Annotated in this window: 354 protein-coding genes, 64 pseudogenes and 3 riboswitches (2 of these 421 cut by a window edge); of the genes and pseudogenes, 262 read left to right on the top strand and 156 right to left on the bottom strand. The window is 65.4% G+C overall.

Annotated features, from left to right (window positions below; all coding sequences use genetic code 11):
- The 4 genes and pseudogenes from ACETMP_RS13015 to ppc form a co-directional block, all read left to right on the top strand.
- Nucleotides 1-867 carry the 3' portion of an acyl-CoA synthetase gene (locus ACETMP_RS13015; RefSeq protein ID WP_375161237.1) on the top strand. The gene continues 678 nt to the left of window position 1, outside the view, so only the last 867 of its 1,545 coding nucleotides appear in the window; the start codon falls outside the window, past its left edge; it ends in the stop codon at nt 865-867.
- Nucleotides 868-978: 111 nt separating this feature from the next.
- The gene (locus ACETMP_RS13010; protein WP_375161236.1) at nt 979-1,773 is read left to right on the top strand and encodes an enoyl-CoA hydratase/isomerase family protein; all 795 of its coding nucleotides are present in this window, start codon (nt 979-981) and stop codon (nt 1,771-1,773) included.
- Nucleotides 1,774-1,870: 97 nt separating this feature from the next.
- Nucleotides 1,871-2,275, top strand: a complete 405-nt coding sequence (locus ACETMP_RS13005) for a YccF domain-containing protein (RefSeq protein WP_375161235.1) — start codon at nt 1,871-1,873, stop codon at nt 2,273-2,275.
- 314 nt (nt 2,276-2,589) lie between these two features.
- Nucleotides 2,590-5,389 (top strand): annotated as a pseudogene (gene ppc, locus ACETMP_RS13000) (phosphoenolpyruvate carboxylase).
- A 121-nt stretch (nt 5,390-5,510) separates the two neighbouring features.
- Here ppc and ACETMP_RS12995 read toward each other — a convergent pair.
- The 4 genes and pseudogenes from ACETMP_RS12995 to ACETMP_RS12980 form a co-directional block, all read right to left on the bottom strand.
- Complete coding sequence (locus ACETMP_RS12995; RefSeq protein WP_375161234.1) at nt 5,511-6,674, bottom strand: SMP-30/gluconolactonase/LRE family protein; 1,164 nt, start codon at nt 6,672-6,674, stop codon at nt 5,511-5,513.
- 107 nt (nt 6,675-6,781) lie between these two features.
- Complete coding sequence (locus ACETMP_RS12990; protein ID WP_375161233.1) at nt 6,782-7,696, bottom strand: SDR family oxidoreductase; 915 nt, start codon at nt 7,694-7,696, stop codon at nt 6,782-6,784.
- A gap of 103 nt (nt 7,697-7,799) precedes the next feature.
- On the bottom strand, nt 7,800-8,939 hold the full coding sequence (locus tag ACETMP_RS12985; RefSeq protein WP_375161232.1) for a thiolase: 1,140 nt from the start codon (nt 8,937-8,939) through the stop codon (nt 7,800-7,802).
- A 3-nt stretch (nt 8,940-8,942) separates the two neighbouring features.
- A pseudogene (locus ACETMP_RS12980) lies at nt 8,943-9,357 on the bottom strand (Zn-ribbon domain-containing OB-fold protein).
- A gap of 175 nt (nt 9,358-9,532) precedes the next feature.
- On the opposite strand from ACETMP_RS12980, the gene ACETMP_RS12975 reads away from it, so the two are divergent.
- The 5 genes from ACETMP_RS12975 to ACETMP_RS12955 all read left to right on the top strand — a co-directional run bounded on the left by ACETMP_RS12975 (nt 9,533) and on the right by ACETMP_RS12955 (nt 14,565).
- Nucleotides 9,533-10,882: an amidase gene (locus tag ACETMP_RS12975; RefSeq protein ID WP_375161231.1), complete on the top strand. Its 1,350-nt coding sequence runs from the start codon at nt 9,533-9,535 to the stop codon at nt 10,880-10,882.
- Nucleotides 10,875-11,561 carry a DUF2848 domain-containing protein gene (locus ACETMP_RS12970; RefSeq protein ID WP_375161230.1) on the top strand — a complete coding sequence of 229 codons (687 nt, stop codon included), beginning with the start codon at nt 10,875-10,877 and terminating at the stop codon, nt 11,559-11,561. Before ACETMP_RS12975 ends, ACETMP_RS12970 begins: the two co-directional genes overlap by 8 nt.
- 296 nt (nt 11,562-11,857) lie before the next feature.
- A complete protein-coding gene (locus tag ACETMP_RS12965; RefSeq protein ID WP_375161229.1) occupies nt 11,858-12,604 on the top strand; it encodes a 2OG-Fe(II) oxygenase in 747 nt (248 codons plus the stop codon).
- A gap of 9 nt (nt 12,605-12,613) precedes the next feature.
- Entirely contained in the window at nt 12,614-13,267 is a 654-nt protein-coding gene (alkB, locus tag ACETMP_RS12960; RefSeq protein WP_375161228.1) for a DNA oxidative demethylase AlkB, read from the top strand.
- Between the two features lie 53 nt (nt 13,268-13,320).
- Entirely contained in the window at nt 13,321-14,565 is a 1,245-nt protein-coding gene (locus ACETMP_RS12955) for an MFS transporter (RefSeq protein ID WP_375161227.1), read from the top strand.
- Here ACETMP_RS12955 and ACETMP_RS12950 read toward each other — a convergent pair.
- From ACETMP_RS12950 to hpaH, 3 genes are all read right to left on the bottom strand, one after another.
- A complete protein-coding gene (locus tag ACETMP_RS12950; RefSeq protein ID WP_375161226.1) occupies nt 14,543-16,171 on the bottom strand; it encodes a thiamine pyrophosphate-dependent enzyme in 1,629 nt (542 codons plus the stop codon). The two genes, ACETMP_RS12955 and ACETMP_RS12950, sit on opposite strands and share 23 nt — an antisense overlap.
- An 81-nt stretch (nt 16,172-16,252) precedes the next feature.
- Nucleotides 16,253-16,651, bottom strand: a complete 399-nt coding sequence (locus ACETMP_RS12945) for a 5-carboxymethyl-2-hydroxymuconate Delta-isomerase (RefSeq protein ID WP_375161225.1) — start codon at nt 16,649-16,651, stop codon at nt 16,253-16,255.
- 22 nt (nt 16,652-16,673) lie between these two features.
- Nucleotides 16,674-17,480: a 2-oxo-hept-4-ene-1,7-dioate hydratase gene (gene hpaH / locus ACETMP_RS12940; RefSeq protein ID WP_375161224.1), complete on the bottom strand. Its 807-nt coding sequence runs from the start codon at nt 17,478-17,480 to the stop codon at nt 16,674-16,676.
- 111 nt (nt 17,481-17,591) lie between these two features.
- Here hpaH and hpaR point away from each other — a divergent pair, with 111 nt between their 5' ends.
- From hpaR to ACETMP_RS12900, 8 genes and pseudogenes are all read left to right on the top strand, one after another.
- Entirely contained in the window at nt 17,592-18,110 is a 519-nt protein-coding gene (gene hpaR, locus ACETMP_RS12935) for a homoprotocatechuate degradation operon regulator HpaR (protein WP_375161223.1), read from the top strand.
- Between the two features lie 115 nt (nt 18,111-18,225).
- Nucleotides 18,226-19,002, top strand: coding sequence for an HpcH/HpaI aldolase/citrate lyase family protein (locus tag ACETMP_RS12930; protein ID WP_257177434.1), 777 nt, complete (start codon nt 18,226-18,228; stop codon nt 19,000-19,002).
- A 151-nt stretch (nt 19,003-19,153) separates the two neighbouring features.
- Entirely contained in the window at nt 19,154-20,677 is a 1,524-nt protein-coding gene (locus ACETMP_RS12925; protein ID WP_375161222.1) for a UxaA family hydrolase, read from the top strand.
- 233 nt (nt 20,678-20,910) lie between these two features.
- Nucleotides 20,911-21,432, top strand: coding sequence for a PAS domain-containing protein (locus tag ACETMP_RS12920; protein WP_028135297.1), 522 nt, complete (start codon nt 20,911-20,913; stop codon nt 21,430-21,432).
- Nucleotides 21,410-22,712 (top strand): annotated as a pseudogene (locus ACETMP_RS12915) (methyl-accepting chemotaxis protein). The gene ACETMP_RS12920 and the pseudogene ACETMP_RS12915 overlap by 23 nt, the downstream one beginning before the upstream one ends.
- Nucleotides 22,713-22,989: 277 nt before the next feature.
- Nucleotides 22,990-26,257: pseudogene (locus ACETMP_RS12910) on the top strand (DUF2126 domain-containing protein).
- Between the two features lie 27 nt (nt 26,258-26,284).
- Nucleotides 26,285-28,822, top strand: coding sequence for a circularly permuted type 2 ATP-grasp protein (locus ACETMP_RS12905; RefSeq protein WP_375161221.1), 2,538 nt, complete (start codon nt 26,285-26,287; stop codon nt 28,820-28,822).
- Nucleotides 28,819-29,698 (top strand): annotated as a pseudogene (locus ACETMP_RS12900) (transglutaminase N-terminal domain-containing protein). The gene ACETMP_RS12905 and the pseudogene ACETMP_RS12900 overlap by 4 nt, the downstream one beginning before the upstream one ends.
- Before the next feature lie 25 nt (nt 29,699-29,723).
- Here the strand turns inward: ACETMP_RS12900 and ACETMP_RS12895 are convergent.
- The 3 genes from ACETMP_RS12895 to ACETMP_RS12885 form a co-directional block, all read right to left on the bottom strand.
- Nucleotides 29,724-30,683 carry a DMT family transporter gene (locus ACETMP_RS12895; RefSeq protein WP_375161220.1) on the bottom strand — a complete coding sequence of 320 codons (960 nt, stop codon included), beginning with the start codon at nt 30,681-30,683 and terminating at the stop codon, nt 29,724-29,726.
- Nucleotides 30,684-30,711: 28 nt separating this feature from the next.
- Entirely contained in the window at nt 30,712-31,362 is a 651-nt protein-coding gene (locus ACETMP_RS12890; RefSeq protein WP_375161219.1) for a peroxiredoxin-like family protein, read from the bottom strand.
- Nucleotides 31,363-31,423: 61 nt separating this feature from the next.
- A complete protein-coding gene (locus ACETMP_RS12885) occupies nt 31,424-32,212 on the bottom strand; it encodes an enoyl-CoA hydratase/isomerase family protein (protein WP_375161218.1) in 789 nt (262 codons plus the stop codon).
- A 126-nt stretch (nt 32,213-32,338) separates the two neighbouring features.
- Between ACETMP_RS12885 and ACETMP_RS12880 the strand changes: the two genes are divergently transcribed.
- On the top strand, nt 32,339-33,259 hold the full coding sequence (locus tag ACETMP_RS12880; protein WP_375161217.1) for a LysR family transcriptional regulator: 921 nt from the start codon (nt 32,339-32,341) through the stop codon (nt 33,257-33,259).
- Nucleotides 33,260-33,430: 171 nt separating this feature from the next.
- Here ACETMP_RS12880 and ACETMP_RS12875 read toward each other — a convergent pair whose 3' ends face one another.
- The 5 genes and pseudogenes from ACETMP_RS12875 to ACETMP_RS12855 form a co-directional block, all read right to left on the bottom strand.
- Complete coding sequence (locus ACETMP_RS12875) at nt 33,431-34,255, bottom strand: phosphodiesterase (RefSeq protein ID WP_375161216.1); 825 nt, start codon at nt 34,253-34,255, stop codon at nt 33,431-33,433.
- Between the two features lie 65 nt (nt 34,256-34,320).
- Nucleotides 34,321-35,601: an ABC transporter substrate-binding protein gene (locus ACETMP_RS12870; RefSeq protein WP_375161215.1), complete on the bottom strand. Its 1,281-nt coding sequence runs from the start codon at nt 35,599-35,601 to the stop codon at nt 34,321-34,323.
- Between the two features lie 28 nt (nt 35,602-35,629).
- Nucleotides 35,630-36,456 (bottom strand): annotated as a pseudogene (locus ACETMP_RS12865) (carbohydrate ABC transporter permease).
- A gap of 5 nt (nt 36,457-36,461) precedes the next feature.
- On the bottom strand, nt 36,462-37,406 hold the full coding sequence (locus ACETMP_RS12860) for a carbohydrate ABC transporter permease (RefSeq protein ID WP_375161214.1): 945 nt from the start codon (nt 37,404-37,406) through the stop codon (nt 36,462-36,464).
- Nucleotides 37,399-38,550 (bottom strand): ABC transporter ATP-binding protein, encoded by a 1,152-nt coding sequence (locus ACETMP_RS12855; RefSeq protein ID WP_375161213.1) that lies wholly within the window; start codon nt 38,548-38,550, stop codon nt 37,399-37,401. The genes ACETMP_RS12860 and ACETMP_RS12855 overlap by 8 nt, the downstream gene beginning before the upstream one ends.
- 152 nt (nt 38,551-38,702) lie before the next feature.
- On the opposite strand from ACETMP_RS12855, the gene ACETMP_RS12850 reads away from it, so the two are divergent.
- The 7 genes from ACETMP_RS12850 to ACETMP_RS12820 all read left to right on the top strand — a co-directional run bounded on the left by ACETMP_RS12850 (nt 38,703) and on the right by ACETMP_RS12820 (nt 46,127).
- Complete coding sequence (locus tag ACETMP_RS12850; RefSeq protein ID WP_375161212.1) at nt 38,703-39,653, top strand: LysR substrate-binding domain-containing protein; 951 nt, start codon at nt 38,703-38,705, stop codon at nt 39,651-39,653.
- A 172-nt stretch (nt 39,654-39,825) separates the two neighbouring features.
- Nucleotides 39,826-40,653: a metal-dependent phosphohydrolase gene (locus ACETMP_RS12845; protein ID WP_375161211.1), complete on the top strand. Its 828-nt coding sequence runs from the start codon at nt 39,826-39,828 to the stop codon at nt 40,651-40,653.
- Nucleotides 40,654-40,781: 128 nt separating this feature from the next.
- Nucleotides 40,782-41,675 carry an alpha/beta fold hydrolase gene (locus ACETMP_RS12840; protein ID WP_375161210.1) on the top strand — a complete coding sequence of 298 codons (894 nt, stop codon included), beginning with the start codon at nt 40,782-40,784 and terminating at the stop codon, nt 41,673-41,675.
- A gap of 274 nt (nt 41,676-41,949) precedes the next feature.
- Nucleotides 41,950-42,576 (top strand): GTP cyclohydrolase I FolE, encoded by a 627-nt coding sequence (gene folE / locus ACETMP_RS12835; RefSeq protein WP_375161209.1) that lies wholly within the window; start codon nt 41,950-41,952, stop codon nt 42,574-42,576.
- A gap of 143 nt (nt 42,577-42,719) precedes the next feature.
- Nucleotides 42,720-43,295 carry an HdeD family acid-resistance protein gene (locus ACETMP_RS12830; RefSeq protein WP_375161208.1) on the top strand — a complete coding sequence of 192 codons (576 nt, stop codon included), beginning with the start codon at nt 42,720-42,722 and terminating at the stop codon, nt 43,293-43,295.
- Nucleotides 43,296-43,517: 222 nt separating this feature from the next.
- Nucleotides 43,518-44,729 carry an ABC transporter substrate-binding protein gene (locus ACETMP_RS12825; RefSeq protein ID WP_375161207.1) on the top strand — a complete coding sequence of 404 codons (1,212 nt, stop codon included), beginning with the start codon at nt 43,518-43,520 and terminating at the stop codon, nt 44,727-44,729.
- A 183-nt stretch (nt 44,730-44,912) separates the two neighbouring features.
- Entirely contained in the window at nt 44,913-46,127 is a 1,215-nt protein-coding gene (locus ACETMP_RS12820; RefSeq protein WP_375161206.1) for an acyl-CoA dehydrogenase family protein, read from the top strand.
- A gap of 175 nt (nt 46,128-46,302) precedes the next feature.
- Here ACETMP_RS12820 and ACETMP_RS12815 read toward each other — a convergent pair whose 3' ends face one another.
- The 3 genes from ACETMP_RS12815 to ACETMP_RS12805 all read right to left on the bottom strand — a co-directional run bounded on the left by ACETMP_RS12815 (nt 46,303) and on the right by ACETMP_RS12805 (nt 50,027).
- Nucleotides 46,303-46,545: a thioredoxin family protein gene (locus tag ACETMP_RS12815; RefSeq protein WP_375161205.1), complete on the bottom strand. Its 243-nt coding sequence runs from the start codon at nt 46,543-46,545 to the stop codon at nt 46,303-46,305.
- A 25-nt stretch (nt 46,546-46,570) separates the two neighbouring features.
- The gene (locus ACETMP_RS12810; RefSeq protein WP_375161204.1) at nt 46,571-48,016 is read right to left on the bottom strand and encodes a permease; all 1,446 of its coding nucleotides are present in this window, start codon (nt 48,014-48,016) and stop codon (nt 46,571-46,573) included.
- A gap of 271 nt (nt 48,017-48,287) precedes the next feature.
- Nucleotides 48,288-50,027: a methyl-accepting chemotaxis protein gene (locus tag ACETMP_RS12805; RefSeq protein ID WP_375161203.1), complete on the bottom strand. Its 1,740-nt coding sequence runs from the start codon at nt 50,025-50,027 to the stop codon at nt 48,288-48,290.
- Between the two features lie 223 nt (nt 50,028-50,250).
- Between ACETMP_RS12805 and ACETMP_RS12800 the strand changes: the two are divergent.
- The 5 genes and pseudogenes from ACETMP_RS12800 (at nt 50,251) to ACETMP_RS12780 (ending at nt 58,166) form a co-directional block, all read left to right on the top strand.
- Nucleotides 50,251-51,632 (top strand): annotated as a pseudogene (locus ACETMP_RS12800) (ethanolamine ammonia-lyase subunit EutB).
- A 154-nt stretch (nt 51,633-51,786) separates the two neighbouring features.
- A complete protein-coding gene (locus tag ACETMP_RS12795; RefSeq protein WP_375161202.1) occupies nt 51,787-53,373 on the top strand; it encodes a B12-binding domain-containing radical SAM protein in 1,587 nt (528 codons plus the stop codon).
- Nucleotides 53,370-54,155, top strand: coding sequence for an ethanolamine ammonia-lyase subunit EutC (gene eutC, locus ACETMP_RS12790; RefSeq protein ID WP_375161201.1), 786 nt, complete (start codon nt 53,370-53,372; stop codon nt 54,153-54,155). Before ACETMP_RS12795 ends, eutC begins: the two co-directional genes overlap by 4 nt.
- 207 nt (nt 54,156-54,362) lie before the next feature.
- A pseudogene (locus tag ACETMP_RS12785) lies at nt 54,363-56,730 on the top strand (RND family transporter).
- Nucleotides 56,731-57,020: 290 nt separating this feature from the next.
- Nucleotides 57,021-58,166 carry an MFS transporter gene (locus ACETMP_RS12780; RefSeq protein WP_375161200.1) on the top strand — a complete coding sequence of 382 codons (1,146 nt, stop codon included), beginning with the start codon at nt 57,021-57,023 and terminating at the stop codon, nt 58,164-58,166.
- Between the two features lie 89 nt (nt 58,167-58,255).
- Here ACETMP_RS12780 and ACETMP_RS12775 read toward each other — a convergent pair whose 3' ends face one another.
- Nucleotides 58,256-58,753 (bottom strand): hypothetical protein, encoded by a 498-nt coding sequence (locus ACETMP_RS12775; RefSeq protein ID WP_028135322.1) that lies wholly within the window; start codon nt 58,751-58,753, stop codon nt 58,256-58,258.
- Between the two features lie 462 nt (nt 58,754-59,215).
- Here ACETMP_RS12775 and ACETMP_RS12770 point away from each other — a divergent pair, with 462 nt between their 5' ends.
- The 7 genes from ACETMP_RS12770 (at nt 59,216) to ACETMP_RS12740 (ending at nt 65,733) form a co-directional block, all read left to right on the top strand.
- A complete protein-coding gene (locus ACETMP_RS12770) occupies nt 59,216-59,449 on the top strand; it encodes a hypothetical protein (RefSeq protein WP_126256339.1) in 234 nt (77 codons plus the stop codon).
- Nucleotides 59,450-59,639: 190 nt separating this feature from the next.
- Nucleotides 59,640-60,524: a squalene synthase HpnC gene (gene hpnC / locus ACETMP_RS12765; protein ID WP_375161199.1), complete on the top strand. Its 885-nt coding sequence runs from the start codon at nt 59,640-59,642 to the stop codon at nt 60,522-60,524.
- The gene (gene hpnD, locus ACETMP_RS12760) at nt 60,514-61,353 is read left to right on the top strand and encodes a presqualene diphosphate synthase HpnD (protein ID WP_375161198.1); all 840 of its coding nucleotides are present in this window, start codon (nt 60,514-60,516) and stop codon (nt 61,351-61,353) included. Before hpnC ends, hpnD begins: the two co-directional genes overlap by 11 nt.
- Nucleotides 61,353-62,609, top strand: coding sequence for a hydroxysqualene dehydroxylase HpnE (gene hpnE / locus ACETMP_RS12755; protein WP_375161197.1), 1,257 nt, complete (start codon nt 61,353-61,355; stop codon nt 62,607-62,609). The genes hpnD and hpnE overlap by 1 nt, the downstream gene beginning before the upstream one ends.
- Before the next feature lie 65 nt (nt 62,610-62,674).
- Nucleotides 62,675-64,657: a squalene--hopene cyclase gene (gene shc, locus ACETMP_RS12750; RefSeq protein WP_375161196.1), complete on the top strand. Its 1,983-nt coding sequence runs from the start codon at nt 62,675-62,677 to the stop codon at nt 64,655-64,657.
- A complete protein-coding gene (locus ACETMP_RS12745; RefSeq protein WP_375161195.1) occupies nt 64,591-65,403 on the top strand; it encodes a phosphorylase in 813 nt (270 codons plus the stop codon). Before shc ends, ACETMP_RS12745 begins: the two co-directional genes overlap by 67 nt.
- 120 nt (nt 65,404-65,523) lie before the next feature.
- On the top strand, nt 65,524-65,733 hold the full coding sequence (locus ACETMP_RS12740) for a hypothetical protein (protein WP_375161194.1): 210 nt from the start codon (nt 65,524-65,526) through the stop codon (nt 65,731-65,733).
- A gap of 1,554 nt (nt 65,734-67,287) precedes the next feature.
- Here ACETMP_RS12740 and hpnH read toward each other — a convergent pair.
- Together hpnH and ispH are read right to left on the bottom strand one after the other, a co-directional pair.
- The gene (gene hpnH, locus ACETMP_RS12735; protein WP_028135332.1) at nt 67,288-68,448 is read right to left on the bottom strand and encodes an adenosyl-hopene transferase HpnH; all 1,161 of its coding nucleotides are present in this window, start codon (nt 68,446-68,448) and stop codon (nt 67,288-67,290) included.
- Between the two features lie 36 nt (nt 68,449-68,484).
- A pseudogene (ispH, locus tag ACETMP_RS12730) lies at nt 68,485-69,410 on the bottom strand (4-hydroxy-3-methylbut-2-enyl diphosphate reductase).
- A gap of 464 nt (nt 69,411-69,874) precedes the next feature.
- Here ispH and ACETMP_RS12725 point away from each other — a divergent pair.
- Nucleotides 69,875-72,463, top strand: a complete 2,589-nt coding sequence (locus tag ACETMP_RS12725) for an MMPL family transporter (protein ID WP_375161193.1) — start codon at nt 69,875-69,877, stop codon at nt 72,461-72,463.
- Here the strand turns inward: ACETMP_RS12725 and ACETMP_RS12720 are convergent.
- A complete protein-coding gene (locus tag ACETMP_RS12720; protein ID WP_375161192.1) occupies nt 72,431-73,057 on the bottom strand; it encodes a DUF2147 domain-containing protein in 627 nt (208 codons plus the stop codon). The genes ACETMP_RS12725 and ACETMP_RS12720 overlap by 33 nt on opposite strands.
- A 142-nt stretch (nt 73,058-73,199) precedes the next feature.
- Here ACETMP_RS12720 and hpnO point away from each other — a divergent pair, with 142 nt between their 5' ends.
- The gene (hpnO, locus tag ACETMP_RS12715; RefSeq protein WP_375161191.1) at nt 73,200-74,591 is read left to right on the top strand and encodes an aminobacteriohopanetriol synthase HpnO; all 1,392 of its coding nucleotides are present in this window, start codon (nt 73,200-73,202) and stop codon (nt 74,589-74,591) included.
- A gap of 39 nt (nt 74,592-74,630) precedes the next feature.
- On the opposite strand, the gene ACETMP_RS12710 is transcribed toward hpnO, so the two are convergent.
- Both ACETMP_RS12710 and ACETMP_RS12705 read right to left on the bottom strand, forming a co-directional pair.
- Nucleotides 74,631-75,512, bottom strand: coding sequence for an alpha/beta fold hydrolase (locus ACETMP_RS12710; RefSeq protein WP_375161190.1), 882 nt, complete (start codon nt 75,510-75,512; stop codon nt 74,631-74,633).
- 12 nt (nt 75,513-75,524) lie between these two features.
- Nucleotides 75,525-77,145: pseudogene (locus ACETMP_RS12705) on the bottom strand (GMC family oxidoreductase).
- Nucleotides 77,146-77,377: 232 nt separating this feature from the next.
- Here ACETMP_RS12705 and ACETMP_RS12700 point away from each other — a divergent pair.
- Nucleotides 77,378-78,550: a M20 aminoacylase family protein gene (locus ACETMP_RS12700; RefSeq protein WP_375161189.1), complete on the top strand. Its 1,173-nt coding sequence runs from the start codon at nt 77,378-77,380 to the stop codon at nt 78,548-78,550.
- A gap of 137 nt (nt 78,551-78,687) precedes the next feature.
- On the opposite strand, the gene ACETMP_RS12695 is transcribed toward ACETMP_RS12700, so the two are convergent.
- Together ACETMP_RS12695 and ACETMP_RS12690 are read right to left on the bottom strand one after the other, a co-directional pair.
- Complete coding sequence (locus ACETMP_RS12695; protein WP_375161188.1) at nt 78,688-80,130, bottom strand: UdgX family uracil-DNA binding protein; 1,443 nt, start codon at nt 80,128-80,130, stop codon at nt 78,688-78,690.
- Nucleotides 80,130-81,359: a putative DNA modification/repair radical SAM protein gene (locus tag ACETMP_RS12690; RefSeq protein ID WP_375161187.1), complete on the bottom strand. Its 1,230-nt coding sequence runs from the start codon at nt 81,357-81,359 to the stop codon at nt 80,130-80,132. Before ACETMP_RS12690 ends, ACETMP_RS12695 begins: the two co-directional genes overlap by 1 nt.
- A 162-nt stretch (nt 81,360-81,521) precedes the next feature.
- Here ACETMP_RS12690 and ACETMP_RS12685 point away from each other — a divergent pair, with 162 nt between their 5' ends.
- The 3 genes and pseudogenes from ACETMP_RS12685 (at nt 81,522) to ACETMP_RS12675 (ending at nt 87,256) form a co-directional block, all read left to right on the top strand.
- Nucleotides 81,522-82,310, top strand: coding sequence for an ImuA family protein (locus tag ACETMP_RS12685; RefSeq protein WP_375161186.1), 789 nt, complete (start codon nt 81,522-81,524; stop codon nt 82,308-82,310).
- Nucleotides 82,207-83,801, top strand: a pseudogene (locus ACETMP_RS12680) (DNA polymerase Y family protein). Before ACETMP_RS12685 ends, ACETMP_RS12680 begins: the two are co-directional and overlap by 104 nt.
- The gene (locus ACETMP_RS12675) at nt 83,798-87,256 is read left to right on the top strand and encodes an error-prone DNA polymerase (RefSeq protein WP_375161185.1); all 3,459 of its coding nucleotides are present in this window, start codon (nt 83,798-83,800) and stop codon (nt 87,254-87,256) included. The pseudogene ACETMP_RS12680 and the gene ACETMP_RS12675 overlap by 4 nt, the downstream one beginning before the upstream one ends.
- Nucleotides 87,257-87,416: 160 nt before the next feature.
- Here ACETMP_RS12675 and ACETMP_RS12670 read toward each other — a convergent pair whose 3' ends face one another.
- Together ACETMP_RS12670 and ACETMP_RS12665 are read right to left on the bottom strand one after the other, a co-directional pair.
- The gene (locus ACETMP_RS12670) at nt 87,417-88,187 is read right to left on the bottom strand and encodes an SDR family NAD(P)-dependent oxidoreductase (protein ID WP_375161184.1); all 771 of its coding nucleotides are present in this window, start codon (nt 88,185-88,187) and stop codon (nt 87,417-87,419) included.
- A 176-nt stretch (nt 88,188-88,363) separates the two neighbouring features.
- Nucleotides 88,364-88,651 (bottom strand): hypothetical protein, encoded by a 288-nt coding sequence (locus ACETMP_RS12665; RefSeq protein WP_257177478.1) that lies wholly within the window; start codon nt 88,649-88,651, stop codon nt 88,364-88,366.
- Between the two features lie 57 nt (nt 88,652-88,708).
- Here ACETMP_RS12665 and ACETMP_RS12660 point away from each other — a divergent pair.
- The 3 genes and pseudogenes from ACETMP_RS12660 (at nt 88,709) to ACETMP_RS12650 (ending at nt 94,660) form a co-directional block, all read left to right on the top strand.
- Nucleotides 88,709-90,144, top strand: a pseudogene (locus ACETMP_RS12660) (CoA transferase).
- 145 nt (nt 90,145-90,289) lie between these two features.
- Nucleotides 90,290-91,531, top strand: a complete 1,242-nt coding sequence (locus ACETMP_RS12655; RefSeq protein ID WP_375161183.1) for an efflux RND transporter periplasmic adaptor subunit — start codon at nt 90,290-90,292, stop codon at nt 91,529-91,531.
- 12 nt (nt 91,532-91,543) lie between these two features.
- The gene (locus tag ACETMP_RS12650; RefSeq protein ID WP_375161182.1) at nt 91,544-94,660 is read left to right on the top strand and encodes an efflux RND transporter permease subunit; all 3,117 of its coding nucleotides are present in this window, start codon (nt 91,544-91,546) and stop codon (nt 94,658-94,660) included.
- Between the two features lie 3 nt (nt 94,661-94,663).
- On the opposite strand, the gene ACETMP_RS12645 is transcribed toward ACETMP_RS12650, so the two are convergent.
- From ACETMP_RS12645 to ACETMP_RS12625, 5 genes and pseudogenes are all read right to left on the bottom strand, one after another.
- A complete protein-coding gene (locus ACETMP_RS12645) occupies nt 94,664-95,626 on the bottom strand; it encodes an amidohydrolase family protein (RefSeq protein ID WP_375161181.1) in 963 nt (320 codons plus the stop codon).
- Between the two features lie 50 nt (nt 95,627-95,676).
- A complete protein-coding gene (locus tag ACETMP_RS12640; protein ID WP_375161180.1) occupies nt 95,677-96,216 on the bottom strand; it encodes a hypothetical protein in 540 nt (179 codons plus the stop codon).
- A gap of 24 nt (nt 96,217-96,240) precedes the next feature.
- Nucleotides 96,241-97,670, bottom strand: a pseudogene (locus ACETMP_RS12635) (TolC family outer membrane protein).
- Between the two features lie 186 nt (nt 97,671-97,856).
- Complete coding sequence (locus ACETMP_RS12630) at nt 97,857-98,636, bottom strand: enoyl-CoA hydratase (RefSeq protein WP_126256282.1); 780 nt, start codon at nt 98,634-98,636, stop codon at nt 97,857-97,859.
- 111 nt (nt 98,637-98,747) lie between these two features.
- Nucleotides 98,748-99,425 (bottom strand): hypothetical protein, encoded by a 678-nt coding sequence (locus tag ACETMP_RS12625; protein ID WP_375161179.1) that lies wholly within the window; start codon nt 99,423-99,425, stop codon nt 98,748-98,750.
- Nucleotides 99,426-99,713: 288 nt separating this feature from the next.
- On the opposite strand from ACETMP_RS12625, the gene ACETMP_RS12620 reads away from it, so the two are divergent.
- Both ACETMP_RS12620 and ACETMP_RS12615 read left to right on the top strand, forming a co-directional pair.
- Entirely contained in the window at nt 99,714-100,259 is a 546-nt protein-coding gene (locus ACETMP_RS12620) for a sigma-70 family RNA polymerase sigma factor (RefSeq protein WP_375161178.1), read from the top strand.
- A 2-nt stretch (nt 100,260-100,261) separates the two neighbouring features.
- Nucleotides 100,262-100,900: an NrsF family protein gene (locus ACETMP_RS12615; RefSeq protein ID WP_375161177.1), complete on the top strand. Its 639-nt coding sequence runs from the start codon at nt 100,262-100,264 to the stop codon at nt 100,898-100,900.
- Between the two features lie 10 nt (nt 100,901-100,910).
- Here ACETMP_RS12615 and ACETMP_RS12610 read toward each other — a convergent pair whose 3' ends face one another.
- Both ACETMP_RS12610 and ACETMP_RS12605 read right to left on the bottom strand, forming a co-directional pair.
- The gene (locus tag ACETMP_RS12610) at nt 100,911-102,014 is read right to left on the bottom strand and encodes a DUF2336 domain-containing protein (protein WP_375161176.1); all 1,104 of its coding nucleotides are present in this window, start codon (nt 102,012-102,014) and stop codon (nt 100,911-100,913) included.
- Between the two features lie 60 nt (nt 102,015-102,074).
- On the bottom strand, nt 102,075-103,232 hold the full coding sequence (locus ACETMP_RS12605; protein ID WP_375161175.1) for a GGDEF domain-containing protein: 1,158 nt from the start codon (nt 103,230-103,232) through the stop codon (nt 102,075-102,077).
- A 439-nt stretch (nt 103,233-103,671) separates the two neighbouring features.
- On the opposite strand from ACETMP_RS12605, the gene ACETMP_RS12600 reads away from it, so the two are divergent.
- From ACETMP_RS12600 to ACETMP_RS12585, 4 genes are all read left to right on the top strand, one after another.
- Nucleotides 103,672-104,241: a sigma-70 family RNA polymerase sigma factor gene (locus tag ACETMP_RS12600; protein ID WP_028135360.1), complete on the top strand. Its 570-nt coding sequence runs from the start codon at nt 103,672-103,674 to the stop codon at nt 104,239-104,241.
- The gene (locus ACETMP_RS12595; RefSeq protein ID WP_257177490.1) at nt 104,238-104,933 is read left to right on the top strand and encodes a hypothetical protein; all 696 of its coding nucleotides are present in this window, start codon (nt 104,238-104,240) and stop codon (nt 104,931-104,933) included. The genes ACETMP_RS12600 and ACETMP_RS12595 overlap by 4 nt, the downstream gene beginning before the upstream one ends.
- A 42-nt stretch (nt 104,934-104,975) precedes the next feature.
- On the top strand, nt 104,976-106,661 hold the full coding sequence (locus tag ACETMP_RS12590; protein WP_375161174.1) for a S8 family serine peptidase: 1,686 nt from the start codon (nt 104,976-104,978) through the stop codon (nt 106,659-106,661).
- A gap of 604 nt (nt 106,662-107,265) precedes the next feature.
- Entirely contained in the window at nt 107,266-107,979 is a 714-nt protein-coding gene (locus ACETMP_RS12585) for a TIGR03809 family protein (RefSeq protein WP_375161173.1), read from the top strand.
- Between the two features lie 94 nt (nt 107,980-108,073).
- On the opposite strand, the gene ACETMP_RS12580 is transcribed toward ACETMP_RS12585, so the two are convergent.
- From ACETMP_RS12580 to ACETMP_RS12555, 6 genes and pseudogenes are all read right to left on the bottom strand, one after another.
- The gene (locus ACETMP_RS12580; RefSeq protein WP_375161172.1) at nt 108,074-109,444 is read right to left on the bottom strand and encodes a TIGR03808 family TAT-translocated repetitive protein; all 1,371 of its coding nucleotides are present in this window, start codon (nt 109,442-109,444) and stop codon (nt 108,074-108,076) included.
- Between the two features lie 209 nt (nt 109,445-109,653).
- On the bottom strand, nt 109,654-110,301 hold the full coding sequence (locus ACETMP_RS12575; protein ID WP_375161171.1) for a pyroglutamyl-peptidase I: 648 nt from the start codon (nt 110,299-110,301) through the stop codon (nt 109,654-109,656).
- Nucleotides 110,298-111,287 carry a methylmalonyl Co-A mutase-associated GTPase MeaB gene (gene meaB / locus ACETMP_RS12570; RefSeq protein WP_375161170.1) on the bottom strand — a complete coding sequence of 330 codons (990 nt, stop codon included), beginning with the start codon at nt 111,285-111,287 and terminating at the stop codon, nt 110,298-110,300. Before meaB ends, ACETMP_RS12575 begins: the two co-directional genes overlap by 4 nt.
- 52 nt (nt 111,288-111,339) lie before the next feature.
- A pseudogene (locus ACETMP_RS12565) lies at nt 111,340-112,850 on the bottom strand (tripartite tricarboxylate transporter permease).
- A gap of 4 nt (nt 112,851-112,854) precedes the next feature.
- Nucleotides 112,855-113,346 (bottom strand): tripartite tricarboxylate transporter TctB family protein, encoded by a 492-nt coding sequence (locus ACETMP_RS12560; protein WP_375161169.1) that lies wholly within the window; start codon nt 113,344-113,346, stop codon nt 112,855-112,857.
- Between the two features lie 198 nt (nt 113,347-113,544).
- Nucleotides 113,545-114,537 carry a tripartite tricarboxylate transporter substrate binding protein gene (locus ACETMP_RS12555; protein WP_375161168.1) on the bottom strand — a complete coding sequence of 331 codons (993 nt, stop codon included), beginning with the start codon at nt 114,535-114,537 and terminating at the stop codon, nt 113,545-113,547.
- A 38-nt stretch (nt 114,538-114,575) separates the two neighbouring features.
- On the opposite strand from ACETMP_RS12555, the gene ACETMP_RS12550 reads away from it, so the two are divergent.
- The gene (locus ACETMP_RS12550; RefSeq protein WP_375161167.1) at nt 114,576-115,232 is read left to right on the top strand and encodes an SRPBCC family protein; all 657 of its coding nucleotides are present in this window, start codon (nt 114,576-114,578) and stop codon (nt 115,230-115,232) included.
- Nucleotides 115,233-115,241: 9 nt separating this feature from the next.
- Here ACETMP_RS12550 and ACETMP_RS12545 read toward each other — a convergent pair.
- From ACETMP_RS12545 to ACETMP_RS12505, 9 genes and pseudogenes are all read right to left on the bottom strand, one after another.
- Nucleotides 115,242-115,987 (bottom strand): annotated as a pseudogene (locus ACETMP_RS12545) (DUF3298 domain-containing protein).
- An 80-nt stretch (nt 115,988-116,067) separates the two neighbouring features.
- Nucleotides 116,068-118,224: a methylmalonyl-CoA mutase gene (scpA, locus tag ACETMP_RS12540; RefSeq protein WP_375161897.1), complete on the bottom strand. Its 2,157-nt coding sequence runs from the start codon at nt 118,222-118,224 to the stop codon at nt 116,068-116,070.
- Nucleotides 118,225-118,247: 23 nt separating this feature from the next.
- Nucleotides 118,248-118,712, bottom strand: coding sequence for a GFA family protein (locus tag ACETMP_RS12535; RefSeq protein ID WP_257177503.1), 465 nt, complete (start codon nt 118,710-118,712; stop codon nt 118,248-118,250).
- Nucleotides 118,709-120,580, bottom strand: coding sequence for a methylmalonyl-CoA mutase family protein (locus ACETMP_RS12530; RefSeq protein WP_375161166.1), 1,872 nt, complete (start codon nt 120,578-120,580; stop codon nt 118,709-118,711). Before ACETMP_RS12530 ends, ACETMP_RS12535 begins: the two co-directional genes overlap by 4 nt.
- 81 nt (nt 120,581-120,661) lie before the next feature.
- Entirely contained in the window at nt 120,662-121,153 is a 492-nt protein-coding gene (gene folK / locus ACETMP_RS12525; protein WP_375161165.1) for a 2-amino-4-hydroxy-6-hydroxymethyldihydropteridine diphosphokinase, read from the bottom strand.
- A 1-nt stretch (nt 121,154) separates the two neighbouring features.
- On the bottom strand, nt 121,155-121,523 hold the full coding sequence (folB, locus tag ACETMP_RS12520) for a dihydroneopterin aldolase (RefSeq protein WP_375161164.1): 369 nt from the start codon (nt 121,521-121,523) through the stop codon (nt 121,155-121,157).
- Entirely contained in the window at nt 121,520-122,380 is an 861-nt protein-coding gene (gene folP, locus ACETMP_RS12515) for a dihydropteroate synthase (protein WP_375161163.1), read from the bottom strand. Before folP ends, folB begins: the two co-directional genes overlap by 4 nt.
- Nucleotides 122,381-122,540: 160 nt before the next feature.
- Nucleotides 122,541-122,948, bottom strand: coding sequence for a DUF4332 domain-containing protein (locus tag ACETMP_RS12510; protein WP_097662917.1), 408 nt, complete (start codon nt 122,946-122,948; stop codon nt 122,541-122,543).
- Nucleotides 122,949-122,974: 26 nt separating this feature from the next.
- Entirely contained in the window at nt 122,975-123,340 is a 366-nt protein-coding gene (locus tag ACETMP_RS12505; RefSeq protein ID WP_375161162.1) for a DUF2267 domain-containing protein, read from the bottom strand.
- A gap of 350 nt (nt 123,341-123,690) precedes the next feature.
- Here ACETMP_RS12505 and ACETMP_RS12500 point away from each other — a divergent pair, with 350 nt between their 5' ends.
- Together ACETMP_RS12500 and ACETMP_RS12495 are read left to right on the top strand one after the other, a co-directional pair.
- Complete coding sequence (locus tag ACETMP_RS12500) at nt 123,691-125,310, top strand: helicase HerA-like domain-containing protein (protein WP_375161161.1); 1,620 nt, start codon at nt 123,691-123,693, stop codon at nt 125,308-125,310.
- Between the two features lie 116 nt (nt 125,311-125,426).
- Nucleotides 125,427-126,821 (top strand): M20/M25/M40 family metallo-hydrolase, encoded by a 1,395-nt coding sequence (locus ACETMP_RS12495; protein ID WP_375161160.1) that lies wholly within the window; start codon nt 125,427-125,429, stop codon nt 126,819-126,821.
- A 303-nt stretch (nt 126,822-127,124) separates the two neighbouring features.
- Here ACETMP_RS12495 and ACETMP_RS12490 read toward each other — a convergent pair whose 3' ends face one another.
- Nucleotides 127,125-127,904 carry a class II aldolase/adducin family protein gene (locus tag ACETMP_RS12490; protein WP_375161159.1) on the bottom strand — a complete coding sequence of 260 codons (780 nt, stop codon included), beginning with the start codon at nt 127,902-127,904 and terminating at the stop codon, nt 127,125-127,127.
- 224 nt (nt 127,905-128,128) lie between these two features.
- Nucleotides 128,129-129,778: a glycosyltransferase family 39 protein gene (locus ACETMP_RS12485; RefSeq protein ID WP_375161158.1), complete on the bottom strand. Its 1,650-nt coding sequence runs from the start codon at nt 129,776-129,778 to the stop codon at nt 128,129-128,131.
- Between the two features lie 310 nt (nt 129,779-130,088).
- Here ACETMP_RS12485 and ACETMP_RS12480 point away from each other — a divergent pair.
- A pseudogene (locus ACETMP_RS12480) lies at nt 130,089-130,954 on the top strand (DUF308 domain-containing protein).
- 137 nt (nt 130,955-131,091) lie between these two features.
- A complete protein-coding gene (locus ACETMP_RS12475; RefSeq protein ID WP_028135388.1) occupies nt 131,092-131,511 on the top strand; it encodes a MucR family transcriptional regulator in 420 nt (139 codons plus the stop codon).
- 114 nt (nt 131,512-131,625) lie between these two features.
- On the opposite strand, the gene ACETMP_RS12470 is transcribed toward ACETMP_RS12475, so the two are convergent.
- Together ACETMP_RS12470 and ACETMP_RS12465 are read right to left on the bottom strand one after the other, a co-directional pair.
- Complete coding sequence (locus ACETMP_RS12470) at nt 131,626-132,054, bottom strand: SufE family protein (protein WP_028135389.1); 429 nt, start codon at nt 132,052-132,054, stop codon at nt 131,626-131,628.
- Between the two features lie 67 nt (nt 132,055-132,121).
- Nucleotides 132,122-132,565, bottom strand: coding sequence for a DUF5330 domain-containing protein (locus ACETMP_RS12465; RefSeq protein WP_375161157.1), 444 nt, complete (start codon nt 132,563-132,565; stop codon nt 132,122-132,124).
- Between the two features lie 410 nt (nt 132,566-132,975).
- On the opposite strand from ACETMP_RS12465, the gene ACETMP_RS12460 reads away from it, so the two are divergent.
- From ACETMP_RS12460 to ACETMP_RS12445, 4 genes are all read left to right on the top strand, one after another.
- Complete coding sequence (locus ACETMP_RS12460) at nt 132,976-134,856, top strand: PAS domain-containing sensor histidine kinase (protein ID WP_375161156.1); 1,881 nt, start codon at nt 132,976-132,978, stop codon at nt 134,854-134,856.
- Nucleotides 134,849-135,568: a peptidoglycan-binding protein gene (locus ACETMP_RS12455; protein ID WP_375161155.1), complete on the top strand. Its 720-nt coding sequence runs from the start codon at nt 134,849-134,851 to the stop codon at nt 135,566-135,568. Before ACETMP_RS12460 ends, ACETMP_RS12455 begins: the two co-directional genes overlap by 8 nt.
- A 145-nt stretch (nt 135,569-135,713) precedes the next feature.
- Nucleotides 135,714-135,929: a hypothetical protein gene (locus ACETMP_RS12450; RefSeq protein ID WP_257177517.1), complete on the top strand. Its 216-nt coding sequence runs from the start codon at nt 135,714-135,716 to the stop codon at nt 135,927-135,929.
- A gap of 53 nt (nt 135,930-135,982) precedes the next feature.
- Nucleotides 135,983-136,327 carry a DUF1491 family protein gene (locus tag ACETMP_RS12445; RefSeq protein ID WP_375161154.1) on the top strand — a complete coding sequence of 115 codons (345 nt, stop codon included), beginning with the start codon at nt 135,983-135,985 and terminating at the stop codon, nt 136,325-136,327.
- A 149-nt stretch (nt 136,328-136,476) separates the two neighbouring features.
- Here the strand turns inward: ACETMP_RS12445 and ACETMP_RS12440 are convergent, their stop codons facing one another.
- Nucleotides 136,477-137,454 carry a DUF2336 domain-containing protein gene (locus ACETMP_RS12440; protein WP_375161153.1) on the bottom strand — a complete coding sequence of 326 codons (978 nt, stop codon included), beginning with the start codon at nt 137,452-137,454 and terminating at the stop codon, nt 136,477-136,479.
- 254 nt (nt 137,455-137,708) lie between these two features.
- Here ACETMP_RS12440 and ACETMP_RS12435 point away from each other — a divergent pair, with 254 nt between their 5' ends.
- From ACETMP_RS12435 to ACETMP_RS12415, 5 genes are all read left to right on the top strand, one after another.
- Nucleotides 137,709-137,897: a hypothetical protein gene (locus ACETMP_RS12435; protein WP_028135396.1), complete on the top strand. Its 189-nt coding sequence runs from the start codon at nt 137,709-137,711 to the stop codon at nt 137,895-137,897.
- A 16-nt stretch (nt 137,898-137,913) separates the two neighbouring features.
- Nucleotides 137,914-138,675 (top strand): hypothetical protein, encoded by a 762-nt coding sequence (locus ACETMP_RS12430; protein ID WP_375161152.1) that lies wholly within the window; start codon nt 137,914-137,916, stop codon nt 138,673-138,675.
- Between the two features lie 172 nt (nt 138,676-138,847).
- A complete protein-coding gene (locus tag ACETMP_RS12425; RefSeq protein WP_375161151.1) occupies nt 138,848-142,252 on the top strand; it encodes a CHAT domain-containing protein in 3,405 nt (1,134 codons plus the stop codon).
- 30 nt (nt 142,253-142,282) lie between these two features.
- Nucleotides 142,283-142,726 (top strand): hypothetical protein, encoded by a 444-nt coding sequence (locus ACETMP_RS12420; RefSeq protein ID WP_375161150.1) that lies wholly within the window; start codon nt 142,283-142,285, stop codon nt 142,724-142,726.
- Between the two features lie 196 nt (nt 142,727-142,922).
- The gene (locus ACETMP_RS12415; RefSeq protein WP_375161149.1) at nt 142,923-143,687 is read left to right on the top strand and encodes a hypothetical protein; all 765 of its coding nucleotides are present in this window, start codon (nt 142,923-142,925) and stop codon (nt 143,685-143,687) included.
- 8 nt (nt 143,688-143,695) lie between these two features.
- Here ACETMP_RS12415 and ACETMP_RS12410 read toward each other — a convergent pair whose 3' ends face one another.
- Nucleotides 143,696-144,535, bottom strand: coding sequence for a LysR family transcriptional regulator (locus ACETMP_RS12410; protein WP_375161148.1), 840 nt, complete (start codon nt 144,533-144,535; stop codon nt 143,696-143,698).
- 94 nt (nt 144,536-144,629) lie between these two features.
- Here ACETMP_RS12410 and ACETMP_RS12405 point away from each other — a divergent pair, with 94 nt between their 5' ends.
- The 7 genes and pseudogenes from ACETMP_RS12405 to ACETMP_RS12375 all read left to right on the top strand — a co-directional run bounded on the left by ACETMP_RS12405 (nt 144,630) and on the right by ACETMP_RS12375 (nt 152,426).
- Nucleotides 144,630-145,457, top strand: a complete 828-nt coding sequence (locus tag ACETMP_RS12405; RefSeq protein WP_375161147.1) for an MBL fold metallo-hydrolase — start codon at nt 144,630-144,632, stop codon at nt 145,455-145,457.
- A 145-nt stretch (nt 145,458-145,602) separates the two neighbouring features.
- Nucleotides 145,603-145,978: pseudogene (locus ACETMP_RS12400) on the top strand (hypothetical protein).
- Between the two features lie 104 nt (nt 145,979-146,082).
- Complete coding sequence (locus tag ACETMP_RS12395; protein ID WP_028135402.1) at nt 146,083-146,475, top strand: FixH family protein; 393 nt, start codon at nt 146,083-146,085, stop codon at nt 146,473-146,475.
- Between the two features lie 79 nt (nt 146,476-146,554).
- Complete coding sequence (locus ACETMP_RS12390) at nt 146,555-147,976, top strand: efflux RND transporter periplasmic adaptor subunit (protein ID WP_375161146.1); 1,422 nt, start codon at nt 146,555-146,557, stop codon at nt 147,974-147,976.
- Complete coding sequence (locus ACETMP_RS12385; protein WP_375161145.1) at nt 147,973-151,164, top strand: efflux RND transporter permease subunit; 3,192 nt, start codon at nt 147,973-147,975, stop codon at nt 151,162-151,164. The genes ACETMP_RS12390 and ACETMP_RS12385 overlap by 4 nt, the downstream gene beginning before the upstream one ends.
- 108 nt (nt 151,165-151,272) lie before the next feature.
- Nucleotides 151,273-151,883, top strand: a pseudogene (locus ACETMP_RS12380) (class I SAM-dependent methyltransferase).
- 72 nt (nt 151,884-151,955) lie between these two features.
- The gene (locus tag ACETMP_RS12375) at nt 151,956-152,426 is read left to right on the top strand and encodes a DUF411 domain-containing protein (protein ID WP_375161144.1); all 471 of its coding nucleotides are present in this window, start codon (nt 151,956-151,958) and stop codon (nt 152,424-152,426) included.
- A gap of 302 nt (nt 152,427-152,728) precedes the next feature.
- On the opposite strand, the gene ACETMP_RS12370 is transcribed toward ACETMP_RS12375, so the two are convergent.
- The 4 genes from ACETMP_RS12370 to ACETMP_RS12355 form a co-directional block, all read right to left on the bottom strand.
- Nucleotides 152,729-153,136, bottom strand: a complete 408-nt coding sequence (locus tag ACETMP_RS12370) for a GFA family protein (RefSeq protein WP_375161143.1) — start codon at nt 153,134-153,136, stop codon at nt 152,729-152,731.
- Nucleotides 153,137-153,300: 164 nt separating this feature from the next.
- Nucleotides 153,301-154,356, bottom strand: a complete 1,056-nt coding sequence (gene arsB / locus ACETMP_RS12365; RefSeq protein ID WP_375161896.1) for an ACR3 family arsenite efflux transporter — start codon at nt 154,354-154,356, stop codon at nt 153,301-153,303.
- Nucleotides 154,357-154,358: 2 nt separating this feature from the next.
- The gene (locus ACETMP_RS12360) at nt 154,359-154,886 is read right to left on the bottom strand and encodes an arsenate reductase ArsC (protein ID WP_257177531.1); all 528 of its coding nucleotides are present in this window, start codon (nt 154,884-154,886) and stop codon (nt 154,359-154,361) included.
- Nucleotides 154,879-155,241, bottom strand: coding sequence for a helix-turn-helix transcriptional regulator (locus ACETMP_RS12355; RefSeq protein ID WP_028135410.1), 363 nt, complete (start codon nt 155,239-155,241; stop codon nt 154,879-154,881). Before ACETMP_RS12355 ends, ACETMP_RS12360 begins: the two co-directional genes overlap by 8 nt.
- Before the next feature lie 122 nt (nt 155,242-155,363).
- Between ACETMP_RS12355 and ACETMP_RS12350 the strand changes: the two genes are divergently transcribed.
- The 5 genes and pseudogenes from ACETMP_RS12350 (at nt 155,364) to ACETMP_RS12330 (ending at nt 161,739) form a co-directional block, all read left to right on the top strand.
- On the top strand, nt 155,364-155,681 hold the full coding sequence (locus ACETMP_RS12350) for a helix-turn-helix transcriptional regulator (protein WP_028135411.1): 318 nt from the start codon (nt 155,364-155,366) through the stop codon (nt 155,679-155,681).
- Between the two features lie 49 nt (nt 155,682-155,730).
- Nucleotides 155,731-157,088 (top strand): annotated as a pseudogene (locus tag ACETMP_RS12345) (NAD(P)-binding domain-containing protein).
- Nucleotides 157,088-158,275, top strand: coding sequence for an MFS transporter (locus tag ACETMP_RS12340; protein ID WP_375161142.1), 1,188 nt, complete (start codon nt 157,088-157,090; stop codon nt 158,273-158,275). The pseudogene ACETMP_RS12345 and the gene ACETMP_RS12340 overlap by 1 nt, the downstream one beginning before the upstream one ends.
- Nucleotides 158,276-158,329: 54 nt before the next feature.
- Nucleotides 158,330-159,508: an MFS transporter gene (locus tag ACETMP_RS12335; RefSeq protein WP_375161141.1), complete on the top strand. Its 1,179-nt coding sequence runs from the start codon at nt 158,330-158,332 to the stop codon at nt 159,506-159,508.
- A 297-nt stretch (nt 159,509-159,805) separates the two neighbouring features.
- A pseudogene (locus ACETMP_RS12330) lies at nt 159,806-161,739 on the top strand (AI-2E family transporter).
- A 165-nt stretch (nt 161,740-161,904) separates the two neighbouring features.
- Here ACETMP_RS12330 and ACETMP_RS12325 read toward each other — a convergent pair.
- The 3 genes and pseudogenes from ACETMP_RS12325 to ACETMP_RS12315 all read right to left on the bottom strand — a co-directional run bounded on the left by ACETMP_RS12325 (nt 161,905) and on the right by ACETMP_RS12315 (nt 165,352).
- Entirely contained in the window at nt 161,905-162,489 is a 585-nt protein-coding gene (locus ACETMP_RS12325) for a DUF1254 domain-containing protein (RefSeq protein WP_375161140.1), read from the bottom strand.
- Nucleotides 162,486-163,064, bottom strand: coding sequence for a DUF1214 domain-containing protein (locus ACETMP_RS12320; RefSeq protein ID WP_375161139.1), 579 nt, complete (start codon nt 163,062-163,064; stop codon nt 162,486-162,488). Before ACETMP_RS12320 ends, ACETMP_RS12325 begins: the two co-directional genes overlap by 4 nt.
- Nucleotides 163,065-163,073: 9 nt before the next feature.
- A pseudogene (locus ACETMP_RS12315) lies at nt 163,074-165,352 on the bottom strand (transglycosylase domain-containing protein).
- A 292-nt stretch (nt 165,353-165,644) separates the two neighbouring features.
- On the opposite strand from ACETMP_RS12315, the gene ACETMP_RS12310 reads away from it, so the two are divergent.
- Together ACETMP_RS12310 and ACETMP_RS12305 are read left to right on the top strand one after the other, a co-directional pair.
- Nucleotides 165,645-166,160, top strand: a complete 516-nt coding sequence (locus tag ACETMP_RS12310) for a YcgN family cysteine cluster protein (RefSeq protein WP_028135418.1) — start codon at nt 165,645-165,647, stop codon at nt 166,158-166,160.
- Nucleotides 166,161-166,317: 157 nt separating this feature from the next.
- Nucleotides 166,318-167,901 carry an MDR family MFS transporter gene (locus ACETMP_RS12305; RefSeq protein WP_375161138.1) on the top strand — a complete coding sequence of 528 codons (1,584 nt, stop codon included), beginning with the start codon at nt 166,318-166,320 and terminating at the stop codon, nt 167,899-167,901.
- Between the two features lie 3 nt (nt 167,902-167,904).
- Here the strand turns inward: ACETMP_RS12305 and ACETMP_RS12300 are convergent.
- From ACETMP_RS12300 to ACETMP_RS12265, 8 genes and pseudogenes are all read right to left on the bottom strand, one after another.
- Nucleotides 167,905-169,865, bottom strand: a pseudogene (locus ACETMP_RS12300) (GAF domain-containing protein).
- A gap of 94 nt (nt 169,866-169,959) precedes the next feature.
- Nucleotides 169,960-171,669 (bottom strand): thiamine pyrophosphate-requiring protein, encoded by a 1,710-nt coding sequence (locus tag ACETMP_RS12295; protein ID WP_375161137.1) that lies wholly within the window; start codon nt 171,667-171,669, stop codon nt 169,960-169,962.
- Between the two features lie 910 nt (nt 171,670-172,579).
- A pseudogene (locus tag ACETMP_RS12290) lies at nt 172,580-174,174 on the bottom strand (MBL fold metallo-hydrolase).
- A pseudogene (locus ACETMP_RS12285) lies at nt 174,171-175,090 on the bottom strand (ribose-phosphate diphosphokinase). Before ACETMP_RS12285 ends, ACETMP_RS12290 begins: the two co-directional pseudogenes overlap by 4 nt.
- Nucleotides 175,087-176,628, bottom strand: coding sequence for a thymidine phosphorylase family protein (locus tag ACETMP_RS12280; RefSeq protein WP_375161136.1), 1,542 nt, complete (start codon nt 176,626-176,628; stop codon nt 175,087-175,089). The pseudogene ACETMP_RS12285 and the gene ACETMP_RS12280 overlap by 4 nt, the downstream one beginning before the upstream one ends.
- A 97-nt stretch (nt 176,629-176,725) precedes the next feature.
- The gene (locus ACETMP_RS12275; protein ID WP_126256157.1) at nt 176,726-176,890 is read right to left on the bottom strand and encodes a Flp family type IVb pilin; all 165 of its coding nucleotides are present in this window, start codon (nt 176,888-176,890) and stop codon (nt 176,726-176,728) included.
- 248 nt (nt 176,891-177,138) lie between these two features.
- Nucleotides 177,139-177,375 carry a hypothetical protein gene (locus tag ACETMP_RS12270; RefSeq protein WP_375161135.1) on the bottom strand — a complete coding sequence of 79 codons (237 nt, stop codon included), beginning with the start codon at nt 177,373-177,375 and terminating at the stop codon, nt 177,139-177,141.
- Between the two features lie 59 nt (nt 177,376-177,434).
- Nucleotides 177,435-178,383, bottom strand: a pseudogene (locus ACETMP_RS12265) (Ku protein).
- Nucleotides 178,384-179,027: 644 nt separating this feature from the next.
- On the opposite strand from ACETMP_RS12265, the gene ACETMP_RS12260 reads away from it, so the two are divergent.
- The 20 genes and pseudogenes from ACETMP_RS12260 to ACETMP_RS12165 all read left to right on the top strand — a co-directional run bounded on the left by ACETMP_RS12260 (nt 179,028) and on the right by ACETMP_RS12165 (nt 204,152).
- Nucleotides 179,028-179,693: a response regulator transcription factor gene (locus ACETMP_RS12260; protein ID WP_375161134.1), complete on the top strand. Its 666-nt coding sequence runs from the start codon at nt 179,028-179,030 to the stop codon at nt 179,691-179,693.
- Between the two features lie 94 nt (nt 179,694-179,787).
- Nucleotides 179,788-181,163: pseudogene (locus ACETMP_RS12255) on the top strand (ATP-binding protein).
- 159 nt (nt 181,164-181,322) lie between these two features.
- Nucleotides 181,323-182,722: pseudogene (locus tag ACETMP_RS12250) on the top strand (hypothetical protein).
- Nucleotides 182,723-182,820: 98 nt separating this feature from the next.
- Entirely contained in the window at nt 182,821-183,090 is a 270-nt protein-coding gene (locus ACETMP_RS12245; RefSeq protein WP_028135430.1) for a hypothetical protein, read from the top strand.
- Nucleotides 183,091-183,221: 131 nt separating this feature from the next.
- Nucleotides 183,222-184,328, top strand: a complete 1,107-nt coding sequence (gene ccmI / locus ACETMP_RS12240; RefSeq protein WP_375161133.1) for a c-type cytochrome biogenesis protein CcmI — start codon at nt 183,222-183,224, stop codon at nt 184,326-184,328.
- Nucleotides 184,329-184,365: 37 nt separating this feature from the next.
- Complete coding sequence (gene ccmE / locus ACETMP_RS12235) at nt 184,366-184,890, top strand: cytochrome c maturation protein CcmE (RefSeq protein ID WP_375161132.1); 525 nt, start codon at nt 184,366-184,368, stop codon at nt 184,888-184,890.
- Nucleotides 184,887-186,869, top strand: a complete 1,983-nt coding sequence (locus ACETMP_RS12230; RefSeq protein ID WP_375161131.1) for a heme lyase CcmF/NrfE family subunit — start codon at nt 184,887-184,889, stop codon at nt 186,867-186,869. Before ccmE ends, ACETMP_RS12230 begins: the two co-directional genes overlap by 4 nt.
- Nucleotides 186,870-186,873: 4 nt before the next feature.
- Nucleotides 186,874-187,356 (top strand): cytochrome c-type biogenesis protein, encoded by a 483-nt coding sequence (locus tag ACETMP_RS12225; protein ID WP_375161130.1) that lies wholly within the window; start codon nt 186,874-186,876, stop codon nt 187,354-187,356.
- A gap of 128 nt (nt 187,357-187,484) precedes the next feature.
- Nucleotides 187,485-188,828 (top strand): methyl-accepting chemotaxis protein, encoded by a 1,344-nt coding sequence (locus ACETMP_RS12220; protein WP_375161129.1) that lies wholly within the window; start codon nt 187,485-187,487, stop codon nt 188,826-188,828.
- 218 nt (nt 188,829-189,046) lie between these two features.
- Nucleotides 189,047-190,626 (top strand): annotated as a pseudogene (locus ACETMP_RS12215) (Do family serine endopeptidase).
- Nucleotides 190,627-190,898: 272 nt separating this feature from the next.
- Nucleotides 190,899-191,579 (top strand): response regulator transcription factor, encoded by a 681-nt coding sequence (locus ACETMP_RS12210; protein WP_375161128.1) that lies wholly within the window; start codon nt 190,899-190,901, stop codon nt 191,577-191,579.
- A gap of 201 nt (nt 191,580-191,780) precedes the next feature.
- Nucleotides 191,781-193,007: a TetR/AcrR family transcriptional regulator gene (locus ACETMP_RS12205; RefSeq protein WP_155253387.1), complete on the top strand. Its 1,227-nt coding sequence runs from the start codon at nt 191,781-191,783 to the stop codon at nt 193,005-193,007.
- 229 nt (nt 193,008-193,236) lie between these two features.
- The gene (locus ACETMP_RS12200; RefSeq protein ID WP_028135439.1) at nt 193,237-194,469 is read left to right on the top strand and encodes a branched-chain amino acid ABC transporter substrate-binding protein; all 1,233 of its coding nucleotides are present in this window, start codon (nt 193,237-193,239) and stop codon (nt 194,467-194,469) included.
- 115 nt (nt 194,470-194,584) lie between these two features.
- A complete protein-coding gene (locus ACETMP_RS12195; RefSeq protein ID WP_028135440.1) occupies nt 194,585-195,532 on the top strand; it encodes a branched-chain amino acid ABC transporter permease in 948 nt (315 codons plus the stop codon).
- Nucleotides 195,529-196,827 (top strand): branched-chain amino acid ABC transporter permease, encoded by a 1,299-nt coding sequence (locus tag ACETMP_RS12190; protein ID WP_375161127.1) that lies wholly within the window; start codon nt 195,529-195,531, stop codon nt 196,825-196,827. Before ACETMP_RS12195 ends, ACETMP_RS12190 begins: the two co-directional genes overlap by 4 nt.
- Entirely contained in the window at nt 196,824-197,573 is a 750-nt protein-coding gene (locus ACETMP_RS12185) for an ABC transporter ATP-binding protein (RefSeq protein ID WP_028135442.1), read from the top strand. Before ACETMP_RS12190 ends, ACETMP_RS12185 begins: the two co-directional genes overlap by 4 nt.
- Nucleotides 197,573-198,268, top strand: a complete 696-nt coding sequence (locus ACETMP_RS12180; RefSeq protein ID WP_375161126.1) for an ABC transporter ATP-binding protein — start codon at nt 197,573-197,575, stop codon at nt 198,266-198,268. The genes ACETMP_RS12185 and ACETMP_RS12180 overlap by 1 nt, the downstream gene beginning before the upstream one ends.
- Nucleotides 198,269-198,681: 413 nt before the next feature.
- Nucleotides 198,682-200,143: pseudogene (locus tag ACETMP_RS12175) on the top strand (sensor histidine kinase).
- Complete coding sequence (locus ACETMP_RS12170) at nt 200,140-203,109, top strand: bifunctional [glutamine synthetase] adenylyltransferase/[glutamine synthetase]-adenylyl-L-tyrosine phosphorylase (protein ID WP_375161125.1); 2,970 nt, start codon at nt 200,140-200,142, stop codon at nt 203,107-203,109. Before ACETMP_RS12175 ends, ACETMP_RS12170 begins: the two are co-directional and overlap by 4 nt.
- Nucleotides 203,110-203,258: 149 nt before the next feature.
- Nucleotides 203,259-204,152 (top strand): LysR family transcriptional regulator, encoded by an 894-nt coding sequence (locus ACETMP_RS12165; RefSeq protein ID WP_375161124.1) that lies wholly within the window; start codon nt 203,259-203,261, stop codon nt 204,150-204,152.
- A gap of 218 nt (nt 204,153-204,370) precedes the next feature.
- Here ACETMP_RS12165 and ACETMP_RS12160 read toward each other — a convergent pair.
- The 16 genes and pseudogenes from ACETMP_RS12160 to ACETMP_RS12085 all read right to left on the bottom strand — a co-directional run bounded on the left by ACETMP_RS12160 (nt 204,371) and on the right by ACETMP_RS12085 (nt 222,576).
- Nucleotides 204,371-206,703, bottom strand: a pseudogene (locus ACETMP_RS12160) (PAS domain-containing sensor histidine kinase).
- Nucleotides 206,704-206,930: 227 nt separating this feature from the next.
- Entirely contained in the window at nt 206,931-208,304 is a 1,374-nt protein-coding gene (locus ACETMP_RS12155; protein ID WP_375161123.1) for a cation-efflux pump, read from the bottom strand.
- Between the two features lie 202 nt (nt 208,305-208,506).
- Entirely contained in the window at nt 208,507-209,475 is a 969-nt protein-coding gene (locus ACETMP_RS12150) for a zinc-binding dehydrogenase (protein ID WP_375161122.1), read from the bottom strand.
- A 25-nt stretch (nt 209,476-209,500) separates the two neighbouring features.
- Nucleotides 209,501-210,496: an NAD(P)H-dependent flavin oxidoreductase gene (locus tag ACETMP_RS12145; protein WP_375161121.1), complete on the bottom strand. Its 996-nt coding sequence runs from the start codon at nt 210,494-210,496 to the stop codon at nt 209,501-209,503.
- Nucleotides 210,497-210,860: 364 nt separating this feature from the next.
- Entirely contained in the window at nt 210,861-211,511 is a 651-nt protein-coding gene (locus tag ACETMP_RS12140; RefSeq protein ID WP_375161120.1) for a hypothetical protein, read from the bottom strand.
- Between the two features lie 58 nt (nt 211,512-211,569).
- Entirely contained in the window at nt 211,570-211,767 is a 198-nt protein-coding gene (locus ACETMP_RS12135) for a hypothetical protein (RefSeq protein WP_249153894.1), read from the bottom strand.
- Nucleotides 211,768-211,956: 189 nt separating this feature from the next.
- Complete coding sequence (locus ACETMP_RS12130) at nt 211,957-213,363, bottom strand: hypothetical protein (protein WP_375161119.1); 1,407 nt, start codon at nt 213,361-213,363, stop codon at nt 211,957-211,959.
- A gap of 483 nt (nt 213,364-213,846) precedes the next feature.
- Nucleotides 213,847-214,632 carry a fumarylacetoacetate hydrolase family protein gene (locus ACETMP_RS12125; protein WP_375161118.1) on the bottom strand — a complete coding sequence of 262 codons (786 nt, stop codon included), beginning with the start codon at nt 214,630-214,632 and terminating at the stop codon, nt 213,847-213,849.
- Nucleotides 214,632-215,651, bottom strand: a complete 1,020-nt coding sequence (locus ACETMP_RS12120) for a 2-dehydropantoate 2-reductase (RefSeq protein WP_375161117.1) — start codon at nt 215,649-215,651, stop codon at nt 214,632-214,634. Before ACETMP_RS12120 ends, ACETMP_RS12125 begins: the two co-directional genes overlap by 1 nt.
- 217 nt (nt 215,652-215,868) lie before the next feature.
- Nucleotides 215,869-216,298 (bottom strand): annotated as a pseudogene (locus tag ACETMP_RS12115) (CBS domain-containing protein).
- Between the two features lie 176 nt (nt 216,299-216,474).
- Nucleotides 216,475-217,065: pseudogene (locus tag ACETMP_RS12110) on the bottom strand (MFS transporter); the annotation flags it as partial.
- 85 nt (nt 217,066-217,150) lie between these two features.
- Nucleotides 217,151-218,444: pseudogene (gene oxlT / locus ACETMP_RS12105) on the bottom strand (oxalate/formate MFS antiporter).
- 413 nt (nt 218,445-218,857) lie between these two features.
- The gene (locus ACETMP_RS12100; protein WP_375161116.1) at nt 218,858-220,357 is read right to left on the bottom strand and encodes a tripartite tricarboxylate transporter permease; all 1,500 of its coding nucleotides are present in this window, start codon (nt 220,355-220,357) and stop codon (nt 218,858-218,860) included.
- A gap of 43 nt (nt 220,358-220,400) precedes the next feature.
- The gene (locus tag ACETMP_RS12095; RefSeq protein ID WP_375161115.1) at nt 220,401-220,898 is read right to left on the bottom strand and encodes a tripartite tricarboxylate transporter TctB family protein; all 498 of its coding nucleotides are present in this window, start codon (nt 220,896-220,898) and stop codon (nt 220,401-220,403) included.
- Between the two features lie 84 nt (nt 220,899-220,982).
- Nucleotides 220,983-221,990 (bottom strand): Bug family tripartite tricarboxylate transporter substrate binding protein, encoded by a 1,008-nt coding sequence (locus ACETMP_RS12090; protein ID WP_375161114.1) that lies wholly within the window; start codon nt 221,988-221,990, stop codon nt 220,983-220,985.
- A gap of 448 nt (nt 221,991-222,438) precedes the next feature.
- A complete protein-coding gene (locus ACETMP_RS12085) occupies nt 222,439-222,576 on the bottom strand; it encodes a hypothetical protein (RefSeq protein WP_194388353.1) in 138 nt (45 codons plus the stop codon).
- A gap of 305 nt (nt 222,577-222,881) precedes the next feature.
- On the opposite strand from ACETMP_RS12085, the gene ACETMP_RS12080 reads away from it, so the two are divergent.
- Nucleotides 222,882-224,207, top strand: coding sequence for an Hsp70 family protein (locus tag ACETMP_RS12080; protein WP_375161113.1), 1,326 nt, complete (start codon nt 222,882-222,884; stop codon nt 224,205-224,207).
- A gap of 40 nt (nt 224,208-224,247) precedes the next feature.
- Here the strand turns inward: ACETMP_RS12080 and ACETMP_RS12075 are convergent, their stop codons facing one another.
- The 8 genes and pseudogenes from ACETMP_RS12075 to ACETMP_RS12040 form a co-directional block, all read right to left on the bottom strand.
- Complete coding sequence (locus ACETMP_RS12075; RefSeq protein WP_375161112.1) at nt 224,248-224,673, bottom strand: c-type cytochrome; 426 nt, start codon at nt 224,671-224,673, stop codon at nt 224,248-224,250.
- 92 nt (nt 224,674-224,765) lie between these two features.
- Nucleotides 224,766-225,324: pseudogene (locus ACETMP_RS12070) on the bottom strand (SRPBCC domain-containing protein).
- 212 nt (nt 225,325-225,536) lie between these two features.
- Nucleotides 225,537-226,226 (bottom strand): hypothetical protein, encoded by a 690-nt coding sequence (locus ACETMP_RS12065; RefSeq protein ID WP_375161111.1) that lies wholly within the window; start codon nt 226,224-226,226, stop codon nt 225,537-225,539.
- 240 nt (nt 226,227-226,466) lie between these two features.
- Nucleotides 226,467-227,138 (bottom strand): ABC transporter ATP-binding protein, encoded by a 672-nt coding sequence (locus ACETMP_RS12060; protein WP_028135467.1) that lies wholly within the window; start codon nt 227,136-227,138, stop codon nt 226,467-226,469.
- Nucleotides 227,135-227,877: pseudogene (locus tag ACETMP_RS12055) on the bottom strand (ABC transporter ATP-binding protein). Before ACETMP_RS12055 ends, ACETMP_RS12060 begins: the two are co-directional and overlap by 4 nt.
- Nucleotides 227,877-228,833: a branched-chain amino acid ABC transporter permease gene (locus tag ACETMP_RS12050; protein WP_375161110.1), complete on the bottom strand. Its 957-nt coding sequence runs from the start codon at nt 228,831-228,833 to the stop codon at nt 227,877-227,879. Before ACETMP_RS12050 ends, ACETMP_RS12055 begins: the two are co-directional and overlap by 1 nt.
- The gene (locus ACETMP_RS12045) at nt 228,833-229,732 is read right to left on the bottom strand and encodes a branched-chain amino acid ABC transporter permease (RefSeq protein ID WP_172789460.1); all 900 of its coding nucleotides are present in this window, start codon (nt 229,730-229,732) and stop codon (nt 228,833-228,835) included. Before ACETMP_RS12045 ends, ACETMP_RS12050 begins: the two co-directional genes overlap by 1 nt.
- Nucleotides 229,733-229,803: 71 nt before the next feature.
- Nucleotides 229,804-231,108, bottom strand: coding sequence for an ABC transporter substrate-binding protein (locus ACETMP_RS12040; RefSeq protein WP_375161109.1), 1,305 nt, complete (start codon nt 231,106-231,108; stop codon nt 229,804-229,806).
- A gap of 911 nt (nt 231,109-232,019) precedes the next feature.
- Here ACETMP_RS12040 and ACETMP_RS12035 point away from each other — a divergent pair.
- Nucleotides 232,020-232,901 (top strand): dienelactone hydrolase family protein, encoded by an 882-nt coding sequence (locus ACETMP_RS12035; RefSeq protein ID WP_375161108.1) that lies wholly within the window; start codon nt 232,020-232,022, stop codon nt 232,899-232,901.
- Between the two features lie 394 nt (nt 232,902-233,295).
- Here ACETMP_RS12035 and frc read toward each other — a convergent pair whose 3' ends face one another.
- From frc to ACETMP_RS12020, 3 genes and pseudogenes are all read right to left on the bottom strand, one after another.
- Nucleotides 233,296-234,573, bottom strand: coding sequence for a formyl-CoA transferase (gene frc / locus ACETMP_RS12030; RefSeq protein ID WP_375161107.1), 1,278 nt, complete (start codon nt 234,571-234,573; stop codon nt 233,296-233,298).
- Between the two features lie 65 nt (nt 234,574-234,638).
- Nucleotides 234,639-236,372 carry an oxalyl-CoA decarboxylase gene (gene oxc, locus ACETMP_RS12025; protein WP_375161106.1) on the bottom strand — a complete coding sequence of 578 codons (1,734 nt, stop codon included), beginning with the start codon at nt 236,370-236,372 and terminating at the stop codon, nt 234,639-234,641.
- Nucleotides 236,373-236,445: 73 nt separating this feature from the next.
- Nucleotides 236,446-237,140: pseudogene (locus ACETMP_RS12020) on the bottom strand (GntR family transcriptional regulator).
- Between the two features lie 351 nt (nt 237,141-237,491).
- Here ACETMP_RS12020 and ACETMP_RS12015 point away from each other — a divergent pair.
- The 11 genes and pseudogenes from ACETMP_RS12015 to ACETMP_RS11965 all read left to right on the top strand — a co-directional run bounded on the left by ACETMP_RS12015 (nt 237,492) and on the right by ACETMP_RS11965 (nt 250,623).
- A complete protein-coding gene (locus tag ACETMP_RS12015) occupies nt 237,492-239,621 on the top strand; it encodes an acetate--CoA ligase family protein (protein WP_375161105.1) in 2,130 nt (709 codons plus the stop codon).
- A 141-nt stretch (nt 239,622-239,762) separates the two neighbouring features.
- A complete protein-coding gene (locus tag ACETMP_RS12010) occupies nt 239,763-240,605 on the top strand; it encodes an IclR family transcriptional regulator (protein WP_375161895.1) in 843 nt (280 codons plus the stop codon).
- A 108-nt stretch (nt 240,606-240,713) separates the two neighbouring features.
- Nucleotides 240,714-241,682: a tripartite tricarboxylate transporter substrate binding protein gene (locus tag ACETMP_RS12005; protein ID WP_028135479.1), complete on the top strand. Its 969-nt coding sequence runs from the start codon at nt 240,714-240,716 to the stop codon at nt 241,680-241,682.
- A pseudogene (locus ACETMP_RS12000) lies at nt 241,679-242,163 on the top strand (tripartite tricarboxylate transporter TctB family protein). The gene ACETMP_RS12005 and the pseudogene ACETMP_RS12000 overlap by 4 nt, the downstream one beginning before the upstream one ends.
- The gene (locus ACETMP_RS11995) at nt 242,163-243,662 is read left to right on the top strand and encodes a tripartite tricarboxylate transporter permease (RefSeq protein ID WP_375161104.1); all 1,500 of its coding nucleotides are present in this window, start codon (nt 242,163-242,165) and stop codon (nt 243,660-243,662) included. Before ACETMP_RS12000 ends, ACETMP_RS11995 begins: the two are co-directional and overlap by 1 nt.
- A gap of 52 nt (nt 243,663-243,714) precedes the next feature.
- The gene (locus ACETMP_RS11990; RefSeq protein ID WP_375161103.1) at nt 243,715-244,515 is read left to right on the top strand and encodes an NYN domain-containing protein; all 801 of its coding nucleotides are present in this window, start codon (nt 243,715-243,717) and stop codon (nt 244,513-244,515) included.
- Between the two features lie 82 nt (nt 244,516-244,597).
- Nucleotides 244,598-246,400 (top strand): adenine deaminase C-terminal domain-containing protein, encoded by a 1,803-nt coding sequence (locus tag ACETMP_RS11985; protein WP_375161102.1) that lies wholly within the window; start codon nt 244,598-244,600, stop codon nt 246,398-246,400.
- Between the two features lie 152 nt (nt 246,401-246,552).
- Nucleotides 246,553-248,341: pseudogene (gene gcl / locus ACETMP_RS11980) on the top strand (glyoxylate carboligase).
- 11 nt (nt 248,342-248,352) lie between these two features.
- Nucleotides 248,353-249,137, top strand: a pseudogene (gene hyi / locus ACETMP_RS11975) (hydroxypyruvate isomerase).
- Nucleotides 249,138-249,239: 102 nt separating this feature from the next.
- Nucleotides 249,240-250,127 (top strand): 2-hydroxy-3-oxopropionate reductase, encoded by an 888-nt coding sequence (locus ACETMP_RS11970; RefSeq protein ID WP_375161101.1) that lies wholly within the window; start codon nt 249,240-249,242, stop codon nt 250,125-250,127.
- A 112-nt stretch (nt 250,128-250,239) separates the two neighbouring features.
- A complete protein-coding gene (locus tag ACETMP_RS11965; RefSeq protein ID WP_375161100.1) occupies nt 250,240-250,623 on the top strand; it encodes a DUF1236 domain-containing protein in 384 nt (127 codons plus the stop codon).
- A gap of 45 nt (nt 250,624-250,668) precedes the next feature.
- Here the strand turns inward: ACETMP_RS11965 and ACETMP_RS11960 are convergent, their stop codons facing one another.
- The 3 genes from ACETMP_RS11960 to ACETMP_RS11950 all read right to left on the bottom strand — a co-directional run bounded on the left by ACETMP_RS11960 (nt 250,669) and on the right by ACETMP_RS11950 (nt 252,297).
- Nucleotides 250,669-251,046: a VanZ family protein gene (locus ACETMP_RS11960; protein ID WP_375161099.1), complete on the bottom strand. Its 378-nt coding sequence runs from the start codon at nt 251,044-251,046 to the stop codon at nt 250,669-250,671.
- Between the two features lie 76 nt (nt 251,047-251,122).
- Nucleotides 251,123-251,719 carry a thiamine pyrophosphate-dependent enzyme gene (locus tag ACETMP_RS11955; RefSeq protein WP_375161098.1) on the bottom strand — a complete coding sequence of 199 codons (597 nt, stop codon included), beginning with the start codon at nt 251,717-251,719 and terminating at the stop codon, nt 251,123-251,125.
- Between the two features lie 8 nt (nt 251,720-251,727).
- Nucleotides 251,728-252,297: a decarboxylase gene (locus ACETMP_RS11950; protein WP_375161097.1), complete on the bottom strand. Its 570-nt coding sequence runs from the start codon at nt 252,295-252,297 to the stop codon at nt 251,728-251,730.
- A gap of 259 nt (nt 252,298-252,556) precedes the next feature.
- Here ACETMP_RS11950 and ACETMP_RS11945 point away from each other — a divergent pair, with 259 nt between their 5' ends.
- Nucleotides 252,557-253,606 carry a hydroxyacid dehydrogenase gene (locus ACETMP_RS11945; protein ID WP_375161096.1) on the top strand — a complete coding sequence of 350 codons (1,050 nt, stop codon included), beginning with the start codon at nt 252,557-252,559 and terminating at the stop codon, nt 253,604-253,606.
- A 133-nt stretch (nt 253,607-253,739) separates the two neighbouring features.
- Complete coding sequence (locus ACETMP_RS11940) at nt 253,740-253,952, top strand: hypothetical protein (protein WP_375161095.1); 213 nt, start codon at nt 253,740-253,742, stop codon at nt 253,950-253,952.
- Between the two features lie 121 nt (nt 253,953-254,073).
- Here the strand turns inward: ACETMP_RS11940 and ACETMP_RS11935 are convergent, their stop codons facing one another.
- A complete protein-coding gene (locus ACETMP_RS11935; protein WP_257177600.1) occupies nt 254,074-254,553 on the bottom strand; it encodes an Lrp/AsnC family transcriptional regulator in 480 nt (159 codons plus the stop codon).
- A gap of 143 nt (nt 254,554-254,696) precedes the next feature.
- On the opposite strand from ACETMP_RS11935, the gene ald reads away from it, so the two are divergent.
- Nucleotides 254,697-255,812 carry an alanine dehydrogenase gene (gene ald / locus ACETMP_RS11930; RefSeq protein WP_375161894.1) on the top strand — a complete coding sequence of 372 codons (1,116 nt, stop codon included), beginning with the start codon at nt 254,697-254,699 and terminating at the stop codon, nt 255,810-255,812.
- A 172-nt stretch (nt 255,813-255,984) separates the two neighbouring features.
- On the opposite strand, the gene ACETMP_RS11925 is transcribed toward ald, so the two are convergent.
- On the bottom strand, nt 255,985-257,904 hold the full coding sequence (locus ACETMP_RS11925; RefSeq protein WP_375161094.1) for a flavin-containing monooxygenase: 1,920 nt from the start codon (nt 257,902-257,904) through the stop codon (nt 255,985-255,987).
- Between the two features lie 255 nt (nt 257,905-258,159).
- Here ACETMP_RS11925 and ACETMP_RS11920 point away from each other — a divergent pair, with 255 nt between their 5' ends.
- Nucleotides 258,160-258,378 carry a hypothetical protein gene (locus ACETMP_RS11920; protein ID WP_028135498.1) on the top strand — a complete coding sequence of 73 codons (219 nt, stop codon included), beginning with the start codon at nt 258,160-258,162 and terminating at the stop codon, nt 258,376-258,378.
- Between the two features lie 111 nt (nt 258,379-258,489).
- Complete coding sequence (locus ACETMP_RS11915; protein ID WP_375161093.1) at nt 258,490-259,548, top strand: YeiH family protein; 1,059 nt, start codon at nt 258,490-258,492, stop codon at nt 259,546-259,548.
- A gap of 137 nt (nt 259,549-259,685) precedes the next feature.
- Here ACETMP_RS11915 and ACETMP_RS11910 read toward each other — a convergent pair whose 3' ends face one another.
- From ACETMP_RS11910 to ACETMP_RS11890, 5 genes and pseudogenes are all read right to left on the bottom strand, one after another.
- A complete protein-coding gene (locus tag ACETMP_RS11910; protein WP_375161092.1) occupies nt 259,686-260,570 on the bottom strand; it encodes an ABC transporter ATP-binding protein in 885 nt (294 codons plus the stop codon).
- The gene (locus ACETMP_RS11905; protein WP_375161091.1) at nt 260,555-261,466 is read right to left on the bottom strand and encodes an ABC transporter permease; all 912 of its coding nucleotides are present in this window, start codon (nt 261,464-261,466) and stop codon (nt 260,555-260,557) included. Before ACETMP_RS11905 ends, ACETMP_RS11910 begins: the two co-directional genes overlap by 16 nt.
- Nucleotides 261,463-262,885, bottom strand: a pseudogene (locus ACETMP_RS11900) (ABC transporter substrate-binding protein). The gene ACETMP_RS11905 and the pseudogene ACETMP_RS11900 overlap by 4 nt, the downstream one beginning before the upstream one ends.
- Before the next feature lie 181 nt (nt 262,886-263,066).
- Nucleotides 263,067-263,840 (bottom strand): annotated as a pseudogene (locus tag ACETMP_RS11895) (Crp/Fnr family transcriptional regulator).
- A gap of 255 nt (nt 263,841-264,095) precedes the next feature.
- Entirely contained in the window at nt 264,096-264,401 is a 306-nt protein-coding gene (locus tag ACETMP_RS11890) for a gamma-butyrobetaine hydroxylase-like domain-containing protein (protein ID WP_375161090.1), read from the bottom strand.
- Between the two features lie 194 nt (nt 264,402-264,595).
- Between ACETMP_RS11890 and ACETMP_RS11885 the strand changes: the two genes are divergently transcribed.
- The 13 genes and pseudogenes from ACETMP_RS11885 to mmsB all read left to right on the top strand — a co-directional run bounded on the left by ACETMP_RS11885 (nt 264,596) and on the right by mmsB (nt 278,019).
- A complete protein-coding gene (locus tag ACETMP_RS11885; protein ID WP_375161089.1) occupies nt 264,596-265,369 on the top strand; it encodes a ferredoxin--NADP reductase in 774 nt (257 codons plus the stop codon).
- A gap of 102 nt (nt 265,370-265,471) precedes the next feature.
- Entirely contained in the window at nt 265,472-267,214 is a 1,743-nt protein-coding gene (locus ACETMP_RS11880; RefSeq protein WP_375161088.1) for a fumarate reductase/succinate dehydrogenase flavoprotein subunit, read from the top strand.
- A gap of 30 nt (nt 267,215-267,244) precedes the next feature.
- Nucleotides 267,245-267,478, top strand: a complete 234-nt coding sequence (locus tag ACETMP_RS11875) for a ferredoxin family protein (protein ID WP_007593252.1) — start codon at nt 267,245-267,247, stop codon at nt 267,476-267,478.
- A 2-nt stretch (nt 267,479-267,480) separates the two neighbouring features.
- The gene (locus ACETMP_RS11870) at nt 267,481-268,458 is read left to right on the top strand and encodes a HEAT repeat domain-containing protein (protein WP_375161087.1); all 978 of its coding nucleotides are present in this window, start codon (nt 267,481-267,483) and stop codon (nt 268,456-268,458) included.
- A gap of 110 nt (nt 268,459-268,568) precedes the next feature.
- Complete coding sequence (locus tag ACETMP_RS11865; RefSeq protein WP_375161086.1) at nt 268,569-269,741, top strand: fumarylacetoacetate hydrolase family protein; 1,173 nt, start codon at nt 268,569-268,571, stop codon at nt 269,739-269,741.
- 412 nt (nt 269,742-270,153) lie between these two features.
- Nucleotides 270,154-270,294, top strand: a pseudogene (locus tag ACETMP_RS11860) (sugar ABC transporter permease YjfF); the annotation flags it as partial.
- 47 nt (nt 270,295-270,341) lie between these two features.
- A pseudogene (locus ACETMP_RS11855) lies at nt 270,342-271,117 on the top strand (FadR/GntR family transcriptional regulator).
- Nucleotides 271,114-272,040, top strand: coding sequence for a Gfo/Idh/MocA family protein (locus ACETMP_RS11850; RefSeq protein ID WP_375161085.1), 927 nt, complete (start codon nt 271,114-271,116; stop codon nt 272,038-272,040). Before ACETMP_RS11855 ends, ACETMP_RS11850 begins: the two are co-directional and overlap by 4 nt.
- Nucleotides 272,041-272,042: 2 nt before the next feature.
- Entirely contained in the window at nt 272,043-273,119 is a 1,077-nt protein-coding gene (locus tag ACETMP_RS11845) for an aldose epimerase family protein (protein WP_375161084.1), read from the top strand.
- Entirely contained in the window at nt 273,119-273,997 is an 879-nt protein-coding gene (locus tag ACETMP_RS11840; RefSeq protein WP_375161893.1) for an SMP-30/gluconolactonase/LRE family protein, read from the top strand. Before ACETMP_RS11845 ends, ACETMP_RS11840 begins: the two co-directional genes overlap by 1 nt.
- A gap of 72 nt (nt 273,998-274,069) precedes the next feature.
- A complete protein-coding gene (chvE, locus tag ACETMP_RS11835) occupies nt 274,070-275,143 on the top strand; it encodes a multiple monosaccharide ABC transporter substrate-binding protein (RefSeq protein WP_257193866.1) in 1,074 nt (357 codons plus the stop codon).
- Nucleotides 275,144-275,254: 111 nt separating this feature from the next.
- Nucleotides 275,255-276,832 (top strand): multiple monosaccharide ABC transporter ATP-binding protein, encoded by a 1,578-nt coding sequence (gene mmsA, locus ACETMP_RS11830; RefSeq protein WP_375161083.1) that lies wholly within the window; start codon nt 275,255-275,257, stop codon nt 276,830-276,832.
- Complete coding sequence (mmsB, locus tag ACETMP_RS11825) at nt 276,829-278,019, top strand: multiple monosaccharide ABC transporter permease (protein ID WP_257177625.1); 1,191 nt, start codon at nt 276,829-276,831, stop codon at nt 278,017-278,019. The genes mmsA and mmsB overlap by 4 nt, the downstream gene beginning before the upstream one ends.
- 116 nt (nt 278,020-278,135) lie before the next feature.
- Here the strand turns inward: mmsB and ACETMP_RS11820 are convergent, their stop codons facing one another.
- Nucleotides 278,136-278,303, bottom strand: coding sequence for a hypothetical protein (locus tag ACETMP_RS11820; protein ID WP_196236017.1), 168 nt, complete (start codon nt 278,301-278,303; stop codon nt 278,136-278,138).
- 174 nt (nt 278,304-278,477) lie between these two features.
- Between ACETMP_RS11820 and ACETMP_RS11815 the strand changes: the two genes are divergently transcribed.
- From ACETMP_RS11815 to ACETMP_RS11745, 15 genes and pseudogenes are all read left to right on the top strand, one after another.
- The gene (locus ACETMP_RS11815; RefSeq protein ID WP_375161082.1) at nt 278,478-279,056 is read left to right on the top strand and encodes a cytochrome c oxidase subunit 3 family protein; all 579 of its coding nucleotides are present in this window, start codon (nt 278,478-278,480) and stop codon (nt 279,054-279,056) included.
- Nucleotides 279,056-279,316, top strand: a complete 261-nt coding sequence (locus ACETMP_RS11810; protein WP_375161892.1) for a cytochrome C oxidase subunit IV family protein — start codon at nt 279,056-279,058, stop codon at nt 279,314-279,316. Before ACETMP_RS11815 ends, ACETMP_RS11810 begins: the two co-directional genes overlap by 1 nt.
- 112 nt (nt 279,317-279,428) lie before the next feature.
- Entirely contained in the window at nt 279,429-279,881 is a 453-nt protein-coding gene (locus ACETMP_RS11805; protein ID WP_375161081.1) for a c-type cytochrome, read from the top strand.
- 34 nt (nt 279,882-279,915) lie between these two features.
- The gene (locus tag ACETMP_RS11800; protein WP_375161080.1) at nt 279,916-281,262 is read left to right on the top strand and encodes a cbb3-type cytochrome c oxidase subunit I; all 1,347 of its coding nucleotides are present in this window, start codon (nt 279,916-279,918) and stop codon (nt 281,260-281,262) included.
- A 62-nt stretch (nt 281,263-281,324) separates the two neighbouring features.
- A complete protein-coding gene (locus ACETMP_RS11795; RefSeq protein WP_375161079.1) occupies nt 281,325-282,137 on the top strand; it encodes a CbbQ/NirQ/NorQ/GpvN family protein in 813 nt (270 codons plus the stop codon).
- Between the two features lie 10 nt (nt 282,138-282,147).
- Complete coding sequence (locus ACETMP_RS11790) at nt 282,148-284,067, top strand: nitric oxide reductase activation protein NorD (protein ID WP_375161078.1); 1,920 nt, start codon at nt 282,148-282,150, stop codon at nt 284,065-284,067.
- Nucleotides 284,068-284,137: 70 nt separating this feature from the next.
- Nucleotides 284,138-284,800 (top strand): annotated as a pseudogene (locus ACETMP_RS11785) (HAD family hydrolase).
- A gap of 7 nt (nt 284,801-284,807) precedes the next feature.
- Nucleotides 284,808-285,758, top strand: coding sequence for a sugar-binding transcriptional regulator (locus ACETMP_RS11780; RefSeq protein WP_375161077.1), 951 nt, complete (start codon nt 284,808-284,810; stop codon nt 285,756-285,758).
- A 293-nt stretch (nt 285,759-286,051) separates the two neighbouring features.
- Nucleotides 286,052-287,365 carry an ABC transporter substrate-binding protein gene (locus ACETMP_RS11775; RefSeq protein ID WP_375161076.1) on the top strand — a complete coding sequence of 438 codons (1,314 nt, stop codon included), beginning with the start codon at nt 286,052-286,054 and terminating at the stop codon, nt 287,363-287,365.
- Between the two features lie 152 nt (nt 287,366-287,517).
- Nucleotides 287,518-288,390, top strand: coding sequence for a carbohydrate ABC transporter permease (locus ACETMP_RS11770; protein WP_375161075.1), 873 nt, complete (start codon nt 287,518-287,520; stop codon nt 288,388-288,390).
- A 3-nt stretch (nt 288,391-288,393) separates the two neighbouring features.
- Complete coding sequence (locus tag ACETMP_RS11765; RefSeq protein ID WP_028135527.1) at nt 288,394-289,224, top strand: carbohydrate ABC transporter permease; 831 nt, start codon at nt 288,394-288,396, stop codon at nt 289,222-289,224.
- 14 nt (nt 289,225-289,238) lie between these two features.
- The gene (locus tag ACETMP_RS11760) at nt 289,239-290,246 is read left to right on the top strand and encodes an ABC transporter ATP-binding protein (protein WP_375161074.1); all 1,008 of its coding nucleotides are present in this window, start codon (nt 289,239-289,241) and stop codon (nt 290,244-290,246) included.
- A 31-nt stretch (nt 290,247-290,277) separates the two neighbouring features.
- Nucleotides 290,278-291,050: pseudogene (locus ACETMP_RS11755) on the top strand (SDR family NAD(P)-dependent oxidoreductase).
- A gap of 40 nt (nt 291,051-291,090) precedes the next feature.
- A complete protein-coding gene (locus ACETMP_RS11750) occupies nt 291,091-292,737 on the top strand; it encodes an FGGY-family carbohydrate kinase (protein WP_375161073.1) in 1,647 nt (548 codons plus the stop codon).
- 5 nt (nt 292,738-292,742) lie between these two features.
- Nucleotides 292,743-293,678: a carbohydrate kinase gene (locus ACETMP_RS11745; RefSeq protein ID WP_375161072.1), complete on the top strand. Its 936-nt coding sequence runs from the start codon at nt 292,743-292,745 to the stop codon at nt 293,676-293,678.
- 7 nt (nt 293,679-293,685) lie between these two features.
- Here the strand turns inward: ACETMP_RS11745 and ACETMP_RS11740 are convergent, their stop codons facing one another.
- Nucleotides 293,686-294,573: a LysR family transcriptional regulator gene (locus ACETMP_RS11740; RefSeq protein ID WP_375161891.1), complete on the bottom strand. Its 888-nt coding sequence runs from the start codon at nt 294,571-294,573 to the stop codon at nt 293,686-293,688.
- Between the two features lie 124 nt (nt 294,574-294,697).
- Here ACETMP_RS11740 and ACETMP_RS11735 point away from each other — a divergent pair, with 124 nt between their 5' ends.
- From ACETMP_RS11735 to ACETMP_RS11705, 7 genes and pseudogenes are all read left to right on the top strand, one after another.
- Nucleotides 294,698-296,119 carry an amidase gene (locus tag ACETMP_RS11735; RefSeq protein ID WP_375161890.1) on the top strand — a complete coding sequence of 474 codons (1,422 nt, stop codon included), beginning with the start codon at nt 294,698-294,700 and terminating at the stop codon, nt 296,117-296,119.
- Between the two features lie 84 nt (nt 296,120-296,203).
- Nucleotides 296,204-297,154: an ABC transporter permease gene (locus ACETMP_RS11730; protein WP_375161071.1), complete on the top strand. Its 951-nt coding sequence runs from the start codon at nt 296,204-296,206 to the stop codon at nt 297,152-297,154.
- Entirely contained in the window at nt 297,151-298,038 is an 888-nt protein-coding gene (locus ACETMP_RS11725; protein WP_375161070.1) for an ABC transporter permease, read from the top strand. Before ACETMP_RS11730 ends, ACETMP_RS11725 begins: the two co-directional genes overlap by 4 nt.
- Before the next feature lie 2 nt (nt 298,039-298,040).
- Nucleotides 298,041-299,055, top strand: a pseudogene (locus ACETMP_RS11720) (ABC transporter ATP-binding protein).
- Complete coding sequence (locus ACETMP_RS11715) at nt 299,052-300,059, top strand: ABC transporter ATP-binding protein (RefSeq protein ID WP_375161069.1); 1,008 nt, start codon at nt 299,052-299,054, stop codon at nt 300,057-300,059. The pseudogene ACETMP_RS11720 and the gene ACETMP_RS11715 overlap by 4 nt, the downstream one beginning before the upstream one ends.
- A 55-nt stretch (nt 300,060-300,114) precedes the next feature.
- Nucleotides 300,115-301,608 carry an ABC transporter substrate-binding protein gene (locus tag ACETMP_RS11710; RefSeq protein WP_375161068.1) on the top strand — a complete coding sequence of 498 codons (1,494 nt, stop codon included), beginning with the start codon at nt 300,115-300,117 and terminating at the stop codon, nt 301,606-301,608.
- Nucleotides 301,609-301,950: 342 nt separating this feature from the next.
- Complete coding sequence (locus ACETMP_RS11705) at nt 301,951-302,811, top strand: L,D-transpeptidase (protein ID WP_375161889.1); 861 nt, start codon at nt 301,951-301,953, stop codon at nt 302,809-302,811.
- A 62-nt stretch (nt 302,812-302,873) separates the two neighbouring features.
- Here the strand turns inward: ACETMP_RS11705 and ACETMP_RS11700 are convergent, their stop codons facing one another.
- Entirely contained in the window at nt 302,874-303,500 is a 627-nt protein-coding gene (locus ACETMP_RS11700; protein WP_375161067.1) for an alpha/beta hydrolase, read from the bottom strand.
- Nucleotides 303,497-304,435 (bottom strand): ring-cleaving dioxygenase, encoded by a 939-nt coding sequence (locus tag ACETMP_RS11695; RefSeq protein ID WP_375161066.1) that lies wholly within the window; start codon nt 304,433-304,435, stop codon nt 303,497-303,499. The genes ACETMP_RS11700 and ACETMP_RS11695 overlap by 4 nt, the downstream gene beginning before the upstream one ends.
- A gap of 128 nt (nt 304,436-304,563) precedes the next feature.
- Here ACETMP_RS11695 and ACETMP_RS11690 point away from each other — a divergent pair, with 128 nt between their 5' ends.
- Complete coding sequence (locus ACETMP_RS11690; protein WP_375161065.1) at nt 304,564-305,472, top strand: LysR family transcriptional regulator; 909 nt, start codon at nt 304,564-304,566, stop codon at nt 305,470-305,472.
- Between the two features lie 26 nt (nt 305,473-305,498).
- Here ACETMP_RS11690 and ACETMP_RS11685 read toward each other — a convergent pair whose 3' ends face one another.
- From ACETMP_RS11685 to cobU, 5 genes and pseudogenes are all read right to left on the bottom strand, one after another.
- Nucleotides 305,499-305,684: a hypothetical protein gene (locus ACETMP_RS11685; protein WP_375161064.1), complete on the bottom strand. Its 186-nt coding sequence runs from the start codon at nt 305,682-305,684 to the stop codon at nt 305,499-305,501.
- Nucleotides 305,685-305,827: 143 nt separating this feature from the next.
- A pseudogene (locus ACETMP_RS11680) lies at nt 305,828-306,640 on the bottom strand (response regulator); the annotation flags it as partial.
- Between the two features lie 148 nt (nt 306,641-306,788).
- Nucleotides 306,789-307,421 (bottom strand): 5,6-dimethylbenzimidazole synthase, encoded by a 633-nt coding sequence (gene bluB, locus ACETMP_RS11675; RefSeq protein WP_375161063.1) that lies wholly within the window; start codon nt 307,419-307,421, stop codon nt 306,789-306,791.
- Nucleotides 307,422-307,425: 4 nt separating this feature from the next.
- On the bottom strand, nt 307,426-308,208 hold the full coding sequence (cobS, locus tag ACETMP_RS11670) for an adenosylcobinamide-GDP ribazoletransferase (protein ID WP_375161062.1): 783 nt from the start codon (nt 308,206-308,208) through the stop codon (nt 307,426-307,428).
- Nucleotides 308,205-308,708, bottom strand: a complete 504-nt coding sequence (gene cobU / locus ACETMP_RS11665) for a bifunctional adenosylcobinamide kinase/adenosylcobinamide-phosphate guanylyltransferase (RefSeq protein ID WP_375161061.1) — start codon at nt 308,706-308,708, stop codon at nt 308,205-308,207. Before cobU ends, cobS begins: the two co-directional genes overlap by 4 nt.
- A 121-nt stretch (nt 308,709-308,829) precedes the next feature.
- On the opposite strand from cobU, the gene cbiB reads away from it, so the two are divergent.
- The gene (gene cbiB / locus ACETMP_RS11660; RefSeq protein WP_375161060.1) at nt 308,830-309,771 is read left to right on the top strand and encodes an adenosylcobinamide-phosphate synthase CbiB; all 942 of its coding nucleotides are present in this window, start codon (nt 308,830-308,832) and stop codon (nt 309,769-309,771) included.
- Nucleotides 309,772-309,782: 11 nt separating this feature from the next.
- Nucleotides 309,783-310,748, top strand: coding sequence for a threonine-phosphate decarboxylase CobD (gene cobD / locus ACETMP_RS11655; RefSeq protein ID WP_375161059.1), 966 nt, complete (start codon nt 309,783-309,785; stop codon nt 310,746-310,748).
- Here the strand turns inward: cobD and ACETMP_RS11650 are convergent.
- Nucleotides 310,737-312,185 (bottom strand): cobyric acid synthase, encoded by a 1,449-nt coding sequence (locus tag ACETMP_RS11650; protein ID WP_375161888.1) that lies wholly within the window; start codon nt 312,183-312,185, stop codon nt 310,737-310,739. The two genes, cobD and ACETMP_RS11650, sit on opposite strands and share 12 nt — an antisense overlap.
- Nucleotides 312,186-312,190: 5 nt before the next feature.
- Entirely contained in the window at nt 312,191-312,826 is a 636-nt protein-coding gene (cobO, locus tag ACETMP_RS11645; protein ID WP_375161058.1) for a cob(I)yrinic acid a,c-diamide adenosyltransferase, read from the bottom strand.
- 40 nt (nt 312,827-312,866) lie between these two features.
- A riboswitch (cobalamin riboswitch) is annotated at nt 312,867-313,086 on the top strand.
- 93 nt (nt 313,087-313,179) lie between these two features.
- Between cobO and ACETMP_RS11640 the strand changes: the two are divergent.
- The 7 genes and pseudogenes from ACETMP_RS11640 to cobJ all read left to right on the top strand — a co-directional run bounded on the left by ACETMP_RS11640 (nt 313,180) and on the right by cobJ (nt 321,081).
- Nucleotides 313,180-313,553: pseudogene (locus ACETMP_RS11640) on the top strand (DUF1636 family protein).
- The gene (cobW, locus tag ACETMP_RS11635; RefSeq protein ID WP_375161057.1) at nt 313,550-314,584 is read left to right on the top strand and encodes a cobalamin biosynthesis protein CobW; all 1,035 of its coding nucleotides are present in this window, start codon (nt 313,550-313,552) and stop codon (nt 314,582-314,584) included. The pseudogene ACETMP_RS11640 and the gene cobW overlap by 4 nt, the downstream one beginning before the upstream one ends.
- Nucleotides 314,584-317,832 carry a cobaltochelatase subunit CobN gene (gene cobN / locus ACETMP_RS11630; protein ID WP_375161056.1) on the top strand — a complete coding sequence of 1,083 codons (3,249 nt, stop codon included), beginning with the start codon at nt 314,584-314,586 and terminating at the stop codon, nt 317,830-317,832. Before cobW ends, cobN begins: the two co-directional genes overlap by 1 nt.
- Nucleotides 317,829-318,986 carry a precorrin-3B synthase gene (gene cobG / locus ACETMP_RS11625; protein ID WP_375161055.1) on the top strand — a complete coding sequence of 386 codons (1,158 nt, stop codon included), beginning with the start codon at nt 317,829-317,831 and terminating at the stop codon, nt 318,984-318,986. Before cobN ends, cobG begins: the two co-directional genes overlap by 4 nt.
- Nucleotides 318,986-319,616: pseudogene (locus tag ACETMP_RS11620) on the top strand (precorrin-8X methylmutase). Before cobG ends, ACETMP_RS11620 begins: the two are co-directional and overlap by 1 nt.
- Nucleotides 319,617-319,618: 2 nt before the next feature.
- The gene (locus tag ACETMP_RS11615; RefSeq protein ID WP_375161054.1) at nt 319,619-320,350 is read left to right on the top strand and encodes a precorrin-2 C(20)-methyltransferase; all 732 of its coding nucleotides are present in this window, start codon (nt 319,619-319,621) and stop codon (nt 320,348-320,350) included.
- Nucleotides 320,347-321,081 (top strand): precorrin-3B C(17)-methyltransferase, encoded by a 735-nt coding sequence (gene cobJ, locus ACETMP_RS11610; RefSeq protein WP_375161053.1) that lies wholly within the window; start codon nt 320,347-320,349, stop codon nt 321,079-321,081. Before ACETMP_RS11615 ends, cobJ begins: the two co-directional genes overlap by 4 nt.
- On the opposite strand, the gene ACETMP_RS11605 is transcribed toward cobJ, so the two are convergent.
- The gene (locus tag ACETMP_RS11605; RefSeq protein ID WP_375161052.1) at nt 321,057-321,800 is read right to left on the bottom strand and encodes a cobalt-precorrin-6A reductase; all 744 of its coding nucleotides are present in this window, start codon (nt 321,798-321,800) and stop codon (nt 321,057-321,059) included. The genes cobJ and ACETMP_RS11605 overlap by 25 nt on opposite strands.
- Nucleotide 321,801: 1 nt before the next feature.
- On the opposite strand from ACETMP_RS11605, the pseudogene cbiE reads away from it, so the two are divergent.
- From cbiE to cobT, 8 genes and pseudogenes are all read left to right on the top strand, one after another.
- Nucleotides 321,802-322,982: pseudogene (cbiE, locus tag ACETMP_RS11600) on the top strand (precorrin-6y C5,15-methyltransferase (decarboxylating) subunit CbiE).
- On the top strand, nt 322,979-323,347 hold the full coding sequence (locus ACETMP_RS11595; RefSeq protein WP_375161051.1) for a cobalamin biosynthesis protein: 369 nt from the start codon (nt 322,979-322,981) through the stop codon (nt 323,345-323,347). The pseudogene cbiE and the gene ACETMP_RS11595 overlap by 4 nt, the downstream one beginning before the upstream one ends.
- Nucleotides 323,344-324,126, top strand: a complete 783-nt coding sequence (cobM, locus tag ACETMP_RS11590) for a precorrin-4 C(11)-methyltransferase (protein WP_375161050.1) — start codon at nt 323,344-323,346, stop codon at nt 324,124-324,126. Before ACETMP_RS11595 ends, cobM begins: the two co-directional genes overlap by 4 nt.
- Nucleotides 324,126-325,436, top strand: a complete 1,311-nt coding sequence (locus tag ACETMP_RS11585) for a cobyrinate a,c-diamide synthase (protein WP_375161049.1) — start codon at nt 324,126-324,128, stop codon at nt 325,434-325,436. Before cobM ends, ACETMP_RS11585 begins: the two co-directional genes overlap by 1 nt.
- Complete coding sequence (gene cobA, locus ACETMP_RS11580) at nt 325,433-326,164, top strand: uroporphyrinogen-III C-methyltransferase (RefSeq protein WP_375161048.1); 732 nt, start codon at nt 325,433-325,435, stop codon at nt 326,162-326,164. The genes ACETMP_RS11585 and cobA overlap by 4 nt, the downstream gene beginning before the upstream one ends.
- A 45-nt stretch (nt 326,165-326,209) precedes the next feature.
- A riboswitch (cobalamin riboswitch) is annotated at nt 326,210-326,429 on the top strand.
- 36 nt (nt 326,430-326,465) lie between these two features.
- On the top strand, nt 326,466-327,143 hold the full coding sequence (locus ACETMP_RS11575) for an energy-coupling factor ABC transporter permease (RefSeq protein ID WP_375161047.1): 678 nt from the start codon (nt 326,466-326,468) through the stop codon (nt 327,141-327,143).
- A 40-nt stretch (nt 327,144-327,183) separates the two neighbouring features.
- Nucleotides 327,184-327,933 (top strand): precorrin-6A synthase (deacetylating), encoded by a 750-nt coding sequence (gene cobF, locus ACETMP_RS11570; protein WP_375161046.1) that lies wholly within the window; start codon nt 327,184-327,186, stop codon nt 327,931-327,933.
- Between the two features lie 10 nt (nt 327,934-327,943).
- Nucleotides 327,944-328,996: a nicotinate-nucleotide--dimethylbenzimidazole phosphoribosyltransferase gene (cobT, locus tag ACETMP_RS11565; protein WP_375161045.1), complete on the top strand. Its 1,053-nt coding sequence runs from the start codon at nt 327,944-327,946 to the stop codon at nt 328,994-328,996.
- On the opposite strand, the gene ACETMP_RS11560 is transcribed toward cobT, so the two are convergent.
- On the bottom strand, nt 328,989-329,561 hold the full coding sequence (locus tag ACETMP_RS11560; RefSeq protein ID WP_375161044.1) for a histidine phosphatase family protein: 573 nt from the start codon (nt 329,559-329,561) through the stop codon (nt 328,989-328,991). The genes cobT and ACETMP_RS11560 overlap by 8 nt on opposite strands.
- A gap of 73 nt (nt 329,562-329,634) precedes the next feature.
- A riboswitch (cobalamin riboswitch) is annotated at nt 329,635-329,837 on the top strand.
- A 114-nt stretch (nt 329,838-329,951) separates the two neighbouring features.
- Between ACETMP_RS11560 and ACETMP_RS11555 the strand changes: the two genes are divergently transcribed.
- The 11 genes and pseudogenes from ACETMP_RS11555 (at nt 329,952) to ACETMP_RS11505 (ending at nt 344,879) form a co-directional block, all read left to right on the top strand.
- Complete coding sequence (locus ACETMP_RS11555; protein ID WP_375161043.1) at nt 329,952-332,306, top strand: TonB-dependent receptor; 2,355 nt, start codon at nt 329,952-329,954, stop codon at nt 332,304-332,306.
- 12 nt (nt 332,307-332,318) lie between these two features.
- Nucleotides 332,319-333,743 (top strand): PepSY domain-containing protein, encoded by a 1,425-nt coding sequence (locus tag ACETMP_RS11550; protein WP_375161042.1) that lies wholly within the window; start codon nt 332,319-332,321, stop codon nt 333,741-333,743.
- A 178-nt stretch (nt 333,744-333,921) separates the two neighbouring features.
- Nucleotides 333,922-335,523, top strand: coding sequence for an ABC transporter substrate-binding protein (locus ACETMP_RS11545; RefSeq protein WP_375161041.1), 1,602 nt, complete (start codon nt 333,922-333,924; stop codon nt 335,521-335,523).
- Nucleotides 335,524-335,540: 17 nt separating this feature from the next.
- A pseudogene (locus tag ACETMP_RS11540) lies at nt 335,541-336,481 on the top strand (ABC transporter permease).
- Entirely contained in the window at nt 336,478-337,401 is a 924-nt protein-coding gene (locus ACETMP_RS11535; RefSeq protein ID WP_375161040.1) for an ABC transporter permease, read from the top strand. Before ACETMP_RS11540 ends, ACETMP_RS11535 begins: the two are co-directional and overlap by 4 nt.
- Before the next feature lie 66 nt (nt 337,402-337,467).
- Nucleotides 337,468-338,457 carry an ABC transporter ATP-binding protein gene (locus ACETMP_RS11530; RefSeq protein ID WP_375161039.1) on the top strand — a complete coding sequence of 330 codons (990 nt, stop codon included), beginning with the start codon at nt 337,468-337,470 and terminating at the stop codon, nt 338,455-338,457.
- Nucleotides 338,454-339,452: an ABC transporter ATP-binding protein gene (locus tag ACETMP_RS11525; RefSeq protein WP_375161038.1), complete on the top strand. Its 999-nt coding sequence runs from the start codon at nt 338,454-338,456 to the stop codon at nt 339,450-339,452. Before ACETMP_RS11530 ends, ACETMP_RS11525 begins: the two co-directional genes overlap by 4 nt.
- Nucleotides 339,453-339,697: 245 nt before the next feature.
- The gene (gene xylB / locus ACETMP_RS11520) at nt 339,698-341,143 is read left to right on the top strand and encodes a xylulokinase (RefSeq protein WP_375161037.1); all 1,446 of its coding nucleotides are present in this window, start codon (nt 339,698-339,700) and stop codon (nt 341,141-341,143) included.
- A gap of 130 nt (nt 341,144-341,273) precedes the next feature.
- The gene (locus tag ACETMP_RS11515; protein WP_375161036.1) at nt 341,274-342,797 is read left to right on the top strand and encodes a sugar ABC transporter ATP-binding protein; all 1,524 of its coding nucleotides are present in this window, start codon (nt 341,274-341,276) and stop codon (nt 342,795-342,797) included.
- Entirely contained in the window at nt 342,790-343,830 is a 1,041-nt protein-coding gene (locus ACETMP_RS11510; protein ID WP_375161035.1) for a ribose ABC transporter permease, read from the top strand. The genes ACETMP_RS11515 and ACETMP_RS11510 overlap by 8 nt, the downstream gene beginning before the upstream one ends.
- A 101-nt stretch (nt 343,831-343,931) precedes the next feature.
- Nucleotides 343,932-344,879 (top strand): ABC transporter substrate-binding protein, encoded by a 948-nt coding sequence (locus tag ACETMP_RS11505; protein ID WP_028135580.1) that lies wholly within the window; start codon nt 343,932-343,934, stop codon nt 344,877-344,879.
- 91 nt (nt 344,880-344,970) lie between these two features.
- On the opposite strand, the gene ACETMP_RS11500 is transcribed toward ACETMP_RS11505, so the two are convergent.
- The 3 genes from ACETMP_RS11500 to ACETMP_RS11490 all read right to left on the bottom strand — a co-directional run bounded on the left by ACETMP_RS11500 (nt 344,971) and on the right by ACETMP_RS11490 (nt 349,294).
- Nucleotides 344,971-346,506 (bottom strand): hypothetical protein, encoded by a 1,536-nt coding sequence (locus tag ACETMP_RS11500; protein ID WP_375161034.1) that lies wholly within the window; start codon nt 346,504-346,506, stop codon nt 344,971-344,973.
- A gap of 28 nt (nt 346,507-346,534) precedes the next feature.
- The gene (locus tag ACETMP_RS11495; RefSeq protein ID WP_375161887.1) at nt 346,535-347,710 is read right to left on the bottom strand and encodes a glycosyltransferase family 4 protein; all 1,176 of its coding nucleotides are present in this window, start codon (nt 347,708-347,710) and stop codon (nt 346,535-346,537) included.
- Between the two features lie 237 nt (nt 347,711-347,947).
- Entirely contained in the window at nt 347,948-349,294 is a 1,347-nt protein-coding gene (locus tag ACETMP_RS11490; protein ID WP_375161033.1) for a lipopolysaccharide biosynthesis protein, read from the bottom strand.
- Nucleotides 349,295-349,756: 462 nt separating this feature from the next.
- Here ACETMP_RS11490 and ACETMP_RS11485 point away from each other — a divergent pair, with 462 nt between their 5' ends.
- Nucleotides 349,757-350,980 carry an FAD-dependent oxidoreductase gene (locus tag ACETMP_RS11485; RefSeq protein ID WP_375161032.1) on the top strand — a complete coding sequence of 408 codons (1,224 nt, stop codon included), beginning with the start codon at nt 349,757-349,759 and terminating at the stop codon, nt 350,978-350,980.
- A gap of 28 nt (nt 350,981-351,008) precedes the next feature.
- Here ACETMP_RS11485 and ACETMP_RS11480 read toward each other — a convergent pair.
- Nucleotides 351,009-352,146 (bottom strand): annotated as a pseudogene (locus ACETMP_RS11480) (GNAT family N-acetyltransferase).
- On the opposite strand from ACETMP_RS11480, the gene ACETMP_RS11475 reads away from it, so the two are divergent.
- Both ACETMP_RS11475 and ACETMP_RS11470 read left to right on the top strand, forming a co-directional pair.
- Nucleotides 352,036-352,671, top strand: a complete 636-nt coding sequence (locus ACETMP_RS11475; protein WP_375162070.1) for a hypothetical protein — start codon at nt 352,036-352,038, stop codon at nt 352,669-352,671. The pseudogene ACETMP_RS11480 and the gene ACETMP_RS11475 sit on opposite strands and share 111 nt — an antisense overlap.
- Nucleotides 352,672-353,122: 451 nt before the next feature.
- Complete coding sequence (locus ACETMP_RS11470) at nt 353,123-354,412, top strand: c-type cytochrome (protein ID WP_375161031.1); 1,290 nt, start codon at nt 353,123-353,125, stop codon at nt 354,410-354,412.
- A 123-nt stretch (nt 354,413-354,535) separates the two neighbouring features.
- Here ACETMP_RS11470 and ACETMP_RS11465 read toward each other — a convergent pair whose 3' ends face one another.
- Nucleotides 354,536-354,802 (bottom strand): hypothetical protein, encoded by a 267-nt coding sequence (locus ACETMP_RS11465; RefSeq protein WP_375161030.1) that lies wholly within the window; start codon nt 354,800-354,802, stop codon nt 354,536-354,538.
- 81 nt (nt 354,803-354,883) lie between these two features.
- A complete protein-coding gene (locus ACETMP_RS11460) occupies nt 354,884-356,854 on the bottom strand; it encodes a 4Fe-4S binding protein (RefSeq protein ID WP_375161029.1) in 1,971 nt (656 codons plus the stop codon).
- 197 nt (nt 356,855-357,051) lie between these two features.
- On the opposite strand from ACETMP_RS11460, the gene ACETMP_RS11455 reads away from it, so the two are divergent.
- From ACETMP_RS11455 to ACETMP_RS11410, 10 genes are all read left to right on the top strand, one after another.
- Complete coding sequence (locus tag ACETMP_RS11455; RefSeq protein ID WP_375161028.1) at nt 357,052-357,759, top strand: biotin/lipoate--protein ligase family protein; 708 nt, start codon at nt 357,052-357,054, stop codon at nt 357,757-357,759.
- Nucleotides 357,756-358,295 carry a DUF6505 family protein gene (locus ACETMP_RS11450; RefSeq protein WP_375161027.1) on the top strand — a complete coding sequence of 180 codons (540 nt, stop codon included), beginning with the start codon at nt 357,756-357,758 and terminating at the stop codon, nt 358,293-358,295. Before ACETMP_RS11455 ends, ACETMP_RS11450 begins: the two co-directional genes overlap by 4 nt.
- Nucleotides 358,292-359,299, top strand: coding sequence for a DUF6352 family protein (locus tag ACETMP_RS11445; RefSeq protein ID WP_375161026.1), 1,008 nt, complete (start codon nt 358,292-358,294; stop codon nt 359,297-359,299). The genes ACETMP_RS11450 and ACETMP_RS11445 overlap by 4 nt, the downstream gene beginning before the upstream one ends.
- The gene (locus ACETMP_RS11440; protein WP_257177701.1) at nt 359,296-359,811 is read left to right on the top strand and encodes a DUF3305 domain-containing protein; all 516 of its coding nucleotides are present in this window, start codon (nt 359,296-359,298) and stop codon (nt 359,809-359,811) included. The genes ACETMP_RS11445 and ACETMP_RS11440 overlap by 4 nt, the downstream gene beginning before the upstream one ends.
- Nucleotides 359,808-360,416: a DUF3306 domain-containing protein gene (locus ACETMP_RS11435; RefSeq protein WP_375161025.1), complete on the top strand. Its 609-nt coding sequence runs from the start codon at nt 359,808-359,810 to the stop codon at nt 360,414-360,416. The genes ACETMP_RS11440 and ACETMP_RS11435 overlap by 4 nt, the downstream gene beginning before the upstream one ends.
- Nucleotides 360,417-360,547: 131 nt before the next feature.
- Complete coding sequence (locus tag ACETMP_RS11430) at nt 360,548-361,327, top strand: molecular chaperone TorD family protein (protein WP_375161024.1); 780 nt, start codon at nt 360,548-360,550, stop codon at nt 361,325-361,327.
- Nucleotides 361,328-361,356: 29 nt separating this feature from the next.
- The gene (locus tag ACETMP_RS11425; RefSeq protein WP_008553089.1) at nt 361,357-361,566 is read left to right on the top strand and encodes a twin-arginine translocation signal domain-containing protein; all 210 of its coding nucleotides are present in this window, start codon (nt 361,357-361,359) and stop codon (nt 361,564-361,566) included.
- Between the two features lie 14 nt (nt 361,567-361,580).
- Complete coding sequence (locus ACETMP_RS11420; protein WP_375161023.1) at nt 361,581-364,523, top strand: formate dehydrogenase subunit alpha; 2,943 nt, start codon at nt 361,581-361,583, stop codon at nt 364,521-364,523.
- A 13-nt stretch (nt 364,524-364,536) separates the two neighbouring features.
- Complete coding sequence (fdh3B, locus tag ACETMP_RS11415) at nt 364,537-365,133, top strand: formate dehydrogenase FDH3 subunit beta (protein WP_027571966.1); 597 nt, start codon at nt 364,537-364,539, stop codon at nt 365,131-365,133.
- A 55-nt stretch (nt 365,134-365,188) separates the two neighbouring features.
- On the top strand, nt 365,189-366,190 hold the full coding sequence (locus tag ACETMP_RS11410) for a formate dehydrogenase subunit gamma (protein ID WP_375161022.1): 1,002 nt from the start codon (nt 365,189-365,191) through the stop codon (nt 366,188-366,190).
- A gap of 28 nt (nt 366,191-366,218) precedes the next feature.
- Here the strand turns inward: ACETMP_RS11410 and ACETMP_RS11405 are convergent, their stop codons facing one another.
- On the bottom strand, nt 366,219-366,422 hold the full coding sequence (locus ACETMP_RS11405; protein ID WP_245269381.1) for a hypothetical protein: 204 nt from the start codon (nt 366,420-366,422) through the stop codon (nt 366,219-366,221).
- 610 nt (nt 366,423-367,032) lie between these two features.
- On the opposite strand from ACETMP_RS11405, the gene ACETMP_RS11400 reads away from it, so the two are divergent.
- The 26 genes and pseudogenes from ACETMP_RS11400 (at nt 367,033) to ACETMP_RS11275 (ending at nt 395,641) form a co-directional block, all read left to right on the top strand.
- A complete protein-coding gene (locus ACETMP_RS11400) occupies nt 367,033-369,291 on the top strand; it encodes a TonB-dependent receptor (RefSeq protein ID WP_375161021.1) in 2,259 nt (752 codons plus the stop codon).
- A gap of 277 nt (nt 369,292-369,568) precedes the next feature.
- Nucleotides 369,569-370,649, top strand: a pseudogene (locus ACETMP_RS11395) (HoxN/HupN/NixA family nickel/cobalt transporter).
- A complete protein-coding gene (locus tag ACETMP_RS11390; protein ID WP_375161020.1) occupies nt 370,630-372,939 on the top strand; it encodes a TonB-dependent receptor in 2,310 nt (769 codons plus the stop codon). Before ACETMP_RS11395 ends, ACETMP_RS11390 begins: the two are co-directional and overlap by 20 nt.
- 83 nt (nt 372,940-373,022) lie before the next feature.
- Nucleotides 373,023-374,342 (top strand): DUF3422 domain-containing protein, encoded by a 1,320-nt coding sequence (locus ACETMP_RS11385; RefSeq protein ID WP_375161019.1) that lies wholly within the window; start codon nt 373,023-373,025, stop codon nt 374,340-374,342.
- Between the two features lie 66 nt (nt 374,343-374,408).
- On the top strand, nt 374,409-375,425 hold the full coding sequence (locus tag ACETMP_RS11380) for a HupU protein (protein WP_375161018.1): 1,017 nt from the start codon (nt 374,409-374,411) through the stop codon (nt 375,423-375,425).
- A complete protein-coding gene (locus tag ACETMP_RS11375; protein WP_375161017.1) occupies nt 375,422-376,861 on the top strand; it encodes a nickel-dependent hydrogenase large subunit in 1,440 nt (479 codons plus the stop codon). Before ACETMP_RS11380 ends, ACETMP_RS11375 begins: the two co-directional genes overlap by 4 nt.
- Nucleotides 376,862-377,264: 403 nt before the next feature.
- A complete protein-coding gene (locus ACETMP_RS11370) occupies nt 377,265-378,356 on the top strand; it encodes a hydrogenase small subunit (RefSeq protein WP_375161016.1) in 1,092 nt (363 codons plus the stop codon).
- Nucleotides 378,357-378,385: 29 nt separating this feature from the next.
- Nucleotides 378,386-380,176 carry a nickel-dependent hydrogenase large subunit gene (locus ACETMP_RS11365; protein ID WP_375161015.1) on the top strand — a complete coding sequence of 597 codons (1,791 nt, stop codon included), beginning with the start codon at nt 378,386-378,388 and terminating at the stop codon, nt 380,174-380,176.
- 9 nt (nt 380,177-380,185) lie between these two features.
- Nucleotides 380,186-380,929: a Ni/Fe-hydrogenase, b-type cytochrome subunit gene (gene cybH / locus ACETMP_RS11360; protein ID WP_375161014.1), complete on the top strand. Its 744-nt coding sequence runs from the start codon at nt 380,186-380,188 to the stop codon at nt 380,927-380,929.
- Nucleotides 380,930-380,946: 17 nt separating this feature from the next.
- On the top strand, nt 380,947-381,525 hold the full coding sequence (locus tag ACETMP_RS11355; protein WP_375161013.1) for a HyaD/HybD family hydrogenase maturation endopeptidase: 579 nt from the start codon (nt 380,947-380,949) through the stop codon (nt 381,523-381,525).
- Between the two features lie 26 nt (nt 381,526-381,551).
- A complete protein-coding gene (locus ACETMP_RS11350) occupies nt 381,552-381,848 on the top strand; it encodes a HypC/HybG/HupF family hydrogenase formation chaperone (protein WP_375161012.1) in 297 nt (98 codons plus the stop codon).
- A 271-nt stretch (nt 381,849-382,119) separates the two neighbouring features.
- Nucleotides 382,120-382,566 (top strand): hydrogenase accessory protein, encoded by a 447-nt coding sequence (locus ACETMP_RS11345; protein WP_375161011.1) that lies wholly within the window; start codon nt 382,120-382,122, stop codon nt 382,564-382,566.
- Nucleotides 382,563-383,426 (top strand): hydrogenase expression/formation C-terminal domain-containing protein, encoded by an 864-nt coding sequence (locus ACETMP_RS11340; RefSeq protein ID WP_375161010.1) that lies wholly within the window; start codon nt 382,563-382,565, stop codon nt 383,424-383,426. The genes ACETMP_RS11345 and ACETMP_RS11340 overlap by 4 nt, the downstream gene beginning before the upstream one ends.
- Nucleotides 383,423-383,632 (top strand): rubredoxin, encoded by a 210-nt coding sequence (locus ACETMP_RS11335; protein WP_375161009.1) that lies wholly within the window; start codon nt 383,423-383,425, stop codon nt 383,630-383,632. The genes ACETMP_RS11340 and ACETMP_RS11335 overlap by 4 nt, the downstream gene beginning before the upstream one ends.
- Nucleotides 383,629-384,138 (top strand): [NiFe]-hydrogenase assembly chaperone HybE, encoded by a 510-nt coding sequence (gene hybE, locus ACETMP_RS11330; protein WP_375161008.1) that lies wholly within the window; start codon nt 383,629-383,631, stop codon nt 384,136-384,138. Before ACETMP_RS11335 ends, hybE begins: the two co-directional genes overlap by 4 nt.
- The gene (locus ACETMP_RS11325) at nt 384,135-385,223 is read left to right on the top strand and encodes a hypothetical protein (protein WP_375161007.1); all 1,089 of its coding nucleotides are present in this window, start codon (nt 384,135-384,137) and stop codon (nt 385,221-385,223) included. Before hybE ends, ACETMP_RS11325 begins: the two co-directional genes overlap by 4 nt.
- Nucleotides 385,216-385,557: a hydrogenase maturation nickel metallochaperone HypA gene (gene hypA / locus ACETMP_RS11320; RefSeq protein ID WP_375161006.1), complete on the top strand. Its 342-nt coding sequence runs from the start codon at nt 385,216-385,218 to the stop codon at nt 385,555-385,557. Before ACETMP_RS11325 ends, hypA begins: the two co-directional genes overlap by 8 nt.
- Nucleotides 385,557-386,468 (top strand): hydrogenase nickel incorporation protein HypB, encoded by a 912-nt coding sequence (gene hypB, locus ACETMP_RS11315; protein WP_375161005.1) that lies wholly within the window; start codon nt 385,557-385,559, stop codon nt 386,466-386,468. Before hypA ends, hypB begins: the two co-directional genes overlap by 1 nt.
- A complete protein-coding gene (gene hypF / locus ACETMP_RS11310; protein WP_375161004.1) occupies nt 386,465-388,726 on the top strand; it encodes a carbamoyltransferase HypF in 2,262 nt (753 codons plus the stop codon). Before hypB ends, hypF begins: the two co-directional genes overlap by 4 nt.
- Nucleotides 388,726-388,962 carry a HypC/HybG/HupF family hydrogenase formation chaperone gene (locus ACETMP_RS11305; protein ID WP_375161003.1) on the top strand — a complete coding sequence of 79 codons (237 nt, stop codon included), beginning with the start codon at nt 388,726-388,728 and terminating at the stop codon, nt 388,960-388,962. The genes hypF and ACETMP_RS11305 overlap by 1 nt, the downstream gene beginning before the upstream one ends.
- Nucleotides 388,959-390,101: a hydrogenase formation protein HypD gene (gene hypD, locus ACETMP_RS11300; RefSeq protein ID WP_375161002.1), complete on the top strand. Its 1,143-nt coding sequence runs from the start codon at nt 388,959-388,961 to the stop codon at nt 390,099-390,101. Before ACETMP_RS11305 ends, hypD begins: the two co-directional genes overlap by 4 nt.
- Nucleotides 390,098-391,139 (top strand): annotated as a pseudogene (hypE, locus tag ACETMP_RS11295) (hydrogenase expression/formation protein HypE). The gene hypD and the pseudogene hypE overlap by 4 nt, the downstream one beginning before the upstream one ends.
- A 9-nt stretch (nt 391,140-391,148) precedes the next feature.
- A complete protein-coding gene (locus ACETMP_RS11290) occupies nt 391,149-392,138 on the top strand; it encodes a formyltransferase family protein (RefSeq protein ID WP_375161001.1) in 990 nt (329 codons plus the stop codon).
- Entirely contained in the window at nt 392,060-392,848 is a 789-nt protein-coding gene (locus ACETMP_RS11285) for an enoyl-CoA hydratase/isomerase family protein (RefSeq protein WP_375161000.1), read from the top strand. Before ACETMP_RS11290 ends, ACETMP_RS11285 begins: the two co-directional genes overlap by 79 nt.
- Entirely contained in the window at nt 392,845-394,281 is a 1,437-nt protein-coding gene (locus ACETMP_RS11280) for a sigma-54 dependent transcriptional regulator (protein WP_028135622.1), read from the top strand. The genes ACETMP_RS11285 and ACETMP_RS11280 overlap by 4 nt, the downstream gene beginning before the upstream one ends.
- Nucleotides 394,274-395,641, top strand: a complete 1,368-nt coding sequence (locus tag ACETMP_RS11275) for a sensor histidine kinase (RefSeq protein WP_375160999.1) — start codon at nt 394,274-394,276, stop codon at nt 395,639-395,641. The genes ACETMP_RS11280 and ACETMP_RS11275 overlap by 8 nt, the downstream gene beginning before the upstream one ends.
- A gap of 1,117 nt (nt 395,642-396,758) precedes the next feature.
- On the opposite strand, the gene ACETMP_RS11270 is transcribed toward ACETMP_RS11275, so the two are convergent.
- Together ACETMP_RS11270 and ACETMP_RS11265 are read right to left on the bottom strand one after the other, a co-directional pair.
- Nucleotides 396,759-397,106 carry a LysR substrate-binding domain-containing protein gene (locus tag ACETMP_RS11270; protein ID WP_375161886.1) on the bottom strand — a complete coding sequence of 116 codons (348 nt, stop codon included), beginning with the start codon at nt 397,104-397,106 and terminating at the stop codon, nt 396,759-396,761.
- A complete protein-coding gene (locus ACETMP_RS11265) occupies nt 397,025-397,717 on the bottom strand; it encodes a LysR family transcriptional regulator (RefSeq protein WP_375160998.1) in 693 nt (230 codons plus the stop codon). The genes ACETMP_RS11270 and ACETMP_RS11265 overlap by 82 nt, the downstream gene beginning before the upstream one ends.
- Before the next feature lie 116 nt (nt 397,718-397,833).
- On the opposite strand from ACETMP_RS11265, the gene ACETMP_RS11260 reads away from it, so the two are divergent.
- Both ACETMP_RS11260 and ACETMP_RS11255 read left to right on the top strand, forming a co-directional pair.
- Entirely contained in the window at nt 397,834-398,334 is a 501-nt protein-coding gene (locus ACETMP_RS11260) for an ureidoglycolate lyase (protein WP_375160997.1), read from the top strand.
- A gap of 34 nt (nt 398,335-398,368) precedes the next feature.
- The gene (locus ACETMP_RS11255) at nt 398,369-399,208 is read left to right on the top strand and encodes a bifunctional allantoicase/(S)-ureidoglycine aminohydrolase (protein ID WP_375160996.1); all 840 of its coding nucleotides are present in this window, start codon (nt 398,369-398,371) and stop codon (nt 399,206-399,208) included.
- A 35-nt stretch (nt 399,209-399,243) separates the two neighbouring features.
- Here the strand turns inward: ACETMP_RS11255 and ACETMP_RS11250 are convergent, their stop codons facing one another.
- The 5 genes and pseudogenes from ACETMP_RS11250 to ACETMP_RS11230 form a co-directional block, all read right to left on the bottom strand.
- Nucleotides 399,244-399,798, bottom strand: coding sequence for a TIGR02281 family clan AA aspartic protease (locus ACETMP_RS11250; RefSeq protein WP_375160995.1), 555 nt, complete (start codon nt 399,796-399,798; stop codon nt 399,244-399,246).
- 28 nt (nt 399,799-399,826) lie between these two features.
- Nucleotides 399,827-400,029, bottom strand: a pseudogene (locus ACETMP_RS11245) (DUF1289 domain-containing protein).
- 44 nt (nt 400,030-400,073) lie between these two features.
- The gene (locus ACETMP_RS11240; RefSeq protein ID WP_375160994.1) at nt 400,074-401,669 is read right to left on the bottom strand and encodes a sensor histidine kinase; all 1,596 of its coding nucleotides are present in this window, start codon (nt 401,667-401,669) and stop codon (nt 400,074-400,076) included.
- A gap of 161 nt (nt 401,670-401,830) precedes the next feature.
- A pseudogene (locus tag ACETMP_RS11235) lies at nt 401,831-403,221 on the bottom strand (sodium:proton antiporter).
- Between the two features lie 242 nt (nt 403,222-403,463).
- Entirely contained in the window at nt 403,464-404,336 is an 873-nt protein-coding gene (locus ACETMP_RS11230; RefSeq protein WP_375160993.1) for an NAD(P)-dependent oxidoreductase, read from the bottom strand.
- 199 nt (nt 404,337-404,535) lie between these two features.
- Between ACETMP_RS11230 and ACETMP_RS11225 the strand changes: the two genes are divergently transcribed.
- The 6 genes and pseudogenes from ACETMP_RS11225 (at nt 404,536) to ACETMP_RS11200 (ending at nt 411,158) form a co-directional block, all read left to right on the top strand.
- Nucleotides 404,536-404,973 (top strand): VOC family protein, encoded by a 438-nt coding sequence (locus ACETMP_RS11225; RefSeq protein ID WP_375160992.1) that lies wholly within the window; start codon nt 404,536-404,538, stop codon nt 404,971-404,973.
- Nucleotides 404,974-405,102: 129 nt separating this feature from the next.
- Nucleotides 405,103-406,240: pseudogene (locus tag ACETMP_RS11220) on the top strand (Mrp/NBP35 family ATP-binding protein).
- Between the two features lie 215 nt (nt 406,241-406,455).
- Entirely contained in the window at nt 406,456-407,544 is a 1,089-nt protein-coding gene (locus tag ACETMP_RS11215) for a TRAP transporter substrate-binding protein (protein WP_375160991.1), read from the top strand.
- A gap of 161 nt (nt 407,545-407,705) precedes the next feature.
- Nucleotides 407,706-408,794: a TRAP transporter substrate-binding protein gene (locus tag ACETMP_RS11210; RefSeq protein WP_375160990.1), complete on the top strand. Its 1,089-nt coding sequence runs from the start codon at nt 407,706-407,708 to the stop codon at nt 408,792-408,794.
- A 176-nt stretch (nt 408,795-408,970) separates the two neighbouring features.
- Nucleotides 408,971-409,645, top strand: a complete 675-nt coding sequence (locus ACETMP_RS11205) for a response regulator transcription factor (protein WP_375160989.1) — start codon at nt 408,971-408,973, stop codon at nt 409,643-409,645.
- Between the two features lies 1 nt (nt 409,646).
- Entirely contained in the window at nt 409,647-411,158 is a 1,512-nt protein-coding gene (locus tag ACETMP_RS11200; protein WP_375160988.1) for an ATP-binding protein, read from the top strand.
- Nucleotides 411,159-411,184: 26 nt separating this feature from the next.
- Here the strand turns inward: ACETMP_RS11200 and ACETMP_RS11195 are convergent, their stop codons facing one another.
- The 5 genes and pseudogenes from ACETMP_RS11195 to ACETMP_RS11175 form a co-directional block, all read right to left on the bottom strand.
- Complete coding sequence (locus tag ACETMP_RS11195) at nt 411,185-412,840, bottom strand: TRAP transporter large permease subunit (RefSeq protein WP_375160987.1); 1,656 nt, start codon at nt 412,838-412,840, stop codon at nt 411,185-411,187.
- Between the two features lie 27 nt (nt 412,841-412,867).
- Nucleotides 412,868-413,450: pseudogene (locus tag ACETMP_RS11190) on the bottom strand (TRAP transporter small permease subunit).
- A 169-nt stretch (nt 413,451-413,619) separates the two neighbouring features.
- Nucleotides 413,620-414,639, bottom strand: a complete 1,020-nt coding sequence (gene moaA / locus ACETMP_RS11185; RefSeq protein ID WP_375160986.1) for a GTP 3',8-cyclase MoaA — start codon at nt 414,637-414,639, stop codon at nt 413,620-413,622.
- A gap of 109 nt (nt 414,640-414,748) precedes the next feature.
- Nucleotides 414,749-415,273 (bottom strand): hypothetical protein, encoded by a 525-nt coding sequence (locus tag ACETMP_RS11180; protein WP_375160985.1) that lies wholly within the window; start codon nt 415,271-415,273, stop codon nt 414,749-414,751.
- Between the two features lie 160 nt (nt 415,274-415,433).
- Nucleotides 415,434-416,129: an HAD family hydrolase gene (locus tag ACETMP_RS11175; protein ID WP_375160984.1), complete on the bottom strand. Its 696-nt coding sequence runs from the start codon at nt 416,127-416,129 to the stop codon at nt 415,434-415,436.
- Between the two features lie 148 nt (nt 416,130-416,277).
- On the opposite strand from ACETMP_RS11175, the gene rpiA reads away from it, so the two are divergent.
- From rpiA to gor, 3 genes are all read left to right on the top strand, one after another.
- On the top strand, nt 416,278-416,991 hold the full coding sequence (gene rpiA, locus ACETMP_RS11170; RefSeq protein WP_375160983.1) for a ribose-5-phosphate isomerase RpiA: 714 nt from the start codon (nt 416,278-416,280) through the stop codon (nt 416,989-416,991).
- A 2-nt stretch (nt 416,992-416,993) separates the two neighbouring features.
- The gene (locus tag ACETMP_RS11165; protein WP_375160982.1) at nt 416,994-417,533 is read left to right on the top strand and encodes a DUF2059 domain-containing protein; all 540 of its coding nucleotides are present in this window, start codon (nt 416,994-416,996) and stop codon (nt 417,531-417,533) included.
- 146 nt (nt 417,534-417,679) lie between these two features.
- Nucleotides 417,680-419,068, top strand: a complete 1,389-nt coding sequence (gor, locus tag ACETMP_RS11160; protein WP_375160981.1) for a glutathione-disulfide reductase — start codon at nt 417,680-417,682, stop codon at nt 419,066-419,068.
- A 10-nt stretch (nt 419,069-419,078) separates the two neighbouring features.
- Here gor and ACETMP_RS11155 read toward each other — a convergent pair whose 3' ends face one another.
- Nucleotides 419,079-420,218, bottom strand: a complete 1,140-nt coding sequence (locus tag ACETMP_RS11155; RefSeq protein ID WP_375160980.1) for a hypothetical protein — start codon at nt 420,216-420,218, stop codon at nt 419,079-419,081.
- Nucleotides 420,219-420,594: 376 nt separating this feature from the next.
- Between ACETMP_RS11155 and ACETMP_RS11150 the strand changes: the two genes are divergently transcribed.
- On the top strand, nt 420,595-420,903 hold the full coding sequence (locus ACETMP_RS11150; protein ID WP_375160979.1) for a hypothetical protein: 309 nt from the start codon (nt 420,595-420,597) through the stop codon (nt 420,901-420,903).
- 13 nt (nt 420,904-420,916) lie between these two features.
- Here ACETMP_RS11150 and ACETMP_RS11145 read toward each other — a convergent pair whose 3' ends face one another.
- From ACETMP_RS11145 to ACETMP_RS11130, 4 genes are all read right to left on the bottom strand, one after another.
- Nucleotides 420,917-421,102: a hypothetical protein gene (locus tag ACETMP_RS11145; RefSeq protein WP_375160978.1), complete on the bottom strand. Its 186-nt coding sequence runs from the start codon at nt 421,100-421,102 to the stop codon at nt 420,917-420,919.
- Between the two features lie 46 nt (nt 421,103-421,148).
- The gene (locus tag ACETMP_RS11140; protein WP_375160977.1) at nt 421,149-422,375 is read right to left on the bottom strand and encodes a carboxylate-amine ligase; all 1,227 of its coding nucleotides are present in this window, start codon (nt 422,373-422,375) and stop codon (nt 421,149-421,151) included.
- An 18-nt stretch (nt 422,376-422,393) separates the two neighbouring features.
- The gene (locus tag ACETMP_RS11135) at nt 422,394-423,221 is read right to left on the bottom strand and encodes a class II glutamine amidotransferase (RefSeq protein ID WP_375160976.1); all 828 of its coding nucleotides are present in this window, start codon (nt 423,219-423,221) and stop codon (nt 422,394-422,396) included.
- A 433-nt stretch (nt 423,222-423,654) separates the two neighbouring features.
- A complete protein-coding gene (locus ACETMP_RS11130; protein ID WP_375160975.1) occupies nt 423,655-423,909 on the bottom strand; it encodes a hypothetical protein in 255 nt (84 codons plus the stop codon).
- Nucleotides 423,910-424,309: 400 nt separating this feature from the next.
- On the opposite strand from ACETMP_RS11130, the gene ACETMP_RS11125 reads away from it, so the two are divergent.
- Nucleotides 424,310-424,537, top strand: coding sequence for a hypothetical protein (locus ACETMP_RS11125; RefSeq protein WP_375160974.1), 228 nt, complete (start codon nt 424,310-424,312; stop codon nt 424,535-424,537).
- A gap of 396 nt (nt 424,538-424,933) precedes the next feature.
- Here ACETMP_RS11125 and ACETMP_RS11120 read toward each other — a convergent pair whose 3' ends face one another.
- Nucleotides 424,934-425,158, bottom strand: coding sequence for a hypothetical protein (locus ACETMP_RS11120; RefSeq protein WP_375160973.1), 225 nt, complete (start codon nt 425,156-425,158; stop codon nt 424,934-424,936).
- Nucleotides 425,159-425,643: 485 nt separating this feature from the next.
- Between ACETMP_RS11120 and ACETMP_RS11115 the strand changes: the two genes are divergently transcribed.
- The 10 genes and pseudogenes from ACETMP_RS11115 to ACETMP_RS11070 all read left to right on the top strand — a co-directional run bounded on the left by ACETMP_RS11115 (nt 425,644) and on the right by ACETMP_RS11070 (nt 432,436).
- A complete protein-coding gene (locus ACETMP_RS11115; RefSeq protein WP_375160972.1) occupies nt 425,644-426,375 on the top strand; it encodes a Crp/Fnr family transcriptional regulator in 732 nt (243 codons plus the stop codon).
- A 12-nt stretch (nt 426,376-426,387) separates the two neighbouring features.
- Nucleotides 426,388-426,615, top strand: coding sequence for a hypothetical protein (locus tag ACETMP_RS11110; protein ID WP_375160971.1), 228 nt, complete (start codon nt 426,388-426,390; stop codon nt 426,613-426,615).
- A 243-nt stretch (nt 426,616-426,858) separates the two neighbouring features.
- Nucleotides 426,859-427,305 (top strand): response regulator, encoded by a 447-nt coding sequence (locus ACETMP_RS11105; RefSeq protein ID WP_375160970.1) that lies wholly within the window; start codon nt 426,859-426,861, stop codon nt 427,303-427,305.
- Nucleotides 427,302-428,288 carry a sensor histidine kinase gene (locus ACETMP_RS11100; protein ID WP_375160969.1) on the top strand — a complete coding sequence of 329 codons (987 nt, stop codon included), beginning with the start codon at nt 427,302-427,304 and terminating at the stop codon, nt 428,286-428,288. Before ACETMP_RS11105 ends, ACETMP_RS11100 begins: the two co-directional genes overlap by 4 nt.
- A gap of 215 nt (nt 428,289-428,503) precedes the next feature.
- Nucleotides 428,504-429,262: a hypothetical protein gene (locus ACETMP_RS11095; protein ID WP_375160968.1), complete on the top strand. Its 759-nt coding sequence runs from the start codon at nt 428,504-428,506 to the stop codon at nt 429,260-429,262.
- Between the two features lie 623 nt (nt 429,263-429,885).
- Entirely contained in the window at nt 429,886-430,359 is a 474-nt protein-coding gene (locus ACETMP_RS11090; protein WP_375160967.1) for a TerB family tellurite resistance protein, read from the top strand.
- A 2-nt stretch (nt 430,360-430,361) separates the two neighbouring features.
- Nucleotides 430,362-430,724 (top strand): hypothetical protein, encoded by a 363-nt coding sequence (locus tag ACETMP_RS11085; protein WP_375160966.1) that lies wholly within the window; start codon nt 430,362-430,364, stop codon nt 430,722-430,724.
- The gene (locus ACETMP_RS11080) at nt 430,721-431,359 is read left to right on the top strand and encodes a TerC family protein (protein ID WP_375160965.1); all 639 of its coding nucleotides are present in this window, start codon (nt 430,721-430,723) and stop codon (nt 431,357-431,359) included. The genes ACETMP_RS11085 and ACETMP_RS11080 overlap by 4 nt, the downstream gene beginning before the upstream one ends.
- A 29-nt stretch (nt 431,360-431,388) precedes the next feature.
- Nucleotides 431,389-431,966 (top strand): annotated as a pseudogene (locus ACETMP_RS11075) (TIGR00645 family protein).
- 206 nt (nt 431,967-432,172) lie between these two features.
- Nucleotides 432,173-432,436 (top strand): hypothetical protein, encoded by a 264-nt coding sequence (locus tag ACETMP_RS11070; protein ID WP_375160964.1) that lies wholly within the window; start codon nt 432,173-432,175, stop codon nt 432,434-432,436.
- A 7-nt stretch (nt 432,437-432,443) separates the two neighbouring features.
- Here ACETMP_RS11070 and ACETMP_RS11065 read toward each other — a convergent pair whose 3' ends face one another.
- Nucleotides 432,444-433,340: an alpha/beta fold hydrolase gene (locus ACETMP_RS11065; protein WP_375160963.1), complete on the bottom strand. Its 897-nt coding sequence runs from the start codon at nt 433,338-433,340 to the stop codon at nt 432,444-432,446.
- Between the two features lie 180 nt (nt 433,341-433,520).
- On the opposite strand from ACETMP_RS11065, the gene ACETMP_RS11060 reads away from it, so the two are divergent.
- The 3 genes from ACETMP_RS11060 to ACETMP_RS11050 are packed head-to-tail and all read left to right on the top strand — an operon-like array spanning nt 433,521 to nt 437,048.
- Nucleotides 433,521-434,909: a class II 3-deoxy-7-phosphoheptulonate synthase gene (locus tag ACETMP_RS11060; protein WP_375160962.1), complete on the top strand. Its 1,389-nt coding sequence runs from the start codon at nt 433,521-433,523 to the stop codon at nt 434,907-434,909.
- A gap of 4 nt (nt 434,910-434,913) precedes the next feature.
- Entirely contained in the window at nt 434,914-435,267 is a 354-nt protein-coding gene (locus ACETMP_RS11055) for a diacylglycerol kinase (RefSeq protein WP_375160961.1), read from the top strand.
- A 23-nt stretch (nt 435,268-435,290) separates the two neighbouring features.
- Nucleotides 435,291-437,048: an NAD+ synthase gene (locus ACETMP_RS11050; RefSeq protein WP_375160960.1), complete on the top strand. Its 1,758-nt coding sequence runs from the start codon at nt 435,291-435,293 to the stop codon at nt 437,046-437,048.
- Between the two features lie 165 nt (nt 437,049-437,213).
- Here ACETMP_RS11050 and ACETMP_RS11045 read toward each other — a convergent pair whose 3' ends face one another.
- The 3 genes from ACETMP_RS11045 to ACETMP_RS11035 all read right to left on the bottom strand — a co-directional run bounded on the left by ACETMP_RS11045 (nt 437,214) and on the right by ACETMP_RS11035 (nt 439,111).
- Nucleotides 437,214-438,401 (bottom strand): DUF2865 domain-containing protein, encoded by a 1,188-nt coding sequence (locus ACETMP_RS11045; protein WP_375160959.1) that lies wholly within the window; start codon nt 438,399-438,401, stop codon nt 437,214-437,216.
- Between the two features lie 158 nt (nt 438,402-438,559).
- Nucleotides 438,560-438,865: a hypothetical protein gene (locus tag ACETMP_RS11040; protein ID WP_375160958.1), complete on the bottom strand. Its 306-nt coding sequence runs from the start codon at nt 438,863-438,865 to the stop codon at nt 438,560-438,562.
- Nucleotides 438,866-438,937: 72 nt separating this feature from the next.
- Nucleotides 438,938-439,111, bottom strand: a complete 174-nt coding sequence (locus ACETMP_RS11035) for a hypothetical protein (RefSeq protein WP_375160957.1) — start codon at nt 439,109-439,111, stop codon at nt 438,938-438,940.
- Between the two features lie 41 nt (nt 439,112-439,152).
- On the opposite strand from ACETMP_RS11035, the gene cysS reads away from it, so the two are divergent.
- The 4 genes from cysS to ACETMP_RS11015 all read left to right on the top strand — a co-directional run bounded on the left by cysS (nt 439,153) and on the right by ACETMP_RS11015 (nt 443,401).
- A complete protein-coding gene (gene cysS / locus ACETMP_RS11030; protein WP_375160956.1) occupies nt 439,153-440,535 on the top strand; it encodes a cysteine--tRNA ligase in 1,383 nt (460 codons plus the stop codon).
- 115 nt (nt 440,536-440,650) lie between these two features.
- A complete protein-coding gene (locus tag ACETMP_RS11025) occupies nt 440,651-441,142 on the top strand; it encodes a GNAT family N-acetyltransferase (protein WP_375160955.1) in 492 nt (163 codons plus the stop codon).
- 175 nt (nt 441,143-441,317) lie between these two features.
- Nucleotides 441,318-442,925, top strand: a complete 1,608-nt coding sequence (gene cimA, locus ACETMP_RS11020; RefSeq protein WP_375160954.1) for a citramalate synthase — start codon at nt 441,318-441,320, stop codon at nt 442,923-442,925.
- 98 nt (nt 442,926-443,023) lie between these two features.
- Nucleotides 443,024-443,401 (top strand): VOC family protein, encoded by a 378-nt coding sequence (locus ACETMP_RS11015; RefSeq protein ID WP_375160953.1) that lies wholly within the window; start codon nt 443,024-443,026, stop codon nt 443,399-443,401.
- A gap of 8 nt (nt 443,402-443,409) precedes the next feature.
- Here the strand turns inward: ACETMP_RS11015 and ACETMP_RS11010 are convergent.
- A pseudogene (locus ACETMP_RS11010) lies at nt 443,410-444,016 on the bottom strand (TIGR00730 family Rossman fold protein).
- A gap of 201 nt (nt 444,017-444,217) precedes the next feature.
- On the opposite strand from ACETMP_RS11010, the pseudogene ACETMP_RS11005 reads away from it, so the two are divergent.
- The 4 genes and pseudogenes from ACETMP_RS11005 (at nt 444,218) to ACETMP_RS10990 (ending at nt 448,747) form a co-directional block, all read left to right on the top strand.
- A pseudogene (locus tag ACETMP_RS11005) lies at nt 444,218-446,166 on the top strand (ABCB family ABC transporter ATP-binding protein/permease).
- Nucleotides 446,167-446,235: 69 nt separating this feature from the next.
- The gene (locus tag ACETMP_RS11000; RefSeq protein WP_375161885.1) at nt 446,236-446,940 is read left to right on the top strand and encodes a phosphatidylserine decarboxylase; all 705 of its coding nucleotides are present in this window, start codon (nt 446,236-446,238) and stop codon (nt 446,938-446,940) included.
- A gap of 85 nt (nt 446,941-447,025) precedes the next feature.
- The gene (locus tag ACETMP_RS10995; protein WP_375160952.1) at nt 447,026-447,907 is read left to right on the top strand and encodes a CDP-alcohol phosphatidyltransferase family protein; all 882 of its coding nucleotides are present in this window, start codon (nt 447,026-447,028) and stop codon (nt 447,905-447,907) included.
- A 120-nt stretch (nt 447,908-448,027) separates the two neighbouring features.
- Complete coding sequence (locus ACETMP_RS10990) at nt 448,028-448,747, top strand: RraA family protein (RefSeq protein WP_257177773.1); 720 nt, start codon at nt 448,028-448,030, stop codon at nt 448,745-448,747.
- A 2-nt stretch (nt 448,748-448,749) separates the two neighbouring features.
- Here ACETMP_RS10990 and ACETMP_RS10985 read toward each other — a convergent pair whose 3' ends face one another.
- Both ACETMP_RS10985 and plsY read right to left on the bottom strand, forming a co-directional pair.
- A complete protein-coding gene (locus ACETMP_RS10985; RefSeq protein WP_375160951.1) occupies nt 448,750-449,043 on the bottom strand; it encodes a hypothetical protein in 294 nt (97 codons plus the stop codon).
- A gap of 125 nt (nt 449,044-449,168) precedes the next feature.
- Nucleotides 449,169-449,849, bottom strand: a complete 681-nt coding sequence (gene plsY / locus ACETMP_RS10980; protein WP_375160950.1) for a glycerol-3-phosphate 1-O-acyltransferase PlsY — start codon at nt 449,847-449,849, stop codon at nt 449,169-449,171.
- A 298-nt stretch (nt 449,850-450,147) separates the two neighbouring features.
- Here plsY and ACETMP_RS10975 point away from each other — a divergent pair, with 298 nt between their 5' ends.
- The 7 genes and pseudogenes from ACETMP_RS10975 to ACETMP_RS10945 all read left to right on the top strand — a co-directional run bounded on the left by ACETMP_RS10975 (nt 450,148) and on the right by ACETMP_RS10945 (nt 458,781).
- Nucleotides 450,148-450,942, top strand: a complete 795-nt coding sequence (locus ACETMP_RS10975; protein WP_375160949.1) for a motility protein A — start codon at nt 450,148-450,150, stop codon at nt 450,940-450,942.
- Nucleotides 450,943-450,945: 3 nt separating this feature from the next.
- The gene (locus tag ACETMP_RS10970) at nt 450,946-451,776 is read left to right on the top strand and encodes a flagellar motor protein MotB (protein ID WP_375160948.1); all 831 of its coding nucleotides are present in this window, start codon (nt 450,946-450,948) and stop codon (nt 451,774-451,776) included.
- A gap of 220 nt (nt 451,777-451,996) precedes the next feature.
- Nucleotides 451,997-453,896, top strand: a pseudogene (locus ACETMP_RS10965) (potassium transporter Kup).
- A 139-nt stretch (nt 453,897-454,035) separates the two neighbouring features.
- Nucleotides 454,036-455,964 (top strand): potassium transporter Kup, encoded by a 1,929-nt coding sequence (locus ACETMP_RS10960; RefSeq protein WP_375160947.1) that lies wholly within the window; start codon nt 454,036-454,038, stop codon nt 455,962-455,964.
- A 158-nt stretch (nt 455,965-456,122) separates the two neighbouring features.
- Nucleotides 456,123-456,449, top strand: coding sequence for a rhodanese-like domain-containing protein (locus tag ACETMP_RS10955; protein WP_028135683.1), 327 nt, complete (start codon nt 456,123-456,125; stop codon nt 456,447-456,449).
- 9 nt (nt 456,450-456,458) lie between these two features.
- Nucleotides 456,459-457,639, top strand: a pseudogene (locus ACETMP_RS10950) (aminotransferase).
- 2 nt (nt 457,640-457,641) lie between these two features.
- Nucleotides 457,642-458,781 (top strand): polyamine ABC transporter substrate-binding protein, encoded by a 1,140-nt coding sequence (locus ACETMP_RS10945; protein ID WP_375160946.1) that lies wholly within the window; start codon nt 457,642-457,644, stop codon nt 458,779-458,781.
- 98 nt (nt 458,782-458,879) lie between these two features.
- Here the strand turns inward: ACETMP_RS10945 and ACETMP_RS10940 are convergent, their stop codons facing one another.
- The 3 genes and pseudogenes from ACETMP_RS10940 to ACETMP_RS10930 form a co-directional block, all read right to left on the bottom strand.
- Nucleotides 458,880-459,812: a lipid A biosynthesis lauroyl acyltransferase gene (locus tag ACETMP_RS10940; protein ID WP_375160945.1), complete on the bottom strand. Its 933-nt coding sequence runs from the start codon at nt 459,810-459,812 to the stop codon at nt 458,880-458,882.
- 8 nt (nt 459,813-459,820) lie between these two features.
- The gene (locus ACETMP_RS10935; protein WP_028135687.1) at nt 459,821-461,098 is read right to left on the bottom strand and encodes a beta-ketoacyl-ACP synthase; all 1,278 of its coding nucleotides are present in this window, start codon (nt 461,096-461,098) and stop codon (nt 459,821-459,823) included.
- Between the two features lie 18 nt (nt 461,099-461,116).
- Nucleotides 461,117-461,373 (bottom strand): annotated as a pseudogene (locus tag ACETMP_RS10930) (beta-ketoacyl-ACP synthase) (it continues 948 nt past the right edge of the window).

Here is a 461,373-nt window from a genome sequence, read left to right as displayed (position 1 = left end):
GGCGCCTTGGTGCTGATGCCGCGCTTCGAGGCTGAAGAATTCCTGGAGCTCATCGAACGTTACAAGATCGACACCATCTTCATGGTGCCGACCATGTTCATCCGCCTGATGAAGCTGTCCGAGGCGGTGCGCAGGAAATACGACGTCTCCTCGCTGCGCCACGTCATCCATGCCGCCGCGCCATGTCCGGCCGACGTTAAGCGCGCCATGATCGAATGGTGGGGCCCCGTGATCTACGAATTCTACGGCTCGACCGAATCCAGCGCCGTCACCTTCGCGACCTCGGAGGATGCGCTCAAGAAGCCCGGCACCGTCGGCAGGATCTCGCCCGGAGCCGAGCTGCGCTTCATCGGCGAGGACGGACGCGTGCTTGGCGTGGGCGAGATTGGCGAGATCTATTCCCGCATGGCCGAGATGGCCGATTTCACCTATCACAACAAGCCGGAGAAGCGCGCCGAGATCGACCGCGACGGCTTCATCACGTCCGGCGACGTCGGCTATATCGACGAGGACGGCTACGTCTTCATCTGCGACCGCAAGCGCGACATGGTGATCTCGGGTGGCGTCAACATCTATCCCGCTGAGATCGAATCCGTGCTGCATGCCGTCCCCGGCGTGCACGATTGCGCCGTGTTCGGCATCCCCGATCCCGAGTTCGGCGAGGCGTTGATGGCCGTGGTCGAGCCGCAAGCCGGCGTCACGCTCGAGGCCGCCGATGTCCGCGCCGCGCTGAAGGCGCATCTGGCCGACTACAAGGTGCCCAAGCACATCGAGATCCGAACCGGCCTGCCGCGCGAAGATTCCGGCAAGATCTTCAAGCGCCGCCTGCGCGATCCCTATTGGGAGCAGGCGGGGCGGAAGATTTGAGCGCCTTGTAGCCCGGATGGAGCGAAGCGAAATCCGGGGCGGTGCTTTGCGGTGGAAACCCCGGATTGCGCTTCGCTCCATCCGGGCTACGAACACAGGGATGGAATGATCATGATCGACGCCGCCAACGAAGTCCTCTACACAATCGCCGACCACATCGCGACCATCACGCTCAATGCGCCGGAGCGCATGAATACCATCTCCGGCCGGATGCTGAACGATTTGGCCCGACTGCTGACCGAAGCCAACGAGGACAAGAACGTCCGCGTCGTGATCCTCACCGGCAAGGGCAGGGCGTTCTGCGCCGGGCTCGATCTGCGCAAAGAGCGCGACGGCAACGGCCTGAGCGCCGCGTCGTCGCCAACCACGATCAACCTCCGCAACACGCCGCCGACAGTCCTGCAGGCGATGGACAAGCCGACCATCTGCGCCGTCAACGGCGGCGCCGCCGGCTACGGCATGGACACCGCGCTCGGCTGCGACATCCGCATCATGGCGGAGTCAGCCAAGCTCGCCGCCGCCTTCGTCAAGCGCGGCGTGGTGCCGGAATCCGGCGGCACCTGGCTGCTGCCGCGCATGCTCGGCTGGGCCAAGGCCTCCGAGCTGATCTTCACTGGCCGCACGTTAAGCGCGCGGGAATGCCTGGACTGGGGCCTTGCCAACGAGGTCGTGCCGGATGCCGAGCTGATGAATCGCGCCATGGCCGTCGCGCGCGAGATCGCCGCCAACGCGCCGCTCGCGGTGCAAGCCTCGAAGCGCATGATGCGGATGGGCCTGAACGAGAATTTCCATGACCATGTCCACCACGTCTATCTTCAGCTCCTGCCGCTGTTCAGAACCGCGGACATGGCCGAGGGCATGAAGGCGTTCATGGAGAAGCGCGAGCCGAAGTTCGAGGGGCGATAATGCCCTAGGCCGCCAGTCCATCCGGGATACCTGGCCGTCTTAGCAGAGACAGATTTCGATCCTATATAGGCGGGATCATCCACCTGCGGATCATCCCATGTCTCCTGTTTCCATGCTCCTCAACATCCTCTGGATCCTCTTCGGCGGCGCCTGGATGGCGTTCGGCTGGGTGATCGCCGCGGTCATCATGGCCATCACCATCGTCGGCCTGCCCTGGGCGCGGGCGGCATTTAACATCGCGGTCTACACGCTGCTGCCGTTCGGCTCGCGCGCAGTCAACCGCTACGACGTCACCGGCGTCGAGGATATCGGCACCGGCCCGCTCGGGGTGATCGGCAACATCATCTGGTTCGTGCTCGCCGGCTGGTGGCTGGCGCTCGGCCACCTCCTGACCGCGCTGGCGCTCGCGATCACCATCATTGGCATCCCCTTCGCCTGGGCCCATCTCAAGCTCGCCGGCATCGCGCTGTGGCCGATCGGCAAGGTGATTGTGCCGGCTTGAGGCACGCGCGAGCGGCGTAGCTCCCTTCGCCGCCGAGACCAATCCTCGTGCCCCGGACGCAGCGCAGCGCTCTCCCGGCGATGCGCAGCATCGTCCGGTCAGCGATACGCTGCAGAGCCGGGGCCCATATTGCAGCAATGCGCTTGTGGCTCCGGGGTCCCGGCTCTGCGCAGCAGCGTTGCACGCTGCAGCGCGTCCGAGACGCACGCGGCAACCGTGTGCACCGCCCCAACTTCATCTTGCACTGCGGCAGAAAAATATCGCACACTCGGCTGTGCCGGGCATCCAAGCGAGCTCGAACCAAGGAGCGAGCCATGTCCCTCCAGACCGCACCATCCGACGCCACCGAGCATCGCGCCAACCGGCCTGAGGACGTCCAGGTCACGGAAGCGGAGGCGCGGTTGCGCGACGACATCCGCCTGCTCGGGCGCATCCTCGGCGACACCGTGCGCGACCAGGAGGGCACCGAATTGTTCGACCTGGTCGAGCGCATCCGCCAGACCTCGATCCGCTTTCACCGCGACGAGGACCGGCTGGCCCGCCGCGAGCTCGAGCAGATGCTCGACAGCATGTCGACGTCCGAGACGGTGCGCATCGTCCGCGCCTTCAGCTATTTCTCCCACCTCGCCAACATCGCCGAGGACCAGAATAACATCCGCCAGATGCGCGCCCGCAGCGCGGCCAATGGCGGCGGCTCCGGCGTGCTGGCGCAAACGCTCGCCCACGCCAAGGCGGCGGGCATCAGCGCCGATGGCCTGCGCGACTTTTTCAAGACCGCCCTCGTCAGTCCTGTCCTGACCGCGCATCCGACCGAGGTGCGCCGCAAGAGCACCATGGACCGCGAGATGGAGGTCGCGCACCTGCTCGACCGCCGCGAGCGCGTGGCGCTGACGGCCGAGGAGGCGGAAGCCAGCGACGAGCAGCTTCGCCGCGAGGTGCTGACGCTGTGGCAGACCAATCTCTTGCGCCGGACCAAGCTCACCGTGCTCGACGAGGTCGCCAACGGCCTCTCGTTCTACGACTACACCTTCCTGCGCGAGGTGCCGCGGCTGATCAACGCACTGGAGGACCGGCTGGAGGAAGGCGGCGAGCAGGCCGCCGGCGAGCTCGCCTCGTTCCTGCGCATGGGCAGCTGGATCGGCGGCGACCGCGACGGCAATCCCTTCGTCACCGCCGACGTGATGCGCGGCACGCTGCGGCTGCAGTCGAGCCGGGTGATGCAGTTCTACCTGGAAGAGCTGCACGTGCTCGGCTCGGAATTGTCGATCGCGGCGCATCTGGCCGACGTCTCGGAGGAGCTGCGCAACCTGGCGGAACGCTCGCCGGACACCTCGCCGCACCGGAGCGGCGAGCCTTATCGTCTGGCGGTCTCCGGCATCTATGCGCGCCTGACCGCGACGGCCGAAAAGCCTCGAGGTCGAGATCACGCGCCGGCCGGTCGGCAAGGGCGCGCCTTACGCCAGCGTGAAGGAGCTGCAGGCCGATCTCGACGTGCTGCACCGCTCGCTGATCTCCAATAACGCCCGTGTCATCGCCCGCGGCCGGCTGCGGCTGCTTCGGCGCGCGGTGGATTGCTTTGGGTTCCACCTCGCCCGGCTCGACATCCGCCAGAACTCGGCGGTGCACGAGCGCACCATCGCCGAGCTGATGGACGCCGCCAATCCCGGCATGTCCTATCTCGCGCTCGGCGAGGATGCGCGCATTTCGCTGCTGACGAACGAGTTGCGCTCGACGCGCGCGCTGGTCTCGCCCTTCGTCAAGTACAGCGACGAGACCATGGGCGAGCTCAACGTGTTCCATGCCGCCGCGGAGGCGCATGCGAAGTTCGGCTCGGACGCCATTCCCCAATGCATCATCTCGATGTGCAAGAGCATGTCCGACATGCTCGAGGTGGCCGTGCTCTTGAAGGAGGTCGGCCTCGTCCATCCCTCCGGCCGCAGCGCCATCAACATCGTTCCCCTGTTCGAGACCATCGAGGACCTGCAGGCCTCGTCCGGCATCATGGACCGCATGCTGTCGCTGCACGATTACCGGCGTCTCGTCGACAGCCGCGGCAGCGTGCAGGAGGTCATGCTCGGCTATTCGGACTCGAACAAGGACGGCGGCTTCGTCACCTCGGGCTGGGAGCTCTACAAGGCCGAGATCAACCTCGTCGAGGTGTTCGAGCGCCATCACGTACGCTTACGCCTGTTTCACGGCCGCGGCGGCTCTGTGGGGCGCGGCGGCGGGCCGAGCTACGACGCCATCATCGCGCAGCCCGGCGGCGCGGTGAACGGCCAGATCCGCATCACCGAGCAGGGCGAGATCATCTCGTCGAAATATTCCAACGCCGAGGTCGGCCGCAACAATCTGGAGATCCTCGCCGCCGCGACGCTGGAGGCGAGCCTGCTGCATCCGCGCCGGAGCGCGCCGCGCCGCGAATACCTGACCGCGATGGACGAATTGTCGAACCTCGCCTTCAAGGCCTATCGTGGCCTCGTCTACGAGACCGAGGGCTTCGTCGATTACTTCTGGTCCTCGACCGTCATCAACGAGATCGCGACGCTGAACATCGGCAGCCGTCCGGCCTCGCGCAAGAAGACCCGGGCGATCGAGGATCTGCGCGCGATCCCCTGGGTGTTCTCCTGGGCGCAATGCCGGCTGATGCTGCCGGGCTGGTACGGCTTTGGCAGCGCGGTCGAGCAGTGGATCGCGGAGCACCCCGACAAGGGCATGCCGTTCCTGAAAGAGCTCTACAAGGAATGGCCGTTCTTCCGCATGCTGCTGTCGAACATGGACATGGTGCTGGCGAAGAGCTCGATCGCGATCGCCTCGCGCTATGCCGAGCTCGTGCCCGACGAAGCGCTGCGGGAGAAGATCTTCGGCCGCATCCGCCGCGAATGGCACGCCTCGATCGAGAACCTGCTCGACATCATGGGTCAGGACCGGCTGCTGCAGGGCAATCCGCTCTTGGAACGCTCCGTGCGCCACCGCTTTCCCTATCTCGATCCGCTCAACCACGTGCAGGTCGAGCTGTTGAGGGAGCACCGCGCGCAGAACCCGGACGAGCAGGTGCTACGCGGGATTCAGCTCACCATCAACGGCATCTCGGCGGGCTTGCGGAATACGGGGTGATCCAACCGCCGTCATTCCGGACGCGCGAAGCGCGAACTAGGGTGCGCAATTGCGCATCTGGGAATCTCGAGATTCCTGGGTCTGGTCCTTGCGGACCAGCCCGGAATGACGGCGTTACTACTCACGGCTTCATCGCGCCCTGCACGCTGGTGTAGACGGCATAGAGCGAGGTCGAGCCGCAGATATAGAGCCTGTTGCGCTGCTGGCCGCCGAAGCACAAATTGGCCACGGTCTCCGGAATATGGATCTTGCCGAGCAGCTCGCCCGACGGCGTGTAGCAGCGCACGCCGTCCTCGTTCGGATCGCCCCAGCCGACCGAACACCAGACCCGCCCTTCGGTGTCACAGCGTACACCGTCGGTGATGCCGGGCTTCGGCATCTCGGCGAAGACCTTGCTGTTCGCGACCTTGCCTGCGGCGACGTCGAGATCGAATACGCGGATATGCGACGGGTTGTCCGGCCCGTCCGTGAAGCCGGTATCGCAGATGTAGAGCTTCTTCTCGTCGGGCGAGATCGCGAGGCCGTTCGGCTCGACGAAGTCGTCGACCACGACCTTGACCTCTCCGGTCTTTGGGTCGACCCGATAGACGTTCTTCTTGTCCTGCTCGGGCTGGGCCTTGATCCCCTCATAGAAGCCGCCGATGCCGTAGGCGGGATCGGTGAACCAGATCGCGCCATCGGCGGTGACGACCGCATCGTTCGGCGAGTTCAGCCGCTTGCCGTTGAATTTGTCGGCGATGATAGTGATCGAGCCGTCGAGCTCGGTCCGCGTCACGCGCCGGCCGCTGTGCTCGCAGGTGATCAGGCGCCCTTCGCGGTCGATCGTGTTGCCGTTCGAGTTCATCGAGGGCTGCCGGTAGACGCTGAGGTGGCCGTCATCCTCGGAGAAGCGCATGATGCGGTTGTTCGGAATGTCGCTGAACAGCACATAGCGGCCGGCTGCGAAATACACCGGGCCCTCGGCCCAGCGGAATCCGGTCGCGACGCGCTCGACCGCCATCGTGCCGGCGAAGGCGGGAAAGCCGGACGGGCCGAATGTCGGCGGTCCCTTCTTGGCGGATTCCAGATGAGCGTCGGGATAGCGGCTGCCGGGCAATGGTCCGAGCGGCAGTGGCGCGGTCGACATCGTCGGCGCGCCGGTCTGGCCGAGCGGCGCCACGGACGCAGCGCCCGCGGCACCGATGCTCATGCCCGTCGCCGCGACGGCGGCGGCGCCCTTCAAGAGGGTGCGGCGGGCGAGGATGGGGTCGCTGGCATGGGTGGTGATGGGCAGGGGTGTCGTCATGGTCGCCTCCCGTTTTTTTGTTGGGAGCAAACCATCCGCCCGCAATCGGGCGTAAAGCGGGCGATCTCCGGCCGGACAACCGGAGATCGCAAATGCAGCAAGAGCGGCTAGACCGGATCCCAGGTGAAGATGTCGGCGGAGCGGTCGAGCTTGTAGAACGAGCCCGCCAGCGCCGGCATGCCGTGCTCGGCGATCGATTGCGGCGTCCAGCCTTCGCTCCGCTGCACCGAGCGGATCGGCCGGTTCTGGCTGAACAGGAAGATCTCGTTCATGCGCACGCCGAAGATCTGCCCGGTGACGTCCTTGGCGGAATCGCCGAGCAGATAGCCGCAGAGCGGGGCGATCTTCTCAGGCCCCATCTGCTTGATCTTCTCGACGCGCGCCTTCTCGGCCTCGGTCTCGGTCGGGATGGTGCCGATCATCCGCGTCCAGGCGAACGGCGAGACGCAGTTGGAGCGGACGTTGAAGCGGCCCATGTCGAGCGCGATCGACTTGGAGAGCCCGACGATGCCGAGCTTGGCCGCGGCGTAGTTGGCCTGGCCGAAATTGCCGATCAGGCCCGAGGTCGAGGTGAAGTGCACAAAGGAGCCCGACTCCTGCTCGCGGAAGATCCGCGCCGCGGCGTGGCTGACATAGAACGAGCCCATCAGATGCACCTTGATGACCGCCTCGAACGCTTCGACGCTCATCTTGTGGAAGATCATGTCGCGCAGGATGCCGGCATTGTTGACGACGCCGTCGAGCCGGCCGAAATGATCGGTCGCGGTCTTCACGATCTTGCTGGCCGGAATCGCTTCCGCGACGCTCTCGAAGTTCGCAACGGCCGTGCCGCCCCGCTTCTTGATCTCCTCGACCACCTCCTCGGCCGGCGCCGCGTTTGCGCCTGCGCCGTCGGCGGCGCTGCCGGGATCGTTGACGACGACCTTGGCGCCTTCCGCCGCGCACAAGAGCGCGATCTCGCGCCCGATGCCGCGGCCTGCGCCGGTGACGATGATGACCTTGTCCTGCAGTGATTTGCTCATGGGGATTCTCCTGTTGTCCGTCATTCCGGGATGGTGCGAAGCACCAGACCCGGAATCTCGAGATCCGGGTTCGCGCTTTGCGCGCCCCCGGAATGACGGTTAGCTACCTCTCGTTCGTAAACACGATCGTGCCACTTGCCGCGAACATGCCGCCGACGCCGTGGCACACCGAAATCTTGGCGTTGGCTACCTGCGCCGGCGCAATCCCGCGCATCTGCCGCACGCTCTCCTGCAGCGCGTACATGCCGTACATGCCCGAATGCATGTAGCTCAATCCGCCGCCATTGGTGTTGAGCGGCAGCTTGCCCCCGGGCCGCGTATTGCCGTCCGCGATGAACTTTCCGGTCTCCTCATAGGGCATGAAGCCGAGGTCGCCGAGGCCGAACAGCGGCAGATGCGCAAACGCATCATAGATCATGAGATGGTCGACGTCCTCATGCGCGATGCCGGCCTCCTTGAAGGCCAGGGGCCCCGCGGTCTTGAACGCGCGCGAGGAGTTGAAGGTCTCCATCTGGCTGACCATCGGCGTCTCCACGCTCTCGCCGGTGCCCATGATGTAGACCGGTTTCCGCGGAAAATCCCTGGCGCGGTCGGCCGAGGTCAGGATCAGCGCGCCGCCGCCGTCGGTGACGAGGCAGCATTGCAGCAGGCGGAACGGGTAGGCGATCATGCGCGAATTCAGGACGTCGGCGACCGTGATCGGGTCCTTCATCATCGCACGCGGATTCTTCGCCGCCCATTCCCGCTGCACCACGGCCACCGAAGCAAGCTGCTCGTGGGTGATGCCGTAGGTCTTCATGAAGCGCAGCACGGGAATCGGGAACATGCTGGGCGGCCCATAGACGCCGAAAGGAGCCTCGAACTGGCCGTTGAGGCTGTCCGGCGGGGTCGAGCGCGGCAATTTGCCGATCATCGACTTGCCGCTCTCGGCATGGGTGATCAGCACGGTCTTGCACAGACCGGCCTCGATCGCGGCAGCGGCATGGCGAACGTGCAGCATGAAGGAGCAGCCGCCGACGGAGGTGCCGTCGACCCAGGTCGGCTTGATGCCGAGATAATGGCAGACCTGCTGCGGGGTCTCGACCGCGGTGGCAAAGCCGTCGATGTCGGAGAGCTTCAGCCCGGCATCCGCGATGGCGTTGAGCGCGGCATCCGCGTGCAGCTGCAGCTGCGAGGCGTTCGGGATGATTCCGAGCTCGGTGGTCTCGGCGGCGCCGACGACGGCAACTTGGTTCCTGCGCATGGCCTACCCTTTCGCCGGACGGAAGACGGGAAGGGTGATCTTGTCGTCGAGCGCCTCGAAGGCGACCTCGAGGCTTCATGTCGAGCTCGAGCGCTTCGGGGGTCTGCGGGCAGTCGATGATGTTGCTCATCATCCGCGGGCCCTCGTCGAGCTCGACCACGGCGATCGCGTAAGGCGGCGTGAAGCCGGGCGCAGCGGGACGGTGGTTGATCACGTAGCTGTAGAGGAAGCCCTTGCCGCTCGCCTTGAAAATGCTGACCTTGCGCGAGGCGCAGGACGGGCAGAACGGGCGCGGCGGGAAGTAGACATGCGCGCAGGCGTCGCAGCGCTGCAGGCGCAATTCGCCGGCTTTGGTGCCGTCCCAGAAATGCTGGGTCTCCGGCGTCGGTTTCGGTCGCGCGCGCTGCGGTTCGGCCATCTCGGCGGCTCCTCCAAGACGGGCTTGGCGCCCGCCTGTTTCGATCTTGATGCGACAATCGACCATGGTGCGTCAACGGTCCAGCAATACGCATGCATGCCATCATGCGCACAATGCTTGTGTCGAACTGAGCCAGCGCTATAGATTGCGCGCGCCAATATTCCGTGAGACAGACATGCCCGATTTTCCGACACTGGCGAAGCTCGCCGAGGACCTTGAAAGCGGCCGTACCACCGCCCGCAAGCTGGTCGAGGCGTGCATCGCCAGGATTGCCGATCCCGCAGGCGAAGGCCAGCGCGCTTTCATCCATGTCGACAAGGACGCCGCGCTGGCGGCGGCCGATGCGATGGACGGCTTGCGCAAGGTGAAGGCCGCGCCGTCGCGCTATGCCGGCATTCCGGTCTCGATCAAGGATCTCTTCGACATCAAGGGCCAGGTGACGCGCGCAGGCTCCCGCGCCCTCGACGATTCCCCGCCGGCCGAGCAGGATGCGGCGACGGTGGCGCGGCTGCGCAGGGCCGGTTTCGTCGTGATCGGCCGCACCAACATGACCGAGTTCGCCTACTCCGGCATCGGCATCAATCCACACTACGGCACGCCGAAGGGGGCCTGGAACCGGGCCGAGGGGCACGTGCCCGGCGGCTCCTCCTCGGGCGCGGCGGTGTCCGTGCTCGACGGCATGGCGCATGGCGCGCTCGGCACCGACACCGGCGGCTCCTGCCGGATTCCGGCGGCCTATAACGGCATCGTCGGCTACAAGCCGACGCAGCGTCGCGTGCCGCTCGACGGTTCGGTGCCGCTGTCGTTCTCGCTCGACAGCATCGGGCCGCTGGCGCGATCGGTCAGCTGCTGTGCCATTCTCGATGCCGTGCTCGCGAACGAGCCGATCGCCGCGCTGAAGCCGCGTCCCGTGAAGGGCATGCGGCTGGCGGTGCCGACCACGATCGCGCTCGACGATCTCGACGCAGCGGTCGCCGAGACCTTCGAGCGCGCGCTGAAGTCGCTGGCCGATCACGGCGCTATCATCGAGCGCATCGAGATGGCCGAATTCCACGAGATCGGCCCGATGAATGCCAAGGGCGGCTTTGCCGCATCCGAGAGCTATGCCTGGCATCGCTATCTCATCACCGCCAAGGGCGACGTCTACGACCCCCGCGTATCCGTCCGCATCATGCGCGGCGAGGCGCAGAGCGCGGCCGACTACATCGATCTCCTCAACGAGCGTCGTTCGCTGATTGCCCGCGTCAATGCGCGCATCGCGCCTTATGACGCGCTGGTGCTGCCGACCACCGCGAACACGCCGCCGAAGATCGCCGACCTCGCCGACGACAAGGCGTTCACCACGCAGAACCTGCGCGCGCTGCGCAACTGCACCCTGATCAACATGATCGACGGCTGCGCCATCTCGATCCCTGCGCATCGCCAGGGCGACGTTCCGATCGGCCTGATGCTGGCGGGCGCCGGCGGGTCGGACCGCCGTATCTTCGAACTTGCCGCCGGCATGGAGGCCGTCATTCGTGTTTGACCTCACTTTCACCGTCGACGCCCGGGGGACCACCACGCCGCTGACGCTGCCGATCGACCAGATGGTCATCGCCGGCTGGACCGGCCGCGATCCGGTCGCGCGCGACAAGCACATCAAAGAGCTGCAGGAGATGGGCATCGCTCCGCCGGCCTCGACCCCGATCTACTACCGCGCCTCGGCACGGCGGCTGACCCAGGACGACAGCATCGAATGCACTGGCGGCGATTCCAGCGGCGAGGTCGAGTTCGTGCTGATCGGCTGGCAGGGCCGCATCTTCGTCGGTTGCGGCTCCGACCACACCGACCGCAAGGTCGAGGCCTACAACGTCACGGTGTCGAAGCAGATGTGCGACAAGCCGATCGCCTCCACGCTGTGGGAGCTGGAGGACGTCATCGGCCATTGGGACAAGATGATCCTGCGCTCCTACGCCACCATCAGGGGCGAGCGCGTGCTCTACCAGGAGGGCACGCTGGACGCGATGCTGCCGGTCAAGGACCTCATCGCCCGCGGCTTTGACGGCGGCAAGTTCCCCGACGGCTGCGCCATGTTCGGCGGCACCTTCGCCGCCAAAGGCGGCATCCGCCCCGCCGACCGCTTCGACTTCGAGCTGGAAGACCCCGTGCTGAAGCGCACGATCAGGCATGGTTATGACGTGGTGACGTTGCCGGTGAGGGGCTGATCTCTCTTCGCGTCATTGCGAGCGAAGCGAAGCAATCCAGGGTCTCTCCGTGGAACCAGTCTGGATTGCTTCGTCGCAAGGGCTCCTCGCAATGACGGGGAGAGAGTCATCGGAAATCGGGTGGTGGCAGCGGCCGCGATCTGCCACACCCCGTCATTCCGGGGCGCGACAAAGTCGCGAGCTATGGTGCGCAATTGCGCACCCCGAGAATCCATAACCACGATCGGGAGTATGGATTCCGGGCTCGTGCCCAAGAGGACGCGCCTCGGAATGACGGATGTGGACAGGATATCGCTATGGCCATTGCCAAACGGGTTGCCGCACCAGACTCTGAGGTCGACCTCGCCGCCCACGTCGACGCCCTCGATTGGCCGCAGATCACCGCCGAGCTTGACGCCCAGGGCTGTGCCATCCTGAAGGGCCTGCTGACGCCCGAGCAATGCCGCGCCGTCGCCGCGCTCTATCCCGATGACGCGCACTTTCGCAGCCGCATCGTCATGGGCCGTCACGGCTTCGGCCGCGGCGAGTACAAATATTTCGCCTATCCGCTGCCCGATCTGATCGCGCAATTGCGGCCGGCCCTGTACGCACATCTTCAACCCGTCGCCAATCGCTGGAACGAGGCAATGGGGACCGACATCCGCTATCCCGACAGCCATGCGGCATTCCTGAAGCGCTGCCACGAGGCGGGGCAGACGCGGCCGACGCCGTTGCTGCTGCAATACGGGGCCGGCGACTACAATTGCCTGCACCAGGATCTCTATGGCGAGCACGTGTTTCCGATCCAGGTCGCGATCCTCTTGTCGGAGCCGGGCCGCGATTTCACCGGCGGCGAGTTCGTGCTGACCGAGCAGCGCCCGCGCATGCAGTCCCGCGCCGAGGTTGTGCCGCTGGCACAGGGCCATGCGGTCGCCTTCGCCGTGCACCATCGCCCGGTGCAGGGGACGCGCGGTACCTATCGTGTCAATCTGCGCCATGGTGTCAGCCGGATCAGGTCCGGCCAACGCCACACGCTGGGTGTGATCTTTCATGATGCGAAATGAGCGCAGGCATTGACGTCTGATCTGTTCGACAGCGTCGCCGAGGCGCAGCCGTCGCGCGAGGAGATCGCCGATGGCGCCGTGCTGCTGCGCGGCTTCGTCACGCCGATCGAGAGCGAGCTGATCGACGCCGTGCGCACCATCGTGGCGCAATCCCCGTTTCGGCGGATGACCACGCCCGGTGGCCACCTGATGTCGGTGGCGATGACCAATTGCGGCGAGCGCGGCTGGATCACCGATCACACCGGCTACCGCTATGATCCCGTCGATCCGCGCACCGGTGCGCCCTGGCCGGCGATGCCGCCTGTCTTCCGGGATCTCGCCCGCCGCGCGGCGGAGCAGGGCGGTTTTCAAGACTTTGCGCCCGACGCCTGCCTCGTCAATTGCTATGAGCCCGGCACCCGATTGTCGCTGCATCAGGACAAGGACGAGCTGGACTATGCGGCGCCGATCGTCTCGGTCTCGCTCGGGCTGCCCGCGACCTTTCTGTTCGGCGGAATGGCGCGCAGCGACAAGCCGCGCCGCTTCCGGCTTGTCCATGGCGACGTCGTGGTCTGGGGCGGGCCGAGCAGGCTCGCCTATCACGGCGTGGCGCCGCTCGCCGAGGGCGAGCACGCGCTGCTCGGACGGCGGCGGATCAATCTGACCTTCCGCAAGGTGCTCTGAGGCATTCCCAAGAGGCATCGCTGTCGTCTAAGCTTCCGCGAGGGGGCGGCGCCATGACATCTGCACAGGTCTCGAGCGGGGCGAGCACGAGCGCATCGCGCACCGGAGTCTATCTGGCCGTGCTGCAACTCGTGTTCACGCTGGGCTGGACGACCTATGTCGTCTACCTGCCGAAGCTCGCCGCCGAGGTCGGCATCGCGCCATCAGCCGTGATCCTCATCCTGATGCTGGACCAGGCGATCTTCACCATCGCCGATACCGCGATGGGGATCGCGGCCGACAAGCTTGCACCCGTCGTCGGCAGGCTCGGCCTGTTCGTCGGTGTGCTGGCGGCGATCTCTTGCGCCGCCTTCGTCGCGCTGCCCTTCGTCGCCGGCATCGGTGCAGGCGCACAGGTCTGGTTCATCGTGCTGATCGTGGTCTGGTCAATCGCATCGTCCGCGCTGCGCGCGCCGCCGCTGACCCTGCTCGGCAAATACCGCGCCAAGCCGCAGGTGCCGTTTCTCGCAGCGCTGGCGATGCTCGGCTACGGCGTCGCCGGCGCGGTCTCGCCCTATCTTGGCGTCGTGCTGCGCGAGCACGATGCGCGGTTGCCGTTCGTGATCTCGAGCGTGGTGCTGCTATTGACGGCGCTCGGCCTGTCCCGCATCGAGCATGACGTGGCGCGCGATACCGCGCCGCCCAGCCGGGACGAGGCGGCAAAACCGCTCGGCCTCGTTCCGATCGCCTTCATCGTCGCCATGGTCGCGCTCGCCCTCGGCTACCAGCTGCACTTCGCCGTGAACAGCGCGCCGTCCTACTTGCGGTTCGCCGCCCCCGGTGAATTGCAATGGCTGATGCCGGTGTTCTGGATCGGCTTCAACATTGCGATGTTCCCGGCGAGCCTCGTCGTCAGGCATCGCGGCGGCCTGATCGTGATGGGCGCAGCCGGATTGCTCGGCGCGGTCGCGGTCGCGGCGGCGGAGCTTGCCGGCGGCCTCAACACGCTGATCGCGGCGCAGTTTCTCGCCGGCGCCGCCTGGGGCTGCATGCTCATGAGCGCGGTCTCGGCGGCGCTCGCGATCGGCTCGACCGGCGCGGAAGGCAAGGTCACGGGGCTGGTCTTCTCCGCACTCGCGCTCGGCACGTTTGCGCGCATGGCGGCCGTCGCCGGCGGTCTGCAGAAGATGCCGGAATATGCCCCGTTGCTGCACTGGACGCCGGTCGCCTGCTGGTCGGTCGCGGGCGCCGGCCTGCTGGTGATCGCAGCGGCGCGACTGCAGGGCCGGTCCGGTCTCAAGGCTTCGGCGGGTGGATGAACGCCCAGGGACTGACTTCCGAATCCCGCGGCACTTCCACCGAGATCAGATATGGTCCGCTGTGGCCGAGCGCCTTCTCCAGCACGGCCTTGAACTGATCCGGCGCGGTGACGCGCGCAGCCGCAACGCCGAACGATTCCGCGAGCTTGACGAAATCCGGATTGACGAGGTCGGACGCCACCACGCGGCCGTCGAAGCGTTCGCGCTGGTCGCGGCGGACATTGCCGTAGGCATTGTTGTTGAACACCAGCGTCACCACGCCGATGTTGAACTGCACGGCCGTGGCAAGCTCCTGCACGCCGAACATGAAGCCGCCGTCGCCGGTGATGGCGACCACGGGCTTGTCGGGATTGGCGACTTTCGCGCCGAGTGCGGTCGGAAAGCCCGAGCCGAGCGTGCCCTGATAGCCCGAGGTGATGAAGGTGCGGGGCTGGTAGACCGGAAAACCGTACCAGGAGGCGAAACCGACCTGAGACAATTCGTCGGTCACGATCGCATTCGCCGGCAGCACCTCGCGCAGGATGTCGAGATAGGCCATCTGCGGCTGGATGCGCTGGATCTCGGCTTGCGCGGTCGCGGTCGCCTCGCGGATCGCCTCCCGCCGGCCCCGGGTCCGCGCGTAGCCGGCCTTTTTCACCGCCGTGACGAGATCTGCCGTTCCGGCCTTGGCATCGCCGACGATGGCGGCATCGACCACGACCCGGCGCATCTCGACCGGGTCGATATCGATCCGAATGGATTTCAGCCCACTCGGCTGGTAGGGCCAGCGGAAGCCGGATGTCGGCAACTCGGCGCGGGTGCCGATTGCGATCATCAAATCTGTTGCCGGCCAGAGCTTGTAGGCCGCGGCCATGGTCAGGCCGAGTTCGTGCGCGTTGGAGACGATGCCCCGCCCGCTGCGGAAGGCGACGACGGGCGCATCGATCATCTCGGCGAGCTCGAGGATCTCCTCGCCGGCTTCGATCGCGCCGCTGCCGACGAAGATCATCGGCGCCTTGCTGGCCTTGATCAGCGCGGCCGCCTGCCTCACCAGATCGGGGTCGGGGTGCGGGGCGGGCAGGGGCTCCAGCACCTGCGCCGGGGCCGTATCCGCGCGCTGGGTAAAGACGTCCCAGGGCATCTCGACCGAGGCCGGGCCGCGCCGTCCCGACATCATCTCCTGGAACGCGCGCGCGACGATCGTCGGCGCGTTGCCGGGATATTCGATGCGGTCGGCCCATTTCACATAGGTCCGCAAGGTCGCGAGCTGATCCGGCATCTCGTGCAGATGGCCGCGGCCTTTGCCCAGAAACTGCGTCGGCACCTGGCCGGTGACGCACAGCACCGGCTCGTTGCAGCCGAACGCGGTCAGCAGCGCCGCGCTGGCGTTGAGCACGCCGGGGCCGGGCACCACGCTGAACACGCCGGGCTTGCCGCTGGAGCGCGCATAGCCGAACGCCATGTAGCCGCAGGCCTGCTCGTGCCGTGCACCGATCACCTTGAGCTGGGCCTGGTGGAAGGCGTCGAACAGGCCGTAGACCTGCGCGCCGGGCAGGCCGAACACGGTATCGACGCCGTGGGCGACCAGGCCGCTTACGATTGCTTCGCCGCCGGTGAGGGTGGTCATTGCGCTCATCCACTTCAATTGAAATTCAGGAATCCTCGCCGCCGCCAGTTTGGCAGAACCCGCCCGCGGCTTCGAGCAACATCAGCCCGCTTGGACTTCCGCCTTCAGGGCGTCATGAATGTTGTTCCGCTTCCAGCTGGTGTCCTTGTCGTTGATCTGCATGTCAAACGACAGGGCGAACTTGCCGGCGGCAAAGACCGAATCGAGATAGCGAGAGAGCGCCTGGAAAACGTGCTCGCCGGCCTGCTGCCGCGTCTTGAGGTCGCGGCCCTCTCCGATGCGCAGCACCATGTCGAGAAAGGCGTAGTCCTGCCTGCCGTCGGCGACCGCATAATGCTCGCACCGGATGGCGCGCACGCGGATGCCGCCGAGCGGGAAGATGCCGGTCTCGCTGGCTGCCTTGCGCACCACCTCACACACCAGCTTCATATCGAGCCGGCCGTCGAGATTGGCCGAATATTCGATCGTGAAATGCGGCATCGCGGTTTCCTCGTTATGCCTCTTAAGCGAAGTAGCAGCTGACCGAGCCGTAGGCGCCATAATCGGCCTGAATTGTGTCGCCCTTGCGGGTCTCGATCGGACGGATGAAGGAGCCCGCAAGCACGACCTGACCCGGCTCGAGCGCCAGCCCAAGCGGCGCGATCTTGTTGGCGAGCCAGGCGACCGCGGTCGCGGGATGATTGAGCACGCCGGCGGCAAGGCCGGTTTCCTCGAGCTGACCGTTCTTGAAACACAGCGCGCCGATCCAGCGCAGGTCTGCCTCGAGCGGGCGGATCGGTCGGCCCCCGAGTACGATGCCGGCATTCGCCGCGTTGTCGGCAATGGTGTCGAAAATCTTCCGCGTCGCTTTCGTCTTGGGATCGACGCGCTCGATCCGCGTGTCCAGGATTTCCAGTGCCGGCACGACGAAGTCGGTGGCGTTGAGCACGTCGAACAGCGTGCAGTGCGGGCCTGAAAGGCGCTTGCTCATGACGAAGGCGAGCTCGGCTTCGACCCGCGTCGCGATGAAGCGCGCGGTCGGAATGATCCCGCCGTCGGCAAAGAACATGTCGTCGAGCAGCACGCCGGAATCCGGTTCGTCGATGTTGAGCGCGCTCTGCATCGCCTTCGAGGTCAGGCCGATCTTGTGGCCCCTGACGATGCGCCCCTCCGCGATCTTGACGTCGACCCAGGCCTTCTGAATCGCGTAGGCGTCGGCGATGGTGATATCAGGGAAATCCTGCGAGAGCTGCCGGATCTGCGTGCGGGTGCTCTCCGCCTGGTGCAGACGCCTCGCGCAAGCTTGGATATCGTCGTCGGAAAGCGCCATTTGCCATCTTACAAATTGAGGTGCGGGGAGATGCTTAACATGTTAAATGAATGCGTCAAACCCCGTTCCGGTTTGCTGCACCGCAAACTTGCCGCGGTTTGAAAGGGCACCATGGTGAAAAAGCCGGTTGATCCAGCGAATGGAAGCGTGCCCGTCGCACGGCAGGTGCCGATGCGCGATTTCTCGCGCTCGCTGCCGATGTCGCTGCTGCGGGCCCGCGAGGCCGTGATGCGACAGTTTCGGCCCTCGCTGCGCCAGCACGGCCTGACCGAGCAGCAATGGCGTATCCTGCGCGCGCTGGCGGCGATCGAAGCGGTGGAGGTCACGGAACTCGCGCGCACGGCGTTCCTGCTCGGACCGAGCCTGTCGCGCATCCTGCGCGATCTCGAAGCGCGCAATCTGATCGAGCGCAAGACGGCGAAAGCGGACCAGCGCCGCAGCATGGTCTCGATCTCGAAAGAAGGGGTGAAGCTGATGGCCGCCGTGGCGCCGAATTCGGAGGCGATCTACGCCGAGATCACGCGACGCTTTGGGGCACACAAGCTCGCCGAACTGCAGGACATGCTGGGCGAGCTCGAACATAGTCTTGCCGGGCTCGGAAGCGCGGATGACACCCTCGCGGAGGGATGACACCAGATATGCGTGCGGGCACGGCGAGAGCCATGGACATTGACGCTTTTTTTCGCTCAAAGTGCGGCCCAATCCGATCCGCGCCGAGTGAGCGCAACAGGGAAGGAAAGGCAACGTGGCGAACAAAGTCAAAGAGATCTGGAAGTCGGGCAAGGCCGTCGTCAACGCATGGCTTGCGATTCCCTCCGGCTTCTCGGCCGAGATGATCGCGCAATGCGGCTTCGACAGTGTCACCGTCGACATGCAGCATGGCGTGCAGGACTATCTGTCGATGGTGCAGTGCTTCCAGGCGATGGACAAGCATCCGATCACGCCGATGGTCCGCGTGCCCTGGAACGAACCCGGCATCATCGGCAAGGTGCTCGACGGCGGCGCCTATGGCGTGATCTGCCCGATGGTCAACACGCCGCAGGAAGCCAGAAACCTCGTTTCCTATGCCAAATATCCGCCGAAGGGCGTGCGCTCCAACGGTCCGATCCGCGCTGGCATGTACGGCACCGCGGGCTCCTACCAGAAGACGGCCAACGACGAGATCGTGCTGCTGCCGATGATGGAGACGCGGACCGCGGTCGAGAACATGGAAGCGATCCTCGATGTCGAGGGTATCGACGGCGTCTATATCGGCCCGTCCGATCTCGGCTTCTCCTATGGCCTCGAGCCCAAGCTCGACCGCAGCGAGCCCGAGATCCTCGCGATCTACGAGAAGATCATCAAGGAATGCGGCAAGCGCGGCCTCAATCCCGGCATCCATTGCAGCGGCGCCGAAGGCGCAGCGCGCGCCATCAACATGGGCTTCAAGCTGGTGACGCTCTCGAACGAGGTCGGCCTGATGACCACCTACGCCAAGATGCAGGTCAATGCGACCCGCAAGGATGCGGGCGGCAAGGCGTAAGCTCTCGTGTCCCGGACGCGATGCGGTGCGTAGCACCGCTTCGCAGAGCCGGGACCCAGAAGCTTTCGACGACATGGGCCCCGGCTCAGCAGCGCATCGTTTCACGCTGCGCTGCGTCCGGGGCACGATGGTTTCGATAAAGGAGACTCTCATGACCATCAGCCCCGTCATCCGCCTGCATCCCGATGATGGCGTGGTGATCGCGCGCGCCAGCCTGCCGCCGGGAACATCGGTGGCCGACGGCGTGACCACGGTCGAGCGCATTCCCTCCGGCCACAAGGTCGCGATCAAGCCGATCGCAATGGGCGAGCCGGTCAAGCGCTACGGTCAGATCATCGGCTTTGCCACGCAGGCCATCGCGCCGGGCCAGCACGTGCACGTGCAGAATTGCGGCATGGGCGATTTCTCCAAGGACTATGCCTATTGCGTCGACGTCAAGCCGACGCCGAATTTCGACCTGCCGGCGACTTTCGAAGGCATCCGCCGCCCGGACGGCCGCGTCGCCACGCGCAATTATATCGGCATCCTCACCTCGGTGAATTGCAGCGCGCATGTCGCAAGCCTGGTCGCCGACGTCTTCAAGAAGAATCCCTTCACCGGCGACAACCCGCTGGCCGATTTCCCCAATGTCGACGGCGTGGTCGCGCTGACCCACAAGACCGGCTGCGGCATGACGCAGAATGAGCCGCTGACGCTGCTCCGCCGCACGCTCGGCGGCTATGCGCGCCACGTCAATTTCTCTCACGTCATCGTGCTCGGCCTCGGCTGCGAGGTGAACCAGATCGGCGGCCTGATGGAAGAGCAGAAGCTCGCCGGCCGCCTGCGCGCGATGGACATCCAGGAGGTCGGCGGCACCCGCAAGACCGTCGAAGCCGGCATCGCCTTCGTGCGCGAGGCGCTGGCCGATTCCAACAAGGTCAAGCGCGAAACCGTGCCGGCGAGCGAGCTCACCGTGGCACTGCAATGCGGCGGCTCGGACGGCTATTCCGGCGTGTCGGCCAATCCTGCGCTCGGCGCCGCCAGCGATCTCATCGTCCGTCACGGCGGCACCGTGATCCTGTCGGAGACACCGGAGACCTACGGCGCCGAGCATCTCTTGACGCGCCGCGCCGTCAGCCGCGAGGTCGGCGAGAAGCTGGTCGACCTGATGCGCTGGTGGGACGAATACACGGCGCGCGAAGGCGCCGAGATGAACGCCAATCCGAGTCCCGGCAACAAGGCCGGCGGCCTCACCACCATTCTGGAGAAGTCGCTCGGCGCGATGGCCAAGGCCGGCACCACCAACCTCGTCGAGGTGCTGCGCTACGCCGAGCCCATCACCAAGAAGGGCTTCGTGTTCATGGACACGCCCGGCTACGATCCGGTCGCCGCCACCGGCCAGGTCGCCGGCGGGGCCAATCTGGTCTGCTTCACCACGGGCCGTGGCAGCGTGTTCGGCTGCAAGCCGGCGCCCTCGATCAAGCTCGCCACCAACACGCCCATGTACAAGCGCATGGAAGAGGACATGGACGTCAATTGCGGCACCATCCTCGAAGGCGAGGAGAGCGTCGAGCAATGCGGTCGGCGCATTTTCGATCTCATCCTCGAGACGGCTTCGGGGCGGCCGACCAAGAGCGAGAGCTTCGATTTCGGCGGCGCCGAGTTCGCGCCCTGGGTGCTTGGCGCGACGATGTAATCGCGCCAGGCGCGCCGCGCGGCACCGACGCAATCACAAGACGCAGGCGGGCGTTCGCGACGGCTTCAGCAATGCGTGTGGTTGTCGGTATTTTACTGACGCTAAGTAATGATCCGGAGGCAGACGCCTCATTCGGGACTTTCCCGGCTTACATCTGGTTAACATTGTTGGCCTAGACAGGAGGCGATGCGGTTCCACAACGTGGTGGGGCCCGCCCTTTGTCGAGGATCGAAGTGATGCAGGCGATACGTCCTACTGGGGTGGAACATCTCCTCGGTGAGGAGGAACTGATCGTATCGAAGACCGACCTCAAAGGCCGCATCACCTACGCCAATGACGTCTTTCTCCGCATGGCAAAATACCCCTGGAAGGAGCTGATGGGTGCGCCCCACAGCCTGATCCGCCATCCGGACATGCCGCGCTGCGTGTTCAAGCTGCTGTGGGACACGCTCCAGGCCAAGCAGGAAATCTTCGCCTACGTCGTCAATCTCGCCGGGGACGGCAGCCATTATTGGGTGTTCGCCCACGTCACCCCGACCTTCGACGATCGCGGCAACATCATCGGATATCATTCCAATCGACGCAGGCCCGATCCGGCGCCGGTCGAGAAAATCAAGCCGATCTACAAGGCGCTCTGCGCGGAAGAGGCGCGTCACGCCAATGCCAAGGACGGCATGCGTGCGAGCTTCGACATGATGGTCGGCCTGCTCAAGCAAAACGGTGTCGCCTACGATGAATTTGTGCTCTCTCTCTAAGGCGCAGGGAGCGACCGCGCTCGCCTGTGTTGTTGCCGCCGTCGCATTCGTCGTCTCGCTGCTCGGTTGGAACGGAATCACCAGCGCCGCGCTGCTGGGCGCGACGCTCGCGCTGCTGGGCTACGCCCTCTGGTATCAGCATCGCACGGCGGTGGCCGTCGATGAGGTCGCCGATGTCTGCCGCAAGGCGGCGCGCGGCGATCTCGAGGCGCGGATCCTGAGCGAGCGGCAGGCCGGGCGGATCGGCGCCATCCAGAAGTCGGTCAACGACATGCTCGACATCACCGACGCCTTCGTCCGCGAGGCTTCGGCATCGATGGACTATGCCAGCCGCGGCAAGTATTTCCGCAAGATCCTCGCGCGCGGACTGCCCGGCTCGTTCCGCCGCTCGGCCACCGTGATCAATACCGGTACCGACAGCCTCGGCCGCCGCGTCGTCGAGATCGCCGGCCTCGCCAATCAGTTCGGCACGCATCTCGACGAGGTTGCCGGCAGCCTCATGAGCGCCGCGACCGATCTGGAATCCGACGCCGGCCAGATGGCGGCCGCGGCGGAGGTGACCAGCCGCCAGACCTCCGGCATGCGCAGCGCGTCCGAGCAGGCCTCGAGCAACGTTGCGACGGTGGCGAGCGCCGCGGAGCAACTCGCATCTTCGATCGCCGAGATCAGCCGCCAGGTGGCCGGCTCGACCGCGAGCACCGGTCGCGCCGTCGAGGAAGCCAATCGCGCCGGCAACGAGATTCGCTCTCGCGGAGGCCGCGCTGCGGATCGGCGACGTCGTCAAGCTGATCAGCGAGATCGCCTCGCAGACCAACCTTCTGGCGCTCAACGCCACGATCGAGGCGGCGCGGGCAGGCGAAGCCGGCCGCGGCTTCGCGGTCGTCGCCTCCGAGGTCAAGAGTCTCGCCAACCAGACTGCGAAGGCGACCGAGGAGATCAGCGCCAAGGTCGGCGAGATGCAGCAATCGACGACCAATTCGGTCGCGGCTGTCGAGGCGATCGCCCAGACCATCGCCGAGATCGACGGCATCACCGCGAGCATTGCGGCCTCCATCCAGCAGCAGGGCTCCGCGACACGCGAGATCGCCCGCAGCGTCCACGAGGCCTCCGCCGGCACCTCGCAGGTCTCCTCCAACGTCTCGGGCATCAGCGAAGCCGCCGCCGATACGGGCCGCGTCGCCAGCCGCGTCAACAGCGCCTCCGAGCGCGTCCACGGCGAAGTCGAGACGCTCCGCCGCGAGGTAACGCAGTTCCTGCAGCGGCTGACCTCGGCGGCGTAAGGCCGCGCGATCGCAGCGAGATGGAACGGGCTCAATCCGCTGACTCGGAATCGTAGGGTGGGCAAAGGCGCACTTGCGCCGTGCCCACGCAACGGAAGACCTGGGCACGACGCGCAAGAGCGCGCCTTTGCCCACCCTACGATGCTGCACATGTGGCGCGCCATCCGGCCTACGGTGTACCCGGGATACTTCCTAGGCACGCGCTGCCCGTTGTTAGTGCTTGATCGCACCCACATCAGGTGTTCTGCTCAAAAAAGCTGCTGGAGCACCGCACCCCGTGTCGATCTACGTCGCATTGCATCACGTCACGCACTACAAATACGACCGCCCGATCGACCTCGGTCCGCAGACCATCCGCCTGCGCCCGGCGCCGCATACGCGCACGCCGGTCCTGAGCTATTCGCTCAAGGTCACGCCCTCCAATCATTTCGTGAACTGGCAGCAGGATCCGCAAGGCAACTGGCTCGCCCGCTACGTCTTCCCCGAGAAGACCACCGAATTGAAGATCGAGGTCGACTTCACCGCGCAGATGACGGTGGTCAATCCGTTCGACTTCTTCGTCGAGCCGTACGCCGACAGCTTTCCGTTCGAGTACCCGAAGGATCTCAAGACCGAGCTGGCGCCGTATCTCGAGACGGTGAAGCCCGATCGCCTGTTTGCGAAATATCTGGACTCGATCCCGCAGGAGGCTCCGAACACCGTCAACTTCCTGGTCGAGCTCAATCGCGAGCTGCAGAAGAAGATCCGCTACATCATCCGGATGGAGCCGGGCGTGCAGACGCCGGAGGAGACGCTCGCCTCGTCCGCCGGATCATGCCGGGATTCCGCGTGGCTGCTGATCCAGACCTTCCGCCATCTCGGGCTCGCCGCGCGCTTCGTCTCCGGCTATCTCGTCCAGATCCGCCCCGACATCGATCCGATCGAAGGGCCGCCGGAGGTGGAGAACGACTTCACCGACCTGCATGCCTGGGCCGAGGTCTATCTGCCCGGCGCCGGCTGGATCGGCTTCGACGCGACCTCCGGCATGCTCGCGGGCGAGGGCCACATCCCGGTCGCCGCCACGCCGCATTATCGCTCGGCGGCGCCGATTTCGGGCGGGGCCGGCTTTGCCGAGGTCGAGTTCGCCTTCGACATGAGCGTGAAGCGGATCCGCGAGGCGCCGCGCATCACGAAGCCTTTCTCCGACGAATCCTGGGCGCGGCTCAACGATCTCGGCGAGCAGGTCGACGGCGACCTCGCGAGCGCGGACGTACGGCTCACCATGGGCGGCGAGCCGACCTTCGTCTCGGTCGACGATCTCGAAGCGGCGGAGTGGAATACGGAAGCGGTCGGCCCGACCAAGCGCGCGCTGGGCGACGAGCTGATCCGCCGCCTGCGCGCGCGCTTCGGCTCGGGCGGTCTTCTGCATTACGGCCAGGGCAAATGGTATCCGGGCGAGAGCCTGCCGCGCTGGGCCTTCGGCTTGTACTGGCGCAAGGACGGCGTGCCGATCTGGAACAACGCCGACCTGATCGCCAGCATCGAAAATCCGCGGCGCGCCGAGGTGAGGCAAGCCGCAACCTTCATGGAGGCCACCGCAGCACGGCTCGGGCTCGACCCGGGCTACATCATCCCGGCTTACGAGGACACGGCCTACTGGCTCCAGAAGGAAGCCGAGCTTCCCGTCAACGTCGATCCCACCGACTCCAAGCTGTCCGATCCGGAGGCGCGCGCGCATGGCGCGCGTGTTCGACGAAGGGCTGAATACGCCGCGCGGCTTCGTGCTGCCGGTGCAGCGCTGGAATGCGCCGCCGCGCTGGCGCAGCGAGCGCTGGGCTCTCCGGCGCAACCATTTGTTCCTGATGCCCGGCGATTCGCCGCTCGGCCTGCGCTTGCCGCTCGGCTCGCTCGGATACGTGCCGCCCAACCAATATCCCTACATCGTCGAACAGGATCCGATGGAGGCGCGAGACAAGCTGCCCGTGTTCACGCTTGCCGCGCGCCCGGAAACCCCGCCGCGGGCCGCGCCCGAGCAGCTCAACACCTCCGTCCCGGTGCGCACCGCGCTGTCGGTGGAAGTCCGCGACGGCGTCATCTGCGCCTTCATGCCGCCGGTCGAGCGCATCGAGGATTATCTCGAGCTGGTCGCCGTGCTCGAAGCCACCGCCGAGGAGGTGCAGCTCCCCGTCCATGTTGAAGGCTATCCGCCGCCGTTCGATCCGCGCATCGAGGTGATCAAGGTGACGCCCGATCCCGGTGTCATCGAGATCAACATCCAGCCGGCGAAGAACTGGCGCGAGGCGGTCGAGATCACCACCGGCCTCTACGAGGATGCCGGCAAGGTTCGCCTCGGCGCCAACCGCTTCCTGGTCGACGGCCGCCACACCGGCACCGGCGGCGGCAACCACGTCGTGGTCGGCGGCTCGAGCCCGCAGGACTCGCCGTTCCTGCGCCGGCCGGATCTGCTCAAGAGCCTTGTCCTGTATTGGCAGCGGCATCCCTCGCTGTCCTACTTCTTCTCCGGCCTGTTCATCGGCCCGACCAGCCAGGCGCCGCGCATCGACGAAGCCCGTCACGACAGCATCTACGAGCTCGAGGTCGCGCTCTCGCATGTGCCGCCGCCGGACACGCAGGCGCCGCTGTGGCTGGTCGACCGCCTGTTCCGGCATCTGCTCGTCGACATCACCGGCAATACCCACCGCGCCGAGATCTGCATCGACAAGCTTTATTCGCCGGAGGGGCCGACCGGCCGGCTCGGCCTCGTCGAATTCCGCGCGCTCGAAATGCCGCCGGACCCGCGCATGTCGCTGGCGCAGCAGCTCTTGATCCGCGCGCTGATCGCAAAATTCTGGCGCGAGCCGCAACACGGCAAGTTCGTGCGCTGGGGCACCGCGCTGCATGACCGCTTCATGCTGCCGCATTTCATCTGGGACGATTTTCTGGACGTGCTCTCCGAGCTCAGGCAGTTCGGTTACCCCTTCGAGCCGGAATGGTATCTGGCGCAGCTCGAATTCCGCTTTCCCGCCTTCGGCCGCGTCCATCATGGCGGCGTGACGCTGGAGCTGCGCCAGGCGCTGGAGCCCTGGCACGTGCTGGGCGAGGAGGGCTCGGCCGGCGGCACCGTGCGCTATGTCGATTCATCGGTCGAGCGGCTCCAGGTCAAGGCGGAGGGGTTCGTCGAGGGCCGCCACATCGTCACCTGCAACGGCCGCCGCCTGCCGATGACCTCGACCGGCCGCTCGGCCGAGGCCGTGGCCGGCGTCCGCTTCAAGGCCTGGCAGCCGGCTTCCGGCCTGCATCCGACCATTCCGGTCCACGCGCCGCTGACCTTCGACCTGATCGACAGCTGGAACGGCCGCTCGCTCGGCGGCTGCGTCTACCATGTCGCCCATCCGGGCGGGCGCAGCTACGACACCAAGCCGGTCAACACCTATGAAGCCGAGGCGCGGCGTCTGGCGCGCTTCCAGGACCACGGCCATACGCCGGGGCCCATCCAGCCACCGCCGGAGGAGCGCACAAATGAGTTCCCCCTGACCCTCGACTTGCGGACCCCGCTCCTGCAATGAGTATGATGGTGGGGCAGGGAGAGGCGGATGGCCGAGGGCGCAGCCGAACAGGACGACAAGGCGGGTAGGGCGCCAGGACCTCGTGAGGGCCAGCGTGACGGCCAGCGCCGCTTCGCGCAATGGGTCCGCGACTATCGCCGCCTGCCCGGCATTCCCGACGAGTTCTTAGGGCCCGACGGCGCCCCGCGCGCGGTCTGGAGCCGCTTCTTCGAGGCCTTCGGCGCGCTCGCGCCCGACGAGATCGAGCGGCGATTCGGCATGGCCGACCGCCACCTCCGCGAGGCCGGCGTCACCTACCGGGCTCCCGGCGACAGCGCCGACCGGCCCTGGTCGATCAGCCACCTGCCGCTTTTGATCGACGAGGCCGACTGGCAGCAGCTCTGCGCCGGCATCAGCCAGCGCGCCGAGCTGCTCGAACGCGTGCTGCGCGACCTCTATGGCGAGGGACGCCTGGTCGCCGAGGGCGCGCTGCCCGCGGCCGCGATCGCCGGCAGCCCCGAATACCTCCGTCCCGTCTGCGGCGTGCCGCCGCCGGGCGGGCGCTATCTGTCGCTCTATGCCGCCGATGTCGGCCGTGGGCCCGACGGCCGCTGGTGGGTGCTCGGCGACCGCACCCAGGCGCCGTCGGGCGCGGGCTACGCGCTGGAGAACCGCCTGGTGCTCTCGCGCGCCTTTTCCGATCTCTACAAGTCGATGAACGTGCCGCGGGTCGCACCGTTCTTCGAAGCCTTTCGCGACAGTCTTCGCGCGCGTGCCGACCGTGACGAGCCGCGCATCGGCGTGCTGACGCCGGGCAGCTTCAGCGAGACCTATTTCGAGCATGCGACGCTGGCGCGCTATCTCGGCTTCCTGCTGGTCGAGGGCGACGATCTCGCCGTCAGCGACAACCGCATCCACATCCGCACCGTCGCCGGCCTCAAGCGGCTCGACGTGCTGCTGCGCCGGGTCGATTCCAACTCGCTCGATCCGCTCGAGCTCGATGCGTCCTCGCATCTCGGCGTGCCCGGCCTGATCGACGTGCTGCGCAAGGACGGCGTCGTGGTCGCCAACATGCCGGGCTCCGGCGTCCTGGAGGCGCGGGCGCTGCTCGGCTTCCTGCCGGCGCTCAGCCGCCGCCTGCTCGGCGAGGAGCTGAAGATGCCGCATATCGCGACCTGGTGGTGCGGCCAGCGCGTCGCGCGCGAGGAGGTGCTGGCGCGGCTCGACGAGGTCGCGATCGAAGGCGCCTATGGGCGCGGCGTGCCCGGCTTCGACCAGAGCGGTCCGGTGCTCGCGAGCGAGCTCGATGCGGGCGGCCGCCAGCGCCTGATCGATGCCATCGCCGCGCGCGGCATGGATTATGTCGGCCAGGAGGTGGTCCGGCTCTCGACCATGCCGGTGTGGGAACAGGGCCAGATCACGCCGCGTCCCTTCGTGCTGCGCGTGTTCGCTGCGGCGACGCCGGACGGCTGGGCCATCATGCCCGGCGGCTTCTGCCGCATCGCCGAGCAGCCGGACGCGCGCGCGGTGTCGATGGGCGACGGTGCCCGTGCCGCCGACGTCTGGGTCGTCTCCGACAAGCAGGTCTCGACCGCAAGCTTGCTGCCGGCGACCGACAAGGTGCGCATCCGCCGCATCGCCGGCGTGCTGCCGAGCCGCGCCGCCGACAATCTGTTCTGGCTCGGCCGCTATCTCGAACGCGCCGAGGCGACGCTGCGCCTCGTGCGCGCTTTGGGCTCGCCGAGCGGGCCCAACAAGGGCACGGCGGCCTCGGTGCAATCGGCCGAACGCATCCAGCGCCTGCTGGTGGCCTGGGGCGCGGTCTCGCAGACCTCGCGCGCGGCCGCAGGGCGCATCGTGGCCGAAGCGCTGCAGAGCGAGGCTCGTTTCGGCTCGGCGCTGTCGCTGGTGCGCGCGGCGCAGCGCACGGCGACATCCTTGCGCGAGCGGCTGTCGCCGGATGCCTGGCAGGTCATCACCGAGATGGCCGAGCGCCTTGCCTACGAGGTCGAGGACGACGACAGCGTGCTGAGCGCGGCCGAGCTGACCTTGCAGGAGCTGGCGAGCTTCGCGGGCCTTGCGCAGGAGAACATGAACCGCGCCGCCGGCTGGCGCTTCCTCGACATCGGCCGCCGCATCGAGCGTGCCATCAACACCACGCGCTTCACGCGGCAGTTCGCCTATGACGAGGCCGGCGACGAGGACCTCGACATCCTGCTGACGCTGGTGGATTGCCAGATCACCTACCGCTCGCGTTATCTGCTGGCGCCGCTGCTGGCGCCGGTGCGCGACCTCGCCGTGCTCGATCCCTTTAATCCGCGCTCGGTGGCGTTCCAGGTGGCGACGCTGAACGAGCACATCGAAGCGCTGCCGAGCCTGAAGGAGCACGGTCTGATCGAGAAGCCGCAGCGGCTCGCGATGGCGATGCAGGCGATGCTGGCAACGGCAGAGGCCGAGAAGCTCGAGGTCAAGATGCTGTTCGCGCTGGAGCAGGATCTGCTCGGCCTCGCGGATGCGATCGGGCAGCACTACTTCCCGCATGGCCCCAATGCCGCCCGGCCGGAAAAGCTGACGGGGCTGGCGTGATCTACGACATCCGTCACGTCACCACCTACGAATATGAGAGTCCCGTCAGCTTCGCCCGCTGCACGCTGCGGCTGGAGCCGCGCAGCGGCGGCGGCCAGGAGCTGATCTCGCACAAGGTCGAGATCCGTCCGCGCCCTGCCGAGCGCAATGCGCGGCACGATTTCTTCGGCACGCTGACCGAGAGCATCGTGATCCAGGCCGCGCATCGCAACTTACGGATCGATCTCGCGCTCGCGCGTCTCGGTGTTGCGTCAGCCGCCGCCGCGCGATGCCGCGAGCCCGCCCTGGGAGAGCGTTCGCGACATTGCCTTCGAAGCGACGAGCCTCGGGCCGGCCTCGCCGATCGGTTATGTCTTTGCGAGTCCGCTGGTGCCGGTGTTGCGCCCGGTCAGCGCCTATGCCGCCGAGAGCTTTCCACCGGGCGCTGGCGTCCTCAAAGGTGCGGTCGATCTGATGCATCGTATCCGCAACCAGTTTCGCTACGACGCCAAGGCAACGGTGATCTCGACGCCGCTGAACGAGGTGTTCGACAACCGCCACGGCGTCTGCCAGGACTTCGCCCATGTGATGATCGCAGGGCTGCGCGGGCTCGGCCTGCCCGCGGCCTATGTCAGCGGATACTTGCGCACCATTCCGCCGGCAGGCCAGCCGCGCCTGCAGGGCGCCGATGCCACCCATGCCTGGGTCTCGCTGTGGTGCGGGGCGGAGCTCGGCTGGATCGATTTCGACCCGACCAACGATCTCCTGATCGGCAACGACCATATCGTGCTCGCGGTCGGGCGCGACTTCTCCGACGTCTCGCCGGTCGACGGCATCATCGTCGGTTCGCCCAAGCAGAAGCTCGGCGTCGCCGTCGACGTGGTGCAGGTGGAGTAGGGCGGGTACGCATCAGCGAAGTTTCTCAGTGACCCCGAGGCTTGCGCAGAGCGATCACCCCGATCGCCACCAGCAACCCCGTGCTGACCAGGGCCAAGCCTGCGAGCTGGAGACTGTTCGGAACCTCGCCTGTGATCGGCATGCCGATCAGGATGGCGACGGCTGGGACGAGGGCCGGAAAGACCGCGGCGCGGCCGGCACCAATAATTTGAACAGCCTTCGAGAAAGCGATGACAGCAACGACGCCTGAGAGAACGCCTTGCACCAGGATTTGCGCTGCGAGCATCGGCAAGGGAGCTGCCAACAGACGATCTGCTCCGATCACCAGGATGTATCCGGGGACGTAGACAGTTGCTGAAAGCACCGAGACAACAGCGGTGCCTGCGACCGGCGACACGCCCCAGCGGCGGCTGAGGACCGTAAACACTGCCCACATCAGGCCGGCAGCCGCGAATAGCAGGTCGCCGATCGGCGTCAATGCCGTCCCGGTCATCAAGCCAGGCCCGGCAATCACAGCGAGCCCGGCGAGGATTATGGCGACACCGACAACGCGCGCAATCGTCGGCCGATCACCCAGGACCAGAAATGCTAGTCCGATCGACCCGAGCGTCAGCGCTGCCGGCTGGATGACGGCACCATGGGCCAGCGGCGCGAATGAATAGCCTGACACACCGGCTATCACGAAGAGCGGGCCGACTAGCAGTGTCAGCGCGGCGCCCTTCATCATGCCCATGCCGGTCATCCCCATGATGCCGTGCCTCAACAACCACGGCAGCATAATCGATCCTGCGACGCCGTACCGGATCGCCGCGATGTCGGTGGCGTGGAGACCCGCCGAGACACCGGCGCGCGCCATGGCCAAATAGGAGCCCCAGATGCTCGCGGCGAGCAAGCCGAGCGCAAGGCCGCACACCTCCGGCCGATCGCGCAAAGCCACCCGCGAAGGCACGCTCGGTACAGCAACCGTAGAATGGGACGTGCTCATGAGAATCTCTTATTCTTGAGATCTGAGATCAGGCCGCGATGGCGATCTTGCGCAGCGCCGAGAGCGCTACGGCCGGATCCATCCGGTTGCGGTAGTCGGGATCGACGCTCGCGAGTGCGATACGGCCGCCCCTCTCGATGACGTAGCTCGCCGGCATTGGCAGCGACCACTGTCCGTCCCCGTTGCGGGTCGGCAGGTCGTGACCGAATTTCCGGTAAAGCGCCTTGATGGCTGGCGAGAGTTGGAAGCGGATGCCGAGTGCATCCGCCAGCGCACCGTCTGTATCACTCAACACGTCGAAGCTCAGCGCGTTCTTCTCCGCGGTCGTCAACGTGTTGTCGGGCGTCTCCGGCGAGATGGCGACAAGGCGGGCGCTAAGCGCCGTGATCTCGGGCAGCGCTTTCTGGTAGGCGCGCAGTTCGAGATTACAGTACGGGCACCAGCCGCCGCGATAGAAGGTCACAACGAGTGGGCCGCTCGCGATCAGAGCGCCGAGATCGGTCGTGCCACCGATCTGATTCGGCAGTTGCCTTTTCGGAAACTGTGCACCGGTCTTGAGCGCGCGATCAGCCAGGGACTGCAGCGCCGCATTGTCGTCATCGACGAGCTTCGCGGTCTCAGCGCCGACGCGCTCGCGCCAGGATGTCTTGAAGGTGTCGAGTTCGGTCTGCAGGGACATGATCGTTCTCCGGAATGTTCGTGGCAAAAGAATTGAAGCCGGCCGTTGTTCGATGGGGTGCTCAGGTCTTGGATGCGGCCATCATCTGTTGGACGAGCGCGTTGGCGCTGGCGCCTTCGAGCGCGAGTCCGTACCCGACTTCGCGGACGATCCGCTCTTTCAGCGGTTGGATGAAGTGGATGCGCGTATTGCGGCGCGTCACCTCGGGTTGCTTGAGGTATTGCTGCGCCAGATCACGGGCGACCGCGACGGCACTGCCGGCATCCGCCAGATAATTGACGACGCCCCATGCTGCCGCTTCCTCAGCCGTGACCGGACGCGGGCTAAGGAGGAATGCTTCGGTCCGGCCCGCTCCAGCGCGATACGCCCACGTCGTGTAAACGCCATCGCCCGGAACGATCCCGCCGGCGAAGTGCGGCAGATCGTGGAAAGTCGCCGTCTTGGCAGCAACGATGACGTTGGCGAGCAGCGCATACTCGGTGTGGATGTGCGCCTTGCCCTCGATGGCGGCAATCATCGGCACGCGAATGTTGGCGATGTTCTCGAGGATCTGGGTGCCTTCGTCGTGCACTTTCGACCAGACATTGGCGTCGCCGACATTGCCGAAGCTGGCGAAGTCGATTTCGGCCATGTAGTCGCCGACACCAGTCAGGATGACGACCTTGTTTCCGCGGTCGCGGCCGATCTCGTAAAAGGCGTCCGTGAACCCTTCATGGTCGCGCGCATCAAATTTGATGGGGCCGCCGTTGGTGTGCATCTCGACCAGCAAGATGCCGTCTGCGTCCCGGCTCATGCGGAGGTGGGCGTAGCGTCTGAAATAGGCCGGCGCTGGGTTGGTTTCGGCGCTCATGATCATCTCCGTAGCGTTGCGTACCGGCGGTGCTGTCGTCACCGGCGACACATCAATGGACCATGCGGCGGACTTGCGGAACGCCTGCGAAATTCATAACATTGATACGGGAGGCGTATGAATTAGATGGATCTGCTGGGCCCGATGAAGACGTTCGTCCGTGTGGTCGAAGCCGGCAGCTTCACCGCGGTCGCCACCGAACTGAACTCGACGCAGCCGACGATCAGCCGGCAGATCGCAGCGCTCGAGGAGCATCTCGGCTCGCGCCTGCTCACCCGCACGACACGTGCTTTGACGCTGACCGACGACGGCCGCGCATTCTACGAGCATGCATTGCGCGCTTTGGAGGCCGTGGGCGAGGCAGAAAACGCAGTCGGCCGTCGCCAGGCGAAGCCCACCGGAACGTTGCGATCTGCCGTGCCGGTGGTGCTCGGGCGTCGACATATCGTGCCACGCCTCGCCGGCTTCCTCTCGCGCTATCCGGATCTGTCGATCGATGTGACGATGAGCGATAGCTTCGTCGATCTCGTCGAGCAGGGCATCGACCTCGCGCTACGCGTTGGCGAGGTCACCGACCAGAGCCTGGTTGCGCGCAAGATCGGCATGGTGCGCCGGATTACGGTAGCCTCACCGGCCTATCTCAAGGAGCATGGTACACCACGTGCGCCTGCCGACCTCGCACGCCATCAGTGCATCGTCTACACGCGCCTAGCGACGGGCAATCGATGGCACTTCGAGAGCAAGGATGGGCCTCTGGTGGTGGCTGTCTCGGGCCGCTATCGCGTCGATAACTCGGAAGCCGTGCGTGAAGGCGTGCTTGCCGGTCTCGGCATCGCCGTCATCCCGGCATTCGCGTTCTCAAATGAAGTGGAGCACAAAGAGGTTCAAGTTCTGCTCAGGTCATACGAGCCCAAGCCTCTGCCGCTCAATGCCGTGTACCCGTCACGCCGCTTCGTGCCGCTCAAGGTGCGAGCAATGATCGATTTCCTGGCCAACGAACTTGAGATCGATCCGGTGCTCAGCCGCTACGGCATATCCGCTGACTGAGCGTCAGACATAACCCCAGCAGTGGACGCGCCCGGCCAAGGAAATGGCGTCAAAGCGGAGGTCTCTTCCTGGCCCATCTCCGACCTACGGTGAGGGACGCCAACGCGACTCCACAAGAAGTGCAGCGCGGGTTTATGGGGACACGCGCTGGAAGCGGTCGGTGCTCGCCGGTCACCGAACCATGGTTTCGCGATCCCAGGCCTTGTAGTCGGGCGAACCCTGGGTGCGGATGGGACCGTCGTAGCCGTATTCCACCATGTGCACGGTCACGTAATCCTCGCCGAGAAACGCGACGCCGTAGGATTGCGGCAGATCGCAGGCGCTCAGCAGCTTGGTCTCGGAAAAGAGCGGATAGCTCGCATGGTTGGTGCCGCGCAGCGACGAGACCGGCACGCCGGCAATCGAGCCGGCGAGAGGCAGGTGACAATGTCCGAAGAAGACGTGGCGGATCTTGGCCCGATGGCGACTGACGAGATGGCGGAATGGAGCCTCGTCGAGCAGCCCGATCTGGTCGAACGGGACGAGATGCACCGGCATCGGATTGTGGTGCATGAAGAGCAGAAACGGCCCGTCATGCTCGGCAAGCCGGGCCTCGAGCCAGCCAAGACGATCCTCGCAATAGCGGCCGGCATGCGTTTCCGGATGGGCGGTGTCGAGGAATAGGCAGCGGCCGGCGGCAGTATCGTGGATGCCCTGGACGAAGCCGTTGTCGTCGGCGAGGTCGGGGAACACGCTCAGGAAGGCGTCGCGCCGGTCGTGATTGCCGATGCACAGCCGCACCGGCAGCGGATATGCGTCGAGGCGCTGCTTGAGCCATTGATAGTCGGCGAGATCGCCCCAGTCCGAGAGATCGCCGGTGATGACCATCAACTCGGCGTCGTGATGGTCTTCCAGGGCATGCGCCAGTGCGCGCTCGAAATTGGCGCGCGGATCGCGGCCGCCGATCGTGGAGCCGGGCGCCGTCAGGTGAATGTCGCTCAGATGCAGCAGCTTCATGGTTTCTTCCCTTCGTGCGGTACGGGCGCCGGCGGCGCCCCGTGTTCTAGCGATTGTCGGGACGCTCAGCGCGCAGCGCCCGTGGTCTTCGGCAGCAGCTTCTGCACGTCCGCGGTCATGTCGGCGAGGACGGCCTCGGGTTCCTTGGCGCGGGCACCCGAGATGATCGCGTTGAGATGATCCTTGATCACGTCCGTGATCTTCAGGCCGTTGTCGCCGGGGAAGGCGTACCACTTGGTGAGCAGCGCGAGCTGGCTGACCGCGGTGTAGTTGTTGGGGTTCTTGACGTAGAAGTCCTTCAGATAGACGTCGTTGGCGACCTTGTTCGGCGGCATGTAGCCGGTGGTCTCCGCCATGATCGCGGCGCCCTTGGGGCCGGTCCAGAACTTCACCGCATCCCAGGCGGCGTCGCGCTTGGCCTTGTCCTTGGCGAGGATCAGCACGACATTGCCGCCGGCCGGCAGCCTGCCGTTCGGAGAGACGACGTCCGGGAACGGTATCGTCTTCAACGCGAACTTGCCGCCGGTCATCTGCGTGACCTTGTTGAGGTCCGAGGTCGAGGTGACGTGGAAGCCGGTCTTGCCGGAAGCGAACGCCGCGCGCATGGAGGGCTGGTCGAGATTGGGCATACCCGCCTCGTTGACGAGCCGCGCGATCGTGTTGATGGCGAACTTGCCTTCCGCTCCGTCGAAGGCGACCTTGGTCTCGTCGGCATTGAGCATGGTGCCGCCGCGCGCGAACACCGGTGCCTGCCACAGCCAGTTGCCGGTGATGTCCCAGGCATAGGTGACGCCATTGGTGTCGTTGCCGAGCGCCTTGATCTTCTTGGCGAGCGCGATCAGCTCGTCCCAGCTCTTCGGCAGGTTGTTGACGTCGCCGCCGGCCTGCTTCACGAGGTCGAGATTGACGTAGACGATGGGCAGGGAGATCGCGAAGGGCAGGGCGTAGACCTTGCCGCTGGCGGTGCCGATGTCGAACATCGCCTGGTGGAAGCCCTGCTTGTCGAAATCCTTTTCGGCGGCGATGTAGCCGTCGAGCGCGGCCGGGATATTCTTGTCGACCAGGACGCGGATGCGGTTCAGTCCCTGGAAGGACACATCGGGCATCTGGTTGGTCACGGCTTCACGCAGCACTTTCTGGGTGCCGTCCTCGTAGGATTCGTAAGGCGCCCGCATCGTGACCTTGATCTCCGGGTGCACCTTGGCGAATTCCTCGGCGATGCGCTTGTGGGTCTCGGTGAACAGCTCCGGATAGGGATACTGCATCACGATCTCGGTCTGGGTCTGCGCGAGCGCAGAGCCGGCCGCAAGCGACAGAGCCGCCGCGGCGATGATGGACTTCAGCATGGATAGACTCCTGTTTGGGGTGGTTCGGTTACTTGATGCCGGTGAGGGTGATGCCCTCGATGAAACGGCGCTGGGCGAAAAGGAAAGCGATGACGAGCGGCGCGATGATCATCATCGCCGCGGCCATCAGCGGGCCGTAGCTGGTGCCGGCCTCGCTGTTGCGGAAATGCGCGACCGCGAGCGGCGGCGTGCGCAAGTGCTCGCTGTTGAGCACGATCAGCGGCCAGAAATAATCGTTCCAATGCGCGACCACGGAGAAGATGCCGAAGGCGGTGACGGCCGGGATCGCGGCCGGCAGCATCACCCGCCAGACGATGCCGAATTCGGAGATGCCGTCCATGCGCGCGGCGTCGATGAGATCGTCCGGCACCGTCTTGAAGAACTGGCGCATCAGGAAGATGCCGAACACCGAGATCGTGAAGGGCAGGACCAGCGCGGCATAGCTGTCCAGCAGCCCGGCCTTGTGCAGCAGCAGGAAGACGGGGACTGCGGTCGCCTGCGGCGGGATCAGGATTCGAACAGCACGAGCGCGAACAGCGTCTCGCGGCCGAGAAAGCGGAGCTTTGCGAGCGCGTAGGCCGCCGGCAGTGCCACCATGACCTGCAGCACGAAGATCGAGACTGTGACGATGACGCCGTTGAGCAGGAAGCGCAGCAGATTGGCCTTGGCGAAGGCCTCGCGCAGGTTCTCCGCCAGTGCAAACCGGTAGGGGATCAGGTGCAGCTCGCTGGAGAAGATCTCGGTCTGCGGCTTGGACGCGGTCGAGATCATCCAGATGAAGGGTGCCAGCATGACCGCGGCGCCTGCAATCAGCAGCGCGTGGCGGAGGATCGCCTGGAGCGTAATGGAATGCATGCGGCTCATGTGTAGTGCACCCCGCGATCGGCGAGCCGCGATTTGATCAGGGTGAGCAGAAGAACGAACACCAGGAACACGACGGTGATCGCCGCGGCGTAGCCCGAGCGGAAGAATTCGAAGCCTTCCGTGTACATGGTGTGGATCAGCACCTCGGTAGATTTCGATGGGCCGCCCTTGGTCAGAACGTGCACGGTGTCGAACACCTGGAACGAGCGGATGCCGGAGATCACGACGACGAAGGTCGTCACCGGCCCCAGCATCGGCCAGGTGACGAGGCGGAAGCGTGCCCAGCCGCTCGAGGCGCCGTCGATTTCGGCCGCCTCGTAGAGCTGCTTGGGAATGGAGACGAGGCCGGCGAGAAACAGCACCATGTTGAAGCCGACCGCCTGCCAGATGCCGATCGCACACAGCGCATAGAGCGCGGTGCTGCGGTCCTGCAGCCAGGCGAAGGCGGGCAGGCCCGCGCCGCGGAGCAGCCCGTTCACCAGGCCGAATTGCGGATGCAGCATGAACTCCCACACCACCGCCATGGCGATCAGGGTCGCCATCACGGGGAGAAAATAGATGGTCCGGTACAGGCTGCGCAGGCTAGTGCCGCTCTGGATCAGCAGCGCGATCGCAAGGCCCGCGATCACGGCGCCGGGCACCACGATCACGACGTAAGTCAGCGTGTTGCGCAGCGCGGTCCAGAACACTTTGTCGGCGAACAGGTCCTGGTAATTGGCAAGGCCGATCCAGGCGAAATGCGGCGCGCCGAGCTGATAGTCGGTGAAGGAGAGGGCGATGACGCCGGCGAGCGGACCAAGCAGCATGACCAGCATCAGCGCTGCGGCCGGCGTCACCAGGGCGTAAGCGGAATATGTGCGCCGGCTGCCGTGCGCCGGTAACACCCGCCTCGCGGCGGCCGGGACGATCGCCGCGTCAAGGGTCATGGAGCCGTCAGACATGGGCGACCTCGCGGATGCGCTCGGCCTGCTCCGCTCTCAGCTCGATCCGCTTCCCGGCCGAATCGAACAGCCGCACCGCGTCGGGGGCGAAACCGAACGCGACGGGACTGCCCATCGCAGGCAAGTGCCTGACGTCGGCGAGCCGCGCGATCAGGCGCAAGCCGGCGCCTTCGATCGCAAGGTGGACGAAAGCCTCCGCGCCGAGGTTTTCCAGGTGAACGACGCTTCCGGAAAATGGCCCCGCGCCGAGGTCGATCCGCTCCGGGCGCACGCCGACACGGCAGTCGCCCGCGGCGGCGCCGCACGCAAGCCGCAGAGCGACCCCCAGCACGTCGATGCCGCCGTCCTTCCTGACACGGCCGGGAAGGATATTGATCTTGGGGCTGCCGATGAATTCGGCAACGCGGATGTCGCTGGGATCGTTGTAGATCTCCGCGGGCGTGCCGGCCTGAATCAGTTCTCCGCCCATCATGACCGCGATCCGGCTCGACATGGTCATCGCCTCGGCCTGGTCGTGCGTGACATAGATGAACGTTGCCTTGAGACGGCGATGCAGCTCGGCGAGCTCTGCGCGCATGTGGACGCGCAGCTTGGCGTCGAGATTCGAGAGCGGTTCGTCGAACAGGAAGGCTCGGGGCTCGCGCACCATGGCGCGTCCGACGGCAACGCGTTGCCGCTGTCCGCCGGACAATTGCCCGGGCTTGCGTCGCAGCAGCGGCGCGATATCGAGCTGCTCGGCGATGGCCGCGATGTCGGCGCGGATGACGCGTTCCTTGGCGCGCCGGCCCGGCAGCAGCGCCCCCAGCAGCGGCAGCCGTTCGATCGTCGAGAGGCGCCGCATCCGCAACGGTACCGCAATGTTGTCGAAGGTACTCAAATGCGGATAGAGCGCGTAGGACTGAAACACCATCGCGAGGTTGCGCGCGCTGGGGCGAATGTGGTCTACGCCGCTGCCGTCGATGCGGACCTGCCCGGAATTCTGCGGCTCCAGCCCGGCGATGATCCGGAGCAGGGTCGACTTGCCGCAGCCGGAAGGACCGACCAGCGAGATGAACTCGCCGTCCTCGATTCGGAAATCGATGCCTTTCAGGACGTCGGTCCCATCGAAGGATTTGCGGATTGCTGAAAGTTCGATTTGCGCCATTCGCGCGGGTCCACTGCTGCCTGTTGCGGCGCATGAGGAGTTAAGGAGGGCATCTGACATTCACATTACGGTCAATGGCATTGCTTATGCTGATCCCAGGTTTTGCTTTTGCGGCGTCCTGAAGCGGGGATGCCGGTGTTGGAGTTGTTGTCGTGGCATTGACGTCGTCGCGTGTCCGGGCGGTCAACGCGGTGTTCGACACCGGCAGTTTTGCTGCCGCAGCCAGGAAACTGGGAGTGTCGCAGCCCGCCGTCGCGCAGCTTGTGCGCGATCTGGAGGCGGAGTTCGCCGTCGCGCTGTTCGACCGCCACGGGCAGAACCTGATTGCGACGCCGTTGTGCCGGCGTCTCTACGCCGCAACGAACCGGATGCAGGCACTCGAGGTGGATGCGCTGGCGATCCTCCAGCAGCGCGACGAGCTGACGGGGGGCGAGCTGCGCATCGGGCTCGGCAACGCCATGCCGGGCATGGCGCTGATCGCGGCCTTTCGCAACCTGTATCCGAAGATCCAGATCAACATCGAGATCGGGAGCTGGTCGGCGATCATGGCGGCGGTGGTCGATCAGCGTGTCGACGTTGCCGTGCTGCCGGAGGTGCCGCAGGACAACCGCTTCCGTCGCGAACCCTGCGTGCAGCAGCGCGTCGTCGCGATCTGCCATCCCGTTCACGACCTCAGCCGGGAATCGCGCGTGTCCGCCGTCAGCTTGATGCAATATCCGCTGGTGTTTCGGACCCGGGATTCCGCGACCCAGCGGGTCGTGGACCGGGCCTTCCGCGCCGTCAATCTGCGTGCGAGTCCGGCGATCGTCGTCAACACGCGCGAGGGAATGCTGGAGGCCGTCGCCAACCGGCTCGGTGTCGGCTTCGTCTGGGAGCACGGCTCGAGGCCGTATCGATCGCATCGCCAAGGTGGCGATTGCGGAAATGGAGGCGGAATCGCCCGAATATATCTTCTCGCTGGCCGGCAAACGCGGCAAGCTGGTCGAGCTGTTCTATTTGGCCAGAAGCCTTTCGCGCTCGGCGGATGGCGCCGACATCTTGTCCGCCCCGTAAAGCGGTCGTCGGGCCCGGGTCTTTCCGGCGCCGTCGCCTTCAGGATGTAGCCGAGCGTGACCGCAACCGTGATGTTGCGCAGCGGGAATATAACATAATTACGAATTTTTGATGCGGAGTTTGGTCAGCCGGCCCAAGATGGGCTATGCTGGTGCTGCGTCGAGAACAACACAAGACGTCGGGAGAGAGCGTGGGACACCAGCGGCGGACGGGGCTGCATCCATGATAACCTTACCGAGACTGGCGGCCGAATCTCGAGAGAAGTTGCTCGGTACGTTCATGCGTCGCCGGTACGACGAGACCTCTGCAAGCATCGTCGAGAGCGCGACCCGCACCGCGATGGAATGCATCGGCAACAGCGATGCGCTCTATCACAATATCGAGCATACGATGCTGGTGACGCTGGCCGGCCATTCCATCCTCAGTGGCCGGAGCCTCCATACGCATCTGTCGGCCGCGGACTACGTCCATGTCCTGATCGCCTGCCTCGCCCACGACATCGGCTATGTCCGCGGGCTGTTCGAGGAGGACGATGCCGACGGCTTCGTCATCGACGCCGCCGATACCAAGATCTCGCTGCCACGCGGTGCATCGGACGCGAGCCTGATGATGTATCACGTCGATCGCTCGAAACTGTATGTGACGCGGCGGCTGCGGCATATTCCCGGCCTGGATCCGGAGCGCATTGCCCGCGCCATCGAGGGCACGCGCTTCCCGGCCCGCCAAGGCCAGGACTATGACGACGAAGCCTCGATCCTGCGCGCAGCCGACTTCATCGGCCAGCTCGGCGATCCCAATTATCTGCGCAAGGCCAACGCGCTCTATTACGAATTCGAGGAGGTCGGCATGAATCGCCAGCTCGGCTACGATTCGCCGGCCGATATCGTGAACCGCTATCCGCAGTTCTATTGGAACAGCGTTGCGCCGCACATCCAGACCGAGATCGGCTATCTCAACAAGACCGAGATCGGCCGGCAATGGATCGCCAATCTCTACAGCAACGTGTTCCGCGCCGAGCGCGACATCTCGCTGTCGGGGCCGCAGAAATAGGCTGCGCCTTGTAGCCCGGATGGAGCGCAAGCGAAATCCGGGATTCGCAATGCAGGCGTCCCCGCATTGCGCTTCGCTCCATGCGGGCTACAAGGTCTCTGCGCAACGAGATCATCCGTGAGCCAACCATGCTACAAAAAACCATCAGCACGGACATCCTCGACATCGCCTATCGCGAATACGGCGCGCCGGACGGCTGGCCCTGCATCATGGGCCACGGCTTTCCCTACGACGTGAACGCCTATACCGAGACCGCGCCGATCCTCGCCGAGGCCGGTGCGCGCGTGCTGGTGCCCTGGCTGCGCGGCTACGGGCCGACGCGCTTCCGCAGCGCCTCGACCTTGCGCTCCGGCGAACAGGCGGCACTTGGCGCCGATCTCCTGGCCTTCATGGACGCGCTTGATATCCAGCGCGCGGTGGTTGGCGGCTATGATTGGGGCGGGCGCGCGGCCTGCGTGGTCGCAGCGCTTCATCCGGAGCGCGTGATCGGGCTGGTCAGCGGCAATTCCTACAACATCCAGAACATCGCCCGCGCCATGGAGCCGGCCTCGCCGCCGGAGGAGGCGGCGCTCTGGTATCAATATCTCTTCCACAACGAGCGCGGCCGCCGCGCGCTGGAGCGCAACCGGCGCGGCTTCGCGCGCCAGCTCTGGGCGATGTGGTCGCCGAAATGGGCGTTCGACGACGCAACGTTCGAGCGGAGCGCGGTGTCGTTCGACAACCCTGATTTCGTCGATGTCGTGATCCACTCCTACCGCCACCGCTACGCGCTGGTCGCGGGCGACCCCGCTTATGCGGAGATCGAGGCGCGGCTCGCCAGCCAGCCGCAGATCCGCGTCCCGACCATTGCGATCGACGGCGACAGCGACGGCGTCAATCCCGGCACTGCCCATCACGCGCGCAAGTTCGAGGGCTTCTTCGAGCGGCGCGTCTTCACCGATGCCGGTCATAATCTGCCGCAGGAGCGGCCGGCTGAATGGGCGCAGGCCGTGATCGACATCCGCAAAGCGGCTGCGGCATAGGCAGTCCAACTCCTCATCCTGAGGGCCCGCGCAGCCCGCGTCTCGAAGGATGAAAGGCCCCGCAGCCGGGCCTGCATGGTTCGCCCGGCGATGCGAAGCATCGTCCGGAGACGCGCCTTCGGCGCTCCTCACCTTGAGGGTTTAGGAGTTCAGGCGCTGGACCAACCACGTCCACTCCCCCAAATTTCCCTGGTCTGCGGGAACCTTTTCCGATCGCAGCCGTCCAAGCTGTGGGGCCGCGTCTGGATGCGGGCTCTTGCAGGGGAGGATTTCGATGAAGTCGCACGTGCGTAAGCTCGAACGTGTCGCGGTGGCGCAGGCGCCGGTCGAACGGCCCGACAGGGCGGAGGTCGAGCAGGCGATCCGGACCATGATCCGCTGGGCCGGCGATGATCCCGGGCGGGACGGCCTGCGCGACACGCCGGACCGGGTCGCACGCGCCTTCGAGGAGTATTTTTCCGGATACGCGCAGGACCCGACTGAGATCCTGCAAAAGACCTTCGAGGAGATCGAAGGCTATGACGAGATGATCGTGCTGCGCGGCGTTCGCTTCGAGAGCCATTGCGAGCACCACATGGCGCCGATCGTCGGCCGCGCCTGGGTCGCCTATATTCCGCAGGGGCGCGTCGTCGGCATCTCCAAGCTTGCGCGCGTGGTGGACGTCTACGCCAAACGGCTCCAGATCCAGGAGAAGATGACGGCGCAGATCGCCAACACCATCAACGACGTGCTCAAGCCCGAAGGCGTCGGCGTCATCATCAAGGCGACGCATCATTGCATGACCACGCGCGGTGCGCACAAGCCCGGGACCGATCTGGTCACCAGCCGCATGCTGGGCGTGTTCCGCGACAATGCGCTGACGCGCCAGGAGCTGCTGGGCCTCGCCAATTCGGACGATTGATCTGTGCTTGGCGCTGACCCGCCGCATTCGACCTTGACTTACGTCAAGGGTGCGCCAGGCGAGGTCTGATCTGCTGGATGTAGTCCCTGTCAGTTGCGTGCTATCATGGCGTGTGCCCGGGGGCTCGCATGCAGGAGTGGCTCATGACAACTGCGTCAGATACGTCTCATCCGTCCAGTCTCGGCTCGGGTATCTCTGCGCTCCAAGCCAAATGGGGCTGGATCGTCGCGCTCGGCGTCGTCTACGTGATTGCCGGTTTCGTCGCGCTCGGCAGCATGGTGATGGCAACGGTGGCGAGCGTGATCGTCGTCGGCGCGATGATGATCGTCGCCGGCGTCACCGAGGTGATCGGCGCATTCCAGATGAAGAGCTGGGGAAAATTCCTGATCTGGGCCTTGCTCGGCGCGCTCTACATCGTCGCCGGCTTCCTCACCTTCCAGAACCCGCTCTTCGCCGCGGTTCTGCTCACGCTGTTCCTCGGCGCCTCGCTGCTGGCCTCCGGCGCGGTCAGGCTGTTTCTCGCCTTCAGCATGAAGCGCGAAAGCCCGTGGGTCTGGGTCGCGGTGTCGGCCGTCGTCACGTTGCTGCTCGGGCTGCTGATCCTGCTGCGCTGGCCGGTGAACAGCGTCTACATCCTCGGCCTGTTCCTCGGCATCGACCTGATCATGGCCGGTGCCGGATGGGTCAGCTTGGGCTTGGCCTTGAAGCGGCGCAGCTAAAGCATGATCCGGAAACGTGCGAAGCGGTGCTCCGAAAGGATCATGCGCCAACACCAACCGAAAGCGCGATGACGATTCGTCCAGATCTCGTCGCGCTTTAGGCGATGCTATCAGCAACTCGACGCAAGACCATCTCGTTGAACTCCGCTGATCTGACGCGCTGACAAGAAGCAGCGCGCCGTCCGAGCGTTTCGCCGCGGCGACAATCATCGGGGAGAAACCATGAGAGCCGCTCTGGCCCTGGCCGCAGCTCTGGCTGCCGCCTGCCTGTCGACGCCAGTCTCCGCGCAGAAATCCTACGGTCCCGGTGTCAGCGACACCGAGATCAAGATCGGCAACACCATGCCCTATAGCGGGCCGGCTTCGCCGCTCAGCATCACCGGACGGGTGATTGCGGCCTATTTCGACGAGGTCAACGAGAAGGGCGGCGTCAACGGCCGCAAGCTCAACCTGATCTCGCTCGACGATGCGTTCTCGCCGCCCAAGACCATGGAGGCGGCGCGGCGCCTGGTCGAGGGCGACGGCGTTGCCTTCATCTTCGCCACCATGGGCACGGCGCCGAGCTCGGCGATCGCGAAATATCTCAACAGCAACAAGGTGCCGCAGCTGTTCCTGATCAGCTCGGCCTCGAAGTGGAACGATCCGGCCAACATGCCGTGGTCGATGGCGCTGCCCTGGGCGCCGAACTACACCAGCGAGGCAGCGATCGACGTCGCCTATGCCCGCGCCAAGAACCCGAATGCGCGCTTTGCGGTGCTCTATCAGAACGACGACGCCGGCAAGGAATATTTGCGCGGCGTCAAGGAAGCGCTCGGCGCCGACGCCGACAAGGCGATCGCGATGGCCTCGAGCTTCGAGGTGGCCGACCCCACGGTCGATTCCCAGGTGCTGACGCTCGCCAACACGAAAGCCGACGTCTTCCTGATCTACTCGGTGACGCCGCGCGCCTGCGCGCAGGCGATCCGCAAGGCGCATGAGGTCGGCTGGCAGCCGACGCGCTTCATCGCGAGCGGCTGCGCCAACAAGGCCACGGTGATGGTGCCGGCGGGCGTTGAAGCCGGCAAGGGCGTGCTCTCGCTCGGCGCGCTCAAGCCGTTCGTCGAGACGCCAAAGAACGATCCGGCGATGACGGCCTATATCGACTTCATGAAGAAGCGCCTGCCCAATGCCGACGTCAACAACGTCGCCGGCCTCTACGGCTACACCGTCGCCGAGGCCCTGGTGGTGCTGCTGAAGCAGTGCAAGGACAATCTGACGCGCGAGAACATCATGGCGCAGGCCGCGAACCTGAAGAACGTGCCGCTGTCGCTGCTGCTGCCCGGTATCACCCTGAACACCACGCCGCAGGATTTCCGCCCGATCAAGGACGGCTACATGCTGCAATTCGACGGCAACGATTGGGTGGTCGCGAGCGAATTGCTGAAGGGGACGTGAGAGGGCAACGTCGCGGCCGCGTAGACGGTCCACCCTCTCCCTTGTGGGAGAGGGTGGATGCGCGAAGCGCAGCCGGGTGAGGGGTCTCTATCCTCACGAACGGTGTTGCCGGCGGAGAGAACCCCTCATCCGGCGCTTCGCGCCACCTTCTCCCACAAGGGGAGAAGGAAGAAGGAGACCGCCATGGACTTTCAACACTCGGCCCGTTCGCTGGAACTTCAGGAGCGTGTCCGCCAGTTCATGCGGACGCATGTCGAGCCGGTCGAGGAACTCTATTACGAGCAGGTGAAGCCGGAAGCGGCGCGCTACAGGACGCCGCCTGTGCTGCAGGACCTGAAGAAGATGGCGCGGGAGCAGGGGCTCTGGAACCTGTTTCTCTCCGGCGAGCACGGACCGGGTCTGTCCAATCTCGACTACGCGCCCGTGAAGGAGATCATGGGCCGCATCCTCTGGGCGCCGGAGGTCCTCAACTGCTCGGCGCCTGATGTCGGCAACATGGAGGTGCTGGCGAATTACGGCACCAGGGCGCAGCAGGAGCGCTGGCTGAAGCCGCTGCTGGAAGGGCGCATCCGTTCCGGCTTCTCGATGACGGAGCCGCAGGTCGCCTCCAGCGACGCCACCAACATCCAGTGCGCCATCACGCGCGAGGGCAACGACTACGTCATCAACGGGCGGAAGTGGTTCACCTCGGGCGCGATGAACGAGGATTGCGAGATCCTGATCGTGATGGGCAAGACCGCGCCCGACGATCCCGACCGCCACCGCCAGCAATCCATGATCCTGGTGCCCAGGAACACGCCCGGCGTGCGCATCGTCCGCGACATGCTGACATACGGCTATGACGACGCCCCGGCCGGCCATCCCGAGATCGTCTACGACAACGTCCGCGTTCCCGCCGAAAACATCCTGCTCGGGGAAGGGCGCGGCTTCGAGATCGCGCAGGGGCGGCTCGGTCCGGGCCGGATCCATCATTGCATGCGGCTGATCGGCTGCGCTCAGCGCGCGCTCGAACTGATGTGCCAGCGTGCGGTGTCCCGCGTTGCCTTCGGCAAGCCGCTGGCCGAGCAGGGCTCGGTGCGCGAGGACATCGCGCACTCCTTCTGCGAGATCGCGCAGGCCCGCCTGCTGACGCTGCAGGCCGCCGACAAGATGGACCGGGAAGGCAACAAGGCCGCGCGCGACCTGATCGCCGCCGCGAAAATCGTGGTGCCCGGCATGGCCGCCCGCGTCATCGACCGCGCCATCCAGATCCACGGCGCCGCCGGCGTCTCCCAGGACACCTTCCTCGCCCGCGCCTACGTCTACGCCCGCTTCATCCGCATCGGCGACGGACCGGACCAGGTGCACCTCGCCGCGGTGGGCAAGGAGCTGATCCGGCGCGGCGGGGTGATGGGGTAGGGCGTTGGCTCCATTGCCGGCGCCTTCGATGCCGTCGTGACGATCGCTCGTGCCGGTTACCGTCCCGACGTTCAAGTCGCGCGAGACTGATTTTGGCTCACACCGATCTCAGGTGGAGTGCGACGACCGCCATCCCGAATGCGGGCACAAGCCGCGATAACCTTGGGGCCTTCTCTTAAACCGCCAATAGCTTCTGCACTTCGGCGACCGTCGGAATGCGTCCGCTGCTGACCACCTTTTCGTTGACCACAAGACCCGGCGTGGACAACAGGTCATAGGCCATGATGTCCTTCAATTCGGTGACCTTGACGAATTCGGCTGGAATGTTGGCGCGGCTGGCGGCTTCGCGCGCAACAGCTTCGAGTTTCTTGCAGTTGGCGCAGCCAGGGCCGAGGATCTTGACCTTTATCATGCTCATCTTCTCCTTCCATCGTGTGAACGTGCTACGCGGGAGCGGCGGCGCGCTGGCGCTGCCGTAGCCAGGCCAGCGAGCCACATATTGCAGCCACGATGAACGTCAGCGTGAGAGCCAGTGGTGCCCAGCCCATGCCGTCGACCCACGCGCCGTAGATCAGGCCAGCGGCGATGCTGAACAACGCCACGGCTCCCACATAGGCGGCGGTCTTGGCGCGGCCGATCACGACCGCCACCATCAACATGCTTTGAAGACTCAATTCGGGGTCGGCCATCAGGTAAGCCAGCAGCGGACCGCGATGCATGCCGAGATCGAGGAACATGCGTGCCACCGGCACTTCCACCAGAGTTGGAAAGTACATGAAGACGCCAAAGCCCACCCCCAGTGCATTGGCGAGCAGGGTGTTGCTGCCGGCAAGGCTCTCGATCCATTCCGGCTGGATGACCTGACGCACCATGCCTACCAAGAACACGCCGACCAGAAGCAGCGCAAAGATCTGCTTCACAAAGCGCCAGGACTCCCACAGCCACGACCGCCAATCATCGGCAGCCAGCTTGCTGGCGAAGTGCCACACCGCCCACATGCTGACGGCAACCGCCAGCACGCGTCCCGTCAGTCCCACCTCCAGTCCGCCCGGCTCGGGCGTCAGGCGCGCGGCGGCCACCAGCAAGGTGGTGGCGGAGAGGCCAAGTGCCAGCCAGGTCCAGAGGTTGGCGCCTTCGATGATGTTCTCCATCCCTCTCCACACGGTCGCGGCAATGAGCAACAGCAGGACAATCAGAACGGATCCGTGAAAGCCGACACCTTCCTCGCCTTTGCCAGCGTCGAATGGCATCCATTGAAACAGCAAGGTCTGCCAGGCCTCGGCCCATGGCAAGGGCAGATGAACGGTCGCCATCGTGGCCGTGAACGGCCACAATTTAATGGTGCCGGCAATCAACACCGCTACAAGCGACAACAGCACGCCCAGTGCCGCCGGGGAAACGGCAGCCTGCTCGGCGAACAGGGCGTCAGTCTGGGCGTCATGGCCGACATCGTCGCGCCAGAACAGCAGTGCCATCAGTAGGCCGATTCCAATGCCGAACAACAGGCACATCACCACGCGGGCGACAGCAAACTCCAGTCCCAATATGCTGCCGGTGTAGGTCAACGCCATGATGTTGCCTGCAGGCGCAAAGAACAGGAAAGCGATTGCCGGGCCGATGCCCGCCCCTTTCCGGTAGATGCCTGCAAACAACGGCACGATGGTGCAGGAGCACACGGCCAGCACGGAGCCGGCTGCGGCAGCCGCCGGGTAAGATACATAGGCCGGCGTGTTGCGTCCCAGCCAGCGCGTAATACTGGCCTTAGGGATCAGCGCCACCATTGCCCCGGCGATGAAGAAGGCCGGCAACAAGCACAGCAGGACATGCGCCGCCAAATAGGAAGCGAGGCTGCCCGTGCCGCCGATGAGCAATTTGATCGCGAGGTCCATGATGGTGCCATCAGACCGGAACGCGAAAGCGCGGCATTGACCTGGGTCAACACAAACCGTTCGACGGTGATGCCGATTTCATGACGGCGAATTGCTCACGCCGCATGGTCACATCATGTCGATGTTTTGCCCGACGAGTCGAATTGATTTCGTGAAATTCGAGAGTCTTGGCGCCAGCAGCTAACTCATTGATTTAGTTGCTGCCGGCTACTGTGCATGGGGTTGTTTTCGCGCTTTCGGGAGCGGGCGCGGCGGGCGGCGGAATTCGCCGTCATCCCGCCTTGGCGATCCGCCTGTCTTCCGACCCCGCGCGCAAATTCTGGAAGAATTTCTCCACCTCGCGCGACAGCGTGTCCGCGGTCTCGGCCACGCTGCCGGCCGCACTCAGCACCGAGGCTGCGGCGGTGTCGGTCTCGCCGATGGCGTCGCGCAGCGAGGTGATGTTGGCGACCAGCGTCGCGTTGCCTTGCGCTGCGCTCTGCGCGTTGGACGAGATCTCGCGCGTGGCGGCGTCCTGCTGACCGACGGCGCCGGCGATCGCCGAGGTGACCTCGTTGATCTCGCGCACCGCGCCGCCGATCTCGCGCACGGCGTCGACCGCGTTGCGGGTCGAGGACTGGATCATCGCGACGTTCTCGCTGATCTCGGCGGTGGCCTTGGCGGTCTGGCCCGCGAGCGCCTTGACTTCATGGGCGACGACGGCAAAGCCGCGGCCGGCATCGCCGGCGCGCGCGGCCTCGATGGTGGCGTTGAGCGCCAGCAGGTTGGTCTGCTCGGCGATGGCCTGGATCAGATTGAGCACGCCGTCGATGCGCTGGGTGGCCGCCGCAAGGCTCTCGATCTCGGAGATCGATTTCTCGGTGCGCTGGCCGGTCTGCTCGACCGCGCCGGCGCTCTGCCGCACCTGGCGGCCGATCTCCACCACCGAGGCGGACAGCTCCTCGGCCGCGCCTGCCACCGCCGTGACGTTGTGCGCGGCCTGCGCGGTGGCGTTGGCCGCCGTGCCGGCGCGGCTGTTCGCATCCGCGGTGACGCGGGTGATGGTCTGCGCGGTCTGGCGCATGACGGAGGCGTTGTCGCTGAGGCCGCGCATGATCGCGCCGATCGCCTCGCGAAACTGCTCGAAGGATCGTTCGATGTGGCGGGCGCGCTCCTCGCGGGCGGCGGAATCCTGCGAGACCTGCGAGGCAAGGTTGCGGTTGCGGCGCATGGCTTCCTGAAAGACCTGGATGGCGCGGGCGAGCGCACCGATCTCATCGGCGCGGCCACTGTGCGGCACCACGACGTCCTCGGTGCCATCGGCGACCTGCTTGATGGTCGCGGTGATCGCGGCGAGCGGCCGGGCGATCGAGCGGGCGATGATGACGATGCCGATCACGACCAGGGCCAGCGCCACGCCGCCGAGGCAGGTCAGCACGAACGACAATCCGTGGTTGGTCTCGGTCTGCTGCGCGATCTGCCTGGCGCGCTCGGCATAGACCTTGGACAGCGCCTCGAGATCCTTGTTCAGCGCCGAGCGCACGGCGCGGTTGGCGTCGTTGTCGCCCCATTCGCGGCCCGCGGCCGCATTGATCTCGACGCCGCGCCGCACCAGCTCCTTGCGGAACTCGACGAATTGCTCGATGCGCTTCTTGAAGGTGGCGAACTGCTCGGCATCGTCGGCCTTGACGATGGTTTCCCAGCGCTTCACGACGTCGAGGATCTGCGCGTTGAACTTGAGCAGGCCGTCGCCGTATTTCTTCACCACGGCGGGCTCGGTCGACATGTAGACGCCGCGCGATTCCATCACGACCGCATAGACCAGCGAGTTGACCCGCTCGACGTTCAGCGCGGCGGCGTTCGCGGTCTCGATCGCGCTGGTCAGCTCGGCGCTGCGGCGGCTGTTGTAGTCGGACAGCGCGGCGATCGCGGCCGTGAGCAGCGCGAACAGCGCGAAGATCGCATAGAGCTTGGTGGCAAGCGTGAAACGGCCCGCCAGCTTGGCGGCATTCCCAGATCGGTCTGATGTCATGGTACTCGGGGGCCCGGAATGGCGTGAAACGGCCGGTGAACGGGGCCGTGCAGAATTGATGCAAAACTATGCAGGATGAAGATGGATGCGGCGTTAACGCGTCGGTCGGCCCTGTTGGCCATTGGTCGAAGGAAAGCTAAGATATTTCAGCGTCTTGATCCGAAGATACAGTTTCCGGATCGTCTTGGACTCGGCCAGCGGCCGACGAACCCCGGAGAGGCCCTTGGTCTACCGCCACATCATCGACGCCACGGCCTACACGTTCCCGAACCTGCGCGATCTCCTGGCCAAGGCGACCCCGCCGCGCTCCGGCGACCGGCTGGCCGGGATCGCCGCCGACACCGCCGAGCAGATGATCGCGGCGCGGATGGCGCTGGCCGACGTCCCGCTCGCCCGATTCCTGCAGGAGGCGGTCATCCCCTATGAGGCCGACGAGGTCACCCGCCTCGTCATCGACAGCCACGACGCGACGGCCTTCGCGCCGGTGGCGTCCCTGACGGTTGGGGCCTTCCGCGACTGGCTGCTGTCGGATGCCGCAACGCCCGAGGTCCTGCGCAGGCTGGCGGGCGGCATCACGCCGGAGATGGCGGCGGCGGTGTCGAAGCTGATGCGCAACCAGGATCTGATCCTGGCGGCGCGGAAATGCGAGGTCACCACCGCCTTCCGCAACACCATCGGCCTGAAGGGTCGGATGAGCACGCGGCTGCAGCCCAATCATCCGTTCGACGATGCCAGGGCATCACCGCCTCGATCCTCGACGGCATCCTGCTCGGCGCGGGCGATGCCTGCATCGGCATCAATCCCGCGAGCGACGATCCGGCCGTGATCGCGCAATTGCTGCGGCTGCTCGACGAGATCATCACGCGGCTGACGATTCCGACGCAAGGTTGCGTGCTGACCCACGTCACCACGACGCTGTCGCTGATCGGGCAGGGCGCGCCGGTCGATCTCGTCTTCCAGTCGGTCGCCGGCACCGAGGCCGCCAACCGCAGTTTCGGCATCGACCTTGCGCTGCTGAAGGAGGCGCAGCAGGCCGGGCTGTCGCTGCGGCGCGGCACCGTCGGGCAGAACGTGATGTATTTCGAGACCGGCCAGGGCTCGGCACTGTCGGCGGGGGCCCATCACGGCGTCGACCAGCAGACCTGCGAGGCGCGCGCCTATGCGGTTGCCCGCGCCTTCGCCCCGCTCCTGGTCAACAGCGTGGTCGGCTTCATCGGCCCGGAATATCTCTATGACGGCAAGGAAATCATCCGCGCCGGGCTGGAGGATCATTTCTGCGGCAAGCTGCTCGGCCTGCCGCTCGGGATCGATATCTGCTACACCAACCACGCCGAGGCGGACCAGGACGACATGGACAACCTGCTGACGCTGCTCGCGGCTGCCGGCGTCACCTTCATCATGGGCGTCCCCGGCGCCGACGACGTCATGCTGAACTATCAGTCGACGTCTTTTCACGACGCGCTCTATGTCCGTGACGTCTTCGGTCTGCGCCGCGCGCCGGAATTCGACGATTGGCTGGCGCGGTCGGGCATCACCGGCGCCGATTTCCGGGTTGCCGGCGATGCGGGCCTGCTGCCCGATTTTGCCTCGCGCTTGATCGCCTGAGGCGCGCGCAAAGCACCAAACTCGCTTCCTCAGGAAACTATCGGCGCCTCCAGGAATTATGCTTATGCCACAATATTGAGAAATTCCGGCTGCAGCATTACGCTATGTGTCTGGCTGGCAATTTCCGCAACCAGAGCGTGGCGGGGGAGCTTAGATGCGAGCTGAAAGTAACGGAACGTCCCGGCGGATCCTCTGTGTATTTCCGCGCTACACCTCCTCGTTCGGTACGTTCGAGCATTCCTATCCCCTGACCGATGGTGTCCGAGCCTTCATGCCTCCGCAGGGGCTGTTGCTGATCTCGGCCTATCTGCCGCAGGATTGGCAGGTCAAATTCGTCGACGAGAATCTCCGCCGCACGACCAGGGAAGAGTTCGAATGGGCCGAGGCGGTTTTCGTCAGCGGCATGCACATCCAGCGCCAGCAGATGAACGACATCTGCCGCCGCGCGCATGAATTCGACCTGCCGGTCGCACTCGGCGGCCCCTCCGTCAGCGCCTGTCCCGACTATTACCCGTCATTCGACTATCTCCATGTCGGCGAGCTCGGCGATGCCACCAACCAGCTGATCGAGATCCTGTCGCGCGACACCTCTCGCCCCGAGAGCCAGGTGGTGCTGACCACCAAGGATCGCGTGCCGATGACGGAGTTTCCGATCCCGGCCTACGAGCTTGCCGACGTGAAGAAATACTTCCTCGGCAGCATCCAGTACTCCAGCGGCTGTCCCTATCAGTGCGAGTTCTGCGACATCCCCGGCCTCTACGGCCGCAATCCGCGCATCAAGTCGCCGCAGCAGATCATCGCCGAGCTCGACCGTCTGCGCGAATGCGGCATGACCGACACGGTCTATTTCGTCGACGACAATTTCATCGGCAACCGCAAGGCGGCGCTGGATCTGTTGCCGCATCTGATCGAATGGCAGAAGCGGACCGGCTACGTGGTGCGGCTCGCCTGCGAGGCGACGCTCAACATCGCCAAGCGGCCCGAGATCCTCGAGAAGATGCGCGAGGCCTACTTCGTCACCATCTTCTGCGGCATCGAGACCCCCGATCCCGACGCGCTGAAGGCGATGCAGAAGGACCACAACATGATGGTCCCGATCCTGGAGGGCGTGCGCACCATCAACTCCTACGGCATGGAGGTGGTCTCGGGCATCATCATGGGGCTCGACACCGACAAGCCGAATACGTCGGAGGCACTGCTCGCCTTCGTCGAGGAATCGCGCATTCCGCTGCTCACCATCAACCTGCTGCAGGCGCTGCCGAAGACGCCGCTGTGGGACCGGCTCGAGCGCGAGGGACGCCTGATCCACGACGACGGCCGCGATTCCAACGTCGACTTCCTGCTGCCTTATGACGAGGTCGTCGCTTCCTGGAAGCAGGCCATGGCGGTTGCCTACGCGCCGGAGAAGGTCTACGCCCGCTACCAGCATCAGTGCGATCATGTTTACACGAACCGTCTCAAGGTGCCGGTGTCGGACGAGATGAAGACCTGGCCCAACATCCGTCGCGGCCTCGTCATGCTGCGCAACATCTTCTGGAAGGTCGGCGTGCTCGGCGACTACAAGCGCGTGTTCTGGAAGTTCGCGCTCGGGCGCATCAGGCGCGGCGACATCGAGGGCCTGATCGGCTGCACGCTGATCGCGCACCATCTCATCACGTTTGCGCGCGCGGCCTCCAGCGGCAAGCAGAACGCCTCGAACTACTCGATCCGGCTGCGTGAGGCCGCCGTTCCGGCCGAATGAGCGACCCGTCGGTTCCGGCCCGCCCAACCATCGACCTTAGGTCATTCACGCCCGCGCGCGTCGCGCTGGGCCGCACCGGTGCAAGCGTGCCGACCAGGGCGCTGCTCGATTTCACGCTCGACCATGCCCGCGCCCGCGATGCCGTGCATGCCGCCTTCGATGCGCCGCGCCTGCTCGCCGATCTCCGTGGTCTCGGCCTCGACGTCACCGAGGCGAGGAGCCAGGCGGTCGATCGCGGGGATTATCTGCGGCGGCCGGATCTGGGGCGACGGCTCGAGCCCGGCTCGGTCGAGGTTTTGTCGCGCTCAGCTTCCGCGCCATGCCAGCTCGCGCTGGTGATCGGCGACGGACTGTCCGCGGCGGCGGTCCACGCCCATGCGGTGGCCCTGGTGAAGCGCCTGTTGCCGTTGCTTGTGGATGGCGATGCTGTCGCCGCCGGCCCGGTGGTCGTCGCCTCAGGCGCGCGCGTTGCGCTCGGCGACGAGATCGGCGCCATTCTCGGCGCGCGCATGGTCGTGATGCTGATCGGCGAACGGCCCGGCCTGTCGGCGCCGGACAGTCTCGGCGCCTATCTGACCTTCGCGCCGAAGCCCGGCCGCACCGATGCCGAGCGCAATTGCGTGTCGAACATCCACCACGCCGGGCTCAGCTATGACGAGGCCGCCTTCAAGATCGCCTGGCTGGTCCGAGAGGGGCTGGCCCGGCAGGTCAGCGGCGTGGCGCTGAAGGACGAGAGCGCGGACCGCGCGCCGCGTCGAATTGGCACATTCGCCCCGGGATGACGGGGGACAAGGGCCCGAAATCGCCGCATCTTGATCGATTCGCCCACACTTCGCTGGCTTGCGAGGGGGGTAATTGACCTGCTAAACCCCTCGCGGCGATTTTCCGCGCATTTTCAAAGGGCAAGCCTCCCATTGGTATGGCGTTTTCAAGCCGCTCGCGGAGCGCAATAAGCTCTCAAGACCGATGATTTAGGAACTGGACAAGGCATGCTCGAAAAGCACAGCGAGAATGAGGTTCATGTCGACAAGGTCGAGCAGGGACCTACGTCCTCGATCGCCTTCGGGCTGGAGCGGCTCGGGCTGATCGCCGTCCGGGCGCCGATCGTCTCCTGCATCGTCCTGGTCGCGCTGATCATCGGCGCCGTGTTCGGCATCCACCGGATCAAGATCGACGATTCGCTGTCGCAGCTGTTTCGCTCCGATACCCGCGAATTCAAGCAGTATGAAGAGGTGACCAAGAAGTTCCCGGCCGAGGAATTCGACGTCCTGGTCGTGGTCGAGGGCAAGAACCTGCTGGCGCGCGACAATTTGGAGAAGCTGCGCGACTTCGTCACCGACTTGCAGCTGGTCGACGGCACGCGCGGGCTGGTCTCGCTGTTCTCGGCGCGGCAGGCACCGGCACCGGGCAAGCTGCCGGCGGCTCTGTTCCCGGCCGAGTTGCCCGAAGGCGCCGACTACGACAAGTTCATCGAGACGGTCAAGAACAACGAGATCATCCGCGGCAAGCTGTTGTCGGAAGACGGGACGCTGGCGCTCGTCGTGCTGTCGCTCGATCCGGAGGTCGTCGCCTCCAACAAGCTGACCAAGACCGTGGCCGACATCCGCGCGCTGATGAAGGAGAGTCTCGGCGACACCGGGCTCAACGTGCAGCTCTCCGGCGTGCCGGTGATGCAGCCTCGAGATCCGCAATGCCGTCGAGCGCGACGGGCTGACCTACAACATCCTCGGCATTCTCGCCGGCTGCATCATCGCCATCATCTTCTTCCGCAAGGTCTCGTTCATGATCGCGGCGGCGTTCCCGCCGATGATCGCGATCCTGCTGGCGCTCGGCGCGCTCGGCTGGGCCAATTTCAATCTCAACATGTTCCTGAACGTGATGACGCCGCTCATCATGGTGATCAGCTTCTCGGACTCGATGCAGCTCACCTTTGCCGCGCGTGACCGGCTGATCGCGGGCCAGGACAAGTTCACCGCGTTCAAGAACGCGGTGCTGGTGGTCGGCCCGGCCTGCGTGCTGACGCACGGCACGGCCGGCATCTCCTTCATCGCGCTGCAATTCTCCGACTCCGATCTGATCCGCAAGTTCGGCGAGGCGGGTCTTGCCGCCACCATCATCGCGCTGGTCGCGGTGCTGTCGCTGGTGCCGGTGTTCGGCGTGCTGTTCGTGCGCAACGAGAAGGTGTTTGCGGTCAAGTTCCAGGGCGCGGACGCCGGCGTCCAGGCGCTGCGCAATTTCTGCTACTGGATCGCCGTGCGCATGGTCGGCCGGCCCGGCCTGTTCAGCCTGATCGCCGTGCTGTTCGTCGGCGGCCTCGGCGTCATCTACGCCAATCTGGAGCCGCGCTACCGGCTCGCCGACCAGGTGCCGGACAAGCGCCAGGCGGTCGCCGCCAGCGACCGGCTGGACGCCAAGCTCACCGGCGCCAATCCGGTCAACGTGCTGATCGTGTTTCCGAAGGGGCAGTCGCTCTATTCGCCGGAAACGCTCCAGACCATCGCCGAGGTGCACGCGACGGTCGAGAAATCCGCCGGGGTCGGCAATGTGTGGTCGCTGGAGACGCTTCGCCGCTGGCTGGCGGAGAAGGCCGGCAACGCCGACGTCGCGACGCTGAAGGAATATGTCAGCGTCATCCCCGAGCATCTGGTGCGTCGCTTCATCGATGCCGAGCAGGACGCCATCGTCGTCGCTGGCCGCGTGCCGGACAAGGATTCCAGCCAGTTGCTGCCGATCGTCGACAAGCTCGACAGCGAGCTCAACACCGTCCGCAACAAGCATCCCGGTTACGAAATCGCGGTGACGGGCCTGGCTGCGATTGCGGCCCGCAACTCGGCGAGCATGATCGAGAAGCTGAACCACGGCCTCACGATCGAGTTTGCGCTGGTCGCGATCTTCATCGGCCTCGCGTTCCGCTCCTGGGTGGTGACGCTCGCCTGTATCCTGCCCGGCATCTTCCCCGTGGTGATGTCGGGCACGGTGCTGTGGGCGATGGGCGAGGGCCTGCAATTCGCCAGCGTCGTCGCGCTCACGGTCTCGTTCGGGCTCGGCCTCAGCGCCACCATCCACTTCCTCAACCGCCTGCGCCTGGAGAACAGGCCAGGCGTCGGCTCTGCGCTCGCGGTGGAGCGGGCGACCGTGCTGGTCGGACCGGCGCTGATCCTGACCACGGTGGTGCTGGCCTGCGGCCTCGTCGTCACCGTGTTCTCCGACCTGCCGTCGCTGCGGCTGTTCGGCTGGCTCAGCGCCTTCTCGATGGTGATGGCCCTTGTCGCCGACCTCTTCATCCTCCGGCCGACGGCGATGTGGCTGATCAATCTGCACGCCCGGCTGCAGGGGGCCGACAAGCCCGCGATCTGAGCGGCCGGCGCCTTCACGACGGCGCCCGCGACGCGGCCAAGCCGCTCTCGCCCGTGCGTGACTGCCGATCTTTTTTCGGCGGTTGACGAACCTTTGCGCTGCCAGCCTGTTCAACCCCATGGTGTGGCCGGCTCCTGCCGACATCGTCAATTCAACGAACACGCGCGAGCGTGGCAGGCTGAATGGCTCGGCGATGGCTGCTCTGAGGAGGGTGCATGTGCCTTGAGCCGGATCCGGCTTCATCGGGCCTGGCTTCAATGCCCGGGTGCGACGCGGCGGCGCCGGATTGGATGAAAGTCGTGCTCGTGACCGTGACGGTGGGCGTGTTCGCCGTCGCCACCGGGCTGTCGTCGCCGCTGCTCGCGCTTGTGCTCAAGAGCGAGCAATTCAACGGCGTTCTGATCGGCGCGAATGCCGCGATGATGCCGATGGGGCTTCTGACCTCCGCGCTTTGCGTGCCGCGCCTTGCCCAGCGCACGGGCGCCTACAAGGCTGCCGTCGGGCTCGCGCTGACCGCAGCCGCCGCGCTTGCCCTGATGATGATGTTTCGCGCGCTTTGGATTTGGTTTCCGGCGCGGTTCGTGCTCGGGCTCGCCATCGGCGGCTTCTACATCGTCAACAAGGCGTGGTTGAACGAGATTGCCGTGTCGGTCTATCGCGGCCGCATCATGGGACTTTATGCGGCCATCCTGGCTGCCGGCTTCTCGCTCGGCCCCTTCGCCCTTGCGCTCACGGGCTCCTCGGGGTGGCCGCCATTCGCGGTCGGGATTGTGGCCCTGCTGATCGCATCGCTGATCACGGCCATCTTTGCGCACCGGCTGCCCAGCTTCTCGGTCAAGGAGCACATGTCGACCATGAGCTTCGTTCCGCGCGCGCCCGTGCTGCTCGCCGCGGTCGGGGCATTCGGCCTGTTCGATCATGCCACACTGAGCTTTCTTCCGGCGTTCGGGATGAGGAACGGCTATTCCGAGCAGGCCATGGCGCTCGGCCTCGCGGTGCTCAATGGCGGCAACGTGTTCTTGCAGGTTCCGGTCGGCTGGCTCGCGGATCGGTTTCCGCGACGGCGCGTGCTCTTCGGGCTTGCAGCCGCGACCGCGGCCGGCGCCGTCTTGCTCACCATTGCCGTGCAGCAGGGACAGCTCGTGCTGTTTGCGTTGTTGTTTGTCTGGGGCGCATGCGCCTACGGCGTCACCACGGTCGCGCTTGCCGAGCTCGGCGATCGTTTCGTCGGTTCGACTTTGCTGGCGGGCAGCGCGGCCTTCACGCTCAGCAGCGGCATCGGCGGCATGCTGGGCGGCCCGCTCGCCGGCGCTGCTGTCGACACCGCCGGCGACAGCGGCTTGATCCTGGTCCTGGCGGGCGCCTACGGACTGCTCGGACTGCTGGTCGCAATGGTGCCGCTCACGCGTCGATCCGCACGACTCCATACGGATTGAACTTGAAGTCGCCCTCGGCGTAGCGATGTCAGCAAAAAGCCCCCGGGTCGCGAGAGCCGGGGGCCGTATCCGTTCGCAGGAGGACGGGATCAGCTCTTCGTCATGGTGATGTTGACGCCGCGGATTTCGCCCTTGGAGGAGATCTGCACGGTTTGCTTGGTGCCGTTGGTGCGCAGGGAGAGGTTGGCGGCAAAGCCGTTGGCCTCGACGAACACTTCGATCTGGCCGCCGCCGGCGGTACCCTGGAGGTTGCCGAAGATGTTGCGGCTGGACTCGCTCCAATTGCCCGAGATGCGCTCGCCCTGGCTGGTCACGTCGCTGGTGAGGTCGAACTTGTAGCTGTCGGAGGCGCAGTGCAGAGCCTGCTTCAGGTTGAGGCCGCTGCCGGCGACCTTGTAATCGGCCTTGCAGCGAATGCGCTCGGTGGAGCCGTCGGACAGCGACACCGTGCCGGTGCCGCTCCATGCGCCGTCGAAACCGGCAAACGGACCGGACGACTGAGCGTGGCCTGCCGAAACCGAGAAGAGCAGCGCCGCCCCGATGCCGGCCGCCTTGATTGCCAGTCCAGATCGCCCAAAGAATGTCATCTCGAATATCCCGTTTTAGAATGACGCCCGCTTGCGCGTGATAACGTCTCGCCACATCGAAAGTTTAGTGCTCCGAGCCAGTGGCAGGTTCAAAGCCAGGCCGCCAGAGATGGCCATTCACGACGCCCCGCGCCAGGCCGGGCGCTGCCGATTTGCGCTGTTTCCGCATGTTTCCCACGGCAAAGGGCGGGATGGAGAGATGCAGCTCTGCAACAGGTCGGCGGCAAAACACGGCATCCTTGAATTATGACGTAGTATCAATCCCTTACATCTGCCAATGAAGGTCGAGGGAAGACCTGATTTGGTGGGCGCGGCGCCAATTTGGCCGCATTTGCCAGTGCTTGTGCCTTCTCTGAAAGCCGCTATGTCCGCGGCGATTTGCCATCAGAACAAGCCGTTCCCGTCGTCCGCCCTGTGCAGTCCGGGTCCGGTGCGATTCTGCCGCCAGAATGAAGGAATACAATGCGTAAGCTTCTCGTCGCTCTCACCCTGCTGTCGGCATCTGTTTCGACGGCGGCGTTCGCCCAGCAGGGGCGTGGCACGGACGCCGAGCAGAAGGCCTGCACGCGCGACGTGCAGAAATTCTGCCGTCCGGTCATCGACCAGGGCGATTTCACCATCCTGGCCTGCCTCAAGGAGAACCGCTCCAAGATCTCGCAGGCCTGCGACCAGGTCCTGAAGAACCACAACCAGTAAGCTCGGCCACTGGCCCACAAAAGGCGGCCCGGCGGCCGCCTTTTCGGGCCCTTTTCGCAAAGGGCAGCCATCGCGAGACAGGATTGGTTTTGCGGCCGTATTCCCCTATATGGGGGCCGCGGCGGATCGCCGGCACGAGCCCGCGAGCGAACAAGCCCTTTCTATCCAGACGATTGTAAGCCAGCCCTCGATGACCTCTGCGAGCGAATTGCGATCCGGCAAGGGAGACCGCGACGAGAATTTTCCCGTCGCGTCCTGGATCATTCATCCGCGTCATCGCGCCCTGATCCTGGCCTATTACAATTTCGTCCGCACCGCCGACGACATCGCCGACCACGCGACGCTCGCGCCGGACCAGAAGCTCGCCTATCTCGACCTGCTCGAGGCCGAGCTGCTCGGCAAGGGCGACACCCAGATCGAGGCCGTCAGCTTGCGGCGGGCGCTTGCCGAGCGCGGCATGGCGCCGCGCCATGCGCTCGACGTGCTGACCGCGTTCCGCATGGACGTGACCAAGCTGCGTTACGAGACCTGGGACGAGGTCATCCACTATTGCCGCTATTCGGCGATGCCGGTCGGCCGCTTCATGCTCGACGTCCACGGCGAGAGCACCTCGACCTGGGCCGCATCGGATGCGCTCTGCGCGGGCCTGCAGATCAACAACCACCTGCAGGATTGCGGCAAGGATTTCCGCGAGCTCAACCGCGTCTATCTGCCGCGCGATGCGCTGGCAGCCCACGGCGCCTCGGTCGAGCAGCTCGGGCTGTCACAGTCGCCGCCGGCGATGCTGGCCTGCCTGCACGGGCTTGCCGCGCGCAACGAAGCGCTGCTCGACGAGGGCAGGTCGCTGGCTGCCGAGATCCGGGATTTTCGCCTCGGCGTCGACGTCGCGGTGATCCAGGCCTATGCCGACCGCATCGTGCGCCTCTTGAAGGTGCGCGATCCCCTGCGCGAGCGGGTGCATCTGAACAAGTTCGAGCTGCTCGTCTTCAGCCTTGCCGGGATGCTCGGTGAGGCCGGCCGCCGCGCGATGGGACGCAAGGCCATATCCAGACCGGGGACCGCACATGACGCTTGAGGCGACCTCGCCCGGCGCCGATTATGGCTCGACCGCATCCGGCAGCTCCTTCTACGCCGCGATGCGCATCCTGCCGCGTGACCAGCGCGAGGCGATGTTCCAGATCTACAGCTTCTGCCGCCAGGTCGACGACATCGCCGATTCCGACGGCCCGCGCGAGGAGCGGCTCGCCGCGCTGCAAGAGTGGCGCAACGACATCGACGCGCTCTATCAGGGCAATCCGCCGCCGCGGCTGAAGGATTACGTCGCTTCGGTGAAGACCTTCGGCCTCAAGCGCGAGGATTTCCTGGCGATCGTCGACGGCATGGAGATGGACGTGCCGCAGGACATCCGCGCGCCCGACATGGCGACGCTGGATCTGTATTGCGATCGCGTCGCCAGCGCGGTGGGACGGCTGTCGGTGCGGGTCTTTGGCCTGCCCGAGGAAGACGGCATCCAGCTCGCCTATCATCTGGGCCGCGCGCTTCAGCTCACCAACATCCTGCGCGACATCGACGAGGACGCCGGCCTCGGCCGGCTCTATCTGCCGCGCGAGGCGTTGCTGCATGCCGGCATCACCTCTGATGATCCGAACCGCGTGATCGCCGAGCGCGCGCTGCCGAAGGCCTGCCTGCCGTTGACGCAGCGTGCGAAGGCGCATTTCGAGAAGTCGGACGAGATCATGAACCGCAACAAGCGCCGCGTCGTGCGCGCGCCGCGGATCATGTCGAAATACTATCATTCCATTCTGGATCTGCTGATTGCGCGCGGTTTCAACGCGCCGCGCCAGCCGGTGCGCGTGTCGAAGGTCACACGCATCGCGATCCTGCTCCGTTACGCTTTCATCTGATGCAAAAGACAGCCCACATCATCGGTGCCGGGATTTCCGGCCTCTCCGCCGCCGTGCGGCTCGCCAATGCCGGCTTCAAGGTCGCCGTGCACGAGGCCACGCACCAGGCCGGCGGCCGGTGCCGCTCCTATTTCGACGGCGCCACCAACCTCACCATCGACAACGGCAATCATCTGCTGCTGTCGGGCAACAGCCATGCGCGCGCCTATGCGCGCGCGATCGGCACCGAGGCCGGCCTCGTCGGCCCCGAAAGCGCGCAGTTTCCCTTCGTCGACATCAAGACCGGGCAGCGCTGGCAGATCGATCTCGGCAGCGGCCGGCTGCCGACCTGGGTGCTCGACGAGAGCCGCCGCGTGCCCGACACCGGCCTTGCTGATTACCTGAAGCTGGCGCCGCTGATCTGGGCGTCGGAACAGACATTGGTCGGCAAGTCGATTCCTTGCGAAGGCGTGCTCTACCAGCGCCTGGTGCAGCCGCTGCTGCTCGCGGCCCTCAACGTCGATCCGCCCGAGGGCTCGGCGGGGCTTGCCGGCGCCATCGTGCGCGAGACGCTGCTGGCCGGCGGGCAGGCCTGCCGTCCGCTGATCGCGCGCGACGGTCTCAGCGCCGTGCTGATCGAGCCCGCGCTGAAGTTCTTGGCTGAACGCGGCCACATTGTTCAGCTCGGCCATGAGCTGCGCTCGTTTGCGACCAGCGACGGCAAGGCCAGTGCGCTGCATTTCGGCGGCGAGGATGTGATCCAGCTCGGCGAGGGCGATGTCGTGGTGATGGCAGTGCCGCCGCGCGCCGCCGCCAGCCTGCTGCCGGGCCTGAAGACGCCGACCGAGTTCCGCGCCATCGTCAATGCGCATTTCCGCATCACGCCGCCGCCAGGTTCGGCGCCGATCCTCGGCGTGATCGGGGGCGTCGTGGAATGGCTGTTCGCGTTCCCGAACCGGTTGTCCGTCACCATCAGCAATGGCGACCGTCTGGTCGACATGCCGCGCGAGGAGCTCGCGCAGGCGGTCTGGAACGACGTCTGCAAGGCCGGCGGCGTGTCCGGCGAGCTGCCACCGTGGCAGATCGTGCGCGAGCGCCGCGCCACATTTGCGGCGACGCCGGCGCAGAACGCCCTGCGCCCGGGGCCGGTCACCGCGCTGAAAAACCTGTTCCTTGCCGGGGATTGGACTGCTACGGGATTGCCTGCAACCATCGAGGGATCGGTCCGGTCCGGAGATCGCGCCGCCGATCTGGTTCTGGCCGCCAAAGCATCCTGAAAGGCGGCCCCCGACGGGCAAACGGCCCGGCCAATTTCGATCCACTATCGGAGCAATCGAGCGAGATGGATTCCGTGAACGCGACCAGCCGCGAAGCCCTGAAGCCGGGGACCTTGCAACCGGGCATCCTGGAATCGAGCATTGCATCGGCGACGCAGGGCGTCCTCGATTTCCAGCAGGCGGACGGCCATTGGGTGTTCGAGCTCGAGGCCGACTGCACGATTCCGGCCGAATACGTCCTGTTGCGCCACTATCTCGCCGAGCCGGTCGACGCCGTGCTCGAAGCCAAGATCGCCAATTATCTTCGTCGCATCCAGGGCGCGCATGGCGGCTGGCCGCTGGTGCATGAGGGCGAGTTCGACATGAGCGCCAGCGTGAAGGCCTACTTCGCGCTGAAGATGATCGGCGATTCCGTCGACGCCCCGCACATGGTGCGTGCGCGCGAGGCGATCCACGCGCGCGGCGGCGCGATTCACAGCAACGTCTTCACCCGCTTCCTGCTGGCGATGTACGGCGTGGTGACCTGGCGCGCGGTGCCGGTGCTGCCGATCGAGATCGTGCTGCTGCCGTTCTGGTCGCCGTTCCACCTCAACAAGATCTCCTATTGGGCGCGCACCACCATGGTGCCCTTGATGGTGCTCGCAGCGCTGAAGCCGCGCGCGAAGAATCCGCTTGGCATCGGCATCGACGAGCTGTTCCTGCAGGATCCGCGCTCTATCGGCATGACCGCCAAGGCGCCGCATCAGAGCATGGCCTGGTTCCTGCTCTTTCGTTCGCTCGACGCGATCCTGCGCGTGATCGAGCCGCTGTTTCCCAAGAGCCTGCGCAAGCGTGCCATCGACGCCGCACTCGCCTTCACCGAGGAGCGCCTCAACGGCGAGGACGGCATGGGCGCGATCTATCCGCCCATGGCCAACATCGTCATGATGTATGACGCGCTTGGCAAGAATGAGAATTATCCGCCGCGCGCGGTCACGCGGCGGGGCATCGACAAGCTGCTCGTCATCAAGGACGACGAAGCCTACTGCCAGCCCTGCGTCTCCCCGGTCTGGGACACGACGCTCACCGCGCATGCGCTGCTGGAGGCCGGCGGCGACAAGGCGGTGCCGGCCGCCAAGCAGGGCCTCGACTGGCTGATCCCGAGGCAGGAGCTCGAGCTGAAGGGCGACTGGGCGGTGAAGCGGCCCGACGTGCGTCCGGGCGGCTGGGCCTTCCAGTACAACAATGCGCATTACCCAGATCTCGACGACACCGCCGTGGTGGTGATGTCGATGGACCGCATGCGCAGGGAGCACGGCGCCACCGGCTACGACGCCGCGATCGCCCGGGGCCGGGAGTGGATCGAGGGCATGCAGAGCGACGACGGCGGCTGGGCCGCCTTCGACGTCAACAATCTCGAATATTACCTCAACAACATCCCGTTCTCCGACCATGGCGCGCTGCTCGATCCGCCGACCGAGGACGTCACGGCGCGCTGCATCTCGATGCTGGCCCAGCTTGGCGAGACCGCGGCGACCAGCAAGCACGTGGCCGACGGGGTCGCCTATTTGCGCAAGACCCAGCACCCCGAGGGGTCCTGGTACGGCCGCTGGGGCATGAACTTCATCTATGGAACCTGGTCGGTGCTCTGTGCCCTCAACATGGCCGGTGTCGACCACAAGGACCCCATGATTCGCAAAGCCGCCGCCTGGCTCGCCTCGATCCAGAACAAGGATGGCGGCTGGGGCGAGGACGCCGTCAGCTACCGGCTGGATTACAGGGGCTGGGAGGCCGCGCCCTCGACCGCCTCGCAAACGGCATGGGCCTTGCTTGCCCTCATGGCGGCAGGCGAGGTTGATCACCCGGCCGTCGCCCGCGGGGTGGAGTACCTGATTGCAACACAAAACAAAAAAGGACTGTGGGACGAGCAGCGGTACACCGCCACAGGCTTCCCCCGCGTGTTCTATCTGCGGTATCATGGTTACCCAAAGTTCTTTCCGCTGTGGGCGTTGGCGCGGTATCGGAACTTGCGGAACACCAACAGCAGGGTGGTAGGGGTCGGAATGTGACTTTGGGGACGGGGGACTATTTTACCGTGGGTCAGGCCATCGACCCGCGGCCGATACTGATCGTGACCGGATTGGTGCAGGAGGCCCGCATCGCGGCCGGGCCGGGAATGGCCGTCATCTGTTCATCCAGCAGCCCGACGCAATTGCGGGCGCTTCTGACCGTGGTGGACCCCGAAACGATTCGCGGCGTGATCTCGTTCGGCGTCGCCGGCGGGCTCGACCCGAGCCTGCGCTCCGGCGACGTCGTGCTGGCGACCGAGGTGCTCTCGGGCGACACCCGCTGGGCCGCGGGGCTCGCGCTTGGCGACGACCTGATCGAGCGCCTGACCTCGGGACGCCGCCGCGTGGTGCGCGGCAGCCTCGCCGGCGCCGAGGAAGTGGTGACCAAGCGCGCCTGCAAGGCGGCGCTGCATTCGGAGACGGGCGCCGCCGCGGTCGACATGGAAAGCCACATCGCCGCCGCCTACGCCGCCGAAGCCGGGCTGCCCTTTGCCGCGGTTCGCGTCATCAGCGATCCCGCCCACCGCGCGCTGCCGGCGCTCGCCCGTGCCGCCATCAAGCCGAACGGCCAGATCGACCTCGCCGCCGTGCTGCGCGGCATCGCGCGCAATCCGACAACGCTGCACGCGCTGGTCTCGACCGGCATCGACTTCAACCGCGCCTTGCGCTCACTGCGCGGCTGCCGCGATTATCTGATCGGGACGGAGCTGATCGAGAGCGAAGCGCTGGTGTCGAAAGCGGCGTGAAGCGGCGGTTCTCGATCTGACAAACAAAAGGCCCGGTCGTGCGACCGGGCCTTTTCTTTTGATGTGCTTCGCCCGGATCGAGGTCATGAGTTCGAAGTTGCGGTATAGGCGGGGATTATAATGACAGAAGATCAAGCTTACTCAGCAATGTTTATCTTCCTTGAAGAAGCTTGGAAGAGAACACGTTCTGATGGGCTAGCCATGATTCTTGGAGATATGTCGCTCCTTGAAGATGACACCCCAGCTGATCCAGCAATTGTTCTAGATTGGAAATCTGCCGTATCGCGAGCCTTGGGCGGCGAAAGTGCTGGACGCCTGACGCTGTCATAGAATCTGGGCGTTAGGGAATTACGGCTGTCACCGTAATTGCGCGCGCGGTGTTCAGCCAAAGGGGCGGCTACTCGCTCGTTCCTCGGTTGTGAAGTCAGGGCTGAAGCCCTGCGCGGCGGCTCGAAGCGATGCCCAAGTTCCGGCGGCGCTCCGCTGGGATGTAGAATGACGGCGTCACCCTCGCGAGAAACCTCGACCTCATCGATCGAGAAATGAAATTGCGTCGGCAATCGGATGAATTGGGAGATGCCCGATTTGAACACCTTAGCGAGGTGGGCCGGGGCAGCCTCCTGTAAATGCTGATAGAAACATCACCTTCAGGTCGAAGCACGCGAGATCGTTGGTGCGGCTTCCTGCTCCTTCCGCGCGGTCGTAGGCGGACGCAACGAGGCGATCGCTGTCTTCTGACCGAGCCGCGCTTCTACTGTGCATGGGGTTGCTTTGCCAATCTTTGCGGGGAATCCATTGGGGCGCAGGATCTGCCGCGCGATAGATTCCGGGTTCGCGCTGCGCCGCCCCGGAATGACGGCGAGGGGGCGGCAAGCGGCTTGTCAAAATGAGCCGTCGGGCAAAACACCATGAAACCCGTCAACCCCTTCCCGCGAAAATATTCCACTTTCCCGAATTTCGGATTCGTGGCATAGAGCGGTCATCCCGGCCCTGCCAGAGGGGCGCTTCGCGATCGTCACGAGATGCGGGCCGGGGTGCGGTGGACGCGGTAGCGCCGGCGCGAGAGGCGGTGACAGGGACGGGCGACCGTTGAGTCATGCGCGGTGCGCTACGACACGGCGCGGTCACAGCGGTCTTGTTGACGGTCGGGGGCGCGCACATCGGGCCCCGGATGCTGAGGCAGGGGCGTCCGCGGACGGAGAAGTCGTGTGGTCCCGACGCCCGGGGTTCTGGCGTCAAATCTCGCCGTGATGTGGCGCCAACCGCACGCGCATCGATCAGCGGCGTGGCGACGGGGGCAATAGTGCAACGCTCCCCGAGGAGAGCACGAAGGACACCGTTAAAACCATCCGCGCAGGGAAGGCCGGGCGACCGGCACACCTGTGATCCACCCCGTGTGCATTTTTCGTTGTGCACGGATCTGCGGGTGCCGCCGGCGCCCGGCCTTCCCTGCGCCTTCTGGTCTTTCGAGGGCGGCGACACGAGCAAGCCTCGGGCAAAAGGTGCCGCGAGAATGCGGAGGTGCGTCTGCAACAAAGAGCGCCGATGGAAAGAGCAAGCCGGTGCCGCATACTCCGTCATTGCGAGCACAGCGAAGCAATCCAGAATCTTCCGCAGAGGTAGTCTGGATTGCTTCGTCGCAAGGGCTCCTCGCAATGACGGCGTGGAGAGAGCGCCCAACACACTCCTCTCGTGCCCCGGACGCAGCGCAGCGCCCCCCGCGATGCGAAGCATCGTCGGCCCCGACTCTGCGCAGCAGCGCAAAGAGCGCTGCAGCGCGTCCGGGACACGGGCCGCTTAGATGGCGCTCGGTGGCGAGGCAAACAAAAGGCCCGGTCGCGATCGCGGCCGGGCCCTTGTCGTGAGAGTTGAGTGCGTCCGCGCTTACGCCGCTGTCGAAGCCTTCTGCGCGGCCTTTGCTTGCGCGGCCTCGGCCTCGTCCTTGCGGATCTCGGACAGCTTCTTCTGGACCTGCTCCGAGAAGATGTACTGCGCCGGGCGCTGCTTCGACATGTCGATCTCCGGCGCCATCGGGCCGGAGGTCTTGATGCCGCGCAGCGACACCCACATCGCCTTCAGCGGATTATTGAGGGCGGCGGTCGCCGCCGTCGGCTCGTAGCCGCAATGCGCCATGCAGTCGGCGCACTTTTCGTAACGGCCGGTGCCGTAGCTGTCCCAGTCGGTGGTCTCCATCAGCTCCTTGAAGGTCTTGGCGTAGCCTTCACCGAGCAGATAGCAGGGCTTCTGCCAGCCGAAGATGTTGCGCGCGGGCATGCCCCAGGGCGTGCACTCGTACTCCTGGTTGCCGGCGAGGAAGTCGAGGAACAGGCCGGAATGCATGAAGTTCCACTTCTTGCCCTTGCCCATGGCGAAGACGTCGCGGAACAGCTTCTTGGTCTTGGTGCGGTTGAGGAAGTGCTCCTGGTCCGGGGCGCGCTCATAGGCATAGCCCGGCGACATCGAGACGCCGACGCCGAGCTCGACGGTGAGGTCCAGGAACTTGGCGATCTCCTCGGCCGGATGGCCGTCGAAGATGGTGGCGTTGACGTTGACGGTGAAGCCGCGCGCCTTGGCTGCCTTGATCGCGGAGACGGCGCGGTCGAACACGCCCTTCTGCGACACCGCCTTGTCGTGGTGGTCGCGCAGGCCGTCGAGATGCACGGAGAAGAACAGGTAAGGGGAGGGCTCGAACAGATCGAGCTTCTTCTCGAGCAGCAGCGCATTGGTGCAGAGCGAGACGAACTTCTTGCGGGCAACGAGGCCGCGCACGATCTCGCCGATCTCCTTGTGGATGAGCGGCTCGCCGCCGGGAATCGCGACCATCGGCGCGCCGCACTCGTCGGCGGCGTCCCAGCACTCCTGCGCGGTCATGCGGCGGTTGAGGATCGCATCCGGATAATCGATCTTGCCGCAACCGACGCAGGCGAGGTTGCAGCGAAACAGCGGCTCCAGCATCAGCACGAGCGGGTAGCGCTTGCGGCCAAGCAGTTTCTGCTTGAGCAAATAGCCGCCGATACGCATTTCCTTGAAGAACGGGATAGCCATTACAAGTTTCTTTCTGGGCTTTTGAATTCGGGTGGGTCAGCTCGCGGCCAGTTGGGCCGGAAGCCGGAATTCGATGTTTTCCTCGCGGCCCGGCAACACCTGGACCTTCACCGGTCCAATCCGCCGCATCGCTTCGATGACGTCATCCACGAGTACCTCGGGCGCCGAAGCGCCGGCCGTGATGCCCACGGTCCTCGCATTCTTCAGCCACTCCGGATCGAGCTCGCTGCCGTCGGCAATCAGATAACTCGCGACGCCGGCCTCGGTGCCGATTTCGCGAAGCCGGTTCGAGTTCGAGCTGTTGGCGGCGCCCACCACCAAGATCACGTCGACCAGCTTGCTCAAGTCCCTTACCGCAGATTGGCGGTTCTGTGTCGCATAGCAGATATCCCGGATATCCGGACCTTGAATATCTGTAAAGCGGGCCTGAAGGGCCGCAATGATGTCCTTGGTGTCGTCGACCGACAGGGTGGTCTGGGTGATGTAGGCCACTGGCGTATCCGCCGGCAGCGTCAGGGCCTTAACCTCTTGAACGCTTTGAACAAGCAGCACGGGGGCGGGAACCTGGCCCATCGTGCCCTCGACCTCGGGGTGCCCGGCATGGCCGATCAGGATCAGCGTGCGGCCCTTTGTGATGTAGCGCTTCCCCTGATTGTGAACTTTCGTGACCAGGGGGCAGGTGGCGTTGAGCACCGGGAGGTCGCGCGCGGCGGCCTCTTCCTCGACGCTGCGGGCGACGCCGTGGGCGCTGAAGACCGTGACCGACTTCGGCGGGACCTCGGACAGCTCCTCGACGAAGATTGCCCCTTGTTCTTCAGGCTCTCGACGACGTGTTTGTTGTGCACGATCTCGTGGCGCACGTAGACGGGCGGGCCGTACTTCTCCAGCGCCCGTTCCACGATCTCGATCGCACGCACCACGCCCGCGCAGAAGCCTCGCGGCTGCGCCAGATAAACTTCCATGGGTTGCCCATCACGCAAGTTGCACCAATCCGCTTCAAAGTCCCCGGCGGCATGCCGATACTGACCAATGAGTTGCAATATCCGCACCATTGGTTCGCACACGCGGTAGCCGCCCACCCCCATCGGGGCTCCGGCGCATGGAGGCGCAAGTCTTGTGTCAAAAAATCGGCAACAAGGAAAGGTCAAATGAAACCTTCAGCCCCCGCCCGGGTCCCGATAGAGGTATTATAATACGTAGGCCTCCCCAAGTGCCACGCGCGTCGCGAGTGCCCAGTCTTTCGTCACTTTCCCGCCTCAACTCCCCGGCTATACCGGCTGCCCCCGCATGATTTTGCCCGGTCTCCCGCCGTTTACTTCGAACCTCGTTGCGGCGAGAACCACCCAAAACAGCAATAGGTTTCGCCTGGGAACTCCGATAAACAGCGGGCGTTTCCGGCAAGCTGTTAACCGCAGAAAGAAAAGAAGTGCTGCAAAGCGTCGTCGTTGCCATCGTCAGGACCTGCACCCGGTTTGCCTCCCTCGTCGTCATTGTCGGGCTCCTGCTGTCGGTGGGCGCGGGCTATTACGCGTCCCGGCACTTCGCCATCAACACCGACATCAATTCGCTGATTTCTCAAAACCTCGACTGGCGCAAACGTGACCAGCAATTCGACAAGGCGTTCGATCAGAATGAGCTGATCCTGGCTGTGGTCGAAGCCCGAACGCCCGAGATGGCGCGCGCAGCGTCAGACGCGCTCTATGCCAGGCTGAAGGGCGACAAGACCAACTTCCAGTCGATGCAGCAGCTCGGCGGCGGCGAGTTCTTCGAGAAGAATGGCCTGTTGTTCCTGCCGACCGAAGAGGTCGGCAAGATCACCGGCCAGTTCGAGGCCGCCGCGCCCCTGATCGAGATCATGGCCGGCGATCCCTCGATCCGCGGCCTGACCGGCGCGCTGGAGACCGGACTTGCGGGCGTCAAGCGCGGCCAGGTCAAGCTCGACAATACCGAGCGGCCCTTCAACCTGATCGCGCAGACGGTCGAGACCGTGCTCAACAAGGGCAATGCCAGCTTCTCCTGGCGCGAGCTCGTCAGCGACGAGCCGCTGAAGGATAGCGACAAGCGCGCCTTCATCGAGTTCAAGCCGATCCTCGACTACAACGCATTGGAGCCCGGCAAGGATGCCACCGATGCGATCCGCAAGGCCGCTGCGGATCTGGATTTTCCGGCCAAGTATCAGGCGCGGGTGCGGCTGACCGGCCCGGTCCCGATCGCCAACGAGGAATACGCCACCGTCCAGGAGGGTGCCGTCATCAACGGCGTCGGCACGGTTCTCGTCGTGCTGGTCATCCTCTGGCTCGCGCTGCATTCGTCGAAGATCATCTTCGCCGTGTTCGTCAATCTGTTCGTCGGCCTTGCGCTCACGACCGCGGCCGGCCTGATGATGGTCGGATCGTTCAATCTGCTGTCGATCGCGTTCGCGGTGCTGTTCGTCGGCCTCGGCGTCGATTTCGGCATCCAGTACAGCGTCCGCTACCGCTCGGAGCGTTACAAGCACAATGATCTTACCGGCGCGCTGGTGCTGGCGGCCAAGCGCTCGGCGGTGCCGCTGTCGCTCGCGGCGATGGCGACCGCCGCCGGCTTCCTCTGCTTCATGCCGACCGACTACAAGGGCATCGCGGAGCTCGGCCAGATCGCCGGCGTCGGCATGCTGGTGGCGTTCATCTCGTCGATCACGGTTCTGCCGGCCATGCTGAAGCTGCTGAACCCGCCGGGCGAGAAAGAGCCGGTCGGCTACGCCTTCCTGGCGCCGCTCGACCACTTCCTGGAGAAGCACCGCGTGCTGATCGTCGGCGGCACATTGCTGCTGGCGCTCGGCGGCCTGCCGCTGCTCTACTTCATGAAGTTCGACTTCAACCCGATGAACCTGCGCAATCCGAAGGCCGAATCGATCGCGACCTTCCTCGATCTGCGCAAGGACCCCAACACCGGCGCCAATGCCATCAACGTGATGACGACGTCGGAGGAGCAGGCACGGCAGGTCGAGGCGAAGCTGGAAAAGGTGCCCGAGGTGCTGCGGGTGATGTCGCTCGACAGTTTCGTGCCGCAGGACCAGCCGCCGAAGCTGAAGCTGCTCGCGCAGGGCGCCAAGGTGCTGAACCCCGCGCTCAACCCCGATCAGATCGATGCGGCGCCGTCGGACCAGGAGAACGTCGAGGCGCTGAAATCCTCCGTCGACAATCTGCGCCGGACCGCGGGCGACGCCAAGGGACCGGGGGCGGTCGCCTCGCGCCGTCTAGCGGACGCGCTCGAGAAGCTCGCCAATGGCGACGAGGCCACGCGCAACAAGGCACAGGACGTGTTCGTCACGCCGATGAAGATCGTGTTCGACCAGCTCAAGAACGCGATGCAGGCCGAGCCCGTCACCCTGAAATCGCTACCGCCCGACCTCGTCAGTGCCTGGAAAAGCAAGGACGGCGTCATCCGCGTCGAGGCGCTGCCCAAGGGCGATCCCAACGACAACGACACGCTGCGCAAATTTGCGGCGGCGGTGCTCGTTGCCGAGCCGACCGCGATCGGCGGGCCGGTCTCGATCCTGAAATCCGGCGACACCGTGGTGCGGGCGTTCATCCATGCCGGCATCTATGCGCTGCTGGTGATCGGCCTCTTGCTGTGGATCACGCTGCGCCGCTTCGTCGACGTGCTGATGACGCTGGTGCCGCTCCTGGTTGCTGGCGCGGTGACGCTCGAGATCTGCGTGTTGATCGGCCTGCCGCTCAACTTCGCCAACATCGTCGCGTTTCCGCTGCTGCTCGGCGTCGGCGTCGCCTTCAAGATCTATTATGTCGTGGCGTGGCGCTCGGGCAGGACCAACCTGCTCCAGACCAGCCTGACGCGCGCGATCTTCTTCAGCGCGCTGACGACGGCGACCGCGTTCGGCAGCCTGTGGCTGTCGAGCCATCCCGGCACGTCCAGCATGGGCAAGCTGCTGGCCCTGTCGCTGGTGACGACGCTCGCGGCCGTGCTGCTGTTCCAGCCGGCCCTAATGGGCAAACCCCGCAATCTCAGGGAGTAGGCAGATGTCGCCGACCGGATCGGTGGCGCTCTTCTGACCGGGTTTGGCTGCGCCGGCGGGCTTCGGGGCCGCAGGCGCAGGTGCGGCGGCAACCGTCGTACCTGCGGCTTTCGGCGCCGCGCCGGTGGCCTTCGGCGCGCCCTTGGCCATGGCATTGGCGGTGCTCAAGGGGATCGGCGGGCCAACCCGGGTCCAGGTCTCGCCTCCGCACAGGAAGCCCATCACGCAGCCCTTGATTTCGAGCTGGTCGGTCCCCGTCGGCGTGATGGTCGCGCTGTAGATCTGGCCGTCCTGGGCGTTGTAGACCTGTCCCTCCCACTGGTCGGCGCCGGCCTTCTTCTTCATGTCGATCAGCGTCACCATGCCCAGCGTCGGCCTGTTCTTTTTCGAGACATCCGGATTGTTCTCGTCGCGCCCGCCGGGCTTCTTTTCCCAGGCCACGGCGCCCCACATGCTGCCATTGCATTGGGCGACACGAATGTTGGCGACGCCGTCGGCGACCCGCCAGTCGCCGGTGGGATCGGCGGCGAGCGCGGGTGTCAGGCAGGTGTAACCGCCAGCCAGTATTAGTCCGGTGTAAAGGGCTAAACGCATGATGGTTCCTTGGCAGTGCAACATGATCTAAAAGCTGTGCTTGCGAAGATGGTCCGAAAAAGGGCAAAAGGCCGCACAGACCGTTTTCAGCAGCGGTCCGTTTTCAGTTGACGAGACGGCCTCCAATCGAAGTATGTAGCGGATGCACAGCCCAAATCCAGACATGTCTCAGCTATTCGCGGACCGTCAGGCCCAGCGCAGCACCCTGCATAACCGGTATCTGAACGAGCAGTTCGTCCGGGTCCTCAAGACCATCGGCTACGATGTCGGCTTCCAGAAGGGGCAGGGGCAGTATCTCTACGATCGCGACGGCGCCCGCTATCTCGACCTGTTGTCCGGCTTTGGCGTGTTTGCGATCGGGCGCAATCATCCGGTGATGCGCGAGGCGCTCAAGAGCGTGCTCGATGCCGACCTGCCCAACCTCGTCCAGTTCGACGTCTCGACGCTCGCCGGCGTGCTGGCCGAGCGGCTGCTGAAATACGTGCCCTATCTCGACAAGGCGTTCTTCGCCAATTCCGGCGCCGAATGCGTTGAAGCCGCGATCAAATTTGCGCGTGGCGCGACGGGGCGTCCCGGCATCGTCTATTGCGCCCATGGCTATCACGGCCTGACCTATGGCGCGCTGTCGCTCACCGGCGATTCCAATTTCCGCAACGGCTTCGAGCCGCTGCTGCCGGGCTGCACCTCGATCCCGTTCAACGACCTGGCGGCGCTGGAAAAGGCGCTGGCCTCGCGCGAGGTCGCGGCTTTCGTCGTCGAGCCGATCCAGGGCAAGGGCGTCAACATGCCCACCGACGAGTTCCTGCCCGGCGCGGCGGCGCTCTGCAAGAAATACGGCACGCTGTTCGTCGCGGACGAGATCCAGACCGGCATGGGCCGCACCGGCCGCTTCCTCGCGGTCGAGCACTGGAACGTCGAACCCGACATGGTGCTGCTGTCGAAATCGCTGTCGGGCGGCCACGTCCCGGTCGGCGCGGTGCTGACGCGCAAGGCCATCTTCGACAAGATCTTCAACCAGATGGACCGCGCCGTGGTGCACGGGTCCACCTTCTCCAAGAACGACCTCGCGATGGCCGCCGGTATCGCCACGCTCGATGTCATGGAATCCGAGAAGCTGATCGAATCCGCCGCCAAGCGCGGCGCCGAGCTGCGCCTCGCGCTGACGCGCATGGTGCCCGGCTACGAGCTGATGAAGGAAGTGCGCGGCAAGGGCCTGATGATCGGCGTCGAGTTCGGTCCGCCGAAGTCGCTGCGCCTGCGCGCCTCATGGAACGTGCTGGAGACAGCCAACAAGGGCCTGTTCTGCCAGCTCATCACCGTGCCGCTGTTCAAGGACCACAAGATCCTCACGCAGGTCGCCGGTCACGGCAGCCACACCATCAAGCTGCTGCCGCCGCTCACCATCACCGAGGAAGACTGCAGCTGGATCGAAAAGTCGTTCGACGACGTCATCGCCGGCAGCCACAAGGTCCCCGGCGCGATCTGGTCGCTCGGCAAGACGCTGGTGGACAACGCGGTGAGAAGGTCGGCTTAAGACCGATTGCTCAGGCCGCCTCCGGCACCGGTACGCGACCTATTTCGCGAACTCGCGCACGGCTGCGGCCACGGCCGCCGGCACTTCCTGAGCCACGCAATGTCCGGCGTCCTCGAAGACCTGCGTGCTGGCCCGCGGAATCAGCGACAGCGCGCGCCGCGCCATCTCCCAGTAGATCGGTCCCGACTTCGCAGCGGTCGTGACGCGCACCGGGCAGTCGATCTCGGCGAGTAAGCCAAACGGATTGCCGCGGGCATCGCCCACGTAAACCTGCTCCATCGCTTCGTAGATCGGATGCAGGATTGCGGACTCGATCTCGGGCGTGCAGCAGAGTCGAACGCGGCCATCATCGAGCGGCGCGAAGCCGTGGCGCACATAGGCGCGGAGCGAGGTCTCGGTCCAATCGGCAAACGGTGGCGCCGCTCGGTAGCGCTCGAACACGGCGTCGGCGCTCTCGAATTCGGCGCGCCGGCGCAGCGTGCCTTGCAGGCGGACGACGGATTCGTCGTTCAGTCCCCCCGAACGGGCTACGCGGGGGTCCATGATGGTCGGCTCCATCACGAACAGGCGCGCGAAACGTCCCGGCAGCAGTCTCGCCGCGAGCAGAAGATCGGTCGCGCCCGCGCTGTGGCCGATGCCGTAGACGTTGCGCAGCTCGAGTGCATCCATCACCTGGCGGATGTCATCGGCATAATCGAGGAAATGATAGGCCCCGGGCTTGTGGCTGGCACCATGGCCGCGACGGTCCAGCGCATAAACGGTGTAGGTCGATGCAAGCTCGCACGCGACCTCGTCCCAGACGGCGGCGACGAAGCCGGTGCCGTGCACGAGGAGAGCGGGCGGCTTGCCGCGCTCGCCCCATTGCAACAGGACGATCTCTGCACCTGCCGGGCCGATGGAAAAGCTCTGTGGATTGATCATGATGCCGGGACGCTACTTCGCATCCTCCAAAATCATCGCAGAGCCCTTCTCCGCGATCATCGCCGTCGGCGTGTTGGTGTTGCCGGAGGTGATGGTCGGCATGATCGAGGCATCGACGATGCGCAAGCCTGCGAGTCCGTAGAAGCGCAGGCGCTCGTCGACGACCGCCATGGGATCGCTGACCGCGCCCATCTTCGCCGTGCCGACGGGGTGGAAGATGGTCGTGCCGATGTCGCCGGCGGCTTTCGCGAGGGAGGCGTCGTCGTCGCCGACGGTGGGGCCCGGCAAATATTCGCTCGGGCGATATTTGGCCAGCGCTTTCTGCTGCATCAGGCGTCGCGTGGTGCGAATGGCGTCGGCGGCGACCTGCCGGTCGTCGTCGGTCGACAGGTAATTCGGCGCGATGATCGGCTTCTCGTCCGGGCTCGCCGAGCGCAACCGCACGGTGCCGCGCGAGGTCGGCTGGAGATTGCACGCGCTCACCGTGATCGCGGGGAAGCGGTGCAGGGGATCGCCGAACTTGTCGAGCGACAGCGGCTGCACGTGGAACTGGATGTTGGCGCGGGCGCGCGTCGCATCGGAGCGCGTGAAGATACCGAGCTGCGAGGGCGCCATGGTCAGGGGACCGCGGCGGCGGAAGGCGTAGTCGAGGCCCATCAGCCCGCGGCGGAACAGATTGTAGTAGGTCTCGTTCAGCGTGCGCACGCCCTCGACCTTGTAGATCGCACGCTGCTGCAGGTGATCCTGAAGATTGCGACCCACACCCGGCCTATCCATGACGATGTCGATGCCGAGCGGCGACAGCCAGTCGGCGGGCCCGATGCCGGAGCGATGCAGCACCTGCACCGAGCCGATCGAGCCGGCCGAGAGGATCACCTCGCGTTTCGCGCGCGCCTCGATCATCTCGCCGTTCTGGATGAAGCGCACGCCGACGGCGTGGCCCTGCTCGATGATCAGGCGGTCGACCAGCACGTGCTTCTCGAGGCCGAAGGTTCGTCCGCCTCAAGGCCGGCTTGAGAAAGCCGCGCGCCGAGGACCAGCGCCGGCCGCGCTTCTGGTTGACGTGGAAATAGCTGGTGCCTTCGTTGTCGCCGGTGTTGAAATCCGGGATGCGCTTGATGCCCATCTCCTCGGCGGCGTCGCCGACCGCATCGAGAATGTCCCATGACAGCCGCGGTGCTTCGATGCGCCAGCCGCCGCCGGCGCCGTGATGCTCGCTCGCGCCCAGGAAGTGATCTTCGAGCTTCCTGAACAGCGGCAGCACGTCGTCGTAGCCCCAGCCGGTCATGCCGAGCTGGCGCCAGTGATCGTAATCGGCAGCCTGTCCGCGCATCGAGATCATGGCGTTGATCGCCGAGCAGCCGCCGATCACCTTGCCGCGGGGATAGGCGAGCGAGCGGCCGTTCAGCCCGGGCTCGGCCTCGGTCTTGAACATCCAGTCCGAGCGCGGATTGCCGATCGCGAAGAGATAGCCGACCGGGATATGGAACCAGATCCAGTTGTCGTCGCCGCCGGCTTCGAGGATGAGGACGCGGTTCTTGGGCTCGGCCGAGAGCCGGTTGGCGACGATGCAGCCGGCGGTGCCGGCCCCGACGACAATGTAGTCAAACTCACCTTCGAGCCGCCTTGGCATTCTGCTTCCACCCAAACAGGCGTCACGCCAGGGCTGGTCCCGGACATCCACGCGCTTTCTGTCCTAATAGTCGGACGTGGATGGCCAAGACAAGCTCAAGACAAGTTGGAGACGAGCTCGCCGCTAGCCCGGCCATGACGAGAGGACAGGGCTACCCTCGATCTGCGGGAGTTAGCTGGACTGACGCTTGCATGGTAGACAGTCCTGCATTTCAACAACGCTCGAGACCTCCATGCCCATCGTCAACCGCGTCGCCGACCTCCAATCCGACATTCAGGCCTGGCGCCGGGACATCCACCAGCATCCCGAGCTGCTGTACGACGTTCATCGCACCGCAGCATTCGTGGCGGACCGGCTGCGCGAGTTCGGCTGCGATGAGGTCGTGACCGGCCTCGGCCAGACCGGCGTGGTCGGCGTCATCAAGGGCAGCAAGCCGGCCGGCGAAGGTCTCAAGGTGATCGGCATGCGTGCCGACATGGACGCGCTGCCCGTCGACGAGCAGACCAACCTGCCTTACGCCTCCAAGATTCCGGGCAAGATGCACGCCTGCGGCCATGACGGTCACACCGCGATGCTGCTCGGGGCAGCCCGATACCTCACCGAGACCCGCAATTTCGCCGGCGATGCCGTAGTGATCTTCCAGCCGGCGGAGGAGGGCGGCGCCGGCGGCGCGGCCATGGTCAAGGACGGCCTGATGGAACGCTTCGGCATCGAGCAGGTCTACGGCATGCACAACGGCCCGGGCATCCCGGTCGGCTCGTTCGCGATCCGGCCTGGCCCGATCATGGCAGCGACCGACGAGGTCGACATCATGATCGAGGGTCTCGGCGGCCACGCCGCGCGTCCGCACAAGTGCATCGATTCCGTGCTGGTTGGCGCGCAGGTGATCACCGCCCTGCAAACGATCGTCGCGCGCAGCGTCGATCCCCTGGAATCGGCCGTGATCTCGATCTGCGAATTCCACGCCGGCAACGCCCGCAACGTCATTCCGCAGACAGCGACTCTGCGGGGCACCATCCGCACGCTCTCGCCCGAGGTGCGCAAGCTGGTCGAGAAGCGCGTGCACGAGGTCGTGGCTGGCGTGGCGCAGATCACCGGCGCCAAGATCGACCTGCATTACAAGCGCAACTATCCGGTCGTGAACAACCACGCCGCCCAGACCGAGGTGGCGCGGCGCATCGCCAAGCAGGTTGCGGGCGACGCCAATGTGCACGAGATGCCGCCGCTGATGGGCGGCGAGGATTTCGCCTACATGCTGGAAGCGCGGCCCGGCGCCTTCATCTTCTGCGGCAACGGCGACAGCGCCGGCCTGCATCATCCGGCCTACAATTTCAACGACGAGGCGATCGTCTACGGCACGTCCTATTGGGTGAAGCTGGTCGAGGAACAGCTGGCGGCGTCGTAACGCTCCGTCGTCTTTCCGGGATGGTCCGAAGGACCAGACCTCAGGTGCGCAATTGCGCACCGGGGAATCTCGAGATTCCGGGTTCGGTCCTGCGGACTGCCCCGGAATGACAGCCTGGAATGCAAAGGGCCGGGACATCAGGCGGCACGCGCCGCCTTCTTCTGCAAGCTCGCGGCGATCCTCAGGTCCTCGACAAAGCGCCGATATTCCAGCGCCTTGGCTTCCGGATCGGGCAACCGCAGCAGATAGGACGGATGCACCGTCACCAGCGCTTTTCGTCCCTCGGGAAGCTCGATGAGGCGGCCGCGGTTCTTGCCGATGGGAGTGATCTTGCCGAACACGGTTTGCGCGGCGGTCGCGCCCATCGCCACGATCAGATCGGGCTGGATCGCCGCAACTTCGCGCTCGTACCATTGCCGGCAGGCGCGGATCTCCGGCGTATTCGGCTTCTGGTGCAGGCGGATCTTTCCGCGCGGCACGAATTTGAAGTGCTTGACCGCGTTGGTGACATAGACCTTCTTGCGGTCGACGCCGGCCTCCTCCAGCGCGCGGTCCAGCATCTGGCCGGCCGGGCCGACGAAGGGATGGCCGGCGAGGTCTTCCTTGTCGCCAGGCTGCTCGCCGACCAGCATGATGTTGGCGGACTTCGGGCCTTCGCCGAACACGGTCTGGGTCGCGTCCTTGTAGAGATGGCAGGCGCGGCAATGCGCGGCTTCCTCGCGGAGCGCTTCGAGATCGTCGGCAGCGGGTTTGCGTTTCATCGGAGCCTCCGGCCGCTTCTGGGGCTTGTGCGGATCGGTTGCGGCATTGGCGATCATAGCACCGGTCATGCGCTCGGCGTCCTCGATCAGGGGCTTAATGATCGAAGCCTCGGGCAGGTTCCTCCAGTATTTCTTCGGCATCTCGGCCTGCATCACCTTCACCTTGAGCCGGGCCGGATTGAAGATGCTGGCATAGTAACGGCGCCAGGTTTCCTCGAGCCGGTCTTCGCCCGGCGCCTCGCTCTTGCTGACGCCCGGCGTGAATGAAAGCGAATGGCCATTCCAATGCGCGCAGAGGTCGGGGGTCAGGATCGACCAGGGCATGTCGGCAAAGCGTTTTGCGAAGAAAGGCGCGGCGAGCTCGACGATGTGATGCTCCGGCTCGAACCAGGCGACGTAATGCGCCTCGCGTTCCCTGCCGATCTCGCGGAAGCGCACGAAGGCATGCATCTTGTGCTCGTCGCGATGCACCGCTCTCGCCATGGCGGTGACTTGCGCAACGTCAGGATCAGTCGCAACCTCGATGAGATCGTGATTGTCCTTCAGCCGAAACAGCAGCCGATAGAGGATGGCAAAGCGCTCGGGATCGCGGTGCAGGATCGCTGCTTTGGCGAGCTCGATGAATTTGCCCGACACGTTGAAGGTGCCGTCATTCACCTCGAGGATCGGTGATGGCGCGGGCGGGGCGAACAGCTCGGCTTCGCCGCCTTGCACGGTCCAGGTGACATCGGCCGGCTGCACGTGACGAAGCACGAGGTGACGTGCGGCTTTGCGCCAGCCGTCGAAATCGGTTTCGGTGTCGAGAATGATGTATTGCATCAGAAGCCAAACCCCAGTTGCGTTGCCTTCGGTTTGAACCGTTCGATCAGCCGCGCGTCGTCGAGACGGTGTGACGACGGCCGGTGATCGCTGAGGACGATGAACGGCATCGCCTTGTTGCGGGGCACATGCAGCCGCGCGAGATCGGCGAGGCGGATCGTGGTGGTGCGCCGTGCCGCGATGATGCGTTCGACCGCCTTGGTGCCGAAGCCCGGCACGCGCAGCAGCTCCTCACGGCTGGCACGGTTGACGTCGAGCGGAAAGCGGTCGCGGTGGCGCAGCGCCCAGGCGAGCTTTGGATCGATCTCGAGCGGCAGCATCGCGCTGTCGTCGACGATCTCGCCGACATCGAAGCCGTAGAACCGCATCAGCCAGTCGGCCTGGTAGAGCCTGTGCTCGCGCAGCAGCGGCGGCTGCACCAATGGCAAGGCGCGGCTGGCGTCGGGGATCGGGCTGAAGGCGGAATAATAGACGCGCCGCAGCCGGTAGGCGCCGTAGAGATTGGCGCTGGTGTGGAGAATGGTGTGGTCGGAGGCGCCGTCGGCACCGACGATCATCTGCGTGCTTTGGCCGGCCGGCGCGAAGCGCTGCGGCTTGGCCTTCGCGCTCCGGCCTTCCTCGGCCTCGTCCAGCTTCAGCCGCAGCCGGCCCATGGTGCGGCGGATCGCGCGCACGTCTTTCTCGGGCGCGAATTGCTGCATGCTGGCTTCCTGGGGCATCTCGATGTTGATGGAGAGACGGTCGGCATATTTGCCGGCTTCTGCGATCAGGGCGTCGTCGGCTTCCGGAATGGTCTTCAGATGGATGTAGCCGCGGAAGTGATGCTCCTCCCGCAGCTTTCGCGCGACACTCACCACTTGCTCCATGGTGTAGTCAGGGCTGCGGATGATGCCGGAGGAGAGGAACAGGCCCTCGATGTAATTGCGCCGGTAGAAGTCGAGCGTCAGCTTGACCACCTCCTCGATGGTGAAGCGGGCGCGCGGCACGTTCGAGGAGGCGCGGTTGACGCAATAGAGGCAATCGTAATTGCAGGCGTTGGTCAGCAGCACCTTGAGCAGGGAGATGCAGCGTCCGTCCGGCGCATAGGAATGGCAGATGCCCATGCCGGGCGCGGTCGAGCCCATGCCCTTGCCGTCGCTGGAATCCCGCTTTTCGGTGCCGCTGGAGGCGCAGGACGCGTCGTACTTGGCGGCATCGGCCAGGATCTCCAGCTTACGTTGTACGTCCATGACTGAATCCCGTTGATTCCGCTGATGAATCCGACGGAGCGCCAATTCGATTGACTCTCCGCGCGCCGTTAGCTTTATATTAGAACATATCATGAACAAATGAGCCAGCTGCTGGTTCTTCTTTTGAAGACCACGGCATCAATCTCTGAAGGAGCGGCGAGCATGAGCGGCGCACGTGGAAGCGCGCTTGCGATCTTGCGCGGCCAGATCGAGCGCATCGAGACGGCGGAGATCGTGCATCAGCACGATCGGGTGGCGCTCGGCCACAGCGGGATCGATGCCGCGCTGAAGGGCGGGCTCGCGCGTGCGGCGATCCACGAGGTGTTTTGCGAGGGGCGCCAGGGCGTGGCCGCAACGGGTTTTGTCATGGGACTTGCGGGGCGCGTGGCGGCACGCAAGCCGCTGCTGTGGGTGCGGCAGGATTTTTCGGAAATGGAAACCGGCGCGCTGTCGATGAGCGGGCTCAAAGAGCTCGGCCTCGATCCGCGCCGCGTGGTGATGGTCCGCGCCGCCGATGTCGAGAGCGCGCTGCGCACCTCGGCCGATGCGCTCGCCTGCGACGCGCTGGGCGCCGTCGTGCTCGAGCTCTGGGGCGAGACCAGGCAGTTCGATCTGGTGGCGAGCCGCAAGCTGACGCTGGCCGCGCAAGGCTCCGGCGTCACCGGCCTGATGCTGCGCATGGCCGCGCAACCTTTGCCGTCGACCGCGGAGACACGATGGATGCTGCGCGCGGCGCATTCGCCGCCGGGACCTGTGTGGAGCGTTTGGGGCGCGCCGCGCTTCGATGCCGAGCTCTTGCGCAATCGTCATGGCCCCTGCGGCCGGTGGATCATGGAATGGAATTGTGATGAGTGCCAGTTCAGCGAGCCGTCGACGTATTCTCAGCCTGTGGCTGCCGCGCCTGCCCATCGACCGGATTCAGCGGTTCCTTGGGATCGCCGGGCTGGGTAAATCCGCGCATCCGAGCATCGTCGTCATCAAGGACAACAATGCGCTGGTGATCCATGCGCTGGACGAGGCCGCCGAGCGCCTCGGCCTGTACATCGGCCAACCCTTGGCCAATGCACGGGCGATGTGTCCGGACTTAAAAGTGTTCGACGCCGATGTCGCGGCCGATGCGAAGACGCTCAGCGATATCGCCGATTGGTGCGACCGCTTCACGCCGCTGGTGGCGCTCGATCCCCCGCACGGGCTGTTCCTCGACATCACCGGCTGCGCGCATCTGTTCGGCGGCGAGGCTGCGCTGCTCGCGACGCTGGTTCGTGCGCTCGGCCGGCAGGGCTTTGCCGTCGGTGCGGCGATCGCCGGCACGTCGGTCTGCGCGCGTACGCTGACGCGGCAGGCATCTAGCAGCATCGTTGCCGATGGCGGCGAGGCGGCAGCGATCCGTGCATTTCCGGTGTCCGCGCTCGGTGCGGGCGAGGCCATCACCACCGGCCTGCGCCGCGCCGGCCTGAAGACCATCGGCGACGTCGCCGCGCGCACACGAAGCGAGATCACGGCGCGGTTCGGCGCCCGGTTCTCCACGCTGCTCGCGCATGCGCTGGGGCAGGGCGATGCGCCGATCAGCCCGCGCAAGCCGCTGCCCGACTACATCGTCGAGAAGCGTTTCGCCGAGCCGATCGCGACCGACACCATGATTGCGATGACGTTGTCGCGGCTGGCCGACACGCTGATCGCCTCGATGGAGAAGCAGGGCAAAGCGCGCGCGCCGGCTGGAGGCCGCCTTCTTCCGCACCGACGGCGTGGTGCGCGCGATCATGGTCGAGACCGGACGTCCCGTGACGAAAAGCGCAGTAATCGACCGCCTGTTCCGCGAGCGTCTCGATGCGCTCGCCGATCCGCTCGATCCCGGCTTCGGCTTCGACATGGTGCGTCTGTCGGCGAGCCGCACCGAGATCGTGGTGCAGGAGCAGCGCGATCTCGACGCCCATGTCCACGACAATGACGAGCTCGCCGGGCTGATCGACCGCATCGCCGCGCGCATCGGCGGAAAACGCGTCGTCGTGCACCTGCCTGAGGATACCCATATTCCCGAATGTGCAGTGATGGCCGCCCCGGCGCAGCATCATCTTGCTGCCGCCATGCAGGCCGAATGGCCGGCGCGGATCGAGAGCGAGCCGCCGCTGCGTCCCTTAAGGCTGTTCGACAAGCCGGAGCCGATCAAGGTGCCGTTCGCGGCCGTGCCGGATGGTCCGCCGCATCAATTCACCTGGCGCCGCGCGCTGCATGCCGTGGTGCGGGTGGAGGGGCCCGAGCGCATCGCGATGGAATGGTGGCGGCAGGACGGCAAGCAGCTGACCCGGGATTATTTTCGCATCGAGGATGCCGAGGGCCTGCGCTTCTGGATCTTTCGCGACGGTCTTTACGAGGGGGGAAGTGTTCGACGGCGACGGCAAGCCCGCCTCGCCCGGCTGGTATGTGCACGGTCTCTTCGCATGAATATGCCCGCTTATGCCGAGATCGGCATCACCACCAATTTCTCCTTCCTGCGCGGCGGCTCGGATCCGCGCGCCTATGTGCATCAGGCCAGCGCGCTCGGCATTCCCGCGATCGGCATCGCCGATCACAACACGCTGGCCGGCGTGGTGCGGGCCTACAAGGAGCTCGACAATGACAAGGTGCTGCACAAGCCGAAGCTGCTGATCGGTGCGCGCATCGTCTTCATCGATGGCACGCCCGACATCTTGGTCTATCCGCGCGACCGCGCCGCCTATGGCCGGCTGTGCCAGCTCCTGACCCGGGGCAAGCGCGGCGACGACATCACGCGGATCGAGAAAGGCGAGTGCCATCTCAGCCTCGCCGATCTGCTGGAATTTTCCGAAGGCCAGCTCCTGATCGTGACGCTGCCGCATCGCTTCGACCCGGCCCAGGCGCTGGACGTTCTGGCGCAGCTGAGAGCGGGCCGCGCCGAAGGCGTGTGGCTGGCGGCGAGCCTGGTCTATCGCGGCGACGACCGGCGCCGGCTGGCGCGGCTCGATGATCTCGCTATGAAGGCAAAGGTGCCGCTGCTCGCGACCAACGAGGTGCTCTATCACGATCCCGGCCGCCGTCCGCTGCAGGATGTGCTGACCTGTATCCGGGAAAAGACCACGATCGAGGCTGTGGGGCGGAAGCTGGAAGCCAATGCCGAGCGGTTCTTGAAGACACCGCGCGAGATGGCGCGTCTGTTCCGCGATTTCCCCGATGCGATCGCGGAGACCATGCGGTTTGCGGACGCCATCGAGTTTTCACTCGATCAGCTCAAATACCAATATCCTGACGAGCCGGTGCCGCCGGGCAAGACCGCACAGGGGCATCTGGAGGATCTGACCTGGGCGGGTGTCGAGAAGTATTTCGACGGCAAGATCGACGACAAGCTGCGGGCGACGCTCAACAAGGAGCTCGCGCTGATCGCCGAGCTGAAATACGCGCATTACTTCCTCACCGTGCATGACATCGTGCATTACGCGCGCAGCCAGAACATCCTGTGCCAGGGGCGGGGATCGGCGGCGAATTCGGCCGTGTGCTACGTGCTCGGCATCACCTCGGTCGATCCGACCAAGGTCGATCTGTTGTTCGAACGCTTCATCTCCAAGGAGCGGCTGGAGCCGCCCGACATCGACGTCGATTTCGAGCATTCGCGGCGCGAGGAGGTGATGCAATATGTCTATCGCCGCTACGGTCGCCACCGTGCCGCGATCATCGCGACCGTGATCCATTATCGTCCGCGCAGTGCCATTCGCGACGTCGGCAAGGCGCTGGGCCTGACCGAGGACGTCACCGCCGCGCTCGCCGACACCGTCTGGGGCAGCTGGGGCAAGGGCCTCAACGAGATGCAGGTCCGGCAGGCCGGACTCGATCCGCAAAATCCCATGATCAACCTCGCGGTCGAGCTCGCAACCGAGCTGATCGAATTCCCGCGCCATCTGTCCCAGCATGTCGGCGGCTATGTGCTGACCCAGGACCGGCTCGACACCTATGTGCCGATCGGCAACGCCGCGATGGACGACCGCACCTTCATCGAATGGGACAAGGACGACGTCGATGCGCTCAGCATGATGAAGGTCGACGTGCTGGCGCTGGGCATGCTGACCTGCATCAGGAAGTGCTTCGATCTGATCGAGCAGCACAAGGGCGAGCGTTTCGTGCTGGCGAGCGTTCCTCAGGACGACCCCAGGGTTTACGACATGCTGTGTGCCGGGGAGTCGCTCGGCGTGTTCCAGGTCGAGAGCCGTGCCCAGATGAACATGCTGCCGCGCCTGAAGCCGCGGACCTTCTACGATCTCGTCATCGAAGTCGCGATCGTGCGCCCCGGACCGATCCAGGGCGACATGGTGCATCCTTACTTGCGGCGGCGGAACGGGCTGGAGAAGGTGAGCTATCCCTCGCCGTCGCCGGAGCATGGCGACAGGGACGAGCTCTACAAGGTGCTGCACAAGACGCTCGGCGTGCCCCTGTTCCAGGAGCAGGCGATGCGGATTGCGATCGAAGCGGCACATTTCAGCTCCGAGGAAGCCAATGGCCTGCGCCGCTCGATGGCGACCTTCCGCAATGTCGGCACCATCGGCCAATACGAGGAAAAGCTGATCGGCAACATGGTGGCGCGCGGCTACGATCCCAACTTCGCCAGAAGCTGCTTCGACCAGATCAAGGGGTTCGGCTCCTACGGCTTCCCGGAAAGCCACGCCGCGAGCTTTGCGCAGCTCGTCTACATCTCGTCGTGGCTGAAGCATTATCACCCGGATGCGTTCTGCTGCGGCCTGCTGAACTCGCAGCCGATGGGGTTTTATGCCCCGGCGCAAATCGTCGGCGATGCCCGCAAGAACGGCGTCGAGGTCCGCGACATCGACGTGTCCTACAGCTTTGCGCAAAACACGCTGGAGGAGGGGAGCGGCAAATATTGTGCCGTCCGTCTTGGCTTCCGCCAGATCGACGGCTTCCACTGGCTGGACGAGGATGAGGAGAGGCTGAAGCGCTCTCAGCTGTCATTCCGGGATGGTGCGTTAGCACCAGACCCGGAATCTCGAGATTCTCTGAGGCGCAATTGCGCACCAGAGTTCACGCTTCGCGTGTCCCGGAATGACAATGCGGAGAAATCACGAGACTGGGCCGACCGCATCATTGCCGCCCGCACCCGCCGTCCATTCACCTCGCTCGAGGACTTCGCCCGCGACACCGGCCTGCCCAAGCGCGCGCTGATCCTGCTGGCGGATGCCGACGCGTTCCGCTCGCTCGGGCTCGACCGCCGCGAGGCGCTATGGCAGGTGCGGCGGCTGCCCGACGACGTGCCGCTGCCGCTGTTCGAGGCGGCGACCGCGCGCGAGCAGCCGGACGAAGGCGCAAGGCCGCTGCCGCTAATGCCGCGCGCCGAGCAGGTGGTCGCGGACTACCAGACCATCCGGCTGTCGCTGAAGGGCCATCCGATGGAGTTCTTGCGCGAGATGTTTACGCGTGAGCGGATCGTCGCCTGCAAGGAGATCAATCATGAGAACGAGCGGCGCCGCGTCCGCTGCGCCGGCGTGGTGCTGGTGCGGCAACGTCCGGGCAGCGCCAGCGGCGTCGTGTTCATGACGCTGGAGGACGAAACCGGCATCGCCAATGTCGTGGTCTGGCCCAAGATCATGGAGCAATACCGGAAGGAAGTCATGGGCGCGCGGCTCATCGAGGTCCAGGGCTATATCCAGAGCAGCCCCGAAAAGGTGACGCATCTCATCGCCCAGCGCATGATCGACCGCTCGCACGATCTGGTCGGCCTCGCCAACGACGCTTTGAGCCGCCAGCATGCGGTGCCGGCAGGCGCCACATTGGTCGAGCCGCTCAACGAAGACCCTCGCGCGCTCACGGACATGCCGGCGCAAAAGATCCGTCACCCCCGCAACGTCCGCATCCTGCCGCCGTCGCGGGATTTTCATTGAGGATCGTGAACCGCGAGCTGTCGTCGTGCGCGACTGTCGTAGGGTGGGCAAAGGCGCGCACTTGCGCCGTGCCCACCACCTTCTGCGGTTCGTCGCAAAGTCGTGGGCACGCTTCGCTTTGCCCACCCTACGAGTTCTTCGCGGATGATGCCGCGCCCTTCTAAAAATTCACCCGGTTCGAGATCGCGCCGTCCACGACGAGATTGGATCCCGTCGTGAACCCCGACACCGGGCTCGCCAGAAACACCGCGGCGCTCGCGATGTCCTGCGGCGTTGCCATGCGGCCGGTCGGGTTGCGCTTCATCGCGTCGTTGAAACGCTCGGGCATGTTCTTCTCGATCATCTCCCAGACGCCGCCCTTGAAATAGACGGTGCCCGGCGACACCACATTCACGCGGATCTTCTTCTTGGCGTATTGCCGCGCCAGGCCCTTGGCCATGTGGATCAGCGCCGCCTTGATCGGACCGTAGGAGCTGGCCGTGTCGGCCTGCGCCGCCGAGATCGAGGAGATGATGACGACGGCGGCATCGCCGCTTCTCTCGCCGCTGGCTTCGAGAAACGGCCGCGCGGCGTCGAAGGCGTGCACGGCGCCGAGAACGTCGAGCCGGAAATTCTGCTCCCACGACGCGGCGTCGTGGCCCTGCGCCATCGCGCCGGCATTGGCGAACAGCAGGTCGATGCCGCCGAGCTCCTTTGCCGCGCCTTCGATCCACGATTTCAACGCCGCGCCGTCGGTGACGTCGACCGGGCCGCCGCTGGCTTTGACGCCGCTCGCCTTCAGTTCGGCGACGGTGGCCGCAACCTGCTCCGCATTGCGTGCGCACACCGCGACATTGGCGCCTTCACCGGCGAGCGTCGCCGCAATCGCCCGCCCGATACCGCGCGTGCCGCCGAGCACGATGGCGTTCTTTCCCTTGAGACCGAGATCCATTGTTGAACTCCTTGTTTGTTGGTCGTGCGACTGTAGCTGTTTCAAGAGTGCTTCAGAAGTCTCTCCGTCGTCATTGCGAGGAGCTCTTGCGACGAAGCAATCCAAATTGCAGCCGCGGAAAGCTCCTGGATTGCACCGCTGCGCTCGCAATGACGTGGGGAGAGGCCGGGCCCACCTCACTCCGGCGCCGCTCCCACCGGCGGGCCGCCGGGCGGGCGGTGCAGGAAGGTCAGCGACGCATAGGCGCCGGTCCAGGAGCCGATTGCCGCGAAGGCGACGTAGAATGCGTTTTCGGTGTAGCTGATCACGGCATAAGAGGAGAGCAGGTACCAGACCGCGCTCCAGTTCGCCGCTGGAATGCGCTTGCGCGCGATCACGGCCGAGGTGAACATGACGTAGACGGCGTCGGTGGCCGCCGTCGCGATGAACACGGCACCTGCGATGAGGGGATCGATGGCGGCCATTGCATTCCCTTATGTGCTGATGGATGGTCGCAAAAAGGGTAAGGGAGAGAAGTAGCCATGCAAAGCCCCGCCGATATCCTCAAGGATATCTGGACCTCGGTCGGCGGCGATCCGGCCGCGCTCGAACGCGTGCGGCTGACCGGCGAGGAGCCGCAGATTCCTCTTCATTTCGCGTGGCCGTCGCCGGCCAAGCCACGATCGCCGCCGCCGGCCTCGCCGCGGCCGAGATCTGGCGGCTGCGCAGCGGGCAGATGCAAGATGTCTCCGTCGACATGCGCCACGCCGTCGCCGAATGCCGCTCCGAGCGCTATCTGCGTGTCGACGACAAGCCGCCGCCGCCGGCCTGGGACGCGATTGCCGGCGTCTACAGCACCGGCGATGGCCGCTTCGTTCGCTGCCACACCAATTTCCCGCATCATCGCAAGGCCGTCTGCGAGGTGCTCGGTTGCGAGCCGGCGCGCGACAAGGTGCAGGCTGCGCTGATGCAATGGAGGGGCGAGGACTTCGAGACGGCAGCTTACGCGGCGGGCGGCGTGGTTGCGCTGATGCGGAGCCACGACGAATGGTCTGCACTGCCGCAGGCGCGCGCGCTCGCGCGATTGCCGCTGATCTCGATCGAGAAGATCGGCGAAGCCCCGCCGAAGCCGTGGCCCCAAGGATCGTCAGAAGGATCCTCGGAAGAATCCTCGAGCAACGATCGTCCGCTCTCGGGCCTTCGCGTGCTCGATCTCTCCCGCGTCATCGCAGGCCCCGTCGCCGGCCGCACGCTCGCCGCGCACGGTGCTGATGTGCTGCTGGTGTCGGGGCCGGCGCTGCCCGCCATCGACTGGCTCACCATCGATACCGGCCGCGGCAAGCTCACCACCTTCATCGAGCTGAAGACCGACACGGGCAGGGCGCAATTGCGCGAACTGCTGGAGGACGCCGACATCTTCTCGCAAGGCTATCGCCCGGGTGCGCTTGCCGCGCTCGGCTTTTCGCCGGAGGATGCAGCGAAGATCAATCCGGGCATCGTCTATGTGACGCTGTCGGCCTATGGCCATGCCGGGCCCTGGGCCGAGCGCCGTGGCTTCGATTCCCTGGTACAGACCACGACCGGATTCAATCACGCCGAAGGCCAGGCCGCCGGCCTCGATGCTCCCAAGGAATTGCCGGCGCAGATGCTCGACCACGCCACCGGCTATCTGATGGCGTTCGGTGCGATGATGGCCAAGATGCGCCAGGCCCGCGACGGCGGCAGTTGGCACGTACGTGTGTCGCTGGCGCAGACCGGACGCTGGCTATGGAATCTCGGCCGGCTCGATGGCGGACTGAATACCCCGGATCTTGCGGGCGAGGCCGTATATGCCGCGTTCATCGAGAGCATGCCATCCGGATTCGGCATGTTCAAGGCGGTGCGCCATTCGGCGCTGCTGTCGACGACACCGGCGCAATGGTCTCGTCCGGCGATGCCGCTCGGCTCTCATCCGGCGCATTGGCCTGCGCGAAGCTGACATGAAGCTGACATGTCGCGATATTTTTTACGCAAACCGAAAGGCGCCGGCGTTTTTTAGGTTGTCTGAAATTCCAGTTCGGCACTATTAGCGCAACCGACAAGGCAGACATCTGCCGAGATCGTCGCAGACACGGCCGGGCTCCATGGTGGTTGAAAATACCCAGCGACTGCAGCTGTTTAGACAGCGGCTGATCACGTCCGTAGTTTTACTAGCTCTCGCCGGCGCCGGTGCCTACGGCTTCCTCGCTTTGGGGTCCAAGGAAAAGAAGCACTCCGAAATCTCCAGCCAGTCACGCAGGAATGCGCAGACGTTCACGCCGACGTCGTCCGAATGGGCGACGCTGACGATCGAGCCGGTCAAGGCTCGCGCCTTCCGCGCCGAATACGTCACCGAAGGCAAGGTCGCCGTCGATGAGGACCGTTCGACCCCGGTGTTCTCGCCCTATGCCGGCCGCGTCACCAAGCTGCTGGCGAAACCGGGTGAGACGCTGAAGCAGGGGCAACCGCTATTCACGATCGAAGCCGCCGACACGGTGCAGGCCCAGAACGATTTTATCGCAGCGATGACCTCGCAGAACAAGGCGAAGTCGGCGCTCGAGCTCTCCGACATCCAGTTCAAGCGTGCCAAGGATCTCTATGAAGGCCATGCCATTCCGCTGAAGGACTATCAGCAGGCGGAAGCGACGCAGGTTCAGGCGCGCAACGATATGCGCTCCTCCGAGACTGCGCTGGAAGCCGCGCGCAACAAGTTGCGCATCCTCGGCTTCACCGACGAGACCATCAAGGCGTTCCAGGACAAGGGCGTGATCAATCGGGAGGTCACGATCTATTCGCCGATTGCCGGCACGGTGGTGCAACGCAAGGTCGGCCCCGGTCAGTACGTCAGTTCCGGCGCCAGCGATCCGGTCTTCGTGATCGGGGACCTCTCCTCCGTCTGGCTCACAGCCTTCGTACGCGAGAGCGATGCCGCCGCCGTGTGCGTCGGGCAGGACATCACCGTCAACGTGATGGCGCTGCCGGGCCGTCCGCTCACCGCGAAGATCAACTACGTCGCCGCCGCGATCGACCCCAACACCCGCCGTCTGCTGGTCCGCGCCACCATCGACAACAAGGACGGATTGCTCAAGCCGGAGATGTTCGCCAACGTCACGATCTATTCGGCCGGCGACCGCGCCGCACCGGCGGTGCCGAAACAGGCCCTGATCTACGAAGCCGACAAGGTTCGTGTCTGGGTCGCGCGTGAGGACAAATCGGTCGAGCTGCGCCAGATCAAGATCGGCCTCGTCAATGGCAACCTCGTCGAGGTCACCGGAAATCTGAAGCCCGGCGAGCAGATCGTCACCAAAGGCAGCCTGTTCATCGACCGCGCGGCGTCCGGCAGCTGATCAAGAACCTGAATGGATCGTCTCGTCGCTCTTGCCGTCAACCGGCGCTTCCTGATGGTCGGCATGTTCGTCGCCGTGCTGATCGGCGGCCTGATCGCGTTCAACCAGCTCAACATCGAGGCCTATCCCGATCCGACCCCGCCGATGGTCGATATCGTGACGCAGAGCCCGGGACTTTCGGCGGAGGAGATCGAGCGCTACATCACGATCCCGATCGAAACCCAGGTCGCGGGCCTGAAGAACATCACGACCATCCGCACCATCTCGCTCTACGGTCTCTCCGACGTCAAGATTCAGTTCTCCTTCGCCTACACCTATGACGAGGCGTTGCAGCAGGTCTTGAACCGCCTGGCGCAGCTCGCGCCGCTGCCCGGCAACGTGCAGCCGCAGATTTCGCCGCTGAGCCCGATCGGCGAGATCTTCCGCTACCGTCTCGTGGGTCCGCCCAACTACAGCGTGCTCGACCTCAAGACCATTCAGGACTGGATCCTGCAGCGCCGCTTCCGCGCCGTGCCGGGGGTCATCGACGTCACCGGGTGGGGCGGCAAGAGCAAGACCTACGAGCTCCAGGTCGATTTCAACAAGCTGGTCGCCAATGGGCTGACGCTGCCGCAATTGCTGCAGGCGGTCGGCAATTCCAACGTTAATGTCGGCGGCAACACCGTCAATATCGGCCAGCAATCGGCCGTCGTGCGCGGCGTCGGCCTGATCCGCTCGATCGACGATCTCGCAAATACCATGGTGGCACAGACCGGCGGCAATCCGGTGCTGGTCAAGGACGTCGCCACCGTCACCGTCGGCCAGAAGCCGCGCCTCGGCATTGCCGGCCTCGACGACGCCGACGACATCGTGCAGGGCATCGTGTTGATGCGGCGCGGCGAGCAGAGCTCGCCGACCATCAAGCGTGTCCACCAGCTCGTCCAGCAAATCAACAGTTCCAGCATCCTGCCGCCCGGCGTGCGCATCGAACGCATCTACGACCGCGGCGACCTGATCGAGCTCACCACCCACACGGTGCTGCACAACATGGTGGTCGGCATTCTCCTGATCGTGCTGTTGCAGTGGATCTTCCTCGGTGATCTCCGCAGCGCGCTGATCGTCGGCGCCACCATTCCGTTCGCGCTGTTCTTCGCGGTCATCATCCTGGTGCTGCGCGGTGAATCGGCAAACCTCCTGTCGGTCGGCGCGATCGATTTCGGCCTGATCGTCGATGCCACCGTGATCATGGTCGAGGCGATCTTCCGCCGCCTGACGCACACGACGCCGAGGTCGGGATCCGGACTTATGTCGTCCGAGGCGCTGTTCGGCATGAAGAGCCACGCCATCCTCAGCGCGGCCGCCGACGTCTCGCGCTCGATCTTCTTCGCTGCGGCGATCATCATCGCGGCGTTCCTCCCGCTGTTCACGCTGTCGGGCGTCGAGGGCAACATCTTCGGACCGATGGCGCGCACCTATGCCTATGCGCTGGCCGGCGGGCTCCTTGCGACGTTCACCGTCACGCCGGCGTTGTCCGCGATCATCCTGCCCGCGCATGTCGAGGAAACCGAGACCAGGGTCATGCTGATCCTGCACCGCGTGTACTCGCCGCTGCTGCAATGGGCGGTCGCCAATCGCAACATCGTGCTCGGCGGCGCGGCCGGCCTGGTGCTGATGACGGTGGCGCTCAGCCGGCTGCTCGGCCTCGAATTCCTGCCGAAGCTGGAAGAGGGCAATCTGTGGATTCGCGCCACGCTGCCGCCGACCATCTCGCTCCAGGAAGGCAATTCCTACGTCAACGAGATGCGCAAGGTGATCCGCGCCCGGCCCGAGGTCGAATCCGTCGTATCGCAGCACGGCCGTCCCGACGACGGCACCGATGCCGCCGGCTTCTTCAACGCCGAGTTTTTCGCGCCGCTCAAGCCCGTCAGCCGGTGGCCCGGCACGCGCGACAAGGAGGAGCTGACCGCGCAATTGCTCAAGCAGCTGGACGACCGCTTCCCCGGCGTCGAGTTCAACTTCTCGCAATACCTCCAGGACAACGTCTCCGAAGCCGTCTCCGGCGTGAAGGGTGAGAACTCGATCAAGCTGTTCGGCAGCGACCTCCAGGCGCTCACCGACACCGCGAACAAGATCAAGCAGGTGCTGGCCACCGTGCAGGGCGTCACCGACCTTGCGGTCTTCACCTCGCTCGGGCAGCCGACCGTCCAGATCGACATCGACCGCGCCAAGGCCGCGCGCTATGGCCTTGCGCCGGGCGACATCAATGCCACGATCAAGGTCGCGATCGGCGGCGACACCGCGGGAGACCTCTACGAGCCGGGCAGCGATCGTCACTTCCCGATTATTGTCCGCCTCGCGCCGGAATATCGCAGGAGCGCGGAGGCAATCCAGAATTTGCGGATCGGCGCGCCCGGGCCGAACGGCACCGTCACCCAGATCCCGCTGAGCGAGGTCGCCACCATCAGCCTCGTCTCGGGCGCGGCCTACATCTATCGCGAGCAGCAGGAACGCTATCTGCCGATCAAATTCTCGGTGCGCGAGCGCGACCTCGGCAGCGCGATCAGCGAGGCCCAGCAGAAGATCGCGGAGCAGGTGCAGCTGCCGCCCGGTTCGCACATGGAATGGGTCGGCGAGTTCGGCAATCTCCAGGACGCGATCCGCCGTCTGTCGATCGTGGTGCCGATCTCGCTGGCGCTGATCGGCGTGCTGCTCTGGTTCAATTTCGGCTCGATGACCGACACGCTGCTCGCGATGAGCGTGATCCCGATGGCGATTTTCGGCGGCGTGCTCGGCCTGCTGATATCAGGCACCGCCTTCAGCGTCTCCGCCGCGATCGGCTTCATCGCGTTGTTCGGCATCGCCGTGATGGACGGCATCATCATCCTGTCGCAGTTCAACCAGCTGATCGAAGAGGGCGTGGACCGCATGACCGCGGTGGTGCGCACGGGTGAGCTGCAGCTCCGGCCGGTATTGATGACCTGCATCGTCGCCGGCGTCGGCCTGCTGCCGGCGGCGCTGTCGGAGGGGATCGGCTCGCAGGTGCAGAAACCGCTCGCGGTCGTCGTCGTCACCGGCATGATGCTGGCGCCGGTCGTGATCCTCGTGACCTTGCCGGTCCTGATCTCGTTCTTCTCGCGCCGCGGGCGCTGAGCGTCAGAACCCGTAAAGCCGCGCCGGGTTGTCGGCCAGGATCTTTTTGCGTAGCTCGGCATCCGGCGCCCACACCGGAAGCTGGTTGAGCAGGCGCCCGTCATCGATCTGGTAGAGCGGCGCGATGTCGGTGGGCTTGCGTCCCTCGACCCGGCTGGAATCCGGATGCGGCCAGTCGGTGCCCCAGACGATGCGGTCCGCATTGGCCGCAATCAGCGCCCGGGCATAGGGCACCATGTCCTGATAGTCGGGTGCGAGCTTCGAGGAGCGATAGGCGCCGGAGATCTTCACATAGGCCTTGCCGGACTTGACGAGCGCGATCAGGTCGGAGAATCCGGGTTGCTCCAGCCCGAGCGAAGCTTCGAGCCCGCCGAAATGGTCGAACACGACGGGTACCGGCGCCGCCTCGACGAGGTCCTTGATCGCCGAGATCATTGCCAGCGTGGTGTAGAGCTGCACGTGCCAGCCGCGCGCCTTCATGCGTTCGACGGCGGCGGTGAAGCGAGGCCGGCCGACATTGGGATCGTTGACGCCGCCCGTCGCCAGATTGAGGCGGATGCCACGGAAGCCATCTTGATGCATCGCATCGAGCTGTGCCTCGGTGGTTCTGTCGTCGATCACGGCGACCCCGCGCGCGGTCGCGCCGCGCGCCTTCATGCCGAACAGGGTGGAGGAATTGTCGGTGCCGTAGACGCTCGGAGTGACGATCACCACGCGCTCGATATGCAGCGCCTTGTGCAGCGCGACCATTTCTTCAGGGCTTGCCGGCTCCGGCGTATAGACGCGGCCTGCGAAGAACGGGAATTTTTCGACATCGCCATGGATGTGGGTGTGGCAGTCGCAGGCATGCGCGGGGACGTCGAAATTGACCGGCGTCGCGGGCTGCGCGGCACGCGCATGGGCTCTGCTGGTCATGGCGGCTCCGGCGGCAAGAGAGGCAAGCAGGACGCTGCGTCGGTTGAGCACGGGTTCTCTCCCTGTTCTATTTTCTTGAAGTTGTACGGGACATTATCACATCAGCTTGGCAACCGCCGCTGCGCTTCGCTGCATAGCTGCTCGACAAGGCCCGCAAGCGGGCGCGAGCCGTCGATGCGCACCATCGGGCAGGGCAGGTCCGCGAGCCAGGCTTCGTGTTCGGCGAGATTGCGGCCCTCGCGATCTCCGGCCTCGTAATGGGAGGCCCAATCGACAAAGGACTCGGTCTCGTCATGGCGCCAGCCACCCGGCGCGACGGCGTCCGCGCCGAAATGGGCCGCCTCGCGGGCGCGCAAGCGCTGCAGCCGGATCTCGCGCGGCGTGGTCACGAAGACCACGAGATCGAACAATGGAACAAGCTCCTCGCCCCAGCCGGTGACGGATCCGCTCAGCACCCAATCCAGGCGCGGCAGAAACATCTCGTGCATCAAACGCAGCTGCTCGGATGCCGGACGCGTGGTCCGGTAGGGCGGCACGGTCGGCAGCCAGAAATAGTCGTCGGTGTCGTGATGCGGCAGCGCAAGCCGGCCCGCAAGCGCCCGACCGAGCGTCGTCACGCCGGAGCCCGAAGCTCTTTGCATCGGCTCCGCCCGGATGAGTTGAGCCTATTGCCCCGACGGCGTGCGCAGGCCGTGCCAGGCGTCGCGGACCTGGTGATAGTGCACCTCGGGCAGGTAGTCCGGCGTGTTCAGGTTCAGCGTCTTGACGTCGAGATGGCCGATGGCGCTGAGCAGCGTGTAGGAGGCGATGACGCGGTCGCGCTGTGCGCCGATCAGGCGGGCCTTGGCCTGGATCAGGTCGGCCTGCGAGTTCAGCACGTCCACCGTGGTGCGCTGTCCGCCGGCGGCCTCGCGCTGCACGCCCTGCAGCGCGACGGTCGCGGCCTTCACTTCGATTCCGAGGCCGAGACCGCGACCTTGGCCCCTTCGTTGGCAACCCAGGCGCTGACCGCGGCCGTGCGCGCCTGGTTGCGAATCTGGTCGAGCACGAGCCGGCTCTGCGCCGTGATCTCCTTGGCCTGCCGGGTCTGCGCGGCGGCTTGGCCGCCGTCATAGATCGGGGCCGTGACGTTGGCGATGATCGAGGCCTGGTCCTCGGCGAAAGTGCCGAGCGTCGGATCGTTGTTGCGGCTCTTGCTGGCGCTGCCCTGGATGGTGGCGCTCGGCAGCAATACACCTTCGGCGATGCGGATGTTGGTGGAGGCGACATCGACGTCGAAGCTTGCGGCCATCACCGCCGGATGCTGGCGGATCGCCATCGTCATGGCGTCTTCGCGGCTCTTCGGCAGATAACGGTCGACGGCCTCGGCGGCCCGAAGCTGCGACGGTGAATTGCCGATGACCTGCGCATAGGTCGCCTGGCTGACGGCAAGCGCGACCTCGGCGGCGTTGAGATCGGCAAGGCCGCGATTGAGGCGCGCCTCTGCCTGCGCGCTGTCGGTCGGCGTGACATCGCCGGCGTTGAGGCGGCGCTGGGTGACCGCGAGCGTCTCGCGCAGGAAGGCGACGTTGGAACGCTGCGCCTCGACCAGTGACTGGTTGGCGAGCACGTTGGTGTAGGCGGTGACGGCGTCGAGCAGCACCCCCTGGCCGACATTGCGCAGCGCCTCGCGGCCCGACTGCACCTGGAGCTCGGCGGCCCGCACGTTGTTGGCGGTCCGGAAGCCGTTGAACAGGGTCTGCGTCACGGTGACGCCGATGATCCATGGCTTCAGGTTGCCGGTCTGGATGGTGTTGTCGGGCAATAGATTGCGCACTGATTGCAGGCCGGCGCTGAGGCTCGCCACGATCTGCGGCCGGTAACCGGCGAGGGCCTGCGGCACGTTCTCGTCGGTGGCGCGTTGTCGCGCCCGTTCTGCATTGAGCTGCGGATTGGTCTGGTAGGCCTTGGCGAGCGCCTCCGGCAGGGCTTCGGCCCAGGCGGCGGAGGGCAGGGCGCCACAGAGCGCCAGCGCGGCCCATGTGGCAAGCACGGCACCTGCGCCCGGTCGGCGCCGCGTCATCACGCGACCAGCTCTGGCGGCACGCCCAATCATGTAATCTCGCTTAATCCCGGCTGTCCGCCCCCGCCGACGGTGGCCTCTTAGCTGTTTAACCAGCCGAGGTCCCGCAGGCAAACTGCCGCGGGGAAAACCCCCATGAAATCCGTGCTTGTTGCAGCTTCGTCACAGGGATCCCGTGTAGCGTGGTGAGCCTGACAACAGCCTGACCGTTCGGCGCCGTTACCGGTTCTTGTTCACCGGCTTGCGCTTCTCGATGAACGCCGCCATGCCCTCGGAGCGGTCCTCCAGCGCGAAGGTCGCGTGGAACAGGTTGCGCTCGACGCTCATGCCTTCGGCAAGCGTGGTCTCGAAGGCGCGGTTCACCGCTTCCTTGGCCATCGCGGCGGCAGGGCGCGACATCGCGGCGATCTTCTCGGCCGCCGCCATCACCTCGTCCATCAGCTTGTCAGCGGGCACGATGCGGCTGACGAGGCCGCTTCGCTCGGCTTCCGCCGCATCCATCATGCGGCCGGTGAGACACAGGTCCATGGCCTTGGACTTGCCGATCGCGCGCGTCAGGCGCTGGGTGCCGCCGATGCCGGGAATGGTGCCGAGCGTGATCTCGGGCTGGCCGAACTTCGCAGTGTCGGCGGCGATGATGATGTCGCACATCATGGCGAGCTCGCAGCCGCCGCCGAGCGCGTAACCGGCAACCGCCGCAATCGTCGGCTTGCGGCAACGTGCGACGCGGTCGCCGCCGATCGCGGCAAAATCCTCCGAAAACATGTCGATGAAGCCCTTCGGCTGCATCTCCTTGATGTCGGCGCCGGCGGCAAAGGCCTTCTCGCTGCCGGTCACGATGATGCAGCCGATGGCATCGTCGGCCTCCAGATCATCGACCGCGGCGGCGATCTCGCGGAAAACGCCGAAGGAGAGCGCGTTGAGCATTTTCGGCCGGTTCAGCTTGATGATGCCGACCGCGCCTTTGCTCTCGACGATGATGTGTTCGAACGTGCTCATGCTCCACCCACGCGTTTGATTGAGCGGGCAATGTGCCCGCTGGCGCGGATGCCTTCAAGAGGGCCGGAGCCGCCGGGACGCGCGGGGCCGCGCGTCCCGGCGGAACCGCGATCAGGCCATGAACATGCGTGCGGCGGACGCAAGCGTCAGCAGCGTGCCGACGCCGATGAAGATTTTACCGATCAGGGAGCTCTGGTCCCAGGCCGAGCTCTGCTGGCTGCTTGCCATCACCGGCGCCGGCCGGGGCTGGGCCTCGGTTGCGGCAATGACCGCCTTCTGTGCCGGCGGATCGTCCTGTTGCGCGGCGCGGTCGATGTCGTTGAGCTGATCGGGTGCGACGACCTGGTTCTCGGCGTTCGGGACGCTGGTATTGTCGGCTGCGGCCTGGACATTGCCGTTGGCACGGTCCGTCATCGCGGAGGCCGCAGCCGAGGTCGGCGTGTCGGTGGCTACGAGCTGCGCGTTGGCGTTGGCAACCGCCGGCGGCATCTGGCCCGAGGCGGGCAGGTCGTTGTCGGCCGCCTTGCTCTCAGACTTGCTCTCAGACTTGGCCCCGTCGGCCTTTGCCTGAGCATCAGCCTTGTCGTCGGGTTTCTGTGCCGTCTTGCCGGTGCTGGTGCGGCGTGACTCGTGGCGCCGATGCTTGCTCGGCTTGGCCGCGTCGGCCTGCTTGCCCGCGCTGTCCGATTTGCTCGCGGCTGAGCTTGGCTCCGCCTGTGCAGAACCTCCGAACAGCAACAAAAGCCCGGCCACAACAATCAGGGCCGCGCGCCCGCTGGCTTTCATCATGTGATGATCTCCCCAAATCCGCCCGTCCCGGAAGCGAACAGAGACCCTGGGGCGTGACGACAGCGGGGCGGAAAATGGGAATCTTCGGGCACCACCGGGCAAAAACGGGGCAAACCGGCTCCGTGCTGCCGGCCGCCGGGTGCGGGCCGGGGCGATCGGTGTTATGAGCCGTCGCAGAGATTGACGGCCGTATCGGTCGCGAGGCCCGGCGCAGATCACGAATTCGTGATTCTGGCCGCCTCGCGTAACAAATTGATCGAACGGCCGAATTGCATGGTGAGGGCGCGCGTGCGCGGACGTGAGGACGAATGGACCGGCCTGATGCGGTCGGCCATGGCAGGCGATGATGCGGCGTATCATCGCCTGTTGAAGGCGGTCACGCCGGTGCTGCGCGCCGCGGCGAGGCGCGGCCTGGCGCGGGCCGGGCAGCCTCCCGATCAGGCCGAGGATATCGTGCAGGAGATTTTGTTGGCGGTGCACCTGAAGCGGCACACCTGGGACAGCGAAGCCCCCTTCGCACCCTGGCTGTTCGCGATCGCCCGCAACAAGCTGATCGATGCGCTGAGGCGGCGCGGAAGGCGCGTCTTCGTCAACATCGACGATTTCGCCGAGACGCTGCCGGGCGAGGCGCCGCAGGAGACGGCCTCGGCCGGCGAGGTCGCGGCGCAACTGGGCACGCTGCCGCAGCGCCAGCGCGACGTGCTGCAGTCGATCGCGGTCGAGAGCGCCTCGATCAAGGACACGGCGGCGAAGTATTCGATGAGCGAAGGCGCGGTGCGAGTCGCCCTGCATCGCGGACTTGCGGCACTGACTGCCAAATTGCGGGACCACTAGTCATGGATACCGACCAACTGATCCGCTCGCTCGCAGCCGACAACGCTCACCGCGTGCCGCGCGTCGGGACCGTGCTGACCATGGCGCTGCTGGTGGCCGCGCCGCTGTCGATCCTGATTTTCGCGACCTTCCTCGGAATGCGGCCTGACGTGATGACGGCCATGCGCAATCCGTTCTTCGACATGAAGTTCGCGGTCACCTTGTCGCTCGCGATCCCCGCGATCATCGTCAGCCTGCATCTGTCGCGTCCCGAAGCCTTGATGCGCGGCTGGGGCTGGCTGCTGCTGCTTCCGGTCGGGTTGCTGGCGGTCGCGATCGGCAGCGAGGCGATGATGGCGCCGGCGATGCCGATGACGATGCGGCTGATGGGCAAGAACTCCAGGGTGTGCCTGGTCGCCATCCCCGCGATGTCGCTGCCGCTGCTCGCAGGTGCGCTGTTCGGCCTGCGGCATGGTGCACCCTCGCATCCCGCGCTTGCAGGCGCGCTCGCCGGCCTGGTCTCGGCCGGCCTCGCCGCGACGCTCTACGCCTCGCACTGCACCGACGACTCCCCGCTGTTCGTCGCGACCTGGTACACGCTCGCGACCGCGCTGGTGGCGGCGATCGGCGCGGCAGTGGGATCCAAAGTCCTAAGATACTAACGAGCCGGCCTCACGCCGCCGGAATCGTGCTCTGCTGCATGCGGTGGAAGCGCAACACCTGCTGCGCGGTCGACGAGCGCAGCGCCTGGTAGGTGTCGCGCAGCGTCAGCATGTCGGCCTGCGGGCCGCCCGAGAGCTTCTCGCGCATGGTGATGATGGCGCGCACGCTCGGCCAGGACATGCCCGCGACCTTGGCGAGGATCATCACGCCCTCGGTGCGGCTTTCGATCATCATGGTCTCGGCGGTCTCGACCGCGACGCCCGCGAGCGCGGCGAGCCCCGCATTGGTCTCGTCGAACTTGCCCTGCTCGGCGAAAGTGGTGAGCTGGAGTTCGTCGAGGCGGCCGTCCTCGTGCAGCGATTTCACCAGCGCGCGCGCCATCTCGGTCTGCTTGTTCATGGCGGCGGCGCGCATCCTCTGCGCGACTTCCTGGACCACGCCCGACACCTCGTCCGCGAACTCCGGATGCGCCGCCTCGAGCTTCCTGCGCACGCTCAAGGACGCCTTGCCGACCAGCTTCAGATAGTAATGGCGCGGCAGGTCGGGCCGCAGGCCGATGCAGGTCGCGAGGTCGTCGTCGCGTTCGGCGCGGGTGACGAGGTCGGTGAGGCTTCCCTCGGAGAGCTGCGCGCCCGGATTATTGACGGTCGACTGCACCACGTCGGCGTTGCCGCGCGTCACCAGCACGTCGGTCAGCGCCTCCGACAGCACGCGCCGGAGCGAGATCGCCTTGAGATGCGCCTGGCCTCTCGTACGCGCGACCTCGATCAAGGTCGTCTCGTCCAGCCGTTCCGATTTCGACAACACGGGCCCGGAGACCTCGATGACCTCGTCGAGCGCGAGCGTGCGGATGATTTGCGGCGGCGCGGCCGCGATCGGTGCGAGACGGTCGGCGAGCAGCGCCCTGGCCGACGTCTCGATCTGTTCGACTAGGCACTGGAACACGTCGTCGAACAAGCGGATGTGGTCGTCGGAATAGTCGACCGCGTTGCCCACGAAGAGATCGGTGACGCGGCGCAGCGTCTCGACCCGGCGCGCCACGGTGCCGTGCGAGAGCGCAGTCTGCAGTTCCTCGAGCAGATTCTCGGATGATTTTACGGATTTGGATCTCATTGCCCTGTCCTGGAGCGTTCGGTCCGGCCGCTTCTGTCGCGCCGGAATCAAATGGATTGGTCAGCTGGTTGCAATGCGGTTGCGCCCTTGCGCCTTGGCGGAATAGAGCGCGCGGTCGGCGCGAGCGAGAAACGTGTCGGCAGTATCAAGATCGCGCAGCGTCACGACGCCCGCAGAAATGGTCACGCGCATGCCTGGGGAGAATGCACCCCAGTCGAGATCGGCGACGATGCTGCGCAGGCGCTCCAGCATGCGCTGGGCGGCATCGCCCGACGTGTCCGGCAGCAGCAGCAGGAATTCCTCGCCACCGTAGCGGCCAAAGCTGTCGGACGGGCGGATATTGGCGAAAATGGTGATCGCGAAGGTGCGCAGCACCTCGTCGCCGACGGGATGGCCGTGAGCGTCGTTGATGCGCTTGAACCAGTCGAGATCGATCAGCGCGATCGCGCAGGGAGCCGAGGTCTGTCGCGACTTTTCGATCTCGGCGTCGAGAAGGCGCATGATGCAGCGGCGGTTGTAGGAGCCGGTGAGCTCGTCGAGCTCGGCCAGTTCCTCGATGCGCCGATAGGCGGCCTTCAGCTCGATGCTGCGCCGGTACAGGATCTTGCGCAGGGTTGCGCCGAACAGGCCGAGGAAGGCGCACTGGCCGATCACCAGCACGAAGCACAGCATCGAGGCGGTTCGCTCCAGGCGGGTCGCAACCGGTAGTCCGATCGGCAGGTCCGTACCCAGGAAGACGAAGCCAAGCCCGCAGGTGGCAAGGCCCCAGGTGACCATCGCCTGGCGCGAGGTCATGCGCAGCGTGCCGAACGCGAAGATCAGAAACAGCACGGCGAGGAACGCGACCCCGACCGTCGGCACGGCGAGCAGGAACAGCAGTTGCAGCGCCATGTGCGCCGAGATCTGGAACACGGTGAGGTAGTGATCCTCAAACCGGTCGCCGATGCCGGCTTCCGACAGCACGGTGAAGGTCCCGATGATCAGGAGGCCGCCGAACCAGAACAGCGAGGGAACGGCCATGTCGACCGTGCCACCATAGGCGTAGAGCAGCAGGACGGATGCGCCGAGCGAATAGCTCGCCACCTGGCCGATATACATCTGGCGGCGCTGCCGGGCCCGCCGCGCCTGGACCTCGGGGGCCGCAGCCTCGGGGGCGCGGACGATATCCGCGACCTCAGCAGCATTCCTCTCGGGAAATGACGTCGCGGCCGTGCCCATGATCCCGCCAAGGTGAATGTCAGCGTAGAAATCTACGTGGCAAGCCTTTAGGTTTGGTATCCTTTTGAAACCGAATCCGAACCGTGCAGCACGGAACAAGGTGATGGGCCGGCGAAAGAAATTTTGCCGGCGGTCAGGCATCGGTTTGCGGTGCAATCGAGCCTAAGTTGGGCTTGGCGAGACAGATGTCGTGCGGCGCTGCTATGGAACCGGAGAGGCCGGGCTGCCTGTGCCGGACAGGCATTTCCGTAAGGAAGTATCTCAGTATTATGTTACCGATCTGGATTGTGGCGGCGGATGGCTGCGGGCGAGACAAGAAAGAAGCGCGTATGTGGGGTGGATCACACTGGCGCCCGTACGAGTGCGCTAAATTGAACAATTTTGCACCCCCAGTCGAACCGTCTGCTGCGCCGACCCGACCAACCTTGCGAGACGGCCTTTGAGCGTGACACAGGCGGCTTCGGACGAGGTCCTGATCGCCAGGATCGCCCAGGGTGACCGGCTCGCCATGCAGGTGCTGTACGGGCGGCACCATGTCAGGGTCTACAGGTTCGGGCTGAGGCTCGTGCGGGACGAGCAGGCAGCGGAGGACCTCATCAGCGAGGTGTTTCTCGACGTCTGGCGTCAGGCCGGCAAGTTCGAGGGCCGATCCGCCGTTTCGACCTGGCTGCTGGCGATCACCCGATTCAAGGCCCTGTCTGCGCTTCGGCGCAGGAAGGATTTCGAGCTGGACGAAGACGCCGCGAACGCGATCGAGGACACGTCCGACGATCCGGAAACGGTGGTGCAGAAGAAGGATACCAGTGCAGCGTTGCGGGGGTGTCTGACGGGCCTCTCGCCGGAACACCGGGAAATCGTCGATCTCGTCTACTACCACGAGAAGTCCGTGGAAGAGGTGGCCGAAATCGTCGGGATACCGGAGAACACTGTGAAGACGCGCTTGTTCTATGCGCGCAAGAAACTGGCCGAACTGCTGAAGGCAGCCGGCGTTGAGCGAGGCTGGCCATGATGGCTTTGAGCAAGAAGATGCTGGAGCAAGAGCCCGGTGAAATTGAACTGCTGCTGCCGTGGCACGCTGCCGGCACGCTGAACGCGCGCGATGCGCGCCGGGTCGAGGAAGCGCTGGCGCGCGATCCCGAGCTGGCCAGGCAATATGCCGCGATCCGCGGCGAATACGAAGAGACCATTCATCTGAACGAGAGCTTGGGGGCGCCGTCGGCGCGCGCCATGCAGAAGCTGTTCGCCGCGATCGACGCCGAGCCGGCGCGGGCGACCGGCTCGCTGCCGCTGTCGGCGCGCATCTCGACCTTCTTCGCGAGCCTGTCGCCGCGCACGCTGGCGTGGTCGGCGGGCCTTGGCGCCGTCGCGCTCGTGCTGCAAGCCGGCGTTATCGGCGCCGTGCTGATGAAGAACCAGCCCGCGACCTTCCAGACCGCTTCGCTCTCGACCAGCGCGCCGATCACGCGCGAGCTTGGCAGTGCTGCCGCGCCGGCACGCGCCCTGGTGCGCTTCACGCCCGAGGCGCGCATTGCCGACATCACTGCGCTGCTCGACAGCTACCACGCCTCGATCATCGACGGCGCCAGGGGCGGCATGTTCCGGCTCCAGTTCGACAAGGCCATGAGCCAGGACGAACTGGCTTCGCTGCTCGGCAAGATGCAGCGCGAGAAGTTCGTCAACCTCGCCGTCGCGGCGCCCTGAAGCATGATCCGGAAAAGTGCGCAGCGGTTTTCCGTAAAGATCATGCTTGAACGGCAAGCGTTCGGCGCGGCGCTTCTGATTGCCGGCTGTCTCGGCGTCGAGGTTGCGCAGGCGCAGGCGATCATGCGCACCCCCACCATCAGCGTGCCCTCGCGAACGCCGACCGTCTCTCCGAGCATCACCCCTCGGGTCAGCCCCAATATCGCCGCGCGCGCCGTCAACGTCGGCCCCGGCCCGCGGACGATCGCCACCATTCCCCACGCCACGACGTCGCGGATCCGGCCGACGACGACGGTGCTGCCCCATGCGCGCTACTCGCCGAACCTGTATCCGGCCTGCACCGCGCCCTATCGCGATGCCGACGGCGAATGCCTGGCGCAGCCGAGTGCAGGCGGCGGTGGCGCAGCCAAATCCGGCAAGAAGAGCGTCGGCAAGGGCCGGGGCGACGCCACGCCGGCCGCCGCCGCCAATTTGCGCAGCTTCGCCAATGAATTCGTGGCGGAGATCGATGGCACGCTGTCGCCCGGCGATGCCGACGCGCTGGCCCGCCGGCACGGCTTGACGCGCATCTCGTCGGAGAATTTCCCGCTGATCGGGGCCACCTTTGGTCTGTTCCGCATCACGGACGGCCGTCCGTACGAGACGGTGCGGCGCGAGTTCGCGGCCGACGGCAGCGTGCGCTCGGTCCAGCCGAACTTCCGCTATGCGCTCCAGGACCAGAAATCGAGGACCCCGAGCGAGGGCGATCCCGCCCAATATGCCCTGACCAAGCTGCGCCTGCCGCAGGCGCATAAGCTGGCGCAGGGCGCCAACGTCACCATCGCCGTGATCGACTCCGGCATTGACGTCAGGCATCCCGAGCTCGCCAATTCCGTCGCCGACAATTTCGATGCGCTCGGCAGCGCCGAGGGGCCGCACGTCCACGGCACCGGCATCGCCGGCGCGATCGTGGCGCATGCCCGGCTGATGGGTAGCGCGCCCGAAGCGCGCATCATCGCGATCCGTGCCTTTGGTGGGGCCAACGGCGGCACCGAAAGCTCGTCCTACATCATCCTGCGCTCGTTGAATTATGCCGCCGAGCACGGCGCGCAGATCGTCAATATGAGCTTTGCCGGTCCCAAGGACGCGGTGATCGAGCGCGCCATCGCGGCCACCGCCGCGCGCGGCCTCGTGCTGATCGCGGCCGCCGGCAATGCCGGCGCGAAGTCGCCGCCGCTCTATCCGGCCGCCAATCCCAACGTCATCGCGGTCAGCGCGACCGACCAGCAGGACAGGCTGTTCGCCGCCTCCAACCGCGGCAATTACATCGCCCTCGCGGCGCCCGGGGTCGACATCTTTCTGCCGGCGCCGGACGGCAAATACCAGATGACGTCGGGAACCTCGTTCTCGGCGGCCTATGTCTCCGGCGTCGCAGCGTTGCTGCTCGAGCGCAATTACGCCTTGAAGCCGGAAGCGCTGCGCATGACGCTGGCCAAGACCGCGCGCGACCTCGGCTCGCCCGGGCGTGACGAGCTGTTCGGCGACGGCCAGACCGATGCGTTTGCCGCGGTGATGGCCGTTCCCGCCGACAGCGCCACGCCGGTCGCGGCTGCGTCCGGTACAACAAAACGTGAAGATGCCGGCAAGCGTCGCGATGAGCCCAATAGCCGCGCGATCGAACAACCCTCGCTGTCGAGCGGGGATGAGAAATCCACGGATTCTCAGCCGGATAGGCCGACGGCGCGATAGCGGCTGCGACAAAGATGCGCGCGGGCCGAAGGCCAAAAAAGCGAACGTCGCGTTGAACGTTCAGCTCCCTGCCACGACCAAATTATGTGGGAGCGGTCATCCCTCCCCATCGGTCATATCAGGCGCGAGCGCCCATCCACCCCAAGCGCCCATATGGCTCGACCCGTCCGGTTGTCCCCCCGGACGGGTCTTTTCTTTTCAGAGTGTTTTTGAGCCTAGCGGATTCCGGGTCGCGTGACGAAGATGCGTCAAGACCAGAATCCGCAGCATCGATGCTTGGGGGCGTCGAATTCTTTGAAGCGCAGCGGACGCTCAGCTTTCGGTTGAAAGGTCACGCCGGCATCCACGTCCGGCCCGGGCAAGCAGGCAGCAGGTCCGCTATGCCTGTGCGAAGCTTGACTCGAAAACACGGCAAATCTCCGCACGACTACGGTATTTGACGACGTGGGCGGCGTCGTTGCTGGACAAGTCAAATCTTTTCCACAAAATATTCATGTCGCGTTGAAATTGATTCGTGTGCGTTGCGTCCCCCCATCCGTGTTCTCTCCTGACGGGCTGGTTCATGACACATCGCCAAGAATCCGATTGCGCGTCTGATCGTGTCGTGGCTGCTGGCCGCGATGTCGCGGCGCGCTGGTGCGCTCTCGCCGAGCAGCGGCTGCAGCATCTCTCCGAAATGTTCGAGACCGGCCGCTGGCGCCGATATCACTCCGAGATCGCATTCCTCGAAAATATCCAGGAAGCCAAGCTCGCGGTCCAGACCTGGCGCGCGCTCGCAACCGGTGGAGACGTCGCCGAGGCGGCGGCGAGCGTGACCCCGGCATTCGGCTGGTCGCCGGCGACCATGCCCCGCGTATTTCCGCGTGAGCAGCAGGCGCAGACCGTGCAGCCGAAGTCCGTCCACATCGCCCCCGAGACCGCCGTGCCGGTCAGGCTTGATCCGACGCCGGACGTCCTTGCCGGGATCACCGAAGCGCCGCTCGCGGCCCCCACGGCCCTGGCGTCATTTACCGCGCCTGCCGAGATGCCACCGCTCAGGGCTCCGGCTGCGAGGGCGCCGCTCACCGCCCCCGCCGTGAGATCGTCGCTCGCCGCGCCAGCCGCAATGGCTCAGTTCACCGTGCCGGAAGTGAAGCCGCCGCTCGCGGTGCCTGCCGCGAAGCCGCCGACGGCTGTGCCTGCCGCGATGGCGGCGCTCCTGTCGCAATTCGTCCCGCCGGCCGAGGAGGTCGTCGCAGCCCCCGAGCGCGTCGTCGAATTCACCTTCAGCCTCGACGGCCTGGAAGCCAAGTACCCGCTGCTCAGGAATGCGTTCTAACGCTCCGAAGGTGGGAGAGGGGAAGCAGCCGCGGCTCTCGCTCCGTCATCCCGTGGCTGGCCTCAAGGATGAACGGCCCGGCCGCCGGCCGCGCCTACCTTCGGACCGCATTGCCGCCGAGCACCACCTGCGCAAATCGTTGCGCGCCCTCTGCCGACAGATCCGAGGTCACGGCACGTGCGTGATCGAGGCCGACGACGGCGCCGCGCGGGGTCTCCGAGATCATGTTGTTGTTGACGAGCGCGATGCCGGCGCCCGGCACGACGGAGACGCCCACACCCGCCAGTGCCCTGCGGATCACGTTGCCCGTGATCGCGACGTCGCGCAGATATCTGCCCCAGCCGGCGACGATGCCGTAGGACGGCGCGTTCTCGATCACGTTGCCGGTCACCGACGTATCCGCCTCGATGTAGATGCCGACGCCGGCATCGTCGTCCGGCGCGGTGCCGATCGGCCGCTTCGGGATCAGATTGCGGATGATGTTGCCCTGGACCACGGCGATGCGGCCGCCCTCGTTGAAATTGCACACGGAGACGCCGACGGCGGCGCCGTCGACCGTGTTGTTGGCGATCACGGCGGCTTCGAACGCGAACTCCGAATAGAGCGCGACCTCGCGCACGTCGCTGACGCTGTTGCCGGTGATGTGGATATTGGAGGCCGAATTGCCGCGCACCGCGGAATAGTCGCAGTTCCTGATGCGGTTGCCACGCACGATCACGTTGCCGGCACGGAAAGCGTTGATGGCGTTGCCGTACTGGCCGGAGCCGCCGGGGCCCGCCTTGATGTTCTCGATGCGGTTATCAGCGACCAGCGTGCCGTCGTCGCCGATCGACGTGCGCAGGATCTCGATGCCGTTGTCGTTGGTGCCGAGAATCGTGTTGCGGGAGACGTTGAGGCCTTTGGCGTCGAACGACACCACCGCCGTCACCGCGATGTCGGTGAAGATGTTGCCGGAGATCTCGCCGGATACCTGCTCGAGCCAGATGCCGCTGCCGCCCGAATTCGTGATCTCGCAATCGACGACACGGACGTCGCGTCCGCCGAGCAGGTGGACCAAGCCGCGCCGGGCCGGCAGCGCAATGCCGCCGCCGTCGAAGCTGATGCCGGAGAGACCGACGGAGTTCGAACCCTCGCTCTGGATTGCCGAGGGCCCGCCGGCGAAGAGTATCTTCGTTGCTCCGCGCACGCCGATCAATTGTGCGCCGTGCGGCAGCCGCAGCAATCCGCTGCGATAGACGCCGGGCGGCAGCGCCAGCGGCAACTGCGCCCGCGCGGCCTCGTCGATCGCGCGCTGCAGCACGCGGGTCTGATCCTCGCTGCTGCCGGGGCGAACGCCATGTTGGGTGGCGTCGCGGCCGAGCAGGGACGTCAGCGGCGCCGCGCGCGCGGCGTCGGCCGGCATGGCCAGCGCGCCGGCGACGCCGGCGGTGGAAGCTCCGATGAGGTGACGGCGATTGAGGTCCATGAGGCGTCCTCCGGCGGACGCGGGGCGTCCGCGCCGGAATAGTTAGCGTAGGGCGGTTGGAGGCGCGGGGATTGTTCGAGGTAGGGTTAAATGTTTACCGCAAGGGGCGGTGCCGTAGGGTAGGTTAGCCGCAGGCATAACCCACCATGCCGCCGCGAGCACGGAACATGTTGATGCAGAAGAGGTGGATTACGCTTCGCAAATCCACCCTACGAAGCGCGCCGCTTCCTTGCCAACTGCACCATCTCCATCAACATCGCTTCCCCCGCGTCCACCAGTTCCTCCAGCGTGATCCGCGGCGACCCCTTGCGGCGCACGGCGCCGCTGCGCGCAAGCAGGGGGATATGGACGAACGCCGCGAGCTGCGGACCACCCGCCCTGACGTTCTCGATCGCGCGCCAGCTCAAGTAATTGCAGAGATAGGCGCCGGCATCGCGCGAGGACCGTGCATCGATGCCGGTGAGGCGCGCGGCGCGCAGCAGCCTTGCCGTGTGCGGGCCGAACGTCATGGCGTCCGCATGGCCTGAGATGCCGCGCTTGCGCGATCGGGTGTTGGCGGCATCGGGCCAGAGCATGGTGACGGCGTTGCGCGCGCGGGTCTCGATCCGCAGGTAGGGCGTGCGCGCAGCAAGGCCGAACATCAGAAGCGCATCCGGCCTCACCTTCGCGAGCAGGTCGGGCAATTGCCGGTCGACCGCGGCATAGGTGACCGGGAAGATGTGGCTGGTGATCGCGACGTCATCGAGTGCCGGACGGCGCAATTGCGCCAGCCGTGCCACCAGCGGCTGGGTCGGGTTATGGGGCGCTCCGGGAAACGGCCCGAAGCCGGTGAGGAGAATGCGGAGTTTTTCGCTCATTGCAGCAATCCCAGGATCTGCTCGGCGGCGAGTGCCGGGGTGAGGTGGCCCTCGGCGACCTCGGCTTCGATCTTCCGGACCTTGGTGCGAACCGATGCCTCGCTGCGCAGCCGCGCCAGCATGCGCTGTTCCAGCATCGACCACATCCATTTCACCTGCTGGTCGCGCCGCCGCGCGGCGAAATCGCCGGAGGCATTCATCGCCTTGCGGTGGTCGAGCACCTTCTGCCAGAGCTCGGCGATGCCGGTGCCGGCCAGTGCCGAATAGGTGACGACGGGCGGATGCCAGTGCTCGGATCGGGGCGCCAGGATGTGCAGCGCGCCGCGATAGTCCGCGGCGGTGATGTTGGCGCGCTTGAGATTGTCGCCGTCGGCCTTGTTGATCGCGATCATGTCGGCGAGCTCGACGAGGCCCTTCTTGATGCCCTGCAATTCGTCGCCGCCGCCCGGCAGCATCAGGGCGAGAAAGAAATCGGTCATGTCGCAGACCGCGGTCTCGGACTGGCCGATGCCGACGGTCTCGACCAGCACGACGTCAAAGCCGGCCGCCTCGCACAGCAGCATCGCCTCGCGGGTCTTCGCCGCCACACCGCCGAGCGTGCCGGAGGACGGCGACGGCCGGATGAAGGCATGGTCGGAGGCCGACAGCCGCGCCATCCGCGTCTTGTCGCCGAGGATCGAGCCGCCGCTGCGCGCCGAGGACGGGTCGACCGCGAGCACCGCGACCTCATGGCCCTGTTCGATGAGATACGTCCCCAGCGCATCGATGGTGGTGGATTTGCCGACGCCGGGCGAGCCGGTGATACCGACGCGGAACGCCTTGCCGGTGTCCGGCAGCAGCGTCTGCACCAGCTCGCGCGCCAGCGCCTGATGGTCGCCGCGCCGGCTCTCCACCAGCGTGATGGCGCGCGCCAGCGCCGCGCGGCTGCCGGCGCGAAGGTCACGGGCGAGGGATTTGATGTCGAGCGAGGCCTTCTTCTCAGTCATGCCTCTGCTTTACAACGCCGAGGCGGGGCAGGCGAGGCCCGCCCGCCCGATATCACCGGCTCGCCGCTGCTGCGGCTTGCGGCTGCCTCACCTTGCGCCAGATCCACACCATCACCGGCCAGAGCAGGGCGCCGATCGCCATGGCGGCGAGAATGGCTGCGATGGGACGTTCGAAGAACGGCAAAATGCTGCCGTCGGACTTGATCAGCGAGGTCACGAAGGCCTGCTCGACCATGGTGCCCATGACGATGCCGAGCACCATGGCGGCGACGGGATAGCCGTTCGTCTCCATGACATAGCCGATCACGCCGAAGGTGGCGACGGTGACGACGCCGAACATGTTGTTGCCGATCGCGAACGAGCCGACCGCGCAGCACAGCATGATGATCGGCATGATGGCCGAGCGCGGCGCCAGCAGGATGTAGGCGGCGACCCGGATCATGGCGATGCCGAGCGGGATCATCATGATGTTGGCGATGATGAACATCAGGTAGATCGCGTACATGCTCGACGCCTTCTCGGTGAACAGCGTCGGGCCCGGATTGAGACCCTTCATGTAGAGCACGCCGATCGCGATCGCGGCGATGGTGTCGCCGGGAATGCCGAACAGCAGCGAGGGCACCCAGCCCGAGGCGATGCTGGCATTGTTGCTGGCGCCGGCCTCGACCAGGCCCTCGACATGGCCGGTGCCGAACTTTTCCGGCTCCTTGGAGAAGCGTTTCGACATCGCATAGGAGACCCATGCGGCCATGTCGGCACCGGCGCCGGGCAGCACGCCGATGATGATGCCGACGATGTTTCCGCGCGTCATCTGCCAGCGATACAGCTTGGTCAGCTTCCACTGGCCGGCCAGGATGCTTCCGAATTTTCGGCGCGGCAGCGGCGGCGGCTCGGGCGTCAGCATCGCGCGCATCACCTGCGCCACCGCGAACACGCCGACCAGCGCCGGGATCGGCTCGATGCCGCCGAACAGGTCGGTGAGGCCGAAGGTGAAGCGCGGCACACCGCCGGGATTCTCGATGCCGATGCAGGCAACGAGCAAGCCGATGAACATGCCCGCGATCGCCTTCACCGGCGAGGAGCGCGCGACCAGGGTCGCGCACATCAGGCCGAGCAGCGCCAGCCAGAAATATTCGAAGGTCGAGAACGACAGCGCGATCTCGGCAAGCGGCGGCGCCAGGATCATCAGCGACAGCACGCCGGCGATGCCGCCGACGGCGGAGAACCACACGCCGGCCCCGAGCGCAAGCTCGGCCTGGCCCTGCGTGTCATGGCATAGGCCTCGTCGGCATAGGCGGCGGAGGCGGGCGTGCCGGGAATGCGCAAGAGCGCGCCGGGAATATCGCCCGAGAAGATCGCCATCGAGGATGCCGCGACGATGGTCGCGATCGCCGCGATCGGCGACAGGTAGAAGGTGACCGGGACGAGCAGGGCGGTCGCCATGGTTGCCGACAGGCCCGGCAGCGAGCCGATCACGAGGCCGTACACGGAGGCTGCGAACATCGCGATGATGACCTCCCAGGTGGAGATCAATGCGAACGCGTCGAGCAGGGTTTTCAGCATGGGATTACCAGGGCGTCGGCAGCAGGCCGGCGGGCAGCGGCACGCGGAGCAGCTTGCCGAAGATGAGGTGGACGGCGAAGGGCGAGAGCGCGGCGAGCGGCAGCGCCAGCTTCCACTTGGCGCCGAGCGCGGTCGAGGTGACGTAGACCATGATCGCTGCAGTGACGATGAAGCCGAGCCTGTCGGCTGCGACCACGTAGAACAGCAGCAGCAGCGGCGGCAGCAGAGCGCGCAGGCCATAGAGCCTGCCTTGCGGCGGCGGGACTGCTGCCTGGCCGTCCTCCAGCGGGATCAGCTCTTCCTCCTCCTCGAAGGAGCGGCCGATCCCGAACACGATCGCGAGCCCGCACAGCGCCAGCCCCGTGCCGATCACCAGCGGAAACACGTTGGGGCCGACCGGCTGCCCGGGCACCGGCGGCAAGATCCAGCCGCCATAGGCGGCCGCCGCGCCGAGGGCGACGAGAAACGATCCCGTGACGGAGTCGGGAAGACGCATGGGAGAGAGCCTTGATCTTCTCCCTCTCCCCGCGTGCGGGGAGAAGGTCGGGGTGAGGGGGAGTCTCCGCGGGGACGGAGCGAGTTGGATGCGCGGGGAGTCCTCCTCACCCGAATTCGAGCTTTGCTCGAATTCGACCTCTCCCCGCAGCCGGGGAGAGGTGAAGGACCCCTCAGCGCGGAGCGCCGCAGTATCGGATCACGCCTTGCTGAGGCCGGCCGCCTTCATCGCTCCGCCCATCTGGGCGTCGCCCTTGTCCATAAAGCTGGCGAAGTGGGCGGCATCGCCCCACACCGTGCCGAAGCCGCGATTGCTCATGAAGTCCTTGAACTCGGCGGAATCGTAGACCTTCTTCAGCGCCGCAGTGAGCTTGGTTGCGATCTCAGGCGGCAGGCCCTTCGGTGCGCCGATGCCGCGCCAGGCACCGGTCGCGTAGTCGATGCCCATCGCCTCCTTCAGCGTCGGCACGTCCTTGAAGACCGGATTGCGTGCCGGCGCCATGATGGCGAGGCTTCTGGCCTTGCCGGCCTCGATGATGGCGCGCGCCTCCGGCACCGAGCAGGTGGTGAGGTCGAGCCCGCCGGCGGCAAGATCCTGCATCGCGGGCGCCGCACCGTTCGACGGCACCCAGGCGACCTGGTTGGCGGGCAGGCCCATCGCCTGCATCCAGCCGACCAGCGCCAGATGCCAGATGCCGCCCTGGCCGGTGCCCGAAGCCTTGAACTTGCCCGGAGGCGCGGCCTTGATCGCGTCCGCGAGCTCCTTGACGGTCTTGTAGGGCGAGGACGAGGAGACCTGGATGCCGGGGGGATCCTCGTTCATCAGGGCCAGCGGCGTGTAGCTCTTCGGCGTCAGCTCGGTGAGGCCCTGCCAGTGCATCATCGAGATTTCGACGGTGAGCATGCCGATCGTGTAGCCGTCGGGCTGCGCGGTCGCGATCGCGCTGTGTCCGACCACGCCGGAGCCTCCAGTGCGGTTGACCACGTTGAAGGGCTGGCCGAGATCCTTCTCCAGCAGTGCGGCGACGATGCGCGCGGTCGCATCGGTGCCGCCGCCGGCGCCCCAGGGCACGATCACGGTGACCGGCCGGGACGGATAGGCCTGAGCGAGTGCGGGCTTGAACCCGAAAGCGGCGGATGCCGCGACGGCGGCGGTCGAAGCCGCAAAGGTACGGCGCGAAATCTTGGACATTGAATGCCTCCCAGCGGCGCCCGTGATGCCGGGCGCTCTTGATCAATGGCGACATTCTAGTCGGCTTTGCAGCACCGCCGCAAGGTAGCGCTACCAAGGAGATCGACATGTTGTGTGAAAACAGCATGCCCTTTGGATGGGCCGTCGGAAATCGGGTGGGTTTTGCCGGCATGCTTCGCCAACCTGAGCGCGTAACCAAAGCCAAAGGCAAGCTATCGATGACTCAAGCCTATTACAGCGCCGTGCTGGACTGCCCGCTGGACGACGTCTGGTCGCTGATCCGCGACTTCAACAATTATCCCGCCTATATCGACGGCGTGAGCGAGAGCGTGATCGAGGACGACAAGCGCGGCGATGAAGTCGGCGCCATCAGACGCTTCTGCTATCTCGGAAACTGGATCCGCCAGCGCCTGGTCGATCATTCGGACCGGCAGCACACCCTGACCTATGCCGGTCTCGAAGCGCTGCCGTATCCGCTAGAGGACGGAAACCGGACGCCCGCGCCGACGCGCTATCAAGGCACCATGCATCTGCGCCCGATCGTGGAAGGCGACCGCACTCTGATCGAATGGTCGGTCGCCCTCGAGACCGAGCCTGCGGACGCCGACCGCTGGCAAGCCCTGTTTGCGTCCTGGATTCCCGATTGGACGGATTCGCTTGCGCGGACATTGGCGCGCGCCCATCGGCGGTCTTAGCGATATCGCTCACAGCTCCTCGGCGTCGCCCTTCGGCCGTGCGCCGCCGAAGATGCGGGTGCCTTCCGCGCTCAGGTAAGGCTTCAGCGTCTCCCACGGCACGAAGGCGACATACTCGCCCTCGGCATAGGGACCGACGGCGTAGGGCGGATAGTGGAAGGTGAGGCCGGAACTCTTGCCCGCTTCGGTCGAGGGCGCCAGCGTCACCGCGCCGATCTTCAGCAGGCTCGGCGCGACCCCTTCCAACCACTCGTCGGTCGCGGTCTCGCTGGCATCGCGCTTCTTCTTCTCCGCCTTGAGCGAGGCGATGATGGCCTTCGCCATCGCCTTCATGGTCGCCCCGTTGTCGGCGGTCTCGGTGAAGAACGGGCGGATCGAGATGCGCTTGGTGTCGGCCTTGTCCCACAGGATCGTGTTCACGTCCGAGTTCGGATGCGCACCCCTCGTATTCATGTAGTCGTTGCGCAGGATGCTGACATAGCGGTCCGCAACGACGGAGCGGATCTCATATTTGCGCTCGAACTCCCAGCCACCGTCCCTGGAGAACTGCGCATCGGCCTTGCGCGCGGCGGCAGCTTCCGCGGCATTCTTGTCGAGCCACTTCTTGCCCTCCGCGAGGCAATCCGCCGCCAGTGCCGCGTCCGCCTTGATCCTGTCGTCGAGGAACACGCGTGCCTCGATGCTCTTGGTCCTGACGACGGCGTCGGGCTTGGATCGACGGCGTGGGCGGGACCAAACAGCGCGCTGCAAACCATGGCGACGGTGAGCGCACGCGTGAGCATTGGCGCGAGAAACATCACGCAAAATCCTTCTTGCCGGAAGATAGATGCCGAAGCTACTCCGCCGCCTCGCTATGCCCGAGACGGGCGTTCAGCTTGCGGATCAGCTCCTCGGCGGCTTCCGCGATCACCGTGCCCGGCGGGAAGATCGCCTCCGCACCGGCGGCATAGAGCGCATCGTAATCCTGCGGCGGCACCACGCCGCCGACGATGATCATGATGTCGTCGCGGCCCTGCTTCTTCAGCGCGGCCTTCAGCTCCGGCACGGCGGTGAGGTGCGCGGCGGCGAGCGAGGAGACGCCGAGGATGTGCACGTCGTTCTCGACCGCCTGCCGGGCGGCTTCGTCGGCGGTCGCAAACAGCGGCCCGATGTCGACGTCGAAGCCGATGTCGGCGAAGGCCGAGGCGATCACCTTCTGGCCGCGGTCGTGGCCGTCCTGGCCGATCTTGGCGACCAGGATGCGCGGGCGGCGGCCTTCCGCCTCCTCGAAGGCGTCGATCAGCGCCTGAACCTTCTCGACCTGGTTGCCCATGCTGGACGCCTCCCGCTTGTAGACGCCGGTGATGGATTTGATCTCGGCGCGGTGCCGGCCGAACACCTTCTCCATCGCGTCCGAGATCTCGCCGACGGTCGCCTTGGCCCGCGCCGCGTCGATGGCGAGCGCGAGCAGATTGCCGTTGCCTTCGCCGGCCGAGCGCGTGATCGCGGCGAGCGCGGCATCGACGTCCTTCTGGTTGCGCTCGGCTTTCAGTCGCGTCAGCTTGTCGACCTGCAGGCGGCGGACGTTGGAATTGTCGACCTTCAGGATCTCGATGCTGTCCTCGTCGGTCGGCTTGTACTTGTTGACGCCGATCACCGCCTGCTTTCCGGCGTCGATGCGTGCCTGCGTCTTCGCCGAAGCCTCCTCGATCCGCAGCTTCGGCAGGCCGGCCTCGATCGCCTTCGCCATGCCGCCGAGCTCCTCGACCTCCTGGATGTGGGCCCATGCCTTGGCTGCGAGGTCGCGCGTCAGCCGCTCGACATAATATGAGCCGCCCCAGGGATCGATGATGCGGGTGGTGCCGCTCTCCTGCTGCAGAAACAGCTGGGTGTTGCGGGCGATGCGGGCCGAGAAGTCGGTCGGCAGCGCCAGGGCTTCGTCGAGCGCGTTGGTGTGCAGCGACTGGGTGTGGCCCTGGGTGGCCGCCATCGCCTCGACCGTGGTGCGCATGACGTTGTTGAAGACGTCCTGCGCGGTCAGCGACCAGCCCGAGGTCTGGCTATGCGTGCGCAGCGACAGCGAGCGCGGATCCCTCGGGTTGAACGGCTTCAGGAGCTTGGCCCAGAGCAGGCGCGCGGCGCGCAGCTTGGCGACCTCCATGAAGAAGTTCATGCCGATCGCCCAGAAGAACGACAGCCGCGGGGCGAAGCGGTCGACGTCGAGGCCGGCGGCAAGGCCGGCGCGCAAATATTCGACGCCGTCGGCGAGCGTATAGGCAAGCTCGAGGTCCTGCGTCGCCCCGGCCTCCTGCATGTGATAGCCGGAGATCGAGATCGAATTGTATTTCGGCATCTTTTGCGAGGTGTAGGCGAAGATGTCCGAGATGATCCGCATCGAGGGCGCCGGCGGATAGATGTAGGTGTTGCGCACCATGAACTCTTTCAGAATGTCGTTCTGAATGGTGCCCGACAGCTTCTCCGGCGGCACGCCCTGTTCCTCGGCGGCGGCGACGTAGAGCGCGAGGATCGGCAGCACCGCGCCGTTCATGGTCATCGACACGCTCATCTGGTCGAGCGGAATCCCCGCGAACAGCGTGCGCATGTCGTAGATGGAATCGATGGCGACGCCGGCCATGCCGACGTCGCCGCCAACGCGCGGATGGTCGCTGTCATAGCCGCGATGGGTGGCAAGGTCGAAGGCGACCGAGAGGCCCTTCTGCCCCGCCGCCAGGTTGCGGCGGTAGAACGCGTTGGAATCCTCTGCCGTGGAGAAGCCGGCATATTGCCGGACGGTCCAGGGCTGGTTGACGTACATCGTCGGGTAGGGACCGCGCAGATAGGGCGCGATGCCGGGATAGGTCTCGAGGAAGTCGAGCCCGGCGAGATCAGCCTCGCCATAAGCGGGCTTCACCAGAATGCCCTCGGGCGTCAGCCACGGCTCGGCGCTGCCGGCGGGTGCTGCAGTGGTTGCCCTCTCGAAGGCGACATCGGCAAAGTTCGGAATGCGGCTCATGGCTTCAACCATATCATAGGCGCTCAATCATGATCCGGATGCTGATGGCTGACGATGGTCGCCATCTTCTCCGGTCCGTAATTCTGCTGTGTGGTCTGGCTCGGCAGGTTGGCGATGCCGACGACCCAGCCGAGGCGGGATTCGGTGCCGAACTGCCGCGTCGGGATCACCCGGTCGGGGCGGTCGAAGGCGCCGGTCATGATCTCGATCCGGTCGCCGTCGATGCGGCCGAAGCTCAGCGGCGTGCCGCAGGCGGCGCAGAATCCGCGCTCGGCGATAGTCGAGGAGCGAAAGAACGAGGGCTGTCCCCTGGTCCAGGCAAAGTCCGTCTTGTTGATGTCGGCAAAGGAAGCGAACGGCGCACCGGCTGCCTTTTGACACATCCGGCAATGGCAGATCGAGACCCGGTTCGGCGCCGTCGTCACTGCGAAGCGCACCGCGCCGCATTGGCAGCCGCCGGTGAGAACGGGTTTGCTGGCGTCGGTCATGGCTGCTCCATCCGTCGGTAGGCGTCTTGCAGCGTGGCAAGCGCATCGCCTCCGGCGAAGACAAAACCCGTGACGCCGGCGGCCCGCAGCACCGCCTCGGCATCGGTCGGGCGGCCCGCCAGATAGATATGTCGGGCGCCTGCACTTTGCAGGGCCTTCGCGGCAGGTTCCGCGCGATCGGCATAGACCTTGTCGCCGGAACAGAGGCAGGCGAGCTCGGCGCCGGAGGCCTTGAAGGCGGCGGCCAGCTTGGCCGGATCGGCAAAGCCCTCGCTGTCGATGGCCTGGATGCCGCCGGCCTCGAAGAAGCTCTTGGCGAAGGTCGCGCGGGCCGTGAAATCGGCGGGCGTGCCGAGATTGGCAAGGAATACTTTGGGCCGCGCGCGGCGTGCCTTCAGCACGGCGTCCGATTTGTCGCGCAGCGCCTCGAACGGTTCCGCGAGCCGGATCGGCCGCAGCGGATCGAACCTGTATTTCTGCTCGCCGTATGGTGCCAGCGCAATCGGCGTCGCCGTCAGCACGGTCGCTTCGCTCTCGTGCAGGTTTGGGAACTCGCTGGCGCCGGTCAGCACGTCGCGGCGCTTTGCGATGTTGGCCTCACGCGCCTTGCGCGCGGCGGCGACCTTGCTCTGAAACAGGCCTTGCTGAAGCGCGGCAAAGGCGCCGCCGGCCTTTTCGCTCTCCCGGAACAGCGCCCAGGCGGCCTCGCAGAGCTGCGCCGTCAGCGTCTCGATGCCGCCGCTGCCTGCTGCGGGATCGCTGACCTTGGCGAGGTTGCTTTCTTCCAGGAGCAGGAGCTGCGTGTTGCGCGCCACGCGCCGCGCGAACGGATCGGGAAGGCCGAGCGCCAGCGTATGCGGCAGCACCGTGATCGCGTTGGCACTGGCGAGGCCGGCGGCGAACGTCGCGATGGTCGCGCGTAGCATGTTCACGTAGGGGTCGCGCTGCGTCAGCATGCGCCAGGCCGTATCGGCGGCGATGAACAGTGGCTTTGGCGCGAGCCCGCAGGCCGTTTCGATGCGCGCCCAGAGCAGCCGTAGCGCGCGGAATTTGGCCATGGTCAGGAACTGGTCCGCATCGGCGGAAAGCCGTGCATAGATCATGCCCTGCGCCGCTTCCAGCGGAATGCCGGCGCCTTCGATCGCGCGCAGATAAGCGACGCCGCAGGCGAGCACGAAGCCGAGTTCCTGCACCTCGGAGCCGCCGGCATCGTGAATCACCCGTCCGTCGGCGGAAGCGAACGGCCCCTTGAAGCCGAGCGCAGAGAGGCCCTTGATGGCGCCGGTGATTGCGGGCGCGATTTCGTCCCAGGTATAGGGGCTGTGTCCCCACACCGCGCCGGCCGCGAGCGGATCGAGCCCGAAGCGGATGTTGCAGGCGGCGGGATCGAGGCCTTGGCTCTTCACATATTCCGCGACATGGATCGCCGCCATCCGCGATTGCGGACCGACCTCGAGCTCGAGGCCGATCCCGGCGTCGAGATGAATATCCTTCAGGACCTTGGCCACCGCGTCGGCTGAAGGTTCCAGGCCGAAACCGCGGGCACCGTTGGCGCCGGCGAACACCAGCGCGAGCCCGGTCGCGCCGTTCTCCAGATCCTGCAACGCCTGCGCATTCGCGAGCGCCGCATCGGGATGGTCGATCCGCTGCATGATTTGCCAGGGCGCGGCGGCCGGCCGCCCCACCACGGGCGCAACGCCCTCGGCGCGTGGATAAAGCGGATCGATCTTGATCCCGTCATAGGTCTTGCCGACCAGCTTCTCGAACGGCGCGCCCTTCAGCACGCCATCGACCAGCTTGCGCCAGTCTTCGACAGTCGCCTTGGGAAAATCCGCCGCCAGCGGCAGGTCGTCAGTCACGGAGGTCATGCGGCGAGGGGCTCCCGAGCGTGTCGTTATTCGCAGGCGAAATTGCCACGGCGGACCGTCCCTGCAAACGGTTGTTTTTGGTTAACCGGTATCCGGAAGCCGCTCAATACCCTGCGTCGAGACGCTGGCGAGCCCGTCGCGCACACGAATGCCCGAGATCACGCGCTCGGGTGCGATTTCGGCCAGCGGCACCAGCACGAAAGCGCGCTCGAACAGGCGCGGATGCGGCAAAGTCAGGTCGGGCTTCTGCAAGGACACGTCGTCATAGGCGATCATGTCGAGATCGAGCGTGCGCGGGCCCCAGCGCCGATCCTTCGCCCGCGTGCGGCCGAATTTCTGCTCGACCTTCTGCAGCACGAACAGAAGCGCGTGCGGATCGAGGTCGGTCTCGATCTCGATGCAGGCGTTGATGAAAGGAGCCTGGTCCTCGTCGCCCCAGGGCGGCGTGCCATAGTCCGAGGAGCGCGCGATCAATGCGCCTTGCGCCATGCCGCAGATGTGGGCGATCGCCTTGCGGAACGTCGCGCGAACATCGCCGACATTGCCGCCGAGCGCGATCAGCACGCTCGCCATTTCACGGATGCCGCGAGCGGGTCAGCACGATGCCGACGTCGTCGAAGATCGCGGCGATCGGCGCATGCGGCTTGTGCACGGTGACCTTCACGGCGCGGATGCGCGGGAAGTGCGACAGGATGGCGTCGGCGACCGCGCCCGCCGCGCGCTCCAACAGCTTGTAACTGGTGTCCTTGAACGCCGCCGTCGTCGTCGCCACGACCTCGGCGTAGGACACCGTATCGGCGAGCCGGTCGCTGCGCGAAGGCTCCGACAGGTCGGTATAGAGTTCGAGATCGATGACGAAGCGCTGGCCGACCTCGGTCTCGTGATCCATCACGCCGTGGCGGGCGTGGATCGACAGGCCGGTGACGAAGATCGTGTCGGTCATTGCTTGCCCTCGATTGCGTTCGCCACCCGCAGCGCCTGCAGGGTCTCGGCGACGTCATGGGTGCGGATGATCCTGGCGCCGCGCTGCGCGGCGATCAGATGCGCGGCGATCGAGCCGGCGAGCCGCTCCTTCGGCTCGGACGGCGATACCGAGGCGATGAAGCGCTTGCGCGAGGCGCCGACCAGGATTGGCAGGCCGAACATCGCGAAATCGTGCAGGCGCGCCAGCGCGGTCATGCTCTGCTCGGCGGTCTTGCCGAAGCCGATGCCGGGATCGAGCACGATCCTGTCGCGCGCGATGCCGGCCTTTGCGGCGATGTCGAGCGAGTGCAGGAAGAACGTCTTCATGTCCGTGATGATGTCGATGGCGGGATCGACGTCGTCGCGGTTGTGCATGACGATGACGGGCACGCCTCTTGCGGCTACCAGCGGGGCCATGGCGGCGTCGCGCTGCAGGCCCCAGACGTCGTTGACGACCGCCACGCCTTGGTCGAGCGCATGGGCCACCACCTCCGCCTTCATGCTGTCGATGGAGACCGGCACGCCGAGAGCGACGACCCCAGCCAGCACCGGCTTCAGCCGGGCAAGCTCGTCGTCCGCGCTGACGGGCTTGGCGCCCTTGTAGGGCCGGGTGGACTCGGCGCCGATATCGATGATGTCGACGCCAGCCTCGATCATCGCCCGCGCCCGCGCGAGCGCCAGCTCCGGCGTGATGAACTCGCCGCCGTCGGAGAAGGAGTCCGGGGTGACGTTGAGCACGCCCATCACCGCCGGGATCGGCCGTTCCAGCAGCGTCCGCAGCACATTCGGCCCGGCCGAGCCGGCCGGCGGGACGGATGGGGAGGGCGAGGCATTCATGGCGCCCGCTTTAGCGGGCGCGGAGGGGGAGTCAAGTCGCGGATAGGGGGTCGGTGTGGGCGGGCGGCGTCGATAATTGGGCATTCTCGCGCATCACCCCGGCTGTCGCCCCGGCGAACACCGAGGAAGCCGCGCAAGAGTCCGTTCGCGAAAGACCGTCCTAATACGTGATCTTCGGCTGCAGTTTCTTCGCCTTGGCGATGATGTCGCCGACCGACTTCTCGGAGGGCAGGATTCGCAGCAGCTTCTTCTTCTCGTTGGCGTCGCGCATGCTCTGGGCGAGCCTTGCCGGATTCCTGTAGGCGAGCTCGCGCACGGTGGTGACGCCGGCGGCGCGGACCAGACCGACCTTGGCCCGGCCCATGCCGGGGATGCGCATGTAGTCGGACACGTTGGCCCATTCCAGCAGCAGCTGCTCGCTGATGCCGGTCTTGGCGGAAAGCGCCTTGCGGCCCTTCACCGTGCCGGCAGCCTCGAGCAGCGCGTCGGTGGTGCGGATGCCCTGCGCCTTCAGCTTGTTGGCGGCAAAGACCGACAGGCCCTCAATCTCGGAGATCGGATATGTCATGATACTCGATATGAAATGCCGAAGCTTCAGGCGAACTGGCTGAGGCCCGGCGTCCCCGCAACGATCTTGCCCATCTGATCCGCTCCGATTTTGTCTCGACCGTAGCGGAAAAGTTCACGGGCGACGTTTTGAATATCGGACATGCCGAGCCCCAGGCCCATCAGGCGCGTGCCGACCGCCATCAGGCCGCCCCCCATCAGCCGCGACAGTCCGCCGCCGCTGCTGGATGCCGCGATCGCGGCTTCCGCTCCGGGAATCTGATCGATCAGGGCCTGCACGCTATCGGGAGGACCCTCGCTGCGGAGGAAGCCCAGGATGATGCCGACGGTCTTTTCAGCGACAGCACTATCTATGCTGGCGTTTGTCGCCAGCCGCCCGATCAGTTCGTCCATAAGGTCCGCCCCTCAGCCGGTTGCATGCCGGAGTATTTGTTTCGAGCATGATCTTGAGCCGGTGTGATGTGAAATTCAAGCGATGAACGCGGGCGTCGGAGCGATTCATCTTCCAAGGCGCGAAAAGTGTTGCAGCGGTGCAAGAGAGGGGATGGAATCGGCGAAAAATTGCCGCGTTGCGAACGGCTCGCTCCTACTTTCGGCTGATGTCGTCCGTCTGTTTCCGGCGATGTCGCATGCTTCGAGCGCGTTGAATGGTTTTAATCGGCGCGCGACATGCGTTAAACTACGGAACTGGTGCATTCGAATTTCGATACGCGAAACCCGGCAAGAAGAGATCAGAGAGAAGAATGACCGCACAGGACAGCAAGCTCGGCGATACCGACGACAAGATCTTCGTCGGCAAGGGAGACGAGCAGGCCTGGCTGACGCTGGCGCTCGCCAATCGCCACGGCCTCGTCACCGGTGCAACCGGAACTGGCAAGACCGTGACGCTCCAGGTGATGGCGGAAGGATTTGCGCGCGCCGGTGTTCCGGTCTTCGCCGCCGACATCAAGGGCGATCTCTCCGGCATCTCAGAGGTCGGCGTGCCCGCGGACTTCATCCTCAAGCGCGCCTCCGCAATGGGGCTCAATTTCCAGCCCGACCAGTTCTCGACGGTGTTCTGGGACGTGTTCGGCGAGCAGGGCCATCCGGTGCGCGCGACCGTCACCGAGATGGGGCCGCTTCTGCTCGCGCGCATGCTCGATCTGAACGACGTGCAGGAAGGCGTGCTCAACGTCGCCTTCCGCGTCGCCGACGACGCCGGACTGACCCTCGTCGATATGAAGGATCTGCGCGCGCTGCTCGACGCCATCGTGCCCAATGGCGGGAAGAAAGCGGCGGACGCAGAGGAGGATCCGCTCGCCCTCATCCGCAAGGCCGCGCAGGGGTTCGGCAACGTCACCAAGGCCACCGTCGGCACCATCCAGCGCCAGCTCCTGGTGCTGGAGAACCAGGGCGGCACCAAATTCTTCGGCGAGCCGGCGCTGGCGCTGGAGGACTTCATGAAGACCGACCGCGACGGCCGCGGCATGGTCAATATCCTGGTCGCCGACAAGCTGCTGCAGAACCCCCGGCTTTATGCGACCTTCCTGCTGTGGATGTTGTCGGAGCTGTTCGAAGAGCTGCCCGAGGCCGGCGATCTGCCCAAGCCGAAGCTGGTGTTCTTCTTCGACGAGGCGCATCTGTTGTTCAATGACGCGCCCAAGGCGCTGTTGGACAAGATCGAGCAGGTGGTCCGCCTGATCCGCTCCAAGGGCGTCGGCGTCTACTTCGTAACGCAGAACCCGATCGACGTGCCGGACCGTGTGCTCGGACAGCTGGGTAACCGGGTGCAGCACGCGCTGCGCGCCTTCACCCCGCGCGACCAGAAGGCGGTCGCGGCTGCGGCCCAGACCTTCCGGCCCAACCCGAAGCTCGACACGGCCAAGGTGATCACGGAGCTCGGCAAGGGCGAGGCGCTGGTGTCCTTCCTCGAGGGCAATGGCACGCCCGCCATGGTCGAGCGGGTGATGATCCGTCCGCCGTCGGCCCGCATCGGATCGATCACGCCCGACGAGCGCAAGGCGATCATGGCTGCAAGCCCGGTGAAGGGCAAATACGACACCGCCGTCGACGAAGAATCCGCTTACGAGATGATCCAGAAGCGCATTGCCGGCACGGCGGCGACGGCCGACAGCCCGGCTGGCGGGAGCGGCGGCATTCTCGGCCAGATCGGCTCGATCGTCGGCACCGTGTTCGGCACCAACGTCAAGCGCGGCCGGCTGTCGACCGGCCAGGTCATCGCGCGCGACGTGACGCGATCGGTCACCAACCAGGTGATCGGCGGGATGGCGGCCAATATCGGCAAATCGCTCGGTGGCCAGCTCGGCGGCTCGATCGGCCGCACGCTGGTCCGCGGCGCGCTCGGCGGATTGCTGCGGCGCTAAAGCGCATCCTTCCGAGGCGCGCCTTCGGCGGGGTTGCGATGCCGTGACGTGGCTGGCACCGCCGCGGCGGCAGCGCTAAAAGCGCATCTCGACACCCGGCAATCAGGAACACGATCATGGCCAATGCGCAGCTTCAATCCGTGCTCGACCACATCGACAAGGACTTCGACAACAGCCTGGAGCGTCTGTTCGCGCTCCTCCGGATCAAGTCGATCTCCGCGGATCCGGCCTTTGCCGGGGATTGCAAAGCGGCGGCGGACCATCTCGCCAAGGACATTGCGAGCCTCGGTGTCGCCACCGAGGTGAGGCCGACTGCGGGCCATCCCGCCATCGTCGGCAAGACCGGAGCCGGCGGGCGGCCGCATGTGATCTTTTACGGCCATTATGACGTGCAGCCGGTCGACCCGCTCGATCTCTGGCACCGCCCGCCGTTCGAGCCCGTGGTGACCGACCACGCCGACGGCCGCAAGATCATCGTCGCGCGCGGCGCCGAGGACGACAAGGGCCAGGTGATGACCTTCGTGGAAGCCTGCCGCGCCTGGAAAAAGGTGACGGGCTCGCTGCCGATCGACGTCACCTTCCTGATCGAGGGCGAGGAGGAGGTCGGCTCGAAGAATTTCGTGCCCTTCATCGAGGCCAACAAGGACGAGTTCAAGGCCGACTACGTGCTGGTCTGCGACACCGGCATGTGGGACCGCAACACGCCGGCGATCACGACCTCGCTGCGCGGCCTGCTCTATGAAGAGCTGAAGATCACCGCCGCCAATCGCGACCTGCATTCCGGCGTGTTCGGCGGCAGCGCGATGAACCCGATCCGGGTGCTCACGAAAATCCTGGGCGGCCTGTTCGACGACGACAACCGCATCACCATTCCCGGCTTCTATGACGGGGTGAAGGATCTGCCGCCCGACATCCTCGCGCAATGGAAGAAGCTCAACCTGACGCCCGAGATGTTCCTGAAGCCGATCGGCCTGTCGATCCCTGCCGGCGAGAAGGGGCGCCTGCTGATCGAGCAGGCCTCGTCGCGCCCGACCTGCGACGTCAACGGCATCTGGGGCGGCTATATCGGCGAGGGCTCCAAGACGGTGATCCCCTCGCATGCCTCGGCCAAGGTCTCGTTCCGCCTGGTCGAAGGGCAGGACCCGCAAAAGATCCGCAAAGCCTTCCGCGATTACGTCACCGCACGGCTCCCGGGCGACTGCAAGGTCGAGTTCGGCGACCATTCCGCCGCGCCCGCCGTCGCCCTCGACTGGAACATGAAGCCGCTCGCCGCCGCCAGCAAGGCGCTCACGGACGAGTGGGGCAAGGAGACCGTGCTGATGGGCTCCGGCGCCTCGATCCCGATCGTCGCCGACTTCAAGCGCACGCTTGGCCTCGATTCACTGCTGGTCGGCTTCGGCCTCGACGACGACAACATCCACTCCCCGAACGAGAAGTACGACCTGCGCAGCTTCCAGAAAGGCATCCGCTCCTGGGCCCGCATCCTGGCGGCGCTGGCGGAGGTGAAATAGGCGCGGGTGCAGTAGGGTGGGCAAAGGCGCAAAGCGCCGTGCCCACCATCTCTCAATTATACGAAAGAACGTGGGCACGCTCCGCTTTGCCCACCCTACAAGACCTGCCTCGTCATTGCGAGTGAAGCGAAGCAATCCAGAAATCTCTCCGCGGAAACAGTGTGGATTGCTTCGTCGTTTTGCTCCTCGCAATGACGGCGGAGTGCGTGCCAAACAAAAACGCCGCCCGGAATTGGGCGGCGTTTCATTCCAGAACGTGCAGAGGTAGTTCGACGAAAAGACTACCTCAAATTCGTGAAAATCTCAAGACCGGTAGCCCGGCAGCTCGCGGTCGAGCTTGCGCAGCAGCGGCGGCCACACCAGGTTGGTGGCGCGCAGCTCGGCGCGGTCGCGGTTGGCGAGCAGCTCGGTGTTCTTCTCGATCGCAATCTCCTCGACCGGATAGACGGGGGTGCCGAGCGCGCGGGTGCGCACCTGCATCGAGCAGGCGCGCTCGAGGTGGTACATGCGCTCGAAGGCGGAGGCGACCGAGCGGCCGACCGTCAGGGTGCCGTGATTGCGCAGCAGCATGTGATTGTGGTCGCCGAGATCCTTCTGCAGCCGCGGCCGCTCGTCGTGGTCCAGTGCGATGCCTTCGTAGTCGTGATAGGCGAGGTCGTGGGTGACGAGCTGAGCGGTCTGGTTCAGCGGCAACAGGCCTTCTGCGCTGCTCGACACCGCGGTGCCGTCGAGCGTGTGGAGATGCAGCACGCAGATCGCGTCCTCGCGGACCTCGTGGATCGCCGAATGAATGGTGAAGCCCGCCGGGTTGATGCTGTATTCGCTCTCGGAGAGCTGGTTGCCGTGCAGATCGACCTTGACGAGGCTCGACGCCGTGATCTCCTCGAACATCAGTCCGTAGGGGTTGATGAGGAAGTGATGCTCGGGGCCGGGCACGCGCGCGGAGATGTGGGTGTCGACCAGATCGTCCCAGCCGTACAGCGCGACCAGGCGATAGCAGGCGGCGAGATTGACCCGTTGCTGCCACTCGGCCTCCGTCATATCAGACGGCACTTCCTTCAGGCGCGCTTCCGCTGGCGACATGGCTGATCTCTCCGAACATCGTTGTTGCGGGGAGGGAGCGTAGACGCGGGAGAGACCGGCAGCAAGGCGCGTCGGAAGCGCGGCAGTTCAGCGTAGCCCGCATGGAGCCAACGGGTCGGCGCGAAGCGCCGCCCGATGACAGGCTCCGCGGAATGCGGGGCCGCTCGCGCGACACGATAGGTCCCCGGATTGCGCTTCGCTCCATCCGTGCGACGGGGAGATGACTACGGCGCCGGGATCGACAGCAGGCTGGAGATGCTGCGGCCGCGGATGTCGTAGACACGGGCGAACACCACGTCGTCGCGCTTGATCTCGACCATCACCGGCGCGGTCAGGCCCTTGCAGTAGAACTCGCTGAGCGTCATGGCGAAATCGGCCGCGCTGGAATCCCAGCCGATGGTGAAGTCGGGGCCGAGGGCGACCTGCGCCGGGCGCTGCGGACCGCACACCGCGACCTTCCATTTGCGGTTCGCAGGCGGCACTTCCTGGCGCTCGACCATCTGCTCGCGCAATCCGTCGGAGGCCTGCTTCAGCGCGAGACCCCAATAGTCCAGCATGAAGCGGCTGTCGGCGCCGCGCACGGTGCCGGCGATGTGGTTGAAGTGCGTGTATTGATAGGGATGCAGCCGGATCATCTCGCCGAGCGGCAACGCGAGGCCGAAGCAGAAGGTGGCGAGCACGACCGGCTGCCAGGTGCGGTGATTGGCGCGCAGGCGCTCCATCGCCCGTGCGAAAGCGACGCCGCCGAGCACCGCCATCGGCGGAACCACGAACACGAAATGGCGGATGCCGTTGTACAGCGCCGGCCGCTTCACCATCGCGATCGCAAGCGGCAGGGTCGCAGCCAGCGTCAGCATCAGCATGATGGTCTTGCGCCGCGCCGGCACTTCGCCTCGCGCCAGCATGGCGAAGGTGCTGAACACCGCCCCGGCCATCAACACCAGCATCACCTCGGGCAGCTGGAGCGCGAACAGCGTCGGTAGATAGGACCACGGCATGTCCGGCACCGACACGATCGCGCCGTCGAACATCTCCTTCCACGGCTTCTCGAAGAAGTGCGAGAAGTAGGTCAGCGCCCGGAAGGGATTGCCGGGTTCCATGATCGACCACGGCCAGAGCAGGCCCATCAAGAGATAGCCGAACGCGAGGCCGGGCAGCAGCACATAAACGACATGGGCGAAGCGGCGCGCCGACTCGCGCAGGCCTTCGCTGCGCAGTTCCTCCAGGAACAGCGGGATGAAGCCGAGCATGGCGTAGACCAGGGCGAGCCCGCCGAGAACGCGGCAGCCGAGCGCAAGACCGGCGCCGAGCCCGACGATCAGGATCGTGCGCGGCGAGGGCTGCGGATACTCGTCGGCGAGCCGGACAAGGCCCAGCATCAGGATGATCATGGCCACCGCGAAGGGCGCGTCCTTCGGGTTCATGAACATGTGGCCGTAGAAGATCGGGCACAAAGCGAGCAGCAGGAGCGAGGCAAGCCCGGCGAGCGGGCCGCCGATGCGGCGGCCGAGCCGCCATGTCACCGCGAGCCCGATCACGCCGACGATGGCGCCGACCAAGCGTCGCGTCTCGAACAATTCGAGCGGAATGATCTTGTGCAGGAGGGCCGCGACCATGTCGAAGCCGCCGCCATACATGTAGAGATTGGCGAAGGAGAGCGCCGCATTGTCCTTGAAGCCGGAACCGAACATGCGCAGCAGCAGGTCGGCATATTCAGCGTGGGTGTAATCGTCCCAGCCGAGGCCGTAGTCGCGGAAGGTCAAGCCTGCAATGACAGCGACCACGGCCAGCACCAGCATGGCGAGATCGTCGCAGGTCCGTTCGACCGAGCGCCGTTGAGGCGTGTCGATCGCCGAAGTCGTGATGGATGTCATGGCTATCGGCGCCCCGGAATCCCCTCTTGGCCCTGCTGGTGCGCGCGGGCCTCAACCCCGGTCTCCCTATAGCGCAGTTCCATTACCAAGTAATTGGGCATTATGGCTAAATTCCTGATGCGCCGCAGCAATTCCCGATTTCAGAGCCGTCCAGCAGTAGCGAGCCCTGTCTGAAGGGAATGTGAATAAGTCCCTGATTTCCTTCCCATTAGGAACGCGGGCTACAATTGGCCGTTGGCGCGGACCGGCGTATGACGATATCGTGGCGTGACGGGTCGCGTGTGGATGTGTGCGGCCGGGGGTGAGTTCGATGACCTTGGCATTGTTGATCGCGGGGATTTTCGCCGTCGTGGCGGGCCTCCTTTCGATCCTGTTTGGCTTCTCCGTCAGGGAGTTCAGCCTCGGCAGTCCCCTCATAATCGCGGGAACGATCGCCGTCTGCTCCGGACTGTTACTGGCCGGCCTCTATCTCGTGGTCACGGAGCTGCGGGGGATCGCTCGCCGGCTGGCCGGTGCGCCCTCCGAGGTGCGGGTCAGGCCCGTGCTGCCGGGCCTCGCCGCATCAGGCGCCGTTGCGCCCGAGGCGATCGCTGCCTCGGCGGCACGGACCGAGTCGGCACCACCGCCGACACCGCCCGCAGGCCCGCCGCCGTGGCAGAGCGAAGCCGCCGCGCGCGAGCGTCCGCGTCCCGAGACACCGCCGGAGCCGGAAGCTCCGACGCCGCCTGCGGCTCCGGAAGCGCCGCGCCGGCGCAACCTGTTGTTCGCCTCGACCTCGCGCAAGGAGCGCGAGCGCGCGGAGGCGAAGACGACCGAGGGCGCGCCGCCGCCTCACGAAGCGCCCGCCGCGCCCGCGGCGCAGGACGCTCCGCCGGCCAGCTTCGACGACGCCTGGCCGAGGCCGGAGCGCATGCGCCCGCCGGAGCCACAGGCCGGCTCGCGCCGGCCGCCGCCGCGCCCGCCTTCCGCGGAAGCCGCTCCCCGCCGCCGCCCGCACCTGAGCCGGCGGCCGCCGCGCCCGAGCAGCCGCCCGTGACCGTGCTCAAGTCCGGAATCGTCGACGGCATGGCCTATTCGCTCTATTCCGACGGCTCGATCGAAGCGCAGATGCCGGAGGGCATGATGCGCTTTGCCTCCATCGACGAGCTCCGTTCCCATCTCGACCAGCGCGGCTGAGGCGGTCGCGTAGAGGCGGGCGCCGCCATTGTTGTGGCCTTGTCGGTCGTCGACTTGTTTCGGTCGAACGGCTTGTTGACAGGGAATGGTCCGGCGTCGTCTATCCCGTAAGGCGCAAGGTGGAGAGAGGCGGGCCGATGTCGGACGCTGGGGCGAAGAATTTCATCGAGCTGACGGCGAGCATCGTGTCGGCCTATCTCAGCAACAATCCGACGCCGGCTGCGGAGATTCCGAACCTGATCAGCCAGGTGCATGGCGCCCTGGTGCGGGTGTCGTCCGGCCGCACCGAGACCGCGCCACTCGAACCGGCCAAGCCGGCGGTCTCGCTGAAGAAGTCGGTCGCGCCCGATTATCTGGTCTGCCTGGAAGACGGCAAGCGCTTCAAATCGCTGAAGCGCCACCTGCGCACCCAGTACAACATGACGCCGGAGCAATACCGCGAGAAATGGGGTCTGCCGGCCGACTATCCCATGGTCGCGCCGAACTATGCGGTGGCGCGCTCGCAGCTCGCCAAGCAGATGGGCCTGGGACAGCAGCAGCGGAAGAAGGGGAAGTAGCGCGGCTCACTGCTCTCGTAGGGTGGATTAGCGCAGCGTAACCCACCACGTCTGCTTCTGCGGATAGAGAAGCGGTGGGTTACGGCTTTGCCGAACCCACCCTACGAAGCTTCTTCACGTCGCTTCGGCGAGCGCTTCTCTCGCGTCGGTCTTGATGCGCTCGACCATCGAGCGCAGGCCGTTGGAGCGCTGCGGCGTCAGATGATCGCGAAAGCCGAACTCGTCGAACACGGCGATGGCGTCGGTGTCCAGAATCTGCTGCGGCGTGCGGCCCGAATAGAGCGAGAGCACGATCGCGACCAGCCCGCGCACGATATGCGCGTCGCTGTCGCCGCGATACCTCAGGATCGGCGCGCCATGGCTGCGGTCGACCAGCTTCTGCAGCCAGACCTGGCTAACGCAGCCGTTCACCTTGTTCTCGGCGGAGTGCTCGGCCTCCGGCATCGGTTCCAGGGTCCGTCCCAGCTCGATGACGTACCGGTAGCGGTCGTCCCACTCGTCCAGAAGCTCGAAATTGTCCCTGATTTCGTCGATCGTCGTCATGCTGGCCCATGTTCCCGCTTCCTGCCAATATAGGGATGCGAGGCGCCGAAATCGATAGGGTTTGGCGCTAATTCGCCGGCTGGGGGCCGCGCCATTCCAGCGCGAGGTCGTCCTGGCTCAGGGTGTCGCGCGGCGCTTCGCTCGAGACGGCATCGCCTTCGCCGGCCATCGCGATAGAGCCGGTATGGTCGGGCGCCTTCTTGTCGGTCTTGTCGATCTTCTCGTTCTTGTCGTGGCCGATCTGCTCTTTCTTGTCGTTGATGATCTGGTAGATCTTGCGCGCGCCGTCCTGGGCGCGCTGGCCGATGATGGTCGCGGCCTGGCCGCCGACCTCGCAGGCCGCCGGCTGGCGCTTGCAGAACTGGGTCATGTCGGAGACGGCCGCGGTCGCAGCCTGAACCGCGTCGGCAGCGCCGATCTGCGGCAGCTTGTCCGATTCGGGCGTCTTGTCCCGTGGCAGGAGCACCAGCACCAGCCCGAGCCAGAATGTGATGCGGAGCAGAAAACGCATCTTGTCGACCTGTATGGTAGATCCCGTCCGCGGCGATGGTCCGCGCGCGTTCCGACCTAGCAACTCTCGATAAATCGCAAGTCATTGCCTTGAGCTTAATTCGGGGAAAATTGGCGCAAAATTCTTCGGGATCGACGGCGTCGTAAATTTTCGATTGACGCCGCGGCCCGTGATTCTGCCGGCAGGCATATCCACCAATTCGAAACCATCAGCGGGAAGATGAAACCCTGTGTTCACCATCCGCAGCGAAGACGTCGTCAAATCGTCTAAAAAGCCCCGCGATGTTCCGGCGTCCGGTCGCGCGTCCCGCCGCCTTAGCACTCGTTTAAGGTCGCTCTGACACGGTGGCTCAACGACAAGGAGGCGTTCCGGCGCGTCTTCTACGACGATTGAGCCGAAGCGCGAGACCCGTGACAGTTTTGAGTATCATCCGCGATTGTCTCGATGCACTGCTGCATCCCTCCGCGCGTTCCGATGCGCTGATGCGTGCGCGCCATCGTGCCTTCATGGCGCCGCGGCTGCTCGGCAGCCTGGGCGCCTTCGCCGCATTCCCGGTCTATCTCGCCATGCGGGGCGCGCCGAGCGCGGTCGAGGTCGCCGCTTTCGCATGGCTGATCGCGCCGATTTTGTTGTCCTGGTTCCTGTCGCGCACCGGACGCTATGAAGGCGCGCATGTGCTGTCGTCGCTGGCGCTCGCCGGCCTGATCATGGCGGTCGCGGGCAGCACGGGCGGTATCGAATCGTTCGCCGCGGTCTGGCTGGTCGTGGTTCCGCTCGAAGCCGCGCTGTCGGCCTCGCGCCGTGTCGCCGCCTTCGCCTCATTGCTCGCGCTGTCCTGTGCGGGCCTCCTGATCCTGCTCGGTCAGCTCGGCTGGCTGCCGTCCGCAGACATCAGCGCCGCGGAACGCGGCGTGCTGATGGCCTGCGGCGTCGTCTCGGCGACGCTCTATGCCGCGGGCCTTGCCTTCGGCGCGGAATCGCTGGCACGCACCAGCGTGGCGCTGCTCTCGCGCGAAGAGGAGCGCTATCGCCTGCTCGCCCGCAACATGAGCGATGTGATCTCGCGGCATCAGCGCAACGGCGCGGTGCAGTTCATCTCGCCGGCGGCGGAGGCCATGCTCGGCCTGCCGGTGGCGCAATTGCTCGGTCACGGCCTGTTCGACCGCGTCCATGTCGCCGATCGCCCGGCCTATCTCACCGCGTTGTCCGATGCCGCGCGCGGCGAGGTGCGCAGCGTCGAGTTCCGGCTGCGGCGCGAGGCTGATGGTTCGGAGCGCGGTCAGATCGATTTTCTCTGGGTCCAGATGCGCTGCCGCCCGCTCGACCAGGATATGGGCCACAATTCGGATAGGGACGTCACGCGTGAGGCCGAGGTCGTCGCGGTGATGCGCGACGTCACCGACCACAAGCTGTCCGAGCAGGCGCTCGAGCAGGCGCGCAGCGCCGCCGAAACGGCTGATGCCGCCAAGACGCGCTTCCTCGCCACCATGAGTCACGAGCTGCGGACGCCGCTGAACGCCATCATCGGATTCTCGGAGATGATCGCGCAGGAGCAGACCCTGATGCTGGGCGCGGCCCAGCGCCGGGAATATGCCCAGCTCATCAACGATTCCGGCCAGCATCTCTTGTCGGTCGTCAACGGCATCCTGGACATGTCGAAGATGGAATCGGGCAATTTCGAGATCGCGTCCGAGCCGTTCGCGCCGCGCGCCTCGCTCTTGCATTGCTGCAATCTGTTGGCGCTGAAGGCGCGGGAAAACGGCATCGACCTCATTACCGACGCGCCGCACGACCTGCCTGTCATGACCGGCGATCCCAGGGCCTTCAAGCAGATCGTGCTCAATCTCGTTGCCAACGCCATCAAGTTCACCGAGCGCGGCGGTCAGGTTTCCGTCTCCGCCGCGGTGACCGGCTCGCAGCTGATGCTGCGCGTCAGCGACACCGGCGTCGGCATCGCGCCCGACGATCTCCAGCGCATCGGCGCGCCGTTCTTCCAGGCGGGCAAGACCTATCAGCGCCGTCACGAAGGCACCGGTCTTGGACTTTCGATCGTGAAGAGCCTCGTGGCGTTGCATCTCGGCGAATTGACGGTACAAAGCAGGTTGGGAGAGGGCACCGCCGTCACCGTCAGGCTGCCGCTCGTCTACACGCCGCCGCAAGTTAGGCCGGCCGAGAGCAAGATCGCGACGCTGACGCCGGTGCTGCGCCAGGAACTTCAAGGTCAGGAGCGTCAAGACCAAGCTCACGACCAGTCTCAGGACCAACCCGCTCTGGTGAAGAAAAGTGCCTAAGAAGTCTGCCAAGGACGAAGCCGCTCCGCGCCGCCGCGGTGCCAAGGCCGCGACGGTCGATGTCGAGACCGAGCGCAACCTCGTGATGCGCGTGCTGCTGCACAGCCCCAAGGACACGCTGGCCGGTCTCGTCGCCGTCGCCGCGGTCGGCGCGATCGTTGCCAATGCGCTGTTCCTGCAGACCGGTCGGCACCCGGCGCCGATGTTCGGTACCGTGATCAATCTGCCCGCGCCGTCATCGATGCAGCTGTCGAATCCCCTGCCGCGTCCGCGCCCCGTCGGCGCCGATAGCTCGCCGCTCGAGCCGCGCGCGACCGAGTTCCGCGCCGAGCCCAAGCCTGCCGAGCCCAAGCCTGCCGAGCGCGCCGCCGAGAAGGCGCCGGAGAGGCCCGTCGAGGCGACCGCATCGACGCGCGCGAACGATCCCATGACCAACCTGGTCAAGCAGACGACCTCGACCCCGCCGTCCGCCATGCGCCCGCCGGCCCCGATTCCCGCGCCGCAGAGCCCGGCGGCACGGCGTGTCGCCGGGGTGCAGCGCGCGCTGTCCGAATACGGCTACGGCAATCTGAAGATCACGGGCACGATGAACGGCGAGACCCAGTCCGCGATCCAGAAGTTCGAGCGCGAGCACAAGATGCAGGTCACCGGCCAGCTCTCCGATCGGCTGCTGCGCGAGCTCGGTGCCGCGATCGGCCATCCCGTCGAATAAGCGCATTCCCGCTGTCATTGACGCCGATCAACGTGCGGCATCGCCACGAGGCTGCGTCCCGCCGGCGCGATTTGCTTGGGATCAATGACAGCCGCCAGCCTTTGCGATCATGATCGCCCGTCTTCAACGAGGAAGAGAGGGTGCCATGTTCAAGGTCTCCGTTCTGGTCTGGATCATGCTGGGTACGGTGCTGGCGGGCGTCAGCCTGATCGTCGTGCTGATGGTGCCGAGCTTCGCCGCCGATTCCATCAGAAACATCCCCTACGCGGTCGCCGTCGGCTTTGCGCTTGCAATGCCGCTGTCATATCTCGTCGCGCGCCAGATCAATGGCGGGCAGGGGCAAGGCATCGGCAAGGCGTGACAATCGGACGCTGACACTGGCGGCGCGCGTCACGCCGGCCTATCGTTCGACTCATGCGTTTGAAATCCAACATATGGGTCGCCGCCTATCTGCGCCGGTGCCAGACCGAAGGCGTGTTCGGCGCGGTACGCCGGCGCGGTGCCGAGGAGGCGGGAGCGGTGTTCGTGAAGGTGTCGCTGCTCAATGGCCATGCGATGCTGTACGTGCCGGCCCCGCAGACCTCCTACGACGACGGCCGCCCCGTCGATCGCTTCTTCGTGCCGGTGGCGCCGCAACCTCTGCCGGAGCACACCATCGAGGAGCGGCTGACCAGGGAAATTCGCTTCGATCCGGACGCCTGGATCGTCGAGACCGAGGATCGCGCCGGACGGCACTTTCTGGAGCTGGCGAAAACGTAACTGCTGCCTCACCGTCATTGCGAGCGCAGCGAAGCAATCCAGAAATGTTTCCGCGGCGGCAGTCTGGATTGCTTCGTCGCAAGAGCTCCTCGCAATGACGAGTTCGAGTGTGCAGTGCACCCCTCCCGCGTCACGGCCTGGGAAGGCGACTACCGCTCCGACGACCCGCCGCTGCCCTTCCGCACCGCCGGCATCGCACCCGGCTGCACGCCCGGCCGCGTCTGGCTCGCGCCGGCGCGGGCGCGCTGGCGTTCGCCGTCGTGCAGTGACGGCTGGTACTTGGCGCGGGTGACGGCGAGCGTGGAGCCGCGCCAGGCCGCCAGCATCACCAGCGCCGAGCGGTCGCTGAGGCGGTCGTAGAGCCGCGCCAGCCGGTATACCTCATTCACGGAATTGCCGATCTCCGGCTTGAAGAACAGCAGGATGCGCTGGAAGTTCGGGCTCGGCATGTCGAGCGCGCGCGCCGCGACCGCGAGGGCTTCGCCGCCGGCATCGTCGACGATCTGGGCTGCGACGCGCGAGGGCAGGATCAGGCTGTCGCCGAGCTCCAGGGCGAAGCTCTCGACGTCGCCCGCGATGGCCGCCATCTCCAGGATCTGAATCGCGCGCTTGGCACGCACGGTCGGGATCCGCAGTGCGGCCTTCAGCGGGGTCTGCTCCAGATTGTGCAGGATCAGCGCGCGCTCGGATGGGCCGGCGCCGAAGAACATGTCGTGGATCTCGGCAGCGTCCTTCGGCTGCATTGCCATGCTGGCGGCCATGCGCCGTTCGGCGTCGCTCGGCGTGCGGGCTGGGGTGGGAGGCGGCGCGGGCGCCGGGATCTCGCGGGCGAGCGGAACCCTGCGACCCTCCTGGGCCGCGACCAGCCCGAGCTTCTGCAGCACCGGCACGGGCGTCAGCGGATAGATCGCGAGCTTGGCCTTGACGGCCGCGCGCGTCGCATCGTCGACCTGGTCGATCAGCCGCGTCGCAAGCTCGGTAAATTGACGCTGCTCGTCCTCGCTGTGGACGCGGGTCTGGACATAGAGGTCGGTCAGCACGCGCAGCAGCGTCGGCCGAACATCGACGCCTTCGCGGCGGGAGAGGGACATCAGCCCGTCGAATCCGGGAAACAGCGACTTGGTCATGGAGAGATACGCGACCTGGAAAATATACTGGTCGCCAGCCTAGCGCAGGCTCCTTTAAAGGCTCGTTAAGGAAAACGAGGCGTGAAGGAAGCCGCTCGCTTCGGAGCGATCTCGTGCCCGAACGGGACACAGCGCCCGGCCCGTGCGGCTACGGTCGGACGGCCGCGTTTACACCCCGTTAACCATGAGCTGATCTTAATGAATTGCATGTTGCACGGGCGCGTTCGGTCGCGCGGCAATTGAAGAGAGCTGACATGGGGACCATCATTGAATTTCCGGCCGGTCGCCGGGTGGGCTCGTCGGGCGATGTCGCTCCGCGCGCGGACATGGGAACGATCCTGATCCTTCCCGCCATCCGGATCGAGCGCGAGGCGGATGAAACCAGCGGCGACCGCGGCCCAGAGCAGGGCACAGCGCCGGGGCGTCGTCGTCGCCGTCGCTGACATCCGGCTTCAGGCAATGCCGGACACCATCCGCCAGATCCGGCCGGTCAGATCGGCCGTCCTGCTCGCACTGCTTGCCGCCACGCTCGGCGCCTGCAGCGGCGGCGATTTCGGCCGCACCCGCGAGAGCATGCGCAGCGACGACATGCATCGCTGGCTGGGCGCGGAGGTCACGTCCAGCGTCGGCCTGAAGCCTTCGCAATTCCAGCTCACCGACGAGGAGCGCCAGCTGCGCGACCTCGCCTATCCCATGATCGAGCCGCCGCTGTCGCGCCCGGCATGGAAGAGCGTGTTCGGCGACTACAAGGCGTTGCCCTCGCCCTGGCGGCAGAAGGTCGTGTTCGACCGCACCATGTACGGACGCACGCTGATCGACGAGCCGCACCGCTCGCACTCCTCGCGCTACGCGCTGCTGATCGAGGACGTGCGCAACGACATCACCCGCTTCGAGCCGTTCTTCGCCTCCGCGATCCGCGTCATCGACCTCGACAGGAAACGCGATGCCAGCATGGCCCGTGTCTCCGCGCTTTCGCCGCGGGAGAGGGACGATGCGGTCGCGCGCATGCAGGAGAACTCGCTGATCGTGCAGTGGGTGCAGCAATGCCTGGAGCAGCGTGTCTCGTCCTACCGCTGGGCGCTGGAGCGCCTGGTGATCCAGGCCCCCGACGGCATGGCCGCCGATGCCGACCGCCTGATCGGCGAGCTCGCCGCCCAGACCGCCAACCCGCCGGTCCAGGCGCAACCGCCCTACGGCCGCGCGGTCGTCTCCAAGGGCTGAGCGCGCGGGCCGGCCGCCCGTCGACGCGGCGATCGTGCGATGCGGCATACCGGGGCTGTTGAAGCCCTGTTGAGCGCGTTCGGGAACCGCATTGATAGTGCTTGTCCTTCCCGGCCGGCCGGATAGGATTGTCCCGTTTCTTCAAAGTCATTTTACCCGAAGGTCCTTCGAGATGAGCTTAGACGCCGCGCGTCCTTTCAAGAGCCGTCTGGATGTTTCCCCCCGCCACCTGCTGGCACTTGCCATTCTGCTCGGATCGGCCGGCTCCGCCGCCGCGTTGACCAAGGAGGCGGCGCTGGAGAATTGCCGCATGAGCGTCGGCAAGCCGATCGTGCAGGCCTGCATGCGCGCAGGCGGAGGCGCCAATCTCGAAGCCTGCCGCGCCAAGGCATCGCCTCAGGTCAGGGCCTGTGCGATGGCGGCGCTGAATGCCGCCAATGGCCGCGCCAACGTCGCGGTCGAGCTTCCCAAGGAAGCGGCACCCAAGCTTGACGCCAGCACTGCACTTCCGAAGGACTTCGTCGCGCCGCCGCGCAGCATCGCCGACATCACGGCGATTCTCGACGGCGACAAGCCAGACGAGAAGATGATCGCCGAATTGAAGTCGGAGGCCGATGCCATACCCACCGGCAAGGAATCCCGTCAGGACCTCGCTCAGCTGTACTTCGATCGCGCCAACGCGCGCGCGCAGCTCGGCCGGCTCGCCGAGGCGATGGCTGATGCCGACAAGGCCGTGGAAGTCGGGCGGGGCGCGGTCGGCCCGCACTTGCTGGGGCGGATGTTGCAGCTCCAGTCCCTGCAGCATTCGCTTGCCGGCGATCCGAAGCGGGCGCTCGAGATCATGCAAAGGCTCTTGCGCGAATCGGCCAGCATGCCGGGTGCCAAGGGAATGCAGTTCGTGACGAACCGCGGGATTGCTGCTGTTCTCGTCCAGATGGGCGATCTCTCGCAGGCCGAGGCCTATCTTCGCCGCAGCCAGACCGCGATCCAGGAGGCCCGCACCAGCGGTCATCCCAATTGGCGAGCGGTCTATTCGAAATTCGGCCAGAGCTGGGAGGGCGAGCTGGAGCTCACGCGCGCCGTGATCTTCGAGGCGCGCGGACAATTCGCTGACGCCGAGGCCGCCTATCGCAATGCGGAGCTGCGCAAGCGTGCCAGCACCAAGGTCATCATGGCCTCCGATAATGCGCCGGCGGAGACCATTCTGCTGCAGGCGATCGATGGCACCGTGCTGAGTCAGGCGCGTATGAAGGCAAAGCAGGGCAGGCTCGCCGAGGCCGAGGTGGACGCGCGCCGCGCGCTGCTGTCGCGACTGAAGGATACCGGCAAGTACAACTCGGTCACGCCGCGCTTCGTGATGGGGCTGGCGGGCATTCTGGTCGACCAGGGCCGCTACGAAGAGGCCGAGAAGCTCGGCCGCGTCGCGCTCGAGATCAACAAGACCGTGGGCGTGCCGGAGGACTCGCAGGCGACGGTGCAATTGCTATCGCAGCTCGCCGGCATTCTGACGCTTCGGCGCCAGAACGCCGAAGCGAGCGAGATGTTTGCCCGGATCGACAAAGCGGTCGCCGGCTGGGATCCGCAGCGCCGCCTGGTGTTCGAGCTCAATCCGTCTCGGATCCTGTCGCTCTATGGTTCCGGGCAGTTGGACGCCGGCATTGCCGCCGCCGAGCAGCTCGTGAAGAAGCAGATCGCCCGGGCCGGAGAGAATCATTTCGACACCGCCTCGGCGCGCGGCACGTTGGCGGTCGGACTGATGCGCGCCCGCCGCGACGCCGAAGCCATCCGCGAGTTCAAGGCCGCCATCCCGGTCATGATGGCGAGCGCCAACGAAAACGCTGACGACGAGAACACCACGGTGGTCGCCGCGCGCAGCCAGCGGCTGCAGACCATCGTCGAGAGCTATTTGATGCTGCTCGCGAGGGCCGAAGGGACCGGCAAGGATGTCGGCGAGGAGACGTTCAGCCTCGCCGACGCGATCCGCGGCCGTTCGGTCCAGCAGGCGCTGGCAGCCTCGAGTGCGCGCGCGGCGGCCAAGGATCCCGCGCTCGCCGACCTCGTGCGCAAGGAGCAGGATCTGACCAAGCAGGTCAACGCCCAGCTCGGCACGCTCAACAATGTGCTGGCCCTCCCTTCGGCAGAACGGGACGAGAAGGGCGTTGGGCAGATCCAGGCCTCGATCGCGGCGTTGCGCGGGCAGCGCGACAAGGCGCGCCTGGAGATCAAGCAGAAGTTCCCGATTTATGCCGATCTCGTCTCGCCCAAGCCGCCGAGCGTCGCCGAGATCCGCGCGACGCTGGCCGATGACGAGGCGATGCTGTCGTTCTATTTCGGCCAGAATGGCAGCTTCGTCTGGGCGGTGCCGAAGTCGGGACCGGTGGCGTTCGCCGCCGTGCCCGCCAAGATCGGTGACATCGAGAGCAAGATCCGCAAGCTGCGCGAAGCCCTCGAGCCGCAGGCGGCGATGATCTCGGACATTCCGCCCTTCGACCTCGCGCTCGGCTACGAGCTCTACGGGCTGCTGCTCAAGCCGGTTGAGAGCGGCTGGAAGCCGGCCAGGAACCTTATCGTCGTCACCAATGGCGCGCTCGGCCTGCTGCCGCTGTCCTTGTTGCCCACGGCACCGGCGCAGGTGGCTGCCGAGGAGGACCCGCTCTTCGTCGGCTATCGCAACGTGCCGTGGCTGGCGCGAACCCATGCCGTGTCGACGGTGCCGTCCGCGGCGGCGTTGCGCACGCTCCGGCAATTGCCGCCGGGCAAGCCCGGCCGCGGCGACCTCATCGCCTTCGGCGATCCCTATTTCAACAGTGATCAGCAGGCCGAGGCGGAGGGCGCCGGGGAGAAGATCCAGGTCGCCGATGCCGGCGGCAATGTCACGCGCGGTGGCCCGCTGAAGCGGCGCAACAGTCCGAAGCTGGACGGCGTCGACAGCGCCGAGCTCGGTTTGCTGCCCCGGCTTCCCGATACCGCGGACGAGCTGAAATCGATCGCGCTGGCGCTGCAGGCCGATCCCTCGAAGGTGCTGTTCCTCGGCAAGGACGCCACCGAGAGCACGGTGAAGACCATGAATCTCTCCGGCTTCAGGATCCTGGCCTTTGCTACCCACGGTCTCGTCCCCGGCGAGCTGAACGGGCTGGCGCAGCCGGCGCTCGCCTTGTCCTCGCCGGCGGTGACGGGCGAGGGCGGCGATGGCCTTCTGACCATGGAGGAAATCCTCGGCCTCAAGCTCGATGCGGATTGGGTGATCCTGTCGGCCTGCAACACCGGCGCGGGCGCTGGCGCGGGAGCCGAGGCGGCGTCCGGACTCGGGCGCGCGTTCTTCTACGCCGGAACGCGTGCGCTGCTGGTGACGAACTGGTCGGTGCATTCGCAATCGGCGCGGCAATTGGTGACAGATCTGTTCAAGCGGCAGGCCGACGATCCCAAGCTGTCGCGCAGCGAGGCGCTGCGCCAGGCGGCGATGGCCCTCGTCGATGGCCCCGGCTATCTCGGCAGCGACGGCAAGACCGAGTTTGCCTATGCGCATCCGCTGTTCTGGGCGCCGTACACGATCATCGGCGATGGCGGCGTGCGGTGACGGCAAGGTGAGGGAAGGGGTGAACGGACCATGAAGCGGAATGTCTTGTTGGGGGTAATGGCGGCAGCTTTGTTGCTTTCGACACCTGCGCGCGCCACGCAATTGATCACTGAGGAGGAAGCCAAGCTGCCGCCGCCGAAGGGAGCGGTCGCAGCCGACCGTCGTGGCATCCTGCGCGGTCCGAAGGTCGAATTCATCTCGCCCGGCGGTTCCGTCAGCTCACCGATGCCGCTGGTGTTGAAGTTCGAGTCGTTCGGCGGGGCAAAGATCGATCCGGAGTCGGTCAAGATGATCTTCCTCCGGACGCCGAACGTGGACCTCACCCCGCGCGTCAAGCCGTTCGTGAAGGCGGACGGCATCAACATGCAGGACGCGGAGCTGCCCCCCGGCGAATACACCATGCGGGTCGACATCAAGGACAGCGACGGCCGTTCGGGCACGACCGTCTTCACGCTGAAGGTCGCACCCAAGTGAGCTGCCCTTATTGCTGCGCCGAAACTGCGGAGGGTGCTCTGGTTTGCGGCGACTGCGGGCGCGACATCGCCGTTCCCGCGACGCTGATGGCGGAGCGTGACGATCTCCTGCGCAAGCGCCAGGAGCTGCGCGACGAGCTGAAACGGGCCAGAGACGAGGCCGAGGCCTTCATGAGGCGGAGGCATTCGCGTTAGCGATGGAATGTCCGTTCTGCGCCGAGACGATCAAGGACGAGGCCATTGCGTGCAAGCACTGCTCGCGCGACCTGCGCGTGGTGCGGCCGACCCTGCTCGAGATCGAAGAGATCGTCGCCGATCTGGACAGGCTCAGGCGCGATCTCGACCGCGTCAATGTCCGGCTCGAACGGTACAAGAACCCGCTGCGCTATTTCACGACGCATGCGGTTCTCTACGTCGCGATACCGTCCCTTCTTCTGGTGATCGCGCATGTGCTCGTGACCATCACCTTCAACGTGTCGCCGATCCCGCTTCGGATCGCCTCGATCGTCATACCGCTGCTGTTCGGATTCGTGGCCTACCCGCTGCACCGGGTTTCGACCTTGACGGCCCTGGTGCTGGCGTTCCTGGCAGCAGCCGTCAGCGTCCTGTCGATGCTGACGGTCACGGGAATTCACGATCACGTCCCGATCCTGCCGGAAGCCTGGATCGAATGGCGCGAAGTGTTCGAATATGGCGCCAGCATCCTGCTCGCCTTCGTCTCCGGAAACATCCTCAGCGTCGTGATCTTCCAGGTGCTGCCGCGCGTGCTGACCCAGGGCGGCAAGCCGAACGCGTTCGCCTTCCGCGTGGCGCGCCTGCTCGGGCAGCACGTCGGCGAGGAGCAACTGCGCCGACGCGCCCGCCTGATCCAGGACCTGATGCAGACCATCGGCCCGCTGGCCGGCGTCGCCGCGACCGCCGTCGGCTCCATCTATGCCGGCTTGAAGGGCCTGCTGGGATAGTCCAGCCGCTAACCCCGGCGCGCGGTCCGGGCCGGCCTCTGCTTCTGTAGCTTCCCGACGAACTCCTTCAGCGCATCCGCCAACGGCACCGAAGCGCGGTAGGCGAGGCCCACCTCGCGCTTGATCTTGGCCTCGATCTCGCGCACGGCGATGTCGGGATTGCCGCGCGCTACGCCTTCCGGGACGATGGCGACGCCGATGCCGGCTGCGACCAGCGCGATGGCCCACTCCTCCGACTGCGCGATTGCCGCGGTCTGGCGCCGCTGCGCCGTGCGGCCGAAGAACGCGCTTTGCTCGCAATGGCAGCGGTCGATCAGCGGTACGCCGGCGAGATCGGCGGTGCGAAGCCTGTCCTTCAGCGTCAGCGGATGCGACGGCGGCAGCGCGGCGACGTAACGCTCGCTCCACAGCGCGACGAAATGCTCGTCCTGGCGCAGCATGCTCTTGGAGATGATCCTCGCATCGGCGCGCTCGTCGCTGCCGACGAGCCGGAGCGAAACGTCGCTGCGCGCCGTCAGTGGCTTCAGGAGCGCGATGGTCCGGGGCACGTCGAGCGTGCGCATCAGGCCCAGCGTGACATTGGTCTTCGTGCTCGGCTTCCTGAACAGGCCGCGCGCCGCGTCGGTCTCGTCGATGATGCGGCGGGCCAGCGTGTGAAACTGCTCGGCCGAGGCGGTCGGCGCCACGCCCTGCTTGTGCCGGATGAACAGCGTGGTGCCGAGCTCGGCTTCCAGATTGGTGATCGCGGTCGAGATCGAGGGCTGCGACACGAAGCAGACCCGCGCGGCGGCGGTCAGATTGCGTTCGCGGTAGACGGCGGCGAAGTAGCGGAGCTCGCGAATATCCATAGGATCAGCCTAGAGATAATATCAATATCTAATATTTTACCTATGGATTGAACGATGACAAGAACCTCCTGCTCACAACCGGCGGGAACACGCGATGAAGATCCATCATCTCAACACCGGCACGATGTGCCCGATCGGCCGCCGCCTGGTGAACGGCAGCGGCGGCTTGTTCCAGCGCGCCCGCCTGGTCTGCCACTGCCTGCTGATGGAGACGAATGACGGCCTCGCCCTGGTCGACACCGGTATCGGCCTCGATGACATCGCGGCGCCCGCGCGGCTGGGACGGCGGTGGGTGCGGCAGACCGCGCCAAGGCTCGATCCGGCGGAGACGGCGGCCGAGCAGGTTAAGTTGCTCGGCTTTTCACCGAAGGACGTGCGCCACGTGCTGCTGACGCATCTCGACCGCGATCACGCCGGCGGGGTGCCCGACTTTCCCCACGCCGCGATCCACGTCCATCGCGCCGAATACGACATGGCGGTGCTGCGCAAACCTGAACCGCCCGAGGGGCGCTATGTCGCGGGGCAATGGGGCCACGGACCGCGCTGGACATTCTATGGCGAAGCCGGCGAGGAGTGGTTCGGCTTCAAGGGCGTGCGCGCGCTCGGCGACAAGGAGGCGGACATCCTGATGATCCCGCTCGCCGGCCATACGCTCGGGCATTGCGGCATCGCAGTGCGCTCAGGCGACAGATGGCTGCTGCATGCCGGCGACAGCTATTTTCACCACGCTCAGCTCGACGCATCACCGCGCGTGCCCTTGATGCTCGGTTTTTTCCAGCGCCGCGGCGACATGGACCGCAACATGCGGATCGCCAACCAGGCCCGGCTGCGCGCTCTGAAGCAAAAACACGGCGATCGCGTGACAATCGTCAACAGCCACGATCCCGCCGACTACGAGCGCTGCCGCTGCGGAGCGCATTAGCGGCTGCAGCACCGCGGAAGCCCCTTGCCGAACCGGACAGCCGGCCCCTGGTCACGAATGCTTGATCCGGATCAACAAGCGCCACCGGCTTCGGGATATGTTAGAAAAGAGGGCGTTGCAGCCCCGAAAGGCAAGTCGAACATCGATGCGGTTCGTCCGTACCATCCTGGCATTCGCGATCGCCATATCCCTGGCGATGCTGCCGGCTGGCGCGTCCGCATCCGGCCTTGCCACGTCTCCTGCCATGTCGTCGGATATGCAGATGGCCATGCCGATGGGCGACGACGCCGAGATGGCGATGGACGATTGCTGCCCCGACATGACGGGAACGCCTGCCCAGACCGTCGGCTACAAATGCGGGATGGGCTTCTGCTGCGTCGGCGGGCTGGTTGCGCTCGATGACGTCAGGCCGGTCGCCTTCGCGTATTTCGCCGTTGCGGCGAGCACGATCGCCATCCCTGAGGATCAGGTCGTCTCCGTCCGCGGCGGCAGTCCTCCCCTTCCGGCCTCCTCGAATCTGATCTCGCCAAGCCCAAGGACGCGAGCGGCATTGCCTGCACGCGTCGACGATTGACGTGCGCGCTTCCTGCGCCACGGCGAAAGATCAGATCATGAGGACAGGACAATGCTTGCCAAATTCAGCACGGCGGCGCTCGCCGCCACCCTTTCGCTTGCCGCTTCCGCCGCCATGGCGGGCGCCGGCGACTATGCCTTCGAGCCCGTCAACGCGCAGATGAAGAAGGGCGACGACGTCACGCTCTCGGTTCGCCTGACCAACAAGCAGACCGGCAAGCCCGTGGCGGACGCCGTCATCTTCAAGACCCGCGTCGACATGGCTCCGGACGGGATGGCGGAGATGGTCTCCGATGTCGCGCCGCTGCCCTCGAAGGAGCCGGGTGTCTACGCGTTCAAGACCGACCTGCCGATGGCCGGCCGTTACCAGGTCACGCTGTCGGCCAAGGTGCAGGGCGAGCCCGAGACGGTCACCGGCAAGGTGATCGTCACGGCGACCAAGTGAGCGTGCGGACGCCGTCCGCGGCGTCCGGACTTCCCTGTCCCATTCAGATGGACGCGCGCCGGGCGCGCGAAGACACACCATGAAGACGCTGCGTCTCCTGACGATTCTCGCGCTCGGCGGCGGCCTCGCCTCAGGCGCGTACTGGTTCTCGCACGAGGGGAGCTGGTCCGTTCATGCCGAGGCGACCCCGGCTGCGGCCGAGGCGAACCGGGCTCCGCTCTATTACCGCGACCCGAGCGGTGCGCCGCTGTGGTCTGCCGGTCCCAGGAAGGACGACCGCGGCCGCGACTATCTGCCGGTCTACGACGACGATCAGGTGGCCGCGGCGCCGCCGAAGCCGGCGCAGGCGGAATCATCGCGAAAGATCCTCTACTACCGCAATCCCATGGGTCTGCCCGACACCTCGCCGGTGCCGAAGAAGGATCCGATGGGGATGAACTATATCCCCGTCTACGAAGGCGACGAGGTCGACGACGGCACGGTGAAGCTGTCGCCGGGCAAGATCCAGCGCACCGGCGTGAGATCCGAGCCGGTCGAACGGCGCGCGATCCGCGTCGCGGTCCGGGCGCCCGGCACGATCCAGCTCGACGAGCGCCGCGTCTCGGTGATCGCGATGCGCGCCGAGAGTTTCGTGCAGAAGGTCGCCGACGTCACCACCGGCACGCGCGTGAAGGCGGGCCAGCCGCTGATGGAGATCTACAGCTCGGCCGTCGCCTCTGCCGCCGCGGAGTATCTCGCCACGATCACCTCGAAGACCGTGGGCGGCGTCGAGGTCTACGGCCGGGGCTCGCGGCAACGGCTGGTCAATCTCGACGTGCCCGAGCCGGTCATCGCCGAGATGGAGAAGACGCGCGCGGCGCCCGTCACCGTCCATTGGTCGGCGCCGCGCGACGGCATCGTGCTCGAGCGCAGCGCGATCGAAGGCATGCGCGCCAATCCCGGCGACGTGCTGTTCCGCATCGCGGACATCTCGCAGGTCTGGGCGCTGGTCGACGTCGCCGAGCGCGATCTCGGCAATATCGCGATGGGGCAGTCGGTGGCGGTGCGCGCGCGGAGCTTTCCCGGCCGTAGCTTCAGCGGCAGGATCGCCGTGGTCTATCCGCAGGTGAACCGCGAGACGAGGACGGTTCGCGTCCGGATCGAGCTCGCCAATCCGGATGCGGTGCTGCTGCCGGACATGTACGTCGATGCCGCCATCGACACGGCGGATGGCGCGCCGGTGCTGGCGATCCAGGACAGCTCGGTGCTCGACACCGGCACGCGCCAGGCTGTCCTCGTCGACAAGGGCGAGGGGCGTTTCGAGCCGCGCGAGGTGAAGCTCGGCCGGCGCGGCGGCGGCTACATCGAGGTGCGGGATGGACTTGCGGATGGCGAGGCGGTGGTCACTTCCGCCAACTTCCTGATCGATGCGGAAAGCAATCTGAAGGCCGCGCTCAAAGGCTTTGCGGAAGGAGCGCCCCAGGCTTCCGAACCCGGCCATGCGACGGGAGAGCACAAATGATCGCCCGCATCATCGCCTGGTCGGCGCGCAATTTGCTGCTGGTGCTGTTCGGCACCGGCTTTGCCGCCGCGGCCGGTCTCTATGCGTTGATCCATCTGCCGCTGGATGCGATCCCGGACCTCTCGGACACCCAGGTCATCGTCTACACCGAGTATCCCGGCCAGGCGCCGCAGGTGATCGAGGACCAGGTCACCTATCCCTTGACCACGGCGATGCTGACCGTGCCGAAATCGAAGGTCGTCCGCGGCTTCTCGTTCTTCGGCGCCTCGTTCGTCTACGTGATCTTCGAGGACGGCACCGACATCTACTGGGCGCGCTCGCGCGTCCTGGAGTTCCTGAACGGCGCTGCGTCGCGGCTGCCCGCCGGCGTCAGCCCGACCATCGGTCCCGATGCGACCGGCGTCGGCTGGGTCTACCAATATGCGGTGCTGTCGAAGGAATTGAACCTGGCGGACACCCGCACGATCCAGGACTGGAATCTGAAGTTCGCGCTGGCCAAGGCCGAAGGCGTCGCCGAGGTCGCCAGCATCGGCGGCTTCGTCAAGCAGTACAACGTGGTGCTCGATCCGCAGCGGATGCGCGATCGCGGCATCAGCATGCAGAAGATCCGCGAAGCCATTCGCGCCAGCAACGCCGATGTCGGCGGGCGCACGGTCGAGCTCGCAGAGTTCGAATACGTCATTCGCGGCAAGGGCTACATCAAGAGCATCAACGATCTCGGCAACATCGTGCTGAAGACGAGCAACGGCACGCCGGTGCTGCTCCGCGACGTCGCCAATGTCGAGCTCGGACCGGACGAGCGCAGGGGCATCACCGAGCTGAACGGCGAGGGCGAGGTCGCAAGCGGCATCGTGCTGCAGCGCTTCGGCGTCAATGCCCTCGACGTCATCGAGAATGTCAAGAAGCGCTTCAAGGAGATCGCGAGCAGCCTGCCGAAATCGGTCGAGATCGTGCCGGTCTACGATCGCTCCGGCCTGATCTACGCGGCCATCGACACGCTCAAGCACACCCTGTTCGAGGAGAGCATCGTCGTCGCGCTGGTCTGCATCGTGTTCCTGCTGCACGTCCGCAGCGCACTGGTCGCGATCCTGATGCTGCCGGTCGGCGTGCTGATGGCGTTCGGCGCCATGAAGCTGCTCGGCCTCGGCTCGAACATCATGAGCTTAGGGGGCATCGCGATCGCGATTGGCGCCATGGTGGATGCCGCGATCGTCATGATCGAGAACGCCCACAAGCATCTCGAACGCGCCGCGCCCGGTCAGTCCCGCGTCCAGATCCTGATCGAGGCCGCATCCGAGGTCGGGCCCGCGCTGTTCTTCAGCCTGCTGATCATCACCGTGTCGTTCATGCCGATCTTCACGCTGGAATCGCAGGAGGGGCGGCTGTTCAGTCCGCTCGCGTTCACGAAGACCTTCGCGATGGCGGCCGCGGCGCTCTTGTCCGTGACCCTGGTGCCGGCGCTGATGGTGATCTTCGTCCGCGGCCGGATCGTGCCGGAGCACAGGAATTTCATCAACCGCTTCCTGATCTGGATCTATCGGCCCGTGATCAAGTGCGTGCTCCGCGCCAGGACGCTGGTGATCCTGGCCTCGCTCGTCGTGCTCGCCGTCACGATGTGGCCCGCCCGGCAGCTCGGCACCGAGTTCATGCCGACGCTGAACGAGGGCACGCTGCTCTATATGCCGACGACGCTGCCCGGCATCTCCGTCACCAAGGCGGCCGAACTGATGCAGATCCAGGACCGCATCATCAAGTCGTTCCCCGAGGTCGCCTCGGTCTACGGCAAGGCGGGGCGGGCGGCGACCGCGACCGATCCGGCACCGACCGAGATGTTCGAGACCGTCGTCAACCTGAAGCCGAAGGAGCAATGGCGCCCCGGCGTCACCGTCGACAGCCTGATCGCGGAGATGGACAAGGCGCTGCAGTTTCCTGGCGTCTCCAATGCCTGGACCATGCCGATCAAGGCCCGCATCGACATGCTGTCGACCGGCATCCGCACGCCGGTCGGCGTCAAGGTCATGGGCACCGACCTCGTCGAAATCGACCGGCTGGCGCGGCAGGTCGAGCGGGTGATCAAGACTGTGCCGGGCACGTCCTCGGCCTACGCCGAGCGCGGCATCGGCGGCTATTATCTCGAGATCGTCCCCGACCGCGAGGCGCTCGCTCGCTACGGCATCTTGATTCAGGACGTGCAGGACACCATCGCCGCCGCGCTCGGCGGCCAGACGGTGACGACCACCGTGGAGGGCCGGCAGCGCTTCACCGTGAACATGCGCTATCCGCGCGACCTGCGCGACAATCCCAAGGCGATCGCCAGCGACATCCTGGTGCCGATGCCGGCGGGCGGCGCCGTGCCGCTCGGCGAGGTCGCCAAGGTCGAGCCGGCGCGCGGGCCGACCTCGATCCGGACCGAGAACGGCCAGCTCGCGACCTACATCTACGTTGACATCCGCGATCGCGACATCGGCAGCTACGTCGCGGACGCGCAACGCGCGGTGACGGAGAGCATCCAGTTTCCCGCCGGCACTTATGTGGTCTGGAGCGGCCAGTACGAATACCTCCAGCGCGCGGCAGCGCGCCTCAAGATCGTCGTGCCGGTGACGCTGACGATCATCTTCCTGCTGCTGTACCTGAACTTCAAGGCGCTGACCGAGACCCTGATCGTGATGCTGTCGTTGCCGTTCGCGCTGGTCGGCGGCATCTGGATGATGTGGTGGTTCGGCTTCAACCTGTCGGTCGCCGTCGCGGTCGGCTTCATCGCGCTCGCGGGCGTCGCCGCCGAGACCGGCGTCGTGATGCTGATCTACCTCGATCACGCGCTGGCCGAGATGAAGGCGAGGCGCGACGCCGAGGGCAGGGTCTTCACCCGGGCCGATCTCCACGACGCCATCATGGTGGGCGCGGTCGAGCGCGTCCGGCCCAAGATGATGACCGTGGTCGCCATCATGGCGGGCCTGCTGCCGATCATGTGGAGCACTGGAGCCGGCTCGGAGATCATGCAGCGCATCGCGCTGCCGATGATCGGCGGGATGATCTCGTCGACGCTGCTGACGCTGATCGTGATTCCCGCGATCTTCGGCCTGGTGAAGGGCGTCCACCTGCCGCCCGAGGCCGAGGACAAGGGACAACCGACCGAAATGACAAAGCCGATCAGTCCGGAATTGCGGGTGCTGCAGTCTGCCGAATGAGGTCAGTGATGTCGAACGACTGTCAGGAATGGCGGGGCGATGAAATTGATCGCCGCATTGGCCGTCACCGCGCTAGTATTGGGGACGGCGATGCCAGGAGATGCGCGCATGGGCTTCTACAACGACGTCATTCTGCCGCGGCTTTGCGACCTTGCGATGCGGAACAAGGAACTTGCGCCCTACCGGCAACGCGCGGCTCGCGCGGCCCAGGGCCGGGTCCTCGAGATCGGCGTCGGGTCCGGCCGCAACCTGCCGTTCTACGGAGCTACGGTGACGCAGCTTGTGGGTCTCGAGCCCGCTCCAAGGCTTCTCGAGATGGCGCGACACGCGCCGCGTCTGGAGACCTGGTCGATCTCGTCGAAGCTTCGGCCGAGGCTATGCCGATCGAGAACCGCAGCATCGACACGGTGCTGACGACCTGGACCATGTGCAGCATTCCGGACGTCGATCGCGCGATGACGGAGGCCCGCCGTGTGCTGAAACCGGGAGGGAAGCTGATCTTCGTCGAGCATGGCCGCGCGCCCGAACCGAACGTGCGCTGGTGGCAGGATCGCCTGACCCCCGCATGGATGCGCATCTCGGGCGGTTGTCATCTCAACCGGGACATCGCTGACATCTTGACTCGCAACGGCTATCGCATCGACGAGATGCGCACGGGCTATATGAACGGGCTGAAGCCCATGACGTTTATGTACGAGGGCCAGGCGAGCCCCCGTTGATGCCAGCGACGCTCCGGCCTCGAGGTCCAGCGATGAAGAAGGAATCCGAAGATGAGGGAACGCGGACATGTGATGACCCGTCGGTCACTTGCAGGGCTGATGGCGGCGGCAATGGCGGCAGTGCTGGCCAGGCCTGCCGTTGCGGCGCAGGCCGAACAAGCCGCTATCACGGTGCATAGGGATCCAAGCTGCGGCTGCTGCGCCAGCTGGGTGCAGCATCTGCGAGACGCAGGATTTACCGTCCAGGTGGAGGAGACGGCGGACCTCGACGCCATTCGGACTCGTCTCGGCGTCCCCTCGGACCTGGTCGCGTGTCACACGGCAGAGGTCGCGGGCTATGTCGTCGAGGGGCACGTGCCGGCTGCCGCCGTGCGGCGCCTCCTCTCGGAGCGTCCAAACGCGAAGGGACTCGCCGTGCCGGGCATGCCGATCGGATCGCCCGGCATGGAAGGCGGCAAGCCGCAGCGTTACGAGGTCGTGCTGTTCGGCGCCGACGGTCAGAAGCCGTTCATGCGCTTCATCGGCGCGCAGGAAACTGATTGAGCGTGCTTGATGAAGGGCGCTCCCGTACGCCTGCATCGATGATGCGCCGGCTGTGCTATCGCATTTGAGAGCTCTTCCCTGCGGCCATCCTTCGAGACGCCCGCTTGAGGCGGGCTCCTCAGGATGAGGGCGGAGTGCGCGGCAGCAGTTTCAACGCGCACTGATGCCGATGAGCCTCATCCTGAGGAGGCGCGTAAGCACCGTCTCGAAGGACGAGGCGTGCGCACCGGCCGCGCTACAAGCTTATGCGATAGCCTGGGGGCGTGCGGGGACACATCCGACGGCGCTGCGCGATGCCACCCCTACGGCTGCGGCGGATAACGCTCGAACGCCGGCAGTTCGTGCGCGTGCTCCATCCAGCGCAGGCGCTCGGCAATTTGGATCTGCATGGTCGGCGGCACAGCCTCGGGATCGTCGTAGGTCGCGCTCTGGATGTCGATCATTCCGGGCACCAGGCTGGCATTGAAGTAGAACCGGCCGGTGCCGCAATTGCCGCAAAAATGCCGCCGACCGTGTTCCGACGAGCTGTAGATCCTGGGCTCGCCCTTGGTCACCTTGACGGCGTTCTCCGGATACATCGTCCAGCCGACCACCGGAGCGCCGGCGTGGAGCCGGCAATCGCGGCAATGGCACAGCGCGTGCACGATCGCGTCGCCCTCGACCTCATAACGGATTGCGCCGCAGTGACAGCCGCCGGTGATGGTGCTCATGCGTTTCTCCCGATCGCGAATTGGCTTTGCCGATCGATAGCTCTCGCAATTTGCGGCAGCAACGGCGCAATCGATTTGCGCTTGCGTCCTACTGTCGCGTGACAGCTGCTGCCATCACGCGCCGACCTGCGATGGGTTCTGGAAAATGCCTCGGGCTGAACGCCTTACTGGCGCGCCTCCAAAGCCGCCGGGGCGCTGGCGGCGCCCGCTTCATACCAGCCCCGCGTCGCCTTGACGATGCGGACGACGGACAGCATCACGGGCACCTCGACCAGCACGCCGACCACGGTCGCCAGCGCAGCGCCGGAATCCAGGCCGAACAGGCTGATCGCGGCGGCGACCGCCAGCTCGAAGAAATTGCTCGCGCCGATGAGGGCGGCTGGAGCGGCGACACACCAGGCCACGCCAAGCCGTCGGCTCAGCCAGTACGCCAAGCCGGCATTGAGATAGACCTGGACCAGGATCGGCACGGCGAGGATGGCAATGACGAGCGGCTGGCTGACGATCTGCTCGCCCTGGAAACTGAACAGCAGCACCAATGTGGCGAGCAGCGCGACCAGGGACAGAGGTTGCAGCGTGCGCATGACGCGGTCGAAGCCGGCAGTGCCGCGTCGCAGCAGCACCTTGCGCCACAGCTGTGCGACGATCACGGGAACCACGATGTAGAGCAGGACGGAGAGCAGCAGTGTGCCCCAGGGCACGCTGATCGAGGCCACGCCCAGCAGCAGTCCCACCAGCGGCGCGAACAGGAACACCATGATCACGTCGTTCAGGGCGACCTGGCTCAGCGTGTAGTGAGGCTCGCCCTCGCACAGGTTCGACCACACGAACACCATCGCGGTGCAGGGCGCGGCCGCCAGCAGGATCAGGCCGGCGATGTAGGACGAAATCTGGCCGGCCGGCAGCAGCGGTGCGAAGAGATGGCCGATGAAGAAGGAGCCGAGCAGAGCCATCGAGAACGGCTTCACCGCCCAATTGATGAAGAGGGTGACGCCGACGCCGCGCCAATGTTTCCGCACCTCGCCCAGCGAGCCGAAGTCGATCTTCAGCAGCATCGGCACGATCATGAGCCAGATCAGGACCGCGACCGGCAGGTTGACCTTGGCGACCTCGGCGGCCGCGACCGTGCCGAAGAAACCGGGCATGACGTGCCCCAGCACGACGCCGACGACGATGCAAAGCGCGACCCACAGCGTGAGGTATCGTTCGAAGATGCCCATTGTCACGCCACGTCGCCTCTGTTGGACGTCGCGCCGTCGGAGCGGCCGATCTCGCGCAGCCTGGTGCCGAGCGAGAGCTTGTCAATGCTCCGCAGCGGAAGGCTCACGAACGTATCAATCCGGTTCTTCAGATAGCGGAACGCGGTGACGAACGCCGCCTGCTTCTCCAGATCCGTGCCTTCGGCAGCGGCAGGGTCCTCGATGCCCCAGTGCGCGGTCATCGGCTGGCCTGGCCAGATCGGACAGGACTCGCCGGCGGCGTTGTCGCAAACGGTAAAGACGAAATCCATCACCGGGGCATCGGGCGCGGCGAACTCGAGCCAACTTTTCGAGCGCATTCCGTCGGTCGGGTACTCCAGGGTCTCGAGCGTGCGCAGCGCCAGCGGATGCACCGCGCCCTTTGGCGTGCTTCCGGCGGAGAAGGCCCGAAAGCGGCCGGCACCGTCCTTGCGAAGGATCGACTCGGCCAGGATGGATCGCGCCGAATTGCCGGTGCATAGAAACAGGACGTTGTAGATCGGGTCAGGCACGGCTTCGCTCCTTACGTTTCGGCGGGCAGCAGGATTGCAGGGTTTCGACGACGGGATTGCAGACCTCGGGACGTCCGCCGCAGCAATCGCGCAACAGGAACACCGCGATGTCGCGGAATTCGCCGAGATTGGCGCGGTAGACGATCGAGCGGCTGTGCCGCTCAGAGGAGACGAGGCGCGCCCGGCTCAGAATCGCCAGATGCGCGGACAGCGTATTCTGCGGAACCTCCAGCACGCGGGCGAGATCGCCGGCGGCAAGGCCGTCGGGCTCGTGCCTCACCAGCGTCCGGAATGCTTCCAGGCGGGTCGGCTGGGCCAGTGCGGCGAGGGCGAGGACAGCTTCTTCGTTTTCCATATATCCAGATTTATGGAATTATGAGGTCGAGTCAAGCCGAATCTGGTCCCAGTCACGTCATAATTCGAATATTCTAGAAATATGGTTTGACAGCGCGTGCGAACGAGTGCAGCATGAGTGTCATGAAGATCGCCGACGCAGCAGCACGTCTGGAGGCCCTGGGCAATCAAACCCGGCTCCAGATTTACCGGGCCCTGGTCCGGGCCGGGCACGCGGGCATGCCCGTCGGCCGTCTGCAGGAGAAGCTGAAGATTCCGGCATCGACGCTGTCGCATCACATCAAGGCCCTCGTTGCGGTCGGGCTCGTCAGCCAGGTCAGGGAATCGACCACGCTGATCTGCCACGCGAACTTTGACGCGATGCGCGGCCTCCTCGCCTTCATGGTTGCGGAATGCTGCGCCGACGAAGCCGGGTGCAACGGAGCGCAAACGGCGGCGTGATCCTTTTGCGAACTTATTCGATGATTCTAGAAAGATGGGAGAATTGGGAATGAACGCCAAAACGGTCGCCATCATCGGGGCAGGGCCGGTCGGCCTCGCTGCCGCCGCACATGTGCTCGAACGCGGCATGTCGCCCATCGTGCTCGAGGCCGGGCCTGAAGCCGCGCACGCGATCCGCCAGTGGCAGCATGTCCAGCTGTTCTCGCCATGGGAATACAATGTCGACAAGGCGGCGGCGCGCCTGCTCGCGCCGACGGGATGGAATTCGCCGGATCCGCAGTCCTATCCGACCGGCGGCGAGCTGATCGACCGCTATCTGACGCCGCTCGCGACGCGCACGCCGCTGCGCGAGGCGATCCGGACCTCGAGCCGGGTCACGGCGATCAGCCGCGCCGGTTTCGACAAGGCGAAGACGGCGGGCAGGGACCGGGCGGCGTTCGAGATCCGTTATCAGAATGGCAAGGGTCCCGAGCTGATGCATGCCGATGCCGTCATCGACGTATCGGGCACGTGGTTCTCTCCCAACCCCGCCGGCAGCAACGGCTTGCCCGCGATCGGCGAGCGCGAGCGCGCCGACCGGATCGCCTATGGCATGCCGGATGTGCGGGGCGCAGAGCGCGCCAGATATGCCGGCAAGATTGTCGCCGTGCTCGGTGCCGGCCATTCCGCGGTCGGTACGCTGATCGATCTCGCGCAGCTCGCGGGCGAGGTACCGGGCACGCAAGCGATCTGGCTGTTGCGCGGCGCCGATCCCGCCAAGTCTTTCGGCGGCGGCCGCAACGACAAGCTTGCCGCCCGCGGCGAACTGGGCTCCGCCTTTGCCGCACTCGTGACCGCCGGCAAGATCAGGGTGGAGAGCGAATTCGGTGTCACGCACCTTTCGAGTCCGAAGGTCGCCTCAGGATCTCGGCCGGCAGCGGCTGCGGTGCGCGCAGCGTGGTGGCGGATGAGCTCGTCGTCTCCACCGGCTTTCGCCCCGATCTGTCGTTCCTGTCAGAGCTGCGGCTGCGGCTCGATCCGGCCATCGAGGCGCCTGCCGCGCTGGCGCCGCTGATCGATCCCAACGAGCACAGCTGCGGCACGGTCCGTCCGCACGGCGCGCGCGAGCTCGCGCACGACGAACCGGGCTTCTATCTCGCCGGCATGAAGTCCTACGGCCGTGCGCCGACCTTCCTGATGATGACCGGATACGAGCAGGTGCGCTCCATCGCGGCCGACATTGCCGGCGACAAGAAGGCTGCCGCTCGGGTCGAGCTCGTGCTGCCGGAGACCGGCGTCTGCACGCGCGGTGGCGTCGAGGCGGCGGATGCGGGATGCTGTGGCGGCCCGGCGAAGGAGGAGGCGTCGGCCTGCTGCGCCGCTGACGAAAAAGCCAAGCAGGCAGGCCGCACCGGCTGCGGCTGCTGATGAGCAGCCTCGCTGCGGCCGGGACTGAGCGGCCGCTCTCTGTTGTTCTCGCGCTCGGAACCGCGCAGACCATTGCGTGGGCATCGAGCTACTATCTTCCGGCCATCCTGGCGGCGCCGATTGCGAGCGATCTCGGACTTGTGCCGACATACGTGTTCGGTGCGCTGTCGGCCGCGCTCGTCATCTCCGGGCTGCTCGGCCCGCGCGTCGGCCACGCCATCGATACGTTCGGAGGGCGCGGCCTGCTTGCCGTTTCGAATCTCGTTTTTGCGGCAGGCCTGCTCCTCCTCTCGGCGGCGCATGGCGTGGTGGTGCTGATCGCATCCTGGATATTGCTCGGGATTGCCATGGGCATGGGTCTGTATGAGGCGGCCTTTGCGACGCTTGCGCGCATCTATGGCAGCAATGCGCGACGAACGATCACCGGAATCACCCTGATTGCCGGTTTCGCCAGCACCCTCGGGTGGCCGTTTACGACCTGGCTCGCTTCGCAATACGACTGGCGCGTGGCCTGCCAGGTCTGGGCGGTGATTCATCTTGGCCTTGCGCTCCCGCTCAATCTGTCGCTGCCGCGCGCCGTTCCACTGGACCAGCCGCATCGGTCGGATCCAGGCGCTAGCCAGAGATCCGGACGGCAGAGCGAGACCTTCGCGATGGTGCTGTTGGCTTACATGTTCGCGGCGGCAGCCTTCGTCAGCTCGGGTGTCTCGGCAATCCTGCCGACCATGCTGGTTGCGTTCGGTGCAACGCCGGCCCAGGCCCTGATTGCAGGGGCACTGGTCGGGCCGGCCCAGGTTGGCGCCCGCCTTCTGGAAGCAGGATGGCTCGGCCGGTTTCATCCGCTGCTGTCGGCAAGGCTGGCCATGCTCATGAATCCGATCGGTGTGATTGCACTGGTCATGGGCGGTCCCTTCTTCGCATCGACTTTCACGGTGCTGTATGGCGCAGGCAACGGCATCATCACCATTGCCCGCGGTACGCTTCCGCTGGCATTGTTCGGTCCGTCACGATTCGGCAGGCGGGTCGGTATAATCTCGCTGCCTTCGCGAGCCACCGGCGCGCTCGCGCCGCTCGCACTCGGCGTGATGGTGGAGCATTTTGGCAGCGGCGCGCTATGGATCAGCGCGCTGGCCTCGATCTCCGCATTTTTCGCACTGCTGATGCTGCGTGCCGACCAGACGAGATAGGACCGACGGGAGGAGAGCATTCGCAGCCTGAGCGGGGGGCCGCTGATTGCGGCGATGTGCATCGGCCAGCTCGGCAATCTGCTGCCGCACGTGACGCTGTCAGCGAATCTGGCGCAGCATCTGATGCCGGCATGGGGGCTGTCCGCCGCCGAAGGCGGGTTGATGGCGAGCGGCTACGCGTTCGGCTACATGCTGGCCGTCCCGGTGCTGACGACGTTGACCGATCGCATCGACGCGCGGATCGTGCTGCTGTGCGGCTCCATCGTCAGCGGGCTTGCGACCGCAGCGTTTGGCATCCTTGCCGAGGGATTCTGGTCGGGCACCATCATCTGGTCGCTCGCGGGATTGGGCTTCGCCGGCGCCTACATGCCCGGGCTGAAGGCGCTGACGGACCGGTTGCCCGCCGGCGACACCTCGCGGGCGGTGACGCTGTACACGTCGAGCTTCTCGGTCGGCGTCGGCCTGTCGTTCCTGGTTGCGCAGGTCCTCGCCGATCGCTGGGGATGGCGGAGCGCGTTCTATGTCACCGGCATCGGCCCCATCGCGATGGTGCTCGCGTGCCTGCTGATCGACGGACGGCGGCCAGCGCCGAAGTCCGGGCGTCTTCTCAACTTCGCACCCGTCCTCGCCAATCGCGAGGCGCTCGGCTACATCCTCGGTTACGGCGCCCACTGCTTCGAGCTCTACGGCATTCGCACCTGGCTGGTCGGGTTCTGGACCTTCGTCGTGGCGCATCAGGGCGAGCCGTCCTGGATGACGCCGGTGCTGATGAGCTTCTGCTTCGCGGTGATCTCGATGCCCGCCAGCATCCTCGGCAACGAGGCCGCTTTGAAATTCGGACGGCATCGCGCCATCACGGTCGTGATGATCGCCTCGGCCTGCGTCGCGCTGGTGATCGGCTTCAACGCGAGCGCCCCGGCATGGCTGCTCGCGCTGCTGCTGATGATCTACGGCCTGACCGTGCCTGCCGATTCAGGCGCGCTCACCGCCGGCATGTCGGCGGCGGCTGTCTCCGAGCATCGCGGCGCCACCCTGGCCCTGCATTCGACGGTCGGCTTCGGCTTGTCGGCGCTGGGCGCCTGGGGAACCGGCGTCGCACTCGACGTGGCCGGCGGCCCGCAGAGCGCGAGCGGCTGGCTGCTGGTGTTCATCGTGCTCGCGGCCGGAATCGCGCTCGGGCCAGTGGCGCTGCTGTGGGCGCGGAGAGGGCATTCCGGCAAGCCGCCATCGTGAGCACACCAGCTCCAACACGAAAGCACCGGCCTGTCGATGGTCCGCGCGTGCGCGCGATCATGCCCGCAGCCGGGAACCTTTTCAGGGCAGACCGGTTGGCGTGCCACGGCGAGGCCGGAATGCCGGCCTCGCTCAGGAAGACCGCATGGACGAGTGCCCTGAGCGGCTGTCCTATGCAGTGTCGCCCTGCGCCCTTGCAGCTGAAATCAATCTACGCTCAGCGGACGACGGGGACCGGGACGGTAAATGAGGCCTGTAGCGAGACAGCCTTTCAAGCCACGCACCACCGAGGAATTGATGGCGCTGCTTGGTGCCGTGGCGACGGCGATTCTCACCGTCATCATTATCGCGATGCTGTATTTCGGCCGGGATATCTTCGTGCCCGTTGCGCTGGCTATTCTCCTCAGCTTCGTGCTGGCGCCGTTGGTCGGAATATTGCAGCGTATCCATGTCCCGCGGGGGCTGGCGGTCGTGAGCGTGGTTGCCGCCGCCTTCATGCTTATTTTCGCTATAGGGAGCCTTCTCGCGGCGCAATTGACGCAGCTCGCCGGCGACCTTCCCCGCTATCAATCGACCATCAGCGAAAAGATCCAGTCGTTTCGAGACACCAGAGCGGGGCGGGGTACGCTGGAGCGTGCGTCCGACATGCTGAAGGATCTCGGCAAGGAGCTCGACAAACCGAAAGACGCCGCATCCGCGCCCAAGATCGGCACGACAGCTGGCTCGAATGCTTTCGCGCCGCCGGTGCCGGTCGAAGTACGCCAGCCCGATCCCGGGGCGTTGGAAAGTCTGCGGACCCTGATTTCTCCCCTCATTCATCCGCTCGCCACCACCGGCATCATTATTATCTTCGTCATATTCATTCTCATGCAGCGCGAGGATCTTCGTAACCGCTTGATTCGACTGGCCGGCTCGTCGGATTTGCAGCGTACGACGGCTGCACTGGACGATGCCGCGCGCCGCCTCAGCAGGCTGTTTCTGACCCAGCTCATCCTTAATGGCGGATTCGGCGTCGTGATCGGCACCGGCCTATGGTTCATCGGAATTCCAAGCGCGATTCTCTGGGGTATTCTCGCGGCGGCGCTTCGCTTCGTTCCTTATGTCGGCGCCGTTATCGCGGCCGCATTCCCGTTGGCGCTGGCGGTCGCCATTGATCCCGGCTGGTCGATGCTGCTTTGGACTCTCGCCCTGTTCTTTGTTGTGGAACCGTTGGTGGGCCATGTCGTCGAGCCGATGGTTTACGGTCACAGCACGGGGCTTTCGCCCATTGCGGTGGTCGCGTCGGCTACGTTCTGGACGGCGCTTTGGGGCCCGATCGGGCTTGTCCTTGCGACTCCCTGACAGTCTGCCTCGTGGTGCTCGGGCGGCATATGGAGCGACTGGAATTTCTCGACGTCATGTTCGGCGACCGGCCAGCGCTTTCTCCTCCGGAAATATTCTATCAGCGGATGCTGGCGGGGGATCCGACGGAAGCGGCCGAAAAGGCCGAGGAGTTTCTGAAGGAGCGTTCGCTGGCATCGTACTATGACGAGGTCGCCCTGAAGGGTTTGCAGCTTGCGCAAGCCGACGCCGAACGCGATGCGCTCGACCAGGAACGTCTTGCCAAGATCCGAGACGCCGTCAGCGAATTTACCAGCGACCTTTCCGATCAGGACGACCGGCCGCCGGCAAAGAGCAATTCAACCAGCGATGCCGAAGCATGGTCGGCGGTCGAAGCCGTTGCAGAAAATGCGGTCAATGAACGCTTGCCTTATCTGCGCAGGGAAACCCTCCCGCCGGATTGGCAGGGTGAGCACCCCGTCCTGTGCGTGGCCGGGCGCAGCCTGATCGATGAGGCGGCCGCGATCATGCTGGCTCAGCTGTCGACGGAGCATGGCCTCGCGGCACGGGTCGAAGGGCCGGAATCGCTCTCCACGACGAATGTGTTCCGCCTCGACACGACGGGAATCGCGATCATCTGCCTGGTCTATCTCGATGCCCGCAGCGCGGCGCACATGCGGTATTCCGTCAGGCGGCTGAGGCGCAAATTGCCGAAGGCAACCATCATTCTGGGCTGCTGGGTCAAAGACATTGATGCGGCTGCGCTGGAATTGCTGCGGGAGGGCGCCAAAGCCGACCTCGTTGCGACGAGCATCGGCGAGACCGTCAGGCTGTGCATCGAGGCAACGGGGATGACGGCGCCCGCGGGCGCGGCTCTCGGTCTGGAGAACTCACCGACGGCTGCGGCGTGAGAGTTCGACCGGTGCCGGTGCTTTGCCCGACGTGTCAAGGCAGCGTCATTGCGGGCCGGAAGCGTCGTCGTCGCCGATCAAGGAGCCCAATGATTTCAACGCCCCGCACCTGTGCGTGGGGTTGTTTTCGCACTTTTTGCCTTGAGGGGGCGAAACGGCCGCGCGTCAACGCCGGCCGCGCGGCGCCTCGGCCTTGGCTGGCGGCTCGGTCTGCGGCGCACAGGTCGCGGCCTGCAGCGTTGCCTGCGCCTGCGGCATCAGGCCGGGCTCGGGGGCGAGCGCCTTCATCAGGATCAGCCCGGTCGTGGTCGGGGAATCGATGATCAGGCGGTCGGCCGCGGTGACCTCCTCGTCCTCGGGCAGCTCGCTGTGCTGCGCCTCGGTCATCAAATCGAGCTCGATCACCTTGCGGCCCGCCGAGCGGTCGTTGATGGCATAATAGGCGATCTCGTTGCGGGTGTAGAACGACACCGAGGTGTAGGCCTGGCTGACCGGCACGGTGAGCTTGATCGGTCCGCCGGAGAGGTCATAGCGGCAGATCGCCAGCGCGAACGCCGGGTCCATGAACGGCATCGGCGAAGTGTTGGGATCGGCGAGGGGAAGCTGGGTGACGCCGTTCACTTTCGTCATCGGCGTCAGCCGCGAATAGGCGTCCTGCGTCGCGATCCGCGGCAGCGCCAGCACGCTGACGAGATGGACCACGAGGCCCAGCACGATGCCGGCAACGATGGTGAACAGCAGGCGGATCATGAGCAGCCCGCCGTGCTGATGCTGGGCATCGGCGCATCGCGCTGGGTGCGCGTGGCGACGCCGACCGGGGTGTCGTAGAGGCGCAGCATCAGCGCGTAGCGCTCGATGCCGCCGGTCGGCAGCCAGTTGCCGGCGCGCGAGCGCGAAGCGATGCGGATCTCGAATGAGCCGTCGGAGGACCGCACGATCTCCTGGCTGGTGAAGCCGTAGCGCTGTAGCGAATTCGCAACGAGATGGCCCTTGCGGTCGTACAGCGTCAGCGTCCAGAACCGCGCCGGCGGCGTCACGCCGGAGACGATCACGTCGCAGCGGCCGTCGAGCGCCTTCTTCTTGTCGTCGGTGGTGGCGGTAAAGGCGACGCCGTCGCCGGTGCCGATCGGCAGCTCGCCGCTGCGGACGATGGTGGCGCGCGAATAGGGATCGACGTCGGCGGTGCCGGTGCGCGGCCGCGCGGTCCAGGCGCCGATGGTCAGCGCGCCGATGTCGGTGCCGCGCGTCGTCGTCATCCAGGTCGCGCCGACGCCGACCACCGTCGCGAGCAGAAGGGCCGTCAATGTGATCAGGATCAGCCGCACTTGTTTCGATCAGTTCTTGCGCGGGGCCGCCGCGTTGGCCTTCTCTTCCGCATAGTTCTGCGGGAAGGCGAGCGCGCTCGTCGCCGCGGATGGCTTGCTGTCGGCATCCGCCGATTTCCTGGCCGTCCTGGCCGCGTCGTCCAGCAGCTTCTCGACCCGCACCAGGATGTCGGCGCCGCGCTTGGTCAGCACCGGCGGGGACCGGGCTTGGTCTCCAGGATCTTCGGCGCCGCGTTGGCCTGCGCGTTGCTGACATGCTGCGGCGGCAGCTTCTGGCCCATGCCGATGCCGGGGATCTCCCGGACCTCGACGCCCTGATGCGCGGCCAGCATGATGTCGTGCCAGGTCTGCGCCGGCAGCGAGCCGCCGGTCATGCGGTTGGTCGGCGAGTAATCGTCGTTGCCGTACCACACCGCGCAGGTGAAGTTGCCGGTGTAGCCGACGAACCAGGCGTCGCGATAGGCATTGGTCGTGCCGGTCTTGCCCGCGGTCGGGATGCCGTCGAGCGCGGCGCGTCGCGCGGTGCCTTCGCTGACGACGTGGCTCATCATGCCGGCCATGTCGGCGGCGACGGAAGCCGGGATCGCCTGCCGCGGCTTCGGCCCGTCGCGGTCCCAGCGCCAGACCAGATCGCCGGCGCCGGTGCGCACTTCCAGCACCGCATGCGGCGTCACCGCCTTGCCGCGGTTCGGGAACGTTGCGTAGGCCACGGCATGCTCGAGCACGGTGACTTCGTCCGAGCCGATCGGCAGCGACGGCGTGTCGGGCAGTGGCGCCTTGAGACCGAAGCGGCGCGCCACCTCGACGATCTTGGCGCGGCCGACCTTGGCGGGGTTCTGCGTCTTGGGCTCGCTCTTCCGGCCGATCTCGATCGACAGCTTCACCGGCACGACGTTGATCGAGCGCGTGATCGCCTGCGTCAGCGTCACCGAGCCGGAATAGGAATGGCCATAATTCTGCGGGCACCAATTGCCGATGCAGACCGGGCCGTCGACCACGATCGAGTTCGGCGTGTAACCGTTCAGCAGCGCGGTGGTGTAGACGTAGGGCTTGAACGAGGAGCCGGGCTGGCGATAGGCGTCGGTGGCGCGGTTGAACTGGCTGGCGCCGTAGTCGCGGCCGCCGACCATGGCGCGGATGCCGCCGTCGAGATCGGCGACGACGGTCGCAGCCTGCGTCGCGTGATAGTCGCGGCCGAACTGGCGCAGCTGGTTCTCGACCGCGTCTTCGGCCGCCTTCTGCACGTTGGCGTCGATCGCGGTGCGGACCACGAAGACACGCTCGGTGTAGGACTTCGGGAAGGTGTCGACCAGCTTGCGCATCTCCTCGAAGGCGTAGTCGAGATAATAGTTCGGCGAGGCCTCGTCGCGGCGGTCGACCGCGAAAGCCGGATTGCGGCGGGCGCCGAACACCTGGCCCTCGGTCATGAAGCCGGCGTCGACGAGATTGTCGAGCACGACGTTGGCGCGGGCGCGCGCGGCGGGCAGGTTGATGTGGGGGGCGTATTTGGTCGGGGCCTTGAACAGGCCGGCGAGCATCGCGGCTTCCGCCAAGGTCACGTCGCGTGCCGACTTGTTGAAGTAGAAATGCGCCGCGCCGTCGACGCCGAAGGTGCCGCCGCCCATATAGGCGCGGTCCAGATACAGCTTGAGGATCTCGTTCTTGGTCAGGCGCCATTCCAGCCAGATCGCGAGGAAAGCCTCGTTGACCTTGCGCTCGATGGTGCGCTCGTTGCTCAGGAACAGGTTCTTGGCGAGCTGCTGGGTGATCGAGGAGCCGCCCTGGCGGACGCCGCCGGCCTGTGCGTTGGTGACGAGCGCGCGCGCGGTGCCAGCGATGTCGATGCCGAAATGCTCGTAGAAGCGGCGGTCTTCGGTCGCCAGCGTCGCCTTGATCAGCACGTCCGGAAAATCTTCCAGCGGAATCGAGTCGTTGTGCTTGATGCCGCGGCTGCCGATCGGATTGCCGTAGCGGTCGAGGAAGCTCACCGCGAGATCGGATTTCTTCAGCCAGTCCTCGTCCGCGGTTTCGCGGAAGGCGGGGATGGCGAGGGCGAGCATCACGACCAGGCCGCCGAGGCCCAGCGTCGCCGCCTCCGACAGCGGCTCGATGAACACCCAGCGCTTCCAGCGTCCGACATAGAACCGGTCCATGAAGGTCGAGTAGCGCTCATAGAGCTCGCGCAGACCCCTCGCCGACGAGAACAGGGAAGAGTTGAAGCGCGCATCGAGATCCAGGAAGAAATTCCGGATCCTCTGCTTCCAATGCGGTGGTATGATCTGGCGCACCTGGAACCCTTGAGGCTCGCTTCAAAAGCGTTCAAGCACCCGGCCGGGGCGGCGTCGAGACGTCTTGGGGGAATGTTGCGGCAAACCCAAGGCGCCCGGCCAGCATCCGAGGGACTTGCTGTTCCTTCTAGCCGAGCGGGGCCCATAAACCAATGGTCACGCTCGCGATTTTGAACAACAGGCCTAATTGACCCCGGTTCATTACGGGCCTCAAAGGCGGCTTGCTTGCACCATTGCGGCCGCACGCCCTAGATGGCGTGGCCGTCACTCTTTCGAATCTTTGTTGAGGCGCATGACCGCAGCTCCCAAACGACCTTCAGGCCAGGAAGGATTCTTCTGGAAAACCAAGACGTTGGAAGAGATGTCGGCGGGCGAATGGGAAAGCCTGTGCGACGGCTGCGGCCGCTGCTGCCTGAACAAGCTCGAGGACGAGGATACCGGGCAAATCTACTTCACCCATGTCGGGTGCAAGCTGCTTGATGATGCGAGCTGCGCCTGCAAGGACTATCCGAATCGTTCCGACAAGGTTCCGGATTGCGTCCGCCTGACGCCGGCCAATGTCCGCACCCTGAACTGGCTGCCGCCGAGCTGCGGCTACAAGCTCGTCGCCGAGGGGCGCGACCTCTATTGGTGGCATCCGCTGGTATCAGGCGATCCCAACACCGTGCATGAAGCCGGCGTCTCCGTGCGCGGCCGGGTCGAAGGCAGCGAGGAGGAGATCCCGGACCAGGAGCTCGAGGACCACATCGTGCAATGGCCGGCGCTGCTGCCGAGGCGGGCGCGCCTGAAGCGACGTCCGAAGGACTGAGCCGCCTCGCGCCTCGGATCACGTCTTCGGGATGGCCCGGGGGCGGGATGCACCCATGCGCGGCGATGCCTGCCCGGGAAGAACTTTGCTGTCTACATTGGGCTGCATAGAACAGAATCCTTCGCGGCGTTGCGCCGCCACACGACGTCCGAGCGAAATGAACAAGTTCGACCGGCAGGGCAATTCTGCCGACACCCAGACTTTGCCCGACGACATCGCCGAGGAGCTGTCCCGGCTGCCGAGCGAGGTCATCAGCGTCGACGATGCGCCGTCCATCACGCCGCCGGCGCTGCTGTCGCAGGACGAGGTCCGCACCATCGTCATCAGCCTGATGCTGACGATGTTCCTGGCGGCGCTCGATCAGACCATCGTGGCGACCGCGCTGCCGACCATCGGGCGCCAGTTCAACGACGTCTCCAATCTCTCCTGGGTCATCACCGCCTATCTGCTCGCTTCGACCGCGGTCGCGCCGGTGTTCGGCACGCTCAGCGACATCTACGGCCGCCGCGCCATGATCATCATCTCGCTCAGTCTGTTCGTGGCAGGCTCGGTGCTGTGCGCGGTCGCGCCGAACATGCCGATGCTGATCCTGGCGCGCGGTCTTCAGGGGCTCGGCGGCGGCGGCATCATGCCCGTCGTGCAGACCGTGATCTCGGACGTCGTGTCCCCGCGCGAGCGCGGCCAGTACCAGGCCTATTTCTCCAGCGTCTGGATGGTCGGCGGCATTTTGGGCCCCGTCATCGGCGGCGTGTTCGCCGAGCACCTGCATTGGTCGATGATCTTCTGGATCAACCTGCCGCTCACGGTTGCGGCGCTCGCGCTGTTGCTGCCGAACATGAAGAAGATCCCGGTGTTCCACCGCAAGCGCAAGGTCGACTGGCTCGGCGGCGTGCTGCTGATGGCCTCGGCCGTCGTCTTCATGCTGGTGCTGACCTGGGGCGGCACGCGCTATCCTTGGCTGTCGCCGACCGTGCTCGCGATGGTTGGTGGCGCTGTCGCGCTCGTCGTCAGCTTCGTCTGGCACGCGCGGCGGGCGGACGAGCCGTTCCTGCCGCTGCCGCTGCTCGGCGGAAGTGTTGTCCCCTTCGGGCTGATGGCGGGCGGCTGTGCGCTCGGCGCGATCACGGGCCTCACGGTCCAGCTGCCGCTCTATTACGAATCCGTCTATCACCTCAGCGCCAGCGAGGCGGGGCTTGCGTTGATTCCGCTGGCGGCCGTCTCGACCCTCGGCGCGGCCATCGCCGGGCGCACGATGGCTCGGGCCAAGCACTACAAGCGCGTCGCCATCATCGGCACATCCTGGGCCGCGCTGTGCGGCCTCGGTCTCACGCTGACGACGCTGCCGCTCTGGGGCCTTTTGACGCTGATGGCCGCGTTTGCGCTCGGCCTCGGCACCACCTTTCCGGTTTGCGTGGTCTCGGTGCAGAATTCGGTCGCCCGGCCGCAGGTCGGCACCATCACCGGCGCATTGAACTTCTTCCGCTCGCTGATGTCCTCGTTCACGGTGGCCGCGTTCGCGGCGATCCTGCTCATCGCGCTCGGCGTCGACGTTCCGCTCGCCGGCGAGCATCACGCCGCCGGCAGCGTTGCGATTCCCGCCGACGACATGCGCCACGCCTTCCGCTACGTGTTCGGCGCCGCCACCGCGCTGATGACCGTAGCCGCGCTATGCCTGATCGCGATGGAGGAGCGGCCGCTGGCCGGGCCTTCGGCGAAGCAACCCGTCGAGATGGCGGAGTAGGGCTCAGTCCGCAGCATCCGGGAAGCTGCTCTTCCGCGGCAGCCGAATCGTGAATTCGGTGAACGCGCCGGGCTTGGTCGCGACCTCGATCGTGCCGCCATGCTGCTTCACCACGATGTCGTGGCTCATCGACAGTCCGAGTCCGGTGCCTTCACCGGCCGGCTTGGTGGTGAAGAACGGGTCGAACATCTTCTCCTTCACCTCGTCCGGAATGCCGGTGCCGTTGTCGCGAATGCGGATCTCGACCTGATCGCCGCGGTCGCGGGTCGCGGCGGTCACGACCGGCTCGTAACCGGCCGCCGCGCTCTCCGCCTTGCGCTTGGCGACCGCATGGAATCCGTTTCCGATCAGGTTCAGCAGCACCCGCGTGATCTCCTGCGGGAACAGGTCGGCCGAGCCGGCCGCCGGATCGAGGTCGCGTTCGAGCGTCACGTCGAATTGCGGCTGCTCGGCCCGCGCGCCGTGATAGGCGAGGTTGAGGCTTTCCTCGACCACCGCGTTGATGTCGCTCAGGCGCTGCTCGCCGCCGCCCTCGCGCGAATGCAGCAGCATGTTCTTGACGATGGAATCGGCGCGCCGTCCGTGCTGCACGATCCTGCCGAGATTGGCCTTCAGAAGTCCCGTGAGCTCGTCGACATCCGCGCGAACGGCGTCTGCGAGGGCGGCCGGCGCCAGCACCTCGTTCAGCTCGTCGGCCAGTTCGGCGGAGAGCGAGGCAAAATTGTTGACGAAGTTGAGCGGGTTCTTGATCTCGTGCGCGATGCCGGCGGTGAGCTGGCCGAGCGATGCCAGTTTCTCGGTCTGGACCAGCCGGTCCTGCGCCGCGCGCAGATCCTCGAGCGACCTGGCGAGCTCTTCAGTGCGGCGCGCGACTTCGTTGAACAGGCTGACATTCTTGATCGCGATCACGGCCTGATCGGAGAAGGTCTGCAGCAGTCGGACGTGATGCTCGGCGAAGGTACCGGTCGCACGGCGCGTCGCGATGATGATGCCGATGGCCTTGCCCTCGCTCATCAAGGGCGCGAACAACATGCTGCGATAGCCGCGGGCACGCGCGATGTCGCGCGCGGCCGGCCTCGAGCTCGGTGTCGGGCAGCTGCGCCGCCGTGCCATTGGCAACGAGCCCGTAAGGCGGAAACCGCGCGAACGGCACCGGGAACGAGGCCTGCAGCACGCGATCGCCGGCCGGATCGGTCGGTGTGAACGCCGCAAGGTGCGCGGCGCCGTCGACATAACGCAGCACCGCCGTCGAGGAAGCCGCCGATCAGCCGGTTGGCGTTGGCGGCGATGGCGTCGAACACCGGCTGCACGTCGGACGGCGAGGCGGCCATCACCTTCAGGATGTCGGCCGTCGCGGTCTGGCGCTCCAGCGCCGCTTTCGTCTCGTTGAACAGGCGCGCATTCTCGATCGCGATCACGGCCTGGTCGGCGAAGGTCTGCAGCAGCTGCACGAGATCGGGCGCGAACGCGCCCGGCTCAGCGCGCGTGACGCTGATCATGCCGACCGGCGTGCCCCGGTTCATCAGCGGCATGAACAGCACGCTGCGGAAGCCGCGCAGTCGCGCCAGCTCGCGGTTCAGCTCCGGAACGTCGTCGGCCTCGCTGTCGGGAAACTGGATCGTTTCGCCGCCGCGCACCAGCGCGAAGGTCGGAAACTCCGTGATCTTGCGCGGGAACGAGGCTTTCAGCCCTTCGTCCGCCTCCGGGCTGGTCGGCGTGTAGGCCACCAGGTGCAACTCGTCGCCGATGAACTGAAGCACGGTGGCGGAAAAGCCGCCCAGCAGGCGCTTGGAGCTCGACGCAATCGCCTCGAAGACCGGACGGGCGTCGGAGGGCGAGGCCGCGATATTGCGCAGGATCTCGGCGCTGGCGTTCTGGCGATCGCGCGCAATCGTCAGCTCGCTGCGCAGCCGCGCGTTCTCGGCTGCGAGCTCAGCGGCGATGTCGTTCGGAGAGTTGGTCATTCCTGATCCGGCTTGATGCCGCGACAGGCGCGGCACAAGGCCGGATTATCACATCTTCCGCGGCTGGAGCCAGCGCCTGCGGCCGAGGCCCGGCTCACGTGCCCGGCCGCGACACCTCCGTCTCCTTGCTGGTGATGAACTCCAGCAGCACCGGAACGCCTTCCTGCGTCTTCTGGATGCCGCGCCTGATCGCGGGGACGATATCCTCCGGCCTTGTCACCCGCTCGCCATAGCCGCCGAAGGCGCGCGCCATCGCGGCGTAGTCGCCGGAAATGTCGGTCGAGCGATATTTTTCGGTCGAGATCGGCATCACCTTCAGCTCGATCGCCATCGAGAAATTGTTGAGCAGGATCGACATGATCGGGATGCGCTCGCGCACCGCGGTCTCGAAATCCATGCCGGTGAAGCCGATGGCCGCATCGCCCCAGACGTTGATGCAGAGCTTGTCGGGCTTGGCCAGCTTGGCGCCCATTGCCAGCCCAAGGCCGTAGCCGAGCTGTGTCGTCTTGCCCCAGCCGAGATAGGTGAGGGGTCTTGTCGATTTCCAGAACGGCGAGAGCTGGTCGCGCGGGCTGCCGGCATCGTGCGTGATGATGGTGTTGTCGATGTCGACCGTGTGCTGCAAATCCCAGAGCACGCGATAGGGGCTGAGCGGCGCGTCGTTGCTGGTGAGCTTCGGCATCCACTTCGCCAGCCACTCCTGGTGCGAGGCCGCGATCTCGGCCGCGATGGCCGAGGCGTCGCGGTCCGACGTGACGGTCCTGCCGATCTCCTCCAGCAGAGCGTCGAGCACCAGGCCGGCATCGCCGACCAGGCCGATTCTCGCTTCCACGTCCTTGTTGAGATGATTGGGATCGAGCGTGGAATGAATGATGGTCTTGCCCTTTGGCATCGCGATGCCGAAATTGGTTTCGGTGAAGGAGCAGCCGATCCCGAAGATGACGTCGGCCTCGGCGAGGAATTTCGGCACCGCGCGCGGCACCGCAAGGCCGCCGGAGCCGAGCGAGAGCGGATGCGTTTCCGGGAACGAGGATTTGCCTCCGAGGCTGGTGGTGACGGGGATCGCCAGCCGCTCGGCGAGCCGTTTCAGCTGCGGCCAGGCCTGCGCGTAATGCACGCCCTGGCCGGCATAGATCACCGGCCGCTTGGCATTGACGAGCAGGCCGGCGGCTTCCTTGACATGCACGGGGTCGGCGCCATAGCGGGTGCGCAGCACCGGCGTGTAGTCGAGCGGCTCCGGCACCTCCTCGTTCCACATGTCCGCGGGGATCTCGACGATGACGGGCCCCCCGCGGCCATTCTTCAACTTGGTGAAGGCGCGGCGGAAGATGTTGGCGACCTCAGCCGCCAGGATGATCGGCTCGGACGACTTCGCAAACGGCTTCATCGCCTCGCTGGAATTGAAGTTCGGCTCGATATGCGCCAGCCGGCGCTGATAGCCCATAGGCAGCACCAGCACGGGCACGGACTCGCCGAAGCATTGCGCGACGCCGCCCATCGCATTCTCCGCGCCGGGCCCATGCTGCATGCAGAACGCGCCGATCGAGCGCCCCGAGGTCACGCGCGAGATCGCATCCGCCATGTGGATGCCGACGCGCTCCTGCCGCACCATCACGGGGCGGATCTCGGCCTTCGCCGCATGCTCGATCAGATGGTTGACCGGATAGCCGCAGAGGATCTCGATCCCCTCGCGCCGCATGATTTCCGCAATGGCGGTGCCGAGCTTCATGGCGTCTCTCTCCCTGGCAAGGCCGGTTGGTCCGGCTGGTTGGGGAGAGGGATCAGGAAACGGCGCGATGGACAAGCGCTCGCGGTCGCGGCGATCGGAGGTCAGCCATGCAGCCGCCGATGTGCGGGTGATTGCGTCGGCCTCAGCATCTGAGCGCGGACGCCAACGCAAGTCGAGAACCGGCTGCGCAGATCAACGTGTTCGCGTGGAAGCTCGGCAAGCAACGACCGGATCACGACGTTATCGCCGGCGCCGCCGTCCAGCACGTCTTCGCATGGCCTCGATGGTGAGCGCACGCCAGCCATCGAGAGCCCAGCTAGGATGTGCGCGGACGGAGAAGTCGTGTGGTCCTGACGCCCGGGGTCTGTGCGTCAAGTCTTGCGGAGATGTGGCGGCCAACCGGTGCGCGCATCACACATCCGCACGGCGACGGGGGCAATAGTGCATCGCTCCCCGGGGAGAGCACGAAGGACACCGTGAAAGCCATCGCGCAGGGAAGGCCGGATGTTCCGGCATCACCTGTCGTCCACCCCGTGCGCTTTTTTGAAGCACACGCGGGACTTCGGGTGCCAGCCGGCGCCCGGCCTTCCCTGCGCCCTTGCCGAGATTGAGGGCGGAAGCGAACAGCAAAGCTCGGGCGAAACAGCCGCGAGGATGCAGAGCCATGTCCATCGCCAAACAACGGTCGCGTGCCCCGGACGCAGCGCAGCGTCTCTTCGACGGTGCGCTGCAGAGCCGGGGCCCATGCATCAGCGGAATGCGCAGCCTTCTGGATCCCGGCTCGGCGCAGCAGCGAAAGCACGCTGCGGCGCGTCCGGGACACGAGAGCGGTGTGCTATGGCGAAACACTCTGTCATTGCGAGGAGCTCTTGCGACGAAGCAATCCAGGATCTAAAGGCCGAGGGATTCTGGATTGCTTCGCTGCGCTCGCAATGACGGAGTCTGTAGAGACGTCGATGCCTATTGCCGCGACTGGCCGCCCCCGCTACGCCTTCTCCTCCAGCGCGCGGCGCAGCCTTCGGATGATGACGCCACGGGCGCGGTCGTCGGCAGCGGCTCCGATCCTGTCGCTGATGTCGAGCACGAGCTCGGACATCTCGTTGTGCCAGTCGAGACGTGTCACGGCCTCCGGCGCGAGCCGCCGGCGGTGATCGACGTCGAGCACGCGCGGCTCCAGCGCGGCGAGCTCGTAGATGTCGTCCAGGATCGGCTGGTAGACCCTGGCCGCCGGAATGATGCGTCCGGCGACGCGCTCGGCGAGTCCCGCGACCGCGCCTTCCTCGCCATGGACCAGGAACAGCCCGCGAGCGATGGGGCGGCGCGCCGCGATCCAGCTGGCCATGCCGGCCCCGTCGGCATGGCCCGAATATTCGTCGATCATGCGGATGCGGGCTGCGACCTTGATCTCCTCGCCCTGGATCCGCACGGCCTTGGTCCCGTTCTGGAGGAAACGGCCGAGCGTGCCGTTGGCCTGGAAGCCGGCGAGCAGCACGGTCGCGCGCTCGTTCCAGAGCCAGCGCTTCAGATGATGGCGGATGCGGCCGGCGTCGCACATGCCGCTCGCGGCGATGATGATGTGGAATCCGGACAGGCGCATGATCGCCTTGCTCTCGTCCGGGGTTTCGGTGAACTTGAGATGCGGAGAGTTGAGCAGGCGGGTGGCGTCGACGGATGGGTCGAGGCTCTCGGAATGCCGGCGGAACACTTCGGTGGCGCGGATCGCGAGCGGCGAGTCGAGGAAGATCGGTGCGGTCGGAATCTCGCCGTGCTCCATCAGGTCAACGAGATCGACGATCAGCTCCTGGGTGCGCTCGACCGCAAAGGCGGGGATCAGCAGCGCGCCGCCGGCCGCCGCGGCGTCGCGTACCTCGGCGGCGAGGTGCTTGCGGCGGAGTGCGGGTGTCGTGGCCTCGCGCACCCGGTCGCCATAGGTCGATTCCGAGATGACGTAATCGAAATCGGTTGGCGCTTCGGGATCGGGCTGCAGCAGCTTGGCCTCCGGCCCGACGTCGCCGGAGAGCAGCACGCGCAGCGGACGCGGCGCGCCGTGCTCGGCGATCTCCAGCTCGATCGAGGCCGAGCCGAGCAGATGGCCGGCGTTCCAGTAGCGCGCGCGGACGCCCGGGATCACGTCGGTCCAGCGTTCATAGTCGACCGCGCGAAACGATTGCAGCGATGCGATCGCATCGGCCTGCGTATAGATCGGGTGCACCTCCTTGCGCCCGCGCGAGGCGTTGCGCCGGTTGAGCTGTGTGACTTCCGATTCCTGGATGCTGCCGGCGTCGGGTAGCATGTAGGAGCAGAGGTCGATCGTGCCGCGCGTTGCCAGGATCGGTCCCTCGAACCCCCTCGCACCAGCTTCGGCAACAGGCCGCTGTGGTCGATATGGGCATGCGTGAGCAGCACGGCATCGATATCGGCGGGACGAAACGGAAAGGCGCCGTAATTGAGCTCCTTCAGCGTCTTCTGGCCCTGGAACAGGCCGCAATCGACCAGGAAGCGGCCGCTTGCGGTCTGGAACAGATAGCTCGCCCCGGTCACGGTGCGGGCGGCACCGCAGAATCGAACGGTAATGCTCATGGAATCGTCTCCGGAAGCTGTGTCGTCGGTAGTTCGGACCGCAAGGCGGCCGCAAGACTCTCGTCGAGCGCAATCGCATTGGTCGGATGCGGCACGCTGTCGGTCGAGCGGATCGACCGGATGCCGGCTTCAGTGAACGCGGGGATCATCGCCGACGGAAACAGCGCGTGCGTCACGACCGCATCGACCGCGGTCGCGCCCATCGCCGCCAGCGCCTTGGCCGCGGCGATCAGCGTCGTGCCGGAAGAGACGATGTCGTCCACCAGCAGCGCGGGCCGTCCCGACAGCAGGCCGGGATCGGCAAAGTCGATCGAAACGGATCGATCGCCATGCCGCGTCTTTCGCGCCATTGTGTGCTGCAAGCGCAGCCGGCGCGCGATGTCGCTCACCCAGGGCTCGGACTCCATGTCGGGTCCGATCACGACGGTCGCGGGGTCGATGCCGCCCGTCGCCAGCGCGTTCGCGATCGCTGGCATGGCGGACAGGTTCTCCGCTTCGATACCTGGAAACACCGACCTGATGTCGGGGGGCGATGCAAATGCGCATCGACGGTGACGACGCGGTCGACGGTTCTTGCGAGCAGACCGCCCACCGCATGCTGGCTGATGGCTTCGCCAGCATGAAAGGCAGCGTCCTGCCGCATGTAGCAGAGATAGGGCGCGACCAGCACCAGCCGCTTCGCGCCGTCGCGCCGCAAGGCCTCCGCGGCGAACAGCAGGGCGATCAGCTTGTCATTGGGTTGATCGAGCGGGGCATAGAGCAGGGTGGTGTCGGCGGCGGGCGCGACGGTGACGCGCAGCTCGCCGTCCGGAAAACGATGCACGACGATCTCGGAGCAGGACAGCCCGAGCCGGGCCGCAAGGCGCCTCGCCGCATCGCGGCCGCCGGGCAATGTCTGGAGCGCGATCGTGCTCACGAGGCCGACTTGCGCTGCGGGGTCTCGTGACCGTTGACGACGTAGCCGGTCTCCTCGGCGGCGGCATCGGCGGCCAGATCATGCTCGGGGCGGTCGAACGTGTAGACGCGATAGAGCGGCTCGCCCTGCTCGACGCGATCGCCGATCTTCTTGAACAGGCGGATGCCGGCGCCCTTGTCGAGCGGCGCGCCGGCGGTGCGGGCGAGGCGGTTCAGACGCAGGCAGTCGATCGCGGACACGGTGCCGTCATGGGAAGCCTCGACGTCGAAGCTGAGCGATCCCAGCTCGTTGCTGCAGGTCGACGGGCCCTGGGCGTCGATGATCTTCTGCATCTGCTTCAGCGCCGCGCCGCTGTCGAGCAATTCGCGCGCCCGCGCATAGCCGGCGCCGCCGCGCAGCTTCGGATCGTACTCCAGCAGATGCGCGGCGAGCCGCAGCGACTTCTCGCGCAGGTCGCGCGGCGCATCGGGCTCGTTGCCGAGCACCGCCATGACGTCAGTGGCCTCGAGCACGGGCCCGATGCCGTTGCCGATCGGCTGGCTTCCGTCGGTCACGATCACCTCGACGGAGCGGCCGAAGCGGTCGCCGACGAATTCGAACAGCTTGCGCAGCCGCATCGCCTCGACGCCGCTGGTGACCTTCGCGGTCGGGCCGACCGGAATGTCGATCAGCAGATGGGTCGAGCCGGCCGCGATCTTCTTGGAGATGATCGAGGCGACCATCTGCTCGCGGGTATCGAGGCTGAGCGGACGTTCGACCGAGATCAGGACGTCGTCGGCCGGCGACAGGTTCACGTGCCCGCCCCAGATCAGGCAGCCGTTGCAGGCCGAGACGATCGCCTTCATCTCCTCGGCGCCGACATTCACCCGCGCCAGAACCTCCATCGTGTCGGCGGTGCCGGCAGGCGAGGTGATGGCGCGCGAGGAGGTCTTGGGGATCGGCAGGCCGTGCGCGGCGACGATCGGCACCACGACCATCGAGGTGCGGTTGCCGGGGATGCCGCCGATGCAATGCTTGTCGACGACGATCGGGGATGGCCACACCAATTGGGTGCCGGCCTGGGCCATCGCCCCGGTGAGGGCGAGCAGCTCGTCGCTGGTGATGAAGCTCGCCGAGCCGATCAGGAAGGCTGCGATCTCCATGTCCGAGTAGCGATAATGGGCGAGGTCGTTGATGATCGCGCCGATCTCGGCCTGGCTCAAGGTTCGCCCGCGGATCTTGGCGCGCACCGCCTCCAGGCTCTCCGGAGGCACGGCCGGCCTGACCGTGACCTGCGTGCCCACGCCTTGCGCGAAGCGCCGGAACGCCGGTTCGGACAGTCCGATCTCGTCCGGTGCCGCCAGCGTATCGTCGTCCGTGATCAGCAGGGTCGCCAGCATGACCTTGTCGCCCTGACGCAGCTCGACGCGGCTGAAGCCGCGGAAGAGCTCGGCGCGCAGCGCCTTCGACTTCCTGGAGAGGACGACGACGTTCTCGCGGCCGGTATCGAGCCGGACCCGGCGGATCTTCAATTGGGAGTGCGAAAGCTCTGGATGCATGGACAGGCCGGCAGCGAGGAAACTCGGCCTTCATGCTTAGACGTGGCGGCGCTGATGCTGTTGACGCAGATCATGGCCGGCCCGACCGCGGCCGGCGTTACTTGATCGCCGTGCTGACCGCGTTGAACTTGCTGTTGAGGAGGGCGCCGCCCGTGTTGTTCACGGCGGTCACGATCGCCAGCGCGATCCCCGCGGCGATGAGGCCGTACTCGATGGCGGTCGCACCATTCTCATCGGCAAGGAAAGACCTAAGCAAACGCATTGCCCAACTCCTGTTCATCCGATCCAACGTATGGTCGCGTCGTCATCGAACTCGTCAATAGATCGAATAAGCTTGGTGCGCCAAAAATTAAGCCCGCGCGATCGCGCCTCCGCTGATACGACGGCAGTCATTAAATTAGGGTTCCGCCGGTGCATCCAAATGGATTCAAATCGGCAGGCCCTCGCCGTCGCATCGGGAGGAGGGTGCCGCTTAACGGATTGTTGAGGCTGTTTGCCGGCCCAGCGCGTTCATCGGCGCCGGCCGGGCGCGTTCAGGGCCCGCAACATGGCGATACGGGCGAACATCACCCAGCCGCCGCCCGTCTCGGCCGCATTGATCAGGGTTTCGACGGCGGTCTGCCAGTGCGCCTCGCGCTGGGCGTCCTCGGGCAGCTGCATGATGTAGTCCGCCGCGTCCTGGAGTGTGAGCAGCGTGCGCTTGCTGCTCACGCGAACGGGATCGTCGAACGCCGTCGACCAGGGCATGTCAGGCGGCCCGATCCGCGAGGAGTGACATCACGGCGTGATTGCAGGATGCGGCGCTGTCAGCCCGCCTTCTTCGCCCGCGCCGGCGCGCGGACCGGCTTGTCGGCGGCCTTCCTCGGAGCTTCCTTCGCCTTCGCCGCAGCATCCTTGCCGCCCTTGCCGGATATCGGCAGCAGCATCTCGCGCTGGCCCTCGACGCGTTTCTTCGGCTTCTTGGCCTTGGCCTCCTTGGCGACCTTCGCTGCGGGCGCTGTGTCCTTCTCGTTTGCGATGCTCTTCTTCAGCGCATCCATCAGGTTGATGACGTTGCCGCCGGTCTTCGGCGCCGGCTTGGCTGCGATCGGCATGCCGCTGCGCTTCTTGTTGATGAGATCGATCAGGGCGGTCTCGTAATGATCCTCGAACAACTCCGGCTCGAACGCGCCGGACTTCTTCTCGACGATGTGCCTGGCGAGGTCGAGCATGTCCTTGGTCAGCTTCACGTCCTGGATGTCGTCGAAATATTCCGTCTCGCTGCGGACCTCGTAGGGGTAGCGCAGCAGCGTGCCCATCAGCCCGCTCTCGAGGCGGCTCGAGCGCGATGATGTGCTCGCGGTTGGTCAGCACCACGCGGCCGATGGCGACCTTGTTCATGCTGCGGATGGTCTCGCGGATCACGGCATAGGCGTCGTGCCCGACCTTGCCGTCCGGCACGAGATAATAGGGGCGGATCAGATACCGGTTGTCGATGTCGGTCTTCGGCACGAACTCGTCGATCTCGATCGTATGCGTGGAATCGAGCGCGATCTCGTCGAGCTCGTCCTTGGTGACCTCGATGTAGGTGTCGGTGTCGACCTTGTAGCCCTTGATGATGTCCTCGGAGGTCACCTCGTCGCCGGTCTCGGCGTCGACCTTGAGGTACTTGATCCGGTGGCCGGTCTTGCGGTTGATCTGGTTGAAGGAGACCTTCTCGGTATCCGAAGTGGCCGGATAGAGCGCAACCGGGCAGGTTACGAGCGACAGACGCAGAAAACCCTTCCAATTGGCGCGGGGGCCATGGGCTACTCCAAACGCAACAGGGACAGACTTATGAGGATACCATCGGGGAACAACAGAATCAAAGCAAGGTCGGTTGCTGAATCTTCCAACTGCGTTAACCGGCGGCTGCGCCCTGCTGTCGCTGCCCGATCCGGGCGCAAAAGCCGGAACATCATATCCCATCACGCGTTGGCCCTGACATCAGCTGCGAGGAGGTCGCGGCTAAACGGAAGCGACATCCAGATTGAGGGCATCATGGCAACCACGCGAGAGCAGCGTCAGATCGTGGAAACTCCGACCGAGGCGCGCCAGGGCGAGCCCGGGCCTTCGGTGGCGGCGCTGCTCGCCATTTCGACCGGCCTTGCGATCCTGATCCTCGCCGTCGTCTGGTTCGTGTTCTTCCGGACCTGACGGCCGACGGGAAGGCGAACTCTTCAAACCCGCCGCGGGTACGCGGCACATTGCGCCCGCCCTGCTGCCGGTCCGTCCGGCCGCAGGGCGGGCGCAGTCGCGTCGGCTATCGACATGCTATATGACCAAAAAGTAACGCGGCAGGTTCCCCGCGTTCATATTCAGTTCACTCCGGAATTGCTCATCTGGTGCAGTGTTGTCGTGGTCTATTGCTGGAGAGAAGCGTGCGCCTGCTCGTTGTTGAGGACGACCCTGATCTCAATCGCCAGCTCACCAAGGCGCTGACAGACGCCGGCTATGTCGTCGATCGGGCCTTCGACGGGGAGGAGGGGCACTATCTCGGCGACAACGAGCCGTATGATGCCGTTGTGCTCGACATCGGCCTGCCGAAGAAGGACGGCATCTCGGTGCTGGAGGCTTGGCGCCGCAACGGCCGTACCATGCCGGTCCTGATCCTCACCGCACGCGACCGCTGGAGCGACAAGGTGCAGGGGTTCGACGCCGGCGCCGACGACTACGTCGCAAAACCGTTCCACCTGGAGGAAGTGCTGGCGCGCATCCGCGCGCTGTTGCGCCGCTCCACCGGCCATGCCCAGAGCGAGCTCAGCTGCGGTCCCGTCACGCTCGATACCAGGACGGGCCGGGTCAGCGTGTCGGGCAATCCGATCAAGATGACCTCGCACGAATATCGGCTTCTGGCCTACCTGATGCACCATTCCGGGCGGGTGGTCTCCCGGACCGAGCTGGTCGAGCATCTCTACGACCAGGACTTTGACCGCGACTCCAACACCATCGAGGTGTTCGTCGGCCGCATCCGCAAGAAGCTCGATGTCGACATCATCCAGACCGTCCGCGGCCTCGGCTATCTCCTGACCCCGCCGACCGCCTGACGCGTTCCGGGGCTTGACGGACTGCCCGACAGGGGCCTTGGTCCGGTCATGACCGCCGACGCCCTGCCATCCTGCGCCTCCCGGGATATTTCCGATGGCCGCTAGCTCACTTGCCAACCGGCTGTTCCTGTCGGCGACCGCCTGGCTCGTGGTGATCCTGGCCATTACCGGCGTGGTGCTGTCGTCGGTCTACAAGGACGCCACCGAGCGCGCCTTCGACCGCCGGCTCAACCTCTATCTGCGCACCCTGATCGCCGAGGTCGCGACCCCCGACGAACCGCCGGATCGCCAGTTCCAGTCGCTGGGCGAGCCCCTGTTCGAGCTGCCGCTGTCGGGCTGGTACTGGCAGATCACGCGGACCGACACCGAAAAGCCGGAAGTGCGCTCCTCGCGCTCGCTCTGGGACAAGAAGCTGCCGAAGTTGGAGGAGCAGGGCGCCGAGCTCACCGCGGCCGGCATTCGCCTTGCCTATGTCGACGGCCCCGAAGGGCAGAACCTGCGCATGGTCGAGCGGCCGGTCGATCTCGGCGCCGACGGCAAGTTCCTGGTCAGCGTCGCCGGCGATGACACCGAGATTTTCGACGAGACGCGCAGCTTCGACTATTATCTCGGCGGCACCTTCACCGCGCTCGGCATCGTGCTGCTGCTGACGACCGTGTTCCAGGTCCGTTTCGGCCTGGCGCCGCTCAAGCGCATCTCGGAATCGATCGCCGACATCCGCTCCGGGCGGGCGGAGCGGCTCGAGGGCGAATTCCCGGTCGAGATCGCGCCATTGGCACGCGAGACCAACGCGCTGATCGACGCCAATCGCGAGATCGTCGAGCGTGCGCGCACCCATGTCGGCAATCTCGCCCACGCGATCAAGACGCCGCTCTCGGTCATCGTCAATGAGGCCGGCGCCCACCTTGCCGATCCTTTCGCGGCCAAGGTGATGGAGCAGGCGGACGTGATGCGCGACCAGGTCGCCCATCATCTGGAGCGCGCCCGCATCGCCGCGCGGGTTTCCGTGGTCGCGACTGTGACGGAGGTGGCGCCCGCGATCGAGGCGCTGCGGCGGACCATGGAGAAGATCCATCGCCATCGCGGCATCCTGGTCGAGGCCAAGGCCGATCCGTCGGCGAAATTTCGCGGCGAGCGCCAGGATCTGGAGGAGATGGTCGGCAATCTCGTCGACAATGCCTGCAAATGGGCGGTCTCGCGCGTTTTCATCGAGGTCCTGGTGGATCCGCCGCCCCAGGCGGGGGCGGGCCCCGGCTGCGGATCGTCGTCGACGACGACGGCCGCGGCCTGTCGGAGGCCGAGCGCGCCCAGGTCTCCCGGCGCGGCCAGCGGCTCGACGAGTCCAAGCCCGGCTCGGGATTGGGGCTGGCGATCGTGACCGACCTCGCCGCGCTCTACGGCGGCAGCCTCTCGCTCGGCGGCGCGCCGACCGGCGGCCTGCGCGCCGAGCTGATCCTTCCGGGAATATAATCCGTTGTTCCGGCGTGGATTTTCGCCCTCGCCAAGGGCCGGCCGACACCAACCAGGGGAATTCGGCCCGACTTCCTAAACGGCTTCTTAAGTGGGCCCTTCTATGATCGCGCCCGGACGCATCCATGTCCGCGATTTTACCGTGCATTACCCGGGCGCATGAGCCAGACATCGATCGAGCGGCTGAGGGAATATCTCGCGCAGCTCCCGCCGCAGGCGCAGGCGCTGCTGATGCGGGAGTTCGAGCGCGCGCTCGAGCGCGGCCAGGACACGGCAGTTGCGACCCTCGTGCTCGAGCAGTTGCGCAAGATCGTCCGCAAGACCGAAGCCGATGAAGCCCCGCCGCCGCGCACGGACGATCTGTCGCGGCTGCTGTTCCAGGTGCTGGAACCGTTCCTGGTCGAAGCGGGCGTCCCGATCCGGGTCGGCCAGATCGCCGCTCCTCGCTCCAGCCGATCTGGCAATGGCTCGGCCGCGACGGCGCGCCGGCCAAGATCAACGAATTCGAGGCCGCGCTAGCCCGCATGCCCGCCGACAGTGCGGGGCAGGTCGAGGCCTTGGCACTGAAGCTGCAGGCCGCGGCTGCGGACGCCATTTTCGCGCTGACGGGTCCCGGCGGCGGCGACAAATCGCGGGCGCTGGCCCGGGTCGGCCCGCCCAACGTGATCGAGGACCTCTATTCGATCGGAGCGGTGCTCCAGGTCCGCGAAGCCATCGCCAGCCTGAACGAGAAGCTGCCGCGGACCTTGCGCGCGTTCGGCGATCCCCAGATCGCCTCGGTGACGTCGGCGCTCAACATTCCGGTGCTGCAGACGCCGCAGATGCTGCCCTTCGCGCTGTCGGTCGTGGTGCAGCGGATGACCGCGCCGTGGCAGATCATTCGCCTTGCCATCAAGATCGCCGCCTCCGACGACGAGATCCGCGTCGCGGCGACGCCTTACGGCGCCGCCGTCACGATCGCGCTGCACGATCTGTCCTGTGTCGCGGCGACCTTGCGCATGGACATCAAGCGCGGCCATTTCGACAATGTGGCCGGCAATCTCAAGACGTTGCATGACGGCGTGCGCGGCCTGCGCACCGAGCTCGACCTGCGCAACGATTCCGCCTGGGGCAGGCAGCTGACCTCGATCCGGGCCGACATCTCCAATGCGCTGCAATCCGAGATCGACAGCGTTCCCGGCCGGGTGCGCCGCATCCTGCGCCAGCGGCCCGAGAAGGACATTCCGCCGGGGGCGCGGATCGACGGCACCGAGGTGGAAGAGACCGTGGCGCTGATCGATTTCGTCGCGACCTGCCGCAATTATGCGAGCGAGCTTGCGATCAACGAGGTGACGCTGCGCACCTATTCCGATCTCCAGCAATATGTCGAACGCTCGACCGAGCAGCTGGTGCAGTCGTTGCGCGCCGCCGATCACAAGGTCCGCACCTATCGGCAGCAGCAGGTGGATGCCGCGATCTGCTTCTGCCAGGTGCTGTTTGGCGACGATTATGCCTCGCTAATGAGCCGCGCCGCGCAAAACGCCGCGACGGGTGAGCGCAAATCGTCGCGCGCGAGCTGAATAAGCGCATTTTTTCGTGATCACAATTTCTGGTTGACGGTGGCGGTGGCGGGCCGTACGGTCCCCGTGGAAATCCGGGGACCATCTATTTGTGGCGCATGAAACCCGTCATCAGCTCGATCGAAATTGAGAACCGCGTCGTCGTTGCCAAGTATCAAAGGCTGATGGTCGGCGCCAAAGTGGTGCTGGTCGAGAAGGCAAGCGGCCGGCAATGGTCCGAGACCATCACGCGGGTTGCGTCGCCGGTTCCCGTGGGCGCGCTGCGCATCAGATTGCCGGAGGCCGTTACGCCGGGAACGTACTTCCTGAAGGCCTTCAACGGCCACGGCGAGCAGGCCGCGCAAAGTGCGGATTTCGAGATCGGCTAAGCCGTTGGATCTGCATCGCTTCGAGACGGCGTAGGGTCGCGCCGAATTGACAATTGTCAATTGCCGCATCGTCCGGCCGTGGTGTAAAGGCACCTATGGGCGCAGTTCGTGCGCTGCCGGAAGCTTGCCAGATGACGCTATGGTTCGTGTTCGCGCTGATGACGGTCGCGGCGATTTTCGCCGTGCTGTGGCCGCTTGGCCGCACCGGACGCGCGCAAGATCAGGGTAGCGAGGTCGTCGTTTACAAGGACCAGTTGGCCGAGATCGAGCGTGATCTCGCCGCAGGCTCGATTCCGGCGCCCGATGCGGAAGCCGCGCGCATCGAGATCAGCCGCAGACTGCTTGCCGCGGCCGCCAGCGAGCCCGCGATGGCAGCGACGTCGAGCGTGACATGGCGCCGCGTGGCAGCCGTGCTGGCGCTCGCCGGCCTGCCGCTCGTTGCGATCGGCGTCTACATGCCGCTCGGCTCGCCGAAGCTTCAGGACTTTCCGCTGGCGCAACGGGAGCGCGTGCCGGGCAAGGCGCAGTCGCTCGAGAATCTCGTCGCACAGGTCCAGCAGCACCTGGAGAAGAATCCGACCGACGGCCGCGGCTGGAACGTGCTGGCGCCGGTGCTGCAGCGGCTCGGCCGTTTCGACGATGCGGTGCGCGCCTATCGCAACTCGCTCACCTACAATGGCGAAAGTGCGGAGCGCCGGGCCGATCTCGGCGAAGCGATCGCGGCCGCCGCCGGCGGCGTGGTGACCGCCGAGGCCAAGACCGAGTTCGAGCGGGCCCATGCGCTGGACGCGGACGATCCCAAGGCCAATTACTTTCTCGGCCTCGCCGCCGAGCAGGACGGCCGCAAGGACGATGCAGCCAATATCTGGCGCGGGCTGCTTGCGAAAGCGCCCGCCGATGCGCCCTGGCGCGCCCTGGTGCAGACCTCGCTGGCGCGGGTCGGCGGAGGCGGCACGATGCCGGCGCTGTCCGATGAGACGATTGCCGCGTCCAAGGACATGGCCGAAGGCGATCGCAACGCAATGGTGCGGGGCATGGTTGAACGTCTGGCCACCCGGTTGAAGCAGAACGGCGACGACGTCGAGAGCTGGCTGCGCCTGGTGCGCGCCTATCTCGTGATGGGCGAGCGGGACAAGGCGATGGGAGCGTCGGCCGACGCCCGGCAGGCGGTGGCCAGCGATGGCGAGCGGCTTCGTCAGCTCAACGAAGGTCTCAGGACGCTCGGGCTCGGCGGATGACGATGTCGGGACGACAGAAGCGGAGAACGGATCAGCCATGACGCGCAAGCAGCGACGTATGACCATCATCGGCGGCTCGCTCGCCGTGCTCGTGCTCGCGGCCGCGCTGGTGCTCAACGCCCTTCGCGATTCCATCGTGTTCTTCTCGACGCCAACCATGGTCGCCGAGAAGCACGTCGAGCCGGGCAAGCGGTTTCGTCTCGGTGGGCTGGTGCAGCCCGGCTCGCTGCAGCGTGGGGACAATCTCGCGGTGACCTTCGAGGTCGCCGACGGCAACGCCAAGCTGCCGGTGGCCTACAAGGGCATTCTGCCCGACCTGTTCCGCGAGGGGCAGGGCGTCGTTGCCGAAGGTGCGCTCGATGCCAACGGCGTGTTCAAGGCCGATACCGTGCTTGCCAAGCACGACGAGACCTACATGCCCAGGGACGTCGCCGATGCCCTGAAGAAGCAGGGGCACTGGAAGGACGATTACGGCGGCAAGCCCGCAGACGCCGGCAAGACGTCTGATGCGGGCAAGCCGGCGACGACGGCACAGGGCAATCCGCAAGGAGCAGTGCGGTGATCGCAGAAACCGGACATTACGCCCTGGTGCTCGCGCTTGGGCTCGCATTGATCCAGTCGATCGTACCCCTGATCGGCGCGCGCCTGCGCGACGCAGCGCTCATGAACGTGGCGCGCTCCGCGGCGCTGGCGCAGCTTCTGTTCGTCGGCGCTTCGTTCACGGCTCTCGTGATGCTGCACGTGAACTCGGATTTCTCGGTCGCCAACGTCTACGAGAATTCCCACTCGATGAAGCCGCTGCTCTACAAGATCACCGGCGTCTGGGGAAACCATGAAGGCTCGATGCTGTTGTGGGTGTCGATCCTCGCACTGTTCGGCGGGCTGGTCGCCGCCTTCGGCAACAATCTGCCGCTATCGTTGCGCGCGCACGTGCTCGCCGTCCAGGCCTGGGTCGCCAGCGCGTTCTATCTCTTCATCCTCGTGACCTCGAACCCGTTCCTGCGTATCGCCAGCCCGCCGATCGAGGGACGCGATCTCAATCCGGTGCTTCAGGACATCGGGCTCGCCGTGCATCCGCCGATGCTCTATCTCGGCTATGTCGGTTTCTCGATCTCGTTCTCCTTCGCCATCGCGGCGCTGATGGAGGGACGGATCGACGCGGCCTGGGCGCGCTGGGTGCGGCCGTGGACGCTGGTCGCCTGGATCTTCCTGACGCTCGGCATCGCCATGGGCTCGTACTGGGCCTATTACGAGCTCGGCTGGGGCGGCTGGTGGTTCTGGGATCCGGTCGAGAACGCCTCGCTGATGCCGTGGCTCTCCGGCACCGCGCTGCTGCATTCGGCGCTGGTGATGGAGAAGCGCAACGCGCTGAAGGTCTGGACCATCCTGCTCTCGATCCTGACCTTCTCGCTGTCGCTGCTCGGCACCTTCCTGGTGCGATCGGGCGTCATCACTTCGGTGCACGCCTTCGCCACCGATCCCACCCGCGGCGTGTTCATTCTGCTGATCCTCTGCCTGTTCATCGGCGGCAGCCTGTCGCTGTTCGCGGGCCGCGCCACTTCGTTGAAGCAGGGCGGCCTGTTCGCGCCGATCTCGCGCGAGGGCGCGCTGGTCCTGAACAATCTGCTGCTCACGGTCGCCTGCGCCGTCGTGCTGTTCGGCACGCTCTATCCGCTGGCGATGGAGATGCTCGCCGACTTCAAGATGTCGGTCGGTGCACCGTTCTACAACCTGACCTTCGGGCCGCTGTTTGCCCTGTTGCTGCTGGCCGTGCCGTTCGGGCCGATGCTGGCGTGGAAGCGCGGCGACCTGCTCGGCGTCACGCAGCGCCTGCTCGCTGCGGGCGTCGCCGGCCTCGCCGCCGTCGCCATCGCCTGGGGCTGGGCGACCGGCGGCAGCACGCTGGCGCCGCTCGCGATCGGGCTTGGCGTCTTCGTCATCGCCGGCGCGGTCACCGACATCGTCGAGCGGACCGGCCTCGTGCGGCTGCCGTTCGCAACCGTACTGCACCGGGCGCGCGGCCTGCCGCGCTCGGCCTGGGGCACCGCGTTTGCGCATGCCGGCCTCGGCGTGGCGCTGATCGGGATCGTCTGCGAGACCACCTGGAACAGCGAATATATCGCGACGATGAAGCAGAACGAGGTCGCCCACATCGCCGGCTTCGACGTGAAGCTCGACGGCGTGCTGCAGCGTCAGGGGCCGAACTACCGGGAGATGATCGCCGAGTTCAACGTCAGCCGCGACGGCGCGCCGCTCAGCGTCATGACGCCGTCCAAGCGCAGCTTCACCACCCGCGGCTCCTCGACCACCGAGGCCGCATTGCTGACCCGCGGCGCGAGCCAGCTCTATGTCTCGCTCGGCGACGCCAACGCGGAGGGCGCCATTGCCGTGCGCATCTATTACAAGCCGATGGTGCTCCTGATCTGGTGGGGGCCGGTGCTGATGGCGTTCGGCGGCGTGCTCTCCCTGTCCGACCGGCGCCTGCGGGTCGGCGCGCCGAAGCCGGCGCGGGCCAAGCAGCGCCTCCAGCCGGCGGAGTGATCCGATGCGCCGGATCATGGCCGCGTTCGCCCTGCTGATGCTGCTGGCTTTGCCTGCGGCCCACGCGGTGCAGCCCGACGAGATCATGTCGGATCCCGCCAAGGAAGCCCGTGCGCGCGAGCTGTCGCGCGAGCTGCGCTGCATGGTCTGCCAGAACCAGTCGATCGACGATTCCGATGCGCCCCTGGCGCGCGACCTGCGGCTCCTGGTGCGCGAGCGCATTGGCGCCGGGGACAGCAATTCGCAGGTGCTCGACTTCCTGGTCGCGCGCTACGGCGAGTTCGTGCTGCTGAAGCCGCGCTTCGAGCGTCAAAACGCGCTGCTGTGGCTGCTCGGACCGCTGCTGCTGATCGGGGGCGGCGTGGCGTTGTGGCTGCAAATCCGTCGTCGCGCCCATGGCGGTGCAGACGTACCTGCGCCACCGTTGACGGCCGACGAACGGGCGAAGCTCGCCGCCTTGATGTCCGACGAGACCAAATCTCCGTAGCGACGCGACCGTCGTCATGGCCACGTAGTCCTACGTAGACCGCCGCCTCGCTGCCGCGCGGTTCATGGTATTTTGACCTTTGTCTGGAAGCTTGTCGCGAGCTTCTAATCCAGACTCTGAGTCCCCCGATGTTCGCGAACAGCAATCTGACGATCCGCTTCCTGGTCGGCGCCGTCGTCGCTGCACTCTTGTTCTTGCTGGGCATCGGCGGTGGCACCGGCTTCGTTGCGGTGCTCTATCTCAACAACGAGATCACCAGCCTGTCCTCGAATTTCGCCGCGCTGAGCGGCCCCGCGCGCGACCAGGCCATGCAGATCTATCAGCAGGCGCAGGCCGCGTTCTCCTACTTCCTGGTCGCCTGCGGCGTGATCGCCGTCGTCGCCTTCGCGATCTGCCTCACGACCTGGTTTGCCGTCCGCAACGGCATTCTCAATCCGCTGGCCGCGATCGTCCATGCGATGCGCGAGGTCGCCGACCAGAAGTTCGAGACGCCGGTTCCGGGGCTCGGTCGCACCAACGAGATCGGCCTGCTTGCCGGTGCGCTGGAGGTGTTCAAGACCAACGGCATCGAGCGGCGCCAGCTCACCGAACGGCAGCTGCACGAAGCGCAGCACCAGGCCGAGCGATCGAAATTCCTGGACGACCGGATCAAGCGCTTCAACGATCTCGTCGCGAGCGTCGTCGACAGCGTGGCGTCATCGGCGGTGCACCTGAAGAGCAACGCCGAGACGCTGTCGCGGACGGCCAACGACACCAGCACCAAGGCCAATGCGGTGGCGAGCGCCGCGAGCCTGGCCAGCGCCAGCGTGCAGACGGTGGCAGGTTCTGCCGGGGAGATGACGAATTCGATCGGCACGATCAGCCGCCGCGTCACGGACGCGACCCAGCGCGCCGAAGGCGCGGCGTCCGAGGCGGAGAGGAGCCGCGACACCATCCACATGCTATCGGATGCAGCCGACAAGATCGGCGAGGTCGTCCAGCTGGTGCAGGCGATCGCATCGCAGACCAATCTCTTGGCGCTGAACGCCACCATCGAGGCGGCACGGGCAGGGGAGGCCGGCAAGGGGTTTGCGGTGGTCGCCTCCGAGGTGAAGAATCTGGCGCATCAGACCAGCAAGGCGACGGAGGAGATCACCTCTCACGTCGCCAGCATTCAGGGCATCACCGCGCAGACGCGCGACGCGATCGACGGCATCTCCAAGACGCTGTCGGAGATCTCGTCCATCATGTCCGGCATTGAGATCGACACCTCGCAGCAGCGCAACGCGACGCAGGAGATCACGCGTAGCGCCCAGGACGCAGCGCGCGGCACCCTCGACGTCTCCAACCATATCGTCCAGATCACCTCGACCTCCGCGGAGACCGGCCGCATGGCCGCAGAGGCGCGGGATTCCGCCGTTGATCTGTCGCAGCAGGCCGAAACCTTGAAGCGCGAAGTCGACGAGTTCATCGTCAGCGTCAGAGCGAGCTGAAGCGCGCAAAAAGCCCGTCCCGCGCCATCTCGGGAACTGGCGTTAAGTTCCTGTGGAATCACAATTTTCGGCTGCGCTGAACTGCCGCATCTGCGTTGCGGCTTCATTACGAAAGTTTAACCCCGCCGCCAGCGCACGGTAAGGCGGGAGCCCCCATCTTCAGGTCCGTAAGATGCCCTCAGGCATCACATGGATTTCAAGGCCCTGGAGATCTCTGCATGACCGACCGTATCGACCTCTCGAACCTTCCGTCCTACCGGCAGCCGCGCCGGTCGGTGTTCTCCGCGCGCAGGCTCGCGCTGATGGCCTCGGTTGTCGCCGGCCTTGGCGCCGCCGTCTATGGCTTTGGCACGTCGACCTCGCCGGCCGACCTGTTCTCGAGCCCGGCGCATGCGCAGGTCAACAACGAGGTCCGCAAGGTCGAGCGTCCCATCGGCTTCGCCGACGTTGTCGAGCGCGTGAAGCCGTCGGTGATCTCGGTGAAGGTCAACATGAAGGAAAAGACCGCGAGCAACGATGACGGCGACGATTCCTCCTCGCCGTTCCAGCCGGGCTCACCGATGGAGCGATTCTTCCGCCGCTTCGGTGGTCCGGAGGGTTTCCCCCGGGCATGAAGGGCGGCCGCGGCCGCGTCGTGCAGGGCCAGGGTTCCGGCTTCTTCATCTCGGCTGACGGCTTTGCCGTGACCAACAATCACGTGGTCGACGGCGCCGACAAGGTCGAGGTCACCACCGACGAGGGCAAGACCTACACCGCCAAGGTGATCGGCACCGACCAGCGCACCGACCTCGCCTTGATCAAGGTCGAGGGCAGCTCGAGCTTCCCGTTCGCCAAGCTCGCCGACAGCAAGCCGCGAATCGGCGACTGGGTGCTCGCCGTCGGCAATCCCTTCGGTCTCGGCGGCACCGTGACCGCGGGCATCGTTTCGGCCAGCGGCCGCGACATCGGCAACGGTCCCTATGACGATTTCATCCAGATCGACGCGCCTGTGAACAAGGGCAATTCCGGCGGTCCGGCCTTCGACACCAACGGCGAGGTGATGGGCGTCAACACCGCGATCTACTCGCCCTCCGGCGGCAGCGTCGGCATCGCCTTCTCGATTCCGGCGAGCACGGTGAAGAGCGTGGTCGCCCAGCTCAAGGACAAGGGCTCGGTCAGCCGCGGCTGGATCGGCGTGCAGATTCAGCCCGTGACTTCCGACATTGCCGACAGCCTCGGCATGAAGAAGGCCGAAGGCGCGCTGGTGGCGGAGCCGCAGGCGAACGGTCCGGCCGCGAAGGCCGGCATCGAATCCGGCGACGTGATCACGGCGGTCAACGGCGAATCCGTCAAGGACGCGCGCGAGCTGGCCCGCACCATCGGCGGCATGGCGCCCGGCGCGACCGTGAAGCTCAACGTGCTGCACAAGGGCCAGGACAAGGTCGTCAACCTCACGCTCGGCCAGTTGCCGAACACGGTCGAGGCCAAGGCCGACAACGACAATGACAGCGGCAAGGGTGCGAGCAAGGGCACCGATGTCCCCAAGCTCGGCATGACTGTCGCCCCCGCCAATTCGGTGGCCGGCGCGGGCAAGGAAGGCGTCGTCGTCACCCAGGTCGATCCGAAGAGCGCCGCGGCTGAACGCGGCTTCAAGGAAGGCGACGTGATTCTGGAAGTCGGCGGCAAGAGCGTCGCCACCGCCGGCGAAGTCCGCGATGCCATCAACACGGCGCGGACCGACAACAAGAACAGCGTCCTGATGCGCGTGAAGAGCGGCGGCCAGTCGCGCTTCGTCGCGGTGCCTCTCGCCAAGGGGTAAGCCTTCAGGAGGCTCTCGAGATGAAGGGTGTCGCCGGCATCAGTCGCCCGCCGCCGGCGCCCTTCGGGGAAGCAGCGTAACAATCGCTTCCCCCTGCTACCTTCCGGTGGAAAAACGCCCCCCTCCGTCGGAAGGCCTAGGGCGGTGAAGTCCCCCCAGCTTCACCGCCCGCCTTTTTCTCCATGCCAGCGTCTCCCCCTCGGCTTGCATGGGATCGCCGCTCGCGCCATGTTTAGAGAAGGTTGACCTCCTTGACCGCCGCCGAATGCACGATGCGCCTCCTCATCATCGAAGACGACCGCGAATCCGCCGACTACCTCGTGAAGGCGTTTCGCGAGGTCGGACACATTGCCGACCACGCCGCCGACGGCGAGGAGGGCCTCGTCATGGCCGAGAGCGGCGATTACGACGTGCTGGTGGTCGACCGCATGCTGCCCAAGCGCGACGGCCTCTCGCTGATCGGCGCGCTGCGCGACAAGGGCAACACGACGCCGGTGCTGATTCTCTCCGCGCTCGGACAGGTCGACGACCGCATCAAGGGTCTGCGCGCCGGCGGCGACGATTATCTGCCGAAGCCCTATTCCTTCGCCGAGCTGCTGGCCCGGGTCGAGGTGCTGTCGCGCCGCCGCGGCGGGCCCGCCGAGGACACGCTCTACCGCGTCGGCGATCTCGAGCTCGACCGGCTCTCGCATCGCGTCGCCCGCGGCAAGGACGAGCTGACCCTGCAACCGCGCGAATTCCGCCTGCTCGAATATCTCATGAAGCATGCCGGCCAGGTGGTGACGCGCACCATGCTCCTGGAGAACGTCTGGGACTATCATTTCGATCCGCAGACCAACGTGATCGACGTGCACATCTCGCGGCTGCGCTCCAAGATCGACAAGGGATTCGAGCGGCCGCTGCTGCACACGATCCGCGGCGCCGGATACATGATCCGCGACGGGATGCGATAAGGCGAGCTCGCCCGTTGCGCCGATCGACTTGCGGCGAGCTAGCGCCTGCAATCGTCGGCTGCGTCACCGGCCTGCTGCTCCTGCCCGGACGTTGTCGGACGACATTGGCCGACCTCCTCATCGGATGGCAAGAATACCCGACGTGTGGTAGGGGACATCCACCTGGATGAATCCGTCCCCGATCAGGAAGGATATTCAAGCTTGCAAGTCGCCGCCTTCCCGTCCGACCGAGCTGAAGAGATCCTCGTGTCGGCTTCCAGGCTCTTTGCCCGCCATAGCTATGCGAACGTGACGATGGAGCAGGTCGCAGCCTCGGTGCGATCGGTGCCGGGGGCGCTGTACCACTATTTCCGCGACAAGGAAGACCTGATCTTTCACTGCTACCTGCGCGGCCTTGCGCTCTACAGGCACGAAATCGAGACCGCGGCCGAACCCGGGATCGACGGGCTCGAGGTCGTCAGGCGATTTATACGTGCCCGGCTGCGGCCTGAAGGCCAGCGCATGATCCTGTTCACCGACATCGATGCACTGGCCGCGTCCTACAGCAACGATGTGCATGCCAGGCGTTGGCAGAATGCCGCGCTGCTGGCCGGCATTCTGAAGCGTGGCGTTGCCGACGGCTCGATAGCCTGCGAGGAGCCGCTCCTGACGGCCGTCGCCCTCATCTCCATCCTGGATTGGGTTCCGTTCTGGTTCTCCGAGCGCGACTATTATTCGCGCCAGCAGGCGATTGATGCGATTGATGACATCATCACGCATGGAGTTTATCGGCGTGAGATTGCCTTGCCGGACATGCCTGAAGCGCCGAGCCTGGCACCGTTTCTCCAGTCCCGCTCCAAATTGAACAAGCGCGCCGCGAAGCTGGACAGGATGCTCTCGATTGCCTCTGACAGTTTCAACCGAAGGGGAGCGTCCGGCACATCACTCGAGAGCATCGCGGCGGACGCCGGCATGACCCGTGCCGGCATCTACTATCATTTCAGCGAAAAAGAGCGCCTCTTGCTGGCTTGCTTGCGAAGAGGCCTAGCCGGCGAGATCGGCATTCGAGAGCATTTGCAGGACCTCGGGCTCGGGCCGTTCGATTATGTCGTTCAGAGAGTGCGTCTGTTGTTGATGCTGCACGACACGCCTTGCGGGCCCAAGGCGACCTACCACAACATCAACTATCTCAACGACGTTGACCGGAAGCACTATGTCGGGCAGGTGCTTGCGACGATCGGGCAGGACCAGAGAAATCATCAGCGCTGGATCGATGAAGGATATTTCCGGAGCGTCGACACCCACTTCGCCGAACGCGTTCTGACTGGAATGGGCCACTGGTACCCGATCTGGTTCAGGGGCGAGCGGAGCTGGTCTCCGATGCAGATTGCCGATCATTTTTCGCGGCTGTTTCTCGCGGGACTCAAGCCGCGTCGCGGGGTGGTATAAAGCAACCAATCAGCCGCAGATTGAGCGCAGGATTGAGGTCAAAAACTTGCCTGTGAATTCAATGTTCCGGAAGCGTGCGGTGTCCCTTCATGTTTAAGCCGCAATTATTTCTTGCACCAAAACTTTACACAGTATTCAATGTTGGGGTAGCGAAAGCCGGCGCGACGGACGTTGTGAATCAGCTTCGATCGCCAAGGAACAAGAAACACGCAAAAGGGAGAAGGCGAGGATGCACAAGCTCGTAATTGCTGCGGCGGCAGCGCTGACGATGCTGGGAGGATCAGCATACGCGCAGGAAACCATCAAGCTCGGCTACATCGATCCGCTGTCCGGCGGCGGCGCCAGCATCGGTGAAGGCGGCTTGAAGACGTTCCAGTATCTGGCCGATGAGATCAACGCGAAGGGCGGCATATTGGGCCGCAAGATCGAGATTCTGCCCCTCGACAACAAGACCAACCCGCAGGAAAGCCTGGTGCAGGCGCAGAAGGCCATCGACGCCGGCGCCCGCTTCATCACGCAAGGCAATGGCTCGTCGGTTGCCGCAGCGCTGTCCGACTTCGTCACCAAGAACAACACGCGCAATCCCGGCAAGGAAGTGCTCTACTTCAACTATGCCGCCGTCGATCCGAGCCTGACCAACGAAAAATGCAGCTACTGGCATTTTCGCTGGGATGCCAGCTCCGACATCAAGATGGAAGCGCTCACCAGCTATATGAAGGATGTCCCCGCGATCAAGAAGGTGTACCTGATCAACCAGGACTACTCCTTCGGCCAGTCGGTGCGCGCCGACGCGCGCAAGATGTTGGGCGCCAAGCGGCCCGATATCCAAATCGTCGGTGACGAATTGCATCCGCTGCTGAAGATCACCGACTTCTCGCCCTATATCGCCAAGATCAAGGCTTCGGGCGCCGATAGCGTCGTGACCGGCAATTGGGGCCAAGACATCGCTCTGCTGCTCAAAGCCGCTGCCGACGCCGGCCTGAAGGTCAATTGGTACACCTACTATGCCGGCGGCGCTGGCGGTCCGACCGCGATCAAGCAGACCGGTCTCGACCATCAGGTGTTCCAGATCACCGAGGGCTTTGCCAATTCCGGCCATCAGCCGGCGATGGATTTCGAAAAGGCTTTCCGCGCCAAGGTCAACATGTCGCTGTGGTATCCGCGTGCGGTCAACGAGATGCGCATGTTCAAGGCCGCGGCCGAGAAGGCCAACTCGCTCGATCCCGTGAAGGTCGCAGCAGCCCTCGAGGACCTCAAGTTTGAGGTGCTGGATGGTGGAGAGGGCGTCATGCGCAAGGACGATCACCAGTTCTTCCAGCCGATCTACATCTCCTCCTTCGGCAAGCTCGCCGCAAATGAGCCGTTCGACGAGGAAGGCACCGGCTGGGGATGGCACCTGGTCTCCAAGATCGACACCTCCAAGACGATGGTTCCCACGACCTGCAAGATGACCCGGCCGTAAGCCGAACCAGCTTCGCCTTCCCGCCAGCCGGCAGCGGCTTGCGGGAAGGCCGCTGTTTGGGTGCGACCGACGAGTTTGCCGAGGCTTTTCCGTCCCGGCCAGAGGTACGAATACTGTGCTTGAACTGATCGTTATATCGACGCTGAACGGCCTGCTGTTCGGCATGCTGCTGTTCCTGCTGTCGAGCGGCTTGACCGTCATCTTCAGCATGATGGGGGTGCTCAACTTCGCCCATGCCAGCTTCTACATGCTCGGCGCCTTCTTCGGCTTCCAGCTCACCAAATGGATCGGCTTCTGGCCGGCGCTGTTGCTGGCACCGCTGCTGGTCGGCGCGATCGGCATGGCGGTCGAGCGCTACGGCCTGCGCAATACGCACAAGCACGGCCATGTGGCGGAGTTGCTCCTGACCTTCGGTCTTGCGTTCGCGATCGAAGAAATCGTGGCGATGATGTGGGGCAGAAGCCCCGTCGACTACCGCGTGCCGGCGCTGCTCGACTTTCCGGCCTTCACCATCTTCTCGACCAACTATCCCGCCTACAAGATCTTCATGCTGGCGGTGTCGATCCTGATCTTCATCGTGCTGCTGACGGTGCTCAAGCGCACGCGGGTCGGCCTGATCGTTCAGGCCGCGCTGACGCATCCCCACATGGTGGGGCATCTCGGTCACAATGTCGGACGCATCTTCATGCTGGTGTTCGGCGTCGGCAGCGCGCTAGCGGGAATTGCCGGCGTGATCGCAGGTCCCGCGCTGGTGACGCAGTCCGACATGGCCGCGGCGCTGGGACCGATCCTGTTCGTGGTCATCGTGTTCGGCGGCCTCGGCTCCTTGCCGGGCGCCTTCATCGCCTCGCTCGTCATCGGCCTGATCCAGACCTTTGCGGTGGCGCTCAACGGTTCGCTGGCGAGCGCGTTCGGTCCGCTCGATCCGTCGGCTGGGCCGTCCGTGCTCACCGACATCTGGAATGTCACCATCGCCCAGGTGGCGCCGATCGTGCCCTATTTGCTGCTGGTGATCATTCTGATCGTACGCCCCATGGGCCTGATGGGGACGCGCGAGACATGAACGCCAATATGACATCGACATCGAAGATCGCAGACAAGACAGCCGGCGACGGCCTGCGCTTCTACGGCATATGGCTGGCCGGCATCGCCGCGCTGATCGTGCTGCCGCTGATCTTCTCCTCCGGCGGCTCGCTGACGTCCTTCAGCCTGATCGGCATCGCGATCGTGTTCGCGCTGTCCTACAACATCCTGCTCGGCCAGACCGGCCTCTTGTCGTTCGGCCATGCGGTGCATTATGGCCTCGGCGGCTTCGCTGCGTGCCATATGATGAATGCGGTGGTCTCGCACGGCTGGCCCATCCCGCTGCCGTTCATTCCGCTGTTCGGTGGGCTCGGTGGCCTCGCTTTCGCGATCGTCATCGGCTGGCTGATGACCAAGCGAGCCGGCACCGTGTTCTCGATGATCTCGCTCGGCATTGCCGAACTGGTGGCGTCCTCCTCGCTGATCCTGCGTTCGGTATTCGGCGGCGAGTCCGGGATATCGACCGACCGAACCGCTTTGCCGAAGATCCTCGGCTTGAGTTTCGGCCCGCAGCTTCAGGTCTATTATCTGATCGCGTTCTGGCTGGTCATCTCGGCCATCGCGATGTATGCGCTGACGCGGACCCCGCTGGGGCGGATCAGCAATGCGGTGCGGGACAACCCCGAGCGCGTCCAGTTCATCGGCTATGACCCGCACGTGGTCCGCTACATCGCCTTCTGTTTTGCCGGGTTCTTCGCCGGCGTGGCGGGGGGACTGGCTGCGATCAACTTCGAGATCGCCAACGCCGCCTATCTCGGCGCGATCCAATCCGGCCTCGTGTTGTTCTCGACCTTCATTGGGGGCGTCGCCTTCTTCTTCGGACCCATCCTGGGTGCAATCCTCGTGACTTATCTTCAGCTTGGGCTGACCAGCGTCACTGGCGTCTGGCAGCTCTATTTCGGCATCATCTTCATCGGCATCGTGATGCTGTCCCCCGGCGGCATCGCCGGGCTCATCATGATGCACCGGCCGCTGGTTCGCGCCGGAACTCTGCTGACGGTGATTCCTTCCTATCTGCTCGCGGCGGTGCCGACCTTGGCACTCGCTTGCGGCGTGATCCTGACGATCGAATCGATTGCAAGCTCGCATAGCGGTCAGGGCAGTCCGATCAACCTGTTCGGCGTGGCCTTCAGCCCTGCGTCGCCCGTGACGTGGGCGAGTGCGGCGGTCCTCGTCGCCGGCGGCTTCTTCGTCGCGCGCCTGAGCTGGCGGCGGGTCGGCGAGGCATGGGACCGCGCGGCGACGGTCGCGCGCGACCGGGGGTATCTGGCATGACGGCAGCGATCGAAGTCCGCGCTGTCGAAAAGCGCTTTGGCAATGTCGGCATCATCCGCGATCTCAATCTCAGCATCGCGCAAGGTGAGCGTCACGCCATCATCGGTCCGAACGGGGCCGGCAAGTCGACGACGTTCAATCTCATCAGCGGACATATCAAGCCGACCTCGGGCGAGGTGAGGCTGAACGGCGATGTGATCTCCGGCCTCAGGCCGTTCGAAATCAACCGGCGCGGTCTGTCGCGCTCGTTCCAGGTCACCAACGTATTCGCGCGCATGTCGGTGTGGGAGAACGTCCGCTGTGCCGTGCTGTGGGCGACGGGGCACCGTTACGCCTTCTGGAAGAACGTCGACAGCCTGCCGGAAGTGCGCGAGCGCACGGCGCAGATCCTCGATGACATCCATCTGACGCATCGGCGGGATGTTCCGGCCGGCTTGTTGACCTACGCCGAGCAGCGCGAGCTGGAGATCGGAATCACCATCGCCGGCGGCGCAACGGTCGTGATGCTGGATGAACCGACGGCGGGCATGAGCCACGCCGAGACCGAGCGCGCGGTGGCGTTGATCCGGCGCCTGACCGAGGGCAAGACCCTGGTCATCGTCGAGCACGACATGAGCGTCGTGTTCGGCCTGGCCGACCGCATTTCCGTGCTGGTCTACGGCCACATCATCGCTTCCGGCACGCCGGAGGAGATCCGGCGCGACCCGAAAGTCAAGGAAGCCTATCTCGGCGAGGAGGCGCACTGATGCTCGAGGTCAGGGACCTGCACGCCTATTACGGCAAGAGCCACATTCTCCAGGGCGTCGATCTCGACGTTGCCGCGGGCGAGGTCGTTAGCCTGCTCGGCCGCAACGGCGTTGGACGTTCGACCACGGTCAAGGCGATCATGGGCGAGGTTGCTCCGCAAGGCACGATCCGCTTCAAAGGCAAGGACATCGCCGGGCTGCCGAGCTACAGGATCGCGCGCCTCGGTCTCGGCTATGTGCCGGAGCATCGGGACATCTTTCCGGGTCTGACGGTCCGCCAGAATCTGCTCCTCGGCATCAAGGATACGCGACGTCCCGGCAAATGGCAGCTTCAGGACATGCTCGACATGTTTCCGAATCTTGCCGCGCGTGCGGATACGCCTGCAGGGGTGCTGTCAGGCGGCGAGAAGCAGATGCTCACGACTTGCCGGACCCTGATGGGCGACCCGGATCTCATCATGATCGACGAGCCTACCGAAGGTCTCGCCCCGTTGATCGTACAGCAGGTCGGCGATCTCATCGCCCGCATTGCGCAGGCGGGCGTTGCGATTCTGCTCGTCGAGCAAAAGCTGTCGATTGCGATGAAGATCTCCAACCGCATCTACGTCATGGGGCACGGTCGTGTGGTCTTCGAAGGTACGCCCGAGCAGCTGAGATCAAACAGCGACGTTCGCGCGCAATGGCTGGAAGTGTGAGGGGGCGTCCCCGGTGGCGCGCGTCCGCGTCCCTTTGTTGGCGGATTTGACGGCAGTGCGCTGATGGCGCCAACCGGGGCGTTGGCCCGGAACGACTGATGTACCTCTGCGTGGTCGGGAGGGAAGGCCCACGGCCGATCACTGCCCCGGCGTCCGGCCAGCCAGGCCTTACCCCAGTGTCCCATGGACGCGAGCTTGCCGGGAATTAACTTGGTTCCGATCGAGTGCCCCTTTAACGTTGCCCGTCCGCTCATCACCTGCCGTCACGGATGGCTTTGCGCATCAGTCGTCCCAAGGGACCTGTGGGCAGGGACCACAATGTATGAAGCTATGTTGTTGTAAACAAAGCGGAAATACGAGAAGTGACGATGCTCGTGATGGCAGGCGCGGTCTTGAAACTGGACACATGATCCGTGACGGCATTCGGTAAACTCGTCCGCACCACGGCGTTCCGGCTCACGCTGGTCTATCTGCTGCTGTTCGCGATGTTCGCGGCCTCGCTGCTGGCCTATTTCGCCTGGAATACGCGGCGGCTGATCACCGAGGAGATCACGCAGACCGTCAATGCCGAGACCTCGGAGATCAGCGAGATCTACGGCCGCCGCGGCCTGCGCGGCCTCGTGCTCGCGATCGAGTACCGGGCGCTGCGGCCGGGGGCCAACCTCTATCTCGTGACCACGCCGACCGGGCAGGCGATCGCAGGCAATGTCGGCTCGCTGGCGCCCGGCGTGATGGCGACGCGCGGCTGGTCGGAGACCGGCTACCGGCGCCTCGAGGACGCCGACGACCGCGACCATCGCGCGCTGGTGCGCGTCACCGAACTTCGAGAACGGCTTTCGCCTCCTGATCGGCCGCGATCTCGCCGAGCGGCGGCGGCTGTTCGGCATCGTCGCCAAGGCCGCGCAATGGTCGATCTTGATCGTCGTCGTGCTTGGCCTCGGCGGCGGCGTCTTCGTCGCGCGCCGGGTGCTCCGGCGCATCGACGCCATGACGGGGACCACGCAGCGGATCATGTCCGGCGATCTCAGCGAGCGCCTGCCGGTCGGGCGCAGCGGCGACGAGCTCGATCGCCTCGCCGAGAACCTCAACGCGATGTTGGAACGGATCGAGGCGCTGATGGCGGGGCTGAAGGAGGTCTCCGACAACATCGCCCATGACCTCAAGACGCCGCTGACGCGCCTGCGCAACCGCGCCGAGGAGGCGCTGGCGCGTTCGGAGGGCGAGGCCGACTACCGGGCGGCGCTGGAGCGCACCATCGAGGAATCCGACGGCCTGATCCGCACCTTCAACGCGCTGCTGATGATCGCGCGCGCCGAGTCCGGGCAGGCGCGCGGCAACATGGATGATTTCGACGCGGCCGACGTTGCCAATGGCATCCACGAGCTCTACGAGCCGCTCGCCGAGGACGACGGCATGACCTTGAAGGTCAAGGCCGAGCCGACGCCTGTTCACGCCAACCGCGAATTGGTCAGCCAGGCGCTCGCCAATCTGGTCGAGAACGCGATCAAATACGGCAAGCCGGTGGCGCAGACCGGCGGTACCGTGGTCAGCATGGACGCCCGGCCGATTCTGATCGAGGCTCGGCGCGAGGGCGACCAAGTGCTGCTCAGCGTCACCGATCGCGGCCCCGGCATTCCCGAGGCCGACCGCAAGCATGCCGTCGAGCGATTCGTGCGGCTGGAAGCGAGCCGCACGCTGCCGGGCTCGGGGCTCGGCCTCAGCCTCGCTTCCGCGGTTGCGACATTGCATGGCGGTGAGTTGAGGCTGGGCGACGACCAGCCCGGTCTCGTCGCCACGCTGGTGCTGCCCGCGCGGGCCGATGCCGGCGACAGGGTTGCTCCGCCAATGCCGGATGTGCCACAGAAGGTGGCATGAACCACTCCGCGCCGGGAAACGCGGACAAGCATGGCGAGAGGCTGGCCGCGCGCTTCGCGGAAGCTCCCCATATTGCCGCTTCCACAACCGACGAACGACGTCTTGAAAGCTGGCTGAGCGAGCTCGAGCCGGCCCAATCGGCCCGTCTCGAAACGCTGCTGGCGCATCCCTTTGCCCGCGACATTCTGGCCGGTATTGCGGAATTCTCGCCCTATCTGTTCGATCTGGTGCGCGCCGACGCGGTGCGCCTGATCCGGCTGCTCGAATGCGATCCGGATGCGCATCTGACGGAACTCATCGCGGACGCCAGGGCTGCGGTGCTCGCGGCCGCGGACGAGGCCGAGGTGATGCGGCTGCTTCGCCGCATGAAAGCGGAGACCGCGCTGCTGACTGCCTTGTGCGATATCGGCGGGGTCTGGCCGGTGATGCGGGTGACGGCGGCGCTGACCGATGTCGCGGTGTCCTCGGTGCAGGTGGCGCTGCAATACCTGCTGCGGCAGGAAGCCGCACGCGGCAAGCTCTCGCCGCCCAATCCCGAGGCGCCCGAAGAGGGCTGCGGGCTGATCGTGCTCGCCATGGGCAAGATGGGCGCGGGCGAGCTGAACTATTCCAGCGACATCGATCTCATCGTGTTCTTCGATCCCGATGCGACGACGCTGGCGGCGGACATCGAGCCGCAGCCGTTCTTCGTCCGGGTCACCCAGGGGATGGCGCGCATCCTGCAGCAGCGCACCTATGACGGCTACGTCTTCCGCGTCGATCTGCGCCTGCGGCCCGACCCGTCCTCGACGCAGGTGGCGATCTCGCGCGACGCCGCGCTGAACTATTATGAGCGAGAAGGGCGCACCTGGGAGCGCGCCGCCATGATCAAGGCGCGTGCCTGCGCCGGCGATGCCCGGGCGGGCGAGGCGCTATTGGCCGAGATCGCGCCGTTCGTCTGGCGCAAGCATCTCGATTTCGCTGCGCTTGCCGACGTCCACGACATGAAGCGGCAGATGCAGACCTATCGTGGCCAGAGTGAGGTCGCGGTGGAGGGGCACAACGTCAAGGTCGGCCGCGGCGGCATCCGCGAGATCGAGTTCTTCGCCCAGACCCAGCAATTGATCGCCGGCGGCCGCCATCCGGAATTGCGGGTGCGGCCGACGCTGAGGGCGCTCGACATTCTCGCCTCCAGCAACTGGATCACCCCGGCCGCGCGCGACGAGCTGACCATTGCCTACGAATTCCTGCGCCGGGTCGAGCATCGCCTCCAGATGATCGCCGACGAGCAGACCCACGCGCTGCCCGAAGACAAGGAGGCGGTCGAGCGTTTTGCGCGCTTCTTCGGCTATCCGGATCGCGAGGCCTTTGCGGGCGACCTGCTGCGACAGCTCAGGATCGTGCAGGGGCACTACGAGAAGCTGTTCGAGGGCGACGATCCGACCGGCACGGCCAGTCTGCCGGCGCTCGACTACAGCGCCGGTCCCGACGATCCGCGCCTGCTTCAGCACTTGGCGACGCTCGGCTTCAAGAAGCCCGCCGCCTTGGCGCAGACCGTGCGCGACTGGGTCACCGGCGACTATCGCGTGTTCCGCAATGAGGCGACGCGCAATGCCTTCGTCGAATTCGTGCCGGCCCTGATCGACGGACTTGCCCATGCCGAGGAGCCGGACCGCGCCGTCGTCGCCTTCGATCAATTCCTGGGAGCCTTGCAGCGTGGCGGCCGGCTGTTCACCCTGCTCGGCCAGAACCGCGATCTCGTCGCGCTGGTGGCGCTGGTGCTGGGCGCGGCGCCCCGGTTGGGGGAGATGCTGGCACGGCAGCCGCAGCTGATGGACGGCCTGATTGATCCGCGCTTCTTCGGCGCCATGCCGGACCGGCAGGAATTGTCGGGGCGGTTGGCCGCGACCGTGCAGGATGCCGGCTCATACGAAGAGTTTCTCGATCGCCTGCGCCTGTTCGGACAGGAGAGTCTGTTCCTGATCGGCACGCGAATTCTCTCCGGCACCGTCTCGGCGCAGCAGGCGAGCACGGCCTTTGCCGACGTCGCCGAAGGCATCGTCCACACCGTGCACGGCCTCGTTGCCGACCGCTTCGCCGCCCAGCACGGCCGGATCAAGGGCCAGGAGACCGCGATCATCGCGATGGGGCGGCTCGGCAGCCGCGAGATGACGGCCTCGTCCGATCTCGACCTGATCCTGCTCTACGATTTCGACAGCGAGCATCCCGACTCCGATGGGCCGAAATCGCTTCAGGGTGCGCATTATTTTGCCCGCTTGACCCAGCGCCTGATCAGCGCGTTCACCACGCGCACCAATTACGGCGTGCTCTACGAGATCGACATGCGGCTGCGTCCCTCGGGGCGCGCCGGCCCCGTGGCCTCGAGCCTCGTCTCGTTCGCGGATTACCAGGCCAACGAGGCCTGGACCTGGGAGCACATGGCCCTGACGCGCGCCCGCGTCGTGTCGGCGTCGCCCGAATTCCGCCAGCGCATCGAGCGCGTCATCCGCGACGTCCTGATCCGCCATCGGGATCCCGCCATCACCGCCAACGATGTCGCCGACATGCGGCGCGCCATCGCCCAGGAGAAGGGCGAGGCCGATTGCTGGGATCTCAAGCATGCCGCCGGCGGCATGGTCGACATCGATTTCATCGCGCAATATCTCCAGCTCGTGCATGCGTACGACAAGCCGGAGATCCTGGACGTCAGCACCCTGCAGGTGCTGGAGAACGCCTGCAGGCTCGGCGTCCTCCCGCAATCGGAGACCGAGATCTTGCGAGCAGCCGCGCGGCTCTACCACGATCTGACTCAGATCCTGCGGCTGTGCGTCAGCGACCGCTTCAAGCCCGAAACCGCCGGCAACGATCTGCAGCGCGTGATGGCGCGCGCCGGCGATGCGCCGGATTTTTCGTCGCTGGAGGCGCGCGTGAAGGAAACTCAGGGCGAGGTCCGGCGCGTGTTCAGGGCGTTGCTGGAAGCGTCTTAGCCGGCTCCAGCAGGGAGCGAGCCTCGCGGACGTCGGGCGTGAGCCCCGCGTAGCGCGCATCGAACGCTCCGTCGGCCGGTTTTTCCCGTGTGAGGCCAGAGCAGGCGTGCTGGCTTGCATGCCACGACTGAAGTCGAGGGGACGACCGTTTGATCGACAAGCTTGAACTGTTGCTGGCACTGGCGAAGGAGCGGCATTTCGGACGCGCAGCGGAGGTCTGCGGCGTCACGCAACCGACGATGTCGACCGGACTCAAGCAGCTCGAGGAGATTCTCGGCGTGATGCTGGTGCAGCGCGGGTCGCGCTTCCAGGGCTTCACGCCCGAGGGCGAGCGCGCGCTCGACTGGGCGCGGCGGATCGTTGGCGATGCCCGCGCGATGCGTGACGAGATCAACGGGCTGAAGCACCAGCTCTCCGGCGAGATCCGCCTCGCGGCGATCCCGACCGTGCTCGGCATGGTGGCGTCGCTGACGACGCCGTTTCGCGCCCGTCACCCGGAGGTGCGCTTCAGCATCCGCTCGACCACCTCGTCCGAGGTGCTGGGCCTGCTCGAAAATCTCGAGGTCGATGCCGGGCTGACCTATATCGAGAACGAGCCGATTGGCAAGGTGCGGACCATTCCGCTCTACAACGAGAGCTATCGCCTGCTGACCGCGCCGGACGCGATGTTCGGCGACCGCGAGACGGTGACCTGGACCGAGGTCGGGCAGGTGCCGCTCTGCCTGCTGACGCCCGACATGCAGAACCGCCGCATCATCGACCGCGCGTTGCGCTCGGTCGGCGCGGAGGCGACGCCGACACTGACCTCGAACTCGCTGCTGGTGCTGTTCACGCATGTCAAGACGGGACGCTGGGCGAGCGTGATGCCGGCCAAGCTTGCCGAGACGCTCGGCCTCTCCGACACGGTGCGATCGATCCCGATCGTCGATCCCGACGTCAATTACAGCATCGGCTTGGTCATCCCGCAGCGCGATCCGATGACACCGCTGATCGCGGCGCTGGTCAACGTCGCGCGCGAGGTCGCGCCGACGCTGCAATTGTAGAGAATTGCGGCACGACTAGATCAGGCTTGCTTGCTCCAACGGACGTGCGCTCCCTCGTCCGCTTGCGGGAGAGGGCTGGGGAGAGGGTGTTTCCGCAATGGGATGTCCCCTAGAGGAGAAAGCCCTCACCCGCGTCTTCGGCGCGAGCTCTCCCGCAAGCGGGAGAGGTTTGAGAGCCGCAGGATCGACCCAAGCAAAAGCGATGCCGCTCCAGAGTTCTACGCCGCGGCCGATATCCCGGACGCCGCCTTGATCGCGTCGCGCGGCAGGGTGACGCGGACGACGGTGCCGACCTCGAGGCTTGGAGCGCAGCCGCATCGAGCCGCCGTGGAGCTGCGCCAGCGAGCGGGCGATGGCGAGGCCGAGGCCCGAGCCGTGATAGGTCTTGGTGAGCTGGCTCTCCACCTGCTCGAACGGGCGGCCGAGCCGCGCCAGCGAGTGCGGCGCGATGCCGATGCCGGTGTCGGCGATCATCAGCACGATGCGGTCGTCGAGCTGCCGGCTGCGCACCACCACGCGGCCGCCGTCGGGCGTGAACTTGACGGCATTCGAGAGAAGGTTGACGATGATCTGCTTGGTGGCGCGGCGGTCGGCGACGACGGAGATGGATTTTGCGATGTCGGCGTCGAGCGTGATGTGCTTGTCCTGGGCCCGGCCGGTGACGACCCGCAGGGATTCCGCCAGCGTTCGCGACAGATCGAGCTGCTCCAGGTCGAGCTTCATGCGGCCGGCCTCGATCTTGGACATGTCGAGGATGTCGTTGATGACCTCGAGCAGATAATGGCCGCTGGTCAGGATGTCCTGGCAATATTCCTGGTACTTCTCGCTCCCGAGGTCGCCGAACATGCCCGAGCCCATGATCTCGGAGAAGCCGATGATGGCGTTGAGCGGCGTGCGCAGCTCGTGGCTCATATTGGCGAGGAACTTCGACTTGGTCTGGTTGGCTTCCTCGGCGCGGGTCTTCTCGCGCTGGTACTTCTCGGCGAGATCGGCGAGCTCGACGGCCTGGCGCTCCAGCGCCGCCTGCGAGCGCTTCAGGTCGATGACGGTGGCGCGCAGGCGCAGATCGTTGTCGACCAGCTTCTGCTCGTGCTCCTTGATGCGCGTGATGTCGGTGCCGACCGAGACGTAGCCGCCGTCCTTGGTGCGGCGCTCGCTGATGTGAAGCCAGCTGCCGTCGTCGAGCTGCGCCTCGAAGGTGCGCGCGCCGGGGCCTTGGGCGACGGTCTCGTTGTGGCGGGTCCGCACCTCCGGCATGCGGCCGACCTCGAGCACGGTCTCATAGGAGGTGCCGGGGATGACGGCGGTCTCGGGCAGCTTGTGCAGGCGCTGGAAGTGTGAGTTGCAGAGCACGAGGCGGTCGCTCGCATCCCACAGCACGAAGGCTTCCGGAATCGTCTCGATGGCGTCGCGCAGGCGAAGGTCGGCTTCCACCGTCCTCTCGGCGAGGCTCTTCTGCTCGGTGATGTCGACGGCGATGCCGATCAGGTGCACGCTGGAATCGGTGGCGCCGCGGGTCTTCTCGCAGCGGACGCGGAGCCAGATCCAGTGGCCGTCGACGTGCTGCATGCGGAAGGTCTGGTCGATGTGGTCGATCTTCTCCGAGATGAGCTGGTCGGCGATCGCGAACAGGTCGATGTCGTCGGACTTCACCAGCGCGTTGACCTCGCCGAAAGTGAGGAGCTCGTGGCGGCCGTCGAGGCCGAGCATCGAGAACATCGACTGCGACCAGAAGATCCGGCCGCGCGACAGGTCCCAGTCCCAGAGGCCGCAGCGGCCGCGGTTGAGCGCGGTGTCGATGCGGCCGCGCACGGCGTCGTTGATGAGGTCGCCCTCGCGGGCGCGGGTGGACTGCCAGTGGAAGGCAAAGCCGAGGATCAGGACGACGAATCCCGTGGTTGCCGACAGCGTCACCGAGAGCGCGGCGTCCGAGCCCCAGATCGGCTCGTTGCGCTCCTGGATCACGGTGACGAAGCCGGGCAGCGACTTGATCTGCCGCGAGGTCGCCATCGCGGCGTTGCCGTTCGGCAGCGTCATGTCGGAGATGTTGCCGTCGCGGGTCGGCGCCGCGAGCAATTGTGCGGTCGTGATGGCATCGAGCAGACGGTCGTTGCCGGGAGGATCGCTGTCGACCGGGACGCGGGCGAGGACGCGGCGGTCGATCCCGGCCGAGGTGACGATGACGTGGCGGCCCGAGGCCGTGCCCCAGGACGGGATCAGGTCTGGCAGCAGCGTCGGCAGGCCATCGATGTTCTTGAGACGCTCCTGCCGCACCGAGGTGAGGCGGTCGATCCGGTCGGCCAGCAGATCGGCGAGCGCCGAGATGTCGTGGCGGATCACCAGCCGCTTCTGACGGGTCTGGTCGACCACCTGGACGAACGCGCCGAGGCAGATCGTGATCAGGAAGGCGATGATGAGCGTCGGCACGGCGCGACGAAGCGCCGGCTCCGCGATCAAGAGCCGATGATAGGCAGGTTTCGCGATCGATTGCGCCAATCCCTTGATCAGAATCGGATTGGACGCACGCGTTCGCGGCGTCTGCACGCGACATGCCTTCGGCCCCCTGAAAACCAGCTTGCAACTGAAGTCCGGAAGCAGCCCCACATCGCTTCCGAATCAAAACGATTTGAATCCAGTTTTCGCGGGCTGTCGAGAGTCAACGAATCGTTAACGCGAAATTATTCTTATCCAACACGCAGTTTGTGCGCCGCGCGTCCGCAAAGTCACGGGCCGAAGGAGTCCGAAACGAGAACGTGTGACTCTTCGCACGTTTGCTCGTCACGCGCGCGGCGGTTCGGCGTGACTGATCACGCGCTTCACGCTCGGGAACGCGCGCCGCAGCGCGCGCTCGATCGCGTCGACCTGCTCGTGCACCTTGGTCACGCTCATCGACGGTGTCGCGCGGCAGTGGAAGTTGACGATCTCGCCGGCATCGGTGTTGCGGACCCGGACATTATGGATGTCGTGGATCTCGCCGCCGCCGGCAAATTCCGCCAGCGCGGCGGCGATCGTCCGCACCCTCTCCGGCGTGGCGTCGACCCCGAACGGAAGTTCCGGTTCCAATGGCTCGATATGGACGTCGACTTCGACGTCCTCGCCGAACTCCTCCTGGATGTTGCGCTCCAGAGTGTTGGCGATCTCGTGGGCGGCCTCTAGGTGCATCCCGCCATCGACCTCGAGGTCGATGCTGACGATCAGCTTGGCGCCGAGATCGTGCACCGTGACATGGTGGACCGCGAGCCCCGAATTGCGCGCGATCACCATGATGCGGTCGCGCACGGTCTCGTTGTCGCGCGCGACCGGGACGGGGGTGAAGGAAAGGTCGGCATCCCCGAACGCCTGGTCGACGGCGGCATGCGCCTTGCGCTTGATCTCCTCGACCCGGTCGATCGGATAGGTTCTCGGCACCTTTGCGATGGTGTCGATGAAGGTGGTCGCCCCGACCATGCGGACGCGCAAGCGTTCAACGTCGATCACCCCTGGCACGCTGCGGATCGCGGCCGTGGCCTTCTCCTGCGCGCCCTCGGGAGCGCGGTCGACCAGCGTCTGCACCGTCGAGCCGGCCATGCGCAGGCCGAGCGCCGCGATCATCACGGCAACCGCGGCTGCGGCCGCGGCGTCGCCCCACCAGAAGCCGAGGCCGGCGAGGATCAGGCCTACGATCACGGCGAACGAGCCCATCACGTCGGAGGCGAAATGCAGTGCGTCGGCGGCCAGCGCCTGGCTCCGCGTCTCGCGCGCAGCGCGGTGCAAGGCGCGGGCGCGCCAGAGATTGACGATGATGTCGATCACCAGCACGACGAAGGGCACGGCCGAAATGGTCGGCGGCGGGGTTCCCTCGCTCAGCCGGCTATAAGCCTCGACCAGGATGCCGCCGGCGAGCACATAGAGCAGGGCGGTGACGCCCAGCGCCGAGATGCTCTCCAGCTTGCCGTGGCCGTAATGGTGCTCCTCGTCCGCGGGCTTGTCGGACACCCGCACCACCGCCCAGGTGATGATGGTCGCGACCAGGTCGATCGAGGAGTGCAGGGCCTCGGAGATCAGCGCGAGCGAGCCGATCGCGATCCCGACCGCGAACTTGGCCACCGCCATGCCGCCACTCGCGAGGATCGAGATCGCGGCGACCGAGGTTTTGCTGTGCTGAGAGGTCATGGCGGGGGATTTAGCAGCCCCGCGTGGGACATCAAGCGATGATCCACAGGATGTAGTCGCGAGTGACTTGCAGGAGCGGAATATTTCTCGCCCCGTCATTCCGGGGCGCCGAAGGCGAACCCGGAATCTCGAGATTCCCGGCGCGCAATTGCGCACCTGAGGTTCGGCTCTTCGAGCCGCCCCGGAATGACGGTGGCCGCGCTCACACCGCAACCACGATCTTCCCCAGATGCTTGTTCGCCTCCATGTGCTCGAACGCCTGGTCGATGTCGGCGAACGCGAACACCCTGTCGATCGGCAGCTGCAGCTTTCGCGACTCCACCGCGCCCCAGATGTCCTTGCGGACCTCCTCGAAGATCTCGCGCACCTCCTCGATCGTGCGGGTGCGGAAGGTGACGCCGACATAGTCGATGCGGCGGGCCGCATGCAGGTCGAAGTTGAAATCGGCATGGGTGCCGCCGAGCCGGCCGACATTGACGATGCGGCCCTTCACCTTGGTCGCGGCGAGGTTCTGATTGGCGACCTTGCCCGAGACCTGGTCGACGATGAGATCGACGCCTTCCCCGTTCGTCGCCTTCAGCACCTCGTCGACCCATTTAGGATCGGAGCTATCGATGGCAAGATCGGCGCCGTATTCCTTCAGCCGGCCACGGCGAGTGGCATCGGTGGAGGAGCCGATCACGATCCTGGCGCCCTTGAGCCTGGCGATCTGCATTGCCATCAGGCCGACGCCGGAGCTCGCACCCTGGATCAGCACGCTCTGGCCTGACTGCACGCCGCCGACGGTGACGACGGCGTTGTGCATGGTCGCGAGCGCGACGGGCAGGGTAGCCGCCTCCTCGAAATTCATGTTCGAGGGCGCGTGGAACAGCCGGCCGTGATCGGCCAGCGTGTATTCGGCGAAGGCCGCGGAGCCCGAGCCCATGACGCGGTCGCCGACCTTGATGCCCTTCGCATCCGGTCCGAGCTCGGCGACCTCGCCGGCCCATTCCATCCCGAGCACGGTGCCGACACCGCCGGCCGGGCCATGGGCGTGGCCCTTGCGCATGCCAGTGTCGGCGCGGTTGAGCCCGCAAGCGTGGACCTTGACGAGCACCTGCGTGCCCTTGGGCTTGGGTTGAGGGACGTCGGAAATCCGAGCGCCGTCAGAGCCGTAGACATAAGCCTTCATGAATTGCTCTCGCCTCTTGCGGTGACTATTCCGCCGCCTCGCGTTGCGGCTCAACGATCATTCCCTCCAGCCGGCCGCGAATGATCGCCTCCGCCTCGCGCACGATACGGGAGACGAGCTCGGCGCAGCTCGGGATGTCCTGGATCAGGCCCTGGACCTGGCCGGCTGACCAGATGCCTTCGTCGGAATTGCCGGTGGCGTAGACCATCTTGCCGCGGGCGCCCGCGACGAGCTCGCGGATGTCCTCGAACTTGGCGCCTTCCTTCTCCATCGCGACGACCTTGGTCGAGATCGCGTTCTTGGCAACGCGCGAGGTGTTGCGCATGGTGCGGAAGATCAGCTCGGTCTCGTGCTCGTCATTGGCGACGATCTTCTCCTTGATGAGCTGGTGGATCGGGCTCTCCTTGGTCGCCATGAAGCGCGTGCCCATGTTGATGCCGTCGGCGCCCAGCGCCAGCGCCGCGACGAGGCCGCGGGCATCGGCAAAGCCGCCCGAGGCGATCATCGGGATCTTGACCTTGTTGGCGGCTGCCGGGATCAGGATCAGGCCGGGCGTGTCGTCCTCGCCGGGGTGGCCGGCGCATTCGAAGCCGTCGATCGAGATGGCGTCGACGCCCATGCGCTCGGCCGAGAGCGCGTGGCGGACGCTGGTGCATTTGTGCACGACCTTGACGCCGTGCTTTTTGAACTCGTCGACATGCTCCTGCGGCTTGTTGCCGGCGGTCTCGACCACCTTGATGCCGGCCTCGATGATGGCGGCGCGGTATTCGGCGTAGGGCGGCGGCTTGATCGCGGGCAGAATGGTGAGATTGACGCCGAATGGCTTGTCGGTGAGGTCGCGGCAGCGCGCGATCTCCTTGGCGAGATCCTCCGGTGTCGGCTGGGTCAGCGCCGTGATGAAGCCGAGCGCGCCGGCATTGGCGACGGCGGCGACCAGCTCGGCGCGGCCGACCCATTGCATGCCGCCCTGGACGATCGGGTGCTCGACCCCGACGAGTTTTGTGAAACGTGTCTGCAGCATGGATGTTTCCCCCTTCCGATGGCCCGCAGGCTTGTTGTCGTTTGATGGCGCAAGGATGCCGCCGGGGGTGGGAAAAGTCTATCAGCGGGACGTGCAATGGAGCCGGGACGACATGCGGGGATGAAGGGAGATTCCGTGGGGCGGATAATTTGAGGTGCAACGATCGCATGTGACGACGCCACTCGATCTCGTGTCCCGGACGCGCTGCAACGTTCTTCGCGTTGCGGCGCTGAGCCGGGACCCACGCATCCGCGGATGCTCTGAGAGATGGGCCCCGGCTCTGCAGCGCATCACTTCGTGCTGCGCAGCGTCCGGGGCACGAGACCTCGGCCTTCAAGCCAAATCGCTTGAAACGACTGCGGAGCTACTGCGCCGACAGCCGCACCATCTGGCGGCCGCCGTTCATTTCCTTGAGGCGGTTGACGAAGTTTTCCGGGCGTTGCCAGCGGTTGGGAACCTCGAGCCCCATGAACTCGGCGATGTCGCCGATGAAGCCGGTGCAGTTGACGGTCTCGGCGTTCCACACCGGCGAGTTCGCCTGCAATTTCTTGATATAGGCGAACACGCGCTTGGCGTCGGCCTCGTTGAGATAGACGCGATAGCTCGCGGTCAGATATTCCGGATCGAGATCGCCGTAGCTGGCGCCGGTCTCGGACGGCACGAAGGTGATGTGACCCAGCACGTAGGCCAGCGTGTCGCCGGCGGGCGTGAGGCCTGCGACCTCGACCGCCTTCTCGCTGGTCTTGCCGTACCAGACGAAGGCATGACCCCAGCTCGCGGCCGTGCGGGCGCGGAAGTCGACGTAATAGGGACCTTTCTCCACGCGCGCGACGGAGCGCCGCGTCGATTGCGGCGCCGGCCGCGACGTGGAGTCGGTCGTGGCAAGCGCATTGGCATCGCCAACGCGCTTGTTCGCTTCGTGCGCCGAAGCCGAGGGCATCAGGCACGCGATCATCGCCGCGAGCGCGAGCCCGGCAAGAATGCAGGATCCCGATCGATCAGGTTTTTTCGTCACGCTGTGCCCCTCGACTGTCGGCCGCTTACGCTGGTCTTGCGCGCATCGCGTCGGCGCGTCAGTAGCGCGCCGCGACCGGGCCGGGTGCCTTGCCGATCGGGGCCTTTCCAACCGGGCTCTTGCCAATCGGCATCTTGCCGATCGGCGCCTGCTCGGCGGGATAGACGGGCACCGGCTGGCGGCGCGGCAGGTCCGCAGCGTTCGCGGCCGTCACCAGAGCAAGCGTGGCACCCAGAGCAAATACAATCTTCTTCACAGCGATACCCCTAGAAGGTTTGGTCCAAACACGGCAGTGCCGTGCCCCCAGACACGCCTTGCAGAAGGGCGGCCGAATGCGTCCAAGTTGCGGCGCACGCGGGACATGTTGGCGGCTTATGTCTGACGCGCGCAGATGTGATTTGTCCGGATGTTTCGAACGGCGCGATGCAGGTTTCTACGCAACGCCTCAGCCGATCCGGTTCAGATTATTCCTGATCGTCGCGAAGATACCGCCGATGTCCTTGCGCAGCGCGTCGAGCGCGTTGAAATTGTCGAAGACGCGCGCGAGACGGTCTTCGACCTCGCGCTTGCTCTTGGTGAGCGCGTCGACGCGCGAAGCGAGGGTGACGTTGTCGTTCGCCTCGATCTCGCCGACGGTCCTGGCGAGGAGATCGCGGGTGGCCCCAACCTCCGCGATCATGGCCTCGATGCCGAATACCGGCGCCTTGAGCGGGACGAGGTCGGCCTGCGACTTCGACAGCTCCGTCTTGAAGGCATTCAGCGTCGCCAGCGTCTCCTGCAAGGCGCCGAGGCGCTGGCGCGACTGGAGGACGAATTCGTTCAGCGCATTCTGGCGATCTGCGAGGGACGTGCCGTCGGCGTCCGTCTCGACCTCGGCGAGCGCGCGCTCGATCTGGGCCCGGCGTTGGCCGAGCTCCTCGAAGTCGAGCCGGATGCTCCTGAGGATGTTGAAGCTGTCGTCGATGCGGGCGAGGCGCTGCTCGATCTCGAGCTTGTTCTTCGACAGCGTCTCGACACGCGTGGCAAGCGGCATCTCGCCGCCGGTTTCGAGTTCGTCGATGGTCTTGGCGAGACGATCATGGCTGAGACTGAGCTCGCCGATCAGGACGTTGATGCCGGTGCCCGAGGATCGCAGCGGCGCCAGCTCGGCGTAGGATTTCGCCAGATCCTCCCGGAATTGATTCAGGGTCGCAAAGGTGTCCTGGACCGCGTTCACCCGCCCCAGCAACGCCGAGACGTCGCGCGCGATGTCCCTCTGCCGGTCGGCGAGGTTGTTCCTGCGGTCGTCGGTTTCGAGGTCGTGCAGCGAGCGTTCGAGCTGGTTCTGGCGGTCGCGGATCTCGGTGAAGACGGGCTCGACCGCACGGCGCTGCTCGGCGACCTTGCCGACCATCTCGCGCAGATGCTGCTGGCGACGGCGGATCTCGGCGAGCTGGTCGTGCATGTCGGCGGACTCGTTGCGGCCCTGCTGCAGCAGCGCGCGCTGCTCGGTCTCGCCGAGCTTGTCGTGGATCGCGGAGACCGCCTCCCGGGGATCGCTCTCGATCAGGTGCTGGACCGTGGCGTCGAGGTGGCTTTGCAGGGCGTGGGCGACGACGACGTCCTCGCGGGTCTTCTTGAGGCGTTCGCGCAGGGTGTCGAGGCGCCGGTCCTGGCGCGACAACCGCCAGACGGAAGCGCCGATCAGCGTCAGCGCCAGCGCGGAGATCGCGCCGGCTGCGACGCGCTGCGGCGTGGGCAGGCTGGCGAACCAGGTGGGCAGCTGACTGACGTCGTATCCGAACGCCTGCTGGGCGAAGATCGCGGCGACGGCCAGCAGGCCGAACCAGGCAACCAGGAAAAACAGCCACATCGTGAATTCCTCACGCCGGCACACATTTCCGCCATGATTGCCAACAGCGGAACCGGGCGCAAGGGGCCGGCGGGGCGCCGGCTGCGCGTCGAGGCGCAAATCCCCAACTGGCCGCATCAGCCGATGGGCCGAGGGGCGATCAAAGGCTCTAGAGACTTCCGGAAGGGGGAAATCCCTAGATTGAACCGAGCTGTCGCGGCAGTCGCCGACCCGAATCGGCGCGCCTCATTTCCCGAGGAAATTCGAGCGTATCTTGTCGGCGAACCAGACGACGAAGATCGCAGCAAACGCGAGGGCAAAGTACAGAACCGTCCACAAAAGTGCATTACCGGCAGTCGTCATGGCGTCCTCCCTTGCATCAGAACTCGGTCTGTTGCCGGAAAGGATAGCGGCGGCCGCGACGGCGTGATTTGCGCAGGATCAATTTTGCCGCGCCGCAGCAAGGACAGCACGTAGTTCGGAGGCGCGCCTGGCAAAGACGAGCTACAGCCGAAACTCGTTGGTGAGCTCGCCGATGCCGTCGATCGCGACGGTCACCGTGTTCAACTGCTCCTTCATCACGCCGACGCCGACCGAGGTGCCGACCGCGATGAGATCGCCGGGAAGCAGGGTCATGTCGTGTGAGATTTTACTGACCAGCTCCTGCGCCGAGAAGATCATGTCGGAGATCGGGTAGTTCTGCCGCTCCGCGCCGTTGAGGATGGTGCGGACGGTGAGCTTGGCCGGATCGAGGCCGGTGGCGATGACGGGACCGAACGGACCGTAATCGTCGATGCCCTTGGCGCGGGCCCATTGCGGGAAGGTGGGATCGCCGGTCAGGATGTCGTTGGCGGTGATGTCGTTGACGCAGGTGTAGCCGAAGATAAAGCTGTCGGCTTCGTCAGGCGAGACGCGGGCGCAGGGCCTGCCGATGACGATGCCGAGCTCGCCTTCATAGGTGGTCTTGCCGTCGTAATACGAAGGCCGGCGGATCACGGCGCCCGGCGTCGTGATGCTGGTGGTGGCCTTGAGCAGATAGAGCGGCTCCGGCGGTTCGGGCTGGTTCAGCTTGGCGGCGAGCGCGTGAAAATTGTTCCAGAGCGCCACGATCTTGCTGGGGACGCATGGCGCGAGCAGCTCGACCTCCGACAGCGCCAGCGTCTTGGCCGTGGCGGCGTTGCGGCCGAACATCTCGCCCTCATGCACGCTGATGCCGGACCGGGTCAGCGTGCCGAAGCCGGTCGTGCCGGCGTGGCGGAAGCGCAGCCATTTCCTGCTCTCGCCGGCCATCACGCCACCGCCAATGCGCGCGGATCTGCCGGCGCCGAGACGCCGTCATAGAGCCCGGCAATGCGGGCGCGCTGTGTCACCATCGCCAGCACCGAGTCGAGCGCCGGCGTCGGGATGCCGGTGAGGCGGCCCATCTCCTGCACGACGGTGACGAGCGGATCGATCTCCATCGGGCGGCCGCGCTCGAGGTCCTGGAGCATCGAGGTCTTGTGCGCACCGACCTTGCGGGCGCCCTCGATGCGGCGCTCGACATCGACGCGGAATTTGACCCCGAAGGTTTCGGCGATCGCTTGCGTCTCCATCATGATCGCGCGCGACAGCGCACGCGTAGAGGGGTCGGTGCAGATCACGTCGAGCGTCGCGTGCGTCAGCGCGCTGATCGGGTTGAAGCAGACATTGCCCCAGAGCTTCAGCCAGATCTCGTCGCGGATGCGGTCGAGCACCGGGGCCTTCAGCCCGGCGGCGACGAACAGGTCGGCGAGGCGCGCGACGTCCGACGTGATCTCGCCGGAGGGCTCGCCGAGCGGGAAATTGTTGCCGTAGACGTGGCGGATCACCCCGGGCGCCTCGATCTCGGTGGCGGGATAGACGATGCAGCCGATGGCGCGCTCGGCGCCCAGCTCGCGCCACTGCCGCCCGCCGGGGTCGATGCTCTCCAGCGTCGCGTTCTCGTATTGGCCGCCGTGCTTATAGAAGTACCAATAGGGGATGCCGTTGACGGCAGTGACGATGCGGGTGTGGGGCCCGAGCAGCGGCTGCATCGTCTCGATCACGCCGGTGATCGAATGCGCCTTCAGCGTGATGATGATGTAGTCCTGCACGCCGAGCTCGCCGGGATCGTCGGTGCAGCGCGGATGCACGACGTGCTTCTCCTCGCCCGCGAGCAGCGTCAGGCCGCGCTCGCGCATTGCGGCAAGGTGCGCGCCGCGTGCGATGAGGCTGACATCGGCCCCTGCGCGCGCGAGCTGAACCCCGAGATATCCGCCGATCGCGCCGGCGCCGTAGATGCAGATCTTCATGAATTCCTCGCGAGACCAGGATTGGAAGTTTTGCGATGGCTCGTGCCAAGCGCTCTCTGCACCTCTCCCGCTTGCGGGAGAGGTCGGCGCGGAGCGCCGGGAGAGGGCTTTCTCCTCTTGGGGAATGTCTCCCAGCGGAGACAGCCCTCTCCCCAACCCTCTCCCGCAAGCGGGAGAGGGGGCGCAGCTTTTCCGTGGTTAGGAGTTCGTGGCGCCTTTAGGCGGCCGCTTGCGGCGTGCCGTTGAGGGCCTCGTCAACGGCGGCGGCGATGTCGCGCATGCTGATGACGGAGACGAGGCTGTAATCGTCGATGACAGGCAAATGGCGGATGTGGTGCCGGTTCATCAGATGCCGGACGTGCTCGATCGTGTCGCTCGAGGCTGCAGGACACCAGCTGCTGCACCGAGACGAGCTGCGAGACCTTGACGTTGACGGCATTGGCGCCGTGCTCGGCGACGGCGCGCACCACGTCGCGCTCGGTGAACATGCCGACCGCGGTGTTTCCTTCCGAGCGGACCACGTCCTTGACCACCAGCGCGCTGATGTTGTTGGCGCGCATCAGCTTGGCGGCGATACCCACCGTCTCATTCATTCGCACCGTGACAACGCGCGGCGTCTTCTTGCGCAGAATGTCTCCGACCAGCATTGCAACCTCCCTGGGTGAATGTTGGGAGAAGTGTGGTATACATAATGCCAATCGTCAAGCGCGGGATTTGGCCGATCCGAAAAATCTTGCGGCAGCGATCCTGACGTTTGTCGCCGCGACACAAGACAGGGGCGCAGCGCTGCGCCCCTGTCTTGTCGAGCAAAGACGTGTGGCGGTTACGCCGTCTCGGTCTTGGCGCTGCCGGTCGCTGCCTCGGTGCTCTCGGCTTCGTTGCCCAGGATGAAAGCGCGGCGCAGCGGCTTGATCACGAACAGCGCCATCAGCGCTGCCGTCGCGTTCAGGGCCACCGCGACCACGAACACGGCCTTCCAGCGATGGGCCGCCGAGATCATGCTGGCGAGCGGAACGAGCAGGGAGGCGGTGCCCTTCGCGGTGTAGAGCATGCCGTTGTTGGTGGTCGCGAATTTCGAGCCGAAGGTGTCGCCGCAGGTGGCGGGGAACAGCGAATAGATTTCGCCGAACACGCCGAAAATAGATCGCGGTCGCCAGCACGAAAACCGACGGGATGTGGCCGTAGGCCGACAGCGTCACATCACGGCGGCGGTACCGAAAGCGATGAACATCGTGTGCTCGCGGCCGATCGTGTCGGAGACGAAGCCGAAGAACGGGCGGCCGAAACCGTCCAGGATGCGGTCGAGCGAGATCGCGAAGGTCAGGGCCGCCATCCGGAAACCGGCGAGCGTGACCGGCGTGTCGGCGATCTTGAAGTCGTGCGCGATCGGGGCGATCTGCGCCGTAGGCGTGAGTTCCAGCGCGATCGCCTGAACTCCTCGGCAAACGAAAACGCCCGGCCGCGAGGCCGGGCGTCGATGAGGAACTGTGGGGAGCGGGTCAGACGGTCGAGTTTGCGACCACGACCTTGCGCCAGGGCTTGAGCACCGCGATCGCCAGCAGCGAAGCCAGGATGTTGGCGCCGGCCGCGATGATGAACACGCTGTCCCAGGTGCCCGACGATTGCTGCATGTAGTTGGCGATCGGCACCAGCAGCGCGGCGGTACCCTTGGCGGTGTAGAGCAGGCCGGCATTGGTGGTCGCGAACTTGGCGCCGAACGTGTCGGTGCAGGTCGAGGGGAACAGCGAGTAGATCTCACCCCAGGCAAAGAACACGAAGCCGGAGAGCAGCACGAACCAGATCGGATCGTGGCCCCAGAGGTAGAGCATCCAGATGCCGAAGCCTTCCATGCCGAAGGCGATGAACATCGTGTTCTCGCGGCCGATCATGTCGGAGATCCAGCCGAAGAACGGACGCGTCAGGCCGTTGAGCACGCGGTCGATCGTGGCCGCGAACGTCACCGCCGTCATCGTCACCGCCATCAGCGTGACCGGCACGTTGTCGACCTTCCAGTCGGCCGCGATCGGCTTCAGATTGGCCGTCACCATCAGGCCGCCGGCACCGACGATCACGAACATGAAGTACATCAGCCAGAAGATCGGCTGACGCAAGACCTCGGTCGGCTGGTAGTTGCGCCGGGTCTGCAGCAGATTGGCGTTCGGCACCACGTTCGGCACCTGGCTTCGCCTTCGGCGACAGCAGGAAGAAGGCGAGGATGCAGATGATGATGCCCTGGCCGAGACCGAAATAGAGGAAGGTGGTCTGGAAACCGCTGTCCTTGATCATGGCCTGGATCGGCGCGACGGTGAGCGCGGAGCCTGCACCGAAGCCCGCGGCGGTGATGCCCGCGGCAAGACCGCGCTTGTCCGGAAACCATTTCAGCGCATTGCCGACGCAGGTGCCGTAGACGCCGCCGGCGCCGATGCCCGCGATGATCATGCCGAGATAATAGCCGTTGAGCGTCGTGGCCTGCGCGTTGATCGCCCAGCCGATGGCACAAAGCACGCCGCCGACCAGCACGACGATCTGCGGACCGTATTTGTCGACGAACCATCCCTCGATCGGCACCAGCCAGGTCTCGAACAGCACGAACAGGGTGAAGGCCCATTGGATCGAGGCGCGATCCCAGCCGAACTTCTTCTGGATGTCAGGGACGAAGAACGTCCAGCCGTATTGGTAGTTGGCGATCATCACCATCGCGCCGACGCCGATGGCCAATTGTGCCCAACGATAAGCATCGCTCACACGGGCGGCACCAGGAGCCGCTGCTGCCGACTGCACCATATCCGTCATTAAAAACCCTCCCGAACGCGCCCGTCATTTTATGCATGCGCTGGCGGGCAGCTTGGTATGCATTATGCCAAGATTCAAGCTGGGGAGGGTGAGGTGCGGCAAAATAACGCGGCCCCGTTCACATGCGTCAAGAGCGCCGGCTTGTAAAGCCCGAATTATTGGCGGCGCGCCGCGGCGGCGCCTGCGCATCAATGCAAATTGTTGATATGTATGACATTTTCAGCGTTGCGGCGAAACCGCGGACGCGCCGCCGAACGCCTGTGCGCTGGGGGTTTTCCACGCCGCCGCGCCTGCGCCGCCGGCGCACGATGGGCGGAGAGACCGCCTAATACCGTGGAATTCTATATTCCAGAAGTCAGGGCCTGCGGCATTTTGGCGAGGGAAGCAGTGCGCTGGCGCCGACTCGCAGCGGCTCAGGCCATCGAGGTGCGCAGCCGGCTGTAGCCTTCCTGGATTGCGGACCAGAACAGGGCGACCAGGCCGAGCGCCATGATCGTGCTGACAAGGCCGTTGGAGAAGAAGATGCCGAGCGATCCCTGCGATCCCAGCAGCGATTGCCGGAAGGCTTCTTCCGCCTTGTCGCCGAGCACGATGGCGAGCACCAGCGGTGCGAGCGGGTAGTTGCACTTCTTCAGGAGATAGCCGAGCACGCCGAACACCAGCATCAGCATCACGTCGAAAGTGCTGTTGTGCACCGAATAGGCGCCGATCGCACAGAGCACCAGGATGAGCGGCGCGATGATGCCGAAGGGCACGCGGAGGATCGCGGCGAACACCGGCACGCAGGTCAGCACGACGATGAGGCCGGCGAGATTGCCGAGATACATCGAGGCGATCAGGCCCCAGACGAACTCTTTCTGCTCGACGAACAGCATGGGGCCGGGCTGCAGGCCCCAGATCAGCAACCCGCCGAGCAGGACGGCGGCGGTCGGGGAGCCGGGCACGCCGAGCGAGAGCATCGGCAGTAGCGCCGCGGTGCCCGCAGCATGCGCGGCCGTCTCCGGCGCAATCACGCCCTCGATCTCGCCCTTGCCGAAGTTGTTGCCGCGCCGCGCCAGGCGCTTGGCGATGCCGTAGCTCATGAAGGAGGCCGGCGTCGCGCCGGCGGGCGTGACGCCCATCCAGCAGCCGATCAGGCAGGAGCGCAGCGAGGTCATCCAATAGGCCGGCAATTCCCGCCAGGTCTGCAGCACCACCCTGAGATTGATGCTGGCCTTGCCGCCGCGGAACGCCAGCCCTTCCTCCATGGTCAGCAGGATCTCGCCGATGCCGAACAGACCGATCACGGCGATCAGGAAGTCGAATCCGTTGAGCAGCTCGGTGACGCCGAAGGTCAGCCGCAATTGTCCCGTGATGGAATCGAGGCCGACCGCGGCGAGCGCAAAGCCCATCATCATCGCCGCGATGGTCTTGAACGGCGGCTCCTTGCTGAGGCCGACGAAGCTGCAGAAGGCGAGGAAGTACACTGCGAACTTCTCCGCTGGCCCGAATCTCAGCGCGAAGCCCGCGACGAGCGGCGCAACCAGCGTGATCATGATGACGGCAAACAGCGCGCCCACGAAGGAGGAGGTGAAGGCGGCGGTCAGGGCTTCGCCGGGCTTGCCCTGCTGCGCCATCGGATAGCCGTCGAAGGTGGTCGCCACCGACCAGGGCTCGCCGGGTATGTTGAACAGGATCGAGGTGATGGCGCCGCCGAACAGCGCGCCCCAATAGATGCAGGACAGCATGATGATCGCCGAGGTCGGCGGCATGCTGAAGGTGAGGGGAAGCAGGATGGCGACGCCGTTGGCGCCCCCGAGCCCCGGCAGCACGCCGATGATGACCCCGAGCGTGATGCCGATGATCATCAGCATGATGTTGTAGGGCTGCAGGGCGACCGCGAAGCCGTGAAACAGATTGGCCAACTCTTCCATATCGATACGTCCTGCAGCAGTGACGGAAATGACGGCTCAGCTGTTAAAGTCCGAGCCATTCCTCGAACGGACCCTTGGGAAGCGGGACCAGGAACCAGCGCTCGAAAACGAGATAGGTCAGGACCGGCATGCCGACCGCGATCGCGAGGGTCGTCACCCAGCGATAATTGCCGAGCCAGCGCATGAACCAGGCAATGAAGACCATGGAGGCAACGTAGAGCCCGATGAACGGCATCGAGCCGACATAGATCGCGGTCGGCACGACGACGCTCATGACCTGGCGCAGCTGTCCCCATTCAGCGAACAGCCGGCCGTCGTCGTCGCGTTGCGCATGCCAGAGGTTGATGGCGCTCGCGCCGACGATGGCGGCGCCGATGTAGAAGGGGAAGAAGCCGGCACGCGGGCCCTCCGCACCCCAGTTGATGCCGGCCTTCAGGCTGCCGAAGATCACGATCAGGCCGAACACGCCGATCAGCAGCGCCATGCCGATTTCCAGCGTCTTGTGTGCCGGGCCAGATGCGGATCCGGATCGTTCACTCATGGGACCTCCAGCAGAATAGCAGTCTGTCGCGGCCACGGCCGCGGGAGGGCGATCGGCGCCCTCAGCCGTCGTCGATGTCCCGGATCAATTCGCGGTTGCGAGGAAGCCGGCTTCCTTCATCAGGGCTTCGTGGCGCTTCTCCTCCGCCTCGACCCACTTGGCATAGTCGGCGCCCGCCAGGAAGGTCGTGTTGAAGGCGCCGCTCTTCATGAACTCCTGCCATTCCGGCGTGGCGCGCACCTTCTTGAACAGCTCGACGTAATATTCGACCTGGTCCTTCGTGGCCTTGGGCGCCATGAACACGCCGCGCAGCATGAGATATTCCATCGCAAGGCCCTGCGACTTGCAGGTCGGAATATCCTTCCAGGCCTTGCCGTCGGCGATCGGCTCGTCATAGGCCATCGGCTGGCCGTCGAACACGCAGAGGGGACGGAGCTTGCCGCCGCGCCATTGCGCGACCGCCTCGATCGGATTGTTGACGGTCGAATCGATGTGATTGCCCACCAGCTGCACCGCGACTTCGCCGCCGCCCTTGTAGGGGATGTACGTGAACTTGGCGTCGATCGCCTTCTCGATGCCGACCGTAATGATCTGGTCTTCCTGCTTCGATCCGGTGCCGCCCATCTTGAAGGAGCCGCCGGGCGCCTTTTTCGCCGCATCGACGTAATCCTTGACGGTGGCGTACGGCTTCTCGGCATTGACCCAAAGCACGAACTCGTCGAGCGCGAGCATCGCCACCGGAGTCAGATCCTTCCAGTTGAAAGGAATTCCCGTCGCCAGCGGCGTGGTGAACAGGTTCGACAGCGTGATGATGATCTTGTGCGGATTGTTTGCCGACGTCTTAACGTCGAGGAAGCCTTCACCGCCGGCACCGCCCGCCTTGTTGATGACGACCAGCGGCTGCTTCATCAGATTGTGCTTGGTGACGATGCCCTGGATGGTGCGCGCCATCTGATCGGCGCCGCCGCCGGTGCCCGCGGGCACGATGAACTCGACCGGGCGGACCGGCTCCCAGGCAGCGCGGCTTGCCGTGCTGCTGGCGCATGACATCGCGATTGCCGCCACAGCGACATTCAGAACGAGTGGCTTCATCTTGTTTCTCTCCCTGTCGAACCCTCAGCGCAGCCGCTCTTTGCCGGCTTGCGTCAGCCCATCTCGATTCCAGATACCCGGTGTCACCCTTGCGGTCGATCTCCCATGGTAGTCCGATAGAAAGTCTATGATCAGGGATAAGGCGCGACATCCGCTCCTTTTGGCTAAGGCTCCACCAAGGGCGCCACGCTTGTGGCCCTCGGCTCTTCCCGTCGCGCGCTACGTTTCCCCGCCTCACACCTTGGATTGTGCGATCGTTATGTGTTGGTCGAATGGTATGCGACATGCCAGCAAACAAACAATCGGATCGGCAGGGCCCTGGTCGGACACATTGTCGCAGCTGCTGGGCGAGGATGCAAAAGCAAATGGCCCCGAGGTGGGGCCATTTGATCGGCAGAGCGGGGTGCGGTAGCTGCTCGCCCGTCGTTCGGCGGCAGATCGGCCTTGCTTACAGGCCGAAACGCGGCAGATCGCCGTTATGGTTCGAGATCTCGGCGCTTGCCATCAGAAAGCTGTCGATCGCGGCCATCAGGCGGGCGAACAGCGAGGCGGACGGGGCGAGAGCGACGGAAGCGGTCTTGGACATCGGAGTTCCCTTTCTCGAGACGGCCAGTCTTAAGGCAGTCAGTCTTGGCGTCTCATGGCGAAAGGAAGTTTATGTATACCAGATGCCAGCGTCTACGATCTTGTTTGCATAGCAGCATTCTACGCGCCGCATTGCAGCATAATGCGGGTTTGTGAAGCCGGAGGGGGCCAAATCGCTCGCTCCGAGGCGGGATTCCGATGGCGATGGGCGCCAAGGTCTGGCCGCACTGCAGCGGACGGGCCTTGGCAGGACAAGTCAAAGCCGCTAGTGGTCTGCCCCCTTCCAATCATCTGTCAGAGTGGTTCATGTCGAGCGCCTCGCCCGCCGTCTCGATCGGCATCGATTTTGGAACCAGCAATACGGTCGTCGCGCTTGCGGCGGACGATCGCCGGGTCGAGGCCATCCGGTTCGACCACGGCGGACAGCGCCACAGCGTCTACGTGTCGGCGCTGTGCTTCTGGGAGGACCGGCCCGGCGCCGGCGCCCAGGCCGAGGGCGGCCCGTGGGCGATCGAGACGTTCCTGGAAGGCCGTCACGTCTACCGCTTCCTGCAATCGTTCAAGACCTTTGCGGCGAGCAGCAGCTTCAACACCACGCAGGTGTTCCGGCAGCGCTTCAAGTTCGAGGACATCCTGGCGGCGTTCCTGCGGACATTGGCGCGCCACGGCGGCGAGAAGTTCGGCTTCGAGACCTCGACCGTCACGGTCGGCCGCCCGGTGCGCTTTGCCGGCGGCAATCCCGACGAGGCGCTGGCGATGCAGCGCTACCGCGCCGCGTTCGAGCGCCTCGGCGCCGGCCATGCCCGCTATGTCTACGAGCCCGTGGGCGCGGCGTTCTCGTTTGCCCGCAGGCTGGAGCGCGATGCCACCGTGCTGGTTGCGGATTTCGGCGGCGGCACCAGCGATTTCTCCGTGATGCGCTTCTCGCGCAAAGGCGGAGCCCTTCGCGCCGAGCCGCTCGGCCATGCCGGCATCGGGATCGCCGGCGACACGTTCGATTACCGGATCGTCGACCACGTGGTCTCGCCGCGGCTCGGCAAGGGCTCCAGCTTCCGCTCCTTCGACAAGGTGCTGCCGATCCCGAGCGGCCACTACACCAATCTGGCGCGCTGGCATCAGCTGGCGATGATGAAGAGCAACGGCGATCTGCGCGAGCTCCGCGAGCTTGCGCGCACCGCGCTCAAGCCTGAGCTGCTCGAGGACTTCATCACCATCGTCGATCTCGACCTCGGCTTTGCTCTGTACCGCGCGGTGTCGGATGCCAAGGTCGCGCTGTCGGCGCAGGACGAGGTCGACTTCCGTTTCAAGGGCGGCGGCGTCGACATCGGCGCGGCCATCACGCGGAGGAATTTCGAATCCTGGATTGCCGACGACATCGCCCGGTTAGGTGCCACCGTCGACAAGGTGCTGGCCGAAGCCGGCATCGCCGCGCGCGAGATCGAGAAGGTCTTCCTGACCGGCGGCAGCTCGTTCGTGCCGGCCGTGCGAAAGCTGTTCGCCGAGCGGTTCGGCAACGAGCGGCTGATGTCGGGCGACCAGTTCGAGTCGATCGCCTACGGGCTTGCGCTGATCGGGCACAGCCCGAATCCGGATCGCTGGACCGCAGGCGGCGGGCTGGCCGCGAAGGCGTAGCAGGCGGCGCGCAGCGTCCCTGCGGGAGGCTGTTCGGTCGCTATTTCTGCTGAATCCGGTTCAGGTAATCGATCACGGCGAGAATGCGAGTCCGCACCACGACCTCCGGATTTTGCTGGGGCCCGGCCTTCTGCCAATAATAGGAATCGACCGCGTGAGGCAGGTTCACGATCGGGTTGAACCGTTCGCCCCAGATCGGCATTTCACGGGTGCCGTGCGCCGGGACCGATTTCGATCCATACAGGGTTTCGTAGACGGCGTTGGTGGGAAACACCCCGTTGTTGTTCTTGGCCAGCATGGTCAGGTCGGACGGAGCTGTCTTGAGCTGGCCGCTGACCGGTCCTCTGCCCTTTGCGTCGGCGCCGTGACAACTCGCGCACGACGACTGGAATTCGGCCTTGCCGATATCGACTTCCTCGGCCTTGGCAGCGGTCGCGACACTGGCGGCCAGACCGGCAATGATCAACCATTCGACAGCAGATCTCATCATCTCGCCTCCGATCGGCAGGGAAGACTCGTGCTCCTAGCCGCTTCACCATCTTGACAGTTTGACGCATGTCAAGAGCGCACACCAGGGCCGTCGTCTGGGCAAAGGCCCGCAGCAGGTGCCGTAGGGTGGGCGAAGGCGCGCGCCCCGCGCCGTGCCCACCATCTTTTCGAGGTTGAGAGAGCGTTGGTGGGCACGCTTCCGACTTCGCTCTGCGAGCTACGGCGGACAAGTCGCTTTGCCCTCCCGACGAGGCTGATGTCGGAGCTATTGGTTGATCTCCGGCTCGACCAGCTTCGCCAGATTGCGCAGCGATTCCGCCAGCCGAGATAGCAAGCCTCCGGGGGAATGACGTCGGGAATGCCGGCCTGCGTGATCTCGATCTCGGTGCCGACCGAGACCTTCTTCAGGCTCACGGTCACCTGAATTTCGCCGGGCAGGTTGGGGTCGTCGAACTTGTCGGTATAGCGCAGGCGCTCGCCGGGGACGAGCCTCGAGGTATTCGCCGCCGAACGAATGGCTGTTGCCCGTGGTGAAATTCCGGAACGACATCTTGAACGTGCCCCCGACCTTCGGCTCGAAATGATGCACGGTGCAGGTGAAGCCGTTCGGCGGAAGCCATTTCGCCATCGCATCCGCCTCCAGGAAAGCGCGATAGACCTTCTGGGGGCTGGTGGCGAGAACGCGGTGCAGGCGGACAGTGCTGGGCATGGTTGTTATCCTCATTGTCTTGATGGGCCCGAGCTTGGCGTCTATGGCCCATTCATGTCACGAGGACGACCGGCAAGCCGCCGATCCGACAAGGCGAGGCGGATTTTTTTCGCGGGTGTTCCGCCGGTCTCCTAGACGGCTGCGACATCCTGCGGCGTCATCGTGAACCCCAGCCTGTAGCGGCCGATGGTCGGATTGTTCTGCACGCCGAGAGCGCCAAGCGACCCGGGCGAAAGCGGGCCTGCGATCACGGCCTCAACGGCATCGGCATCGTAGCCTGACAGCAGCACGATCCAGTCGGCGGCGCCGTCGTTGCCGCGGATCTGCTGTTCGGTGGTCGGCGCGCTCGTCCGCGGCGTGTCGGTGCGGAGGAGATGAGCGCCGGTCAGGCCCGGTTTCTGCGCCAATGTGCCGAGCATGCTCGCGAGCTGCGCCTGCAAGTCCGCCTCGCGTCCGGCCTGCGGTGACAACCTGATCGTCGCGAGCGAAGTCGCAACGCCACCGCCGAAGCTTTCGACGAGGCGGCACTGGCTGCGGATCATGCCGAGATGATGCGGCATCATTTTCGTCGACCACGGCGTCGGCGCGTTGAGCCGGTCGAGATATCCCTTCGAGGTGAGCACCTCGTACTCGGCGAGCTCGTAGAGCACGAAGAAACCTTCCGGGTCCGTCGTGCTGCTCCAGCGCGATCCGCGCCGGAAGCCGGGAATGCTCATCCGCTCCGGAAAGTGCTCATGCGAATGCCAGTCGCCGAACTCGGCCCGCTGATCGGCGCGAACGCTCCACCACATCGCGACGGCGGCCTTGCCGAGCAGTGACATGCAGACCTCCCTTTCTGCCGTCAGTTTGCCTCAACGCCGACAATGGTGGCAAGGTGTGCTCGCTTGAAAGCCGAAACTACAATTTCGCTACAGTGCGGACTGCACCCCTGAAGTGAGACACGATAACTACAGTGACAGGCATTTCGGAGATGACCTGTGGCAGGACGAGGAAGGAAGCGTTAGTTTTCGACGGCTTAGAGATTGAAGGTGATCAGTTTTGCGCGCCGAACCGGGCGAGCGCTACGTAAGGACCCGGCTTTCGATTTCGCCGCGCTCGATTGTCAGCGTCACGTCGGCGAAGGTCTCGAGCAGCTTCGGGTTCGACTCCGTAATCAGAAGGGTAATGTCCCGGTCCTGCGAACGAAGCCGACGCAGCGCCTCGGCGTACCTCTGCGCCAGCACAGGAGCGAGGCCCTGGAATGGCTCGTCCAGAATGACGAGGCGGGTGCCTAGCATCAGGGCGCGCCCGAGGGCGACCATCTTGCCTTGGCCGCCCGAGACGGAGCCCGCCGGGCGACCCGCCAGTTCCTTGAGCTCCGGCAGGACCGAGTAGGCTCGCTCCAGCCGCCGGTGCACCTCGTCCGCGCTAAGTTTCGCGACGCGACCAGGCAAAAGAATGTTTTCTTCCACTGTAAAGGCCGAGAAGAGGCGACGGTCCTCGGGTGCGTAGCCGATGCCTAAGAAGGGCCGGCGGTGCGGAGGAACATGTCGGAGGTCCTGACCGCCCAGACGCACAGTGCCGCTCGCCTTCGTGAAGCCCATGATGGTTCGTACCGTCGTGGTCTTGCCGGCGCCGTTTCGCCCGATGAGCGCGGCGGTCGCGCCCGGCGGTAGTGAGAAGCTGACGCTGCGTAGCACCGGAGCATCGGCGATCGCGACGTTGACGTTCTCGAAGTCCAGCATCGCCGTCATATGCCGATCACCTGTTCGCGGACCTTGGGATCGGCCAAAACCTCCGCCGGCGTGCCGACCTTTTGGATCTTCCCGACGTTCCACACAGCCACTCGGTGGGCATAACGCTCCACCATGTCCATGTCGTGCTCGACGAAGACCGAAGTCACCTTCTCCTTGGCAAGCGCGGACGTCAGGATGTCCATGATCTCCAGCTTTTCGGCGGAGGCGACGCCCGAGGTGGGCTCGTCCATCAGCAGCAGTCTGGGCTTCAGCGCGAGCGCCAGGGCGATGTCGACCAGCTTGCGTTGTCCCTCGGGAAGCTCCTGGCCTTGCGAGACGCGTACGACTTGACGCCGACGAGATCCAGAAGGCGCTCCATTTCGGGCAGCTCAGGCAGGGCGGAAAGAGCCGTGAAGCCGGAAGGGCTTCCCAGCCGCGAGGCCGCGGCGATCAGCATGTTCTCCATCACGGTCTGATCGAGAAAAAGCTGCGGTATCTGAAAGGCCCGCGCGATGCCGAGCTTGGTGATCGTGCGCGGGAGCTGCGCCGTGATGTCCTGGCCCAGGAAGGTGATGCTTCCGGCCTGCGGCCGCAGATAACCCGTCGAGATGTTGAGGAAGGTAGTCTTTCCGGCGCCATTCGGTCCGATGATCGCGAGGTTCTCGCCTTGGAGCACGTCCAGGTCGATCCCGTCGGCGGCGACGACGCCACCGAACCGGATCTTGATGCCCTTCGCGGAAAGGAGGACGTTGGCCATCAATGTCCTCCCTGCTTCGCCTGGCCGTAGCGCTGCCTGAGACCTATCAGTCCGTTGGGCGCGTAGAGAATGATGACGATCAAGACAACGCCGAGGATCAGCTGCCAGGTGTCGGCCAGGTGGGCCGCCGCATAGAAGCGCACGCATTCGAACATCGCCGCGCCCGCGAACGCTCCGAAGGCGTGGGCGCTGCCGCCGAGGATCGCGATGAAGACGAACTCGCCCGACTTCGTCCAGAACCCGAACTCGGGCGTGGCGATCTGCTGGATGATCGCCACCAGCGTGCCGCCGATGCCGCCGAGAAAAGCCGAGATCACGTAGCCTATCAGAAGCACGCGCCGTGCGGAGGTCCCGAGGTACTCGAGCCGGGTCTCGTTCGACTTGATGGCACGCAACATGTGTCCGAGCGGGCTGTCGAGATAGCGTTGCACGCCGTAGAAGGCGACGACCGCGGCCAAGAGGCTCACGTAAAGAATGACGTACTGGAAGGTTTCGGGCGTAAACGACAGCCCCAACAGGGCCGGACGAGGGACCCGGATGCCGTCGGCGCCGTTGGTGTAGTGAAACATCTTCTCCAGCAGCGACCACAACACCATCGAAAACGCCAGATTCAGCATTCCGAAAAAGATCTCCCGGTAGCGCACGACGAAGAGCCCGACGATGAGGCCGAAGACGGCGGAGGTTATGCCGCCCAGCGCGATGAAGAGCACGATATCGCCGCCACCGACGTACTTGCCCCAGAACGCCGCGGTATACGCCCCGGTCGCGAAGAACATTGCATGTCCGAACGACACCTGCCCCGCCTGCAGCAGAAGAATGATACCGAGAACGACGATGCCCTTCGCGAGGATCAACGCGAACAAGGTTGCCCAGCTCGACACAAAAAGGGGCGCGACGGCGCTGACCAGAAAGAAAATGATCGCGACCGTGGTGACCGGCTTGATGCGACCGCTCATCATATTTTCCTTACCTGCACGGCGCCGAACAGGCCGAACGGACGCACCAGAAGCACCAGCACCATCAGCAGATAGGGAACGAGAACTTCGAATTCCGGCTGGAGATAGATCACGAAGGCACGGGTCAGGCCGATCATCAGCGCGGTGAGCGCGGTACCCTCGATCTGGCCGAGACCCGCGGTCGCAGCGACGGCAAAGGACAGCACGATCATGTCGGCACCCATGCCGGGGACCAGCGAGGTGGTCGGCGAGGCCAGCGCTCCTCCCAACGCGGCCAGACTCGCGCCGATGACGAAGGTGACGAAGTATACGCGTTTTGCGTCAATCCCGATGGCGGTCGAAGCTTCGCGGTCCTCCGTGACCGCCAGGATCACCGCTCCCGACAGCGTCCTGCGCAGGAAGTAGCGGAGCCCGAACAGCGTCGCCAAGGCGACGCCGGGCAGCAGAATGACCTGGTACGACGTGTAGCTGACGCCGAACACGGCGACGTTGGGAAGTAGTCTCAACGGCTCCGCGGCGAAGATGGGCTGCACGCCCCAGATCAGACGCTGCAGGTTGTCCATGATCATAAAGGCGGCGAAAGTGATCAGAAGCTGGAGGACGTCTTCCTGTCCGGAGAGCGGTCGCAGCAGAAACCGTTCGATGAAACCGCCGCACACGATGCCGATCACGATGGAGGCGGCCAGCAGCGCGGGATAGGTGAGCCAAGGCGATATCGGCGCGATTGCAAGGCTGAACGTCGCCGCCAGGTAAGCGCCGAACGCGTACAGCGACCCGTGCGCGACGTTGACCACGCGCAGCACGCCGAAAATCAGGCTGAGCCCGACCGAGACCAGGAACACCAGTGCGGCGTAGCTGATCCCATCGAGGATAGCCAAGATAGCGAGTGTCGAGTTCATGAAGGCCTTCAGAAAAGGTCCGTCCTCCGGGACGAGGCTCGGAGGACGGGGATCAAAAGTCGAGCGCGCCGTTACTGAGCTTTGAAGGTCGGCACGTCCATCTTGACGAAGTCCGGCTTGAGCGTCTTGAGCCACTCGACCGACCGCACGCCAGCCGGGTTGGTGATCGTCTTCGGATCGAAGATCATCATGTTGTCGAGCAGCTTGAAGTCGTACCCCGGAACGGACTTGGTGACGCCGACCAGCTGAGCTTCGAGACCCTGGTTGTCCTCGGGCCGCAGCGTAATCGGACGGCCGAAGCCGGTGGCGAACTCGGTGCCGGCCGTCGCGTCGACGACCTGTTCGCGCGTGGGCCAGTTGCCGCCGTTGGACTTGATGGCCTTGTCGTAGGCCGTCTGCAGGGCCTTGAACGCCTGCGCCATGTGGTAGACCGGGTAGATCGGCCATGCACCGGTCTTCGCCTTGAAGGCTTCATTGAACGCCTTGAAGGCCGCGTCGTTCTTCTTCTCGGGATGCAGGAACCAGTGGTCTCCGCGCGCGCCGACGATCAGGCCTTCGGGCAAGTCCTTGCCCAACCGCTGGATCGACGATTCGCCGATCCCGAGCACCAAGGTCGACTGCTGCAACAGGCCGCGCTGACCGGCCTGGCGAACCAGCGTGTCGAGATCTCCGCCCCAGGACGTGGTTAGAACTACATCCGGCCGCAGCGCCAACAGACGGGAAATTTCAGTGGAGTAGTCCGGTGCGCCGAACTTCGGGAAGAGCTCCGCGACGACTTGCACGTCCGGCTTCATCGCCTTGAGCGCGGTCGAAAAGATCTCCCAGCTCTCCCGACCCCATGCATAATCCTGATTGACCACCGCGATCGTCTTGAAGTCGGGCTTGGTCTTGAGCAAGTAAAGGAGCACGGCCAGCATTTCCGGCGTGCCGTTCGCCTGAGTCCGGAAATTGTACCGGTACTTCTTGGTTTCGAGGATGGAGGCCGCACCGCAGTCCCACATGAAATTCATGACTTTGAGGTCTTCGGCGACCGGCACCAACTGGGTGCAGCTGCCCGACGAGATCGAAGCAAACGTGGCATCGACCTTTTCGTCCTGCACCACGCGTCGGTAGTTCGAGACGAGCGCTTCGCCTCCCGCGCCTTCGTCGATGAAGGAGAGCTTGACGGGCACGCCGCCGATGCCGCCCTTCTTGTTGAGGTCCTCCGCGATCATCTCCGCCGCGGCCTTCGCCGGCACACCGAAGACTGACGCAGGGCCCGACAGGAACGTCGTGATGCCGATTTTGAGCTCCGACGGCTTGGTCTGCGCAAGCGAGGTGCCGGTAAAGCTCGCAACGACAAGCCCGGCCGCAACCGCAGCCTTGAGAAATTGCATCGAAAGTCCTCCCTGTTCTATTTTGTCGTTCTATTTTGTCGCGCCCGGCTTCAGCCGCCGTTCGCTTCTTCTTCTTGCAGCAACGCTACTATAATTGTCGCGTGTTGCCAGCCCCCTTGGCCGCCATTCGCGAGCCGACGAATTCAGTTCGACCCCGCCGCTCATTTTGTCGGCTGCGCATCGATCGGAACGGACAAGGCCCCCAAAATGGTCGATGCCTTTAATTCCACGGCACGATAAAAGCTCCGGCCAGAGCCCGCTGCGCGACCGGAAGGACAGGGCGCGATCGATCTGCCAGGGTCGGCTTCGCCGGTTTTTAGCTCGGAGGGGCAACCGGTCTCGTGCTGATGGGGACCAGGCCGGACTTCGCCAGGGTCGCCAGCCTCTGCAAGGAGACGACCGGCGCGTGCGCACAGCTTCACAATGGCGCGATGCCGCCCGAGCCGATCCACGATGCGCGCATTCGCACCGCCGTCATCGTTGATTCCGCACCGGCCACCCTGACGCGGGAGAACTCTGCCGCCGTCAAAGTGTCTTTTCAGTTCTGGTGCTCGCAGTTCGGTGGGCTCGGCGTCGGCGACGGCTCCGGCAACGCACGCGTCGCGCAGGGCCTGCCGAGGAAGCCCGATGTTCACGTCGTGCCGGCCGGCCTTATGCGTTCCTGGCACCGTGCTCGCAGGAGCTGGCGGCCGCCGTCCCGCGCATCTGCACCGACGTGCCGGCAGGCTTCGACCGGGCCGGATTTCACCGCGAGTTCAATGCGGCGGTGGTAAAGTATGTTCGCGAGCAATTGGCGGCGGGAATCGCTGAGGGTCGAATGACGGTGTCAGTGCTGGACTGTACAAAATCTGCCGCTGGAAGACATTTGCGTGCACCGTCACCGTAGTGACCGACAATTCTAGGGTAGGCTTATGCGAAGGCGCGAATTTATCACTCTCGCAGGCAGCGCAGCGGTAGCTTGGCCGCTAGCGGTACGAGCCCAGATCAAAGCCGATGCGACAGTCACTGCTTCAGGTGGCAAATCCGAATTTCTCAAGACGACTTTGACCGAGGATGGCAATTCAATCAACCTGGAAGCGGTGATCTTCAAGCCCACCGGCGGGGGTCCATTTCCTCTCGCAATATTCAATCACGGTTCCACCGGCAGAAATCCGACGCCAGAACGCGTGAAGCGAACTTGGTTCTCCGTTGAACTCGCCGGTTTTCTCAACCAGCGAGGTTGGCTCGTTGCATTTCCGCAGCGACGTGGTCGCGGCAAATCAGATGGGTTTTGTGATGAAGAACTCCTTAGAAACGGGAAGTCAAAATTTGCGTGCGACAAAGACACTGCGCAAGCCGATTCAACTCGGGCATTGAGCGATATCGACGCTGCCGTTGGTGTACTTCGCGAGCGCCCCGATGTCGCGCCAGGACCTATACTCATGGGCGGGCACTCGCGGGGAGGTGTCCTTTCAGTCGCCTATGCAGGAATGCATTCTGCGGAAACTCTGGGAGTTCTCAATTTCGTGGGAGGATGGATCAACGAAGGATGCGGGGTCGCCGAGTCGATTAATCAGGAACTCTTTCTACGCGGAGCACGCTTTGATCGGCCAATGATTTGGCTGTACGGACAAGGCGATTCCTTCTACTCCATCGCGCACAGCAGAAAGAACTTCGTCGCCTTCGAGAACGCCGGCGGCAAAGGCCAGTTCTTCGAATTTGATAGGCCCACGGCGGTGGGCCATAACCTCATTCACCATCCTGATCTTTGGGCCCAACCAGTCAGTGAGTACCTTGATGCCCTTCATGCATGAGGTTCGTCGCGGATTATGCAATCGTACGGCCGCTCGTGGCCATGGCTGACGTCCTTGCGCCTCGCGCTGACGCCGATAATTGCCCTTGGACTCCAGACCTCTGCAGCCCCTTCCGCAAACGGGGTGTGGTCGGAGAGCCGTTCCGATGTGCAGGCAGCCAGCGCCGATGTGCGCTCCCGGCATAATACCCACGATGGCATAATACCCCTGTCTTGCCCGACGGGGTCCAGGGTTTTTTCGTCGAATCAGAAATATCGTTGCGGACCAATGACATGGCTACTGTGCATGGGGTTGTTTTCTCACTTTTTGGTTTGAGCCTGCGACGTCGCGCCTTCACAAGCAAAAAGGGCCGCCCCCTTGGGCGGCCCTTTCATCTTGGTCGAGGCGATGTCGCTTACTCCGCGGCCTGCTTCTGCGGCGGGTCGAGCGCGCCGGACTTGTGGATGTCGGCGACCTGGTGGTCGCTGAAGCCCAGCACCGAGCGCAGGATCTCGTCGGTGTGCTCGCCGAGCAGCGGGGAGCGCTGCACGTCGCTCGGGCTATCCGACAGCTTGATCGGGTTGCCCACCGAGATGTACTTGCCGCGGGTGGGGTGGTCGACCTCGACCACGGTGCCGGTCGCGCGCAGCGACTCGTCCTCGGCGATCTCCCTCATCGACAGGATCGGGCCGCAGGGGATGTCGTCCTTGTTGAGGATCTCCATCGCCTCGAACTTGGTCTTGGTCATCGTCCATTGCTCGATGCGGGCGAAGATCTCGTTCAGGCGCGGCAGACGGGCGGCCGGCTTGGCGTAGTTCGGATCGGTCTTCCAGGTGGGCTCGCCGATCACGTCGCAGATCTTCTCCCAGACCGGGGCCTGGGTGATGAAGTAGATGTAGGCGTTGGGATCGGTCTCCCAGCCCTTGCACTTCAGGATGCGGCCGGGCTGGCCGCCGCCGGAATCGTTGCCGGCGCGCGGCACGGCATCGCCGAACGGCACACCTTCGCCGAACTGGCTGTACTCCTTGAGCGGGCCGTGGGCGAGGCGCTGCTGATCGCGCAGCTTGACGCGGCAGAGGTTGAGCACGCCGTCCTGCATCGCGGCGGTGACGCGCTGGCCCTTGCCGGTGTGGGTGCGCTGAAAGAGCGCGGTGACGATGCCGAGCGCCAGGTGCAGGCCGGTGCCGCTATCGCCGATCTGCGCGCCGGTCACGAGCGGCAGGCCGTCGCGGAAGCCGGTGGTCGAGGCGGCACCGCCGGTGCACTGCGCGACGTTCTCGTAGACCTTGCAGTCTTCGTACGGTCCGGGGCCAAAACCCTTGATCGAGGCGACGATCATCTTCGGGTTGATCTCCTGGATCTTCTCCCAGGGGAAGCCCATGCGGTCGAGCACGCCGGGGCCGAAATTCTCCACCAGCACGTCGCACTTCTTGATCAGCTCGGTCAGGACTTCCTTGCCCTTGGGGTTCTTGGTGTCGAGCGTGATCGAACGCTTGTTGTGGTTGAGCATGGTGAAATACAGGCTGTCCACGTTCGGGATGTCCTGCAGCTGGCCGCGGGTGATGTCACCCACGCCGGGGCGTTCCACCTTGATCACGTCGGCGCCGAACCAGGCCAGCAGCTGCGTGCAGGTCGGCCCGGACTGGACGTGGGTGAAGTCGAGAATGCGAACGCCCTCGAGCGCTTTGGTCATCGTGTTGCTCCGTACTCTTGTGTCTGCCCCTGCACCCGGCAGGGAATAAGGGTTGAGGGGTGGACTTACTTCTTCTTCTGCAGAACGCTCTGCGGATTGAGGTTGCCGATGCGGCCGCTCTCCGAGCCCGCGGCCGGATCGATCACCGCGTTGATCAGCGTCGGCTTGCCGGACTTCATGGCGTCGCCCACGGCGCGCTTCAGCTCGTCGGGCGAGGTCGCATTGACGCCGACGCCGCCGAAGGCCTCCATCATCTTGTCGTAGCGCGCGCCCTTGACGAACACGGTGGTCGCCGGATCGGAATTGGCGCCGTTGACGTCGGTGCCGCGATAGATGCCGTCATTGTTGAAGATGACGACGCAGATCGGCAGATTGTAGCGGCAGATGGTCTCGACCTCCATGCCGGAGAAGCCGAACGCCGAGTCGCCTTCCACCGCCAGCACCGGGTGTCCGGTCTCGAGCGCGGCGGCGATCGCCTGGCCCATGCCGATGCCCATCACGCCCCAGGTGCCGACGTCGAGACGCTTGCGCGGGCGGTACATGTCGATGACGCCGCGGGCGAGGTCGAGCGTGTTGGCGCCTTCGTTGACGAGGATCGCCTCGGGATGCTCCTTGATGACGTTCTTCAACACGCCGAGCGCGCCGTGATAGTCCATCGGCGATTTGTTGTTCATCAGCTTCGGCGCCATCTTGGCGACGTTCTCTTCGCGCTTGGACGAGATCGCCTTGGTCCATTCGGCGGGCGGGGCGGTCCAGCCCGTTCCCATCGCCTGGTTGAAGGCGGAGACGACCGAGCCGATGTCGCCGACCACGGGCGCGACGATCTCGACGTTGGAGTCCATCTCCTTCGGCTCGATGTCGACCTGGATGAACTTCTTCGGCGCTTCGCCCCAGCTCTTGCCCTTGCCGTGCGACAGCAGCCAGTTCAGCCGCGCGCCGATCAGCATGACGACGTCGGAGTCCTTCAGCACGGTCGAGCGGGCCGCGCCGGCGCATTGCGGATGGGTGTCGGGGAGCAGGCCCTTGGCCATGCTCATCGGCAGGAACGGCACGCCGCTCTTCTCGACGAATGCCTTGATCTCCTCGTCGGCTTGCGCGTAGGCCGCGCCCTTGCCGAGGATGATGAGCGGACGCTTGGCGCTCTTGAGCACGTCGAGCGCACGCTTGACCGCAGCGGGCGAGGGGATCTGCGCGGGCGCGGCGTCGATCACCTTGACCAGCGACTTCCGGCCGGCCTCGGCATCCATCACCTGGCCGAACAGCTTGGCCGGCAGGTCGAGATAGACGCCGCCCGGGCGGCCCGAGACTGCGGCGCGGATGGCGCGGGCGAAACCGATGCCGATGTCCTGGGCGTGCAGCACGCGGTAGGCCGCCTTGCACAGCGGCTTTGCGATCGCGAGCTGGTCCATCTCTTCATAGTCGCCCTGCTGGAGGTCGACGATCTCGCGCTCGGAGGAGCCCGAGACCAGGATCATCGGGTAGCAATTGGTGGTGGCGTGCGCGAGCGCGGTGAGACCGTTGAGAAATCCCGGCGCGGACACCGTGAGGCAGACGCCGGGCTTCTTGGTGAGATAGCCGGCGATGCCCGCGGCATAGCCGGCGTTCTGCTCGTGGCGGAAGGAGATCACGCGAATACCGGCGGCCTGCGCCATGCGGCCCAAATCCGTGATCGGGATGCCCGGCACATTATAGATGGTGTTGATGCCGTTCAGCTTGAGCGCGTCGATGACGAGATGGAAGCCATCCGTCAGCTCCTGCTCGGTGCCCGGTGCCTTGGACTTGGTCGCGGTATTCAGCATGGGCCTTGTCTCCCTGGTCTCAAGTGGTGGGGCGAGTTGTTCGCCCTTCTGGTGAATGGTGGCAAATGAACAGCTACGTGAACAATTCCTGGCCGTGCGCTTCGACGTAAGCGGCAAGGCCGAGGGTGTGGTCCCGGGCGCGCTTCTCGGCGAGCTCGGTGTCGCGGGCTTCCAGCGCTTCGATGATGCCGAGATGCTCGGGCAGCGAGGTTGCGGTGCGGTCCTTGCGTCCGATGGTCAGCTGGCGATAGCCGCGCACGTGCAGCAGCAGGTCGTTCGTGAGATCGACCAGCACCGGCGATTCCGACAGCGAGATCAGGGCCTGGTGGAAAGCGATGTTGGCGCGCGAATATTCCTCGACGTGGTCCTCGGGCAGGCGGTCCTTGCCGAAATCCTTGAAGAAGTCGCGCAGCGCGGTGATGTCCTTCTTGCGCGCGGTGGTGGTGATGAGGCGCGCGGCCATGCTCGAGCGCCGCCCAGGCGCGGATCATGTCGACGATCTCGCTCTTGGTCCTTCGCACCACCATGATGCCGCGGCGCGGAACCGTCTTCACGAATCCGTCCTGCTCGAGGCATCGCGATGGCTTCGCGGATCGGCGTGCGGCTGACGCCCAGGCGTTCGGACAGCGCGCGCTCGTCGAGCATCACCGGCTCGGGCGTCGAGTAGATGTCCATCTTGAGGATGGCTTCCTTCAAGGCGTCATACGCCTTGTTCTTGAAGCTGCTCTCCGGGGCAATGCGAACGATTGCGATGTCTGCCTCGGCCATGTTCGGCAACGCCTTGGTTGGTTTGCGTAGTGACACGACGAATCTCCTCCAGTGGGGAGTCGTCTTTTACAGGAATATTGACAGGAAAGTTTTTGGCATACCACATGCCAGAATGTCAAGGCGGCGATTTTTTGCGGCGTTCTAAGCGATGCAGCAGCTTGACAAGTTGGCTTCTGGCATACCAAATGCCATCGCCAGCCATTTTTGATCCAAGGCAGTGGAGTAATCTCAGGCTTTATGCCGCTCCGGCCTGCGACATGGAACAGAGCGCGGCGAATGGCAAGCATCACGGGCAGCCGCAACCACGCGCGCGCTTTGAAAAGAACGAACTGAGGTCAAGGGAGAAGCCACATGTCCAATTCCAAAGATGCCGTCCGCAAGGTGCTTGACCAGGTCAAGGCGGACAACCGCACCAGCCTGACGGCCCCGGAAGGCAAGCTGGTCTGCGACGCCTACGGCATTCCGGTGCCGAAGGAGGGCGTGGCGAAGTCGGCGGGCGAGGCCGGCAAGATGGCCTCCTCGATGGGCTTTCCCGTCGTGATGAAGATCGTCTCGCCCGACATTCTCCACAAGACCGAAGCCGGCGGCGTCATCGTCGGCCTCAAGACGGCGGACGAGGCCGAGAAGGCCTACGAGACCATTCTGTCCAACGCCAAGAAGTACAAGGCCGATGCCAAGATCGAAGGCGTCCAGGTGCAGCAGATGCTGGCTGGCGGCACCGAGGTCATCGTCGGCTCGATCACCGACGGCTCGTTCGGCAAGCTGGTGGCCTTCGGCCTCGGCGGCGTGCTGGTCGAGGTGCTCAAGGACATCACCTTCCGCCTCGCGCCGGCCACCAAGGAAGACGCGCTGTCGATGCTCGACGGCATCCAGGCGCATGAGATCCTGAAGGGCGTGCGCGGCGGCGAGGCGGTGAACCGCTCGGCGCTCGCCGACGTCATCGTCAAGGTCTCGCAGCTCGTCACCGATTTCCCCGAGATCGTCGAGCTCGACCTCAATCCGGTGTTCGCGACGCCGAAGGGCGCCACCGCCGCCGACGTCCGCATCGTCGTCGACTTCGCCTATGTGCCGAAGCCGAAACCCCGCCCGACCGAGGAGATCGTCGCGGCGATGAACCGCATCATGCAGCCCAAGGCGGTCGCCGTGGTCGGCGCCTCCGCCGAGGACGGCAAGATCGGCAATTCCGTGATGAAGAACCTCATCAACGGCGGCTACAAGGGCGACATCTATCCGATCCATCCCAAGGCCGCCGAGATCCTCGGCTACAAGGCCTATAAGAGCGTCAAGGACGTGCCCGGCGTGATCGACGTCGCGGTGTTCGCGATCCCCGCCAAGTTCGTGGCGGCGGCGCTGACCGAATGCGGCGAGAAGAAAATTCCCGGCGCGGTTCTGATTCCGTCGGGCTTTGCCGAAGCCGGTGCGCCGGAGCTGCAGGCCGAGATCGTCGAGGTCGGCAAGAAGTACGACATCCGCCTGATGGGGCCGAACATCTACGGCTTCTATTACACGCCGGCCAATCTCTGCGCGACCTTCTGCACGGCTTACGACGTCAAGGGCCACGCCGCGCTGTCGTCGCAATCGGGCGGCATCGGCATGGCCATCATCGGCTTCTCGCGTTCGGCGAAAATGGGTGTTTCGGCCATCGTCGGCCTCGGCAACAAGTCCGATATCGACGAGGACGATCTGCTCGCCTTCTTCGAGCAGGATCCGAACACGAACCTGATCGCGCAGCACTGCGAAGACCTCAAGGACGGCCGCGCCTTTGCGGAAGCCGCAAAGCGCGTCTCCAAGAAGAAGCCGGTCGTCGTGCTCAAGGCCGGGCGCACCTCGGCGGGCGCGAAGGCGGCGTCCTCGCACACCGGCGCGCTCGCCGGCAACGACAAGATCTACGAGGACGTTCTGGCACAATCGGGCGTGATCCGGGCCCGCAGCTTGCGGCAATTGCTCGAATTCGCCCGCGGCGTCCCGGTGCTGCCGACGCCAAAGGGCGAGAACGTCCTGATCATCACCGGAGCGGGCGGCTCGGGCGTGCTGCTGTCGGATTCCTGCGTCGACAACGGCCTGTCGCTGATGTCGATGCCGCCGGATCTCGATGCGGCCTTCCGCAAGTTCATCCCGCCGTTTGGAGCTGCCGGAAATCCTGTGGATATCACCGGCGGCGAGCCGCCGATCACCTACGTCAACACGGTGAAGCTCGGCCTGTCGGACGAGCGCATCCATTCGCTGATCCTCGGCTATTGGCACACCATCGTCACCCCGCCGATGGTGTTCGCCCGCAACATGGTCGAGGTGAAGAAGGAGATGGAGACCAAGGGCTTTGTGAAGCCGATGGTCGCCTCGCTCGCCGGCGACGTCGAGGTCGAGGAAGCCGCCGAATATCTCTACCAGAACGGCATCCCGGCCTACGCGTATTCGACCGAGCTTCCGGTCGAGGTGCTCGGTGCCAAGTACAAATGGGCGCGCGGGGCAGGGCTGCTCTGAGCGCTAGCTCTCCTGTCATCCCGGGGCGACGCGAAGCGTCGAACCCCGATCTCGGACTCCGGGTCTGGTACGCCGGGCCCGCGCTGCGCGCAATCCCGGCGCACCATCCCGGAATGACGGATGCAAGAGCGGCAGGTCGCGATGAACAAGAACGTGATCCGGCGCAAATCGCTCGAACCCAAATCGGCTGCGGAGGCCGACCATGAGATCCGCGACGGTGGCGTGCAGTCCGTTGATCGTGCGCTCTCCATCCTGGAAACGCTGGCCGAGGACGACGAAGGCTACCGCCTCAGCGATCTCGCGATCCGCACCGGCTTGTCGGCCTCGACGGTGCATCGCCTGCTCGCGACGCTGGAAAGCCGTCGCTTCGTGCAGTTCGACCGTGCCGAATCCAAATGGCACGTCGGCTCGCGCGCCTTCACGGTCGGCGCGAGCTTTGCGCGGCGGCGCAATTTCTCGACGCAGGCGATTCCATACTTGCGGAAGCTGCGCGATCTCACCCGCGAGACCGCCAATCTCGCCGTCGTCGACGACGAATTCATCATCGTTCTGACCCGCATGGAGAGCCGCGAGATCATGCGCTCGCTGACCCAGGTCGGCGGCCGTGTCCCCATGGTGACATCGGGCGTTGGCAAGGCGGTGCTCGCGACCTATTCGGACGAGGATGTCGGCGCCGTCATCCGCCATCACGGCATGCCGCGCCTGACCGGGAAGTCGATCGTGCGGCCGAGCGACCTGTTCAAGGAGCTCGAAAAGATCCGCAGGCAGGGTTTTGCGCTCGACGATGAAGAGGCCTGCATGGGCCTGCGCTGCATTGCTGCGGTGGTATACAACGACTGCGCCGAGCCGCTCGCGGCGATTTCCGTCTCCGGCATGACCAGTCGCCTGACCGACGACCGATTGCCGGACGTGGGCCAAATCGTGCGCGAGGTCGCCGGCGAGCTGACCGTCGCGCTGGGTGGGGTGATGCCGACGCCGCGCTAAAACGCAGGAATCTGGGCGCTGTCGCTGGACAGCATCGGCCGTTTTGGCTGATATGCGACCAAACGACACAATGCGGCAAACGTCCGCATGAGCCTGGAGAGCGTCCTCATGTTCCAATTTTCCGCGCGCCTTGCCGGCGCAGCCGTCGCGCTGACCCTTCTGGCAGCGACGCCATCCCTTGCCCAGCAGCTCGAGCTCAAGCTGATGGCGCCGGCGGCCCCGGGCGGCGGTTGGGACCAGACCGCGCGCTCGATGCAGCAGGCGCTGGTGGCCTCCGGTGTGGCGCGCAGCGTGCAGGTCACCAACGTTCCCGGGGCCGGCGGCAGCGTCGGCATCGCCCAATTCGTCAATGGCGCCAAGGGCGACGGCAACCAGATGATGGTCAACGGCTTCGTTATGGTGGGGGCGCTCGCCATGAACAAGTCGCCGGTGACGCTGGAACAGGTGACACCGATCGCGCGCCTCACCGAGGAGATCCAGGTGATCGTGGTGCCCGCGAACTCGCCGATCAAGACGGCGCAGGATCTCGCCGCCGCGGTGAAGGCCGACATCGCCAAAGTGACTTTTGCCGGCGGCTCGGCCGGCGGCGTCGACCATGTGATGGCGGCGCTGTTCGCCGGCGCGGTCGGCGCGGACGCGAAGAAGATCAACTACATCCCGTTCTCCGGCGGCGGCGAGTCACTCGCCGCGATCCTCGGCGGCAAGGTCACGGCGGGTATTTCGGGCCTCAGCGAATATGAAGGGCAGATCAAGTCCGGCAAGCTGCGCGCGATCGGCGTCACCTCGGAGAAGCGTATCGCCGGCAGCGACATCCCGACCTTTAAGGAGCAGGGCATCGACCTCGTGATCGCCAATTGGCGTTCGGTCGTCGCGCCTCCCGGCATCACGCCGGAGCAGCGCAAGACCTTGAGCGATGCGGTCGAGAAGATGGTGAAGTCGGATGCCTGGAAGGAAATCCTCAAGCAGAAGGGCTGGGAGGATGCCTATCTCGGGGGCGATGCCTTCGCCGACTTCCTGAAGAAGGAAACCGTGCGGGTCACCGACGTTCTGAAGTCGGTGGGCCTGGTCAAGTCATGACCTCGGGTGATCCCGCCCAGCCGCCGCGGCGCGTCGATCGCGCCGGCGTCGTCATCGCTGCGCTGCTCGCAGGTCTCGCCGCCGTATTGGTCCTTGACGCGCGCGGCCTGTCATCCACCACGATGTACGGCATGGGACCGGAGGCGATGCCGGTCGTGGTCGCCAGCGGCCTCGGGCTGCTCGCGATCGGCAATCTGATCGACGCGCTGCGCGGGATCTGCCCGCGCGCGAGAGCGCCGATCCCGTTCCGGTGTTTCTGATCCTGGCCGGCCTGGCCCTGCTGATCGCGATCATCGGCTTTGGCGGCGGCTTCATCCTGGCGACCTCGGCGCTGTTCGTGACGACATCGGCAGCGTTCGGGCGACGCGCCATTCTCGTCGATGGCATCATCGCGCTCGTGATGTCGACCCTCATCTATCTCGCGTTCGACCGGCTGCTGACGCTGAGCCTTCCGACCGGCCCGCTGGAGCGACTGCTGTGATGGACACTTTTGCGGCGCTGGCGCACGGCATGGCTGTCGCCATTCAGCCGATGAACCTGCTCTATGCGCTGATCGGCGTGTTCCTCGGCACCGCCGTTGGCGTGCTGCCCGGCATCGGCCCCGCGCTGACCGTCGCGCTGCTGCTGCCCGTCACCTACAAGCTCGATCCCGGCGGCTCGCTGATCATGTTCGCCGGCATCTATTACGGCGGCATGTATGGCGGCTCGACCACCGCGATCCTGATCAACACGCCCGGCGAGAGCGCCTCGATGGCGACGGCGCTGGAAGGCAACAAGATGGCCAAGGCCGGCCGCGGCGGGCCGGCGCTCGCGACCTCCGCGATCGGCTCCTTCGTGGCCGGCACCATCGCCACCATCGGTCTTGCCTTCCTCGCGCCCTGGCTGGTCGATTTCGCCGTGCGCTTCGGCCCCGAGGATTATTTCGCGCTGATGTGCGTCGCCTTCGTCACGGTGTCGGCGACCTTCGGCGATTCCCCGATCCGCGGCCTGACCAGCCTGTTCATCGGCCTGTCGCTCGGCCTCGTCGGTATCGACAAGCTGACGGGACAGGCGCGCCTTGCGTTCGGCGTGCCTGAGCTGCTCGACGGCGTCGAGGTGACGACGCTTGCGGTCGGCCTGTTCGCGGTCGGCGAGGCGCTCTACGTCGCATCGCGCCGCCATCACAGCGAGGAGAAGCTGGAGCCGGTGCGCGGTTCGCTGTGGATGACGAAAGAAGACTGGAAGCGGTCGTGGAAGCCCTGGCTGCGCGGCACCATGTTCGGTTTTCCGATCGGCGCGCTGCCCGCGGGCGGCGCGGAGATCCCGACCTTCCTGTCCTATTCGACCGAGAAGCGGCTCACCAAGCATCCCGAAGAATTCGGCAAGGGCGCGATCGAAGGCGTCGCGGGGCCGGAAGCCGCCAACAACGCTTCCGCCGCGGGCACGCTGGTTCCGCTCTTGACGCTGGGGCTGCCGACCTCGGCGACGGCCGCGATGATGCTGGCGGGCTTCCAGCAATACGGTCTCAACCCGGGGCCGCTATTGTTTGCCGAACGGCCGGACCTGGTATGGGGCCTGATCGCCAGCCTGTTCATTGCCAACTGCATGCTGCTGGTGCTCAATTTGCCGCTGGTCGGCCTGTGGGTGCGGCTGCTCGCGATCCCGCAGCCCTGGCTCTATGCCGGCATCCTCGTGTTCGCGACCATGGGCACCATCGCTGCCAAGCCGTCGGTGGTGGAATTGTCGATGCTGGCCAGCTTCGGCGTGCTCGGCTTTCTGATGCGCCGGTTCGATTTTCCGATCGCGCCGGTCGTGGTCGGCCTGATCCTCGGTCCGATCGCCGAAAGCCAGCTGCGCCGCGCGCTCGCGATCAGTCTCGGCGATCCCATGACGCTGGTTCAGAGCCCGATCTCGGCGACACTGCTCGGCATCGCGCTGCTTGCGCTATTGGCCCCCTTTGTGCTGAAGGGGCTGGGGCGGTTCAAGGCGAACGAGGACTAACCGTCCTGACGTACTTGTCTTCTCGTGTCGCGTCTATTGGTGGGGAACTGTCATGCCTTCCGAGCTCCGCTCGCCGCGTCTGGCGGTTCTGATCGACGCCGACAATGCCTCCGCCAAGATCGCGGACGGATTATTCGAGGAGATCGCTAAGATCGGCGAGGCCAGCGTCCGCCGCATCTATGGCGACTTCTCCAACGCACGGTCCAGAGGCTGGGCCGACATCCTGTCGAAGCACGCCATCATCCCGCAGCAGCAGTTTGCCTATACGACCGGAAAGAACGCCTCCGACATCACGCTGGTCATCGATGCGATGGACCTGCTTCACAGCGGCCGGTTCGACGGCTTTTGCCTGGTGTCGTCCGACAGCGACTTCACCCGCCTGGCTGCCCGGATCCGGGAGCAGGGCATCGACGTATTCGGGTTCGGCGAGCAGAAGACGCCGGAAAGCTTCAGGCAGGCCTGCCGGAGATTCGTTTACACGGAGAACCTCCTTGCCGGATCGGTGAATACGCAGGACGCCACCTCGAGGTCGGCATCGCTTCAGCCGCCCGAAGCGGCCACGCCGATCATCAAGAAGGTGATCACCCAGATGGAGAGCGAGGACGGCTGGGTTACGCTCGGTGAAGTCGGCCGCCAGCTGGCCAATCTCGCGTCCGACTTCGATCCGAGGACGTTCGGCTTCCGCAAGCTGAGCGATCTCGTGCGGAAGACAAATTCCTTCGAGATCGACGAGTCGAAGGGCCGGTCGATGCGAATTCGGGTCAAGGCCGCCGCAGCGCCGCAGCCGAGACGGCGGAACCCGCGCAGGTCTTCTAGAGCGGGGACGCCAGGAGATTCGGCGCCAAAAGCGTAAGCACGGGTGCCGCTTATTTGAGTTGCCGAGCCGGCCCGCGGGCGCAACCATTGCTGGGCTGTTTCCGTCACGCGAGAGCCCCATGACAAGACTCACCCGCTTCGCCGTTGCGCCGCTGCACAGCATGACGCGCCGCCTTGCCGACGTCGCTTCCGCGCGCCTTGCGCCCGATCTCGTCATCACAGGCGCCCGGGTGCTTTCGACCTATTCGGAGCGCATCCACGCGAACCGCGAGATCTGGATCGCCGGCGGCCGCATCGCCGCCGTGAAGCCGAGCGGAGCAGCGAAGAAGGCGTGGAGCGGCGTTGCGACCTATGATGCCGCCGGCGGCATCGTCGCGCCGGGTCTGGTCGATCCGCACATCCACATCGAATCCTCGATGGTGACGGCCTGCGCCTATGCCGAGGCCGCGCTGCTCAACGGCACCACCACGATCTTCTGCGACAGCCACGAAATCGGCAACGTCATGGATGTCGCCGGCGTCGAGGCGATGCTGGAGGACGCGCGCGAGGCGCCGCTCTCGATTTTTCTGACGGTGCCTTCGACGGTTCCTGCGACATCGGCTGAACTCGAAACGGCTGGCGGTGATCTCACGCCGGACAAGATCGCGGGTCTGTTCGATCGCTGGCCCGAAGCCGTGGCACTCGGCGAGAAGATGGACTTCGTGCCGGTGACGATGGGCGACGAGCGCAGCCATGCGATCCTCGCGGTCGCCCTGAAGCGCGGACGTCCGGTGTCCGGCCACGTCTACGGGCGCGAATTCGTCGCGGCTTATGCTGCGAGTGGCGTCACCGACACGCATGAAGCGATCGACCGCGACATCGCCGACGATCTGCTCGATGCCGGCGTCTGGGTGTTCCTGCGTGGCGGGCCGCCGACGACGCCCTGGCATTCGCTGCCGCAGGCGATCCGCACCATCACCGAGCTTGGGGCCTCGCACAAGCGCACGGCGGTGTGCACCGATGACCGCGATGCCGACGATCTCCTGCTGTTCGGCCTCGACTGGGTGGTGCGCGAAGCCGTGAAGGCGGGGATGTCGCCGGAGCAGGCCTGGTCGATGGGCTCGCTGCATGGCGCGACGCGCTTCGGCATGGATGGCGACATCGGCGGGCTCGGCGGCGGCCGCCGCGCCGATCTCGTGCTGATGGATGATCAGCTCAAGCCACAATGCACCTGGTATGGCGGCGAGCTCGTGGTCGAGCATGGCAAGATCACGCCACGTCTCGATCAGGCATTGTCGCAGCGCTATCAATATCCTGACGCGGCTTACGCAACCGTGAAGCTGCCGGAGAAGGTCAAGCTGACGCCGGAGCTTCCGGCAGAGACGTGTACGGTCAACGCGATCAAGACCGCGCTGCCCGGCATCACGCTGATCCATGAGAAGGTCAAGATCGAACCGGCAAAGGACTGGCCGTCGCTGTTCGCCCGTTACGGCCTCTGCTTCGTCACCGTGGTCGAGCGCCATGGAAAATCGGCCGGCAATGTCGCCCACGGCCTCCTGAAGGATTTCGGCCTCAAGCGCGGCGCGGTCGCCTCCAGCGTCGGACACGACAGCCACAACATCATCGTCGCCGGCACCAACGAGGCGGACATGCAGGTCGCGATCGCGGCGATCAGGGAGCAGCAGGGCGGCGTCTGCGTCGTCGCCGACGGTAAGGTGAGGGCGCTGGTTCCGCTGCCGATCGCGGGGCTGCTGTCCGACAAGCGCGTCACCGAGGTGGCCGAGGAGGTCAAGGTACTGAAGAAGGAATGGGCGGAGGCCAGCTGCACCATCCCCTATATGGGTTTCAATTTGATTCCCCTATCGGTCATTCCGGAAATTCGCATCACCGACAGGGGTCTCGTGCTGGTGCCGCAGATGGAGCTGGCGCCGTTGTTCGAATGAGCCGCTTTCACGCATTCCTGCGTCTAACCGATTGAGGTTGCCGCAAAATCTCTGCGGCTGCCGCATCGTGGAAAATAAAATCGATCTCGTTGAGATCGGCTCCCGCGCAACCGATGATCTCGCTCGCTGACTTACATCAAGCGAGGTCCGATATGGCGAAGATGCGAGCCGTCGATGCAGCCGTCCGAATTCTGGAGAGAGGGCATCTCGACCGCCTTCGGAGTTCCAGGGGCCGCGATCAATCCGCTGTACTCGGCGCTGAAGAAGCGCGGCTCGATCCACCATATCCTGGCACGACACGTCGAGGGCGCTTCGCACATGGCGGAGGGCTATACCCGCGCCAAGGCCGGCAATATCGGCGTCTGCATCGGAACCTCGGGGCCGGCGGGCACCGACATGATCACCGGGCTTTATTCCGCGATTGCCGATTCCATCCCGATCCTCTGCATCACCGGACAAGCGCCGCGCGCGCGGCTCTACAAGGAGGATTTCCAGGCCGTCGACATCGAGTCGATCGCAAAGCCGGTGACCAAATGGGCGGTGACGGTGCGCGAGCCGGCGCTGGTGCCGCGCGTGTTCAGCCAGGCGTTTCATGTGATGCGCTCGGGCAGGCCCGGGCCGGTGCTGATCGACCTGCCGCTCGACGTGCAGCTCGCCGAGATCGAGTTCGACGACGAGACCTATGAGCCGCTGCCGGTCTACAAGCCCACCGCGACCCGCAAGCAGGTCGAGAAGGCGCTGGAGATGCTCAACGCCGCCGAACGGCCGCTGATCGTCGCGGGCGGCGGCATCATCAACGCCGACGCCTCGGACCTGCTGGTGGAATTCGCCGAGATCGCCAACGTGCCCGTGGTGCCGACGTTGATGGGGTGGGGCGCGATCCCCGACGATCACGTGCTGATGGCCGGCATGGTCGGGCTTCAGACCAGCCACCGCTACGGCAATGCCACCATGCTGGAATCCGACTTCGTGCTCGGCCTCGGCAACCGCTGGGCCAACCGCCACACCGGCTCGGTCGAGACCTACACCAAGGGCCGCAAATTCGTGCATGTCGACATCGAGCCGACCCAGATCGGGCGCGTGTTCAATCCCGATCTCGGCATCGTCTCGGACGCCAAGGCCGCGCTCGAGCTGTTCGTCACCGTCGCCAGGGAATGGCGGCGGGCGGGCAGGCTCCGCGAGCGCCAGGCTTGGCCGGCTTCCTGCCGCGATCGCAAGAGGACGATGCTGCGCAAGAGCCATTTCGACAACGTGCCGATCAGGCCGCAGCGCGTCTATGAGGAGATGACCAAGGCCTTTGGTCGCGACACCTGCTACGTCACCGTGATCGGGCTTTCGCAGATCGCCGGCGCGCAATTCCTCGGCGTCTATCGCCCGCGCAACTGGATCAATGCGGGACAGGCCGGGCCGCTCGGCTGGACCTTGCCCGCCGCGCTCGGCGTGCGCGCGGCTTGTCCGGATCGCGACATCGTCGCGCTATCAGGCGATTACGACTTCCAGTTCCTGATCGAGGAGCTCGCGGTCGGGGCGCAGTTCAATCTGCCCTACATCCACGTCGTCGTGAACAATTCCTATCTCGGCCTGATCCGCCAGGCCCAGCGCGGCTTCGAGATGGATTATCATGTCCAGCTCTCCTTCGAGAACATCAACGCGCCCGAGATCGGCGTCTACGGCGTCGACCATGTCGCGGTCGCCGAAGGCCTCGGCTGCAAGGCAATCCGCGTCACCGATCCGAAGGACGCACAGGCCGCGTTCGCGGCCGCGCGCGAATTGATGGCCAAGCACCGCGTGCCCGTGGTGGTCGAGTTCATCCTCGAACGCGTCACCAACATCGCCATGGGTACGGAGATCGACAATATCGTCGAGTTCGAGGAGGTGCTGGACCTGCCGCTCGATGAGGTCGGGACCGTCAGACCCGGCGTGCTGCAGCCGGCGGAATAGGAGAGAGCATGATGCCGAAGTTCGCCGCCAACCTCACCATGCTGTTCAACGAGGTGCCGTTCCTCGACCGCTTCGCAGCGGCGAAGGCGGCCGGTTTTTCCGGGGTCGAATATCTCTTTCCCTACGATTTCGACAAGGCGCAGCTGCGCGAGCAGCTCGAAGCCCATGGCCTGACGCAGGTGCTGCATAATCTGCTGGCGGGAAACTGGGGAGGCGGCGAGCGCGGCATCGCGATTCTGCCCGATCGCACCGCCGAGTTCCGTGACGGCGTGTTTCGCGCCATCGACTATGCCAAGGCGATCGACTGCGCGCAGCTCAACTGCCTCGTCGGTATTGCGCCCAGTGAGGCCGATCCGCGCGAGCTGAAGGAGACGCTGATCGGAAATCTACGCTTTGCCGCCTCGACACTGGCCCGCGAGAACATCAAGCTGCTGGTCGAGCCGATCAACACACTCGATATTCCCGGCTTCTTCCTCAACGGCACCGAGCAGGCGGTGCAGCTGATCTCGGAGGTGCGGTCGAACAACCTCTTCATCCAGTACGACATCTATCACATGCAGATCTGGAGGGCGATCTCGCCCGCACCATGCAGGAATATCTGCCGGAGATCGCCCACATCCAGCTCGCCGACAATCCCGGCCGGAACGAGCCGGGCACCGGCGAGATCAACTATCCCTTCCTGTTCCGCCACCTCGACGCGATCGGCTATCGCGGCTGGATCGGCTGCGAATACAAGCCGCGCACCACGACGCTGGAAGGCCTGTCCTGGCACGCCGCGCAGACGTTCGAGACGTAAGCGCAAGGACACAACGACGGCGCGCTGCCTCTCCCGCCCGCGGGAGAGGTGCACCGAGCGCGTGGATGAAATTTCGCCAATGCAACTGTGAGAAAGCTGGACATGATCGACATCGGCTTCATCGGACTTGGCACCATGGGACGGCCGATGGCCGGCCACCTCCTGGCGGCGGGCCGTCGCGTTCTCCTGCATGACGTCGCGCCCGTTGCGCCGGAGCTGATCGCGGCCGGCGGCGTTCCCTGCAAGTCTGGCAAGGAAGTCGCGGAGGGCGCGGATGCCGTCATCATCATGGTGCCTGACACCCCGCATGTGGAAGCGGTGCTGTTCGGCAAGGACGGCGTCGCGAGCGGCATCTCCAAAGGCAAGATCGTCGTCGACATGAGCTCGATCTCGCCGCTGGCGACAAAGGAGTTCGCGAAGAAGATCGAGGCGCTCGGTGCCGACTATCTCGACGCGCCGGTGTCGGGCGGGGAGGTCGGGGCCAAGGCGGCGAGCCTCACCATCATGGTCGGCGGGCCGGAGCGGGCCTTCGGCATCATGAAGCCGGTGTTCGACAAGATGGGCAAGAACGTCACCCATGTCGGCGCCAACGGCGACGGGCAGACCACCAAGGTCGCCAACCAGATCATCGTCGCACTGACGATCGGGGCGGTGAGCGAGGCGCTGTTGTTCGCATCGAAGGCTGGCGCGGATCCCGCGCTGGTGCGGCAGGCGCTGATGGGCGGCTTTGCCTCCTCACGCATTCTCGAAGTGCACGGCGAACGGATGGTGAAGCGCAATTTCGATCCTGGCTTCCGCATCGAGCTGCACCAGAAGGATCTCAATCTCGCGCTCGAGGGCGCGCGCTCGCTTGGCCTGTCGTTGCCCAGCACGGCGGTGGCGCAGCAATTGTTCTCGGCCTGCACCGCCCATGGCGGCAAGGCCTGGGATCATTCGGCGATGGTGAGGGCGCTGGAACTGATGGCGGGCCACGAGATCGCCGCTGCCTGAACTGTTACGCCGTAACAGTCTCCAGATCTGGCGTCTCTTTCGCCGCAGGGAACCGGAACAACGGTCCGGCCGCGCGGTTGAAGCCGCATAGCAATCACTGGAGGCTAAGAACATGAAGACCCGTTTTGCGATTACGTTGGCTGCCGCATCGTTGCTGGCGTCGAGCGCGGCCTTTGCCCAGTCGACGACTGAACAAGGCGCCAGGGACGGCGCGCGTGCAGGTGGCGACATCGGCGGACCGATCGGCGCAATGGTTGGCGGCACCGTCGGTGCAGCCGTCGGCGCTGGCCTCGAAATTCCGAACGCGGTGCTGGGCGGAATCCCGCGTAGCGATTCCGTGGTGATCCAGGAGCGCGTCGTGGTCGGGGAGCCCTTGCCGCCGACCGTGGTGCTCCGCCCCGTGCCGAACTACACCGAGTATCGCTATGCCGTCGTGAACGACCGCCGCGTGATCGTCGAGCCGCGCACGCGCCGCGTCGTCAAGATCATCGACTGATCGGCGACGGACCCTATGCGTTGAAAAGATTGGCCCTGCGGAGTGTCACTCCGCGGGGCCTTCGCTTGTCGCGACGGGCCTTGCGCGCAAGCGCGTGAGCAGCCAATCGACCGCGGCCGCGAGCGCAAAGCCGATGCAGGCGGTGAACGCGTCGACCAGAAAATCCTCCAGCCGGGCGTGGCGGCCGGGTGCCCAAAATTGCATCAGCTCGAGCACGGCGATCAGGACCACGGCGGCCGCCGCGATCAGCAGGCGCCGGTTTGGATAGGCGAGGCCGAAGGCCAGCCCCACCAGGATGAATGCGAGTGCATGTTCACCGTCTTGGCCGAGGTCCGAATGAGGCCGCAGGCCGGGCGGACCGAGTGTGGCGAAAGTTACGGCGGCTGCGAGCAGCCAGGCAAATGAACGTACCAAAATAGACATTCGCTCCGCTTAGCACACATGGTAGCGGGCCGGTACCGTCCCTCCATCAGATCGCCGTGTAGTTAATGATCAAACGTTAAAGTGGCTCGCGCACGCCGAGCCCGTGCATGAAGCGCTCCCGGATCTGAACGGGATCACGCCTTGTGGTGCCGACCCCTGGCTTGTCGTCGATCCGGACGGCGATCAGGTGTGGCTCGGCTGCGGACATCGCCGCGTCGACCAGCCGTTCGAAATCCTCCTCGTCCGCCGCCCAGGCGCTGTTGGCAAGGCCGGAGCCGGTGGCGATGGCCACGATGTCGGCGACGCCTGCCGCGGGTGTCGGCTGGGCGCCCGTAATTTGGTAGATCCCGTTGTCCATTACGACCATGACGAGGTTCTTCGGCCTCAATGTCGCAATGGTCGAGAGCGCGCCGAGCTGCATCAAGAGCGAGCCATCGCCTTCGAGTGCGAAGACGCGCCGATCCGGCTGTGCCAGCGCCACGCCCAGTGCGATCGGGAAGGCGAGCCCCATGCTGCCCAGCATGTAGAAATTCTGCGGACGATGGCCGGCGGCCCAGAGGTCGAAATTGGTGTTGCCGATGCCGCCGATCACGGCTTCCCCGTGCTTAAGCTTTGCGATCAGCCGCGAGGTCACGTCGAAGCGGCTCATGACCTTGGTGTTGCGCGTATTCATGGTGGCGCTCACTTGTCGAAAACCTTGCCGCCGGTGAGCAGCGGGTTGAGGATCAGCGCCACCGGCGCCTGCGTGGTGACGGCCTGCTTGATCGAGCGGTCGGCGATGAATTCGAGCTCGTCGAGCCGGGTGATGGTGTGATGCTCGAGCGCCAATGAGTCCAGGACCGGACGCATGGTGCGGCAGACCAGCGATTGCCCGTAATTGAATTCGCCGAGCGTGCCGCGTTCGGAGACGAACATGATCAGGGGGATCTGGTAGGGCACCGCGAGCGAGGCCAGCACGTTGGCGAGCGTCGCGAAGCCGGAGGTCTGCATCAGCACCGCGCCGCGCCGGCCGCCCATCCAGGCGCCCGAAACGATCCCGACCGCCTCTTCCTCGCGCGCGGTGGCAAAGGTGGTGAAGAACGGATCGGCGTGCAGGTTCTTGATCAATGGAGTCAGCACACGGTCGGGCACGTAGGGGACGAGGCTGATCTCGTTTCGTTTCAGGGTTTGCAGGACGATGCCGTGCCAGCTCCCGTCGCTGGCCCCCTGTGCCGCCTGAGGAGGCGAACTCCGCTGTTCCGCAATCGCCATGGCGATCTCCCTCGCGCCGCGCCTGCTTCTTGGTCTTTGCCATCGCCGTTGCGTTGGCCGTCGCGGCAGTCTGCCGAACTTGACGGAGCGGGCGGGATTGTCAACATGTCCGGGCCGGCACCGTGATCTGCGCCAGACCGCCTGCCGTGGCCGGCGCCGCCGTGTCATAAGCGGCGACGATTAGAAAATGGGAGGGAGGCAGGGACGGGCGCATCGCGCTGACCTTGCGCAGCCCTTCGAGAGAGCCGGAAGGGTCCTGATGTCCGTCAACAACAAGCGTGTCTTCTACGTCAAATACCTGGCCAATCCGATCTATGTCGACATCCTGAAGGCGCGGTCCGACGTCCGGCTCGACCGCATCGAGAACGAGAGCCCCGAAGACTTCTACGCGCCGATCCTGAGCGCGGCGCATGTCTACCAGATCGGCGCCGCCCGCGACGAGCTCGCCCCGCATTTCCATGTCGATGCGGCCTTCCTGAAGCGCACCCCGAACCTGCTGCTCGTCTCCAGCAACGGCGCGGGCTTCGATCCGGTCGATGTCGAGGCCTGCACCGATGCCGGGGTGCTGGTCGTCAATCAGTCCGGCGGCAATGCCCATTCGGTCGCCGAGCACGCGCTGGCGATGATGCTGACGCTGTCCAAACGCATCATCCAGTCGGATCGCCGCCTGCGCCGCGAGCGCGACGTCAACCGCAACGAACTCGTCGGCAACGAGGTCGAGCACAAGACCGTCGGCATCATCGGCCTCGGCAATGTCGGCCGCCGCATCGCCGCACTGTGCAAGGGCCTGCTCGGCATGAAGGTGCTGGCCTACGACCCCTATCTCTCGGCCGAGGTGATGGCAGAGCGGGGTGGGGAAAAAGTCGAGCTCGACGAGCTACTGCGCCGCGCCGATTTCGTCTCGATTTCCTGTCCGCTCGACAAGGGCAGCCGCAACATGATCAGCACGCGCGAGTTTGCGCTGATGCAGCCGCATGCCTACTTCATCACCACGGCGCGCGGCTTCATCCACGACGAGGATGCGCTGCTCCAGGCGCTGCGCGACAAGCGCATCGCCGGTGCCGGTCTCGACGTCTGGTCCAAGGAGCCCCCGCCGCCGGAGCATCCGCTGCTCCAGTTCGACAACGTGCTGGCAAGCCCCCACACCGCGGGCGTGACGGTCGAGGCGCGCCGGAACATGGGCCGGATCGCGGCCGAGCAGGTGCTGGACACGCTCGACGGCAAGCGCCCGCCGCGCATCATCAATCCCGAGGTCTGGCCGCACTATGCGGAGCGCTTCAAGCAGGCTTTCGGCGTGACGCCGGGATAGGGGCAGCCAGATTGCCATTCCGGGAAGGAGGCGCGGCGGGGAATCGCCGCCCGACCTTGATCCGCGTCAAAATCTCCTTTTCCGGCCCGGCCTAAATGGGATTAGAGTGCTGTCGGGGCAGCAGGGAGGTCCCATGTCAACCTATGTCGTCAAGTTCATGAAGAACGTGCTCGGTGAGTACGGCCGGCAGAGCGAGGTTTGCCAGGGCACACTGGAAATCGACGCCGCCGACGAGAACGAGGCCAGGGAGCAGGCGAAAGCGAGATTCTGCAAGGATCAGGCACTGCATCACTGGTCGCTGCATGCCGACCGCATCCATGTGAAGCCGGCCGACTTTCCGTCGTGAGGCTCGCTGCCTGCGGCGCGGCTCAGGCATGATCCGGAACAGTGCGCAGCGGTTTTCCGAAAGATCATGCTTGAGCAACAACCTAGAGCGCGATGACGATTTATCCTGATCGTATCGCGTTTTAGCGTTTGGCCTCGCCGAACACCACCGTCGGCACCGCGCGGTTGACGATTTCGCGCAGCGCGAAGCTCGATTGCACGCGCGCAACGCGCGGCAGCCGGGACAGCTCGGTCCGGTGAATGCGCTCGAAATCCTGGATGTCGCGGGCCAGCACGATGAGGATGTAATCATCGGTGCCCGACATCAGGAAGCAGCGCACGACGGAGGGGCATTTCACCACCTCTGCCTCGAAGGCCTTCAGGGCATCATCGCTCTGGCTCTCCAGCGCGATGCGAACCAGCACAGTTGTGGTGAGGCCGAACTGGCCGAGGTCGAGCGTGGCCTGGTAGGCCTGGATGTAGCCGTCGTCCTCGAGCGTCTTCTGTCGCCGTGCCAATGCCGTGCTCGACAGGCCGATCTTGCTGGCAAGCTCGGCATGGCTGGCGCGCGCATTGGTCGTGAGTTCCGCGAGGATCGCGAGGTCTTTCCGGTCGAGGGCCAAGGTTTCGTTTCCAGCGTGAAAGAGCATTTCGGCGCCGGAAACCGGCGCGGGCGCGTCGAAACTAGCGGATATTTGCACGAAACCAAACCGGCCCCATCGCTACGATGAAGACCGGAATCGATCCGTTGGCGAAGGAGCTCAAGATGCGCGTCGGTGTTCCCAAGGAGATCAAGGTGCAGGAATATCGCGTCGGGCTCACCCCGGGCGCGGTCCGTGAATATGTCGCGGCCGGTCATCAGGTCGCGGTCGAGACCGGGGCCGGCGCCGGCATCGGCGCGTCCGACGAGGTGTATCGGCGGGCAGGGGCCGATATCGCCGACAGCGCCCGCGACGTCTTTGCCAAGTCCGAGATGATCGTGAAGGTGAAGGAGCCGCAGAAAAGCGAGTGGGCCCAGCTCCGGGAAGGCCAGATTCTGTTTACTTATCTTCATCTTGCGCCGGATCCGGAGCAGGCCAAGGGCCTGCTTGCCTCCGGCTGCACCGCGATCGCCTATGAAACCGTCACGGACGCGAGCGGTCACCTCCCGCTGCTTGCGCCGATGAGCGAAGTCGCCGGCCGCCTCGCCATCGAGGCCGCCGGCGCCGCGCTCAAGCGATCGGCCGGCGGCCGCGGCCTGCTGCTCGGCGGCGTGCCCGGTGTGCAGCCGGCGCGCGTCGTCGTGCTCGGCGGCGGCGTGGTTGGCACGCAGGCGGCGCGCATGGCCGCGGGTCTCGGCGCCGAAGTCACCGTGATCGACCGCTCGATCCCGCGCTTGCGCGAACTCGACGATCTCTTTGCCGGACGTGTGCGCACCCGCTTCTCGACCATCGAGTCGGTCGAGGAGGAAGTGTTCGCCGCCGACGTCGTGATCGGCGCGGTGCTGGTGCCGGGCGCGAGCGCGCCGAAGCTGGTCACACGCGCGATGCTGACATCGATGCGGCCCGGCGCCGTGCTGGTCGACGTCGCGATCGACCAGGGCGGCTGCTTCGAGACTTCGCATCCGACCACCCATAGCGATCCGACCTATGAGGTGGACGGCATCGTGCACTATTGCGTCGCCAACATGCCGGGCGCAGTGCCGGTGACGTCGAGCCAGGCCCTGAACAACGCGACGTTGCCGTTCGGCCTGATGCTGGCCAATAAGGGGTTTGCCGCGGTGCTGGAGAACCCGCATTTGCGCAACGGCCTGAACGTGCATCGCGGACGGGTCACCAACAAGGCCGTGGCGGAAAGCCTGGGGCTGGATTTCGCTCCGGTCGGGAGTGGGCTGGCGGCGTAGCTGCGCGCCCTCTCCCGCTTGCGGGAAAGGGTAGGGGAGAGGGTGTCTCCGCAGTGGGATTGTCGCCGCGATGCCGAGGAAGTTCCCTAGAGGAGGAGAGAGCGCTCTCCCGGCGCTTCGCGCCAACCTCTTCCGCAAGCGGGAGAGGTTGCAGCGGTGCCGGGGCTTTATATCACCCCGACTCTGACGCCTTGGTCACCTTGTACTGCCCCAAATCGGGGTCATGGGTCATGCGCCAATAATCGACGAACCGCCACGGCATCGCCGAGAACACGCGGCCGCTCGCATTGCGGTAATAGGTTCTCATGCCCGGATGCGTCCAGATCATCGCCTCATGCTCGGCATCGACCTTGCGGACATAATCGTCGAGCACATCCTGGCGGACGTCGATCGCCGCGACGTCTTGCTCGATCATGTCGACCAGGCATGCCGAGATGTAGCGACTCTGGCACTCCGACTGGAAGATGACGCTGCCGCCATGGGCGGGGCCGGAGTTCGGGCCAAGCATGCAGAAGAAGTTCGGAAAGCCGGGCACGGTGAGGCCGAGGAAGGCCGTTGGATTGTCGTGGGCCCAGGCCTGCCGCAAATCCTTGCCGTCGCGGCCGATGATGTTGAGACGGGCCGCCATTTCCGTCACCTTGAAGCCGGTCGCCACCACGATGATGTCGGCGGGACGGTGCTTGCCGTCTGCGGTGACGATGCCCGTTTCGTCGAAACGGTCGATCGCATCGGTGACCAGCTCGACGTTGTCCTGCCGCAAGGTCTTGAACCAATTGTTGTCGAGCAGGATGCGCTTGCCGTAGGGCGGATAGGTCGGCACGCATTTCTCGATCAGGTCGGGCCGGCCCTGTAGCTCCGACAAGATGAAGTCCGTCAGCTCCTGGCGGTGCCGGTCATTGCCTTTGTTGACGGCGCGCTCGGGATGCGGCCAGGCCGGATCCTTGCGCAGGAAAGGCAAGAGGCCGTCGCCATAGCGCCAGAACATGTTGAAACGGTACCACTGCACGTAGAACGGCAGATGCGCCAGCAGCCAGCGCGCGCCCTCGCTGATCGGATCGGCATAACCCTTCACCGGCCGCGCCCATTGCGCGCTGCGCTGATAGACCGTGACCGACGCAACGCGGCCGGCAATCGACGGCACGAGCTGCATCGAGGTCGCGCCGGTGCCGATCACGGCGACATGCTTGCGATCGACGTTGATATCGTCCGACCACAGCGCCGAATGCAGGATCGTTCCCTTGAAGTCCTCCTCGCCTTTGAAGCGGGCGCGGGAGGGATCGTTGAGCTGGCCGATCGCACTGACCAGCGCGGTGGATTCGAATGTCTCTTCGCCGTCCTTGGTTCTCAGCGTCGAGATCCAGCGCCGCCGGCTTTCGTCCCAGCGCGACGAGGTCAGCTCGGTGTTGACGCGCAGATGCTTGCGGATGCCGTATTCGTCCGCGACCTTCTGGAGGTAGCCAAGCAACTCCTCGCGCTGGCAGAAGTAGCGGGTCCATGCGTTGCCGGAGCCGAACGAGTAGGAATAGGAATGGTTCGGCGTGTCGACGCCGCAGCCGGGGTAGCGGTTGATCCACCAGGTGCCGCCAAGCTCGGCGTTCTTCTCGACGATGGTGTAGGGGATCCCGAGTTGGCCCAGTGCGACGCCGAGCGCAATGGCGCAGACGCCAGCACCGACAATCAGCACATGCTGCCGGGCGAGCTTGTCGCGCGAGGGCTGCTTGCTCCAGCGCGCCTCGCGTGGGGCAAAGCCCATCTCCTCGCGCATCAGGGGCGCGTATTCCGGCGCGACGTTCTCGCCGAGACAGGCGCGCATCATCCTCAGCAGCAGCTCCTCGCCGGGATCGGCGATGACGGGCTTTGGCATGCCGTTGGCGAACAGTTCGACCACCGCGGCGCGGATTTCGTCCTGGATCTGTCGGGGCACGCCGGCCTCGGGATCGGGGATGAGGCGGATATCGCGTTTGGGCAGGTACGGCGGTGCGAGCCATTTCTCGTCGCCGGTCATGTGCACCAGCACCATCAGCAGGCAGCGGATGTCGCCTTCTGCGATGGTCGAGGCAAGGTCGAGCCTGGGCGGAGAGTCGATGTTCATGGCGAGTCCTGGTCTTCGGACGGATTCATCAGCTGTATTGTGCCTGGGGTCACCACGCCATGCCACTGGTCCGGCGCAATCTGACCCTTTAGCTGGGACTTTGGTGTCCGGATAGGCCGGGAGAAGAAAACTATTGCCGTGACTCGGGTGCAAGGAAGGAGTTTCCCCTCCGGAGGACAAAAACGCCAATCGCTTCCATTGCCGTTTGGACGGGAAACGACGACATTCCCACCAGGAATTGATGGATCGGCAGCTATGGAACGCACTGGATTTGAGCCCTTCGGCGAGCAGCTGGTGTCCGCGACGGACACCCAGCCGCGGTCGCGTGCGTCAAAGATGCTGTTGCGGGTTGGCACTGGTCTGTTCTGGTCGCTGGTCGCCGGCATCGTGCTGGCTCGTGCAGCCTTCTTCGAGCCCGGGATCTATGACGGCTTCAGCCGGGTCGCCTCGCTGGCCAAGAGCTTGATCTTCTGACCCAGAACATTCCGGTCTGAGGACAGAACTTCCTTCGGCCCTGATATGTCGAAAACTTATTCCCCATCGAGCTGACGCTGCGTATAAATATTTCTCCTCTGGGAGAGATTTGTGTCGCAGAATCAAGCATCCAGTCCGGCCGATGCCAAGCCGGCCACCGCCGCAAGCCGTATCGCGGCGCTGATCCCGGGTATCCTCCTCTGCGTCGCCGTCGCCGGTGTCTCGGCTTTGCTAGAGCGGGCGGAACTGGGCGTTTTCGAGCATCCCTATGTCGAAGCGCTGGTGATGGCGATTCTGCTCGGCATGGCCCTTCGCAGCTTCTGGAAGCCTGCGCCGCGCTGGCAGGCCGGCATCGCCTTCAGCGCCAAACAGCTGCTTGAAGTCGCGGTGATGCTGCTGGGCGCCTCCATCAGCTTCGCCGCCATCGCCGCCTCTGGCATCGCGCTGCTGGCCTCGATCGCCGCGGTCGTCGTGGTCGCGCTCTGCGTCTCCTTCGGCATCAGCCGGTTACTCGGCCTGTCGACGCGGCTGTCGATCCTGATCGCCTGCGGCAACTCGATCTGCGGCAATTCGGCAATCGCGGCGGTGGCGCCGATCATCGGCGCCAACAACGATGAGATCGCGTCCTCGATCTCCTTCACGGCCATCCTCGGCGTAATGATGGTGCTCGGACTTCCGCTGCTGATCCCGCTGCTGCAATTGTCCGCCACGCAATACGGTATCCTCGCGGGCCTCACCGTCTATGCGGTGCCGCAGGTGCTGGCCGCGACGGTCCCGGCCGGCCTCGTCTCGACGCAGATCGGCACACTCGTGAAGCTGATGCGCGTCCTGATGCTCGGACCGGTGGTCGTCGGCCTGTCGCTGGTCGCCTCGCGCTGGCAGAGCGACGCCAAGAAGGCCAATGTCGGCTTCTTCCGCCTGGTCCCCTGGTTCATCCTCGGCTTCCTCGCGCTCGCCACGCTGCGCTCCCTCGAGATTGTTCCGCCCACGGTGGTCGGCCCGGTGACGAAGATCACGGGCTTTCTCACCGTGGTGTCGATGGCCGCGCTCGGTCTCGGCGTCGACGTCCGGGTGCTCGCCAATGTCGGGGGACGGGTGACCGCAGCCGTGACGTTGTCGCTGCTGCTGCTGCTCGGCATCAGCATCGCGCTAGTGCATTGGTTCAAATGATCAGGGCAAAACTGCCGTAGGCTGGGCAAAGGCGCGAAGCGCCGTGCCCACGATCTCTCCAGTATCGCGACAGGTGGTGGGCACGCTGCGCTTTGCCCACCCTACGAGACTGTCATCGTTGTGCGCGGGAGAGCCAGTCAGATCACATCCGCCAGGGAGTGCCCATGCAGCTCGATGCTCAGCCCCTGCATGCCCATGTCGCTGATCTCGCCGCCCATCGCCTTCAGGCTCTCTTCGCGGATCAGCGACATTAGCCCGCGGCGCAGCGCCAGGAACTCCGACGACATCATCATCGATTGCTGCCGCGGCCGCTCCAGCGGGATCGGGATCTCCGCCTTGATCGAGCCGGGGCGCGCGGTCATGCAGTAGACGCGATCGGACAGGAAGATCGCCTCGTCGATGTCGTGAGTGACGAACAGCACGGAGATCTTGAGCCGCTGCCACATGTTGGTGAGGATCTGCTGCATGATGACGCGGGTCTGCGCGTCGAGTGCACCGAACGGCTCGTCCAGCAGCAGCACCTTCGGCCCTGTCGCAAGCGCGCGGACGATGCCGACGCGCTGCTTCATGCCGCCGGAGAGTTTTTCGGGGTAGTGCTTCTCGAAGGCTTCAAGCCCGGCAAGGCCGAGCAGCGTACGTGCCGCGCGCTCGCGTTGCGAGCGCGGCATGCCGCGCATCTTCAGTCCGAACTCGACGTTCTCACGCACCGTCTTCCAGGGAAACAGCGAATATTGCTGGAACACCATGCCGCGCTCGGCGCTGGGACCGCTGACCTTCTCGCCGTCAACGGTGACGATCCCGGTAGTCGGCTTGAGGAAGCCGGCGACCGCGTTGAGCAGGGTTGATTTCCCGCAGCCGGAGGGGCCGACGATCGAGACGAACTCGCCGGGCTTCACATGGATCTGCGTGTCGGTGACGGCCTGCACCGGTCCCTCGATGGTCTCGTAGGCGAGGGAGAAATTCTTGACTTCGACATGGCCCTTCGGCGTGCCCGCAATCATCTCGCTCATGTCGACCTCCATGGCATGACCAATCTTCCGGCGCCTCTGATCAGGATGCTCGATCCGAGCCCGAGCACGCCGATTGCGATCATGCCGAGCGCGATGTCGGCGTACTGGACCAGCGAATAGGCCTCCCAGGTGAAGTAGCCGATGCCGTATTGACCCGAGATCATCTCGGCGGCGATCAGCGATACCCAGGCGACGCCCATGCCGACCGTGAGGCCGGTGAAGATGTGCGGCAGCGAGGCCGGGAAATACACCTCGCGGAAGATCGAGCGCTCGCGGGCGCCGAGACATTGCGCGGCGCGCACCAGCACGGGATCGACCAGCGACATGCCGTGCAGCGTGTTGACCAGGATCGGGAAGAACGAGCCGAGGAAGGTGATGAAGACGATGCTCTGCTCGTTGGTCGGCCACAGCATGATCGCCATCGGCACCCAGGCGATCGCCGGGATCGGCCGCAGCACTTCCGCGACCGGGAAGATGATCTCGTGCACCAGCTTGAAGCGGCCCATGATTAGCCCGAGCGGCACGCCGACGATGGCGGCGAGCGAGAAGCCGATGAAGATGCGCCGGCAGCTCAGCACGATGTGCATCAGGAATTTGGGATCGTGGATCGCCGTGGTGAAGCTTGCATAGACCGCGAGCGGCGAGGGCACGTTGGTGAAGCGCACGAAGAACACGACGCGATAGGTGGTCAGCAGATGCCAGACCAGCAGGAAGGCGAGCAGCGAAATCACGCCGATCGCGGTCGCGCGCAGCCCAGCCCGATTGAGCCGGTACCAGCGCAGCGCGAGTGTGCCGAAGGAAGGCGGCGTCGCGGGCTGGGCGATCGCGGCGGGCGCAGGGCCCGCCTCTGCAATGGCTGTTGCCGGCATGCTGTCCTCGGGATGTCTGAGGAGGGCGGGACTGCTCACGTCTTGCCTCCGCCGACGGCGGCCTTCACCGCGTCGTCGAAGCCGAGGACCTTACCGCCGACCTTGGCGGCATAGGCTTCGGCGTCCTTCTTGAGCAGGAACGGGGCGACCTCGCCATTGCCGACCGCGAAGAAGGCTTGGTCGGCGAACAGCTTGATGCCGCGTGTCGTGTCGAAGACATAGGCGACGTTGATCTTCTTGCCCTTGGCCTTGTAGTCGGCGTACGCCCCGAGGGTGCAGGCGGCGGACGAGAAGGGCATGATGCCGGCATCATCCACCCAGACCTCGCCGGCCTTGCGCGGATCGGCGATCGGCTTCTTGCAGAAGGCATCTTCGCCGGAGATCTCGTAATTCTTCGTGCTGGCCAATTGTGCGTCGTAGTCGAGCTTCATCTCGGCATAGGCCTTGCGGATGTAGCTGTCGTCGACCCATTTCTTCGGGTCGAATTCCTTCATGCGGCCGAGGTTCTGGAGAACCTTGACGTCGGCCGCGGCGGCATCGATCAGGGCGGGCTTCACCGTCGGATCGGTGGTCATGTTGCCGCTCGGCCCCAGGAAGATGTAGACGACTTCCTTGTTGATGCCGGTCCATTCCTGGATTTTTTCGGCGGCCAGCTTGGGATCGTCGCGCAGCCACTGATTGGCGGCGATCAGCGCCTTGAAATAGGCGACGACGACCTCCGGATACTTTTCGGCGAAGTCGGTGCGGACCACGATGCCGTGGAAGGTCGGCAAGTTCGTCTCGACGCCATCGAAGATCTTTTCGCGCGAAGCCGCGGAACGGCAGCAGCTCGGCGAAGGGGACGAAGTCGGCATGCGCATCGATCTTCTTCTCCTGGAGATTGGTCGAGCCGACCTCGGGGCTCTGGCTGACGAGCTGGAAGAAGTCCGATGCGTAGCCGCGATCCTGCATCGCCTTCAGCACCATGCCGTGCGCGGCGGAGCCGAAGGGAACGCTGACCAGCTTGCCTTTGAGATCGGCGAGATCGTAGTAGGGCGAATCCTTGTGAACCACCATGCCGTTGCCGGAGCCGGACAGGCTGTAGGCGGCGATGCCCATCAGCCGGCTCTTGCTCTCGGGATTGCTCTCGAAGGTGAAGCCGTTCACGATCAGGGGATAGTCGCCCATCATGCCGATCTGCAGCTTGTTCGCCATCATCGCATTGGTGACGGGCGGACCCGAGGTGAAGTTCTGCCATTCCAGCGCGAACTTGATGTTGGCGTATTTGCCGTCCTTGGGCAGATATTTCTCCAGGAGATGGAGCTGGCGGATGACGACGCCCGCGGTCACGGTGTTGGTCGTGGTGTCCTGCGTTCCGATACCGAGCGTGACGGTTTCAGCCGCGGCCGGTTGCGTGACGAGCAGCGCCAGCGACGTCGCCGACATCGCGATCGAGAGCGTGGGAAGATGGCGGACCATTCTCATCCTCATTCGGTTGGATGTGCTGTGGTTGCCATGATTGGGTGAGGGCGGGGGCAGGGCAAATCCGGAATGGTGGCCGCAGTCGATTAGTTGCCGGGAAAAGGTGATTGCATACTCCTTGGGCAGTCCTGCACTATAAAGCCGCTTGCCTGTGCATCGGCCTTGGTCGCAAATTCGCCTAGTCGGCTGCGTGACCGCGCATCTCCTCCAGCACGTCGGTCCTGCAGACCACGATCTGCGACCGCTTGGTCTGCACGATTCCTTTTCCTGCATGCGCTTGAGGCTGATGGTGACCCACTGCCTGGTGGCGCCGACCATGTGGGCGATGTCGGCGTGGGTGAAAGCCGCCGCGATCACGGTGCCGTCGGCGTCGTCGACGCCATAGAGCTCGACGAGGTGCAGCAATAGATGCGCAAGGCGCTGGGTGATCGAGCGCGTCCCCAGCATCTGCGCCAGCGCCGAATAGCATTTGCCCTTGAAGGTCAGGCCTTCGATCAGGCCGATGGCGAGGTTCGGGATCTCGGCGGCCAGGGACCGCAATTCCTTGCCGGGCAGGTGCACGACGCTGCAATTGCTGGACGCAACGCCGGACCATTGATGCACGGTGCCTTCGAACACTTCGGGGCCGCCGACGAAATTGCCGACATGCCAATAGGCGAGCGTGATCTCGCGCCCCTGCGGCGAGGTGTAGAACACGCGGATGCGGCCGCTCTCGATCAGCCAGATGCCGTCATGCTTGCCGCCCTGGTTGAACAGCGTCTGGCCGCGGTTCAACACCTTTCGTCGTCCCTGCTTCAGCACCAGCTCCCGCTCGCGCGGCGAGAGCTTGTCCATCAGCGGCGGCGGCCCGCCGATCCATTGCTGGTTCTCGGTGAGCAGCAGCGACGAGCTGCCCGCAGGCCGACCCGCCGGGGGGAACGGCCCCGCGAACCGCATTCGCCGCCTGCAACATCGTCTGCCTCCGGAACGTTCAAATCGTTCTAAAGAGGAGCAATGTCCGTGCCAGATTCACTCCGCCATCGTCGCCCGGCTTGCCGCCTTCGCTGAAGCTTCGGCGCGCCGAGCGCTCGTGTGGGCCTCGGCGTAGCCGGAACCGGGCGACCCAGTATTCCAGAGACGTCAGTGGGATGCGGAAGGGCCGCGGCGTACTGGATTCTCCGATTTCGCGGGGACTGACAGCGGAGCAGGGAGGGGCGTTCGCGCCCCCTTATCGCCCCGCCAGGCTCAGCAGATACGTCTTCGGGTAAATCCCCCTGTCATGCCCGTCCGAGAACGAGATGTTCAGCCCGTAGCCGAGATCGCCGATACCTGTGATCGCAACACCCGGAAAGGTTTCCGGGAAGCGGCCGTCGAAGCGGGCGCGGGTGCAGTGGGCGCATTTGCAGGAGAGGCGGAGTGTTTCGGCGGACACGCTCAGCGCATCGTCCTGCGTGGTGCGGACGAGAAGCGCGGCGAGATCAGCGCTGGCTTCATAGTCGGCCACGGTCGGCGCCACCAATGCGGTCATGGTCATGACGAACCTCCGGCTTCTATCTATGTCGGCGCGGGCTTGCGCGAATAGCAACTAATTGCCGGGGAGGGCATGACCACCGCGCTCATTTCGATCACCGCTCCGCGAAATGGGAAACTAATCGACCGGAACTCTCACTTCCGAATTGCCGGACTCTCCTCTCTCCGAGACCTTGAGATTATCGATAAGGAGAGATCATGAGTGCATTTCAGAAGGAGACGGTTCTGTCAGTCAAGCACTGGACCGACTCTCTGTTCAGCTTCACCGCGACGCGCGATCCCGGCTTCCGCTTCCAGAACGGCCAGTTCGCGATGATCGGGCTCGAGGTCGAGGGCAGGCCCCTCATGCGCGCCTACAGCATGGCCAGCGCCAACCACGAGGAGGCGCTCGAATTCTTCTCGATCAAGGTGCAGGACGGCCCGCTGACCTCGCGCCTGCAGAAGATCAGGGAAGGCGACATCATCCTGGTCGGCCGCAAGGCGACGGGGACGCTGATCACCGGCAATCTCATTCCGGGAAAGCGCCTGCTGCTGCTCTCGACCGGCACGGGCCTTGCGCCCTTCGCCAGCCTGATCAAGGATCCGGATGTCTACGAGAACTACGAGACCATCGTGCTCGCCCATGGCTGCCGCCAGGTCTCCGAGCTCGCCTATGGCGAGAATGTCGTCGAAAGCCTGCGCAATCACGAATTCTTCGGACCGCTGATCCGCGACAAGCTGGTCTACTACCCGACCGTGACCCGCGAGCCGTTCCGCAATCGCGGCCGCATCACCGATCTGATCGCCTCGAACCAGCTGTTCGAGGATGTCGGGCTATCAGGGCTCGATATCGAGACCGACCGCATCATGCTGTGCGGCAGTCCTGCGATGCTGGAAGAGCTTCACGCGATGTTCTCCGCGCGCGGCTTCGTCGAGGGCAACCACAGCCGGCCCGGTCATTTCGTGATCGAGAAGGCCTTTGTCGAGCGTTGAGGCGCAAATCGCGCTCCGGCGACAACTAATTGCTATCGCCGCGACGTCCCCTGAACAACTCTGATGCAAAGGCGCCGGAGATCGGCGAACCAGGAGCAAGTGATGGCACTAGATCAGATCGTCGACGGACTTTCGGAGGTTTCCTGCGATGTGCTGGTGATCGGCGGCGGCACGGCCGGCCCGATGGCGGCGCTGAAGGCGAAGCTGAAGAATCCGAAGGCCAACGTCGTGCTGCTCGAAAAGGCCAACGTCAAGCGTTCCGGTGCGATCTCGATGGGCATGGACGGGCTGAACAACGCCGTCATCCCCGGCTATGCGACGCCGGAGCAGTACACCAAGGAAATCACCATCGCCAATGACGGCATCGTCGACCAGAAGGCGGTCTATAAATATGCGCAGAACTGTTACTCGATCATCGAGGAGCTCGACAGCTTCGGCATCCGCTTCCTGAAGAACGAGAACGGCGATTACGCGGTCAAGAAGGTGCACCACATCGGCACCTACGTGCTGCCGATGCCGAACGGCGAGACCGTGAAGAAGGCGCTCTACCGCCAACTCCGCCGCGCCCGCATCCTGATCTCCAACCGCTACATGGCGACCCGGCTGTTGAAATCCTCGGACGGCCGTATCGCCGGCGCGGTGAGCGTTAACACCCGCACCGCCGAGATGCTGGTGATCAAGGCCAAGGCCGTGATCCTGTGCATGGGCGCCGCCGGCCGCCTCGGCCTGCCGACCTCGGGCTACATGTTCGGCACCTACGAGAACGCCGCCAATTCCGGCGATGGCTACGCCATGGCCTATCACGCCGGCGCGGCGCTCGCGAACCTCGAATGCTTCCAGATCAATCCGCTGATCAAGGACTATAACGGCCCGGCCTGCGCCTATGTCGCCGGTCCCTTCGGCGCCTACACGGCGAATAACGAGGGCTCGCGCTTCATCGAATGCGACTATTGGTCGGGCCAGATGATGCTGGAGTTCTACAACGAGCTGTTGTCCGGCAAGGGCCCGGTGTTCCTCCAGCTCAAGCATCTGCATCCGGACACCATCTCGGAGATCGAATCCACGCTGCACAACGTGGAGCGGCCGACGCGCGGGCTGTTCCAACAAGGACGCGGCGTCGACTATCGCAGCGAGTCGATCGAGATGCACATTTCCGAGATCGGCTTCTGCTCGGGCCACAGTGCCTCCGGCGTGTTCGTCGACGACAATGCACGCACCACCGTGCCGGGCCTCTACGCCGCCGGCGACATGGCGAGCGTGCCGCACAATTACATGCTCGGCGCCTTCACCAACGGCGCGGTCGCCGGCATCGACGCCATGGAGTTCGCCGACAGCCATGATTTTGCGGAGTTCGATGCGGCCGACGTCGCGATGGAGCGCGAGCGCGTGATGGCGCCGACCAGGCGCGAGGACGGCATTCCGCCTAACCAGATCGAGTACAAGACCCGCCGCCTCGTCAACGACTATCTCCAGCCGCCGAAGGTCACGCGAAAATACGAGCTCGGCATGCGCCGTCTCGCCGAGGCGCGGGAGGACATGCAGGAGCGCATGATCGCGCGCAACGCGCACGAGCTGCTCCGCGCGCTCGAAGTGCAGTCGATCATGGACTGCGCCGACATGGCCGCGCACGCCTCGCTCTACCGCGAGGAGAGCCGCTGGGGCCTCTATCACTGGCGCACCGATTTCCCGGAGAAGGACAACGAGAACTGGTTCTGCCACACGCTGCTGTCCAAGCAGGACGGCAAGATGACCAGCGAAAAGCGCGCCGTCGAGCCCTATGTCGTCCCGATCGCGGACGACGAGAAGGACCTTTACGACAAGCAGCGCATCCGCGCCTCCGCCTGATCACCGCGCCAAAGCAACAGGAGACATCAAATGCCTCTCGCGTCCTATCAGACCTCGGTTCCGGTGGTCGTCGACGACGCCAAGTGCATCGCCGACAAGGGCTGCACCGTCTGCGTCGACGTCTGCCCGCTCGACGTCTTGCGCATCAGCGACATGACCAACAAGGCCTACATGGCCTATGACGAGTGCTGGTACTGCATGCCCTGCGAGGCAGATTGCCCGACTGGCGCCGTCACCGTCAACATTCCCTATTTGTTGAGGTGATCATGTCGAGCCCGTTCGAATCCTACGACGATCTGGAGGATGCCGACGAGCGGTTGCAGGCGGCCGATCCCGCCGAGCGCCGCGTCGCCATCATCGCGCTCGGCCATTCCGGCGATCCGGCCGCCGTCGCGCATCTCGCCAACATGGTCGACGATCCCGACGCCGGCGTGCGCCAGCAAGTCGCGATGGCGCTCGGCGAGTTCGACGGGCCGGAGGCGGCAAGCGCGCTGGTCAAGCTGCTGATCGATCCCGAAAGGATCGTCGCGGCCGCCGCGGCCGACAGCATGGCCGAGTTCAAGGATCCCGCCTGCGCCGAGGTGATCCTGCCCCTGGTCCGGCACGCCCACGCCTTCGTCCGCATGGGCGCGCTGCGTGCGCTCAAGGAATTGCGCTGCAAGGACACGCTGAAGCCGGCGCTGGAAGCGCTGCAGGATTCCGATGCCGCCGTGCGCGTGCAGGCCATCGGCGTGATCGGCTTCCTCAAGCTGGAGGAATCCATCCCCGCCCTGACCGCGCTGATCAACGATCCCGACGCCCATGTCCGCCGTGCCGCCGTGAGCGCGCTGGCGTTCTCGCAGATGAAGCCGGCGGCCGAGACCATCACCCGTGCGCTGAAGGACGGCGACTGGATGGTGCGTGAGATGGCCGCGGAGACACTGGGCCTGAACGCCAATGGTGCGATCGCGGCTGATCAGCTCGTCGCCAGCCTCGCGGACGAGTTCTGGCAGGTGCGGCTGAAGGCGATCCGCAGCCTCGGGAGGATGAAGATCGAACGTGCGGTGCGGCCGATCGGCCATTGCGTCAACCACGACCAGGCCAACCTGCGCAAAGAAGCGGCCGCCGCCCTCGGCGAGATCGCCCATCCGGACGGCGAGGCGTTCCTCGCCGTGATCGCTGACGATCCCGATCCAGATGTCCGCAAGAATGCCCGTTGGGCGCTGCAGCAGATCGCGGCGCGAAAGGCGCGGGCAGGGACATAGCGGCTGTTCGCGGCCGCTCTGGACTTCCCCGCCAGACGTTTATTGGTCTTCGCCAATGGGATCGGCGGCTGCAAATGCAGCTGGTCCTTAGAAACAGCGAGGGCGCGGCCATGACGACGTTGACGGTGACGGATCTTCTGCCCGAGGATGGAACGAAGGGGACGCTGGTCGGCCGCGTCTGGCTGCCGCAGGTGAACGGTCCGGCCGTCGTCGCCGTGCGGGCCGATGGCGTCTTTGATGTCACTGCAAAGTTTCCGACCGTCAGCGCGCTCTGCGAGGAAGACGATCCGGCCAAGGCGCTCGGCGCGACCAAGGGCGAGCGCATCGGCGATCTCGACGCCATCGTGGCCAATACGGCACCCGATGGGCGTGATCCGAAGAAGCCCTGGCTGCTCGCACCGGTCGACCTCCAGACCCTGAAAGCGGCCGGCGTCACCTTTGCCATCTCGATGCTGGAGCGTGTGATCGAGGAGCGCGCCAAGGGCAATCCGGCCTCGGCCGAGGCGATCCGCAAGGAGGTCACGCGGCTGATCGGCGACGATCTGTCGAAGCTCAAGCCGGGCTCCGATCAGGCCATGCACCTGAAGCAGGTGCTGATCGACCAGAACGCCTGGAGCCAATATCTCGAAGTCGGCATCGGCCCCGATGCAGAGGTCTTCACCAAGGCCCCGACCATGTCCTCCGTCGGCACCGGCATGGATGCGGGCCTGCACCCGAAATCGACCTGGAACAATCCCGAGCCTGAGCTCGTGCTGTTCGTCTCCAGCCGCGGCAAGATCGTCGGCGGTGCACTCGGAAATGACGTGAACTTGCGCGACTTCGAGGGGCGCTCGGCGCTGCTGCTGTCGAAGGCCAAGGACAACAACGCCTCCTGCTCGATCGGTCCGTTGCTGCGCCTGTTCGACGACAGCTTCACGCTCGACGATGCGCGCAAGCTCGACATCAGCCTGAACGTGAAGGGCACGGACGGGTTCGTTCTCGACGGTCATTCCTCCATCAGCAAGATCAGCCGCGACCCGACCGACCTCGTCGCGCAGACCATCGGCAAGATCCATCAATACCCCGACGGCTTCGTGCTGTTCCTCGGCACCATGTTCGCGCCCGTGAAGGACCGCGATGCGCCGGGGCAGGGCTTCACCCACAAGCGCGACGACATCGTCACGATTGCCGCGCCCCAGCTAGGCAAGCTCGTCAACCGCATGCGCACCAGTGACGAGTGCGAGCCCTGGACCTTCGGCATCGGCGCGCTGATGAAGAACCTGGCGCAGCGGAAGCTGATCTAGCTCTTCGCCTCAGCGCAAAATACGCAAAGCGTAGGTTGATAGAGGCGGAGCTGTCCACCGAAGAGCGCACGCGACCGTTTATCGCCGCCGTTGCGGACCGATCACTTGCATCCAATCCGCAAATTCCCTTCATCTGCCCGTTGCATCACTGGAACAAAATCCCGCTTAGCGTGTCATAGAACCGCGCGCTGCTCCTCCGTGCATTTTCCCCAAATAGTCAAATAATATGACTAGTCGGAACCCTTGTTCCGTGGAATAGTGCCCGCCATCGCCCGCAAAGGGCGGTCTTTGCGGGCGCCAGCGACCAATCCGGCGCCCAGGACAAATCTTGGGAGACGCGCCTGACGACCCTCAAAGCCCTCTTTGCGGCCGGCGCCACGGCCGCGTTGCTGCTCGCGCAGCCCGCCCGGCGGTCTTCGACGCCGCGTTGCGGTTGCCCGGAGGCGGGCGGTTGACGGCGATTGTGATCATCATGCTGGTGCTCGTCATCGGCGGCGCCCTGCTGCATCTCACCCGGTTCGGCGCCAACATCTACGCGCTCGGCGGCAGCCGGGTCGCGCTCGCGCGCCGGCCGGCGACGAAGAGCGCAGGAGCCGCGGCATGACATCGCGCATCGTCGTCATCCCGACGCGGCGGGCTCACTCCAACCACGCGGAGGTCGCCCGCTCGATCGGCATCGACATCATCGCCGGACGTTACGCGGAGGGGACGCGCCTGCCGGGCGACGCCGAGATGATCGCGATGTTCGGCGTGTCGCGGCCGGTGCTGCGGGAGAGCGTGAAGACGCTGGTCGCCAAGGGGCTGCTCACCACCAAGGCGCGGGTCGGCACCGTCGTGCGCGAGCGCGGCGCCTGGAACATGTTCGATGCCGACGTGCTGGCCTGGCACCTCGACGCCGGCATCGACAAGCGTTTCCTGAACGATCTCGCCGAGATCCGGCTTGCGGTCGAGCCGCGCGCGGCGATGCTGGCGGCCGCGCGGCGGTCGAGCAGGATCTCGCCGAGCTCCGGCACAGCATGGAGCGGATGCGGCTCGAAGCGTCCGACTCGGTCGGCTTTGCCGATGCCGACCTCGCGCTTCACGTCGCGGTGGCGCGCGCCTCCGGCAATCTGTTCATGCGCTCGATCGGCCACGTCATCGAGGCAGCGCTGCGCGCCTCGTTCCTGCTCAGCGCCCCGGTCGAGCCGGAGGACCGCGACACGGTGCTGCTGTGGCACCAGAACATCGTCGATGCGATCGCGGCGGGCGATGCGGACGCCGCCTCGGAGGCGATGGTCTTCGTCATTCACAACGGCATGCATCGCCATGAGGGCACGGTCATCGAGACCGCAGCGGCCGAGACGGTGCCATCGGCCGAATCCGGAGAGAGATCGTGACGGAACTTCGCATTGCCATCGTCGGCTTCGGCAAGATCGCGCGTGACCAGCACGTCGGGGCGATTGCCGCGGTGCCGGGCGCGACGCTGGCGGCGATTGCCAGCCGCAATGCCTCGCTGCCGGGCCTGCCGCACTTCTCGACCGTCGAGGAGCTGCTGGAGGAAGGGCCGCCGATCGACGCCGTGTCGCTGTGCACGCCGCCGCAGGTGAGGCGCGCACAGGCGGCCGCGGCGCTTGCTGCCGGCAAGCATGTCATGCTGGAAAAGCCGCCGGGCGCCGGCGTGGCCGAGCTCGATCCGTTGATCGACATGGCGGCGGAGGCAAAGCGAACGCTGTTTGCGACCTGGCATTCGCGCCATGCGCCGGCGGTCGAGCCGGCGCGACAATGGCTCGCCGAGCGACGCATCCAATCGGTGCACATCAGCTGGAAGGAGGATGTCCGCGTCTGGCATCCCGGCCAGAGCTGGATCTGGGAACCCGGCGGCCTCGGCGTGTTCGATCCCGGCATCAACGCGTTGTCAATCCTGACCAGAATCCTGCCTAGGCCGGTGTTCGTCACCGCGGCCGAACTTGCCTTTCCTGCCAACTGCCAGGCGCCGATCGCTGCGAACCTGACCCTGACCGACATTGGCGGCCTGCCCGTGACCGCCGAGTTCGACTTTCGCCAGACCGGGCCGCAAAGCTGGGATATTGTCGTCGACACCGATCGCGGCCGGATGACCTTGTCCAGCGGGGGCGCGCGCATGGCCATCGACGACAAGGTTCTTGCCGAAGCTCCCGATGAGGAATATCGCGGACTCTACCGCCGCTTCGTCGAGCTCGCGGCGACCGGTGCAAGCGACGTCGATCTGACACCGCTGCGTCTCGTCGCCGACGCCTTCCTGCTCGGCAAGCGCACAATTGTCGAACCGTTCGTGGATTAGACATGGCTGGCTCAACAATCGAAAAAGATGTCTTCGGGAGACTGCCTGATGGCCGCGATGTCGAGCGCATTGTGCTGCGCGGGGCAGGCGGATTCGAAGCGCGGATCATAACCCACGGTGCGGTGCTTCAGGCGCTGATCGCGCCGGATGCGAAGGGCGGTCATGAGGACGTCGTGCTCGGCCATGACGCGTTCGCCGGCTATCTCGCGGAACGAAAGTTCTTCGGCGCCACCGTCGGCCGCTACGCCAATCGCATCGCCAAGGGACGGTTTTCGCTGGATGGCGAGACGGTGCAGCTTGCCGTCAACAACGGGCCGAACGCGCTGCACGGCGGTCTCGATGGATTCGACCGCAAGCTCTGGGAGATCGTGGAGATCGACGAGGGCGCGCAGCCCGCAGTGACACTCGCCTATACGAGTCCGCACGGGGAGGAGAACTATCCCGGCCGGCTCGATGTCCGCCTGACCTATCGCGTCACCGGCCCGGCCGAATTGTCGCTTTCCATGGAAGCGCGCAGCGACCGGCCGACCATCGTCAACCTGACCAACCACAGTTTCTTCAATCTCGACGGCGCAACGTCGGGCACATCCATCCTCGACCACCGCCTGACGGTCGCCGCCGAGCATTTCCTCGCGATCGACCCCACCGCAATTCCCTTGCCGGAGCCGCCGCGTCGCGTTTCCGGCACGCCGTTCGATTTCCGCGAAGCTCGGCCGGTCGGCGAGCGCATCCGGCAGGGCGATCAGCAATTGCAGAACGGCAGGGGTTACGATCACACCTATTGCCTCGGCCGTGACGGCAAGCTCGCGCTCGCTGCAAGGCTGGAGGCGCCGCGCTCGGGCCGGATCATGGAGCTGTTCACCGACCAGCCCGGCCTTCAGGTCTATTCCGGCAATTATCTGGACGGCACGGTTTCGGGGAAGGGCGGCAAGCTGATCCGGCAGTCGGACGCCATTTGCCTGGAGCCGCACATCTGGCCTGATGCGCCGAACCGGCCGGATTTTCCGAACCCGCGCCTCGATCCCGGCCAGGTCTATCGCCATCACACGGTGTATCGCTTTGCAGTGAGGACGCCATGATGGAGCAGGTGCCGACCACCGTTCTCTCGGACGATCCCTGCCATCTCGGCGAGGGCCCGACCTATGACGTGACCACCGACACCGCCTGGTGGTTCGACATCCGCGAGGGACGGCTGTTCGAGGCGCAACTCGGCAGCGGCAGCATCCGCGTCCATGCGCTCGGCCGGATGGCAAGCGCGCTCGGGCGCATCGATGCCGAACGGCAGTTGATCGTCGCCGAAGACGGGCTTTACATCCGCAAGCTCGCCGATGGCGCCATGACGCTGTTCCTTGCGCTCGAGGCGGACAATCCGGTCACGCGCTCCAACGATTGCCGTGTGCACCAGTCCGGCACGTTCTGGATCGGCACCATGGGCAAGAAGGCCGAGCCGAAAGCCGGGGCGATCTACGCGCTCCATCGCGGCAAGATCTCGACACTGTTTCCCGGCATCAGCATCCCCAATTCGATCTGCTTCTCGCCGGATGGCGCTACCGGCTACTTCACCGACACTCCGCGCGCCGTGCTCTATGCGGTGCCGCTCAATCCCGCGACCGGCCTGCCGCGCGGCGAGCCGGAGGTGTTGCTGCGTCACACCGGCATTGGCGGTCTTGACGGCTCGGTGTGCGACGCCGACGGGCAGATCTGGAACGCCTGCTGGGGCGCGAGCCGGATCGACGTCTATTCTCCGCAAGGCGAACGCCTGCGTTCGCTTGGCGTGCCGGCACGGCAGGCGAGTTGCCCGGCCTTCGTCGGCCCCGACCTGTCGCGCCTCCTCGTCACCTCCGCCTGGCAGGACATGGACACGGCCGCGCGCGCCGCCGATCCGCAAGCCGGTTACACCTTTCTATTGGAGGCCTCCGCGCGCGGTCGCGCGGAGCCCGATGTCAAGCTCGCATAGGAGACAAGAAAGCAACCACGGCACGTTCTCGACGATACCAACCGACAATCTGAACACCCAAGGGAGTGAAACATGCAGAAACTGAAGACCGCATTCCTCGCACTGGCGCTGGCGGGCGCTGCGACGATGGCCACGAGCCTTCCCGCTGCCGCCCAGGACAAGGCGACCGTCGGCATCGCCATGCCAACAAAGTCGTCGGCGCGCTGGATCGACGACGGCAACAACATGGTCAAGGTGCTGAAGGAACGCGGCTACAACACCGACCTGCAATATGCCGAGGACGACATTCCGAACCAGCTCTCGCAAGTCGAGAACATGGTGACCAAGGGCGCGAAAGCGCTTGTGATCGCCGCGATCGACGGCACGACGCTGTCCGACGTGCTCAAGCAGGCGAAGGCAAAAGGCATCACCGTGATCGCCTATGACCGCCTGATCCGCGGCACGCCGAACGTCGACTATTACGCGACCTTCGACAATTTCCAGGTCGGCGTCTTGCAGGCGCAATCGATCGAGCAGGGGCTCGGGCTGAAGGAAGGCAAGGGGCCGTTCAACATCGAGCTGTTCGGCGGCTCGCCGGACGACAACAATGCCTACTTCTTCTACAACGGCGCGATGAGCGTGCTGAAGCCCTACATCGACAGCGGCAAGCTCGTCGTCGCCTCGGGCCAGATGGGCATGGACAAGGTCGCGACCCTGCGTTGGGACGGCGCCACGGCCCAGGCCCGCATGGACAACCTGCTCAGCGCCTATTACGGCAACAAGAAGCTCAACGCCGTGCTGTCGCCCTATGACGGCATCTCGATCGGCATCATTTCGTCACTGAAGGGCGTCGGCTACGGCAGCGCCGGTCAGCCGATGCCGATCATTTCGGGGCAGGACGCCGAGGTGCCTTCGATCAAGGCGATGCTGCGCGGCGATCAATATTCGACCATCTTCAAGGACACCCGCGACCTCGCCAAGGTCACCGCGGACATGGTCGACGCCGCGCTCGCCGGCAAGCAGGTCACGGTCAACGACACCAAGACCTACGAGAACGGCGTCAAGACCGTGCCGTCCTACCTGCTCAAGCCGGTCGTGGTCTACAAGGACAATTGGGAGAAGGTCCTGGTCGACAGCGGCTACTACAAGAAGGCGCAGTTCCAGTAAGGTTGTACTCCGTTGTTCCGGGGCGCCCGAAGGGCGAACCCGGAACCTCGAGATTCCGGGTTCGATGCTTCGCATCGCCCCGGAATGACGACGATTGAGGGACACATTGCCATGACCGCCATGCTGGAGATGCGCAACGTCAGCAAGAGCTTCGCCGGTGTGCAGGCGCTGCGCGACGTCAACTTCTCGGTTCACGCCGGGCAGATCCACGCGCTCGTCGGCGAGAACGGCGCCGGCAAGTCGACGCTGATGAAGGTGCTGAGCGGGGTCTACCCGTACGGCAGCTACGAGGGCACCATTGTCTTCGAAGGCGAGGAGCGGCGCTTCCGCGACATCAACGATTCCGAGGCGCTCGGCATCATCATCATCCATCAGGAGCTGGCGCTGATCCCGCTGATGTCGATCGCAGAAAACATCTTCCTGTCGCATCCGCCCTCGAAGCTCGGCGTGATCGATCGCGACGAGGTGTACCGGCGCACGCAGGAATTGCTGGCCCAGGTCGGCCTGAAAGAGTCTCCGGATACGCTGATCACCGATCTCGGCGTCGGCAAGCAGCAACTGGTCGAAATCGCCAAAGCGCTGTCCAAGCGGGTGCGGATGCTGATCCTGGACGAGCCGACCGCCAGCCTGAACGAGGCCGACAGCGCCGCGCTGCTCGAGCGCCTGATGGCCTTCCGCCAGCAGGGCATCGGCTCGATCCTGATCTCGCACAAGCTCAACGAGGTCGCCAGGGTTGCCGACCACATCACCGTGCTGCGCGACGGCCGTACCGTCGACAGCATCGATTGCCATGCCGAGCCGATCCAGGAAGATCGCATCATCCGCAGCATGGTCAATCGCGATATGGCCCACCGCTTCCCGGAGCGTAGCGCCAAGATCGGCGAGCCCGTGCTCGACGTCGCCAACTGGTCGGTCTACCACCCGATCCATCCCGAGCGGCAGGTGATCAAGAACGTCAATTTCGGCGTCAGGCGCGGCGAGGTCGTCGGCATTGCCGGATTGATGGGCGCCGGCCGCACCGAATTTGCCATGAGCCTGTTCGGCCGCTCCTGGGGAACCAATATCAGCGGCACGATCCGGCTAGAGGGGCGGGAGATCGTGCTGCCGAGCGTCGCGGCGGCGATCGACGCCGGCCTTGCCTATGTCACCGAGGACCGCAAGCAGCTCGGCCTGATCCTGGCCGACGACGTCCGCAAGAACATCACGCTTGCGAGCCTCGACCAGGTCGCGCCGAGCCGGGTGATCGACGACATCGCCGAGCTGAAGGTCGCCAGCGATTACCGCACCCGCATGCGCATCCGCTGCTCCGACGTCTACCAGGAGACCGGCCAGCTCTCCGGCGGCAACCAGCAGAAAGTGGTGCTGTCGAAATGGCTGATGACCGACCCGAAAGTCCTGATCCTGGACGAGCCGACGCGGGGCATCGACGTCGGTGCCAAGTACGAGATTTACTGTATCATCAACGAGCTGGCGGAGGCCGGCCGCGGCGTCGTGGTGATCTCCTCGGAGATGCCCGAACTGCTCGGCATCTGCGACCGCATCTGTGTCATGAATGAAGGCGCCTTCGTTGGCGAGTTCAAGGGCGCGGACGCGACGCAAGAGAAGATCATGCGCGCCATCATGCGCAACGAACGAAACATTGGGAACGCCGCGCCCGCGGCCGCGGAAATGGGAGGAATGCAGCCATGACCGACAAGACGGTATCGCTGCCCGAGGAGCGCCGGCACGGCAGCTTCATCAAGAACAATCTGCGCAACTACGGCATGCTGATGTCGTTGATCGCGATCATGCTGTTTTTCCAGGTGATGACCGGCGGCACGCTGCTGCAGCCGCTCAACCTGACCAACCTGGTGCTCCAGAACAGCTACATCGTCATCATGGCGCTGGGCATGCTTCTGGTGATCGTCACCGGCCATATCGATCTCTCGGTCGGCTCGGTCGCTGGCTTCGTCGGCGCGGTCGCCGCCGTGCTGATGGTGACCTACAAGGTCGACTACACGCTCGCCTTCATCGCCTGCCTGCTGCTGGGGGCGGCGATCGGTGCGGCGCAGGGCTATTGGGTGGCCTATTTCGGCATTCCGTCCTTCATCGTCACGCTGGCGGGCATGCTGGTGTTCAAGGGGCTCGCCCTCGCGGTGCTGCAGGGCCAGTCACTCGGCCCGTTCCCGGCAACCTTCCAGAAGCTGTCCTCCGGCTTCATTCCGGAGCTTCTGCCCGAGGCCGGCACGCTGCATCCGACCTCCATGCTGATCGGCGCCGTGCTCGCGCTCGGCCTCGTCTATGCCAGCGCCAAGGGGCGGTCGCGCGAGCAAGCGCATGGCATCGAGGTCGAGCCTTACGCGTTCTTCCTGGGCAAGAGCGTCCTGCTCGCCTGCGCCGTGCTCTATTTCACCTATCTGATCGCCTCGCATCGCGGCCTGCCGAACGTGCTGGTGATCATGACCGCGTTGATCGCGCTCTACGGCTTCGTCACTCGTCGCACCGTGATCGGTCGGCAGGTCTATGCAGTCGGCGGCAATGCGAAGGCGGCGAAGCTGTCGGGCATCAAGACGGAGCGGTTGACCTTTCTCACCTTCGTCAACATGGGCGTGCTCGCCGCGCTGGCCGGCCTCGTCTTCGCCGCGCGCCTCAACACCGCGACCCCGAAGGCCGGGCTCGGCTTCGAGCTCGACGTCATCGCCGCCTGCTTCATCGGCGGCGCCTCGGCCTATGGCGGCGTGGGTCGGGTCGGCGGCGCCGTGGTCGGCGCCATGATCATGGGCGTGATGAACAACGGCATGTCCATCCTCGGCATCGGCATCGACTATCAGCAGGTCATCAAGGGCCTGGTGCTGCTCGGGGCGGTGTGTATCGACGTGTATAACCAGCGACGGTAGCCGCAGAGAAGGTCTTGTAGGGTGGGCAAAGGCGCAACGCGCCGTGCCCACCACCGCTTCTCCGATCGAAAGAAGTGGTGGGTACGCTACGCTTTGCCCACCCGACGACTACGGCGCTACGGCAGCGGTGATTGCGTCGTGAACAACACCGCCGCGATCGCGACGGACAGGCTCACCGCCGATATCGTTGCCACGGTCGACAGCACCCCCATTCGCCGGAGCGCGAGGGCGAACACGATGATGATGGGGGTCGCCGTCATCAGCCCGATCTGTGCATCGCTCATCTCTTCGCTCGCCGTTTTGCGGAACCGCCCGATGGCATCCACCCTATGACGGCGGGGCGGGCGGAACGTTGCGGCAGCGCAAACGCGCCTTTGGCCGGTTGCACTATTTGTCCGGCGACAAAGTCGGAACGGCGCACGTGGGATATCTGTCCGGCGGCTTGATGCGGAAGGCAGATGTCGGCGACGGACCTCGAACAACCAGGCAGCGGCTGGGGAATCCTGGAAGATCTTCCCGGCGATCCCATGATCTGGGTGCTCATCTTCAGCGAGCTCGCCGCGTTCGGCCTGTTCCTGGGTGCTTTCGTCGTCGCTCGTGCGCTTCACCCAGCGGTGTTCGCGGCCGGTCAGTCCACCCTTGATGCGCATCTGGCGGGACTCAACACCATCGTGCTGGTGACCAGCGGCTGGGCTGCCGCACGGGCGACGGCTGCAGCACGCGCCGGCGACAGGGGACGTGCACGCGGCTGGCTGTTCGGCGCCATGGCGCTCGGCGCGCTCTTCATCGCGGTCAAGCTGCTCGAATATGCCGGCGAGATCGCGTCGGGAAACGGCCTGGAGACCAGTCCGTTCTTCACGCTGTACTTCCTCCTCACCGGATTCCATCTCCTGCATGTCGGCCTCGGCATCGTGATTCTCGCCGTGGTTTCCCGGGGCGCCCGGGCGGCAAGCGTCGAGACCGGAACCGCGTTCTGGCACATGGTCGACCTGCTCTGGATCGTCATGTTTCCCATCATCTATCTGGTGCACCCGTGATTCCCGATCGTCTCGACCTCACCTGGATCGTGTTGATCGGCCTCGCGCTCGCGACCCTTCTGGTTCCGGCGCTGGTGTCGCGACCCTTGTTCGCCAATGCCTTGCTGCTGACCTTCGCCGCCCTCAAGGGCCGCCGCGTCGTGCTTGACTTCCTCGACCTTCGCGCGGCACCGGCGCTCTGGCGCGGCCTCGTCAGTGCCTGGATCCTCATCGTGGTGCTGTTCGCGTGGCTCGCATCCGCCATCGTCGTTCTGATCTGACCCCCATGTCGCGCATCTTCGCGCTCGTTGCGCTTCGACAAAGATTGAGCGGCGCCCTTCGGCAATAAATCGCATCACCGAATTTTGCGACTCAAACCGGAAAGGATTGGCAATGGCTGAACGCCTGACCAAGTCGGCCGCTCGAAACGTGTTCTACGGCGGCTCGGCCTTTTTCTTCGCCATTTTCATAGGGCTGACGGCGCACAGCCACTACTACATCGCCACGACCTCCACGGACGCAACGACGCTGACGTCGTCGGTCGCCCGCGGCAAGCATGTCTGGGAGAAGCACTCCTGCATCAACTGCCACACCTTGCTCGGCGAGGGCGCCTATTTCGCGCCTGAGGTCGGCAACGTCTGGGATCGCTGGGGCGGCAACGAGGACCCGGCCGCAGCGCGCGAGACGTTGAAGGCGTGGATGCAGTCGCAGCCCTCCGGTGCGCCGGGCCGGCGGCAGATGCCGCAGTTCAACCTCACCAATCAGGAGCTCGACGATCTCGCCGACTTCCTGGAATGGACCAGCAAGATCAAGCGGCAGGAATGGCCGCCGAACAAGGCCGGCTGAGCGCCTTCCTCTTTCAAGACAGAGAGAACCCGAGATGAAATATCAAACCCAGAAAGTCGCGATGCTGTATTTCTACGGCGCGCTGACCCTGTTCCTGGCCCAGGTCCTGTTCGGCCTTCTCGCCGGAACCATCTACGTCCTGCCCAACACGTTGTCGGCCCTCCTGCCGTTCAACATCGTCAGGATGATCCACACCAACGCGCTGATCGTGTGGTCGCTGATCGGCTTCATGGGCGCGACCTACTTCCTGCTCCCGGAAGAGACCGAGACCGAGCTCTATAGCCCGCTGCTGGCGAAGATCCAGTTCTGGCTGTTCTTCGGCGCGGCCGGCGTCGCCGTGGTCGGCTATCTCTTCCACTATCACGAGGGCCGTGAGTTCCTCGAACAGCCCTTCATCCTCAAGATCGGCATCGTCGTCGTCTGCCTGATGTTCCTGTTCAACGTCACGATGACGGCGCTGAAGGGCCGCAAGACCACGATCACCAACATTCTGCTGTTTGGTCTGTGGGGCGTCGCGATCTTCTTTCTGTTCGCCTTCTACAATCCGGTGAACCTTGCCGTCGACAAGATGTACTGGTGGTACGTCGTCCATCTCTGGGTCGAAGGCGTCTGGGAGCTGATCATGGCCTCCGTGCTCGCTTATCTCATGATCAAGCTCAACGGCATCGATCGTGAGGTGGTCGAGAAGTGGCTCTACGTCATCATCGGTCTTGCCCTGTTCTCGGGCATCCTCGGCACCGGCCACCACTTCTACTGGATCGGCGCGCCCGGCTACTGGCAGTGGATCGGTTCGCTGTTCTCCACGCTCGAAGTCGCGCCGTTCTTCACGATGGTGATCTTCACGGTGCAGATGACCTGGAAGGCCGGCCGCAAGCATCCGAACCGCGCGGCGCTGTTGTGGTCGGTCGGCTGCTCGGTGATGGCGTTCCTCGGCGCCGGCGTGTGGGGCTTCCTGCACACGCTGTCCTCGGTGAACTACTACACCCACGGCACGCAGGTTACCGCCGCGCATGGCCATCTCGCCTTCTTCGGCGCCTATGTGATGCTGAACCTGTCGGTGATGGCCTATGCGATCCCGCAGCTGAAGGGACGTGCGCCCTATAACCAGTGGCTGTCCATGACGAGCTTCTGGATCATGTGCACGGCCATGATGGTGATGACCTTCGCGCTGACCTTCGCCGGCGTCGTCCAGGTCCATCTCCAGCGCGTGCTCGGCCAGGGCTACATGGACGTGCAGGACCAGCTCGCGATGTTCTACTGGGTCCGGCTCGGCTCCGGTGTGTTCGTCGCGATCTCCGCGCTGATGTTCGTCTGGGCCGTGCTGGTGCCGAGCCGCGAGAAGCAGGCGGTCATTCCCGCCGCGCTGCAGCCGGCTGAGTAAACGCAAAAGGCGGCCGCGGCTTGTCGCGGCCGCCGTCTCTTTCTGAATTCCGGAGGAAGATCATGAACGCAGCACTTCTCGCCGTGGCGGCACCTCGACCCGAGCTACCGGCCTATGTCGCGAGCGGCAACGAATGCGCGCTGTTCGAACACGCCTGGCGCCATCAGCTGCCGGTGCTGCTGAAGGGGCCGACCGGCTGCGGCAAGACCCGCTTCGTCGCGCATATGGCGGCCCGGCTCGGGCTGCCGCTTCACACCGTCGCCTGTCATGACGATCTGACCGCCGCCGATCTCACCGGCCGCTATCTGCTCAGGGGCGGGGACACCGTCTGGACCGATGGTCCGCTGACGCGCGCCGTGCGCGACGGCGGTATCTGCTATCTCGACGAGGTCGTCGAGGCCCGCAAGGACGTCACCGTCGTGCTGCATCCTCTGACCGACGATCGCCGCATCCTGCCGCTGGAACGCACCGGCGAGGAGCTGGTGGCGCCGCGCAGCTTCATGCTCGTCGTCTCCTACAATCCCGGCTACCAGACTCTGCTGAAGGCGCTGAAACCCTCGACGCGGCAGCGCTTCGTCGCCATCGAATTCGATTTCCTGCCGCCGGAGCAGGAGATCGGCGTTGTCTCCGCCGAAAGCGGGCTGTCGCCGGAGCAGGTGCGGCCGCTGGTGGGGCTGGCTGGCCGGCTGCGTGCGCTCAAGGGGCACGATCTGGAGGAGGGCGTCTCGACCCGGCTCGTCGTCTATTGCGCCACCCTGATCGCCGCGGGCACGGCGGTCGCCGATGCCGTGCTGGCCGGCATGATCGAGCCGCTCACCGACGACCCCGACGTCAAGGCGGCGCTGCTGGACGTCGCACGCGCCGTCATCGGGTGAGGCCGCACCGATGCTCGACTTCCTCGAACTGGAGGAGACGGTCGGCCGCGCCTGGCACAGGATGGTCGGCGGCACCGCGAGCTATCCGGTTCACGACGAACACGCCGTCGCGTTGACCGAGATGAGGGGGCGGCTCGCGGTGATGTTCCGCGCGCTCGGCGGCGAGACCGGGGTGCAGATTGCAAGCGCAGGCGCGCGAAGATCGGGGCACCGGCTCGGCTGGCGACAGCGCATCGGCCTCGGAGACGAGCGGCTCGAGCAGCCGGGCCGTGATGCTGCGACCATCTACCTTCCCGATCGCATCTCGATCTATCCCGACCGTGCGCTCAACGCGGCGCTCTATCGCTGGCTTGCGGCGTGGTTCGCCGCCGCGCCGATCGACACGATCACGGAAGCCGATCCGCTGCGGCGGGATCTGCTGGCGTTGCGCCGGGCAAGCGAGACGGCGGTCTTTGTGCTCACGCAATTCCCCGGCCTTGTCGGCGATTACGCGAAGCTTGCCGCAGCAACCGCCGAAGCCCGGCCCTGCCGTCCCCTCCCGCGGATCGAGCAGGAGGTTGAGCAGATCGTGCTGGCCCTGCTCGGAACCGGCAAGGCGCCCGCGGGCAAGCTGTGGCCGGCGATGATGGGAACGAGCCCGCTGCCGGACAAGGCGCCGCCGGGCTATCATTCGATCCTGCCGTGCCCGCTCTGGGGGGATTGCTGGACGCGCGATCTCTCGCCCGCTCACGCCGGCGAGGACGAATGCGCACCGGGCGCGGAAGCCGCGGCCGAGAACGATCGCAAACGCTTTGCCGTCCGAGAGCGCGAGGACAATGCCAACCGCCGCGATCCTTTCGTGCTCAACCGCTTCGAGAAGATCCTGGCGATGGCCGAGATGGTCAATGTCGACCGTCCGGCCGACGACAGCGAGGACGAGGATGCGCAGAAGGCGGCTGACGATCTCGAGGAGATCACGCTCAGCCGCCGCACCGGCAAGCCGGCGAGCCGGTTCAAGTTCGATCTCGACCTGCCGCCGGAAGCCGTCGATGCCTCGAAGTTGAATGCCGACCTCACCTATCCCGAATGGAACTATCGCAGCGGCTCCTATCTGCCGGATCATTGCCGCGTGCTCGCAGGCGCGGCCTCCGAGCAGGGTGAGAGCTGGACGCCTGACGATGCCATGCGCCGGCACATCCGTCAGGTGCGCCGTCGCTTCGAGGTGCTGCGGCCGCGCCACGAATTGATGCGCGCACAGACCGACGGACACGACCTCGATCTCGACGCGCTGGTGCGGGCGCAATGCGACCTGCGTGCCGGCAGCGGCGGCAGCGGTCTCGATCGCATCCATGTCGCCATGCGTCCGCAAGGCCACGATCTCGCCGTCACGCTGCTGGTCGACGTCTCGCTGTCCACCGACGCCTGGGTCGACGGCTACCGCGTGCTCGACGTCGAGAAGGAGGCGCTGCTGGTGCTCGCCCACGGTCTCTCGGCCTGCGGCGATCACCACAGCTTCCTGACCTTCACCTCGCGCCGGCGCTCCTGGGTGAGGCTCGAAACGGTCAAGGCGTTCGGCGAGCCGATGAACGCGACGGTGGAGCGCCGGATCGGCGCGCTGAAGCCTGGCTATTACACGCGGATCGGCACGGCGGTGCGTCACGCCGCGGCCGAGCTGGTCCGCCAGCCGCAGCGCAAGAAGCTGCTGATCGTCCTCACCGACGGCAAGCCGAACGACGTCGATCACTACGAGGGTCGCTTCGCGGTCGAGGACACCCGGAAATCGGTGCAGGAGGCGCGCCGGCTCGGCATCGCCGCCTTCGGCGTCACGGTGGACGCCACCGCGCAATCCTACTTCCCAACCCTGTTCGGCCGCGGCGGCTACGCCATCGTCGGCAACATCAAGCGGCTGCCCGCGGCGCTGCCTGCGATCTACCGGCAGGTTGCGCATTGATAACAAACCCCCGACGCCCGACTTCCTGTGAGCTATTGCTCACACTCTGGGTATATGATCGAATGGCGGGATGGAGCAGGACCGGCCGGGACCCGAACTGATCATCTTCGATTGCGACGGCGTGCTCGTCGACAGCGAGCTATTGAGCTGCCGGTGCTTGTCCGAGGTGCTGGCCGAGTTTGATATCGCGCTCAGCCAGCAGCAGGCGCTCGAGGCTCTTTCTCGGCCGCAGCACCAAGGCGATCGAGCAGCATTATCGTAGTCTGGGACAGATCGTGCCGGAGAGCTTTCTGCCGCGCCTGAAGTCGCAAGTGCTGTCGACTTTTGCAGCTTGTCTTCAGCCGATCCCCGGCATTGCCGGTGTGATGTCCGACTTGTCGGTGCCGTTTTGCGTCGCCTCGTCCAGCGATTTCGACCGCGTCGCGCTCTCCTCGATGTCACCGGCCTGCGGGCGTATTTCGGCGAGCGGATCTACACCGCGCAAATGGTCAGGCACGGCAAGCCGGCGCCGGATCTCTTCCTGCTCGCGGCGGAGAGGATGGGAGTGCGGCCTGCGCGCACGCTGGTGATCGAGGACAGCGTCAGCGGCGTTGCCGCAGGCAAGGCGGCCGGCATGACGGTCTGGGGATTTGTCGGCGGCAGCCATTACCGCGGCCGTGACGGGCAGGCTATATTGTCCGGCGCGGGGGCCGACCGGGTCTTCGCGCGCATGGGCGATTTCTGGGAGGCGTGAGGGCCGCATGGCCGCCGACAACGACAAGTCGCGACTCGACGATGCCGCGCGCGCCGGCTGGCTTTATTTCATCGCCGGTCACACCCAGGACGAGATCGCAAAGATGCTGCAGGTCTCGCGGGCCTCGGCACAGCGGCTGGTGTCGCTGTGCCTTGCCGAGCGCCTCATCACCTTCCGGCTCGAGCATCCCATCGCCGCCTGCATGGAACTTGCCGCGCGTCTGAAGCAGCGGTTCGAGCTCGTCCATTGCGAGGTGGTGCCGGCCGATCCGGCTGCTCCCCAGGCTACCGCAGGCATCGCGGAGCGCTGCGCCAATCTGCTCGATGCGACGCTGCGTTCGGAGACGCCTGTGATCGTGGCGCTCGGCACCGGCCGCGCCGTGCGCGCCGCGGTCGAGCGCGTCACCCCGATCGACCGGCCCAATCACCAGATCGTCTCGCTGGTCGGCAACATCTCCGCCGACGGTTCGGCGAGTTTCTACGACACCGTCGGCCGGCTCGCCGACCGCACCGGAGCGCGGCACTATCCGATGCCGCTGCCGTTCCTGATGTCGTCCGAGGACGAGCGCAACAAGATGGTCCGCATCGAGCCGATCGCCAGGGTGAAAGCGGTCGCGGCCAAGGCGGATTTGCGCCTTGTCGGCATCGGGCAGATGGACCAGAGGGCGCAGGTTCACATCGACGGCTTCGTCACCCGCGACGAATTGTTCGAGATGATGCGGCTCGGCGCCATCGGCGAGATCACCGGCTGGGCCTATGATTCCAAGGGACGTCTGCTCAAGGCCGGCACCAACAAGCGCCTCACCAGCATTCCGCCGGAGGTGCCGGCGAAGACAACGACGATCGGTGCCGCTGTGGGGGCGGCGAAGGTCCCGGCCATCGCGGCCGCCCTGAACGGGGGGCTGATCAACGGCCTGATCACCGACGAGACCACCGCAAGGGCGATTCTGGAGCGGTAGGGCGGGCGGTCTCGCCACTTGCTCCGCTGTCATCATCCGCGAAAGCGGATGATCCAGTACGCCGCGGCCCCCGCTTGGGCAAACCAGCTGACCACAGGGAGTACTGGGTGCCCCGCTTTCGCGGAGCACGACAGTGTGGGTCAAGGCATCCACCTGCCACCACTCCCGCACCGCAGCACTCATAAGTTAGTTGCGGGAACGCGCGCGCGCCTGCTTGACAATCCTCTTTGCTTGAGTTGAACATACGCCCAACGCGTGGGCATATGCTCAAACGCGATTGAGGGGAGGTCACCGTGAAGCTCGTCCTGGGCGCCGTCTGCGGCGCATCTGCACTTTTGCTGGCCGTTCCCGCGATGGCCGAAACGACCCTGACGATCGCCACCGTCAACAACGGCGACATGATCCGCATGCAGGGGCTGACGAGCGAGTTCACCAAGAAGAACCCCGACATCACGGTGAAATGGGTGACGCTGGAGGAGAACGTGCTGCGCCAGCGCGTCACCACCGACATCGCCACCAAGGGCGGTCAATTCGACGTGCTCACCATCGGCACCTACGAGGTGCCGATCTGGGCCAAGAAGGGCTGGCTGGTGCCGCTCGCCAATCTCGGCGGTGATTACGACGTCGCCGACCTCCTGCCCAGGATCAAGGATGCGGTCTCCGTCGACGGCAAGCTCTACGCCGCGCCGTTCTATGGCGAGAGCTCGATGGTGATGTATCGCACCGATCTGTTCGAGAAGGCCGGCCTGAAGATGCCGGAAAAGCCGACCTGGGATTTCGTGGTCGATGCCGCCAAGAAGCTCACCGACAAGGGTGCAGGCACCTACGGCATCTGCCTCCGCGGCAAGGCCGGCTGGGGCGAGAACATGGCGTTTCTTTCGGCCATGGCCAATTCCTACGGAGCGCGCTGGTTCGACGAGAAGTGGCAACCCCAGTTCAACACGCCGGAATGGAAGACGACGCTGACGACCTACGTCAATCTCATGAAGGACGCCGGCCCGCCCGGTGCGAGCTCCAACGGCTTCAACGAGAATCTGGTGCTGTTCAACGCCGGCAAGTGCGCGATGTGGATCGACGCCACCGTCGCGGCATCCTTCGTCACCAACCCGAAGGACTCCAAGGTCGCGGACAAGGTCGGTTTCGCGCTGGCTCCCAACACCGGCCTCGGCAAGAACGCCAACTGGCTGTGGGCCTGGAATCTCGCGATCCCCGCCGGCTCCAAGAAGACGGAGGCTGCCGAGAAGTTCATCGCCTGGGCGACCAGCAAGGACTACACCAAGCTCGTCGCCTCGAAGGACGGCTGGGCCAACGTGCCGCCGGGCACACGCACCTCGCTCTACCAGAACCCCGACTATCTGAAGGTCGCCCCGTTCGCCAAGCTGACGCTGGCCTCGATTGACGCGGCCGATCCGAACAAGCCGACGGTGAAGCCGGTGCCTTATGTCGGGGTGCAATACGCCGCGATTCCCGAATTCCAGGGCATCGGCACCCAGGTCGGCCAGCAATTCTCCGCCGCGCTGGCGGGCTCGATGACGGTCGATGCCGCGCTGACTGCGGCGCAATCGGCGACCGAGCGCGAAATGAAGCGCGCCGGCTACATCAAGTGAACCCGAGCTCGACCTCCTGAGCTCCGACTTGGGGCCATCCGCCGATCCCCGGATGGATGGCCGCCTTCTTTCCGAGGTTTCATTCTGACGCGCTTTTTTCCCGCGAACCGGTCGCCGCTTCGCTCGAAAACGCTCTAAAGGAGAAGTCAGGCATGGCAACCCGGCAGACGCAGCTCCTTGCGCGCTCGCTCCTGACGCCTGCGGTCGGGCTGCTCTTCATCTGGATGATCGTTCCGCTGGCGCTGACGATCTATTTCTCGACCCTGCATTACAGCCTGCTCGATCCCGGCTCCGAGTCGTTCGTGGGCCTGGAGAACTTCCGCTACTTCCTCACCGATCCCGCCTTCCTGGCCTCGCTTCGGAACACGCTGGTGCTGGTCGGCTCAGTGCTCGCGCTGACGATCCTGCTCGGCATTCCGCTCGCGCTGTTGATGGACCAGCCGGTGATCGGGCGCAATTTCGTGCGGCTGATGGTGATCGCGCCGTTCTTCGTGATGCCGACGGTCAGCGCGCTGGTCTGGAAGAACCTGTTGATGCATCCGGTGTCCGGCCTGTTCGCCTGGCTCGCCTCGTTGTTCGGCCTGACGCCGATCGACTGGTTCAACGATGTGCCGCTCTTTGCGGTGATCCTGATCGTGACCTGGCAATGGCTGCCGTTCGCGACGCTGATCCTGCTCACCGCGCTGCAATCGCTCGACGAAGAGCAGAAGGAGGCCGCCGAAATGGACGGCGCCCCCGCGGTATCGACCTTCATCTACATCACGCTGCCGCATCTGGCGCGTCCCATCACGGTGGTGATCCTGATCGAGACCATCTTCCTGCTGACGGTGTTTGCCGAGATTTTCGTCACCACCGGGGGAGGGCCGGGCCTGCAAACCACCAACATCGCCTTCCTGATCTATTCGCAGGCGCTGATCCAGTTCGACGTCGGCACCGCCTCGGCGGGCGGCCTCGTCGCCGTGGTGATCGCCAACGTCGTCGCCTTCTTCCTCGTCCGCATCGTCGGCCGCAATCTGGAGGCTTGAAACATGGCGCGGATGGCGACGACGCGGCGGGTGGTGGTCTCGACGATCGGAGCGTGGTTCTTCGGCTTCCTGATCTTCTTCCCGATCCTGTGGATGATGCTGACGAGCTTCAAGACCGAGCTCGAGGCCTTTGCCATTCCACCGTCCTTTCTGTTCTTCCACTGGACCACGGAAAACTATGCCACCGTCCAGGAGCGCAGCGACTATTTTCACCACGCGATGAACTCGATCGTCATCGCCGGCGGCTCGACGCTCATCGCTCTCTTGATCGCCATTCCCGCGGCCTGGTCGATGGCGTTCTCGCCGACCAAGCGCACCAAGGACATCTTACTCTGGATGCTCTCGACCAAGATGATGCCGCCGGTCGGCGTCTTGGTGCCGATCTACCTGATCTACAAGTCGTTCGGTCTGCTGGATTCCCGCATTGGCCTCGTCTTCATCCTGTGCCTCGGCAATCTGCCGATCGTCATCTGGATGCTCTTCACCTATTTCAAGGAGATCCCGCGCGACATTCTCGAAGCCGCGCGCATGGACGGCGCCACCATCGGCCGCGAGCTGGTCTACGTGCTGACGCCGATGGCGATCCCGGGGCTGGCGTCCACGATGCTGCTGAACCTGATCCTCGCCTGGAACGAGGCGTTCTGGACGCTCAATTTGTCGACCTCGAACGCGGCGCCGCTGACCACGTTCATTGCCTCCTATTCGAGCCCGGAAGGGCTGTTCTGGGCAAAGCTGTCGGCGGCCTCGACGATGGCGATCGCGCCCATTCTCGTCCTCGGTTGGTTCAGCCAGAAGCAGCTCGTGCGCGGGCTCACCTTTGGCGCGGTGAAGTAGGGGGGCTGCCGGACATGGGTCAAATCACACTTCAAGGCGTGCAGAAATCGTTCGGCCCCGTGCACATCATCAAGGGCGCCGACCTCGACATCGCCGACGGCTCCTTCGTGGTCTTCGTCGGCCCGTCCGGTTGCGGCAAGACGACCTTGCTGCGGTTGATTGCCGGGCTCGAAGACGTCTCCGGCGGCAGGATCCTGATCGACGGCAAGAACGTCGTCGACACGCCGCCCGCCAAGCGCGGGCTGTCGATGGTGTTTCAGTCCTACGCGCTCTATCCGCATATGAGCGTGCGCGGCAATATCGGCTTCGGCCTGAAGATGGCCGGCCTTGCCAAGGACGAGATCAACCGCAAGGTCGAGGCCGCCGCCGCGACGCTGAACCTCACGCCCTATCTCGACCGCAAGCCGCGCGAGCTCTCCGGCGGCCAGCGCCAGCGCGTCGCGATCGGCCGCGCCATCGTGCGCGAGCCCAAGGCCTTCCTGTTCGACGAGCCCCTCTCCAACCTCGATGCCGCGCTGCGCGTGCAGATGCGCATCGAGGTGACCAGGCTGCAGAAGCAGCTCGGCACCACCGCGATCTACGTCACGCATGACCAGGTCGAGGCCATGACCATGGCCGACAAGATCGTCGTGCTCAACGGCGGCAAGATCGAGCAATATGGCTCGCCGCTGGAGCTCTACGAGCGGCCGGCCAATCTCTTCGTTGCCGGCTTCATCGGCTCGCCCAGGATGAATTTCGTCACCGGCGAGCTCGCTGCGCAGCAGCGCGCGACCACGATCGGCGTACGGCCGGAGCACCTCAAGATCGAGCGCGACGGCGCCGGCGGCTGGCTGGGCACGATCGCGGTCGCCGAGCATCTCGGCAGCGACACCTTTCTTTATGTCGATGCCGGCGCGCTCGGCATGCTGACGGCGCGCCATGTCGGGGAATTGAGCCTGCACGCCGGCGACCGCGTCTCGCTGTTGCCGGACCCTGCGCGCATCCACCGCTTCGACGAGGCCGGCAACGCGCTTCGACGCTGACAAGAAACGTCAAGACAACGGAAACACCGCCATGTACCTGGAAAAATTCAAGCTGGACGGCAAGACCGCGTTCATCACCGGTGGCGGGCAGGGCATCGGCCTTGGCTGCGCGGAAGCGCTGGCTGAAGCCGGCGCCAGGGTGATCATCGGCGACCGCGACGGCAAGGTCGCCGACAGCGCCAAGGCCAGCCTGAAGACAAGGGCTTCAACATCGAGACCGCGGTCATGGACGTGACCGATACCAAGCGGGTGGCGGAAGTCGCGAACGACCTCGTCGCCCGCCACGGCAAGGTCGACATTCTCGTCAACAATGCCGGAATCGCCCGCAGCGAAACCCCGGCCGAAACCGTCACCGACGAGCACTGGCTCAACGTCATCGACGTCAATCTCAACGGCACGTTCTGGTGCTGCCGCGAATTCGGCAAGCACATGCTGAAGGCGAAAAGCGGCGCCATCGTCAATGTCGGCTCGATGTCCGGCTTCATCGTCAACAAGCCGCAGGAGCAGTGCTTCTACAACGCCTCCAAGGCGGCGGTGCATCACCTGACCAAATCGTTGGCCGCTGAATGGGGCGCGCGCGGCATCCGCGTCAATGCGGTGGCGCCGACCTATATCGAGACGCCGCTCAACGCCTTCGTGAAGAGCAATGCCCAGATGTACGACGCCTGGATCGGTGGAACTCCGATGGCGCGGATGGGGCAGGTCGAGGAGATCGCCTCCGTCGTGCTGTTCCTCTCCTCGGAGGCCGCGAGCCTGATGACCGGCAGCATCGTGCTGGTGGATGGCGGGTACACTTGCTGGTAGGCTGACCGTTAAAAGCGACGGAAAGCGACCGGGAGCGACAATGCCGCGAGCGTATATCGGCGTCGACGTAGGGACCACCAGCGCGCGGGCGGGGGTGTTTGACGAGGCCGGAGACCTGCTTGCGACCGCGCGGCATCCGATCCGCATCTGGCACGAGGCCGGCGACATCGTCGAGCAGTCGTCTCAGGACATCTGGGAGGCCTGCACGACGTCGGTGCGAGCGGCGATGGCGCAAGTGAGCATTGCGCCCGACAGCGTCGGCGGCATCGGCTTTGACGCCACGTGTTCGCTGGTTGTCCTCGACAAACAGGGCGAGCCGCTCACCGTCAGCGCGACCGGCGAGGCGCAGCGCAATGTCATCGTCTGGATGGATCATCGTGCCATTGCCGAGGCACGGCTGATCAACGAGACCGAAGATGCCGTGCTTCGCTATGTCGGCGGCTCGATCTCGCCAGAGATGGAGATGCCGAAGCTGCTATGGCTGAAGCGGCACCTTCGTGGCAGCTTCGACGCAGCCGGCCACTTCTTCGACCTGGCGGATTATCTGACTTGGCGCGCGACCGGCTCGCTGCAGCGCTCAACCTGCACCGTCACCTGCAAATGGAACTATCTGGCCCATGATGGCGGCGGCTGGAGCACGCAATTCTTCAAGCGTATCGGCCTGTCGGACTTCGTGAACGAGACATACGCCCGCATCGGCACCGAGATCGTTGCTCCCGGCACGCGGCTCGGCAGCGGTCTGACCCGCACGGCCGCGGCGGAGCTCGGCCTGTCGCCGGGCACACCGGTCGGTGCCTCGCTGATCGACGCCCATGCCGGCGGCATCGGCGCGATCGGTGGCCGCAACGGCTCGGGTGGGGACAGCGATGTCTGCGACCGGCTCGCCTACATCATGGGGACGTCGGCCTGCATCATGGCGACGACCAAGGAGCCGTGCTTCGTGCCGGGGGTGTGGGGACCCTATTACTCCGGCATGGTCCCGGACTTCTGGCTCAACGAGGGCGGTCAGTCCGCCGCGGGCGCGGCGATCGACCATCTGCTCAAGTCGCATCCGGCCCATGCCGAGGCCAGCGCGGCGGCGCGCGGCGAGGGGCTCGACCTCATCGACTTCCTCGAGCGCCGGATCATCGCACGTGCCGGCGATGCCAGCCGCGCCGCGCTGCTCGCCCGCAATATCCATGTCCTGCCTGAGTTCATCGGCAACCGCTCGCCCCACGCCGATCCGGATACGCGCGCGGTGATTGCCGGCCTCGATCTCGACACCGACATCGCCTCGATGGAGCGGCTGTTCGTCGCCGGCCTGTGCGGGCTCGCCTATGGGCTCGCCGAGGTGATCGAGGCCTTTGCCGCGCATGGCGTGCGCGCCCGCATGATGATCATGGGCGGCGGCGCCAGCCGCAGCCCGCTGGTACGGCAGATCATGGCCGACACGACGGGGCTCACCGTCGCGCTGCCGCAGACGAAGGAGCCGGTGCTGCTCGGTGCCGCGATGCTGGGGGCGGTGGCCGGCGGGGCCTATGCGTCGATCGGCGAGACCATGGCCAGGATGTCGGCGCTGGGACGGAAGAGCGAGCCGACCGCGCCCGACATGGCGGCGTTTCACACCCGCAAGCGCGAGGTCTACAAGCTGCTGCGCGAGCTCGATCGCGGCAGTCGCGCGGCGATGAGCGGCATCGCGAGAGGTTGAAGGACATGCTGATTGCTTGCGGCGATGCGCTGATCGATTTCGTGCCGACGCGAACCGCCGAGGGGCGCGAGGCGGTGATGCCGGCCGTCGGAGGCTCCTGCCTCAATGTCGCGATCGGCATGGCGCGGCTGGGCGCGCCGGCCGGCTTCGTCGGCGGCATCTCGACCGATCTGTTCGGGCGGATGATCGCAGATCATGCTACGGCCTCTCACGTCGATCTCGATCTCGCGACCCGCAGCGATCATCAGACCACGCTCGCCTTCGTCCGTATCGTCGCCGGCGAGTCGCACTACGCCTTCTACGATGCCGAGACCGCGACGCGGAACTGGACCTACCGGCGTGGGTCCATTCGCTTCGACACGATCGAGGCCGTCCATGTCGGCTCGACCACCCTGGTCAATGATCAGGGCGCGGCCGAGACCAAGGCCCTGATCGCGGACGCGCGGGCGACCTCGACGATCTCCTTCGATCCGAATTGCCGGCCCAATCTGGTCAAGGACAAGCCGGCCTATCTCGCGCGCATGGCGGAGTTCGCGAACCAAGCCGATCTCATCAAGATGTCGGACGTCGACTTCGATTATCTCTTCGGCGAGGAGCCGTATCCGCAGCGCGCGCGCGTGCTGCTCGGGCAAGGCTCCAGCCTCATCGTCATCACCCGCGGCAATCATGGCGCGATCGCCTGGCACGCGGGGGCAGGGCAGATCGAGGTCGAAGCACCCAAGGTCGATGTTGCCGACACGATCGGCGCGGGCGACAGCTTTCAGGCGGCGCTGCTGTTTGCCCTGCACAAGCAGGGACGCATGGCGCGGGAAGCATTGAAGGACATCAGTGTCGACGAGCTCCGCCGCGCGCTGTCCTTTGCCGCCAATTGCGCCGGCCTGACCTGCACTCGCCCCGGCGCCGATCCGCCGTGGAGCCACGAGGTCAAGTGGAGCTGGTAGCGCTGCCTCACATTCGTGCGACGGCCTTCTCGGCGCATTTGAGAAATCTGGAGATCAGCGGGCTCTGGGAATCCCGTCGCCAGCACACCGCGATGTCGATGGAATCGGCTGCATCGCGCAGCGGCCTGAACACGATGCCGTGTGGCGCGCCGAGCTTGGCGCAGGCCGGCACGATCGCAAAACCTTCGCCGGCGAGAACCAGGCTCATCGCCGAATGCACCGTCTCCACCCGGCTCGCGATCGGCATCACGATCTGATGCCGACGCAGCAGGGCCGCGACTGCGGAGGAGGCCGGATCCTGCTCCGGCGGCGGCAACGCGATCAGCGGGCGGCCCTGCAACCGCTCCATCGGCACCGCACTGAGCCGTGCGAGCGGCGAGCGGATCGGCATTGCCAGCATGAATGGCTGTGCCCCGATCCGCGCCACCTGGATCTCGGGATGGTTGATGGCCGGCATGCACAGCGCGACCGTGACGCTGCGATCGAGCAGCCGGGCCTCGCGCGTCGATGCGCTGAGCTCGGCGAAGTCGAGATCGATGCCCGGAATGGATCGCCGCAGCTCCGGAATCAGAGAGGGCAACATCGCATTCGCCAGCACGAACATGTAGCCGACCGAGAGCCGCCCGCGCTTGCCGGCGGCGACCGCGCGCGCGGCTTCGGCGCCGTCGACGGCCAGCGCCAGCGCCTCGCTCGCGCGAGCCAGCAGCGCCTGGCCGGCCTCGGTCAGGTCCATGCCACGGGTGCCGCGGCGGAACAGCGGCGCGCCGATCTCGGCCTCGAGCTTGCGGATCTGGACGGAAAGTGGCGGCTGCGCCATCCGTAGCCGCTCGGCGGCCTTGCCGATGCTGCGCGCCTCGGCGACGGCGACGAAATAGCGGAGCCGGCGAAGATCCATTGGCATACCGAAAACGTATGGGTTGACGATTAAAATCGTATTGGACGGCGAGTTAACAAAACTGTCATTCTCGCTGTCAATGTCCTCGGGCCAACGGCGGCCCACTTCGGAGCGTGATGTGGCGATCAACGGCGACCCCTGTCTCTTGTCCGCAACCGAGCTGCGCGGCCTGATCGCCGCAAAGCGGATTTCGCCGGTCGAGATCGTCCGTGCCGTGCTCGCGCGCGCCGAGGCGCTTCAACCCGAGTTGAACTGTTTCATCACGCTCTGTGGCGAGGAGGCGATGGCGCGGGCGCGCGCGGCCGAGCGCAAGCTGATGGCCGGTGAGCCGCTCGGTCTGCTGCACGGCATCCCGGTCACCGTCAAGGACATCGTCAACACCAGGGGCGTCAGGACCACGTTCGGCGCCGTTCCCTACAAGGACAACGTGCCGACCGAGGACGCCGTCGCGGTGGCGCGGCTGCGCAGCGAAGGCGCGATCCTGATCGGCAAGACCACCACGCCGGAATTCGGCAGCAAGTGCCTGACGGATTCGCCGCTGTTCGGCCGGACCCGCAACGCCTGGGACGCGTGCCGCTCCTCCGGCGGCTCCAGCGGCGGCGCGGCGGTTGCGGTCGCCAGCGGCATCGCACCGCTTGCGATTGCGACCGATGGCGGCGGCTCGACGCGGATTCCCGCCGCTTGCAACGGCGTAGTCGGCCTGAAGCAGAGCAACGGCATCATCCCGCACAGCCAGGCGTTGGATGTTTTCGGCAACCAGACCTATGTCACACCCACGACGCGCACCGTCGCCGACACCGCGCTGATGATGCAGGCGATGGCGGGGGAGGACGCCTGTGATCCCTGGTCGATCGGCGTGCCCGTGCCTGACTTCATCGGCAGCGCCGCCCCGCGCGGCGATCTGCGCGGGCTCAGGATCCTGTACTGCCTGACGCCGCCGGGCCGTCCGGTGTCCGCGGAGGTCGCCGCCAATTTCAAGGCGAGCCTCGACCGGCTGGCAGGGCTGGGGGCCGAGCTCGAGGAATTCTCGGGCGACGGTTTCGACATCGAGCCGATCTGGCGCGCCATTAACCACACGGTCTGGCGCACGCGCTTTGCCAAGCTCGCCGCGGAGCACAAGGACGTGCTGAGCGAGGCTTTCCTCAAGCAGCTCGCACTCGCCACCGAGGTCAGCGGCGTCGACTACCAGGAGGCGATGTTCGCGCGCACCGCACTGTTCCGCCGGGTGCAATCGTTGCTTGCGCGCGGACACCTGCTGGCGATGCCGACCCTGACGCGGACCGCGCTGCCGATCGGCCAGGACCTGTTCGGCACCATCGAGATCGACGGTCGGCATTTCGACAGCGTCCGGCCGCATTGGTTCCCCTGGACCATGCCGTTCAACATGACCGGCCATCCCGCCATCAGCCTGCCCTCAGGCTTCGGCCGTGACGGCTTGCCGATCGGGCTGCAGCTGGTCGGCCGCTTCCGCGCGGATGCGGAGCTGCTGCGCATCAGCGCATTGTTCGAGGCCTCCGCAGGCCTTCTGTCCCGCTGGCCGGAATGACGACATGCCCCCGCAGCAAAAGGCTTGCCTCTCTCGTCCGGACATGTTGATCGTGCCGCAGCTGAGCCCTGAAGCCGAGCGCGCATGAGCGTATTTGTCCTCCGACGTCTGGTGACCTTGCTGGCGACGCTGATCGGCGCATCGCTGATCATCTTCCTTGTGCTCGACGCACTTCCCGGCAATGCCGCGCAGATGCTGATGGGCGCCGATGCCTCGCCGGACGCGGTGCGCGCGCTCACCATCAAGCTCGGTCTCGACCAGCCCCTGGCGGTTCGCTATCTGCAATGGATCGAGGGACTTCTCTCCGCCGATCTCGGCAATTCCTATGTCTATGGCACGCCGGTCGCCAGCCTGATCGGGGAGCGGCTGCTGCTGACCGTTCCGCTCGCGATCATGGCCATGGCAATCACGGTGACGCTGGCGCTCTCGGCCGGCATCTATACCGCCGCCAACCACAACAAGCTCGGCGACGTCGGCGTGATGTCGCTGACGCAAATCGGCATCGCGCTGCCCAATTTCTGGTTTGCGATCCTGCTGGTGCTGTTGTTCTCCGTGCGGCTGCAATGGCTCTCGGCGGGCGGCTTTGCCGGCTGGGAAGACGGCATCTGGCTGGGCTTCAAGTCACTGCTGCTGCCGGCGATCTCGCTCGCGGTGGTGCAGGCCGCGATTCTGGCGCGCGTCACGCGCTCCGCCGTGCTCGAGGTGCTGCGCGAGGATTTCGTCCGTACCGCGCGCGCCAAAGGGCTCGGCAAGCGCGAGGTGCTGTGGAGTCATGTGCTGCGCAACGCCATGATTCCCGTGATGACGGTGATGGGCCTGCAATTCGCCAATCTGCTGGCTGGCACCATTGTGATCGAGAACGTGTTCTACCTGCCGGGTCTCGGCCGCCTGATCTTCCAGTCGATCGCCAACCGCGACCTGATCGTGGTGCGCAATTGTGTGATGCTGCTTGCGACCATGGTCGTCATCGTCAATTTCGTGGTCGACGTGCTCTACGCCTTCATCGATCCCCGCATCAAGGTCCACGACCTGTGAGCGCGCCCATGACCATCGACGCGCCGCTCGCCACGAGGCCGCTGCCGGCCCGGACCTTCTGGCGCCGTGCGCTGCGCCACCGCAGCTTCGTCCTCGGCGGCACGTTGAGCCTTCTCGTGCTCGTCTCGGCACTCCTGTCGCTGGTGTGGACGCCGTGGTCGCCTTACGAGATCGACATCGCCTCGAAGCTGCGGCCGCCGTCGGCGGCGCATTGGCTCGGCACCGATTCCTTCGGCCGCGACATCGTCTCGCTGCTGCTCGCCGGCGCCCGCTCCACCATCATGGTCGGAATCATCGCGGTCGGCATCGGTCTCACCTTCGGCGTCACGCTCGGCCTGATCGCTTCGGCGCGGCGCGGCTGGACCGAAGAGATCATCATGCGCTTCTCCGACTTCACCTTCGCCTTTCCGGCCGTGCTGTCCGCGATCATGCTCGCCGCGGTGGCGGGGCCGGGCATGGTCACCTCGATCGTCGCGATCGGCATCTTCCAGATCCCGACGTTGACGCGGCTGACGCGGGGCTCGGCCAATGCGATCTGGGCCCGCGAATTCGTGCTGGCCGCGCGCGCCGCGGGCAAGGGGCGCTTCCGCATCACCATCGAGCACGTGCTGCCGAATATCCTGTCGATCCTGATCGTGCAGGTCACCATCCAGTTCGCGCTCGCCATTCTGGCCGAAGCGGCGCTGTCCTATCTCGGTCTCGGCACGCAGCCGCCGCAGCCGTCCTGGGGACGGATGTTGAACGATGCGCAGACCCTGCTGTTCCAATCGCCGATGCTCGCGGTCTATCCGGGCGCGGCGATCGCGATCGCGGTGCTGGGCCTCAATCTGCTCGGGGACGGCTTGCGCGACCTGCTCGATCCCAGATTGGCGCGCGAGCGATGACCATGACCGAGCGCTCCGACATGCCGCTGATCGAAGTTGAGAATCTCGGCGTCCGCCTCAACACCAGTCGCGGGCCGGCGCAGGCCGTACGGGGCCTCAGCTTCTCGCTGAAGCGCGGCGAGACGCTCGGGCTCGTCGGCGAGGTCCGGTTGCGGCAAGTCGATCACCGCAATGTCGCTGATGGGACTGCTGCCAGATAGCGCCGTGGTCTCGGGCAGCATCAAGCTCGACGGCCACGAGCTCGTGGGATTGCCGGATGCGGATTATTGCCGCCTGCGCGGCAACCGTATCAGCATGATCTTCCAGGAGCCGATGACCGCGCTCAACCCGATGCACACGATCGGCGATCAGGTCGCCGAGCCGCTGCGGCGGCACAAGACATACTCGGCGGCGCAGGCGCGCAGAGAGACGATCGCCTTGCTCGACCGCGTCGGACTGCCCGATCCGGCGCGGCGCGTCGATGCCTATCCGCACCAGTTTTCCGGCGGCCAGCGCCAGCGCATCACCATCGCGATGGCGCTCGCCTGCGAGCCGGACCTCTTGATCGCGGACGAGCCGACCACCGCGCTCGACGTCACCATCCAGGGACAGATCCTCGACCTCATTGCCGATCTCGTCGAGGAGCGCGGCATGTCGATGATCCTGATCTCGCACGATCTCGGTGTCATTGCCGAGAACGTGCAGCGCATGATGGTGATGTATGGCGGCGCCGTCGTCGAGAGCGGACCGACCGACGAGGTCTTCCGCCGCATGGGCCATCCCTACACGCAGGGCCTGTTCCGCGCGCGGCCGAAGCTCGGCGCACGCAAGGGGACGCGGCTGCAGACGATATCGGGCACGGTGCCGGAGCTGGCCGATCTGCCAACGGGGTGCACCTTCTCCGACCGCTGTCCGCTGGTGATCGATGCGTGTCGCGCCGCACTGCCGCCGATGGTGGAGGTCGGACCGCGCCATGGCGTGCGCTGCATCAGGACCGACGTGTCGATGGCAGAACGTGTCGGAGCGCTGACCGCATGACCGCCGCTCCGCTTCTCGACGTGAAGGATCTCGAACAGCGCTATGCGCTGCCGCGGGAAAGCCTGTTTCGTGCGCCGGGCCAGGTGCGTGCGCTCAATGGTGTCAGCGTGCAGGTGGCCGCGGGCAAGAGCCTCGGCGTCGTCGGCGAATCCGGCTCGGGCAAGTCGACCTTCGCGCGGCTGGTGATGGCGCTGGAGCGGCCGACGTCGGGACAGGTCGCGCTGCTTGGGCGAGATCTCAACCGCATCCCCGCCGATGAATTGCGCCGCGCCCGCCGCGATTTCCAGATGGTGTTCCAGGATCCCTACGGCTCGCTCGATCCGCGCCAGACCATCGCGCGCATCGTGGCCGAGCCGCTCACCGTGCTGGAGGGAGCCGACCGCTCCACGTTCCGCGACCGCGTCGCCGCCGCGCTGCGCCAGGTCGGCTTGCGCGATGCCGACATGGAGAAATATCCGCACGAGTTCTCGGGCGGCCAGCGCCAGCGCATCGCCATCGCGCGCGCGCTGATCACCCAGCCCAAGCTGATCGTCGCCGACGAGCCGGTCTCCGCGCTCGACGTCTCCGTGCAGGCCCAGGTGCTGAACCTGATGCAGGATCTTCAGGAGCAGTTCGGCCTCAGCTACATCCTGATCAGCCACGATCTCGCCGTCGTCGATTATCTCTGCGACGAGGTCGCGGTGATGTATCTCGGCCGCATCGTCGAGCAGGGCCGGCCCGAAGACCTTTTCGAGCATTGCGCTCATCCCTATACGCGAGCGCTGCTGGAGGCGGTGCCGCGGGCACGTGCCGGCGGCGGTCGGCGGCGGCGGCGCGGCGGCCAGGCCATCGCCTCGCAATCGGCGGCGGCGGCCGGATGCCCCTATGTCGCGCGTTGCCCGCTCGCCGAGCAGCATTGCCGCGAGGCCCTGCCTGCGTTACGCAAGGTCGGCGAGGGACACCTTGCCGCCTGCCACAGGGCGGAGGCCGTGATGGCGTTGCCGCAGGTCGCGATGGAAGGTTAGTGTCCGGAGCCGGATTGGCGTAGGCTGAAGAACGGAACAGGCCGGGGAGTTACGCATGTTGAGGAAATTATCGATTGTCGCCGTAGCGGCTGCGCTCGTCGCGGCGCCTTTGCCCGTGCTGGCGCAGAGCAAGAAGGACAGCGTCGTCATGGGGATGACGCTGGAGCCGCCGGGGCTCGATCCGACCAATGCCGCTGCGGCTGCGATCGCCGAGGTCACGCTCTACAACATCTACGAGACGCTGACCAAGATCAACGAGGACGGCTCGGTATCGCCGCTGCTGGCCGAGAGCTGGACTGCTTCGCCCGATCTGAAGACCTACACGTTCAAGCTTCGCAAGGGCGTCAAATTCCACAATGGCGAGCCGTTCGATTCCGCGACGGTGAAGTTCTCCTTCGAACGCAACGCCGCGCCGACCAGCACCAACAAGGACAAGAGCCTGTTCCAGGCGTTCGAGAAGGTCGACGCGCCCGACGCCGACACGATCGTGATCACCCTGAAATATTCCGAGCCGAACCTGCCGTTCCTGCTGGGACAGGCGAGCGGCTCGATCGTCGAGCCCAAGAGCGCGGCGACCAACGTCACCCAGCCGGTCGGGACCGGACCCTATCAGCTGGGTGCCTGGGCCAAGGGCTCCTCGATCACGCTCAACAAATGGGCCGACTATCGCAACGCCTCCGCAATCAAGCTCTCGAAGGTGACGATCCGCTTCATCTCCGATCCCGCCGCCCAGGCCGCGGCGCTGCTGTCGAACGACGTCGACGCGTTTCCGCGCATCGCCACCCGCGTCGTTGCCCAATTCAAGAGCGACCCGCGCTTCACGGTGCTGATCGGCGGATCCAGGGCCAAGACCATCGTCGCGATCAATCATCGGAAGAAGCCGCTCGACGACGTCCGCGTTCGCCGCGCCATTCTCGCGGCGATCGACCGCAAGGCGTTGATCGACGGCGCCGTCGAGGGGTTCGGCACGCCGATCGGCAGCTTCTACACGCCGGGATCGCTCGGCTATGTCGACACCACCGGCGTCAATCCCTACGACCCCGAGAAGGCCAAGAAGCTGCTCACTGAAGCCGGCGTCACCACGCCGCTCGAGCTGTCGCTGAAGCTGCCGCCGCCGCCCTATGCGCGGCAGGGCGGCGAGATCGTCGCGGCCCAGCTCGCCAAGGTCGGCATCGTCGCCAAGATCGAGAACGTCGAATGGGCGCAGTGGCTGTCGCAGGTGTTCGCCGGCAATGGCCCGCACAATTTCGACCTCACCATCGTCAGCCATGTCGAGCCGTTCGATCTCGTCAAGATCACCGAGCCCGACTATTATCTCGGCTACAACAACGAGAAGTTCAACGCGCTCTACAAGCAGATCGTGTCGACGCCGGAGCAAGACGCCCGCGCCAAGCTGCTCGGCGACGCCCAACGCATGCTCGCCACTGACGCCGTCTCCGCCTACCTGTTCCAGCCGCAATGGCCGACCGTCATCAACAAGAAGCTGAAGGGCGTCTGGAAGGAAGTCCCGCAGTTCGAGAATGATTTCTCGGCCTGGGCCTGGGAGTAGGAAAGCGCGACCAAGGCGAGCGCGTCGGTTCAATCTTGGCCTCTCCCCGTCGCGGAGAGGCCAATCGTTTGGCAGGCCCGAAGCAAAAACTGAAAAACAACCCCATGCACAGTAGCCGGGCGTAGTCATTTCAATGGCTTGCGCGTTGTGCGTTCGATGGTCGAGGCGGTGCGCGGGGACCATTGTCCCGTCGGGCGAAACAGCGATATTCGCAATTCCTCAGCTGCGGAACCGGAGTCCGCGTTAACCATCGCTGACGGTTTCAATCCGAACGCAATCGCTTCGAAGTTTCTTAAATTTTGCCGGGTTACCTCTGTTGGGCATGGTGACCTGGGGAAGCATATGAGCAAGCGGGCCAAACGCAGGAAGGCGGAGACGCTCGCGATACCAATGGCCGCCAGAGTTGCAATTGGCGCGGTGGCCGTGGCCGCATTGGGCTACGGCTTGCTGTCTCGCCCGGCGAGCGTGCAGCCGGCACGGAAGCCGTCAGCGCCGCAGGCCCAGGCATCGTCAACTCCGGTCTATGTGGCACCTCCGGTTCACGCAGCAGCGCCGCCTCCGGCTCCGATTCCGGCACCGGCGCCTCTGGTCGAGCCACCAAAAGCCGCTGACGGTCCCGGCGCTTTTGTCCGGCAGGTGGTTGACTATGCAAGCCGCCAGGCACCGGGCACCGTGATCATCGATACCAAGAACACGTTTCTTTATTTCGTCCTGAACGAGACGCAGGCGATGCGCTACGGCATCGGTGTCGGCCGCGAAGGTTTCACATGGTCCGGTGAGCAGACCGTGGCCCGCAAGGCAGAATGGCCGGATTGGCATCCGCCCGCGGAGATGGTCACCCGTCAGCCTTACCTGCCGCGGTTCATGGCAGGTGGCCCCGGCAACCCGCTCGGCGCCCGGGCGATGTATCTGGGCGACACTGAATACAGAATTCACGGCACCAACAAGCCCGATACGATCGGGAAGCGGGTTTCGTCCGGCTGTATCCGGCTCACCAATGAGGATGTCGTCGACCTCTATGAGCGGGTGAAGATCGGCGCGAAAGTGATCGTGCTTCCGACGAGTGCTGCGCGTCGACCATCCCAGGGCGTGCCGTCCGACGCCGCTTTCCGGTTGCCGGACCCGGCATCGCCGTCGAACCGGTCCTTGGCAGCCAACGCGAAGATGCCGTCGTCTGGACCGGAAATCACCGAGGTCCGGTAATTCACCCCTCCGTCTGAGTGAAGGCGGCGGCGCATCGTTCGGAAAACGATGCGCCGCCTCTCTCATGCGGCTTTCGCCTCGACATTGCCGATCCAGTCGCGAGCGAGCGTCAGGTCGGCTTGCGACAATTGATGGCCCGCCGGCAGGATCCTGTGGGTCACGCTCGCGCCAGCTTGCGAGAGCAGGGCCGCAAGCCTGGCCGAATTGTCGGCCGGCACGATCGGATCGCCCTGACCGGACAGCAGCAGGATCGGCTTGCCGGCGAGACCGGTCGTTGGCGGATCAGACAGTGGCACCATCGCGCGCAGCAGGATCGTGCCGGCAAGCACGTCCGGCTCCAGCAGCAACAGCGCGGCGGCGATGTTGGCGCCGTTGGAGAAGCCGACCGCGACAGGCGCGGCGATGCCGTAGCGCTGCCGCGCTTCGCTCACGAAGTCGCCGAGCTCATGCGCGCGGCGGCGCACATCGTCCTCGTCGAACACGCCTTCCGCGAGCCGGCGGAAGAAGCGCGGCATGCCATGCTCGAGCACGCGGCCGCGCGGCGACAGCAGGGCCGAGCCGGGCGAGATCATCTTGCCCAGCCCGAGCAGGTCGTTCTCGTCACCGCCGGTGCCGTGCAGCAGCAGCAGCGGAGGGGAGCCCGCGCGGGTGGCGGGCTCGAAGCGATGGATGAAGGCGCTCTCGGTCATGACACGGTCTCTTCCAGGCTCGGCAGCACGCCCTCGATCTGCTCGCGGTGCTGCTCGAGGAATGCAGGCAGCTTGAGGTCGCGCCCCAGCGTCGCGACGGGCTCGTCGACGGCGAAGCCAGGGATGTCGGTCGCGATCTCGAACAGCACGCCGCCGGGCTCGCGGAAGTAGATCGAGCGGAAGTAGTTGCGGTCCCTCTGCTCGGTCGGATGCAGGCCGTGATTGCCCACGAGCATTTGCGCCATCCTGCCTTGCTCGGCATCGTCAGCCGCGCGGAACGCGATGTGATGGACCGAGCCGCCGCCCTGATGCCCGCGCAAGAATCCCTTGGCCTCGTAGATGTCGACGATGCTGCCTTCGGCATCGCCCGCAGCCTTGAAGCGGATCACCGAGCCCTCGCGGCCGGTCTCCTTGAAGCCGAAGACGTCGGTGAGGACGGCGGCGGTCTTCGCCGCGCTGTCGAGCAGCAGCGTCACGCCGTGAAAGCCGCGGATCGCATGCTCGGCCGGCACGTCGCCATTGCTCCAGCCGGGCTCGCCTTCGGCGCCGGGAATGCCGACCAGCGCGAGCGCCATGCCGTCGGGATCGGTGAACGGCAGCACGGACTCGCCGAAGCGCTTCTCCAGGGCCTCATAGGCAATGCCCTTCTCGGTGAAGCGCTGGGTCCAGTAGCCGAGCGAGCGCTGCGGCACGCGGAAGGCGGTCTGATGGGTCTCGCCGACGCCGCGGCGTCCGGGCGACACGCCGGCCCAGGGAAAGAAGGTCAGGATGGTGCCGGGGCGGCCGGTCTCATCGCCATAATAGAAGTGATAGGTGCCGGGATCGTCGAAATTGACCGTTTTCTTGACGAAGCGCAGGCCCAGATCCCGCGTGTAGAAGCCAAAATTGCGGATGGGATCGCCGGCGATCGCGGTGACATGGTGCAGTCCAGACATGGTCGTCCTCCTGAGTTCGGGGAGCGTCTTGCTCTGGCCGGAAATATTGTTCCGCTTTGGATTGGAGACAATCCATGCAAATATGACGGCTATGTCTACGATTTGGAAACAATCGGCAAAGGCGGCCCTTGGATAAGCTCGGCAGCCTCCGGGCCTTCGTGAAGGTGGTGGAAAGCGGCAGCTTCGCGGAAGCCGGCCGGCAGCTGCGGCTGTCGCGCTCGGCGATCAGCAAGTACATCGCCGACCTCGAGGAGAGCCTCGGCGTCCAACTGCTGATCCGGACCACGCGGCACGCTAGCCCGACCGAGAACGGCAAGCGCTATTTCGAGCGCGCGCTCGTCATCCTCTCGGAGGTCGAGGCGGCCGACCAGGCGGTGACGCAGGCGCAGTCGGCGCCGCGCGGGCTGCTGCGCGTCAACGCACCGATGTCGTTCGGCACCATGCGGCTCGGTCCGGTGCTCGCCGATTTCATGGCGCGATACCCGGAGCTGCAGCTGCAGATCGTGCTCAGCGACGATCTGCTCGATCCGGTCCAGGACGGCTTCGACGTGACCTTGCGGATCGCGGAATTGGAATCGTCGAGCCTGATCGCGCGAAAGATCATGCCGGTGGCGCGCATGATCTGCGCGTCGCCGGACTATCTCTCGCGGCACGGCACGCCAAAACATCCGCAGGATCTGCGCGAGCATAATTCGCTGACCTACGGCTTCCTGCTGACCGGCAATCAGTGGAAGCTCACGGGCCGCGACGGCGACCACTGGATCCAGCCGGCCTGGTCGCTGTGCGTCAACAACGCCGAGATGCTGCGCGACGTCGCGATCAAGGGCAGGGGGCTGGCGCTGCTGCCGGAGTTCATCGCTGCCGATGCCTTGAAGAGGGGCGAGCTGCGAACCGTGCTGGGCGATTATGCCGCGCCGCCGCTCGCGCTCTATGCGGTGTATCCGCCGACGCGGCATCTGTCGGTGAAGGTGCGGCTCTTCATCGACTTCCTGGTTGAGCGGTTCGGGCGGGAGGACGAGGGCGTGCAGGCGCGTTGAGGCGGATATCTGTGGACCTGCGCATATCAGCTCTCAATCACGATCCGAATGTCCACGTCCGCGCCGATGCGCACATGCCTGCGCGGATCGTGTTCCGCTATCGCCAACGCAAACTCGTGAAGCATCTGTGTCAGCTCGGGCGCCAGCGCGACCGAGTTTGCGATCGTGATCACATAGGGCGGCTCGAGACCATTCATCCCGCCGCCGAACATCGAGATCGAGAAATGCTCCCAAGATGTCGCCGTGCCATTCCGGCGCTCCAATCGCGACCTTGAGCGCGCGTCGAAAATCTCGAGCGGTTTTCCAGCTGCTCGCGTCGAGTTCAATTTTGTGCATGGCGTGTCGAAGGCGATGTTTAGCCGACGGTGCGCTGCTCTTCCGGCCGTAGCAATTCGTCCAATGCCTTCATCGAGGCCTCCCGAAGCGCTGCGAGCTCGTGCGCGGCATTTTCGCATTCGGCGGGAGAGAACGAGGGCGCCGCCAGCTCGACCTCGCGGCAGCGTTCGAACAGGCGGACGAGGCCGAGCGCGGCGGCGGCGCTGCCGAGCTGGTGCGCGGAACGCGCCAGCTGCTTGTGATCGCCAGCCGCCGCGGCGCCGACGATGTCGGCGATCAGCCCGTCGCTGGTTGCCTGCAGCAGATGGTACAGCTTTGCTATCTGGGTCGGGCCCAGCAGCTCCCGCTGGTCGTCGAGAAATTGCCGGTCAATCAATGCGCCCGCGGCGAGCTGCGCGGCGGCCGGCTCGGCTTCCGGATCGTTCTCGATCGCCTCGCGCAACGCGCCGATCAGGATCGGCTTGCTGATGATCCGGACGATGCCGGCGTCCGCGAGCCGCTCGCGCGCGCTGGACGATACGTCCGCCGTCACGGCGATGATGCGCGGGACGTTTGGCAGATCGAGTGCGCCGATCCGGGTCGCAGCCTCGACGCCGTCCATGTCGGGCATGTGCAGATCCATCAGGATGACGTCGAACGGACGATCGCGGGCGAGCGCGACGGCCGATGCGCCGTTCCTGGCGATCGTGGGGTGATGGCCGAGCCGCTTCAGGATCGCTTCCCCGACCTCGCAATTGACGGGATCGTCGTCGACCAGCAGCACGCGGCGCGGCCGCGACGGCGGCGGCAGCGCGCCTTGCGCGACGCCATTCGCAGCGTTTGGCAGCCCGATACCGTATTCGTACGCGGCCCGAGAGCAGCTGTTTCGAACTTAGTCCCCTCGACGGCGTCTTGTAACGCCCTGTGATTGCTTCCGCCTTCGCCAAGGCTTCGGCGGGACAAGTCGCTGCGCTCGCGACGACGGAGCATCGTCCGGCGGGCTAACGCCGCAGCGTAAACTCATCCGCTCCGCGCCGATACTCCCATTTCGCCTGCTCCAGCTCGGGCTGGTCGCATTGGGCTTCCGGATAGCCGATGCAGAGATAGGCGATGAACTTCCAGCCATCTGGCACGTCGAGGATGGCGTGCACGCGATCCGGATTGAGGATCGACACCCAGCCGAGGCCAATGCCTTCCGCGCGCGCGGCGAGCCACATCGCGGTGATGGCGGCCACCACGGAATATTCCGTGGTCTCCGGCATGGTGGCGCGGCCGAGACCGTGGCCGATGTCGCCGGTCTTGTCGGCGAACACCGCAAGATGTCCGGGCGCCTGCTCGAGGCCCGACAGTTTCAGCGTGGCGTAGCGTGCGGCGCGCTCGCCGGAATAGCAGCTCAGCGCATCGGCGTTGCACGCCCTGAAATCGTCGATCACGGCGCGGCGGCGCGCGGCATCGTCGACGATGACGAAGCGCCAGGGCTGGCTGAGGCCGACCGAGGGCGAGAGGCAGGCGGTCTCGATCAGGCGGTCCATGGCGCCGTCCGGCAGCGGATCGGTGCGAAAGCGGCGCACGTCGCGGCGCCACACGAACAGCTCGCGCAATTGCCGGCGGAAGCTGTCGTCGAATTCGACCATGAGGTCAGCCTCCGATCTGGAAGGAAGCGGCGACCAGCAGGATGATGATCTCGCCCAGCTGTTCGAACGCGCCGAGGATGTCGCCGGTCTGCCCACCGATCTGGCGGATCGCAAGCCGCGCCAGCATCAATCCGGCGAGCGACAGCAGGATGAGGCCGACCAGCGCCTTGCCCGGCCCCAAAGCCAGGACGAGCGAAAGCATTCCGACGGCAAAGGCGAGGGCGATGCTCCGGCCCGGCGGCGCGCCGGCGCTTGCCGACAGACCGTCCGGCCGGGCGGGCGGGACCAGGGCCATGAAGGCCGGGACGCCGGCGCGGGCAGCAGCATGCGCGGCGCAAAGCGCGAGTGCGACGGCAACCGGATCGGCGATGGTCGCGAGCGCGCTCCAGCGCAGGCCGAATGAGAGGATCAGCGCGCAGACGCCGTAGGTGCCGATGCGGCTGTCGCGCATGATCTCCAGCTTGCGCTCGCGCGTGCGGCCGCCGCCGAGCCCGTCGGCGGTATCTGCAAGACCGTCTTCGTGCAGCGCGCCGGTGATGAGGGCGGTCGTAACCAGGGCGAGCAGGGCAGCAAGGCTCGGCGTCAGCCCGAACCACATGGCGCCCTTGTAGGCGAAAGCGCCGGCAAGGCCGACCAGCAGTCCCGCGACGGGGAGCGCCCAGGTCGCGCGCGCGATTGCGCCGTCACCTGCCGGCTTCGACGATGCCACGGGAAGGATCGTCACGAACGATGCCGCCACCCTGAGATCGGCGACAATGTCTTTGAGAATCTCGGCGCGCGGCGTCATTTCAGTTTCATGGGAAGGCCGGCGACGACGAACTCGACCTCATCGGCGGCGGCCGCGATCATCTGGTTCATGATCCCGGCGGCATCGCGAAAACTGCGCGCCAGCGCATTGTCGGGCACGATGCCGAGGCCGACTTCGTTGGTGACGAGGACGACGGGGCTGTTCAAACGGGGCAGGGCGCCGGCGAGTTCGGTCACGTCATGCTCCCAGTCGCGCGTCGCATGCATCAAATTGGAGAGCCACAGCGTCAGGCAGTCGACCAGCCGTGCGCCGCCGCCATCGCTCGCGACCAGTGCGGACACGAGATCGAGCGGCACCTCACGCTCGATCCAGTCGGTTCCGCGCCTCGCGCGATGCTTGGCGATACGTGCTTCCATCTCGGTGTCGAGCGCCTCGGCCGTTGCGACATAGACGGGCTGCCCGGGAAAGGCGCGCGCGCGCATTTCCGCGCGCTTGCTCTTGCCCGATCGTGCTCCGCCCGTGATCAAGATGACGGCCATCAAGGTCTCCTTTGGGCCTGACTAATCACCAAACGCGGCCAAAGACAAAGCCGAAATCGGGCATGGAGGGGCTTGCGCTCGCGCCTTGCTTTGCGCAACAGGGGCAGGACAGGAGGCAGGGTTGAGCTTTGCGGGCGCGATGGTGGTGGCGATGGCGGTGGATGCCTTCCTGGGCTGGCCGACATGGCTGTTCGCGCGGATTGGCCATCCCGTGACTTGGCTGGGGCGGCTGATTGCGGCCATCGATCGCGGCTGGAATCGCGCCTCCGATCCCCCGGCGCTGCGCCGCGCAGCCGGCATCGCCGGAGCACTCTTGGTGATTGCAGCCTCCGTCGTGCTCGGCTGGATGATTCAGTCGTTGCTACCCGAAGGTTGGATCGAGATCGTGCTGATCGGCATGCTGGCCTGGCCGCTGGTCGCGCTGCGCTCGCTGCATGATCACGTCGCGGCGGTCGCGACCCCGTTGCTGGCCGGCGATATCGCCAGCGCCCGCGCGGCGGTCTCGCGGATCGTCGGTCGCGATCCCGCGGCGCTCGACGAGGCCGGCATCGCGCGTGCGGCGATCGAGAGTCTTGCCGAGAACACCTCCGACGGTATCGTCGCCCCGGTGTTCTGGGGCGCGCTGTTCGGCCTTCCCGGCATTCTGGGCTACAAGGCCATCAACACCCTGGACTCCATGATCGGCCATCGCAGCGAGCGGCACGAAGCCTTTGGCTGGGCCGCGGCACGCATCGACGATGTCGCCAATTTCATTCCGGCGCGTCTGACCGGGTTCCTGTTCGTGCTGCTGGCGCCAAGGCGGTCCGAGGCGCTGTCCTGCATGACGCGGGATGCGCGCCGTCACCGCTCGCCGAATGCCGGCTGGCCCGAAGCGGCGATGGCCGGCGCACTCGGCGTGCGCCTCAGCGGTCCCCGCATCTATCATGGCAGCATCACGAACGAACCCTGGCTCAACGAGGGCGCGCGCGATCCGCTTGCCGCGGATATCAGCGAGGGACTGACGGTCTATCGCCGCGCCATGCTGTTGCTCGCCGGCGTGCTTGCGATCCTGGCCTTCGCGTGAAAGAACGGGGCATGCGCGAGCACGGCGGAAATCTCGATCAAGCCCAAAAGCGTTTTGGTGGACGCGCCGAGGACTGGATCGACTTGTCGACCGGCATCAACCGGTTGCCTTATCCCGTCGGCGAGGTGAGTGCGCGCGCGTGGAGCGCGCTGCCCTCGCGCGCCGAGATCGACGCTCTGCATCATGCCGCGCGGCACGCCTATCGCACCAGCGCGCCGATCATCGCGCTCGGCGGCGCGCAGGCCGCCATTCAATTGCTGCCGCAGCTCGCGCCGCCCGGCCGCGCGCAAATTCTCGCGCCGACCTATAATGAGTATGCAGGCGTGCTGTCGGCCGCGTGCTGGGATGTGCAGGAGGCTGGCGAGCTCGACGCGCTGGCCGGTGCGGATCTCGCCGTCGTCGTCAATCCCAACAATCCCGACGGCCGGAATCATGCGCCGAAGGATTTGCTGGCACTGCTGCCGCGCGTCGGCCGCCTCGTGATCGACGAGAGCTTTGCCGACGCCGTTCCGATGCTGTCGCTCGCATCCGAAGCGGATCGGCCGGGGCTGCTGGTCCTGCGCTCGTTTGGAAAATTCTACGGGCTTGCCGGCCTGCGGCTGGGCTTTGCTCTCGGCGATGCCGCCGACATCGCCAGGCTCGCTGAGCTCTCGGGCCCGTGGCCGGTCTCGGGCGCAGCAATCGCAATCGGCTGCGGTGCCTTGCGCGATGAAGCCTGGGCCGAAGCAACGTCGGCGCGGCTCGCGCGCGACTGCGTCCGCCTCGACGAGATGGCGCGCGCGCAAGCCTGGACCCCGATCGGCGGTACGCCGCTGTTTCGTCTTTACCGGACGCCTGACGCGCTGGCTGCGCAGGAGAAGCTGGCTCATGGCCATATCTGGTCGCGCGTGTTTGCGCGAGAGCCGACATGGCTGCGCCTCGGGCTTCCCGGCAGCGAAGCCGAATGGACGCGCCTTGCCGAAGTGCTAGCGCGCTAGCGCGAGCAGGCCATCGACGTCGAGATGTTTCTCGATGTGATCGGCCAGCGCCTCGAGCGCGCTTTCGACCCGGCCCATATAGGGCTCGTTGCCGGCGGGAATGTCGAGCCTTGCCAGGTACGCCTTGCGGAAATCATCCGACGTGAACAAGCCGTGCAGATAGCTGCCCTGCACGCGGCCGTCGCGCGAGATCGCGCCCTCCGGCTCGCCGTTCAGCTTTGCGAAGGGGCGGGTGCGATCCGGTCCGTCGGTGCGCCCGATGTGGATTTCGTAAGCCTCGATCGGGTGGTTCGTGGCGGCATGCACGGCCGCGACACGCGTCAGCGTCTTCTGCGGGCTCATCACCGTCTCGACATCCAGCAGCCCAAGTCCGGGCGTATCGCCTGCGGGGCCCTCGATGCCATCAGGGTCGGCAACGCTGCGCCCCAGCATCTGGTAGCCGCCGCAGAGGCCGAGCACGTGGCCGCCGCGGCGATGATGCGCGAGCAGGTCGATGTCCCAGCCCTGCGCGCGCAGGAAGGCGAGATCGCCGCGGGTGGATTTCGAACCGGGGATGATGACGAGGCGGACGTCCCCCGGAATCGCTTCACCCGGGCGCACCATCACGAGATCGACGCCTGGCTCCAGCTTCAGCGGATCGAGATCGTCGAAATTGGCGATGCGCGACAGCGCCAAGCACGCGATCTTGCATTGGCCGGGCTTGCGCGCGTCGCTCAGGCCGAGCGCGTCCTCGGCCGGGAACTCGCCGGCGCGGGCAAACCAGGGCAGCACGCCGAAGCCGCGCCAGGCGGTCTTGTGTTCGATCAGCCTGTAGCCATCGTCGAACAGGGTGGGATCGCCGCGGAATTTGTTGATGACGAAGCCCTGGATCATCGCGGCATCCTCGGGGTCGATCACCGTCTTGATGCCGACGAGCTGCGCGATGACGCCGCCGCGGTCGATGTCGCCGACCAGCACGACGGGCACGTCGGCCTTGCGGGCAAAACCCATATTGGCGATGTCGGACTTGCGCAGGTTGACTTCCGCCGGACTGCCGGCACCCTCGACCAGCACGAGGTCAGCGCGCGCCTTCAGCCGCTCGAAACTCTCCAGCACCGCGCTCATCAATGACGGCTTCATCGCGGCGTAGTCGCGCGCGCGCACTGTCGCGATGCGCTTGCCGTGAACGATGACCTGGGCGCCGACATCGGTCTCGGGCTTCAGCAGCACCGGGTTCATGTCGGTGTGCGGCTCCACGCCGGCGGCGAGCGCCTGCAGCGCCTGCGCGCGTCCGATCTCGCCGCTATCGATCGTGACGGCCGCGTTGTTCGACATGTTCTGCGGCTTGAAGGGGAGCACGCGCAGGTCCCGCCGGGTGAAGGCGCGCGCAAGGCCGGCCACGATGAGCGATTTGCCCACGTCCGAGCCGGCCCCCTGGATCATCAGCGCACGTGCCATCGGCATCAGAACTCGACGCCGGCCTGCGCCTTGATGCCGGAGCGGAAGGGATGCTTGACCAGCGTCATCTCGGTGACGAGATCGGCGATCTCGATCAGCTCGTCCTTGGCGTTGCGTCCGGTGAGCACGACATGCGTCAGCGGCGGCTTCGAGGTGGTCAGGAAGTCGACCACCTCGGCGATGTCGAGATAGTCGTAACGCAGCGCGATGTTGATCTCGTCGAGCACGACCATGCGCAAGTTCTCATCTGATATCAGCTCCTTGGCCTTCTCCCAGCCGGCGCGCGCAGCGGCGATGTCGCGGGCGCGGTCCTGCGTCTCCCAGGTGAAGCCTTCGCCCATGGCGTGGAACTGGCAGAGCTCGCCGAAATGGCCGGTGAGCAGGCGCCGCTCGCCGGTGTCCCAGGCGCCCTTGATGAACTGCACGACCGCGCAGGGGAAGCCATGGGCGACGCAGCGCACGATCATGCCGAAGGCGGAGGACGACTTGCCCTTGCCGGCGCCGGTGTGAACGATGATGAGGCCCTTTTCGCCGCTCTTGGTCGCCATGATCTTGTCGCGGGCGGCTTTCTTCTTCGCCATTTTCTGGGCGTGCCTGGCGTCGGTTTCCTCAGGTGTTTGGGTGTCCGGTTCAGGCGTCATTGGATCCGGTCCTTCGGCTTGACAAGAGGCGGCCACCGGCAAATGGTGGCCCGGCGTTGGTTCCTGTCCTATGACAGGCGAAGAGGGAATGCGATAGGGTCCGAATCGGCAAGATTTGGATCCAAAATGCAGCCGCCCCCGCGACCGTGACCGGAGAGATGCCCAAAGCCACTGATTCCCCAGGAATCGGGAAGGCGGGGATCGAAGGGCAAAACCCTGCTCCGCAAGCCGGGAGACCTGCCAGCGCGGACGAGTTTTGGACCGGCGGACGGGGTGTTCCGCGACGGGGAAACGGGCCTTCTGACGAATGGTCCGTGTGCCTCATCGCCTCCCGCTGTTATCTGGAAGAGGCGATGACCGTCACACTTCATGTCTGCATCACCTGCCGTGCCGGCCAGACGCTTGGCGAGGGCGAGACCACGCCCGGCAAGCGCCTGCACGGTGCGATCCTCGAGGCTGGCGTGCCCGACGGCGTCAATGTGGTTCCCGTCGAATGCCTCTCGGCCTGCAGCCAGGGCTGCTCGGTCGCGCTGAGCGCGCCCGGTCGCTGGTCCTATGTCTATGGCCGCCTGTCGGATGCGAATGCGCAGGACGTGGTCGCAGGCGCTGCGGCCTATGCGGCCGCGCCTGATGGCCTCGTGCCCTGGCGCAGCCGCCCCGAAATCTTCCGCAAGCAGTCGCTTGCCCGCATTCCCCCATCGCAATCGTGCCGGAGGCCGCCGAATGAGCTCGCTCGCAAAAGTTCCGGTCACGGTGGTCACCGGTTTCCTCGGCTCCGGCAAGACGACGCTGATCCAGCATCTGCTCGCCAACCCCGGCGGCAGGAAGCTCGCAGTGCTCGTCAACGAGTTCGGCAGCGAGGGCGTCGATGGCGAGATATTGAAGTCGTGCGCCGATGCGAACTGTCCGGAAGAGAACATCGTCGAGCTCGCCAATGGCTGCATCTGCTGCACCGTCGCCGACGATTTCATTCCGACCATGGAGCAATTGCTGGCGCGGCCGGTGCGGCCGGATCACATCCTGATCGAGACCTCGGGCCTGGCGCTGCCGAAGCCACTGCTGAAGGCATTTGATTGGCCAGAGATCCGCTCGCGCATCACGGTCGACGGCGTGATCGCGCTCGCTGATGCCGAGGCCGTGGCGGCGGGCCGCTTCGCGCCCGATCCTGACGCCGTCGAGGCGCAGCGCGCGGCCGACGCCAATCTCGACCACGAGACGCCGCTGTCGGAAGTGTTCGAGGACCAGATCGCCTGCGCCGACATCGTGCTGCTGACCAAGGCCGATCTTGCCGGTGCCGCCGGCATCGAAGCGGCCAAGGCCGCGATCATTGCCGAGATGCCGCGCCGCGTGCCGATGCTGCCCATCACCGACGGCGCGATCGACGCCCGCGTCATCCTCGGCCTCGGCGCTGCCGCGGAGAACGATCTCGCCGCGCGCCCCTCGCATCATGACGGCGAGGAGGAGCACGAGCATGATGATTTCGCTTCCGTCGTGATCGACCTTCCGGAAGTCACCGACATCGATGCGCTGGTTGCCTCCGTGCAGCGCCTGGCGCGCGAGCAGAACGTGCTGCGCGCCAAGGGCTATATCGCGGTCGCGGGCAAGCCGATGCGTCTCTTGCTTCAGGCCGTGGGCGAGCGCGTGCGCCACCAGTTCGACAAGCCCTGGGGCGCAGGTCTCAGGCAGTCCAAGCTCGTCGTGATCGGCGAGCACGGCGATATCGACGAGGCCGCGATCAGGTCGGGACTTGGTGTCTGATGCACGTCGTCTTCCGCGAGAGCCGCGGTCTGGAGGAGACCGCGACGCCCAGAGACATCGGCCAGGATCCGGCCGATCTCGTGGTGCTCTCGTATTCGGATTCCGACCTTGCCGCCTTCGCGGCCGGCTGGCGCCGTGGCCGCGATAGCCTGCCGTCGCTGCGGCTCGCCAATCTCGCGGAGCTGCGGCATCCGCTGTCGGTCGACACCTATCTCGAGAAGACGCTGTCGCAGGCGCGCGGCATTCTGGTGCGGCTGATCGGCGGCGAATCCTATTGGCCGTACGGGCTCGCTGCGCTCCAGCAACTCGCAAAGGATCGCAACATCGTGCTCGCCGTGCTGCCGGGCGATGGCCGCGATGACGCGCGGCTCGATTCCTACTCGACCTTGCCGGTGTCGACGCTGCGCCGGCTCAAGGTGCTTTGCGACACCGGCGGTCCGGTCGCCGCGCAAGCGGCGATCGCGCAGCTCGCGCTGGCCTCGGGACTTTATGCGGGGCCCGTTACCGGCGAGCTGACTGTGCCGGAAATGGGCTTCTACGATCCCGCGCGCGGCGTCATTGCTGCGCCGGCCTCGGGTGCGGGCAGGCCGCTCGCGCTGGTGACGTTCTATCGCTCCTATCTCACCGCTGCCGACACGGCCCCGGTTGATGCGCTGATCGCGGCGCTGCGCGAGAGGGGCTTTGACTCCTACGGCGCGTTTGTCACCTCGTTGAAAGCGCACGGCGTCGCCGATTGGTTGCGCACGCATCTCGCGCAACATCCTCCGGCCGCGATCGTCAACGCGACGGCATTCTCGGCCATCGGCGACGACGGCGCGACGCCGTTCGATCAAGCTTCGTGCCCGGTGTTCCAGGTCGCGCTCTCGACGGCGCGGCGCGAGGATTGGGCAGAGTCGCTGCGAGGTCTCTCGCCCGGCGATCTCGCGATGCATGTGGTGCTGCCCGAGGTCGACGGCCGGCTGTTCGCAGGCGTTGTGAGCTTCAAGTCGGCCGCGATGCGCGACCCCGATCTGCAATTCGCCCATCTAGCGCACGGGCCGGACGAGGAGCGCGTCAAGGCCGTCGCCGCGCGCGTTGTGGCCTGGCATCGCCTTGCGGAGAAGCCTGTCGGCGAGAAGCGGCTGGCGATCGTGCTCTCGAACTATCCGGGCCGGCCGCATCAGATCGCCCATGCGGTAGGGCTCGATGCGCTGGCTTCGGTGGAAGTCCTGACGTCGGATCTCGCCGAGGCTGGTTTCGATGTCGCGCGGGTTGATGCGCTCGGCGAGACGCTGTTGAAGCAAAAGCTCACCTGGAGCGTTGCAGAATACCGCGCGGCCCTCTCGCGCCTTCCACAATCCCTGCAAGACGATCTCGCGCAGGCCTGGGGCGCGCCGGAAGACGATCCGAGCTGCCGCGACGGCGCGTTCCGTTTCGCGGCCATCGCGTGCGGCCGCTCCATCATCGCGGTTCAGCCCGAGCGCGGCGATGCAGTCACGCGCGATGCCGATTACCACGATCTCGCCCGTACGCCGCGCCACGCCTATGTCGCGTTCTATCTTTGGCTCCGCGCGCAGCGGATCGATGTCGTCCTGCACATGGGCGCGCATGGCACGCTGGAATGGCTGCCGGGAAAATCCGTCGCGCTGTCGTCCGCGTGCTGGCCGGAAGCGCTGGTCGGCGATTTGCCCGTCATCTATCCCTTCATCGTCAACGATCCCGGCGAAGCCGCGCAGGCCAAGCGCCGCATCGGCGCGGTCACGATCGGCCATCTGCCGCCGCCGCTCGCGCAATCCGCGGTGCCGGAAGGCCTGCGGCGGCTTGAACGTCTGCTCGATGAATATTCGACCGCCGATGGCCTCGATCCCGCACGCCGCCAGCGGCTGATCGCGTCGATCCGCGACGAAGCGCGTGCCGCCGGTCTCGAAGACGATCTCGGCCTCGACGCATCGGCGGCGCCGGCCGAAGCGATTCCACGGATCGATCGCTTCGTCTGCGATCTCAAGGAAAGCCAGTTCGGCGACGGCCTTCATGTGTTCGGCCGCGGTGCCTGCGGTGACGCCGAGCGCGGTGCGCTGCTTGCTGCGCTTGCCGGCCAGCGCGTCGCGCCGGGACCGTCGGGCTCGCCCTATCGTGGTCGCCAGGACGTGCTGCCGACCGGGCGCAATCTCTTTGCCGTCGACCCGCGTGCGGTGCCGACACCGTCGGCACATGCGCAGGGGATAAAGCTCGCGGAGGAGCTGCTGCGCCGTCACCTGCAGGATCATGGCGACTGGCCGAAGGGCCTCGTGGTCGATCTCTGGGGCTCGGCGACGATGCGCACGGCGGGCGAGGAGTTCGCGATGGCGCTGCATCTGGCCGGCCTCGCGCCGCGCTGGGATCACGCATCCGGCCGCGTCACCGGATATGACATCATCGCCCCGGCGGAGCTCGGCCGCCCCCGCATCGACGTCACGCTGCGGGTCTCGGGCCTGTTCCGCGACGTCTTTTCCGGCCTTGCCCAATTGTTCGAGGCCGCCTCCGAGGCGCTCGCCGCGCGCGAGGACGAGGGCGAGGAGAATCCGTATCGCCACCGCGCCTCGCGCGTGTTCGCGCCGCGGCCCGGACAATATGGCGTCGGCCTCTCGGCGATCCCCGACGCGTTCACGCCGGAGACGCGTGAGGCGGCCGGCGAAGCCTGGCTGTCGGCCTCGTCCTGGGCATTCTCGGCCGCCGGCGAGATGCAGTACGATCGCGCCGGGATCGAGGCGCGGCTTGGCTCTGCCGATGCCTTCGTCCACGTCCAGGATTTGCCGGAGACCGACCTGCTGCTCGCCGCCGATTATGCCGCGCATGAAGCCGGCGTGGCGGCCGCCGCAGCGCATCTCGGTGCGGCAGGACCATCGCTCTATCACCTCGACACGGCACGCCCCGAGCAGCCGCATGCGCGTACGCTGACCGAGGAGATTTCCCGCGTCGTCCGGGCGCGTGCCGCCAACCCGGCCTGGATCGCCGGCATGATGCGCCATGGTTTCCGCGGCGCCGCCGAGATCACCGCGACGCTGGAGCACATGGCCGCGTTCGCCCATCTTGCCGGCGCCGTGCCGCCGCATCTGTTCGATCTCTATTTCGATGCGACGCTCGGCAATGACGACGTCCGCGCCTTCATGGCGCGCGAAAATCCGTCGGCGCTTGCCGCGATGGAGACCTGTTTTGCGCGCCTGCATGATGCGGCACTCTGGCAGACGCGCCGCAACTCGATCGCGGCGGCGCTGCGGGAGGCCTCATGAGTGCGGCCGCGGTCAAGGGCTGGTGTCCCGGCGCGCTACGCCCGATGCTGTCGGGCGATGGGTTCGTTGTGCGGGTGCGCCCGTTCGGCGGGCGCCTTGACGCGCCACAGATCACCGGGCTTGCCGAGCTCGCCGGGCGACACGGCAATGGCCTGATCGACGTCACGAGCCGCGCCAATCTCCAGATCAGAGGCGTCAGCGAGCAGAGCCATCGGCCGCTGCTCGATGGCCTTGCAAAACTGCGGCTGCTCGATCCTGACACCGAGATCGAAGCCCGCCGCAACATTCTGGTGACGCCGTTCTGGGGCGGCGGCGACGAAACGCAGTCGCTCGCCGCGGAGCTCGAGGAGGCGCTCGCCGAGTGCGGCCTCGCGCTTCCGACCAAGTTCGGCTTCGCCATCGATGACGGCAGGTCGCGGGTGCTCGCCGGCGATTCCGCGGACATCCGCATCGAGCGCGATCGCCTGGGCCATCTGCTGGTGCGGGCCGACGGTGCGAGGCTTGGCCGCTCCGTCGCGCGCGGCGATGCCGTGAGCACGGCGCTGGCGCTCGCAAGCTGGTTCCTGGTCTCCGGTGGCGCCAGGGGTGGGCGAGGGCGGATGGCGGCGCACATCGCGTCAGGTGCGGTATTGCCCCAATCGCTGCACGGCGAGGCCGAGCCTGCGCCCGTGATGGCCGCCTCGCGGCCCGGGCACTATCCGCAAGGCGCGATGGTCGGCGTCGCGTTCGGGCAGATGCTGCACACGACGCTGCACCAGCTCGCCGGACACGCTCTGCGTATGACGCCCTGGCGGATGCTGTTGAGCGAAGCCAGGCGCGAGATGCCGAGCGCGCCGGGTCTCATCACCGAGCCGTTCGATCCTGCGCTGCGCGTCATCGCCTGCAGCGGCGCGCCGCGCTGCCGCGAGGCCCATGCCGATACGCGCGCGCTGGCCGCGGCGCTCGCCCCGCGCATCGCCGCCGATGCGCGGCTGCACGTCTCGGGCTGTGGCAAGGGCTGCGCCCATTCCGGCACGGCCGCGGTCACGCTGGTCGCGACGCGCGCCGGCTTCGATCTCGTCCGCGGCGGCTCGACGCGCGATGAGCCGGTGCTGCGTGGCCTCAACGGCGTCGACATCGTCAGCGATCCCTCCATTCTGGTGGGAGGGAACTGATGCCGCATACTTACGAGACCGACGGCGCGGCGATCTACCGGCAATCCTTCGCCACCATCCGCGCCGAGGCCGATCTTGCCCGCTTCACGCCGGACGAGGAGCAGGTGGTGGTGCGGATGATCCACGCCGCCGGCATGGTCGGTCTGGAGTCGCATGTCCGCTTCACGCCAGGCATGGCGATAGCCGCGCGCACGGCCTTGCAGAACGGGGCGCCGATCCTGTGCGATGCGCGCATGGTCTCCGAAGGGATCACGCGCGCGAGGCTGCCCGCGGCCAACCCCGTCATCTGCACGCTCGGCGACGAGACCGTGCCCGCACTTGCGCAATCGATGCGCAACACCCGTTCGGCCGCGGCGCCTCGAGCTGTGGCGGCCGCATCTCGCCGGTGCGATCGTTGCGATCGGCAACGCGCCGACGGCGCTGTTTCATCTGCTCAACATGCTGGAGAATCGTGACTGCCCGCGGCCGGCTGCGATCATCGGCTGCCCGGTCGGCTTCGTCGGCGCGGCCGAGTCCAAGGCCGCGCTGATGGCCGATCCGCCGGCGCCGGCGCTGACCGTCGAAGGCCGCCTCGGCGGCTCCGCGATCACGGTTGCCGCCGTGAACGCGCTGGCGAGCCGGAGCGAATAGCGATGGGACGCATCATCTGCTGCGGTCTCGGCCCCGGCGCCCCTGATCTGATGAGCGTGCGCGCCGATCGCACCGTGCGCGGCGCCAGCCACGTCGCCTATTTCCGCAAGAAGGGAAGGCCAGGCCAGGCCCGGCGCATCGTCGAGGGCATGCTGGCAGCCGGCGTCACCGAATATCCCATGGAATATCCGGTCACGACGGAGATCGCATTCGACAGTCCGGAATACATCCACTTGCTCGCCGGTTTCTACGATGAATGGGCCGAGCGCCTGGCGCGGCTCGCGCGCGCGGTCGATGTCGTCGTGCTCTGCGAGGGCGATCCCTACTTCTACGGCTCGTTCATGCATCTGCATACGCGCCTGCAAGGCCGTGTCGAGATCGAGGTGATCGCGGGCATTCCCGGCATGGTCGGCTGCTGGAACGGCGTCGGACAGCCGATCGCGCTCGGCGACGACGTCACCACCGTGCTGATGGGTACGCTTCCCGAAGACGAGCTCGAACGGCACATGCGCGATTCCGATGCGCTCGTCGTCATGAAGACCGGCCGCAATCTTGCAAAGGTACGCCGTGCGCTCAGCTCAGCCGGCCGGCTGGATGACGCCTGGCTGGTCGAGCGCGGCACCATGCCGGGCGAGCGCGTGGTGCGGCTGGCCGAGATCGACGCCGCCGACTGTCCCTATTTCGCGATCGTGCTGGTTCACGGCAAGGGCCGGCATCTGGGCGCCGCCGAATGACGGGATCCTTGACCATCGCGGGCCTCGGGCCGGGCAGCGATGTGCTGGTGACGCCTGAGGTCACGGCTGCGCTTGCGTCCGCGACCGACATTCTGGGCTACGCGCCTTACGTCGCGCGCGTGCCGCAGCGAGCGGGGCTCACCCTGCATCCTTCGGATAACCGCGAGGAGCTGCAGCGCGCCCGCGAGGCATTGCAGCTTGCCTCCGACGGCGGGCAGGTGGTCGTCGTGTCCTCCGGCGATCCCGGCGTGTTCGCGATGGCTTCCGCCGTGTTCGAGGCGCTCGAACAGGCGCCGCAATATCAGGCGCTTCCGATCCGTGTGCTGCCCGGCATCACCGCGATGCTGGCGGCCGCCGCCCGCGCCGGCGCCCCGCTCGGCCACGATTTCTGCGCCGTCAACCTGTCCGACAATCTCAAGCCCTGGGCCGTGATCGAGAAGCGCTTGCGTCTTGCGGCCGAGGCCGATTTTGCCATTGCGATGTACAATCCGCGCTCGGCAAGCCGGCCGGAAGGATTTGGCCGCGCGCTTGTGGTGCTGAAGGACGCGGGTTGCGGCGAACGCGTCGTGATTTTCGCGCGCGCGATCAGCGCGGTTGATGAGAAGATCGAGATCGTGACGCTGAATGAAGCGACGCCAGAAATGGCCGACATGCGCACGCTGGTGATCGTCGGCAATTCGCAGACACGCCGCGTCGGCCGTTGGGTCTATGCGCCGAGACGGGTCGAATGACCGAGCCATTGCATGACGTCAGCGACGCTCTCGACCCGCCGCCGCTCGGGCAGCGCCGGTCGCGAGATCATGACCACGGGAAGGGCGAGCGTGCGGGCCGCGTCGATCTTGGCGCGCGCGCCGTCGCCACCGGAGTTACGGGCGACGATCCAGGCGATGCCGCGCGAACGCAGCATCTCGAGCTCGCTATCAAGCGTGAACGGTCCGCGCGATACGATGACGTCGGCTGCAAAGGGCAGCGGCGCTTCGGGCGGATCAACGAAGCGCAGCGTGTAGCTGTGCTGCGGCTTCGTCGCAAACGGCGCGATATGCTGGCGGCCGATGGCGAGGAACACGTTTGCGGGCGCCTCGGGCAGCGCGGCGACGGCGGTGTTGATATCGGCGACGTCGATCCAATTGTCGCCGGAGGCCCTCGCCCAGGGCGCGCGCTCCAGCGCAATCAAAGGCGTGCTCGTCTCGGCGCAAGCCACAACGGCGTTGCGGCTCATTTCCGCGGCGAAGGGATGCGTCGCGTCGATCACGTGGGTGACGCCTTCGCGGCGGATGTAGTCGGCCAGCCCGCTCACGCCGCCGAAGCCGCCGATGCGGGTCGGCAGCGGCTGATCGGCAGGCGTGCGGGTGCGGCCGCCATAGGAGTAAATGGCGTCAAGCCCGGCGCGCGCGATCTCTGCGGCGAGCAGGCTCGCATCGGCCGTTCCGCCCAGTATGAGGGCGCGCATCGTGTCTGATCCCTGGCTGACCATCATCGGTATCGGCGAAGATGGCCTTGCCGGGCTGTCGGAGGCAAGCCGAAAGGCGCTCGCCAACGCGGAAACTGTTTTTGGCGGTGAGCGCCATCTTGCGCTCGTGGACGTCGGCAGTCGCGGCCGTGCGTGGCCCGTGCCCTTCAACGCCGATGCGGTGCTGAGTTGCCGCGGTAGTCCGACCGTCGTGCTGGCCTCCGGCGATCCGTTCTGGCACGGCGCGGGGGCCGGCCTTGCTGAGAAGCTGCAAGCCGGCGAGTGGATCGCGCATTCCGCGCCGTCGACATTTTCGCTGGTTGCGGCGCGACTGGGCTGGCGGCTCGAATTCCTCGTCTGCCTCGGGCTCCATGCCGCCCCGTTCGAGCGTCTCGTGCCGCATCTGGCGCGAGGTGCGCGCATCATCTGCCTCGTGCGCAATGGGAAGGCGGCAAGTGATCTCGCAAAATGGTTGAGCGAGCGCGGATGGGGCGCCTCAACCTTCTGGATGTTCGCCGCCCTCGGTGGACCGCGCGAAAGCGTCAGAGAATGTCGCGCCGACCGTTTCGCCGGCGATCACGATGGAGCCCTGGTCACTATCGCCATTGAGGCGATGGGCGGACAGGGCATTCCCCGCAGCTCGGGTCTACCAGACGATCTGTTCATTCACGACGGCCAGATCACCAAGCGGCCGGTTCGCGCGCTCGCGCTCTCGGCGCTGGCGCCGCGTCCGGGCGAGCGACTGTGGGATGTCGGCGCCGGTTCGGGGTCGATCTCTGTCGAGTGGGCGCTGTGCGGGGGACGGCGACCGCCATCGAGCCGCGCGAGGATCGCGCCGCGAATATTCGCAAGAATGTAGCCGCGTTCGGACTGGCGCATCGGGTCGCCGTCGTCACGGGGAGGGCGCCGGAAGCTCTTGCTGGATTGGAAGTGCCGGATGCCGTCTTCGTTGGCGGCGGACTCGACGGCGCGATGTTCGATGCGATCTGGTCGCGCCTCGCGCCGGCAACGCGGCTCGTTGCACATTCGGTCACGCTGGAGACCGAAGCGCTGCTTGGCGAGCTGCATCAGCGCCACGGCGGCGAGTTGATGCGGGTGGAGATCGCGCATGCTGGCCCGCTCGGTCGTTACCGGTCCTGGGAGGCGGCGCGGCCGGTAGTGCAGTGGAGCGCAGTCCGATGAGGGTGGCCGGGCTCGGATTCAGAGCGGATGTCACGCTGGCTTCGTTGCGGGAGGCGCTTGTGGCGGCCGGAGGACCTGAAGGTCTTGCCGCGGTAGCAACGGTCAGCGACAAGGCCGATGCGGAGCCGCTGAAGCAGCTCGCGAGAGAATGTGGCCTGCCGATTAAGAGTGTACCGGCGGACGTGCTTGCGATCGTCGACACGCCGACGCAGTCAAAGCTCGTCGTTGAAAAATTCGGGACTGGGTCGGTCGCAGAAGCCGCGGCGCTCGCGGCGGCCGGTCCTCGGGCCCGGTTGATTGCGACGCGCGTGATTTCGCAGGATCGCACCGCAACCGCCGCGATCGCGGAAGGAGATGGCGCATGACGGTGCATTTCATCGGCGCCGGGCCGGGCGCACCTGATCTGCTGACCTTGCGCGGTCGTGACCTGATCGCGGCCTGTCCGGTCTGTCTCTATGCGGGCTCACTCGTGCCCGAGGGCGTTCTGGCGCATTGCCCGCCCGGCGCGCGTATCGTCAACACGGCGCCGCTGTCGCTCGACGACATCATCGCGGAGATGGCCGCCGCGCATGCAGACGGCAAGGACGTCGCGCGGCTGCATTCCGGCGATCTCTCGATCTGGTCCGCGATGGGCGAGCAACTCCGCCGCCTGCGCGCGCTCGGCATTCCCTTTACGGTCACGCCAGGTGTGCCGTCCTTCTCCGCCGCTGCGGCCGCACTTGAGCTTGAGCTCACGCTGCCGGGTCTTGCCCAGACGGTGGTGCTGACGCGCACACCGGGCCGCGCCAGTGCGATGCCTGACGGCGAGAAGCTGGCCGCGTTCGCCGCAACCGGCGCGGTGCTCGCGATCCATCTGTCGATCCACCTGCTCGATCAGATCGTGGTCGAGCTCACGCCGCATTATGGCGGCGATTGCCCGGTCGCCATCGTCTGGCGCGCGAGCTGGCCGGACCAGCGCATCGTGCGCGCGACGCTGGCGACGCTTAATGCCGCCGTCGGCACGGAGATGGAGCGCACCGCGCTGATCCTGGTCGGAAGGACGCTTGGCGCTGCGGATTTCGACGACAGCCGTCTCTATGCGGCCGACTACGACCGCCGCTATCGGCCGGTCGGCGCCGAGCCGCGCTTTCCGGAGGCGTCGTGATGCCGGCCGGCCTCGTCATCTCCGCACCGGCCTCCGGGGTCGGCAAGACCACGCTGACGCTGGCGCTTGCGCGGGCCTTTCGCCATCGCGGCCTGAACGTGCAGTGCTTCAAGAGCGGGCCGGATTACATCGATCCGGCCTTTCATGCCGCCGCTACGGGACGTGCCTCCGTCAATCTCGACAGCTGGGCGATGGATCGCGGGACGATCCTGCACCTCGTTGGCCGCGGCACGGATGCCGATATCGTGCTTGCCGAGGGCTCGATGGGCCTGTTCGACGGCGTCGCCGCGCGCGGCGTCTGCGGCACCGGCGCCACCGCCGACATCGCGGAGATGCTGGGCTGGCCGGTGCTGCTGGTGATCGATCCCTCGGGCCAGGCGCAGACCGCCGCCGCAATCGCCGCGGGCCTGCGTGATTATCGTCCCGGCGTCAGACTTGCCGGCGTCGTGCTCAATCGCGTCGCCAGCCCGCGCCACGAAGCCCTGGTGCGCCGTGCGCTCGTTGATGCCGGCATCGCCGTGTTCGGCGCGCTGCCGCGCCATGCCGAGATCAGCCTGCCGAAGCGGCATCTCGGCCTGGTGCAGGCGGAGGAGCAGGCGGAGATCGGCAAGCTGATCGACGAGGCCGCGCGCTTCGTCGCCGAGCATGTCGATCTCGATGCGGTGCTGCGCGCGGCCGCGGCCTGGTCGCCGCAAGCGGCGGTGAGCGGCCTGAACGTGGCGCCGCCGGGACAGCGCATTGCGCTGGCGCGTGATGCCGCATTCTCCTTCGTCTATCCGCATATGCTGGAAGCCTGGCGCGCGGCGGGCGCCGAGATCGTGCCGTTCTCGCCGCTGGCCGATGAGACGCCGGACGCGAGCGCTGATGTGTGCTGGCTGCCGGGAGGCTATCCCGAGCTTCATGCCGGCAGGATCGCGTCCAATGCACGCTTTCGCAGCGGCCTTCGTGCCTTCGCCGAGACGCGGCCCGTGCATGGCGAGTGCGGGGGCTACATGGTGCTGGGGACCGGGTTGACCGACGCGGAAGGTGTCCGCCATGAGATGACGGGCCTGCTTGGCCTCGAGACCAGCTTTGCCAAACGCCGCATGCATCTGGGCTATCGCCTTGCGGCGCTCGCGGCGCCGATGCCGGGACATCGTCCCGGCGCGCGTCTGCGCGGCCACGAGTTCCACTATTCGACCATTCTCGCTCAGCCTGACACGCCGCTGGCGGTCGTGCATGATGCAACGGGCGCCGTCATCGCCGAGACCGGCTCGCAGCGCGGCCATGTCAGCGGCACCTTCTTTCATCTGATCGCGGAGGACCGGTGAGCGGGTTCGTTTCCTTCGTCTCCGCCGGCCCCGGTGATCCCGAGCTGCTCACGCTCAAGGGCGCCGCGCGGCTGCGCGAGGCCGACGTCGTGCTCTATGACGATCTCGCCTCGGGCGCGATCCTCGATCTCGCCCGGCCGGGCGCCAATCTCGTCGCGGTCGGCAAGCGTGCGGGGCGGCCCTCGACCAAGCAGCATCACGTCAACCGCCTGCTGGTCGACTATGCCGCGACAGGGGCGCGCGTGGTGCGGCTGAAGTCCGGCGATGCCGGCATTTTCGGCCGGCTCGAGGAGGAGATCGAGACGCTGCGCGAGGCTGGCATCGGCTATGAAATCGTTCCCGGCGTCACCTCGGCCTGCGTCGCCGCCGCGCAAGCCGGCATTCCCCTGACGCGGCGCCACACCTCGCGCCGGGTGCAGTTCATCACCGGCGCCGACGTCACCGGCGAGCTGCCGCCGAATCTGAACTGGGCGGCGCTGGCCGATCCTGAGGCGACGACCGTGGTCTATATGGGCCGGCGCACCTTTCCGGCGCTTGCCGCAAAATTGATCGCGCACGGCCTCGCCGCGGACACTCCGGCGCTAGTCGCCGAATCCCTCGGTCGGCCCGACGAGCGGCTGGTCCGCACCACCATTGCCGAGCTGGCCGAGCAGCTTGCCCGTGGCGGCGCTCCCACGACCGCCGCCGTGATCCTGTTCGGCGCGCTGGCGGGGGATTATCCGTCATGATCGTCTCGGCCGAGCCTCGCCCCTTGACGCCGGCGCGCCGAAAGGGGCACACAGGAGCGGCAAGGTGCTCGACGCGGCGCAAAGCGCCGGAGCATAATCGGGAATGGGGATGGGCGGACCAAGTTGCGGCGCCCAAAACCCCAGCCGCCCCCGCGACTGTAAGCGGTGAGGGACTTCGATCAGCCACTGGGCCGCAAGGTTCGGGAAGGCCGGAGAACCCAGTGAACCGCGAGCCAGGAGACCGGCCCTGCACGTTTTGAGGCCAAGGCCGTCGGGTGTGACGGCAGGAAGGATCTGAACCATGCATATCGAACCCGGTCTAGTGACGGGCGCCAAGCTCGTGCTGAGTTACGCAACCGGCATCGCCGCAGGCGGCGTTGCCTTGAAGCTTGCAGCCGAAACCGTGCGCGAGCAGGGCCTCGGCTCGTTCGCAGGCCGGACGCTCGCCACCACGATCCTCGTCTTCATCTTCTTCGAGATCCTGCCGCACTTCCCGGTCGGCGTCTCCGAGGTGCACTTCATTCTCGGCTCGACCTTGTTCCTGCTGTTCGGTGCCGCGCCCGCAGCCTTCGGCCTCGCATTCGGCCTGCTGCTTCAGGGTGTGTTGCTCGAGCCGGTCGACCTGCCGCAATACGGCATGAACGTCACGACGCTGCTGGTGCCGCTGTTCGCGATCCAGGCGATCGCCTCGCGGATCATTCCGCGCAACACGGCCTATGTCGACCTGAAGTATCGGCAGGCGCTGGCGCTGTCGACCACCTATCAGGCCGGCGTGATCGCCTGGGTGGCGTTCTGGGCGCTTTATGGCTCGGGCTTTGCGATGAGCAATCTCGCCAGCATCGCCACGTTCGCGGCGTCCTACGCGCTGGTGATCGTGATCGAGCCGCTCGCCGATCTCGCCGTGCTGGCGCTGGCGAAGTCGCTGCGCGGCGTCACCGCGCCCGGCCTCGTCACTCCGCGCCTGCACAACGCAGCTTGACTGAGACAAGGGGCGGCCGTCATGGCCGCCCCGACGCGCGATGCTCACGCTTTCCCTGATCGGCATCGGTTGCGGCGATCCCGGCCAGCTCACGCGCGCCGCCGTTCAGGCCATCAACGCCGCCGACCTCGTCCTGATTCCGCGCAAGGGAACGGCGAAATCCGATCTCGCCGATCTCAGGCGGACGATCTGCGCGGATGTGCTCACCAGCGACACGACAGCCATCGCCGAGTTCGATCTTCCCGTGCGCGATGCTGCCGAGGCGGATTACCGCAAGGGCGTGGACGACTGGCACGATGCGGTCGCCGCGACCTGGTCGCAGGCGATCGCAGATCATCTCGGAAGCAACGGCAAGGTTGCGCTGCTGATCTGGGGCGATCCTTCGCTGTATGATTCCTCGCTGCGCATCGCGCGGCGGCTCGCCCCCTTGCCCAGAATCGAGGTCGTGCCCGGCATCACGTCGATCCAGGCGCTGTGCGCGGCCCATGCGCTGCCGCTCAACGATATCGGCGAGCCGTTTCTGGTCACGACCGGGCGGCGCCTGCGCGAAGGCGGCTGGCCGCAAGGAATCGACACCGTGGTGGTGATGCTCGACGGCGGCACGGCATTCGAATCGTTGGATCCGGCAGGGATTCACATCTATTGGGGCGCCTATCTCGGCATGCCCGATCAGATCATCATGTCCGGCGCCCTCGCCGAAACCGGCTCGCGCATCGTCGCCGCACGGCAGGAGGCGCGCGCGCGGCATGGCTGGATCATGGACAGCTATATTCTCAAGCGCAGGCGTTAAGCGAGGCAGCATGCTCCCCGAATGGGTCACCCAGAACTGCCCCGCGATCTCCGCGCTTCATCGCGAGGCGGCGATCGCGCGTCAGGCGCAGCTGACGAAGCCGACCGGCGCACTCGGCCGGCTCGAGCAGCTCGCGATCGAGCTCGCCGGCCAGCAGGCGACCGCGCAGCCCCGTGCCGCGCGCGTGCCGATCATCGTCTTCGCCGGCGACCACGGCATCGTCGCGCAGGGCGTGTCGGCCTATCCGCAAGCGGTCACCATCGCGATGATGGCGAATTTCGCCTCCGGCGGTGCTGCGATCTCGGTGCTGGCGCGCGAGCTCGGCTCGCGCCTGGAGGTGGTCGATGCCGGCACGCTGGCGAGCGAGGAAATGACGGGCATCGTCGTCGACAAGCCGCGCCATGGCACCCGCGATTTCAGCGTGGAGGCCGCGCTCACGCCCGCAGAGCTGGCGTTTGCCTTCGAGGCCGGCCAGCGCGCGGTTGCGCGGGCGGAGGCCAGCCAGCCCGATCTGTTGATCTTCGGAGAGATGGGCATCGGCAACACCACGACGTCGGCGGCGATCGCGGCGAGCCTGCTTAGCATCAGCGCCGAGGAGATCGCGGGCAGCGGCACCGGCGTCGATGCGGCCGGCCGGGCGCACAAGGCACGCGTGATCGATGCCGCGCTTGCGCGTCACGGCGTTGCGGGCGCGGCGCCGGAGAAGGTTCTGTGTGCCGTCGGAGGGCTCGAAATCGCCGCGATCTCGGGCGCGATCATCGCCGCCGCGCAGCGCCGCATCCCCGTGCTGATCGATGGCTTCATCGTATCGGTTGCAGCGCTCGCAGCGGTGCGGCTGAACCCGTCCTGTCAGCCCTATCTGCTGCCGTCGCATCAATCGGCCGAGCAGGGCCATCGGCTGGTGCTGCGCGCTTTGAACGTGCAGCCGCTGATCAGCCTCGATCTCAGGCTCGGGGAGGGATCCGGTGCCGCCATCGCGCTGCCGCTGGTGCACTTGGCCTGCGCGCTCCACAACGGCATGGCGACCTTTGCAGAGGCCAATGTGCCTGACAGGCCTAGCTGATCCGCTGGTTGACCGAGACGACGCGCCAGCCGGCCGCGAGGCGATCGATCCGGGTCAGCGACAGCGGCTCGATCACGAAGCGCAAGGCGGCCTGCGGCGTGAGATCGAGCGAGATGCACAGCGCGGCGCGGATGGTGCCGGAATGCACGACCAGCGTGGCTGGTCCCGCTCCGATCCGCGACAGACCGAGCCGCACGCGCGCGACCTGATCGGCAAAGCTTTCGCCGCCCGGCGGCCTTCCGCCGGCCGGATCGTTCCAGAACTGCGCATAGGCCGCGCCGCCTTCGGCAGCGAGCTCGTCATGCCGATGGCCGGTCCAGTCGCCGAAATCCTGCTCGCGGAATTCGCTGACCTGCTTCGGTTCGAGCCCCAGCGCGCGCGCCGTGTCGACCGTGCGCCGCGCCGGGCTGGCGTAGCTCGCAGCGTCCCGCGGCAGGCGCTGCCGCAGCGCCTCCAGCTGCGCACGATCGCGGAGATCGGCCGGCGCATCGGCGGCATGGATCGTCCCTTTGACGCCATCGACCGGCGCATGTCGTATCAGCCAGAGGAAGGTCTCGCCTTCCATGCTCTCATCTCCGAGGAAGTTGTTCGCTGTGGCAATAACGCCGCAACTGCACATTGACTCCGTTGTGACGATAATCCTAGATGCTCGCGACGGTTTCCCCGAGAGGGGATGAAAAGGGAATGCGGTGCGGGGACATTGTCCCCAATGCCGCGGCTGCCCCCGCAACTGTGAGCGGATAATCCTTCGTCACAAGCCACTGGGTCCTCGGTCCCGGGAAGGCGACGAAGTGGTGATGACCCGCGAGCCAGGAGACCTGCCGTCAGCCGTGGTCACACGCGAAGATGTCGGTCGGGGAGTACAGACATTCGGCTTCATCGGATGGCTGCAAGGCCAAAGGTGAGACCTCGTTCGCTGTGACGTGCCACTGACGTCATACCGAGGTTTTGTGCCGTGTCTCCTGTTTGCATCTTACGACCACGCCGCGTCCTGCTTGCCTCCGCCGCCCTCACATCCTTGGCCGTGCTCGATCTGCCCGCCGCGCTGGCGCAGCAGGTTCGCGAACCGCTGCCGCCGGTCGAGGTGTCGCCGGCCCAATCCCGCAAACCAGCCAGGTCAACCGGCCGGGAGGCGCAAAGCCCGCGCCGCGCGGCGGCGCGCAGGCCCGCCTCGGCATCCACAGCGCCCAAGCCCGTCGCCCCGACTGCGGCGGCGCCGACGCCGCTCAACTCCAATGCGGTGGCCGAAAGCGCATCGCGGCTCGGCCTGACGGTGCGCGAGACGCCCGCGACCGTCGAGGTGATCTCGGCCGAGACCATGCGCGAGCAGGGCTACCGCACCGTCTCCGATGTCGCCCAGGGCGCGGTCGGCGTCACCTCCGGCGACAATCCTGCGGACCCCTCCGCCTTCTCGATGCGCGGCTTCACCAACAGCCAGATCAACACGCTCTACAACGGCATCAAGATCGGCCCGCAGAACATGACCTCGCGGATCATGGACACCGCCAATCTGGAGGCCGTGGAATTCCTGAAAGGCCCGGCCTCGCTGATCTCGGGCGAGGGCGCAGCCGGCGGCGCGATCAATTTCGTCACCAGGCAGCCGCATACGGGACCGATCCGGAACGAAGCCGATTTCTCCTGGGATTCCCTGAACTCGTTCCGCGCGCATTATGGCTCGGGCGGCAGCACCAACGTTCAGGGCCTCGACTACCGCTTCGACATCAGCCGCGCCGCGCTCAACGGCTTTGCCGACACCAACACCAAGATGCTGGATGTGTCCGGCCAGCTCAACTACCGCATCTCCGACAGCCTCAAGGTCTGGGGTGCGATCGAGTACCGCGAGGATCGTGGCAAGGCCTATTGGGGCGCGCCGCTGGTGCCGATCGCCTATAGCGGCTCGCATGCGACGAGCGGGATCGTTTCGGGCAATTACGTCTCGAACTACAACAAGACCAATCTCGGCGCCGTCACCATCGACGACCGCACCTTCAACACCAACTACAACGTTCTCGACAACCGCAATGTCGCGCAGGAAGTCTGGCTGCGCGGCGGCTTCGAGCTGAAGCTCGCGCCCGATCTCACGCTGAGAAGCCAGGCCTATGGCTATGGCGCGGAACGCAGCTGGTTCAACAACGAGGTCGAGGCGTTCAATTCCGCAACGAACCTGGTCGATCGCGAGCGCTTCTACGTCGCACACAGCCAACGTCTCGTCGGCAACATTACTGACCTGGTCTGGGACACGAACATTGCCGGGTTCGACAATCGGCTGGTCACGACGTTGTCGTCGAGCTATCTCGATTTCGTCAGGCCGGGCGCGGCAAACTTCCCCGGCGATTCCGTCTCGTTGGTCGATCCCGTCAGAGGCTTCTACGGCTTGCTGACGACGCAGCAGCAGACTGCGCGGATCGACAACGAAGCCCTGTCGTTCGAGGACCGGCTGAAGCTGACGCGGACCTTCGCGCTGATCGGCGGCATCCGCATCGAGCATATCGGGCTCGATCGCAACTCGACCGACAAGAGCGGCCTGGAGAAAGTGGGCTTCCCGTACACCAAGGACTGGGCGCCTGTGACGGGGCGCGTCGGCTACACCTGGGAGGCGGTGCCCGGATTGACTTTCTTCAGCCAGTACGCGACCGGCGCGGACGTTTCGGCCAACAACATCTTCCTGCTGTCGCCGACCCAGCCGCTGGACCTCACCACCGCACGCACCTTTGAGACCGGCGTCAAGCATCTGTTCTGGGACAACAGGGCGGAGTGGTCGTTCTCGGCCTACGACATCGTGCGCAAGAACGTCTATGCCGCGGCCGGCGGCCAGGCGCTCAATATCGCCGGGCGGCAGGAGTCCAAGGGCGTCGAACTTGCGGCGTCGTTGCGTCCGATCGAGCCGCTGCGGCTCTGGGGCAACATCGCCTATGTCGATGCACGCTATGCCGACTATAATTTCGCCGGCGGCTCGTTCTCCGGCAACACGCCGCCGAACGTGCCGCGCATCGTCGCCAATGCCGGCGCGTCCTGGCGCTTCTTCACGCCCTGGCCGGTGGAGCTCGGCATCACCGGCCGCCATGTCGGCGACCGCTACAACACCGATGCCAATGTGGTGACGATGAAGGCCTACACCGTCGCCGACGTCTATGCCTTCGTCGACATCCCCAAGACGGTATTTGGCGCGGTCGACCAGGCCCGCCTGACCTTCCGCGTCCGCAACATCACCGACAAGCGCTATGCGATCTGGGGCGATCCGTTCTATCCCGACCAGATCCTCCTGGGCGCGCCGCGCACCTATGAACTCTCGGCGACGTTCAAATGGTAGGACGCTGACCGCATGATGGGCGCGGTCGTCCTGTTGCATCGCTGGCTCGGCATCGCGTTCTGCCTGCTGTTCGCGATGTGGTTTTCGACCGGCATCGTGATGCACTTCGTTCCGTTTCCGTCGCTGACGGAAGCGGAGCGCTTTGCCGGCCTCGCGCCGCTGGAGCATGCCGAGACGAGGATCGCGATCGCCGATGCGGTCGCCGCGAGCGGGGTCATCGATGCCACGCGCGTGCGTTTGGTCGAGCGGCGCGGCGGATCGGTCTATATCGTGTCGGGGCCGTCGCGCGTCCGTGCGGTCCGGGCCGCCGACGGGCAGGACGCAGCTTTGACGTCCGCCGATCTCGCGCTGGCCATCGCGCAGGATCACGCCCGCCGCCGCGGGCTCGATGCCGCGCGGGCCGGGATCGTGGCGCTGGAAGACTACGATCAGTGGAGCGTGCCGAACGGCTTTGACCGCCACCGGCCCTTGTTTCGCATCGCGCTCGGCGATGCCGCTGGAACGGAGGTCTATGTCTCGTCGCGCACCGGCGAGGTCGTCCTCGATACGACGCGAGGCGAGCGCGGCTGGAATTGGGCCGGCGCTGTGCTGCACTGGATCTATCCCACGTCCCTGCGGAGCAATTGGTCGCTGTGGGATCGCGTTGTCTGGACGCTGTCGCTGCTGGCCTTGCTCGCGGCTGCGCTGGGCGCGGTGCTCGGAATGGTACGGGTCAGAATGCGAGGTTGCATGATCTCGACGCCCTACCGCGGCTGGCATGCGCTGCATCACCTCGTTGGCCTTGTGGCAACGGTCTTCGTGCTGACCTGGATTTTCAGCGGCTGGCTTTCGATGGATCACGGCCGGCTGTTCTCGCGCGGAGAGCTGAGCCCTACCGAAGCCGGCGTGATGAACGCGGCACCGGACTGGACGGCGGCTCCGTCATTCGATCGAGAGCCGACAGCGTCGCCGGTCCGCGAGGTTGAATGGTTCGCCTTCGGCGGCCAACTCTATCGCCGCGATCGCTCCGCTCTCGGTGTCCAGACCCTGGCCATGGCAGGGGATGCCTCCCGCGCGGAATTTCTGACTGCGCGCGAGGTCGAAGGGCTGGCGGTGCGGCTCGCTACTGGATGCAGTACGCCGTCGGTCCTGGCCGGACACGACGATTATCCTGCACATTCCGACGTCGCCGGTGCTCCCGTCTTTCGCGTCCGCTGCGGCGATCTCTGGTTTGACATCGACGGTGCCGGCGGCCAGGTGCTGCAACGGCTGGATGCGTCGCGGCGCGCCTATCGCTGGTTCTACAGCGCGCTGCACACGCTCGACTTCCCCATACTCATGGCGCGCCCGCTTCTGCGCGATGTTCTCATCGTCGGGCTCTGTGCGCTGGGTTTCGTGTTCTCCCTGACCGGTGTCGTGATCGGTTGGCGGCGCCTGCGGCTCTCGCTGATGGTCTGACCCAGGCGAACCAGCCGCGATCCCGACGCGGAGCGCATGCCGGGGCGGTCCAAATCGCAATGAGATCCTGCTGGCGAAGGGCCGGTTCGTGGCATACCATTTGCAAGCCAATGAGCTCTGGTTTCACCTGCCTTTGGCCAACGATGGCCGGCAATCACGGCATTACTGGGAGGACTTCATGGATCGCAGGACCGTATTGAAGGGACTGGCTGGCGCGGGCGGTCTGGCATTGACCGGCCTCTCGGCCCCGGCCATCGCGCAAGGCGCATCGGCCCGCACGCTGCGCTTCGTGCCCCAGGCCAATCTCGCCAATTTCGATCCGATCTGGGGCACGCAATATGTCGTGCGTAACGCCGCCGCGCTGGTCTGGGACACGCTTTACGGCATCGATTCCACGCTCCAGCCGCAGCGCCAGATGGTCGAGTCCGAGGAGACCTCCGACGACGGCAGGATCTGGACGTTCCGCTTGCGCCCCGGTCTCAAGTTCCATGACGGCGAGCCGGTGCTGGCCAAGGACGTGGTCGCGAGCCTGTCGCGCTGGGCGGCGCGCGATCCGATGGGTCTGATGATCATCGCGATCCAGCAGGAGCTGACGGCCGTCGACGACCGCACCTTCAAATGGGTCTTGAAGCAGCCCTTCCCGAAAATGCTCTACGCGCTGGCCAAGAACAATGCGCCGTGCTCCTTTATCATGCCCGAGCGCATTGCCAAGACCGACCCGTTCAAGCAGATCACCGAATATGTCGGCTCGGGTCCGATGAAGTTTGCCAAGGGCGAATGGGTGCCGGGCGCCAAGGCGGTGTTCGAGAAGTTCGCCGACTACGTGCCGCGCCAGGAGAAGGCATCCTGGCTCGCTGGCGGCAAGCAGATGATGGTCGATCGCGTGGAGTGGATCGTGATGCCGGATCCGGCCACCGCCGCCGCCGCCCTGCAGAACGGCGAGGTCGATTGGTGGGAGAACCCGATCGCCGATCTCGTGCCCGTGCTGAAGAAGAACAAGAACATCAGCGTCGATATCGGCGATCCGCTCGGCAATATCGGCTCGTTCCGCATGAATCATCTGTTCGCGCCGTTCAACGATGTGCGCGCGCGGCGCGCTGTGCTGATGGCGATGAACCAGGAAGACTACATGCGCGCGATCGTCGGCGACGATAACGCGTTGTGGAAGTCGCTGCCTGGCTTCTTCACGCCGGACACGCCGCTCTACAGCGAGTTGGGCGGCGAGATCCTGAAGGGCAAGCGCGATCTCGACGCCGCCAAGAAGCTGCTCGCCGAGAGCGGCTATTCCGGCCAGCCGGTGACGTGCCTGGTCGCGCAGGACCAGCCGATCACGAAGGCGCAAGGCGACGTCACGGCCGACCTCCTCAAGAAGCTCGGCATGAATGTCGACTTTGTCGCGACCGATTGGGGCACGGTCGGCTCCCGCCGTGCGGCGAAGACGCCGCCGGGGCAGGGCGGCTGGAACATGTTCCACAGCTGGCACGCCGGCGCCGACTGCATCACGCCGGCTGCCTACACCGCCATCCGCGCCAACGGCGACAAGGCCTGGTTCGGCTGGCCCAACAGCCCGAACACCGAGAAGGAGATTGCGGGCTGGTTCGAGGCCAAGAATCTCGAAGAGGAGAAGGCGGCGATCGGGCGGGTCAACAAGGCGGCACTCGAGGATGTCGTCTACGCGCCGACCGGCTTCTTCCTGACCTATACGGCATGGCGCAAGAACGTCTCCGGCATCACCAAGGGACCGCTGCCGTTCTTTTGGGGCGTGTCGAAATCCGCATGATGCCGCGCTGAGGCCAGATGCTCTCCTACATTCTCCGTCGCATCGTCGCGACCCTGCCGGTCATGGCGATCGTCGCGCTGTTCGTCTTCAGCCTGCTCTACATCGCGCCGGGTGATCCCGCCGTGGTGATCGCGGGCGACCAGGCAAGTCCGGAGGATGTGGAGCGCATCCGCCAGAGCCTCGGTCTGGACCGGCCGTTCCTGATCCAGTTCGGAAGCTGGGTCTGGCGGATCCTGCACGGCGATCTCGGCACTTCGATCTTCACCAATCTGCCGGTGTCGGCGATGATCGGGCAGCGCCTCGGACCCACGCTGTCGCTGATGATCGTCACGCTGCTGCTCACGATCGTGGTGGCGGTGCCGCTCGGCGTGGTGGCGGCGTGGAAGGCCGGCAGCCTGATCGACCGCGTCATCATGGGCTTTGCCGTGTTCGGCTTCTCGCTGCCCGTCTTCGTGGTCGGCTACATGCTCGCCTACATCTTCGCGCTAGCGCTCGAATGGCTGCCGGTGCAGGGCTATACGCCTCTCAACCAGGGCTTCTGGCCGTGGCTGGAGAATTTGATCCTGCCCGCAATCGCGCTCGGCTGTGTCTACATCGCGCTGGTCGCGCGCATCACCCGCGCGGCCATGCTCGAAGTGCTGCAGCAGGACTATATCCGCACCGCGCGCGCCAAGGGCCTCGGTCAGGGCGGCATCCTGTTCATTCACGCGCTGAAGAACGCGGCGGTGCCGATCGTGACGGTGATCGGGATCGGTATCGCGCTGCTGATCGGCGGCGCGGTCGTGACCGAGGTGTGTTCGCAATTCCGGGCCTTGGCCGGCTCACGATCGATGCGATCCTGCGGCGCGACTATCCCGTGATCCAGGGCATCGTGCTGCTGTTCAGCTTCGTCTACGTCCTCGTCAATCTGATGATCGACGTCATTTACACGCTCGTTGACCCGAGGATCCGCTATTGACCGACACGACCGTCAATCCGCAATCGCTTCCAGCCGGGTTCGTGCTTGCACCACAACTGCCCGAAATCCTGCGGCCGGTCACGATCCGGCGCGGTTTCCTCGGATTCCTGCGCGGCCATCCCACCGTTGCGATCGGCGGCGCATTGCTGCTGACGCTGGTGCTGATCGCGGTCTTTGCACCCTATCTCGGGTCGGTCGATCCGACCGCGCTCGCGCCGGCCAAACGCACGCGGGCGCCGTCGGCCGATTTCTGGTTCGGTACCGACGTGCTCGGCCGCGATATCTATTCGCGCGTGCTCTACGGCGCGCGGGTCTCGCTCACGGTCGGGCTGTCGGTGGCGATCTTTGCATCCGTTGCCGGCCTTGCCATCGGCATGGTCTCCGGCTTCATCCGCTGGGCCGACGGCATCCTGATGCGCTTCATGGACGGGCTGATGTCGATCCCGCCGATCCTGCTCGCGATTGCGCTGATGGCGCTGACGAGGGGCAGCGTCGGCAACGTCATCCTGGCGATCACCGTGGCCGAGATCCCGCGCGTCTCGCGCCTCGTCCGCAGCGTCGTGCTGTCGCTGCGCGAGCAGCCCTATGTGGATGCGGCGGTCGCCTGCGGCACGCGCACGCCGATGATCATCCTGCGCCACATCCTGCCCAACACGGTGGCGCCCATGCTGGTGCAGGCGACCTATATCTGCGCCAGCGCCATGATCACCGAGGCGATCCTGTCCTTCATCGGCGCCGGCACGCCGCCGACCATCCCGTCCTGGGGCAACATCATGGCCGAGGGCCGCGCGCTGTGGCAGGTCAAGCCCTACATCGTGTTCTTCCCGGCGGCGTTTCTCTCGGTCACCGTGCTCGCGGTGAACCTGCTCGGCGACGGCCTTCGCGATGCGCTCGACCCGCGCATGGCCAAGAGCCTGTGATGTTGCCTGTAATGTTGCCTGTAATGTTGCCTGTAATGTTGCCTGTGATGGACCGAGGTTGACGCAATGGCGCTGCTCGAAGTCGACAACCTCCAGACCCATTTCCGCACCCCCGGCGGCATCAACCGCGCGGTCGACGGCGTATCCTTCCATGTCAATGAAGGCGAGACGCTGGCCATCGTCGGCGAATCCGGCTGCGGCAAGTCGGTGACCTCGATGTCCCTGATGCGGCTGATCCCGGAGCCGCCGGGCCGGATCGCAGGCAGCATCCGCTTTGCGGGCAGGGACCTCCTCAAGCTGTCCGATCGCGAGATGCGCGCGATCCGCGGCAACGACATCTCGATGATCTTCCAGGAGCCGATGACGAGCCTCAATCCGGTCCTTACCGTCGGCCGCCAGATCCGCGAGACCTTGATGATCCATCAGGGCCTCGACAAGCAGGCCGCCGAAGCGCACGCGATCGAGATGCTGACGCTGGTCGGCATCCCCGAGCCGAAGCGGCGGGTGCGCGAATATCCGCACCAGCTCTCCGGCGGCATGCGCCAGCGCGTGATGATCGCCATCGCACTCGCCTGCAATCCGAAGCTGCTGATCGCGGACGAGCCCACCACCGCGCTCGACGTGACGATCCAGGCCCAGATCCTCAAGCTGATGCTGGACCTCAAGCGCCGGGTCGGCGCCGCCATCATCCTGATCACCCACGATCTCGGCGTCGTCGCCGAGATCGCCGAGCGCGTCATGGTGATGTATGCCGGCCGCAAGGTCGAGGAGGCGCCGGTGGCCGAGCTGTTCCGTTCCCCGCGTCATCCCTACACCCAAGGTCTGTTGGGTGCGGTGCCGCGGCTCGGCTCCTCGCTGACGGGCACCGCGAGGCGGCTGGCCGAGATTCCGGGGCAGGTGCCCGATCTGCGCAAGCCGATCGCCGGCTGCGTCTTCGCCGGCCGCTGCGCGCTCGCGACCGATCCGTGCCGGCAGTATGCGCCGGGGCTCGAAGAGAAGGGCCCGCGCCACATCGCCGCCTGTCACTACGCGGCCAAGGGGGCCGTCGCGGCATGAGCCCTCCGCTGCTCCAGGTCAACGACCTCAAGAAGCATTTTCCGGTCAAGGCCGGGCTGTTCAGCCGCAAGTCCGAATTCGTCTATGCGGTCGACGGTGTGTCCTTCGAGATCGCGCGCGGCGAGACGCTGTCGCTGGTCGGCGAGTCCGGCTGCGGCAAGTCGACGGTCGGCCGCGCCATCCTGCGGCTGTTCGATATCACCGCGGGGCAGGTGATCCTCGACGGCCAGCGTATCGACGATGCGGCGCCGAGCACGATGCGCCAGATGCGCCGGCGCGTGCAGGTGGTGTTCCAGGATCCGTTCTCCAGCCTCAACCCGCGCATGCGGGTGCGCGATATCCTGGCCGAGCCGATCCGCAATTTCGGCCTCGCCAAATCCGCCGAGGATCTCGAAGTTCGCCTCACAGCGCTGATGGACACCGTGCGATTGCCGCGTGAGGCGCTCAATCGCAGGCCGCACGAATTCTCCGGCGGCCAGCGTCAGCGCATCGGCATCGCCCGGGCGCTGGCGGCAGAGCCCGAGCTGATCGTGTGCGACGAGGCGGTGTCCGCGCTCGACGTCTCGGTCAAGGCGCAGATCGTGAATCTGCTGCAGGATCTCCAGAGCGAGTTCGGCCTCGCGCTTTTGTTCATCAGCCACGACCTCGCGATCGTCGAGCACATGACCCACCGCGTCGCGGTGATGTATCTCGGCAAGATCGTGGAGGTGGCGCCGCGCCGCGAGATCTTCGCCGCGCCCAGACATCCCTATACCAAGGCGCTGCTGTCCGCGGTGCCGCTGCCGGAGCCGGGTGCCCAGCGCAACCCGATCATCCTCAAGGGCGACGTGCCGAGCCCGATCAACCCGCCGAAGGGATGCCGCTTCCACACCCGCTGCCCGCTCGTGTTCGATCGCTGCCGGGCTGAGGAGCCGGTGCTTCGCGCAGCCGGACCCGAGCAATGGGTAGCCTGTCATCTCGAAGAGGCCGCGCCAGCGGCGAGCCCGGAAGGGTGAGTTTCGCGCTGGAAATTCGTCAGCAAAAACAAACCCCGTTCTACTGTGCATGGGGTTGTTTTCGCAGTTTTGATGTGGTGTGAGGGCGTCAGAGGTTGAACTCGGCAGCCTTTCCAAAGCTGTCGAGATCTCTGATGTCGCGATGATCTACCCGCCGATGTTGCCATCATCGTTCGCCGCATTGGCCCGATGCACCGCGGAGCCGGGGACTTGGATCGACGCGGCGAAGTGAGCGGGAAGCATCCATGTATCTTGGCATCGATCTCGGCACCTCCGCAGTCAAGACCGTTCTCGTCGACGACGCCCAGCGCGTGATTGCAGGCGCGAGCCGGCCGCTGACGATCGCCTCGCCGCAGCCGGGTCATTCCGAGCAGGATCCCGCGCAATGGATCGAGGCGACCTTCGCCACGCTGGATGCCCTGAAGGCGAGCCATGCCGGCGCGCTGGCGGCGGTCGAGGGCATCGGGCTGTCCGGCCAGATGCACGGCGCTGTGCTGCTCGATGCGAGCTTGAGACCCTTGCGGCCTTGCATCCTCTGGAACGACGGACGCGCCGCGGCGGAGTGCCGTATCCTGGAGCAACGCTGGCCCGCCTTGCGTGCGGTGACCGGCAACAAGGCGATGCCGGGATTCACCGCGCCAAAGCTGCTCTGGATCGCGACGCATGAGCCCGAGATCTTTGCGGCGACCAAGCTCGTGCTGCTGCCAAAGGCGTATTTGCGCCTGGTGCTGTCGGGCGAGGCCGTCGAGGACGTCTCGGATGCATCGGGATCGCTATGGCTCGACGCCGCGCGCCGGGACTGGTCGGACGCCGCATTGGCCGCGACCGGCCTGACGCGCGAGCACATGCCGCGTCTGGTCGAGGGCTGCGCGCCCGCCGCAACGCTGCGCGCCGAACTCGCGCGGCGCTGGGGCATGACAAGGCAGCCGGTGATCGCGGGCGGTGCCGGCGACAATCCGGCGGGCGCCGTCGGCATCGGCGCGGTCCAGCCGGGAACCGCGTTCGTCACGTTGGGAACATCGGGTGCGCTGCTGGCGCCGACCGCCGCGATCGCCGCCAATCCGGATCGCGCGGTGCATACGTTCTGCCACGCCATCCCCGGCATGTGGATTCAGGCCGGCGCGATCCTGTCGGCCGCCTCCTGCCTCGCCTGGGCCGCGCGCCTGTTCGGCGTCACCGAGGCCGAGTTGCTGGCGCCGCTGGGATCACGCCCGCAGGCGCCGTCGCCGGTGAGCTTCCTGCCGTATCTTGCGGGCGAGCGGACGCCGCACGACGATCCCGCGGTGCGCGGCATGCTCGACGGCTTGAGCCATGGCACCGATCGCACTGCGATCGTGCAGGCGGTGCTCGAAGGCGTTGCCTTCGCACTGGCCGATTGCCGCGACGCGCTCGCGGATGCCGGCATCGTGATTGCGGAAGCCGACGCCATCGGCGGCGGATCGCGCTCGCCATTCTGGCTCTCGGTTCTTGCAAACGTGCTGAATGTTCCGATCCATCGCTTTGCCGGCGGCGAGACCGGCGCGGCGTTCGGTGCGGCTAGATTGGGGCGGCTTGCTGTCACGGGTGAGGCAATCGCCGCCGTGTGCACGCGGCCGCAGCGCGTCGAGACGTTCGAACCTGCCGCCGGGCTGATGGATGCCTACGCCGAGCGGCTTCCCGCCTGGCGCGAACTGTATCGGCCGCGCCACTAGCGCCGCCGCGATGCTGCGTTCGCTCGTGTTCAGCCTTGCCCTGCGCCGCGGCCTTTTGTTTAATGCGTGAACCGCGCTGACAAGAACGATAGAGACGCGGGTGGGAAACGCATTGTGCGCGGGAGGCACGATGAACGATCCGATCCTCGAGATGCGCGGGGTGTCAAAATCTTTCTTTGGCATCAAGGCACTGCGTGGCGTCGATCTCACCGTCTACGCCGGCGAGATTCACGCCTTGATGGGTGAGAACGGCGCCGGCAAGTCGACGCTGATGAAGATCCTGTCCGGCGCCTACAAGCCTGATCCCGGCGGCGAGATCCGCATCGAAGGACATCCGGTTCGGATCGAAGGTCCGCTCGGCGGCCGCGCGGCGGGCATCTCCATCATCTATCAGGAGCTGTCGCTGGCGCCCAATCTCAGCGTCGCGGAGAATATTTATCTCGGACGGGAGATCTCGCGTTCAGGACTGCTGGCGCGCGGGGAGATGCGCGAGGGCGTCGGTCCCATTCTGAAGCGGCTCGGCGCAGACTTCCTGCCGTCGACGCTGGTGGCGCATCTGTCCATGGGCCAGCGGCAATTGGTGGAGATCGCGCGTGCGCTGCACGCCAGATCAAAGATTCTGATCATGGACGAGCCGACCACCGCGTTGTCGGCCGGCGAGACTGCGCGGCTGTTCGCGCTGATCCGTCAGCTCCGGGCGGAGGGGCTCGCCATCATCTACATCTCGCATCGCATGGACGAGGTCTACGCGCTCGGCGACCGCGTCACCGTGCTGCGCGACGGCCGGCTGGTCGGATCGCTCGACAAGCCCGAGATCCGTGCCGACACCATCGTGCGACTGATGGTCGGGCGCGACGTCTCCTCGTTCTACAAGAAGGATCACGATCCCGATGCGGGGCGTGGACATCCCGTGCTCGCGGCGATCGACATGGCCGAGGGCCAGCGCGTCAAGGGCTGCTCGCTGACCGTGCATGCGGGCGAGGTGGTCGGGCTCGCCGGCCTGATCGGCGCCGGCCGCACCGAGCTTGCCCATCTCATCATCGGCGCGCAGCCAAAGACCTCCGGCCGGCTCGAGCTGGAGGGACACCCGGTCGAGATCCGCAACCCCGGCGAGGCGCTCGAGGCCGGGATCGCCTATCTGACCGAGGACCGCAAGGCGCTCGGCCTGTTCCTGGATATGTCGTGTCTGGACAACATCAACCTCGCGGTGCTCGGCCGCGACGCCAAGCTCGGCTGCTTCCTCGATCGCGACAAGGCGCGCGAGCGCGCCGAGAGGGCCTTCGCGGGCCTCAGCATCCGCGCCGCCAATGTCGGCGTTCCGGCCGGTGGCCTGTCCGGCGGCAATCAGCAGAAGCTGCTGCTGTCGCGGCTCCTCGCCATCGCGCCGAAGGTCCTGATCCTCGACGAGCCGACGCGTGGCGTCGATGTCGGCGCCAAATCCGAGATCTATTCGATCATCGACAATCTGGCCAAGGCCGGCACCGCCATCCTCGTCATCTCGTCCGACCTGCCCGAGATCATCGGCATCTGCGACCGCGTCGTCGTCATGCGGGCCGGCCACATCGCAGGCGAGGTGAGGCGCGGACCGAATTCGCCGCTGACACAAGAGGACATCATGGCGCTTGCCACGGGGATGGAGCATCTCGATGCCTGACAACGGTGCTGCGGAGGTCCGGTCCGACCTGACGACGACCAACGGTGCTGCCGCCGAGACAAAGCGCCAGCGGGTGAGGATGCTGATCAGCGCGCTCGGCATGCTGCCGGTGCTGTTGATTCTCTGCGTCGGCTTCCATTTCCTGTCCGAGGGACGCTTCTTCACCGGACAAAATCTCGGCATCGTGTTGCAGCAGGCCGCAGTGAACACCGTGCTCGCCGCAGGCATGACCTTCGTCATCCTCACCGGCGGCATCGATCTCTCGGTCGGCTCGATCCTTGCGGCCTCCGCAATGGCCGGATTGACGCTGTCCAAGCTGCCGGAGCTTGGCGTGCTGTGGCTGCCGGCCGCGCTGTTCACCGGTCTTGTCTTCGGTGTCGTCAACGGCGCGCTGATCGCGCTGCTCCGCCTGCCGCCCTTCATCGTCACGCTCGGCTCCCTCACGGCGGTGCGCGGCCTCGCGCGACTGCTCGGGGCCGACACCACCGTGTTCAATCCGTCCATTCCCTACGCCTTCATCGGCAACGGCTCGCTGACGCTCGTTCCCGGCGTCGCGTCGATCCCGTGGCTCTCGGTGATCGCCTTGCTCGTCATCCTGGTCTCGTGGCTGGTGCTGCGCCGGACCGTGCTCGGCGTGCACATCTATGCGGTGGGCGGCAACGAGAGCGCGGCGCGGCTCGCGGGCATCAAGGTCTGGGCCGTGCTGATCTTCGTCTATGGCATCTCCGGACTGTTCGCCGGGCTCGGCGGCGCCATGCAGGCGGCGCGGCTCTACGCCGCCAACGGCCTGCAACTCGGCCAGTCCTACGAGCTCGATGCGATCACCGCCGTAATCCTGGGCGGCACCTCGTTCGTCGGCGGCATCGGCTCGATCTGGGGGACGCTGGTGGGCGCGCTGATCATCGCGGTGCTGTCGAACGGCCTCATCCTCGTCGGTGTCTCCGACATCTGGCAATATGTCATCAAGGGCCTGGTGATCATTGGCGCCGTGGCGCTCGATCGCTATCGGCTGCAAGGCTCAGCCAGAACCTGACGGCTCCGCCAGAGCCTGAAGGCTCCGCCAGAACTTGAAAGCTTCCGTTGCGGCAACTGGTCTGCCGTGCCGGGAAAGAAGACAGACCAGGGAGGAAGTCCATGTTGAAGACGATCATGCTCGCCGGCGCCGCGACGGCGCTTGTTCTCAGCACCGCGCCGTCCTCGGCCAAGGAGCTCAAGTCGATCGGCGTCTCGCTGGGGTCGATGGGTAACCCGTTCTTTGTCGCGTTGTCGAAGGGCGCCGAGTTCGAGGCAAAGAAGACCAATCCCAACGTGAAGATCACCACGGTCGGCTTCGAGTACGATCTCGGCAAGCAGGTCACCCAGATCGACAATTTCATCGCCGCCGGCGTCGATCTGATCCTGCTCAATCCCGGCGACCCCAAGGCGATCGGGCCGGCGATCAAGAAGGCGCAAGCCGCGGGCATCGTCGTCGTCGCGGTCGACACCGCGGCCGAAGGCGCCGATGCCACGGTGACCACGAACAACGTGCAGGCTGGCGAGATCTCCTGCCAGTACATCGTCGACAAGCTCGGCGGCAAGGGCGACGTCATCATCGAGAACGGGCCGCAGGTCTCCGCCGTGATCGACCGCGTCGTCGGCTGCAAGAACGTCCTGTCGAAGAATCCGGGCATCAAGGTGCTGTCCAGCGACCAGGACGGCAAAGGCTCGCGCGAAGGTGGCCTCACCGTCGCGCAGGGCTATCTGACCCGCTTCCCCAAGATCGATGCTATCTTCGCCATTAACGACCCCCAGGCGATCGGCACCGACCTTGCGGCCCGCCAGCAAAACCGCAGCGGCATCATCATCACCGCGGTCGACGGCGCCCCCGATATCGAGGCCGCGCTGAAGGATCCGCAGTCGCCGCAGATCCAGGCCTCGGCTTCGCAGGATCCGTTCTTCATGGCGCGGCGGGCCGTGCAGGTCGGTGTCGGCATCCTCAATGGCCAGAAGCCGGCTTCGACCGTCGAGCTTTTGCCGTCCAAGCTCGTGACCAGGGACAACGTCGCCCAGTACAAGGGCTGGACCTCGGATCGTTCGCAGTAAGCGCCGCTCTTACTGAAGTGCCGACTACGAAACAGCGGGCGGTGTGCTTGATGCGCGCCGCCCGTATCGTGATAGCCGACCCTGATCCGCGTCAGCGCGCCGCGGAAGGATTGGCTCGCGCGGGCAACACAGTCGACGGAGATTTGCTGGCAAAAGCGCGGGTCTTGGGCTGGACCCGCGAGCCGTCGATGACTTCAAGCCGGCCACAGCGGTTCAGGGTGTGGAGCTTCCTGCCGGGCCACGCCGGTCCGGGCTTCAGGCAATGGCGTACGGTCTGCCTGAAGGCCGTCGGCGACAGTTCGACCACTTCCGCCAGCGCGAGCGCCGCGCCGTATCCGTCGGCGCAGTTCTGGACCGGACGCCACAATTTATCGTTGATGGTGACGAAATTCCCTGCCGGCCGCGTGCTCGCGCGGTCGATCAGGACCGGATTGCTGGCGTGGGGCAACCAGGGGCCCAGGAGGTGCTCCGCGCAATAGATCGCCAGCGAATCCGAGTAGCCGCCGGTCCCGTCGCGCCAGGCGCCGAACAGATAATGCAGGCCGTTGTGCTGCGTGATCGTCGCGTCTGCCAGCTCGAGACCGGACAGCAGCGTCGCGTGCCGCTCCCATTTGTCGGGGAAGCGGACGCATCTGTAGAGGGCGACGTCCCCGTGGGTCGAACTCTCCGGGATCATCCACAAGGCGCCATCGTGTTCGATCAGGAACGGATAGGAGAGATGCCAGGGCTCCTCCAGCACCGGCACGGCCTCGCCGACCGGTCCATTGTCACCGAACTCGACCGCCGAAATGATGCCTTTTCCGATGCGGTGATCGAGGTCCTCGAAGAAGACGAATGTTCGTCCCTGCCACGTGATCGGAAAGGGATCGGCGTAGAAGTGGTTTCCGGGATCCTTCAGAACGTTCCAGCCCGGACCTGAGAGATCTCCGGTCTGCCAGACCCCCGCGCCGTCATTGAAGCGCCATCCGACATGCCAATGCGGGGCATAGCAGCAGAGACGATAGATCTCCTTGGCGATCGATACGGCGAGGCCGCGCACGACATAGGCCGTCGGCTGCCGGCCGACGCCTGCTCCGGCGGGGCGCGCCAGCTGCGGCACGATGCGCGGCCTTCCCGACAGGATCGCCGCCACCATGGTCAGGGTTCGCGCCATGACGGTTTCGAGCGCGCCGCTGAGACCCGCGGCAATTTCGCCGGATGGATGGCCGCGATCGACGACCGAGCCGTCGACCTCGTTGATGATCTCGATCACCGGCAGGTCGCCGGCCAGAATGGCGGCGAGCGCGGCATTCTCGCCGGCAACTCCGTTGAACAGCGGACGGAGATACAACCGGGCGGAGCTGCCCGGAACGCGCGCGCCGCCGGTGAAATCGACGATCACGTCGGCGCCCTCGGTATCAGCCTGCGTCCGCTCCGGAACGACGCCGAGCCTATTGGCGCCGCAGGGCTTGCCCTTGTGCAACACCACGCGTTCGAGCTCGAAAAGGGCGTCGAGGCCCGCGGGCCGCGGCTCGGCATTTGCCGTCCACGCGATCTGAACCGGAACATCCCGGCCGTCGATCGACAGCGTCTCACGGCTCATCCACCGCCGCGCGTACTCTCGTTCACAGCGAAACTCGATGATCATGTCGAGCCGATCTACCCAACGTTTCAGGTCAAATGACCTGGCCGAGAATACGAACGTATTCCTCCACCATTGCATCTACCGAATAGCGCAGCCTCAGGCCTTTGGCGTTTTGTCGCAGCGCCTCGCGCAAAGGTTGGTCCGTCAGCAGCAGGGAGACCGCTGCCGAGAGCTTCGGATGATCGGAGGCATCAACAAAGAGCGCAGTCGGTTTGCCTTCGCAGGACAGCACTTCGCGCAGGACGGGAAGATCGGCCACGACGGAGGGAACACCGGCGTTGGCAGCCTCAACCGCGGCCAGGCCGAAGGTTTCGGCTTGCGTCGGAAACACGAACACGTCGAGACAGGCGAGAAAGTCCGCCATCCGGCTGGGCGGGATTTCCCCGAGCAGATGTAGCCTGTCGGAGACCTTCAGTTCATCCGCCAGCTGCCTCAGCCGGGCCTCGTCGGCGCCCTGGCCGGCGAGCGCGAGATGCCAGGACGGCTGATCCGGCAACAGACGTATCGCCAGGTCGAGCCGCTTGTGCGGATGCAGCCTTGCGGCGCAGCCGAGCAGGACGCGATCGGGCGGCAGATTGAATGCCTGTCGTGCAGCGTCCTTCGAAAGGGTGAGAGCCTTGTCGTCGAAGCCGTGCGGCACGTGCACCATGCGCGACCGGTAAGCTGCGGGGTAACGCGAATATTCGCGCTCCATGTCCTTCGAATTGAGCGTGATGCGGTCGAAGAAGCCGAGGCTGCCCATGACGATGTCGGCGGTGCGGACCGGCCGGCTCATGGCCAATGCGGATGAAACCTGATTGGCGACGACAGCTGCGCGGCTGACGAGGCGCGTCATGCCGGCGCCGATGACGTTGCCGAAATGCTGGAACGTCAGGACGGCGTCGGGCCTGATGGTCCTGATGTGACGACCGAGCGTCCACAGCATGCGGAGCAGCGCCACCGGATTGCCTGGCCGGCTCGGCGCGCAATAGAGCGTATCGGGCGGCTCGTCGAAGGAGTCCGATTTACGGAAGAAGAACAGATTGGTGACGCGGTAGCCGCGCGCTGTCAGCCCGGCGCCGAGCAGCCTGGAGATCTCCTGCGCGCCGGCGTTCTCGGCCTGGGTTTGCGCGAGCAGCACGTGCGGCTTTGGTCCGCCGCGGTTCGACCGCGCGGGTGCGGTCGCAGTCGGCTCGCCCAAGTCCTTGTTCGGCTGATAATGCAGCACGGCTCCCGACCCGCTCAAGAAACGAAATCTTCACCTTCTTAACTCCGTACCTATCATGCGGGCATCGCGCGGACACTGGCTAGCCACAAACGGAGTTAATGCGAAGCTCAGTTGCCGACGTTGTTCGCGCAGTCATTTCGCCGGTTCCCGGCTGATGCACATGGAGCGCGTTAACCAAGCCGTTTTGCGCAGTGCGGATGCGGAATGGGGATTGCCGAGCAACGGCGTGTTCCGCGCCTACTCACCGGGGTCGGCGCCGCGGACGGCAAACTTGCCGCGTCTTGTGGCGCTGAAGCGCAACAGCACGAGAATTGAGGGATCCACGCCGGATCGACGGCGGCAAAGCACGTTCAGGGCAATGGTTGCGAGCGCCAGCGACACCGTGGCGGAAATCGCCGCGCCAAGCAGGCCGAGCCAGGGAATGAGGACAAGAAATCCCACGAGCCGCAGTGCGACGTTCGCAGCCACGACGGGAACATAGATTCGTTCGTGGCCTGTCAGCTGCAGGATCGCAGCGGCGGGGCCGCCCGCGGCCTGGATGGCGGTGCCGACTGCCAGCACGATCAGGACCGAATGCTGCTCGGTGAAATGGGGTCCGAACAAATTGAGGAGATAGGTGCCGCCGATCCAGACCGTGGCGAGTCCGGCGGCCACGCACAGCGCGGTCACTTCCGCCATCAACCGCAGGGTTCGCTCGAACTCCCGATGATTCTTGCTGAAGTACAGCGAGGGCAGCCGACGCGCGCCGAACGTGTACAACGCCGCCGAGACCATGGCGAAGATGTTGGCGAGTCGCGAGGCGGCAAAGTAGATTCCGGCCGTCGTAGGATCCAGCATCCAATAGACCAGGATGACGTCGAAATACTGGTTGGCGACCTCGAGGATGGATGCGAGCCAGAAGTGCAGGGCGCTGGACCGCCAGCGCGAGGTTTCGGAGCGCGCCGCCGTGCCGCGCAAATCCGGCAGCACGCGCGCGACCGAAATGATCTGCGACGCCAGGCTGACCGACATGGCAATGGTCATCACCGCGAACAACTCGGCGGCATCGAGTTGCCGGTGCGCGAGCAGCATGGCGAGCAGGAAGACCACGACGATAGCCCGCCAGAAGAACTCGCGATTTCCTTCGCCCATGAGAATGCTGACCAGCGAGCGTGCGATCTGGCTGCCGAGCATTATGCAGGCATTCACGGCCGTATAGGCCGACACCGCCAGGATGAGCACCCACCAGTCACCTCTCATGTGCGCTGCAATGGCAATGCCGACGATCACGATCAGCATGGCAATCGAGGTGATCTTGAAGCTCGACAGGAGAAGACCCTTGGTGAGATCCGGCCTGTGGCCGACCTGATACTCGTTCAGGAAGCGCACCAGCAACGATTCTTGGCCGACCAGTCCCACCACCGCGGCGATCTGGGCCACCGAAAGCCAGGTCGCGAAAATGCCGAAGCCATCCGGCGACATCGTTCGTGCCGCCAGCGAGAACAGCGCAAACGCAAGTGCGCCGCTGCCAACCTTCAGGAGGATGGTTCCGACGACACCGCGCGTGACGTCACGCCGCAACAATTGAAGGATGGATTCGATCATGGAAGTTTAAGGAGCTGCTCTCTCCCGAAGGGACGTGCTCCGACGCCGATGGCAATCTAGCATGCCGAAAAACCGCGAGTGTTAATGAGCGTCCAGGATCCAGTCGGCGACGACGATATCGCGGCGATCCCGGTTGCTTCGCGGTGGAACACTCGTCGTCTCCCTTGTCCCAAATAGAGCAGGCCCAATTCGAGCCGACGGACGGCGTAGCCGCAACGACGGTCGAGATAGGCGAGATCAGCGGCTTGATCGCGGATGACTCGCCGGGATCTGCCTGCCGCACGGCCAGAAACCGCAATTTGCGGCGATTCCCCAGCAAGAGGTGTGCCGGCTATCTTCGGCATGGCGGCCCTCCGTCTCGTTAACCTCGATAGCGAGAAATGATCGCGTTTGATCCTGCGATGCGACATCAGGCCGGAGAATTGCACGTGCAACTTTAGTTGACCGTGGGAGCCTTGGATCATGACGGCGGACAGAACTGCGACCGGGCCGATCGCCAAAGCCGGCACTTCGAGGACCGTTGCCGACATCGCGATCGTCGGCGGCGGCCTTGCGGGATCGCTTGCGGCGGCCGTGCTGGCGCGGGCAGGGCACCGCATTGCCCTGATCGACAAGCGCGCGGTCTATCCGGACGAATTCCGGGTTGAGAAGATCGGCGGGCATCAATTGGCCATGCTCCGCAAGCTGGGCTTCCTCGACGCGCTCGAGAATGTCGCCTGTCGGTATGATCAGGTGCTCAATATCCGGGAAGGCAAGGTGGTCGATGTCAGCGTCGGGCAGGCCTACGGCTTTCCCTATGCCGATCTCGTGGCCATGGCGCGCAGCCAGATGCCCGATCCATCCGGCCTGATCGTCGACGAGGTTACTGCGATCAGCTGCAGCGACGACGTCCAGCATCTCGAACTGGCCTCCGGACGGCGCGTGACCGCGCGCCTCGTCGTTCTCGCCACAGGCATGGCGGAAGCAGTCGCTTACAAGCTCGGGATCAGACGGCGCGTGCTGGCCGAGCGCCATTCGGTGTCGTTCGGCTTCACGATCGTCCGCCAGGACGGTCGCCCGTTCGATTTCGAGGCGCTGACCTGCTATGGCGAGCGCACGGCGGACGGCATCGACTATCTCAGCCTGTTTCCCGTCCACGCCGGCATGCGGGCCAATCTCTTCATGTTCCGCGACCCGACCGATCCGATCATGCGCGAGCTGCGTCGCGAGCCGGAGGCGACGGTCTTGCGCCTGCTGCCGGGATTGCGGCCCTATCTCGGCGACTTCCGCGTCGTCGGCCGGGTCCAGAACTGGGTGATGGATCTGACCGTCGTCGAGGGGCACCTGCAGCCCGGATTCGTGCTCATCGGCGATGCATTCCAGACCAATTGTCCTGCCGCCGGCACCGGCGTCGCGCGCCTGCTGGTGGACGTAGATCGTCTGTGCACCGAATATGCGCCGCGATGGCTCATGACCGCCGGCATGGGTCAGGAGAAGATTTCGCAGTTCTATTCCGATCGCGACAAGATCGCGGCGGACCAGCAGTCGTTGAAGATGGCGCGCTTCCGCCAGGCCCTGACGTCCCGCGACGATATCGGCTGGGATGTCCGGCGCCGGTTGCACTTCCTGCGGCGCAGCCTGGCACATCGTGTCGATCAGATGCATCCGGGCTGGCTCGGGCGCGTTCGCGGCGCGCTGCGCGCCTGAGACCCGCGGCCGTTTGTCCGCCGCCGGATCAGCGCGTGGGCGTCGGCGTGCGGGCAGGCAGGAGCCGCAAGTCCGCCAGCCGCTTGGCCGCCAGCTTGAGCCAGGGTGCCCGATTCAGCGCGAACAGGGCAACGGCGCCTGCGGGGCTGCCGGCCTGCGTGACCGCCCACATCGGCGACGGCTGTCCGCCGAACAATTTCTTGTAGGGCTCGTCACCAATGGTGAAATCGAGCATCTGATCGCCGCGCTCGATACAATCCCGCGCCACCTGCTCGAACATCTGTGCGCCGAGGGACTGGCTCTTGTACCCGGCAATGTCGAAGGCGCTCATGATGACGAGGAAGCTGCCCCGATGGCACAGTCCGAGCACGGCGGCGATCACTTCGCCATCCATCTTCATGGCGTAGAGGCGCACGAAGGTGCCGAGGCCACGAAGGGCCACGTCGGAATAGAAGCCGAAATATTCGGGGCGCTGAAGCAGGTCGCCGTCGCCTTGTGCCTGAAAACGCGGACCGCGAAACTTCTTCATCACCTCCAGTGCCTCCAGCACGGAGGCGCCGTCGGTGCAGCATGAGAAGCTCAGCGCGCCTTTCTTCTGGAGCTGGCGATACTTCTTTGCGAGCTCCTTCTGATAGGAGCGATCGATCGCACTGGCCCGCCATTGCTCGAACGGTGCGACGAGAACCGTCGCGTAGGCATTGGTGTCCATCGACACGCGGCGCGAGGCAGCCAGGAGTTTTTCGATCGGAAGCCGCGCGTCGGGCAGCTTGGTCATTCGCAGCAGATCGAACGGGCGAACGAGGCGCCGAGATCTCCGCGCATGCCTCCGCGTCGTCGAGCAATTGCGAGAACACCTCCGGGCTGCAAACCGGTGCCAGATAGTCGGAGACGCGCAGGTCGGCAAACTCGACCGTTCGGATCGGACCGCGCCGGATCCGCAGCAGGGGCAGCACCATCGCAAGCGCCCCCGTCGCGCGGGTGCGGACCACGACGACCAGTGCTGTCGCACCGGCATCCGAGGCGAGCCTGCCGTAGAGGCTGTGCAGCCAGATCGGATGCTGGAACGCGGTCGCGGCCGAGCGATCAAACAGTTCGGCATATTCCGGGGACAGAAAGTCGAACGATTGCTCGATCACGATGTCGAACGTGTTGCTAGGCTTGTTCATGCGCAATCAAGGACACCGGGCAAGTCGCGAAGATCGATCGAAGCTGCGCTTTATAGCAGGCTCGTTACGGGCGAGACACCGGCACTATGCGATTTGCATCAATGCGTTCAACCATGTTGGTATCGTTACCAAACTCTTAAATCTCAGATCCGTTTGGATATCGTGCCCCGATCGCGGTGGTTCATCGACCTCGACCGCGAGGATCGCAGCCGCAAGATCCTGGAATTGCACCATGCGGGCAAGTTGCGGCTGATCGCCGTGACGAGCGATCGGCGGTTGCGCGGGTCACAATGTCGGCATGAGCCCGGATCGCGTATCGCGAGGAATCGATCCAGCTATCTGGCGCGATGTCAGAGGCGGACGCTGGTCGTCGCAAACGCTTGGGCGGCGGGCTCCTGGACTCTGTTCAAGATCATCATCCCCGCAATCGCGATCAGCACGGCCGCGACACAGCCAAGCAGAAAGGCCTTCATCTTCAGACTCTCTCGATCGGAACATCAAGCCATCTATACGATACATCCTTGATGTGACGAGTCAGAAACCGGCGTCCGGGGCGATGCCAAAGTTCGGTTATTGCGGTGCACGCTGCGGAACGGAAGGCGGCTTGGCCCATTTCAGTACGGACATGGGAGGATTCCGCGTGAAACTGCTGACAACGTCTTTGTGCCTCGCAGCACTTTGCCTTTCCGGAAGCGTCGGCGCGCAGCCCGCACAATCCGGCTCATCGGCTGCGCAAACCCCGCCCGAGGACAAGGGCCAGCTCCAGCCGCAAGGCTGGACCGGTCCGATCAATACGGGATCGGGTGGTGCGCCCGCCGAAAGTCCGCAAGGTCAGAGCCCGCCTGGAATGCAGGCTGCGCCCGAGGGGTCGTCGAAAACCACGACGGCCCCGGCCAAGTAGGCCGGTTCCGATGTTCATCTCTGGCCGCTCTTCTGGCAATCTTGTGAGCGTGGATGTGACCAGGGCCGGCCAGGAATGATCAGATCACCTTTGTGTGCGAAGTTGGCCGCCGCACTGTGGGCCGTCTTTGCCGTCGCATCCGCGCACGCCGACATGGCAGGACACGGTGGCCCGATACGGGCGCTTGCCGTTTCCGCCGACGGCGAGGAGCTTCTGTCCGGGAGCTTCGACACGTCCGCGATCCATTGGTCGCTCAGGACGGACAGCGCAGTGCAAGTCCTTCGGTATCATGCGGATGGCGTCAATGCGGTCGCCCTGCTGAAGGACCGCCGCATGATCACGGCCGGCGCGGACGCAAGGATTGCGCTGTGGACGGCGGGCCGGCCGCAGCCGGACCGGGTGCTGGAGGGGCATGCCGCGCCGATCGTGGCGCTTGCCGCGTCGCCCGATGGATCGCTTCTCGCCTCGGCATCGTGGGATCGGACGGTGCGGCTCTGGTCGTTATCGGACGGCACGCCGCGTGTGCTCGAAGGGCATTCGCAGAACGTCAACGGCGTCGCCTTCACGCCGGACGGCAGGCTTGTCAGCGTCGGCTACGATCTTGCGCTGCGCATCTGGCGTTTGCCGGATGGCCAGCCCGAGATCGTGACGTTGCCGGCGCCGCTGAACGCCGTGGCCGTGGCGCCGGATGGTGAAATCGTCACGGCCGCGGTCGATGGCAGGCTGCGCATGTTGACAGGGGAGGGCAAAGTCAGCGGCGAGGTCGCGGCCGGTCCCACGCCCGTGGTGGCTTTGGCGATTTCGGCGGACGGCGCCTTGATTGCTGCGGCCGGCATCGGCGGCACAGTGGCGATCATCGATCGCAGGTCGCGCAGCCTGCTACGAACATTGATCGGACCTGGTCTGCCGGTGTGGTCGGTGGCCTTCCTGCCGGATGGCGAGACGCTGATGACGGGTGGCGCGGACGGCAAGATCAGACGCTGGAACGCGCGGACCGGCGAGCCCATCGGCTCGATCCTGGCAGGATCGCCGCCCGATCCGCTCGCCGCCTATGCCGGCGATCATGGTGCCGATGTATTCCGGGCATGCGTTGCCTGTCATACGCTGTCGGAGAAGGAGGTGCAGCGCGCGGGTCCGACGCTTGCCGGGTTGTATGGCCGCAGGATCGCATCGCTGCCGGGCTATCGTTTCTCCGATGCCCTGAAGACGATGGACATCATCTGGACACCGGAGACGGTTGCGAAGCTGTTCGAAATCGGGCCGAACGCCTATACCCCCGGCACCAAGATGCCGGAGCAGCGCATTGGCTCGGCCGAGGATCGCCGCGCGCTCACCGATTTCCTTGGCCGGGTGACGTCGCGCTAGAGCATGCTCCGGAAAAGTGCGCCGCGGTTCTCCGAAAAGATCATGCGCAAACCACAACCCCCAGGGCGCGATCCCAAGGCGCGATGACGATTCATCCAAATCTCATCCCGCTTCAGCCGCCCCTCAGATCGAATCCCAATTGTCCATCGGAAGATCCCTCATCTCCGGATGTTGCTTGAGGATCTGAATGACGTCGATGCCGGGATGCTCCTTGAGCGCTTCCGCGACGCAATGGTTGACGTATTTGCGGCGCGACAGCCACGCTATCTTCTTGCCCTTGGCTTCGGCTTTGCAGCCGACGATCGCCTGCTTCAGGGCGACCTTCTGTGCCTTGGTCAGCGGCGGAGCGGCAGCTTCGGCCGCGCCGCCGGCGAGAGCGATGGAAATCATGCACGTCGACAAAGCTGTGATCAAACGAGACATGGTGATGCTTCCCCCTGGTTTCCTGCCCCTGATGTCTGGCGGTCTTTTCTAGTCCTTGCTCTCGCGCTGGCGTAGATAATCGTCCGTCGTCCGTGGCGGCGTTCGTTCCGGAACGCCCTTGAATGGATCGAACTGCTGCTCGCTCGTGACGATGACGCGGCAGTCGGCGCACATCCTGAGCGTCTCGACCAGCTTGTCGCCGGCCGGATACATCCAATGGCGGCCTTCGAGCTTGGCTGCGATGCGGTCGATCGTGCTCTTCACGCCGAACGGCGTGCTGCACCGGATGCAGAGCGCGGGCTCCTCCTCCTTGAGAACAGTGGCGGGCGCGCGGGCCGCGCGGAAATCGATTTGCGGCTCGAGGCTGATGACCTTTTCCGGACAGGTGCTCTGGCACAGCCCGCATTGCACGCAGGCATCTTCGATGAATTTCAGCACGGGCCGATCGGGATCGTCCCGGAGCGCGCCGGTCGGGCAGGCCGAGACGCAGGAGAGGCACAGCGTGCAGCCGCTGGCGTCGACGCGGATCGCGCCGATCGGCGCGCCCTGCGGCAGCGCGATCACGTCGACCGGCTGCGGCGCCAGACGATGCAGCTCGCTCAATCCGAAGCGCAAGAGGTCGCGCCGCTTGCCTACGGTTTTGAAGGTCGCGGGCGTCGCGACGGCCGAGAGGGGGCCGATGCCGGTCAAATGCTCGCCGAGCGCGTCCGGATCGTCCGTTTCGATGGTGGCGAGACGGCGGCCGGCAAATCCGAGACCACTGAGGATGGCCTCGGCCATGCCGATCGTCTGCAACAATCCGCTCAAATCGTGGCGCGGCTTGGCGCGCAGCAGATAGCGCACGGCGGATACGCCATAGGCGAATGCGCCGACGATCGCCTCGAGCCCGAGCTGCGTGAGCTCGTTGACGGCAAAGGGAAGCACGTTCGCCGGCAAGCCGTCGCCGTGACGCGCCAGGGCATCGATCAGTGGCGTGCCGTGCGGGCCGTCGTGAAACAGCAGCACGGCGTTCGCGCCACCGGCCTCGCGGTAGGCGAGCAGCATGGCGCGAATTCGCTGCAGCTGCGTGTCGGCGGGCGGCAGCGTGTAAGATGCAGCGCCGGTCGGGCAGGCGGCCGCGCATTGGCCGCAGCCCGCGCAGATATTCGGGTCGATTGCAATGTGATCGCCGACGGGCGTGATCGCCCCGGTTGGGCAGAGATCGAGACAGCGATGACAGCCTGTCCGCTTCGAGCGCGAATGGGCGCAAAGAGCGGGCGCGACATCGACATATTTCGGCTTGTCGAAGCTGCCGACGAGATCGCGGGCGGTCAGCACGGCGCGCAGCACCGCAGCGGGATCCTTCGTGTCGGCGCGAAGATAGCCGTCGCGCAGATCGTGAGCGGGAAACAGCGGCATATCGCCGGAAAGATCGAGCACGATGTCGCAGCGCGAGGTGACGCCGCTTCGCGCCGCATCCAGCACGAAGCGATCGCGCGAGGAGGGGCGGGGACGCGCATAGTCGTCGATCGCAAGCTCGAAGGCGCCGAAATGCCCCTTCGCGGAGCGGATCGTCCCCTTCACGATCGGGAAGACCGTCGCGGCGGGCGGCACCGTATCGTCGAGCTGCTTCAGCATCACGGTGACGTCGAGGTGATCGGCAAGCAGGCGGCCGGCCTCGATCGCGGCCTCATCGCGTCCGTAGACCAGGACCACGCCCTCGCTCGACAAGGTGAGAAGCGGATAGTCCGGTGCCTTTACGGAAGCGGACGCGAGCAGGGCCGCCATTTTCGCGCCGGCGCGCGCGCCGTCGCGCGACCAGCCGGCGGTTTCGCGGATGTTGACGAAACTGATCGCCTCACCCCGGTTGCCTGCCTCGTCCGAGAATTGCGCCGCCTGCTGCGTGCAGGCGACGGTCAGGGCGCCTTCTGCCGCCGCGATCTTGCGGAAATGATCGAGCTCCGCACCGCAGAGATGGCTGAAGCTCTTGATCTCGCTGCTCGGACATCCGCGCCGGATCGCGGCCGCGTCGAGGCGCATCGTGCCTTCGCACGAGCAGATCAGGACGGTCTTCGCTGGCTGCTCCAGGTTAACCCCTCCGCCATTCGGGCGCCGGCGGCGGACTCGCGCCGGCCCCTCGTCTCGTATAGACATTATCCATTGGGAAGAAAAGGAAAGCGGAGGACGGCCTGCCGTCGACCCCAGTGAGCCATGTTTCCCTGGCGGAACCGATTCACTTGCCGCCGCCGTTCACGTTGGTGCGGCTGCGTGAGAGCGGCGACGCCTTTGCCCACGCATGCCGCATTGCACCGGAAAGCGGCGCCGGCACGCTCGTCTATGTCGGCCGCTTCGACCTCGCAGAGTTCGCCGTCGTGCTCGAGCCGGCCGAGCCCTTGCGCAGCGCGCGGCGCGCATTCTACGCCGGCATGGTCGCGCTCACCGACGCGCTTCGCGCCTATGCGCCGCCGAGCAAGCCGATCACGATCGGCTGGCCGGATGCCGTCAGGATCGATGGCGGGCTGGTCGGCGGCGGCCGGATGGGCTGGCCGTCCGATGCCGACGAGGATGCGCCGCCGCCCTGGCTGGTATTCGCAGCCATGATCCGGACCGTTGCCATGAGCGATGACGAGCCGGGCGTTCACCCGCTGGCCTCGGCCCTCGATCAGGAGGGCTTTGGCGAGGCTGGCGCGGCGCAGATCACGGAGAGCTTTGCCCGCCATCTGATGCTGGCGCTTGACGGCTGGCGCGTCGATGGCTTTGACAGCCTCGCGCGCGACTATCTCACGCGGATGCCGCGTGAAAGGCAGACCGTTCAGCGCATTGATGATCGCGGCGATCTGCTCACGCGCCGCCTCGGCATGGACAAGACTGAAAGGAACGATCTCGTGCAGGCGCTCGCGACGCCATCCTGGCTCGATCCGGCCCTCGGAGGGCCACGCGTATGAAGCTCCTGCGCACCATCGCACTCGATCCCTCCGACACCTTCATATTCGATGTGGCGGCGGAGCCGGGCGAATGGGCCGTCTCCGGCGCTTTCCGCTTCTGGGACTGCGACGGATCGAAGCTGGAAGGCAAGGCGCGCGCGGCGTTTCGTGGCGGCTTCCTCGGGGTGCAGTCCTGGGGCTGGTCGACGCTGGCGCAGATCGTTCCGGCGACGGAAGACGATTACCGCAGCCTAGTCGATCTGCTGGCGAGGCAGCTCGTCGATCGTTTCGGCGCGCCGGACATCGCCGTTGCGAGGGCAGCTGCGGAAGAGGAGGTCGCATTCGCGCAGTCGCTCTGCAGCCATCCGATCAGCTCGCTTATTGCGGTGCACCGCACCTCGAGCGATGGCGAGGTGCGCGAATCCTTCCGCCGGCTGCAGCTCCGCGAAGGGCAGGGGCACAGCAAGGCGTTCTCGTTCATGGCAATGGAGGACGACGTCCAGCCCGACGGCGATCTCAAGCTTGCGGATCTGGGCCGGGAGCCGACCGTCAGATGAACGATTTCTGGATCGCGTGCGGCCATCACCTGCTCGATCGCGACGAGGGCGGCGGGCTTCGCGTCACCGATGAGTTCCTCAAGGCCTATTTTGCCCGTCCGGAGCTGATGCCGCCGGAGGACGCGTGCGAGGTCGAACGCCGGCTGCACCGCGAATTGCTTGCCGAGCCACGGCGCGTGGTCAGCGCTGACGAGATCGCCGCCATCGTCGATGCCGATGCCCGGGAGAATTGGCGCTTCGTGCTGGCATTTCGCGATCTCCTGGTGCGGCATCCGACGCTCGAAGCCGCTTATCTCGCATTCGTACGGTCCGGCGCGAACGATCTGCCGCCGCTGTTCGTCAACCAGCTTGTGCACGTCATCCTGCGCAATGCGCTCGACGGCTGCGACGACCCCTTCGTGCTGCGCGCGGCCGAGCTGTTCTTCCGGATCCAGCGCGTCCTGCCGCATGAGCAGGCCCTGCTGCTCGGCGACGAGGAGATCGTCGGCGGCCGCAGCCCGACCCCGGTGCTCTCTCTGATGTCGATGCTGGGGGCGACCATTGATGCGACGGTCGAGGTCATGAGCGAAGACAATGCGCAGGCCTATTGGCAGCGCAGCGACCAGTTCGACATGGCGCTCGACCTCACGCCCGATGGGCGGGGACCTGCGGCGCTGGCCCTGGCGATGACGCGCTGGGTATCCCATTTGCTCGGTATCGGCGTGACGATCGAGCCGCTGCGGGCGCTGCAGGACGCCAGGCTGACCTGGTATGTCGGGCTCGACGCCGACGCCACCAGGCTTGGCGATCGTCTTTGGCGCGGCGAAGAGCTTGACGAGCGCAGCGCCGACCGCGTGCTCGCACTGTTCCGGCTGACCTTTGCGGATTCCAGCCAGGCACTCGACGATGTCGGGGCTGAGCCTGTCTACCTGATCCTGTCGATGACGCCCGATCAGAAGCTCCGGTTGAAGCCGCAGAATCTGCTGACCGGGCTGCCGGTGAAACGTCTGGAGATGGCGACATGAGCCCTGCGGCGCTGCCGACCCTCTCGATTCCTGTCGGCGTCGTGGTCGAGCGGCGTAAGGCCGCCTCGCCTTGGGTCGATTTCGTCTGGCGCGGGATCGCCGTGCTGCCGGACGAGCCGACCACAAGGCCCTGGACCGTGCTTCGCGAGCAGGACGACACGACCCTGTTCTATGCCGGAAGCGCCGCCATCGAGCTTTATCCGTCCGAAACGGCGCGCTATCGCGACAATCTGGCTTCAGGCAATCCAAGCCTGTGGACCGTGCTGTCGCCATCGGAAGGCGTCTTTCCCTATGCGGTTGCGGCGGTGACCGCCGATCCCGCGGAGGGCGAGGGCTTCACCGAAGCCGCCGACAATCTCGTCGAGGCGGTGCCGATGCCGGAGGCGCTGCTTGAGGCAATTGAAAAGTTCGTTGCCGAGCATCATGTCGAGCGGGAATTCGTCAAGCGCAAGCGGCGCCGCGCCGACCCGGAGGCGCTGGCGCGGCGCGAACCTGAAGGCGGACAGGAATGAGCGAGGAGGAGTTCCTTTCGCGTTGGTCCCGCCGCAAGCGCGAATCGCGGGCGGAGCCGGCGAAGCCTGCCGAGGCGCAGCCCGCGTCGCCGGCCGCGACGGAGAACGCCGAGAGCGAGTTTGATCTCTCCAGCCTGCCGTCGATCGACGACATCAATGCGGCGACTGACATCACCGCCTTCCTCAGGAAGAATATTCCACAGGAGTTGAGCCGTGCGGCTCTTCGCCGCGCCTGGGCGACCGATCCCGCCATTCGCGACTTCGTCGGGCTCGCGGAGAACGCATGGGACTTCAACGACCCGACTGCGATGCCGGGCTTTGGGCCGCTGGATTGCTCGTCGGAAGAGCTGGCCGCGCTGGTCGATCGCGTCGTCGGCGGAGTCCGAGAGGCACTCCAATCTGCTCCGGATGCCTTGATCGAAGCAGCGGATTCTTCGCCGCAATTGCATCGAGCCGATGCGGCGCCGACCGCCGATGTCGCTGAGCCGCCGGAGTCGGCGGAGCCCTTGGCAATCCCTGTTGCAACGCAACCAACGACGGGTGAGCGATCGATCGACCATGAGCCGATCAGGGCTCGCACCCATGGTGGCGCGTTGCCGCGCTGAGCAACGCGACCAAAGGCTATAGGCTAAGCCTATGGGGAGCGATTGACCGCCCGCGGAACCCGGATTACGCTTGCCTACTGCTTTGTAACAAAAGCGATAATCAAGCAGACGGGACTTGATGGGAGGTCCACGTGCGTGATGACGGGCTTGATCGCGCGATTGATGCCGCAGGCGGCATCGCTCAACTTGCGCACAAAATCGGGATCAGCCAGCCCTCCGTATCGAGCTGGTCTCGCGTGCCCGCACAGCGGGTGATCGCCGTCGAAACCGCGACCGGTGTTTCCCGAAACGAGCTGCGGCCCGATCTTTACTGCGAGCACACTGAAGCCGCTGAGCTGGTCGACCCCGTCGATGCCGCGCGCGCGCAGGAATACGCGCTGCTGGCGACGCTGCTGTCTGCACCTCCGTCGAAACGTCTGCTCGATCGACTCGCTGCGCTGACGGGTGATGCAACGCCGCTCGGGCGCGCACATGCGGCGCTGGCCGACGCCGCGGCGAGCGCGGTCGCAGCGCAAGTCGAGCGCGAGTATTTCGATCTGTTCGTCGGCCTGGGCCGCGGCGAATTGCTGCCCTACGCATCCTATTACCTGACGGGCTTTCTGAACGAACGGCCGTTGTCGCGCCTGCGCGCCGATCTGACCACGCTCGGCATCGAGCGGATCGCCAACAATTCCGAACCCGAGGATCACGCCGCCATCCTGTGCGAGATCATGTCGGGACTTGCCGACGGCAGCTTCGATGCCTCGCCTGAGGCGCAGCGCGCATTCTTCGAAAAGCACGTGTCGCCTTGGATGGGGCGGCTGTTCGCCGACATGGAGAGTGCCGGCAACGTCCATTTCTATCGAACGGTCGGCGCGCTCGGGCGCACCTTCATCGAGATCGAGACGGAAGCATTCACATTCGCCAACTGATCGACGCGGGTCGGTCCGGGAGAGATGCGATGAGTGACGAGACGAAAGCAAAGGTCGGACGCCGCGACTTCCTTCGCAAGGTCGGCATCGGCACGGTCGGCGCCGGCGCGACGCTCGCGACGCCCTTGGTCGGGTCCGCGCAGGCGGACAGCGAAAACAACGATGAAAAGCGCAAGGCGCGCTACAAGGAATCCGATCACGTCAAGACGTTCTACCGCGTCAACCGTTATCCGGCCTGACAGGGAGGCTGCCCGTGCTTATCAAGCGAACACACCAGCGGTCCGATCGCCGCGGCTCCGTCGCCGAGACCCTCGCAAGCCAGGGTGGCGGACTTGACCGCCGTACGTTCCTGCGCAGGTCCGGCCTTGCCGGCGGCGCCCTTGCTGCGCTCGGTGCCATGCCGGTCGGCAGCGTGCGGAAGGCGGAAGCGGCTGCGGCCGGCCCGCTTGCCGCCGGCGCCGTGGTCAAGAAGAGCATCTGCACGCACTGCGCGGTGGGCTGTACCGTGACGGCGGAAGTGCTCAACGGAGTCTGGATCGGGCAGGAGCCGAGCTGGGATCTGCCGATCAACCGCGGCTCGCATTGCGCCAAGGGTGCCTCGGTGCGCGAGCTCGTGCACAGCGATCGCCGGCTGCGCTATCCGATGAAGCTCGTGAACGGGCAGTGGACGCGCGTGTCGTGGGACACCGCGGTGAACGAGATCGGCGACAAGCTGCTTCCAGGTCCGGGAGAAGTCGGGCAGCGATTCGGTCTACTGGCTCGGCTCGGCCAAGATGACCAACGAGGGCTCCTACCTGTTCCGCAAGCTCGGCGCGTTCTGGGGCACCAACAACACCGACCATCAGGCGCGATCTGTCACTCCACCACCGTCACCGGCGTCGCCAATACCTGGGGCTACGGCGCGATGACGAACAGCATCAACGACATGCGCAACTCCAAGACGATGCTGTTCATCGGCAGCAACGCGGCGGAAGCGCATCCCGTCAGCATGCAGCACCTGCTCGAAGGCAAAGAACTCAACAAGGCGAACTTCATCGTCTTGGATCCGCGCCTGACCCGCACCGCGGCGCATGCCACCGAATATGTCCGGATCCGTCCCGGCACCGACATTCCCGTCCTCTACGGCATGATGTGGCACATCCTGAAGAACGGCTGGGAGGACAAGGAGTTCATCGCCCAGCGCGTCTACGGCTTCGACGACCTGCGCAAGGAGGTCGAGAAGTGGAATCCGCAGGAGGTCGAGCGCGTCACCGGCGTGCCCGCTGCGCAGCTCGAGCGCGTCGCCAAGATGTTCGCGACGGTGAAGCCGGCGACCATCATCTGGTGCATGGGGCAGACGCAGCACACCGTCGGCACGGCCAATGTGCGCGCGAGCTGTATCGCGCTGCTGATGACCGGCAACATCGGCAAGGCCGGCGCCGGCGCCAACATCCTGCGCGGCCATGACAACGTGCAAGGCGCGACCGACGTCGGCCTCGATATCGTGACCCTGCCGTTCTATTACGGCCTGGCGGAAGGCGCCTGGAAGCACTGGTCGCGGGTCTGGGAGGTCGATTACGAGTACCTGGTCTCCCGCTTCGACGAGAAGAAGCAGATGGAGACCCCCGGCATCCCGCTGACGCGGTGGTTCGATGCCGCGCTGTTGCCGAAGGCCGACGTCGCGCAGAAGGACAACGTCAAGGCCGTGTTCGTGCAAGGCCATGCCAGCAACAGCATCACCCGCATTCCCGAATCGATGAAGGGTCTGAAGGCGCTGGAGCTGCTGGTGATCGCCGATCCGCACCCGACGACGTGGGCGTCTCTGGCGGTCGAGGCCGGGCGCAAGGACGGCGTCTATATCCTGCCGGTCGCAACGCAGTTCGAGTGCACCGGATCGCGCGTCGCGTCCAACCGCTCGATGCAGTGGGGCGAGCAGATCGTCAAGCCGATCTTCGAATCCAAGGACGATCTCGAGATCATCTACCTGATGGCGAAGAAGCTCGGCTTCGCCGACAAGATGTTCAAGAACATCAAGGTCGAGAGCAACCTTCCCGTCGCCGAGGACGTGCTGCGCGAGATCAACCGCGGAAGCTGGTCGACGGGCTATTGCGGCCAGTCGCCGGAGCGCATCAAGGCGCACATGAAGAACCAGCACAAGTTCGACCTGGTGACGATGCGCGCGCCCAAGGACGATCCGGAGGTCGGCGGCGACTATTACGGCCTGCCCTGGCCGTGTTGGGGCTCACCCGAGGTGAGGCATCCCGGCTCGCCGCTGCTCTACAACAACAACCTGCATGTCATGGATGGCGGCGGCGCCTTCCGCCCACGCTTCGGTATCGAGCGTGAGGAAAAGCTGCCGGACGGCACGACGCGCAAGGTGAGCCTGCTCGCCGACAAATCCTTCTCCAAGGGCTCGGAGATCCAGGACGGCTATCCCGAGTTCACGCTGGCGAGCCTGAAGAAGCTCGGTTGGGACACGGATCTGACCGAAGCCGAAATGGCGACGATCCAGAGGGTCAACCCGGCTAATCCGGATGCGGTGTCCTGGGCGCTCGACCTTTCCGGCGGCATCCAGCGCGTCGCGCTGAAGCACGGCTGCGTGCCGTTCGGCAACGGCAAGGCGCGCATGAATGCGTTCGGCTTGCCGGACCCGATCCCGGTCCATCGCGAGCCGATCTACACGCCGCGCGTCGACCTCGTCGAGAAATATCCGACATTGCCCGATGCCAGGCAGTTCCGCCTGCCCAATATCGGCTTCTCGGTGCAGAAGGCGGCGGTGGAGAAGGGCATCGCGAAGCAATTCCCGCTGATCCTCTCCTCCGGACGTCTCGTCGAATACGAGGGCGGCGGCGAGGAGACCCGCACCAATCCCTGGCTCGCCGAATTGCAGCAGGACATGTTCATCGAGATCAGCCCGGCCGATGCCGCCGATCGCGGCATCAAGGACGGTGGCTGGGTCTGGGTGAGCGGCGCCGAGAACAATTCGCGCGCCAGGATGAAGGCGTTGGTGACCGAACGTGTCGGCAAGGGCGTCGCCTGGATGCCGTTCCATTTCGGCGGCTGGCTCGGCGGTGCCGACCTGCGCAAGAACTATCCCGCCGGCACCGATCCGATCGTGCTGGGCGAGAGCGCCAACACGATCACCAGCTACGGTTACGATCCTGCAACGGGAATGCAGGAACCGAAGGTCACGCTTTGTCAGATCGTCGCAGCCTGAGAGGAGCACGCACATGGCTCGGATGAAATTTCTCTGCGACGCTGATCGCTGCATCGAGTGCAACGCCTGCGTCACCGCCTGCAAGAATGAGCACGAGGTGCCGTGGGGCATCAACCGGCGCCGCGTCGTCACCATCAACGACGGCAAGCCGGGCGAGCGATCGATCTCGATGGCCTGCATGCACTGCACGGACGCGCCCTGCGCGGCCGTGTGCCCGGTGAACTGCTTCTACACCACGGCCGATGCCGTGGTGCTGCACTCCAAGGATCTCTGCATCGGCTGCGGCTATTGCTTCTACGCCTGCCCATTCGGCGCGCCGCAATACCCCAAGGTCGGCAACTTCGGCTCGCGCGGCAAGATGGACAAATGCACCTATTGCGCCGGCGGCCCCGAGGCCGACGGCAGCAAGGAGGAGTACGAGAAATACGGCGCGAACCGGCTGGCCGAAGGCAAGCTGCCGCTCTGTGCCGAAATGTGCTCGACCAAGTCGTTGCTTGCAGGCGACGGCGAGATCATTGCGCAGATCTACAAGGAGCGCGTCATGAAGCGCGGCTATGGCTCGGGCGCCTGGGGCTGGAAGACCGCTTATCGCGAGACGATCGAGTCCTGACATGGGCAGTCGCAACATGGGCGGTCGACGGGCGCGCAATACCGGGGAGGACGTCATGGCGTCGTTTGGAAGGTTCGTTCGTCTGGCGCTGGGCGCCTTCGCGCTGCTTTTCTTGGTCACGGCGATGCCCGCCGGCGCACAACAGGTCAATCCGACCGCTAGCGCGGTCAAGGAGGAGCAGCTTCTGCAGGAGCTCAACCGGATTCAGGGGCGTGTCAGCATCCCCGATCGGAATTCCGGCGTTCTCGAGCAGCCGCAGGGACGGGAGTGGCGCGAGTTCCGCAATGTGACGCTGCGCTGGATCGGCGGCATTGCCATCCTCGGCATGATCGCGATCATCGTGATCTTCTATCTCACCGTCGGCATGGTGCGCCTTGAGGCCGGGCGGTCGGGCCGCACCATCGTGCGCTTCAACGCGTTCGAGCGGTTCGTGCACTGGCTGACGGCAACCTGCTTCATCGTCCTGGCGATCTCGGGGCTGAACATCACGTTCGGCCGGCCGTTGCTGCTGCCGCTGATCGGCTTCGAGGCTTTCTCGGAATGGTCGCAATGGGCGAAGTTCGCCCACAATTACCTGAGCTTCCCGTTCACTCTCGGTGTCATCCTGATCTTCCTGATGTGGATCGGCGGCAACATCCCCAACAAGGTGGATATCGAATGGGCCAAGCGCGGCGGCGGTTTGATCGGGCATGACCATCCGCCGGCCTATCGCTTCAACGGCGGCCAGAAAATGATCTACTGGATCGTCGTGATCGGCGGTGCGCTCGTCGCGACGAGCGGCTATGCGCTGATGTTCCCATTCTACGGGACGGGAATCGAGGGCATGCAAATGGCCCAGATCGTCCACTCGATCGTGGCGGTCCTGTTCGTCGCGGCGATGATCGCGCACATCTATATCGGCACCATCGGGATGGAAGGTGCGTTCGAGGCCATGGGCTCGGGCGAGGTCGACGTCAACTGGGCGCGCGAGCACCACAAGCTCTGGCTCGAGCAGCAGAACGCGCGAACCGGACCGAACGACGGGCAGCCGCAGCCCGCAACCGCGCCGGCAGAATAGAGCGCGCAGCCCGAACCCGGGCAGCCGGCTATGGGGCCGGCTCCTTGCCAAACAGGACGGAACGGTCCTGGATGTCCTGTTCGCGGAGCCGGGCCGTTTGGCCTGTCTGCATGTCCTGAATGGACGCCATGCCGCTTTGACCGGAGCCGAACAGGGCATGCGATTTGAGCATGGTGCTGGCCGCACCGGCCAGAGCGAGGGCTGCAATGAGCGAGAGCATGACGCGGTTCATGCGCATCTCCGTCGGCCATCTCCACCCGACATGATCAATACATCCGGATCGTCCCGTCGGATGTGAGCCATCTCACAGCAATCGGTTCCATGTTCGTTGAGGCGGCCAACGCGCTCCGCACGGCAGATGAGGATCGAGCCTGCGATGCAGACGAAAGCCAAATCGAAATTCACCGCAGACGGGCGCCGAATGCCGGACTGGAGCTCAGCCTCGGAGCAAGCTGCTCAGGCCGGAGAGAGTCCGTCCTGACCATCGCGCTCTATTCTCTCTGCCGAATTTCAGCAGCGCTGATTTGGAATCTTTCAAAGAAGAACTCTGGAATCTTTCCAGATCGCAACGCGACCACATCGCATGATCGAGACATTCTAAATCGCCGTGCACGCATTTGCGTTGCCGTCACGAGAGCGTCTTTCTAAAGAGGCGATGCAGATTGCTGACCATCGATGTTGCAGGCGAAGGCCGTCAACGCGAAGCGTGAGGCTGCGGACGGTTTGGTTGAAGGCCACAAGTGCCGGCTGCGTTCGGACGCGAAGAGCGATGATCCATCATCGTCCCGCGCGCCGAGCGACCGCCTCACGGTGAGCCACGTGCTATTGATAAGGACTTTTTGATGCGGCGTACGGGTGGGGTCGGTACGGTAGCTCGCTTTGCTGCGGCGCTGCTGGGGGGCGTGGCGTTGCTGGCGTGGTTCGAATCGCCCGCTCGTTCCCAAACGTCGCAAGGCGGTAGCTCGCTTCCACCCGTGACCGTCGATGCGCCGGCGCAGCAATCGGCTCGCCGTGCGCCAATCAGGCGAAGCGACGCCCGCGTCCGATCGACGCCGCGACGCGCGCCGCAGGCCCCGGCCGTCGCGGTGCAATCTCAACCGAGTGTCGTGCCCGAGTTCGCCGGCGGCCAGGTCGCTCAAGGCGCGCGGCTCGGACTGCTCGGAAATACCAGCACGATGAAGTCGCCATTCAACGCGACGAGCTACACGGACAAGTTCATCCGGGATCAGCAGGCGGCAACGGGTGCGGATGCCTTGATCCTCGATCCGTCCGTGCGAAGCTCGCACCCGACGGGCGGCGTGGTCGACTCCTTCAACATTCGTGGATTTCCGATCAACGAAGGCAACAACGGTGAATTCGCCTTCGAGGGTCTTTACGGAATTGCGCCGTCATATCGCATCTTCACCGATTACGTCGAGCGCATCGAGGTGCTCAAAGGTCCCTCGGCCGCGCTCTCCGGCATGGCCCCCAATGGCGGCGTGGGCGGGGTCATCAACATCGTGCCCAAGCGCGCGGAAGAGGACCTGACGCGCCTGACCGCGAGCTACGGCTCGACTGCACGTTTTGGCGGACACTGGGATGTTGCGCGGCGCTACGGCGACAGCAGGGAATGGGGCGTACGCGCCAGCGGGAGCGTCCGCGGCGGCGACACGCCCATCGATCGCCAATCCGAGGCGACGGGCGTCGGATCGCTTGCGCTCGACTATCAGGGCGAACGGTTCAGGTCGTGGCTCTATCTGATTGCGCAGACCGATCGGTTCGATGCGCCGTCGCGTCCTTTCCTGATGGCTCCCGGCCTGCAGGTGCCGAAGGCGCCGGACGGCAAGTTGAACGTGACCCAGCCCTGGGAATGGTCGCGGATCACCGACCAGTCCGTCCTGCTGAAGACCGAGTACGATCTCAGCGACCAGGTTACGCTGTTTGCGGATGTCGGCGGCTCCAAGACCAATGTCGAGCGGTTCTTCGGCCTTCCGACGATCGTCAACGCCAACGGCAACACGACCTCCACGCCTCAATTCTTCGGGCTTAGCATCGATCGAAGCACCTATGATGGCGGTGTTCGCGCTCGCTTCGATACCGGTTTCGTCCATCACGCCGTGGCCTTCCAGGCCTCGGTTTATCACGACGCGCTGCACCGGCGGCTGACCAACGGCAGCCCGGTCACGTCGAACATTTACAATCCGACCGTCGCGCCGACGCAGTTCGCCAACGAGATCAGCGATCGCCCGCGGCTCTCGGACAGCGAGCTCACCGGGCTCTCCATTGCCGACACCTTATCCGTGCTCGACGAGCGCGTGCTGCTGACCCTGGGTGTCCGGCGCCAGGGCATCGAGGCGCACAATTACCTCTCCAATGTCGGGACGTTGACGTCGTCCTACGACAAGAGCGCGGTCACCCCGGTGGTCGGCCTCGTCGTTCGCCCGGTGGAGAATGTGTCGCTGTATGCGAACTACGTCGAAGGCCTCGCGCGAGGCGATGTGGCTCCTCAGACCGCGTCCAATTTCGGCGAGGTGTTGCAGCCCTACGTCGCCAAGCAGTACGAAGCCGGCGTCAAGGTGGACTTCGGCCGGATCGCAACGACCTTCAGCGCCTTCCAGATATCGAAGGCGAGCGGCGAGCTGTCCGCCGGGCGCTTCGCGGCGACCGCCGAACAGCAAGTCCGCGGGCTCGAGCTCAACGTCTACGGCGAGCTCATGCCGGATGTGCGCGTCCTCGGAGGCGTTTCGCTGCTGGATGGCACGCTGACAAAGACTGCCGTCGCGGCGAATGTGGGTCACACGCCGATCGGCGTTCCGAACGTTCAAGCCAATATCGGCATGGAATGGGATCTGCCGTGGATGAGAGAGCTCACGTTGAACGGAGCCGTCATCTACACCGGCAGGCAGTTCATCGACACCGCCAACAAGCAGCCGATCCCGGAGTGGACGCGGCTCGATCTCGGCGCCCGCTACACCACGGCGATCAACGGCAGGAAGACGGTCTTCCGCGCCAACATCCAGAACGTGACCGGTGAGAGTTACTGGTCCAGCGTGGCCTCGTTCGGAACCTTCTTCCTGGGAGCACCACGCATCTATCTGCTGTCGATGACCGTGGACATGTGAAACGCCCCCGGCCGCCCGTGACGACACGGGGCGTGGGAGTCGTTGGCAGCGTCCGCGGAGCGGTCAACTTGGTCAGCCAAGTGGATACTTGCTTGCCAATCGGCGCACCTCATCCCGTGCCCGGCGCGGCGTCGCGCCGGACTATAAATCGTCCGTTGAATCAATGAGGTAGCTCTCCTGTCCGTGCGCCTTCCGGCCGTCAGGTCGAAAGTGGCGCGGCTCTTGCTCTTGCCAGTATGAGGGTTCTTGATAAACGTCATACTGTGGGATGGGGCGGATGGAGGAAGCGGTGAGGCGGACTTTGCGGGCGATCGAATCCGGCACGTTGGTGCTGTTCGGCGGGCTCGTCGCCGCCAATGTCGCAGCATGGGCCTGGGCCTTCGCCCTGTTCGGCGACCGGCCGACGGTGCTGGCGACGGCGCTGCTGGCCTGGGTGTTCGGTCTGCGCCACGCCGTCGACGCCGATCACATCGCGGCCATCGACAATGTCGTGCGCAAGCTGATGCAGACGGGTGGCGCGCCGCAGAGCGCCGGCCTCTATTTTGCGCTCGGCCATTCCACCGTTGTCGTGGTCGCGACCCTATTGCTTGCGTTCGGCGTGGTGAGCCTTGGCGGCGACAGCCTGCTCAAGGAGATCGGCGGCCTGATCGGCACGTCGGTGTCGGCGCTGTTCCTGCTCGTGATCGCGGCCATCAACCTCGTCATTTTCGTCGGCCTGTGGCGGACGTTTCGCGCCGCACGGGAGCAGGGGGTTCACGACGCTGAAGGGCTCGAGGAGGCTGCTCGCCAATCGCGGCGTCCTCGCCCGATTGCTCGGGCCGCTGTTCCGCCTGGTCACAAAACCCTGGCACATGTATCCGCTCGGATTCCTGTTTGGACTCGGCTTCGACACGGCGACCGAGATCGGCCTGCTCAGCATCTCTGCCACCGAAGCCGCACGCGGCGCTTCGGTCGCGGACATCCTGGTTTTCCCTGCGCTGTTCGCGGCCGGCATGGCGCTGGTCGACACCGCCGATTCCGCGCTGATGGTGAGCGCCTATCGATGGGCGTTCGTCGATCCCCTGCGGAAGCTCTGGTACAACCTCACGATCACCGGCGCCTCGGTGGCGGTCGCGCTGCTGATCGGCGGCATCGAGGCGCTGGGCTTGGCCGCCGACCGGCTCGGCCTGTCGGGGACTATGTGGACGCTGGTCGACGGCCTCAACGAGTCGCTCGCCAATGTCGGCTTCGCCGTGATCGCGTTGTTTGCGATCGCCTGGCTGGTCTCGGTCGTGCTCTATCGTCGCATCTTCGAGAGCGGCCGGCCCCAGGCCGCAGCGGCAGCTCTGGAATGCGCCGATGCGACCGAAGCGGCGTGAGCCCGGTCGTGGCGGCGCGCTGACGGCACTGTCGGCCCTGCTGCTGCTCGCCGACGACGGCCGCGCCCTGGCGCAGAGCAATCCGACCTCGCGCGAGCTGCCGCCAATCGAGATCGCTGGCGGCGAATCGCCGGCGCGAAAGAAGCCGGCTGCGGCGCGGCGCGCCGGCAAGCCGCCCGCGGCCGGCCACCGCATCCTTGTGTATCCCGCGGTCGCACAGGGCTCGGATGTCCGCAGCGTCGCCTCGGGTGCGAAGGGCCAGCCAAGCATGGCCAGCGAGATCACCGTCTCGGGCGAAGAGCTCAACGCCCGCCCTTTCACGCGGCCGGGCGAAGCGCTCGAAGCGGTGCCGGGTCTCATCGTGACGCAGCATTCCGGTGAGGGCAAAGCCAACCAGTATTTCCTGCGCGGCTACAATCTCGACCATGGGACCGATCTTGCCATCAGCGTCGACGGCGTCCCCGTCAACATGCGCACCCATGGGCACGGCCAGGGCTATGCCGATCTCAACTGGCTGATCCCGGAAACCATCGCGGCGGTGGACGTGCGCAAGGGTCCTTACTTCGCCGACGAAGGCGATTTTGCCTCGGTCGGCAGCGTCCATATCGGCCTGATCGACCGCACCAGGACACTGGCGCAGGTCACCGTCGGCAGCTTCGGCTACCGCCGCATGCTCGGCATGGATTCCGCAAAGCTCGGCGATGGCGCGTTGCTCGTGGCCGGCGAGATCGGCACCTACAACGGTCCGTGGGACAATCCGGACAATGTGCGAAAGCTCAACGGTCTCGTGCGCTACAGCCAGGGCACCGCGACCGATGGCGTGTCCGTCACCGGCATGGCCTACACCAACGCCTGGAATTCGACCGATCAGGTGCCGCAGCGCGCGATCACCGGCGGCTTGCTCGACCGGTTCGGCTCGGAAGATCCGACCGACGGCGGCAACGCCAACCGGTTTGCATTGTCAGGTCGCATTGCGCAGACCGACGAACTCGGCTCCTGGCGCGCGAACGCTTATGTGGTGAAGAGCCAGCTCGATCTCTTCAACAACTTCACCTACTTCCTCAGCGATCCCGTGCTCGGCGATCAGTTTCACCAGCACGACGATCGCCTGATGGCGGGCGCCAATGTCTCGCGCACGCTGGACGGCTCGCTTGCCGGCCTGCCGATGCAGACCACCCTCGGCCTGCAATCGCGCTACGATGCGATCGACCTCGCGCTCACCAACACCTTCCAGCGCGGCTTCCTCTCCAACGTCCGCAGCGACAAGGTCGGCGAGGGCAGCGTCGGTCTTTACGCCGAGAACACGGTGCGCTGGACCGACTGGCTCAGAACGACGGTGGGCTGGCGCGGCGATTATTATGCCGCGGACGTCACCTCGCGGTTCAATGCCAGCAATTCCGGCCGCGCCGACGCCGCGCTCGGCAGCCCGAAATTCAGGATGGTGCTCGGTCCGTTCCGCCAGACCGAGTTCTTCCTCGGCGCCGGCTACGGCATGCACTCCAACGACGCCCGCGGCGCGACCACGACCGAGGACCCCAGCGATCCCGCGACCAAGCTCACGCCTTCGCCGCTCCTGGTGCGGACCAAGGGCGCGGAGGTCGGCGTGCGCAGCAGGATCGTTCCCGGCCTGGATACCTCGCTCAGCGTCTTCATCCTGGATCAGGATTCCGAGATCCTGTTCGCGGGCGATGCCGGCGACACGTCGGCGACGCGCGCCAGCCGCCGCTACGGCTTTGAATGGACCAACCATTATCGGCCGAGATCGTGGATCGACATCGATGCCGATCTCGCCATGACCCATGCCCGCTTCCGCGGCTATGACAGCGAGCAGGCCGAGGTCTATGCCTCGCTGGCCGGTTATCCCGAGGCGCAGATCGGCAACGCACCCGGCAACTACATTCCGAACGCGCCGGCGATGGTGGCATCGGCCGGCGTCACGCTGGGCGAGAGGACCGGCTGGTTCGGAACGTTGCGCTGGCGCTATCTGGCGTCCAGCCCGCTGACGGAGGACAACGCATTCCGCTCCTCCGCGACCAGCATCTTCAACGGCCGTCTCGGCTATCGCATGGACAACGGCTGGCGCCTCCAGCTTGACGTGCTCAATCTCTTCAACACCAAGGCGAACCAGATCACCTACGCCTATGGCTCGCTGCTCAAGACCGATACGCTCTACAACCTCTGCACATCAGGCACCGCGCCGGCTTCAGTCTGTCAGAATGGCGTGATGGACTACGTGCTGCATCCCGTGGAGCCGTTGACGTTCCGGGTTACCCTCGCCGGGGCGTTCTAGGTTTGCGCGGGTCGCGCATCGGGGATTGCTGGAACATGGGTGGGTTGTGGTAGTGAACTTGAAAGCGCAGCAGGGGACTGCCGATGATCCGTGACCTCGATCTCGCCGAGTTTGAATTGCATCCGCAGCGCGGCGCGGTGCTGGCCGAGGTGCATGCTCGCCCATTCACCCGGCTGACGGCACCGGTCACGGTGCTCCGCTTTGCTTTTCTGGGCCAGGGCGAGGTCGCGGCCGCGGACAGGCAACAGTTCGTCGCGTTCTGCACCTCGCACGGGCAGGCGCCGCCGGAGGACGGGACCAAACATCACCAGGTGACGATCGGCGCCACCCAGCTGCGCTGGGAGCAGCATTCGGAGTTCAGCACCTTCACCTGGATCCTGGGCGGCTCCGAGACGTCGGCTCGCCGGTTCGGCGAGATCGGGGAAGAGTCCGCCGCGCTGATCCGGTCGCTGCGCCAGTCCGGGCAATTGCTGGTGGCGGTCAAGCTCGAGGTCGAGCAGACCTCGGCGGCTCTGGAGCGTGCGCAGCAGCTGTTCGAAAGAGGCAGCCTCGCCATCGCGGCGGTTCGCAGCGGGCCCGCGGTCGTCGCATCCGACTTTCGCACCGACGATCAGGGCTTCGTTCGCATCCTCGTCTGCAACGACGGCTTGTCGCCGGGCCGGCTCGGCGCCCTGGTGCAGCGCGTGCTGGAGATCGAGACCTATCGCACGCTGGCGCTGCTCGGTCTGCCCGCGGCGCTCGAGCTTGCGCCCTCCGTCGATCATATCGGCCGGCGCCTCGTCGAAGTGCTCGAGGAGATGCAAGGCGCCGAAGACCTCAAGCTCAACAACCATCTCTTGACGGAACTGACCGCATTGGCGGCTTCGCTCGAGAAGGGCGCGGCCGGCAGCTCGTTTCGTTTCGGCGCCAGCCGGGCCTATAACGAGATCGTGCAGGCTCGCCTCGCCGTGATCGAAGGCGGCGAGATCGCGGGCTATCCGACCTGGTCCTCCTTCCTCGCCCGTCGCATGGCACCGGCCATGCGCACCTGTGCGACGATGGAGGACCGGCAGGCCGACCTGTCGATCAAGCTCGCGCGCGCGGCCGATTTGTTGCGGACCCGCGTCGACGTCGAGCTCGAGGAGCAGAACCGCGATCTGCTGCGCTCGATGAATGACCGCACCCGGCTGCAATTGCGGCTGCAGAGCACGGTCGAAGGCTTGTCGGTGGCGGCCATCGGGTATTACGTCGTCAGCCTGTTCGGTTATCTGGCCAAGGGTGCCCATGACGGCGGCCTGCATGTCGAGCCTTCGCTGGCAACCGCGATCTTCGTGCCGATCGCCGTGGCGGTGATCTGGATCGTCACCCGCAATATCCGCAGGCGGCACCTGAAGCATGACGAAATATCCGGCACTCACGATTGAGGCGCAAACGAGCCTCTTGCGCTTCGCCGACGAGCGGTCGAAGCTGGGGCGAGCAGGAGACGTCAGATGAGCCGATCCGATGCAATCACCAACGTGCTCTGGCTGCAGGGCGCCAGTTGCGGCGGCTGCACCATGTCGATCCTCGAAAGCGGCGCCTCGGGCTGGTTCGACGAGCTCCGGCAGTTCGGCGTCAATCTGCTGTGGCATCCGTCCGTCAGCGAGGAGACCGGCGAGGAGGCGGTCGACATCCTGCAATCCGTTCTCGAGGGCAAGGTGCGGCTCGACCTTCTCCTGCTGGAAGGATCCGTCGCCCGCGGACCGAACGACACCGGCCGCTTCAACATGCTCGCGGGAACCAACCGTTCGATCTACCGCTGGATGTTGGATCTCGCGCCGCACGCCGGCTATGTGATCGCGGTCGGAAGCTGCGCGGCCTATGGTGGCGTGCCCGCCGCAGGATCGAATCCGACCGATGCCGTCGGCCTGCAGTTCGAGGGAACCGATAGCGGTGGCGCGCTGGGGGCGGCGTTCCGCTCGCGGCTCGGCCTTCCCGTCATCAATGTCGCGGGCTGTGCGCCGCATCCGGGATGGATGATGGAAACCATCTTGGCGTTGACCGCCAGGGATATCGCAGCGAGCGATCTCGACGGATACGGACGGCCGAAATTCGTCGCCAATCATCTGGCCCATCATGGCTGCTCTCGCAACGAGTTCTACGAGTTCAAGGCAAGTGCCGAGACCATGTCGGAGCGCGGCTGCCTGATGGAGCATCTCGGCTGCAAGGCGACGCAGGCGGTGGGCGACTGCAACCAGCGCTCCTGGAACGGTGGCGGCTCCTGCACCAAGGGCGGCTATGCCTGCATCGCCTGCACGTCGCCGGGATTCGAGGGGGCTCAGAACTTCCTGGCGACCGCGAAGCTTGCCGGCATTCCGGTCGGCCTGCCGACCGACATGCCGAAGGCCTGGTTCGTTGCGCTCGCCGCGCTGTCGAAATCGGCGACGCCGCGCCGCGTGCGGTTGAATGCAACGGCCGATCATGTTGTCGTGCCGCCGGGCCGCACGACGACCAAGACCAAGCCATGACCCGGATCACGATCGGGCCGTTCAACCGCGTCGAGGGCGATCTCGAAGTTCGTCTCGACGTCGAGAGCGGCCGCGTCATGCGTGCCGAGGTGACGGCGCCGCTCTACCGCGGGTTCGAGCAGATCCTGGAGGGCCGCCCGCCGCTCGACGCGCTGGCGCTGGCGCCGCGGATCTGCGGCATCTGCTCGGTGTCGCAATCGGTCGCCGCCGCGGCGGTCCTGCGCGACGCCATGGCCGTCGAGGCTGCGCCCAATGGACTGCTCGCCACCAACATCGCGCATGCCGCCGAGAACGCGGCCGACCACCTCACCCATTTCTACATCTTCTTCATGCCGGACTTTGCCCGCGAGGCCTATGCCGGCCATGACTGGCACGAGGCCACGCGCGAGCGCTTTGCCGCGACCCGCGGCAGCGCGGCCCGCGATGCTCTGCCGGCGCGGGCGCGGCTGCTCGAGACCATGGGCATCATCGCCGGGAAATGGCCGCACAGCCTCGCGTTCCAGCCCGGCGGCACCACACGCGCGATCGATCTCGGCGAGCGCGTCCGGCTGCTGTCGATCACGACGGCGTTCCGGAGCTTCCTCGAACGTGTCGTCTTTGCGGATTCGCTGGAGAATGTGCTGGCGATCGCCAGCGCCGAGGAGCTCGATCGCTGGCGTGACGGCCGTAGCGGCGACTTCGCTCATTTCCTGCGGCTTGCGGACAGTCTCGCGCTGAGCGCGCTCGGCAGGGGCACGGGCCTGATGATGAGCTACGGCGCCTATCATGGCACCGACGGCGAGCTGTTTCCGCGCGGCCTGTTCGGCCCGCGCGCCGCGATCGAGCCGTTGCCGTTGACGCAGATCACGGAGGACGTCTCGCATGCCTGGATGCGGGATTCCTCCGTCGATCCCGCCCATAGCAGCACGGTCCCCGATCCCGACAAGCCGGCCGCCTACAGCTGGTGCAAGGCCCCGCGGCTGTCCGGTCAGCCGATCGAGGTCGGCGCCATCGCGCGCCAGACGGTGGCAGGGCAGGCGCTGATTGCGGATCTCGTATCGGTGAGCGGGACCAACGTGCGCAACCGCGTGATCGCGCGGCTGATCGAAACCGCGCGCATCGCGCTTGCCATGGAGCAGTGGACGCGCGCGCTGCGTCTGTCGGAACCGTTCTGCCACAATTCCCGCGACATCCCCAACGGAAGCTATGTCGGACTGGTCGAAGCCGCGCGCGGCAGTCTCGGGCACTGGATGGCGGTACGGGACGGCAGGATCGAACGCTACCAGATCATCGCACCGACGACCTGGAATTTCTCACCCCGCGATTCCTTCGACGTGGGCGGACCGCTGGAACAGGCGCTGGTCGGCACCGATGTCGGCGATGCCGGTGCGCGCGCGGTTGCGATCCAGCACATCGTGCGTTCGTTCGATCCCTGCATGGTGTGCACCGCGCATTAGGCTGTCATGAGACAGGTCCGATTGCTGTAACGGAGGTGTACTCCCTCTCCCGCTTGCGGGAGAGGGTTGGGGAGAGGGTCGTTCCGCAATGGGATAATCCCCAAGAGGAGAAACCCTCACCTGGCGCTTCGCGCCGACCTCTCCCGCAAGCGGGAGAGGTGAACGAGCCGCCGCAATCGATTCAGCCCAAAGCCATTCCGCACCAGGCGGAAACTTCGTTGCCGGCTGCAAATCGAGTTGTTTCCGCTTCGCGGCCTTTGTCGTGCTCGCCCGTCCTCGAGCACGGCAATTCAAATAGGTAACGTTTTGGAATCTCTCTACATTTGAATCGCTCCAGGCTGTTGGCCTGCTTCTTGCTGTCTTTGGCGTCATCGAAAAGTCAAAGCCGACGGCGGGAGGATTCATGGGCACGGCGACGGAAACGTTTTACAGCGTGATCAGGCGGCAAGGCATCACGCGTCGGAGCTTTCACAAGTTCTGCAGCCTGACGGCGACGAGCCTCGGGCTCGGGCCGCTGGCGGCGAGCCGCATCGCGAACGCGCTCGAAACCAAGCCGCGCGTACCCGTCATCTGGATGCACGGGCTCGAATGCACCTGCTGCTCGGAGAGCTTCATCCGGTCCGCCCACCCGCTGGTGAAGGATGCGGTGCTGTCGATGATCTCGCTCGACTACGACGATACCATCATGGCGGCGGCGGGCCACCAGGCGGAAGCCATTCTCGACGAGACCCGCGCCAAGCACAAAGGCCAGTACATCCTCGCGGTGGAAGGCAATCCGCCGCTGAACGAAGGTGGCATGTTCTGCATCGACGGCGGCAAGCCGTTCGTCGAGAAGCTGAAATTGATGGCTGAGGACGCGATGGCGATCATCGCCTGGGGCGCCTGCGCATCCTGGGGCTGCGTGCAGGCGGCAAAGCCGAATCCCACGCAAGCGACGCCGATCGACAAGGTGATCACCAACAAGCCGATCATCAAGGTGCCGGGATGCCCCCCGATCGCCGAGGTGATGACCGGCGTCGTCACCTTCATCACCACCTTCGGCAAATTGCCCGAGCTCGACCGCCAGGGCCGGCCGAAGATGTTCTACTCGCAGCGCATCCACGACAAATGCTACCGCCGCCCGCATTTCGATGCCGGCCAGTTCGTCGAGGAATGGGACGACGAGGCCGCGCGCAAGGGCTACTGCCTCTACAAGATGGGCTGCAAGGGCCCGACCACCTACAACGCCTGCTCGACCGTGCGCTGGAACGGCGGCGTCTCGTTCCCGATCCAGTCCGGTCACGGCTGCATCGGCTGCTCGGAGGACGGCTTCTGGGACAAGGGCTCGTTCTACGACCGTCTCACCACCATCAAGCAGTTCGGCATCGAGAAGAACGCCGATCAGATCGGCATGGTGGCAGCCGGCGCCGTCGGTGCCGCGGTGGCCGCGCATGCCGCAGTGACGGCGGTGAAGCGGCTCGCGTCGAAGCGCGAAGACGTCGATCAAAACAGCTGAGCAAAGCGACAGATTAGGGTAGGGCAATTATGGGCATCCAGACTCCCAACGGCTTCAATCTCGACAATTCCGGCAAGCGCATCGTCGTCGATCCCGTGACCCGGATCGAGGGTCACATGCGGGTCGAGGTCAACGTCGACGCTGACAACGTCATCCGTAACGCGGTCTCGACCGGCACGATGTGGCGCGGCATCGAAGTGATCCTTAGGAACCGCGACCCGCGCGACGCCTGGGCGTTCACCGAGCGGATCTGCGGCGTCTGCACCGGCACGCACGCGCTGACATCGGTGCGCGCGGTGGAGAACGCGCTCGGAATCACCATTCCGGAGAATGCCAATTCGATCCGCAACCTGATGCAGCTCGCCCTGCAGGTGCATGACCACATCGTTCATTTCTATCACCTTCACGCGCTGGACTGGGTCGATGTCGTCTCCGCGCTGTCGGCCGACCCGCGCGCGACCTCGACGTTGGCGCAGTCCATTTCGAACTGGCCGCTGTCCTCGCCCGGCTACTTCAAGGATCTGCAGACCCGGTTGAAGAAGTTCGTCGATTCCGGGCAATTGGGACCGTTCAAGAACGGCTATTGGGGAAGCAAGGCTTACAGGCTGCCGCCGGAGGCCAACCTGATGGCGGTGGCGCACTACCTGGAAGCGCTCGATTTCCAGAAGGAGATCGTCAAGATCCACACCGTTTTCGGTGGCAAGAATCCGCACCCGAACTGGCTCGTGGGTGGGGTGCCCTGTCCGATCAACGTCGACGGCACCGGCGCCGTCGGCGCCATCAACATGGAACGGTTGAACTTGATCTCCTCGATCATCGATCGCCTGATCGAGTTCAACGAAATGGTCTACCTTCCCGACGTGGCGGCGATCGGCTCGTTCTACAAGGACTGGCTGTATGGCGGCGGCCTTTCGGGCAAGAGCGTGCTCAGCTATGGCGACGTGCCCGAGCATGCCAACGACTATTCCGCCAAGAGCCTGAAGCTGCCGCGCGGCGCCATCATCAATGGCAATCTGTCGGAGGTGTTTCCGGTTGATCTCGCCAATCCCGACGAGATCCAGGAGTTCGTGGTGCACTCCTGGTACAAATATCCCGATGAGACCAAGGGCCTGCATCCCTGGGATGGCGTCACCGAGCCGAACTACGTGCTGGGCGCCAATGCCAAGGGCACCAAGACCGCGATCGAGCAGCTCGACGAGGCCGGCAAGTATTCGTGGATCAAGGCGCCGCGCTGGAAGGGGCACGCCATGGAGGTCGGTCCCCTGGCGCGCTGGATCGTCGGTTACGCGCAGAACAAGGCCGAGTTCAAGGATCCCGTCGACAAGTTCCTGAAGGATCTGAACCTGCCGACGTCGGCGCTGTTCTCGACGCTCGGCCGCACCGCGGCGCGCGCGCTCGAATCGGTCTGGGCCGGCCGCCAGATGCGCTACTTCCAGGACAAGCTCATCGCCAACATCAAGGCTGGCGACTCTTCGACCGCCAATGTCGACAAATGGAAGCCGGAGAGCTGGCCCAAGGAGGCCAAGGGCGTCGGGTTCACCGAGGCGCCGCGCGGCGCGCTCGCGCACTGGATCAAGATCAAGGACACCAAGATCGACAATTACCAGTGCGTGGTGCCGACCACCTGGAACGGCTCGCCGCGCGATCCCAAGGGCAATATCGGAGCCTTTGAGGCGTCGCTGATGAACACGCCGATGGTCAATCCGGAGCAGCCGCTGGAGATCCTGCGCACGATCCACTCCTTCGATCCGTGCCTTGCCTGCTCGACTCACGTCATGAGCCCGGACGGCCAGGAACTCGCCAAGGTCAAGGTCAGGTAGGAGGAAGCCATGATGGACGCCATTGCTCCCGGCTCGGACTCACGGCCCGACCTCGCGGCGCTCGCTGCCGATGCTTCCGGAGAACGGGCGGTGGGTCGACCCACCGTCTATGTCTACGAGGCGCCGGTGCGGATCTGCCACTGGGTCAACGCGTTCTCGATTCTCGTGCTGATGGTGACCGGATACTTGATCGGAGCGCCGCTGCCGACGGTCGCAGGCGAGGCCTCCGACAACTTCGTGATGGGCTACATCCGCTTCGCCCATTTCGCCGCCGGACAAGTGCTCGCGGTGTTCTTCCTCACGCGTATCCTGTGGGCCTTCGTCGGCAATCACCATTCCCGGCAGATCTTCTACATTCCGGTTCACCGCAAGCAGTTCTGGAAGGAAGTGCTGCATGAGATCCGCTGGTATGCGTTTCTCGAGCGGGAGCCGAAGATGTATGTCGGCCACAACCCGCTGGCGCAAACCGCGATGTTCACGGGCTTCACGCTGTTTGTGGCCTTCATGATCATCACCGGCTTTGCGCTCTATTCGGAAGGCGCGGGGATCGACAGCTGGCAGCACAAGCTGTTCGGCTGGGTGTTTGCGATCTGGCCGAACAGCCAGGACGTTCACACCTGGCACCATCTGGGCATGTGGGCACTGGTCGTGTTCGTGATGGTGCACATCTACGCGGCAATCCGCGAAGACATCATGTCGCGCCAGAGCATCATCTCCTCGATGGTCTCCGGCGAGCGGCAATTCCGCGATTGAAAACGGGAATCCGACCGATGCCGACATCTTCGCAACGCGATCGCATCCTGGTGCTCGGCATCGGCAACATCCTGTGGGCCGACGAAGGCTTCGGCGTGCGCACGGTGGAGGAGTTCCACCGTCGCTACGCCGTGCCTGACAACGTCACCATCCTCGACGGCGGTACGCAGGGTCTCTATCTCGTGAACTATCTGGAAGAGGCTGACCGCCTGATCGTGTTCGACGCCATCGATTATGGCCTCGAGCCGGGCGAATTGAAGCTGGTGCGCGACGACGAGGTGCCGCGCTTCACCGGCGCCAAGAAAATGAGCCTGCATCAGACCGGTTTCCAGGAAGTGATCAGCGCAGCCGACCTGCTCGGCAGATGCCCGAAGCATCTCGTGCTGATCGGCTGCCAGCCGCTCGATCTCGAAGACTGGGGCGGGCCGCTGACGCCACCGGTGCGCGACCAGATCGCGCCCGCAATTGATCTCGCCTGCCGGATCTTGGCGGAGTGGGGTGTCACGGCGAGCCACCGCAGCGCGCCGTTGGCGGACACCGAGCGGTTGCTCGCCAATGACATCGACCACGCCAATTACGAGATGCGGCCGGCCTGACCGGCGGGCCTTTGGGAGCAAACGCGATGTGCCTCGGCCTGCCGATGACGATCGTCGAGACCGACGGAATCTCGGCGCTGTGCGAATTTCGTGGTGGGCAGCGGCGCGTCTCCTTGCTGCTGCTGTCCAATCCGCCGGTCGGCGCCCATGTGCTCGTCTATATCGATACCGCGATCCGGCTTCTGGATGAGGAAGAGGCGCGCCTGATCGGTGCTGCAATCGATGGGCTTGGTGCCGCGCTCGATGGCGAGGATTGCGACCGCTTCTTCGCCGATCTGATCGACCGCGAGCCGCAATTGCCCGCACATCTCCGGTCGGAATAGGCAGAACTCCAGCAGCTGTGACCGCCGTGCCCGCCGCCCGTATCCGGCCTCGCGGGACCCAAGTCTTGTCTGGAAGTCACCTTTCCATCTGCAAAGAGATATTCCATCAGGATTGGAAAGTATTTTACCATTGATGGATGGCGAGTTCTGAGTGTCAGAGAATAAATGATCTAAATCAAAGAGATAGTCTAGAAGAACTGCTGGAATGTCCTGGCATGTGCCTTGCTAATCCTGCTCCGAGCAAAATCATAAGCTTGTCAGGGGAGGTCTGATGGAATTCCAGGTGGCGAAGCAGGATCTGACGCGGCACGGCCTGACCGAGGTCAGTGCCGCGACGGTCGATCGTTTTCTTGGCGCGGCCGATGAGGCCGGCGCGGTCGCGGTGCTGCTGTCGGCAGGCGATCCCAACCGTTTCCCCGAGGCGATCGACGTCGCCGTGGTGCTGCCGGAGCTGATCACCGCATTCAATGGCCGGCTGCGCGGCGCGATCATTGCCCGCGACGACGAGAACGTGCTCGGCCAGCGCTTTGGCGTGCGGGTGCAGCCGACGCTGATCCTCGTCGCCAAGGGCGAGACCCTGGGCCTGATCGCCAAGATCCAGGACTGGTCGGTCTACATCGATCGCATCACCAAGCTGATCGACCGACCGCGCGGCCAAGCCGCCGCGGTCGCCGTCACCATCGTTCCCCAGCATCGCGCGCAAGGTATCGAGCTATGAAAGTCGGATTCTGGGACGCGCCCGAAGGCGCCGAGCAACCCGTCAGCGTGTTTCCGATCGGCGAGGAGAGTCTCAATGCGTCGAAAGGCAGCCTAACGGCGGCCGGAGCGCTGGCAAAGCTTGCCACGCTCGACAGCGTGGAGCTTGCCGAGCGTTGCCCGAACGCGGTCGCGCTGCTCGCGAAGATCGCGCAAGCCATCGCGGGCCAGAAGGCCGATGGCCCCACCCAATTGTTCCGGCTCGCCAACCTCAACGAGCTCGAGAGCAAGCTCATCGCCGACGTACTTGGCGAAGGCGAGGTCGCCGGGGTCGTCGCGTTGCCGGACGGATCGCTGGCCCAGATCCAGGAATCGGTCTTGGCGGGCATCTGGCGCGTGCGGCTGGAGACCGACGCTGCCTCCGAATATCTCGAAATCGGCGCCATACCGGAGATCGTCAAACGGGCCGCCGCCGATCTGACGTCCGCCGATTTCGAGATCGGGCCGGTGCCGGAAGGCGCCATGAACGTGCTGCCGGTGCTCGCCGAAATCCGCGAGCGCGCGCTGGCCTGGCGGCCAGGCATGCGCTCGCAGATCATCAATTTCACCTTGCTGCCGATGAGCCCGGTGGACATGAGCTTCCTGCAGGACACGATCCGCAACGGGCCGATCCAGCTGGTGTCGCGCGGCTATGGCACCTGCCGGGTGCTGGCGACCGGCATCCGCAATGTCTGGTCGGTGCAGTTCTTCAACGCCATGGACACCATCATTCTCGATACGCTCGAGGTCGGCGGCGTGCCGACCGTCGCGCTGGCAGCGGAGGAGGATTTCGAGGATTCCGCCGAGCGGCTGCAGGAAATCATCGAGGCCTATTTCAAATGAGCGCCTTCGAGAACTTTGGCGTGCGCCAGGACGTCACCGAGGCCACGCGGCTGGAATGCGGCATCTGCTGGACCGTCTACGATCCCGTCGACGGCGACGAGGTGGGCCAGATCGCGCCTGGCACGCCGTTCGCGGCGCTGCCGGAGGAATGGCGCTGCCCGAACTGCGACGCTCCGAAATCCAAGTTCATGGCGATCGAAGCATGACGGGGGCCGCGCCAGATCCCGATGCCGCGGACGCCGTCGCGTGGGGCGAGCGTCTGGCCGGAAGCTATCAGGAGATCGGCGATCGCGCGATGCGCGATCTGCCGATCTACAACGATGCGCTCGGCGTCGAGGCAGTCGGCTTCCGCCGGTTCAACGGCACGATCATCGGCATCATGGTGACGCCATGGTTCATGAACGTGGTGATGCCGGCAGACGCCATGCGGGAGACGGCGGGAACGACCTTGCGAGTTCGTCTTCCCGCAGGCGACATCGAGTTCGCCCTCAGCGAGGTCGGGCAGATCGGGCAGATCGCGAGCTGCTCGCTGTTCTCGCCGATGTTCGAGTTCGCCGACATGGCTGCGGCGCGGGCGACGGCCGAAGCCGCGCTTGCCGAGCTGATGCTGCCTGACGACAGCGAGGAGGCGGTCCGTCGCCGCGAGCCCGCGACAACCCCGATTGATCGGCGTAGCTTCCTGCGCGGCACCTTGGCGGAGCGGCGCGGATGAACCTGGCTTTCCGCAATGAGATCGACATCACGGTGTGGCTTGCCGGCGGCACCATCGCCGACGTCGCGATCCAGCCGCGCAGCCGGCCGCCGCTGACGCGGTTGTTCGCGGGTAAGCCGGCAGCGTCCCTGCTTACCGTGCTGCCGCGGCTGTTCTCGCTCTGCTCGGTCGCACATCAGGTCGCGTTCCTGTCGGCGGTCGAGGCCGCGCAAGGGCAGCAGGCGATGCAAGCTGCGGCGCGCAGCCGCGTCACGGCGGTCGTCGCCGAGCGGCTGACCGAATTGCTGCGCAGCCTGTTCGTCGGCCGGCTCGCGCTCGACGGCGCGAGCGCTGCCGCCGTGCGCGCCATGATGCAGGCGAGCACGGTCCTCGGCGGCGCCAGCGAAGGGGTGTCGGAGACCCTGCGGCGTGAGGCCGTGGCCCAGATCAAGGCCGCGCTTGCCGGCTTGGGGATCGCCGGCGACGGCCAGGCTCTCGCGCCGGGCAGCGCGCTCGCCGTCCATCTCGAACGCTGCGGGGGTGAGGAATTGTCGCCGCCGCCGGTCGAGCAATCCTTCCTGACGGCGGCTGACGATCTCGACGTCGTTACATCTCTGCTTGCGGGCGGGCCGGCCTATTCCGACGCGCCGGAGCTCTGCGGCAAGATTCCGGAAACCGGTGTTTGGGCCCGGCGGGCGCGGCGCGAACCGGAGTTGCCGGCGGCGGGCTCGGCCGCGCGACTCCAGGCGCGCATCGCCGAGGTCGCGCGGCTCTGCGCCTGGCTCGAGCGCGGCGACGGCGACCTCGACGATGGCGTCGTCGCGAGCTATCGGCTCGCTGCGGGCAAGGGGGCTGCGGCGGTCGAATGTGCACGAGGCCGGCTCTACCACGCCGTCGTGCTCGACGAGGCGGACCGCATCGTCAATTTCGAGTTCCTGGCGCCGACCGAGTGGAATTTTCACGCCCGCGGACCGCTGGTCCGGAGCCTCAAGGGAGCGGTGCTGACCGCCGGCCGGCGCGGCCAGGACGCGGTGCGCGCGCTGGTCGGCGCGTTCGACCCCTGCGTCGGTTTCAATCTCAGCTTCCGCGAGGTGGGCCATGCATGAGATGGCGCTCTGCGAAGGCATCATCGGCATCGTCGAGGAGGAGGCGCGCAAGCGTTCCTTCGCCAAGGTGAATGTCGTCTGCCTCGAGATCGGCGCGCTCAGTCATGTCGCGCCGGAGGCGATGAAATTCTGCTTCGAGGCCGTCGCAGCACGGACCATCGCGCGCGGGGCACGGCTCGAGATCGTCGAGACCCCGGGAACGGCCTGGTGCATGGCTTGCTCGGAGAGCGTCGAGATCAAGCAGCGTTACGAGCCATGCCCCGCCTGTGGCGGCTATCAATTGCAGGTGACGGGCGGGGAAGAGATGCGCGTAAGGGAACTGGAGGTCGATTGATGTGTACGGTCTGCGGCTGCGGCGACGGCAAGGCGTCTATCGAACACGCGCATGATCATCACCATGACCATGGTCATGGCGGCCATCATCATCATCATGGTCATGCGCATGATCATCATCACGGCCACGGCCATGCTCATTCTCACCACCATGACCACGCCGATGACGAGGCGGGGGTACTCGATTGCGGCGCCAATCCGGCCGGTCAGGAGATCGCCGGCATGAGCAGCGAGCGCATCATCCAGGTCGAGCGCGACATTCTCGGCAAGAACGACCGGCTCGCCGCCGACAATCGTGCGCGCTTCCATGCCGACGAGGTGCTTGCCTTCAACCTGGTGTCGAGCCCGGGCGCTGGAAAGACCTCGCTGCTGGTTCGCGCGGTCTCGGAATTGAAGGACAGCTTCCCGATCGGCGTGATCGAGGGCGACCAGCAGACCTCCAACGACGCCGAACGTATCCGCGCCACCGGCGTGGCGGCGATCCAGGTCAACACCGGAAAAGGCTGTCACCTCGATGCCGCCATGGTCGGCCAGGCCTATGACCGTTTGCCCTGGCTGAACGGTGGCATCCTCTTCATCGAGAACGTCGGCAACCTCGTTTGTCCGGCCGCGTTCGATCTCGGCGAGGCCTGCAAGATCGTGGTGTTCTCGACCACCGAGGGCGAGGACAAGCCGCTGAAATACCCAGACATGTTCGCGGCGTCGTCCTTGATGCTGATCAACAAGATCGATCTCGCGCCGGTGCTTGATTTCGACCTTGCCAGGACCGTCGAATATGCCCGCAGGGTCAACCCTGGCATTGAGGTGATGACGGTGTCGGCGCGCACGGGCGAGGGTTTTTCGGCCTTCTATGCCTGGATACGCAAGCGCCGGGCGAAGGCGAAGCAGGCTGCGATGGCTTTGCAGGGATGACGATGGACGGTGGGACGCGCGCGCCCGAGGTGAGGAGACTGCGCCTGCACGTGCGCGGCGCGGTGCAGGGCGTCGGCTTTCGCCCCTATGTCTACGGCCTCGCCACGCGCTACCGTCTCGGCGGCTTCGTCGCCAACGATCCCGACGGGGTCGTCATCGAGGTCGAGGGCGAGCGCGCCGCCGACTTCATCACGGCGCTGCGGCTGGAAAAGCCGCCGCTTGCCCGCATCGACGACATCTCGGTGCATCCGGTCGGGACGGTGGCGGGCGAGGGGTTCTGCATCCGCGCCAGCGAGCAGGGCAGGGTGTCGACCCGCATCGTCGCCGACGCTGCGACCTGCAAGGAATGCCTGCGCGAGCTGTTCGATCCGAGCAGCCGCTTTCATCGCTACCCCTTCATCAACTGCACCCATTGCGGCCCGCGCTACACCATTGCCGAGCGGCTGCCCTACGATCGTGCGGCCACGGCCATGAAGGGCTTTGCGATGTGCAGAGCCTGTGCGGCCGACTACGCCAACCCCGACAGCCGCCGCTTCCATGCCGAGGCGATCGCCTGCCCGGATTGCGGCCCAAGGCTCAGCCATGAGATCGCGGACATTGCCACCGCGATCGCCGGCGGCAAGATCGTCGCGATCAAGGGGCTCGGCGGCTATCAGCTGCTCTGCGACGCGCGCGACGATGAGGTGGTGCGGCGGCTGCGACAGCGCAAGCAGCGCGACCAGAAGCCGTTTGCCGTCATGGTCGCGTCGGTGGAGGCGGTTGCCGATATCGCCGAGGCCGAGACCGCCGAGCTTGCGTTGCTGGAGAGCTCGCCACGACCCATCGTGCTGCTGCGGTCGCGCGATCGGCTGGCGCCGGCCATCGCGCCGGAGCTGTCGCGTCTCGGCGTCATGCTGCCGGTCGCCCCGCTCCATCACCTGATCTTCGATGCACTGAATGTGGCCCATGCGCGGGTCGGCGACAGCTGGGTGATCGTCGCCACCAGTGCCAATCCCGGCGGCGAGCCGCTTCTGATCGACAATCGGCAAGCCGAGCGACGCCTTGCCGGCATTGCCGATCTCGTCGCCACGCACGACCGCGACATCGTCACCCGTGCCGACGACTCCGTCGCGGCAATCGTCGCGGGCCGGGTGCAATTCATCCGCCGCGCCCGCGGCTACGTGCCCGAGCCGGTCCGCCTCGCGCGGCCGGTGCCGCCGATCCTGGCGGTCGGCGGGGCTTTGAAAGCGACGGTGACGATCACCCGCGGCAACGAGGCGTTCGTCTCCCAGCACATCGGCGACCTCGACACTGCGGAAGGCGTCCGCTTCTTCGAGGAGACGGTGGATCATCTGCTTGCGACGCTCGACGTCGAGCCGGTCGTCGTCGCGCATGACCTGCATCCGAACATGGCCTCGACCCGCTTCGCCGAGGTCAGCGGCAAGCGGCTGATCGCGGTCCAGCATCACCACGCCCATGCGGCCTCCGTGATGGCCGAACATGGCATCGCAGGGCCGGCGCTCGCCCTGGTGCTCGACGGCTTCGGCCACGGCAGCGATGGCGGCAATTGGGGCGGCGAGCTCCTCGCATGCGACGGCGCCACCTTCCGGCGGCTCGGACATCTGGCGCCGATGAAGATGCCGGGCGGCGACCGCGCCGCGCGCGAGCCGTGGCGGATGGGCGCAAGCGTGCTGCATGGCCTCGGGCGAGGCGACGCGATCGGCACGCGCTTCCATACGCAGGTGCAGGCCTTTCGCCTTGGCGCCATGCTGGACCAGCCCGGCGTGCCGACGACGACCAGCGCCGGGCGGTTGTTCGATGCGGCCGCGGGGCTGCTCGGCCTCTGCCCGGTGCAGAGCTACGAGAGCGAAGCCGCGATGAAGCTGGAGGCGCTGGTGCGCACGCCGCGCATCGCGCAAGAGGGCTGGGCCCTCGAGCGCGGCGTGCTGTCTCTGGCGCCGCTGTTCGAGCGGCTGGCAACCGGCACCATCGATCCGGTCGAAGGCGCCGAACTGTTCCACGGCACGCTCGCCGCGGCCTGCGTCGACTGGATCGGCCGGACCGCGCGCGCAACCGGCATCACCCATGTGGTCCTGAGCGGCGGATGCTTCCTCAACGCGATCCTGTCGCACGAGATCGAGCGCGGCTGCATCGCGGCCGGCCTCGCGCCGCTGCTGCCGCGCCAAGTGCCACCCAACGACGGCGGCCTCAGCCTGGGCCAGGCCTGGATTGCCGCGCTGGGACTCCTCGAACAGCAAGATCTGGAAGGAACCGCCTGATGTGTCTCGCGATACCCGCGGAGGTCACGAAGCTCCTGCCCGACGAGATGGCCATCGTCTCGATCGACGGCGTCAGCAAGGAGATCTCGGTCGCCTTGATCGAGAACCTCGCGGTGGGGGACTACGTGATCATCCATGTCGGCTATGCCCTGACCAAGATCGATCCGGAAGAGGCGCGGCGGACGCTCGAATTGCTCCGCGAGCTGAGCCTCGAGGGACAGGGAGTGGCGTCATGAAATATGCCGACGAATTTCGCGACAAGGAGATCGCGCTGGGGCTGGCGAAGACGATTTGCGCGGAGACCGATCCGGGGCGGCCCTATCGTTTCATGGAGTTCTGCGGCGGCCACACCCATGCGATATCGCGCTACGGCCTGGAAGACATGCTGCCGGACAACGTGCGGATGATCCACGGACCCGGCTGCCCGGTCTGTGTGCTGCCGGCCGGGCGCATCGATATGGCGATCCGGCTTGCCGAGCGCAGCGAGATCATCCTGTGCGTCTATGGCGACCTGATGCGCGTCCCCGGCTCGCAAGGCGCCTCGCTCCTGAAGGCGAAGGCGCGGGGCGCCGACATCCGCATGGTCTATTCCACCATCGACGCCGTCAGGATCGCGCAGGAGAACCCCGCGCGCGAAATCGTGTTCTTCGCCATCGGCTTCGAGACCACCACGCCGCCGACCGCGGTGATGATCCGGCTGGCCGAGAAGAAGCAACTTTCGAACTTCAGCGTGTTCTGCAATCACGTGCTGACCCCGCCCGCGATGCAGAACATCCTGGAGAGTCCCGATATCCGCAACATCGGCCGCGTCGAGATCGACGGCTTCGTCGGGCCGGCGCATGTCTCGACCATCATCGGCACCGCGCCTTACGAGTTCTTCGCGGAAGAGTTCGGCAAGCCCGTGGTGATCTCGGGCTTCGAGCCGCTCGACATGATGCAGGCGATCCTGATGCTGGTGCGCCAGGTCAACGAGAACAGGCACGAGGTCGAGAACCAGTATAGCCGCGCGGTCACGCGCGACGGCAATCTGCGCGCCAAGGAGGAGGTCTCCGACATCTTCGAGCTGCGCGACCAGTTCGAATGGCGCGGGCTCGGACAGGTTCCCTATAGCGGGCTGAAGCTGAAGCGCGCCTACGCGAAATACGACGCCGAGGTCCGCTTCGGCATGAACGAGCTTTGCGTCGACGACAATCCGGCCTGCGAATGCGGCGCCATCCTGCGCGGCGTGAAGAAGCCGGTCGACTGCAAGCTGTTCGGCACGGTCTGCACGCCGGAGACGCCGATGGGATCCTGCATGGTCTCCTCCGAGGGCGCCTGCGCCGCGCATTGGACCTACGGCCGCTTCCGCGACCATCAGCAGAGGCGGGCGTCATGAAGGCCTATCAGCGCAAGCTCGATATCAGGAACGGCTGCGTCGACCTGTCCCACGGCTCGGGCGGCCGGGCCATGGCGCAGCTGATCTCGGGGCTGTTCCATGAGGGCCTTCGGCAATGAATGGCTGGCGCGGGGCAACGACCAGTCGGCCTTCGACGTCGGCGCCGGACGCATGGTGATGACCACCGACGGCTACGTGGTCTCGCCGCTGTTCTTTCCCGGCGGCAATATCGGCTCGCTCGCGGTCCACGGCACGGTCAACGACATCGCCATGGCCGGCGCAAAGCCGCTCTATCTGTCCGCGAGCTTCATCATCGAGGAGGGCTTCCGCTTCGCCGACCTCAAGGCGATTGCGGACTCGATGGGTGAGGCGGCGCGCACGGCCGGCGTTCACATCATTACCGGCGATACCAAGGTGGTCGAGCGCGGCAAGGCCGACGGCCTGTTCATCTCGACATCGGCGGTCGGGATTGTCCCCGACGGGCTCGATCTGTCGGCCGAGAACGCGCGCGTCGGCGACCGCGTCCTGATCTCGGGCACCCTCGGCGATCACGGCGTGGCGATCATGTCGAAGCGGCAGAACCTCGCGTTCGAGACCGAGATCGTGTCGGATTCGGCGGCGCTGAACGATCTCGTCGCCAGGATGGTCGAAGCCGGCGGCGCCGGCATCCGCCTGATGCGGGATCCCACCCGCGGCGGGCTGGCCGCGACGCTGAACGAGATCGCCCAGCAATCGAGGCTCGGCTTTCACCTCGTCGAGGAGGAGATCCCGGTCAAGCCGGGCGTGGCGGCGGCCTGCGAATTGCTCGGGCTCGACCCGCTCCATGTCGCCAATGAGGGCAAGCTGGTCGCGATCGTCGCGCCCGAAATCGCCGGTGCCGTGCTCGCCGCCATGCGAGAACATCCGCTCGGCCGCGATGCCGCCGACATCGGCGAAGCCGTTGCCGACGACCATCATTTCGTGCAGATGGCGACGAGCTTCGGCGGCGGGCGGATCGTCGACTGGTTGTCGGGCGAGCAATTGCCGCGGATTTGTTGAGGGATCCCGATGCGTATCCTGCTGCTGTCGCATTCTTTCAACAGCCTGACGCAGCGTCTGCATGTCGAGCTGCGCGAGCGCGGCCATGAGGTCTCGGTCGAGCTCGACATCCACGCCGACGTCACCCGGGAAAGCGTGGCGCTGTACCAGCCGGACCTGGTGATCGCGCCGTTTCTCAAGCGGGCGATTCCCGAGGATGTCTGGCGCAGCGTGCGCTGCCTGATCGTGCATCCCGGCCCGCCCGGCGACCGCGGGCCGGCCGCGCTCGACTGGGCCATTCTCGAAGGCGCGACCGAGTGGGGCGTCACTGTGCTGCAGGCGGACGGCGAGTTCGATGCCGGTCCGGTCTGGGCGTTCCGCACGTTCCCGATGCGGCGCGCTGCGAAATCGAGCATCTACCGCAACGAGGTGACCCGATGCGCGGTCGAAGCGGTGCTGGAGGCCGTCGATGCGATCGCAGCGGGACGACCGACGCCGCAGCCGATGGCGGCGAACGACGCGCGCATTCGCGTGCGCGGGCCCTGCCGCCAGTCGGACCGGGCGATCGACTGGCAGCACGACACGACCGAGACCGTGCTGCGCAAGATCAACAGCGCCGACGGCATGCCGGGTCTGGTCGACAGCCTGTTCTTCCAGGACGTGCGGCTGTTCGACGTCCATGGAGCGCGGGACATCTCCGGCATTCCCGGCACGGTCGTGGCCCAATGCGACGGCGCTTTGGCTCGTGCAACGGTCGACGGAGCAGTCTGGATCGGCCATGTGCGGCAACTTGCGCCGAAGAGCCTGAAGCGATCCGCGGCAAGGTTTTCGCCGGGCAGGCAGCCTGCCTGCCGCGGCGACCGGATTGCGGCTATGCTCCGATTCAATATCGCGAGCACGGCGAGGTCGGCGAGCTGCAGTTCGCCTTCTACAACGGCGCGATGTCGACGGATGATTGCGCAGCGCTGCGCGATGCCTACCATGCTGCGCTGGCGCGCCCGACCAAGGTTCTGCTCCTGACCGGCGGTTTCGACTATTGGTCGAACGGCATTCATCTGGCCGAGATCGAGGCCGCCGACAGTGCCGCCGATGAATCTTGGCGCAACATCAACGCCATCGACGATCTGGCGCGCGCGATCATCGAGACCACGGACCGGCTGGTGATTTCGGTCATTCGCGGCAATGCGGGCGCGGGGGGCGTGTTCCTGAGCCTGGCGGCCGACGAGGTCTGGGCCAGCGACCAGATCGTGCTCAATCCGCATTACAAGGACATGGGCAATCTGTTCGGCTCCGAATACTGGACCTATCTGTTGCCGCGCCGCGCGGGCGCCGGGAACGCGATAGGGATCACGCAGTGCCGGCTGCCGATGGGCGTCGCCGAGGCGCAGCGCCTCGGCATCGTCGACCGCGTGCTCGCACGCGACGAGCTGGCACGCGAAAGTCTCGTGAAGCTGGCAGCTGCTGCAGGCGCGGATCCAGGCTTTGCAGCGCGCCTCGCCGAGAAGCAAAGGCGCCGCGCGGCGGACGAGGCCGAAAAGCCCCTGCAGGCCTATCGCGACGAGGAGCTGCGGCGGATGAAGCTCAATTTCTACGGCTTCGATCCGAGCTACCACGTCGCGCGCTACAACTTCATCCACAAGGTGCCGAAGTCGCGGACGCCGCTGACCATCGCCAATCACCGGGCGCGGCGGACGACCGAGCGGCAGAGACCCGTGGCGGTGCCCTCATGAGCGTTCTGGGAACCATTCTCGTCGTCGACGACGAAGTCCGCTCGCAGGAAGCGCTGCGCCGCGTTCTCAGGGAGGATTTCGAGGTGCTGTGCGCCGGCAATGCAGCCGACGCGGAGAAGCTGCTGGAAGGCGAGATCGTCCACGCCATCCTCTGCGACCAGCGCATGCCGCATGAATCGGGCGTGAGCTTCCTGAAGCGCGTGCGCGAGCTGTGGCCCGATCCGGTGCGGATGATCATCTCCGGCTATTCCGATTCGGAGGATATCATTGCCGGCCTCAACGAGGCCGGCATCTATCAGTACATCACCAAGCCCTGGCAGCCGGAGCGGCTGGTCGACATCGTCAAGGAGGCGGTGCAGCTCTATCGCCTGCAGAAGGAGACGGAAACCGCCGGTGTCGACGTCAAGGCGACGCCGGGGCATATCAAGAAGGTCGTCTCGGTCAAGCGCGGGGTTGCCAAGCAGCTCTATGATTTCGACCGCATCGTGCATTCGCCGGAAAGTCCCATGCACAAGGTGATCGAGCTCGGCAGGCGCGCCGCAGACTACGACATCTCCGTGCTGATCACGGGCGAGTCCGGGACCGGCAAGGAGCTGCTTGCGCGCGCGATTCACTACGGCTCGGCGCGCGCCAACAAGGCGTTCGTGGTCGAGAATTGCGGCGCCTTGCCGGACGAACTGCTCGAAAGCGAGCTGTTCGGCTGCAAGAAGGGCGCCTTCACCGGCGCCTACCAGGACAGGATCGGGCTGTTCGAGGTCGCCGACGGCGGCACCATCTTCCTCGACGAGATCGGCGAGACCTCGCCGGCATTCCAGGTCAAGCTCTTGCGCGTTCTGCAGGAGAGCGAGATCAGGCCGCTCGGCGCACAGCGGGTGCGCAAGGTCGACGTCCGTGTCGTGGCCGCGACCAACCGGGATCTCGAAGCCGAGGTCGAGGCGGGCCGCTTCCGGCGCGATCTCTATTATCGCCTGGCGGCGTTTCCCGTCCACATGCCGGCCTTGCGCGAGCGCCCGATGGATGTCTCGTTGATCGCCGAAGGGGTGCTGTCGTCGGTGAAGACCTCCTTCAATCGGCCGGGCCTGCGCTTTGCCGCCTCCGCGCTCGAGGCCTTCGCCAGGTACCATTGGCCCGGCAATGTCCGCGAGCTGCAGAACGAGATCCAGCGCATGGTGGTGCTGGCGGACGCGGATGAATTGCAGGCCCCGCCGCTGCTCGGCCGGCGCAACGGCAAGCCGCCGGCGGCGGCGATCCAGGGCAAATTGAACGGCTCGGCGACCCTCAAGGACAAGGTGGAAGATCTGGAGAAGGCGGTTATCATCAGCACTCTGGAGCGGTACGAAGGCAATATCAGCCGGGTCGCCAACGAGCTCGGGTTGTCGCGCGTCGGGCTCAGGAACAAGCTGTCCCGGTATGATTTGAGGAAGAATGCCTGAGGTGACGCACCCTCCCGAAGCCAGCGAGCCCGAAACGCTGCTCAAGCTGATCGCCAAGCGTGGCGCGATGGAGCTTGATCAGGAGCGTGAGGGCGCCTGGATCGAGGTCATCCGCAAGATGGACGAGGTCTATTCCGACCTGCTCCGCTACGAGGTCGACCTCGAGCACAAGAATGCGGAGCTGGAGGAGGCGCAGGCCTTCGTCACCAACGTCATCGAGTCCGTCTCCGACATCCTCATCGTTTGCGATGCGAAAGGGCTGGTGCAGCAGGTCAATTCCGCCTTCCAGCACACGCTCGGCTGCAATGTCGCGGATATCGTCGGCAGGAACATCGCCGATGTCATCGATAGCGAGGACAAGGCCAAGCTGGTCCCGCTGCTGAAGCCGCGCAGCGCCTCCGACGTCGTCGACGGCGAGCTGCGGTTTTCGGGCGAGGGCGGCAGCTCGGATCTGTTCGCCATCAACGCCTCTCCCCGCCATGATCATCGCGGACGTTTCATCGGCGTGGTGCTGACGGGCCGCCCGATCGGGGAGCTTCGCCGCGCCTATGAGGAGTTGCACAAGGCCCATCACGAGTTGCAGCGTGCCCAGCGGCAATTGGTCGAGCAGGAGAAGATGGCCAGCCTCGGCCGTCTCGTTGCGGGCGTCGCGCACGAGCTGAACAATCCCATCAGCTTCGTCTATGGCAACGTCCACACCCTGATGCGCTATCGCACCGCGATCGCCGCCTATCTCGATGCGGTCCACGGCGAGGCCGGGGAGGATGACCTCGCCGCCAGGCGGCGCAGCCTCCGCATCGACGAGATCCTGGAGGATTTCGGTCCGCTGATCGAAGGCACGCTGGAAGGCGCAGTCCGCATCAGCGAAATCGTGAAGAATCTGCGCCGGCTGTCCTTCAGCAAGCTCGGCGAGGTCGAGCGCGTCAACATCGAGCGGCTCATCAACACCGCGGTGCTGTGGGCCGTGCGCACCAAGCAGGTGCGCATCGACTTGCAGTTGGAGATCGAGCCGGAGCTCTGGGTCCGCGGCAACGAGGGGCAATTGCACCAGGTGATCGTCAATCTCGTGGAGAATGCGATCGACGCAATGCGCGGCACGGACGCGCCGCGGCTGGTGGTCTCGGCGGTCCGCAAGGGCAGCGAGATCCTGATCCGGATCTCGGACAATGGACCGGGAATCGACAAGGATCACATCAGCCACATCTTCGAGCCGTTCTTCACGACCAAGCGGGTCGGCGAGGGGACCGGACTTGGCCTCTGGATCAGCTATGGCATCGTGCGCGAGCACGGCGGCGAGCTGGTCGCAGGCTATGGGCCGGAAGGCGGCGCGACATTCTCGTTCGCGTTGCCGGCGGCCTAAGCGCGGGCTACGGCATCGCGCCTGTGTCGCCCCGCTGTCAACCGGCTTCGCCAAAAATATTCCACTTTACCGAAATTCGGTTTTGACGTATGTGTCGCCCATCCCGGCTCAACCAGGAGGGGCGATCTCGAGGTCGTCTTGATCGCGAGCCGGGCTTGCGGTGGACGCGGCAGCGTCGGCACGAGAGGGCGGGCAGGGCAGGTAGTCCCTGTGAGTCCGTAACCGCGTGCGGACGAACGGCGCTGCTAGGTTTCGTCTCGTCTGTAAGTTTCCGGCTCCGTCGACAGGGCTGGGAAAACTGCGGCGATAGGGCGGGCCGTGCGTACGGCAAAACCGTGTGGTCCTGGCCGTCGTTGCTACGGTCAAGCTTTTCGAAGATGCGCGCGAGCCCAACCGGGCGGACGGCATCGCCAATTCGAACGGCGAGGGAGGCCAGAAGGAAAGTTCGGCTCCCGGGAGGGCACGGCATAAGCCGTCCGACCATCGCGCAGGGAAGGCCGAGTGATCGGCACCACCTGTATGCTGCTGTGCGGTTCTTCTGCGTGTGCATTTTCGCGCAGCGGACCGCGGGTGCGTTGTCAGCACCCGGCCTTCCCTGCGCCCTCTTGGATTTGAGGGTGGAGACGCAAGCAAAGCTCGGGCTGATCAAGCCGCGAGAACAAGAAGGCGTGTCTGTGAGTCGAGGTGCCTGCGACAAACGCGATTTCGTAGGGTGGGCAAAGCGACTTGTCCGCCGTCGCTCGAAGAGCGAAGGCGGCAGCGTGCCCACCGTCTATCGCCGTATCGGACAGATCGTAGGCACGGCGCAAGGGCGCCTTTGCCCACCCTACGGCCCTTCGCAGTTCTGTCGCGAGCACCTCGCAATGACGTGGAGAGAGTATGCGCCGCCCACCGCACTCGTGCCCCGGACGCAGCGCCCCCGGCGATGCGAAGCATCGTCCGGTACGGTGCGCTGCAGAGCCGGGGCCCATGTCGCGGCATTGGACCGTGTCGCTCTGGATCCCGGCTCTGCGCCGCACCGCTTGCGCGTTGCGGCTTGTCCGGGGCACGAGAGTGCGTCCGAGGTGCTGACTCACTTGCGTGCATCTCGCAATGACGGGAGGAGAGCGGGTGCATCCTATTGCCGGACACGTCGCAGCATTCCCCGGGATGCGGAGGAGACTGGGCCGGCCCCGGGAGCATCAACCACACGTTTCCCATGATTCAGGTATCGAAGAGCCAGCTTGATGAAATTGTGCACCACCATGGATGTCTCGTCCGCTCTGAAGACCAGAAACACGTCGGCCGTGGGCGGCGCGGGCCGGATCGGACGGAACACGATGTCGGCGGTGGTGAAGCGCGCGATCGACTGCGGCACGAGCGCGACGCCGAATCCCGCGGCGATCAGGCTCGGGATCGACTGGGCATCGACGACCTGCTGCGACACCTTTGGCAGGAAGCCGGCATCGACACAGCAGGTCTGCAGGTATCGCGCGAAATCGGAGCTCTCGGGATCGAGGACGACATGATCCTCGACGCGAGTTCACCGAGCGCGATGCGCTTGCGGCGCGCCAGCTGATGGGTGCGGGGCATTGCGATGACGACCTCTTCCCGCCACGCCAGCTTGCTGGTCAGGTCGCGCTCGGCGGGAATTCCGCGAATGAGACAGATGTTGGTCGTGCGGCTGAGCAGCGCCGCGATCTGCAATGCCGGCGCCTGCTCATGCACCGTCATCCTGACCTGCGGGGCCACCTTGCGGTACGCCGCGAGCAGCTCCGCGAGACGGCCGCGCAGGATCGAGCCGGTCGCCCCGACATCCAGCGTTCCGATCAGGCCGGCTCCGATCGACCGCGCCTCGTCTTCCGCGGCTTTGACCTGTTGCAGGATGGCGCGTCCGCGCACCAGCATGGCCTCACCCGCCTGCGTCAACTCGACCCTGCGGCTGGTCCTGTAGAGCAGCGGGGTCGCGAGCTCTGCCTCGAGGGCCTGGATATGCTGGCTGAGCGGCGGCTGCGAGAGGTTCAGCCGCCGGGCGGCGAGGGTGAAGCTGCGCTCTTCGGCAACCGCGATGAAGTACCGGAGCTGGCGAAGATCCATAGCGAAAACCTATCAATCCTGTCGGTCTATATATTGGACTTGATATCGCAGCTGGTCAACGAATGACCCACGCGGGCCTGCAGACCCCTTTGAACGCGGAGCACTTGAGGTTGGCAATGGTGACGCTCTCGATCGAGCCTTTGACGAAGCAGGCGTTCGCTCCGTTCGGAGACGTCGTCGAAACGGAAGGCAGGACGCCGCTATCGATCAACCAGGGTTACGCTCAGCGCTTCAACGGGCTTGCCGATATCGACGTTGCCGCGGAAGGCGGAGAAGTCAACATCAGCTGGTTCGTCGCCTCGGTGCGGCCCGCGCCGATCGCGATCCGCCTGATGGAACGGCATCCGCTCGGGAGCCAGCTGTTCATGCCCCTGAACGGCGCCGACTGGCTGGTCGTCGTTTGCGCCGACCCCAGCGTCTCGTCCAGCTACCGGGCGTTCGCGGCAAAGGGCCATCAGGGCGTGAACTATGCTAGAAACTGCTGGCACCATCCGCTCCTGGTTCTCGAGGACGCAAGCGCGTTCCTCGTTGTCGACCGCAAGGGAGATGGCGCCAATCTCGAAGAACATTGGCTGACCGAGCCGCTACAGCTCGGTGTCCAGTCGGCTGCGAGCTGATACGTCCCATCGGTAACCTTCACGAGGCTTGATGATGTCATCGCGCACCTATCACGTACCGCAGGGCGGCCTTCCGTCCCAGACGGACCTGCTGAGCGGCCGCGCGGTCTTTACGAACGCATACGCCGTCATCCCCAGCGGCGTGCAACGCGATATCGTCGTCAGCCACCTGCCGCACTGGGACAACACGCGGCTCTGGGTGTTGGCGCGACCGCTGTCCGGTTTCGCCGAGACGTTCTCCCATTATCTCATGGAGATCGCGCCGGCCGGCGGAAGCGACATGCCCGAGCCGGACAAGGATGCCGAAGGGGCGTTGTTCGTCGCAGGCGGCACGTTGATGCTCAAGTTGGCGGAGGGTGAACGTGAGCTGAGGCCTGGCAGCTTCGCCTATCTGCCGCCCGGCTGCGCCTGGAGCGTTCGCAATCGCGGAGCTAGCCCTGCACAGGTGCACTGGATCCGCAAGCTGTACCAGCGCGTGCCGGGCTTAGCCGAGCCCGAGGCGATCGTGACCAACGAAGATTCCATCGAGCCCGTCGCCATGCCGGGCACCGAGGGGAGGTGGGCGACCACCCGCTTCATCGATCCGGCCGATATGCGCCATGACATGCACATCAACATCGTGACGTTCGAGCCGGGGGCGACGATCCCCTTTGCCGAGACGCATGTCATGGAGCACGGGCTATACGTGCTCGAGGGCAAGGCGGTCTACCGCCTCAATCAGGACTGGGTGGAGGTCGAAGCCGGCGACTACATGTGGCTGCGCGCCTTCTGCCCGCAGGCGTGCTACGCCGGAGGCCCGGGCCGGTTTCGCTACTTGCTCTACAAGGACGTCAACCGGCACATGAATCTGCGGCAGGGCGCGCCGCTGCTCTAGCCCCGGCGGTGGGCCCGCGCACGCGCCGCTGCGATCTAGTCGATCGCGGTGCGCGAGCGGCGGGGGCTGCTCTGAAGTTCGGGATAGCCGGTCAACATCAGCTTGTCGGCGCGGACGCCCCAGCTCTCCAGGCGGTCGAGGAAGCTCATGCCGAGCAGGTTGGTCTTCATCTGCCCGCGTTGGACGACCAGGGCCGGCACCGATTTTTCGACGAGATGGCCGACGGAGAGACGATCGAGCGTGAGGCGGGCCGCCTTGGTATGGCCGCCGGCGGTTTCGAGATCGACATCGTATTCGAGCATTTCGAGCGGCAGCCCGATCGCCTTCGCGGTTTCCCAGGTCAGCACCACCGACGTCGCACCGGTATCGATCACCATCGGCGCTGCGACGCCGTTGATCTTCGCACGCAGTGCAAATTCGCCGCCCTGGCCGCGCGGGATCTGCACGGCAGGAGCGGGCGCCACCGTCTGCGCGCGAAAGATGTGCGAGACCTTGTGGCCGGCGCGCGCGATCTGCTCCGGATCGCCATAGGCGACGACCGCGCCGGCCGTGCCGGCGAGCATGACGAGGACGAGCAGGAAGCGGATCATCGTGCGCCTCCGCAGGCGCGCAGGCCGGTCAGGCCCGCTTCGGAGATGCCGCGATCGGCGCAAGCCCGGCTTCCGTCATGCGTTCCGGCAACAGGGCCATGACCGCGCGCCGTTCCGCGCTGTCCATGGCGTGCCAGCGCGGATCTCGGGCAAGGTCCGGCCGCAGCCGAAGCACAGCTTGGTCCTGGGATCGATCATGCAGACGGCAACGCACGGCGTTTCTTTGCTCATTCGGACATAGTGGGGGATTGTCGGGCATGTCTGCAAGCATCTGGTTAGGAGCCGGTGCCGGCGCTCATGATCGGCTTGTGGCGCGGCCGGCGCTTCTCGTCGGGCAGTGCGGAACTCTCCGGCTGGAGCGGTGGAGAATCGTCCGACAGCGGCGCAAGGGCGCTCATCACCCGCTCCGGCGGGAAGGTGACGATTACCTCGGTGCCGATGCGCAGCTTCGACTTCAGCGTGAACGTGCCGCCGTGCAGGTCGATCAGATTCTTGGCGATCGGCAGGCCGAGGCCGGCGCCCTGTTCTGCCGATTTGATCGAGTTGGAGCCCTGGCCGAACGAGGCGAGCACGACCGGGATCTCGTCCTCGGGGATGCCGGAGCCGGTATCCCTCACCGAGAGATATTGTCCGCCCGAAGCGGTCCAGCCGGCCTTGAGCCAGATCTCGCCGCCCTGCGGCGTGAACTTGATCGAGTTGGAGATCAGGTTGAGCACGACCTGGCGGATCGCGCGCTCGTCGGCCCAGAGCCGCGGCATGGCCTGCTCGAACACTTCGTGGATGGTGATGCCCCTGCTCGAGGCGCGCAGCTTCATCAGATGGTGGCAGTCGGCGACGATGCCGACCAGCGACACCGCCTCCTCGTTGAGCTCGTAGCGGCCGGCCTCGATCCGCGACAAATCGAGGATTTCGTTGATGAGGTTGAGCAGGTGGACGCCGGAGTTATGGATGTCGGCGGAATATTCCTTGTAGACCGGCACCGCATGGGCGCCGAAGATCTCGCTCTTCATCACCTCGGAGAAACCGAGGATGGCGTTCAGCGGCGTGCGCAGCTCGTGGCTCATCTGCGCCAGGAAGCGCGACTTGGCGACGTTGGCGGATTCGGCGCGGTGGCGCGCTTCGTCCGAGATCGCCTTGGCCTGTTCGAGCTCGCCGATCAGCGCGTCCTTCTCGGCGCGCGCCTCCAGCGTCGCGAAGGTGGAGGAGTGCAGGCGGTGCGCCAGCAGCACGAAATAGCCTTCGGCCGCGAGCGAGAGCGCGGCCAGGATGTAATTGTCCAGCGAGCCGGTGATCGCAAAGCTCAGCGCCATCGCGACCGCGACGGGCGCGGTGGCGGCAAGGGCTGCGATCGGCAGGTTCGCGGCGACCATGCTCGATACCGCGATCACCAGCAGCATCAGGAACATCATCAGCGTTTCCGTGACCATGTCGAGCACGGGATGGATCAGGATCGCCATCCAGCACAGGCCATAGAGCAGATCGAGCACGACGAAGCGCGTCCGCCATGCGCGCGTCGCCGCGGGCGAGGCGGGCTCGGTCAGGAAGCGCCGGCAGCTGCGGATCATCGCCGCGTGGATGCAGAGCATGCCGACGGTCCAGGCGGCGGCCGGGATCGGCTGCATCCACAGCCCGAACAGCAACCCGGTCGCGACCACCAGCAGCATCACGACATAGGAGGCCGACAGCCGGGTCTGGGCGTATTGCCGCAGCATCTCGGCGTCGAAGGCCGGCCGGGTTCCGCTGGTCGACGTTAACTTGTCGCGCGCCTCGCGCACCCGCTGCGCCGCAGCCCGTCGGCTGCTCGCCGATGGAGCGCTCACCGGCTCGGCCGGAAGCTGCACAACCTCGGGCTTTTCAGCGGGGTTACTCATCAAGCAACAACGATTCCTGCCCACGCCGGACGAGGGCCTTCTGCATTGTCTATCTCTGGCAAGAAATCCTTAAGAGGTGACTTAAGGAGCTAAAGAATTACGTTAACGGGGCGTTAATCCAAGACCCGGCTCGACCTCCGCTCGCGGAACCCGCAGGCCCTTCACCTGAAGAAAACGAGCGTCACCAACGCGAACACCGGCAGCAGCAGGACGGAGGTCCAGGCCATGTACCCGAAGAAGCCCGGCATGGCGACGCCGCTCCTCGCGCGATCGCGTACACCATGAAGTTGGGCGCGTTGCCGATGTAGGAGTTTGCGCCCATGAACACCGCACCTGCCGAGATCGCGGCCAGGGTCATGGCGCCACTCGTCATCAGATGCTTGGCGTCGCCTCCAGCAAGCTCAAAGAAAACCAGATAGGTCGGCGCGTTGTCGAGAAAGGACGAGAGCAAACCGGTCAGCCAGAAATAGGCGGCATTGTTCGGCGTGCCGTCGGCATTGGTGACCATGTTTACGACGGAGGCAAAGGCGCCGGATTTTCCGGCGTTGAGGATCGCAAGCACGGGAATGATGGTGATGAAGATGGCGGCGAACAGCTTTGCCACTTCGATCATGGGGGCCCACGAGAAGCCGTTCGCGTCGTGGTCCTCCTTGGAGGTGACGGCAAGAGATGCGAACACGACGCCGATCATCACGGCATCGCGCAGAAGATTCTGCAGCTGAAGGTGCGTGCCGAGAACCTCGAATCCGCCGAGATCGAGCTTGGCACTCAAGAGGATCGCAGCAATGATGACGCCCATCAGAGCGAAGTTGAGGCCGCCGCTGATCCGCAACGGATTGTCCGGAGTCGGGTCCGGTTTGACGCGGCCTTCCTTGCGATACAGATAAGCGTCGATGCAAAAGAACAGGACGAGCAGAATCCAGGCGGCGAACGTCGTCTGGGGGAACAGGTGCGTCGTCGTCCAGAAGAAGTCCACGCCGCGCAGGAATCCCAGAAACAGCGGCGGATCTCCCAGGGGCGAAAGCGAGCCGCCGATGTTCGACACCAGAAAGATGAAGAAGATGACGACATGCGCGTTGTGCCGCCGGTCGTCATTGGCGCGGATCACCGGCCGGATCATGACCATCGACGCTCCGGTCGTGCCGATGACGCTCGCGATCAGGGTGCCTAGCGCGAGCAGCAGCGTGTTCAGGACCGGCGAGCCGTGAAGATTGCCGCGCACCACGATTCCGCCGGCGACCGTGAACAACGCAAGGAGCAGCAGAATGAAGGGGATGTATTCGAGCAGCGCGGTATGAACGAGAGCCTGGATGGTCGGCAGCGGGCCGTGCCAGATGACAAGCGGCAGCACGATCAGGGCGCCCCACATCGCGGCGATCTTGCCCTGGTGGTGCTCCCAGAAGTGAGGCGCTGCGAGCGGAAAGATCGCGATCGACAGCAGCATGCCGGCGAAGGGAAGCGCCCATTGCGGGCCGATGCTGGCGCCATCGAGCGATGCGGCGAGCGCCTGCGAAGGTGATGCAGCCAGGATCAGGGTGGCAATGACGAGCAGGCTCGTGACAAGGCGGGACCGCTGCCGGCAGATCCTCCGCCCGGCGACCTCGGCGTGCCGCCGTCGAAGCTCCGGCGCGATGCCGACACAGGCAACGACAAGGATGGCGGCGATCACGCTAAGCAAGGCTCCCCCGAAGGCCATATTCTTTCCGTTCGACCGCTTGGCCGAAGCTTCGTCGCAGCCGAGGTCGCGACGAAGCCCGGATGCTGCACGTCCCCGAACGACGCCGCAACAGCTCCTCAGCGCTGCAGGCGCGCGAGCAGGCTCGACGTGTCCCAGCGCTTGCCGCCCATCTTCTCGACCTCGGAATAGAACTGATCGACCAGCGCGGTGACAGGCAGGTTGGCGCCGTTGCGGCGGGCTTCGGCGATCGCGATCGAGAGGTCCTTGCGCATCCATTCGACCGCGAAGCCGAAATCGTACTTGTCCTCGTTCATGGTCTTGTAGCGATTTTCCATCTGCCAGGACTGCGCGGCCCCTTTCGAGATGGTCTCGATAACAGCGGCGACGTCGAGGCCGCTCTTCTTGGCGAAGTGGATACCCTCGGAGAGACCCTGCACCAGACCGGCGATGCAGATCTGGTTGACCATCTTCGTCAGCTGGCCGCTTCCGGCGGGCCCGAGCAGTTTGCACATCCGCGCATAGGCGCCCGTGATGATCGGCTCGGCGCCGGAATAGGCGTCGGGCGCACCGCCGCACATCACCGTGAGCACACCGTTCTCGGCGCCGGCCTGGCCGCCGGAGACCGGCGCGTCGACGAATTTGAAGCCCGCCTTGCCGGCGGCTGCGTCCAGCTCGCGCGCGACCTCGGCGGAGGCGGTGGTGTGATCGATGAAGGTCGCCCCCTTCTTCATCCCGGCGAAGGCGCCGTCGGCCCCGATCGTGACCGCGCGCAGATCGTTGTCGTTGCCGACGCAGCATATCACGAAATCCTGACCTTCGGCGGCCGCCTTCGGGGTCGCTGCGGTCTTGCCGCCGAACTTGTCCGCCCATTCCTTCGCCTTGGCCGCGGTGCGGTTGTAGACGGTGACCTCATGGCCCCCTTTTTTCACGAGGTGTCCGGCCATCGGGAAGCCCATGACGCCGAGACCGAGGAAAGCGACTTTAGCCATGTGTGGTACCTTGTCCGTAGTTTTGAGCTTTACGGTTGTAGCAGGGCGAGGGCGCCCGGGCGGCACCCTCGAAGTTCCGCTGCGAGGGCGGATCGGAGGCGCACCATAAACCGTTAAGCCGGGAGGGCAACGGCTTCGTTTGGCGGCCCCCTGTGCTAGGATGGCGGGACCTAAGAACTTCGAAAAAGGGAGCGAAAGCATGGGCGGTGTGAGCGTTGGCGTCCTCGATCATTTCAACATCCGGACCCGGAATCTGGCCGAGACCGTCCGTTTCTACGAGGACGTGCTGGGGCTGGAAAAAGGCGCCCGGCCGAATTTCGCCTTCCCCGGCGCCTGGATGTACAGCGAGGGCCGGGCGGTGGTGCACCTGGTCGATATTTCCGCGACGGCGGAGCCGCAGAAGCCGGATTCCGGCGTCGTCCATCATGTCGCCTTCGTCAGCCGCGGCTTCGACGGCATGAAGCAGCGGCTGGCCTCCAAGGGAATGAAGTTCGACTCCCGCCAGGTGCCCGGCGGCGAGCTCTGGCAGATCTTCGTTCACGACCCCAACGGGGTCATGATCGAGCTGAATTACGAGGCCGCCAAGGAGCAGGGGGCGGCGCCCGCCGAGATGGCCGACGATATCGGCAGGCAGTAGCCTTTTGGGCGTTTCCGCTCTAATGGGGCATCCTAAAGTCTCGAGCCTGGCCCTGCCGGAAAGCCGCTTCCCGCTTTGCGCTGGCGCGGCCCTCCGGGTCCGGATCAGGCTCCGTTCAGGAGATGCACTTTGAGCGTGACGCAGCAACAGGTTCTCGACAGCCTCGCCAGGATCAAGTCGCCCCGCGGGGTCGCGCTCACCAATGCCGACGTGCTGAGCGCGATCAGCGCGTCCGACGGCAAGGTGTTCTTCTCGATCAATGTCGATGCCGCCGAGGCCAGGGCCTGGGAATCCATCCGGGCCGAGGCCGAGGCCGCGGTGCGCAGCATCCCCGGCGTCACCACCGTCATGGTGGCACTGACCGCCGAGCGCAAGCCGGGCTCCGCACCGCCGCCGCCTCCGCAGCCGAGTCGCGGCGCGCCGGGCGTGCAGCCGACCCATGCCCACAAGCCGCCGCAGGGAGGCGGCTCGCCCATGGCGCGGCAGTCGGAGATCCCGGGCGTCGCCGCCGTGATCGCAGTCGCCTCCGGCAAGGGCGGCGTCGGCAAGTCGACCACCGCGCTGAACTTGGCGCTCGGCCTACGCGATCTCGGGCTCAAGGTCGGGCTGCTCGATGCCGATATCTACGGCCCCTCGGTGCCGCGCCTGACGGGCTTGCGCGACAAGCCGGAGCTGAACGACGAGCGCAAGATGATTCCGCTTCGGCGCTTCGGCCTCGCCATCATGTCGATCGGTTTCCTGGTCGAGGAAGAGACCGCGATGATCTGGCGCGGTCCCATGGTGATGTCGGCGGTGACGCAGATGCTGCGCGACGTCGAATGGGGCAAGCTCGACGTTCTCGTGGTCGACATGCCGCCGGGCACCGGCGATGCCCAGCTCACCCTGGCGCAGAACGTGCCGCTCAAGGGCGCGGTGATCGTCTCGACCCCGCAGGACCTGTCCCTGATCGACGCGCGGCGGGGACTTGCCATGTTCAAGAAGGTCAACGTGCCCGTGCTCGGTATCGTCGAGAACATGAGCTACTTCCAGTGCCCGCATTGCGGCACGCGGTCGGACATTTTCGGCCATGGCGGCGCGCGGCACGAGGCCGAGAAGCTCGAGGTGCCGTTCCTCGGCGAGATCCCGCTGCACATGGCGATTCTGCGCGACCTCGGATGCCGGCAACCCCGTCGTCGATAGCGAGCCGGACGGTCCCCATGCGGCGATCTACCGCGCCATTGCAGGGCAGGTCCGGGACCAGCTCAAGGGCGTCATCGCGGCGGCTTGAAGCGGCCGCCGGCGCGCCGCCTCGTCCCTTGGGAGACATGCGACTTTCGTAGAGCCCCGTCATGCCATTGTCGCGTTCCGCAAACGCGCCTTCCGTGTTAAAGGCCCACCGCAGTCAAGCCCCTTCGGTTCGACGCGGCCCTGTCGCGTCGCCGGAATCAGCGGCGGCACAAGAGAAGTTCAAGGGGAAACGCCCCAGCAAGGAGAGACCTGAAGATGAAGCGTCGTGATTTTCTGAAAGTGTCGGCAGCAGGCGCGGCGGCGACCGCAGTGGCCTCGCCGGCGATCGCGCAGTCCTCGCCCGAGGTGAAGTGGCGCCTGACTTCGAGCTTCCCGAAGTCGCTCGATACCATCTATGGCGGTGCCGAGCAGGTGGCGAAGTACGTCGCCGAGATGACCGACAACAAATTCCAGATCCAGGTGTTCGCCGCCGGTGAACTCGTTCCCGGCCTGCAGGCGCTCGATGCGACCTCCAGCGCCACGGTCGAGATGTGCCACACGGTGTCGTACTACTACGTCGGCAAGGACCCGACCTTCGCGATCTTCGCCTCGGTGCCGTTCGGCCTCAATGCGCGCCAGCAGAATTCCTGGCTGTTCCAGGGCGGCGGCAACGAGCTCGCCAACGAGTTCTTCAAGAAGTCGAACGTGATCGGCTTCCCCTGCGGCAACACCGGCACCCAGATGGGCGGCTGGTTCCGCAAGGAGATCAAGACGGTTGCCGACCTGTCGGGCCTCAAGATGCGCATCGGCGGCATCGCCGGCCAGGTGCTCCAGAAGGTCGGCGTGGTGCCGCAGCAGCTCGCCGGCGGCGACATCTATCCGGCGCTGGAGAAGGGCACCATCGACGCCGCCGAATGGGTCGGCCCCTACGATGACGAGAAGCTCGGCTTCGCCAAGGTCGCCAAGTACTATTACTATCCGGGCTTCTGGGAAGGCGGTCCCACCGTCCACGCCTTCGCCAACCTGGAGAAGTTCAACGCGCTGCCGAAGAACTACCAGGCTATCCTCGCCAACGCGACCACCCATGCCAATACCTGGATGGCCGCGCGCTACGACATGCAGAACCCGGCCGCGCTGAAGCGCCTGGTTGCCGGAGGCACCCAGCTTCGCCCGTTCACCAACGAAGTGCTGGAAGCCTGCCTCAAGGCGACCAACGAGCTCTGGGCCGAGGTCTCGGCCAAGAACGCCGACTTCAAGAAGGTGATTGACGCCATGCAGGCCTACCGCTCCGACGAATATCTGTGGTGGCAGGTTGCCGAATATACCTACGACAGCTTCATGATCCGCTCGCGCACGCGCGGCTGATCGCCTGGAATCGCAAGACCGCAGAGCCCGGCCTCCTGGAGGCCGGGCTTTTTCTTTGCCACAGTGCGATCGGGGGATGGCATTGCGTCCCGGCTTGCGTCATGCTGGCCCTAAGCCTCGGCAAGAAGGCCCACAATCGCAAACCATCAGGGCAGGAAATCATGAAGAGAAGAGACTTCATCAAGGTCACCGGACTTGGCGCGGCCGGCGCCGCCACGCTCGCGGCTCCCGCGATCGCGCAGTCGATGCCGGAGATCAAATGGCGTATGCCGACGAGCTGGCCGAAGTCGCTCGACACGCTGTTTGGCGGGGCCGAGATGATGTGCAAGATGGTCGCTGAGGCGACCGACAACAAATTCCAGATCCAGATCTTCGCGGCCGGCGAGATCGTTCCGGGTCTCCAGGTGCTCGACGCCGTGCAGAACGGCACCTGCGAAATCGGTCACACCGCGTCCTACTATTATTTCGGCAAGGATCCGACCTTCACCTTTGGTTCGGCCGTGCCGTTCGGCCCCAACATGCGCATCAACCAGGCTTGGTACATGCTGGGCGGCGGCCGCGACGTGCTCAACGAATTCTACAAGAGCTACAACGTCGTCTCGCTGCTCGCGGGCAACACCGGTTGCCAGATGGGCGGCTGGTTCAGGAGAGAGGTCAATACGCCCGACGATCTCAAGGGCATGAAATTCCGCATCGGCGGCTTCGCCGGCCGCGTGCTCCAGAAGCTCGGCGTGGTGCCGCAGCAGCTCGCCGGCGGCGACATCTATCCCGCGCTGGAGAAGGGCACCATCGACGCCGCCGAATGGGTCGGCCCCTATGACGACGAGAAGCTCGGCTTCTACAAGATCGCGCCGCACTACTACTATCCCGGCTGGTGGGAAGGCGGGCCGATGCTGATGGCCTTCGTCAACCTCGACAAGTGGAACGCGCTGCCGAAATATTACCAGAGCGTGCTGGAGCAGGCCGGCCACTACGCCAACAACTACATGATGGCGCGCTACGACAATGCCAATCCGCTGGCGCTGAAGAAGCTGCTCGCCGGCGGCACCAAGCTGCACCCGTTCTCGCCGTCGATCATGGATGCCTGCCACAAGGCCGCCAAGGAGCTGCACGCCGAAGTCGCCGCGAGCAACCCGAACTTCAAGAAGGTGCACGACTCGCTCGCCAAGTTCACGAGCGACGGCTATTCCTGGTTCCAGGTCGCCGAGGTCGGCTACGACATCTTCATGGCGCGCCGCTCGCAGAGCTGATCGCGCCATCCCTCGCAGGCAGCGCCCCGGTGTGAAAGCTCCGGGGCGCTGCCATGTTTGAGAGGGGCCGGCGACCGGCGCCGTGCTTTTTCGCTGGTCGAGGCGGCCGGAATGGTGGAAGAGAGCGAAGATGCCGCGCGAGCCGTGCGGTGACCTGGGTTTTCGGCGGATATGCGATGCGCCTTCTGATCGTCGAGGACAATGCCGAGCTGTCGCGGCTGGTCGCGGGCGGGCTGGCGGCGGCCGGCTACCAGAGCGACATCGTGGGCAGCGCGGCCGAGGCGCGCGAGGCGGTGAGCAGCGTCAGCTATGCCGCGATGATCCTCGACCTTGGGCTGCCCGACGGCGACGGCCTGTCGGTGTTGCGCGAGCTGCGCGCCAGGATGGAGCCGCTCCCCGTGCTGGTGCTGACCGCACGCGGCGGCCTGCAGGACCGCGTCGGCGGGCTGCGCAGCGGCGCCGACGATTATCTCGCAAAGCCGTTCGCGATGGAGGAGCTGGTGGCGCGACTGGAGGCGATCCTGCGCCGGCCCGGCCAGCTGCTCGGCCGCTCGCTCAGTCTCGCCAACCTCGTCTACGATACCGAGAGCCGCCAGATCTTCGTCGACGACCAGCCGCGGATCATCTCCGCGCGCGAGACCTCGGTGCTCGAGATCCTGCTGCGCCGGCAGGGGCGGGTGGTGCCGAAGAAGAACGTCGAGGACCATATCTTCGGGCTGGACGGCGAGGTCGCCTCCAACGCCGTCGAGGTTTATGTCTCGCGGCTGCGCAAGCAGCTCGCCGAACACGGCGCCAAGGTCGTGATCCACACCATCCGTGGCGTCGGCTATCTCATGGACGTGGAGAAATAGCGTGGCCCAGACCGGGTCTCACGCCAGGTCCTATGGCGGCTCGCCGACGTTCAAATCGCTGATCTGGCGCATCGTGTTCCTGCACATCCTGGCGGTCGCGGTGGCCGCGATCTTCCTGCCGCTGGTGCTGTTCTGGCTGCTCAATTCCGAGATCGACCAGTTGCATCGCGATGCCATGCGCGCGCAGGCCGAAGTGCTGGCGGAGCGCATCGTCGCGCAGCCGGGCGGCCTGTTGACGTTCAATCTGCCCGACAGTCTCAAGGGCCTCTATTCGGAAGCGTATGGCCGCTATCAATACGACATTCGCGACGCCGACGGCCGCTTGCTGTTCTCCTCGCACCGGCGCTCCGCCGCCGCGGTACCGCGCACGTCGGAGAGCATTTCCGGCGCCGCGGTCACCCGGGACATCGACGGCAAGACAGTGCGGATCCAGGTCGCCGAGGACCTCGCGCACCGCGACGTCATCATCGACGACATCGTCTCGAACTTCTTCCGGCGCGTCGGTTGGATCACGATTCCGATCCTCCTGGTCCTGCTCGCCACCGACATCATCATCTTTCGCCGTGCGATCGCGCCGCTGTGGCGGGCTTCCGAGAAGGCCGCCAATATCGGCCCGGCGCGCACCGACATCCGCCTGCCGACGGAGCAGATTCCGCGCGAGATCCTGCCGCTCGTCACCGCCGTCAACCAGGCGCTCGACCGGCTCGAAGGCGGCTTTCGGGTGCAGCGGCAGTTCACGGCGGACGCCGCGCATCAGTTGCGCACGCCACTTGCGATCCTGCGCACGCGGATCGAGACGCTCGACGATCGCGCGGCGCGGCAGGCGCTGCATGCCGACATCGAAACCATGAGCCGCCTCGTTGCCCAGCTGCTGGAGATCGCTGAGCTCGACACCCTGGTGCTCGATCCCGGCGAGACCGCGGATTTGCGCGCCGTCGCCGCCGAGGTGGTCGCTGCGATCGCCCCGTTCGCGATCGCGCAACACAAGGACATCGCGCTGAAGGGCACCGATGCGCCGGTGCCGATCCACGGCAATGCGGAGATGCTGCAGCGCGCGATCTTCAACCTCGCCGAAAACGCCATCAAGTTCACGGCAAAGGACACCACCGTCGAAATCGAGGTGGGCGAGGACGGTTCGGTGCGCGTGCGCGATTCCGGTCCGGGGATCGCGGAGGCCGAGCGCGAGCTGATCTTCCAGCGCTTCTGGCGCGCCGACCGCCGCCGCAGCGACGGCGCGGGCCTCGGACTCTCGATCGTGCGGGCCGTGGCCGACGATCACGCCGCTACGGTCGCGGTGGAGAATCTTCCCGGCGGCGGCGCCGAGTTCACGCTGCGGTTCAGGTTGGCAAACGAGGTGGCCTCTTCACCCTCCCCTGGAGGGGAGGGTCGATCGCGCGCAGCGCGAGCGGGTGGGGTGATCTCTCCACTCGGGCAGTCCCGTGAGGATAGATCACCCGTCTCACATTTCGCTGCGCTCAATGCGAGCCGACCCTCCCCTCCCGGGGGAGGGTAAGAGGGCAGCAGTCGCGCCATCCGCGGCTACTTCTGCGGCGGACCGAGATCCAGCGGCGGCAGCTCGATCTGCGGCACCTCGATCTTGATGGTGTTGGGATCGATGTTCGACTGCACACCCTTGTAGTGCATCACCATCGCGGGGAAGGCGATGACCAGACCGACCATGATCAGCTGGATGACCACGAAAGGCACTGCGCCCCAATAGATCTGGCCCGTGGTGACAGGTTCCATCCGCTTGCCGGTGATGCGATCGGTGTAGCGATCCTTCGGCGCGACCGAGCGGAGATAGAACAGCGCGAAGCCGAACGGGGGATGCATGAACGAGGTCTGCATGTTGACGCCGAGAATGACGCCGAACCAGATTAGGTCGATGCCGAGATGCTCGGCGGCAGGCCCGAGCAGCGGGATCACGATGAAGGCCAGCTCGAAGAAGTCGAGGAAGAAGGCCAGCACGAACACAAGGGCGTTGACGAAGATCAGGAAGCCGACCTGGCCGCCGGGCAATGAGGTGAGCAGATGCTCGACCCAGACGTGTCCGTTGACGCCATAGAAGGTCAGCGAGAAGATGCGGGCGCCGACCAGGATGAACACGACGAAAGCCGACAGCTTGGCGGTCGATTCCGTGGCTTGCCGGATCAGGTCCCAGCTGAGCCGGCGCTTCACGGCGCCCAGGATGAGGGCGCCGGCCGCGCCCATCGCGCCGCCTTCGGTCGGGGTTGCGATACCGATGAAGATGGTGCCCAGCACCAGGAAGATCAGGAACAGCGGCGGCACCATGACGAAGGTGGTCTGCTGCGCCATCTTGGACAGGAAACGGAAGCCGGTCAGCCTGTCGATCGCCCAGTTCACTACGGCGACCGCGAACGCAAAGACGATGCCGTAGAACATGCTGAGCACGACGTAATCGGCGCCATGCGTGCTCGAATTGCGCATCATGAACCATCCGAACACGCAGCTCGCGATGAACAGCATGCCGAGCGAGAGCAGGCCGCGGTCGCCATTGTCTTCGCGGAAACCGATGGCGTCCTTCGGCAGGCCGGGTGCTGCCGCCGGGAAGATCATGCTGACGAGGAAGGCGTAGAGGGCGTAGAGGGCCGCGAGCACGAGGCCGGGGATGAAGGCGCCCTCGTACATGTCGCCGACGGACTTGCCGAGCTGGTCGGCCATCACGATCAGAACGAGCGAGGGCGGGATGATCTGGGCGAGCGTGCCGGAGGCGGCGATGACGCCGGCTGCCACGCGGCGGTCATAGCCGTAGCGCAGCATGATCGGCAGCGAGATCAGACCCATCGAGATCACGGAGGCGGCCACCACGCCCGTGGTCGCGGCGAGCAGCGCGCCGACGAAGATCACGGCATAGGCGAGGCCGCCGCGGATTGTGCCGAACAATTGGCCGATGGTGTCGAGCAGGTCCTCGGCCATGCCCGACCGCTCCAGTACCAGCCCCATGAAGGTGAAGAAGGGGATGGCGAGCAGCGTGTCGTTGTTCATCACGCCGTAGACGCGCTCCGGCAGGGCCTGGAGGAAGTCGGGGTGGAACTGGCCGAGTTGGACGCCGATCACGGCATAGAACAGGCCGACGGCGCCAAGCGAGAATGCCGCGGGATAGCCAAGCAGCAGCATGACGACCAGCGACACGAACATGATGGGCGCCATATTGGCGATGATAAATGCGGTCATGAATTCCCCCTACACCGTCGCCAACGGCTATTTCTTCTCGATCGCTTCGACGAGATGCTCGACTTCCGCCTCCAGCGCCGACACCTGGGATTCATGCGGGTCCGGTATCAATCCGCGCATCACCGCAATCCGCTTGATCAGCTCGGAGATGCCTTGAACGAGCAGGAACGCGAATGCGATCATGATCAGGGATTTGGCGGGCCATTGCGGCAGCCCGCCGGCGTTGCCGGATTGCTCGTTGATGTGGAAGGAGCGCTGGAAGAACGGCACCCCCGTGATGATCATCACGATGCAAATCGGAAACAGGAAGAATACGTGGCCGACGACATCGATCAGGTTGCGGGCCTTCTTCGGCAGCGTGTTGTTCACGATGTCGATGCGGATGTGCTCGTTGTCGAGCAGCGTCCAGGGGGCACAGAGCAGGAAGACGATGCTGAACAGCACCCATTGCAGCTCGAGGCCATGAATTCGAGGAGGTGTCGAACGTTTTGCGGATGATGGCATTGACGGCCGAGATGATCACGGCGAGCACGATCAGCCACGCCACGCGCTTGCCTGTCCAGCGCGTGAACGCGTCGATCCTGCTGCTCAGCTTAAGGAGCGCTTGCAACGATAGGTCCTCCCCCGATTGTGCCCCGGCCGTCTTGACTGCGCCGAGATGGCGCGTGGCTTATCTCGCCGCGCAGGCATGAGGCCGCCGCACCAAACCAGCGGGCGTGCCGCCAGTCAATCGGAAGTTTGTTGATAGATAAGGGGAATAAGCCCGTAATCCGCCGGTGTCAGCCGCCGGTGACGCTCATGTGCCTGCTGACGCTCGGGCGGTCGTGGCGGCGGTCGATGATGAAATCGTGGCCCTTGGGCTTCAGGCCGATGGCGCGGTCGATCGCATCCGCAAGCAGCATGTCGTCATCGGATGCACGCAGAGGTTTGCGCAAATCCGAGGCATCCTCGTGGCCGAGGCAGGTGTGCAGCGTTCCGGTGCAGGTGATGCGAACCCGGTTGCAGGATTCGCAGAAATTGTGCGTCATCGGCGTGATGAAGCCGAGCTTGCCGCCGGTCTCGGCGACGCTGACATAGCGGGCCGGGCCTCCGGTGCTCTCGACGAGGTCGGTCAGCGTGAATTGCTGGGCAAGGCGCGCACGCACCAGCGACAGCGGCAGATATTGGTCGATGCGGCCCGAGCCGATCTCGCCCATCGGCATGACCTCGATCAGCGTCAGGCCCATGCCCTTGCCGTGGGCCCAGCGCATCAGCTCGGGAAGCTCGTCCTCGTTGAGGTTCTTCAGCGCCACCGCGTTGATCTTCACGGCAAGGCCCGCGGCGCGCGCGGCCTCGATGCCTTCCAGCACCTTGTCGATCTCGCCCCAGCGGGTGATCTCGCGAAACTTCTTGGGGTCGAGCGTGTCGAGCGAGACGTTGATGCGGCGGACGCCGCAATCGGCGAGCTCGCTCGCATGTTTCGCCAGCTGGGTGCCGTTGGTGGTCAGCGTCAGCTCGGTCAGGGCGCCGCTCGACAGATGCCGCGACAGCGAGCGCACCAGCGTCATCACGTTGCGCCGGACCAGCGGCTCGCCTCCGGTGAGGCGCAGCTTCCTGACACCCTTGGCGATGAAGGCCGAGCAGAGCCGGTCGAGCTCCTCCAGCGTCAACAGGTTCGCCTTGGGCAGGAACGTCATGTCTTCCGACATGCAGTAGAAGCAGCGCAGGTCGCAGCGGTCGGTGACGGACACGCGCAAATAGCTGATGGTCCGCCCGAACGGATCGGTCATCGGGGTCGACAGCGCGGCAGATCCGTTCATGCGAGAGGCCTTGTCACTTATGGCGACGGGCGCACCTTGGCTTCAAGCGGTGCTCGGGACGCAATCTAAGCACCGGACGCGGCGAGGACAATCGGGTGGTATACTTAGATCAGCGCCGGCCGGCGTTCGGATCGGGGAACGGCGAGGCCGCAGCCGGCGTCGCCTGAGACGGTGCCGCCGCAGGCGCCGCTGCGGCCGGTTTCGGCTTTCTCGGCCGGTGCGGCCTGCGCACCGGTTTGGGCGGGGCTGCGGCTTGCAGCTCCGCAAACACCGGATTCGGGTCCGTGGTCACCGAAGCCGGGGTGGTGAAATCCCCAGGATTCTTGATCAGGTTCACCGGGACGCTCGCCGGCTGGTACTTCGGCAGCGCGAAAGCGACCGTGAAGGGGGCATCGGGAGCTGGAACCGAGACGGAGCAGGGGGTCTTGCAGCCCGGGCCGAGCGAGGTCGTGGCGTCCGCACCCGGGGGATTGGATTCGAGCCGGACCTGGACCGTCGGCGGGGTCGATTTGAACATGTCAAACGACATCGAGGAGCAGCCGCCGAGACTTACAGCTCCCAAGAGACTTACCGCTCCCAAGAGACTTGCCGCTCCCGACAGACCCGCTCTCGCTAACGCGATGACACGACGCATGACCCATCCACTTCAACTGCGACGAACCGCCACACAGGCCCCGCTCGGACCTTAGGAGTGTCGCTTGGGGCAGGCAACCGGCGGGCGGCGCATAGTCAATGAATGGTTAATGCGGGGGCCGCCGCGTGAAATAGGCTTGTTATTTCATTGGGTTGATGGCTTATGTGGTCATCAGGCTGCTGGCGGCAGCCGGCAGGTCGCGCATGTGATGGATCAGCCGGTCAGGCTTCAGCTCGGCAATCGGCACGTCCGTGTAGCCGAAGCTGACCCCGATCACCGGCACCCCGGCCCGCCTGGCCACCCCGACATCGGTTCCGGCATCGCCGACCATGATGCTGGCTTTGACCGCGCCGCCGGCCCGCGCCACCGTTTCCCGGAAGATGGTCGGATCGGGCTTCTGGACGCCAAACGTGTCGGCGCCGCAGATCGCCGCGAAGTGGCGGCTGAGGTCGAGCTGGTCCAGCAGCCGCTTGGAAAGCCATTCCAGCTTGTTGGTGCAGACCGCGAGGCGATGGCCCTGGGCCGAAAAGTGTTCGAGCGCGGCTTCGAGCCCGTCGAAGGGGCGGGATCTGACCGCGATATGATCGGCATAATAGGCGATGAAATCCGCGGTCATCCGGTCCATGTCGGAGGGGGTGACGGTGCGGCCCTCCGCTTCCAGCCCCCGCTCGATCAGCTTGCGGGCCCCGGCGCCGATCATGTTGCGGGCCGAGGCCATCGGCACTGGCGGCAGCCCTTCGCGGTCGAGCACGTAGTTCAGCGCGGTGATCAGGTCGGGCGCCGTATCCACGAGCGTACCGTCGAGATCGAAGACGATGGTGTGAGGGGAGGTCCCTTGAAGGAGGTCATGATCCAAGCGCTACCGGCCCGGTCGCGTCCACGCAAGGGGCCGGCCCATAAGATCACCTTATAGGCCTGTTCCCGCGCGGAAAACGAGGCTACATAGGCCGCCGAAAGCGGCCGTGTGCGGCGGCAAGTTCGAGACTTCAAAGGCGGGCGCAAACGTGAATATGGACCAGTTGAAGCGGCAGGCTGCCGCCCGCGCGCTCGAAGAGGTGCGAGACGGCATGCAGCTCGGGCTCGGCACCGGCTCGACCGCCAAGCATTTCGTCGAGCTGCTCGGCGAGCGCGTCGCCGCCGGGCTGAAGGTGATCGGAGTGCCGACCTCCGAGGCGACGCGCCTGGACGCGGCGCGTTGCGGCGTGCCGCTGACCACGCTCGACGAGATCGGCCATCTCGACATCACGGTCGACGGCGCCGACGAGATCGATCCCGCGCTCAACCTGATCAAGGGCGGCGGCGGCGCGCTGCTGCGCGAGAAGATCGTGGCGGCGGCCTCGGATCGCATGATCGTGATCGCCGACGACAGCAAATGGGTGCCGACCCTCGGCAAGTTTCCGCTGCCGGTCGAGGTCATCCCGTTCGGCCTCGGTGCGACGCGCCGCGCGATCGAGCAGGCATTTGCCGAATGCGGCGTTTCCGGGCAAATGGCGGTCCGCAAGGGCAAGGACGGCCACGTTTTCGTCACCGACGGCGGCCACTGGATCGTCGATGCCCAGCTCGGACGGATCGAGGATCCTGCCGGCCTCGCCAAGGCGCTGAGCGCGATCCCCGGCGTCGTCGAGCATGGATTGTTCATCGGCTTGGCCAGCTCTGCCGTTCTGGCGGGTGGCGAGGGAATCCGCGTGATTGAACGGCGCAAGCCGAAAGGAGACTAGGAATGAAGAGCTTTTTGAAATTCTTGCCGGCCGCGGCCGTCGCTGCGGGCCTGGCTCTCGCGGCCGTCCCGGCCGTGGCGCAGCAGGCCCAGAAGGCTCCCGCGGCGCCGGCCCAGTCGAAGGCCTCGCCCGGGGCGATTGCGGCTGCCAAGGAGATCCTGCAGATCAAGAACGCCAGCGGGATGTATGCGGGCGCCGTGCCTGGCCTCGTCGAGAAGACCAAGAATGCGCTGATCCAGCAGAACCTCAACTACCAGAAGGACCTCAACGAGGTCGCCCCGATCGTGGCCCAGCAGCTCAACGGGCGCCAGAACGAGATCGGCGACGGCATGGCGCAGATCTATGCCAGCGAGTTCACCGAGCAGGAGCTGAAGGACCTCGTCGTCTTCTACAAGTCGCCGCTGGGCAAGAAGCTGCTCGACGCCGAGCCGCGCGCCATCGGGCTCAGCATGAACTTCATCAATTCCTGGGCCCAGACCTTCTCCGAGACCGTGATGGGGGCCTTCCGCGCCGAGATGCGCAAGCGTGGCAAGGAAATCTGACAGATCCTATCTGACAGGGAATGCCTCAAGCGCGTCATCGCGCTTCAGGTTGTTATTTGAGCATGGTCCTCTCGGAAGACCGCTGCACGCTTTGCGCTGGCGCGGCCCTCCGGGTCCGGGCCATGAATTAGAGGTCGGAGTGGACAATGGCTGAATTCGACGTCGACCTCTTCGTCATCGGCGGTGGCTCGGGCGGCGTGCGTGCCGCCCGCATCGCGGCCGGTCACGGCGCGCGCGTCACGATCGCGGAGGAGTACCGCATGGGCGGGACCTGCGTGATCCGCGGCTGCGTGCCGAAGAAGCTGTTCGTGATCGGCTCGCACTTCCGGCAGGATCTGGAAGATGCCGCCGGCTTCGGCTGGACCGTTCCGCCCGCCAGCTTCGACTGGGCGACGCTGATCGCCAACAAGGACAAGGAGATCGCGCGTCTGGAGGCGGCCTACACGGCCAATGTCGAGAAGTCCGGCGCGCAGATCGTCAAGAGCCGCGCGGTGATCGAGGACAAGCACACCGTCCGTCTGCTCGAGAACGACCGCAAGATCACCGCAAGATACATCCTGATCGCCACCGGCGGCGCGCCCAATCATGGCGCCGCGATTCCCGGCATCGAGCACGTGATCTCCTCCAACGAGGCGTTCCACCTCAAGAAGCTGCCGAAGCGGATCGTGATCCAGGGCGGGGGCTATATCGCGCTGGAATTCGCCGGCATCTTCGCCGGCTTCGGCTCCGACGTCACCGTGGTCTATCGCGGCGACAACATCCTTCGCGGCTTCGACGAGGACGTCCGCGCCCATGTCCGGGCCGAGATGGAGAAGCAGGGCATCACCATCCTCACCGGCTGCACGGTGGCGAAGGTGGATCGCCACGGCGAGGAGTTCACCACGCATCTGTCGAACGGATCGAGCCTCGCCTCCGACCAGGTGATGTTCGCGATCGGCCGCCATCCGGCGGTGGCCAATCTCGGGCTGGAGAAGGCCGGGGTCGCCATCAATCCCGCCAATGGCGGCATCGCGGTCGACCCTTTCTCGAAGAGCTCGGTCGACAGCATCTATGCGATCGGCGACGTCACCCATCGCTTCAACCTGACACCGGTCGCGATCCGCGAGGGCCATGCCTTCGCCGATACCGTGTTCGGGAAGCGCGAGGTCAGGGTCGATCACGCCAACATCCCGACCGCCGTGTTCTCGCAGCCGGAGGTCGGCACGGTGGGTCTGACCGAAACCGAGGCGCGCGCGCAGTTCAGCCACGTCGACATCTACAAGACGACGTTCCGGCCGATCAAGGCGACGATGTCGGGCCGCGACACCCGCGTGCTGATGAAGCTCGTGGTCGACGGCGCGACCGATCGCGTGCTCGGCTGCCATATCGTCGGCGATGCCGCTGCCGAGATCACGCAAGCCGTCGCGATCGCGGTGAAGATGAAGGCGACCAAGGCCGATTTCGACGCCACGATCGCGCTGCATCCGACCGCGGCCGAGGAGCTCGTCACCATGCGCACGCCGACCGCGCGGCACGTGCGGCAGGCGGCGGAGTAAGATCGGCCGCTCAGCCGTACAGATACCCGACCGGCTTGCCTTCGGTGCGCAGCGGACGGACATCACTGTGGGTGATGATCTGACCGGCAAGGCCGTCGATCTCGTCACGCTGCGCAGGCGTCCAGCTGCGCAGCTCGTTCATGCCCTTGAGCAGGCCGAGGCGGAGGACCTGGGTGTTTTCGCCGACGCCAATGAGGCTGATCGAATCCTTGCCCGCCGTCACGACATCGCCGGCGGCGAGCTCGAAGGTCTCGCCGGCTCTCTTCCTGAACTCGGCCGTGCCGCGAATGACGCGATGGATCACGACCTCGCCCTTGGTGAAGCAGCTCGCATCGGCCGCGATCGACGTGCTCTTCGGCAGCAGCGACTGGCCGCGCGGGTCGGTTGCGATGATGTGGCCGGTGACGAGATGACCGCTCGGCACCTCGATGCCGATATCGCGCAGATAAACCGGCAGCGCCGATTTGATCGAGCAATCGGTGAGCGGCTTGAACAGCGCATCCAGCGCCAGCGGATCCTGCAGCCAGAAGCCGGCATCGGCCGGCCGGTCGTGCAGCTTGTGGCTCCAGGCCAGGCGCGGTGTCTCGGCCTCGTCGATCTGGTCTGGACCGACGATGGTCGGGTTCGGAAGGGTGGTGGGATCGGTGATGAAGGCTTCGAGGAATTTGCCCGAATAGCCCATCGAGATCGGGTCGGGCACCACCGTCTGGGGCGTCTTCAGGTTCTCTTCGGTTGGCAAGCCCGACCAGGTGTAGAACAGCTGGCGATGCACGATCGCGCTTTGCAGCATCACCGCGCCAGGGCCGACATTATAGAAACGCCCGTCATAGTCGAAGGTGAACGCGCCTGAGGTGACCAGCACGAGCTGAAAGCCACCGGGCGGAAGATGCAGATGGAAATCGGTGGGACCGGTGTCGGGACGGTAGATCGGCAGATTGGTCGCCACTTCGTGCAGCAGGAAGGTTTCGTTGTTGGCGTGAAAGCCTTCGTTGGCGCGATTGTAGAGCGCTTGCGGACGATACGTCGCCTCGAACTTCGCATTCCGGTCGCGATCGATTGCGACGAAGTCCTGCATGTTAAGGCGAAGCGGCGCGCCATTCGGACGGGTGAGGCCGGTCATCTTGAGATCGCCCGCAGCATGCACGTTCATGACGTTCTCCGCTGTGCGCCGTTGCTTCGCTCGCAACGTCATTGCGAATTTTGGGCCAGTCGGTTGACGAAGCGTCAAGCGAGCCCGGCGCGGCGATGCAGGTGTGCTCGTGCAGAAGAAAATTCGATGGTTGCACGGGACGTTAGATCGATGGCTGGGTCCGATCGTCAGGCGCCGGTGCGAGGGGCGCTTGCTTCCGGGGCGCGACGGCAGCTGTCTAATTTGTCGGCAAGCTTCGCCAGTGCGTGCAGCGCGTCGGGGAAAAGCGAGTGCGATGCGGGTCTTGGGACGAGGGAAAACGTTGCGTCTAGGCCAGGCGGCGATTGACAGATTGTTCATGTTTTGTTCTTATGCTGCTCCCGAGATGGAGGCAGCCATGGACAACCGTATCAGCGAAATTCGCAGAACCATCAGGGCGCTTCGCGTCAGCATGCGCGAAGCCGAGGCGATCATGCACGAGCAGATCAACCGCGACGAGGATTGCAGCTTCGTGGCGCAGGAAGTCATCAAGATGCGCGCGGTCATGAGCCTGCTCGCGAAGGAGCGGATCGCGCTCGGCGATCACGAGCCGATCCTCGTGAACAATTTCTTCATCCCGCGGCGCCGGCCGGCGCGAAAGCCGGTCGCGGCGCTTTCCTCCGCCGCCGAATCCGTGTTCCGTCCGCGCCAGGTGGCGCGGGCCTGACGCGGAGGGCGCCTCAATCGAAGGCGCGGGGCGCGGCCCGATCCGGCTTGCCGGCCGGGCTGTCCGCCCACCTTGCCATCTCCAGGGTCCGCGCGGCGACGCCCTCGCACCAGAAGCAGCTTGGCCGCGCGCGGTCGTTCTCGGACAGGATCGGAACCAGGCTGTGGCCGCAACCGGCGCACCAGGCGATATCGGTCATGCCTTCCCCCCAATTCAGAAATGACGTTCTCGTTCGCGCGCGTGCGCTATGACGGCGCAGGAGCGCTACGTTGGACCGCGCTCGTTTCGGACAGGGTCGATGTAGCGATCCATCGTGACACGGCTGTGATGTCGTCGCCGTTATCGCGATAGGCGCGAAGCTGGAATTCAGCCGAGCTGCCGCGGTCGACGATGACGCGGCAATGCTCGATCTCGGCGCTGCACCCCAGCAGGTCGGCGTCCTCGGCGGTGGCGTCGATGATTCGGGAGAGCATCTCCGAAATCGTGACCGGTCCTTGCCGGGAGGCGAAGGTGCAATCGGTTCCGTAGCGCTGGGCGCGCCATTTATTCTCCACCGCGATGGCGCGGTCGACCGCCGTAACCTCCTTCGACAAATGAGGCCGCAGATTGAGGTGACGCGTCAGGCAACGATAGAGCGAGGCGATGGCGACGGCATCGTCGACGAAGGTGCAGGTGTCGGGCGCACGAAGCTCAAGCGTCGGGTGCCGCATCGAAGGACGCATCGCCCACCAGATGTGGCTCTCGTCGGGGATGACGCCGGAGCGCTGCAAGGCGCCGACATATTCGTCGTAATCCCGCCGGCTCTCGAACAGTTCGGGCAGGCCGGTGCGGGGCAGCTCGGAATAGGCGGCGAGGCGGTAGCCCTTCAGCCCGGTCTTGTGCGAAGCCCAGAACGGCGAGGATGCCGACAGCGCGATGAACAGCGGCAGGTGCGGCAGCATCGCCCGCATCACCGCCATGCGCTTCTCGGGATCCGGCAACTGAACATGCACATGCATGCCGCACATCATATTGCGATGGCCGATGCTGCGCAGATCCTCGATCATCTCCTCATAGCGCGGTTTCGGGCTCGGCTGCGACATGCGCCAGACCGCCGTCGGGTGCGTGCCGCAGGCCATGATCACGAAGCCATATTGCGCGGCGACGTTCGCGACTTCGCGCCGCAGGAAGCGCAGCTCCTCGCGGGCGTCGTTGACGTCGACGTGAACGTTGGTGGCGACCTCGAGCTGGGATTGCAGCATCTCGCGCATGGCCTGGCCGCCGGTTGACCAGTTCGCCGATTCGAACAGCTCGTTGGGAGTCTGAATCGCGACTTCGAGGCTGCGGCGGTCGGCGAGGAAATACTCCTCCTCGATGCCGAAGGAATAGTCGGTGGCCTTGCCGCGTCCGCCGGCAGAACGGATGACGAGATGCTGCTTGTCGTCGGAAGGATCCAGTCGAAGCTGTTTCAGAACTTGTGAAGTAAATGTCATGTCCCCACCGGCAAAGGATCACCTGCGGGCACTAATCCTGCTGGCAGGAGCGGGTTCCTTCGCTGCGCTACTGCAAATTGTCGCGTCGAAGGGAACAATCTTCACGTTTTCCGATGCACGCGCGATCAGCGCGTGATTTGGCGGCACTTCGGTCCAGTCCGCTTCCTTGTCGAACGGCTCGGACACGACGATGACCTGGCAGCCGTCCTCGCGGAAATAGAGTGTGTTCGCGGCGTCGTTGACCGCGACGCGGAAGGCGTAGAGATCCCTGCCGTTGGCGATCGCACTGGTGAAGCGCAGCCGTTCGCGGAGCTGGCCTTCATTGACGAGACCGACGAGCGCTTGCAGCACCCGCTGCGTCGCCTGGAGCGGATCGTCGTCGAGGCCGGCGCCCATCATCGCCAGGAATACGGCTTCGGAATCGGTCGTGCCGAGACGCGACGGGTAATAGTCGTTGGGAATCAGCGCCTCGACCTTGCGCCGCAGCCGATTCCAGCTTCCGACGAATCCGTTGTGCATGAACATCCAGTGACCGCAGGCGAACGGGTGGCAATTCTGCCGCGTCACCGCCGTGCCGGTGGCGGCGCGCACATGGGCAAAGAACAAATGCGAGCGCAGATGCCGGCAGAGGTAGCGCAAATTCTCGTCCGACCATGCCGGCCGCGTCTCGCGATAAAGGCCCGGCTCAGGATGCTCGCCGTACCAGCCGAGACCAAAGCCGTCGCCGTTCGAGCCCGCCGTCGATTGCAGCGAGCGGATGCTCTGCGCGACCAGGGAATGCTCGGGTTCGGTGACATAAGGCTCGAACGACGTCGTCTCGCCCCGGTATGCGATCCAGCGGCACATGGGTGTATCCTGTCGGGAGATGCCGTGATGTGCAGTAACTCATTGGCTTGCATGATAGTTCCTGACCGTTCCGGGTCGTCGTGTTCGAAGGGACACGCATTTCGTGGCATCTTGAGATGTTCATTCACCCTGCGCAGTCGCGACGGATATCCAAGGGGACGTGGACTCATGAACGTCGGCTTGCCAATGCAAAGCGGACGGCTGCGACTTGAGCGTGATCGACGGCTTTGACCCTAGGCGGTTGTTTGATTTGCAGGTCGTTGCCGAGCCAAGGGTGGCGAGCTGCCCGCCGGGCTCTGTTAGTGCATACGGCCGCAGGAGGAGCGTCGCGGTCACCGAGAAGTTGTGGCAGCCACGGCGTTATTGCCCAAAGAGAAAGGGCCAGCGTGGAGCTGACCCCTTCTGCAGCACTGTAACGGTCAAGAAGAAGCGCTTACTTCTTGCACTTTTTGGCCGCCTCTTTGTCCGCATACGGACCACAATTATAGGCGTTGGTCAGTTCGTCCATCGTCTGCGGCCAGCTATCCATGGAGCCCGCCCGGGCACCACTCTGGGTCGTGCCGAGCTGGCTAACTCCCCCGTTTTTCACCTGCTGGGAATGACGTGGGTCTGCTTGTGCATCAACCGCGAAAGATGCGGAGAGAAAACCGGCTGTAAGAAGGCCGACGAACAGCGTCTTGGTACTCATGGTCTTGTCCTTTTGGAGTTTGAGTTCAGACATCCGTAGGTGGCTAGGCAAATCGGAAGGGTTCAAGATCAGCGCGGACGGCGTGACCGACATCACAATCAGCGATCAGTGTTGTTGCCACGCGCGGCGCACGATCGATCGAACCGAGCATTCAGATGCTGCCACGTGAGGTCCGCTCAGTGAGGCATGGCAACCAGATCTGCTCAGGTTGAGATCTTCGCATTTTGACCCAAAGCGGACGTGACTCCTGCGAAATCAGAGCCGGATGGACGTCGCAACGGCAGCGACAAAGTGGCACGGTTTGGGTTGACAGGTTGTGTATTGTTGTTAATGCACCCTTAGTCTCATTCGAGTTACCGTAGTCGGTCAAGTCGGTACAACTTGCCACGATGAGTGCCGTATGAGTCTGTGGTACTTTTTGGGCGACTGGTTCACGGGTGTCCCAACCTATGGGGCGCTGTTCAAGCGTTTCATGATCAACGCTGCCTGGGTAATCGGCTTAATCTTCATCATGATGTTTCTCGGATTTACCGGTGAATACGCGGCCGTCCTTATCTCCGGCCTTTTTGTTGTTAACGCCGTGATGTCTTATGTTTTTCTACGCCAGCGCGTGCACATGCGTGATTGAGTGTTGCAGTCTACTGCCCATCTCTCAAAGGATCGGTCATTGCGACTTCCAAGGGCTGCGGCCTCCTTCATTTCTCGATACGATGTGATGTCGCCGATTGACCCTTAGCAGCCTCTCTTTCTCCACCTTTCTCTGCGCCCTGACGTCGGCTTGCGGGACGAACGGACCAAGGCGAGTATGGCCGCGCCGCCCGCATGAGACCCATAGGCGACGTCCTGTCGCGCGACTTGATTGACGGGTGAAGCAGCGTCCAGCGGTGGTCGGACGAGAGCGGCCCACAAAACGAAACAGCCCCGCGCATCTCGCGGGCTGGCATGGGTGCTGGAGGCTGCTCGGCGCACCTGAATCGCGGCGCCCGTTGCTGCTTTCCCAAAATCGTAACTTCCGCAACTCTTGTTAGACGAGCCGGAATTTGTCCAGGGCCGCTTCGTGCACGTGCTCACCATCCGCATCGGTCACAAGTATTTTGAAGCCTTTTCCTCTCAACTCTGGTCGGGCTTCGGACAGCTCTTGCGCAAGTCTGTCTGCGATCTGGATTGCCATTGACGAGTCTTCAAGCAGCTGGCCACCCTGGTCAGCCACTGTCGTGGTATCGACTAGATCAAAATGGAAACGCGGCATCTCAGCACAAGTGCATCAAACTTCTTTAGTTCCGGCGGCAGTTTCCAATCCGTGGTCTTAGTCTTAGGCTGATCGGCAGTTCAGGTCCCCGATTCGGATTGGGGGTGACTCAATGTTCATGACAGCCGAAGAGTATCTCGCAGAGGCGGTGCGCTACGAGAACTCAAAGGGGCGCGCCACCGACCCGTTCTCCCGGCTACACTTTGAGGCGACGGAGCGGAGCTTCCGGACCGTGGGTGCGAGCGAGGCCGCGCTTGCGCCGCGTCAGCACGATTAATGAGTAGGAACGTTCAGCCTTTTCGTGTATTGTAAGTTCACGTTTCCTGGCGGCAAATTGCCACCTTTCCGCTTTGACAATCGGTCTACGTCGTTGATCTGGCGTCTGCCGCACTATGCGGCCTTTTGGCGACTTGGGTTCGTCGCTCCGAGGTTTTTCAACCCGGCCTCAAGTCGATGGTCTTGGACTGCGCCATCGCACGTGCATCATGCATCCCACCGAAATGCTGACCCGCAGATTGCGGGTGGATACTCATCTATCCGAGGATGAGGCAAGCGCACTTCGTTCCCTCCCTCTGGACATCAAGGTCGTGCCCGCGGACACCTACCTCGTGTTGGAAGGGGATCGTCCCAGCCATAGCTGCTTGGTCATCAACGGGTTCGCTTGCCGCTCTAAGGTGGCGAACAATGGAAAACGACAAATTCTCTCGTTTCACATTCCGGGCGACATTCCAGACCTCCAGAGTCTGTTCTTGAAGACCATGGATCATGATCTCGCGACGATGTCCCCCGCAACCGTCGGCTTCATCGCGCATTCTGCCCTCGATCGACTCATCCAGGCACATCCGGCGATCGGCCGCGCCCTCTGGCGAGAGACGCTGATAGATGCAGCCATCTTCCGTGAGTGGATTGTCAACATGGGGGTCCGACCGGCCGCCGCACGCATGGCGCATCTTCTTGCCGAGCTGCGGCAGCGTATGGCCGCGGTGGGCCTGTCAAACGGAGAAGAGTTCGAGTTTCCGGTAACCCAGTCCGAACTAGGCGAAGCGCTGGGGTTGAGCACAGTCCACGTCAACCGTGTCCTGCAGGCCTTCCGCGCCGAGCGGGTTCTTGACCTTCAAAAGAACTTTGCGACGATCGAGGATTATGAGAAGGTCGTAGAGGCTTCGGGCTTCGATGACAGCTACTTGCACCTGAATAGGAACTTACCGTCACCGTGAGCTTCTTCCACAATGCGCTTTTACTTCACTGAACCCGGTGACCTTCCGGACGAAGAAGGTGTGGAGTTCGCCGACGCAGACTCGGCCCTGCAAGAAGCCGCCAAGACAGCGCTCCTTTTGGCCGGCGACCAAAAGGATGTCACGGAAGAACTGACTTTAATGGTTTCATCAGACGAAGGACTGATCGGGTCCGTGACTGTTAGCGTCTCGATCCGACTAACCACCCAGGTCGCTTATTAGCTTGCGTCCGCTTCTGGCCCCTAGCAGCCTCTCTTTCTCTACGCCCTGACGTCGGCTTGCGAGGCACGAACGGACCCAGGCGAGTATGGCCGCGACGCCCGCATGTGACCCAAAGCTGAGCTTGGAAGATCAGAGCTAGGATTGGTTCCATAGGTGGCTTCTCATTGAATTTAGCTGTCATGGGTGCTAAGCGAACGAGCCGCTGATGACAATTTTTGGCAGTCAGCGCTTGAGAGAAGCGGTTTGACCGCACTGCTCCCGCCGCCCAAGGCATGGGAGTATCGCGTGGAAAATTCTGTTGTGGTGCTCGTGGTCGAGGACGATGCGCTCGTTCATGACCTTCTCGGCGAAGCACTCGTGGATGGCGGCTTCAGGGTCGCCCAGGCGTCGACAAGTACCGATGCACTCGCCATGCTTGAGGCGCCGGAGGCCGCCTATCGAGCCTTGGTCACCGACATAAATCTAGAGCCGGGACCTAGCACAGGCTGGGACATCGCGAAGCGTGCCCGTGAGCTCAACTCAGGGCTCGCAGTCGTCTACATGACCGGCAACAGCGGGCATCAGTACGCTTCGAACGGGGTTCCGAACAGCATCATCCTAGCCAAGCCATTTGCCCCAGCACAGTTGATCACTGCGGTTTCCCGGCTCCTCAACGAGGCTGAGAACGTTGGAGCAAGCGACAGCAGATGACCGGCTTAGTCTGGGACGTCAACAAGCTCCGTATCGCGACAGACGCGGCGGGCATCGCTCTCTGGTCGTGGAACGTCGATACGGATCAGCTAGAGCTAGACGAGCGGGGATATACTCTTTGGGGGATACCGAACACCGGAACGATTACTTTCGAAGCGCTTTCTGCGTGTATCCATCCCGAGGATCTCGATAGAGTACGAGCCGCCTTTGCCGCGACACGCGATATGCTCGGAGCCTATGAAACAGATTTTCGTATTCTATGTGGCAAAGACGTCCGTTGGATATCGGCCCGAGGCAGGGGGGACGATGAAGGCATTGTCGAAAGAGTCATGTATGGCGTATTCATCGACGTGACGGAAAGAAAGAAGGCAGAAGAGGCTCGCGAAATGCTTGCGGGCGAAATGAATCATCGGGTGAAGAATATTTTTGCGATCACTTCTGCGCTGGCAATGATATCGGCCCGCTCGGCGACCACAAAAGAAGAGATGGTGCAGGACCTGCACCAACGCATATTTGCCCTGTCAAATGCCCACGACATGGTTCGCCCTGATGCCAGTCAACAGAATCGGGCAGCTCCGCTCGGACACCTTTTGGATACGCTGCTGAAGCCATATGCAAGCAAGCATTCGGAAACAGAGCGGGTTCACATCAGCACTCCTCAATTGCTGGTAGGAGAAAAAGCTGCCACAGCCCTTGCCCTGGTCGTGCATGAACTGGCCACCAATTCAATCAAGTACGGAGCGCTCTCAACCGCGAATGGTGCGCTTGACATTAAATGCTTCGCGAGCGCGGGAACGGTAGAGATTATTTGGAGCGAAAGTGGTGGACCGTTAACTCATAAGCCGTCCGGGTCGTCAGGATTTGGGACGAAACTCCTTGTGAGTAGTCTCTCCGATCAACTCGGCGGGGCTATATCGGCCAGTTGGCCGCCCACTGGTGCGATAATCACACTCACCATGAGCGAAGCTCGGCTCGGCGGTTAGAAGGTCCGTCGTTGGCCTAAGCGGACCTGCACCGACACCGTGTCGGATGTCAGCTATTGGCCCTTAAGGGACCAATCGGGGCGAACTGGCCATGTCCGGTCTTGAAGGTAAACGGACTCGCCCTCCGCGCAGGTTGATCGGGCTTACGAGACCACGTTCTAGTAAATCATTAACAGGACACGGGTAGGTTGCGCCCGGTAATTTGAGTGCGCATCATGAGCCGCTTTATTCTTTTCACTTGCATGGCATTCGTCACCGCATTCGTCGGCGTGTCCTGGGCGATGCGTGGTTTTCCCACGACCGTCGCTTCCTCTTCACTGAGCGGAGAGTTGAAGGCGAAACTCACGACCTCGTTCGGCGACGAGAGTGTCAAGGTGCACGAACGCAAGGCGTGGGAAGCCAAGCACACCCTGCAAAGTGACAAGGATCCGCAGCTCGATGCGCTACGCATGGACACGCTGCAGGCAGGCACTGCCTACGCGATGTCGCCGTGTGACAAGACGATGAAGGCGAACCTCATCGCGGCCACGTCGGCCTATGCGCGGGGCTACATGAAGATTTTCGACTGCCCAAATCCGGCACTGGCGATGTTCTGTAGCGAAAAGAAGCGTGATCAGGCCAACGCCGCATACTCGACGCCGCTTGACGTTCGCGTCCAGGCCCAGCTCGCCGAGGCGTTCGACCAAAAGGAATCGTCAAGGAGGATTTCCCGGAGGAGATCCGCCTCACGGTACTCCAGTTTGCCGGGCCCGGCCTGTGGTCCGATCCGTCTCCAGTGTGCCTGCCGCAGCAACGCGGGACGAATGCGCGATGAATCGCGCCTGGTTCATCGTCTGGGCCCTGGTCGTCTGTCAGGTTGCCGCATGGGCATTTGCGCCGCAACAGCCAGCCGTGCCTGCAAGGCCAACCGACGGTCCGGGCTATGGCTCCAACGAAACGATCTTCGTCGACGGGAGAGCGAGGACGCGCCGTGAAGCGACGCTGGCGTTCGAAATTCCCTATGGCTCGCGCTGCGCAGGTGAGGGCCGGAAGCGGTTCATCGCTTCGGTCAGCGGATATTACTATCGCCGTCAGAACGAGGCCGAACGTTACCCCGAGACCTTTGGCAAGCCCGGTGCGGACTACATCACGAAGCAATGGTCCACCGGCGAAGACAAACGCCTCGAGCGACTGACGCAGGAAGCTTATGCGCAGGGCTATCTGCAACCGTCCGACTTTGACGACGTCGCACGCAAAGCGGTTGAAGCCGTCGTCAGGGGGAGCGCGTGACGGTGCGCTCCTGCGCAAGCTGACATCGGGATGGGGTTCGAAGGCGTCGCTCCTCGGCCAGTTCCGACCGATATGGAACCGATGCGGCGGCTGGTCGCAGTCATCTTGCCTTGATTCCGACAGACGCACCTATATTTCTGGTACGAACAAGAATCCGGGCCCCTCTGGCGAGGACGCCGACAATGTCGGCAAACCTCGTGATGTCGGATGACCTGTCCCGCGCGAATGCGATGGATTGGCCGATCGTCGGGCCCTTGATGTTCTCTCCGACTCCATCGACCCCCATCGCAGCTCCGTGCGGCCATTTCGCAAGACTAAGGGAGCAACGATGTCTGACGCCAAGCATTCAAATCCCATCGAGATCGAGATCGCAGAGCCGTCCAGCCTGAACGAGCAGGCCGCGGCCGCGCTGGTGATCGCCGGCGCGCTCGTCGCCGTGGCCGACCGGCAGGTTTCGCCGGTCGAGCGCGACGAGGTGATCCGGTTCATCAGGGATCGCGGCTTGGCGCCGCATCTCGACGACGAGAGGCTGTTTGCAATGTTCGACGCACTCGCCGAACGGCTGGAGGAGCCGGATTTCGCCAATGTCGTGATCGACACGCTGCGGCCGGTCTCGGACATGCCGTTGTCGTCACATCTGATGGAACTGTCGCAGCGGGTCGCGGCCGCCGACCAGGACGTCCATCCCCACGAAGTGCAGGCGATCAAATTGTTGCGCCTGCTGACGCTGGCGCTGCCGCGCGCGAAGCCGATCCCCTCGGGTCAGGCGCGCACCCAACGGCAATTCGCCACAGAGGAGTAAGCATGAGCGCAGCATCGAACGGGCGTACGCGTCAGGCCGCGGGTTCCGCCAGTGAGCTGGCGGGCGGTGACCCGCGCCTCGACAAGCTCGTCGATCGACTGCCGCCGCGCATGGGTGATACCGTCACCTATCTGCTCAAACCGTCGAGCCGCTGGGTCAGAATTCCCTCCGGCGCGCTGCTGATCTTCGGCGGCGTGTTGTCCTTCCTTCCGATCCTCGGTGTCTGGATGCTGCCGCTCGGCCTGGCTCTGCTCGCCGAGGACGTCCCTGCGCTGCGCACCTCCCGTTCAAAAGTCTTCGACTGGATCGAGCGCCGCAAGCCGCATTGGCTCGAATCGTCGGCCTCTAGGAATGATCAATCATGACTGAACTCATCACCGCCGAAGCGCTGACCGCGCTGTTCCAAGTCATCCTGATCGACCTCGTTCTCGCCGGCGACAACGCCGTCGTCATTGGCCTTGCCGCAGCGGGACTGCCGGCCGAGCAGCGCCGCCGCGCCATCATCGTCGGCATCGCTGCCGCCACCGCGCTGCGCATCGCCTTTGCCGGCGTCGCGACCCAGCTGCTGCAGGTCATCGGCCTGTTGCTTGCCGGCGGCGTGCTGCTGCTCTGGGTGTGCTGGAAGATGTGGCGCGAACTGCGCGAGCAGTCTGCGCATTCGCGGCAACTCGCCTTCAGCCATGGCGGCAGCCAGGAGGCTGCCCCGGTGCAGTCAAAGACCTTCGGCCAGGCCGCGTTGCAGATCATTGCAGCCGACGTCTCGATGTCGCTCGACAACGTGCTCGCGGTCGCGGGCGCCGCGCGCGAGCACCCTTACATCCTCGCTTTCGGGCTGTTGCTCTCGGTCGCGATGATGGGCGTCGCCGCCGATCTGCTCGGCCGCGTGCTCCAGAAGCAGCGCTGGGTCGCCTATGTCGGTCTTGCCATCATCATTTACGTCGCCTTCGAGATGATCTATCGGGGTTCGCTCGAGCTCGCGCCTGTCATCGCGAGTCTCTGAGGCAGCATGCCTGCAACCCGGAGTGATCAATGACGTCTGAACCCAAAGCACCTTCGGCCGCGCCACTGCCGCCGGTCGGCCTGCTTCCGAAGCTGATCTTCGGCTCGCGCTGGCTGCAATTGCCGCTCTATGTCGGCCTCATCGTCGCCCAGGCCGTCTATGTGCTGTTGTTCCTGAAGGAGCTTTGGCACCTGGTCCTGCATTCGTTCGACGCCAGCGAGCAGCAGATCATGCTGGTCGTGCTCGGGCTGATCGACGTGGTCATGATCTCGAACCTGCTGATCATGGTGATCGTGGGCGGCTACGAGACCTTCGTTTCACGGCTGAACCTCACCGGCCATCCCGACGAGCCGGAATGGCTCGGTCACGTCAATGCCAGCGTGCTCAAGATCAAGCTCGCGATGGCGATCATCGGCATCTCCTCGATCTCGCTGCTCAGGACCTTCATCGAGGCCGGCAATCTCGGCACGACGCGCAGCAATTTCACCGAGAGCGGGGTGATGTGGCAGGTGCTGATTCACTGACCTTCATCGTCTCCGCGGTCGGCATCGCCTGGGTCGACCGCCTCAGCGAGAGCGGCCATCGCGAGAAAGCAGCCCACGACTGACGAATCTGGTCGCCTGAGACCTCCCGAGCGGCCAAGCCTGGAGCCCGCCTGATCCTCCGATCCGGCGGGCTCTTTTTTGCAGGATCGATAAAATTGTCTGCAATCGGTTCAGCGGCGGCAAAGCCTGCGGACAAGAAGCCCGGCGCCTTAAACCAGGCCTTTGGAACCGGTCTGCATCCTGCCCGCAAAAGGGCAGGGCTATCGGCATGACAATTCTCAGGGAGACCGTCGCAGCCATCGCGGGAGTCTACGCGCTCCTGCTGGTCTGCGACGCATTGTTCGGGGTCGGCGAGGCGCGCTTCGACGATTCCTATTACCGCGCCAGCTTCTACGCGCCGCGGCCGAAGGAGTTTCGGTTTGCGAGCGACACGCCGCCGGCGGTCCGCGTCAGCGAGGCATTCGCGCAATTCGCGCCGGGCGATGCAAAACCGAACAGGCGTTACTCGTCTCTCACGACCATCATTCGCTGACGCGGTCTCACTCCCCCTGGACCCATTCCGCGACGCCGCGCCATAGCGTGTCGCGGTGTTCGGGGCGGAAGAAGCCGAAATGGCCTATTGTCTTGGCGCCGACCTCGGACGGCTTCACCGTCAGCACCTCCGGCTTGATCGCGGAGAACCCGCTCGTGAGCAGTTCGACCGCGGGCCGCGTCGCCCAGGGATCGTCGGAGAAGCACAGCGCGCGCAGCTCGCCCTTAAACCTGGTGAAATTGTCCAGCGCCGGCAGCTTGGAATCGAAGAGATAGCGGGGGCTCGAGACCCACTCGGCCCATTGCAGGAAGACCCCCTTCGGCAGATCCTCGCCGATCCCGGCCCAGCCCGGCGCATAGCCGAGCGTGTGGGTGAGCGGTACGCCGATGAGGTTCATGAAGGCGAAGACGCGGTACTTCTCGGGTGAGGTCATCAGCCGCCAGGTCGCGGCCTGCGAGGCCACCAGGGCCGCGCGAGAGATGTCCGCATTGTTCTCGATCAGCCCGAGCGCCTGGCCGCCGAAGGAATGGCCGATATAGGCGAGCGGCAGCGTATTGTACCGCTCCCGCATCCAGCGCACCGCGGCGGTGACGTCGAGCGCGGCCCAGTCCGACATCGAGGCCTTGAAGCCGACCAGCGACTTCGGCTGGTTGTAGCCGACCATCGCCGGCGGGCGGGAATCGCCGATGCCGCGATAGTCGTAAGTGAGCACCGCGCAGCCGCGATGGGCGAGGTAGGAAGCAAAGCCGCGATAGATCTTGCGCGGGACGGCGGTCGCCGAGTTGATCAGCACGGCGTGGCGCTTGGCACCCCGCGGCAGGAACAGGGTGCCGGTGAGCCCATACCCGTCCGCCGCCGGGAAGCTGATCTCGTCGATGAAAACGTCGTCCAATGCCGCGCCCATGGCCAGAAGGTATTTGCCAGTTTCCTCAAGCTTTCCAGCAAATGCGAATTTGGCTTTCGCCGCAAGGGCTTGCGGCGCCAAACGGATTTACAACTGGCGGGGCGGAGCGAGCCTGTGTATAAGGCGGCCCTCACAACCCCTAGATCAGGTTGTGCTTTTTTGCTTCACGGAGAGATTGCGATGTCCGAGCGGTGGACGCCCGAGTCCTGGCGCAGCAAGCCGGTGCTACAGGTGCCCGACTATCCCGACGCCAAGGTCCTGGCCGACGTCGAGGCGCAGCTTGCGACCTTTCCGCCGCTGGTGTTCGCGGGCGAGGCGCGCAACCTGAAGAAGGCGCTGGCGCGCGTTGCGGCCGGCGAGGCCTTCCTGCTTCAGGGCGGCGACTGCGCCGAGAGCTTTGCCGAGCACGGCGCCAACAACATCCGCGACTTCTTCCGCGTGCTGCTGCAGATGGCGGTGGTCCTGACCTATGCCGGCGCAGTGCCGGTGGTGAAGGTCGGCCGGATCGCCGGTCAGTTCGCCAAGCCGCGCTCGTCGCCGACGGAGAAGGTGAACGGCGTCGAGCTGCCGAGCTATCGCGGCGACATCGTCAACGACATCGCCTTCACCAGGGAAGCGCGCGTCCCCGATCCGCAGCGCCAGCTGATGGCCTATCGTCAGTCGGCCGCGACGCTCAATTTGCTGCGCGCCTTCGCCACCGGTGGCTTCGCCAATCTCGGCAGCGTGCATCAATGGATGCTGGGCTTCCTCAAGGATTCCCCGCAGTCCCGCCGCTACAAGGAGCTGGCCGACCGCATCTCGGACGCGCTCAACTTCATGCGCGCCTGCGGCCTCGATCTCGAGAGCCATCCCGAGCTGCGCGCCACCGATTTCTACACCAGCCACGAGGCGTTGCTGCTCGGCTACGAGCAGGCCCTGACCCGCGTCGATTCCACCACCGGGGACTGGTACGCGACCTCGGGCCACATGATCTGGATCGGCGACCGCACCCGCCAGCTCGACCACGGCCATGTCGAATATTTCCGCGGCATCAAGAACCCGATCGGGCTGAAGTGCGGCCCGTCCCTGAAGCCCGACGAGCTGTTGAAGCTGATCGACGTGCTCAACCCCGACAACGAGCCGGGCCGGTTGACCCTGATCGGCCGCTTCGGCTCGGACAAGATCGGTGAGCACCTGCCGAACATGATCCGCGCCGTGAAGCGCGAGGGCCGGGTGGTGGTCTGGTCCTGCGATCCCATGCACGGCAACACCATCACCTCGACGTCGGGCTACAAGACGCGGCCCTTCGACCGCATCCTGTCCGAGGTGAAGTCGTTCTTCGCGATCCATGCCGCCGAAGGCACCCATGCCGGCGGCGTGCATCTGGAGATGACGGGCCAGGACGTCACCGAGTGCCTCGGCGGCGCCCGCGCGATCACGGACGAGGACCTCAACGACCGCTATCACACGGTCTGCGATCCCCGCCTCAATGCCGAGCAATCCATCGACATGGCTTTCCTGATCGCAGAGCTGCTCAAGCAGGAGCGCGCCGGCAAGGCCCAGCCGATGCCGGTCGCAGCGGGGCTCTAACACCTTGCTGCGGATCTGGAAGGCCACGATCAATTCCCGTAACGGTCTGGCCTTTGCGATTGGATCGGAGCAGGCCGTCCGCGAGGAGATCTTTGCGCTCCTGCTGTCGGTGCCGCTCGCCTGGCTGATCGGCGCGACCGCGATGCGCGCGGTCGAGCTGGTCTGCGCCGTTGCCTTCGTGCTGGTCGTCGAGCTGCTCAACACTGCGATCGAGAAGCTCGCCGACCGCCTGACCATGGACCACGACAAGCAGATCGGCCGGGTCAAGGACATGGGCTCGGCCGCGGTCGGCGTGGCGCTGCTGATGGCCGGCGCGTTCTGGATCTTCGCCATCGTCGAGCGGTTGGGTTTCGTCTAACGAGGAACGGATAAGGGCGCCCGATGACCGAACGTCTCAACGCATTCGCGGTCACGCTCGCCCAGCTCAATCCGACCATGGGCGACATCGCGGGCAATGCCGCCAAGGCAAGGGCGGCGCGCGCGCGAGCGGTCGCCGACGGCGCCGATCTCGTGCTGTTTCCGGAATTGTTCATCGCCGGCTATCCGCCGGAAGACCTCGTGCAGAAGCCGGCCTTCCAGGCCGCCTGCCGCGCCGCGATCGAGAGCCTCGCGCGCGAGACCGCCGATGGCGGGCCTGCCATGCTGGTCGGCACGCCCTGGGTGGAGGAGGGCAAGCTCTACAATGCCTGCGCGCTGCTCGACGGCGGCCGCATCGCCAGCCTGCGCTTCAAATGCAACCTGCCGAATTACGGCGTGTTCGACGAGAAGCGGCTGTTTTCGCGCGGCCCTGCGGCCGGTCCCATCACGGTGCGCGGGGTGCGCATCGGTGTGCCGATCTGCGAGGACATCTGGCTGGAGGAGTCCGAGGACTACGAGAACGTGGTCGAGACGCTGGCCGAGACCGGCGCCGAGATCATCCTGGTTCCGAACGGCTCGCCTTACGCCCGCGGCAAGAACGACGTGCGCCTGTCGGTCGCGGTCGCCCGCGTCACCGAGAGCGGGCTGCCGCTGGTCTATCTCAACCAGGTCGGCGGCCAGGACGAGCTGGTGTTCGACGGCGCCTCCTTCGCGCTCAACGGCGATCTCTCGCTCGCGGCGCAACTGCCGGCATTCGAGGACAGCGTCGTCACGCTGCGTTTCACCCGCAACGGCGAGGATTGGCGCTGCGCGGGGCCGGTCGCTGCGCTGCCCGAAGGCGACAAGGCCGACTACGCCGCCTGCGTGCTGGGCCTGCGCGACTATGTCGGCAAGAACGGCTTTCCCGGCGTGCTGCTCGGCATCTCCGGCGGCATCGATTCAGCTTTGTGCGCGGCCATCGCGGTCGACGCGCTCGGTGTCGATCAGGTGCATGGCGTGATGCTGCCGTATCGCTACACGGCGGCACACTCGATTGCGGATGCGGGCGAGCTCGCCGGCCATCTCGGCATCCGCTACGAGGTGCTGCCGATCGCGGAAGCCGTCAATGGGTTCGAGACCATTCTCTCGGGCCTGTTCAAGAATCTGCCGCCAGACATTACCGAGGAGAACCTCCAGGCCCGCACCCGCGGGACGCTCCTGATGGCGATCTCCAACAAGACCGGCCTGATGGTGGTGACGACAGGCAACAAGTCCGAAATGTCGGTCGGCTACGCCACGCTCTATGGCGACATGAACGGCGGCTTCAATCCGATCAAGGATATCTACAAGACGCAGGTGTTCCGGCTGGCAAGCCTGCGCAACAGCTGGAAGCCCGACGGCGCGCTCGGACCTGCCGGCGAGGTGATCCCGCCCGACATCATCACGCGGCCGCCGACCGCGGAGCTGCGCGAGAACCAGACTGACCAGGATCTGCTGCCGCCCTATGACGTGCTCGATGCCATCCTGGAGCGCCTGGTCGAGCGCGAAGAGCCGCTGGACCGGATCATTGCCGCCGGCTTCGATCGCGAGATCGTCACCCGCATCGACCATCTGCTCAACGTCGCCGAATACAAGCGCCGCCAGGCCGCGCCCGGCGTGAAGGTCACGGCCAGGAATTTCGGCCGCGACCGCCGCTATCCCATCACCAACCGCTTTCGCGACAAGGGTGAGAAGCTGCCGGCCATCGACGAGACGCTGGTGTCGCGCGCGAGCAAGGCTTCGATCGACGCGTTCGAGGGGTGAGTGGGAGGCGGGCGATGGCGCTCAGGAGTTTGCTGTCATCATCCGCGAAGGCGGATGATCCAGTACTCCGCGGCGGACGTTGTCGAACAACAATTCCCTCCGGGGAGTACTGGATGCCCCGCCTGCGCGGGGCATGACCGTTGAGATGGGAGCGGGCGCCTTACGCTACTTCTGCTGTTGCGGCAGGAAGGTGGGCCCGACCGAGCGGATCGGCTTGTTCTCCGACGAGGTCGCCGGGGCTGCATCCGCCGGCGGCGCTGCGGCCGGTGCATTCGCGGTCGTCGGCGCGGGGGCGGCACCCTTCTTGGCGTTGGCAGGCGTGCCCTTGTTGAGCCGCTGCTGCTGCATCTTCTTGGCGCTCTCCTCGGTGACGATGATGTCACCCTGCTGCTCGGCCGCGGCCTTGTCGTCGGCGGACTTCAGCGCATCCGCCCAGGTCTGTCCTGCGGCCTTGCAGGAGCAGGACGGGTTGAATTCGCTGCGGAACTTGAACGCGGTCGGCAACGCCGTATAGGGCTGGCCGCTGATCGAGACCGCGGAGTTCATGTCTTCGCCGGGATTGCGATGGGTGTAGAGCACGGCTTCCGCGGCCGGGCAGAGCGCTTTGCAGGTCTTCTCATCGTCGGGGAAGCGCGCCGGCACGGTGGCAAACGAGACCGGGAAATAGGCGCCGTCGCAGGTGCGCACGCACACGGTGCGGAAGGTGCCGGATTGCGGTCCGAGATCGGAGGGCGGCACGCCTTGCGGATTGCCGGCGTTGCTGCCGCCGAACAGGTTGCTCAGGAAGTTGCCGCCGCCTTGCGACTGCGCGGCATTGGCATATTGCGGGCCGCAATTGTTCTGCGCCAGCGCCGCCAGCACCGAGCGGCGCTGGGCGTCGCGTTCCGGGCTGAAGCCGCCGGGGCCGCCACCGCGCAGGCGCTCGAGATTGCCGGTGATCTGGTCCAGATTGGCGCGCATCTGCTGGATCTGGGTGTTGACCGGGCCGCATTGCGCCGACTGGCCGTTGAACAGCGAGAAGAAGCCGGAGGAATCGCAGCCCATGCGCTTGGCCTGCATGGTGACGCGGTCGAGCTCGGCCTGCTGGCGGATCTGGGAATCCTGGTAGCGGCGGACCTGCTCCTCACGCGCGGGGTCGCCACCGCCGCCGCGGTCCAGCGCGGCGAGCTGGCCCTCCAGGCGCACGCACATCGGATTCGGCCCGACGCCGTTCTGGCCCGCTTGCGGCGGCGGTCCGGGCGGACCGGCCTGCGCGAAAGCGCCGGTGACGAGCACGGCCGTGCTCAACAGCACGGTGCAGGCAAGGAGACAGCGAGCACGGGAGAGAGAGAGGAATTCAGGCATATCCGCCATTCTAGCGAGGTCACGGCCCAATGTGACTTTCCAACGTGACTTTCCAACTTGACTGGGAGGGCCGAAGCGCGCCCTCCCAATAGCCGCTTCCTGCGGCATCGTCACGTCGTTTCCAGGGGGCCAAGGACCGGCCTAAGCTGCGCCAGCTCCGAGCAAATTTAGCGCTGGCAGGTGATTGCGACATATTCGTCGCAATGGCCATGGGAGCAATTTGTGCCGGATTTGGGGACGGAGCCGGTAATTTCATCGGGATCGACCCGGCGATAGGCTGACGCCTGGGCAAAATCTCGTGACTGGCAATAGGTGCGCGCGGCGGAGGCGCCGCATTTGTCACCCCTGGCCAGGCACTGGTCGACGCCGTAACCGCTGGCCTGGTTGGCGATGATGAAGACGCGGGTCTCGGCGCAGGCGCTGGTTGCGGCGAAGACGAAGGCGCTGGAAATGAGCGCGGGCAAGAATCGCATGAAAAGGCACCGGGGCAAAAAGGGAACTGCCGGTTCCAGAATGGGCTCAAATGGTTAGGGGATCGTGAACCCTCATAAGGGACGCGCCTTGCGGGCGACGAAACGGCGGCTGTCGCGGCTCTCTTGACGCAGGGGCGCCTGATGGCCCATATGTTCCGCATGAACGGTCTCCTCGCCATTTGCGCCATTTGCCGCGAGATTACGAGCTAGCGATTCGCTGGCTGGAGCCGTCTTTTTCTCAAACACGTTGAGAGCCTTGGACGCCCGGCCGCAAGGGATGGGTTGTCATGGAATTGCGCCTCTACGATACGCTGAGCCGGGACAAGCGCGCCTTCGTGCCGCTCGATGCCAGCAACGTCCGCATGTATGTGTGCGGGCCGACCGTCTATGACTTCGCCCATATCGGCAATGCGCGGCCGGTGATCGTGTTCGACGTGCTGTTCCGGCTGCTGCGCCACGCTTTCGGCGAGGCGCACGTCAAGTATGTCCGCAACATCACCGACGTCGACGACAAGATCAACGACCGCGCCGCGCGCGATTTTCCCGGCCTGCCGCTGAACGAGGCGATCCGCAAGGTGACGGAGGAGACGGGCCGGCAGTTTCATGCCGATGTCGACGCGCTGGGCTGCTTGCGGCCGAGCGTCGAGCCGCGCGCGACCGAGCATATCGCCGAGATGCGCGAGATCATCGAGCGGCTCGTCAAGGGCGGCTTTGCGTATGTCGCCGAGGACCATGTGCTGTTCTCGCCGCAGGCGATGAACGCGGCCAATTCCTCGCTGCCGCGCTATGGCACGCTGTCGAAGCGGTCACTCGACGAGATGATCGCAGGTGCGCGCGTCGATGTCGCGCCCTACAAGCGTGATGCGACCGATTTCGTGCTGTGGAAGCCGTCCAAGCCCGGTGAGCCGTCATGGGCCTCGCCGGCCGGCATCAAGGCCGAGGGCCGTCCGGGCTGGCACATCGAGTGCTCGGCGATGGCCTGGAAGCATCTCGGCGAGCATTTCGACATTCATGGCGGCGGCATCGATCTCGTGTTTCCGCATCACGAGAACGAGGTCGCGCAGAGCTGCTGCGCCTTCCACCGCGAGCGCATGGCGAACTATTGGATGCACAACGGCTTCCTCCAGGTCGAGAGCGAGAAGATGTCGAAGTCGCTCGGCAACTTCATCACAATCCACGAGCTGCTCAAGGACTGGCCGGGCGAGGTGCTGCGCCTGAACATGCTCAAGACGCATTATCGTTCGCCGATCGACTGGACCATGAAGTCGCTGGAGGAGAGCGCCAAGACGCTCGACGATTGGTATCGCGTCGCGGCGGACGTCGAACCCGGCAAGCCGGCTGCGTCCGTCGTCGAGCCGCTGCTCGACGATCTCAACACGCCGCTGGCGATCGCGGCACTGCATGGTCTGCGCGGCGGAGACGTGAGTGCCCTGGCGGGCTCGCTGCGGCTGCTCGGCTTTCTGTCCGAGAGCGCTGCGCAGTGGGAAGGCCGCAAGCAGCAGGCAAGCGGCGTCGATGCCGGGCAGGTCGAGCGCCTGATCGCGGAGCGGACCGCGGCCCGTAGCCGCAAGGACTTTAGGGAATCCGACCGCATTCGTGATGTGCTCGCCGCGATGGGCGTTGCGATCAAGGACTCCAAGGAAGGAACGACGTGGGAGATTGCGCGATGAAGCGGCCCGACACGCCTTTCCCGCGGCACTGGATCTATTACATCGCGCTGAAGATCGCGCTGCTCGCGGGCGCCGTGGCGCTGGTGCTCAAGCTGTATGGGATGTGGTGAGGACGATGGGACAGACTTTGCCAAAGCCCGCACTTAGGCCGTTCCTGCCCGAGGACGTGCCGCTGCTCGCCGCGATCTTCGCCGCCAGCATCGAAGAGCTGACCGGCGAGGACTATGGCGAGGCGCAGCAGCAGGCCTGGATGGCGGTGGCGGAAAGTGAAGAGTTCGGCAAGCACCTCGCGGCCGACCTGACGCTGATCGCGACGATCGAAGGATCGCCGGTTGGTTTTGCCTCGCTGCGCGGCAACGACCACATCCGCATGCTCTATGTGCATCCGGCCGTCGCCGGGCACGGCATCGCCAGCATGCTGGTCGACGCGCTGGAGAAGCTTGCCGGCGGCCGCGGCGCGCAAAGCCTCACCGTCGACGCCAGCGACACCGCGCAGGGCTTCTTCGCCAACCGCGGCTACACCGCCCAGCAGCGCAACAGCGTCACCATCAACGACGAATGGCTCGCCAACACCACGATGAAGAAGACGCTCGGAGCTAAGGCATGAGCAAGGAGCGCCTTGGCCGCACGCGATCCTCTCTCCGCTCCCTCCCCTTGTGGGGGAGGGTTGGGGAGGGGGGTAGCCCCGCACTCGGACCACCCGTGTGGCACCCCCTCCCGACGATGCTGCGCGTCGTCGACCTCCCCCACAAGGGGGGAGGTAACAAGAACGGACGCTCGCGATGAATTCGGTCAAGAAAGAGCGCCTCTATCTGTTCGACACCACGCTGCGCGACGGCGCGCAGACCAACGGCGTCGACTTCACGCTGGCCGACAAGCAGGTCATCGCCGCCATGCTCGACGACCTCGGCATCGATTATGTCGAAGGCGGCTATCCCGGCGCCAATCCGCTCGACAGCGAGTTCTTTGCCAGCAAGCCCAAGTTCAATCATGCGCGCTTCACCGCGTTCGGCATGACGCGACGGGCCGGGCGCTCGGTCTCGAATGATCCCGGCGTGGCCGGCTTGTTGGAAGCCAAGGCGGATGCGATCTGCTTCGTGGCAAAAGCCTCGGCCTACCAGGTGCGCGTCGCGCTGGAGACGACGAAGGAAGAGAACCTCGCCTCGATCCGCGACAGCGTCGCAGCCACGAAGGCCGTGGGCCGCGAGGTCATGCTCGATTGCGAGCATTTCTTCGACGGCTACAAGGAAGATTCCGCTTTCGCGCTGGCCTGCGCGAAAGCCGCCTACGATGCCGGCGCGCGCTGGGTGGTGCTGTGCGATACCAACGGCGGCACCATGCCTGACGAGGTCGAGGCCATCGTCACCGAGGTGACGAAGCACATCCCCGGCGATCACGTCGGCATCCACGCCCATAACGACACCGAGCAGGCGGTGGCCAATTCGCTCGCCGCGGTGCGGGCCGGCGCGCGGCAGATCCAGGGCACGCTGAACGGCCTCGGCGAGCGCTGCGGCAATGCCAATCTCTGCTCGCTGATCCCGACGCTGAAGTTGAAGCAGGGTTTTGCCGATTCCTTCGAGATCGGCGTGACGACGGAGAAGCTGGCGACCCTCGTCAAGGTCTCGCGCACGCTCGACGACATGCTCAACCGCGTCCCGAACCGGCATGCTCCTTACGTCGGCGAGAGCGCCTTCGTCACCAAGACCGGCATTCATGCCTCGGCGGTGTTGAAGGACCCGCAGACCTACGAGCACGTGCTGCCGGAGACGGTGGGCAATCACCGCAAGGTGCTGGTCTCGGACCAGGCCGGACGGTCCAACGTCATCGCCGAGCTCGAGCGGGCCGGCATTCCCTACGAGAAGAGCGATCCGAAGCTGACGCGCCTCGTCGAGGAACTGAAGGAGCGCGAGGCGCAAGGCTACGCCTATGAGTCCGCCAACGCGTCGTTCGAGCTGCTGGCGCGTCGCACGCTCGGCAAGGTGCCGCACTATTTCGAGGTCGAGCAATTCGACGTCAATGTCGAGCAGCGCTACAACGCGCTCGGCGAGCGCGTCACCGTGGCGCTCGCGGTGGTGAAGGTCGACGTCGCCGGCGAGCACCTGATCTCGGCAGCCGAGGGCAACGGCCCCGTCAACGCGCTCGACGTCGCCATGCGCAAGGACCTCGGCAAGTACCAGAAATACATCGAGGGCTTGAGGCTGATCGACTACCGGGTGCGTATCCTCAACGGCGGCACCGGCGCGGTCACGCGCGTGCTGATCGAGAGCGAGGACGAGAACGGCGACAGCTGGACCACGGTCGGGGTGTCCCCGAACATCATCGACGCCTCGTTCCAGGCGCTGATGGATTCGGTGATCTACAAGCTCGTGAAGTCGGGCGCGCCGGCGTAGAGTCCTGTCTCGTCATTCCGGGGCGGTCCGCCGGACCGAACCCGGAATCTCGAGATTCCGGATTCACGCTTCGCGTGCCCCGGAATGACGGGGGACCAATGATCGACCACATTTCCGTCGGCGTCAGCGATCTCGATCGCGCCGCCAGATTCTACGAGGCGACGCTCGCAGCGCTCGGCCTTGCGCGCCTCGTCACCCGGCCGCGGACGGTCGGCTTCGGCAAGGCCTATCCCGAGTTCTGGATCAATCTGCGCGAGAGCATGCCGCCTGTAGCCCGGGAAAGCGGCGTGCACATCTGCCTGCGGGCCAAGACGACGGACGAGGTCGATGCGTTTCATGCCGCGGCTCTCGCGGCGGGCGGGGCCTCGGACGGTGCGCCCGGCATCCGCCCGCACGATCGCGTGCGCTACTACGCGGCGTTCGTCGTCGATCCCGACGGCAACCGCATCGAGGCGGTGACGTTTCCGCAAGGGTAGCGGGCGGCCTACAGCCGGCGCGCCACGTCGGGCGCGAGATCGCGCTGGCTGTCCGGAATCTGCGCAGCAGCGGCGCGCAATCGTGGAACGATCTCCTCGACCTTGTCGGCCTTCAGGATATCGACGGTGAGACCGGCGCGGATGAACTCGGTTTGGCGCATGTGAGCCACCAGAGAGAACAGCGGCTCCCAGAAGCCATCGATATTGGCGAGCAGCACGGGCTTGGCGTGACGACCGAGCTGCTGCCAGGTCAATTGCTCGACCAGTTCCTCGAGGCGTGCCGAGGCCGCCGGGCAGGGCGACGAAGGCATCGGAGCGCTCGAACATCAGCCGCTTGCGCTCATGCATGTCGGGCGTGACGACCATCTCCTGCACGCGCGTCAGCGCGTTCTCGCGCATCCGCAGGAAGTCGGGGATGATGCCGGTGACGGTGCCGCCGTGATCGAGCACGGAGGTTGCGACCGCCCCCATCAGCCCGAGCGAGCCGCCGCCATAAACGAGGCGGATCTTGCTATCCGCCAGCGCCTTGCCGAGCGCCTTCGCCGCTTCGATGAAGTTGGGATTGGTTCCAGGGCCGGAGCCGCAATAGACACAGACGGTTTTGATCGTGCTCATTGGTGCCATGATGCATTGCAGCGAAGAGGCGTCAAGCCCAATCGGTGATTCGATACTCCCGGAAATCTACCGGTAAATGACGGCAAACAATCGAAGATTCGCCATTTGACGGGGTGCGCTGGCATCGGGAAGGCTCTATATGACAGGCGAAAATCGTTAATCTCGACGACGCCCGCATCCGGTGGGCTTTCAGGCTTCTTGATGGACCAACCTCAATCGTTCGACGGCGCCGACGTTCCTGCCGGCGGCCCGCCCGAGCAGGGGACGCTGATGGGCACGCTGGCGCATCTGTGGCCCTATATCTGGCCGGGCGACCGCTTCGACCTGAAGATGCGCGTGGTGTGGTCGCTGGTGCTGCTGCTTGCGGCCAAGCTGATCACGCTCGCGGTCCCCTTCAGCTTCAAATGGGCGACGGACGCGCTGACCGGCGCCAACTCGGCGCCGGTGCAGCCCGACAATTGGCAGCTCTGGGTGATCGCCTCGCCGTTGTTGCTGACGGTGAGCTACGGCGTGATGCGCATCCTGATGGCGCTGCTGACGCAATGGCGCGACGGCATCTTTGCGCGCGTCGCCATGCACGCGGTGCGCAAGCTCGCCACCATCACCTTCATCCACATGCACGAGCTGTCGCTGCGCTTCCACCTCGAGCGCAAGACCGGCGGCCTGACCCGCGTGCTCGAGCGCGGCCGCGAGGGCATCGAGGTCATCGTCCGCATGGTGATCCTGCAGCTGATCCCGACCATCGTCGAGGTCTCGCTGCTGATGGCCGTGCTGCTCTGGCAGTTCGACTGGCGCTACGTGGTCGCCACCCTGATCATGGTCGCGCTCTACATGTACTACACCTACATCGCGACCGAGTGGCGGATCGGCATCCGCCGCAAGATGAACGATTCCGACACCGAGGCGAACACCAAGGCGATCGACTCGCTGCTCAACTACGAGACCGTGAAATATTTCAGCGCCGAGGCGCTGGAGGCGCAGCGCTACGACAAATCGGTGGAGCGCTACGAGGAAGCCAGCGTCCGCACCTACACCTCGCTCGCGGTGCTCAACACCGGCCAGGCGGTGATCTTCACGCTGGGCCTGACCGCGACCATGCTGATGTGCGCGATCGGCGTGCGCAACGGCACCAACACCGTCGGCGATTTCGTGCTGGTCAACGCCATGATGATCCAGCTCTACCAGCCCCTGAACTTCATGGGCATGGTCTATCGCGAGATCAAGCAGGCGATCATCGACATCGAGAAGATGTTCGGCGTGCTCGGCCGCGAGGCCGAGATCAAGGACGCGCCCGATGCCAAGCCGCTGGTCGTCTCGGCCGGCACCGTGCGCTTCGAGGACGTGCGCTTCGCCTATGAGCCGACGCGTCCGATCCTCAAGGGTATCAGCTTCGAGGTGCCGGCCGGCAAGACCGTCGCCATCGTCGGCCCGTCGGGCGCAGGCAAGTCGACCATCTCACGCCTTCTGTTCCGCCTCTATGACGTCTCCGGCGGCAGGATCCTGATCGACGGCCAGGACATCCGCGCGGTGACGCAGGATTCGCTCCGCGCCTCGATCGGCATGGTGCCGCAGGATACCGTGCTGTTCAACGACACCATTCGCTACAACATCCGCTACGGTCGCTGGGACGCCAGCGATGCCGAGGTCGAGGAAGCGGCGCAACTGGCGCAGATCGACCGTTTCATCCGCATGGCGCCGAAGGGCTACGAGACCCAGGTCGGGGAGCGCGGGCTCAAACTGTCCGGCGGCGAGAAGCAGCGCGTCGCGATCGCGCGCACCGTCTTGAAGGCGCCGCCGATCCTGGTGCTGGACGAGGCCACCTCGGCGCTCGATACCCACACCGAGCACGAGATCCAGGGCGCGCTCGATCGCGTGGCGAAGAACCGCACCTCGCTGGTGATCGCGCATCGGCTCTCGACCATCGTCGGGGCCGACGAGATCATCGTGCTGGATCAGGGCCGCATCGCCGAGCGGGGCACCCACGCCAAGCTGCTCGCCCATGGCGGCCTCTATGCCAGCATGTGGAACAGGCAGCGCGAGGCCGAGGCGGCGCGCGAGAAGCTGGCGCAGATGGGCGACACCGCCGAGGCCCCCAACCGGGAGCCGCCCCGGTCGATGACGCCCTGACGACGCCTGCGGCGGCGGTGTGACCTTGTCTCCGGTCCCAACTCTGGCCTAAACAGGCCCGCGCGACCTGCGCCATTAACCCCGAGCGGCAGATAACGATGTCCATTCTCGATTCGATCCAGCGTCAGATCCCGCCGATCCACAAGGAGGGCTATCCCTTCATCGGCGGCTTTGCGCTGGTCAGCCTGATCCTGTTCTGGCTGTGGTCGCCTCTGGGCTGGATCGGCACGATCCTGACCGTGTGGTGCGCGCTGTTCTTCCGCGATCCCGTGCGTGTGACGCCGGTGCGCGAGGGGCTGGTGGTGTCGCCGGCCGACGGCCGCGTCTCGATGATCACCATGGCGCTGCCGCCGGCCGAGCTCGGGCTCGGCGACCGGCCGCTGCCGCGCATCTCGGTGTTCATGAGCGTGTTCAATTGCCACGTGAACCGCGCGCCGGTCGCGGGCCGGGTGGACCGCATCGCCTACCGCCCCGGCCTCTTCATCAATGCCGAGCTCGACAAGGCCAGCGAGGACAACGAGCGCAACTCGCTGGTCATCTCGACGCCGACGGCCCGCATCGGCGTGGTGCAGATCGCAGGCCTCGTCGCCAAGCGCATTGTCTGCTTCGTCCGCGAAGGCCAGGCGATCGGCGCCGGCGAGCGCTTCGGCCTGATCCGCTTCGGCTCGCGGCTCGACGTTTATCTGCCTGTGGGCACGAAGGCGCTGGTCTCGGAAGGGCAGACCGCCATCGCCGGCGAGACGATCCTGGCCGATCTTGCCGTCGACGACCCCGGCCGCGCCTACCGCGCCAATTAACCAATAGTCGGTCCACGCCAGCCTTCCGCCGCAATGGCGGAGGGGGCGCGGCTTGCTATATCTCGCCTCAAGGTGAGGACGAGCCATGACGCCCTATGACTTCAAGGATCCCGATACGCGCCGCCGGCGGTTCCGCCCGATTCCGGTGCGGATGCTGGTGCCCAACGTCATCACGCTGCTGGCGATCTGCGCCGGCCTGACCTCGATCCGGCTGTCGATCGAAGGGCGGATGTCGCTCGCCGTCTATGCCATCGTGTTCGCGGCCGCGCTCGACGGTATCGACGGGCGCATCGCGCGCATGATCAAGGGCCAGTCCAAGTTCGGCGCCGAGCTCGACAGCCTCGCCGATTTCGTCAATTTCGGCGTCGCGCCCGGTCTGATGCTGTATTTCTGGCAGCTGCACGAGCTCGGCAATGCCGGCTGGATCGCCGCCATGGTGTTCGCGATTTCCGGCGGCCTGCGCCTGGCGCGCTTCAACGCCACCATGGACGATCCCAACAAGCCGGCCTTCGCCGCCAATTTCTTCACCGGCGTGCCGGCGCCGGCCGGCGCGATCACCGTGCTGCTGCCGATCTACGTCGCCTTCCTCGATCTCGGCCGCATGCCTGCGGCGGTGACGGCGGCCTACACGCTTCTGATCGCCTTCCTGATGGTGTCGCGCCTGCCGGTGTTCTCCGGCAAGACCAAGCGCATGCGCGTGCCGCCGGAGCTGGTGCTGCCGGCCTTCGTCGCGGTGGTCGTCTTCATCGCGCTGCTGATCGCCTATCCCTGGCACGTGCTGTCGATCGGCACGGTGCTCTATCTTCTCGCTTTGCCGCTCGGCTACAAATCCTATCGCGACCAGGCCCGCGCGATGGAGGCTGCTGCGCCTGCGGGAGACGAGGTCTCCTCGCCGCCCTCAGCGCCGACGCTGACGAATTTGTCGGAGCCGCCGCAGGACGACGACCGGCCCGGACGGCTGCACTGAGCAGCGACACACGGATATCTGCCATGAGGCCCCCCGAGTTGGGTTGAGCCCCGATCTCGGCTATATCGCCCTGTGACGGCGGCATCGCGTCAATCAGCCGCCAATCTGGGAGAGAACGCCGTGACCGATAAAGCGACCGGGCCGCTGCCCGCTTCCGTCCTCGAAGCGCTGGGCCGCTACGACACGCCGACGATCTGCAATGCCATGGAGATCGTGGCGCCCGAGCGCCGGCTGATCGGCTACACCACCAAGCAACTGGTCTGCCCGTTCCCCGATTTGCCGCCGATCGTCGGCTATGCCCGCACGGTTGCGATCCGCTCGGTGCTGAAATCCTCGCTTCCCGCCGAGGAGCAGTCGAAGCGCCGCATCGAATATTACGAATATGTCGGCACCGGCCATGGGCCGCGCATCTCCGTGATCCAGGACATCGACGGTCCCGACGTCGGCTACGGCGCGTTCTGGGGCGAGGTGCAGAGCAACGTGCACAAGGCGCTCGGCTGCCTCGGCGTCATCACCGACGGCTCGATCCGCGACATCCCGCAATGGGCGCCGGGCTTCCAGGCGCTGGCCGGATCGATCGGCCCGTCGCACGCCTGGGTCCATGCCGAGAGCTTTGGCGGCGAGGTTCGCGTCGCCGGCATGACCGTGAGGTCTGACGACTTGATCCATGCCGACCGGCACGGCGCCATCGTGATCCCGCTCGACGTCGCCGCAAAGCTGCCGGAGGCTGCCGAACTCTGCGGCCGCCGCGAGACGCCGATCCTGGAGATCGCCCGCAGTCCCGATTTCTCGCTGGAGAAGCTGAAAGCCGCGCTGAAGCGCTCGGCGGAGATCCACTGAGCCTATGGCGACGACGCCGGTCGCGAGCTGCCTTGTTCGGCCAGGAACAGGGCAGCTTGATCCGGCTCTCCCAGCACGGCGGCGGCACATCCGATCAGGGCGAAGCCGCCGGCGAAATCCCACAGAGTGATGTCGTCCGCGCTGTTGGGGCTGTGAAGCAATCGCGCCGCGAGCAGGGCGAAGGCCGCCTCGATAAAGAGCAGGGCGCTGAACGCCGGCAGGACCAGCTCCGGCTCGAGCAGATGGAGCGCCAGCACCGCCGGCAACGCGGTGAGAACACCGAATAGCGTCAACATTGCAGATCGCTCCCGCGATTTGGCCTGCGCAGGCTGCAGAATAGCAGATCATTGAGGGGCCCGCCCGTGGCGCAGGGCCGCAGTTCGCGTCGGGAACTCAGCTTCGACGGCGAGCGAGCAGTTCCTTAGGCTTCCGGCCGTGGTTCCGGACTGGATTGCCCGAACCGCGGCTCGGTCCCGGCCAGCAGGCGCTGAATGTTGGTGCGATGGCGCACGATCACGTAGATGCCACCGGCAAGCACCAGCAATCGATAGGGCAACGGTTGCTCGAGGACGCAGACGAGGGCGATCGCCGTCAGCGCAGCCAGCATCGAGCCGAGCGAGACGATGCGCGAGACAGCCAAGGCGGCAGCAAAAGCGATTGCAGCCCCGAGCCCGACTGGCCACGCCATCGCAAGCAGGACGCCGAGCCCTGTCGCCGCGGATTTGCCCCCCGTGAAGTTCAGCCAAATCGAAAGGGCGTGTCCCAGCAACGCGGCAAGTCCGGAAAGACAAACGGCCCAGTCGATCCAGTCTTGCAGATCGAGCGCGGCCGGCGGCGACCCCGATGGAAACGTGAAGACCCAGCCAAAGAACCAGCGGGCAAAGACGATTGCCGCGGCACCCTTGAGCACATCAACCAGAAGCACAGCCAGCGCGGGCCATTTTCCGAGGATGCGCAGCACATTCGTTGCGCCGGTCGATTTGGAGCCGTGCTTGCGAATGTCGATGCCCCTCAGCAGTTTCCCTGCGAGATAGCCGGTGGGCACAGAACCCAAGAGATAGGCGATGGCCAATCCAATCGCGCACGCCAGCCAGAAAATCATGGGAGACCCCTCGACGCTCCTGCGCCGGCCACAACGGCTGCGTGTTCATGAGTCCGCCGCCCGGAGGGCGAGGACATCATCGGCCGAGGGCGCTTTTATGGTTAGTGAAGTGTTGAGATCCCTGTCGGCAAGCGGCAAAGCCGGCATCCCCCAAGCGCACTGTACCGGTCCGGCGTGCTGGCTCAACTTAACCTTTACGCGGCTTTAAGGGCGGCGCTCTAGGGTTTGCGATGCGGTTCGGGGTTGGGCCGCACCAGCGGCCAGGACGGCCGTTGTCGCGTACGCGTTGGAGTCGAGAATGGATATCGCAACACTCGTCGGGTTAGCCGCGGGCGCCGTGGTGGTGTCGACGCTGATCTTGATGGGCGGCAGCTTCGGGATGTTCTACGACATCCACGCCGTGATCGTCATCTTCGGCGGCTCCTTCGCCGCAACGATGATCCGCTTTCCATTGTCGGCGATGATCCACGGCGTGCCGCTCGGCGCGAAGTTTGCCTTCACTCTGAGCCGCCTTTCGGCCCACGACCTCGTCGACGAACTCGCCCGCATCGCCGAAATCGCCCGCAAGCAGGGCCCGGTCGGACTGGAAAAGGTCGAGACTGACGAGCCGTTCCTCGCCAAGGGCATCCGCTATGTCGCCGACGGCTACGACCTCGATTTCATTCGCGACAATCTGGAGCGCGACCGCGACAACTTTCTGATGCACCTCGACGAAGGCAGCAAGATCTACCGCGCCGTCGGCGACTGCGCCCCGGCGTTCGGCATGATCGGCACGCTGCTCGGCATGGTGCAGATGTTCTCCAACATGTCGGATCCTTCCAAGCTCGGTCCGTTCATGGCCACCGCGCTGCTGGCGACCCTGTACGGCGCCGTTGTCGCCAACCTGGTCTGCTTGCCGATTGCCGACAAGCTGCACGGCAAGCTGCTGGACGAAGAGACCAACCGCACCCTGATCATCGATGGCATCCTGATGATCCGCGACTCCAAGAGCCCGACCCTGGTGCGGGAAATGCTGCTGGCCTATCTGCCGGAGAAGCATCGTAACACCGAGGGAGAGCCGGTGCCGGCCTCAAGGCCGCTGCCTGGAATTTGAGAGATGGCCAAGAAGAAGCGCGGCAATGCTCACGGCGGCGGCCACGGCTGGTTCGTGACCTTTGCCGACCTGATGGCGCTGCTGCTGGCGTTCTTCGTGATGCTGGTCGCGTTCTCCACACAGGATGCCAACAAACTGAAGATCGTCGCGGGCTCGATGCGCGAGGCGTTCGGCGTGCAGAGCGAAGCGCGCTACTCCGGCATCGTCGAATCGGACGGCCTGCCGACGCGCCCGCGGCTCAAGAACGTCGACCACATCCAGCCGGAAGATGCGTCCAACACGCCGACGCCGGATCAGGAAGACCGCGAGAAGACTTCCGGCGCAAAGATCAAGGTCGACCGCAATTTCGCGCTGGCGGCGGCCTCGCTGCGCCAGGCGTTGCAGGACATGCCGGAGCTGACCGAGATGTCCAAGCACATCATGTTCGAGGAGACCAAGCAGGGCCTGAACCTCGAGATCGTCGACCAGGACGGCCGCTCAATGTTCGCCGACGGCTCCAAGGTGCCCTATGACCGCACCCGCCGCCTGGTCGAGAAGCTCGCAATTCCGCTCAAGGCCACGCCGCTCCGCGTCTCCATCGCCGGGCACACCGCGGCCGGCTTCGTGCCGAACCGCAGCGATTACGGCGCCTTCGATCTGTCGGCCGACCGCGCCAATGCCGTGCGTCAGATTCTCGAACGCGAGGGCCTGCCGCCGTCGCACATCTTCGCCGTCTCGGGCAAGGCGGACACCCAGCCACTGTTTCCGGACGATCCTTCGCTCGCAGCCAACCGACGCGTGACCATCACCCTGATGCGCGAGGATCCGCCGCTGCCGCCGAATCTGAGGCCGTGACCGAGCACGGTGAGCGTCGGCTTCCGACGCGATCATGCCCGGGGATGACTCTTTTGCGCTACCATGTTACCTGAGGCATGTCGTCGCGCTGTGACGAGCGTGGCTGCGGCGTCACAGCATCCGGCTCGGCGCCTGCTATGGTGGTGTGCCGATTGACAGGCGCACCGGAAGCGTCAAAAGGCGCCGGATCAATTCCAGGGAAGAAGCGTTCTCCACCCTCATGACGGCGAGCATCACACAGGCCGAGACCCAGGAAGGGCCGGTCAGATCAGGTTTTTGGGCCCTTACGCTCGGGAGCATCGGCGTCGTCTTCGGCGATATCGGCACCTCGCCGCTCTACGCATTTCACGAGGCGGTCAAGGGCGCGGCCCATGGCGAGCCGGTGTCACGGGTCATCGTGCTCGGTGTGCTCTCGCTGATCCTGTGGGCCCTCTTGATCGTCGTCACCGCCAAATACGTCCTGCTGCTGCTGCGTGCCGACAACAACGGGGAGGGCGGCACGCTCTCGCTGATGGCGCTCGGTCAACGCGCGCTCGGGCGGCGAAGCTGGGTTTTGATGGCGCTCGGTGTGGTGGGCGCCTCCATGTTCATCGGCGATTCCATGATCACGCCGGCGATCTCGGTGCTCTCGGCGGTGCAGGGCCTCAAGCTCGCGACCCCCGCGCTCGAGCACTATGTCGTGCCGCTCACCGTCCTCATCCTGGTGCTGCTGTTCGCTGTCCAGAGCAAGGGGACCGCCTTGGTCGCATCGGCCTTCGGGCCTGTGATGGTGGTCTGGTTTGCCGTGATCGCGGTGATGGGGGCCGTGCACATCGCCGACGACCCCACCGTGCTTGCGGCAATCAATCCCTATTACGCGGTGCAGTTCGTGCTGTCGCACGGCGTTATCGGCCTCGTGACGCTCGGCGCCGTGTTCCTGGCGGTGACGGGCGGCGAGGCGCTTTATGCCGATCTCGGCCATTTCGGGCGCAAGCCGATCCAGTCGGCGTGGATGTTCTTCGTGCTGCCCGCGCTCCTGATCAATTATTTCGGGCAGGGTGCGCTGGTGCTGTCCGATCCCAGCGCGATCGAGCACTCCTTCTATCGTATGGTGCCCGAGAGCCTGGTGCTGCCGCTGGTCGGACTCGCGACAGCCGCAACCGTGATCGCGAGCCAGGCGGTGATCACCGGCGCCTATTCGCTGGTCCACCAGGCCGTGCAACTCGGGCTCCTGCCGCGTTTCGAGGTGCGTTACACCTCCGAATCCCATGCCGGCCAGATTTATCTGCCGCGCGTCAACCGCCTGCTGCTGATCGGCGTGATGCTGCTGGTGTTGCTGTTCCACACTCCCAGCAATCTGGCCTCGGCCTACGGTATTGCCGTCTCCACCACCATGGTCGCCGATGGCATCATGGGCTTCGTCGTGATTTGGAAGCTGTGGAACTGGCGCGCGGCGACGGCCGCGGCCGTGATCGTCCCCTTCGTCATCGTCGATCTCAGCTTCTTCAGCGCCAACCTGCTCAAGTTGCTCGAAGGTGCCTGGGTGCCGCTGCTGTTCGGCATCGTCATGGCGGGGACGATCTGGACCTGGCGCAAGGGCTCCGGAATTTTGATCCAGAAGACGCGACGGATCGAGGTGCCGTTGGACGATTTGATCCGCAGCCTCGAGGAAGCGGCCCCCGCACATCGTCAAGGGTACCGCGGTGTTCCTGACCAGCGATCCCGCGTTCGTGCCGACCGCGCTGCTGCACAATCTCAAGCACAACAAGGTGCTGCACGAGCACAACGTGATCCTGACCATCGAGACCGCGCACACGCCGCGGGTCGATCTGGCGGAGCGATTCCGCATGGAGAAGATCAGCGACAAGTTCTCCAAGGTTCGTCTGCGCTTCGGCTTCATGGAGCAGCCGAACGTGCCCAAGGCGCTCGCGATCGCGCGCAAGCAGGGCTGGCAGTTCGACATCATGTCGACGTCGTTCTTCGTGTCACGACGATCGCTGAAAGCATCCGCGCAGTCGGGCATGCCGCTGTGGCAGGATCATCTGTTCATCGCGCTCAGCCGGTCCGCCAACGATGCCACCGACTATTTCCAGATCCCCACCGGTCGCGTGGTTGAGGTCGGAACCCAGGTCACCATCTAGAACGAAACTGCAGCAGCTATGCGAATTTGCATAGCTAAGGCCCGGAATCGGGCTAGGCCATGCCGGTAGCGCAGGACTATAAGCCGCGCGCTCTTCCGCCGTTGTGCAGTGAAGCATTTTAGAGGCCGCAGGCTCTCCCATGACAAGTGATGTAGCGATTTCCGCTCCGGAAACGGTGGCGGCCAATGGGCATGGCGATGCCCATACCACCGCCGGTTTCGGGGCGCTGACGCTCGGCAGCATCGGGGTGGTCTACGGCGATATCGGCACCAGTCCGCTCTACGCCTTCCGCGAGGCGGTGATGGCCGCGTCGGGCGCAGAGGGGCTGCCGACGCCGGCCGCGGTGCTTGGCGTGCTCTCCCTGATCCTGTGGGCGCTGATCGTCGTGGTGACGCTCAAATACGTCGTGATCCTGCTCCGGGCCGACAACAATGGCGAGGGCGGCACGCTGGCGCTGATGGCGCTGGCACAGCGCGCGGTCGGCACCGGCGGGGCGACCATCGTGCTGCTCGGCATCATCTCCGGCGCGCTGTTCTACGGCGACGCCGTGATCACGCCGGCGCTCTCGGTGCTGTCGGCGATCGAGGGCATGAAGGACGTCACGCTCAGGTTCGAGCCCTATATCGTACCGCTGACGGTGGTCATCCTGGTCTGCCTGTTCGCTGTGCAGTCGCGCGGCACCGCCCGCGTCGCCGCCTTCTTCGGCCCGATCATGTGCGTCTGGTTCGCCGTCATCGCGGCGGCGGCAATCCATCCGATCATCCAGCAGCCGCAGGTGCTGCTGGCTCTGAACCCGCTCTACGCCGTGTCCTTCATGCTCCACCACGGCATCATCGGTTTCGTGACTCTGGGCGCCGTGTTCCTGGCGGTCACCGGCGCGGAGGCGCTCTATGCCGATCTCGGCCATTTCGGCAAACGGCCGATCCAGACTGCCTGGCTGTCGATCGTGCTGCCCTCGCTGGCGCTGAACTATCTGGGGCAGGGGGCGCTCGTGCTCAGCGACCCCGGCGCGATCGTGAGCCCGTTCTTCCAGCTGTTCCCGCAAGGCTTCTTCCGCGGCTGCATGGTCGTGCTCGCCACCATGGCGACCGTCATCGCCAGCCAAGCGGTCATCACCGGCGCCTATTCGCTGACGCGCCAGGCGATCCAGCTCGGCCTGCTGCCGCGCTTCGAGATTCGCCATACATCTGAAGCCCATTCCGGCCAGATCTTCATCCCCCGCATCAACCAGCTGCTGCTGGTCGCGGTGGTGCTGCTGGTGCTGCTGTTCCGTTCCTCGAGCGCGCTGGCGTCGGCCTACGGCATCTCCGTCACCGGGACCATGGTGGTCACGGCGATGATGGGCTTCGTCGTGGTCTGGAAGGGCTGGCGCTGGAAGCCGCTGGCGGCCGCGGCGCTGATCGCCCCGTTCCTGCTCCTCGATCTGACCTTCCTGAGCGCGAACCTGCTCAAGGTGCTCGAAGGCGGCTGGGTGCCGCTGGCGCTCGGCGCGCTCATGATCATCGTGATGTACACGTGGCGGCGCGGGAGCCGGCTCCTGTTCGAGAAGTCGCGTAAGCTCGAGTTCCCGCTCGCCGAGCTCGTCGCCATGCTGGAGAAGCGGCCGCCGCAGCGCGTGCCGGGCACCGCCGTGTTCCTGACCTCGGACCCCCTGAGCGCGCCGACGGCGCTGATGCACAGCCTGAAGCACTACAAGGTGCTGCACGAGAAGAACGTCATTCTCACCATCGAGACGGCGCAGACCCCGCGCATCGATCCGTCCGAGCGGGTCAGGCTGGAGCAGATCTCGCCGACCTTCTCCAAGGTGACGCTCAGGTTCGGCTTCATGGAATCGCCCAACGTGCCCAAGGCGCTGGCGATCGCCCGCAAGCTCGGCTGGCAGTTCGACATCATGTCGACCTCGTTCTTCCTGTCGCGAAGGGCGCTGAAGCCCGCCGCCCATTCGGGCATGCCGCGCTGGCAGGACCGGCTGTTCATCTCGCTCAGCCGCTCCGCCAACGACGCCACGGACTATTTCCAGATCCCGAGCGGCCGCGTGGTCGAGGTCGGCACCCAGGTGGCGATCTAGCCAGGCAAATCAAGCGCGCACTTCAAGTCGCTGCGATTTAGCTTTAACTTGCGCCGCGCGGCTCAAGCCTTTGTAGCGCTTGATTTTCGTCTCCCGAGAGGCGAGGTTGCCGGCGGCCGGGACGCCCCGGCCTGCGGCTCGCGATGTTGGAGGATGATGTGGCAAACCAGGTGCAGGATCTGACCCCGGACGAGGTCTCCAAAGGTGTCGCGGAAGGACGCTATCTGCTGGTCGACGTTCGCGAGCCGAATGAGGTCCAGGCCGAGGCCTATCCTTACGGCGTCGTCGTTCCGCTCTCGACCTTCGATCCCAAGGCGATTCCCGATCCCCAGGGCAAGCAGGTCGTGTTCGCCTGCCGCTCGGGCAAACGCTCGGTGACGGCCTCGCTTGCGGCGCAGGCGGCGGGCCTGCCTTACGACAAGCATCTGGCCGGCGGCATGCTGGGCTGGAAGGCGGCCGGCCTTCCCAGCAAGGCCGGCGGCTGACCTCACCCGATGTCCAAGAGCTCCTCGCTGAACAAGGTCTTCGCCGACCTTCCCGTCACCATCTTCGAGGCGATGTCGCAGGCCGCCCGCGACAACGACGCGATCAATCTCGGCCAGGGCTTTCCTGACGATCCCGGCCCCGAGGACATCCGCCGCGCCGCGGCCGAGGCCTCGCTGAACGGCTACAACCAGTACCCGTCGATGATGGGCCTGCCGGAGCTGCGCCAGGCGATCGCGACCCATTACGGCCATTGGCACGGCCTCAAGCTCGATCCGATGAGCGAGGTGATGGTCACCTCCGGCGGCACCGAGGCGCTGACCTCGGCGATCCTCGCGGTGGTCCAGCCCGGCGACGAGGTAGTGTGCTTCCAGCCGGTCTATGATTCCTATCTGCCGATCATCCGCCAGGCCGGCGGCATTCCGCGCCTCGTGCGGCTGGAGCCGCCGCACTGGCGGCTGAATGAGGACATGCTGAAAAGCGTCTTCAATTCAAAGACCAAGGCGGTGCTGTTCAACAACCCCTTGAATCCGTCCGCGGTGGTCTATCCGCGCGAGGACCTCGAAGCTGCTGGCGCGCTACTGCCAGGAGTTCGACGTCATCGCGATTTGCGACGAGGTCTGGGAGCACGTCACCTTCGACGAGCACAAGCACATCCCGCTGATCACCATCCCGGGCATGCGCGAGCGCACCATCAAGGTCGGCTCGGCCGGCAAGATCTTCTCGCTGACCGGCTGGAAGATCGGCTTCGTCTGCGCCGCGCCGCCGCTGTTGCGCGTCGCCGCCAAGGTGCACCAGTTCCTGACCTTCACCACCGCGCCGAACCTGCAGGCCGCCGTCGCCTATGGCCTCGGCAAGTCCGACGACTACTTCCTGTCGATGCGCAAGGATTTGACGCGGAGCAGGGACCGCCTGACCAGGGGGCTGGAGAGCCTCGGCTTCCCCGTGCTGAAGTCGCAAGGCACCTACTTCCTCACCGTCGACCTGTCACCGCTCGGGCTCAATGAGAGCGACACCGAATTCCTGCTGGCGCATCGTGAAGGATTACAAGGTCGCGGCGATCCCGGTCTCGGCATTCTACGAGCAGGACCCCGTGACCTCGGTGGTGCGTTTCTGCTTCGCCAAGAAGGACCAGACGCTGGACACCGCGCTGGAACGGCTCTCTGACGCGGTGCGTGGACGCAAGAGGTAGTGATGACGAAGGTCGGCCGCGCGAGGCTTTGCTTTTCCTGGCTTTGCCTTGGTTTTGCGATCGTCGCGCCGCTGACGTTGCTTTCCGCGCCGGTTCAGGCGGAGCAGCGGGTCGTCAATTTCTACAACTGGTCCAATTACATGGCGCCTGATGTCCTGGAGGCCTTCACCAGGGAGACCGGGATCAAGGTCGTCTACGACACGTTCGATGCCAACGAGACGCTGGAGACGCGCCTGATGGCCGGAAAGTCCGGCTACGACGTCGTGGTGCCCACCGCCTATTTCCTGCAGCGCCAGATCAAGGCCAGCATCTTCCAGAAGCTTGACAAGGCGAAGCTGCCGAACCTCGCCAATGCCTGGCCGATGGTGACCAAGCATCTGGCGACCTACGATCCCGGCAACGTCTATGCCGCCAACTACATGTGGGGCACGACCGGCATCGGCTACAACGTTGCCAAGGTGAAGCAGATCCTCGGGGCCGATGCCAAGATCGACAGCTGGGACATCGTCTTCAAGCCGGAGACCCTGGCAAAATTCAGAGATTGCGGCGTGCACATGCTCGATTCCGCCGACGACATCTTCCCGGCGGCGCTGAACTGGCTCGGGCTCGATCCGAACTCGACCAAGCAGGCCGACCTCGAGAAAGCCGCCGATGCCGTCGCCAAGGTCCGTCCGTCCGTCCGCAAGTTCCACTCGTCCGAATATTTGAGCGCGCTCGCCACCGGCGAGATCTGTTTCGTGGTCGGCTGGTCCGGCGACATCATGCAGGCCCGCGCCCGCGCCGCCGAAGCCAAGAAAGACAACAGCAGCGGCATCGAGATTGGCTACGCCATTCCGAAGGAGGGCGCGCAGATGTTCTTCGACAATCTGGCCATCCCCGCCGACGCCAAGAACGTCAACGAAGCCCACGAGCTGATAAACTATCTCTACCGTCCCGATGTCGCCGCCAAGAACTCGGACTTCCTGTCCTACGCCAGCGGCAACCTCGCCGGCCAGAAGCTGGTCGATCCGAAGATCCTGAACGACAAGAACATCTATCCGGACGAGGCGACGCTCTCAAAGCTGTTCGTCATCACGGCGCGCGAGCCGGCGACGCAGCGCATCATCAACCGGCTCTGGACCAAGGTGAAGACGGGGCGGTGAGGCTCAGGTCATTCCGGTGCGATGCGAAGCATCGAACCTGGAATCTCTAGATCCTGGGTTCGGTCCTGCGGACCGCCCGGAATGACGGCAGACGGCTGCTACCGCCACCTGCGATGCAGCCACAGCCATTGCTCGGGATGTTCGCGCACCCAGCTTTCCACCACGCTCGTGATCGCCTGGGTCGTGCCCTGGATGTCGATCTTGCCCTCGGCGTCGCGCACCGGCGGGATCTCTTCGCTGATCTCGCCGCGGAAGCGGCCACCGGGCAGGCGGATGATGCGCACGCCGTGGATCGGGCAGTCGACCTGGCGCAAGAGGCGCGCCAGCATCGGATTGGCGCGGGTCTTGCGGCCGAAGAAGGTGACCTCGACGCCGCCGGTCAGGTATTGGTCGATCAGCATGGCGACGTGCTTGCCGTCCTTCAGCGCCTGCGCGAGCCGCAGCGGCGCGTCGCGGCCGGCGGGGATCAGCGTGCCCATGTTGACCTGGCGCATCTCCTGGATGATGCGGTCGGCGGAGGCAATGTTGGGGCGGCGGTAGAGGATCGCAGCGTCCAGCCCGTGCGCGACTGCCGCGAGCGCCGGCAATTCCCAATTGGCCAGGTGTGCGGCGAAGATCAGCGCCGGCTTGCCGTCGTCGCGGATGCGGTCGAACAGTTCGATGCTGCTCTGGCTCAGTTCGATCCGGCTCTTCTCCGGATGGGCACGGTCGTAATCCCAGACACGGTCCATATGGGCGAACTCGGCGCCGACGCGGCCGAGATTGTCCCACACGCCCATCAGGATCCGTTCGATCTCCTCCGGCGATTTCTCGGGAAAGGCCGCAGCGAGATTGGCACGGCCGATGCGGTGCTCGCGCAGGCGCGGGCCGATCGTCTTCACGACGCGTGCGAAGAAGTCCGAGGTCTTGACCGGGTCGAAATAGCGCGTGGTGCGCAGCATGCCGACCGTGGCGGCACCGATCAGGCTGCCGCCGATTGATTTGGCAGCCGCCCGCGCGCGGGCCTTCGTGCTCGCAGTCAGTAGCGCCATGCGTCCGGTCAGGCCGGTTCGCGGGTCAGGATCAGCGAGGCGTTCTGGCCGCCGAAGCCGAACGAGTTCGACATCACGGCGGTGACGCGGGCATCGCGCGCCTTGTTGCCGACGACGTCGAACAGGATCGTGGGATCCGGGGTGTCGTAGTTGATCGTCGGCGGAATGCGCTGATGCTCGAGCGTGAGCAGCGAGAAGATCGCCTCGACCGCACCGGCGGCCGAGATGGTGTGGCCCACCATCGACTTGTTGGAGGTGACCGGAATCTTCTGCAGGAGCTCGCCGAACACGGCCGATGTCGTGTTGTACTCCATCTTGTCGTTCTCGGGCGTTGCGGTGCCGTGCGCGTTGATGTGGTCGATCTGGTCCGGCGTCATGCCGGCGTCGGCCAGCGTCTTGTTCATGCAGCCGATGATCGGCTTGCCGTCAGGCGAGGAGCGGGTGCGATGGAAGGAATCGGTGAGCTCGCCGCAGCCGGCGATCACGCCGAGAATCTTTGCCCCGCGCGCGGTGGCGGCCTCGTAGCTTTCGAGCACCAGCGCGCCGGCGCCTTCTGCCATCACGAAGCCGTCGCGGTTCTTGGAGAAGGGGCGGGAGGCCGCCTGCGGCGGATCGTTCTGGGTCGACAGCGCCGAAAGCAGCGAGAACCGCACCATGGCTTCAGGATTGACCGTGCCGTCGGTCGCGACGCACAGCGCAGCGTCGGTCTCGCCGCGGCGGATCGCTTCGACACCGAGCTGGATCGAGGTTGCGCCGGAGGCACAGGCTGTCGACAGCGAGATCGGCGAGCCCTTGGTGCCGAAGGTCTCGGCGAGGTGGGCTGCGACCGAGCCGAACATGAAACGGTGATGATAGGCGGCGTACTTGCCGCCGCCGGAGATGCGCAGCAGATCGTCATAGTTGAAGTCGGGCTTGCCGACGGCGCGACCGAGCTCGCGGCGCTGCGGCCATTCCACCTCGACCGGCGCGACCGCCAGGAACAGGGGGCCCGGGAAATCGGCCTTGGCGCCGATGCCGGCCTGATCGAGCGCCTCCTGCGTGACGAGCTCAGCCATCCGTTCGGACAGGCCGGTGGACGAGAACGGCTCGACGCTGACGAAATCGACAGTGCCGGCCATCGTGGTCTTCAGACCGTCGACCGGAAAGCGGGTGATGGTGCGGATGCCGGATTCGCCGGCGACGAGCTTCGCCCAATTGTCGGCCTTGCCGGCACCGAGCGAGGTCATGATCCCCATGCCAGTGACGACGACGACGGGGCGCCCGAGTTTGTCGCGTGGTGCAGTCATGTCGATCCCCCGGGTGAGCTAGTCAACTGCCTCGACCAGCGCCATGCCTTCGCCGCGCCAGTGTCCGGCTCCCACCACCACAATCTGGGTGGGCGCTCCCTGCATTTCAATCTCGGTGCCGGTGGAATCGTTCGGCGGGAACAGCGCACCACGCGAGATCGACAGCGCGGCGAGCGCGATGCCGAGCGGGAATTGCGTCTCCATGGTGTGGCCGAACATCGTGCCGGTCGAACGCACCGGGAATTCGGCGTGAGCCTTCAGGAAGCCGCGCTCTT

Source organism: Bradyrhizobium dasycarpum, from assembly GCF_042019905.1.
GTDB lineage: Bacteria > Pseudomonadota > Alphaproteobacteria > Rhizobiales > Xanthobacteraceae > Bradyrhizobium > Bradyrhizobium japonicum_B.
The sequence above is the reverse complement of the archived record's forward strand: the minus strand, read 5'-3'. Positions and strand labels throughout refer to the sequence as shown.

Bases quoted from the DNA above. Each gene is read 5' to 3' on its own strand.
- ACETMP_RS13010 (WP_375161236.1), top strand. From the start codon at position 979: ATGATCGACGCCGCCAACGAAGTCCTCTACACAATCGCCGACCACATC.
- ACETMP_RS13005 (WP_375161235.1), top strand. From the start codon at position 1,871: ATGTCTCCTGTTTCCATGCTCCTCAACATCCTCTGGATCCTCTTCGGC.
- ACETMP_RS12995 (WP_375161234.1), bottom strand. From the start codon at position 6,674: ATGACGACACCCCTGCCCATCACCACCCATGCCAGCGACCCCATCCTC.
- ACETMP_RS12990 (WP_375161233.1), bottom strand. From the start codon at position 7,696: ATGAGCAAATCACTGCAGGACAAGGTCATCATCGTCACCGGCGCAGGC.
- ACETMP_RS12985 (WP_375161232.1), bottom strand. From the start codon at position 8,939: ATGCGCAGGAACCAAGTTGCCGTCGTCGGCGCCGCCGAGACCACCGAG.
- ACETMP_RS12975 (WP_375161231.1), top strand. From the start codon at position 9,533: ATGCCCGATTTTCCGACACTGGCGAAGCTCGCCGAGGACCTTGAAAGC.
- ACETMP_RS12965 (WP_375161229.1), top strand. From the start codon at position 11,858: ATGGCCATTGCCAAACGGGTTGCCGCACCAGACTCTGAGGTCGACCTC.
- ACETMP_RS12955 (WP_375161227.1), top strand. From the start codon at position 13,321: ATGACATCTGCACAGGTCTCGAGCGGGGCGAGCACGAGCGCATCGCGC.
- ACETMP_RS12950 (WP_375161226.1), bottom strand. From the start codon at position 16,171: ATGACCACCCTCACCGGCGGCGAAGCAATCGTAAGCGGCCTGGTCGCC.
- ACETMP_RS12945 (WP_375161225.1), bottom strand. From the start codon at position 16,651: ATGCCGCATTTCACGATCGAATATTCGGCCAATCTCGACGGCCGGCTC.
- hpaH (WP_375161224.1), bottom strand. From the start codon at position 17,480: ATGGCGCTTTCCGACGACGATATCCAAGCTTGCGCGAGGCGTCTGCAC.
- hpaR (WP_375161223.1), top strand. From the start codon at position 17,592: ATGGTGAAAAAGCCGGTTGATCCAGCGAATGGAAGCGTGCCCGTCGCA.
- ACETMP_RS12925 (WP_375161222.1), top strand. From the start codon at position 19,154: ATGACCATCAGCCCCGTCATCCGCCTGCATCCCGATGATGGCGTGGTG.
- ACETMP_RS12905 (WP_375161221.1), top strand. From the start codon at position 26,285: ATGGCCGAGGGCGCAGCCGAACAGGACGACAAGGCGGGTAGGGCGCCA.
- ACETMP_RS12895 (WP_375161220.1), bottom strand. From the start codon at position 30,683: ATGAGCACGTCCCATTCTACGGTTGCTGTACCGAGCGTGCCTTCGCGG.
- ACETMP_RS12890 (WP_375161219.1), bottom strand. From the start codon at position 31,362: ATGTCCCTGCAGACCGAACTCGACACCTTCAAGACATCCTGGCGCGAG.
- ACETMP_RS12885 (WP_375161218.1), bottom strand. From the start codon at position 32,212: ATGAGCGCCGAAACCAACCCAGCGCCGGCCTATTTCAGACGCTACGCC.
- ACETMP_RS12880 (WP_375161217.1), top strand. From the start codon at position 32,339: ATGGATCTGCTGGGCCCGATGAAGACGTTCGTCCGTGTGGTCGAAGCC.
- ACETMP_RS12875 (WP_375161216.1), bottom strand. From the start codon at position 34,255: ATGAAGCTGCTGCATCTGAGCGACATTCACCTGACGGCGCCCGGCTCC.
- ACETMP_RS12870 (WP_375161215.1), bottom strand. From the start codon at position 35,601: ATGCTGAAGTCCATCATCGCCGCGGCGGCTCTGTCGCTTGCGGCCGGC.
- ACETMP_RS12860 (WP_375161214.1), bottom strand. From the start codon at position 37,406: ATGTCTGACGGCTCCATGACCCTTGACGCGGCGATCGTCCCGGCCGCC.
- ACETMP_RS12855 (WP_375161213.1), bottom strand. From the start codon at position 38,550: ATGGCGCAAATCGAACTTTCAGCAATCCGCAAATCCTTCGATGGGACC.
- ACETMP_RS12845 (WP_375161211.1), top strand. From the start codon at position 39,826: ATGATAACCTTACCGAGACTGGCGGCCGAATCTCGAGAGAAGTTGCTC.
- ACETMP_RS12840 (WP_375161210.1), top strand. From the start codon at position 40,782: ATGCTACAAAAAACCATCAGCACGGACATCCTCGACATCGCCTATCGC.
- folE (WP_375161209.1), top strand. From the start codon at position 41,950: ATGAAGTCGCACGTGCGTAAGCTCGAACGTGTCGCGGTGGCGCAGGCG.
- ACETMP_RS12830 (WP_375161208.1), top strand. From the start codon at position 42,720: ATGACAACTGCGTCAGATACGTCTCATCCGTCCAGTCTCGGCTCGGGT.
- ACETMP_RS12825 (WP_375161207.1), top strand. From the start codon at position 43,518: ATGAGAGCCGCTCTGGCCCTGGCCGCAGCTCTGGCTGCCGCCTGCCTG.
- ACETMP_RS12820 (WP_375161206.1), top strand. From the start codon at position 44,913: ATGGACTTTCAACACTCGGCCCGTTCGCTGGAACTTCAGGAGCGTGTC.
- ACETMP_RS12815 (WP_375161205.1), bottom strand. From the start codon at position 46,545: ATGAGCATGATAAAGGTCAAGATCCTCGGCCCTGGCTGCGCCAACTGC.
- ACETMP_RS12810 (WP_375161204.1), bottom strand. From the start codon at position 48,016: ATGGACCTCGCGATCAAATTGCTCATCGGCGGCACGGGCAGCCTCGCT.
- ACETMP_RS12805 (WP_375161203.1), bottom strand. From the start codon at position 50,027: ATGACATCAGACCGATCTGGGAATGCCGCCAAGCTGGCGGGCCGTTTC.
- ACETMP_RS12795 (WP_375161202.1), top strand. From the start codon at position 51,787: ATGCGAGCTGAAAGTAACGGAACGTCCCGGCGGATCCTCTGTGTATTT.
- eutC (WP_375161201.1), top strand. From the start codon at position 53,370: ATGAGCGACCCGTCGGTTCCGGCCCGCCCAACCATCGACCTTAGGTCA.
- ACETMP_RS12780 (WP_375161200.1), top strand. From the start codon at position 57,021: ATGAAAGTCGTGCTCGTGACCGTGACGGTGGGCGTGTTCGCCGTCGCC.
- ACETMP_RS12775 (WP_028135322.1), bottom strand. From the start codon at position 58,753: ATGACATTCTTTGGGCGATCTGGACTGGCAATCAAGGCGGCCGGCATC.
- ACETMP_RS12770 (WP_126256339.1), top strand. From the start codon at position 59,216: ATGCGTAAGCTTCTCGTCGCTCTCACCCTGCTGTCGGCATCTGTTTCG.
- hpnC (WP_375161199.1), top strand. From the start codon at position 59,640: ATGACCTCTGCGAGCGAATTGCGATCCGGCAAGGGAGACCGCGACGAG.
- hpnD (WP_375161198.1), top strand. From the start codon at position 60,514: ATGACGCTTGAGGCGACCTCGCCCGGCGCCGATTATGGCTCGACCGCA.
- hpnE (WP_375161197.1), top strand. From the start codon at position 61,353: ATGCAAAAGACAGCCCACATCATCGGTGCCGGGATTTCCGGCCTCTCC.
- shc (WP_375161196.1), top strand. From the start codon at position 62,675: ATGGATTCCGTGAACGCGACCAGCCGCGAAGCCCTGAAGCCGGGGACC.
- ACETMP_RS12740 (WP_375161194.1), top strand. From the start codon at position 65,524: ATGACAGAAGATCAAGCTTACTCAGCAATGTTTATCTTCCTTGAAGAA.
- hpnH (WP_028135332.1), bottom strand. From the start codon at position 68,448: ATGGCTATCCCGTTCTTCAAGGAAATGCGTATCGGCGGCTATTTGCTC.
- ACETMP_RS12720 (WP_375161192.1), bottom strand. From the start codon at position 73,057: ATGCGTTTAGCCCTTTACACCGGACTAATACTGGCTGGCGGTTACACC.
- hpnO (WP_375161191.1), top strand. From the start codon at position 73,200: ATGCACAGCCCAAATCCAGACATGTCTCAGCTATTCGCGGACCGTCAG.
- ACETMP_RS12710 (WP_375161190.1), bottom strand. From the start codon at position 75,512: ATGATCAATCCACAGAGCTTTTCCATCGGCCCGGCAGGTGCAGAGATC.
- ACETMP_RS12700 (WP_375161189.1), top strand. From the start codon at position 77,378: ATGCCCATCGTCAACCGCGTCGCCGACCTCCAATCCGACATTCAGGCC.
- ACETMP_RS12695 (WP_375161188.1), bottom strand. From the start codon at position 80,130: ATGCAATACATCATTCTCGACACCGAAACCGATTTCGACGGCTGGCGC.
- ACETMP_RS12690 (WP_375161187.1), bottom strand. From the start codon at position 81,359: ATGGACGTACAACGTAAGCTGGAGATCCTGGCCGATGCCGCCAAGTAC.
- ACETMP_RS12685 (WP_375161186.1), top strand. From the start codon at position 81,522: ATGAGCGGCGCACGTGGAAGCGCGCTTGCGATCTTGCGCGGCCAGATC.
- ACETMP_RS12675 (WP_375161185.1), top strand. From the start codon at position 83,798: ATGAATATGCCCGCTTATGCCGAGATCGGCATCACCACCAATTTCTCC.
- ACETMP_RS12670 (WP_375161184.1), bottom strand. From the start codon at position 88,187: ATGGATCTCGGTCTCAAGGGAAAGAACGCCATCGTGCTCGGCGGCACG.
- ACETMP_RS12665 (WP_257177478.1), bottom strand. From the start codon at position 88,651: ATGGCCGCCATCGATCCCCTCATCGCAGGTGCCGTGTTCATCGCGACG.
- ACETMP_RS12655 (WP_375161183.1), top strand. From the start codon at position 90,290: ATGGTGGTTGAAAATACCCAGCGACTGCAGCTGTTTAGACAGCGGCTG.
- ACETMP_RS12650 (WP_375161182.1), top strand. From the start codon at position 91,544: ATGGATCGTCTCGTCGCTCTTGCCGTCAACCGGCGCTTCCTGATGGTC.
- ACETMP_RS12640 (WP_375161180.1), bottom strand. From the start codon at position 96,216: ATGCAAAGAGCTTCGGGCTCCGGCGTGACGACGCTCGGTCGGGCGCTT.
- ACETMP_RS12630 (WP_126256282.1), bottom strand. From the start codon at position 98,636: ATGAGCACGTTCGAACACATCATCGTCGAGAGCAAAGGCGCGGTCGGC.
- ACETMP_RS12625 (WP_375161179.1), bottom strand. From the start codon at position 99,425: ATGATGAAAGCCAGCGGGCGCGCGGCCCTGATTGTTGTGGCCGGGCTT.
- ACETMP_RS12615 (WP_375161177.1), top strand. From the start codon at position 100,262: ATGGATACCGACCAACTGATCCGCTCGCTCGCAGCCGACAACGCTCAC.
- ACETMP_RS12610 (WP_375161176.1), bottom strand. From the start codon at position 102,014: ATGAGATCCAAATCCGTAAAATCATCCGAGAATCTGCTCGAGGAACTG.
- ACETMP_RS12605 (WP_375161175.1), bottom strand. From the start codon at position 103,232: ATGGGCACGGCCGCGACGTCATTTCCCGAGAGGAATGCTGCTGAGGTC.
- ACETMP_RS12595 (WP_257177490.1), top strand. From the start codon at position 104,238: ATGATGGCTTTGAGCAAGAAGATGCTGGAGCAAGAGCCCGGTGAAATT.
- ACETMP_RS12590 (WP_375161174.1), top strand. From the start codon at position 104,976: ATGCTTGAACGGCAAGCGTTCGGCGCGGCGCTTCTGATTGCCGGCTGT.
- ACETMP_RS12580 (WP_375161172.1), bottom strand. From the start codon at position 109,444: ATGGACCTCAATCGCCGTCACCTCATCGGAGCTTCCACCGCCGGCGTC.
- ACETMP_RS12575 (WP_375161171.1), bottom strand. From the start codon at position 110,301: ATGAGCGAAAAACTCCGCATTCTCCTCACCGGCTTCGGGCCGTTTCCC.
- meaB (WP_375161170.1), bottom strand. From the start codon at position 111,287: ATGACTGAGAAGAAGGCCTCGCTCGACATCAAATCCCTCGCCCGTGAC.
- ACETMP_RS12560 (WP_375161169.1), bottom strand. From the start codon at position 113,346: ATGCGTCTTCCCGACTCCGTCACGGGATCGTTTCTCGTCGCCCTCGGC.
- ACETMP_RS12555 (WP_375161168.1), bottom strand. From the start codon at position 114,537: ATGTCCAAGATTTCGCGCCGTACCTTTGCGGCTTCGACCGCCGCCGTC.
- scpA (WP_375161897.1), bottom strand. From the start codon at position 118,224: ATGAGCCGCATTCCGAACTTTGCCGATGTCGCCTTCGAGAGGGCAACC.
- ACETMP_RS12535 (WP_257177503.1), bottom strand. From the start codon at position 118,712: ATGACCGACGCCAGCAAACCCGTTCTCACCGGCGGCTGCCAATGCGGC.
- ACETMP_RS12530 (WP_375161166.1), bottom strand. From the start codon at position 120,580: ATGACCTCCGTGACTGACGACCTGCCGCTGGCGGCGGATTTTCCCAAG.
- folK (WP_375161165.1), bottom strand. From the start codon at position 121,153: ATGGCGAGCGTGCTGATCGCGCTCGGCGGCAATGTCGGCGATGTTCGC.
- folB (WP_375161164.1), bottom strand. From the start codon at position 121,523: ATGACCGACACGATCTTCGTCACCGGCCTGTCGATCCACGCCCGCCAC.
- folP (WP_375161163.1), bottom strand. From the start codon at position 122,380: ATGAATGCCTCGCCCTCCCCATCCGTCCCGCCGGCCGGCTCGGCCGGG.
- ACETMP_RS12510 (WP_097662917.1), bottom strand. From the start codon at position 122,948: ATGACATATCCGATCTCCGAGATTGAGGGCCTGTCGGTCTTTGCCGCC.
- ACETMP_RS12505 (WP_375161162.1), bottom strand. From the start codon at position 123,340: ATGGACGAACTGATCGGGCGGCTGGCGACAAACGCCAGCATAGATAGT.
- ACETMP_RS12500 (WP_375161161.1), top strand. From the start codon at position 123,691: ATGACCGCACAGGACAGCAAGCTCGGCGATACCGACGACAAGATCTTC.
- ACETMP_RS12495 (WP_375161160.1), top strand. From the start codon at position 125,427: ATGGCCAATGCGCAGCTTCAATCCGTGCTCGACCACATCGACAAGGAC.
- ACETMP_RS12490 (WP_375161159.1), bottom strand. From the start codon at position 127,904: ATGTCGCCAGCGGAAGCGCGCCTGAAGGAAGTGCCGTCTGATATGACG.
- ACETMP_RS12485 (WP_375161158.1), bottom strand. From the start codon at position 129,778: ATGACATCCATCACGACTTCGGCGATCGACACGCCTCAACGGCGCTCG.
- ACETMP_RS12475 (WP_028135388.1), top strand. From the start codon at position 131,092: ATGTCGGACGCTGGGGCGAAGAATTTCATCGAGCTGACGGCGAGCATC.
- ACETMP_RS12470 (WP_028135389.1), bottom strand. From the start codon at position 132,054: ATGACGACGATCGACGAAATCAGGGACAATTTCGAGCTTCTGGACGAG.
- ACETMP_RS12465 (WP_375161157.1), bottom strand. From the start codon at position 132,565: ATGCGTTTTCTGCTCCGCATCACATTCTGGCTCGGGCTGGTGCTGGTG.
- ACETMP_RS12450 (WP_257177517.1), top strand. From the start codon at position 135,714: ATGTTCAAGGTCTCCGTTCTGGTCTGGATCATGCTGGGTACGGTGCTG.
- ACETMP_RS12445 (WP_375161154.1), top strand. From the start codon at position 135,983: ATGCGTTTGAAATCCAACATATGGGTCGCCGCCTATCTGCGCCGGTGC.
- ACETMP_RS12440 (WP_375161153.1), bottom strand. From the start codon at position 137,454: ATGACCAAGTCGCTGTTTCCCGGATTCGACGGGCTGATGTCCCTCTCC.
- ACETMP_RS12435 (WP_028135396.1), top strand. From the start codon at position 137,709: ATGGGGACCATCATTGAATTTCCGGCCGGTCGCCGGGTGGGCTCGTCG.
- ACETMP_RS12430 (WP_375161152.1), top strand. From the start codon at position 137,914: ATGCCGGACACCATCCGCCAGATCCGGCCGGTCAGATCGGCCGTCCTG.
- ACETMP_RS12425 (WP_375161151.1), top strand. From the start codon at position 138,848: ATGAGCTTAGACGCCGCGCGTCCTTTCAAGAGCCGTCTGGATGTTTCC.
- ACETMP_RS12420 (WP_375161150.1), top strand. From the start codon at position 142,283: ATGAAGCGGAATGTCTTGTTGGGGGTAATGGCGGCAGCTTTGTTGCTT.
- ACETMP_RS12415 (WP_375161149.1), top strand. From the start codon at position 142,923: ATGGAATGTCCGTTCTGCGCCGAGACGATCAAGGACGAGGCCATTGCG.
- ACETMP_RS12410 (WP_375161148.1), bottom strand. From the start codon at position 144,535: ATGGATATTCGCGAGCTCCGCTACTTCGCCGCCGTCTACCGCGAACGC.
- ACETMP_RS12405 (WP_375161147.1), top strand. From the start codon at position 144,630: ATGAAGATCCATCATCTCAACACCGGCACGATGTGCCCGATCGGCCGC.
- ACETMP_RS12395 (WP_028135402.1), top strand. From the start codon at position 146,083: ATGCTTGCCAAATTCAGCACGGCGGCGCTCGCCGCCACCCTTTCGCTT.
- ACETMP_RS12390 (WP_375161146.1), top strand. From the start codon at position 146,555: ATGAAGACGCTGCGTCTCCTGACGATTCTCGCGCTCGGCGGCGGCCTC.
- ACETMP_RS12385 (WP_375161145.1), top strand. From the start codon at position 147,973: ATGATCGCCCGCATCATCGCCTGGTCGGCGCGCAATTTGCTGCTGGTG.
- ACETMP_RS12375 (WP_375161144.1), top strand. From the start codon at position 151,956: ATGACCCGTCGGTCACTTGCAGGGCTGATGGCGGCGGCAATGGCGGCA.
- ACETMP_RS12370 (WP_375161143.1), bottom strand. From the start codon at position 153,136: ATGAGCACCATCACCGGCGGCTGTCACTGCGGCGCAATCCGTTATGAG.
- arsB (WP_375161896.1), bottom strand. From the start codon at position 154,356: ATGGGCATCTTCGAACGATACCTCACGCTGTGGGTCGCGCTTTGCATC.
- ACETMP_RS12355 (WP_028135410.1), bottom strand. From the start codon at position 155,241: ATGGAAAACGAAGAAGCTGTCCTCGCCCTCGCCGCACTGGCCCAGCCG.
- ACETMP_RS12350 (WP_028135411.1), top strand. From the start codon at position 155,364: ATGAAGATCGCCGACGCAGCAGCACGTCTGGAGGCCCTGGGCAATCAA.
- ACETMP_RS12340 (WP_375161142.1), top strand. From the start codon at position 157,088: ATGAGCAGCCTCGCTGCGGCCGGGACTGAGCGGCCGCTCTCTGTTGTT.
- ACETMP_RS12335 (WP_375161141.1), top strand. From the start codon at position 158,330: ATGTGCATCGGCCAGCTCGGCAATCTGCTGCCGCACGTGACGCTGTCA.
- ACETMP_RS12325 (WP_375161140.1), bottom strand. From the start codon at position 162,489: ATGATCCGCCTGCTGTTCACCATCGTTGCCGGCATCGTGCTGGGCCTC.
- ACETMP_RS12310 (WP_028135418.1), top strand. From the start codon at position 165,645: ATGACCGCAGCTCCCAAACGACCTTCAGGCCAGGAAGGATTCTTCTGG.
- ACETMP_RS12305 (WP_375161138.1), top strand. From the start codon at position 166,318: ATGAACAAGTTCGACCGGCAGGGCAATTCTGCCGACACCCAGACTTTG.
- ACETMP_RS12280 (WP_375161136.1), bottom strand. From the start codon at position 176,628: ATGCATCCAGAGCTTTCGCACTCCCAATTGAAGATCCGCCGGGTCCGG.
- ACETMP_RS12275 (WP_126256157.1), bottom strand. From the start codon at position 176,890: ATGCGTTTGCTTAGGTCTTTCCTTGCCGATGAGAATGGTGCGACCGCC.
- ACETMP_RS12270 (WP_375161135.1), bottom strand. From the start codon at position 177,375: ATGCCCTGGTCGACGGCGTTCGACGATCCCGTTCGCGTGAGCAGCAAG.
- ACETMP_RS12245 (WP_028135430.1), top strand. From the start codon at position 182,821: ATGAAACCCGTCATCAGCTCGATCGAAATTGAGAACCGCGTCGTCGTT.
- ccmI (WP_375161133.1), top strand. From the start codon at position 183,222: ATGACGCTATGGTTCGTGTTCGCGCTGATGACGGTCGCGGCGATTTTC.
- ccmE (WP_375161132.1), top strand. From the start codon at position 184,366: ATGACGCGCAAGCAGCGACGTATGACCATCATCGGCGGCTCGCTCGCC.
- ACETMP_RS12225 (WP_375161130.1), top strand. From the start codon at position 186,874: ATGCGCCGGATCATGGCCGCGTTCGCCCTGCTGATGCTGCTGGCTTTG.
- ACETMP_RS12220 (WP_375161129.1), top strand. From the start codon at position 187,485: ATGTTCGCGAACAGCAATCTGACGATCCGCTTCCTGGTCGGCGCCGTC.
- ACETMP_RS12210 (WP_375161128.1), top strand. From the start codon at position 190,899: ATGCGCCTCCTCATCATCGAAGACGACCGCGAATCCGCCGACTACCTC.
- ACETMP_RS12200 (WP_028135439.1), top strand. From the start codon at position 193,237: ATGCACAAGCTCGTAATTGCTGCGGCGGCAGCGCTGACGATGCTGGGA.
- ACETMP_RS12190 (WP_375161127.1), top strand. From the start codon at position 195,529: ATGAACGCCAATATGACATCGACATCGAAGATCGCAGACAAGACAGCC.
- ACETMP_RS12185 (WP_028135442.1), top strand. From the start codon at position 196,824: ATGACGGCAGCGATCGAAGTCCGCGCTGTCGAAAAGCGCTTTGGCAAT.
- ACETMP_RS12180 (WP_375161126.1), top strand. From the start codon at position 197,573: ATGCTCGAGGTCAGGGACCTGCACGCCTATTACGGCAAGAGCCACATT.
- ACETMP_RS12170 (WP_375161125.1), top strand. From the start codon at position 200,140: ATGAACCACTCCGCGCCGGGAAACGCGGACAAGCATGGCGAGAGGCTG.
- ACETMP_RS12155 (WP_375161123.1), bottom strand. From the start codon at position 208,304: ATGACCTCTCAGCACAGCAAAACCTCGGTCGCCGCGATCTCGATCCTC.
- ACETMP_RS12150 (WP_375161122.1), bottom strand. From the start codon at position 209,475: ATGAAGGCTTATGTCTACGGCTCTGACGGCGCTCGGATTTCCGACGTC.
- ACETMP_RS12145 (WP_375161121.1), bottom strand. From the start codon at position 210,496: ATGCTGCAGACACGTTTCACAAAACTCGTCGGGGTCGAGCACCCGATC.
- ACETMP_RS12130 (WP_375161119.1), bottom strand. From the start codon at position 213,363: ATGTGGCTGTTTTTCCTGGTTGCCTGGTTCGGCCTGCTGGCCGTCGCC.
- ACETMP_RS12125 (WP_375161118.1), bottom strand. From the start codon at position 214,632: ATGGCCGGCGAGAGCAGGAAATGGCTGCGCTTCCGCCACGCCGGCACG.
- ACETMP_RS12120 (WP_375161117.1), bottom strand. From the start codon at position 215,651: ATGAAGATCTGCATCTACGGCGCCGGCGCGATCGGCGGATATCTCGGG.
- ACETMP_RS12100 (WP_375161116.1), bottom strand. From the start codon at position 220,357: ATGGAAGAGTTGGCCAATCTGTTTCACGGCTTCGCGGTCGCCCTGCAG.
- ACETMP_RS12095 (WP_375161115.1), bottom strand. From the start codon at position 220,898: ATGAGTGAACGATCCGGATCCGCATCTGGCCCGGCACACAAGACGCTG.
- ACETMP_RS12090 (WP_375161114.1), bottom strand. From the start codon at position 221,990: ATGAAGCCACTCGTTCTGAATGTCGCTGTGGCGGCAATCGCGATGTCA.
- ACETMP_RS12085 (WP_194388353.1), bottom strand. From the start codon at position 222,576: ATGTCCAAGACCGCTTCCGTCGCTCTCGCCCCGTCCGCCTCGCTGTTC.
- ACETMP_RS12080 (WP_375161113.1), top strand. From the start codon at position 222,882: ATGTCGAGCGCCTCGCCCGCCGTCTCGATCGGCATCGATTTTGGAACC.
- ACETMP_RS12065 (WP_375161111.1), bottom strand. From the start codon at position 226,226: ATGTCACTGCTCGGCAAGGCCGCCGTCGCGATGTGGTGGAGCGTTCGC.
- ACETMP_RS12060 (WP_028135467.1), bottom strand. From the start codon at position 227,138: ATGACGGCGATGCTGGACTTCGAGAACGTCAACGTCGCGATCGCCGAT.
- ACETMP_RS12050 (WP_375161110.1), bottom strand. From the start codon at position 228,833: ATGAGCGGTCGCATCAAGCCGGTCACCACGGTCGCGATCATTTTCTTT.
- ACETMP_RS12045 (WP_172789460.1), bottom strand. From the start codon at position 229,732: ATGAACTCGACACTCGCTATCTTGGCTATCCTCGATGGGATCAGCTAC.
- ACETMP_RS12040 (WP_375161109.1), bottom strand. From the start codon at position 231,108: ATGCAATTTCTCAAGGCTGCGGTTGCGGCCGGGCTTGTCGTTGCGAGC.
- ACETMP_RS12035 (WP_375161108.1), top strand. From the start codon at position 232,020: ATGCGAAGGCGCGAATTTATCACTCTCGCAGGCAGCGCAGCGGTAGCT.
- frc (WP_375161107.1), bottom strand. From the start codon at position 234,573: ATGACCAAAGCGCTCGAGGGCGTTCGCATTCTCGACTTCACCCACGTC.
- oxc (WP_375161106.1), bottom strand. From the start codon at position 236,372: ATGCTGAATACCGCGACCAAGTCCAAGGCACCGGGCACCGAGCAGGAG.
- ACETMP_RS12015 (WP_375161105.1), top strand. From the start codon at position 237,492: ATGTCCAATTCCAAAGATGCCGTCCGCAAGGTGCTTGACCAGGTCAAG.
- ACETMP_RS12010 (WP_375161895.1), top strand. From the start codon at position 239,763: ATGAACAAGAACGTGATCCGGCGCAAATCGCTCGAACCCAAATCGGCT.
- ACETMP_RS12005 (WP_028135479.1), top strand. From the start codon at position 240,714: ATGTTCCAATTTTCCGCGCGCCTTGCCGGCGCAGCCGTCGCGCTGACC.
- ACETMP_RS11995 (WP_375161104.1), top strand. From the start codon at position 242,163: ATGGACACTTTTGCGGCGCTGGCGCACGGCATGGCTGTCGCCATTCAG.
- ACETMP_RS11990 (WP_375161103.1), top strand. From the start codon at position 243,715: ATGCCTTCCGAGCTCCGCTCGCCGCGTCTGGCGGTTCTGATCGACGCC.
- ACETMP_RS11985 (WP_375161102.1), top strand. From the start codon at position 244,598: ATGACAAGACTCACCCGCTTCGCCGTTGCGCCGCTGCACAGCATGACG.
- ACETMP_RS11970 (WP_375161101.1), top strand. From the start codon at position 249,240: ATGATCGACATCGGCTTCATCGGACTTGGCACCATGGGACGGCCGATG.
- ACETMP_RS11965 (WP_375161100.1), top strand. From the start codon at position 250,240: ATGAAGACCCGTTTTGCGATTACGTTGGCTGCCGCATCGTTGCTGGCG.
- ACETMP_RS11960 (WP_375161099.1), bottom strand. From the start codon at position 251,046: ATGTCTATTTTGGTACGTTCATTTGCCTGGCTGCTCGCAGCCGCCGTA.
- ACETMP_RS11955 (WP_375161098.1), bottom strand. From the start codon at position 251,719: ATGAATACGCGCAACACCAAGGTCATGAGCCGCTTCGACGTGACCTCG.
- ACETMP_RS11950 (WP_375161097.1), bottom strand. From the start codon at position 252,297: ATGGCGATTGCGGAACAGCGGAGTTCGCCTCCTCAGGCGGCACAGGGG.
- ACETMP_RS11945 (WP_375161096.1), top strand. From the start codon at position 252,557: ATGTCCGTCAACAACAAGCGTGTCTTCTACGTCAAATACCTGGCCAAT.
- ACETMP_RS11940 (WP_375161095.1), top strand. From the start codon at position 253,740: ATGTCAACCTATGTCGTCAAGTTCATGAAGAACGTGCTCGGTGAGTAC.
- ald (WP_375161894.1), top strand. From the start codon at position 254,697: ATGCGCGTCGGTGTTCCCAAGGAGATCAAGGTGCAGGAATATCGCGTC.
- ACETMP_RS11925 (WP_375161094.1), bottom strand. From the start codon at position 257,904: ATGAACATCGACTCTCCGCCCAGGCTCGACCTTGCCTCGACCATCGCA.
- ACETMP_RS11920 (WP_028135498.1), top strand. From the start codon at position 258,160: ATGGAACGCACTGGATTTGAGCCCTTCGGCGAGCAGCTGGTGTCCGCG.
- ACETMP_RS11910 (WP_375161092.1), bottom strand. From the start codon at position 260,570: ATGGAGGTCGACATGAGCGAGATGATTGCGGGCACGCCGAAGGGCCAT.
- ACETMP_RS11890 (WP_375161090.1), bottom strand. From the start codon at position 264,401: ATGACCATGACCGCATTGGTGGCGCCGACCGTGGCCGACTATGAAGCC.
- ACETMP_RS11885 (WP_375161089.1), top strand. From the start codon at position 264,596: ATGAGTGCATTTCAGAAGGAGACGGTTCTGTCAGTCAAGCACTGGACC.
- ACETMP_RS11880 (WP_375161088.1), top strand. From the start codon at position 265,472: ATGGCACTAGATCAGATCGTCGACGGACTTTCGGAGGTTTCCTGCGAT.
- ACETMP_RS11875 (WP_007593252.1), top strand. From the start codon at position 267,245: ATGCCTCTCGCGTCCTATCAGACCTCGGTTCCGGTGGTCGTCGACGAC.
- ACETMP_RS11870 (WP_375161087.1), top strand. From the start codon at position 267,481: ATGTCGAGCCCGTTCGAATCCTACGACGATCTGGAGGATGCCGACGAG.
- ACETMP_RS11865 (WP_375161086.1), top strand. From the start codon at position 268,569: ATGACGACGTTGACGGTGACGGATCTTCTGCCCGAGGATGGAACGAAG.
- ACETMP_RS11845 (WP_375161084.1), top strand. From the start codon at position 272,043: ATGGCTGGCTCAACAATCGAAAAAGATGTCTTCGGGAGACTGCCTGAT.
- ACETMP_RS11840 (WP_375161893.1), top strand. From the start codon at position 273,119: ATGGAGCAGGTGCCGACCACCGTTCTCTCGGACGATCCCTGCCATCTC.
- chvE (WP_257193866.1), top strand. From the start codon at position 274,070: ATGCAGAAACTGAAGACCGCATTCCTCGCACTGGCGCTGGCGGGCGCT.
- mmsA (WP_375161083.1), top strand. From the start codon at position 275,255: ATGACCGCCATGCTGGAGATGCGCAACGTCAGCAAGAGCTTCGCCGGT.
- mmsB (WP_257177625.1), top strand. From the start codon at position 276,829: ATGACCGACAAGACGGTATCGCTGCCCGAGGAGCGCCGGCACGGCAGC.
- ACETMP_RS11820 (WP_196236017.1), bottom strand. From the start codon at position 278,303: ATGAGCGATGCACAGATCGGGCTGATGACGGCGACCCCCATCATCATC.
- ACETMP_RS11815 (WP_375161082.1), top strand. From the start codon at position 278,478: ATGTCGGCGACGGACCTCGAACAACCAGGCAGCGGCTGGGGAATCCTG.
- ACETMP_RS11805 (WP_375161081.1), top strand. From the start codon at position 279,429: ATGGCTGAACGCCTGACCAAGTCGGCCGCTCGAAACGTGTTCTACGGC.
- ACETMP_RS11800 (WP_375161080.1), top strand. From the start codon at position 279,916: ATGAAATATCAAACCCAGAAAGTCGCGATGCTGTATTTCTACGGCGCG.
- ACETMP_RS11795 (WP_375161079.1), top strand. From the start codon at position 281,325: ATGAACGCAGCACTTCTCGCCGTGGCGGCACCTCGACCCGAGCTACCG.
- ACETMP_RS11790 (WP_375161078.1), top strand. From the start codon at position 282,148: ATGCTCGACTTCCTCGAACTGGAGGAGACGGTCGGCCGCGCCTGGCAC.
- ACETMP_RS11780 (WP_375161077.1), top strand. From the start codon at position 284,808: ATGGCCGCCGACAACGACAAGTCGCGACTCGACGATGCCGCGCGCGCC.
- ACETMP_RS11770 (WP_375161075.1), top strand. From the start codon at position 287,518: ATGGCAACCCGGCAGACGCAGCTCCTTGCGCGCTCGCTCCTGACGCCT.
- ACETMP_RS11765 (WP_028135527.1), top strand. From the start codon at position 288,394: ATGGCGCGGATGGCGACGACGCGGCGGGTGGTGGTCTCGACGATCGGA.
- ACETMP_RS11760 (WP_375161074.1), top strand. From the start codon at position 289,239: ATGGGTCAAATCACACTTCAAGGCGTGCAGAAATCGTTCGGCCCCGTG.
- ACETMP_RS11750 (WP_375161073.1), top strand. From the start codon at position 291,091: ATGCCGCGAGCGTATATCGGCGTCGACGTAGGGACCACCAGCGCGCGG.
- ACETMP_RS11745 (WP_375161072.1), top strand. From the start codon at position 292,743: ATGCTGATTGCTTGCGGCGATGCGCTGATCGATTTCGTGCCGACGCGA.
- ACETMP_RS11740 (WP_375161891.1), bottom strand. From the start codon at position 294,573: ATGGATCTTCGCCGGCTCCGCTATTTCGTCGCCGTCGCCGAGGCGCGC.
- ACETMP_RS11730 (WP_375161071.1), top strand. From the start codon at position 296,204: ATGAGCGTATTTGTCCTCCGACGTCTGGTGACCTTGCTGGCGACGCTG.
- ACETMP_RS11715 (WP_375161069.1), top strand. From the start codon at position 299,052: ATGACCGCCGCTCCGCTTCTCGACGTGAAGGATCTCGAACAGCGCTAT.
- ACETMP_RS11710 (WP_375161068.1), top strand. From the start codon at position 300,115: ATGTTGAGGAAATTATCGATTGTCGCCGTAGCGGCTGCGCTCGTCGCG.
- ACETMP_RS11705 (WP_375161889.1), top strand. From the start codon at position 301,951: ATGAGCAAGCGGGCCAAACGCAGGAAGGCGGAGACGCTCGCGATACCA.
- ACETMP_RS11700 (WP_375161067.1), bottom strand. From the start codon at position 303,500: ATGACCGAGAGCGCCTTCATCCATCGCTTCGAGCCCGCCACCCGCGCG.
- ACETMP_RS11695 (WP_375161066.1), bottom strand. From the start codon at position 304,435: ATGTCTGGACTGCACCATGTCACCGCGATCGCCGGCGATCCCATCCGC.
- ACETMP_RS11685 (WP_375161064.1), bottom strand. From the start codon at position 305,684: ATGTTCGGCGGCGGGATGAATGGTCTCGAGCCGCCCTATGTGATCACG.
- bluB (WP_375161063.1), bottom strand. From the start codon at position 307,421: ATGGTCGAATTCGACGACAGCTTCCGCCGGCAATTGCGCGAGCTGTTC.
- cobS (WP_375161062.1), bottom strand. From the start codon at position 308,208: ATGACGCCGCGCGCCGAGATTCTCAAAGACATTGTCGCCGATCTCAGG.
- cobU (WP_375161061.1), bottom strand. From the start codon at position 308,708: ATGGCCGTCATCTTGATCACGGGCGGAGCACGATCGGGCAAGAGCAAG.
- cobD (WP_375161059.1), top strand. From the start codon at position 309,783: ATGCGCGAGCACGGCGGAAATCTCGATCAAGCCCAAAAGCGTTTTGGT.
- ACETMP_RS11650 (WP_375161888.1), bottom strand. From the start codon at position 312,185: ATGGCACGTGCGCTGATGATCCAGGGGGCCGGCTCGGACGTGGGCAAA.
- cobO (WP_375161058.1), bottom strand. From the start codon at position 312,826: ATGACGCCTGAACCGGACACCCAAACACCTGAGGAAACCGACGCCAGG.
- cobW (WP_375161057.1), top strand. From the start codon at position 313,550: ATGAGCTCGCTCGCAAAAGTTCCGGTCACGGTGGTCACCGGTTTCCTC.
- cobN (WP_375161056.1), top strand. From the start codon at position 314,584: ATGCACGTCGTCTTCCGCGAGAGCCGCGGTCTGGAGGAGACCGCGACG.
- cobG (WP_375161055.1), top strand. From the start codon at position 317,829: ATGAGTGCGGCCGCGGTCAAGGGCTGGTGTCCCGGCGCGCTACGCCCG.
- ACETMP_RS11615 (WP_375161054.1), top strand. From the start codon at position 319,619: ATGGGACGCATCATCTGCTGCGGTCTCGGCCCCGGCGCCCCTGATCTG.
- cobJ (WP_375161053.1), top strand. From the start codon at position 320,347: ATGACGGGATCCTTGACCATCGCGGGCCTCGGGCCGGGCAGCGATGTG.
- ACETMP_RS11605 (WP_375161052.1), bottom strand. From the start codon at position 321,800: ATGCGCGCCCTCATACTGGGCGGAACGGCCGATGCGAGCCTGCTCGCC.
- ACETMP_RS11595 (WP_375161051.1), top strand. From the start codon at position 322,979: ATGAGGGTGGCCGGGCTCGGATTCAGAGCGGATGTCACGCTGGCTTCG.
- cobM (WP_375161050.1), top strand. From the start codon at position 323,344: ATGACGGTGCATTTCATCGGCGCCGGGCCGGGCGCACCTGATCTGCTG.
- ACETMP_RS11585 (WP_375161049.1), top strand. From the start codon at position 324,126: ATGCCGGCCGGCCTCGTCATCTCCGCACCGGCCTCCGGGGTCGGCAAG.
- ACETMP_RS11575 (WP_375161047.1), top strand. From the start codon at position 326,466: ATGCATATCGAACCCGGTCTAGTGACGGGCGCCAAGCTCGTGCTGAGT.
- cobF (WP_375161046.1), top strand. From the start codon at position 327,184: ATGCTCACGCTTTCCCTGATCGGCATCGGTTGCGGCGATCCCGGCCAG.
- cobT (WP_375161045.1), top strand. From the start codon at position 327,944: ATGCTCCCCGAATGGGTCACCCAGAACTGCCCCGCGATCTCCGCGCTT.
- ACETMP_RS11560 (WP_375161044.1), bottom strand. From the start codon at position 329,561: ATGGAAGGCGAGACCTTCCTCTGGCTGATACGACATGCGCCGGTCGAT.
- ACETMP_RS11550 (WP_375161042.1), top strand. From the start codon at position 332,319: ATGATGGGCGCGGTCGTCCTGTTGCATCGCTGGCTCGGCATCGCGTTC.
- ACETMP_RS11545 (WP_375161041.1), top strand. From the start codon at position 333,922: ATGGATCGCAGGACCGTATTGAAGGGACTGGCTGGCGCGGGCGGTCTG.
- ACETMP_RS11530 (WP_375161039.1), top strand. From the start codon at position 337,468: ATGGCGCTGCTCGAAGTCGACAACCTCCAGACCCATTTCCGCACCCCC.
- ACETMP_RS11525 (WP_375161038.1), top strand. From the start codon at position 338,454: ATGAGCCCTCCGCTGCTCCAGGTCAACGACCTCAAGAAGCATTTTCCG.
- xylB (WP_375161037.1), top strand. From the start codon at position 339,698: ATGTATCTTGGCATCGATCTCGGCACCTCCGCAGTCAAGACCGTTCTC.
- ACETMP_RS11515 (WP_375161036.1), top strand. From the start codon at position 341,274: ATGAACGATCCGATCCTCGAGATGCGCGGGGTGTCAAAATCTTTCTTT.
- ACETMP_RS11510 (WP_375161035.1), top strand. From the start codon at position 342,790: ATGCCTGACAACGGTGCTGCGGAGGTCCGGTCCGACCTGACGACGACC.
- ACETMP_RS11505 (WP_028135580.1), top strand. From the start codon at position 343,932: ATGTTGAAGACGATCATGCTCGCCGGCGCCGCGACGGCGCTTGTTCTC.
- ACETMP_RS11500 (WP_375161034.1), bottom strand. From the start codon at position 346,506: ATGATCATCGAGTTTCGCTGTGAACGAGAGTACGCGCGGCGGTGGATG.
- ACETMP_RS11490 (WP_375161033.1), bottom strand. From the start codon at position 349,294: ATGATCGAATCCATCCTTCAATTGTTGCGGCGTGACGTCACGCGCGGT.
- ACETMP_RS11485 (WP_375161032.1), top strand. From the start codon at position 349,757: ATGACGGCGGACAGAACTGCGACCGGGCCGATCGCCAAAGCCGGCACT.
- ACETMP_RS11475 (WP_375162070.1), top strand. From the start codon at position 352,036: ATGCTGGAACGCGGTCGCGGCCGAGCGATCAAACAGTTCGGCATATTC.
- ACETMP_RS11470 (WP_375161031.1), top strand. From the start codon at position 353,123: ATGATCAGATCACCTTTGTGTGCGAAGTTGGCCGCCGCACTGTGGGCC.
- ACETMP_RS11465 (WP_375161030.1), bottom strand. From the start codon at position 354,802: ATGATTTCCATCGCTCTCGCCGGCGGCGCGGCCGAAGCTGCCGCTCCG.
- ACETMP_RS11460 (WP_375161029.1), bottom strand. From the start codon at position 356,854: ATGCGCCTCGACGCGGCCGCGATCCGGCGCGGATGTCCGAGCAGCGAG.
- ACETMP_RS11450 (WP_375161027.1), top strand. From the start codon at position 357,756: ATGAAGCTCCTGCGCACCATCGCACTCGATCCCTCCGACACCTTCATA.
- ACETMP_RS11445 (WP_375161026.1), top strand. From the start codon at position 358,292: ATGAACGATTTCTGGATCGCGTGCGGCCATCACCTGCTCGATCGCGAC.
- ACETMP_RS11440 (WP_257177701.1), top strand. From the start codon at position 359,296: ATGAGCCCTGCGGCGCTGCCGACCCTCTCGATTCCTGTCGGCGTCGTG.
- ACETMP_RS11435 (WP_375161025.1), top strand. From the start codon at position 359,808: ATGAGCGAGGAGGAGTTCCTTTCGCGTTGGTCCCGCCGCAAGCGCGAA.
- ACETMP_RS11425 (WP_008553089.1), top strand. From the start codon at position 361,357: ATGAGTGACGAGACGAAAGCAAAGGTCGGACGCCGCGACTTCCTTCGC.
- fdh3B (WP_027571966.1), top strand. From the start codon at position 364,537: ATGGCTCGGATGAAATTTCTCTGCGACGCTGATCGCTGCATCGAGTGC.
- ACETMP_RS11410 (WP_375161022.1), top strand. From the start codon at position 365,189: ATGGCGTCGTTTGGAAGGTTCGTTCGTCTGGCGCTGGGCGCCTTCGCG.
- ACETMP_RS11405 (WP_245269381.1), bottom strand. From the start codon at position 366,422: ATGAACCGCGTCATGCTCTCGCTCATTGCAGCCCTCGCTCTGGCCGGT.
- ACETMP_RS11400 (WP_375161021.1), top strand. From the start codon at position 367,033: ATGCGGCGTACGGGTGGGGTCGGTACGGTAGCTCGCTTTGCTGCGGCG.
- ACETMP_RS11390 (WP_375161020.1), top strand. From the start codon at position 370,630: ATGCGACCGAAGCGGCGTGAGCCCGGTCGTGGCGGCGCGCTGACGGCA.
- ACETMP_RS11385 (WP_375161019.1), top strand. From the start codon at position 373,023: ATGATCCGTGACCTCGATCTCGCCGAGTTTGAATTGCATCCGCAGCGC.
- ACETMP_RS11380 (WP_375161018.1), top strand. From the start codon at position 374,409: ATGAGCCGATCCGATGCAATCACCAACGTGCTCTGGCTGCAGGGCGCC.
- ACETMP_RS11375 (WP_375161017.1), top strand. From the start codon at position 375,422: ATGACCCGGATCACGATCGGGCCGTTCAACCGCGTCGAGGGCGATCTC.
- ACETMP_RS11370 (WP_375161016.1), top strand. From the start codon at position 377,265: ATGGGCACGGCGACGGAAACGTTTTACAGCGTGATCAGGCGGCAAGGC.
- ACETMP_RS11365 (WP_375161015.1), top strand. From the start codon at position 378,386: ATGGGCATCCAGACTCCCAACGGCTTCAATCTCGACAATTCCGGCAAG.
- cybH (WP_375161014.1), top strand. From the start codon at position 380,186: ATGATGGACGCCATTGCTCCCGGCTCGGACTCACGGCCCGACCTCGCG.
- ACETMP_RS11355 (WP_375161013.1), top strand. From the start codon at position 380,947: ATGCCGACATCTTCGCAACGCGATCGCATCCTGGTGCTCGGCATCGGC.
- ACETMP_RS11350 (WP_375161012.1), top strand. From the start codon at position 381,552: ATGTGCCTCGGCCTGCCGATGACGATCGTCGAGACCGACGGAATCTCG.
- ACETMP_RS11345 (WP_375161011.1), top strand. From the start codon at position 382,120: ATGGAATTCCAGGTGGCGAAGCAGGATCTGACGCGGCACGGCCTGACC.
- ACETMP_RS11340 (WP_375161010.1), top strand. From the start codon at position 382,563: ATGAAAGTCGGATTCTGGGACGCGCCCGAAGGCGCCGAGCAACCCGTC.
- ACETMP_RS11335 (WP_375161009.1), top strand. From the start codon at position 383,423: ATGAGCGCCTTCGAGAACTTTGGCGTGCGCCAGGACGTCACCGAGGCC.
- hybE (WP_375161008.1), top strand. From the start codon at position 383,629: ATGACGGGGGCCGCGCCAGATCCCGATGCCGCGGACGCCGTCGCGTGG.
- ACETMP_RS11325 (WP_375161007.1), top strand. From the start codon at position 384,135: ATGAACCTGGCTTTCCGCAATGAGATCGACATCACGGTGTGGCTTGCC.
- hypA (WP_375161006.1), top strand. From the start codon at position 385,216: ATGCATGAGATGGCGCTCTGCGAAGGCATCATCGGCATCGTCGAGGAG.
- hypB (WP_375161005.1), top strand. From the start codon at position 385,557: ATGTGTACGGTCTGCGGCTGCGGCGACGGCAAGGCGTCTATCGAACAC.
- hypF (WP_375161004.1), top strand. From the start codon at position 386,465: ATGACGATGGACGGTGGGACGCGCGCGCCCGAGGTGAGGAGACTGCGC.
- ACETMP_RS11305 (WP_375161003.1), top strand. From the start codon at position 388,726: ATGTGTCTCGCGATACCCGCGGAGGTCACGAAGCTCCTGCCCGACGAG.
- hypD (WP_375161002.1), top strand. From the start codon at position 388,959: ATGAAATATGCCGACGAATTTCGCGACAAGGAGATCGCGCTGGGGCTG.
- ACETMP_RS11290 (WP_375161001.1), top strand. From the start codon at position 391,149: ATGCGTATCCTGCTGCTGTCGCATTCTTTCAACAGCCTGACGCAGCGT.
- ACETMP_RS11285 (WP_375161000.1), top strand. From the start codon at position 392,060: ATGTCGACGGATGATTGCGCAGCGCTGCGCGATGCCTACCATGCTGCG.
- ACETMP_RS11280 (WP_028135622.1), top strand. From the start codon at position 392,845: ATGAGCGTTCTGGGAACCATTCTCGTCGTCGACGACGAAGTCCGCTCG.
- ACETMP_RS11275 (WP_375160999.1), top strand. From the start codon at position 394,274: ATGCCTGAGGTGACGCACCCTCCCGAAGCCAGCGAGCCCGAAACGCTG.
- ACETMP_RS11265 (WP_375160998.1), bottom strand. From the start codon at position 397,717: ATGGATCTTCGCCAGCTCCGGTACTTCATCGCGGTTGCCGAAGAGCGC.
- ACETMP_RS11260 (WP_375160997.1), top strand. From the start codon at position 397,834: ATGGTGACGCTCTCGATCGAGCCTTTGACGAAGCAGGCGTTCGCTCCG.
- ACETMP_RS11255 (WP_375160996.1), top strand. From the start codon at position 398,369: ATGTCATCGCGCACCTATCACGTACCGCAGGGCGGCCTTCCGTCCCAG.
- ACETMP_RS11250 (WP_375160995.1), bottom strand. From the start codon at position 399,798: ATGATCCGCTTCCTGCTCGTCCTCGTCATGCTCGCCGGCACGGCCGGC.
- ACETMP_RS11240 (WP_375160994.1), bottom strand. From the start codon at position 401,669: ATGAGTAACCCCGCTGAAAAGCCCGAGGTTGTGCAGCTTCCGGCCGAG.
- ACETMP_RS11230 (WP_375160993.1), bottom strand. From the start codon at position 404,336: ATGGCTAAAGTCGCTTTCCTCGGTCTCGGCGTCATGGGCTTCCCGATG.
- ACETMP_RS11225 (WP_375160992.1), top strand. From the start codon at position 404,536: ATGGGCGGTGTGAGCGTTGGCGTCCTCGATCATTTCAACATCCGGACC.
- ACETMP_RS11215 (WP_375160991.1), top strand. From the start codon at position 406,456: ATGAAGCGTCGTGATTTTCTGAAAGTGTCGGCAGCAGGCGCGGCGGCG.
- ACETMP_RS11210 (WP_375160990.1), top strand. From the start codon at position 407,706: ATGAAGAGAAGAGACTTCATCAAGGTCACCGGACTTGGCGCGGCCGGC.
- ACETMP_RS11205 (WP_375160989.1), top strand. From the start codon at position 408,971: ATGCGCCTTCTGATCGTCGAGGACAATGCCGAGCTGTCGCGGCTGGTC.
- ACETMP_RS11195 (WP_375160987.1), bottom strand. From the start codon at position 412,840: ATGACCGCATTTATCATCGCCAATATGGCGCCCATCATGTTCGTGTCG.
- moaA (WP_375160986.1), bottom strand. From the start codon at position 414,639: ATGAACGGATCTGCCGCGCTGTCGACCCCGATGACCGATCCGTTCGGG.
- ACETMP_RS11180 (WP_375160985.1), bottom strand. From the start codon at position 415,273: ATGCGTCGTGTCATCGCGTTAGCGAGAGCGGGTCTGTCGGGAGCGGCA.
- ACETMP_RS11165 (WP_375160982.1), top strand. From the start codon at position 416,994: ATGAAGAGCTTTTTGAAATTCTTGCCGGCCGCGGCCGTCGCTGCGGGC.
- gor (WP_375160981.1), top strand. From the start codon at position 417,680: ATGGCTGAATTCGACGTCGACCTCTTCGTCATCGGCGGTGGCTCGGGC.
- ACETMP_RS11155 (WP_375160980.1), bottom strand. From the start codon at position 420,218: ATGAACGTGCATGCTGCGGGCGATCTCAAGATGACCGGCCTCACCCGT.
- ACETMP_RS11150 (WP_375160979.1), top strand. From the start codon at position 420,595: ATGGACAACCGTATCAGCGAAATTCGCAGAACCATCAGGGCGCTTCGC.
- ACETMP_RS11145 (WP_375160978.1), bottom strand. From the start codon at position 421,102: ATGACCGATATCGCCTGGTGCGCCGGTTGCGGCCACAGCCTGGTTCCG.
- ACETMP_RS11140 (WP_375160977.1), bottom strand. From the start codon at position 422,375: ATGACATTTACTTCACAAGTTCTGAAACAGCTTCGACTGGATCCTTCC.
- ACETMP_RS11135 (WP_375160976.1), bottom strand. From the start codon at position 423,221: ATGTGCCGCTGGATCGCATACCGGGGCGAGACGACGTCGTTCGAGCCT.
- ACETMP_RS11130 (WP_375160975.1), bottom strand. From the start codon at position 423,909: ATGAGTACCAAGACGCTGTTCGTCGGCCTTCTTACAGCCGGTTTTCTC.
- ACETMP_RS11125 (WP_375160974.1), top strand. From the start codon at position 424,310: ATGAGTCTGTGGTACTTTTTGGGCGACTGGTTCACGGGTGTCCCAACC.
- ACETMP_RS11120 (WP_375160973.1), bottom strand. From the start codon at position 425,158: ATGCCGCGTTTCCATTTTGATCTAGTCGATACCACGACAGTGGCTGAC.
- ACETMP_RS11115 (WP_375160972.1), top strand. From the start codon at position 425,644: ATGCATCCCACCGAAATGCTGACCCGCAGATTGCGGGTGGATACTCAT.
- ACETMP_RS11110 (WP_375160971.1), top strand. From the start codon at position 426,388: ATGCGCTTTTACTTCACTGAACCCGGTGACCTTCCGGACGAAGAAGGT.
- ACETMP_RS11100 (WP_375160969.1), top strand. From the start codon at position 427,302: ATGACCGGCTTAGTCTGGGACGTCAACAAGCTCCGTATCGCGACAGAC.
- ACETMP_RS11095 (WP_375160968.1), top strand. From the start codon at position 428,504: ATGAGCCGCTTTATTCTTTTCACTTGCATGGCATTCGTCACCGCATTC.
- ACETMP_RS11090 (WP_375160967.1), top strand. From the start codon at position 429,886: ATGTCTGACGCCAAGCATTCAAATCCCATCGAGATCGAGATCGCAGAG.
- ACETMP_RS11085 (WP_375160966.1), top strand. From the start codon at position 430,362: ATGAGCGCAGCATCGAACGGGCGTACGCGTCAGGCCGCGGGTTCCGCC.
- ACETMP_RS11080 (WP_375160965.1), top strand. From the start codon at position 430,721: ATGACTGAACTCATCACCGCCGAAGCGCTGACCGCGCTGTTCCAAGTC.
- ACETMP_RS11070 (WP_375160964.1), top strand. From the start codon at position 432,173: ATGACAATTCTCAGGGAGACCGTCGCAGCCATCGCGGGAGTCTACGCG.
- ACETMP_RS11065 (WP_375160963.1), bottom strand. From the start codon at position 433,340: ATGGGCGCGGCATTGGACGACGTTTTCATCGACGAGATCAGCTTCCCG.
- ACETMP_RS11060 (WP_375160962.1), top strand. From the start codon at position 433,521: ATGTCCGAGCGGTGGACGCCCGAGTCCTGGCGCAGCAAGCCGGTGCTA.
- ACETMP_RS11050 (WP_375160960.1), top strand. From the start codon at position 435,291: ATGACCGAACGTCTCAACGCATTCGCGGTCACGCTCGCCCAGCTCAAT.
- ACETMP_RS11045 (WP_375160959.1), bottom strand. From the start codon at position 438,401: ATGGCGGATATGCCTGAATTCCTCTCTCTCTCCCGTGCTCGCTGTCTC.
- ACETMP_RS11040 (WP_375160958.1), bottom strand. From the start codon at position 438,865: ATGCGATTCTTGCCCGCGCTCATTTCCAGCGCCTTCGTCTTCGCCGCA.
- cysS (WP_375160956.1), top strand. From the start codon at position 439,153: ATGGAATTGCGCCTCTACGATACGCTGAGCCGGGACAAGCGCGCCTTC.
- ACETMP_RS11025 (WP_375160955.1), top strand. From the start codon at position 440,651: ATGGGACAGACTTTGCCAAAGCCCGCACTTAGGCCGTTCCTGCCCGAG.
- cimA (WP_375160954.1), top strand. From the start codon at position 441,318: ATGAATTCGGTCAAGAAAGAGCGCCTCTATCTGTTCGACACCACGCTG.
- ACETMP_RS11015 (WP_375160953.1), top strand. From the start codon at position 443,024: ATGATCGACCACATTTCCGTCGGCGTCAGCGATCTCGATCGCGCCGCC.
- ACETMP_RS10995 (WP_375160952.1), top strand. From the start codon at position 447,026: ATGACGCCCTATGACTTCAAGGATCCCGATACGCGCCGCCGGCGGTTC.
- ACETMP_RS10985 (WP_375160951.1), bottom strand. From the start codon at position 449,043: ATGTTGACGCTATTCGGTGTTCTCACCGCGTTGCCGGCGGTGCTGGCG.
- plsY (WP_375160950.1), bottom strand. From the start codon at position 449,849: ATGATTTTCTGGCTGGCGTGCGCGATTGGATTGGCCATCGCCTATCTC.
- ACETMP_RS10975 (WP_375160949.1), top strand. From the start codon at position 450,148: ATGGATATCGCAACACTCGTCGGGTTAGCCGCGGGCGCCGTGGTGGTG.
- ACETMP_RS10970 (WP_375160948.1), top strand. From the start codon at position 450,946: ATGGCCAAGAAGAAGCGCGGCAATGCTCACGGCGGCGGCCACGGCTGG.
- ACETMP_RS10960 (WP_375160947.1), top strand. From the start codon at position 454,036: ATGACAAGTGATGTAGCGATTTCCGCTCCGGAAACGGTGGCGGCCAAT.
- ACETMP_RS10945 (WP_375160946.1), top strand. From the start codon at position 457,642: ATGACGAAGGTCGGCCGCGCGAGGCTTTGCTTTTCCTGGCTTTGCCTT.
- ACETMP_RS10940 (WP_375160945.1), bottom strand. From the start codon at position 459,812: ATGGCGCTACTGACTGCGAGCACGAAGGCCCGCGCGCGGGCGGCTGCC.
- ACETMP_RS10935 (WP_028135687.1), bottom strand. From the start codon at position 461,098: ATGACTGCACCACGCGACAAACTCGGGCGCCCCGTCGTCGTCGTCACT.